Raw genomic sequence first — 461,373 nt, forward strand, 5'->3', positions numbered from 1 at the left:
ATCTCAAAATTTGCCCCCTGGCTGATCAAATTTATCTACCGGAAAAATCTCGGGACCATCAAAGAAGCTTCAAGTGGGACTCCCAGATATGTGGATAGTTAAGGGCGCAAATCCAGTTTCAAACTTTTAATTTCGAGGATTTTCAATAGCTAAGCTTCTGTTTGTCAAAGATTTTCAAAATCATTACTTTGGACGTTCTTCTTTTGTAAGACCTGTTCATGATACACAAACGCACATTTCTATTAAGCCTAATCCTTTTAATCAGCATTCCCCTTCTTTTCTCACAACAGTATGCAGTCAAACTGGATAGCATACTGACAGCAAGTGAAAAAGAAGCTGACGATACCCTCAAAGTATTAGCCATTCTTGAGTATCGGTATTCTTTGGCAAAAGGAGATTCTCTTCTTTCCAGTGCCTTGCTTTTCCATGCCCTGGAGATCAGCAGGAAAAATGGATCTCCTTATATTCAACAAAAGATCGATTATCATCAGGGAGAATTGTTTTATCAACATGGAGAACTTGATAAAGCATATCCATTTTACAAGCAAGTATTCAATTACTGGAAAAGCGAAAATGACACCATTGAGTTTGTAAATGCAAAACTAAACCTAATCAGCCTTGATTATGATATGCAAGACTTCCAATGGGCGGTCAAAAAAGCCGATTCCCTGGCTATTTTTTGTAAGCAGTATGGACTCGAACATCTCGAATTTAAAGCGAGAAGTCTGGCAGGGCTTTGTCACGATCATCTGGAGAACAATTTGCTGGCACTCGAAAACTACCAGCAGTGCGCCAACTATTTTGAACAGATTGCAGATACTGGCAGGTGGGCAGACAATCTCTCCTATATGGGAGCAATTACGGATAAATTGAAGCAATACGGCCGTACCAAGAAGCTGTACAAGAAATGCATTGAACTTTACAAGGCAAAAGAAGATTGGGAATTCCTTGCCCTGGTTCAACATAATCTCGGAACTACCTATTTGGCATCCCGTCAATTTGATTCCGCTGACATTTACATCAGCAAAAGCCTGCAGTTTCATGAAGCCAATCAGTTTCCATTGCGGATAGCAGAAAACCAGGCTCAGCTAGGCCTATTGGAAAAAAAGAAAGGGAATTATTCGAAAGCCCGGGAGTATATACAGAAGGCCATTACAGTTTTTAGAGAAGTTGATTACCACTATTGGGTTATTGATCTGGATATTGCAATTGGAGAAATGTTGATGGAAGGATTAGAAATTGAGGATGGATTCAGGAAAATCAAAAGCTCAGAGGCTCTGGCAGAAAAAGCTGCTGGCCCCAAACACCGCATGGGTGTTTACAAATCAGTTTCAACTGCATATGCCAGAAAGGGAATGGATAAACTTGCGCAGGAATATTTGCACAAGCACCTTAGCATAAAAGATAGTCTGTATGATTCGCAGGAAGCTCGAAAGTTGAATGAGCTGCAAATCATCTATGATACAGAGCGAAAGGAAAAGGAAATCCTGCTTCAAAAACAAGAAAATGAAAACCTGAGAAAAGCTGCAGAATTACACAAAATTCAAATAAGAAATCTCTGGATAGTATCAGCTCTCATTCTTGGAATCGGAATTTTAGCCCTAATCATTTACCGACAAAAGACCATCCGCGAACAACTTATTCAGAAAGCAGAGAAAAAGGAGTTGGAAAGAGAATTGGAATTTAAGCATCGGGAATTAACTACTCACACCTTGCATCTGGTTTCAAAAAACAAGTTGTTGACGGGATTGAAAGAATCCTTAGGGAATCTAAAAACAAAAGGAGAAGATACTCAAGCCATTTCTTCTTTGGTAGCATCTATAGATCATGATTTACGGACCGACAATGATTGGGAGAACTTTGAAAAATACTTTCGGGAAGTTTATACAGATTTTGATGAGAAGATAAAAAGAGCCTTTTCAGAATTGACGGGTAATGAAATTCGTTTGATCACCTTGATGAAAATGAACCTTTCATCCAAAGAAATAGCTGGAATATTAAATATAACTCCAGAGAGTGTTAACAAAGCAAGATATAGATTGAGGAAGAAGCTGAAACTGGACAAAGACCAAACTTTACAGCAATTTATTCTGGCCCTATAAAAAACGGTCGGGACCTTCGCCCCGACCGTCATACTACATCTAACCGCTAAAGGTCCAATGGACCCACAATCACATTTCTATCCATGTCGTAGTACACATATTTGTCTCCTTCCAGGTTGAAAATAGCGGCTACATTCCTATCAGAATTCAATACCAATCTCATACATGCTCCAACTGCACTAAAGGGAATTTCTAAAGCGGCTTCCCGGCTTTTTATTTGAAAGTCAGAGATAGGCCTTGGTGAACTAAAGGTTCCTGATTCGTAGAGGGTATATTCTGTCCCTTCCAAATTGAAGAGGCAAGCGATTTCCCGATTTCCGATAGATGCATCCAATCCAGCTCCAATTGCAGAAAATGGAGGCCCCCACTGAGAGAGAGGGAAAGGGCCTGTAAATGTACCATCAGGTTTCCAGCCAGTATAACGGGTTCCCAGTTTATCAAAAAAGATCATTTGATTCGTAGGGTTCCAGGCGCGCATATTTAATGCCGCACCTATACCATCATTTCTAAAAGGATTGGTATTATCCGGCCCCCATTGCCAAAGATCAAAAGGACCTACAACTCCCCCGCTTCTACTCACTCCTACATATTCATTAGAAATTTTGTCAATCAGATACATGGGATAGGTTAAAGTCCCTGGAGCGCCAGCTGAAGCCGCGGCTCCTACACTTTGACGTGCGTCGGTAAAAACAGGAATTCCCCCACTTACATTTTCACATTCTGTAACGGTATATTTCGTTGCCAAATTTGCTTTGACTACGATAGATGGATCTTCCAGACTTCTTACCACATAAGAAATAGGAGCTCCATTATTAATCGCTCCCCCCTCTTCAATAAAGGTCTTTACATCTTCCATACTTCCGACCAAAGCACCAGCCGCCAAATTTGCATCCCCTCCATAGGCATATCCGGAAATCCTAACATTGTCCAATTCATTTACTACACTCACATCTACCGATCCACTTCCACTAACAACCGCCCCATTGAAAGAACCCTCAACAGCCGCTTTTATGTCTGAGGAACTTTGGGTGGATTGAATGAGTAAATAGAAGATACGTCCGTAATTCACAGAAGAGATATAAGTCGCAGGATTATCCTCGCTTACATACTTCGCCAAATCATCGGGTGTCACACTGGGATCAAAAGCGTTTTCAATGTCCGGGATATCCAGAACGATGCTGTAAAGCGATTGGGTGACTTTTACAAAAATGCTATTGAAGTTGAAGGAACTGTTGTAGTCAAATGATCCTTTGACTTCTGTAGCCAAAGTCGAGAATTCTGCATTCATTTTTACCCCCACTTCTTGTAGAGAACGAACTTCTTCTCTTTCATAGGAGATATTAGCAGTCAGCGTTCCATTATTGTTGCCGATCAAATCATTGGTTGCCTGCGCAATCTTTGAGAAACTTACTTCCCCTACATTTTCCGTAACAATGGAAGAGCCATTGAGGGTATTTATGGTAATGGTTCCAGGTCCTCTTTTCAGAGGGATGATTCGAGGTGCTCCTTCGAAAACAGATTTTCCTTGCAAAAAATTTCCTGGGTAAATGATCTCTGCATTATTGGAAGCATAAAGAACAAAGTCTTCTGCATTTTGAGAAAGGTCCACCTCAAACTCACTACAGATCCAGATTTCATCTTCAAAAAATTCTTGTTCATCTACTGAATTTGTGGAATCAACATTCTCGAAGGTTGTTGGATTAACTATGGTCTGACCTAAATTTACTACTTGTTCAAAAGAGCTATTTTCAGGCATGGGTCCGGGGCCCTGGGTTCCCTCACAGGATAGTAGCACACTAGCAGAAGCCCATAAAATGAGTAGACTTTTCATAGTCAATAAGGCATGTTTCTTTTTCATTTCTCTTTTGTTATGTGATTGATTGAAATACCATCACAAATACCAGAAAACAGCCTTCAGGGGCTAAAAAAGCCGATGGACATCGAGTGGACAATGCTTTTTTAGCTTATGGACAAAGTATGGACAAGGGCCCGAAATCAAGGGTTTATATGCAAAAAAGCCAGACCCCTAATGGAATCTGGCTTTTTATATTTTGATGCTTTACAAACTTAGTTCGCTACAACTGTTTGCAACTTTTCATTTTTAGTTTCGGTACCGCGGTCAAAGAAATTTCTCATCCGGATTAGCCAAACTGCAAAAATCCCCAGCAGAAGGTAAGCTCCTATCATGCTAAACACAGCGAAGGGAGTACTCCACAAGAGAATCGGAATACAAATGGCCCATAGCGCCAAGCGGAAATAATCTGCCCAAAGCGCCCATTTCTTGCGCTCCAGAATCACCCCATGTGCAAAGACAGAATAGGTAACCAAGATAGTAAGTGCTATAATTTGTGGACTTGCAATCAGATCACCTACCGAGGGCAACTCAAAGGTCTTTTTGATGAGCAGGAGGCTAATAAACCCTATCATGGTCAGCAAAACAGAAAAGAAAATGTAAAGTTGCAGGCGAAAAGGGGTCTTTGCCACATACTTTCTTCTGTTCCCATTTTCATCCACGCTAAATTCTGCAGGAGTACTATCCGCTCCTTCCGGATTCCAGCTGGGTGGTTTGAGGAAAATCTTAATCTTATCCTGCCAGTGGGTAGCTTCTTTCGCCCTCCTAAAGAGATCAGCCCAATAGAAGAAATAAGCTCTATAAGGACTGCTACTTTCAAAACCGGTAGTGATCCCAAAATCTGGTTCTTCTTCTTCCTCTCTGAAGGTTCCGAGCATTTTGTCCCAGATGATAAATACGTGTCCGTAATTCATATCCAGGTATTTTTCATTTCTAGCATGGTGAACTCGGTGATGAGAAGGAGTAACCATAAATTTCTCCAGGATCCCCATTTTATTGACCAGACGGGTATGGGAAACAAATTGATACAAACCGATGAATACAATGACGGAGGTCGTCATTACCGGATCGAATCCCAGAATAGGCATCCAAATCCAGAAGAATGCTCTGTTGATTACCGCGAAGGCTGAAACCCGGAACACAGTTGTCATATTCAGTTCTTCACTCTGATGGTGAACGATATGCGCCGCCCACATGAAATTGATTTCATGGCTCAACCTGTGATGCCAATAAGCGAGAAAATCACCAATCAAGAGTCCTACAAACCAGGTCGCAGGATTATTGGGTACTTGCCAGGGAGCTACATTTTCAAATAGCCAGGCAAAGATGAAATACATCATGATCACCCAGAAAAAGTCGAATAGGCGCTCCAGCATGCCACAGCAAGCATTCACCAGGGTATCTTCTAAAGAGTATACCTGAACTCCCTTGCGGCGGGAAACATAATATTCGAGGGCAACCAGAATTAACAGAATAGGAACTATAAGTCCGGCGTATTGTAAACCACCCATATGATAATCGTTTTTTATGTTAGATGTATCTTCTGCGCAAAAGTACTATAATTTCATGTCTCCTTGACAAAATTTCTTGCGCCGAGGTAAAGATAAATGGTGTAAATCGACATTAAAACATGACTTATGTCATGGAAATTGAACCAGCGACTATAGCTGACCTCCATATTGTAAACATAAGCCGGTATGAGCGCCCAGAGCATTGCGATCAGGACCCACATACTTCCTTTATTTTTTGAGCTGAAGTAATTGTAAGCATGTAAAGGGAGCACCATTCCTACCAGACCTATTGAGGAATTGATCTTGACAGCAGAAAAAAGACGTGTAGAAGGATTGGCTATAACGAGAAAGAAAATGATCAGGTGCAGGATACTCCAAATGCGTAGCCATAAACTCGCTTTCTTTCCCAACTTATCTTCCATGAGGGTAATACTCGATTGTTCGAGCATACAAATTGCCATCGCGCCAAAAGACCAGCCGATTGTTTTCCAGTTAAAAGATAAATAGCCCTGCATAGCGTGCCCCGCTATCCCGGCAAATCCCATACTTATAACCATTAATATAAAATAGGCTCTCATTTGAGTCACGACAGGATTTCTGCTTTTCATAAATGAGAGGTGGATAAAAGCAAATAAGCTCACCACTCCAGTTAGCAGATCAGTTGCACTGGTTACCGGCTCCCGGATTTCCCAGCCCATCCATTCTATAGTCGGATTTAAGATTTCCATATCCTTAGCTAGACAATATTGACTTCAAAGCATCAATAAATGTTTCGATCTCTTCCTCAGTATTATAATAATGAACAGAGGCTCGGATCATATTTCCCAGTTTCCTTTCCGCCATATCCATCAAAGCTCCACCGGCATCTACAAAGGAAGTATTGATATTTTTTTCGTTGAGAAGAAGTTTAACTTCTCCTGCAGTCTTTGAAGACACTGTAAAGGTTACGATTGCGCAGGGTTCCCGTCCAAGGTCTCGGGTTTGTACGCCATCCAATTGATTGAGTTTTTTTCTCAAAAGTTCGGAAAGCTGTTTGGAGCGCGCCCAGATTTTATCGACGCCTATTTTCAAGGCATAATCAGCAGCAATGCCAAGTCCTATCTGGCCAGCAAAATGCTTTTCATAATTCTCAAAGCGAGTGGCACCTTGCCGAGGAGAATAACTTTCGATTTCATCCCATTCAAAAGAGAACAAATCAGGCAAAGGAGGATCCAGCTTATCCATGAAATCTTCTCTCACATAAAGAAACCCCGTTCCTCTGGGTCCTCGGAGAAATTTTCGTCCGGTGGCAGACAGCATGTCACAACCCAGGTCTGCTACGTCTACAGGAATTTGACCAATAGTCTGACAGGCATCCAGCAGATAAGGGATATTATGTGCATGAGCAATCCTTCCTACTTCGGCAGCCGGCTGGACTAAGCCCCCATTGGTGGGAATGTGAGAAATGGCAATAAGTTTAACAGAAGGACTTATCATTTTCTCAAGGGCCTCCACATCAATCTCTCCCCATTGATTATTCGGGATGATCTGTATTTCAATTCCCTGGTATTTCTTTTCCCTAAGAAAGCCCAGAAAATTACTGACATATTCCGTTTGGCTGGTCAATACCACATCTCCCTCTTGAAGATTCAGGCCGAGGAAAGCTTTGTACCAGGCAGTGGTAGCGCTTTCCAGCAGGGCAATTTCATCAGCTTTAGCGCCGATCAGTTCACCAAGCTTTTCTTTGCTAAATGCAAAGCCATCTGCGTATTTATCACAAGTCTCGTAGCCTCCGATGAGGTACTCACTTTTCAAATAAGCATCAACAGCATCAAATACAGGAGTGGGGAGGAGAGAAGACCCAGCATTATTGAAGTGGATCACATGTTGAGTACCGGGGGTTTCGGCTCGATACCTTTGAACTTCTTCAGGATTCATTGAGGTTTTTTCAGGCTACAAAATTAGCGCAGAAAGCCCACTAAATGAAATAATATTTTCGTAAAAACCGTAAAAAAGTGTCTGACGGAATATCGACGAAACAGAATTTATTACCACTTTCCCAAAATTTCCGAGGAAGATATTCCACGAAACAGCTAATTATTTTTCGTAAAAAATCAAAAAATCCGGTTTTTCGGACAATTTTTCTCATTTTCCAAAATATTTTCTGAGCTTTTTTTATTTCTAGCACGGTTTTGGCATAAGTCAGGATGGAAAGTTAAACTCTACCCCTGTTACTGCGTGAATAAAATTCTTTACCCTGTTACCTTGCTGATTATCGCTGGAACTTTGCTCTCTTTCCGAGCAGATGAGGATAAGGATACCTTTAAGAATTCCCTTACCAATACACTGACTCCCAAAGTACACCAGGGCCTTGACCTAAGCGAGGCCACCTTTACAGAGTTATTTGCCATACGATCAAATCAAAAAAATCTCAGCTTTGAGATTTATTCAAGCGAGGGCCAAATCATTCCCGGCAATATATACCGATACCATAAGGATGGGGAAATTACCTATGAGATCGGTCGGGGACTTAAAGAAGGCCTATATATAATTAAAATGAGCTCTAAAGAGACTGATCAATTCGTAAAATTGATAAGATTTGGGTATTAGGTAGCTATTTAGCATAAATCCTAAATTTTCGGGGAACGTTGGTTCCCCGTTTTTTTTTGTTCATACTTTGCTTCTCTTTTTATAGTTTGCTGATATGAAAAGCAGGATTTGCATATTCAGTATTTGTTTTTGTCTGTTTGCCTGTTCTCCTGGTAATTATTCCGAACGGGAGGTAGCCGAATGGGAGCCAGGTTTATACCTGGAAACTGGCGGTAAATATGAGTTAGAACGTTATTTCAAACTGTTAAAAGCAGATGAAATTTATGTTGGAACTGTGCTTGACCAGGATGATTATTCTGAATCTCTGGAACTCAAGATTCATGGAAGCCAATTACTGGATGAAAAGCTGGAGGAGAAAATTGGGGTAAATAAAGTATTTGAAAGGCTTGCCTACCTTCTCCTTTCAAGAATGGCCTATGCAAATTCGTTTGAATCTATAGCCGTAAGATACTATCAGGAAGAAGATGTTGAATTCGCTTCCAGGAGTTTTGCAAGCAGCGAATTGAATGTACCTAATTGGATGGATGGGGAAGATTTACTCGAAGAAACGGATTTCGAGTTCAATGAAGATGAATACTAAAGAAATGCTATTCCGGAAATAAAATCCTGAAGCAAGTCCCTTCTCCAGGTTTACTTTCAACATCTACCATTCCCCCCAATTGCTCGGAATGGGATTTGACCAGAAAGAGCCCCATTCCCGTTCCCTGGACTCCGTAATCATTGATCCGGGACTTTAGTTTGAAGAGCTTTTCCCCATCTTTACTCAGGTCTATTCCTACTCCATTATCTTTCACCCAAATCGAATAACCATTCGACTCCGATTTAGCTCCAATTTCAATTTGAGGGTCGCGATCCGGATGTCGGTATTTCAGGGCATTCTCCAAAAGGTTATGAAGAATACTAAATAAATAGCCCCGAACTCCTTTCACTTTTTTTATATCCACGAGGTTTATCCTTAAATCAGCATTGAGGTTTAGAATCTCATTACTCAATTCCTCACATACTCGATCTACCTCCTTTTTCAAATTAATTTCAGTTGCAGCCTCGTCAATTTTACCCTCAGTACTCAAAATTTCATTCAAGTCACGGATGATCTGATCCAGGTGTTTACTGACGCGACCTATGTGCTGAATGATTTCCTGATTTTCCTGGCTATTGGCATTCTGAAAATCAAATAGCTCAGATAGACCACTGATATTGGCTACAGGAGCCCTGAGGTTATGTGAAACTATATAGGTATACTGTTGTAATTGCTCATTTTGTCTTTGCAATTGCTCTAGCACAACTTTCATTTTCTGGCTGGACATCTCGAGTTCCCGGGTCCTTTCTCGAACTTTATCTTCCAGGCTACGATTGGATTTCTCCAGTTCTATCTGTGTATACTTTAAATCACTGATATCCTGGCAAAGTCCAAAATAACCGACAACCTCCCCTTCCGGAGAACGAATGGGATGTCCATTTCCAGAGAGATAGATCACTTGTCCATTTCGACGTATAGCTCTGTGCCGTACTGTATAGGAAGAGCCGGTCTGAACAGCATTCTCAAAGGTCGTATTGAAATTTGTGAGGTCTTCCGGATGGATGCGACTTAGGAAAACTTCATAAAGATTGGATGTGTCTTCCGGGATATCGTATATCTGATAGAGGGTCTCAGTCCAGCTAAGGTCATAGGTCTTCAAATCAAAGCGCCAGGTACCAATACGAGCCAGCTTCTGGGAGATTTCAAGAATAAGTTCTGCAAAATCGAGCTTATTCTCATTTAAGGTAATCTTTTGCTCCAGCCGTTTTTCGTGGCTGTTATCCCTAAATATCCCAATGAGGTATTCAAAATTTCCCGCCGCATCATAATTGATAAAATATTCCCCACTGATCCAGACGCCTGCGGGACCTAGTCGTTCAAAAAAATGCGTAAAACTAACTTCCCCATTCTTCTGACAGATATCCAGATAGTCTTTTGCTTCTGGAAAATCTTTCAACCAGTCTTTTAAGGAATAGTTCTTATTGATATGATCCATGCGAAGGTTCTCTCGCATGATTTTATTGAGAGAGGTACAGACCAGCTGATCAGATAAATCAAAAAGGGATAGGCCTTCCTCATCTTTGGTGAGGAAGGAGCCTACTTCTTCTGCAAGTTCAAATATTATGCAGCCTACATCAAGGCGATCGAAGAGCTCTTTAAGGATTCGAGGGTTGGTCGTCAGCCCTGAGATCATGGGTGCTGGTTTTAGATTGAATACCTATTTATAAATATACCTCCTTAAAGAAAGCTCTCCAAATCATTGCCTTTTATTTAGCTGGTAATGCTAACATGTTCTTTTACAAGTTGAAGGGCCTTTTCCAGATCGGCAATAAGGTCCTCAACATCTTCAATCCCTACCGACAAGCGAATAAGGGTATCAAAGAGCCCTGCTTTTTCACGCTCTTCTTTTGGAATAGAAGCATGCGTCATGCTTGCGGGATGACCAATCAGGGATTCAACCCCTCCTAGACTTTCTGCCAAAGCGAAGAGTTCAGTTCCGCTCAGGACCTTGAGGGCATCTTCCATCAAGTCTCCTTTGAGGGTAAAAGAAATCATGCCTCCGAAATCATTCATTTGCTCCTTGGCAATTTCATGATTGGGATGGCTTTCGAAACCGGGCCAATAAACCCTCTGCACTTTGGAATGAGCATTAAGAAATTCGGCTACTTTTCTTCCATTTTCAGCATGTCTTTGCATGCGAATATGCAGGGTTTTTATTCCTCTCAATACTAAAAAGCAATCATTAGGACCCGGGACGCCTCCACAGGAATTCTGAAGAAAGCGAAGGGCATCCTCCTGTTCAGCATTCTTAGTAATCACGCATCCCATAACTACATCCGAATGACCGTTGATATATTTGGTTATAGAATGAACCACCAAATCAGCACCTAACTTCATAGGATTTTGCAAATAAGGCGAAGCAAAAGTATTGTCTACAACCGTAGTGATACCGCGAGACTTAGCCAAATTGGTTACTGCCTTGATATCGATAATATTCAAAAGAGGATTGGTAGGGGTTTCTACCCAGATCATTTTGGTGTTATCATTGATCAGACTTGCTACATCCTCCAGGTTTTCCATAGCCGTGAAATGGAACTTGATTCCATACTTGGCAAAAACCTTGGTAAAAATTCTATAAGTTCCTCCATACAGATCATTACTGGCAATCACTTCATCACCTGGGTTCAAGAGCTTGATAACAGCATCTGTTGCTGCCATACCAGAAGCAAAACAAACCGCAGCATGTCCATACTCAATCTCCGCAAGTGCCTTTTCCAATGCAGTCCGGGTAGGATTCTGAGTACGAGCATACTCATAGCCTTTATGTTCACCGGGGGCAGATTGAACGTAAGTACTGGTTTGAAAAATAGGAGTCATGATCGCACCTGTAGTTGGATCGGGTTCTACTCCTGCATGGACACTTTTTGTTCCGAATTTCATATAATTTTTTTTCTTATTTTGAACCTTAACTTAATAATTGAAGTAAAATAAAGAAGAAAACTTCAAATCACCTTCCCTATGGCCAAATTAAACGCTTCGGAAAATAAAATTCTCGACGAAATTGCTAAGTGGAAAAGCCAAAGTCCGAGCTTTCTCAATCGGGCGACGGATTTCGTTAGCAAACCCTTTTCCTGGCTCACCTCCAAGTTAATTCCCGAAGATGTCAAGGGAAGCGTAAATGGAGTTACGGAAAAAATAGTAGAAAAGATCCAGGATGTTACACAGTGGTCCGTTAACTCTAATGATGTTTTAGAGTCGACCCGTGAATTTGAGATTCATTCAACCAGTATTGAAGGACTCAAAAAAGCATCGATTCATGACCTGGATCATGTTTCCGAAAAATTTATTGATTCTAATACCCGAATGGGTACGATAAGCGGTGTCGGTACCGGCATCGTAGGATGGCCCGGACTTATTGCGGACCTCCCTACCCTCTTTGTTCTTTCTATCAGGCAAATCTCTCAAGTTGCCCTTTGCTATGGATTTGATATTGCAGATCCTAATGCAAGTGCTGAGGATAAAGCCTATGAGATGGAATACATGATGCGTACGTTTAAAATAGCTACCTCCTCTGATTCCGTTCAGAAGCAGCGTGCTCTCGCAGAGCTGAAAGACTTTGAAGCTGGAAGACATTCTGATGTATACAGTGTAGTAGGAGGAGATTTTGCGACCAAGCATATCGGCAAAGGAGCGACAAATTTCATCTCACGAATGATTATCAAGGAAATTGTTGAAAGAACCATTACAAAAAAGGCTGTGGGGCTTGTACCCGGTTTAGGTGCCATTTTTGGAGGTGGCTTCAACTATGTTTACCTGAAAGATGTCGGGGAAACAGCCTTTATGCTGTATCGCGAGCGCTTTCTCCTCGATAAAAAAGGCAGGAAAAATACAATCAAGATCGATATTGAGTAAATCTACTCCTCAATACTTTCCAGTACTCCTTTTATAAAAGCTCCTAAATCCCAGGCAGCCCGATCCGCGGTTAGGCCCAGTCTGACAATGACCATATCTTTTGAAGGTATGATGACGACCTGTTGGCCTTCGAAACCACTGGCATAATAAATATCCTCTGGTAATTCGGGCCAATAGCGACTCATGGGCGTGCCTACTTTTTTGGTAGCTGCATTCCAGAATTGTGCTGAGTATAAACCGTGTTCAGAAGTAGGGGTACGTTTGCGGCTATAATCCACCCAGCCTTCCGGAAGGATTCTTTCGCCTGCCCAAACTCCATCATACAAATACAAAAGACCAAATCTCGCCCAATCGCGAGCGGTAGCATACATAAAAGACGAACCTACATAGGTCCCTCCTGCATCAGGCTCCATTTGAGCACTCCTCATGCCAATTTTGTTGAATAAGGCTTTGCGTGGGAAACGCAGGTATTCACTATGGGATTCAAAGCGATCCCGAATGATTTTAGAAATGATATTGGTTGTTCCACTGGAATAAGACCAATGGGTATCAGGCTTGTGGGCCAGTTTGGATTTGATTGCATAGTCTCCTGTGCTTTTTTCCATGAACAACATGCGGGTCGCATCTGCATCTCCAAAATAGACTTCTTCAAAATCCAAGCCGCTGCTCATTCGCATCAAATCGTCCAGACTAATTGCATTTCTTGGATCATTCGCTCTCTCCCATTCTGCTATAGGAGCTTTTTCAGAAACATCCAGTTCACCTCTTCCCACCAAAATTCCGGTCAGGGCATTGGTTACACTTTTGGTCATAGACCAACCGAGATGGGGCGTGCTTTTATCAAAGCCTTCAGCATATCTCTCCCCAATTATTTTATCTTGATATACAACCAGGGCGGCTCGGGTATTTTGGAGAAGTTCAGGATTTGATTCTGTAAATATTTTTTCAAAAGCGGCATTTAATTTCTCTTTATTTACAGAGCTGGGATATGCCAGGGTATCCATACTTCCAAACGGCCATTGCAGGCTATCAGGATTTTCCGATGGCAAGTCTACTGGCTCAAATCCAGCAACTTCCTCAGCCTGGCTCATTCCCTCTGGCAATAAAGAGCAACCCAGTCCCTCTCTGTAAACAGCTATGCGTTCTGTGCCGGCTGCAATAGCAATTGCTTTTTTTCCCTCTTTATCTATACTCACATCTATAAATGCATTGTAGGCAGCCAATTCTTCATCGATTACCGTCTGTAACTCTCGATGAGCCACAAAGACACAGGAACATGCTGCCTTAGCTGAATAACCTGACAATACGGAGATCGAAGATTTACCTATGGGATAAATGAAGAAGAGGAGGGCAATGAATCCTAGCATCAGCCCAATTCCTATATATTTTTTTGTTGACATAAAGTTTTTTTAAAGCAAAGTCCCCTAGCCTCTCAAATGATAGGCTTTCGGTTGAACAAAGGCACGAATTCCCTGATAGGAGAGCGTACTCCCAATTCCACTGTTTCCCCTTCCCGACCAGGGTAAATTGGCACTTACCCTGTCGCAGCAATTCCAATAAACCGAACCGGAACGCATGGCTTTCAAAACAGCTTCCGCACTTTCATAGTGATCAGAATAAACAGCAGCTGTCAATCCATAATCCGTATCCTTCATAAGGGCTATTGCTTCTGCATCCCCGGATACTTTCTGTACTCCAATCAAGGGACCAAAAGATTCTTCTGTCATAATACGCATGCTATGATCCACATCCACCATAATGGTTGGCAGGAAATAATAACCTTTGCCTTCCCATCTATCCTCTCCATATATAATTCTGGCTCCCTTGAGTAAAGCATGTCCTGCCTGATTTTGGAGGAAGTCAACCTGAGATTCCCTGGTAAGTGGCCCGATATAGGTATCCTTATCCATAGGATTGCCCACTTTCATATTTTTCACCTCTTCTACAAAAGCTTCTACAAAGTCATCATAATGAAGCTCATGCACATAAATTCTTTCTACTGCACAACAGGACTGCCCAGCATTGTAGAAAGCGCCCTCAGCAGCAGCGGCGGCTACCGCTTTAATGTCTGTATTGTCTGCGTTCACATACAAAGGATCTTTCCCTCCCAATTCCATCTGACAGGGGACCATCTTTTTGGCAACCTTTTCATATATATATTGACCCGTTTTATGAGAACCGGTAAAGAAGTATCCATCCAATGGCAGCGTCAATAAAGTCTCCCCTGTTTCTGCCCCTCCAGTTATCGTTTGAAAAACATGTTGCGGGATTCCCGCCTCATGCATTAGGGCTTCAATTTTCAAGCCGGTCAAAGCTGCATATTCAGAAGCTTTATATAAAACAGCATTGCCTGCTATCAGTGCTGGCACGAAAACATTTACCCCAACCAAATAAGGATAGTTCCAGGCAGAAATATTCCCGATAACTCCCAAGGGCTCATAGGAAATTTTCTCTGTCAGACCTTCTGATTTGTGGATACTTTCTTCGGCAAGCCAGCGCTCCGAATTATTCAGAAAATAGGCGATCCTTCCCCTTGCCCCATTTATCTCATTTATGGATTGCCAGAAAGGCTTTCCCACTTCATTGGTCAGGGTTTTAGCCAGATCTTCTTTGCTCTCTTCCAGCAATTGATCAAAATTGCGGATATGCTTGATTCGATCTTTTAAAGAGCGGTGGGCCCATAAAGATTGGGCTTCCACAGCAGAATGATAGGCATTATGAATAAGACGAGGACTATCTGCTTCAATTTCAGTAAGGATTTGTTCGGTCGCTGGATTGATTATTTTCATAGAAAGTCAGGGATAGATTAGTGTTCACCAATTTACACAAGCTGGGATTATTTCTAAATCAAATTGTAAGATATTTTCAGATCATCTTTGGAAAAAAAAATATTTTATTTTTACCTTTGTCCTTCCAAAAAATCCTAGATGAAGGGAGGTAAGGAATTATGATCATTATCAGAGTAAAAGAAGGAGAATCAGTTGATCGCGCCCTGCGCCGATATAAGAAAAAGTTCGAAAAGACAGGCATTCTGAAAGAAGTACGTAGTCGTATGTTCTATCGTAAGCCATCTGCCGACAAAAAGGAATCGATGAAAAAGGCTGTGAACCGTCAGCGTCATTACGCTAATGAAAACTACTAAGTCTTTTTCTTCCTATAGAAAAAACGCTCAGCTAAGTTTTAGCTGAGCGTTTTTTTATGTAATAAAAAGAGAAGCTCCTGTTACTATTCTCCTTTAAATTCTGTATATTATTTTTAGAAACGCTTCTTTGTGCATGCTAGATCAGATCTTTTATTCCTATCTAAAGGTTGAGAAACAATACTCAATTCATACGCTTGAGGCCTATCAAGGCGATCTGGCTACTCTCGAGGAATTTCTCAATCGTGAAGAAGAAATATCCTGTTTCGATGAGACCGAAGTTAAAACGGTACATCACCGCATGCTAAGAGCATGGATGGGCGAGTTATTTGAAAGTGGCCTGTCAGCCCGATCTGTTGCCAGAAAAATTTCCTCTGTTAAAACCTATTTCAACTTTCTCCAGAGAAATGAAAAGGTATCAAACAATCCAGCGGCCCGCATAAAAGTTCCCAAATTCGATAAAAAGTTGCCCGCTTTTCTCAAGGAAAGTGAGACAGAGAATCTTTTTGAACTCATCAAATTCGATGATGATTTCGAAGGTATCAGAGATAAATGTATGCTGGAACTTCTCTATGGTTGTGGCCTGAGAAGATCTGAGTTATTGGGACTAAAGCTGGCGGACCTGGATTTTTATAATATGCAGGTTTTGATTCGAGGTAAAGGCAATAAAGAACGAATTCTTCCTTTTGGGAAGCATGTAAAAGCTAGCCTGGAAGCATACATGCAGATGGCTGAAGACGAAGGTTTCCCTTTGGAGGATGTCTTTTTCAGAAAGAAAGATGGTGCTCCTATTTATTCAGGCCTGATCTACAGAAGGGTCAAAAAGTATCTGGGACAGGTTAGTTCCCTTGCCCAGAAAAGTCCACATGTGCTCAGGCATACATTTGCTACTCATTTGCTTGACAATGGGGCTGATCTAAACGCCATCAAGGAACTATTGGGTCATAGCAGTCTGGCATCCACGCAGGTCTATACCCACAATAGTATAAAGAAACTTCAACGTGTATATCAACAGGCTCATCCAAGAGCCTCTAACCATAAAGATGATAGCATATGAAAATCACCATTAATTCCGTACACTTCAGCGCAGCTGATCGTTTGAGAAATTACATTGAGAAAAGGATGAATAAACTCGACCGTTTCTTCGACCGGGTGGTAGATGCCCGGGTAAACCTCAAACTACAGCAAGAGGTGAAAGGAGCTAATAAATCTGTGGAAATTGCTCTTCATGTCCCTGGCAACACCTTAATCGCCCAAGTCCAAAGCAGCTCCTTTGAGCAAGCTACCAATCAAGCTATCGAAAAAATTAAAACTCAGCTGAAAAAGCACAAAGAGAAGTTGGAAGCCCGGTGAGCTTCCGCTTAAAAAGAATTAAGCCCTCCTATTCAGGAGGGCTTTTTTTATGGAAATGACTAAAGTCACTATTCTTTATGATCGCGGACATCTGCTTTCGGCCTATCCACCTTTACATTTGAGGTATAATCAATTAACACATTATCCTCATGATAGATACACTAAAAGCTCCCAGCACCCTTGTCCAGAAAAAAGAGAATAAAACTCTGTGGACCAAATACCTTGACTATTGCTTAGCTCAGGAGCCCAGAAGATTTATGTGGACAGCAGTAGCACTTATGTTGCCTTGTATTCTGATTCCCCTTTCTCTTTATAGCGCGGCAGGCTTTAGCTGGTTTCCTTACCTGGTAATTGGTTTTGGTTTACTTTTTTTCGCAAACCTGGTAAGTAATCTCGTAGAAATTGATACGCGTTTTACCATATCTCTTTTCTTCGGATCCAGCTTTATATTCCTGGCAACGCCCCTGATTTTACTTTTCCTCTAAGAAAAATAACGAAAATCGTGGTTGTTCTTGATGTTTTGAAGCGTATGGTAGATAAGCTTGATTACCGCTTCTACATCTGATTTATGTGCCATCTCAACCGTAGTATGCATATACCGAAGAGGCAATGAAATCAAGGCAGAAGGAACTCCCATATTAGAATATGCAAAGGCATCTGTATCGGTCCCTGTTGATCGTGAAGATGCCTCTCTTTGAAATTCAATTTTTTGTTCGCGTGCAGTATCCTGAATCAGGCGAAGCAGATTGTTATGCACTGCAGGCCCTACAGTCATGGCCGGCCCTTTGCCTGCTTTCACATCTCCCCTTGTGATCTTGTCAATCATAGGAGTAGAAGTATCATGGGTAACATCCGTAACAATGGCTACATCTGGCTGGATTCTTTCGGCTATCATTTGTGCCCCCCTCAAACCAATTTCTTCCTGAACTGCATTTACGATATAAAGCCCAAATGGAAGTTTCACTTTGTTTTCTTTTAAGAGGCGAGCGACCTCAGCAATCATAAACCCTCCCATACGATTGTCTAAAGCTCTTCCCATGAAGAAGTTCTTGTTGAGAACTTCAAATTCATCCTGATAGGTAATCACACAGCCGACATGAACTCCCAGGGCTTCAACTTCCTTTTTACTGGTACAGCCACAATCCAGGAAAATATTTTTGAGGGTAGGATTTTGCTCTTTATCTCCTCTACGGGTATGTATAGCAGGCCAACCAAATACGGCAGGTACAATTCCCTTTTCTGTATGAATGTTTACCCTTTTCGAAGGAGCAATTTGATGATCTGATCCTCCGTTTCGGATCACATAAATCATCCCGCTTTCAGAAATGTAGTTTACAAACCATGCGATCTCATCTGCATGTGCTTCAATAACAACTTTATATTTCGCTTTAGGGTTGACAACTCCATAAACGCTCCCATAGGCATCAACTTGATAGTCGTCGATATAAGGTTTTATGTAATCCAGCCATAGTTTTTGGCCGCTGGATTCAAAACCTGTGGGGGAAGCATTATTTATATAAGAAGTAAGGAATTTAAGCGAAGATTTTTTAATGATAGTTTTGCTTGCCATATCTGATTGATAATAAGGCACAAAGGTAGAAAATATTATGAATTCCTTTAATAGAATAAATTAATTGATTACAGTTTAAATAGGTATTTAATTTTTAGAGTGGGTAATTTGGGAATTGTATGGCAGCAGACATACCCAAATCACTATAAATAGGATTTTTGTCATATAAATTAAGAAAGATGGAAGTCAAGAAAAGTTTTAACGATTTAATCTCAAGCGAAGAACCTGTATTGGTAGACTTTTTTGCTACCTGGTGTGGCCCTTGTAAGGCAATGAATCCGGTTGTTAAGGAATTGGCGCAGGAAGTTTCCGGTAAGGCAAGAGTTATCAAAATAGATATCGACAAGAACCAGCAAGCAGCTATGCAATATGGGGTTCAAGCAGTACCTACCTTTATGATTTTCAAAAAAGGAGAAATTGTCTGGAGGCACACTGGGGGCACCTCATTGAGCAATTTAAAGCAGGCGGTAAGCCAATTCGCTTAGGCTAATAGACCTTCTCATTAGCTGAAGTCCAGACACCCCAGATTCGGTTATAGGCATGCAGTTTTTCTGTATCCTCCCCCTTGGGTGTCTGGATTTTATTTCCCTGATTGACCCATTCAAAAATTCCTCCATACAGATTGCGGACATTTAGATATCCGGCTTCTTTTAGTTGATGCCCAATCTTCTCACTCCTGTATCCTACCGAACAATACACAAGAATTTTTTTCTCCCTGGGAATATTCTCCAACTTTCCTATGTCAAATGCATCGTAGCCGATCCAGATAGCACCGGGTATATGACTTACTTCATATTCTTCTTTGCTTCTAGTATCATACACAAGCATACTATCCAGAGAGGTGTGAGCATCCGCTACACTTATCTCCTCTATTTCATGAGAAAGCAGCCCATCAAGTAAGAACTTGTAGAGGGGACTTTTTATGTTTGAATCTGAAGATATTTTCACTAATACGAGAAGAAAAATGGGAATAAATAATAAGAAAACGAACCGTAAGAACCTTCTATTCATTGTGTCGAAGATATTAGGCATTTAATCGAAATGCATACAATTATAAAGTAAATCTTAGTAAATAGCGCCTCAAATTAAACATAAGTTTTTGTTTAGGGTTTTGATCTCATCAACTCAATTAGAAAATGAAACAATCCTTATTTATAAGAAGAGCATTGGTATCAGGAGTAATCGCTGTTTTGATCCTCTTAGCTGGTAGCTCTTTGGGAGATTATTTTGGAAGCAGAAAATCCCCCGTACGGCAAATGTCGATCAAAGAAAGCCTTAAGTCTGTGAAAGTTAATCAAGTAGAATATAAAAGTCGAGAACTTTCGCTGAATGGATTAGGGAAAGTAGTCTCCGAAAATGCCATTGACCTTATTACAGAAATCCAGGGGGTCATCAAACCCGGTTCGGTTTATCTAAAAAGAGGCCAGCGTTTTTCCAGAGGACAGGTTTTGTTTAAAGTTGATGATACGGAAGCTCGACTCACTCTCTCCTCTCAAAAAAGTAATTTCCTGACTGCAATTGCAGGAATTCTTCCAGACCTGAAAGTAGATTATAATTCTGAGTTTGGAAAATGGCAATCCTATCTGGATAGTATAGATGTTGAAAAGGCCTTGCCGCCTTTACCTGAAATCAGCAATGCAAAAGAGAAGGTTTTTCTTTCCACCAAAAACATCCTCAATCAATATTACAGCATCAGGAGTGCAGAAGAAAGAATCTCGAAATATGTAATTCGGGCTCCTTTTAGCGGTTCTTATCAGGATGTGTTTCTGGAAGTAGGTTCTGTAGTAAATCCTGGAAATCGGGTCGCAAGAATAGCCAAAAGCAATCGTCTTGAGCTGGAAGTTCCTTTCAAAACTGAGGATATAGAATTCCTCAAATATGGGACTAAAGTTACGGTAAAAGCGGAAGATGAAGGCAGCAACTGGCAGGGAAGAATCAGTCGAATAGGCTCCTCATTAGACCCTACTACTCAATCTCTCAATGTTTATATCCAGTTCAATCCCGGTAGCACCAAAATTTACGAGGGTCAGTATTTACGGGTAGATGTCCCCATTACCCGAACAAAAGCAGTAATGGAAATCCCACGCAATGCTGTTTTAAATAGAAATGAGGTCTATGTGGTGGTAGACAGTGTATTGAAAGTAAAGCCTATTCAGGTTGAAAAAGTGAATAAAGAAACCCTATTCTTCTCCGGCCTGGATAAAGGTGCCTATGTAGTCGTTGAGCCTTTACTTAGTGCCAGTGAAGATATGCCCGTGAAAATGAATTTAATGAGCAATTAATACAGGACAGGAATTTTATGGAAAGATTAATTGCATACCTCACCAAGTACTCAATTTGGTCCAATGGGATCATCCTAATTGTACTCATGCTCGGAGGCTTTAGTATTTTCAATATTAAAAAAGCCTTCTTCCCAGAAGTAGACCCCAATACCATTTCTGTCACCGTTGTTTATCCGGGCGCGTCTCCGGAAGAAATGGAAGAAGGAGTAGTTATCAAGGTTGAAGAGGCCTTGAAAAGTATTCAGGGAATAGAAGAAATCAATAGTAAAGCTTCTGAAAATACGGCCAGTATCAGTGTTTCTGTGAAAAATGGCTATGAGTCAGAAATCGTTCTTACTGATGTAAAGAATGCAGTTGACCGGATCAACTCATTCCCCGAAAGCGCAGAACGACCTATCGTAATAAATGCGAAGCCCAGGGAAACGGCTATTTCACTCATCCTGGTAGGAGATCTGGATTTGATGAATCTGAAGAAGTATGCCGAAACCATGCGCTATGATCTATTGGCTTCCGGTATTATCTCAGAAGTAACTACCAGTGGTTATCCTACACGGGAAATCGCTATTGAAGTACCAGAAGAAACCCTGATTCGTTATGGCATGACCTTCGATCAGGTGGCAAATGCGGTTCGTTTAAATAACCGGGATATTTCTTCAGGATCTATTAAAACCGAAAATGAAGAAATCCTGATTCGATCCCGTGCAAAACAATACGATCCCAAAGGCCTGGGAGAAATCATTGTACGAACGAATACAGATGGGAGCATTCTCCGCCTGTCGGATATAGCCTCTATCAAGGCACAATTCTCAGAAGTTCCCAATAAGCGATATTTCAATGGGAAGCCCGCAGTTACGATCAACGTAATCAAGTTTCCCGAAGAAAATATCCTGACTATTACGGATTATGTTCGGGCCTATGCGGAAGAATTTAATGATGCCAACCAAAGTGTAGAAGCTGTTATTCTGGACAATCGCGCTGATTATCTCAATAAGCGTCTTGATATTCTGACCAATAATGGCTTGACAGGATTGATTCTTGTGCTGGTCTTCCTGGGTCTGTTCCTGAACCTTCGTTTATCCTTCTGGGTCGCCTTTGGTATTCCCTTCTCTTTTCTGGGAATGCTCTTTATCGCTGATTATGTGGGAGTAACCATCAATATCATGTCTCTTTTTGGGATGATTCTGGTGATTGGGATATTGGTGGATGATGGTATAGTGGTAGGCGAAAACATCTATGCACATTTTGAGAAAGGGAAATCTCCTTTCCGATCGGCAGTAGATGGGACCATGGAGGTAATGGGATCAGTATTTACCGGAGTAAGTACAACTATCCTTTCTTTTTCTCTCTTCTTTTTCTTTGAAGGGCGTTTTGGCGCAATTGTAAAAGAAATGGCGGTTGTGGTTATTCTCTGTCTGATTTTCTCCCTGATAGAATGTTACTTTGTCCTTCCTGCTCACCTGGCCCATTCAGGAGCCCTGGATAAGAAAGAACCCAGCCGTTTCAGAAAAGCCCTCGACAAAGGTTTTTCCTATTTGCGGGATAATTTATATGGAAAGGTATTGGCGAATATGATTCGTTACCGCTATCCGGTTCTGGCTGCAGCATTGGCCATGACTTTGATTGTTACCGGCCTTGTGCAGGGTAATTATATTAGCAGTACTTTCTTCCCTCCTATTTCTTTTTCAGATAATATGGATGCTGCGGTTGTATTAAAGCCCGGTACCCGAGAAAATATAACTGAAGGGATCCTAAAAAGGATTGAGCAATCTGCCTATGATGTTGAAGATGAATTACAGGCAGAAAGAGGGACTGAAAAAAGTTTCCTCCTTGCTACCCGGGTAGATGTAGGTACTTCCGGAAGTGCAAGATCAGGTATTAATTCTGGCAGTCATTTGGGTAATGTTCGTATTACCCTTGCTCCTCAGGAAGAAACGGGAGTAAGCAAGTCTAAATATGCCGCTTTGATGCGTCAGAAGCTTGGCCCTATGCCTGAGGTTGAGCAGCTCACAATCGGAGATAGAAGAGCCTTTGGAAAAGCGGTTTCTCTGAGTTTGAAAAGCAGGGATTCCAAAGAGTTGGAATTGGCCAAACTAGAAACCAAGTCCTACCTCAAGACGCTTGCAGACCTGAGAGATATTACAGATAATAATATACCGGGCAATAGAGAAATCAACCTTAAACTTAAACCACAGGCTTACTTATTGGGCCTTACCCATAATGATATCACCCGCCAGATTAGGCAAGGTTTCTTTGGAGAAGAGGCTCAGAGGTTGCAAATCGGGCAGGATGAGGTCCGGGTTTGGGTACGCTATCCTCGTTCTGGAAGAAGAAGTCTGGGAGATATGGATGCTATCAAAATCCGTACTGCTGCAGGTCAGGAATACCCGCTCACCGAACTGGTCGAATACGATACAAAAAGAGGGGTAATTGATATTGTCCATCTCAATGGAGCAAGAGAAGTTCGGGTAGAAGCAGATCTGGCTGATCAATCGACACCGGTTGCTCCCATCCTGACTGGCCTTCAGGAGGATTTCGTCCCAAAACTTAGAGAAAAATACAGTACGCTTCAGGTAAGTTTCGAAGGTCAGAGTCGCCGGGGAGCAGAATTTGGGGCATCTTTAGGTATAGTAGCTCCTTTCTTCCTTGTCGGAATGGTTTTGCTTATCGCTTTGGGAACCATGTCATTCTCCCAGTCTATCCTAATTATTTCTATGATTCCTCTTGGATTGATTGGAGCAGTAATCGGACACGGTCTGGAAGGCAAGCCGGTTTCTATTTTGAGTTCCTATGGCATGCTGGCCCTGGCTGGTGTAATTGTAAATGATGCCGTTGTATTCATCGACAAATTTAACCGCTTCCTGAGAGGAGGCCATAGCTTAGCGAGTGCTATCTTTTATGCTGGGAAATCCAGATTTAGACCAATTATACTTACCTCTCTTACGACAGTGGTAGGGCTTTTCCCTCTGATTCGAGACACCAGTCAAACCGCTCAGTTTTTGATCCCTATGGCCATATCTGTAGCCTATGGAGTAATGTTGGGAACGGCCTTTATCCTGACCATCTTCCCCTCCTTACTCGCGGTAGCAAATGATGTGCGGATCGTCTGGGGTTGGTTAAAAGAATTGCTTTGGCATGGAAGACAAAATATACCTCTCCGTGAACTGGTGGAACCAGCAATTAGAAGAGAGAAAAAACTGGAGAAGATCCTTTAATTAGCAAGAGAAATGATAGAAGTAATGAGTAGGAGAATCCTGATAGTAGCTATTTTTTGCCTTTCCTTTTGCGGAGCATTTGGGCAAAATTCCATTAGCCTGCAAGATGCGATCAATCTCACCCTGGAAAATAATTACGGGATCAGGATATCAGCATTGGATCAGGAAATAGCTCGAAATAATAATAATTGGGGAGCTGCCGGAAGATTACCCAGACTAGATCTAAACGTAAATGGTAGCCGGTTCCAATCGGGCAATCCCGGTTCTTTTGTTCCCCAAAGGACCAATCTGGGAGTAAGCCCTTCTTTGAACTGGACCTTATTTGATGGCTATAGAATTGAAGCCAATAAAGCCCGATTGGAGGAATTGGAAAAGCTGAGTTATGGAAACGCGGCTATTATCATTGAAAATAATTTACAAGCCGTAATTCTGGCCTATTATCAAGGCCTGCTGGCACAAGAGCAGTTGGAAGTTCTGCAGGAAGTATTGAAAAATTCGAGGGAAAGGTTAGAATACGAATCCTTTAAAACGGAAATCGGTACCTCCGGAAGCTTTGACCTCCTGCAATTCAAAAATGCACTCCTCACTGACTCGGCCAATGTACTGAGCCAGGAAGTGGTTTTGAAAAATAGTTTACGGAACCTGAAACTCATCATGGGAGTTGAGATGGAAACAGAAGTCATCCTCAGAGATCCTTTGCAGGAAAACTTCCCTCCTATCGATTGGGACCCTTTGCTGGAGAAAATGCTATCTGATAATAATAACCTCAGGAATCAATACATCAACAATAACATCCTGAGGGAAGATATCCGAATTGCAAGAGCCAATCGCTATCCCACCATTTCCATGAATGCCGGAACCACTTTTTCTACCGGACAATTACAACTGATCAATAGAGATCCCAATACTGCGGAAACCATGCCTTTCGTAACCAGAAATGTTACTGCTTTCGATTTTTCTGCTGGTATTACCATAGCTTTTAATCTCTACAATGGCGGCAATACCCGACGTCTGATTGAGAATGCCCGCATCAATGAAAGGATAGGAAAACTTCAGCAGGAGGACCTTGAACGCTCTCTGGAAAATGATCTTATCATTACGTTTGATCAGTATCAATCGAGGAGAGAACTGCTCTTGATCCAATTGGCTAGCGTGGAAAATAGCCGACAAAGCCTGGAAATGAGCAAAGATCGCTTCCAAAATGGATTGATCAACTCCCTCGACTACAGAAATATTCAACTGCAATACCTCAATGCTCAGTTCGCTAAGTTTCAGGCACTGAGGAACTTAAAAGAATCCGAAACAGAACTTCTTAGGCTAAGTGGAGCTTTACTGCGAGAGTAAAATAATTTATGCCAAAGGGATTTGGCATTTATCTTTCGGAAGATTACTTTTGCTCCACATTCCAACCCTGCCCGAGTGGTGGAATTGGTAGACACGTTGGACTTAAAATCCAATGGCTATTGCAGCCGTGCCGGTTCGAGTCCGGCCTCGGGTACGTAAGATGTAGAGCCGCCAGTAAAATCCCCGAGATTTGCTGGCGGTTTCTTTTTTACAAGAATTCTCCTGCCGCTCCCTATTTCTAAGCCATTAAAAAGTCGTGAATCCTTTCCATGAGTTTTGAAAGCTCATAAGCAAGTCGTGCTAGCCTAAAATTATAAGCTCTCCTGCAAATCTGTCCATTTCTGCAAAAGCCAGTCATACTTTCGGGTAATTAACTGATAACGAAACACATAGAAAACACTTTAACCTAAAACCAACTCATACATGAAAACTTTTACCTTCACACTCCTTTCCTTTTTCTTATTTAGCCTCCACCCACCCACTCTATATGCTCAATGTAGTATTGAGGTAGGTGCTGCCGGAAATACAGAGATTTGCGAGGGTGATTCCGTCCTCCTCGAAGCAACTAATGGCTTTCTCAGCTATGAATGGAATACAGAAGATACAAGCAGGCTGATATGGGCAAGTGATCCGGGATGGTATATTATTGAGGCAACAGACGATACTGGCTGTGTGGCTGTCGATAGTATTCAGATTATTGTAAATGAGCCTCCCATTCTGGAAATCGGTGCGGATCCAGCAGACAGAGAAATATGCATAGGAGATTCTATTTTACTGGAAGCGTCCAATGGATTTCTAAGCTATGCCTGGAATACCTCAGATACGGCTAGAGTTATTTACGTTTCGCCGGAAGAAACTGTAGAGATTGTCCTGGAAGCATTGGACGAAAATGCTTGTGAGGCAAGGGCAAGGATAGAGATTATTGTAGAAAATTGTAATGGAGCAGATGATTGCGAATTGGAAATCGAAACGGATGATGATGATCCCCTTATTTGTCAGGGAGATTCTCTGGTGCTTGAGCCTAATGCCGGTTTTAATAGCTATAGTTGGAATACGGGAGACAGTACGAGAATTATTTGGGCTTCTGACTCCGGCTTATATGTAGTAACTGCTATGGGAGATAGTGGTTGTGTTGCTATGGACAGCATATTTCTGGAAGTAGTTGAACCCATTGCCCTCACAATAAATAGTGATCCTGATCCGGCAGAAATTTGTGTAGGAGGAGAAATCACCCTGGAAATCCCCGATGGATTTGATGAGATATTCTGGAGTACAGAAGATGATGATGAAAGTATAAGTCTGACGCTGGAAGAAAGCCGGCTGATTGTGGTAGAAGCTATAGATGAAAATGGCTGTGATGCACGTGCTGAGATTGAAATAATGGTGGACACTTCCTGCACGGCTACTTCTATAGACAGGGACTTTCAAGAAAATCTCCCTTACATCATTGGGCCCAATCCAGTCAAAGATATTCTGGGCATCACTTATACAGGTATTACAGGAGTTCAAACAGAGTTCAGCTTATTGAACCTCAAAGGCCAGCTCGTCCAAAGCTGGGAGAAGCAAAGCCTTTATCCACAAACCCGCATACAATTAGACCTGCATAAACATAGTCCCTCTATTTATTTCCTTGAAATTAAAGAGGGCGATAAACTTGCCAGATTAAAACTTTTGATCCATTAACTCTCAATACTTATCGGATGTTGCCCATAGATCTTTGATCTATGGGCTTTTCATTTGATAAAAAATGATACGCGCTTATTCATTGAGACTTTTTAAAACTTAAAGTGCTTATATCTTGTTAGCTTAAAAATTGAATCAAACTTCCCTGCATGAAAACATCTACTTACCCTAATTTAATTCTCCTGAGTCTATTCCTTTTTATTTATTCAGGAACACAATCACAAGCTTACAAATTCTTTGAGTATCCGGAAGGTAAAAATGCCCGGGTATATGCATTGGACAATTTTGAAGAAGAAGAACCCTTTCTTTTGGCTTTTCAATTTGAATCCCATTTAGATTTTCTATTTCTGGATCAGGAAATGGATCTCAAGCGAAAAGTACAAAGCGAGGATTTGCCCTCCCGGTATTGGGGTCGGGAAATTCAGAGCATCATGAATAGCGAAAAGGAAGTTTTGGTCTTCCTTGATGCTGGCACGCGAAAGAACTCATATCGAAGCCTGCTGTATCGTTTCAACAAAGATACAGGTAGCTACAAAGATGAAGAAGTCCTTGATCTGCCGGAGGAAATCATTGCCATGCTCGAGAAAGAAAAAGTTAAACTCCTAAAGGTTTTTCAATATGGAGATCGTTTTTACAAGATTTGGGTAGATGTCAAGCGTTCTCAATTGCATATATTTTATTATGAATTGGGAGAAAACCGAATTGCCCAATTTGAAAGCCTGAATATTCCTCAGGCCGGTCTGGGTAAGCTTCTCGGAAAACGAAAAGTAATTCCTACTCCTGTTATAACTCATCCCGAAGATGCTTCCGTCATAAGCAATGCTAAACAGGAAAAGATCTATGCTTTTGGAGAAGAATTGTTATTAACGATTGAAAACTTCGAAACGGGCCATACGGAAATCATTGCCATTAATACAGAGAGCTGGGATTTGACTGTCGAATTTTATCCCATTGCCAATTATCAACCTGAGGATGAGGTAAAACAATTCAATTCTTATATCTATGGCGGTCATTTATTCCAGGTTTATGCTAATTCCGAGGGATTAACATTGACCAAAAGAAGCTTTGATAATGGAGAGTTGATCATAGAAAGGAGCTGGGATGATCGAAGTAGTTTTTACGAGGATTTTCAGTTTAGGCGAAAACGACAGTTTGTCTCGGGCAGAATGAACGAGAACGAAGATCCGAAGCTTTGGCGTCAATTCGAACGCTCCCTGGCCGTGGTTATTCAAGAGGAAGGAGATTATGAACGTCTGATCATCGGTTCTCATCGATACATGAAGCAGAAGGACAGAGATGTCGTAAACACCCTCGGAGCTATTGCTTCAGTAGCTGCTGAAACAGGTGCAGGGGTATGGATCGGTGGAAATGGAGCCGCCAATGTGTTTATAGATCCTTTTACTCCTATCAACATGGTAATCGATGCTGTTTACTATTTTAGCGAAGGACGGATTTTTCAGGGAGATACGTATTTCAATTCAGAAACTTTTGCTGTTGCACCCGAAGGTGTCGAGACGGGAAAATGGGACAGAATCCTAAAAAGAGTCAATGATGAGGAAATGGAAAACAATGTCCGGAGTATCAGTTTGTTTGAATTCAATCAGAAAGTCTACTATGGCTATTGGCGGAAGAAGAAGTATTATTTACTAGAAATGTGATTCGAAGAGTTAAACAGCCTGTTATTGCGAGCCGGAATCTCCGGCGAAGCAATCTCCTTGAATCTAATAATTATTTGTAGTTAAGGAGATTGCTTCACCCTCTGTAAAGCCTCGCAATAACTAAGGCTATATTTAGAAATGAATCTTTATAAAAAACAAAAGCGGGAAGCCTATCTACTGATAAGTTTCCCGCTTCACTATATCATCACCGTAGTGATCACATAGCGTCAAGCTACTGTTCGAGGCATCCGCTTGGCCGGAGCTTTACGGAATCATGTCTGACGGTCCCTTGTCCAAGGTGAATTCCGAAGAATTCGCGACTGCCCTACTTTCTGACCTTTCTGAGTATACCATCGATCTAATCATTTGTTTCGATTTCCTTTCCGAAGAAATTCTTTCGATTTGACCTGAATTCGAATCGCCAGTTTCCGGTTACCTTCCTGCATGCTTCCTGTTGCCATTCCACTTGCTTTCTGGTCTCTTTCCGCTTGCGCTTCTCATTCCAAACCCGTAAGCTTTGACCTATGTCCGATTTGCATGTCGAATTGCTTCTCCATACGCTTCAAGTTGTGATTGGATACGTATTGCTACGATTGTTCTATGAACGTCCTTCCACATACTCAGTTTGCCAAGCAAAAGCTATTTACAATCGATGGGTGATCCGAAGATCTCCTTCGTTTGAAACGGTCTAACTTAGTTGGCTTGCGCCGCCCTTGTTTTCCCAACTCCGTAGAGTTCGCCTTTGGCTTTTTTCTGGTTAGCTCCTAAGAGCTTTCCATCGAACTACTTTCAAAAAACTCGATCCCGAAAGATCTTTTCTCTTGAGAGTAAGGCTTTGAAAATCTGCCCTTTATCTCTCACTTGATGAATCTAATTTCCTCTTTTATTCCAATACATGCAAATTATTTTGCATGAACTTATAAACAAGTTTTTCACAAATTAACATTTTATCCACATGGCTTTTCCACATTGTGGATAAGCCTGAGTAAAATCCATGATTCCTGATTGTCAGGCACTTATTCGATTTTGGTAGATTGCCAATTGAGGAGCAGCCAACGCTTCTTTTTTTTCACATATACAGCCGTATAGCGCAAACGAATATCAAATGAACCGCCCTGGTACTTTCCCGCAACCTTTAATACTCCCCGACTCATGGCTGTTCTTTTTCGAAAAAGGATCTTTCTTCCTTCTTCTGCCTGCATGTTTTCATATCGGATTCTTCCGGAAGCTACATTCTGCAGGAAAGCTTGTTTATCCTCTACATAGGCATTTGAATGAATAAACATCACATCCGCGTCCAGAATTTTGGCAAGCAGCAAGGTATCTTGTTCCATTTGAGCGCGGAAACGACTATCCTCTAATTCAATCAGGTTTTGCCCGAATATTCCTCCACAAAAAAGGAGATATAAAAAGAGGGTAAAGCTATATCGTATCATACATCATTTTTTTATAGGATAAAGTGGGCTTAAGACCGAAGTCCTCGAACCTTTGTATGCAAATCCAAAAGCTATTGAAAATGGTCCCTTTAGCTCTTCGTCTATCTTAATTTTCACCTTTTTAACCAGACTTCTTTGGGCAGGAATTTTTTGAGGGAATAGCGCGAACTCCAAATTCCCATCGAAAAGGATTTCTTTTTCCCCAAAAATCATATAGCGGAACTCAAGAGGGAGCTCGCTTTTTCCGGGGATAATATCATGTTCATAAGGATTATAAAGCTTCAGCCGGATTTCTTTCTCTGACTGACTCTCCATATCTATTTCAGCATCCATAAGGCTAAGCTCCAGTTTTTGAGCGATTTGAAGGCTATCTACTTTCAGTGCATGAATCTTTTTCCCTCCAGCTAACTGTATTTCTTTACAATCCTCGCATTCTCCAACGAATAAGACCTCTTGATTATGTAGTTCTTTCTCATGCGTCCATAGATCATATTGATTTCTGCGATAGCTATGGTCTGTATAGGTAAAGGCAGGAATATTGAAATAGAAATGATATTTAGAAGAAGAGCGATAACTATTTTGAAAAAACAAAGGCACTCCCCCACTCTTTTCTTTTAAATCCACCATCCACGACAATTCCTGCATAGCGGGCCTGATTTTACTCAGGCCTGGAAGCATAGCAATCCGAAGTAGCAAACATAAGAATAGGCTTAGGCCTCCGCCTATATAAAGGAATTTTCGAAAGGTTTCATTTCGACTACTCAATTCATAGCCTAAAAAGATAAAAGGGATGCACAATACTACGGTCCATTGGGGTTCGGGATGTCCATTGAAACTATTGAGGAAGAAAAAGACGAATACTGCAGGTATGAGAAAAAAGAGGAATCGGTAAAAAGCTGTATTTCGTTTAAACTTTCTATAATAAATCAAGAGTAAGGGAAGGAGGAAAGGGCCAAAGGTATATACTTGCCCCAAAAAGAAATTGAGTTGATGGTCTATGCTATAGGCATCATTTCTTCCAGCCAGATGGTACTGAAAAGAGGGGAAGGTTTCAGCATATTGCCAGTAGAAATGCGGGAGAAAAAGTAAAATGCCGAAAATCGATGCGAGGTAAAAATTCTTTTGCCTCAAAAGCTGAAGATTTGCCAATACTGACATCCCAATTATCAGAATGCCATGGTACTTGCTGTATAAGAGTAAGGCCATACTCGCTCCCCAAAAGAGTGCATGGAGGATATTGGGTTTCTTCAGAAATCTCTGATAGGTCCAAAAGAATAGAACTGTAAAAAATAATAGCGGCACATCCGGCGTCATCACAAATCCATAGGCCTGAAACATAGGAAAAGCCAGTGCTAACAAAATGAAAGCAAGTAGATGCTTACTTTCTCTGGGACTTCCCAACATTCGCCAAATCATCCAAAGCGAAAACAGCTGTAATAAGGGTGCCCATAATCGTACCCCTATCGATCCTGGCAATAGACTACTCCCTGTCCGAATCAACAAAGCCACAAATGGCGGATGATCAAAATATCCCCAGGCCAAATCCCGGGAGTACATCCAATAATAGGCTTCATCCGGATCAAGTTCCGTAAAAATGCCTTGCAGTACATTTATCAGGAGAATCAGCCCAAAGGCTATCAGCAGTAAAATGGGAAACTTTTCTTTTCTCATTTGCTTCCAACAAGAGAATTTGCTGGCAATTTGAGAAAAGAAAAGTTTCAGAAAAAGTCTTAACGAAAGCTCTTTATCTCTTGAGCTCGAAAAATACTCCTACAGAATAAGAAGGTTGGGCCAAAACCAGCTCTCCTCTAAAGGCACTTGCGATGGTTGCTGAGATCCCTACATTGCCTTGCACTTTATAAGTAGCCTCTACAGAGTAACTGGTGTATTCTATATTATTGGCGAAAATCGAGGTACTATTGGCACCTACCGAAGAGTCCCCATTTCTGAAAGAAGAAATACCATACAGACGACCGATGAGCCAGAGTTTGCTATTAGCCAGTGAGATCCCTCCTTCTATTCCATAATGAAATTCATCCGAGAATCCATTGGAGCGATTGTTGAAACCGAGGTAGGCATTTCCATAAGCTTTCCCAAAGCTTTTGCCAGCATCCAGTTTTATCAATTGATTGAATTCGCCGTCTCCCGTTTGGAGGTTGTTCTGGCTTCCCCCTATCTGTATTCCCAAAGGAACTCCCAATAAGATTGTCGCTGCTACAGCTACTGGAGCTCCTCTTTTCGTCAGACCGATCTTTATGCCGACATCCGTATCTCCAAATGAATTGATGGCATCACCGGGAACCAGTACTTCTCCTGTCGTTCCTGAAACGAGATTATTATTAAATGCCCTGCTAAAGAAAGGCATATACAATACGCCTGTAATCCGATCTGTGAACCCATATTCACCATAAAAGCTGGTGTTGAAAATTCCGGTAGTAACATTGGGATCGATCAATCCCTGATCCGTATAGTGCTGGTCTGCTACGATCCACCACTGAGAAAGCTTGAAATATCCTTCTGCCTTCAATTGCGGCCATCCTCCACCTGCAAACATTTTTGGCAGGGAGAACAGAAACAAGCCCGTTATGAGTATTGCTGTTTTTTTCATTGTCTTCAGATTCTTAGTTATCAAAAGCACCGTCTCCCACTTTTACATTGAAAGGTTTACAGAAATACAAAACGTACTCATAGTCATTCAAGCCTACTTCATTCCCTAAATTATAGGAATGTTCTCCTTCAAAGATCGTTACTTCGCCTATTTCATAGGCTCCTGATGTGGTACTGGGGTTATTGGTAAGATAGACATACAAGCCTGGCAGATTTGAACTGGCCTTCCAATCATCACCAATCGCAAGGACCATATCCCCTTCCACCTCAGATAAGGAAAAACTCCCTTCCAGGGTATAAAAACTGGTGGTTTCTATGGTACCTGTTCTTTCGGTAACGGCAGCGGTAGTTTGTTCGCCTACCTGAATCAGCAATTCATCACTGATCATTTCTCCCTCCACTTCAACTTCGGCTTTCAGAAAAGCTTCTCCTGTCATCAGGCCTTTGGCAAGTCCATCCGAATTGACTTCAATAATGGTCGGGGCAGAAGATGTCCAATTGACATTCTGAATCGGTTCCTCTCTCCCGATATTATTGAGGTAGCTCAATTGAAATTGATAGGTACTATCAAAGGCAATGGTATCAATGGGATTGATGATCCGCAGCATAGGATCAACTTCATCATCAATGATATCATCTCCGATACAGGAAGTCAAGACAAGGGGAATCCACAATAAATGGATCAATAAGTCAGAAAGTCTAATTTTCTGATACATAGTTTTTTGGTTTGTTGGCAAAGAGCAAATAGCTATAAAGAAATTTGCGATGGCAAGTTCGTTTTCCTGATGACCGGATTCATCACAAAATGATAACATTTTATCATAGCTTCTGTTAGAATTGGAGAATTCGAAAAAAAAATGTGAATTTTTGTCACAGCCTCAAAGAAACTGTGTCTAAATTGTAAGCGGCTATCGGCTAGCTGACGCTTTGAAATCATGTCTCTGGCGAAATTGCCGTCTATTAGAAATAAAACACCATGCTGCTAAGCACTTCATTACAACAACAAATACAGGAAAGACTCAATAGAGTCCGAAATCATACAGAATATATCTGTGCTCCCCTTAAACCAGAGGATACGGTCGTTCAACCGATTGTTGATGTAAGTCCTCCTAAATGGCATCTGGGTCATACTACCTGGTTTTTTGAGGCCTTTGTCCTTGAACCTAATTTACCCGGATACCAGATTTTTCATCCCAAATATGCTTACCTCTTTAACAGTTATTATGAAGGGGCAGGAGAAAGGGTCGAAAGAGTTTATCGGGGAAACATGACTCGTCCCTCTTTAGGAGAAATTCTGGAATACAGAAAACATGTTACCCAACATCTCAATGATTATCTCAGTGGTCCTTATGCCAAAACAGAGGAAATATATAGGGTTATTGAGCTGGGTATGCAGCATGAGCAGCAACACCAGGAATTGCTGCTGTATGATATCAAATACATTTTAGGACACAATCCGCTATTTCCTGTTTATCGGGAGAAAATCCCTACAAATGGACAAGCAAATGATCCTATTGGGGAGGCCAGGTTTCTCAAAGTAGAAGCTGGAATCTATGAAGTGGGATATGAAGGACCGGGCTTCCATTTCGACAATGAAGAATGTGTCCATAAAGTTTATGTGGAAGATTTTGAGATCATGGACCGACTTATTACCCATGGAGAGTTTTTGGAATTTGTAGAAGCCGGGGGATATAAGGACTATCGCCATTGGTTGATGGAAGGATGGGCCTGGGTAAATGAACATAAAAAAGACATGCCTTTCTATTGGTTTAAAGTAGATGGTAAATGGAAGCATGTTACGCTACATGGCCTCCAGGATATTGATTGGGATTTACCCATGACACACATCAGCTATTATGAAGCCAATGCCTTTGCAAACTGGAAAGGCATGCGCCTGCCTACCGAATTCCAGTGGGAAATAGCCTGTAATACTTTTAGCCCGGAAATCCCGGAAGCGGCAAATTTCGTAGAATCAGAGCAGTATGGTCCGTCCAGAAGAAAAGCTGGAAATCATCAGTTCTATGGAGATGTATGGGAATGGACGCAAAGTGCGTATTTGCCTTATCCCAGATATAAAGCTCCAGAAGGAACCCTGGGAGAATACAATGGGAAGTTTATGGTAAATCAAATGGTCCTGAAAGGAGGATCTTGTGCCACTCCCAGAGACCATATCCGTTCGAGTTATCGCAACTTCTTCCATCCCCATTTGCAGTGGTTATTCAATGGGTTCAGATTGGTCAAATAAATTATCAAGAAGACAATAGTATATAAGGTATAAATGGCTATTTCATAAAAACAACAATAGCCGTATAAATCATTCCCAAACAATGTTTGTTTCGTTATGTTAAATGAGACCCTACTTCAGACACAGTTCGCTCAAGATGTAATTTCAGGTCTTTCAGCAAAACCTAAACATCTCTCTTCCAAATATTTTTATGATGCAGCCGGTAGCGAGATCTTCCGTCAGATCATGCGGATGGATGCTTATTATCTCACAGACTCAGAATTTGAGATTTTTGATCAGCAAAAAGAAGATTTGCTGCGCGCTTTTTTAGCGCCCGGAGGTCCTTTTTCTTTGGTTGAATTTGGAGCAGGAGATGGATTAAAAACACAAATCCTGCTGAAGCATTTTTTAGAAAGTGGAGTTGACTTCTCTTATTGGCCCATAGATATATCCGCAGACGCCTTAGGCAAACTTGAGGCAGAACTGGCAGCCAAATGGCCGGAACTCAATGTAGAGGGTTATCCCTATGAATATTTTGAAGCCATGCGGCGAATGAACCTCGATGAAGGCAATCGAAAAGTTGTATTCTTTCTCGGTTCAAATATTGGGAATTTCACCATTCCTCAGTCGATCAAATTTTTGGGTAAAATTGCTGCTGAACTCAATGAAGATGATCTGGTAATGATTGGTTTCGATCAGAAAAAAGATCCGGATGTCATTTTGAATGCCTACAATGATCCCGAAGGCATTACCCGGGAATTTAATCTCAATTTACTGAGAAGAATGAATCGGGAACTGGGAGCTGATTTCGATCTGAATAAATGGAAACACGCTCCCAATTATGATCCGCAAAGTGGAGAGACCAAAAGTTATCTTTTGAGTAAAGAAAATCAGACCGTACACTTCAGAGATCTGGGTAGAAGCTTTAGTTTCGGAGCCTGGGAACCTATTTGGCTGGAACTTTCTCAAAAATACGACCTGGACCTTATTCATCATTTGGCTGAGAAGTCCGGTTTTGAAGTCGTAGAGAACTTTTACGATAGCAAAGGGTACTATCTCAATTCTTTATGGAGATTGGCTTAAACGCAGTATTGTAGTACGTAGGTGTTGTAGTGTGTAAGTAAAACAAGCAGACTATAACACTAAAACACTCGCACACTTATCTTTCGTTTTCCCCAAAAAAGAAACCGCCCCTTTATTTCTAAAGGGAGCGGTCCAAACCCAAACAAACACCATGAAAAAACTTATTATGCTCTACAGGACTTTCGTCCTACGAGGGGTCTGCAAGCTTTAAGGTAAGTCGCTTATCGACTTGACTTTGTTCCTGAAATAGGTAACATTCTTGCTTTCCCTAAGATGAGGAAACTCTGCTAGTAAATCCTCCACCTCTGTCTCCGACAGCTTCTTACTAGCTCCCGTGTAATTATTCTTAATCGTCCACTTTCCCTCAAATTTTCTGATACAATACATGGTGTTGTTTTGTCTTTTTTCAGAATCACGAGTGTAACACACTCACGTTGTATATGATTACAAATAGTTTGCCGAAAAGAAGGAGGGATGCCATTAAATAACCGAACAGTCAATTCCACAGTATGAATGGTAAAATGCGATACCTGAATTCTCCAATTTCAAGTATAGACGGATTTTGATATTCATATATATTATAATCGATGGACGAAATTATTAAGAAAAGGGTATTTTTTGGCAGCCAACTTAGTTCTAAGCGTCCATTAAGTTCAACTTTGATTTACTTTCCATAAACTCAGGGATATTTGAAGGCATTTGTAAGAGAATGGGCTTTTTGGCCGGATCAAGCCATTTGATCAAATCCTGAATGTTTCCCTTGTCCATTGCGGTACATCCTGCCGTTCCCGAATCATTCTTTCTCCATACATGTAGGAAAATACAGGAACCCTTTCCTGCTTCTGCCTCTGGTGAATTATGCGCCACAAATACGCCCCATTCATAAAGATCATCCTTCCTCAGCATATGGTCAGTGCTATTCCAATCCGGGTTTTCCTCTCCCTCATCTATAATCTGGTTATAATAATTGCTATTCCCATCCTCTATACACATAGTGCTTGACACGACCTGTATATAAGGCATGTTTACCCAATTGGGCGCTTCGCTGTATCCAAAAGCCGAACCTAATTGAAATATACCTGCAGGAGATCGTTTATCTCCTTCCTTTTTTATAGGTCCCTCAGCATCGCTAAAGGTCTCATTTCCCTTTCCCCAGGCCATCCCTGATTTACCAACTACAATTGGCCAGGCTTTGCCGACTTCTTCCCAGCCTTCTCCCGACCATTCATAGCGACTCATCTGGCCCTCCACAGCATCCCAATGAGCTACGCTCACCACAACGAGCTGTTGAGATTCCGGTTTTTCCATTTGGCTCATTTGAGATTGAGCTTCGACTTCATTTGGGACCTCTTCTTTAGGTTTGGATTCTGAGCAAGCAAAAAACAAGGGAATGATTACCGAAAAATATAGGATGTGTTTTCGCATAGATTTATTTTTGCACATTATTAGAACACAAGAACTAATATACCAGTCTTATACCAGAGCTACCTATTGCTCTAACATTTAATCTAAGCTTGCAATGAAAAAAATACTCCTACCTCTCTTTATCCTGGCGACTTTGCTAGGTATTGGCTTCCTATTTATGGGAAACCTGGAAAGTGATGAAAATAGTGAAAGACCGGAATATGCACTCGCCATACATGGAGGCGCAGGTGCGATGAGTCGTGATCTTATGACCGACGAAATGGAAGTTCAATATCGGGCAGGGTTGGAAGCGGCTTTACAGAAAGGAGAAGAAATCCTCAAGAATGGAGGAACAGCTATGGATGCAGTAGAAGCCACTATTCACATCCTGGAAGACAATCCCCTCTTTAATGCAGGAAAAGGTGCAGTATTTACCCATGAAGAAACTGTTGAACTGGATGCTTCCTTTATGGATGGAAAAACTGGAAATGCAGGAGCAGTTGCAGGCATAAAAACTATTAAGCATCCTATTTCAGCAGCCAGAATGGTTATGGACAGTTCTGTACATGTAATGATGGCAGGAGAAGGAGCGGATAAATTTGCCAGTTCCTATGGTCTTGAGATGGTAGAGAATACGTATTTCCATACTGAAAGAAGGCTAAAGCAAGTACAGGAAAAGAAAGCGGGTGAAGAACCCAAGGTTTTGAAAAAGCATGGAACCGTAGGTTGCGTAGCTTTAGATAAAGAGGGTAATCTAGCTGCCGGGACCTCTACTGGAGGAATGACCAATAAAAGATACGGTCGAGTGGGAGACGCACCTATCATAGGAGCAGGGACTTATGCCAATAATGAAAGTTGTGCTGTCTCCTGTACAGGACATGGCGAATACTTTATTCGTAATGTTGTGGCCTATGATGTTTCGGCCCTTATGCAGTATGGAAATAAAAGCCTGCAAGAAGCCGGAGATCATATTATCCATGAAAAATTGGTGAAGCAAAATGCCTCAGGTGGCTTGATTTCTCTGGATAAAGATGGAAATATCCATATGCCCTTTAACTCTGCAGGTATGTTCAGAGGATTTATTAAATCAGATGGCAGCAGTGGTATAGCTATCTATGATGATGAATTTTAGCCCCCTAATTATATACCCTATAAGCCCTCAAAAAATTTAAAGAATGATACAAGAATTTAAGAAAGTAGCTGTCATAGGTGCCGGTACAATGGGAAATGGCATCGTTCACGTTTTTGCTCAACATGGATATGATGTTAATCTTATTGATATCAGTCAGTCTGCCATAGATAAAGGAATGGCTTCCATTGGAAAAAACATGGACCGCCAAATCAAAAAAGAGCTAATTACTGAAAGTGAGAAAGAGCAGGCTTTAGCCAGAATTAAGACCCATACCCAGCTCAAGGATGCTGTATTAGACAGGAATCTGGTGATAGAGGCTGCAACCGAAAACATGAATCTGAAGCTTTCCATATTTAAAGAGCTTGCGGAATCCAGCCCTGCGAATTGTATTCTTGCCAGTAATACCTCTTCTATTTCGATCACGAAAATTGCCGCAATCACCGGAAGAAGTGATAAAGTCATCGGCATGCACTTTATGAATCCAGTTCCGGTAATGAAGCTGGTGGAAGTTATTAATGGATATGATACTTCTGCAGAAGTAACAAAAGCTATATTGGAGCTTTCAGAGGATCTGGGGAAAGTCCCGGTTTCGGTCAATGACTATCCGGGATTTGTTGCAAATCGGATTTTGATGCCCATGATCAATGAGGCGGTCTATACGCTCTTTGAAGGAGTAGCTGGAGTAGAGGAAATTGATACAGTGATGAAATTGGGAATGGCACATCCTATGGGGCCCCTTCAATTGGCTGATTTCATTGGGCTTGATGTATGTCTGGCGATTCTGAAAGTATTGCAGGAAGGCTTTGGTAATCCAAAGTATGCCCCCTGCCCTCTTTTGGTAAATATGGTAACTGCAGGCCATCTGGGTAGAAAGTCAGGAAAAGGCTTTTACGACTACTCGGCCTAAGACAGATATAAAGAATTATTTTTTTTCCTCTCCATTCAGGATCTGATTCTGACGGGAGAGGTTTTTTATTTCAACTATTCGGACAGAATATTACACCGTTGGGGAAAATATTGATACAATTATTTGTACTATTTCCCCATTGCATATTACATTTGTATCATCAGTTCGGATGTAGACACTATAGCCTCTGCGCTTTCTCCCGAACTATACCCCCCCTATATAGCTTCGTTTTCTCGTATTGCCTACTCAATTTCTAACATCAGGTACTTACTATAAAACAAGCAAATGTTCAAAAAACTTACTCTTTCTACCACCCTCCTGGCTTCCATCCTTTCTTTCAATACTTCTTCTCTCTCTGCCCAGCTCCCCCTTTATGTTAATATGGGTAGCACCTCTACCTGCGGCAACTTCGACCGCGGAGTTGATCTCGTCGGTGATTATGCTCCCGGAGATCATGCCTTCGTTTCCGGTAACAACCTACAGGTCTATGCGCCAGCCTCTCACATGAATCAGCCTCGCCCCGATGCCTGTATGTATGGCTCTGAGCTCTTCGCTGAAGGAGATTCAGATTTGGCCTTGAACTATTGTTCCCTTACTCCCAATGAAGATATGCTCCTCACCCTTCACTTTGAGGAAATATATGCAGGTATACAAGCTGCTGGTGTTCGTCAGTTTGATATCGTCATCCAGGGTACTACCGTCCTCTCCAATTTTGACATCTGGGCCGAAGCCGATGCCCTCAATGGAGGAAATGGAGGAAACAACATCCCGGTAGACAAAACTTTCTCTGTTACAGCAGACGCTTCTGGATGTCTCGAAGTAGTACTCAAGGACATCGGCATGAACAACCCCAAAATCAACGGAATTTCTCTTGAAGCGGCTAGCGCTTTCCCGGTTGAATTTCTCTCCTTCAATGCAAAAACAAATGTACAGAATGGAGTAGACCTCTTTTGGGAAACTGCCTCCGAACTCAATAATGCAGGTTTCCAGGTACAGTACAGTACCGATGGAAACAACTATACAAATGCAGCTTTTGTAGAAGGAGTCGGCAACAGCCAGAACATCGAAAGCTATCAATTTTCTCTCCCGCAAATGGAAGCCGGAAGCTACATCTTCCGTCTCAAGCAGATCGACATCGACGGTGCTTTTGCCTACAGCCAAAGCGTAGAAGTTGCTGTCGAAGAGCCGGGATCTTTTACACTGGGTCAGGTGTATCCTAATCCCGCTACATCATATGCTTCTGTAGAACTAAAGATCAACCAGACTCAGAAGATCAGCGCGCAACTGCTTGATTTGCAGGGAAGAGTGATTGATACTCCTTTCGAAGGAACTATCAGAGAAAACACCCTGCTAAACATCGAACTCGATATCGAGAATCAGCCGGCTGGACTCTATCTCCTCAGAATCAAAGGAACAAAAGGATCAATCACCCAGAAGTTCTTTAAGAAATAGGGAATTATGGAAGCATCCTAGCTGTCGAAGACAGGAATAACTTCAGCGACAACGAAGGTACTTCCCCCGATGTAGATTAAGTCCTCTTTAGCCGCTGCCTTTCGTGCAGCGGCTAAGCCTTTTTCCACCGAGTCAAAGATACCGCCAAAGAGATCATGACCGGCTGCCTTACTGGCCAGAGCAGCAGCATCAAATCCTCGAGGCACATCTGGCCTCACCCAATAATAGCGGGCATCTTTTGGCAGAAGTTGAAGGATATCATCATGGTCTTTATCTGATACCATTCCCCAGACTACATGGAGTTCTTTATGATCCATGCTTTTTATCTGGTCTATGGCTTGTTTTACACCAGCTTCATTATGAGCCGTATCAGCAAAAGTTTTAGGTTCTTTCTCCAGCAATTCCATTCGACCTCTCAATCCTGAATTGGATTTCACCTTTTTCAAGCCTCTTTGGATAGCCTTGTCTGGGATTTCCCAACCGTCTTCTCTCAAAACTTCCACTGCCATAAGAACAGTTGCCAAGTTTTCCATTTGGTACTCCCCACTCAGATCTAACCAGTATTCCCGGCTTTCGTCCTCTTCCCGGTCATAGACCTCGATCAGTTGACGATTGGATTCCCATTTTTTTAGGCTGGAAGTAAACCTGTGCTGAGCACAAAATAAAGGAGCCTCCACGACACCAGCTTTCGCCAGAAATACAGGCATACTCTCTTCCTGGTCCGCTCCTACGACAACCGGCGTAAATTTTTTGATGATACCGGCTTTCTCTTCAGCAATTTGCGGAAGCGTATCTCCCAGTAGATTCTGATGATCCAGAGATATATTGGTGATAATGCTTATTTCCGGAGAAATGATATTGGTAGAATCCAATCGCCCTCCTAATCCGGTTTCAATAACCGCAATGTCAATATTTCTCCTTGCGAAGTAGTCAAAAGCCATTCCTACGGTAAGTTCGAAAAAGCTCGGGGAGATAGCTTCGATTTTATCCTGATGAAGGGCTACAAATTTCACCACTTCTTTCTCAGGAATTTCTTTCCCCTTTACCCGGATTCTCTCAGTAAAAGAAAGTAGATGAGGAGACGTATAAAGTCCTGTCAGCAAACCCGATTCAATCAGGATGCTATTTAACATGGAAGCTACAGAACCTTTTCCATTGGTTCCGGCAATATGAATGCTTTGAAATTGCCATTGAGGCAATCCGAGTTCCCAACACAGCTTCTGGATATTATCAAGGTCTTTCTTAAAAGCCTTGGCACCCTGCCGCTGATACATAGGTAGTAAAGAATAGAGGTAGTCAAGGGTCTCTGAGAAATGTGTTTGACTCATGAAGAATAGGTCTTTTCCAGCTGCAAATCAATGCACTCTGGTTAGTGAAACATAATCATAATTCCCATCCACATTACATCTTCCTAAAGGAAATATATAATATTCTGTAATCTATACGTTGAGGACTTGTAAGGTTTAAGAATGCTCAACAAATTGAACACAATTTTTTATTTTGACCGAATGATTCGCTTTTGGGTACTCTTTGGAGTAATATTTTTTTTCCATTTTCATGTACAGGCACAAATTGATCAGGCTCCAGCGAGTGGCGGAAGAGCTGTCGCTATGGGCAAAGCCTATACGGGTGTAGGTGGAGATTATTGGGCTCTTTTTCACAATCCTGCCGGAATAGCGGGCATGGATGGCGCTCAAGCCGGTGTATACCTCGAACAGAGATTTTTACTATCAGAACTCAACTTCGCTCAAGCAGGATTTGCAACTTCCTTTGCTGACAATCAGGCATTTGGATTTTCTCTAAGTAGTTTTGGTTTTGATGCCTACCAGGAAAATAGTGTAGGACTGGTATATGGAATAGAAGTTCTGAATCGAATTCGTGTAGGTGCAGGTATAAAATATGGCATACTCAACATCCAGGAACAGGGAAATGATGGGAGTTTGCTGGTGCAGGTAGGCATACAGACCCAGGTAAATTCCGAACTAAGTATCGGCTTTAGCGCATATAATGTAAATCGTGCGCAACTGGATGTGCAGGGCGTTCCAGAAATTATTCCCAGTATCCTCAGAGGAGGACTCGCCTATTCGGCCAGTGATCGTGTCTTACTGGTTTTTGACCTGGTAAAGGATGTGGATCATGCCCTTTCCTATAGAGGAGGCCTGGAATACGAAATCAATGAAGTATTGAAAGCTCGAGGAGGTGTTGGAACGGAACCCTTAAGTTTCAGCCTCGGATTGGGTATAGATTGGAAAGAGTTTCAGGCTGATTTTGCCTCCAGTTATACCGAAAGACTGGGTTATTCCCCACATTTGTCCATCTCTTATCGATTTGGGAAGTCAGCAAAATAGCTCTATGCAAAAGATTTACCGTTCTACTTGCTTTTTCCTTTTCCTTTGGTTTATAGGATATCCTGGTTCCCTATTCTCCCAAATCGATACTACACAAAAAAATACAGAGCTTGAAAATACCGAGTTTGAACAAGCCGTAGAAGATCTTTTTCAAAATATAGATAGTGAAGACCAGGTTGATTATTCTTACCTCAGCGATCAATTGGAGGCGTATTTACAAAAAGGCCTTAATCTAAATAATGCAAGCAGAGAAGAACTCCTAATCCTTCCGGGAATGGATGATATTCTGGTGAGCAGGCTTTTGGAACATATCAAGAAATACGGAAAACTAGCCAGTATATATGAATTGCAAACCATCGCAGGTTTCAGGCCTGAAATTATTCGTCAGATATTTCCTTATGTAAACGTACAGGAAGCAGGAGTAAAAAATACTGCTTCAACGCTTAAGCATCCAAAAGGTCCGACACTGGATGAGGTAGGCCGGAATTTAAAGTTTGAATTTATCCAGCGGATGGTGTGGATTCCTGAAGAACAAAGGGGATTTACCGATCCTGATACTACCTTTAGGGAGTTACGGGATGAAAATGGCAATCAAATAGGCACAGACACCAGTTTGAGCAGCCGATATGCAGGTTCTCCCTATCGAGTATATAGCCGCTTTCAGGCTCGTTACAATCCATATGTAAGTTTTGCTCTGGTGGGTGAAAAAGATGCTGGCGAGCAATTTGACTGGGATCCTGAAAATAAAAAATATGGGTATGATTTTCTTTCTGCTCATCTCGCTATCCAAAATTATGGAAGGCTAAAGAGCCTTGTCATTGGGGATTATACGCTGCAGTTTGGTCAGGGAATGATCCTCTCTCGAGGCTTGGGATTCGGAAAAGGTGCCCAGGTGATCAAAAGTGTAAAAATGCCGAATAAAGGTATCAGTCCTTATCGCTCCGTAAACGAAAATCAGTTTATGCGAGGGTTTGCATCCACCTATGCTATTAAGAATTTTTACCTGACCGCCTTTTACTCCCGCCAATTTATAGATGCCAATATTCAGGCAAGGGACACCTTGAATGATGAAGCCCTGCTAGCATCCTCACTGCAAACCAGTGGTTTTCATCGAACCTTGTCAGAAATAGCCAATCGAAAATCCATCCGCGAACAAATCATAGGTGGAAGAGCTGAATGGAGATGGAGGAATTTACGCTTAGGGGCGACTCATTATTTACAAAGATTTGGTAGTGAGATAATGCCTGCAGAAACTCCTTATAATAATTTTGCATTCAGAGGAAAAGCTAATGCTGTGAGTGGAGTTGATGTGGATTGGGTATATAAGAATTTCAATTTCTTTGGAGAGATTGGTCGCTCTTTATCTGGCGGTATGGGGTATGTCGGCGGCTTTATGTCTTCCCTTTCCAATAAGGTAGACTTCGCTTTACAGGCCCGAAAGTTTGATAAAGATTTTCACAGCAATAAAGCCTATGTATTTGCAGAACGGCCTACTGCAGCCCAAAATGAAGCAGGAGTATATATGGGCTTGCGGCTTTACCTCAATCGAAAGTGGAGCCTGAATACCTATTTCGATCAGTTTTATTTCCCAACTGCCAAATTCAGGGCCTACTACCCTTCCCGTGGATGGGAATATATGGCCCAACTCGAATACAAACCCAATCGGGAAACCCAGGTCTATGCCAGGTTTAGGACCGACAATCAGGAACAAAATGTAGATCGGAATGAGGCTATTTCTCAAGTCAATTATCTCGTCCCGTTTCAACGCAATCAATTTCGCCTGCACTTTCAAACCAAAATCAGCAGAGACATTTTATACAAAAGTCGTATAGAGTATTCACGCGTCCAGGAAAATGGAACCTATCGGGGTAAAGGAGTTCTGTTTTACCAGGATTTGAGTTGGAAGTTTGGCTTTAAATGGCGCCTGACCGGCAGATACGCAATCTTCGACATTCCCTTATCAGATGCCCGTATTTATGCCTATGAAAATGACGTTCTGGGCTTCTTTTCAATACCTGCATACAGAGGCACTGGTAGTCGTTACTACCTGATATTCAATGCAAAGCCGACGAGAAATCTGGAATTTTGGTTTAGATTGGCTCAGTCTCGGTTTAAAGATGTAAGAAGTATAGGATCAGGCCTCTCCTCTATTGAGGGAGACACACGGAGTGAAGTAAAAGTTCAGATGAGGATAAAGTTCTGATGGTTCAGGGCAAATAAATCGTCCCTGACAGATCCCCCATATAAACTGCCTTTCCATTGACGACCACGGTGCCAACATCATAGGCATGAGGAATACAAACCTGTCCCTCAGAATCGGTGAGTCCATAATCCCAGTGTCCGGGATTTTTAATAATTACCTGCAAATCAGATGCAGGGCTACCATCAGCGTAAAAAAATTGGAGGAATGCCATTGTGAAATAGTATTAGTTGGATAATGGTAATATTTACCCTTAGCGAATTGCCAACCATTCACTATTTCGATTTTGTAGAAGACAAATAAATATAAGAAAAATAATATAAGCTCCTCACTAAAAATGTAAGAAGTACTTAATTTAAAATTGCTGTCATCTGTCCCTGATATCCTTCATTGATCCCCTGCAAATAAGTTTCCCCTTCCAGGTTCTCAATACTGGTATCCGCCTTATTGTTGATCAGCGTCTTGATGATTTTGACCTGTCCATTGAAAGCAGCGAAATGAAGCGCTGTATTTCCATCTGAATTGATCGCATTTAATTCAGCTCCTTCATCTACAAAAAGCTGGACCATTTCACTATTTCCATACCAGGCTGCCAGGTGTAAAGGTTGTAGGTCTCTCTCCATTCTGGCGTGGATGTCAGCAAAATTGTCAATCAAAAGTTTAGCTGATTTATGGCTTCCAAATCTGGCAGCTCTATGCATGGGTGTATTCCCACGATTATTTCTGACCTCTACCTCCGCACCATGTTCGATGAGTACCCGAACCATTTCGTGATTGTCAAAGAGGACAGCCAAATGAATAGGGGCATCATAGATAAAGGTTCTTGAATTCACATTGGCACCTTGCTCAAGCAGAACCAGGGCAATTTCGATCAGGTTCAATTCAGCAGCAAAATGCAAAGGAGTATATCCCTTCTTATTTTTCAATTCGGTTTGCTCTCCTTCTCTCAAAATCAACCTTAATGCTTTGAGGTCATTGTTGATCACCGCAAGATGAACCGGATAGTTACCCTGTTCATTTTCCTGCAAGTACAATTGTGCTTTTTTGGCTCTCTTACTGTCTGGCTTATTGAGGTCAAGGCTAGCTCGATCTTTAGGACTAAGAGTAGAAGCAGGATTTTTCATAGGTCCCATGCCCGGAGCTCGCTTCTTATTCATATTCCTCCTGTTTTTAGGAACAAATTTCCCTTCAAGTCCGCTTTTGCGTGGGATAGGAGGAGCATCCATAGAAAGGAGACTGTTTCCCAAAGTGTGTCAAAGTTAGAAACTACTTAACTTGACATACAATGGCAAAAGAGAAATTTGATTACGAAAAATTTAAAGAGGAAGCCCGGGAGAAATTACAATCCGGAGGTAGCCTTCTAGGCAAAGAGGGAGCCTTGACTTCCTTACTGAAAGACTTTTTAGAAGAGAGTCTAGTGGGAGAGTTGGAAACTCATCTAGATGAAGGTCCTAAAGGCAATCGAAAAAATGGCCGGGGAAAAAAGCGAGTAAAGACTTCCTTAGGGGAAGTTGAAATCTCTCCGCCCAGAGATCGAGATGGGAGCTTCTCTCCCAAACTACTTCCCAAGCGCAAAAGAACCCTGGGAGAAGATATAGACCGTCAGATTCTGGCCCTTTATGCACGAGGTTCAAGCTATGGCAATATCCGTGATTATCTCGAAGAGATGTATGGCCTGGAAGTATCGACCGCAGCGATTAGCCGGATTACAGACAAAGTATTGCCGCTTTTGCAGGAATGGAAAGGTCGGGCTTTGGAAGCGGTTTATCCAATCGTTTGGATGGATGCGATCCATTACAAAGTGCGTGTTGAGGGGCGAGTGGTAACCAAGGCGGTATATTGTGTGCTGGGCTTGACTCAGGAGGGCTACAAAGAAGTTATGGGTCTTTATCTGGGAGAAGTAGGCGGAGAAAGCTCAAAATTCTGGCTCCAGGTGCTCACAGACCTACAAAACAGAGGCGTTGAGGACATCTTCATTGCTTGCATAGACAATCTCTCGGGCTTTACCCAGGCCATCGAAAGTATCTTCCCTAAGACCGAGGTTCAACTGTGTATCGTCCACCAGATCCGTAACTCGAAGAAGTACTTGGCCTGGAATGATACCCGAGCCTTTATCAAGGAGTTAAAAACGGTCTATCAGGCTTCCAATCTAGATCTGGCTGAGCGCAACCTCGATATGCTGGAAGCCAACTGGGGAAAGAAGTATCCAGCCATCATCGATTCCTGGCGAAGGAACTGGGAACATTTGAGCAAATATTTCCAGTATACCTATGAGATCCGTAGGATTATTTATACCACAAATATCGTCGAAGGATTTAATCGTCAGCTAAGGAAGGTTACCAAAACCAAAGGGGCCTTTACCTCTGATGAGGGCTTGATGAAATTACTCTACCTGGTACAAAATGATGTTACCAAAAAATGGACAAGGCCTGTCCACAACTGGAACCAGACCTTGTCTAAATTATCCATTATCTTTGGCGATAGGCTCAAACTTGACTTATGACCCTCACGCTCATTTTCCCCAGGAAAAGACCTGGTCTTTTTGAAGGCCTTTTCCCGGAAAAAATGTTTAGCCAATTAATCGATGACACACTTGGTGAAACACTACCATAGAAAGGGCCTTTACTTCTGAGGCCAGGGTACTTTTTTGAACAGGATCAATACTAGCAGCTTTCTCTTCTTCCTCCAATGTATTAGCATATAGCTCTTCATCCTTTTCCTCTAGTGTTTCCAATTCAGAAACAGGATCCAGGATATCTTCCTTCGTTTCAGTATTGCTTTCTGCCTGCTCTGCTGAAAGAGTTTCCTCGGTTTCGACAGTTGTCTCTTCCGCAGACAAGTCTTCCTGAGTATCAACAAGTTCAGCTACTGTCTCTTCTTCCTCATTTTCGATAAAAGATCCCTCTCCCTCTTTTATTTCTTCAATGATGGTACCGTCAAATAAACTTAGGTCTTCAGAAAGAAATTCTTTAGCCGGTTCAAGCTCTTCTGATTCATCAATTGAAGATCCAAGGACTGGAAACTCCTCTTCCGTTTTAACTTCTTCCTCTTCTTCAAGAGAAACATCAGCTAAGAGTTCTTCTAAATTCAAGTCATCCTCTGATTCATCTTCAATCAGTTCCTCTACAGGGCTTTCATCTTCTTCCGTTTTTTCTTCCGGCTTAGTTTCGGCTTCAATTTCATCGACTTGCGCTTCTTCAGATTCAAGCTCATCGATTAATGGACTCGAAGGAATCGGCTCTTCTTCCTTTTCTTCCGCCAATTCAACCTTCTCTACTTCAGCGATTGGAAGAATTTCTTCCTCGGCCTTCTCAACTATCTCAGGCTCTAATTTTTCTTCTCTCTCTGCAGTTTCTACTGTTTCTGTTTCTGCTCCTACTTCTTCTTCCGCAGCTTCTTCTAATACAACTACATCGGCTTCTTTTCCTAGCTCTTCTACCGCTTCTTCTACTGCTTCTACTTCTTCTTCCGCAGCTTCTTCTAATACAACTACATCGGCTTCTTTTCCTAGCTCTTCTACCGCTTCTTCTACTGCTTCTACTTCTTCTTCCGCAGCTTCTTCTAATACAACTACATCGGCTTCTTTTCCTAGCTCTTCTACCGCTTCTTCTACTGCTTCTACTTCTTCTTCCGCTGCTTCTTCTATTTCCGCAGCTTCTTCTATTTCTGTAGCTTCATCTTCCGATTTAATCAAATCACCTATCTGCTTTTCAGCTTCTGATTCAGAGACTAGATCTTTAGGGGTATCCACTGAATCCAGATCCGTACTAATAGGAGTAATATGATCCTCTTCAGGGCTGCTATCGAAATCCTCAATAGGCATACCTGAGACGAAGTCTATTTTCTGACCTTCTTTAGCTTCCTCTAGGGAAACTAAGTCAGCAATCAAGTCCTCTGAAGTCTCTTTTTCTTCTATTACTTCGGATTCAATTTCAGCTATCTCCTCTTCGGAAACTTCTTCTGTTTTACTGAAAATTTCCTCTTCTACTTTAACTTCTTCTTCTATATTTTCTAGCAGCTTTTCTTCCTCTGAATTTTCATCTTCCTCCCTTTCTTCTTCTGTCTTAGTCTCAGCTTCAATCACATCGACTTGCTCATCTGTAGACCCAGGTTCTTCGAGAAGAGGACTCGATAAAATCTTCTCTTCTTGCTTTACCTCCTTTTCTGCTAATTCAGCTTTTTCCAAATCATCGACAGGAAGAATTTCTTCCTCGGACTTTCCAACTTTCTCAGTTTTCAGTCCTTCTTCCGGAGTTTTTTCTTGGGTAGACTCAGATTCAAGCACGCTATCCAAATAAGCAATTGGAGCTATTTCTTCTTCTTTAGAAATAACTTCCATCTCTCCCGTCTCTTCCGTCTCTTCCGTCTCTTCCGTTTCACTTTTTACATGCTCGGGGATTTTTGTTTCTTCTTTGGCGCTAAGAATCTCCTCTTTTTCCTCTTCCTCTTCCTCTTCCTCTTCCTCTTCCTCTTTGCCAAACTCTTCATTCACAGAAAACAGCTGAGAAGCCGTGAAATCCTGTAATTTTGAAACCGTTTCATCCTCCGAGATCGGAGAATCAACAACCTCTTCCTTGCTAAGCTCTGATTCTGCTACTTCTTGATTGGGAATATCTGCAATAGCAGCAAGTTTTACTGGCTCAATTTCATTTGTAAAGGAAGGTGCCAGGAAAGCCTCTTGAGCTTCCTGTAAATATGGATGACTAATAAGGAACTCATGTAGGCGATACAACAAAGCTGCCAGTGCAGGATTATCGCATGCCAGAAAATCAGTGAGTCTGACTTGGTCCCATCTGAGACTTTCTTCATCCTGAGCCAATATGCTTTCAGGATTGGGAACCAAAAGGGTATTTCCCAGGTATTCTTTTTCCTGATTGAGCAAAGCTTCAGCCCGGTCCAATCCCAACACTCCGGAATCCCAACTAAAGTATGCACTGAAGCCAGAGATTTCTTTGCTGAGTGCCAACCAATCATCCAGATTGGAATTAACAGAACTCAAATCGGAACGAATAATGATTGAAGCTAAAATTGCTTCAGCAGGTAGCACCAGCAATTCCCCTTCTTTGTACAAGTGGAAGCTGTTCTTTTTATATAGTAAAATCTCCGAGAGAAAATTCTTTTCATCGGCACCCATAACGACACCCTGACCCAGGCCGAGATGTTCGGGGATAAAGTTTTGTAAAACTGCACGGAATGCAGTAGCAGAAAATGGAAAGGAACCAACCCGATAGGAGTTGGAGATAAGTTTTTTCAATCTGAGGTCCCTAACACAAATTTCATTAGCAAGAGAAACGAAATAATCTAATTTCATCAGGACGGTAGCTTAGCCAATGGCTTTTGGGTAATACATTCAACCTTTGCTCAATCAAAAATAGAAAAGCAAAAGAATCATACTAGTACTACCTGCAAGAATGGGGCCTATCTCATCCTATCCGGCAAAAATCAGATAATGAACCGTTTAGCAGAATTGTGATTAATTGAAATGTTTCGTCTTATGGATAATTATGCAGGTACCTGGGAAGATCCAAAAATCTCCTTTACGCCCTCTATAATCGCTTGTTTATTGATGGGTTTGGAGAAATAGGCATCGAAGCCTGCATCCAGGAATCTTTGCTTGTCACCGGGCATTGCGTAACTGGTAACAGCCATAATTTTGATGTGACTATTTTTAGGATCACTCTTGATCACTTTCATGATCCCTTCACCATCCAGGCTGTTGCTGCCCAAATTGATATCCATAAAAATCAGATCAAAGTCATTCTCTTCAACAGCCGCAAATGCTTGTTTGTCATTAACAACATGCTTGCAACTGCATAAACTCTGAATGGTTTTGGTAAGAACAAGTGCGTTGATTTTGTTGTCTTCGACTATGAGGACGTTAGCTTTATTCATGGATTTTTTGTCTAAGGAAATTTTTCTTTAGTGTTTATTTCCAATTTCCATTTTATTTCTGAATTCTACTAGCCGAAAATCCAGGTAATCTAACGGTAAATATACTTCCTTCTCCTTGTTGACTTTCCACGAAAATCTGACCTTTCAAAAGTTCGATGATTCGCTTTACCAAAGACAAACCCAGTCCAGCTCCTTCATAGTTTCTGTCCAGTCCTTCACTCTCTTGTTCGAACTTCATAAAGAGTTTTTTGCTTACAAAGTCTTCACTCATTCCGATACCCGTATCTTTGATCTTAATATCCCAAAAGGCCTTATTAGAACCTTCCTCAGCAAATGCTTCGATCCAGGTCTCAACTTCTCCATTTTCGGTAAACTTCACAGCATTTCCTATGATATGCTCCATGACTTTCTGTAAAAGAGACAGTTCGGATTCCACATAATAGATACGATCCATTTCCCTCACCTTGAGTTCAACGTTTTTCTCAACCGCCTGACTTTCAAATTCTTTGCAGGTAGATTCTAGCACTTGGTTTAAACAAACCTGGCTGGTGGGCATTTCTGCTTCATAGGTTTCCAGATTTGAAAGATCCAAAATTGATCCTATGGTACGAAGCAATCTCTGACCGGATTCCAGCAGTAGATCTGCATACATATTGAGTTCTTCTTCATTTTCACCGTATTCTGCAGAAATGATTTCAGCGAGGCCGATTACTCCATTTATAGGCGTTCGAATCTCGTGACTCATATTATTGAGGAAATGAGCTTTTGCAATCGTGGCTGATTCTGCTCTTTCTTTTTCGAATATTAGTTTTTGCTCAAATTCCTTACTCTCCGTGATATCTGTAATCCGCAGGAGAAGTTGCTGTTTTTCTCCATATTTAACGAAGGTATAAGCCATACTACCCCAAAAGATCCTATTGTCCCGGGTCACAAATTCACGCTCCCAACTCCATTTCTCATCATTGATCAGACGATAATTGATTTCTTCCAATCCTTGCGCATTATAGGGATTTTTCATTAAAGCTTGTATTTTCTCGCCTTCAAAACTCCCGGATCTATCCAGATCAAATAGCTCCAGTGAGCGAGCGTTGCTTTCAATGATTTTGTGATCATTGAGGTCTGCGATAAAAATGGCATCAAAGGAATTATTGAAAACAGCTTTCAATTCCTGCTGTGCAGCAAAAATAATTTCATCGACCTGTTTATCGGAAAGAGATTGGAAATAAAGTGCTATTGCAATACCTATTAGGATGGCAATTATAAAATTACCTAAATAGGTTGCGGTTCGCTCATCCATACTTGTAATGGGATCTCCAAAAATCCGATGATCATAGGCTTCCATCAAGCCAATAAAGGCAAATGTTACCATCACCAAAAAGATGATCTTTCCTTTTTCCTTTACATCGAACAGGGTAAAAATAAGTAGGACCAGCAGAAAAAATGCTAAATGGTCTCCGCTTTCGAAGCCCATATAAGAGCTTGTAAGAAATACAGAAATATTCCCTACAATTAGAAACCAAAATCTAGAAAAAATAAGATAACCTCTATGGTTCCAGAGCATAGTTAAGAGGAATGCTACTACAGTAGCCATCTGACTCCAGGCAGCAACTTCTATCCCCAAATCAAAATAATGGAAGACATGGGGAAGATTTAACAAACTTCCAATAAATGCTATTCTGTTTAACAATTTGGTTCTTTTTGCTTCACCAGATAGCAATCCTTCTCTAACGCCTACATTGGAAAGAGCATTCCAGATTTGCTTAATTATGTTCATCCATACTTTCTTGATCCATCAAGATAATTTCGTGAGTATCATTTAGAAAGAACGAAAACTGGATTTCCTAACAGATAGAAATTTAGGAGATGAAATGAATTATTAGAATTCAACTAAAAAAAGCCGAAGAAAAAATTTCTTCGGCAAAATAACGGGGAATAAACGGGAAATTATTTTTTAGCAGGCACCTTAAGTCTTTACTTTAAATGCTTCATAAACATCCTCCATAGATGAATTCTCTTCTTTCAAAACTTTGGGGAGTTCTTCGGCCACACATTGCAGAAGTGCATCTACATCTTTGTAGGTAATATGATTACTTATGGCAACTCTAACACCGGTATTCTTCTTAGGCACACTGGGGTAAACGGCCAGGTTGACAAAAAATCCATTTTGCTGAAGTCTGTCCACAATTTTATAGCCGACAGACTGTAGCCCTACATTGATAAAACATATAGGAGAAATCGATTCAGAGAATACGGGTACCTGCAGTTCTTCCGCCCGTAAATTGAAATAAGCTATTTTATTTCTGAGTCTTTGCTGGAGTTCTGGCAATCTTGATCCCATATGAAGTTTGAGACTAGCAATTATTGCCCCCAGATTTGCAGGTTGCAAGGGACCGGAAAAAATCATGGTTCCTCCACAGGTTTTAACCTTGCGACGACTTTCTTCATTTGGATAAACCAGTATACCTCCTGCAGCTCCAAAGCTTTTAGCCATCCCAGCTACCAGATATAATCTTTCATGATAGGGTAGCACACTATTGACGTAGCCACTCCCGTTTTCACCAAATGCACTAGATCCATGGGCATCATCGATATACAAATGAAATTGATCATACTTGTTCAATAAGACCGTAAGCCTATCCATAGGGGCAAAATCTCCATACATAGAATAGATACCATCTGCCAAATACCATATTCTTTTATGCGTGGCACTCAGTTTCTGGATTCTGCTTTCAAGCATATCCATATTATTGTGTCGTACAAGCTCAACTCTGATCCCACGGATTCTCAAAAGGTTTGCTGCCATTTGAACAGAAGCATGAACCTGATAATCGAGAATTACAGCATCTTCATCTTCTATCAGAACTGGAAGGTTGGATAAATGCCCATGAGTCACTGAGGCTGCCAGAATAACCGGCCGTTTATAAATGCTTTCTAATAATTTCTCCGCTTCTTCATATAATCCGATCGATACATATGCTCGAGAGGATGAATATTGGGTTCCGTATCTTAAAATTGCGTCTATTGCCCCTTGTTTTAAACTCTCTTCAATTTCTAATCCCAGGTAGCTACAGCTACCAAAGTTGATAAGGTCTTTTCCTTTTATGTTTATCGTTCTCCCGTTTAATGCATAATCTTCAGCTGTGAGGTGAATGAGACCTAATTCTGAAGCCCGGCTAACAGATTCATCTATAGCTTCTAAAGACTGGGCTGTTTTACTTTTGCTCATTGTTTGCTTAGGTTAAAGTGAATATGATATTTCGTTTATTCCTCATCCAAATCTATTCCTTTAGCTGCCAGTATTAAGTACCAAAATGAAGCATTTGTACTAGAAAAAATCGATAATAAAAGGCTCCTAGCACTCTAATTCGCCCATTTTAAAAAAACTTTGTACCAATTACGGAATTCAGAAATAATAGCTTTTCGCAGGTATTTAGTCTTCGATTTTATCCAAAAAGCTGCCTTTTCGACATTATTTTTTTCAAAACGAAATCCCTACTTTTAGCCCATGCGAAATTATTTACTGCTTTCTCTTTGCCTATTCCCCCTCCTTTTTCCTGGCCTTTCCCAAGCACAGACCTATTGCACCAAAGCCAATAAAGATTTGTGCGAATCTCAATTGAATAAGTTGAAGGCCGTGACAGCTGATCAGAACATTCAGGAAATCGCCATTCAGGTGGGGAAAAACTTTTTGGGTACTCCCTATGTAGGTGGGACTTTGGAAGTCGGAACTGAAGAACAATTGGTAATAGATTTACAGGGACTTGACTGCACAACTTTTATGGAAAATGTGGTGGTTTTTTCCCGCTTAGCGAAAAAAGGAAAGCTTGATTTTGAGGCTTTTCAGAAAGAATTGGAATTTTTGCGATACAGAGATGGACGTATGCAATCATACGCTTCTCGTCTACATTATTTCACAGAATGGATTTCCAATAATGAGGCTAAAGGAATTGTAAAAGACATTACTGCAGATATTGGAGGAGAACCTTACAATAAGCAGATCAATTTTATGTCTACCCACAGATCTGCCTATAAACAGTTAGCTTCTGATGAATACTTTGAAAACATTAAGGAAATAGAAGTACAACTCAATCAGAAAAAGAGATTCTACATTCCCAAAGCAAAATTGGCAAGTTTAGAGTCCGGGATTCAAAGTGGAGATTTGCTTACAATAACTACCACTATCAAGGGGCTGGATGTCTCACATGTCGGAATGGCTTATAAAAAGAATGGAAGAATCCATATGCTTCATGCCTCCACCCGTTCGAAAATGGTAGAGATTACTTCTGTACCTCTTGCAGATTACTTGCAAAGAAGTAAATCTCAATCAGGGATTATTGTTTGTCGATTGCAGGAGGCTGTCTAAACCAATTCTTCAAGCCCCAATTCGTCCCAAACCAGGGCACTGGCTCCCAGAATAGCAGCATCACTATCCGGGAGTCCGGAAGGAATGATATCTATTTTATTTTTATAAATCTTGAGTAGGTTTCTTTCCATATGCCTTTTGGTTGGCTCAAGAATCCAATCACCGGCCTTTGCTACTCCTCCGAATATAAAGATTGCTTTGGGGCTTAGAAATGCCACCATGTCTGCCAGGGATTCTCCTAATATTTTGCCTGTATATTCAAAAGCATGTTTCGCCACTTGATCTCCAGCCTCTGCCGCATCAAAGATATCTTTGGGAGTCAATTTCTCGGCAAGGATATGTCTTAGTTTGGTATCGTCCTGGGTAGCTGCCAGTTCCTCCTGAACCGTCAGCACCAAACCTCTGGCAGCAGCATAAGTTTCCACACAACCTCTTTTCCCACAGGTGCAAGCCCTTCCGCCTCGAACAGCAGTTACATGCCCAAACTCTCCTGCAAATCCATCATGTCCATAGATGAGTTTTCCATTGCTAACAAATCCACTTCCCACTCCGGTTCCCAGCGTAACTACTGCAAAATTATCCATGCCCTTCGCAGCTCCATAGACCCTCTCGCCAATGGCAGCAGCATTGGCATCATTGGTAATGAAAACATGGGTATTCAAACGTTCCTTAATCATTTCCACCAGGGGAATCACTCCTTTCCAGGGAAGATTCGGAGCATATTCTATAGTACCAGTGAAATAGTTCGCATTAGGAGCACCAATCCCAATCCCTTTTATATCAAGTTCCTCCCCTATGGATTTACTCAAATTCAGGATGGCATCAATCAAAGCATCTATATAATCCTCAATGTTTTTATGTGAAACTGTGGGATGAGAACTATCTGCCAGAAGCTTACCATTTCTATCGACAATACCATATTTGGTATTCGTTCCACCTATATCGATTCCTATTGCAACTTCTTTCATAAATTTTTGCGAATTTCCGTTCTGTTTTTTGCTGCGAGCCTTTCGTCAAAACAGGTCGACTTCACCTGTAGAACTCAAGTTTCGCGAGTTCAAATAAACAACAAAATTCCTTTATTTAGAATCTTTATTAAAACTATGACGAATCGAAGACACTTCCTGAAAATCGGTGGCCTAAGCAGCTTATTGGCAGCTATGGGCTTGACTTCCTGCGAAACTGAAAAAAGTCCAACAGCGAATAAGCCCAAAGTGCAAAACAAACCCATAGTAATTTCTACCTGGGAACATGGATTAGCCGCCAATGCCTCAGCCTGGCAAGTATTGGGTACAGGAGGTAATGCCCTCGATGCCGTTGAACAAGGAGTGAGGACCACAGAGTCTGATCCGAAGGTAAGTACTGTTGGAATAGGAGGTCGCCCGGATCGTACGGGAGTTGTAAGTCTGGATGCATGTATAATGAATGAGCATGGAGACTGTGGGTCTGTAGCTTTTCTTCAAAATATAGAAAACCCTATTTCGGTTGCGAGAAAGGTGATGGAAGAAACCCAGCATGTAATGCTAGTTGGTCAGGGTGCTCTGGATTTCGCTAAAAAGCAGGGATTTGAAGAAAAGAACCTATTGACAGAAGAAGCTGAAGCCGATTGGAGAAAATGGCTTGAATCCAATAAGCAGGATGTTCGGCCAGAAATAAATGTTGAGAATCACGATACTATAGGCATGGTTGCCCTGGATGAATCCGGCAATCTTTCGGGTGCTTGTACCACGAGTGGTGCAGCCTGGAAATTACATGGCAGAGTTGGAGATTCTCCTATTATAGGGGCTGGATTGTATGTCGACAATGAAATTGGTGCAGCTACAGCAACCGGATGGGGAGAAGCCGTGATCCGTGCAGTGGGATGTTTTTTAGTAGTAGAATTTATGCGTCAGGGACATTCACCAGAAGATGCCTGTCGATTGGCAGTAGAACGGGTGATTAGCAAAAATCCGGATTGGAAAGAAATACAGGTAGGCTTTCTTGCTCTTAACAAAGCGGGAGAACATGGATCTTATTGCATCCAGAAGGGTTTTGATTATGCAGTATATGATCAGGAGAATGAGAATGTAATGATACGCGCAAAAAGTAAAGTATAGGTTTTTTGCGCATTTGGTAAGAGTTCAACTTTCCCCTTCTTTTCTTACAAGTATTATTTAATTCACAATTGATCAAAGGGATATTGACCCATAACGAAACCCACTGACTGACAGACAAATATGCCGATTTTTTCATAAGCCAAAGAGTATATATTTCGCATTTAATCTGTTTACAAAAAAATAAAATTACGGAAATACGTCATTCCTAACATCGATTCTAGTATTTCGATTCTTCTTGCTTAATATTGTGGCAGGGGATAAATCACTAGACCCTGCCAGTAAGAAAAAACTTAATTACGCAGAAAAAATTCTGCACAAGGCGACTCACTCATTATGATCACAACCGAGAGAGAAACTTGCTCAAGGCTACTTTTGGTTCTCCTATCTCTAATTTGTGTTAGCTGTCTTCAAAGTCAGGGACAAAATGGAACTCAAACGATCGATTTCAGGGGGTATAATGCAAATCTCCTAAACAATGACGGGGATTTTGTCAGAACGACTTTTGAATTGCCCTCCTATCGGATGCAAGGTACTTCAGAGGGAGTTCGACTTACTTTTGATGTAGGCAATGATCCAGGCCCCTTTAATGTGACCTATCGTTCAGAACTAAGAGAACAAAATATCAACACTTATCCAGCCTCAGGAACTTCCACTGTATATCATGCACGATTTACCGTAGAAGACTTACCTGATTTATATGGGCCGGTTACCATCTTTCAACGCTTTAATCGCGACAATGATGGACCCGATATCGAGGTAGAGCTTACAGGAGCTAATCAGTTCAGCAATGCAGTTCCCAGTGACCTACAGGTAGTAGCATTCGGAAGAAGAAAGCGATTGGGAAAATTTCTCAAGCCAATCAATGATCTTAAAATCATCATTTACTCCGGAGGAAATACCGGCAAATATAAAGTGAGCTTGAATGGCGAAACCCTGGATGAAAGAGATGGCGTAAATACTCTGGGTTCTACGCAAGGTACCTGGTCTCAATTTGGACTATATCCTCATGGGCTTCATAATTCAGCAAATCGACAGGATCAAATCAACTCCGGCAATACCAAGGTGTCTTTTGTTTACCATGATTATACCAAGACCAGCTATAATTATGAGGTAAACCTGGCAGACTTCACTACAGAAGATCTCAATGATGGCAATCCCAATCCAGGACCGGGTCCGGGACCTGGACCATTGCCTGTGGATACCTGCTCCGGCAACCCTCCTCAAAACTGGCAATTTGGAGACATTGGAGGACCTGCTATTCAGGGAGAAGTTTGCGAAGAAAATTCGATCTGGGATATTCGAGCAGCAGGTTCAGACATTTGGAATACAAGAGATGAATTCTTCTACGTCTATAAAAGCCTGGATGGTGACATTGACATTGAAGCCCGAATTCTCAGTATAGGAGATTCTCATTTTTGGGCAAAAGGGGGAGTCATGATCAGGGAAGGTTTGGGAGGAGATGCCAGAAACGTTTTCATGGGCATTACCCAGCAAGGTCGCTATACTTTCCAAAGAAGAACCACAGTCTTGGACTCTACCCGAAGTACAAGAAGCGAAGAAGGCAGTGTCAGTTTATCGCATTATGTAAAGTTGGAAAAAAGAGGAAACAAATTCTATGGCTATCAATCCACAGACGCACAAAATTGGAATCTGGTTGATTCGATTGAAATCGCTATGCAAGGCCAATTATATGTCGGAGTCGCAGCCACAAGTCATGACGAAACTTCTCTCAATAGTACAACAATCAGCGAAGTAAAAACCAGCATTCCAGGAGGCGGAGGAACAGCCTGTAACATTCCTGCTGGATGGGAAGGACAAGATGTAGGTTCTGTTGCAATAGCAGGAGAGGCTTGTGCAAATGGAGACCAGCTGAGCATTTCAGCTTCAGGATCAGATATCTGGAGCAGTGAAGATCAATTTTACTATGTATATCAACCTATGCTAGGTGATTGGCAATTATCAGCTCGTATTCTAAGTATAGGGGAAAGTGATCCCTGGGCAAAAGCAGGCCTTATGATACGAGAAAGTCTTGATGCGAATGCCAAAAATGCGTTTATAGCAAGTACCGCAGGTCGTAGGTGGTCCTTTCAACATAGAGACAACACTGCTGATGAAACCATTGGTATCCTCAATGAATCTGCCGAATTTACTTTTCCTCATTGGATCAGACTGACCAGAAGAGATAAGGATTTTTATGGTTACTATTCTGTTGATGGAGTAAACTGGGAACTTGTTGGTACGGCCAATATTGATGTACCCGACCAGGTCTTATTGGGTATCGCTTCAACATCGCACAACAATAACGTATTGAATGAAGTCGTCTTTGATCAGGTAGAATTTACAACAGGAAGTGGGAATCCCGGTACTTTTCCCGTTGAGTTTACAGACTTTTATGGGATTCCGGATCCCGCAAATGCCAAAGTCGATTTGGTATGGAATGTAGGAATGGAACAAGGCAATGATTATTTCAGCGTGGAACGCTCCATAGATGGAGTGGCTTTCGAGAGCCTGGCACAACTTCCCTCCAGAGGAGATACCCGAAGACTGAGAGAATATAAATTTTCTGACCTACGTCCTAACTCTGATAAGAATTATTACAGAATTAGACAGACGGATATAGATGGCCAATTTTCCTACTCTGCGACCCTAGAAGTAGGTTTTACCTCTGATCTAAATAATTCTATTGCAGCTTATCCTGTTCCGGTTAAATCAGGTGAACAATTAATGGTGGATATAAACTGGTATTCTGCAAATAATAGCAAATTGGAGATCAGGGACATCTTAGGCAGAGTCCTCTATCAAAAGAATTTAGGGAAGGAAGAATTACAGCAAAGTATTTCCATAGACACCTCTTCTTTGCTGGAAGGAATGTACTATATTACCCTTAGTGATCCTGATGGATATGAGAAAAGCCTGGCACAAAAAATATATGTCAATAGATAAATAAGTTCCCAGTCCATAAAAGAAAGGCCATGTTATAAAACACATGGCCTTTCTTTTATTTATAATGAATAATAAGGGACTTTTAGGGGATATGATTAAGCAGATAATTTATAGGAATACCGAACTCCCTGATTATATCATATCGTGGAATAGTATTTGCTTCCTCATCCTTAGGAAAACTAAATATCAATCCCCGACGCTAATTCCAGCTTTAACCTGTGTTTCAATAGAAGACCACTACATTTATTAGCTCTCGGAGATGATTGTCAAGAAACAAAGGATCGTATTTACGTATCTGGTATTAGAGTTTCTGCTCTTAAACGTATGCGCATTAGTCAGTCTGTATATAGCCAGACCTGAATTTTTCACAGGTGCGGCTACAATTGCAGGCAATTCAGCTTACTTCTCATTGCTGATTATTTACAACATTAGTTGGGGCTTGACCATATTATATTATGGTCCTTCTGAACTATATGCCAGCAAAAACATCAAGGCAAGGTGTGTACAGCACATCATCAATTCTCTAACCTTTCTCGGAATTACTTCCGTTTTGGTAATACTCTCTGGTATAGGTGATATAAATAAGGTTCTGATCCTGGGGCCTATCGTGATGTTTTCCGTTTTGAACCTCTTTGTTTTCATGACACTCCATAAGGTCTTCAAAAGGAGACAAAAAAGGGATTCACCTTTTGGATCTCGCTTATTGGTACTTGGATATGGGGATAAAGGAAAGGAAGTCTTTGATTTTACGGAGAACAATAAGCATTTAGGGTATGGAGTCATAGGGTATCTGGATGACGAGCAGAGTTTTGCAAATGAGCATCAGGCCCATTACCTGGGAACCATACAAGATTTAGCCAATATACTTGACACAAAACCCATAGACGAAATAGTCATAACCCTTCCTGCCAAACGGGAAGATGAAATTAAGAAAGCCATAGAAGTTGCAGATTTCAGAGGTGTGAGAGTAAATGTGATTCCAGACATTCCCAGTTATGGAACAAAAGTAAAATCCTACACCTTTGATACCCTTCCGGTATATCAAATACGAAGAATACCCCTGGATAATTTCAACAATTTTTTTCTTAAGAAAGTCTTTGACATAGTTTTTTCATTTTGTGTCCTAGTATTCCTCTCTCCGATTTACCTGATTATAGGACTTCTGGTATTTTTGGAAACCGGTTGGCCTATTTTCTATACACCTTTAAGAAAAGGGGAAGCAGGAGGTAATTTCAAGTGTTATAAATTTCGAACCATGAAGGTGAATGATGATCCGAATAATGGAACTAAGTCCACCGTCAAGAACGACCCGAGAATTACAAAGATTGGAAAATACCTGAGGAAATACGATCTGGACGAACTACCCCAATTCCTGAATGTCCTTAAAGGCGACATGAGCGTAGTCGGCCCGAGGCCCCACCGCGTCAACTTACAGCATGATTTCAGGAAGATCGTAAACGATTATATGATCCGCCATTATGTAAAGCCCGGCATCACAGGTTGGGCCCAGGTAAATGGCTGGAGAGGCCCTACAGAGACCTCAGAGCAGAAAAAGGAGCGAGTTAGACATGACCTCTGGTATATCGAAAACTGGAGCTTCCTCATGGATATCAAGATTATTTTTCTGACGGTCTTCGGCAGAAAAACTCGAAAAAATGCATTCTAGCTAAATTTCCACTAGCGCGTAATATTTATTTTGATGTAGGAAGGAGTTTTAAAAAGCGTCTGAAAGTTTGATTTATTTCTAAATCTTCAAAATTATCAAAACCAATAATGAATGTATGCCCGCGGTTCACACATAATGCCTTACTATTCAGGAAGGATTACTTGTGAAAAATTTCAAATTGCGTTTCTTGGCACTTAAAATGCAGAGTTAATACACTGGGTTCGTTCTTTCCTTTTAAATTCTTTTAAAAATTTTAAGGCGATACATACGCTAAATGAGTCGTTCCAATGTTTTTGGCAAATATTGGATATACGCCTGATAACAGCTTAGACTCAAACAAATATGATAAATCTGATATTTACAAGGAAAAGCCTACTAGCTGGGGTTAAAGCAGAGTCGGCAGATTTACTTAGCTTCGAAGAGAATTCTCAAATAGAATTCGGCAACCGCAATATGCGCGAGGTGCTAGAAGATAGCATTCCCGAAATCATTGAGAAATATTCTGACTATGCCAGAAAGAATAAAATTGTTCTGAATGGCAGTATCCCCGCTACATTGGTATTCCCTGTAGAAACTACTGCAAGAGAAGTGCATGAGATCATGCATTTCGTTGGGAGCTATTCCGATGTTCATTTCAACATTGTACATATAGACGACCTTATCCAACCTTTCCTTCATGGGCAAAAGCTTTCATCACAAGACATGAAAGAACCCATGATCGTCCTGGAAGGATTGGACAATTATCTCAGTGTTGTTTACTACTTCAATACCAAGGAGGTAAAGCATCAAAGCTTCATCACATTTGAAGAAAAGCAGGCCGAAAATCACGGCCAACATGTCATAGACGCTCTGGTCAAAGAATTCGAAAAAATAGGATTTAGCCTGAGCGAAGACGACCAAAAAGAGTTGAGGTATCAACATACCCTTAACAACAGCACCTATTTTATTCAGAAATCAAATGGAGTAGCAACTTTGAGTGCATCTGTACGCAAAGAAGATCTTGTCCTGGACAAGTCAGCATCCATAGATAAATACACGCTGAGTCGGGTACTCAATAAGGAAAGATTGACCAAGCTGGGAATCAAAAAGGTGGTTCTCATCGGTAAGCATCTCCTGGATTATGGCTACCCTCAGTATTTAACAGAGGAGCTTGGGCTCGGTGAGATGATTTATATTCCAAATTCTGTTGAATCAGGCAAATCTTTCCTGACTATTCTAAATGGAATTGAAAACAGAACATCTTCCCCTTTTCAACCCGATTTAAAAGTTGCCGAGGTCTTAAAGCCCCAGGTACAGGAAAAAGAATTTCTTGATCTTAGTAAATTAGCTCCCCAGCTAAAAGAGGAAGAACTCAAGGAAAAATTTGATCTCATTTCCAGGGATAAAAAAGAGCCTAAGCAAGAGGAGAAAGCCTTGCTTATCCCTCAAGAGGAAAATCAAGCACAGGAAGAGGCAGCTATAGCAAAGGAAGAAGTAGCTACTGAAGAGCAATCAAGCAATATTGAAAGCGAGGCTAGGGAAGAACAGCCTGAAGCCAAAGAACTTCCGAAGGAAGCAAAACCGCAAGAAGGAAATCCCCCCGTGGCTCAGGAAAACAATGAGTCATTACATGTAGAAGAGCAGTCTTCAGAAGAAGGGCTAGCTGAGGAAGCAGAAGGGGGAGTAAGTGAACCAAGTATTGAGATCCTCAAGAAAAGTCTGGCAAGATTGGCTGATAAGCCCTTGAGAGATGGCAGGAAAGAAGTAGAGGTAGCCAGTCAACCCTTGGAAGAAGAAGAATTCGCTGAAGCTGAAGCTGAAGCTGAAGGAAAAGAAGAATCAAAAAAGGAAAGCAAAGAGGAAGCTCCTGAACAAACAGAAGAAGAAGAAGAAAGTCCTGTAGAAGCCAAAGCAGAAGTTGCCAGTCCAAAACCAATTGTTGCTGCTACAGAAACCCCTAAAGCTGCTGAAGAAGTAGCTGCTCCTATTGTTGCTGAAAGCAAAGCAGAAGTGAAAACGGAAAGCGAAGCTGAGGTAAAACCAATAGCAGAGCCACAGGTCGTAGCAGAAGTCAAAGGAGAAAAGGTACAAACGCTGGCAAAAAGTCCTCAGACAGGTATTGAAGAATGGAACAAGATTTCCGAAATGGAGGAAACCTTGAAGAGGCAGGAGGAAGAGGAGCGCAAGAAATTTGAGATGCTTAAAGAAAAACTGGCTTTGCAACGCAAGCAGAAAGCCAGTCAAAAGGCACCAGAAGAAGTTCCTAATGTCCCCAGAAAGAATGCTCGCTCCATCAATCTAAAGGAGGCATTTGAGTTTATCAAGAATTTCCCGGAAGAAGAATTTATCACACAACTGGTATTGGACAAAAATCTCAGAGCGAAAAAAGTTTTGCGCTTTGTGAGCAATGCAGATTTCGCCCAATCCTATATAGAATATAAGTTCCTGCGACTCTATGATAAAGAGTCTCGTTATTATCCAGGTATAAGTGGACTGTACGAAAGCGAAGAAGGTAAATTCTACATGAGAAATTACTACAAGGGATCTACCCTCGCAGAATACGCCAACAAGGCCGGCCTGGCAAAAAAACATAGCCTTAAAAAGTTGAGTAGCTCTGATCTGGAATTTGTCGTTAAAGTCATCAATGAAGTAAATGATTCTCCGGTTTCTCATGCCAATCTCCATGCGAATAATATCATTATTCAGGAAAAAGGCTTCTGGAGATTCAATACTGTCGAGCAAATTCGCTTGGTAGGATTTACTTCCGACGATTGCAGCCAGGAAGATATGCTTAACCGGGTTCATGAGATCTTTCATGCGCTCTTGGCTCCCGGTGTTTATTCTGAATTCCGTAACACGCTTAAATTGTAAAGTAAAGTGCAAATTAGTGAAAACAACGCTCCTCATGAGCTATATATCGAGCAGGTAAAACAGGAAGAAAAAAAGAAGAAGCGTAGATATCTGCTACTTTTGCTCTTATTATTACTGATAGGAGTTGCAGGGGGAGGAGGACTCTTCTCTCTACTGAGATCTCCTGAAGGTTTGGAATACAGAACCTTTAACAAGACTGATCTGGATGCAGAGAAGGTCAGAGCTCTGCTTGCGGAAAAAAATGTAAGCCTAAGAGTACTTGACTATGAAAGAGGGCGACTTGATACAATCAATACCCTGGAGGAGTACAAACAACTCTATGGGGATGGCTTTACAGGAGACCTTGTGGCTTCAGATAGCACGGGGGCTAATTTCGGGATTGAACCGGATGCCTATGCTAATCGAACAGAAGAATCCGATCCGAATGATATCTCCAATCAGAGAAATGATCTGGAGCAATATAGTGATGGAAACAGATCGTCAGGGGCAGATGGCTTTGAAGAAAGCACAGGTCCTCTCAAGCGTTACAAACTGGATATTATTGGTAAAAAGGTAGCAGGTGAAATTCTTTCCTTCATTATCACTGATTACAATCCTTCTATCAAATACAATCTTGACTTTGGTAATGGGATCGTACAGGATGCCAAAGAAATCACCCTCTATATGTATCCGGCCTCTGGACGATTTACCCTGAACCTGACCGCTACAGATGCACAGTTCAATAGAAGCATTACCAATGAGTATTTAGAAATCAAATCCCAAAACCCCTCCATCGCCAACAATCCTAATAACAGAGATGGAGATAACAATAGCTCTCGGGAACCGATTGCTTCAGATTGGGAAGAAGTTAGACCAGAAAATAAGACCAATCCAAATACGGGTACCGATTTCTCTAGCGAGGAAAAACCTGATGGATCAGATAGTGATCCCGCTTTGAACTCCAACAATGCCGGGACAGATAATACCAACAAAAGTACAGAGCTTGAACAACCTCGCTCCACTACCCCAACTGAGCAGCCTGATACCAAGACTCAGCCGGTCTTTGATGCTTCCAAGATCAAACAGCCGCTGACTACCGCTCAGAAAGCACCTTCTTTCCCAGGAGGAACTCAGTCGATGTATTCTTTTCTGAATAAGCACATCGCCTACCCTCAGCAAGCACGGGATTTTGAAGTAGAAGGCAAAGTGTATGTACAGTTTGAAGTTGATAGAAACGGAGGCATCAAGCACCCCAAAGTTGTAAGAGGCCTGGGATATGGATGTGATGAAGAAGCCCTTCGTATCGTAAAACTGATGCCAAAATGGGAACCTGCTGAGCACATGAATCAGGTAGTTCCTTATTTGTATACTCTGCCTGTAACTTTTAGGCTGGTAGATTAAAGAATAAATCTTTTCAAAAAATCCTATCTTGTGCGCCATTCGCATGAGATAGGATTTTTTCTTTTAGCTATATGAAAATAAGAATCGGAATCATCAACGTATCAGACCGGGCCAGCAAAGGCATCTACGAAGACATTCCCGGAAAAGCAGTGGTTTCTACCCTCAATGAATATCTGATATCAGAATGGGAAGCAGAATACCGTGTAATTCCTGATGAACAAGACCAAATTTCGGATGCACTCAGATTTATGGCAGATGAAGCGGGATGCTGCCTGGTAGTTACGACTGGAGGAACCGGACCGGCGAAAAGGGATGTAACTCCAGAGGCAACTAAAGCAGTTTGTGAAAAGATGATGCCGGGTTTCGGAGAATTGATGCGTCAGGAAAGTCTGAAATATGTTCCGACGGCTATTTTATCCAGACAAACTGCCGGAATCCGGGGAAATTGTTTGATTATAAACCTGCCTGGTAAACCCAAGGCCATTCGCGAATGCCTGGATGCTGTTTTCCCAGCCGTACCTTATTGTATTGATTTGATCGAAGGTCCTTTTCTGGAAGTCAATGAAGAAGTGATAAAAGCATTCAGACCCAAAAGCAAGTAAGCAGATAGTTTCCTAACTCAATTACAAACCCTCATTTCTATGAAACTGAGTTGATTCTCTATTTGATCATAGAATTTCTTATCATAGGCTTTTTGCAACCATTTACATGCATTTGTCGCTTTTCCAGTCTTCTCATAGTACAGAGCCTTATTGCGGTATACATAAGCATTATCAGCATCCAGTTCTTCTGACTTCAAGACATCTTTCATTCCATCCCGAAACTGGCCAAGGAGAATTTTTGAATAGCCACGATTGTTGTAAGAATAGGGAAAGTCGGGGTCAACTTCTATCGCTTTATCAAAAGCCTCTATCGCTTTTTCATGCTCATCATTTTCCTGGAAAACGAGTCCTTTATTATTGTGTGGGCCTGGCCACTCTGGTTCAAAGTCAATGGTCAGGTCTAAATAGTGAAGACCGGAATCTTCCAAACCCATTTCCAAAAAATTATCAGACATAATAAAAGCCACTCTCCCATTCTTGCCGTCTCTTTGAATGAGTTCTCTACCGATTTCATTAGACGCTTCATAATTCCCTTCTCTCCCAAGTCGCTTGAACTCTTCTAGTCGTGGATCTGGCTCGCTTTCCGAACAAGAAAAGAGCATGACCAACAGCCATAAGAAGAAGGTATTTCCTAAATGCCTTTTAAAAAGCCTCATAAATTTTCAATGTGAAAATATTCTAAATATGAATAATTGCTATGGTAAATGTTACTTATTAGAGATTTCTCCTTCTAAAGAATATAAAACTGATAATCCTATTGTCTAAACCATAAATTTTAAACACCATGGCAGTAATGAAAGTCGTTGAATTGATGGCCAATTCATCCACAAGCTGGGAAGATGCTACACAAAAAGCAATTAAAAAGGCATCAAAATCCATTAAAAACATTCGCTCCGCCTTTGTCCAAAGTCAAAGCGTTGTTGTTAAAGAAGACAAAGTCACAGAATTCCGTGTTAACCTGAAGGTTACCTTCGAAGTAAAATAACACAAAGAGCCCTGAGTGATCAGGGCTCTTTGTTTTTTCAGAAATCTATATATTTTATCAGTAATACTTTACAACTAATCGAACTTGATTTCCAGCAGGATTTCTCCATATTGATCTGAGAAAATAAACACCGGATCATTTTATGTTGAGGCCCAATTCTCTTTTCCTGCTCCTTATTCCCAGCCTGTTTTTCCTTTCCTTCCCACTTACCACCTTCGCCCAAAAAGATCATTTCAAAGCCTATTTAAAGGTAAGTGGGCAAGATAATCCAAGTAGACTTCAAGCCAATAAACTTATCCTCCAGCCAAATGGAAAGGATTTCTATGTCCTCTCTGAACTGAAAGCTGCTAGTCCGGATTATACCAATTATGCCCTTTTGATTTCAGTAGATGCTGAAGGAAATATACAGGAAAGTTCTACCTTAAGCAGCAATGTCCAGAATGCTGTAGACGGTGTAAGGGCTTCTTCCATTTGCTTTGATACAGATGGTCAGCTTTACATTGGAGGAGGCTATACAGGCTCCTGGAATCCTTTGGGGACAGGTGCAGAAAGAACTCTTTCTGCTTTAGATGCACAGGGAAATCTAAAATGGAGTCAAATGCAGTCAAGTTTTTACTTTGCTGACATTTTATATGATGCCGATATCGACCGGATCATTAGTCTCTCAGGTCCTTCCAATCTCGCCAATACGAATTACAACATACAGATCAATCAGTTTGCCAGAGATGGAAAATTAGGTCAGACTTTTTCTATTCTTAGTTCCAGTCAGGATTATGGCAAAGCCCTGATCAGTCTGGAAAGCAAAGACTATGGATTTGCGGGAACTTCCTATGATGCAGGGAAAGGTAGTGTACTCGTGGGAAAGATTGATCAAAGTCTGTCTCTGATCTGGGCGAGCAAATTTAGTCATCCAGATTTAGATATGGAGGTTCAGGATATGAGTCAACATCCAGGGGGAAGAATTGCCATTTCAGGGACAGCTAATGATATCAAAAGTGGAAGCCAGAAAGCTTTCTTATTAATCCTGGGTAATACCGGAGAGCTGGTAAGTTTTACGAGCTATCAAATTGGGACAGCTTGCCCAACAGAAGGAATGGGGATGGAAGCCTTTGAATACAATGGAAAAGATGGCTTTATTTTGAGCGGTTTTTACTACGAAAGCAATCCAAAGGAAAGAAGATCATTTGTTTTGAGGAGCAATCTGGAGGGAGAAATTGATTGGGTGAATACCTATAGTGAGTACAGACCAGAAGACAATAGCTGGGATGAAGTACTGAGAGATATTCAGCTTCTTCCTTCAGAAGGACAATTTGCTGCCATTGGTGAAGTAAACAGGTATAAAAATGGGATTGAGTTGGACAGGAAAGCTTTAGTTATGGTAAAGGGATCTTTAGAAGAAGGGAGCTTGAGCAGCGGAGAAGATTGTTATGAGGGTTTACAAGCAGCTAGTGAAAGCTATAGCCTGAATCAAGAATCTCTTACTTCTGCAAGCATTCTCCCTAATTCGGCCATCGGTTTCGCCTATCAACAGCCAACTATCTCGGTTGAAAATGGCTACTGTAGTTTCGGTTCTGTTCCAGAAAATGAAGATCCACAGGAAGATATTCGTAACAGATTCCCTGACAGAATTTCCCTGGACCAGGAAGCCTACCTTATTTTTAAAAATGGGCCACAAAGCATCAGTTTCCGATCCAAATATGGATTTATGCCGAAAGCAGGGAAATTGGAGGTCTTTGATATTACAGGAAGAAAGTTGGAAAGCCTGATTCTTTCCCCTAATGATCATAGCAAAGAAATAGTACTCCCACAGCTCAGCTATGGCATGTACTTCATTCTCTTAAAAGATGGAGAACATCTGATTGATACGCAGCGTTTCTTATTGGGCTTTTAAGCTAGACTTCCCAGCCACAAAGAGCTGCGATATATGCCTTGCTACCATCATTGGACCAGGCATCCAGCTGTGCGGGATCTTTTAACTGCTGTCCTCTCATACGGGAAACAGCCAGGTATCCGCAATTGACATCAGGAAGACCACTCATATCTCCCCAGAGTTTCTCGACCTGGGCTACTGGATAAATGTCTTCCTGTCCATGCCCCCAGCGCAACTTTACATTTTTTATGGTTACATAGGTGGGCATCCTACTGGCCATTTGCCGTACAGCCTCATCGATTCTTTCCGGCTTTGAATGAAGATCTTCTCGACTAAGTCCAAAGAGTTCCAGAAGCTGATCAACATCTATCCAGGTGGTAAGAGAGTTGTAATAACTCAATTTAAATTCATCTTCCTCCCGCGGTTGAGCCAATCCTTCAAGCAAACGTACCTGACCATTAACTCTGGCCAGGCCACCTCCCCTATCTTCAATTCTTCGAGGTACTACCTCAAAGCTGAGAACTTTCGATGAATGTATATGATATCCTAGAGCGGCTGGATCAATATCGGCTCCCAGAGTATCAATATTATGAAGCATGATAGTCTTAAGGCCTGGATGCTCCTTCAAAACCTTAGCCAGGGTTCCATTTCTCAGAAGGTTACTCACCTCATACCAATGCCCTAAAGGACTAAGTCTCTGAGAAGCTATATTATCTTCATAATCGGTTCCTTCTCCTTTAGATTTCGCCCATCCGATCAAGGCCTCTCTCACAGCATCCTGGACTTTTTGCTTGTTTTCATCCAGGGTTTCCTGGGCCATTTCTTCCCATAGAAACCTAAGGTCTCGTTCCATCGGAATGAACCTTTGTCCTATAGATCTACCGGGAGAAAGATATACTCCTCCCTCATATCCATAATTCCCTGCAGTATTGAGATTCTCCTGTATAGAGTTGTGAGTAAGATGACTCGTCGCAAATATATGAGGAATAGGCACCTCAAATGTTTCTGAGGTACGCTGGGTTTTCTTTAAATGAATTTCGATAAAGGATCTATGAATGCCTTCTATTTCTACAAAAGGACTCAGGGCTTTTATTACTCCGGCACCTTGTGTCCATCGACTTCCTACTCCTCCTGCCAGACTCAGTACCGCCAGCTCCCCATTTCGAATCGCTTCTTTACCTTTCTCCTGGTACGCCTCCAATTGCTTGAGTTCAACTACATCTTCAGACAGGACATCCTCAATCTGGCTTTCAGCTGACAATCGGTTTCTGGAAAGCCCAATTCGTCCTCTTTGGAGATCCTTCCGCAATTGTTCGTGTTGGATAAAGTCGAATCCATTTTCCTCTTTGATCTTGCGACTTAGCTTGTGTTGCTCCTTCAGATCAGAGGTTCCTGCCGGATCGCTGCTTCTAAACAATTTACCAACCATCGTCCTCAAGAGGTTATGGGCCGTATCCCCATTTCCCAATTGGGCGGTATATCTATCTATTTCTATTTTTCTATCGTTGGGAAGTTCACTTCCCTTTTCGGAAAGTTCGGCCAAATGCAATCGATAATAAGCATCGGGCATCAAGGCTTCATAATCTTCCATCAAACTAGCCTGAGTTCCCAGAGGATTTATGTTGAAGTCATAGACCACAGGCTCCATGGCAAAAGGAAGTGCAGCTGACAACTCTTGTTTACTTTCTTTCAGGATTTCCAGAACAGCTTCTTTCGCATTTCCATTATAGGCCGGATCGACAAACATACCCATACCTCCTCCAGACATTCCTCCCAGCATCAAAAAACCCCAGTATTGATCTCCAAACTTCTTCTTGGCCTTCTGTATGATCAATTCTGTAAAATGGGTTGAGGCCCAGGGAATAATAGTCTTGATTGGGTATTCCCAATTGTGATTGGTGTTTTGGGCAAGCTTTTGGATGTCGCCTTCTCTCAAAGCATGCTGAATATTGTTATAAATCTCATAAGCAGCCTGTCTTGCCTTCCATTCTTCGGAAGCGCGAAGCAGATACTTCTCTGTAACCATTTCCAGAATGGGGCCTACATTTTGAGCCATACCCCCATGCATCAATACCAGAGATTTACTCAGTCTTTCATTGATCTCTGCATGGAGATTTTCGCCTTGCAATACATTGTGGATAGGCAAGAGACATCCCCGACTGATTCCAAATTCGGGATCTCCTGATTTTGCAGCTGTGCCTTCAATTTTTTTGATTCCAGGCCAGACTCCTCCGGAATCCTGCCAACCTCCCCCGGAACCTCCTAACCATTCTCCTAATATAGCTCGTGATGCGACCAGTCTTCTTTCAGGCTCTGTCAATCCCCCTTCTAATGAAGCCGTCTGCCCGGTTGCACGCATAATGAGGGCAATCATAGAACCTAGCAGATTGGTCGAGACGGCAAAGCGGGAACCTTTAGGTATATCATTTACCTTCGTCAATAACTCAACTCCCATGCCTGGCCCAACAATACGCGCCAGTATCTCCTCCAGTTTCTGTCCGGTACCTTCAAAAGCGGGAGGCACCAGTCCACCGGCAATAATCCCGGCTTTCAGGAGGGAAAGATAGTCATTGCCAAAATTGAAGAGGTCGGCTAAATCAGAAATGTCTTTACTCGTATTCAGGTCCAGACTACTCAAGCGGATCACAGGTTCAGAAATAACCCTAAAATAGGTACTTATTGAAGGACGGATTTCTTTATCTCTCCCATAAACCCCTAAATCGACAGATACATTTATTACTCTGGCTCCTTCAGGATAATCCATACCCAAAAAGAAGATATCTGACCAACCGCTATGGCTAAGATCCATTCTGACAGAAGTCTGTTCTCTGAGAATGGGAAACAACTGACTATTTTCAGATTTATTAAGTAAAGCGGAATGAATATGTATGGGTAATTCTTCTACATGTCCGAGGCGAAACATCCATTGATTTCCTCTACTGGCGCGCACGCTTTTCCGAACCTGATCTGCTAGAATTTTAAAGCTCAGGTGATGGTAGGCATCTGCAAGCGCACTTGCCAGTACGGCATTCATTCCCACCTTTTCCACTTCTTTGTGAAAGGTATGTATCGCTTGTTCAAACTTTCTATCAAGAAGGTCTTCAAAACCATGATAAGGCAATTTCCCAGTGCCGGGTATATTATCGGATTCCTGCAGCACAAATCGGAAGGCAGAATGCAGGAACAAACTGGCTCTTACTCTTTCGTAAAGATTGTCTGTTTGCTTTCTGAATGCTTCTAATTCATCCAAATAGCTCATCAGGTCTTCTGTAGAAAGACCTTCGCACAGATCGAGGAAGGAACGATCCCTGATAGCCTGCTCCTGACTACTAATGGTTTCTATAAATGGATTCATTACTTTCTTTGATCTTCGGCCAGCAGATGTACAAGCTTATTTAGCATTTCGTTCTTCTCGATTCCAGCCAGTCCCAAAGCCAATTGTGCCTGAAACAGTCCATAGCCGGAGCTAAGGTCATAGCGCCTCCCCTTCATATCCAGTGCCAGATAACTACCCTGTTCGGCGAGTTTCTGTAAACTGGGGGTCAACATCAATTCATCTTGATCTGATTTCCTGGCCTCAAAGCTTTCTTGCAGGAGTTGAATAATTCCCCCATCCAGAACATGCATCCCAAAAATACAGAGGTAATAGCCCAACTTCAGACCGGGCATTTGCAAAAGCAGTTCTGCCTGGCTCAGAGAAGGTTTTTCTAATATGGTTTCAACCTGATATACGCCTTCTTTATGAGGTAAAAGCTTTCCGGAAAGGGTGCCATATTTCCCAATCAGGTATTCGGGAGTTTCATTGACAGCACTTACAGATCCTCCTTCTTGTTCTGCGACTGAAATCAATTGTTTCGAACAACCCATTTCATCCAAATCACTAACGTAAAGATGATCTCCCAACAGCAATAGAAAGCTATCGTTTTTCACATAATCCTTTGCACAGAGAACGGCATGCCCATATCCCAGGGTTTCTTCCTGAACCCTGAAATACATTCGATCCAGAAGATCCTTAATCTTCTTTACCTGGATTTCGGACCAATCCCGTTTATTCTCTTTAGAGGAAAGATTTTTTGCAAGAGAGCGAAAAGCTTCCAAATAGCGTGGTTCATCCCCGGGAGCACAAACGATACATACCTCTTCTACCCCACCAGAGAGTGCCTCTTCTGCTATTACCTGAATCACAGGTTTGGTTATTCCATCTCTATCAACAATGGGCAACATGGCTTTTTGAACCGTATCACTAACCGGATACAATCTACTGCCCCGAGCTGCTGCAGTAATAACAGCTTTTTTAATACTCATTTTTTCTTCTCCTATTCAATTTTCAGAGGGCCATTATAGTTTTTTTCGGTCGCTTGTGCAAACCATTCTAACCAGAGGGTCCTCCTCCCTTATTTTGAAAATTCCAATAATTAAGCCATTTTTCAAAGGATTACTAGTCCAAACAACATGCACAAAACTCTACTACTTACCCTTCTTTGCTCTTGTTCAAGTCTCTTTCTATTTTCTCAGGAAAAATTCAATACAGAATTTGCAAATGCTGATTCCTATATTGAATCCGGTTTTTTTGAGTTGGCAAGAAATCTTCTTCAAAATCTTCAGCCCAGAATCGAAACGGGTTCAGAGGATTACAGACTCTGTGTTGATAAAATTGCCCACACCTATAATCTCCAGTGGAAAGAAGCTTTAAACTCCCCTTCCTCTCAAAAAAGGATGACATTTCTAACTGGATTTCTCCAACATATTGAAAACGATGGGGCCTATTTATCGAAATCTCTGACTGTGGATCGAGCGCATTATATATATGAAGCTCTGATAGGAGAATATCTCAACAGAGGAGATCATGAATCTGCCATGAAATATAAAGGCAAATTGTATTATGCTTTTCAAAATGGATTACTCCCCAGCTCCATCAAGGAAGTCTTTAGCCTCGGCAAGTACTCCAATGGCAGTGTCAGTATTTGGGGTTATGAATGGTATGAAGGCTTTGCCTCTCCCAAAGATAATGGCAGCTTCAGTAAAATGGTCTTTTCTGTTTATCCGGCGAATTCTCCAGGAGAAGAAGAAAAAGAATTGATGCAATTTCATCTTAAACGCATCAATTGGATAGATCATAACCTGGGAGAATATGTTTTGGTAGAAAGGCCGGGCAGCTCTCAATCGGGGCGGGTAACAACCCTTTGGGATTTTAGTTTTGATCGTCCGATAGACTACCTCGAACTCCGTGAGATCATCCTGACGCTTGCCATGTCAGGTGATAGCCGCGGATAGCATAATCACTTGCAGTTATACGAAAATAAGAAAAGGGGACGGTTATTAACTGTCCCCTTTTTTATAGAAAAGGGCACCCCTACCAGGATGCCCTAAAACCGTTAACTAAATGAGAAGAAAATTACTTCTGAATGATCAGTTTTTCCTGCTTCACGTAGTCGCCATCTATTTTCATAAGCAATAGATAAGCACCAGATTGAATTTCACTGAGTTGGAGTCTTTCAGTATGATCTCCTTGTACACGGAGGCCCATATTTACTTTCTTCACAACTCTTCCCATCATATCCATTAGCTCAAAACTCAAATCACCTGAAAGAGGAAGATTAAAGGCTATATTCAAATCTTGCTTTGCAGGATTTGGATAGAGTTTGAATGCAGTGTTTGCAAATAGATCAGGATCTATCGAAACCGCATTTACATTCAAGATATTATCCATGTAATAGGTATCATCTGCACCTGCAGTGTTAAAATTCGGGAAGAGGACTACCTGATTGTAATTATGAGCGGCATCATAGGTTGGTGCTGTACTCATATCAAAACTCAAGGTCTCCCAGCTCATAGCTGCTGTAGTTGATACTTGGAGTTCAGAGAAAATAGAAGGATTACCATTTCCATCAGGTGGAGAGGTAGTATCTTCAAATTTAAGGAGAATAGGCGTACCCGCAGCAGGTGACCATACGTCTACAGAGAATACCGCACCAGGAGAAAGATCAATTACCTCATCAAGTGCAATAGAAACACCTGCCCAGGTTTGAGCACCTGCAGGTTTTGTGATACGAAGTACTTTAGCACTGGTATTACCGGTCATGTCAGGGTTATCCAAAACTTCGGTAGTAGCATCTCCGAAACCAGCTGGTGCATAACCCGCTGTAGCTGATTCAAAATCGATCGGAAGTTTTACAGGATCTGGATCAACAGTTTCTACTTGCTCAAAATCATCAAAGTAGTAGTCTTCGCCTCCTGTCTGACCTGCAGTACCGAAGTCTGGGAAAAGTACAACTCGGTTATAGTTATGCGCTGCATCATACGTTACTGCCGTCGAAATATCGAAGGTCAGGGTTTCCCAGGCACTGGCTCCTGTAGTATTCATGTCCAGTTCTGAAAAGATTGTAGCATCATTTACATCTTCTACTTTTAGGCGAATAGGCACACCCGCTCTAGGAGACCATACTTTAACAGAAAACATGGTTCCCATAGTCAAATCAAGAGGAGCTGCAATATCAATAGAAGCACCGCCCCAGGTTTGAGCAGTTTCTGGTTTGTTCAAATTCAAAACATTAGCACTTGCATTGCCATTCATATCAGGATTGGCAATCACCATGGCTGCTACTTCACCAAATCCAGCTGGATTGTAGTCAACTGTAGTATCTTCAAAAGTGATAGGTAGCGTAGGTAAGTTAACTGTATTTACCGCTTGCTCAATATCATCCATATAGAAGTTTTCACCTCCAGTTTGACCTGCTGTACCAAAATCCGGAAATAGAGCTATTCTACTGTACATATGTGCAGCACTGTAGGTAGGCGCTGCAGAAATATCAAAGCTCAAAGTTTCCCAGCTACTTGCTACGGTAGTATTAACATCTACCTCAGAAAAGAGAGTCGCATCATTTTTATCTTCTACTTTGAAACGAACAGGAACTCCGGCTCTTGGAGACCATACTTTTACCGTAAAGACTGTACCGACTGTCAAATCAATCGCAGAACCTAAATCAACAGAAGCCCCTCCCCATGTCTGAGCAGTCTCAAGTTTGTTAAGGTTAATTACTGAATCGCTCATATTTCCAGCACTCATGTCCGGATTGGCAATAACTGCAGCAACAACATCTCCGAAACCAGCGAGTGCGTAATCTACATTCGCTTCATCAAAGGTCATTGGAAGTGAGGCAGGCGTGGCCTGACCTGCGACTTGCTCAATGTCATCCATGTAAAAGTCTTCGCCCATCCCAGCTGTTCCAAAGTCAGGGAATAAAGCAATTCTACTATACATGTGTGCAGCATTGTAGGTAGCAGCTGAAGAAATGTCAAATGTCAAGGTTTCCCAGGCACTTGCAACCGTTGTGTTAGCATCGACTTCAGAAAAGATTGCAGCATCATTTACATCCTCTACTTTGAAACGAACAGGAATGCCTGCTCTTGGGGACCATACTTTTAGGGTAAAGGTCGTTCCGCCCGTGAGGTCGATAGCTGAAGCGAGGTCGATAGATGCTCCTGCCCATGTCTGAGAATTCATAGGCTTATTGAGTGTCAATACAGTATCGCTCATGTTTCCAGCACCCATGTCTGGATTAGCAATAACAGCTGCAACTACATCTCCAAAGCCTTGAGGATTGTAGTCAATTGCACCATCTTCAAAATCCACGGGGAGTGTGGGACTTGTCTGCGCCGATATCGTTCCGGCACCAAGACCCAGAAAAGTCAGGATCGAGATTAGTAGTATCCAATTTTTACTTAGGGTAGTAATACTCATATGTTATAGTTTAAATTGAGTGGGACATATCCATAATTTCTAGCGTACAAGATAGCTGAAGCAAGGCTGATCCCAGCTACTACATTACTACTCATATAGCGAAAAACGAATATATAGGCTAATAAGCCATGAGGAATTCGGTGAGGTTCTGGTTGGAATCCAGTTCAAACTTTTTGCGCAAGCGATATCTACTCGCTTCTATTCCTCTGACGGTAACATTGAGTAAGGAGGCCATTTCTTTGGTAGAAAGGTTCATGCGCATATACGCACATAGCTTTAGATCTTTGGGAGTGAGGTCGGGATAGGTAGTTTTAATCTCCTGGAAAAAGTCTTTGTTCACCTCATTAAAATGAAGGAGGAATTGTTCCCATCCTTTATCAAGGATACTATCCTGCTGCAACATTTGGATGAGTTTTTTGAGGTCTTTATTTATCGGGATATCCTTACTTTTCCTTCTGATATCCTGTAAGTCATTTTTGATCCGTTCCAGCAATTCATTCTTCTGCAATACATGCATGGTAGTACTCACCAACTCTCGTTTCTTAAACTCCAGTTCCTTCTGGATCTGTTCTTCTCTAAGCTTGCCAATGGTTTTCTTAGAGGCCTCAATTTCCTGCTCATGATCTTCCTGAAGACTTTGATATTTTTTGTTCTGTTGTCTGAGGTAGAAATAAATGGCAGCAAATAAAAGGAGTGCATATATCAAATAAGCAAGCCTTGAAGCATACCAGGGAGGATGGATTTTAAAGGAATAGCTTACTGCTTCACTTAGTTCTCCATTAGGCTTTCGAGCTTCTAATACAAAGGTGTAGGAGGAAGGAGGAAGATTTGTGTATTCCTTGGTGTTTTCCTGTTTCCACGGACTCCAATCCTGATCAAAACCTTCGAGCTTAAAACGGTATTCAACTTCCAGGGGAGATACATAGTCGGTGGAAGAAAAGGAAAATTTGAGGGCATTTTGATCAGAACTAAGCTCGATTTTGCCATCCGAATCTTCCTCAAAAGCTCCTATAGAAGCTCCACCATATAGAATTCTATCTTGTTCACCGGTAATTTTTACTTCCCGCACCAGAGCTGTAAAAAAAGGAGGAAAGCGTTGAGAATTTTTATAATCATACAAAATAAAACCTTCTTCCGAGGTGATAAATACATGTCGATCATTATGCCCATAGATCTGCTCAAACCCCTTATTCAGCAAGGGTTCTATTTGTGGGAATTCTTCTTTTATCACCTCCTTCTCAACTCCTCTATCTGTAATCTTCAGGACTCCAAAATCATTTTGACTGATATACCAGATATCTCCATTTGGAAGCATCCTCAGCCGGCGGATTTTAACAGAATCTCCAAAAATATTATTGAACCTTTCGAAGGGAATAAATCTTTCCTTTTGATAATCAAATAGGAAACTCCCTTTACTGCTACAAAAGACAATTTCGTCTCCAATCCGAAATAAATGATTATCGAGGTCGGAAGTCAAGCCATCCTTTTCTCCGTATTGATGAACACTTGAACTCTGCAAGGGCTCGCTAAGTTCTATTCTGAAAATACCGCGATAGGGATGTGCAATCCATACATTGCCTTTATTGTCTTGCTCTAGGAATCGGCTTGACTCTGAGAAATCTTCCAGATGGTAAAGGTATTCAAGCTCTTCCCCCTTATTCCTAAAAAACGCAACTCCCTGATAATTTCCCGCAACTGAGATATCCGGATATTTTTGCAAGGCTTCAAATTTCCAGTAACCTGTTCCTTCAAAAAAGCGATTTGCTCTCCCTGATGAAACCAAAGAGGCTCCCCGATTATCACTTAGCAATAGTTTATTGTCCAGCAAATCCAGTCCCCAGGTAAGTCCTTTGCTATTTTCAATCAGTTGAAAATTTGGGTTTAGGCCCGGTGGATAGTATTCTATCCAGGGTGCACGATATAAACCATTACTTGTTGCAAAAAAGATTTCATCATTCTTGATCTGAATATCATAAGCAGTTCCTCTCAAAGATTCATCTGGATATATCTTCCTGAAAGGAGAATTGACCTGGACCAAATTAATCCCATTGTCCAACCCAAGCCAAAGATTCATACTTTTATCGAGGTATATGCCCAAAATGCTATTTCGGAGCAATCCATCTTCCTGCTTTATCCACTGATAAATTTTCCCCTCCGCATCCAGCATAAGTAATCCTCCAAAAGCTGTACCTATAGCAAGATTTCCTTCTTTTAAGGCTTGAATAGAACTGATCTGAAGATCGGCCAGCAAGGCTTCGTTTTGTAATTTTTTCTTTTCCAACTTCCCCTCAAGAAGGCTGTATAAGCCTTCTTGATCAGTGGCTAATATTATTTCATCTCCAAGGGCACAAATACCTTTTATGAGAAAGGCTTCTGATTTAACAATTTGTCCCAGACTACGGCTTTCCTTCTGATCAATTTCCGAAATACTACCATCCTGAGCAGCCGCAATCACCTTTCCATTGGCAGAGCCTAAAAAAGTATAGGTTCGATCAGAGAAAACCTGGCTGGTTTCCGAATCCAGAAAAAAGATCTTATTGGAGGATCGAAAAAATACACCAGCATCTGTAGTTACGATCTCCCATACATCTTCAAAATCTGTATGGGATTCCGGAATCAATCTTTTTAAAGAATGATACCTCCACTGGCCAGAAGAATCCGGAGAGAAATAGCCTATCTCATTTTGTCCCCCTGCATAAATACGACCGCTCTCAGATATTGCCAGTGCCCTTAATACGCTTTTATTGGGTAAAGGAAAGAGTTCCCAGCTTCTTCCGTCATATACCAACAAGCCCTCAGAGTTAGCGAAGTAAACAAGGCCCTGCTGATCCTGAACGATACTCCAATTAGGAGCAGCAGCCTGATATTCATCTCTCTCAAAAGATTTGATAAAGGGAATCCCCAAATTATAATCCTGAGACAATCCGACTGAACAGAAAAAAACCAGTATCAATAAAGTAAAAAGCGGGAGATTCTTTCTCATAAGCCAATGAGTACACAATAAATACCCTAAAAACAAATAATGAGTAGTAAAATAGTAGAGAATTTATAAATAAAACAGCCTTGAGTAAGCTTTATGTTATAATTGAGAGGATGAAAGCTTGTATATTGTGTAATCAAATCATATATGAAAAAAATTATATAAGTAAACTTTCATTTATGTTCCGATACATTTCCTTACAGCTGGTTTTATACGCATTTATTCCCCTCTTACTACTCTTTGGAGCCTGCAATACTGCTGGGATATCAGTTGATCAGAACTCAAAAAAATTCCAAAAACTTATATGGTCAGATGAATTTGATTATGAAGGATTGCCTGATCCTACGAAATGGAGTTACGATCTAGGTGATGCCTGTGATTTGCCTGCAGGATGTGGATGGGGAAATAATGAGCTGCAATATTACACACAGGAAAGCTTGAAAAATGCCCGAGTTGAAAATGGTTTACTGACGATAGAGCTGCATAAAGAAAAGGTAGAAAACAGAAATTATAGTTCCGCAAGATTAGTTAGCAAAGGAAAGGGAGATTGGAAATACGGTAAAATTGAAGTTCGGGCAAAATTACCCCGAGGCAAAGGTAGTTGGGGAGCGATTTGGATGCTTTCTTCAGAAAATAAATACAAGGGTTGGCCTCACAGTGGAGAGATTGACATCATGGAAAATGTGGGATACGATCCGGATACGATTCATGCCTCCGCCCATACCCTCGCCTATCACCATAGCATTGGCACCCATAAATCCGGAAAAGTTTCCTTACCCGATGCGGGGGAAAAGTTTCATATCTATAGCCTCGAATGGGAAGAAGATGAATATCGAGTATATGCAGATGAAAAAATGATCTTCCGCTTTGAGAAGGAGGCGAATGATTTCAAAGTATGGCCATTTGACCAAAAGTTTCACCTAATCATGAATATAGCCTATGGGGGAAACTGGGGTGGAAAGATGGGACTAGATGACATGGCCTTACCTGCAAACATGCAAATTGACTACGTAAGAGTATACGCGCTTTAATTAAATACAAGCTATCAAACATGAGATTTTATTTAAGTATTATCCTGAGTCTGACGGTTCTGTTTTCTGCCTGTGAAGGGGAAACTCCAGAACAACCAGCTTTGCCCAAACTCTCAATCAGAAACGAGGCCGTTCAGGAAGGCAATTCAAATTCTATCCTGACAGTAACTGTTCAACTAAGTAGCCCTAGTGAACAAGAAGTAAGTATGAGCTATGAAACATTGGATGAAAGTGCTGCCGCAGGGGAGGACTTCGAGGCCGCTAGCGGAAATCTGGTAATTCCTGTAGGAGACACCGAAGCAGAAATAGAAATCAACATTATTGGGGATGAGTTTAGAGAAGAGAATGAAACCTTTTTGGTTAGGCTCTCAAACCCGGTGAATGCTGAATTTTCAAGAACCACGGGTACGATGACGCTGATGAATGATGATACCATGGTGGACGAATCTAATCTGAATATTCCATCTAGTGGTTATAGTACTCCAGACAACTACCAGGGGATGACACTGGTCTGGAGAGATGAATTTCAGGGAACAGACATCTCTGATGATTGGGTATTTGAAATAGGCGATGGTTGCGACAGAAACTTATGCGGCTGGGGAAATAATGAGCTTGAATATTATAGAGAGGACAATGCTTTCATTGCATCTGGAGAGTATCTCGCTATACAGGCCCGCAGAGAAAACTTTGAAGGCAGGAATTACACCTCAACCCGAATGATTACGCAGGGAAGGCAGAAATTCCAATTTGGCAGGATCGATATTCGCGCAGCTATGCCTTCGGGTCAAGGTATGTGGCCGGCCCTTTGGATGTTGGGATCAAATATTACATCTGTTGGTTGGCCTGCATGTGGGGAGATTGATATCATGGAACTGGTCGGACATGAACCCGATAAAGTACATGGAACCATTCACTGGGACAATGGCGGTAATTATGCAAGCTTTGGACAAGGCTTTGACAGTCCTACCTCTCTGGAAAATGAATGGAATGTATATTCAATTACCTGGGATGAGAATCAGATTCGCTGGCTTCTCAATGATGTCCAGTACAATGTTGCAGACATCACTCCTACCAATCTATCTGAGTTTAAAAACGAATTCTTTTTTATCCTCAACGTTGCAGTTGGTGGAAACTGGCCGGGACAACCCAATTCCAGCACGGTATTCCCACAGAGAATGTTAGTGGATTATATCCGGGTTTTCCAGGATAATTAAATCCATTTCACAGCGGCGGGTGTTAGTTCTTCCAAAGATCTGACACCCGCTAATTGCATATTCCTTTTGAGTTCGCTTTCCAGAATTTCCAGGACTCGACTTACGCCTTCCTCACCTGCTACGCTTAAGCCATAAATATACGGTCTTCCCAGGCATACAGCTTTCGCTCCTAAAGCCAGGGCCTTAAATATATCCGTTCCTCTTCTGATCCCTCCGTCCAACAGAATGGGAATTCTACCATTTACAATTTCAACTACCTCTTCCAATACTTCCATCGTCGACAAATTGCTTTCCAATTGTCTGCCCCCATGATTGGATACAATGATACCATCTACCCCATGCTCTATGGCAAGGCGAGCATCTTCCTTACACATAATCCCTTTCAGGAAGATTCTCATTTTCGTCCGAACTTTCAACCAGGGAATACTTCTCCAGGCCATTGCCGGATCAAGAAAAGAGACGCCTTCAGGCATTGTAGATAAATTTCCCATCCCCTGACTCCCTTTATCAATTGCTGTCTGTAGTTTTTGCCCATGATATTCGCGATTTCCCAATACAGGTACATCTATCGTTAGGACCAATGCCGTACAGCCTGCAGCTTCCGCCCGCTTGATCAATTTTTCCCGGAATTCCAGATCATCCGTAGGATACAATTGGAACCAGGGTTTTTGTTCTCCATCAAACACCTGCCCAATCTCCGTGATGCTGGATTTGCTCACCGTAGAAGCAATCATCAAATGACCGGATTTCTTCGCGGCTCTGGCTGTCGCCAATTCTGCCTCCGGATGGAATCGATCCTGCAATCCAACCGGGGCTAACATAATGGGAGTGCGATAGGCTTTTCCGAAGAACTTTACCGACATATCAATCTTACTCACATCCATCAATCTCCTCGGTTTGATCTGAAGTTGTTTGAATATATCCATGTTCCGCTGATAGGTCAGCCCATCATCCGCACCACTGTCCAGGTATTCAAAACTCTCCTTTCCCAATATCTTCTGAGCAGCCTTCTGGAATCCGTAAACATTCTTCAACAGATCAATATTCATATCCAATAATTTGATAGCCTCTTGTAGGTGTAAATAAAGGAAACTAATTTGGCAATAATGATGCCTGAGTTTGTAGCAAATAAAAGCACCTTAAGTGCAATATTCATTTTTTTCTTCCTGACTCCCTTACTTAGGGGGCAGGATACAGATCCCTGGGATATCCTGGCAGATACAGAATTCAATCAGGAATATTTTGAAGAGGAAGAGGCTTCTTTTCTGGCCCCGACCTTTGGACCTCTTCCCAAATCTTTTGAAGGGAAAAGCTTTGAAATCACAGGCTTTCTGATTCCCCTCGACCCTACAAACCGTGAGTACATCCTCTCTAAATATCCCTATGCCTCCTGCTTTTTTTGCGGAGGTGCAGGGCCTGAATCGGTATTGGAATTAAAATTTCCGGAAGGAGTTGAACCCAGAAACTACGAATTAGATGAATATATCAGCTTTCGAGGCACGCTGGTATTGAATGCTAGCGATATATTTCACATGAATTTTATCCTGGAGAATGCAGTTGAACTGGAATAAATTAGGATACAGTTTATCCAGCCCCCCCCCTTTCACCTCTTATGCTCGAACTGAGTCAAAAACCTGCACGTCTCAAAGGTTAAATGTAGCTGGATTGCAGCACTGAGAGATCATATTTTACTTAGTCCTCCAATATTTCGGTAGTCAATCCCAGCATTCAAGCTCTTAACTCAATGACTGGGTGCCATTTTTTGTCCACAAACCACTTCCAGCGCTTTCACCAATGCTTCATTCGCTTCCCGGGTACCAATAGTTATCCGCACACAGCCAGGCGCTCCAAAGGAAGCTACGGGCCTCACCATGATCCCCTCTTCCAGCATTTTTTCCTCAAACTCAAAGGCATCCATTTCAGGTTTGCTTAGAAAGAAGTTGGCCTGGCTTTTCCAGTACTTGATACCTATACGATCTAAATGAGGATAGAGAAAGGCTTTTTCTGCCTGAATCAGTTTTACGGTTTCCTCAATAAAGGCCTGATCCTCTAAAGCTGCTATTGCTGCCTCCAGACAGAGGGTATTTACCATAAAGGGTCGACGAACGGTCTGGACATATTGGGCCAGTTCAGGAGTAGTATAAGCATATCCCATACGCAGACCTGCTAAACCATAAGCTTTGGAGAAGCTATTTACTCCGATTACCTGTTTTCCTGCCTCCACATATGGAAGGGCAATGGTATAATCTTCTTTATCTGCAAATTGATAATAGACCTCATCGAATACCACGATTACATGATCTGGAACAGCATCGATCAATTCATCCAACTGATATTTGGGTACATAGGTACCAGTCGGATTATTGGGATTTGTGATAAAAACCAGTCGAGTCTTTTCATTGATTTCAGCCAAAATCCCTGCTACATCCAGCAAGAAATCATCTCCAACCAAAGGTACATCTATTACCTTTGCTCCCTCTTTTTCGGCAAACATTTTATAAGGAAGGAAACAGGGATTGGAAATAATTGCCTCCTGTCCCTCCTGTAAGAAGGCACGAGTGATCAATTCCAGGGTTTCTACTCCGCTATTAGCAGTAATAAACTGACCGGCTTTTAAACGAGATCCGTAGAAGTTCTCTAATGCCTCCTGATACCTGCCATCTGTTTGATCCGGATATTCATTTACACTTAAGAGGAAACGTTGGACGGCTGCTAAAGCTTTTGGAGAAGAACCCAAAAGATTCTCATTGGAGGAGAGTTTATATACTTTTTTCCCGGCAGCGGCATCGGCTTTTGACTTGCCTCCTTTGTAGGTTTTCTTTCCGTATAACCAGGGCTTAAAGGGCGAAATCTTATCTGACATAGGATTATTTCTTGGGATAAAGGTCCTGAAACAGACCCGTTTTGCAAGCTAGTGCTTGCAAATGAATTTCTCTGAATAAAATGAATGATTTTTCTTCCTGGCCTAGTAATCCAAAAGCTCTTTAATGGCTTTGGAAACTTTTTTGGCAGAAGGAAGCATGGTCTCTTCGAGTATGCTATTGAGCGGAATGGCCGGCATATTTTCAGCCCCCAGCGTTCTTACAGGAGCATCCAGTTCCTGAAAACACTCCTGCATGATGCGAGCAGATAAACTTTGGGCGAAGGTATTATTTACCGGTTCCTCTGTAAGCACCAGGCATTTATTATGCCTTCTGACGCTTTCAAATATAGCTTCTTCATCAAGTGGGAAAAGTGTTCTCAAATCCAGCACCTCAATCTGTCCGGGAAAATCCTTCGCGGCATTGATCGCCCAGTGAACGCCCATTCCATAGGTAATTACACAAAGGCTGTCTCCTTCATCTACCTTTTCTTCTTCTGCTTGCAAAAAGACATTGGCTTTCCCCAATGGCAGGACATAATCTTCAGCCGGTTCTACCGTTTTAGCAGCCAGTGTTCCCGGCACCTTTGACCAGTACAATCCTTTATGTTCCAATATTACAACCGGATTGGGATCCAAATGAGCTGCTTTCATCAAGCCTTTCAAATCCGCTCCTGTAGAAGGGTATACAATCTTGATTCCTCTGATATTGGTCAGTACAGATTCTACGCTGGAAGAATGATACGGCCCTCCACTTCCATAGGCGCCAATAGGCACTCGAAGAATCATATTTACCGGCCATTTTCCATTGGATAAATAGCAGGAACGACTCACTTCGGTGAAAAGCTGATTGAGTCCCGGCCAGATATAGTCAGCAAACTGAACTTCTACAATGGGCTTTAATCCAACGGCTGACATGCCTGCTGTCGAGCCGATAATAAATGCCTCCTGAATCGGGGTATTGAATACTCTATCTTTCCCAAATTTTTGGGCCAAAGTGGCAGCCTCTCTAAATACGCCTCCCAGTCTATGACCTACATCCTGTCCATATAGCAATACAGCTGGATCAACTTTCATCACTTCCTCTACTGCGTGAAGTGCAGCATCGACCATCACTGTCTTCTCTCCCCCCGCAGGATTCCGCACTCCTTTTTCCTCTGTTACAGGGCTTTCAGCAAAATCATGGGTGAAAAGGTCCTCGGGGCGAGGGTCCTCAGCTCTTAGCGCTCTTTGGTAATCAGAATCCACCCAGATTTCAGCTTCCTCTTCTAAGCTTCTGATTTCTTCTTCCCTGAATCCCATATCACGCATCTGGTGCTTTACGATAGGATAAGGATCTTTCATCCATGCTTCTTCCAGATCATCCCGATACCATTCCATGCGCACACCAGAAGTATGGTGATTCAGGAGAGGAACTCGTGCATGCAACAAGATGGGGCGTCTTTCGGTCCTGATCGTTTCGATGGCATCAAAGGCCGCACGATAACTGGCCAGAAAATTACTCCCGTCTATGCTTATTGCCTCCAGGCCTTTGAACCCTTCGGCATATTCAAACGCATTTTGGGAACGGGTCTCTTCTGCATTAGCAGAAATATCCCATTCGTTGTCCTGAATGAGAAAGAGAATGGGAAGCTGTTTTAAAGAAGCCATTTGAAAAGCTTCAGCTACCTCTCCCTCCGTTACGGAGGCATCACCGAGTGAGCATACAACTACTCCTTTTTCGGTATAAGAGAACAGCTCAGAAAATTTTTCTTTGTACTGAATGCCCATGGCCGCCCCTGTGGCTGGAATCGCCTGCATACCCGTTGCTGACGATTGATGTGGAATTTTCGGCTTCGAGGGATCATTTAGGCTAGGATGCGAGTAGTAGGTTCTCCCACCACTAAAGGGGTCGTCGCGTTTAGCCAGCAATTGGAGCATGAGATCATAGGGATCAAGTCCCAAACCAAGGATCATTGCGTCGTCTCGATAATAGGGATAGACGAAATCCTGTGGAAGTAATTGCATGCCTACTGCCAGCTGTATGGCTTCGTGGCCACGAGAAGTAGCGTGTACATACTTCGATACCTGCTTGAAATTCTCTTCAAATAAGTAGGACATTCTCCGAGCTGCAGCAAAGAGCTTAAAAGCTTCTGCAAATCTTTCTTTATCCAGTTTATAAGTATCGATCAGGTACGAAGAGGATGATATCATATATAAATTCTAAAGCTGCTATTCGATTATTAAAATTACAGCTAAAGAATAATTCTCTAAAGAATCGTAAATTTTTAAGAAAAATTACTCATTCATCGCAAAAATGTGAGATATTTATTCCACAAATAAGCAAATTCAAACAATAAAGAAGAATTTTATTCTATGGTAAAACTGGATGAAATAGACAGGAAGATCCTAAAAATACTGCAGGAAGATTGTCGGATAACTATCAAAGAGCTGTCAATTCGCTTTAGTCTTTCCTCTACTCCCATCTTCAATCGCATCAAAAGAATGGAGAAATCAGGGATCATAGATCGATATGTGGCGATCCTGAATCCAGACAAAGTAGGAAAGAAATTTAGTTCCTTTTGCCACGTTTCTCTCAAGGATCATTCTAAAAGTCTGGTTCAGAAATTTGTCGAAACCGTAAATGAATTAAATGAGGTAATGGAATGCCATTATGTAACGGGAAATGCAGACTTTATCCTAAAGGTAATTACCCATGATATTGAGTCTTACAACCAGTTTATCATTGATAAGCTCTTTCGAATCGAGAATATATCCAAGGTTGAATCTTTGATATCTATGGCGGTCAGCAAAAAGACCCATGTCATCGACTTGGATCAGGATTAAGTCTATTTTTGTTGTTCCTGCTTTTCTTTTACATTATTTTAGTGTTTCAAAATACTGTGCGTGCTTGGCACATTTTCTATGAAGCAAAAGTTAATTTACATCTTTCTCATTTTCAGTCTCTTGCCTGGAATTTTCTTAGGGCAGGATACCTTTAAGGTTGGGATTATCCAATATAAATCTCCCAAAGCTTTTTCGGAGACTTACCAACCGCTGATAAATTATCTGGGAAAAGAATTGAATAAGAAAATCATCCTGGACATCGTCCCGGAAGATGAATTGGCCTATAAACTTGCCAAGGGGCAATACGATATGGGCATATTTACGGTCTTCCCATACCTGAGAGCCAAGATTGATTTTGAAGAATTGGAGGTTTTTGCCTCTCATACCGTAAATGGAGAAGATTCCTATAGTGGTTGTATCATGATCCGTAAGGAAAGTGGGATCAATTCACTTCACCAACTGAAAAAGCGGAATTTCCTTTTTGTCAAACCGAGTTCGACCTCTGGCTACAAATATCCCAAAGGCATTTTCAAAGAACGTAACCTTGATATTGATGCAGGTTTCTTTGAATATGATTTTTCAGGGGGACATGACAGATCACTCAAAGCCCTTATGGATAAGGAAGTGGATGGAATAGCGGTAGATACCCGGGTATATAATAACCTTTCTGCACAAAACAAGGATGAATACCATATGCTGGAGTGCTATGAGATTCCATATCATGCCTATGTTTTAGCACCTGATGTCGATAGTAGCCTTAAAGCAGAACTCAAACTGATCATGTTTGATGCTCATAAAAACCCGAGCAATCGACCCCTATTCAACAATCCTTTAAAAATTGAGAAATGGCACGCTCAAACGGATGATGCCTACAATTCACTAAGAAGGTATTTGAGGATAGTACGGGAAAAGCCTTCCGTTCATGTAAGTTGGGAAATTCGAAACGCTGCCCAGAAGTTGTTGGATGAAAGAGGAGATCTGCTGGCTCTGCTACAGGAATCCTGCCTTAACAAACTAACTTCTACTCAGCGCTTTAAAGAGGTGAGTGATGAAGATTCTCAAATGGAAAATGCCAAAGAGGTAAAGATTAGTTTGGGGGTAATTGACAAACAGTTGCATTACAACTTTTACCTGGATGATGTACAAATAGGTGAAGGGAACCTCAATGAGCAACGACTGGTATCAGAATTGCCAACGCTGCTCACAAGAGATGTATTGAAAGCCTATATACTTGAAGGCCAGCTTCTATTCAATGGAGAAGCATGGTTCGTTACCTTTGGTTCAGATGATGGGGTTAAAGCAGCAGATTATACTTTCGAGATAGAAGGAGATTCAGGGATAAAGAGATTACTAAGTGAAACAGAAATATCTCGAATCACCAGCCTGAATACTTTTTTCAAAAAGGCGGACAGCAATTCTTTTAAAGAAGGTCAAAAAGTCCGTATTCTTTATAATGATGCAATGGTAGCAGAATTGGAAGGAGGAAATTCAGGCATAGGCGAAGGTTCTTTCTGGGATAATCTGGATAATCGCTGGGGAGTAATCGGTTTGTTGGTTGCCTTTATTAGTGTCGCTGTAGGTTCCTATTTTAGTACAGCAAGAAAAAGGCGGTTTCAATCTTATCAGAGACAAGCCAATGATCTCCTCCTCCATTTTTGGGTTGATAAAGCCAATGTAGATCCTAAACTCATTTCCCTCAAAGAAAAGATTCATGCTTCTCTCCAGAAGACACGCATCAATGAAAATCAGTTCTTGATTCTTAACAAACGAATCGACGATATAGAAAGAATTATCCATGAAGACTTTCCTCATCACAAAAAACTGAATAAAACAGTTAAAGATGAGTTAGACGAAATTTGCTCCAATGGAGTGATTACTGAAAAAGAATTCAGCAGGATTATGACCCTTACCCGCAAATTTGGGCGAGAATCGGCATCCTGAAACCCTTATTAACACCTTTTCATGAACAAATTTGCCTTCCTACTACTACTGGGATGCCTACTGTGGGTACCCAGCGACCTATTGGGTCAAAATGATTACTTCTTTCCAAAAATCAATTCCTTTGATGAAAAAGTGCCCAGTCCGGAAGATTTCCTGGGCTATGCCATTGGGGAACAACACACGCGACACGATCGACTGGTTTCCTATATGCAAGAACTCGCTCGTGTATCAGAGCGCGCTCAATACCTGCAATTGGGAATGACCTATGAGTATAGACCGTTATTGATGCTGATCATAAGTGATCCTGGCAACCTTGCCCGCCTGGAAGATATACAAAAGGATCAATTGAAGGCCGTGATTCCAAATAATGGATTTACCTATCCGACCTCCAACCCTATCCTTGTCAATCTAGGCTACAATGTCCATGGAAATGAACCTTCCAGTAGTGAAGCTGCCATGCTGACGGCTTATTATCTGGTTGCTGGTGAAGGAGCAGAAGCGGATAAATTCAGGAAAGAAGCAGTAGTTTTTATTGATCCGGTTATCAATCCGGATGGTAGAGACCGCCATAGCAATTGGGCAAATAGCTATAAAGGGATGCCACCTGTTTCAGATCCTGCAGATAGAGAACACAATGAAGCCTGGCCACGGGGCAGAACCAATCACTTTTGGTTTGACCTCAACAGGGACTGGATTCTTCTGGTGCATCCGGAGTCAAAATCCAAGCTAAAATGGTTTCACCAGTGGTATCCACATGTGGTTACCGACTTTCATGAAATGGGCACCAATAGCACCTATTTCTTTGAGCCTATGAAACCCATCGGTTCCAAAGACCCCATCATGCCGGAAGAAAACTATACTACTCTCAATGAATTGTTTGCCACCTATTTCAGCAAAGCCATGAATGAGATTGGTTCTCTTTACTTTTCTAAAGAGCGCTTTGATGGCACTTATCCGGGTTATGGTTCTTCTTATCCGGACCTTCAGGGAGGATTGGCTCTGCTTTTTGAACAAGCCAGTTCCAGAGGTCATCTTCAGGAAAGCAGTAACGGTCCGATCTCATTTGCCTTTACCATCAGAAATCATTTGGTCAATAGTTTGGCTACGGTTCGGGCAGCTGTCGAGAATAAAAGTCAACTATATGACTACCAAAAACGTTTTTTCAATTCTGCCATATCTCGTGCCAAGGCTGATCCTGTAAAAGCCTATGTGTTTGGAGATGCATATGATCAAAACAGAAATCGTGCTTTTCTTGATCTCTTGCTTAGACATAAGATTGAAGTTTTTGAAGTTGGTAATGATGTTAATCAGGGAGGAAAGAGCTTCAAAAAAGGAAGTGCATGGATGGTTCCTACTTCACAAGCGCAGTACAGGCTGGTCCAAACGATGTTTGAAACCTATGCTGAATATAGAGATAGTGTTTTCTACGATGCATCTGCCTGGTCTTTGGCCAATGCATACGGCCTGGCTTATGTGGGAGTAAAGGGCAATCTGGCGAAAGGAAATGCCGTGAGCATGGAAAATAATAAGATTGTAGTAGAAAGAATTGCTCGTTCAGAGTATATGTATTTGATGGATTGGTCCGACTATTATGCACCTGATGCCCTCAATTTTCTTCAGGGGAAAGGAATCAGAACCAAAGTTGCCTATAGAGGATTTACAGTTGAAGGAAATACCTGGCCAGCCGGGACTATTCAAATTCCCGTAGCCAATCAAAAACTTAGTGCAGATATGATTTATGGTCATATCATGGAAGCCAGCAGTCGCCATAATATATCTTTTACTCCGGTAAATACAGGATATGCCGAGGCTGGCGTAGATTTAGGGAGTCCCTGGTTTCAAAACCTGAAAGCGCCTAAAACGCTTATGTTGTTGGGAAATGGAATTTCCAGCTATGAAGCAGGAGAAGTATGGCACCTACTGGATACCCGTGTAGGTCTTCCTGTTACTAAGGTAGAGCAGGATCGTTTCTCCCGGATATCTTTAAATCGCTACAATACCATGATTCTGGTTTCCGGCAACTACAGCCTGGACAGCAATGCGATAGCTAAAATATCTCAATGGGTCGCTGCCGGAAACACCCTCATCACTACCCGTACGGCCAGTGATTGGGCGATCAAAAAGAAACTGGTCAAAGAGCAATTGGTAAAAGCCCCCAAAGACACCGCTAAAGTAGAACGAAAACCCTTCGCTCTTGCTCAGGAGATACGCGGAGCAGATCAGGTTGGGGGAACCATTTTTGAAGTTCAAATGGACCTCACCCATCCCCTGGCATTTGGCTACCATTCGGAAAAACTACCAGTCTATCGAAATAGCAAAGTCTTCCTGGCTCCCAGTAAGAGTCCTTACAGTACGGTTGCTCAGTACACAGCCGATCCACATATCGACGGCTATGTTTCTGATAAAAATCTCAAACTCATTGCTAATTCGGCAGCTGTTTTGGTGAGTTCTATTGGTAGAGGCAGGGTGATAATGTTCTCAGACAATCCCAATTTCCGGGGCACCTGGTATGGGACAAATAAGCTATTTTTGAATGCACTTTTTCTGGGAAATACCGTTTCTGTACCAAATTAGGCAGATTCCAACCCCTGAGATTTTGATGCGTCCTTATGAATACTTAATTTAAAATATATCCATCACGCTAAAATTCTAATTGCTATGGCTGAACATTTTGAAGACCCCTTTGACAAAAATGAAGGCGAACCCAAAGTAAGCTTTGATGCTAATGGGAATGCCCTTTCTAATGCAAGTCTCGGAAAAAGATTTGTCAACGTATTAGTTGACGGCTTTGCGATAGGAGCTATTGGAGCTCTGTTATCAATGAATACAGGCAGTTTCTTTTGGGGCAACCTGATATACTTTGCCTATTATATTTACCTGGAAAATAGCAAGGGGCAAACCCTTGGTAAAATGCTAACCAAAACCAAAGTTGTAAATGAGGATGGTAGTAAACCTGAGGTTTCTATGATCATCCTGAGAACCTTACTAAGGATCATTCCTTTCCTTTGGATTTCCTTCTTCATTACAGATGATAAGACGGGTTGGCATGACAGATGGACCAAAACTCGCGTAGTCGAGATTTAAGATATATGAAATCTATAAAAAGGGCAGGCCTACAAGGTCTGCCCTTTTGTTTTTGAAAATTCCCCTCAGCTTCTTATAATTGGGTAGATATTTACAACCAGAAAACTATCAAATCATGTCTAATTCAATTAATGACCCTTTCGAGAATTCTTCTTCAGAAGAGCACCTCCTAAACAGAGAAGATTTTGCTGCAGACCTAATGGTCCTGGATACTGCAAGCGGCGGGACTCGTTTTGCAAACTATTTGATCGATTCTTTGGGTATTTGGCTGTTTCAAACCTTCGGGCTGGGATACCTTGTAGAGAATTTTTTCCTTAACAATCTGATCACAGATTATGATTCATATGCCTATACTTCTGTGATATTGGGGATCTATTTTCTTTCCGCTTTTCTATACTATGCCATGTTTGAAATCATTTTCGAAAAAACACCTGGCAAATTTCTGACGAAAACCAAAGTCGTTAATCTGCAGGGAGGAAAAGCTGAAACCAAAGACATATTGCTAAGGTCCATTATTCGTTATGTCCCCTTTGAGGCATTTTCATTCCTCGGAGACAGCGCTATAGGATGGCACGATAGCTGGTCAAAAACACGCGTGGTTAGAGGCTAATCCTCTTTTCCATCTTCTTCCTCTTTGCCTAAATAAAATTCTACCAGTCCATCTGGGATATTGGTATGGATCAATTTGTTTTCATGCTCGGCATGTAAAACGAAAGATTCGGTCATGGGTATAAGGATTTCTTTTTCCTTATAGTCCATGATTAGGATGTCCTGTCCACTTGTCTCCATGATGTCTTTGACCGTACCCAGACGTCCCAATTTCTTATCCTCTACTTCGAAGCCAATTACCTGATAGTAGTAGAATTGTCCCTCTTCGAGCTTGGGAAGCTCTGCAATAGGAAAATAAATAGTTGAAGTTCTCAGGGCTTCTGCTTCATCGCGGTAGTTGATGCCTTCAAACTTCATGATTGCCTGCTGCCCTACCAGACCCATACGTTTGAGTTTGTATTTTTCGAGGGGCGCACCTTTTTTCCCCAAATAGAAGCTTTTCCGCTGAGCATATTCACTCATATCATGCACATCGAAATGAGCCTTCACCTCCCCTTTCAGACCGTGGGGTTTACCGATGTATCCTAATTCTACACAATCCTCTCTGAGCATATTTTCTATTTAGTAAAATTGCCATCTCCGGAATTCCGGAGATGGCAATATATGTTTGCGGAAATATTAATTATTCCTCGCTTTTTTCTTCTTCAGCTGGAGCCTCTTCTGCAGGAGCTTCTTCGGCTGCTGCCTCAGCTTCAGCGGCAGGAGCTTCTTCAGCAGCGGCTTCCGCTTCCGGAGCAGCTTCTTCAGCAGGAGTTTCCTCAGCAGCAGGAGCTTCTTCTACAGGAGCTTCTTCAGCTGCTGGAGCTTCTGCTACAGCTTCCTCAACAGGAGCAGCTTCTTCGGCAGCTGGTGCCTCAGCTACTGGCTCTGGCTTTGGTTCTTCTTTCTTTTTGACCGGCTTCGCTTCAGATTCCGGAACTGGCTCCAAAGGATTGCCGGAGATGTCTACAGAAATCACTTTCTTTTTCTTCTTGGCATCCTTTTCAGCACGCCACTTTCCGTAGATTTTTTCGATCTCTGCCTCAGACTTTCCTTGCTTGATCAGTGCATACTTTACAGTAACACCAGCATGGCGAAGGAGCGCACGAACGGTATTGGTAGGTTGAGCACCATTGGCGAGCCATTTAAGCGCAGCCTCATGATCAACGTATACCCTTGCAGGCTCAGTCAAAGAATTATAGAAACCGATTTTTTGGATGAAACGCCCATCTCTAGGGGCTCTGGAGTCGGCAGCAACAATCGCATAATGAGGTGCTTTGCTTCTACCTTGTACTTTTAGTCTTAATTTTACTGGCATATAACCACAAATCTGTTTAAAAAATTGAGTCGCAAAAGTACTCTTTTTTAATCAATAAGCAAAAAAAGGAGAAGAAATTTGTTTTAGCCCTTTAGGCCTTCAGTTACTTGAAATTCCGCAGCCCTTCGGGATGGATAAAGAGAAGCCAGGGTTGCAAGTATCAATACCGTAAAAAATACCAGGACAAAATCCCAGATATCCAGGGCAACCGGAAAAGCCTCGACCCTGAAAACTCCATTTAATTTGATCACTCCAAACTTGATCTGAATGATTCCGCAGATAAAGGCCAGGCTCACCCCCAGAAAACCTCCAATCGCTCCGACCAGCAAACCATCCGAAAGGAATATTCTTCGGATAAAGCCTTCGGTAGCTCCAAAAGATTTGAGAACGGCGATGTCCCGTTTCTTTTCTATAACGATCATAAAGAGTCCTCCCACGATATTGACTGCCGCTATTGCCAGCATCAGAACCAGGATCAAATAGGAGATATATTTTTCATTCTTCATCACCCGATACAAGGTTTTGTGTTGTTCGTACCAGGTCAGGATTTCATATTTACCTTCCACCTTATCGTCCCAGTCGCTTTTGAAGTCTTCCGCATCTTTGATATCGTTCAGACGGATTTCATAGGAAGAGAGTTCTTCTGATTTATCAAATAAACTCCGGGTAAAGTCCAAACTACTTACCAGGTACTTGGCATCATATTCATTCTGTACACTAAAGAAGCCAGCCGGATAGACCTGATCATTGACAATGCTTGCTTCCAATTGCGTGAGGGAAGCTGATTTAGGTATATAAAAGACATTTATAGGAGAAGTAAAGGCAAATTCATCCTCCAGGACCGCATTGAGCTCTGCAGCAATGCCTGAACCCAGAATAGCCCGATTGATCCCATTTCTGGCTGCAAAACTATATCCTCCATCATAGACAAAGGTATCCAGACGATTGACCTCTGTAAAATTGTCTTCTACGCCTTTTAGAATACCATAAGCGACATTATCCTCAAATTGAAGCCCTATCCTGCCTTCCAGGGTTTTTGTTATGGCTGCAACACGGGGATCATTGGCCAGCTCTTCATATAGTTCAAGAGAATCGGCCATATAACGTCCCTCAAAGGCAACGATCTTCACATCCGGATCAAAAGCGGAAAACAGATCTTCGATAAATTCCGTCAATCCATTGAAAACAGAAAGCACCAAAATGATGGCAGCCGTTCCGACTCCTATCCCTACAATTGACACCCAGGTAATGATATTAATCGAATTACTGGATTTCTTTGAAAAGAGATACCTGCGCGCTATGAAAAAAGGTACGTTCAATTATAGATCGGTTAAAATTTCATCAATCCGCTCAGCATACTGATTGGAATCATCTTCGTAAAAGCGAAGCTCGGGAATTTTTTTGACTTTATTTTTAATTCTGGCAGCCAAAGCCTTCCTCACCTCCCAATCATGTTCGGTTAGTGCCTCAATAACTTCCGGAAGTTTCGGATCAGGAAGGGCAGAGACATACACTTTTGCGATAGAAAGGTCACCCGTAACTTTTACGAGAGTCAGGGTAATAAAAGTTCCCGGCACGTATTTTAGGTCTCTCGAAAGGATTTCTGAGAGTTCGACCCTGATTAATTTGGCCAGTTTTTTTTGAACATTGGACTCCGACATATAGCTTTGTAAAGTTACTTTGACAGCAAAAGTACAAAATGCGGACATATTTACGAGTGATTGCGTACGGGAGGCCTTATTTTAGCTTTGGAGCTTTTGCCATAGTTTCTCTTTTTTTATATACCCTCTTTAGTACTGCCACCCTTCTTACTTCCATTCCCTTCCTGGAAATTCTCTTTGACAATAGTCAAAAAATTGCAGAGGCAAATCCCGCAGAACTCTCTATTGCAGATACAGATAGCATAAAAGATTATGCTTATTTCAAACTCGAACAAGCCAAGCAACACTATGGAACCTGGAACATGCTCATCTTTATTTGTGTGGGCCTCCTGATCATAAATTTGCTAAAAAACGCTTTCCGCTATCTCGCCTCCTGGAACATAGCTCCCCTCGAATTTGGCATACTGGAAAACATCCGAAATGACTTATTCGACCACCTCAATACCCTCAGTATGTCTTTTTACTCTAAAAAGAGGAAAGGGGATTTGATCAATACAACACTAGCAGATGTTCAGGTCATTCAGGAAGCGGTAATTAGCACTGTTCAGCAGGTCATTCAGCAGCCCTTTATGATCCTTGTAGTTTTGGCTACCCTTTTCGTTATTTCCTGGAAACTGACCCTATTCGTACTCATTATCCTGCCCATAACTGCTTATTTCATCAATATCATCACCAAGCAGCTCAAACGTAAGGCGCATAGAGGACAGGAAGTTTTAGGTGAATTGGTCTCTACTCTGGATGAATTTGTGGGTGGAATTCGCATTGTAAAAGCTTTTCAAGCTGAGGATTTTGAAAAAGAAAAATACCAGAGCAGGAACCGGGATTACTCCAAACTTCAGATTAGTATAAAAAGAAGAGTTGAAACAGCTTCTCCTACTACCGAGATTTTAAGTTTTGCTATAATAGCAGTTATCATCCTTTATGCGGGAAATCTGATTCTGGAAGGTACAGAAGGGAGTCCCAAAAGATCTGAATTCATTGGCTTTCTGGTTCTCTTCACTCAATTGCTCAATCCCATCAAAATATTCAGCAATTCTATCGCTAAAGTTCAGAAAGGAATTGCAGCCTTTGAACGGATCGAAAGTTTGCTGGCAGAAAAAGCGGAAATCATCGATGTCCCTACTGCCATTTCCGTAAATAAGTTCAAAGAAACCCTCGAATTTCAGGATGTCTATTTCAAATATGAGAAGGATGATGTGCTGAAAGGAATTAGCTTTAAACTGGAGAAAGGAAAAACCATTGCTTTAGTTGGTCCTTCTGGCGGAGGAAAGTCCACCATAGCTGATTTGATTCCAAGATTTTTTGATCCCTATCAAGGTAAGATATTGTTGGATGGAACAGATATTCGACAAATAAAGCTAAAGAGTCTCCGCTCGTTTATTGGAAATGTAACACAAGAGAGTATTCTCTTTCATGATAGCATAGCCAGTAATATCGCTTATGGCATAGCTGATGCCAGCAAAGAAGACATTATACAAGCGGCAAAAATTGCCAATGCCCATCGCTTTATCATTGACCTCCCCGAGCAATATGATACCATCATTGGTGAAAGGGGGACCCGCCTTTCCGGTGGTCAAAGACAAAGAATATCCATTGCAAGGGCTGTGTTGAGAAATCCGGAAATTCTCATTCTGGATGAGGCAACCTCAAATTTGGATACAGAATCCGAAAAACTGGTACAGGAAGCCCTTGAAAAACTCATGCAAGAACGTACAACTTTGGTGATCGCCCATCGATTATCCACCATCCTGAATGCAGACGAAATACTGAGCATTGAAGGAGGTCGTATCGTTGAAAGAGGTAAGCATCAGGAGCTTATCCAGAACTCCGGCATGTACAGGCGTTTGTACGATTTACAGTTTGGAGACTAGAATTTCTTCCTTTTTTAAATTTTTCTTACCGCTCACGCGCAAAATTCGTCGCTTCGAAACAATTGCATTGTCACTATATGTTGCTTTTCCGATTTTTAGGGAAAGTGGTATTAGGAAACCATCTATCAGACTAGCAGTACAAATCGCCCTGGCACTCTTAAAGACTTAAGAAATGCCAGGTTTATTTAATTAAGAGATGATGAAAAGCTTTACAGCACTCAAGTTCTTATTAGTTTTTGCTCTAAGCTTGAGCTCACAACTATTCGCAGCGAACGTTCAAAGTGTCAAGAGTGGCAGTTGGGATGACCCCAGCGTTTGGTCTACCGGAGCTGTACCAGCCCCTGGAGACAATGTGGTCATCAAAGTAGGCCACTTTGTGCAATCTACCCAGATCAATCCCAATATTGAGATCAATAACTTCACAATTGAAGCTACTGGAAGACTCCATTTAGGGAACAGAAATTTCAGGGTTAATGGACAAACCAATATTTCCGGTACGTTTAAAGATGTTGACACCAATGGAGCCAATGTTTTTCAGGGGAAAGTTACAATTGGAGCCGGAGGAATCTGGAATACCCTGGCAGTTGGAGGTAGTGCCCAAAGAATAGTTTTTGGGGGAGGAATCGATGTCAATGGAGATTCCATGTTGATCCAGGTGGCTTCTTTTGCAGGAAACAATCAACTTATTTCGGGAAGTACACAATTGTACATTACCAAGGAACTTTTTGTAAGTCCCGGATTAACTATCACCAATGAAAATACTGCCGGGATGTTTTTTGATGGAGGTCAAATAAGAAGTAGCGATGCTACCGCAACCTTTGTCAATAAAACCATCTTGAAGTATCATGATAGAAATGCGCCGATGACCCCGGGCTCTGTAGATTTCAGTACTCCCGGGAATACTGTCATTTATGGGAGAAGAGATCGCCAGTTCGTGCGACCAACTACCCATTTCAACATGGTTATTGACGACCATGATTTGGCAACTGATGAAAACAATAAAATTCTTCAGCCAGGAACAGCAACTATAGTATTAAATGAGCTTACCATTAATCCTTTTGCAGAATTAAGCACAGAGGATCAATTCCTGACTGTTCAGGGAAATACCATCATCAAAGGAGAAGTTTTCGACGGAAAAGCTGGAGGTTTGGTGACCTTTACCAATCTTCTTCTGGATGGAGGAAAAGTCCACGGACAACCCTGGGCCTTTGGGGATTTTGTAGTTACGGGAACGTTCACGATTCAGGGAGCAAATCCCATCATCGAAGACGGAAGTTGGGATGTTCAGGGCACCACAAATGTTATAGCGGGTTCTAATTTCAGAATTGAAGGAGGAGGCCCCGGACTTAAGCAATTCAGACAAGTAAACCTCGCTCCCGGTGCAAATTATATCGATGTAGCTACTAATGGCAACCTGATCTTTAAAGAGCAGTTGAATATTCAAAATGGTGCCTTCCTGATGAGACAAGACACCTATTTTGAAAATGGATTTGATCACACTGGCGATACCCTGGGAGTTGAAGCAAATATTTTCTTTACAGGAAATACACAAGAGGCTCGCTCATCTGCAGGATGGTTACTAAAAAAACCCATCAATATTGCATCAGGGGTAAGAGCTATCATCAATATTGAAGGTGGGCTTTATGTTCCCACAAACAACACTTATTTCCTTGGAGAGGATGCTACGGCAGTATTTGCGAATAAAGGACAGGTTATTTTTAATGAGAATATTCCAAAACTAAATGCCGTTACCACAGATTTTACGGAAGTAGGAAATGAGGTTGTCATGAATATGGTGCCCGCCAATTATGTAGAATTGCCTGGAGGAGACTTTTATCACCTCACAATCAATAACCAGCGGGTAGAAAACCAAACCATGTTCAGCTTCCTGCCTTTCCAAACCCTTCATACTCTGGGGGATTTTACCCTTGGTAGAAACATCTCTCTCAATCCAGTCCAATTTGATATGCAAGTTGATGGTTGGGGAAGAATCTACGGAGAAATCTTTGACAACAATGTAGATGGAATAGTTACTTTCGGAAACCTGGAAGTAGGTCGGGGGAAGATAGACGGAAACAATTGGAGAAAAGGAACCTTCGCAGTTGCAGGAGATTTTGTAGTAGAAGATACGGTTACAGTTGAAGAAGCAGATTTCTCTGTAGGAGGAATGACTACCATTAAGTCAAACGGTTTGTTGCTCCTTTCAACCAAAGAAGGAGATCGTTCTTTCGGAGGTTTGACAATTGAACCAGACGGAGAGCTCCTGGACAATACCCTGGGAGAGGACTTTGTATTCGATGGTCCGGTTGAACTAGCCGGAAAACTTAGTCTTGCAAATGGTATTTGCCTTTTCACACATCCCGTTATTATTACTGAAACAGGAACCCTGACTTTTGAACGGGAATGGGGTTCGTACAATTTCTCCAAAGGAATCATCAACAATGGAACCGTTGCCTTGGGTAATGGATATTTTGCAGTATCCGGGGAAGTTGGGGGTATGGCAGAAATTGCCCTGAATTCAGACATTTCCGTAGGTGCAGGAGATACCCTAACCAATACAAACTCTGCAGGATTTACTGTTGGCGGAATATTGAATGGAGAAGACGAAGGAAGTTACTTTATCAATAGAGGAATTTTCAATTATGCTCCACGTGCGCCAAATATCCCGATGGAAGTCGGTACATTTGACGCTTTCACCGACCCAGATAATTGGGTAAACTTTTCCGGAACTAATGGATGGCAGGAAGTAGAAACTGGAGATTATCGTAACATTGGATTCCTCAATGGGGGAAATAAAAAATTAGCCGGTGGAAACATCCAGATATATGGAGATATAAAGGTTGCAGAAACAACCGTAAGAAAAGCGCAAGATCCTTTTGCAGTCGGAGTAGTAAGAATTGTAGGTGAAGGTGATCAGCACATTTCCGGAGATGTGAGTGGATTGTTTGAAGAAGTTTTTGTCGAAAAACCTTCTGGCAAACTTATCCTGGACAATGACTTCGGCATTACCGGTACCCTTTTGATGAAAGGTGGGATCATGGAAGCCTATAATGGCGGCTTATTCATGGCCAACAACAGTTTTTTACAAGAGACAGAAGAATCTTATGTTCTGGGTCGGGTTGCTGCACTCAGGGATATTTGTGAAGGTTGTTCCAATGATTTCGGAGGATTAGGTCTGAAAATTCAGGCAGGATCCGGAGTAGCAATGGGCCCAACTCGTGTGATTCGTCATACGGGTGCCTCTTATGCCCCCGGTCAAGTCACACGTTATTATGAGGTTATTCCTACCAATAATGAAAATCTTAATGCTTCTATTGAATTCGGTTATCTCGAAAGAGAAATCAATGGAGCGATTGAAAAAGACCTCGATGTAGTTCTATCGACAGATGGGACCACTTTCGAAGTCCTGGGAGGAAAAAACCTGACCAAGAGCAATCTGGTTCAGAAAACCAAAATCGACCAATTAGGCATCATTTCTTTGGCCCCAAGTAGTATGGCCATCAATGCCTATCCTTCTCCATTTACAGATGGAAACCTGAACATCGATTATGTGATTGATGAGGATATGTTTGTTGACCTCAGAATCTTTGACAGAACAGGAAGAACTTTTGTAAAAAGAAGTGTTGAAAGTTTTGGAGGATTAAACACCTTCAAGCTCGAAGAAATGCAATTGCCTGCCGGCATCTACTTTGTGAGAATAGTCGCAGGAGATAAAATTGGATTCAAAACAGTCCTCAAGATCACTCCATAAGGCTAGTCATTATTAATATAATAAGTCCGCCAGGCAGATCTTCTGTCCTGGCGGCTTTTCCTTTAATATAAAAGCCGTAAATTTGCAGCCTCAAAATGGCATAAACAGAAAATGAACATTTCCACCAAGTATTCACCAGCAGAGATCGAAGATAAGTGGTATCAGGCCTGGTTGGACGCAAAATGCTTTGCTTCCAGTCCAGACGAGCGTGAGCCCTATACCATAGTTATACCTCCTCCCAACGTAACCGGGATATTGCATATGGGCCATATGCTAAACAATACCATACAGGATGTCCTGGTCAGAAGAAAAAGGATGGAAGGATACAATGCATGCTGGGTTCCGGGTACGGACCATGCATCTATCGCGACTGAGGCCAAAGTGGTAAAAATGCTGGCGGATCAGGGGATCAGCAAATTTGACATCGGCAGGAAGAAATACCTCGAGCATGCATTCGAATGGAAAGAAAAGTATGGGGGAATAATCCTGCAACAGTTGAAAAAACTGGGCGCCAGTTGTGATTGGGATCGCACCGCCTTTACCATGGATGAAGATTATTCAAAATCCGTGATTCAGGTATTTTGTGATCTTTATGAAAAAGGTCATGTATATCGCGGTATCCGTATGGTCAACTGGGATCCCTCTGCCAAAACAGCCGTTTCAGATGAAGAGGTAATCCACAAAGATACCCCCGGCAATCTCTACCATGTTCGCTATGCGATCAAAGATATGGAAGGGGAATTTGTAACCATTGCCACTACCCGACCCGAAACTATCCTGGGAGATACAGCCGTTGCGATCCATCCGGAAGATGAACGCTACACCCATCTGCATGGCAAGAAGGTTCTTGTGCCGCTGATCAATAGAGAAATTCCTATCATCGCAGATGATTATGTTGAACGTGAATTTGGAACCGGATGTCTGAAAGTTACTCCTGCACATGATCTCAATGACTATGAGATCGGAATCAGGCATAATTTACCGACCATTGATGTATTAAATGAAGATGGTACTATCAGTGAGGCGGGAGAAATGTTTATCGGAGAAGATCGCTTTGTCGTTCGTAAGAAAATCTCCAAAGCTCTGGAAGAAGCTGGGCATCTGGTAGAGAAAGAACCTTACAACCACTCTGTGGGATACTCAGAAAGAACAGATGCGGCTATTGAGCCCCGTTTGTCTATGCAGTGGTTCCTCAATATGCAAGAAGTCTCCAAACCGGCTCTAAAAGCGGTAATGGATGGCGAAATAGAACTGATTCCTGGCAAATTCATCAATACCTACAAATATTGGATGGAAAATGTACGGGATTGGTGTTTGTCCAGACAGCTTTGGTGGGGACATCAGATTCCGGCTTACTATATCAAGGGTACAAATGATCATGTAGTTGCTGCAACAGCATCAGAAGCCCTGGAAAAAGCAAAAGCAAAGACGGGAAATGCATCCCTGACAATGGATGAGCTGACTCAGGATGAAGATGTATTGGATACCTGGGCTTCGAGTTGGCTCTGGCCGATTTCAACTTTCCGTGGATTGACCGATCCCGGAAATGAAGATATCAAGTACTACTACCCTACCAATGATCTGGTTACGGCTCCGGAGATCCTTTTCTTTTGGGTTGCGAGAATGATCATTGCGGGTTATGAGTATATGGGCGAAAAGCCTTTCAAGAATGTTTATCTGCATGGAATTGTAAGAGATGACAAGCGGAGGAAAATGAGTAAATCCCTCGGTAACTCTCCCGACTCTTTGGAACTGATCGAGAAGTTTGGGGCAGATGGAGTTCGGGTAGGGATGCTATTGGCTTCTCCAGCGGGGAATGATCTTTTGTATAAAGATAGCCTGGTTGAACAAGGAAGAAACTTTGCTAACAAAATCTGGAATGCTTTCCGTCTGGTAAAAGGATGGGAAACTTCTGATGCACCTTCCTTGGACACAGATAAAATTGCCATTGAGTGGATGAAGGCCAAAATCAAAGATGCGGCTTTCGAAATCGAAGATCACTTCAGCAAATTTCGGATTTCAGATGCTTTGATGTCGGTATATAAATTGAAATGGGATGATTTCTGTTCCTGGTTCCTGGAAATGGTAAAACCTCCTTATGGAGAACCGATTTCTGCAGAAACTCTTGAATCCGTAATCGACCTATTTGAAGAAGCCCTTAAAATTCTTCATCCGTTCATGCCTTTTATAACCGAAGAACTTTGGCATGGATTAAGAGAAAGAGAAGCTGATGATTTCATCATGCTAAGTGATATGCCCAAAGGAAATGGAAATAAGCCTTCCATTCTTGAAGACATCGATCTCATCACAGAAGGTATCTCAGCCGTAAGAAATTTCCGTACTCAGAAAGGCCTTTCGCCCAAAGAAAGCATCGAACTCTATATAAAGAGCGATCAGAAAACTCTCTTTGAAACCTATCAGGGATTCCTGAGCAAATTCCTCAATACTTCCAAAATCGAGTTTGTGGATGAGCAGGTGGATGGAACAGGTAGCCTAAGAGTCAGAACTCATGAGTTTTTCATTCCTCTGGGAGAGGTAGATGTTGAAGCCGAAAAGGAAAAAATTCTCAAAGAGATTGAATACAACCAAGGCTTCCTGATCAAAATTCAAAAGAAACTGGCCAATGAACGCTTCGTTCAAAATGCACCTGAAAAAGTGGTAGAACTCGAACGGAAAAAGCAATCTGACACAGAAGCTAAACTGGCTCTACTGAAAGATAGTCTGGAACAGTTAGGCTAAAGATATTTAGATAATAAATCGTAGGGGCTGATATAAATCAGCCCCTATTTTTTTTACAAAATTCTTTGTCATCCTGAGCACCGTCGAAGGGACTAAATGAGGTACCAGAAATTATGAGTTAGTTCAAAATTGGCACAGCTTGGGGTAAGAAATGTAGGCCCCTCGACGGAGCTCGGGGTGACACAGCTTGTGTTGGGACTACAAATCATGTCAAGCTTAAGCCCCAAAAACAAAGGCCCCGGAAGAAGTTCTTCCGGGACATCAAGGTTTGTAAACAAAATTGAATATTACGAATCTTTTTAGCTCATGATTGTTAAACAGCAACTTTTGATTAAAGCATTTTATAAAACTTTTTGTTTAGCTGTTAATTCTCATAGGAAATAATAATTCCTACTTTAGAATATACCGAATTTTCACCTGTTTTTCAAATAGTCCCTCTACTCATCGCCCTGCCCGATTTACGAGATAAACACTACATAAAATCAGGCCCATTGCCAGAATTTGCCAGTAGGAAATCTGTTCACCATCCCAGGCTCCCCAACTAATTGCAACCAGGGGCATGAGATAGGTAGTTAGGGTTGCAAAGACTGAACCACTTATTTGTACGAGGTAGCTCAGAAGGATCAAAGCAATGGCATTTGCAAAGATTCCCAGGATCAACACAAAACCCATCGCACGCATGCCCCCTTCTACCTCAAAAGCCAGGGGAAAGAATTCTCCCGTCAGTAACAAAGTCCCCGAAAGAGGTAATATTAGCAGAAAGGCCACAGATGCGATCTGCAAGGCGCTAAGTCCACGCAGGTTGAATTGTAGCATATTGGCCGTAAAGCCATTGAGAACCGTTGCAAAGACCGAGACCAGGACAAAAAAATTAGCATAGCCAATCTCAGCATTTCCACTAACCCGCAACAAGAAAAGGGTCGCGGCCAGGCCTAGCAATAAACCCAGTGCTTGCATGCGATTTAGTTTCTGTTTATAGGCCAACAAACCCACGATCAGGGTCATGAGCGGCGTCAGGGTATTGATGATCCCATTGAGGGCACTGTCAATCTGGCTTTGAGCCACGGCATAAGAAAGGGTGGTGAAAATATTGGCAATGACAGAGAAAAGTATCAGATATTTCCATTTCTCACCCGGAATATTTTTTAGCTCCCGAAGGGCAAAAGGAAGAAGGGTAATAGCCGCGAAAGTCATCCGTCCCGAAACGACCTGCAAAGGTGTAAAAACGACCAGTGCTTTCTTTAGCATAATGAAGGAACTCCCCCAAACAAAAGTCAGGACAAGGATCAACACCCATGCTTGTATTTTGGGAGGAATATTTTCCAGGTATTCTTTCAGTGGCATGATTCGAGGCCAAAATTAGTAATTAAATCCAGACCTTTAGCCAGAGAAAAATTAATTTCTTGTAATATCTTTAAGAAAGTGGGTACTAAGTGAATAGAGAACAAATTAATTTAACTAGAACACATGAAAATCCTGGTCTTTAGCTTGAGCCTCATTTTTAGCCTGACATTTCTGCATCATCCTGTTTTCGCCCAAAGAATACCTGAAAGCATCAAGCAGAACATCCGAGCAAGAATTGACAATGGGGAAAATAAAAACATCATCATTGGCATTGTTGATGAGAAGGGAAAACAATACTATAGTTATGGCTATGTTTCTGATAAAGCCAAAGTAGCTCCCAAGAAATATACCCTCTATGAAATCGGCTCTGTCAGCAAAGTTTTTACCGGACTTGCACTGGCAATGGCGGCAACTGAAGAGCAAATCAACTTAGATGATCCTTTAGCTGATCATTTGCCGGAAGGGGTAAAACTCAAAGATTATGAGGGGCAAGCCGTTTTGATGAAACACCTTTCTAATCATTACTCTGGCCTTCCACGCCTGCCAGAAAACATGCCTTTTACAGATCCTCTGAATCCCTATGAAGATTATGACAAAGAACTCTTGTGGGAATTCCTGAATGGACATGCTTTGAGAAGGGCACCAGAGGCTAAATATGAATATTCAAATTTGGCAGTCGGACTATTGGGGACGATTCTGGCAGATAAAAAAGGAAAAAGCTATGATGAATTGATTTATGGGGAAATCTCCAGCAAACTGGATATGAAGGATACGAGGGTCAAGTTGAATGATGATCAGAAGCTTCGTCTATCTCCGGGCCATGATGGCAATAAACAAGTTAAGAACTGGGACCTCAACGCTTTGGAAGGAGCAGGCGCCATTCGTTCATCAGCCTCTGATATGCTCAATTTCCTCATGTACCAGATGGAAATGTATCCTTCTCCTTTAACTAGCGCTATGAGATTGAGCCAAAAAGGAACTGCAGCTCTGGATAATGGTACAGACTCAGTTGCCCTGGGTTGGCACATCAAACATGGGGAAGACTCAAAAATCATCTGGCACAACGGACAGACGGGAGGCTATCATTCCTTTCTGGGATTTGATAAAGCCAAGAAAAAGGGGGTAGTCGTTTTGAGCAATTCAACCATCAGCATAGATGACATCGGCTTGCATTTTCTGGATGCGAATAATCCCCTTAAGGAGATCAAAGAAATAGTTAAGCTGGGAGTAGAAACCCTGGATCAATATGTGGGCACGTACTCTTTAGCGCCCAATGTGAATGTATTTATCCGGAGAAATAATCTTCAATTGAGCGCACAGGTGACAGGCCAGGGAGAATTTGAGATTTATCCCGAATCTGAAAATAGATTTTTCCTCAGAGTTGTCGATGCAGCTGTCGAGTTCAATAAAGACGATGAAGGAAATATTGAAAGTTTTACTCTCTTTCAAAATGGTCTGGAACAAGTAGCCAAGAGAACTTCTGATGAGACTCCAAAAGTGGAGAAAAAAGAGCGAGTTGAGATCGAATTAAGTGAGTCGCAAATTGAGAAGTATGATGGAAGCTATATACTCGCACCTGGAGTTGAGTTCACCGTTACGCATAAAGGAAATCAGCTCTATGTAAAACTGACCGGCCAGGCTTCATTCCCCGTATATGCAGTATCAGAAAGCAGATTCTTTTACAAAATTGTAGATGCCGAATTAGAATTTGAAGTAAATGATAAGGGAGAAGCAAGGGCAGTAACCTTATTCCAAAACGGAGCAGAGCAGAAAGCAAAACGTAAAGAATGATGCTTCAACATTAAAAGGAGGAAATGTCGTTTTACGGACGGCTATCAAGCTTAAGGCTATATCTTACATAGTCGTCGATAAATAAGATTAAGTAGGCGATTAGGCTTGTGGCCTAGTGGGCGTGCAACTAATTTTGCACAAAATCTAATCGATGCTAAGAACGCTTGTCCCCCTTTTTATTTCCGCAATCCTAGTTTGTGGAACTAGCTTCGCCCAGTCAGGTTCGAACTATTCAGATCGTAGCATCAACATCAAAGAGGCCACAGAAACGATTCGTTTGGATGGTGTACTCGATGACAAAGCCTGGCAGGAAGCCGAAAGCAGTAATGGATTTTTCCAGCGCTTTCCAATGGATACTTCTTTAGCGGAGTCCCAGACGGAAGTAATGCTTTCCTACGACAAGAACTTCTTATACGTAGCAGCGATTTGCCACAGAAAGCCTGGTGAGTACGTAATTTCTTCATTACGCCGTGATTTTTCTACCAGAGGAGAAGATTATTTTGCTATTATTCTCGATCCTTTTCTAGACAAGACCAATGGCTTCGAGTTTGCAGTCAGTGCGTATGGTGTTCAAAGAGAATCTCTGATCACCAATGGAGGAAATGGAAGGAATGGAACGACTTCAAGCTGGGACAATAAATGGTTTGCCAAAACCAGTAGAGATGATAAAGGCTACTATGTAGAAATAGCTATTCCATTTAAAACCCTTAGATATAAAGAAGGGGGCACAGAATGGGGAATCAATTTCGCCCGCTCAGAATCACAAACCAATGAGCGAACCAATTGGACCCTTATTCCCCGAAACTTTCAATCCACTTCTTTGGGTTTTACAGGTGCTTTGAGATGGGATAAACCTTTGAGAAAACCGGGATTCAATATGGCAGTAATTCCATATATGACAGGAGGAATTACCAAAAATTATGAAGAAGGAACGGATCCAAATTCCGGAGGAGCTATTGGCGGAGATATAAAAATTGGGGTTGGACCAGCCCTCAACCTTGACCTGACCATCAATCCTGACTTTTCACAAGTAGAAGTTGATCGTCAGGTAACCAATCTGGATCGATTTGAGATTTCTTTCCCCGAAAGAAGACAGTTCTTTCTGGAAAACAATGACTTATTCTCCAGCTTTGGGACGCAATCTTTGAGGCCATTTTTTACCCGGAGGATCGGTATTGCCAAAGATATTGTTACCAATGAGACCGTAGAAAATCGAATCATTGCAGGTGCCCGATTGAGTGGGAAGTTGAATAAAGACTGGCGGGTTGGCTTGCTGAATATGCAGACAGAGTCTGATCCGGAAATTGGAGTGCCAGCCACAAACTATACCGTAGGAGTGGCTCAACGCCAGGTTTTCAGCAGATCCAATATATCCGGCATTGTGATCAATAAAGAATCCTTTGCTACTACTGCAGAGGAAGATACCCTGGCATTCCCTCGTAGTTTCAATCGGGTCGTTGGAATGGATTACAATCACGCTTCCCGGGATAATAAATGGCAGGGAAAAGTCTTTTACCATAAATCCATTGGGATGGAAAATCTCGATGATGAATACTCACATGGTACTAGTCTCCGATACAATAGTCCGATTTGGGAAGTGCAGTGGAATCATGAGGTGGTAGGGGAAAATTATGATGCAGAAGTAGGTTTCATCAGAAGAACCGGATATAGAAGAATCAGCCCTAGTCTGGAATATAAATATTATCCCAAACTCAAACTTTTCAATCGGGTTGGAGCAGAGGTTCAAACGGATTATCTATGGTCCAATGAATTGGGACTTACCGACAGAACCCTGAGTGCCGACATTATCCTAAGGTTTAATAGAGGAGATTATCTTCGCTTTGGCTATGAGAATGAATATGTAAAGTTGACAAGCAGTTTCGATCCTACCCGAACCGATGGATTAGAATTAGAAGCAGGAACAGAATATAATGCGCACAGGATGACAGCCCTGTTTTTCTCAGATAGTCGTAGAAAGTTTAATACCTTTTTCCGCGCTACGCATGGAGAATATTTCAATGGCAGAAGGTCCGGTATCTCTGGGGAATTGCGTTATCGCATGCAACCCAGAGCCGTTATTTCCTCCAGTTTCTCCTTAAATCGCGTCGAACTACCTGAGCCCTACAATAGTGCTACGCTTATTCTGGTGGGTCCCAAGATTGATCTCACCTTCACCGACAAAATCTTCTTCACTACCCTCATCCAATACAATAACCAGATAGACAATGTGAACATCAACGCCCGTTTCCAATGGCGTTATGCACCGGTCTCAGACCTTTTCATTGTCTATACCGACAATTATTATTCTTCAAATTTCCAGGTAAAAAATCGGGGAATTGTGTTGAAGTTGACGTATTGGTTAAACGTGTAGAGAAGTGTTCTGGTGTTCAGATGTTCTGGTGTTATTGCAAGTTTTTATATCCCAGGAGAACACCAGAATACCCGAGCACATTTATTTCAGCTTCCCTTCCAACTCTTCAAAAGCCTCTTTCTGCTCCTTTGTCAACTTCGTTGGGGTCTTCACCTGTACGGTAACATACAGATTGCCAAACTTGCTGGTGGTTCCATAATGAGGCATTCCGAGGCCAGATAGTTTGAGTTTCTCTCCACTTTGGGTTCCTGCTGGTATGGTGAAACTGACACTTCCCTTTAAAGTAGGGATTTTGATCTTTCTATTGAGAACGAGATCAAAAAGATCCACCTTGAGGTCTATGTATAGATCGTTTTCTCGGCGGCTGAATTTGCCATGGGGTTTGATTTTCACTTCTAAAATGAGATCGCCAGCAGGCCCTCCACTTCTTCCCGGTCCCCCCTGCCCTTTCAGCCGCAACTTCTGGCCATGCTTTACCCCTGCTTTGACATGTACTCGCAATTTCTTACCATCATACTTCAGAACATCTCTCATGCCTTTATAGGCCTCCTCAAGACTGATGGTCATATTAGCAACATGGTCCCGACCTTTACGTATGGTATTTCGGGCACCAAATATCTCTTCAAAAAATGAGGTAAATACCGAATTGATATCTCCTCCACCGGGAGCCTGCCTAAAACCTCCCATAGGTCCCCCCTGATATTGGCGGAAATTCTGCCCCAGCATATCGTACTTGCGCCGGTTGTCCGGATCAAGCAGTACTTCCTTGGCTTCACTGATCTCTTTAAACCGCTGTTCGGCAGAAGGATTGTTGGGATTGGCATCGGGATGATACTTTACCGCCAGCTTCTTATACTTCTTCCGGATCTCCTCTTCACTCGCAGTACGGCTTACTCCCAGAACTTTATAATAATCTTTATACTGCATCAATCAATAGTACACAATTCCCGTGCAAAAAGAAAAGTGTCAGATGCAGGAGGTCCCACATCTGACACAAGGTCATAAAATTTATGTCAAGCTGACAAATCAGCTTATTTCTTCAAAAGACGGGCTGACCATATCCCTTCTGCAGTTTCTACTCGTACGAAGTAGAATCCAGCAGGAAGTCTTGAGATATCCAACTGCTTATCGAAAGCTTTTTCTTCCAATTGCAGCATAGTTTGTCCTACCAAATTGATCACAGAGATCTTTTCCATTTGCAGGCTGGCATCCAGTCTGATTTGAGTTTGAGCAGGGTTAGGATACATCTTGATTGCATCAGCAGGAAGCAATTCAGGAATACCAACTGTGCTTTCTACCAGACGTACAGTAATGGTATCTATAGAAACAGTAGCATTGTTGTCAACAGAAGTGATAACAATTTCTACGAATTCTTCTCCTTCAGAATCTGTATCACCAATGATTTCCAATGGAAGAGCAACAGAATCATTTTCACAACCAGAAACAGTGAAAGTACTGTCAGTCCAGTTGAAGTCCGTTCCCGCGGTAGCTGTAGTACCAGCACCCAATGCAACAGAAATAGTAGTGGTATCAGGATTGTTGTTGGAAGTAACTACTACGATATCAGCAGTACTTGTAACGGTATCAGAAACCGTTTTTCTGTCAGTGTAGAATCCTACAACAGGATTACGTGCTACAAAATCAGACAGACGGCTTGGGAGGATCTGGTGTCCACCTAATGGAGGATCATCTCTGTCAAACTGAGTTCCCAGACCGGTTATGTTCCACCAGTTTCCAGAAGGAAGCGGGGTACCATTGATATCTGTATCTGAGTCAATTCTTACGATAAAGGTATCCACTCCGTTAGTGAAGTCTATGTTGACACTTCCACCTGCAGTGGTTGGCCAATCAGCAGTATCAATGATAGCTACACAACCTAAGGTAATGTATTCTGATTCAGTAGACTCATCAAGCATAGATACTTCTCGTGGAGTTTGCAATGCATTCCCTTGAGAAATAAGAATGATTTCTGAAACAAATATTTCTGCCAGACCGTTGAAGTTAGCTACCTCTCCCTGGGCAATGATTTCATCACCTTCCGTTACCTGGTAACCACTAGGGGCATCATTGAAGTTGAAGATATTGATACCACCTGTGCTGTCAATCAGGTAGAAAGAGTAACCGTTATTTCCGTCATAATCGATTCCGTGAACGATTCCTTGAACCTGAGCCACGACATCAACAGAGTCGGTAATACCATCACCGTCTGAATCCCCTGTAAGTACACCAATCGGATATTGTGGAAGATCATTGTCTTCTACAGTAATCGTTAATACACTATCAGCACCTAAAACAGCACCATTTGTTGGATTGCTAAGTTCCAGTACGATGGTTTCGTCTCCTTCAACATCATTATCATCAGTAAGTGCTATTGTCAAGGTATCAGTGGTATTCATTGCGTCCAGAGAAATGGTCGTATCAGCCCAGCTAAAGTCAGTACCACTGGTCGCTGTGGAAGTTCCCAAACTTACGGTAACCATAACTGTATCAGCATTAGCAGCTGAAAGTTCAACTACTACTTCTGCTGAACCGTCTCCTTCATTGACTATGATAGCAGTACTAGCGAAATCAACTTCTGGATTCATCGCTGGAGGTTCGCAGTTACTAGTATGCATACCTATATCAGCAGCATCATTGATAGGATATACGTCCCATTGGGTAGAACTTAAAGCCCAGTCGGTAGTTCCCCCATCGACACTGGCCTTACGTCTTAAGGTAAAGTTTGCTGTAGCACCGGTATCTACTGGCCAGGAACTGCCAGGATCTACACCAAGTATACCAAAGATATCAAGGGTATCACCCGTTGCTACATTCAGCAATACAAGCACATCATCCCCATTGAAAAAAGTAATAGAATGTGTAGTATCAGCGGCAGCTAAAACAGCGGCATCAGCAGAAGCGTTAGCAGCTACATAAACGTCATAGGGCGCGAGCATACCTGGAAGATCTAGCGTATCAGGGTCCGTAGTCCCACCATTGTTGAAGCGGTGAACCTGATAATCTGTCAGATCAATAGCAGTTGCTGTTGGATTGTAGATTTCGATCGCTTTGTTGTTACCGGAACCTTCTATGTACTCAGAAAGGAATAGATCTGAGCAAGGCACAGGTGCACAAACAGATGTATGCATCCCTAGATCAGCGTCATCATTGGTAGGGAATACATCCCACTGGCTTGAACTTAGTGCCCAGTCTGTGGTTCCATTTTGAACGCTCATCATACGCCTCAGGGTAGTGTTTGCAGTAGAACCCGTTCCTACTGGCCATGAACTTCCAGGATCGACCCCTAGTACACCAATTATATCCAGGGTATCACCCGTTGAAATATTAATCAAGACAAGTACATCGTCTCCATTGTAAAAGGTAATAGAATGGGTTGTATCAGCTGCAGCAAGAATAGTAGCATCTGCAGAAGAGTTGGCAGCTACATAAACGTCATAGGCAGCGAGCATACCTGGGAGGTCCAGCGTATCCGGGTCTGTAGTCCCACCATTGTTGAAGCGGTGAACCTGATAATCAGTCAGGTCAATCGCCATGGAACTCGAATTGTAAATTTCAATGGCTTTATTATTCCCCGAGCCTTCAATGTATTCGGAGAAGAAAAGATCTCCACATTGAGACCATACTGGTTGCATGAAAGAGAATGCAACCAGAAAAAATAGTAACGGTTTAATGTTCATATTGATTGTGGTTAAGGTTTTAGGTTTATGGTTTGGTTAGAGTATGTGTGAAGACTGCCAAAATAGTAATTAAATTCCGGTAGTTTCAAATTCTAAAATTAACATATAGTAAATTTTTCTCTCTCAGCATTTTAGTCAGGATAAATTAGTGAGCATTTTATACTTGTAGGCTCTACCTAAAAGTCTTAATTTCAGGCAAATTTGGTGTTGAATGAAAGCAGTGATTCCGGTAGCAGGTGTGGGAACCAAATTACGTCCCCATACACATACACAGCCCAAGCCTCTAATCCCTGTGGCGGGGAAACCTATCCTTGGCCATATCATTGATAATTTGATAGAGGCCGGGATCAAAAAGCAGGTCTTCATCATTGGATACCTTCGAGAGAAGATCCAGGAGTATGTGGAAACTGCCTATGAAGGAAAAATAGAAATGGAGTTTGTCGTGCAGGAGCCGCGCAAGGGGCTTGCCCATGCCTTATGGACCTGTAAAGATGTTCTCGCCAATACAGATGATATCCTCATCAATTTGGGAGATACCATCTTTGACAAAGACACCCCCAAAATCATGGATCAAGAGGGTTCTATCCTCGCCGTTCAACAAGTGGAAGATCCGCGTGAATTTGGCATTGCGATCCTGGGTGGAGATGGATTTGTAAAGAAACTTAGTGAAAAGCCAGATATCCCTACCAGCAATCTCGCCCTGGTTGGCATGTATAAAATCAGCCAGGTAAAACTTTTGCTGGAAGTCCTGGATGAGATGATGAAAGACGGGGTACAGGAAGATGAAGAATATGCCCTGACCGATGCCTTGATGGATATGGTGCAAAGGGGACATAAATTCAAAACACATACGGTTGAGAACTGGTTTGATTGCGGCCGTATGCAAACCTTGCTCCTGGCAAATAAAATTCTGCTGGAAAGATCAGGCTCTCATATGCCCGGCAAGTATCCGGACTGCGTGATCATACCTCCGGTATTTATTCCTGATTCCTGCGAAATCAGCCAATCGATCATAGGTCCTTATGTAGCTATAGCTGAGCATGCCCATATCGACAATTCCATCATTTCCAACTCCATACTCGGTGCCTATTCACGCCTCGATTCTATCATCCTTCGCAAATCCGTAATCGGTAATGACACCAGCCTTCGCCAAAAATCTCTCAGCATAAATATCGGCGATAATACAGAAATCGACTTCGAACAATAATGGCCTATATCTACCACCTTATTCCTGCAAAGGAATGGGAAAAAGCTCTCCAAAGGGACAGTTACAAAACAGAATCTCTCAAAACTGAGGGTTTTATTCATTTTTCCACCAAAAAACAGGTAATCGGCTCCGCGAGCAAGCATTACCCAAATGAGGATAGCCTGGTGTTATTAGCCGTCCACGAAAAGCGGGTAAAAAAGCACCTTAAATGGGAACCCTCACGCAATGAGGAATTATTCCCCCACCTCTATTCCAAAATCAATATGGAGTGGATCGACACGACCTTTCTACTCAGTAAGAATGGAGAGGGAGAATGGGAGTGGGAGTAGGAAGTGTTCTTGTGTTCTGGTGATCTGGTGATCTGGTGTTCTGCTTTGGCAGAATATGCAAGGAGAACACTTGAAAACGAAAGCAAATGAAAACATTATTTAACTGTTACACATATCATCACCTGACCGGCTTCAATGGCATTGGCAATTTGCTGACCGCCTTTGAGGACTTGTGCTATGGAGAAGTTCTCATCTTCTACTTTGATGATTTTGATCTCTCCGATTTGTTGTGTGCGCATAAGGGTGGTTCCATTGGAAAGGGTTTTGGGCATGCGAATGGAAACAGATAGTTTCTGATTTTTCTTAAAACCAGCCATAGCCCCTCCAGATACCAGCACCAGTTTAGCCTGGCTTCCTTTGTGCTCCGTGATTTCGACCAGTTCTGCTTCGAGCTTGAAGTGTTTCTGAATGAACTTTTTGGTCTTATTCCCCAGAATCTTCATGGCATTTTCCATGGCTTCTTCAGGAGTTTTCGCATTCCTTACAAAACTACCTACGCCTCCACCAGCTAGTACATCATTGCCTATTCGCATTTGTTTGGAAGCAATGATTTGTCCGGTTTTTGGTTCGGTGATTTTCAGGCTGACATTGATATAAGCTTCATAGGTAAAGCTTACTTCGCCCGTTTCCTCATTGGTTTTCGAATTCTCTTTTACCTCAACCCCCAAAATGCTGCCTTCCATGACATAGTCGGTAGTTGCCATACCTGCGCTAAAGCCAGGAGAATTCTCCCCTAATACTTCAACACGTTTGGACGCTATAGCTCCACTATAGGTATATTGACTTACTCTTTCGGCTACACCATCATCTACCATTCCCGCAACGGTAAAGGGAGTGATTTGCAGACTTTTCTTTTTGACTTGAGAGAATGTAGAGAAAGGAAAAATGAGAAGAAGAACGATTGAAGTGATAAGGTATCTCATGAAATTGGCTTTAGGATTATGCACTGATATACTGTGATTGTTTTCAATGCTTGGTATCCTAAGTCTTGCATTTCGTAACCTCTGAAATCAAGAAAGCAGGAAGAATCTTCCTGCTTTCTTTTTGTACCCGCGGATGGATTCGAACCATCGACCTTTGGTTCCGGAGACCAACGCTCTAATCCCCTGAGCTACGCGGGCGGGAGTGCAAAGCTAATACATTTTCTTTTCTACGAAAAGGGAATGAGGATTAAAAACGTGTTTGGTTGTTATTGTGTTCCTGTATTCTAGTGGATACTTCCAGAACACGAGAACACCAGAACACTCTTCCAGCTTTTCCTTATTTTTAAGGCTCCATTCGCATTTACGAAACATGACCAAATATTGTAGTCTTATCATTTTGTTCTTTGCTTTACTCTCTTGCGGCCCCAAAGAAGATGCTCTACGCATTGCCTGTGTAGGGGATAGTATCACTTTTGGGAGTGGAATTCGATTTAGGAGCTGGAGAAGCTATCCGGCACGCTTGCAAAAATTGATGGGAAGAGATTTTCGAATAGGAAATTTTGGAAAGAGTGGAGCGACTTTGCTGGAAAAAGGAGATTTGTCATATCGTGTACAGAAAGAATATGAAGAAGCCCTTAGCTTTACCCCAGATATTGTGATAATCAAACTGGGAACCAATGATAGCAAGGACTATAATTGGGAACATGGGAAAGAATTTTACCAGGACTATATGAGCCTGATTGCTGCTTTCCGAAATGAGTTGGACAATCCCCGGATCATCATCTGCAAACCTGTACCGGTTTTTCAAGAGAATTGGTCCATAAGCAATGAGGTAGTCAGGGATGAAATCATTCCGATGATAGATGAGGTTGCGAAGGATGCAAAAGTTGAATTGATCGATTTGTATCGACCATTTAGCCAGAAAGCAGAGCTATTTCCAGATGGAGTTCATCCCAATGCAGCAGGAGCTTCACGACTGGCAGAACATATAGGGAATTATTTGGAAAACAATCCCGAGCTTAAATAAGTAATAGCTTTTATAGATGTTAATCAAGCATATTAAATCATAATGAAGTATATCACGCCAACTATCGCAGGCCTTTTGATGGGTCTCATCCTTTTAAGCGCCTGTACACTTACGGGCAAAAATGGGAAGGATGCAATGGAAAAAGCTCCGGTAATGGAGCAAAAATTGAGTGCTGAAGAATTGGGAAAACTCAAGAAAGCCTATTTCGCGAGTGGATGTTTCTGGTGCGTTGAAGCCATATTTGAATCCGTCATCGGAGTGAAAGAAGTAGTTTCCGGTTATGCAGGGGGAGAAATTGATAATCCCAGCTACCGTCAGGTCGCATCTGGCCAAACCCGTCATGCAGAGGCTGTAGAAGTTTACTATGATCCGGAATTGGTAAGTTATGAAACCCTACTCCTGGTATTCTTTGATTCTCATGATCCGACTACCCTCAATCGTCAGGGCCCGGATAGAGGACCTCAATACCGTTCTGCCATCTACTATATAGGGGAAACAGAAAAAAATCTGGTTGAAGCCTATATTCAGAAGTTGAAAGATGAAAAGGCTTTTGATGGAGAAATAACTACCGAAGTCAGTCCTTTCACCAAATTCTGGAAAGCAGAAGAATATCATCAGGACTTCGAAAGAAAAAATCCTAACCAGCCTTATGTAAGAGCGGTATCTATTCCTCGCTTGAATAAATTTAAAGCCAAGCATCCGGAATTGCTTAAGAAAGAACACTAGAGAAGATATATATCATATAATGGTTGCGGCAGGTTCTGACCTTGTCGCAACTGTTTTTGTTTTATACCTTTGGTTATATGCGTTTTACGAAAACCACACAGGAAAAATTGCAGACCATTCTCAAGGCTCAGGGCTATCATGTCCGGTATGAGCGGGGGAATTTTAAAGGCGGATATTGTATTGTACATGAGCAAAAGACCATCGTCATCAATAAATTTCATCCCCTCGAAGGCAAGATCACAACTTTGTCAGAGATCATAAAAAGCCTAAAAATAGATGGGGAAGTTTTGACAGAAGATCAAAACAAAATGGTGGACCGGATCAAAGGCAGCGATTGATATGAAGTTTAGCTTTTTGGGAACCGGCACCTCTTCCGGTGTACCCATGATCGCATGTGATTGCTACGTTTGTACTTCCAAAGACCCCCGAGACAAACGTCTGAGAACAGCGGGTTTATTGGAAAAGGGAAATACCCGAGTTGTATTCGATACCGGTCCTGACTTTCGCCAACAAATCCTACGATCAGGTATCAAAGAACTACAGGCAGTAGTTTTTACCCATTCGCACAAAGATCATATCGCCGGAATGGATGATATTCGTGCTTTCAACTTCTTCATGAAGCAGGACATGAATATCTATGGAACCTCTATTACTCTGGATCGGGTAAAAATTGAATTCTCTTATATTTTTGAGGCAGCAGACTATCCCGGAGTTCCCCGAGTCCAGATTCATGAAATCGATGAAAATCCATTTAGGATAGGAGATATTGATCTGACTCCTATCCCCGTCTTGCACAAAGAAATGGAAGTCTATGGATTTCGTTCAGGAAACTTTGCCTATGTAACTGATGCGAATTACATCTCGCCAGAGTCAATGGAAAAGCTCCGAGGTCTGGATGTGTTGGTACTCAATGCCCTTCGCTGGCAAAAGCATTATTCCCATTTCACCCTGGATGAAGCAATAGAAATTATCGAAGAACTCAGGCCTCAAAAAGCCTATCTGACGCATATCAGTCATCAATTGGCTACCCATGAAAAACTACTAGAATATTTGCCTAAGGGAATTGAGCCAGCTTATGATGGTTTGGAGATTGAGGTGTTCTAGGGTTCTGGTGTTCATGTGTTAGGCAGGAAACAATCAACAATAACAGCAGAACACCTGCGCAGGTTTATCCCCTCTTATCCACAATCCTACTCAACTTCCCTCCCTGACTGCGGGGAATTTCTCCAAAATGGCAAATCTCCACACTCATACTGATGCCAATATTATCCTTGATCTTTTTACTAAGCTTGGCTGAGAGTTCAGTGCAGAGTTCGGTTGAGGAAAGATTTTGACCGAGAAGGTCATTGGAGACTCTTTCGTCTAGTTCGACTTTTAAGGCTACTTCATCCATGGTTTTTTCCCGACTCACGATGAGCTGATAGGAAGGTGCGAGATGAGGGAAAGCAGGGAGTAAGTCTTCGACCTGTGTATGAAAAAGATTTACGCCCCTAATTATAAGCATATCATCGCTACGCCCTTTGATGGGAGACATCTTTATATGGGTTCTTTTGGCATCTGAATCATAATAGATGCTGCAAATGTCATTGGTCCAATAGCGTAAAATGGGAAGTGCCTCTTTCGTAAGGGTCGTAAAAACCAGGACTCCTTCTTCTCCATAGGGCAAAGGTTCGCCCGTATCTTTGTCTACTATTTCCGGAAAAAAATGATCCTCCCAGATATAGCTGCCACTTCCTTTTTCTTCAAAATCTTCCTGAGATACTCCGGGTCCGATGATTTCACTTAATCCATAGATATTGGTTGCATTTACTTCCAGACTTGCTTCTACCTGTTGGCGAATAGCTTCCGTCCAGGGTTCGGCGCCCAGAATGGCATATTTAAGATTTAGGCTATCGAGAGATATGCCTCTTTTCTGTATTTCCTCTCCCAATGTTTGTGCATAAGAAGGCGTACAACAAATCACTTCTGGTTGAAAATCCTGCAGGATCATCAATTGGCGATCGGTCATACCTCCTGAAACCGGAATTACGGCCATGCCTAATTTAGTTGCGCCTCCATGCATTCCCAGACCTCCGGTAAAAAGTCCATACCCATAGGCATTATGAAGCTTCATTCCCTTCCTTGCACCCGCACACACCAGGGAACGGGCTACTACCTCATCAAATACCTCCAGATCATGACGATTGTAGCCAACTACAGTTGGTTTGCCTGTAGTCCCACTTGAGGCATGTATTCTCACTACTTCCTCCTTAGGAACCGCAAAAAGATCGAAGGGATAGTTATCTCTCAGGTCTGTCTTTTTGGTAAAGGGTAGCTTATGTAGATCCTCAACTCCTTTAATATCAGCGGGTTTTAAACCTCTTTCATCAAATACCTTTTTGTAAAAAGGCACATGTGTGTATTGCCTTAGCAGCATTTGTTGCAGGCGTTCGTTTTGAAGCTTGCGGAGCTTATCGAGGGGAAGAGTTTCTATTTCTTTGTTGTACATGGGAGGGGATTAATGTGCGCTTGTGTTCGGGTGAAAACAACTAAAACACGAGAATACCAGAACAACTGTCTTATTTCTTCTCAAATCTCGCCAGCGCCTCTTTGGTATAATCACTCAGCACCAGTCGCCCAGACATCTCAGCTCTTTTCTCCAGCAATTCATCCCAGTCTTCCGTTCCTGCCCAAATAACCTCTTTGAGCATGCGCTGTGCTTCTGGATTACTGCTCGCCAGATTATCTGCAAGCTCCAGGATAGCTTTGTCCAGTTCTTCCGGCCAATCAAAAACCTCTGTATACAGTCCTTTTTCTTTGGCCCATTGTGCGGATTGGAATTCGGTAGCATTGATGGTAAGCTGAGAGAAAGCAGAGCTTCCGATCTTCCTTTCGACTGCAGGTCCAACAACAAAAGGTCCTATGCCCACTGCCAATTCACTGAGCTTTATCCCTGCATATTTGCTGGCCAAACAGTAGTCTACTGCTGCTGCCAAGCCAACTCCCCCACCTACAGCTTTTCCCTGTACACGTCCAATGATGAACTTTGGGCATTTACGACAGGCATTGATGACATTGGCGAAACCCATGAAGAATTTCTTGCCCGTTTCGAAATCATTGATAGTGATGAGCTCATCGAAACTGGCACCTGCACAAAAAGTGCGATCTCCTCCACTTTTGAGGATGATGACTTTTATCAACTCATCCTGACCGGCTTTTGTAATGGCAGCAGCAAGCTGCGACAGGATATCTCCGGGGAGAGAGTTGTGGGCCGGATGGTAGAAGGTGATGACGGCGATGCCGGGTTTTATTAGTTCGGTACGAACGAAAGGGTCCATATATTCTTTTTTAAGGAAGTGTTTTAGTGTTGTAGTGTTATAGTTTCATTTTTCAATAGTTGTGCGGAGATACCTCAAGAAGCCTAGAGTTAAAGACAGGGTATTTGAAAGGTGCAACTTTATTTTATTCAAATTTTCCTTATCAGCATACTCAAGATCTTCCAATATATAAAGCATACTTTTTACTTCTAAGGCTGAACTTTGAGAATATTCAAGGAATCTAATGAATTCCTTATTACTATATCTTCCAAAACCCTCTGCAATATTGTTCATTACAGATAATGATGCCCTTTTCAATTGGCTTTTCGTATCAAAATCCCTCCGAAGTTTTCCTTGTTCACATATTATAAAAACTTCTGTAACCAGCTTTCGTGCTTCTTTCCAACAATCCAGTTCTTCAAATCTGTTAATTTTTGCCATATACAATTTTTATTCTATATGACACCAAAAGAAACAGCTATATATACAACTACAACACTAAAACACTACAACACATTCAAATCTTTATTTAATCACTTCGTGATAAGCCCAAATTGCTCAAAATGATGATGAAAATGTTTCCGATTATAATTCTCCCACATCTCTTCATCGAGCATGCCAAAAACCGGATTGAATAGGGTCGCTGCCGGATTTTCTTTGAAAAGCGCATCTGATTCATCCATGGATTTGCGGAGGGCTTCTTTGGCTTCTTCCAGACTTCCGTATTTCAAGTCTTCCAGTTCTCCCTTTTTCAAAAGGGGATGTTGAAATTCTTTTGGCATACCTTTAAAATTGAAAAGCATCTCCTGGGTTTTTTCCATGTACTTTTCGGGCGTGGTCTGGGGTACTTCTATTTTGCCTAAAGCAATGTCATAGAAGTATTCCAAATGCTCTACCATATGCTGAGGTGTCAGGATTCCCCAGGAAGGTTTGGTTGATTCTGTTAGGGCATTGAGACTGGCATCTACCTTCTCGCGGCTAAATTCGAAGAAAGGATTTTTCTTTTGAACCAGGGTCAGTATGGTTGCCATGGCGACCAATTCACCTTCCTGATCGAAGATCTCTTCATACCATTTTACCACACCAGAAGGATATTCTCTGCCACGACTGTCGCGTTCTACTTTTTCTTTGCAGGTCAAACGTACTTGCAAGGTATCATTATGGTAGATGGGGCGAATGAAACGACATTCGTCCAGACCATAGTTTGCACCAACAGGACCTTTACCCGGATGAACAAACAAGCCTGCAGCAGCAGCCAAAATGAAATAGCCATGTGCAGCTCTTTTCTCAAATATCGACCCTTTAAGGGAGGTAATATCTGTATGTGCGTAGAAATGATCCCAGGTCAGATTGGCGAAATTGATGATATCACTATCTGTAATGGTACGCTTATGCGTAGTTATGGACATACCTGGCTGTATATCTTCGAAGTGATATTTAAAGGGATGTTGTGGCGCCTCCACAACTTTAGATCCGGATTGATAAATACCCGTAATGGCAGTCAAAGTAGTGGGAGTTCCCTGTACAGCACATCTCTGTAAATAATGCTTGATCCCTCTCATGCCTCCCATTTCTTCTCCGCCACCTGCTCTACCGGGTCCACCATGAACCAAAGTAGGTAAAGGAGAGCCATGTCCGGTACTTTGTTTGGCATTTTCTCTATTGAGTACCAAAATTCGTCCGTGATGACTAGCTGCACCTACGACAAAATCCCGGGCTTCCTGATCATCGAATGTTGCTATTGAACAACAAAGGGAGCCTTTGCCCATTTGAGCCAGTTCAATAGCTTCCTCCATATTTTTATAAGGCATAAGGGTACTTACCGGACCAAATGCCTCAATTTCGTGTACGCCTACATTTTCGAAGGGGGATTTCTCCAGCATCAAGATTGGAGAAAGGAAGGCCCCTTTATTTGCATCGGCATCTATTAGCTGAACTTCATCTAAAGAACCATATACAATCTTAGCGGTCTGAGCAATTTCCCCTACCCTTTCTCTCACTTCTTCGACCTGGTCTTTACTCGCCAAAGCTCCCATTCTAACTCCCTCCGCTAGTGGATTTCCAATTCCTACTTTCGCCAAAGATTTTCCCAGGGCGATTTGTACATCTTCTATCAAATGTTCTGGAACAATTACACGGCGAATAGCTGTACACTTCTGCCCGCATTTTGATGTCATTTCCTTGCGTACCTCTTTGATAAAGAGATCAAATTCGGGCGTACCTGGAACAGCCTTTTCCCCTAATACAGAACAATTCAAACTATCTGCCTCCATATTGAAGGGTACAGCTTCTGAGATGATCCGAGAATGAGATTTCAAATGACGACCAGTATCTGCAGAACCCGTGAAAGTAACTACATCCTGAGATTCAACTGCATCTAAAATCGTCCTCGCAGATCCACAGATCAATTGCAAGGCTCCTTCAGGCAATATTCCGGAGGCAATGATTTCCTTTACCACAGCCTCTGTCAAAAAAGAGGTAGCCGTTGCCGGTTTCACTACTGCCGGAACTCCTGCCATCCAATTACATGCACACTTTTCCAACATGCCCCAAACCGGAAAATTATAGGCATTGATGTGAATCGCTACCCCTCTTTTTGGCACCATGATATGATGCCCCATGAAACTTCCTCCACGAGAAAGATCGATCGGATCACCATCCACATGAAAACTCTGATTGGGGAAATTCTTCCTTAAAGAAGCATTGGCAAAAAGATTACCAAATCCCCCCTCTATATCTACCCAGCTATCTGCACGAGTCGCTCCTGTCTTATAACTAATTTCGTAGAATTGCTCTTTTCTTTTGTTGAGGTACAGGGCAAGTCGCTTGAGCATATTGCCTCTTTCCTGAAAGGTCATTTTACGCAGCGGATTCCCTCCGACCTTTCGACCATAAGCTAAAACCTCAGCCAGATCAATTCCATCTGTAGTTGCGGTTGCAATAAGCTCTCCATTTACTGCATTGTACAAGGGTTTTCCTTCTCCCTTTCCATCCATCCAGCTTCCAAGTACGTAATTTCCGAGTTTGTACATATTTCAGCGTATTAGGGTGTTTGTGTGTTTGGATGCTAGGGTTCTAAATCATTTACTAATACCCTAACACCCTAAAACACTCATACATTTAATCTCCCAAAATCTCCCTACTACTCCGGTACACAGTCCCTCGGAAATAGTAGAGCACTTCTTTTGTATGTTTATTTAAGACCTTGACATCAAAGTCAGCGGTTTTGTGTGTTACATTGAGGGCTGTGGCCTCTGCGATCAGTTCGTCGCCTTCTTTGGCTGATTTAGCATAGTTCATGCTGCCCTGAATCGAAACTGCCAATCTCCCATAAGAATTGGAGGCGAAGGCAAAGGCGCTATCAGCAAAGGTGAAGGCTATGCCACCATGTAAAATTCCATGGCCATTGAGCATTTCCTGTCGAACCTTCATCCCGATTTGGCAATGTCCTTCTTCTATCAATATAGGTTTGATGCCCAGCCATTGACTGCAATAGTCTTTTTCCATCATTTTCTCATAGATGGCCTGGGCTTTGGATTGGGAATCAGGCATGGTAACTTTCTTCTGATGGGAAAAAGTTAGTATTCTCTCGGGCCATCTTCCTCAATAAGGGACTGCATCTGTATCGGTCTTCCCTGTATTCTTCATACAGTGCATCCAGTTTTTCGACACAAGCTTCTATGCCCAATTCATCGGCCCAGGCAAGGAGGCCTTTGGGATAATTGACCCCTTTGGTCATGGCCAGGTCGATATCTTCCTTGCTAGCAATATTGAGGTGCAAAGTATCTGCTGCTTCATTGATGAGCATAACCAGGACACGATCCAGAATCATCTTTCCCTGCACCTCATCTTTATTGGGTAAAGGATTTTCAGCACCTTCCCGATAGTCATAAAATCCTCTTCCCGTCTTTCTGCCTAAAAATCCAGCCTCTGCCAGACGCTTTTGACTAAAAGAAGGTTTGTAACGAGGATCAAAATAAAAGGCATGAAAAACGGTTTCTGTAACGATGTAATTAACATCATGGCCAATGAAATCCATAAGCTGAAAAGGTCCCATTCGGAATCCTCCCAGCTCTTTCATCGCCCAGTCTATATCCGCTATACCGGCTAGTCCTTCATCGTATATGCGTAAAGCTTCCCCATAAAAAGGTCGAGCCACTTTATTGACGATAAAGGCTGGGGTATCCTTGGCTAGTACCGTCAATTTCCCCCAGGATTCAATGACTTTTCTGGATTGCTCCAAAACCTCAGGACTTGTCTGGACAGCCGGAATAATTTCTACCAATTTCATGAGCGGAGCGGGATTGAAGAAATGGATACCAATGAAACGATCCGGTTTTCTCAGGGCTGCTGCAAGTGCCGCTATTGAAAGAGAAGAAGTATTACTCGCGATGATACATTCAGGGCTCAGAATTCCTTCCAGACCTGAAAGCACCTTATGTTTGATCCCTAAATCCTCTACGATAGCCTCGATCACCAGATCTGCTCCAGTCATAGGCTCGACTTCCTCTGTATAGGTAATCTGATTTCTGATTCGCAGGGATTCCTCCATACTAACTCTCCCCTTCTCCACCAGTCTCAACATGAGTTTCCGTAGTTTCTCATGACTGCTTTCCAGCATTTCACCACTTACATCATAGAGAACCACCTCCCAGCCGGCTGTAGCTGCGACCTGCGCGATTCCGCTCCCCATGGTTCCTGCTCCGATTATGCCTAGTTTCATATTAATAGTGTTCTGGTGTTCTGGTGTTCTGGTGTTAGGGTCCAACTTGAACACCAGAACACATGAGCACCTCATTTTCCTTTAAACTCCGCTTTCCTTTTTTCTACAAAGGCCTGAACGCCTTCATTATAATCATAGGTCTCGAAGGCTGCGAGTTGAGTAGCTGTCTCCAGACTGAGTTGAGATTCGAGATTATTTGTGAGGGATTGATTAAAAGCTTTTTTGGTTAAAGCGAGGCCCTTTGTGGCCATTTTGGCCATTCTATGGGCAAGACTTAATGACTCACTCATGAAATCTTCTGCAGGCAGGACTTTGTAGATCATCCCCATTTTTTCCGCTTCAGTTGCAGAAATTTTATCGCCTAGCATACTGATGGCCAAAGCTTTTTGAAATCCAATAAGCCGAGGAAGGAAAAAAGTTCCTCCACTATCCGGAATCAAGCCTATACCTGAAAATGCCTGAATGAAGCTGGCTTTTTCGCTGGCAAGCACAATATCACAGGCCAGAGCTATATTCGCTCCTGCTCCCGCTGCTACTCCATTTACGGCTGCAATCACGGGCTTTTCAAGTTCTCTTATTTTGAGGATTATAGGTTTGAAATGCTCATCAAGAATTACCCGAAATCCCGGACGGTTTTCTTCATCGGTAATTTCTTTTAAATCCTGACCGGCACAGAAGGCTCTTCCAGTACCTGTAATAAGAACAGCCCTTACATCTTCCCTGCTTGCGCAAGTATCCAGAGCTTCCTGAAAAGCCAGAGCCAGTTCGCGGGTGACACTATTGAAAGCATCAGGCCGATTCAAGCTAATTGTTCCTACTCCCTCATTGATCTCGAATAGTAGTACAGACATGTAGATATAGACTTTATTTTCTTTATAGACATTTAAAGTAGTCGAAAGGCTCCAGACAATCTTCACACTTAAAGAGTGCTTTACAGGCCGTAGAACCAAACTGACTTACCATTATTGTATTTTTTGAGCCGCAATGGGTGCAAGTCACCATCTTTTTCTCACCCATCAAGGCTTTCTTATCTGCCGAAGCATCCAATGGAGCGGCTATCCCATATTCTTCTAACTTTCTTCTCCCCTCTTCCGTAATCCAGTCAGTAGTCCAGGCGGGAGCTAAAACCAATTTTATCTTTGTTTCATAGCCCCTTTTTTTCAAAGCCCTCACAATATCATCCCCAATCACATCCATGGCCGGGCAGCCAGAATAGGTAGGAGTGATACTCACTTTCAATTGTTTTCCTTCTACCTCAATATCCCGTACAATCCCCATGTCCATGATGGACAAAACAGGAATTTCAGGATCGGATACCTCATAGAGATAGTCCAGAATCTCTTTATGTTGTTCGGCAATTACCATTTCATATCGGGATAGGTCCGCTGCATATATTGAAGGTCAGCCAGAATGTATCCTAATTCTTCTGTGTGAATGCCTTTTTTTCCACCTCCCTGATGCCAGGGAGTATCCGGAATCTCCAAAGTAGCTTCAGACATCACTTCTCTGATCGTTTGGATAAATGCTTCTTTTACCTGCTCAAGGTCCGCTCCAATCTTATTCTCCTTCATCTCTTTGTCTATCTCCGTCTCTTCGAATAACTCCCCAGAGAATCGATAGAGGTGATTAACAGCCTCCTGCATCCTGGCATGACTTTCCTCTGTACCATCTCCCAATCTTATTACCCACTGACTGGAAAAACGGAGATGATAGCTAACCTCTTTCAAAGATTTTGTTGCGATAGCAGCTATTTGAGGATCGAGACTTTGAGACAATTCTTCCAAAAAGGGTTTATGAAAGGCATCAAACAAAAATTGACGAACAATCACATAAGCAAAATCTTTATTTGGCTGCTCGACCAATAAGGTATTCCTGTATTGATTCGGGTAGCGAAGAAAAGCGATTTTATCTTCTGTAAGTTCTTCTCCTTTTAATTCTGCAGCATATTGGAAATAGCTTCTCACCTGTCCGAATAAATCCAAAGAAATATTGGTTAAGGCTATATCTGTTTCCAGGCTAGGACCATGTCCACAAAGCTCAGACAATCTATGCCCCAGGATCATGGAATTATCTCCTATCGAAAGTAAATATTGATACAGTTGATCCCGCATGGCTACATGTGTTTTAGTTCTTCTGGCAAATCATAAAAAGTCGGATGACGATAAACTTTGTCCTTGGCAGGTTCAAAGAGTTCGCCGCTGTTTTCCGGATTGGAAGCGGAAATGTGTTTGGATTCAACTACCCAAATACTTACTCCTTCACTTCTTCGAGTGTAAACGTCCCGCGCATTTTCCATCGCCATTTCAGCATCAGCAGCATGCAGGCTTCCTACATGGCGATGCTCCAAACCATTTTTGCTTCGAACAAACACTTCCCAAATGGGCCATTCTTTTTTATTCATGATTTAGCGGATTATGCGTTTTGGGTAGATTTCTTTTTATCGGCATGCGCAATGGCGGCCTCTCTCACCCAGGCTCCATTGTCCCAGGCTTCGTTACGGGCATTGAGTCTCTCGCGATTGCATGGGCCATTTCCTTTGACTACCTGCCAAAATTCATCCCAATCAATCTCTCCAAAGTCATATTGGCCCTTCTCTTCATTCCATTTCAAATCAGGATCCGGGATGGTCAAGCCTAAAATTTCAGCCTGAGGCACAGTAATATCTACAAACTGCTGCCTCAGCTCATCATTACTTTTGAGCTTAATCTTCCATTTCATGGATTGCTCGGTATGCGTAGAAACCGCATCCGGAGGCCCAAACATCATAAGGGATGGCCACCACCAACGATTTAAAGCATCCTGCGCCAATTGTTTTTGCACCTCAGTCCCTTCACAAAGAGTCAGCATGATTTCATATCCTTGCCTTTGGTGAAAAGATTCTTCTTTACAAATCCTCACCATAGCTCTTGCATAAGGACCATAAGAAGTTCGGGTAAGCATAACCTGATTGATGATTGCAGCTCCATCAACCAACCATCCGATGGCTCCCATATCTGCCCAACTCAAGGTCGGGTAATTGAAGATGCTGGAATACTTGGCTTTACCACTATGCAATTGCTCGAAAAGTTCGTCACGACTGATACCAAGCGTCTCAGCTGCACTGTACAAATACAAGCCATGTCCAGCTTCATCCTGCACCTTGGCCAGCAAGGCTACTTTTCTCCTCAAACTTGGCGCACGCGTGATCCAATTGCCTTCTGGCAACATCCCAACGATTTCAGAGTGAGCATGTTGAGAAATTTGTCGGATATGGGTCTTGCGGTATTTCTCGGGCATCCAATCTTTGGGCTCAATATTTTGGCCGGCATCGATTTTAGCTTGAAATGCTGCTTCTTGAGATTGCATAGTATTTATGGTAAAATGCAGACGATAACAATCGTCCGTTATGAATCAAAATCAACGATTACTTTATCTGATTTAGGTACAGACTGACAGGTCAGAATGTATCCGGCATCCAGTTCTTCTTTTTCCAGGGAATAATTCACTTCCATATCCACTTCTCCCTCAATCAGTTTTGCTTTACAGGTGCAACAAACTCCTCCTTTACAAGCGAACGGTAAATCAGCAGAGCGATCTAAAGCTGCATCCAGGATGAAGTCAGATCCCCGAGGGATTTTGAAAGTGAAACTTTTGCCTCCTTCTAATATTTGCACCTCAGACATAGCCGAATTAGCTGACTGGGATTTCCCGGGCTTCTTGCGATTAGCGGTAGACGTATTGAAGAGTTCAAAATGAATTTGTTTTGCCTCTACTTCTCTTTCCATTAAAAAATCTCTCAGGAGAAAGATCATTTCCTCCGGGCCACAAATGAAAAAATCATCTGTCCCTTTTATATCGAGCAGAGAATTAGCCAAAACTTCCAGTTTCTCCCTATCCAGTCTTCCATTAAAGAGGGGAATATTACGTTCTTCCTGGGTCAGAAAATGAAAGATTTCGAAACGTTGAAAAAATCTGTTTTTCAAGCCTTCAATTTCTTCTTTAAGGATAATAGAGGAAACGCTTTGATTGATATAGAATAATTTGAAACTGCTTTTAGGTTCCAGTTCCAAATGGGTTTTGATGATGGAAAGTATGGGAGTAATACCACTTCCTGCAGCAAAAGCAACATAGCTTTTTTCTTGAGAAGGATCGATTTCCGTATAAAATCTTCCATTGGGCAGCATTACCTCTACATGATCCCCGCACTTGAGTTCGCGATTGACAAAGGTCGAAAACTTACCATCCTCTACTCTTTTTACGGCTACCCTCCACTCCCCTTCCAAAGGACTGGAGCATAAAGAATAAGATCTCCTGACTTCCTCCCCTTCAATGTCGGTTTTCAAGGTAAGGTATTGTCCCTGTATAAATTTGAAGCTCTCTTTTAATTCTTCAGGAATATCAAATACCACCGAAACACAGTCCGGGGTTTCTTCTCTGATTTCTTTAACCGCTAAGCTATGAAAGTGACTCATATTGACACGCTAACTAACACTCGTTAGGCAAATATACGGATTTCCACCTGAAGGTTGCAATATTTCTTCAAAAAAATGGATCGATAAGGGGCCGAGACTTACCCGATCAGGATCTGTTGGCAAACATCAAATACTTCTTGGGGGTAACTCCAAATTTCTTTTTAAAGGCTGCGATAAAATGGCTGGAATTGCTAAAACCGACCTGATATCCAACTTCATTGACCCGAAGCTGTCCCAGATCCAGCATTTTCCGAGCCTGATTCATCCGATAATCAGTCAGATATTTGTGTACGGTATTTCCGTATATATTCTTAAATCCAACCTTAAGTTGATAGGTATTCAAGCCGATTTCCTTCGCCAGTTCTTCTAAGCCAGGAGGATTGGCCATACGTTCGATGATGATTTGCTTTGCCTGACGAATTCTTTTCACATTTACCTCATCCAACAAGAAAGGACATTTTTCCATGCCTTTATCTTCTTCCCGGCTAAAGTAGAGACTGAGTATCTCCAGGATTTTGGCCCGATAATAAAGCTTGAGAGTATTTGAATTAAAGTCGAGGTTAAAAAGCTGATCAATCACCATTGCCAAAGCGGGGTTCAGGGGTTGATCTGCATAAAATTTCCGATTGATCTGCTCATTATTGAGGAAATGGATTTCCTCTGATTCTGCCAGAAACCATTGATGCAATTTCTGAACAGACACAAATAAAGCCATCAATTTCGCCTGAGGTTCCAAAATGATTTCATGTGGCAAGGCTTTTTCCGGATTGTAAAAGAGAAAGCTCTGATTAGGATTGAGTTCCTTTACATAGTTTCCCCGATGAAAAGAGAATTTCACACCTCCACGTGTACTAAAATAAAATTGAATCAATCCTGGATCCAACTCTCCTTGAACCTGAAAGGTCTCTTTATCAGGATTATAGGTTTTTGCAAGGGAAAGATCCTGGTCCAGCATAACGATCTCAACTCGACTTTTTGCGGCATTTTGAGAAAGCACTGGAAGAAAAACGGGTTCAGGCATAGAACATTATTTATTAATAATACCAATTTAGGTCTTTTTTAGTTTCTTTTTAGGCAAAAAAAGGCAAAAGCTTTTTGGGGTATTTTTCTTTTGCCTGAATCCATTGGACATAATAAATATTTATTAAAAATTATCGGATAGATGCGTATCTTTAAGTTCTTAAGAGAAGACTGCATCATGCCTAGCAAAACAACGCTACTACTTTCTGTATCCTTATTTTTTCTTGTCCCTCTCTACGCCTATCCTCCTCTTCAGCTGGATAGCACACTTAGCTGTAATGGAAGTTTGGGAGATAATATATTTACCGATGGCGACTTTGGTTCGGGTGTTCCGAATCTGGTAACTGTAAATCCCCAGATTGCTCCCGGATATAACTATACCACAGCCGTTCCTCCTGGAGATGGCTTTTATACAATCACCAACAATACCGGTGCATGGCCCAATCTATATGGAACCTGGCTGGAGTTGAGAGATAATTCTTCTGATCCCAATGGTTACTTTATGGTAGTAAATGCCAGTTTTGAACCGGGACTCTTTTATGAACAGCAAGTAGATGGATTGTGTGGAAATACCCAATATGAATTCAGTGTTGATATTATCAATCTCATCAAGAGACCCGTTACCGGTCATATAGACCCCAATGTAGATCTGCTCTTGGATGATCAGGTAGTACTTTCAACCGGAAGTATTGGGCAAACGGAAAGATGGAATAATTACAGTGTGGTATTCTGCACAGGTCCTAATCAAACCAGCATGAAATTATCCATCCGGAACAATGCTCCGGGCGGGACAGGAAATGACCTGGCCCTGGATAATATTCTTTTTCGTCCTTGCGGACCGGATGCACTTGTAAGTCCGGCAGACACTTCCTATGTATGCGTAGATGATACCGATCAGTTTCTGTTAACTGCCAATATAAGTGATCCGGCATTTCAAGCAGTCAGATGGCAAAGAAGTACAGATGATGGAGCTAGTTGGCAAGACCTGCCCAATGGAGATCAACTGATCTTTCCTGTGACTAATTTTGCAAGTGGTACCTATCTCTATAGATATCTTTTAGCGACCGATAATGGGAATTTGGACAATGTTACCTGTCGGCTTATCTCTGCTGAAAAAACTTTGATAGTAGTACCCATTCTCTATAGTCAAACGGATACGATATGCGATGGCAATTCTTATTTCGTGGGAAATTCTGTTTATAAGCAGACCGGGATCTATGTAGATTCTCTTATCTCAAGCATCGGTTGCGACAGCATAGTGACTACTGATTTAAGCGTCTTGCCCAGATTACAGACAGAGCCGATTTATACAGTACAAAGTCCCAATTGCTTTGGAGGAAGTGATGGTTCCATCGTTATTACGGATGTACCGGATGGATATCCCCCATTCAGCTATATCCTGAATGGAGTGGATGTAAACAATACAGGAATATTCACAGACCTGACTGCAGATACCTATCAGGTGATTGTAACCGATAAATTTGATTGTGATTTCCCTGCAACGATTGTTGTTCCAGCGCAGGACCCTTTTATTGTCAGCGTTCCGGAAGATACCAGCCTTTCATTTGGGGAGACCCTTTTACTCAGCAGCTTTTCGTCTATAACTAATGTAAGTTATAGCTGGAGTCCTACAGAAGGATTGAGTTGTACAGACTGCCCAGATCCTATTGCCTCTCCTCCGTCAACTACCCAATACGTATTGCTAGTTGAGGATGATAAGGGCTGCACGGCAAGAGATAGTCTTACCATCGAAGTAACTAAAGCCAATTTTCTTGTCCATGCTCCTACAGCTTTTACGCCAAATGGAGATGGACAAAATGATATTTTTCATGTCGTCGCGAGAAGCCCTGCAGGAATTCGTCAGATCAGAAAATTTTCCGTTTTCAATCGTTGGGGAAAAATCATATATAGTGTCGATGGTCCTGCTGCAGGTCAAAATGTCGTTTCCTGGAATGGCACTACTCAGGGAAAGTTTGCCCCACAAGGTGTCTATGTCTTTGTAATCGAAATGGAACTTATTGACGATCGAATCCTTCAATACAGCGGTTCTATTTCCCTATTACGTTAGCAACCCATTCTCAAAAAATATTATGCCTGAAATCCACTACAGAACTTGTAACCTTTGTGAAGCCTTATGTGGCATTGAAGTCCATCATGAAGATGGGGTTGTGACTAAAATACGGGGAGATAAAGCGGATCCTTTTAGCAAAGGACATATATGTCCCAAAGCTGTCGCTTTAAAGGATGTCTACGAAGATCCCAATCGTTTAAAGAAGCCCGTTAAACGCACAGAAAATGGATGGGAAGAGATCAGTTGGGAAGAAGCCTATGAGATGATGGTAAGTGGGATAAAATCTGTACAGGCAAAATATGGTACAAATTCCGTAGGAGTGTATCAGGGAAATCCCAATGTCCACAATCTAGGTTCCAGCCTCTTTAGCCCTAATTTTGTCCGTTCTCTCAATACGCACAATCGCTTTTCTGCAACCTCGGTAGATCAGCTACCTCATCATATAGTTGCCCACTTCATGTTCGGGCATCCCCTGAGTATACCCATTCCGGATATTGATCGGACAGATTTTATGCTCATCATGGGAGGCAACCCGCTGGTATCCAATGGCAGCCTGATGACAGCTCCTGATTTTGCAGGTAGATTAAAAGCCTTACAAGCAAGGGGAGGCAAATTTATTGTGATCGATCCTCGTAGAACTGAAACTGCGGATAAAGCTGATGAACACATATTCGTAAAGCCAGGTTCGGATGCCTATCTATTGGCAGCCATGCTTCATACACTTTTCGAAGAGAAGTTAGTAGCCCCTGGAGCCCTGGCAGATCATTTGGAAGGCATGGAAGGACTAGCAGAATATTTTGCTCCCTTTAGTCCGGAAGAAATGGAAAGCTTATGTGGAGTTCCTGCATCAAAAATCCGAAGCTTGACCCATGAATTTGCTCAAGCGGACAAAGCCGTAATCTATGGCCGTTTAGGATTAAGTGTACAGGTATTCGGTGGGCTATGCAATTGGATGTTTACGCTCCTGAATCTGCTTACAGGGAACATTGATTCCGAAGGAGGAGCTATGTTTACGCAACCCGTTGTAGACCTCGTTCTTCAAAGGGGTAAAAAAGGGAAAGAAAGATTTGCAAGATGGAAGAGTCGTGTCCGAGGCCTTCCGGAGTTTGGTGGAGAATTGCCAGTTTCTGCTTTGAGTGAAGATATCCTCACTGCTGGTGAAGGCCAGATCAAAGCCATGATCACCATAGCCGGCAATCCGGTACTTTCAACCCCGGATGGCGGGAAACTGGATACTGCTTTCGAGCAATTAGAGTTTATGGCGGCTATTGATATTTACATCAATGAAACTACGCGTCATGCTCACCTCATCCTTCCTCCGACCACAGGTCTTGAAGTCGATCAATATGACATTGCCTTCCATGGTCTGGCTATCCGTAATACCAGTAAATTTTCAAAAGCGCTCTTCACCAAAAGGGAGGAACAGCGACATGATTATGAAATTTACCAGGAGCTCACGGATCGCATGAAAGAAAAGAAAAGTCCGCATTATACTTCCGAGCAAATGCTGGCCTTTGCCATCTCAGGCAGCACTTATGCAAAAGGAGGACTCAGTCTGGAAAAACTCAAAGAAGAAGTTCACGGAGTAGACCTGGGCCCCTTAAACCCCTGCCTTAAAGACCGTCTTTTAACAGATAGTGGAAAAATTGAATTGAGTCCGCAGCTTTTTCTTGATGACCTTAAGCGATTAAGATCGATGTATGAAAAAAGAAAAGAGGACGGAACTTCCTTTTCTTTGATCGGAAGAAGGCATCTGCGATCCAACAATAGTTGGATGCACAATTCTCAAAGATTGGTCAAAGGTCCAGTACGTTGTACAGCTTTGATTCATCCTGAAGATGCCCGCTCATTGAAGATTGAAGATAAAGAAGAGATCAGGATCAGCTCGCGGGTGGGAAGTGTTGATATTCCTGCAGAAATTTCCGATGAAATCATGCAAGGGGTTATCAGTATTCCTCATGGATGGGGACATGGCAGGAAAGGAATCAAAATGGATATCGCCAGTGCCCATGCGGGAGTGAGTATAAATGATCTTACCGATCCTCTATATATAGACGAACTCACCGGTAATGCTGCTTTAAATGGGGTGGCAGTTCGAGTGGAAAAGATTTAGGATCGCGCATAACACTACTTACTACATGAAACCTAGTTCTCAAACTATCGGCCTGATTCTGGGGCCTCTGGCATTTATCTTCACGCTTTTGAGCATTCATCCGGAAGGAATGAGCCCAGAAGCCAATGCAGTACTGGCGACTACCCTTTGGATGGCCATCTGGTGGATCACCGAAGCCGTGCCAATTGCTGTAACTGCTCTTTTGCCTATTATCCTCTTTCCACTTACAGGTGGAATGGATATCAAATCTACCACGGCATCCTTTGGACACCGCTATGTATTCTTATACATAGGAGGATTTATCCTTGCTGTGGCCATAGAAAAATGGAATTTACACAAACGAATAGCCCTCAGCATCATCAATATCATCGGGACAAATGTCATCATGATAATTCTGGGCTTTATGGTAGCTACAGCATTCCTTTCCATGTGGATTTCCAATACCGCAACTTCAGTGATGATGCTTCCTATTGGCATGGCCATTATTGCACAACTCAAAGACAATCCAGAGACCCAGGAAGATGAGAACGAAATCTTTGGAAAAGCCCTCATGTTGGGAATTGCTTATAGCGCCTCCATTGGTGGAGTTGCGACTCTGGTAGGAACTCCGCCCAATTTGGTCTTAGCTTCTGTAGTAGAAGAAATCTATGGTATAGAGATCAGTTTTGCCCAGTGGTTCAAATTTGGATTCCCGATTTCTATCCTTCTCTTGGGTGTATGCTGGTTCTATCTGACCCGTTTTGCTTTTAGCTTCAAACAAAAAGAGTTTCCTGGTGGCAAAAGTGAAATCCAACGTCAATTACGATCCTTGGGGAAATTGAGTTATGAGGAAAAATGGGTATTGGCTGTTTTCATTTTAACCGCCTTTTGCTGGATTTTCCGGGTTCCTATATTCAATGAAGGTCTGGGTATAAAAGCACTGGATGATACCATCATCGCAATGAGCAGTGCGGTCTTAATATTCTTGCTGCCCAGTTCAGATCGAGGACAAAAACTTATCCGTTGGGATGAAGCTGTAAAAATCCCATGGGGAATCATTCTGCTGTTTGGAGGCGGTCTGGCCTTGGCTGAAGGCTTTAAATCCAGCGGGCTTGCCGTTTGGATTGGAACCCAAATGAGTTTATTGGATGGATTGAGTATTGTCTTCCTTGTGTTGATTCTGGTTGCTGCCGTTAACTTCCTTACGGAGATCACTTCAAATCTCGCAACAACCTCCATGCTCTTACCCATACTGGCACCTATGGCCCTCAGCATAGATGTACATCCTTTCCTCTTGATGGTAGGAGCTACAGTTGCTGCTTCCTGTGCCTTTATGCTGCCCGTAGCCACCCCGCCCAATGCGGTTGTTTTTGGCTCTGGCTATTTACGCATACCCGATATGGTAAGAAGTGGGATTTGGATGAATATTATTTCCATTTTTATCATTACAGCCTTTGTCTATATAATTTTACCCATGCTCTGGGATTTTGACCCCAGTACTTTTCCAGAAGGATTAAAAAACGTACTTCCTTCCAATTGATACATAAGCCCTGAAATAGCCCATGCAGGAATATCCCTTGTATAAAAAGATCGGATTTATTACGGGTCCTATCTTATTTCTGATTATTCTGTTTTTCCCTTATGAGATTATCAATCCTACGGCTCAAAAAGTATTTGCTGTCGCAGCCTGGATGATTTGTTGGTGGCTGACAGAAGCTTTGTACATCGCCATTCCGGCCTTATTACCGCTCACCCTTTTTCCCCTGATAGGAATCATGGATATAAAAGCGGTAGCGGCTAATTATTCCAGTCCCATCGTTTACCTCTTTTTTGGAGGATTTGTGATTGCGCTCGCATTGGAAAAAGTACAGTTGCACAAAAGAATTGCCCTTTCGATCATAAAACTAACCGGTACTCATGCAAATGGAGTCATCCTGGGATTTATGTTGGCTACAGCTCTTATGAGTATGTGGATCAGTAATACAGCAAGTACTGTTGTTATGCTGCCGATTGCCCTCTCTGTAATCAAACTATTGATCGATGACAAGGATGGATTCACCAAAGAAGAACAATCCTTTGCTTTGGCCATTATGCTGGGCATTGCCTTTTCCGCCAATATAGGAGGTATGGCTACTCTCATTGGCACCCCTCCCAATTCGGTTATGGCTGGTTTCCTGGAAAATGAATATCAGATTACCATTAGTTTTGTCAATTGGATGATCATGGGTGTTCCACTTGCAGCCGTTTTATTAGGGGTAAACTATTTTGTCATCACCAAAATTTTCTATCCCAATAAGCTGGGAAATATGGCCGAATCTTCTGAAGTAATAGAGGAAGAATTGAAAAAACTGGGACCGATCCGAAAAGAGGAAAAACTGGTACTAGTTATTTTCTTCCTTACCGCTTTAGCCTGGATTATGCGTGCCAGTATCAATAGCTGGTTCCCGGAACTGAAGCTTACGGATACGAGCATCAGTATGGTAGCAGCCATGGCTATGTTAAGTGTACCAATTAGTTTTAGTAAAGGAGAGTTTGCATTGAAGTGGGAGGACACAAAAAATCTCCCCTGGGGGATATTGATCCTATTTGGAGGAGGATTGGCACTGGCCAATGGTCTTTCTCAAGCAGGAATTATAGATCTGATAGGTGCGACTATATCCCAACAGGAAGGACTAAGTGTATTTGCAGTAAGCACACTCCTCATTTTTGTCATGCTCTTTATGACGGAGCTGATGAGTAATGTCGCACTAGTGGCCATTTTCGCTCCGGTAGTTGCTGGTATTGCTATTGGGCTGGATGTATCTGTTGTTCACATGATCATTCCTATAGCCCTAGCCTCCAGCTGTGCTTTTATGCTTCCTATGTCAACCCCCCCAAACGCCATTGTTTTTGCCAGTGGCCATATCAAAGTATACCAGATGGCCCGAGTTGGAATTGTACTCAACATTATTTCTATTATTCTTCTTGCCATTCTCGCTCAGACCCTGATTCCTGTTTTATTCTAAAAAAAAAGAGCCACCTAAAAGGTGGCTCAATCAATTCATATTGTTTTTTCCTAAGCGTTCTCGACAATCCAGAGTACGAGGAATACGATACCAATCAACCAGGCTAGACCACTGAGTACCCAAAGGAATGGAAGGAACCATCCTAGAATACTTAATACAACAGCGCCCAATCCAAAGATGATTGCCAATTGAAGGTTACGGTCAAGATCAGAAAAGCCGTTCTTCTTGCGCTTTTTTTCCATTTTAACCATACGTTTTTCAACGCGTTTTTGGATAAAGTTGGCAATTTTCTCGGCACGCTTTTGCTTACGTAATTCCTTTTTAGTTTTAGTATGTGTTTTTACCGGCGCTGGAGCCTTGGGCATAGCACTTCCCGCCAAGCTAATCGCGGGAGCAAATAGCCCCATAAAACTAAAGACCAGAATTCCTAGAATAAAGTTTCTCATAGTAAGAAATGGTTGGTTATAAATGTGTTTGTAACAAGTGATTTGTAAAAGTAGGTATCCTTTAAGGGACAGCTTTTCTCTGTGAAAGTTGCCCCTTAAAGATTTGTTCTTAAACGTTGTCAATCAACCAGAGGACAAGGAAAACAGCAGCAGCCAGCCAGGCCAGTCCACTAAGGGTTGCAAATAATCCATAGCCGGTAATAGAACCAGAGACGAAGACTCTCCAAAGAATACCCAACACAATCGCAATCGCAGCAAATATAGCAGCCAATTGCAAATTTTTGTCCCAGTCTCCGAATGCTCCTTTTTTACGTTTTTTAGAAATTTTAGCAGCTTTCTTTTCCATTCTCTTCTTGACAAAATTGGCAACCTTTTCTGCCCGCTTCTGCTTACGAAGCTCTTTTTTTGTCATAGGTTTCGCTGCTTCTGTAGCAGGAGTTTTAGGCATAGCACTCCCAGCGTTTACAGGTATTGCAGCAATAGAAAACAAGAAAGCAAATAGCAATAGTTTTAGAGAGAAGTTTTTCATAGTCAAGAAGTGGTAATTAGGTGTATTAAAGAATCAAAAAAGTAAATAAAGAATTCAATCCCAAAGATTATTTATATTATTTGAGCAATGGAAGTTCCATAATTCAGCTGTTTGAAATGGGTATTCAATCAATTTTGGAAAGAATTTTAATTTTTTTTTCTAAGAGCTGTAACAAAGCATTTCCCCAATCGTCATCCTCTTGAAATGGCAATACAAGACTTTCCAAACTCTATTCTCAAAACTCAGAACAAGCTTTATCGCTTTGCCCTGAGGATCCTTGGCAGTGTCCAGGAAGCTGAGGATGTGGTTCAGGAGGTACTGATGAAAGTTTGGGAAAAGCGATTGGACCTCGGCACGATTCAGAACAAAGAAGCCTGGTGTATGCGGATGGTAAAAAACAAATCTCTGGATAAGCTAAAGGCTAAACCGAACCAACCGCATGAAGCAGTAGAAAGTCTGTACTACCTGGATAGCAATCAAAGCCCTGAAAGAGAAACCGAGACCCGCGACATGCTGGATCATGTAAGTCGGATCATCGAAAAACTTCCTGAAAAACAACGGATGTGCATCCAACTCAGAGAGATCGAGGGAAATAGCTATGAGGAAATCTCTGAAATACTGGAAATATCCATGAACCAGGTTAAGACTAATATCTTTCGAGCCCGTCAAAAAATAAGGACGGCCATGATAAAGCTCGAAGTAGAAGAACAAAAAAAAAGACCGATGAAGGAATCTTGTGAATAAACTTATGAAAGACCTTATCGAAAAATATTGGCAAGGAGAAAGCAGTCTGGAGGACGAGCGGAAATTGAGGGAATGGTTGAAGACGGCTCCCGACAGCCCAGAGAATCAACGACTCTCTCGATTGATGAACTGGTATGAAAAGGAAGCAGATATTCGCATACCTAAAGAAATTAAAGTAGCGGATAAGATTGCCACCAGAGGAAGACGCATCAATATCATGCGTTGGGCAGTAGGCATAGCCGCAGCGATTGCTCTCCTATTTGCAACCATCAGCCTGGCAATAAGATTGAATGAAGAGGACAATAGGAGAAGTATGGCATATGTTGATACCTATGAGACTCCCGAAGAAGCTTATGCAGCCACCCAGGAAGCTTTGCTTCTCATTTCAACCAAAATGAATTCCACCAAAAAGCATAAAAAGAAACTCAGGAAGATCCATATCCTATCCGATCTGGTTGAATCCTATACAAAAAAATAAAATGACTAAGCAATTCTATATATCTCTGGCCACACTACTTTGTGTATTTCTTTTGGCTGCAGCTCCTCAACAACTGCATGCACAAAATGATGCGATCGCCAAATACTTTAGTAAGTATATGGATCAGGAGGAATTTACCAGTATTTATATTTCTCCCCGTATGTTTAGACTGATGGGTGCCAATAAACAGCAGGATGCAAGTCCTGAGATGAAGGAAACCATCAGACAAATCAGCGGTCTACGAATTCTCAGTGCTGATTCTATAAATGGTAACCGCCTCTATGATGAGATTTTCAGCAAACTCAATCAGGAATCTTATGAAGAATTGATGTCAATTCGTGAACCTGATAGTGATGTCAAGTTTCTGGTAAAAATGGCTGGTGAAAATAAAGTCAGTGAATTGTTGATGCTGATTGGCGGAGATGACAGCTTTTTTATGATGAGCATTATAGGAGTGAACCTAGACCTCGATAGTGTAATCGATATTGCCGATGACATAGGTCCTTCAGATGAAGAAGAGGAAGACGACAACAATAATAATGAAGAAGAGGAATAGGCTCCTCTAGTTTCCGAAACACGTATTTATCTCCTAAATCCTGAGAACAATTTCTTAGGCTGGGAAAACTATATCCGAATCTATCTTTTAACCCACTAATAATTATTTATGAAAATTAAATTTTTCATCCTAAGTCTGATGGTTTTACCCATCTTCATGTCAGCTCAGTCAAGAAGTATCGAAAAGTTTTTTGAAGCGCACAAAGACAATGATGATTACACCCTTATTGAGATTAGCGGCAATCTCTTTAACATGACAAAAAATAAAGATAAAGCGAATAAGAAAATCCGGATTGATGGCTTTCAATTGCTCAGTGCACCCAAAGGCTCCAGCGGTATTTCTTTATCTGAAGTCAGAGGATTTGCCAATCAGATCAAGAACGAGAATTTTGAAGACCTGATTACCGTTCGTGACTCCGATACACGATTCAATTTCATGGTTCAGGAATCCAATGGAATCATAAGTGAACTGGTAATGATCGCTGATGAAGACGACAGCATCACGATCATGAGTCTGAGAGGAAAGATACCAACGGAAGAATTGGACAACTTATATGATGAAGTTGAAATAGACGGTCTGGAAAAACTGAAAAAAAATTAGATTAGACTGACCTGACGGATCCGGATGTTAGCAGACATCCGGGTCTTCTATTTTTCATTGCTTACTCTTTCGAGAGCTTCTTCTGCTAAATTTTCCCACTGCTCCAGAGAAACAAAGGGTAAAATGAACCAGTTTTTCATAGGGGGTTTATTCTTAAATGGGCTCAGGTACTCTGCTTCTTTTAATTCCTCGCGTTCAATATCGGTTTCTTTCCCAAGTTTGAATCCCATTTTCTCCTGGTGGAAAAAACAAAACACTTTCCCATTCACTTTCAAGGCCGGAGCTCTCATCATTTTTCCAGCTTCTACTTCTGGAAAGTTTTCCAGAAAGCGATTACAGATTTCTTCAAAAATCTTTTCCGGTTGTAGCATGACAAGATTTATTGTTCCAGGGGATTGTAAATAAAGGTCAGCATCAGCAGGTAAGCCAGTGCAAGCAATATGATGGCTACCTGTACGAAAATAGGATAATAATCTTTTACCTCCCGTAAAGGGATGGTGGGGATTTCGGAGGCTTCTAAACTGGATATTTTGCCCAAAGCAGAAGCCAATGCTGTTGAATTATTGACAAAGAAATATCGTCCCCCACTAATTCGACTAATCTCTCGCAAACTTTCTTCATCCAGTCCAACCTCTTTACTAGCTGTATTCCTCCCGCTTCCCCTGCGACCAATCCCAATCGTATAGGTTTTTATATCGAAACTAGCAGCCAGACGGGCAGCGGATATGGGATCTATTTCGCCCCGATTATTAGCCCCATCTGTGATCAAGAGCATCACCTTTGTTTCTGTATCATGGTCCCTCATCCGATTGATCCCCATGATCATCGCGGGTCCAATGGCAGTCCCATTTTTGGGCAGGAAATCAAATCCAACATCATCCAACATTCGGTTGAGGTAATTCAAATCCTGTGTCAGAGGCACATAATTAAGGGCAGTCGCAGCAAACAAGATCAAACCGATGCGATCATTGGGTCGATTGGCAGTGAAAGACTTAATCGTCTTTTTAGCTTCAGCCAATCTTGAAGGCCTGAAATCATCCTGCTCCATAGAACTACTTACATCCAGAAGGAGCATAATCTCCATCCCATTTGTTCGTTTTTCCATGATTTTATTGACCTCCTGAGGCCTGGCAATAGCCACGATGATAAGCGCCAGTGAACTAAGCTGTAACGCGCGGGGAAAATGTCTGAGAAAACTCAATTTAGGTCCGCTTTTATTGAGTTTACCGGGATCATAACTCAAACGAATCAAAAGCCTTTGCTTTCGATAAAAGCGGATATACCAGAACAAGTATATTGGGATCAATGCCAACAAAAGCAATGCCTCCGGATTTCTAAACGTCTCTATGCCAACAAGCTCCTTCATGTAATCCTAATACACTTTTATAAGAAATATTCTTGTGCGGATATCTTTTCGGCAAATTAATTTTAAGTCCTGCTCAAAACAAACGAATCAGTCAGCTTTTATTTCCGTTTAGGTAAAAAAGCCTCCCTTAGAGGCAACTTGTAACTCAAAGGAGAAAATTGACCTAAAGATTTGGGGGAAAGCTATATCTTTGTCGTTTAATATCTTTATGCATGAAGAAAAATATTCTTATCACAGGTGGAGCAGGCTTTATCGGATCTCATTTAGTCAGGCATTTTGTTGAAAAATATCCCGATTATATGGTCTATAATCTGGATAAGTTGACCTATGCGGGAAACTTGGGAAACCTGAGTGATCTCGAAGGGAAGAAAAACTATAGCTTCATTAAAGGAGATATTTGCGATGCGGATCAAATGGAACTTATTTTCAGTGAGAAAAAGATCAGCCATGTGATTCATCTCGCAGCGGAGAGCCATGTAGATCGCAGCATCCTCAATCCTCTCGAATTTGTAACGACCAATGTATTAGGAACTGTTAGCCTGCTCAATGTAGCCAAGTCAAATTGGGCAGCAAATATGGAAGAACATCTCTTCTACCATGTTTCTACCGATGAGGTCTATGGTTCTCTGGCAGATGGCGAATTTTTCACCGAGGAAACAGCTTATGATCCTCGCAGTCCATATTCCGCCTCCAAAGCGAGTTCCGATCATTTTGTGAGAGCATATGGCAATACCTATGGACTGCCTTTTGTTGTAAGTAATTGCTCCAATAATTACGGTCCTTTTCAATTTCCTGAGAAACTTCTTCCCCTTTTCATATCCAATATTCTTGAAGAAAAAGCCCTGCCGGTATACGGTAAAGGGGAGAATGTAAGGGATTGGTTATGGGTTGAAGATCATTGCTCAGCAATCGACCTGATTTTTCACAAAGGAAAAAATGGCAGCACCTATAATATTGGAGGAGAAAATGAATGGCAAAACATTGATCTCATCCACTTACTCTGCAAAATCATGGATAAAAAACTGGGCAGAGAAGGGGGAAGTTCTTCCTCTTTGATCACCTATGTTACAGACAGACCTGGCCATGATCATAGATATGCCATTGATCCTGGAAAATTGAGAAATGAATTGGGCTGGCGTCCATCGCTAACTTTCGAAGAAGGACTGGAGAAAACCATAGATTGGTACCTTGCCAATAAAGAATGGATCAGCAATGTTCGTTCTGGAGATTACCGCTCTTATTATGAAAAACAATACGGTAACAGGTTATTAGGTTAAAGGCTTGAAACGCAAAAACATCACACTCAGTCCACTGGGTGCAATCCTCTCACTAGCTTCAACATCTATTTATTATCCGGGTTCACAACAATTGACGCTCTGGGGCTACATCCTTCTTACCCTATTTGCCATTCTGCATATGGGGCTCCTTTATTTTGTAGCGAGTAAACTCTCTAAAACACAGATAGGTGAATTTGCACGAGGAAGCATGATTGGATTAAATACAGGTTGGAATGCACTTCTCCTTTTTTATTTTACGGGAAGTTTGGCCTTAAGTATCCTCATCGTTCTGATCCTTTTATCCTCCAGTCTCCTGAGGATATCCAGAAATCAACATTATCACAGGCTCATTTCCTGGCTCAATTGGATACTTCCTATGAGTATTTTAGTAAATATTCCCGGCATGTTGATCTTCCTGATCAATATTTTCTTCGCACCATTTGGCTATTTACATCCCCTACTCCATGGAATCAGACTTCGCTTCCACTGGGCCCCTCATTGTTCTTCTATAACGATCTATGGAGGCCTGATAAGGCCTATGAAGGGATTTGCTGGACTTAATATGGGCAATTTCATTTTCATTAATCCCGGCTGGCAGCATTTACTCAGACATGAGATGGGACATCTGCTTAGCCTGGCAGCTATGGGCTCCATTTTTCACTATATCGGAGGCATAGATGAAAATTACCTTCAGAAACATTATTGGAAGGCTTTGGCAGAGTACTTTGCAGAAAGCTATAACTCTTCAGAGGATTCAGTCCTGAGTATGTGGAGCTAAAGAGCGTTTGTCGATAATTTATGGAGGTTTGTCCATAGAGTCTCATTTAGGTGGTTGTCAATTCAGCCTATGTGAAAAAATTGTCCTAATTTATCCTTTTATCACAAACCTAAATTCGAAACTTCTATCTAAGATGAGACATCTACTATGCATGCTCCTGTGTCTGTCGATGCTTGGCCAAACAGAACTATGGGCTCAAAAGAAAAAGAAGGATAAAAATTCCGATAAAGAGAAAACGGAAAGCAAAGAAAAAAGCTTGATAAATTCCGGTACCCTAAGCGGATTTAAATTCCGCGCCATTGGGCCTGCACTTACTTCCGGAAGGATATCTGACTTTGCGGTAAATCCTCAAAAACCCTCAGAATATTATGTAGCGGTTGCTTCTGGAGGAGTTTGGAAAACCACAAACTCCGGAACTACCTACAAACCTATATTTGATAGCCAGAAATCCTATTCCATAGGAGTTGTTGAAATGGCTCCCACCAATCCCTATACCATTTGGGTAGGAACGGGTGAGAATAATGGCCAAAGATCTGTAGCCTATGGAGATGGAGTCTATAAATCTATGGATGGAGGGAAATCCTGGAAAAATATGGGCCTGAAAAATTCCGAGCATATCGGAATGATCCTTATTCATCCCAAAGATGAGAATACAGTTTTCGTAGCAGCCCAGGGACCTCTTTGGAGCTCTGGAGGGGATAGAGGCCTGTATAAAACTACGGATGGTGGAGAAAACTGGAAGAAAGTACTCGACATCAGCGAACATACGGGAGTCAATGAGGTATTTATCGACCCTCGTGATCCTAATATCATGTATGCCAATTCCTGGCAAAGAGCCAGAAAAGTCTGGACCTTTTTAGGAGGTGGACCAGAATCAGCAATCTATAAATCTACTGATGGCGGAGAGAGCTGGTTCAAGTCTCAGAAAGGTATCCCAGGTGGTGATATTGGAAGAATAGGCATGGCCGTTTCACCTGTGAATCCTGACATAATATATGCGATTTTGGAAGCAGAGAATGGAGGGGGATTTTATCGTTCGACCAATCGCGGCGCTTCCTGGCAGAAAATGAGCAGCCAAACTACCAGTGGCAACTACTACCAGGAAATTATTGCAGATCCTCATGATGTGGATCGAGTATATGTGATGAATACCTGGAATCTAGTAACTAATGATGGAGGAAAGACCTTCGTCGCTTTGGGGGAAGGTGATAAGCATGTGGACAATCATTGTCTCTGGATTGATCCCAAAGACCCTGAGCACTATTTGGCAGGTTGTGATGGCGGTATTTACGAAACCTGGGATGCTGCAAAAAGCTGGAGCTACAGATCTAATTTATCTGTAACTCAGTTTTACAAAGTTGCAACGGATAATGCAGAACCCTTTTATAATGTATACGGTGGTACACAGGATAACTTCAGCTTAGGAGGTCCTTCACAAACTACCAGTTCTTCGGGTATTGTAAACAGCGATTGGTTTGTTACCAATGGTGGAGACGGATTTGAGTCTCAGATCGATCCCGAGAATCCTAACATTGTTTATGCACAGGCTCAATATGGATGGTTGGTGAGATATGACAAGAAAAGTGGGGAAAGAATCAACATTCAACCTCAAGCTGGAAAAGGGGAAGCTGGACTTCGCTGGAACTGGGATGCTCCCTTGATGATCAGTCCTCACAAAGCTACCCGTCTATATTTCTCTGCGAATAAAGTCTTCAAAAGCGAAGACAGGGGAAATACCTGGGAAGCCATTAGTGGAGACCTTAGCAGACAGTTGGATAGAAACAAATTGCCTGTAATGGGCAAAGTATGGAGCATGGACGCTGTGGCAAAAAACCGCTCCACCTCTATCTATGGAAATATTGTTGCCTTTCATGAATCTTCCGTAAAAGAAGGTCTTTTATATGCTGGAACGGATGATGGACTGATTCATGTAAGCGAAAATGGCGGAGGCGAATGGAAGAAAATGGAATCCTTCCCGGGCATACCTGATATGACCTATGTGAATATGCTCCTCACTTCGCAACATGATGAAAGTACTGTCTATGCAGTATTTAACAATCACAAGCATGGAGATTTCAAGCCATACATCCTTAAAAGTACAGACAAGGGAACTAGCTGGACTTCTATAGCTTCCAATCTACCAGAAAGAGGATCGGTCTATTGTATAGCAGAAGATCATGTAAATAAGAATCTTCTTTTTGCAGGAACTGAGTTTGGAGTTTTCGTGAGTATTGATGGAGGGGGAAACTGGACCCAAATGAAATCTGGTTTACCCACAATTGCCATTAGAGACATGGAAATCCAAAAGAGAGAAAATGACCTCGTTCTGGCATCTTTCGGCAGAGGATTTTATGTACTGGATAATTATGCTCCATTAAGAGAAATCGGTAAAGAGCAGATGGACAAGGATGCACATATTTTTGCCATCAAAGATGCCTTGATCTTCCTCCAAAGCAGTCCTATCGGAGGCAGAGGGAAAAGCTCTCAGGGATCCGACTACTTTACAACTCCCAACCCAAGTGTTGGCGCGACTTTCACCTATTACCTCAAAGAAAGTCCCAAAACGATCAAGCAGAAAAGAAAAGCTGCTGAAAAGAAAGCAGTCAAAGATGGTGGAAATCCTGAATATCCAAGTTTTGATGAAATGAGAGCTGAGGACAATGAGGAAAAAGCATACCTGCTTTTTACGATCAAAGACTCAGATGGAAATATTGCCAACCGCATGAAAAGTTCTGCTTCCAAAGGCATCAAGCGAATGAACTGGAACTTCAGGTATCCTTCTCCACGTCCGATCTCAGTGAGAGGAGGGGGTGGTCGCAGATTTGGCGGCGGCGGAGGCCAGCTTGCTATGCCCGGAACCTATTCGGTTTCTATGGCAATGGTAAAAGATGCTGAAATGACCGAGTTAGCCGGACCTGTTGAATTCAAGGTAGTTCCTTTGAACAACTCAACGCTACCTCCTGCAGACAAAGCTGCTCTATTTGCTTTCCAGAAAAAGGTAAGTGAGTTAAGTAAGGCTGTCAGTGGTGCGGGCAATCTCTACAGAGAACTGGACAATAAATTGAAACATATCAAAGAAGCTATCCGACTTACTCCTAGCATTCCGTTTGAAAAGAATAAGGACGTAAAAATGCTGGAAGAAAAAATGCGGGGAATTAGCTTGAAAATGAATGGAGATCAAAGCCTTAGCCGCAGACAATTTGAAACAGCTCCTTCTATTTCAGGCAGAATCAACTCGGTGATGTTTGGCATGTTCAGCTCTACTTCAGCTCCTACCAAAACTATGGAGCAAGGATATGAAATTGCAGCTGAAGAATTTCAGCCGGTTTACGCCAGCTTGAAAGAAGTTGTAAAAGAAGTGAAAGAAATGGAAAAAATGCTGGAGAAGTATGGAGCTCCATATACTCCGGGAAGAATGCCTGTTTGGAACAAGGAATAATTTTCCAAAAGTATAAATACAGGGGGAGCCTTGAGCTTCCCCTTTTTTATTTTGACAAAGTAAGAAGTCCTTCAATATGATTTACATGAAGCAAAAGTTCATGAACATCATTGATCCTCAGGTCAGCTGGGCAGCCCAACATATGTGCAATTTGCGTTATAATGTCCGAGCTTTTTGTAGAAGTTTTTCTGAGCTCCCGAATGGAGAGCGCGCCTGCGGATTTTGAGAGTTTTTCACCATCCATTCCTCTGAGCAAAGGATGATGTAGGAAATTTGCATGTGAAAAGGAATCAAAACCCAATCGTTGGGCCAGAAAAAGTTGAGCAGCAGATGAGTCTTTAAGGTCTTCTCCCCTAACCAGGATATTCACCCCCATATCCCTATCATCAACCAAAGAAGCAATCTGATAAGCTGGAATTCCATCTTTCCTCAGGATCACAAAGTCCCGCATACTGGCATAAAGGTTCAGGCGTTGAGGTCCCTGCTTCAGGTCTTCCCACTCTACAAAACTGCCTTCCGGCACCTTTATCCTAATAGCGTACTTATCAAGCAAAGCAGGATCCAGATTAGACTCTCTGCAGGTCCCGGGATATTGCCCGTCTTCTGATTCTTTTAGAATTTGCTTGCGGGTACAGCTACAAATAAAATAATCTTCTTCCAGCTCTTTGATCACTTCGAGATAGCGATCTATGCGTAAACTCTGCGAATAGGTCTTTTGCAATTCGTCAGGACTTTGGGGCCCTTCATCATAGTCCAGGCCCAACCAATCAAGGGTCCTAAAAATATCTTCTACATATTCTGAGCGCATGCGGGGCGCATCCAAATCGTCTATACGTAAAATCAATGGAGCATTATGGCTTTTTGCCATTAGCCAGGTATAAACAAAATTGAGTGCATTCCCCAAATGGAGGAATCCACTGGGAGTTGGAGAAATCCTGGTCTTGAAATAAGGTTCTTCCAGATCCATAGTAAAGACGAGAATTAGTTAATTTTACAAAGATTTCCTTATTATTCCTAAAGCTTCAAGCGGCTTTTTTTGGTCGAGTGTAATTTTCTCGTAAGCAATTATTCCACTAAGACAAGCACCTGGAATGCCCTGCCCTGGGTAGGTACTGTCTCCACATATATACGCCCGTTTGTGATCCAGACGAGCATCCATCATTTGCCAGGGTTTGATGGACATATATTGGGGATAGCCTCCTACAAATCCCCAGGATCGTGCCGTCCATTTTTCCCAGGCACCCGCTGTAGAAGAATGGGAAAAAATAATTTCATCTGCATCTAAAAAACCCTGCTCACTCAAGGCTGCAATAATAGCAGCTTCAATTTCGCTTTTATCTTCGATCACGTGATTAGAAGGGTCCGGAATATGGGTTGAGATAGAAGCCACATATTCATTCATACCACACCTCAATTGATCATCCGGATGAGAAAGGCTGAGGAAAATGCTATCTGTATTGATTTGAGGTAAAGCTTCTTTCAAATGTATCTGGTAATGAATACAGTCGAATTTCTTTTTCCGGGGAAAAACAATTCCCATTGTAAAAGCACTGTTCAATTGATCTGATTTCATCAATTTTCCTTTATGCTTCTTTTCAAGCTCTGATCCACGAAATAGCTTGAGGGTATTGTTTAAAGGGATGGCTGAAATAAGGCTCTTCGCAGAAAATGATTCCTGCTTTCCTCTATAGACACTTTCAACTTCATAGAATCCGTTATGGTAAGTAAGTTTTTCTACCGGTTTTCTCAATTGAACTTCTCCTCCTCGCTCACGGATATAGTCAACCAGCAAATCAGCGACCTTTATCAAGCCCCCTTCTACATAATAGTTCTTATAATTGGTGTAGCAGAGTGCAGTCGCCCCAAATAAGACATTCACCTCCTTCAGATAATTTTGAGCCGTAATCAGGAGTTGTTCATTGACAAAATCGACAAATGGCTCATTGTCGAGCAAATCATACTTGCCCAAAAGTCCTTCCATGGATTGAAAAGCCAGGCGAGCAAAGCCCAATTGTTTGAATTCAAAATTTTTAGCTGCTGATAATAAATCGGAAAAAGAGCTGGGAGGAAAAGCCTTTTGTTTGAGCGATGTATCCCAGACAAACTGACTGACCTTGAAGCAATATTCCCAAAAGGCCCGTTGATTTTTCTTACCAAAAACCCTTTCTGCTTCTGTTATCCAATCTTCCAGATCATGGTATCGCGTGATTTCCGTACCATCTTTCAACAAAACTTTCATCGGAATCTCCAGCTCCCAGGCATCAAGTTCAATCCCTAATTCATCCAGCAAATGCCCCAAAGGCATGTTTTTTTCCAATCCGACTAAAGTTGTTGCCCCTGCCTCAAAAATGTAACCTTTTCGAGGATAAGAACTCATACAACCACCGGGCAACCAATTTTGCTCTAACACCGTAACAGGAAAGGCATCACGGCTAAGTAGGGATGCAACAGCAAGCCCTGCAATGCCACTGCCGATAATGATGTATGGAGATTTAGCTTGCATCAGAAAAAGAACAGGAAAATATGAGAATTGTTTAATGTGTAAACAAAAATCAAAATCCACAGGTTCTTTTTAAGATGTGACAAAAATTAATCTATATAGTCAAAAATAAGACAGCTAGAATTTTTATTTTTGTTGAATTTCGAAAAACAAAATCAAATAGAGATCAGTTCCCTTCATGAAAGTCGCCGTATATAGAAAGGCACATTTTAACGCAGCCCATCGTCTTCATAATCCTGACTGGTCTGATGAAATGAACCAAAGAGTATTTGGGAAATGTAATAATCCCAACTACCATGGGCATAATTATGATCTGGAAGTAAAGATTGTAGGAGAGGTTGACACAAGAACCGGCTACGTAATGGATATGAAGGAATTGAAAGATCTGATCAACGAACATATCCTGGAAAGATTTGACCACAAAAACCTCAACCTGGATACAGAAGAATTCAAATCACTGAATCCCACAGCTGAGAATATCGCAGTTGTAATCTGGAATATTCTAGATAAACAGCTGAGGGACGAATTACAATTAACAATTAGATTATATGAAACCGAACGAAACTTTGTGGAATACCCCGCCACGTAATGGGGTAAATGGCCATAATGGACGCAATGGACATAATGGTCAGAACCACTCAGGGAAACACGGTCTTCATGAGGAATTGGGAGATTTGCATGTCGCAACTTCGACTGACACGCCTTTGAAGCCTGATGCTTTCGAGATGGATGACGACAAGAAAATTGAGCTAATTGAGGCACACTTTTCAGAAATCATGGACATCCTGGGATTGGACCTGACCGATGACAGTCTAAGCGGTACTCCGAGGAGAGTTGCGAAAATGTATGTCAAAGAGATCTTCAGCGGACTTAATCCTGCGAACAAACCCGAAGCACGTATGTTTGAGAACAAATATCAGTACAATCAAATGCTGATAGAGAAGGATATCACCTTCTATTCAAACTGCGAGCATCATTTTGTACCTATTTATGGCAAAGCTCATGTCGCTTATATTTCAAATGGCATGGTTGTTGGTCTATCAAAACTGAACCGGATCGTGCAATATTTTGCTAAGCGACCCCAGGTTCAGGAAAGGATGACTATGCAAATAGTCAAAGAGTTGAAGGAGGCCCTGAATACAGAAGATGTGGCAGTAATCATAGACGCAAAACACATGTGTGTTTGCTCTAGAGGAGTCAAAGATGTGAACAGTAGTACGATCACTGCAGAATATTCAGGAAAATTTAAAAATTTTGAAACTAAAAAAGAGTTTCTATCGTTATTAGAATTGTAGTAGTAGTAGTTTTAATAGATCCTTATGCGCAGAACGCCCGTTCTGCGCATTTCTTTTTGCCCAAAATCTTGCATACTTTGCTCCAGTAGCCGTTTTTCTCTATACTAGAGTTCTATCTTTGAAGAAAGAAAATATATGCTGGGATACTTCCTTGGGCTTAGCACTATAGACATACAATACCTCGTAAATTCCTTCCCTCGGGAAAATATCAAGCAAAAATCCACAGATTTTTGCATAAATATTGGCGGACCTGCACTCAATGCAGCAGCGACTTTTGTTCGACTGGGGGGACAAGCAAAATTCTTCACGGTTGTAGGTTCAAATCCTTTGCGCCCTTTTATTCTGTCTGAAGCCGAAAAATTGGGAATCGAAATCATCGACCTTTCGCCTGATGAAAAAGAATTACCTATAATGGCCACGGTGATCAGCAATGCACAAAGTGGAGATCGGTCTATCCTCAGAAATACAGGAAGGCAGCCTAAACTGGACTTGGAAATACTAAGGACTGCACTTAGGGATACGCCCGATATTGCACTATTGGATGGATTTCATATGGATGGGGCAATCATATTAGCTGAATATGTAAAAGCTTTGGCTAAACCTATTGTTATGGATGGAGGAAGCTGGAAGCCGCGCAGTCCGGAATTGATTGCACATTCAGATATAGCCATTTGTTCCGCTGATTTCACAACAGCTGATATGCCCGTTTTTGAATACCTGAAAGCTCAAGGGGTTAACTACAGGGCAATAAGTCGAGGAGCCAAGCCTATTTTATTTGAAGAGGGAAGTCAGAAAGGTGAGATAGAAGTAACTCAGGTAAAAGCGATTGATAGCTTAGGAGCAGGAGATATCCTTCATGGAGCTTTTGCCTATTATTTTGCCAGGGGAGATAGTTTTCAGTTGGCATTAGAAAAAGCAGCTGGAGTTGCCAGCATGAGCACCAGTTGGTTTGGGACCAGATTTCCTAATCAATAAGTTCAGATTCATCCCATTGATTTTCCGTTCCCGGCACAGGATCATAGCCAGAACCTCCCCAGGGATGACAGGAGCTGATGCGTTTGATGGCTAAGGCGCCTCCCTTAAAAGGACCGTGCAACTGTATAGCTTCTTTCGCATAATGGCTACAAGTGGGAGTATATCTACAGCTAGGGGGAAATAAAGGAGAGATGACGTATTGATAAAATTTAATCAATAGTAAAAAGAATCCACCTATCAATGTTCGAAGCATACACAAAGATACGGATTCGGCTCCATTTGTTTCAGGATTTGTATCTTTATTGTCTTAATATCTCCTTATGATTCTTAATACTACGACTCGATTTCTCCTATTATCCTTTTTTTGTATTTCCCTTTCCCCTTTAACTTCTTATTCCCAGGAAATCAAAAATGTTCTCCTTGATAATACGGGTTTACTCTATCAACCTTGTGAACCCAGCATCGCCATCAATCCCAAAAATCCTGACAATATTGTAGGTGGTGCCATACTCAATAAGGTTTATTACACAATGGATGGAGGAAAGAATTGGGAAACCGGCAAATTGAGATCAAGCTATGGGGTTTTTGGAGACCCTTGTATCATTGCCGATAAGAAAGGCAATTTTTATTATTTCCACCTTTCAGATCCGGATCAAAAAGGTTGGTTTAGCGACAAACTACTTGACAGGATCGTAGGGCAAAGATCCAGAGATGGAGGAAAAAGCTGGGACAATGGATCTTTTATGGGCGAAAGACATCCCAAAGATCAGGACAAAGAATGGGCCATTGCCAATCCCAAAAACGGACATCTTTATGTAACATGGACCCAATTTGATGCTTATGATAGCAAAGATCCTCAGGACAAGAGTAATATCCTTTTTTCCTATTCCAAAAATAAAGGCAAGAGCTGGAGTGAGGCGGTCCGGATCAATCAAATTTCCGGGGATTGTATTGACGACGATGGGACAACCGAAGGAGCAGTGCCAGCGGTTGGGCCTAAAGGGGAAATTTATGTAGCCTGGTCCCTGAATGAAAAAATATATTTTGACAGAAGTCTTGATAAAGGCAGAACCTGGATGGAAGAAGACAAAGTGATAACAGAACAGCCTGGCGGTTGGACCATTGACATTCCCGGCTTAAATCGCTCCAATGGCATGCCTATTCTACTTTGTGATGTGAGTAAAACTGATACCCGAGGCAATCTCTATGTAAACTGGGCTGACCAAAGAAATGGAGAAGACGATACAGACATTTGGGTCAGTAAATCCACAGATGGCGGAGATAGCTGGTCCGCTCCTAAAAGAGTAAATGATGATGGAGCAGGCAAACAACAATTTCTCAGCTGGATGACTATTGACCAAACGACGGGTTATCTCTATACAGTATTTTATGACAGAAGGAATCATGCAGGTCTGGAAACGGACGTATATATCGCCTATTCTACTGATGGGGGCGAAAGTTTTACCAATGTGAAAATCAGCGAAAGTCCCTTCACACCCGGAAGAGCTCCCTTCTTCGGAGATTATAATAATATCTCCGCTCATGCCGGAAGAATTTGTCCGATATGGACCCGGGAAGAAAATGCAAAAACCAGCGTCTGGACAGCGGTTATTTCTGAAAGTGATCTGGGAATCAAATAAATGCTATCGCTTCAGGACCTTTTCAGACAGAAAGCGACCAGAAGAATCCTCAATTTTCAAAATATAAAGGCCACTTTCTAATTGGGACATTGGGAGTTCCAGCCTTTGAGTTTGGGAACTAATATCTCTTTGCCATACTTTTTGCCCCAGCATGTTCTGCAAGCTAAGGTTGAAGTCTTCTTGCTGAATTTGGGTATACAAAAAATCGATGGTCAGATTGTCAGCTACCGGATTGGGAGCCAGGTTCATTCTAAGTCCGGGTATGCGTAAATCTCTGTCTGTAGAAACGACAGTAGAAGCTACCAAATCGGCAATTACAGGTAGATGGTCGGACATGAGGATAAGGGCCGTACACACGCTGAAAGGCACCTCAGAATTCCCCTGACACTGTAGAGACTGATTATAAGGATTGGAATCATTGCCAAAAGCAGTATAGCTGGCGTTTTCCAATTGGAGGTCCGAATTTGCATTGACCAGTTCGGAACTAAACAGCATCATATCAAAGCGATCATCCATACCTCCTGCTGATCCACAATCCTGGCTGGTTGTACGGGTAGACTGTGTATAAAAGGCTGCTCCACCAGCGCCTCCCCAACCAACCGTCGAAATCACATCGACCAGACTTAGTGCGGCATTGCTATTGTTAGTCATGGTTTGGTAGGCCGTTTCACTCGGACGATAGATATTAAAATCTCCCATGACCACTACTCCATCGCCATTGGCATTTTGGTCAATCCAGTTCATCACCAGATTTGCTGCCACCGCTCTGCTATTCGCAGAACTGCTTTCATCAGTCGCTTTAAAGTGTCCTACTATACAATAGAAAAAGAGGGAATCATTTCCATTTATACCACTCCCCTTCACAAATAATCGATAGGCATTGATATCGCGCAGACTATAAGGAATGACCGATTCAGAGATCAACTCAAGCTTATCTTCATTGTAGAAAAGTTGATTGACAATACTTGAATTTGCCTGATTCGTAATACTAGCCCTTTTAATAGCGTTTGTATATCCAAAGGAACGGGAAACAATTCCGTTGCTGAAAATAGGATTTGGATTTATCTCATTAACCGTAAATACATCCGGTCGTGCTTCTTCCAGGATTGTTTCCAGCCAGGCATATTTGCTCAACACATCAACATTGCCACAGTTATTACCAAAATTGAGCAAATTATAATGCATCATTTTGATTCTCTGTTGAGCAGGAAGCGTGCTGGAAAGAAGGAGGAAGGACAAAAAAACCAGGAGTATGCGCATGTAAATTTTTGGTTAATGATCTTGAGAAGCCAAAAATACAAATCCTAAAAGTTTTGTATCTATGTAAGCGAAATATTTTACAGAATAATTCATCATGATGAAGCCAAAACTTCCTGAATCCACGATCTTTTCTTTCTTCCTCCTCTTATTCATTTCCTTTGGGAATATCAGCCTTCTGGATGCACAGCCAGAAAAGGATCCCAATAAATTTCCTGTAGGAATTGCCGAGGGGAGTTATGATCGGGTTTATCCTTTATCTGAAAATCTCTCACGTGTCAAAAAAGGAGTAAAATTTGGATTTGTAAATCAAGAGGGAACCCTGGTTATCAGTCTGATTTTTGATAAAGCGGCTGACTTTTCCATGGAAAGAGCCCGTGTTAGCCTCAATGAAAAAAGTGGCTTTATCGACAAAAGTGGCGAGGTAGTTATTCCGATGATGTACGACAGGTGCTGGAGTTTTACAGAAGGATTAGCAAAAGTTAAATTGAATGATAAGTATGGCTTCCTAAATCCTGAAGGCGAGCCGATAATTCCCATTGAGCACGATGAAGCTCAGCCCCCTTCCGAAAAAATGGTTCTGGTCAGGCTTGGGACGAAGTATGGATTCTATAGCAATGAGGGTCAATTGAGTATTCCCCTTAATTTTGATGAGGCCTATTCCTTCTTTGCAGGTAAAGCACGAGTCAGAATGGGAAATGACTGGTTTTATATCGACAAAGGAGGGAGATGTATAGAAGATTGCAAGAACTAAGCGTGATTTCCAACTCCCGGAATTCCTTGCTGTCCTTTCTTTGAAAGCCTGTCAATTACTCCCCTTATGGAAAGCAAAACTGAAAGCCTGAATATAAAATGCCCGAATTGTGGTTCTCCTCATGTTGCCTTTAGTGCGGAGCATCAGGCGCTTCATTGCGAATATTGTGAATTCAGCAAACATCTCCCGAAAGGGAATGATGAAATTGTCGAACGCCCCCTTTCAGCTTCCTATCATGCTGAGGATAGTCCTACCGGTCTTCATGTGAATGCCAAAGAAATTCACTGTGAAAACTGCGGATCGGACACCATGATTTCTCGTGAGCAGGTAAATCTTTCCTGCCCTTTTTGTGGTTCTAATCATGTCAATGAGCAGGCCATGAGCCAGAGGATCATAGAACCCTCAGGAGTTTTGCCTTTTAGCGTACCAGAGGATGAGGCCAAATCAAAATTTGAGAAATGGATAGGCTCAGGCTGGTTTAGTCCCTCCAATCTTTCCAAAAAAGCCCAAATCGATTCCATAAAAGGCGTCTACCTACCCTTTTGGACTTTCGATGCTTTCACAGAATCAAGTTGGAAAGCAGAAGCAGGCTATTATTACTTTGTCCAGAAAAAAGTAAGGGGGCCCAATGGTCAAATACAAACGAAGACAGTACGCAAAGTAAGATGGGAAGCTGCAAGCGGTTATTTTGATCACTTCTTTGACGACACCTTGATTTGTGCTTCTCATGGAGTGGGTCAAAAGTTGGTAGATCAAATACTTCCCTATCACTTAAGTCAGGTAGTAAACTTTGACAATCGATATCTCCTCGGCTGGGATACCGAATTGTACCAGAAAAATTTGCAGGAAGGCTATGAAGTGGCTGATCAGAAAATGGATAATTTCATCCGAAGCGCCTGTGCAAGTCAGATACCGGGAGATACCTATCGAGGCCTCAGGGTGCGCACGGAAAAACACCGCCATACCTTCAAACACCTTTTATTGCCTCTTTGGATTGCGGGATACACCTATAAAGGCAAGGTTTTTCAATTCATCGTAAATGGCCAAAGTGGAAAAATTTCTGGCAAAAAACCCGTGTCTTGGGTAAAAATCACACTTTTAGTGATCCTCATTGCAATAATTGTCGCTGTAATCGTTTATTTTTCAGGGGCACAGTTTTAACATGCGTATACCCAATTAGCATCTGTGTCTTGTAAAGGTTTCAAATTTGTAATAATTTGAAATGAGTCACCCTGAACAGAGCATATGTGGTTTACCAAGAAAAGTGAGGTTATTACTGCTGCAGATTTTAGTCTGAATGTAGGAAGAATGTTATTAGGTGCTTTCCCCATCATCCTCCTGGGGATACGTCTGGCCCATCCGAAGGAATTTGAATTAAACATCATCAATGACATAAGTGCCTACACCATCGGTATTTACTGTTGGGGGGTTTTGCTTTTATCCTTCTTGATCGATTGGGTGAGAGAGAATATTTATTCTATGGTGATCATGGCGATTGCCCTGATTGGCTTTGATTATCTCTACAATCTCTACCTGACTCAGTTCTCACTTTATGCCCGTACGGGCCTCATGTTGATGATTGCAGTGACTATGTGGTATTTCAATGACCGCATTCATGTGCTCATTTTCATGTTTGTATTTCTGCTCCTGATTGTTCTGACTGCCTTTCTGACTCCTCCACAGGGAGTAATCGATATAGAGATCATCAAATTCATCGCTCGCTACGTCCTGCTTTGTACGGTCATTTACTTGATTGTTGGATCTCATATTCATACCCTCAATCGTTTGGTGCATCAGAGCCAGGAAAACAGGCAAATGATGATTAATCTCAATGAAGGAGTCTGGCAAGTAGATAATAAAGGGACTATCAGATTTGTCAACAATATGATCTGCAAGATGCTCGGCTATAAAAATAGCGAGTTGGTAGATGTGATGAATGTCTTGGAAATGGTTGCCCAGGAGGATAAAGAACTCCTGGACGAAAAACTCCTTGAACGCAAGCAAGGTATCTCCGGCACATACGATATTCGTATGGTTCGCAAAGATGGATCTATCATCTGGATGCAAATCAGTGCTACCCCTATCTTTGATAAAAATGAATTTGTCGTAGGATCGACTTCTATCGCGATCGATATCACTGATAAAAAGGCTGGCGAACTGGAACTGGACAATTATTCCAATGCCTTAAAATACACCAATAAAGAATTGTCGATCAAAAATGCCGAGCTAGAGCAATTTGCCAGTATGGCTGCGACAGATCTTCGCTTTCCCCTCGAAAAAATAGAACAGGCATCCGTGATTCTTCGACATCTTCAGGATAAGCCAGATCCTTTGGCTGATGAATACATGGATGAGATCACAAACAGAAGTAAACAGATGCGTGATCTGATTGATGCACTCAATATCTATTCTTCCTCGGGCGCTGATAAAATGCAGGCCCAATCTGTAGACCTGAATGAAGTCATAAAAGAAGTGGAGAGTAATCTGGCTGATAATTTCGAGGCCTATAACGTTCAGTTGCATTATGATCAATTGCCTACCCTCAATGCGGACCGTATTCAAATGATCCGCCTCTTCAAAAATATCATCGACAATTCCGTAACATACAGAGGGGAAAAACCACCGGAAATAAACATTTCCCACACCCTTGATATAGAGAAGAAGCAACACATATTTGCCTTCGAAGACAATGGTGCGGGTATCAAACGTGAAGACTACGATAAAATCTTCATGATCTTCCAAAAAGACTCAGAAACAGACCAAAATATTGGAATGGGATTGGCCATTAGTAAAAAGATTGCCCTCAATCACAATGGCAGGCTCTGGTTTACCTCAAATGTAGGCAAGGGTACTACCTTTTATTTGAGTCTTCCCTGTACGTCTGAGGAAAGATGCCCTGAAACGGGAAAACTACTTAGTGAAGTAGAGAGAGAAAAGCAGCTTGCCTCCCAAAATGGCAATGGTGTAAAAAAAGAGACCAAAGCAAAATTGAGTGAGGAAGCCGTAGATTAAAGCTGTTCGCTCTCCTGCAATTTGTGGGTTTCAAATACAAAATCATACAATTCCTGCATCAGGATCATCACCTTTTTGATCCTTGACACATCCTGATAGATCATGTATAAATGTTTGGGAGTTTGTTTGATTTTTACCCGTGCCGTAAAGGTTTGTACATATTCCAGTACTCTACCAAATTCAGGACTTTGATAAAAGCTGGATTCCTGATTGTTGATAAAATACAAGCGCAAACTATTGGCTTTTAAGCCTACCCGTTCTATTCCCATCTGCTTGGCCAATTCTCGAATCCGGGTTGCATCAAAGAGTCCCATTACCTGAATGGGCATAGGACCAAATCGATCTATCAATTCAACTTGTATTCCTCGTAGCGTTTCTTCAGAGTCTGCCCCTGCAATCCGTCGGTAGAATTTCAAGCGTTCGGGTATGCTTGGTAAATAGGATTCTGGAATTCGAATATCCAGATCAAGGTCTATTTTACAATCCTCCACAAAGACTTTCTTCCGATGAGTCAATTCTTCCTCAAACATATCCGAGAAGTGCTCCTCTTTTAGTTCCCGCACAGCCTCATCCAGAATCTTGTGATACATATCATAGCCGATCTCTGCTACGAATCCGCTCTGTTCGGGCCCCAGGAGGTCTCCTGCACCCCGAATATCCAAATCCCTTAGCGCAATATGAAAACCACTTCCGAGCTCAGAGAACTCCTCCATGGCCCTCAGGCGCTTTCGTGCATCCTGGGTCAATGAGATCTCCGGAGGTGCCAGCAAATAGCAGAAGGCTTTTCTATTGGAACGACCTACCCTACCTCTCATTTGGTGAAGATCAGCGAGGCCGTATTTATTGGCTTCATTGATGATGATGGTATTGGCATTAGGTATATCAAGACCAGATTCGATAATGGTAGTTGCCACCAGTACATCAAATCCTCCTTCTATAAAACTGGCCATTCGGTTTTCCAGTTCCTGGCCCGTCATCTGACCATGCCCTACCTTCACCCGGGCATCTGGCACCAATTTCTTAAGGGAACCCGCTACCTCTTCTATATCTTTCACTCTAGGGTGGATGAAAAAGACCTGTCCTCCCCTTTTCAATTCATAACTGATCGCATCTCTCAAAATGGTTTGAGAAAAAGTAGTCAGAACCGTCTCTATAGGTTGTCGATTTGGTGGTGGAGTTCCTATAACTGAAAGATCCCGAATACCAGCAAGTGAAAACTGAAGGGTCCGTGGAATAGGTGTTGCGGTAAGGGTCAGGGTATCCACACCGGTTTTCAGCACCTTGAGCTTATCCTTTACATTTACCCCAAAACGCTGCTCCTCATCAATGATCAAAAGTCCCAGTTCTTTAAACTTTACATCTTTAGAGACCAAACGATGAGTTCCGATCAGCACATCTACCTTACCAGAAGCAACATTGGCCAGGGTCTCTTTGATTTGCTTTGTGCTTTTAAATCGATTGACATAGTCAACCGTAATCGGCATATCCTTGAGTCGATTAGAGAAGGTACGGAAATGTTGCAGGGCCAAAATAGTTGTTGGGACCAAGACGGCTATTTGCTTTCCATCTACCGCAGCTTTGCAGGCTGCACGTATTGCAATTTCTGTTTTCCCAAATCCTACATCCCCACATACCAGTCGGTCCATAGGGTGCGGTGCCTCCATATCAACTTTTACATCTTCTGTAGTTTTTACCTGATCCGGCGTATCCTCATACATAAATGAGGCCTCCAATTCCTGCTGGATATAGGTGTCTTTGCTATAGGCGAAACCCGGCATAGCCTTACGTTTCGCATACAGAGATACCAAATCAAAAGCCAGCTCTTTGATGCGTTTTTTGGTCTTGGCTTTTGTTTTGGCCCAGGCAGGAGAACCCAGCTTATTCAGTTTGGGTACAGCTCCTTCTTTCCCGGTATATTTACTGATTTTATGGAGGGCATTTACGTTGACGAAAATAGAATCGCCATTCTTGTACATCACTTTAGCAGCTTCCTGCGTATGTTGCCCCATCTGGATCGTATGCAAGCCCGCAAACTTCCCGATTCCATGATTTACATGAACCACATAATCTCCCGGCTTCAATGATTTGAGTGCTTTCAGGGTAAGTGCCTGAGAACGGACTTTGCTAGCCTGGCTTTTAAAACGGTGATAGCGGTCAAAAATCTGGTGATCGGTATAACAAGCAATTTCTAATTGTTCATCCTTGAATCCTTCATGGATATCTCCGATTACCCCATCAAATCGCACTTCCGGATCAACTTCTTCAAAAATTTCTTTGAGTCGCTGAATCTGTTTCTCGTTTTCTGACAGGACATAATTTCTGATATCAGATTGGGTATTTTCTTTAAAATGTTTGGCCAGCAATTCAAATTCTTTGTGAAAGGAAGGTTGGGCCTGTCCTTTCCATTCCAAACTGCTTTCTTGATCTGGAAAAAATGGATTGCCCCCCAATTCTAAAACGCTTCGACTTTTCAAGTCATTCAGAAAAGCTTCCGGTTTATAGTACACTTCATCCGGTTCAAGACTCAAGGCTGCACCTCCACTATTTTTCATGAGGGTTTCAAAATTATCCTCTGCTTTCTGATAGAGTCTTTCCAGATCTGCTTCAACAAAAGATATATTTTTTGTAATAATCAGGGTACTATCAGAAACATAATCCAGGAAGGAAACTTTCTCTTCTGTAAGCAGGCTACGTTGGATATTAGGGATAAGAGAAACTCGTTTTACCCTCTCTTCTGATATTTGGCTCACGGGATCGAAAGTCCGGATACTTTCGATTTCCTCTTCATCAAACTCCACTCTATATGGTTTTTCATGGGCAAAGGAGAAAATATCAATAATCCCACCTCTGACTGCATAATGTCCGGGTTCATAGACATATTCCTCTCTCTCAAATCCATAGGTATCCAGGGTTTCAATGATAAAGTCCATCCCGCAATCTTCACTCTCTTTGATCTCCAGGGTATTTCTTACCAGGGATCGTTTATTAACCACTTTTTCATTGAGGGCCTCTGCGAAAGTCACGATGACCTGCCTTCCGCTGCGGGTATGGTTTATCTCATTGAGAACCTCGGCTCGCTGCAGGACATTGGCATTATCTACTTCTTCTACCTGATAGGGTCGTTTATAGGAAGCAGGGAAATACAGGATTTCCTTTTTCGGCATGAGTGCCTTGAGGTCATTTTGAAAATAAAGGGCCTCTTCTTTGTCATTGAGAATGATCAGGAGGTTTCTTTGGACCAGACGATAAAGTCCCACCAACACAAAGGCTGCCTGGCTGCCCGCCATTCCTTTTATCTGAAATTTCCCCCCTTGATCTTCTTTAATTTTCTCAGCAAAGGATTTCAGCAATTCATTTTCCCTGTACGAAACCAGGATATCAGCTTTTTTCATAAAGGTATACAACAAGAATAGCCCAAAGCTTGTTCGAGAGCTTTCGGCTTGCGTTGAAATATGAGTCCCAGAAGCAAGCTCCCGGGAATGCTCGCAAGGTAGGAAAAGTGCGGAAACTTATGAAAATAGCTTATTATAAAATATCTTACTTATACTTGCGTAAGTGTTAGTAAGAACTGCATTCGTTTGTACAGAATGCATGCCCTACTTATCTTTCGCCAATACGCCCTAAGCTTTTTGTAGTAAAGATTACTTTCTGAATTATCAGAAGGTAACAGTGATATACCGCAGGCTAATTGCGAAATGGATAAAAAAGACAAATTACACGAACTGGTTCGGTCGATGAGTATGGCCGAAAAGCGGCGTTTTACCATAGATGCATCTCAACATACGACAGGAAAAGAGCGAAAATACATCTTGCTTTTTGATGTGATGGTTGAGATGAAAGTCTACAATGCAGAGGCTCTGGTTGAAGTACTCAAAAGTCATGGCTATGCAACTCAGCATCTGGCTTCTGATAAAAACTACCTCTACAACCTTATCATCAAGAGCTTAAGCTCTTTTTATTCGGGAAAAAATACCAGCCTTAATATCAAAGAAAAGTTACATCAGGTAGAAATTCTTTTTGAACGGGGCTTATATGAGCAATGCATTTCCATTCTGAAAAAAACAGAATCACAAGCGAGAAAATATGATCTCTACGCGCTTTTGATTGAAATTGCCAGCTGGAAAGGTCGGACGTATGAGCGTTTGGGGGAATACAGCAAAGCTGCTGGAGAACTTCAGCATACCCTTTCGCATATGGCCTGGATGGACAATCGCATGGCCTTTAAGAAACTCTTCTATCAGATGCAGGAGTTGGTTGAAAGGATTCCGAGTGTGAGGAATGAGCAGGAAATGAAAATCTATCAGGATTTTATTTCCCATCCTTTTCTGGAAAATGAAGAAATTCCGCTGTCTTTTCATGCAGGTCTGGATTTCTGGCGCATCCATCAACATTATCATCAGGCCGTCGGCAATGTAAAAGAAGAACTGCAAGCCAATCACAAGCTTTTGGGCCTGATGGAATCGCAGTCAGACTATATCGAGGAATTTCCTTATGATTATGCCACTATCCTGAGTCGCATTCTTAGATTGAGTTTACAGGCCTCTGAGGAAGAGTTTGAGCTTAACCTTGAGCGTCTTCAATCATTCCCCGCCAAAGCAAAGAAACTCAAACGCTCGGTAGAGGCCCGAGCAAAAATAGATACCAGTCTGATCCGACTTGAGAAACTAATAAAGGATCAGGAATATGCGGAAGCCATCAGTTTTCAGAAAGAGATGGAAAAAATCTGCCAGGTCCACAGAAAGCATATGAAAAAGGCCGATACCTTCAGGTGTCATTTCCTTTCAGCAGTCATTTTCGTCAAGGTAAATCGAATTAAAGATGCCCTGGATAAGGTCAATGAATTGCTCAATGAACATAGATCTGCTGCCAATCGAGAATTACAGATCAGTCTGGAAATCCTGAATATGGTTGTCCACTATCACCTCGGAAACTTCAGTTTGCTTAAGTATCGCGCAAAATCCCTCTCCGGTCAGCTAAGTCGTTCTCAAAGACTCTACAAACCAGAGGAAGAAATATTCCGTTTGTTCAGCAAACTATCCAATGACAAGATCAAGGACCCCAATTACCATAGCCAATTATTGATCGACGCACATGAGGTCCTATATGCATTGATGGAAGACCCTCTCCATCGGAAAGCCTTCCATCATTTTGATTTTCTTGTATGGTTAAACCGGCAAAAGAAAGAAATCAGTGGCCAGCTCCAGGAAATCTAGGCCTGAGCGACAATCTTTCTGATTTGCTCTATTCTATTAAGATCTTTTTCAGCGGCTTTTTCTGATTCCTTTTTTTTAGGAAGCAATCGTTTGGCATTTTTAACTGGCTCTATTTCCAGGGCATGCTCTATTACCTCTGACATCTTACTGACATAGATGAATTCAAGGTCCTTTACATAGGATTCCTTGATCTCACTTACATCTTTCTGGTTTTCCTGGCAAAGGACGATGGTTTTGATTCCAGCTCGTTTTGCGGCCAGCACTTTTTCCTTTATTCCCCCTACAGGCAATACTTTACCTCTTAAGGTAATCTCTCCCGTCATCGCCAAATTGGTCTTAATGAGGCGTTGAGAGAACTGAGATGCCAAAGAGCTCAGGATGGTTATACCTGCTGAGGGGCCATCTTTAGGAATTGCTCCCGCAGGAATGTGCAGGTGAATGTTCCAGTGCTTAAAGACATCGTAAGGGATGCCAAAGGAATCGCAATTAGCCCGAAGATAGGTATATGCCAGAGTGGCAGATTCTTTCATCACTTCTCCCAGTTTTCCCGTCATGCTCAGTCGGCCGTTTCCAGGGGTCAGGGTTGATTCTATATGTAAAATCTCACCTCCTACCCTCGTCCAGGCTAATCCAATAGCAACTCCGGGACTTTCAATCTGCTTATAGGCTTCTTTTTCAAATCTTTTTATGCCAAGGAAGTCTCTAAGGTTCTTCTCAGATACGTTGACTTTCTTTTTACCCTCCAGTACAATTTGCTTGGCTACTCCTCTGCAAATGCTCGCAAATTGCCTTCCCAGGACACGCACGCCAGATTCTCTGGTGTAATTTTCAATTACTGTGCGAATAGCTTTAGGACTCACCCCGATATGGCTGGTCTTCAAGCCATGATCCTTTCTGGCTTTGGGTAATAAGTGCTTACGCGCTATCTCGATCTTTTCTTCAAGCGAATATCCATTGATTTCGATGATCTCCATTCTATCTCTCAATGCAGGATGGATGGTCGAAAGGGTATTTGCTGTACAAATAAACATCACGCTGGAGAGATCATACTCTACTTCGAGGAAGTTATCACGGAAACTATTGTTTTGCTCCGGATCCAACACTTCCAATAAGGCAGAACTGGGATCTCCTCTGAAGTCATTCCCCACTTTATCAATTTCATCCAACATCAAAACGGGATTGCTGGTCGACGCCTTTTTCAATCCCTGAATGATACGACCGGGCATCGCCCCGATATAGGTTCTTCTATGCCCACGTATTTCGGCCTCATCTCTTGCACCTCCCAAAGAAATGCGGATGAATTCCTTATTCATCGCTCGGGCAATAGATTTACCCAAAGAGGTTTTCCCCACTCCGGGAGGGCCATAGAAACAAATGATTGGTGCCTTTTTATCTGCCTTCAGCTTCAATACTGCCAGATGCTCAAGGATACGCTCTTTTACCTTCTCAAGTCCATAATGATCCTCATCCAGTATTTTCTGTACCTCAGGAAACTCAAAACTGTCTTCTGCATAATGTTCCCAGGGAAGATCAAGGAGCCATTCGATATAGTTGATAACGATGGCATAATCCGGCATAGAAGGGGTCAGGCGTGATAGCCTCAGGATTTCTTTGTCGAAAGCCTTTTGAACTTCATCCGGCCATATTTTCACACTGCCACGATTTCGCAGTTCTTCTACTTCGGATTCAAAGTTAGCTTCGCCTAATTCATCCTGAATAGTTCGAATCTGCTGACGAAGGATATATTCTCTTTGTTGTTTATCGAGGTCCGTTTTGACTTTCGTCTGAATTTCTTCACTGAGTTCAAGGACTTTCAATTCATCTCCGAGAAACTGAAGAATAATTTCTCCTTTCTCCAGAAGATCATCCATTTCCAGAATTTCCTGTTTTTCAGAAATCGTCAGACTGAGGTTGGATGCGATGAAATGTGTGAGGAAGCTCAGGCTCTCAATATTGTCCAGCGCGATTCTTGCCTCACTGGGTATATTAGGAGAAAGATCAATGATGCGGCTGGCCTCTTCCTTGAGGCTATGCATGAGGGCTTTGACCTGATCAGATTCCGGATAGGTATCCAAAGCCCGTGTAATTTTCCCTTTGAAATAAGGATCTCTCTGGGTGAACTCCAGAACTTCTACTTTGGATCGTCCCTGGATCACAATCGTAACACTACCATCAGGCATCTTGATCATTTTGTGAATGTGGGCAAGGGTGCCCACCATATACAAATCATCAAAATCAGGATCTTCTACTTCTATATTCTTTTGGGTGATTACTCCAATTCTTCGGTCATTGCTTTTATAAGCTTCCTTGACCAGTCTGATGGATTTATCTCTGCCTACCGTAATTGGAATCACAATACCCGGAAAAAGAACTGTATTCTTAAGTGTAAGGATACCAATCTCATCGGGCAACTCTTCATTCATGATCTTCTGCTCATCAGAATCAGATACAATCTGAAAATCATCGTCAAAAAACCCTTCCTGATCAAATGGTGAAAATGTCATTTTGTCTGCTTATGCGTATTGAAATCTTGCCCTAGCCAGTATATTGGAGTAAAAATGGGGCAAAACGGCCGTCAATTGTATTTAACAAGGAGAGTGCCTGCTTTACAAAATTAACGTATTCTAGCACATTGTCAGTACTTTTTTGTCGGAATGTTCAATTTTGTCAGGTAAGTTTTGTTTTTTCGCGCTTAGGTTAATTAACAGTAACTCTTTTTTTTACGAAACATATGTCTATATCTTTTAATGATGTTGTCTCAGTAACGGGATTACCCGGTCTTTATCAGGTGATCAAGAATAATGACAATTCGATAGTGGTTGAGTCATTGGATGACAAGAAAAAACGACAACTAATTCGGGGAAATATGATGGTGTCCAAGCTCACCGATGTTAGTATTTATACCGAAGATGACAGTGAGCCACTATTGAGCGTGTTGCAGGAGATCCAGAAAAAGTTTGGGAAAGAGCTTCCTGTCAGCAAGAAAAGTAGCAAAGATGAACTCATGGGTTTTCTAACCGGGGTTTTACCTACTTTAGACTCTGAAAGGGTTTATCCTTCCAATGTGAAGAAGCTGATCGGATGGTATAAAATCCTCAGTTCATTTGACATTGAATTGAAAATCTCCAAAGAGGAAGAAGAAAAGAACAAAGAAGAAGCTAAGAAAGCAGCGATCAAAGAGAAGGAAGCCAAACAGAAAAAATAATTCCTTTTGCCTCTTACGCTACACCCCATAAGTGTCCATTTCCCCATCGCCTTTTTATTTCTGGCTGGTGGATTGTACATTTTTTATCTTTTCAAATCTGACTTTTTCTTCTATCGATCTGCAAAACTCGTCCACCTCTTAGGAGTGGTGGGATTGATTCTTGCCATGTTGACAGGCAGGAGTGCAGCTAGCGAGATAGAAGCGGACAGTCCCTTAACTGATATTGTCCGAAATCATGAAATCCTGGGATACGGTGCCATCTGGGCATTTAGCATGCTACTGGTATGGTCTTACTTGCGGGAGAAAAGTTTTAAACAAAAAGAGCTGATATTTTTCAGTACTCTTTATTTAGTTTTTCTGGGAGTAATGGTCTATAGTTCCTACCTGGGCGGAGAGATTGCTCATCCCTAAAAGAAAAAGCCCCGAAGAATTCTTCGGGGCTTTTTCTTATTTATGTTTATCAGATCATTCTTCTGCTTCTCCTCCGCCTTTTTCCTCATTTGAGGTTTCTGGCGTTTCTACATTCTTGGTCTCCTCCACATTTGTATTTGTGTTGTCAAATTCATTTTCGGAGCTACCAATGCGACGCCTTCTTCTTCTTTTTGAAGGATCCTTGTCTGCATCCCCCTGATCAGAATTATAATTGCGATCGCGATCTGAATAATTGTCTCTATTTCTATAGTCGCGGTTATATCCTCCTCCTTCTCTGCGGTCTCCATATCCACCGCCACCTCCGCGGTTGTAACCACCTTCACGGCGATCTCCATATCCACCACCGCCTCCGCGGTTGTAGCCTCCGCCACCACCGCCTCCACGGTTATAGCCTCCTCTACTGTCACGATTGTAGCCTCCGCCACCACCGCCACCGCGGTTGTAACCTCCTCTGCTATCGCGGTTGTAGCCGCCGCCACCGCCGCCACGGTTATAGCCGCCTCTGTTATCTCCTCCTCTATTATCTCCACCTCTGTTGTCTCTATTGTATCCGCCTCCACCTTCTCTGCGGTCTCCATATCCACCGCCTCCTCCACGGTTGTAGCCACCTTCACGGCGATCTCCATAACCACCACCGCCTCCGCGGTTGTAACCTCCTTCACGACGGTCGCCGTAGCCACCACCGCCTCCACGGTTATATCCTCCTTCACGACGGTCTCCATAACCACCGCCGCTTCCGCCGCCGCGATTGTAGCCGCCTCCGCCGCCACCTCCACGGTTGTAGCCTCCGCCACCTCCGCGATTGTAACCGCCTCCGCCGCCACGGTTGTAGCCGCCTCCGCCACCACCACGGTTGTAGCCTCCGCCACCCCCGCGATTGTAACCGCCTCCGCCGCGGTTGTAACCGCCGCCGCCACCACGATTGTAGCCTCCGCCTCGGTTGTAACCTCCACGGCCACCTCCTCGGTAGCCACCTCGGCCACCTTCTTCGGCTTCTCTTTCTTTTTTACGTTTTACTTTGAATGCCAGTCTGGCATTGATTTCCTGATCGATCTTCTCGATAAAGTTTTCGGGATAGGCGTTAACTTTAAAACTTTCCCCATCTTCCTGTTGCTCTATCTGCTCTGGATCTCCCCCGGTTTCTTCTCTGTACAAATCTGCTACTCTCCAGCCAATTACCTGGAGGTCTCTGCGTGTCATTCGTAAGTCTCGGGCCTGAATTTGTTGAAATACGGTGATAAGATTCATGAAAGGATGCTTAATGTCGGTTATGCACAATACGACGCTAATAACAAAACTTGGGTCTCAAATAATATTAATGATTACTACTCTAGTGCGTTTGTAGGTAATAGTTACGTGAATTTGCTGTGCTTGTATATATTAGTATTACGTATATCTTGAACAAAGTTCTCTATTAATCTCTAAATTCTCAAGTAAATATAGTGTCAAATCAAAAACTTTATGCCGAAATAATATTTAAACTCTATTAAAAACTCAATTTTTGCTACAAATGCAGTACCAAAAGCTCGGAAATTCCTCATTAAATGTAAGTATTATCTCTCTGGGATGTATGTCACTTGGCACAGATCAGACAAAAAATGAACGAATTATTCACGCTGCTATTGATCAGGGCATAAATTTCTTTGACACGGCAGACTTATATGATAAAGGATTAAATGAGGAAAATGTTGGAAAAGTTTTGAAGGAAAAACGACAAAATGTCTACCTCGCATCCAAAGTGGGTAATGAATGGAGAGCTGATGGGTCAGGCTGGGACTGGAATCCACATCCCGATTATATAAAAAAGAGTATTCATAAAAGCCTCCAGAGATTAGGCACCGATTATCTGGATCTTTATCAACTTCATGGAGGGACAATGGAAGACCCTATTGATGAAACCATAGGTGCATTTGAAGACCTAAAACAAGAAGGCTTGATAAGATATTATGGCATTTCCTCCATTCGCCCGAATGTCATTCGGGCCTGGACGGAAAAGTCCCATATGAGTTCTGTGATGATTCAATACAGCTTGCTGGACCGTAGGCCCGAGGAATTTAGCCTGGATCATCTCCATGCCCATGGAGTCTCAGTGCTTGTCAGAGGAGGGCTGGCAAAAGGTCTTCTGGTAGATAAAGAAGCAAGACCTTATTTGGGATATACTGCTGAAGAGGTTAAAGAGGCCCGGGAGGCGGTATATAATGTAAGTGGCCCTCTAAGGAGTCCGGCTCAGGTAGCCTTACAATATAGTCTGGGGCATGCAGCAGTATGTAGCATCGTATCAGGTGCCAGTAAGCTTGAGCAAATCCTGGAAAATACTGGGGCCGCGTCTTCTCCTGCTCTGAGTATGGACGAACGGATCAGTCTTCAAACGAGTATCCGGCCTATTCGATATGAAAAACACAGGTAGTTCGAACTATCATATGTTCTAATTAGGATCATTTGCCCTTCTTTTTAGAAATATGTGGCGAAAGCAAAAAATATTTACTTTTCTTCCTGTCTGCCGCCTTCCCCTAAATCAAGTCTAATGAAGCTGTAAAGTCCCTTCAAATCCCTCTTTTTGGCATTCCTACTTACATTTCTTACTTCCTTCATATTGCGTTAATATAAAGCCTCTTTTGGATTGGGATTCAAATATGAGGCCGGTATATATGTAGCTCAGAAAGGGAAAATCCTTTCAGTTTTACTTCTTTACTTTTCCTGAAACCTTTAAACAAACAGAAAGCCACCCGAGATATGCAGGCAAGCGCATTGGTATATTGTAAAAAATCCCCTAAAAGGGTTGTACTTGTTTCTGAGGATGAAAGCCTTGAAGAAGAAATTGAAGGCATTCTTTCCCAAATCAACCTTCCCAAAGTCATTAAGAGACACAAAAGTTTGGAGATAGATTCATCTATCCTAGAAGAGGAAAATCCTCACATGGTCATCATAGATTATGAGACTTGTTCCAATCCAGGCTTTATAAAGAAGGTAAAACAATTTGACCCGGAATTACCCCTTATCCTTATCCATGCATCAGAAAAAGCAGGTCACAAGCTGGCTGAGGAAGTCAATGGCCGTATAAAGTTTATGCCAAGGGATACCGTACGTTTTTCGGGCCAAATCCTATATAAACGAATTCATAGTTACGCGATCAAAAATTTTCAGGAACAAAGAGAGAATACGCGTAAAAAAATAGAGGAAAACATCCAGGGTTTAACTGAAATTCAGGATTTCTGGAATGCGGAGTCTCACCAAATCGATCCTTCCTACAAAAAGGTTTTGGCTGAATTAGCATCCACCCTCAATTATCTCCAGATGCTCAATCAGGAATTTGATACTTCCTGGGAATTTCAAGAAAATCCTAAAAAGACCAACTAAAGGCTTTTTTCATTTTTGCGCCTCCACAAGCAAATTTCTGACTAAAAATACTGCTGGATTCAACCCAATACCCTTTCTCATTCCTGACCAGTTTCATTCGAACTTTAACTCTTTGATCGTATAGAAGTTTAATTTTTACCTGTTCCGATCCCAGGCGTATTTTTTTGATCTCCAGCCAGTGTTGATCATTTTTATCAATAGATAAACGCATAGGCAGAATTTCTTTTTGGAAACTCAGGTCTTTATAAAGAGGAATTCGCGAGTTACTTACAATTCCTTTTAGCAGTACGTTCTTACTGCTATCTCTACAGAAGTACCCTTCCCATTGACTGGAATTCATTGCTGTCTCCAAAATTTCAGGTAGATCGCTTTGCGCATAAAGGGAAAAACAAGAGATGCATATCAGGCAGCAGATAAGGTTCTGCCGCAAAAAATGAGGCATAGGACTTAATTTCCCCTAAGAAGAGATTGTGGGTAAAAAGGTTGCAAAAGGAAGGCCTAATTATTCATTCTGCAGCCTTTGTTTATATCCTTCTAGCTCGGCCATAGTTTCTGCATCCAGTTTAGGATAAGCCATATCCAGTTTTTCCATATGCTGCAATATGATCTGAGATACAATCAGGCGCATATTCTTTTTATCATCTGCTGGAACCAGGTACCAGGGAGCAGTGGGTCGAGCCGTTTCATTGATGGCATCTTCATAGGCCTCCATATACTTATCCCAGTGTCCTCTTTCTTCGACATCTCCTCCCGAAAACTTCCAGTTCTTCGAAGGGGTATCAATCCGTGCCAGGAATCGGTTTTTCTGCTCCTCCTTAGAGACATTTAGAAAAAACTTGACTACCTGAATTCCATTTCGGAAAGCATAATCCTCCAGATTCCGAATATCCTGGTAGCGATCCTGCCAGACTTTATCCAAATCCTCAATTTGCTCTGGAGGAATTCTTTGGTATTTCTGCACAATCTTAGGATGTACCTTTACAACCAATACTTCTTCATAATAGGATCTATTAAAAATCCCTATTCTCCCACGAGGAGGAAATCTACGGGTCGTTCTCCACATAAAATCATGATCCAGTTCTTCTTTGCTTGGGGCTTTGAACGCAGATACCTCAACCCCATGCGCATTGATGCCAGACATTACGTGGCGGATGGTACTATCTTTTCCTGCTGCATCCATGGCCTGGAAGATCAATAACATCCCATATCGGTCATGGGCATACATCATGTTTTGCAACTCATCGATTTCCTCCCGATAATCTGACAATTGATCTTTATAGTCCTTCTTATCCTCATAACACTCCTGAACCTTGTTCGGGAATTTACTCAATTTGATCTTTTTTGAACCATCAGCCAGGTAGGGCTTTATATCTATAAATCTCATAGTTTTCGTTTAGCTGGAAATATAGATACTATTCGAAGAGTATTCAACCTCGAATAGGCAGTAATTGAGAATAGACAGGCTTGCCGAATAATAAAATGGATCGAAGTTCTTTTCTTTTGCTTTGAAAAAAGTTACTTTCGTTTGCCTAACAAACACCGGACATGCCCAAACAACTGTTCATTTTTTGTTTGTTCGTTTATTTATTACCTGTTAGCTCAGACGCACAAAACCTAAAGGCACAAATAAATAAGACTCATCTGGAAGCTTCGGAGATCCTGAAGCTTGACCTTACTATATTAAGTCGTAAAAAAATTGAGGAACCCCATTTTCCTGATATCACTGGATTCAGGAAAGGGAAATTGATTAGTCCCAAATTAAGCAGGGGAAGTAGAAGGGAAGCTACTTATTCTCAATTGTATTATCCACTTGCGCTGGGAGAATTCAAAATCCCCTCCTTTCCCGTTTATGTTGAAGATCGAAAAATATTTACCGATCCTCTATCCGGAAAGGTCATTGAAGATTCGGGAATATCTCCAGCTTTTCAAGAAGTAAAATTCCCCGTTGAACTGATTAGCCGTCTGGAACCCATAGATGTATATAAAGGTCAGGCAGTGAAACTGGACATTTGTCTCAAACTGGATGAGAAATACCTGAATAATTTTTCTTTCCCTGATTTAGAAAAAATAGAACAAGAAATCATTGCTCAACTCGATGATGGCGCTTTTGATTGGGAAGTGATTCCTAAGCGAATGATAAAGAACATTTCTGAGAAGTCGAGCCCCGAGGATCAGGACCTCTTGTCTCTCTGCAGTATTTACCTTATCCCCAAGAAGCAAGGGAATATTGATCTGCCGGCTTTTCAATTACAACTGAGAAAAAAATGGCTGCGTAAGAAAGGAAATAATCGCAAAGCGAGCGAAGACTACTCTATCCGATACTATCCTGCAGAATTTATCAGTAGAATTTCCCGACTTTCGGTTTCATCTCTTCCTCCTACTTCTTTGCCTTTATCAGCGACTGTAGGAGAATTTCAGATCAAGGATAGTCTGAATAAAAGCAATTATTTCTGTGGAGAGCCTATAAGACTATTCGTTGAAGTAAGTGGCATTGGAAATTTAAGAGCTGTTCCCAGATTAAGACTAAAGGGCCCTGAGAGTTTTTTGATATATGATCCCCTCTCACGTCCTGAACTCATCCCGGATCATGAAGCCCTTAAAGGGAAAAAGACCTTTATATATGAACTCGTCGCTTCTCAAGCTGGAGATTATCGCATACCTCCCCTGAGTTTGTACTATTTCAATCCCCGAAAAAACAGCTATGACTCTACTTACTCAGACTCAATTTATCTAAGTATACAAGGAGAGGCCATCCCTCAACTTCTTGAGATCAATACCCTCGATAATTTTTACCGAATTGCATTGAAGGATAGCAGCAATACTCCCCCTTACAGAATTGAGGGAATAAACAGCTGGATTCTTGGCGCATCCGGTGCGATTTTGATCCTGTTATTGTTGAGTTTTTTCCAACCCGCATACTGGTTTTTCGGCAAGAATAAGCAAAAAGCAGCCCTTTCTCCCGGTCTGAAAAAGTTACTACAAAACAAAAAGGCCTAAATATCACTTATTTTACATATAGGAAAAGAACTATTGCCCAATTTGCATAAGTTCTGAAACTTATAATGTTAATATGAAAATCATCAATCAAATTCTGAGTCTGGCCCTCTGCTTTGGCATGTTTAGCGCCTGTGCCCAGAATTCCACCACAAAGTCCTCACAAAAAAAATCAGCCGCTGTGACATCATCATCTATTGAAAAGGTCGTCAAGACAGAAGAAGAATGGAAAGAACTTTTGACTCCTGAGCAATTTAGAGTTGCCAGAGGTCATGGAACTGAAAGAGCTTTCACAGGTAAATATTGGGACAACAAAACTGAAGGCACCTACACATGTGTAGCTTGTGGACTTCCATTGTTCGCCTCTGACACCAAGTTTAAGTCAGGAACGGGCTGGCCCAGTTTTTATGAACCCATACAGGAAGAACATGTAGGAGAAGATCGCGACACTTCATATGGAATGGTCAGAACCGAAGTTCACTGTAATCGATGTGAATCTCACCTGGGACACATCTTTCCAGATGGGCCAAGACCTACCGGATTGCGCTATTGCATAAATTCGGCATCCCTCAACTTTGTTCCTCAATCTGAGACCGCAGAGAAGAGCGATAACAACTAAGCTTATCAGCTAAGCCTGAGTAACATTCGAAAGCAATATCAAAATATTTTCTGAGAGCATCAGATAGGTTTGTATGTATGCATTTTTTACCTATCTTTGCACACTCAAAATTTGAATAGCAATATGTACGCAATTGTAGATATCAAAGGACATCAGTTCAAAGTAGAGCAGGGCCAGAAGCTTTACGTAAATCGTATGGAGCAGGAGCCCGGTGAAAGTGTGGAGATTAAAGAAGTACTTCTTGTAGACAATGACGGAAAGGTAGCCGTAGGCAAACCTTTTGTTAAAGGTGCGAGTGTCTCCGTGAAAGTACTGGATCACCTAAAAGATGATAAAATCATCGTTTTTAAGAAAAAAAGACGCAAAGGTTACCGCGTAAAAAACGGACACCGTCAAGCGCTTTCTCAAATTGAAGTTGAAGCTATCAAAGGGTAATTCCTTTTTTAACACCTAATACCAAATACTCATGGCACATAAGAAAGGGGGAGGTAGCTCCCGAAACGGACGTGAATCAGAAAGTAAACGCCTTGGCGTAAAGATTTACGGTGGACAAAAAGTAATTCCTGGCAACATCATCGTTCGCCAAAGAGGAACAAAATTTAGAGCCGGAGAAGGAGTTGGAATGGGAAAAGACCATACCCTCTACTCTCTTTCTGAAGGAACGGTTAAATTCACTACACGTACCTACAACCAGAAAACTCGTAAGGTTGTAAGTGTAGAAGAAGCCGCAGAATAAAGAAAAAATAATAGGCTCTATTTTCAGGAGCCTATTATTTGGACTCCATTCATAACGGTGTTAGATATTATTTCATGTCAAAAACAACCTTGAGACAAGCTTCTTTCTTTTGATCAAAAATCTCATATGCATGGACTGAATTTTCCAGGGCCAATCTATGAGAAACGATCTCTCCTATGGGATACTTCCCACTTGCGATCAAATGGATCATTTTGTCCATATATGCTCTCGCAGGCGCCCTTCCTATCCGATACGTTATATTTTTATCATAAGCCTCTACCGGTGAGAAATCGATATGATTACTGGTATGGACACCTACTGTCGAAATAGTAGCTCCTGGGCGCGCTATATCAAAGGCCAGACGACCAGCAGAAGAAGCCCCTACTGCTTCCATTATCGAACTGGCTCCCCTACCCTCACTATGCTCCTTTACTTGCTCAATCGCGTCTTCTTCCTTAAAATTTACAGCGATTGCGCCAAACTTCTCTGCGATGGCTAGTCTTTCGGGAACAGCATCTATCGCTATTACTTTCTTCGCTCCCAGTTCGCGGGCAGATAGTATACTCATCAAGCCCACTGGCCCACACCCAATTACTACCGCTAACTCATCTAATTGTAAATCTGCTCTACTGGCACAATAATATCCTGTGGAAAGGATATCACCCGAAAACAACACTTGCTCTGCGGGCAAATCCTTAGAAAAACTTAACAGACTGGAGTCTGCAAGAGGAACCCTTACATATTCGGCTTGTGCCCCCTGAAGACCTTTGCCTCCTGATACCCATCCAAACAATTGTCCTTCTTCGCAGCGACAACTCAAACCGATCCGGCAGTAGTAGCATCTGCCACAGTTGGTAGTAAATGGAGAAACTACCCAATCCCCTTTTTGAATATTTTTCACCTCTTTCCCCAGCTCCACAACTTCTCCCACAAATTCATGTCCCATTACCGTCCCGGGATCCTGTCCCTTCTCATGCCCTCGATACACATGTAGATCTGATCCACATAGTGCTGCAAATTTAACTTTTACGATAGCATCTCTTTGATCCAAAATAACAGGGTCCGAAACTTTTTCAGTGCCTATTTTATATTGCTTATGGAAAGTTATGGCATTCATCTTATAGTATGATTATCAATAATGCCTCAAAATAGTAAAGAGGGTCAATAAAATTCATTTTTAATTTTCGGAAAATGCCAAGTTGGAGGGATTATTGCTTTATAGATATTTCCGAATAGGTACTAATGCAGACAATTGGTGCATCATTGTACGCGATTAAGATTCTGCAACTAGGATAATGTAAGTTTATTCGGAAAATTGTCGGTCTATTAGGTACAGGGAAATAGGATTTATAATGATCAGTTTAATATTCACACGTAAAAAGCTACTAGTTGGTGTATCTGGAAGAGTTACCGAATTTCTTGAAGTAGACGGCAACCCTTTCATTGAATTCGGATATCGCACTCCGGCTGAGGCACTCCGGGAAAATCTGGACGAAATCCTCAATGAATACAGATACTTTGTCAAAAGAAATGGGGAAGCCATGCCCCAGGAGATTAGCTTGTCTATTCTCTATCCCAATGACCGACCAGCAGCGGAACTGGCTCAAATTCAAGAAGTAATAAGCAGGGATGGCGTAAGCCTCTCTATCGTCCATATTGATAGCCTGGTGCTACCATATCTATATGGAATCGCATTATGATGAAATAATTTCGGAGCCTTGTATTGTTTTAGAAGCTCTGGACAATTATATCAGCTTATTATACTTCCACAATCCACGTAAAGTAAATGGAAGTTTCCTCCCAATCGAGGAAAACAATCTTCCTACTGAATACCTCAAAGAAAAACTTTCTCCCCAAAGACTGGAATCAATGGGGATAAAGCAGGTTTTCCTTTTGGGTAAGTACTTATATAATGACTTCGTTCTGGATTTTCTGGAAAATGATCTTTCTCTGGGTAATTTTATTGTGAGAAGAAATACCAGTCACCTGACAGATTATAAATTTATGATCAAGGGTAGCCAAAGGAGAATGAAGGACTTTAGCATCAATCCTTCTGAGCGCCTGGCTGACTGGAACAAAACCCTCGCAAGAATACAAATTCCGGTAAGTAAAAGAGATTATGACAGTGATCTTCGCTACAACAAACTGGAAGATGATAAAGACAATCTCTCAGGTCCCTCAGATTCTACCCTCAAACTCACAGGTAAGGTAGATGACAGAAGTCTGGAAATAAATCAGGAAATAAATTCCTTTTCCAATCATAGTTCGGATAACAGAGAACTTGATGAGCTTAAATCAAGGCTCAGAAAACAAAATGAGCTATATGAAAAAATGGCTCATTCTTTTGACGAAAGCAATCGCAGAGCGCAAGAATCTAATCTCAGGGTAAGAGAAACTGAAGGAGAGATCAAGCGCCTCAAAAAAATTCTGGAGTCAAAAGAACTGGAAATAGAAAACCTCAAAACTGAAATCAAAGATTCTGAGGAAGTCCAGCTCAATCTTGAGAACACAACTGAGGAATTGGAAAAGCTTCAGGAGCAATCCAAGATAACTTCAGATCTTAAGATTATACTTGCTGCCAAAGAAAAAGAATTGATTGAACTTCGGTCTGAAATCAAAAAGATCGGTGATCTGGAAAAAACACTTTCCAGCAAAGAGCAGGAAATCAGCGAATTAAAGATCAGGTTGATTAAAACCAATCAATACGAAAATGATCTGGAGACCAAGAATGCTGAAATTCTGGGTTTGCATGAGCAAATCAATAAAGTCTCGATGTTGGAAACAGAGTTGAGTGACAGGAACCAGGAGTTGATTGAACTCAGGTCTAAATTGGCCAATGCACTCGAGTTTGAAAAGCAGCTAAAGCTGAAGCAAGAGGAAGTTGAACAAGCCAGTAATCAGCAACAAAACCTGAAGGAAGGAGCCTACCTTCTGAAGAAACAAATCGAATTGCTTCAAAATAAATTGAAGGAAAAAGATGCATTTCTTCTGGAAAAGGATGAGGAGCTTAGCAAACAAGCAGAAGATGTAACTAGTCTGGAAGAGATTGAAAGAGAGAAAAACAGCTTGAAGCAGGAAATGGAGCTACTCCATACCCGCTATAAAATTCAGCAGGATCTCCTCATCAATAAAGACCAGGAATTTGCGGAATATAAAGATGAGCGTGTCCAGTCTGATGTTAAACTTGGGAAGGATATAGAGGAAAGGGATGAAAAGATTGAAGAGCTAAAAGATGAAATCAAACAGCGTCAATTTAAGCACAATGATGAGTTGAAAGTTCATTTGGCTGAATTGGACAACCTTAATAGCAAGGTAGACGCCAGAGAGCACAAGATTTCAAAGCTGGAAAAGGACAAAGAGAAACTAAACCAACAGGCCTCTGAATCTGAAGCAAATCTCAATGATCGCATCCTCGAACTGAAGGCTATTAACGTTCGCCTGAAAGTAAAAGAACTGGAGGTACAGGAGTTGGAGCAAAATCTTAAATCCCGTGAAGGCGAAATTGCGGAGTTGGGAGACAAGATGGTTGAGAAAAATGACCGGATCTCGGAAAGAGAGACGGAAAACATGAAACTCAAAGGGGATTTGAATTCCCTTAAAGATAAAGTGTTGAGTCTTGAGCTCGCTTTGAAGAAAAGTGAAGGAACGATTAAAGTTAAAGAAGATGAAATCCTTCTCTTAAAAAAGGAGATTAATCAACAAAAACTGGATGCAGCAAACATCTATCGTTCACATGAAAAACAGATTTTAAATCTGGAAGAAAAGATCAAAGGTCTCAATGATGATATCAATACAGGCAATGAAAAGATCGGGCAACTAGAAACCCAGTTGCGCCTGAAAGACAAAGAGATTCAAGAGAATATCGAGAAATTTCAGATCGAAAAGCAGGCAAAGCAAAATCTTTCGGACAAATTGCTGGAAAACAATAAGTACAAAGAAGAGTTAAGGCAAAAGCTGAAAGATAAAACTCACGAATTGGATCGGGCCCTTCCAGAGCTTGAAAAAAGCAAGATCCGATTACTCGATCTTAGTGGAGTTATTGAAAAGCAAAGAACCGCTGAACACGAACACAAAAATCAAATCGTAGATCAGCAAAAGAAAATTGGTATCCAGGAGAGGGATCTTGAAGAAAAGGCCAAAGAATTGGCTCGTTTGAAGGATATTTATGTCAAAACAGACTCTGACCTAAAGGATTCCAAGAAGAAGATAGAGGATAATCTGAATGCGATCTTCAACCTCAATAAAAAAGTAGAGGAAAAAGAAGGCATGATCAGCAGTTTGAATGAATCTATTAAAGGTTCCGAAAATGAGATTGTTGAACTGAAAGCCAAATTGGACCTAAGCACTTCACGTTGGGCTGATATAGGCTTGGCGCTGAAAGGAAGAGATGAGCACATCATCCAATTGGAAGACGAACTCACCTCTTTGCGAGAAGTTAAAAAAGTTCTGAGTCAGGACTATGATCAGGTCAATTTCGAATTGAATGATGCCAAGGCAAAACTGGAAGTATATGTTGCAGAAAGGAATGTAGCCGAAGCACGCGCCAATGAGTTAGGGCTTCAGGTAAAAAGATTGGAAGTTCTTTCCACAGAAAAAGAATCAGAGGACGAAACCTTATCCGATCTGCATACCACCATTCGCAACCTCAATAGGGAAATCACCAATCGAGAAGATAAAATCCAAAAATACAGAACTGAATTAGGCTCAAAAGAAAAAGAGATTGATCAGTTGAATAAACGTTTGGATTCACAAAGAGAGAAGTTGCACGCTGCCAATCAGGCAAATGAGAACCAGGAGCCTGATGAAAGACAAGCCAATATTGCAGCTCTCCAAACACGCCTCAATATTATGAAAACGGAATTGCAGGCGAAGGAGAGAGAAATGAAGGAGATGATCCATTCAAAATCCGAGCTAAATAAGAAGGTTCAGGTACTGGAGGAAAATCAACCCAGTGTTGGAGATGATGATAAGTTTCAGAAAATGATCGCAGGCAAGAATGAGGTGATTCGTGCGCTAAAGATCAAATTGGGGGAAAAGGACCGAGCATTGAAAGAGTTCAAACATTCTGGAGTTGCTAGTGGAAATGGCAAAGAGCAATTGGTCGCTTCTAAAGAGGCTAGAAAATTTGTTGAGAAGCTAAAATCTGTTGAGCAGGAGAAAGCAAGTCTGGCAGAACAATTGGAGTCTGCACAGGCGCAATTAGAAGACCAGGAGGCCTTGAGAAAGAAATTAGCTGAGATGGAAAGGGAAATGGTCGTACAAAGAGGCAGAACCAAATCCAGACTTGAAGCCCTTGAGGCAGAACTTCAAAAAGCTTTTGAAGGCCAGGATTCTCAAAATCCTGATATGAATTCATTTAACAAATTTCAGCGGACCGTCTAAATAAGGAAAATATCCATTTAATTATGCAAATATTACCGCTCAGGCATATGTTTGTTCTGAACCCCTAATAGGATAGTAATCCGTTTCTAATTCTTTTTAATTTACAGGGGATTATCAATTCGTTCTTAAGACAAGATTAGGAAAATATTCAGGGCACTTCCTGAAGCTGTATGTAACATGCATGAGTGAAACTGATTTTCTCATGCACGCAGAACGTAAATCTGCATGTTTGATCAAAAACGCAAGGAGTAGTGCCCTCAGCTATTGTATTCATGAAATTCGTATTTAGATTCGTACTATCACTTTGCGTTCTATACGGTGCACAAGGGTGTGTAAGCCATAATCAACTGCTAATGATGCAGCAAAAGGCAAACTTGGAAACCAGCCCCCCACCTACACCACCTGTTTATAAAATAAAGCCCCTGGACAATCTTATGATTAAGATTAATGCCTTTGATGGCTCTACCCAGGAATTTCTCAATCGTGAGTTTGGTGTCTCAGAACAAGCCAATGGACAGCTAAACTTTAATCCAGAATCCGTATATTATGTAAGTTATATTGTAGATTCAGAAGGATACCTTGATCTGCCCATTATAGGAAAGGTAAAAGCCAATGGTCTCAGCACCTGGGAACTCAGAGATACCCTCAATCTGGCCTTGAAGCCCCATATGGAATTAGCTTCAACCCAGGTAAAATTGGCCAACTTAAGAGTAACGGTCCTTGGAGAAGTTAAAAATCCGGGACTACAGTATATGTACAATGATAAAAATAGCCTACTGGAAATGATTGGTCAGGCTGGAGATATGACAAACTTTGCTGATCGGACCAGAATCCAGATCATCAGGCAAAGTGAAACGGGAACTATCAGTGCTTATATTGACTTAAGTAGTCCTGTGGCATTGCATTCGCCCTATTATTATCTCATGCCGGGAGATGTTGTTTATGTTGAACCCATCAAACCAAAAGCCTTTGAAGTCAGTTCAACTTCTCTAGGTGTATTCTTCTCGGCTGTTACTGCAGCAACCCTAATTATAAATCTGGTACTAGAGTTGCGGAGTAATCCTTAAAATACTTGCTATCAGGATTTCAGTATTACAAAAAAATGGATCAAAATAATATTGTACTTGGAAGTGAATCTTCAGAAATCAATATCAAAGGCTTTCTGAGGAGGATTTGGGAAAACAAATTGTATTTCGCAATCTGTATCCCGGCTTGTATGGCTTTGGCTTACCTGTACGCAAAATATGCTCCTCCGACATATGAAGTGGCAACCAGTTTGCTGATGGACGTAAGTGCAAGCTCACGTACAATAGGTACTGACCCAAGTAGTGCTGAAGCAATTGGTACCATAGATGCAGAAAAGAACCTGGTCAATGAAATCGGCGTAATTAAATCTTTCAATTTGATTCTCAAAACCGTCGATGAACTTGGTTTTAATGTGAGCTACCATACGGAAGATGGCATGAAAAGCAGGGAAGAATATGGATACTTCCCTTTTGAAGTGATTCAAAACGAAACCAGTTCTCAAGCCATAGACATTATGTATAATGTTGAAATTCTCTCTGAGAGTGAATACAGACTGAATGTCAATTCCAATGAATTTTATGTGTACAATCCTGTTAGCAAAAGCTCCAGAGAAGTAAAACAGGAATTGGACTTTAGCGGGACCTATCAATTTGGCCAGGAAGTACTTCATGACTTTTTCCGCTTCACCATAAATAAGCCTTCTTACCGGGTCAGCATGGCTGAGTTTAAAGGCATAGATCTCTTTTTCTCTCTTCATAGTGTAGAAGATCTGGCACAGGGATATATAGACAAATTGGATGTCGCCCAAAGTGATCTACAGGGTAGTATTATTCAAATGATCATAAGAGGGGAAGTGGTTCAAAAAGAAATTGATTTTCTAAATGCCCTGACAAAAAATTACATTCAGTCCCAGTTGAATAGACGAAAAAGTGTCGGTTCCGGACAGATAGATTATATAAGAGAAAGTTTGGCTCAGGTTGGTGAAAATCTTAATACCGCTGAGCGTCAATTGGAAAACTACAGAAGGGACAAAGGAGCCATTGATATTTCTCGAACAGCCACTTTATCCCTTGACAGGATCAATGTCTTAGAAGGGGAAAGAGGTAAACTGGAATTAAATAATCTCTATTATAGATCTGTCCTGGAGGAATTAAAAGATACCTCTGGGATCAATAGTGTAGTCATGCCCTCTACACAGGGCATCAATGATCCTGTTTTAAATGACGCTCTCGTTGATTTGAGAAAAAAGTATGCGGAAAGAAATAGAAGTGCTCAATTCAAAGGGGAAAAGAGTATGGACATCATTTCTTTGGACAAAGAAATAGCTCAGGCCAGACAGACAATAGCAGATAATATCAATAGCCTGGTTAGACAATCCGAGTTAACCCTGGATGAGAAATCAAAACAGATAGGCCTGGAAAGCTCTAAACTGAGCCGACTTCCTTCTAATGAGAGAAATCTGGTGAAACTTGAAAGAGATAGAGACTCTTACTCCAACACCTATAATTATCTCAAACAACAATTGACCAAAATTGAGATTGCCCAGGTAAACGAAATGCCCGACACCCAGGTCATTGATACCCCGCGTATGCAGGGCGATGGTCCGGTTGCCCCGCAGAAAATGTTGATTTACCTATTAGGTCTTTTGGTAGGAATCTTCATACCGCTTGGCTTTATCGTAGTATCCAGTTCAGTAAGTGAACATATCCTGACTATAGATCAGATCGAAAGATATGCGGGCATCCCGGTTGCTTCCAGCATTGGACATTTTGGGATGGATAAATATGGAAAGATTATAGATGAGCATAAATGGAAACTGGTAGAATCCTTTCGCGACCTGAGTGCCAGCCTCCAATTCCTTCTTCCCAATAGTCAAAACAATATCATCGGGGTTACTTCAACTATCCCAGGTGAAGGAAAAACCTTTTGCGCTACAAATCTCGGGATGATTTTTGCCGAAGGAGGAAAGAAAATTCTCCTGGTAGATACAGACTTGAGGAATCCGAGTTTGGTAGAAGACATTGAGCGGGTGAAAGGGAAAGGTCTGGTAAATTACCTCAGAGGTGAGATTGAATTTATCAATGAGATCATCTATGAGCATGAAGAAATTGAAAACTTACATTATATCCCAACTTATCCAATAGATGGGAACCCACATAAACTCCTTACAAGCCCAAAACTAAAAACGATCCTGAATGATCTGAGAGATGAGTATGATTATATCATATTCGATTCTCCACCGATCGGCCTGGTTTCAGATTACTTATTGATATCCAAATACTTTGATATTCATCTCTTTGTAGTGAGAAGAAAGTATTCCAAACTGCAGTATCTACACGACATCGACAAGATCCGCCAGAGAGGAAATCTTCAGAACATGTACATCATTTTCAATGATGTTAAAGATGAAGCATTCAAGTACGGATATAACAATTATGAGTATCGCGATTCCAGAAAGATCAAAGACATAAAGAAGAAGATTCGAAAATAGAAATCGTGTTTATTTACGTTAATGGGAAATAAAAAAGGACATGCACTTGTCACTGGCGGTGCAGGCTTCATAGGTAGTCATCTTTGCTCAAGGATGCTTCAAGAGGGATGGGAGATCACAGTTATAGATAATCTGGATCCATACTATGATCAAACCCTCAAAATGGCAAATGTTAGGATCAATCAGGCTTTTGAAGATTTTCATTTCATTGAAGGGGATATCAGAGATGAAAGTTTATTGGCAGGATTAGATGAAAGTATAGATCTCATTGTACATCTGGCAGCAAAAGCAGGCGTACGCCCCTCAATCGCAAATCCACTTGAATACCAACTGGTCAATGTCAATGGCAGCCAGAATTTGCTGGAATTCGCCCGACAAAGAAATATCAAACAGTTCGTGTTCAGTTCTTCCAGCAGCGTATATGGAATCAATCCCAATGTACCCTGGAGTGAGAATGATCGGGTATTACAGCCCATCAGTCCCTATGCCAGCACCAAAGTCAGTGGAGAGTTGCTGGGACATGTCTACAGTCATCTGTATGACATCAGGTTCATAGCGCTACGCTTCTTTACCGTTTATGGCCCAAGACAACGACCGGACTTAGCTATCCATAAATTTGTGCACAAGATTCTCAATAATGAGGAGATCCCTGTATTTGGAGACGGAAGTACACGAAGAGATTATACCTATGTCATGGACATAGTCGATGGCATATTGAGAGCCGTGGAATACGATAAAAGCATGTACGAAGTAATCAATCTGGCTTCCGCCAGAACCATCAGCCTGGCCGATATGATTGCTGGTATAGAAAAAGTATTTGGGAAAGAAGCGATTATCAATCGCTTGCCAGAACAAGCGGGTGATGTACCTCAAACATATGCAGATATTGAGAAAGCAAAGACCCTTTTGGGATATGAACCCAAAACCAGTTTTGAAGAAGGTTTGACCAAATTCAAAGCCTGGATAGAGCAAAGCTCAATTTTAGCCTGACAGTTGCTAAAAAACTAAGAGAGACCTCAGATGGACGAACAAGTTGAGAAGGTCCCCCAGGGGCCTATAGTAGATGTAGAGTCAGCTATTCGCGATGCGATTGCTGCAGGGGCGAGTGATCTTCCATCTCCGGAGGAATTGGAATTCTCAACTGCTACTATGCTTGCCCTGGTAGCGATGTCTCTGCTCACTATTTATTTTGTATGGAAAAGCAAAGGCACACTTTTACAAAAGTTAATTGCTTTCCTCACTTGTCATTTCCTATTGACCGGTGAGTATGATTATGCCTATACCATACCGGCTCCGGGTTTTGAGTTCCAGCCCTCAAGGCTCCTGTTTTTTGCTTTCTCGGCCATACTTTTTGTCGATCATTTTTTCAAGCGAAAATTAAATAGTGAGAAAAATGATGGTCCAAAATCTTATGCCTGGTTTGAAATATGGCTCTTTTGCCTGGTGGTCTATAACATCATTTCCCAATTCTTTCACCTGGATGAATTGGAATTGAAAGAAGTGATTGTAACCAGTATGTATCAGTTATACATTCTGATCATCTACGTGACCATAAAAAAATATGCAAGCAAGGAATTGATGCGACTAATTGGAATCAGCATGATTTCAGGAGCAGTGATTGCCTCCTTTATAGCTATGTATCAATTTGTCATCGATCCACTCGCGATGCGGATCGGAGACTATAGAATTGCATTTGGCCCCCTTTTGAGAGCCAATGGTACCTTTACCAATGAATATTTCTATGCCTACTTTGTAATCATCGCCCTTTGCTGGACCATGATTTATGTCAAACGAATGATGCTTCGCAACATCCTGATGGCCATTTTTATTGTGGGAGTGTTCATTTCTTTTCAGAGAATGAGCTGGCTGATTTTGAGCCTGATCATGGCCCTCTATATTTTCAAAATCGCAAAAATTCGATATGATGTCCTCGCCTTCCTAAGCATTGGCGGCATGATTGTGCTCATAGCCATCAGCTTGATATTTTCCAGGCAAATCATGAACTCTACCCTGGTAAAACAACGGCTTTCTGAAAAGCCAGATGGCCGCCTGGGTTATTGGGGCATGGTGATGAATAATATAGGCAAGAGCCCTTTTGTAGGCTATGGAAGTACACAAACCAAGACCTATTTCAATGAAATGCTAAAGGTCACCCAAAGTAGGGAACGGGCCAGTGCAGCAGAAGGAGATTTGCATAGCGGATACCTATCAACGATGTTTTACTTTGGGATTCCAGCCTTCGTCTTTTTCGTTCTGTTCAACTTTAGTAGCATCATTTATTTCGGCAAATTATTGCCCAGGCATCAATTCTTTGCCATTCCTTTCCTAATCGCACTTCTCTACACAGTCGCAAACGGAACCAACACCCTTTTATTCGATAAATATATTTCACTTCCCCTTGCCATACATTTCGGACTGGCTATGGGAATTAGAAGACGGCCGGAAATCCTTCAGGAAATCGAGGGAAGCATTACTGTTAAACCTAAAAAAGTAGTACCAACAAAAGAGAGAGTTATTGAGAGGGTATGAATATTTTCCTGAAAATCAAAAAGCTGATCGGTGATGGACATGAGCGGACCGTTCGAGCAAAAAAAAACATACTCCTTGCAGTTTTATATAGAGGCATAGGCATTGCCGTTGGATTCGCGGTCTCTCCTTTATCCTTAAAATACCTCGACCAGACCCACTTTGGAATCTTTATTCTGATATCCGGACTCATGGACTGGACGGCTGATTTTGATATGGGGATAGGCAATGGGATGAAGAATAAATTTGGGTCGGCCGTTGCACGGGATGATGATGAAGAAGCAAAAGCCTATGTGAGTACAGCTTATGGGGCGCTTTCCGCAATTTTTGGCTCCCTGGCAATCATTTTTGTCTTTGCCAGTTTCTATATTCCCTGGTCCACGATCGCCAATACAGATCCGGGCATGGAAAGCGAAATACGCATGCTGGCAATCCTGGTTTTTGCAGCTTTCGCCCTCCGTTTTGTAACCGCCCTGATCTACGAAATATTCAATGCCCTCCAACAAACCGCAAAAGTTGACCTCTATAATACCGTCACAAAAGTCGCTTTTCTTCTGGTTTTACTGGGCTTAATCTATTTTACAGAATCCTCCCTCGTCCTTTTTGGAGCAGCCAAAAGCTTTACATTTGGCATAATCCCCATGCTTGTAGGCGTTTATTTTTTCCGGGGAGAACTCCGAAAATATGCACCTTCCCTCAGGTATTTAAAGAAAGACTACTTAAAAGCTTTACTCAGCCTGGGAGGTATGTTTCTGGTGATCAGGATTGCCATGATCATTATCTATGAAACCAACAATATCCTGATTACCCAATTGATCGGGGTGGACTCTGTGATCATTTATTCTGAGCCCTATCGCTATTTCAGTATTCTCCTCATGTTTTTTGTGATTGTCACCAATCAACTCTGGTCCGCATATATAGAAGCTTATGAAAAAGGGGACAGAGAATGGATGGATAGTATCATCAAAAATCTTGTTAAAATATGGTTGGGCACAGTCGCACTTGGGGGTGTCATGGTCTTATTATCCGACTTTGTTTACTACTACTGGATCAACAAATGGCTGGAACCAGACAAGGTGATAGACTTTCCTTTTATGGTCTCGGTTTTTATATGGATTTCTGTTTGTATGACCAATTGGGTAAACGTCTTTAACCTGGTACTCAATGGGACCAGTAAGATCAAATTACAAATGATCGCGATGATCTCGGCAGCCATTTTGAATCTGCCTCTCTCCTATTTCTTTACAAAAACGCTGGAGATGGGAATGCTTGGCATCATATTAGGAACAATTGTAAGTCTTATCCCTAATGCTATCATAGCTCCGATACAGGTGCGAAAGATTCTCAATGGAAAAGACAAGGGGATTTGGTCTAAATAAATAATATTCATTAGCCATAATCGCATTCATTTTAGCGCATAGTAAAGAGAATGAAATCAAAGAAGTTACATGTTGTCCAGGTAGGAGAAACGCATGGGTTTCCGGTAGGGATGGCGGCGATCGAAAAAATTCGCCTGATTGGGATAGCCCTGCTCTCTGCGAATGTGGACGTTACTGTGATTTCCAAAAAAGGATGCTTCTATCCGGATGAAGGCCAAGATTTCCCCCCTAGTGGCAATCACCAGGGAATTGAATATGTGTATACAGTTGGGTCTATTCATCGGCCAGAAGGATTCCTGAAAAGAAACCTGAAAAAGATTGATGGCTGGCTAAAGGAAATCGCCCTGCTGTGGAAGTACAAAAGAGCAGGAAGACTGGATGCTGCTATCGTTCATAGCATGGAGTTTAGTGATATTTTCATATATCGTATCCTGTCTATCGTTTTGGGATTCAAATTTCTCTATCCCTATGTAGAATTGAATTCCTCACTACCTCAAAGAAATAACTTCCTGGAGAGGACCCAGGATTATTTGCTGGAGAATATAGGGCTCAGAATGCCGGATGCTCTCTTACCCATCAGCAATCATCTCATTGATTTCTTAAACATAAAAGGGGTAAAGAAGCCTATACTGAAGGTTCCAATCATTGCCGAATTCTCTCGTTTTGAAATCCCCAAAGAAAGAAATGAAGATAAGTACTTTCTCTATTGTGGAGCAGCTGAATATTCAGCAGTTATCCACTTTATTCTGGAGGTTTTCGAGCAATTAGATAATAAAGATCACTATCTCTATCTGGTTGTAGGCGGACAGGATGAAAGCAAGGAGTTGATCAAAGCTCGGATTGCCGAAAGTCCTGTGAGCGAAAGGATAAAATTCTTTACGAAATTACCCTATGACAATTTGGTACAAAAGTACCTCAATGCTAAAGCATTGCTCATACCCTTACGCTTCAATATTCAGGATACCGCTCGTTTTCCTCATAAAATAGGAGAATACCTGGCCTCCGGAAATCCTATGATCAGTACAAATGTTGGAGAAGTGAAACACTACTTTACCGATGGAGAAAACGCACTGATTTCAGACTCCTATGATCCGGAAGCCTATAAAGAAAAGATGCAGTTTGTCATAGATGAACCCGAAAAAGCCAGGGAAATTGGAGCAAATGGGAAAGCTTTCGGCAAAGCGTCTTTCGACTTTCCGGTATTCGGCAAGGAGATAAAATCCCTGATCTTATCTATTTAAGCCTAACAGACAGAAAAATAAATTCGAATGCCCGGAAGCTTCGGATTCTTCGATAATATCGAAATGCAAGTAATTCCAGGCTAAATCTTAAACAAAAGTGCTGATGAGTGCCGAAAATTACCAGTTGAAACATGCTGAAAGTGAAATATGATTTTTCGGGTTTACCTTATGAGCAAGGATTAGGCAAATTCAGTTCTTTAGGTATTAGGATAGGAGGGAAAATGCTGCGGCTTATAGAATTATTATCAACATCTTATTGAGGATGAATTATGATTCATATCGAAGCGCATTCAACATATTCCTCCTAATGGATTCAGTCAAGCTGAACGCTCAGGACAATGTATGCTTTGTCCCGGGATTTTTTCATTTGAACTGTCCGGATTTTGAAAGCCTATTGAAAATTTGATTAAAAAAATAAAAAAAAAGCATAGAGAAATATATGTGTGGGATTTGTGGAACATTGCACTTCGACCCTGCCTATCAAGTCCAAGAATCTGAAGTTAGACGGATGGCTCATCCAATCATCCATCGTGGACCAGACGATGAAGGATTTTACCTCAACAATAATATTGGACTTGGATTTCGCAGGTTAAGTATCATCGACCTTCATAGTGGTCACCAACCTCTCACCAATGAAGATGGGACCATCTGGATCATCTTTAATGGAGAGATATACAATTTCAAAGAGCTCCGCAAAGATCTTGAGGCAAAAGGCCATAGATTTAAAACCCATACAGATACGGAAACCATCGTTCATCTCTACGAAGAGTACGGGACCGATTGTGTAAAGAAGTTGAGAGGAATGTTTGGCTTTGCCATTTGGGATGACCGGCATAAGAAACTTTTCTGTGCAAGAGATAGATTTGGGATCAAGCCTTTCTTCTACTACCTGGATGGAAGCAGATTTCTCTTCGGCTCTGAGATTAAAAACATCCTTCAGGCAGATGATGTTTCTCGCGAAATAGACATCCATGTTATGGACTATTATCTCACCTATGGATATACCCCCATTGATGAGACCATCTATAAAAAGATCAAAAAACTGGAACCGGCACATACCCTCGAAATAAAAGCAGGAGGAGAACCGGTGATCAAACGATACTGGGACATCAATTTCGAGCCCGATGATAGCATCTCAGAAGATGAGTGGTGTGAGTTGATTGAAAACAAACTGAAAGAATCCATCGAAATGCGCATGGTCAGCGATGTGCCTTTAGGGGCATTTCTGAGTGGGGGAATAGATTCCAGTTCCGTTGTGGCCCTTATGTCTCAATTTTCTGAGCAGCCGATCAAAACTTTCTCGATCGGATTCAAAGAAGCGGCATTCAACGAACTTCCTTATGCCCGTGATGTAGCCGCCATGTATAAAACGGACCATCACGAGAAAATCGTAGAGCCGGAGTCTATAGAACTCTTGCCCAAACTGGTAAGCGCCTATGATGAACCTTTTGCTGATTCATCGGCTATCCCGACTTATTATGTCTCCAAGTTCGCCAGAGAATACGTGACTGTGGTTCTTTCAGGGGATGGAGGAGATGAATTATTTGCGGGCTATGACCACTACCCTATGGCTCACAAAATCCAGAAGTACAATATGCTCCCGGATGCCATCAGTAAAAATGTATTCGGTGCCCTTCATAGAGCCATTCCAGCCAAGGTAAAAGGAAAAGGAATCACTTATTACCTTTCCCGACCCAAGGATAGCGTGAGTGCTTATATCTCAAAATTTCACCAGACAGAACGGGAGAAACTATATAAACCCAATTTCTGGAATGCAATCAAAAACAATCCTTCTGAATCCTATAAGGAAGAAATCCTGCGCGCAGGAAGTTCAAAGGACCTCATTTTCCAGATGCAGGAGCTGGATATGCGCACCTGGCTGGTAGATGATATCCTGACGAAAGTAGATAGAGTAAGTATGCAAAACTCCCTGGAAGCCCGGGTTCCAATTCTGGACCATGAGTTTGCAGAACTGAGTTTTAAAATACCCACTAAATATAAACTGAAAGGAAAATCCACGAAATACATTCTCAAAAAAGCCATGAGAAAGTATTTACCCGATTCTATCCTTTTCCATAAGAAGCAGGGCTTTGGAGTTCCCTTGAAGTTGTGGTTCAAAAGCGATCTGAATGATTATATGAATGATCGCCTTATGTCTAAAAATAGCCCACTATACGAATTCCTGGAACCTACTTATGTGAAAAAGATCATTCATGATCATCAAACGGGAATGAGAGATTTCAATTTCAAAATCTGGACCCTCTTATTTCTTGATGAATGGTTGAATCAACAGCCAAAGTCTTAAGGAAACAAGGTCTAGATGAGGGAATATAAATTCCTCAGGAGACCCACAGGAAACTGAAAATCCTTTCTCCGGAATAATGGAGATAGTATAAATGAGATAAAGCTGCGGGGCAACTCGCAGGAGTTCTTTCTAAATATGAGCCAATTCGCCTATCGACAAGCTTTTGCTTTCGAAAGAGAGCAGATTTCTTGTAGAGGCGAATTTGCGCTCATACGGTTGTAGCAAAACCTGCAATCCTCAAAAATTGGCGGATATATCCGCAGACATATAGATACTTGAGAATTTTCCAATGAAGCTTTTATTGGCTATAGACAATTTGAATCGTGGCGGAAGGGAACGTAGAATGCTGGAATTAATCAAAGGCTTGCTTCGTACGGGTTCTTATCAAATTACGCTAGTCGTTTTTTCGGATAGGCTCCACTACAAGCAGGTCCACGAATTGGATATAGACTTGCAGGTATTGGTACGGAAGCCTAAAAAGGATCCTAGAGTATTCAGGAAATTCTACAAAATCTGTCGAGAATTTAAACCCGACCTCATACATACCTGGGGCGATATGTCGACCATTTATGCCATACCAGCCGCCTTCTTTCAGGGAATAAAGTTGGTAAACGGAAGTGTGGTTGATGCCCCCAAAGATGCAGGCTGGAAACGGGAAGAATATTCCAGAAAAAGAATTGCGCTTCCATTTTGTGAGAAGGTTGTCGGAAATAGCCAGGCGGGTCTGGATGCTTATGAGATACCTGAGGAAAAAGCTGTTTGTATTTACAATGGATTTGACTTTAGTCGATTGAATAAGCTTAAAGACCGGGAAGAAATTCGTACAGATTTTGCAGTAGAGGCTAATAAGGTTGTAGGCATGGTAGGTGCTTTTTTCGATAGGAAAGACTACAAAACCTATGTAGCAGCTGCCAAAATAATACTCGATGCGGGCCATGATGTAGCCTTCCTTTGTGTAGGAGGGGGAAAGAATAAACAAGCTGTATTTGATTCCATTGAAGAAAAATACCGTAAAAACATAATATTTACCGGTTCGCAGGAAGACGTAGAATCCCTCATCCACATTTTCGATATTGGTGTATTATCTACCAATTCCGATGTACATGGAGAAGGGATTTCAAATGCGATTTTGGAATATATGGCGCAGGGGAAACCGGTAGTAGCAACCCTGGGAGGAGGCACCCCTGAGATAGTCCTGGATGGCAAAACGGGTTTTACTGTTAAGCCGAAATCTCCTCAGGAAATGGCAGATCGCATTATGCATCTCCTCAACAATCCCGAACTGGCACATGACATGGGAGAAAAATCCCGTGAAAGAATTAAAAATCATTTTAACCTGGCCCATATGACAGAAGTCTATATGGACCTATACAATAGTGTACTAAATCGCGTAAATGATTTCAATACTCATCAACTCGCTGACTGAGGGCGGTGCTGAAAAAGTTGCGTTAACCTTGCTGGAATCCTACCTGAAATCCGGAATGGAGGTGGAATTATTGTGTTTGGAGAAAAAAGACTTTTATCAAGTCCCGAAGGACGTAAAAGTAACCTACCTCAGTGAGGAAGATGAACCTTCTTCTCCTCTCTTAAAACTCATTTCCATTTTCGTTGCAGCCAGGAAGTTGAGAAAGCATGTCAAGAAAAATGGCGTAAAACTCGTGCAGAGCCATTTGATTCGGGCCTGCTATGTGAATGCCCTTTCGCAGGTGCTTGGGTCCCGACATAAAAGTCAGGGAGTCAATCACATGATCATAGGTACAAATGCAAAAGGAAAGATCAATCACTTACTGATCAAATACCTTTTTGCCCGTCTGGATGAAATCATTTCTATTTCTGAAATGATGAGAAGACATTGGAACAATCGTTTTGGATTTAAAAACGAGCACAATGTCATTCCCAATCCTCACAACCTTGATGAAATCAGAAAAAAATCAAAACCGGAATCGGAGGTATTTAACTTCGATCCTGAGAAAAAATATCTACTCTTCGCGGGGCGTCTTATTCCCCTGAAAAGAGTGGGAGAAATCATAGAAGTTTTTGCCAAGGTAAGAGAACTGGTGCCCAATGTAGAATTTATTGTATTGGGAGATGGGACAGAAAGGGCAAATCTGGAGCAGAAAGCGGCAAAGCTGAATGTCTTACCCTATATACATTTTATGGGTCGGGTTCAAAATCCCTATCAATACATGGGTCGTTCGGATATTTTTGTCCTGAATAGCGAGACAGAAGGACTTCCCAATGTCCTGATTGAAGCCATGGCCTGTGGAACGCCTATCGTATCGGCGGATTGTAATTCAGGCCCGAGGGAAATTCTCCAACCTTCTTCTGATCCAGGCAAATTTCTCAAGGATAGTGTAGAAGAAGCGGAGTATGGCCTATTGGTTCCTGTCGCTAATCCAGAGTCCCTGAGAAAAGCGATCCTGCAATTACTATTCGACGATGAAGTAAGGGCGCATTATCAAAAACAATCGCTTAAAAGAGCCGAGGATTATGAAGTAGATAAGATTACCAAAGAATATGTAGAATCCTTTGAAGAATTAATGATCGCCAGATAAGACAATGCAAAAGAAACACATAGCCATTTTTGGGGTAAAGTATTTCCCTTCCCGGGGAGGTACCAGCCGCGTGGTTGAAAACTTGCTGGAACATCTGACAGAACATTTTGAGTTCACGATTTACTGCTATAAACATCCCGATGCAGCTTCTCATATGGAAGGGGTAAATGTGGTAGAGTTTCCGGAAATCAAGATCAAAGGAATCGGTGTATTTCTCTATTATTTCAGATGTTGTATGCATCTTTTGTTTAAAGGGAAATTCGATCTGGTTCATATCCATAAAACAGACGCAGCCTTTTTCATTCCTTTTATTTCGAAGAAAGCTCCCTGTATAACAACTTCTCATGCCCTACCCTATATGAACGATAAATGGTCCAGATTGGGGAAGACTTATTTTCATATGGTAGAAAGGATTTACATGAAATCTAATACCATCCAAACTTCTATCGCCAAGCCTCAGGCAGACTATTATGAGGAAAAATATGCGAAACCAGTAATCTACATTCCCAATGGAGTAGAGCCTGGGCCTTCATTCGACCCGGCTGAAGCTGATGAATTGCTAGCTCAACATCAGGTAGAAGGTGAATACTTATTATTTGCAGCAAGGCGAATCATTCCCCTAAAAGGCCTCCACCACCTCATAAAAGCTCTGAATCAGATGAAATTTACGGGTACACTGGTAGTAGCTGGAGAAGATGATCAATTGCCGGAATACACAAAACAACTGAAAGAATCCGCAAAGGATTTAAAGATAAAATTTGTGGGGTATGTGGGCTCCAGAACATTGCTGAGTGCCCTGGTAAGCAAAGCCAAACTCTTCATTTTTCCTTCTGAAATTGAAGGAATGTCCATGATGTTATTGGAAGTGGGAAGTTTGGGTACCCCCATGATCTGTAGTGATATTCCGCAAAATCAGGCTGTCCTGAGCGGAGAAGAAGTCCTGTACTTTGCAAGCCAAAATGCAGAGGACTTAAAAAAGAAGTTGGATTTTGCCTTTGAGAATCCAACTGCAATGGCTGATATGGCTGATAGAACCATGGAAAAAGTGGCTAGTGAATATGCCGTTTCCAAAGTAGTACAACAATACGTAGACCTTTAATAAGCAAAACCTCTATCCCTCGCGAACATACGCGAAGGCCTGATTCATGAACTCTCATCTCCAGAAAAAGATTATCTCCTATGCAGCCCCGATTATGTCGGGACTAGGCATTCACAAATTATTTTCCCCCATCTATTCTGGTATAGGGAGTATCCTTATGTTTCATCGAATCGTGGAGCCAGGAAATCAGGCTCGTATTCATAATCACGAAAGCCTTGAGATCAGTCCTGAACATTTGCGTTCAACGGTGGCATTCTTCAGAAAAAGAGGATATAAATTCTATTCTTTGGATGAATTCCATAGCCGGATGCTTTCCGGACAGCTAAAAGAGAAATTCGTTCTACTGACCTTTGATGATGGTTATCTCGACAATTATGAATTGGCTTATCCTATTCTCAAAGAATTGGAAATTCCCTTTTGTATTTACATAACCACCAATTTCCCGGATCGAAAAGCCATCCTTTGGTGGTATTTACTGGAGGATATGTTGAGAGAAAATAAGCAGATTCAATTCAGCTTTGAAGGGAAAAACTATGATCTCCCTACGAGCAATCAACTGGAGAAAGAAGAAGCTTTTAGCCTTATCCGCAAATTGATCACTCAGCGTTTTGAGGCAGAAACTTATGAGCAGCAATTGAAGGAGGTTTTTCAGAACTATCAAAGCGATCTCTTTGCCTATGCAGAAAGCATGGCGATGAGTTGGGATCAGATCAAAGAGCTCGCGAGCGACGAATTGGTAACGATCGGGGCACATACCGTCAATCACTTTCCTTTACGGCAATTGAAAGAGGAAGAACTGGGACCTGAGATTATGGATTCCAAACGGATTATAGAAGGGCATCTGGGAAGTTCGGTCGATCATTTTGCCTATCCTTTTGGAAAAGCTCCGGAAGCCGATCAAAGGGAATTTGATTTTATCAAAGATGCCGGTTTTAAAACAGCCGTAACAACACGCATGAGTAATATTTTAGCGGGACATGCCTCTCATATGGAGGCCTTGCCCCGAATCAATATAAATCGGGTAAGCACCGATTCCGTTCTTAAATTACAGACAGGAGGCATGTTGCCCTTTGTCGTTCACAAAGGAAAGAAATTAGTTACCACCTAATCATGGATGATCCTATCCGCTTAGGGCTTCTCCTCGATTCATGGACCATCGAGACCTGGAAGTTCCGTCTGGTACAAAAACTCCTTTGCCTGGATTTCCTTAACCTGGTATCTGTTGAAGTAAGAGGGAAAAGAAAGAAAAATAATTCTATCCTTTCCCTGCATCGAAAAATAGATAAAAAAATATTCAAGCCGTCTGTAGATCCTATGGAGATGCAGGACGCAGGATCCTTATTGAAAGACCTATCTCAATCCAAAGAAGATGAGCTAGAGGTATTGATATATTTGGGAGATGATGAGTTAGACGAAAGTTACCTTGATAAGGCGACATTTGGACTCTGGTCGATGATCCACTTCAATAAAGACTCAGGTCCCATACCCATGCCGGGCTACCGGGAAATCCTGAGGAAGGACCCTCATGCGGTGTCAGCCATTCTCGTTAGAGACAAAGGCAATCCCAAAGGGCGGATTATCCAAAAGTCCTGGTCGCGTATAGATGCAAAATCTATCACCCGAACCCAGGAAATGATTTATGCCAAATCCATTTCTCTTATCCCTCGAAGTCTGGAAGCGCTCCATGAGCAAAAAGCCCTTCCGATAGAGATTGATAATAGTGATATCCCAAATGGCAAGATCAAAACTCATCCCTTTTTACTTGGAATAAACGGTTTCAAACATGGAGGCAGAATAGCGAAAGAACTGTTTCAAAAAGCTACAGGCAGAGGTCAGTGGTTTCTCATGTATAGCTTTGAAAATAGTCTTTGGAACAATGGACAGGAGTTTCTGCCCATTTTTCCTCCCAAGGAAGCTTTTTGGGCCGATCCTTTTGTAGTTGAACGGAATGATCAATACTATATCTTCTTCGAAGAACTCCCTTATGAAAGCAATAAGGGACATATTTCCTGTATGCGGCTCAATATAGAAAGTGGAGAACCTGAAGAGTCCTTTGTAGTACTCGAAAAAGAGTATCACCTCTCCTACCCTTTTATATTTGAGTATGAAAGGGATCTATACATGATCCCCGAGTCATGCGAGAACCGGAGCATAGAACTCTATCGATGCAAGGACTTTCCAGGAGAATGGGAGTACCTGGGAAATCTGATGGAAGGGGTAAATGCCGTAGATACAACCCTCTTTTTTTACCAGGGATACTGGTGGATGTTTTCTTCTATTGCCGAGCATGAAGGTGCCTTGCATGATGATGAGCTTTCCCTTTTCTATGCGGACACTCCTTTAAGCAGAAACTGGACACCACATCCGGCCAATCCCATCGTATCAGATGTTCGTAAAGCTCGCATGGCTGGTAAAGTCTTTCGCCATGAAGGAAAGATTTACCGACCTGCTCAAGATTGCAGCGGACGCTATGGTCGAGCCTTTTCTTTCTATGAGATAGAAGAATTGAACCCAGAGACCTATCGAGAAAGACTGGTAAGAAATATCCAGGCTGATTGGAACCCGAAGTTTACGCGCACGCATACCTTCAATCGCGAGGGAGGCTTGAAAGTCATAGATTCTTATCGCCGGATTTCAAAATGATCAGTTATCACTGATTTTTTCCAGATTTACCCTCACATTCTTGTGATAGGGGGTTTTGGCAATAGGATCACAATGATGTGCAGAAGTTAGTTCATTGGTTCTGGCGCCAATCTTTCTATAGTCATCCTCCTCTCCTTCATAGACCAGGCCATACCCATTCGGCATGGATAATACCCCCGGTTTGGCTTCCTTCACCAGACGAGCCAGGATCTTTACAGAACCTACTCCATTGAATAAACGAACGGTATCTCCGTTTTCAATGCCATACTTCTCTGCATCGACAGGGTTTATTTTCAAGTATCCTTCCTGGTCGTTTTTCCTCCACTCCGGATCCCGAATTACCGTATTGGCATTATATGTTCTCCTCTCCCCAGCAATCAAATTGAAGGGATAAGCTGCTTCTTCGGCCTCGATCTTTTTTAAGGTTTCCGGTAGATCGTCCAACCATTCTAATAATATCGGAATGTGAAGATGAACCTTCTTGTCTTTATGCGCGATCAATTGCCAATGCTCATGTTCATATTTATGATTGCTGAGAACTACGCCAGAGGGACTATTGATTATTTTCTGAAAGATCTTTTCCCCCAAAGCATCTCCTTTTCCCTCTATCCCGGCATTGTGAATGGCTTCTGGATACTTTTGGGCATACATATGGGAAGAAAACCACATAAATGCGGCATCTCCTGTTTCATGAGGCATATGTTTTCCCAAAGTTTCGCGCATAATAATGATACCATAATGTTTCCACTTGGGATTCTCATAAAAGGCCTTCATCAATGCCATTTGGAAAATTCCTTTAGAAGGATCTTTGCGATCTGCAGCAGCGGCGGCTTCCAGTTCCGGAAAGGATTCTGGAATTTCCCCCATTGCCTTCATAAGTCTAGTATGAATTTCGGCTTCGGCTAAGGTCCCTTCCAGGGGTTCAAATATCGGCCTTCTGATCTGAGCAAAATCACTCTTAAAGAAGGTAGCTTCAATTTTTTCAAATTGACTGCTGGCAGGTAGCACATAATCCGCTACCCGAGCTGTTTCTGTCATGGCAATATCGATCACAACCATCAAGTCCAGCTTTTTATAAGCCTCTCTTTGACGAGGAGCATCTGCATAGGAGGAAACAGGATTTGCACTTTCTACAATCAGCGCTCTATGTCTTTGGGGATGATCATTATCAATTTCCAGGGGCAATACATTGGGAGGAAATAGACCTGCGATCTGGCGGGTCTTGGTTACATGGGTAGTTAAACCGCCTTCTTCAGGATCTTTAGAATTCCCGATCAAGGGGAAAATCCAGGTAGTGAGGCTGTTGGTGCCATGCTTGCCAAAGTTCCCGGTAATGAGAAATAGTAAGCGTTTAAGGTATGCATTGAGCGTACTATTGTAACTCATTTCTATCCCCAAATCTGAGCGTATGGCTACTGTTTTCGCTTTGGCCATATCTCTGGCAACCTGTCTAAGCATTTCTACAGGCACCTCAGAGATCTCAGCATAGGCTTCAACATCTATTTCCATGAAATGCTGACGCGTATCTTCAAATCCTACCGTATGCTTATCCAAAAAAGCTTTGTCCTCCAGCCCTTCCTGTAAAATGACTGCCAGCATAGCCGACATCAAAAATGCATCCCGTCCCGGCTTAACCTGCATGTGAATATCTGCCTTCCTGGCCGTATCTGATACACGGGGATCAATGACTACCAGACTTCTCTCTTTATCCCGATAGATTTTATTTATCACATTTCTAGCCTGCTCTACCCCATGTGCCTGCATGGGATTTGCCCCTATAATCAACACATATTCAGCTTCGTGGATGGGCTCTTCATACATCGCATTTTGCTTACCAAAGAGTTTTCCGTGTACCCAGAAATTTCCTGTTTTTTCCTGAGCTATAGCCGAATAGAAATAGGGAGTTCCTAAAGCTTTTCGTAGAGCTGATGCATACATCCCGGGAAAGTGATTTCCCTGTCCGCCACCACCTGCATAGGCGATGGTGTCTCCCCCATGCTTTTCTTTGATTTCAAGCAATTTTGCAGCGATCTCTGAGATTGCTGTATCCCAGCTAATCTCTGCATAGCTTCCATCTTCCTGCCTTTTCAAAGGGCTTTGAATACGCTTACCATTCTGATAATAATTCAAACGAGTAGCTTTATTACAGATATATCCCTGAGAAACCGGATGATCTTTATCCCCTAGTATTTTGGTGAATTGCCTTTCTTCATTTACATGGATTTCAAGACCACAGTTGACACTACAAAGGATGCAAGCGGTTTTATGGGTGGTAGTAGGCATAAAGATTAGTTTGAGAGTACAGTAAACACGATAGCTGAGTTCTAATTTAAAACCTTGTATCCATATATTCAATTTGTACCCTCAATTTTTCCCTTAAACTGGTTTAAGTAATATTGATTCTCTTCCTTTCACTGATACAAAAAAAGTACACAGGCCTGTTCAATATCCCGATTTGCTATATTCATCAGCCTGAACATATTGCTAAATCAAGCCGTTACAATAGCTTACAAATATCAATTTCTCCCATTAATATAGAAATCATTGCTTTCTTAGTATCTTGCCTGAAATTGCTCCTATGGAACTTGTGGAGTTGACTGCATTGGCGCTTGCCCCGGTTGTATTTCTTTTCACTTATGTTTACCTGAGTGATAAGTATGAGCGTGAACCCCTAATTTACCTGGTCATCACTTTTTTCCTGGGAGTTGCCACAGCCCTCCCGGTAGTTTATATCGGAGGCTATCTGCAGCAAATTACCGGTCTCTCTCCAAGTCATGACTCCAATTTCGAACTTTTCCTCTATACCTTCTTCATTGTAGCGATGACAGAAGAAGGGATGAAGTTTCTTGTTTTGAGGTTTTATAACTATCCCCATGAGGAATTTGACGAACCTTATGATGGCATCATGTATGGAGTAGCTGTCTCTCTGGGTTTTGCTGCCATTGAGAATCTGCTTTATGTATTTGAAGCAGAAGGAGATGGATTTGAAATAGGCATACTTCGAATGTTTACGGCTGTCCCGGCACATGCCATGTTTGGGGTATTGATGGGATTCTTTGTGGGCAAAGCAAAGTTTCTCAAAGACGGCAAAGGAGCGCTGGGAACTACCATGTTGGGCTTGTTCAGTGCCATGTTTTTTCATGGAGTTTATGATTTCCTTTTGTATCAGGAATCCGAATACCTGACCTTGTTTGCCTTCATCGCATTGGCAGTAGGAATAATTCTGGCGAAAATTGCGATGCATACCCATGCAGAAGATTCGCCCCACAAATTTAAAGGTCCCTGGAATCCCTAATCGCCTTTTCCTATTATGTCCCTGATTGCTCCTGAAGATCTCAAGTCTTTCCTAGATCAACAACATGACAGATATAATACGCCTGACTTCATATTAGAAGATCCGGTGTCTATTCCGCATGAGTTCAGCAAGAAGGAAGATATAGAAATCTCGGGCTTTTTTTCCGCCCTGATTGCCTGGGGCAGAAGAGATATCATCATTCGCAATGCTCGTAAACTTATGGAGCGCATGGAATGGGCGCCTTTTGATTTCGTTTTGAATGCAGAAGAGGAAGAACTGGATGCTTTATCTGATTATGTTCACCGTACTTTCAATGGCGAAGATTTGAAAGCCTTGATTTTGGGATTAAGAAGGGTTTATCAGGAAGAAGAAGGTTTGGAAGGTATCTTTAGCAAGGGCATTAAGGCCGAGGATAGCGATATCGGCCATGCCATCATTCATGCCAGAACAGTTCTCAGTTCAAGTGAATCTTTCCCCAAAAGAAGCCACAAACATCTGGCGAATCCAGCAAAAGGTTCTTCGGCCAAACGGATCAGTATGTATTTACGCTGGATGGTCCGCAAAGACGATAGAGGAGTTGATTTTGGCATCTGGGAAGGTATTCGCATGGATCAACTGATTTGCCCTCTGGATGTACATACGGGAACCATTGCCCGTAAACTGGGGATTCTGCAGCGAAAACAAAATGACTGGAAGGCAGCATGTGAATTGACCAATGCACTTAAAGAATTTGACCCACAGGATCCGGTCAAGTATGATTATGCTCTATTTGGATTGGGCGCTTATAATGAGCTTTGATTTCCAATTACCCTCTAAATAAAAAAGGTCATCTCGAAGTTTGATTGAGCGTGGAAGGTAGCGCTGAGAGATCGTGTATTCTTTTTTCCCAAATACAAGCTTTCTCCGCACTCGGTCCATCGCACATCCGAGCCTCGAAATGACCGATTGATTTATTCTTTTATTACCTAAGGCCTGCGCAACTTAAAAATCAAAGTCGCATTCAAACCTGGATGGTCTATCTGACGGATCAATAAAGGATCAGTTGCTGTTGCTCCGGTATTGATAGATTCACTAAATGGGGTGAAGTCCGTGGTACTGAAATAGACCTGAAAATAAGGTTCCAATGAAACCAAAATTTGCTCAGTAATTTCAAAGCGGAACGGAGCAATGATCATAAATCCAGCACTCCAATCATTGGTTCTTTGAACCAAATCTCCATCCTCGACAAAGTTTGCTGCATCAAAGAGTTCTGCTTTTGATTCCAAATGAGTTGCATTCAAGCCCGCTCCGATCATAAAATCTCCTCTTCTTCCCAGGGGAATCAATTTACTTATCAATTGAATACCGAAAATCTGTCCGCTCAATTTAGTATCTGCCACCTGCGCTCCATTGGTAGCATCGGTGAATCTTGCATCCCCTCTGTTCTGGAAGGTCATGAATTGTAAACGGATGTCACTTCTTCTCCTATGAATCGCGAATCCTCCGGTATAGCCACCCGTATATTTTACTTCATCGAAAGCCTGACTTACATCAGCCCTATTGGTGTTGAAAATATCCAAAGCCAGGTTATATGGCCTCGGGTTGAGGATATTGTACTGATACCCTAACTGGATGGAAAAATTGGTTCTATTGATCTGGCCATAGGTATTTGTAGCGGCGAAGATCATCAGAATTAATAAACAATAACGAAAGTAGTATTTCATATGTTAGTTTTATTTGCTGCAAAATAGAGAAATATTCAGGAAGGGAAGGTATTGAGGCTGACAATTTATCTTCCTACTAAATGCCTGTGATTTCTGCAGACTTTACAAAGCCTACCACATCTATACCGACTCCCAGAATTCTGACTTTTGTCCAGTTCCCGGAAGCTTCCAGAATTTCCACTTTGGCTCCTTCATGTAGCACCAAAAGGTCTTGATCTCCAGAGGGTGCATTTTTTATGTAAGCAGTGCTTTCTGAGATGATTCCAAACTGTGTATTGAGTTCCGATTTTTGTCGGGCGAAACTCAGGCTTGTACTGATCAATCCTAAAAGAAGAAGTATTAAGCCCCCGAAAAAGCCTATCCTTTTGGCTGCCGAAACATTTACAAAAAGAAAAACAGCTCCTGATATCAAGGCAAGCCAGAATAAAGCTATGGAAACATAGGCCCATTGACGTGAAGAAAGTCCCTGGTAAAAGTTTTTGGTCCAGGAAACCAACATCAGTTCAGGTAGCGGATCAATGTTATCAATTACCCTCAGATTGGCCATACGCAAATTGTGCTTGGCGTCCTCGAAGGTAGGATTGATCCGTAAAGCCCGTTCGAAATTCAAAATAGACTCTGCTACATTTCCAAACTTATAATGAGCATTGCCCAAATTATAAAAGAGGAAAGCAGATTCTTTTCCTTCCTTGACGATGCCCTCATATAATTCTATGGCTTGATCATAAGCTTTATTTGCATAGGCTTCATTAGCCAATTCAAATTGACTATCAGGATCAACTGCCCACAAAATAGCGGGCATCAGCATCAGGAGGAAAAGATAGATATGTTTGTTTATGCCTTTCAAAGTCTTTGTATAAGGTTTGCCTTATGCCTGTAATTCCTTTTCCAATTTAACGATCAATTCCAGGGCTCTGTCATAGGTTGCCTGCATCCCCACCTCTGCGGAAGAGGGAGCGAATATCGCAAACTCGCAATGATCCATAATGGCTTTCAATTCTTCCACAGAGCTGCCACTGGCTCCTTTCTCCTGCAACATACTGGAAACCTGCTCACGAGAAAGATCTGACTGGCCAAGTGCCAGTTTATCACCCGCATATCCCCAAAGAACCCTGCTAACTTCATCAAAAAAGGAACGTTCATTGGAATCTTTGATATACTGCTGGGCAGTTGAGAGTCTTTTCTTTGCCTGTTTACTGGCCTTTTTGCTACGGGTTCCTACCACATCTGCTTTTTGGTCCTTACGGCGTTTATCCCAAACAAGGAGAATGAGAAAACCTAAAAAGGGCGCAAGCAATAATGCCCAGAATCCACCCGAGCCCAAAAAGAAGGAATCTGTATCAACGAAACCGGCTTGACTCGTACGTATATGTCTAATGTCCTGCCCCAGCAATTCCACATCTTCTTTATTCAGATTTCTTCCCTGAGAGCTGATTTCAGCAGGAGCATCTCCGGTTACAGTTAAGGGAAAGCGTTCTTTGCTTAGGGTCTTGTATTTTCTGCTTTTAGGGTCGAAAAAGGCAACCTCAACTTTGGGGATCTCATAATCTCCCGGTATCCTGGGAATGATGAGGTAGTCGAAAGTTCTTGATCCTGTTAATTTACCTCCCAAGCGAGAAACTCTTTCTTTGGTTTTGGGATCATAAACCTCAAAATCAGCCGGAAAGGTCAATTTGGGTGGCTGTATTTTTGGCAGATTACCTTCGCCACTGTACTTAATGCTTAAGGTAACGGCTTCACCCGCATCCACAGTATCATGATTCAGGCTTACATCCATGCTCAGTTTTCCTACCAATCCACTAAAGCTTGCAGGTTTACCGGCAGGTAATGCATCTACATCTATACTGATGGGCGTATTTTTTGCCAGAAATTTATAGTTCTCATGTCTCCCAAATGGAGATTGAAACAGATCATCCAAATCTGCAAATGGATCCAGGGGATCTCTTTTTCTTCTCGTCCTTTGCTTTGGAATAGGAACGATCATAGAGACTGTGAGGGGATCAATTTTCAGCTTGCCTGACTTTTGAGGAATAAGAATATCCTGTTTCAAAACACTGACATAGAAACGTCGGTTCTTTACCACTTCCAATGCAGGCTGAGAATTCTTCAGATCTACCTTTTCTGCCCAAAAGCCTTCATAGCCCGGAGCTTCTTCCAATTCGAGGCTATTGAGTCTACCCGCTATTTCCGGAGCGTGATAGAGCTTATAGGTTACAACAAACTGATCTCCCTGGTAGAGTTTCTTTTTGCTGACAAATGCCCGCAGGAAGATCAATTGTTTCAGTTCTGCTTCTATTGCCTGTTGACGATTTGCTGCGCCTGCTGCATTTGTATTATTGGAAGCTTGCGGAGCATCTGTAACCGTAATCGTAATGGGATTTGTTTTGTATGTTTTGCCCTGTCTGTCAGTTAAAGTAGCTGCAGCAATTTTGTAAGTTCCCTTTTTACGGGGAGATAATACAAAATTGTACATGACCGTTACAGATTGAGAGATTTTGCCTCCCACATTTTGATAACTCTGTTGAGTTGAAGTTGAGGGGCCCATGACGATCTGAAAACCATCGAATTTGGGATAGCTGATCGACTGAGCTTCAATATTTTCAGCTTGAAAACTCAATTGGAATCGCTCGTTAACCGCCATTTTGTTCTTTCTAATGGCAGCACGAAAATTTTGGGCAGTTACCTCCACAGATGAAAGTAACAGGAGGGAACTTATGAGGAAGAATACGTAATGGATCCTTTTCATGTCTTATTTATTCTTTAGGATCTGGGCGAAAACTCCGGCCAAATCCTGAGCGGCTTTCATGAGTTGTTTTCTTCTATGTTCCAACTCAGCTGCTCCCTGTGTATCTATCAAGCCCAACCAATAATTGGTAGTAAGGGCTTCCTGGCCGCATTCCTTAATGTTCAATAGGTAAGTCGCTTTATTGGGGGCGGTGGTTGCAGCAATATAACTTGCACCCACTTTGCCAGAGGCTCTTACCAATTGTTTCAGGTCTTCGACATTAGAGACAGTCATTGGTATTATTTTACCAAATTCTCTAATAGCTTGAGCAAATTGGAATGTGTGGTTTTCTAAAGTTTTTGTGTCGGCGGCCATAGTTTTTCTTAATGCCTTTCAAATGTTAAAGCTTCCCTTCTGGTAAAATCTTTACCTCTTAACGAAAAAAGGTCGCCTATCTTTTTATCAAATAACAATCATTTTTCCCTTTTTAATTTCTTTTGACCAAAGACTACTACCAGTCTTTTTCAGAAGGAACTTTCTTTTTCGGAGCTTTTTTCTTCTGAATTTTCTCCTGCAACTTTTCTTCCTGATTTTTAAGCATTTCCAATAACTGCTCGGCCTCTTCCCGTGTCATTTCATTGGCAGCCTTTCCCTGATCCTTTTTCATCTCCTGGGGTTTACCATCCTCATTTTTATCCTGCTGTTGTTCTTTCTGCTGCTGATCCTTCTGCTGCTGGTCCTGCTTCTGTTGATCTTCATTTTCTTGTTGCTGATCCTGGTTCTGGTCCTGATTCTGATCCTGATTTTGCTGCTGCTGCTGCTGTTGTTGCTGCTGAAGCTTATTCAGGGCATACATCAGGTTGTATTTGGTATCATTGTCCTGAGGATTGTTGCGCAAGGCATTCTTATAGGCCTCTACACTTTCCTTGTACTTTTCCTGAGCCATATAGGCATTGCCCAGATTGTGATACGCTTCTGATCGCAGCGCTTTATCATTGGCCAATTGAGCAGCCATATCAAAATAGCGGGCAGATTCTTCGAAATTTTTCTGTTCGTATAAAGCATCGCCCAGATTAAACAAGCCTTTCTGGCTAGCAGCATTCTCTCCGATTGCTGCCTGGTATTTTTCTGCTGCCGAAGCATAGTCTTCCGACTCATAAGCCCGGTTTCCCTGTCTTAGATTCGATTTTTCTCTATCGATCAATTGAGCGAAACTTGTATGGGCAAAAAGGGCCAGGATAAGTATGCTAAATATATACTTCATCATTTATGTCTTAAATATGGTCCAATCCGTAAAACGGACATTCCTTCTTTCCGAGATAAAATATTCGAGGGTCAATAAGAGGATGGCAAAGCCAAGAAACCACTGAAACTGATCTTCATAATCCGCAAACACCCTTTCTTCAAACTCTTGTTTTTCCATGGTATCAAATTCTGCAACCAACTCATCTACTTCTCTTAATCCTTGCTGTAAATGAAAGTATTCTCCTTTGCCTTTCACAGCCACCTCTTTCAACATCCCCTCATTGAGTTTGGTAAATACAACTGATCCCTGACGATCCCGCTTAAAATCTTTATCGCCATTTCTGTTATAAACCGGAATGGGGCCTCCACGGCTGGTCCCGACTCCCATGGTATGGATGACGATTCCTTTTTCGCTTACCTCTTCGGCAGCCAGAAGCGCATCACCTTCATGATTCTCTCCATCTGAGATGATCAAAATTGCTTTGAATTTATTGTCTCCCGTTCCCAGTCCTTTATCTGCTATCCGGATAGCCTCACCAATGGCAGTTCCCTGGCGGGGAATCAAACGAGGACTCACTGTTTTCAACAAGGTCTGGGCAGCAGCATAATCAGAAGTAATCGGCACTTGTAAAACGGCATTACCTGCGAAGGAAACTATGCCAATTCTATCACCGGGCAATTCATCAATCAGGCGCTTCACAAATAATTTGGCTCTTTCCAGGCGATTGGGCTTCTCATCGTCTGACAACATGCTATTGGAAACATCTACAGCAACCATCAGATCGATTCCGCTCCTTTTTACTTTCTCATAACTTTTCCCCAATTGAGGATTAGCCAGAGCAATCACAAGAGAAGTATAAGCCAGAGCAATGAGCGCAAATTTCCACTGATGCTTAAATTCAGGTTTCCCTGGCATCAGTCGGCTTACCAGGCTCGACTCACCCATATTGGTAATAGCCTTTTTCCTTCCCCACATAAATAGGAGAAAGAATCCCAACAAAGGGATTAATCCTATCAGGAGGTATAAGGCTTCTATATGTTGAAATCTTAACATATCAGGGTATACTTCTTACTATAGCATATCTAAGGATCATCTCGAAGAGGAGTATTATCCCTCCAATGATCAGGAACCAATGAAATTCTTCTGTGTGTCTGGTTGTGCGGGTAACCTGCATACGGGTTTTCTCCAGTCTATCAATTTCTGCATAAACATCGCCCAATGCGCGATTATTTCTGGCTTGAAAGTATTTGCCTCCGGTTTTTTCTGCTATACTTCTCAAGAGGGTCTCATCCAGTTCCACCTCCACTTGTCGGGTTACCGTTTGTCCGAAGGGAGTTTTCATAGCAAAAGGAGCGGTTCCATTACTACCTACTCCAATTGTATATACCCTGACGCCGTATTGTAAAGCCGTTTCTACAGCAGTATTGGGATCAATCTGTCCACTATTATTTACTCCATCAGTAAGGAGGATCACTACACGGCTTTTGGCATCACTTTCTTTCAATCGTAATACCGCATTCGCCAACCCCATACCAATTGCTGTTCCATCCTCTATAATTCCCTGTTGCACCTCAACCAATAACTTCTTTACCATAGCCGTATCCGTGGTTAGCGGACATTGCGTATAGCTTTCTCCTGCAAAAACAACCAGACCAATTCTATCATTGGGTCTTTGGGTGATAAACTCAAGGGCTTTGGCTTTTGCAGCTTCCAGTCTATCCGGGCGAAAGTCAAGTGCATTCATACTTCCGGATATATCCAGAGAAAGAATTATATCTATGCCTTCGGTTTCTATATTTTCTTCATTCAGACTGGTGCGTGGTCTTGCCAGGGCTACTACCATAAATACCACTGCCAGGGCCCGAAATATAAAGAGGTACTTTTTCAAGAATCCTCTAAAGGGTTTTCGATGCGCTTCCAGACCGGCCAAAATGGGAAGACTCAAGGTCGGATAGAGTTTTTTATAGCGGAATATCTGCCATAGAATATATAGCAGCGGCAGTGCCAACAGCAAAAGCATCTCAGGATGCTCAAATTCGATTCTTTGCAAAAAATTCATCATGCTTCCACCTCTACTTCTTGCTTACTTTCTTCTGCTTCTTCTAAAACTTCTTCCACAGGAGTTTCAGACTTAGGAGCATAGAATTGTTTGGTTTCTTTTATAAACTCTCTGGCAACATCCATATTTCCCATATTCTCCATATCTGTCGGCTTAAACCTGGCAAATTTTGCGAGGTCGGCCATTTGGAGGAAAGGTGCCAGTTTATCCAATTGTTTTTGCGGCGTTGGGGTCTGTTTTAAATCCCGAATGATCTCATCTGTAATTGACTCCAATGCAGGAACTCTGTATAGACCTTCAATATATTCACGGATGATTCCCGTCAGCTGCACATAGTATTCTTTCAATTCTCCTTTCTGCCACAATTTTTCTCCTTCCAACTTTGCCAATTTTCTCATGGCGATTTCATTAGGAGGAACAGGCGGAGGTGCAATTCGAATCGTGGGTAATTCTTTTTTGCGGGTGAATCTAAATACGAGATATCCTATGATAGCCGATGCAGTAAGGACAATAAGCAGCCAGGGCCAAATTTCGTCCCAGCTATAACTTACATTGGCAATCCCTTTGATAGGCCGATAAGTCTGGGTTGTATCCACTTCTATCCCAATCACATCAATAATCAGAGGATTACTGTTGAGCCGAACAGGTTCAGCTGTTCCACTCGATTGATACATCAGTTTTTGCGAAGGGATTTTGAAAGAACCCGTATCAAAACGGATAACCGTTATTCGCTGCGACCTCACCCAATCAGTTGTGGACTGATCCAGATTTATGGGAGTTACATCCAGGACTTCAAATCCACCCAAGGTGTCAAGAAAGGGAGGAAAAGTAACTTCTGCTCCTTCCGGGTGCTTGACAGATAAAGTGAGGGTAAGTGGGTCTCCGAGTCCAATGTATGTACTGTCAGCCATGAGGCGTACAGCTGGTTCTTGCGCATACCCGTTTAAGGTAAACAGCAGCATGAAAAGCAAGAACACAGATGGGATAGAAATATGCTTGTGTAAAGTTCTATTCATGAGACCTGCAAATATATCGTTTTTTAGTCTCAGGGAGTTGTTAAAGTTTTGTTAAAGTTGGGGAAAGGAACGTTAAATAAAGGCAAATAGAGCCCATTTGGGCTGTTTTGATTATCTGCGCTTTTCTCTTTTGCTGAAAAGAGTCATGAGGGCCTGAATATAGGACTCCCGCGTATTGATGCTGGAGAAATCTGCTCCTGAACGGAGGAAAATATTTTTTGTTCGCTCCAGGTTATTGCGGTACCAGTCTGAATAGCTTTTTCGCGTAGATTCCTGGGCCGTATCTATCCATGCATGTTTGCCGGATTCGGCATCCTGAACCCTGACTAAACCCATATTGGGAAGCTCTACCTCATGGTCATCATAAATATGCAAGCCGACCACATCATGTCGCCTTCTGGCGATACTCAGAGCATCTGTATAATCCGGACCCTGATTCATATAATCGGACAAGACAAATACGATACTACGCTTCTTGAGCATATTGGTGAGGTAGCGAAGCACTTCGGCCAAATCGGTCCCCTGCCCTTCTGGCCGGGTATCAATCATCTCACGTATTATCCTGAGAATGTGGTTTTTACCTTTTTTAGGAGGTACAAATTTCTCAACGCGATCTGTAAATAGAATCGCCCCCACTTTATCATTATTGTTAATGGCTGAGAAGGCCAGTACAGCCCCAATTTCGGCCATCAGTTCCTCCTTCATTTTGGGTTCCCCGTCCCTGTTTACCTGGGTTCCAAAAAAAGTAGATGGACTGATATCGATGAGCAGCATAACCGTGATTTCCCTTTCTTCCTCAAAAACCTTCACATGAGGTTGCTTCATTCGTGCCGTCACATTCCAATCAATGTTCCGCACATCATCCCCATACTCATAGGCCCGAACTTCACTAAAGGACATTCCCCTACCCTTGAAGGCAGAATGATAGCCTCCCGAAAAGATTTGATTGGATAAATCTCGGGTCTTTAGTTCTATCTTTCGGACCTTTTTTAAAAGCTCGGTGGTACGATCAGTCGTATTTTTTGACATAATGCTCCGCAATTCAGTTTGGCAAATATAATATTATTACTTTTGTAAAGTAAAAGGGGAATCACATTGCAATTGGGGGCAATATTGCATAAATGTTACAATTAATACGACTTCGATCACTTGTTCGTTTAAACATCCTGTTTTTTCTGAGTTTTTCTTTGCTGCAGAAAAGCTACGGACAATTGCCTGCCCTCCCAGCACCTGCGGGTATTGCAGACAGCCTTCAAGCCATTTGGCAGGATGAAGTCAATAATTTTAATTCAGAAGGAGGCATAATTGCCATTTATCTACCCGGAAAATGGTACTGGGCCGGTGCTTCTGGCAATGCCCTGGTCAATCCCCCTACTCCTGCCGACACAAGTATGTCTTTTCGGGTGGGAAGTTTATCCAAATCTCTGCTGGCTGTCAGTCTCCTAAAGTTACAGGAACAAGGGAGCCTTGATTTAGATGATATTATTGACCAATGGTTGAGTCCGGCTGATGCAGCCCTGATTCCCAATAGCGATCAAATCAGTGTACGGCAATTACTCAATCATAAAAGTGGTATAGGCAATTACACCTCTAGCAATGGATTTGTAAGCACACTAGCGATACAAGGTCTTGGCCATGTATTTAGCCCACAAGATCTCATTAGTTTTGGAACGGCACAGGGACCCAGTTTTCCTCCCGCTACGTCCTGGGAATATTCAAATACAAATTATGTGGTTGCTGCCCTGCTCATTGAAGCTGTCAGTGGAATTCCTTATGAAAATTATATACAAAACAACATCCTCAATCCATTGGGATTGAGTGATAGCTATTTTCCGACCACCGACACCTTGCCCGGGAATTTCATGGGATCCTTTTTCGATATCAATCAAAGTCCCCCAAAAGAAGATTTCTCCTACCTGGATCCCAGTGGAACTTTTGGAGCAGGTCCTCTGGCCTCCAAATTAACAGATATGATCAATTGGTTGGAAGCTCTGATGGAAGGGAACGTTCTGAGTCCTGCTTCTCAAACAGAACTTTTGACTTTTGTGAATGCGACTTGGCCCAACATTGATTACGGCCTTGGAATTGGAGAGTATAATAATGGAACTTATTCTGCGGTAGGGCATACTGGAGCTGTTTTTAATAGCTCCAACATGCAATATGTCAATGGTGCCAATTACTATGTAGTTTACAATCTGACAGATCAGGAATTTCCGCATTTCCCCTTTATGGACAGAATATACGATCTCTTAAATCCCTATTTACAAAGCTGCGCGGGATTTCAAATCGGGAATATATTGGGGCCAGCTGAAAGAGGCTTAAATGTAGGAGGAAGTATTCCCTTGCAAGCTCCTGTTCAGGCGGGACTCAGCTATGAATGGCTCAAAGATGGAAATCCAATTCCCGGAGCGAATTCGAATAGCTATGTGGCCAACCAAGCAGGAAATTATCAGGTGAGAATGATCAATGCGCAGGCTTGTGTGCAGCTAAGTAATGAGGTAAAAGTCACGGATTGCAGTCCTTATCAGGTGCAAATAAATGCTGTTGGGAATACAGCTTCTTATTGCGCAGGAACAAATGTTCAATTGAGTGCAGGAGGAAGTGCCGATAGTATCAATTGGCTCAATAGTACTGGCATCCTTTTGGCAAATTCAAATACGTATTCATTTACTGCCAGTCAGAGTGGCCCTCTTTACCTTAACTCGACCGACAATATTGGATGCCGCGCTTTTGATACCCTGAATATCCAGATTCAGGCTCAAGCAGTCTCTAATTTAGGGCAGGATCAAAGGGCTTGTCAGGGCGAAAATTTTGTCCTCACAAATGGAACAAATACAGATACCGTCAATTGGTTTGATATTTCGGCCAATTTACTGCTAGCCAACAGTCCTGATTATTCCTTTAGCCTGCAAAACGATTTCAGTTTGATTTCAGAAGTCAGAAACAGCTGTGGCAGTGATAGAGATACAATCAATTTCAGTTTACTTCTTCCTCCCAGCACGGAATTAGGCGCTGACATTTCAGCCTGTGCCGGTACTGCCATAAGCCTCAATACAGGTCTAGCGGGTGATTCGGTGAATTGGTTTAATCAAAATGGAGGTTTGCTGCTGGCAAATAATCAATCCTATTCCTTTAACCTGCAAAATACGGGAGCGATCATTTCTGAGGTGATCAATGATTGTGGGATAGCAAGAGACACCTTAAGCCTAGAACTCGTCCAAAGTCCTCAAATAGATTTGGGAATTGATATAAGTGTATGCGAAAACAGCCCCTTGAATTTTCAGACAGGCAGTGCGGCAGATTCTGTTAATTGGTACAATATGAGCGGACAGTTATTACAGGAAAATAGTAATAGCTATAGCCTTATACTGACAACTAGTGGGAATTTGATAGCCGAAGCGATAAATGAATGTGGTGTAAAAAGGGATACGATATTTCTGACCGCTATACCGCTTCCTACTGTCAATCTAGGGCCAGACTTTAGTGCTTGTGTAGGGACCAATCTCAATTTCTCTGCGGGTAGCCCTGGAGATTTGGTGAACTGGTTTGATATAAATGGCAGCCTGTTACAAGCAAATAGCCTCAATTATGCGTTTTCAGTTTCAAATGATCTAAGCCTGGTTGCTGAAAGGATAAGTAGTTGTGGTATCGCTCGGGACACTGTACAGATCACAGCCAATACCATAGCGAATGTAAATATTGGAGCTGATCGAAGGATCTGCCAAGGAGAAGAGGTCTTGATTAGTGCCGGGAATACTTCAGAAGCTATAGATTGGAAGGATTTCAATGGCAATATTTTGGCAAGAGACACTTCTCAAATCCGTTTACTGATAAATTCAGATGTGGGGATTATTGCTGAGTTAAGTTCTACTTGTGGGACTGCTACTGATACCCTTGAGATCACAGCTGTAGCACTTCCACTAGTAGATTTAGGTCCTGACACTGCTATCGTAGCTGGAGAAAGAATCAGTTTTAGTGCTGGACAAAGTGGAGATATTGTAAACTGGTATGATGGAAATGGAAGTTTACTATTGGGGAATAATACCAACTTTTTTATCAATCCTCTCGACCCTATCAGCATCATAGCAGAAGTAATCAATCCAGATAATTGTATAGGCCGAGATACGATCTTTATCGATATGACTACGGGCATAGAAAGGATCCAGGACATCGGACTGAAACTTTCTCCTAATCCTGCTGATGATCGACTAAAGCTAAGTTGGGAATCGCTTCCAGTAGGTATTTGGCAATGGGAAATACGCTCCTTGAATGGACAATTGTTGTTGAAAGGAAGCAGTCAGGGAATTAATACTGTGATTGATGTTTCCGGCCTGTCGGAGGCGACCTATCTGCTTAGAATAATGCACTCCCGGACACAAGCCTATCAAATGATTCAGGTCCTCCATTAATGTTCCCGATTTTATCCATAATGTGTACCTTTGAGCTGCATTTGGATAATCAATTGGCATGAGAAAACTGAAACTGGAAGAACTGGGAAGGCTAAGTACTGAGGCATTCAAAGAGATCGAGAAACATCCGATACACGTATTGCTGGACAATATCAGGAGCATGCATAATGTCGGCTCGGTTCTACGGTCCTCAGATGCTTTTAAAGTTGAAAAAGTCTATCTGTGTGGAATTACTCCCAGGCCTCCACACAGAGAAATAAGGAAGACGGCGATAGGCGCAGAAGAAAGTGTCAATTGGGAGTTTCATTCGGATGCGCTTAGTCTGGCAAAAAGTCTAAAAACGGAGGGTTATATATTACTTTCCCTCGAACAAACAGATGAAAGTTTGGATATCTCCACTTTTCAGACGGACCTGAAAGAAGGAAAATATGTCCTCATCATGGGACATGAAGTTGAAGGGGTAAATCAGGATTTGATTGATCTTTGTGATTATGCCCTGGAAATCCCACAATTTGGTACAAAACATAGCCTGAATGTATCAGTAGCAGCCGGGATAGCTCTCCATCAATTGGTATGCGGAGGAAAGTAATCAGCTATCTATGGGGATTCTTATTCTAAATTCACTCCCCTTTCCCATTTCGCTAGAAACAGTGATGCTTCCTTTATGTTGTTCGATGATCCCATGGACAATGTACATTCCCAGTCCTGTTCCTTCTCCCACATCTTTCGTAGTATAAAAGGGCTCAAATATGCGTTTTTGCACTTCCTCTGACATACCTTTCCCATTATCAGAGATTTTCACTATGACATCCTCTCCTTCCTGGTAAGTTTGGATATGTATTTTTCCTTCCCCCCCTAAAGCCTGAATCCCATTGCTGAGAATATTCATAAATACCTGGTTCAATTTACCTGGCAGGCAGCATACAAGGGGGATTTCCCCATATTCTTTTACAAGCTCTATCTTTCTGCCTATTTGTACCTTGAGGATCCGCAGGGTGGACTCTATTCCTTCCTGTAAATTAGCTCGCTTAAACACATCTTCATCAAGGCGAGAAAAATTTCGCAAACCTTTCACTATTTCCTGGGTTCGCTCAGCTCCGTACTGAATTCCTTCTACCAAACCGATCATCTCTTTGAAAAGAAAAGAGGCATCGGATTCCTTGATGAGTTTTTTGATTTTTTCAGCCAATTCCTCATCATCATGTTCTATCGCCAGCTTCTCAATTTTCTCTAACATGATTTTGATATCTTTGAGGTCCAGCCAGAGAGAATCAATATTGGAGGAAACGAAATTGATGGGATTGTTGATTTCATGAGCAATACCAGCTGTCAATTGACCTATGGATGCCATTTTCTCCTGCTCCACCAATTTAGACTGCGTGATTTTTTGTTTAATTAAGGCCTCTTCCAGGGCATTGGTTTTTTCCAGTAATTCTGCGGTTCGACTCTCAACAGCTTCTTCCAGCATTTTGTTTTGTTCTTCCAGGAGGCGCTTTTGGTCTTCCTTTCGCCTGTAAAGCTGTTTCTCTATCCTTTTTTGTCGAAAGCTTATTGCAGCAGTAAAAATGATTTTTTCAACGAAAAGGCCTATGATCAAATAAGAATCTGCATAACCCGAAGGCGAATCGCTGATTATAATATTTATAAGGGTGGGACTACTGGAAAGAATGATGGCAGTAAAACCAGCGATCACAAATATGGCTCTCTTATCTCCCGTCTTTTTCAGGTAAAAAAGAAATACAATCACTGAAAGAAAAAACAGGCCTACGTAGGCTGCCAGAAAGTCATCATGAACCAAAATATCCAGATTGCTGCTATGCAACACATACAAACCCAAAAACGTAGCTCCCAGACCTAAATAAATCAGGCCTTTCATGATTTTGTCCCATTTTGGCAATAGTTTATCCAACTCCAGATAAGAGCGAATAAAGAGGAAATAAACCACAATCAGGATATACCAACGAACTTCAAAATAGAACCTATATTCCGGATGATCAGGAAAGAACCAGGGTTCCATCCATTCCCAAAGCACACCTACATAATTGGGAATGTAAAGGGTATCTGCACCCGCGGTCAGCCCTTCCACAAAAAGCAGGGTAAGCAGGTATAACAAATAATAGAAATGAGAAGTATGTCCCAGGTAAATATTCAGGATGATTACCATGATAATCATCAGAATTACTCCTCCGATTATAAAGGTTGAAAACATCCGAACGATGGTGACATTGCTTTCAAATACCTCTGGCTTACTCAATTCAAGTTCCAGAAAAGGGAAGTGGCTATCATGGATATCATAGATCTTAGCCAGAATTTTCATACTCCCTCTCTCTGGCAAGCTGATCTTTTGAACTGCCGGAGACATATTTGAAGGTGAAATATAGGAACGATCTCTATAGGGAACATGGGCTCCCTGGAGATAGCTTTCCCAGCTTCCCTCTTTCTCCACATGGATCTCAATCTTGGTATTGTAAGGATGAAAAATCAGAAACCAGTCTTTAGCCTCTTTTCTCAATTCTGAAACCTCCAACTCCAAAGCTACCCAGACAGCTTGAGTCGTTTTTTCCTTTTTAAGCTGGTCAAGTGGAAGAAAATCTGAGCTTTGTACTGCCTCCTGAAAACTAATCATGCCTGCGGGATCGGGCAATACGGAGAGGAACTTTTCCAGGGGATATTTATCTTTTCCAGCTTCTAGAGCATGAAGCGGAAAAATTTCCTGTGCGAAACTTCTTCCCAGAGAAGCAAGGAAGATCAGGAATAAAAAATAGGCATACCTGCTTTGTGGGCGCATGAATTTTTTATGGCTCAAACAAAATAAAAAATTTATCCCAATACCCAGGAAGAAAAGATTTGCCCAGGCAGCAATGCTAAGGTTTTTTTATTGTTGGGAGAGCATACAGGAAGGCTTTAGATAAACGTGCAGAATTAGAAATCGTTTCACGGAAATCCTACAAATTAAGGTCGTAGTTGAGCACCTCTTCGATAAACTCTCGGATGCATCCTTTTCCTCCGCTTTTCTGCAGGACTACATCCGCAGCTTGCTTCACTTCTGAAACGGCATTGGCGGGGCAGGCAGAAACTCCGGATTTTTTGATCATTTCCAGATCATTGAGGTCATCGCCAATATAAGCCAAGTGCTTATAAGCCAGGCGTAATTCATCCAGCCACTCATCTACCACTTCTCTTTTCGGGCGGGTTCCACAATAAACATGAGAAATGCCCAGTTTCTCGGCCCGATTGTAAACGATATTTTCAGTACTGCCAGAACTAATCAAACCAAAGCGCATACTATGCCTTGTGATCATCCGGTGAATGGCCATGCCGTCCTGGCTATTAAATTGTTTGAATTGATCTCCATTTTCGCTGTAGAACATGCCACCATCCGTCATTGTACCATCTACATCCAGCAAGATGAGTTTGATATGTTTGGCCTGAATTTTTGCATGTTGCAATTCCAGATTCCTGATAAGCAGGTGGTCTACAGGTAGTCCAAGTGTTTCTGCTATACGAATCAGGCTATCGTAGTCCGCTTCCTCCTTCCCTTTTTCGAATTTGGTCAGGGTATCTTCCCAGATATCCAGCAACTCGGCAAAGGCATGAAGATTCATTCCTCTTTGATCACGTAAAAAGCGTAGATTCTTCCCGAAATACGACACAGCTACATTTGTATTAGACTCCTTCTGCGAAAATTGAGTCGCCAATTTACATTATTTATTCGGGGAAGCTCAAAAGATTAAGCAGCAAAAATTTCACAAAATTAAAAATCCCCCGCACCTGTTGGATGTGGGGGATTGGGTGTAGTGATGCAATATGCAATTCAGCCTGATTATTCAAATAACATGCCATAAGCTTGTCAATCCTGCTGATTTTCATGCGAATTCCTAACAAGGTTGTATCTTCGTTCGAAAATCAGCAAATCATATATGAAAAGATACTTTTCCTTCTTAAGCATTCTCTCACTTAGCTTTTTTTACCTACCTGCACAGATCAATACACAGGATGATAAAATCAGCCTTGAGGAGATTTGGCTAAGCCCTGTTTACTTCCCTCAATTCGCTCCAGAATTCCGTTGGATGAATGATGATTCCTATTACAGTGTATTGGAAAATCAGAAGGTTATGAAATACTCGATAGGTGATGAAGGAAGAGTAGGAACGATCCTGGATTTAAATACTGTTCTTTCAACAGCAGCTACTTCTGTCGAATCTTATGACTTCAGTCCGGATGAAAAACATATGCTTTTATATTCTTCATCTGAACAAATTTATCGTAGGTCCAGTCGGGAAGTGGTTCATGTTGCCAATCTTGATCCTGCCGAATTGAGGCTAATTCATGAAGGGGAAAAAGTAAGTAATGCTGAATTCTCTCCGGATGGATCCAAAGTAGCATATGTGTTTAAAAACAACCTTTACTACTATGATTGGGCCTCAGACAAAACGGTTCAGATTACAGATGATGGAGAAATCAATGCGATTATAAATGGAGCTACAGATTGGGTGTATGAGGAGGAATTTGCCTATACACGCGCTTTTAGCTGGTCTCCGGACAATCAACATCTGGCATTTATTCGTTTCGATGAACGAGAAGTTCCTCAATGGACCATGACCATGTATGCTGATCTTTATCCAGAGCTTTACCAGTTTAAATATCCCAAAGCCGGTGAAAAGAATTCGAGTTTGAGTGTTCATATTTATGAATTGCAATCTGGAGAAACCCAGATGGCAGATTTGGGGAAAGACAAGGATATCTATATAGCACGTATGCGCTGGGCCAATGATCACAGGCTGGCCATGATGCATCTCAACCGTTTGCAAAATCAATTGAGCCTTCTCCAATACGATACAAAAGATAAAAAGACCCATAAAGTCCTGACAGAAGTCAGCGACACCTATGTGCGTGAAGCGACTGATGACAAGTGGTATTTTCTTTCCGATGATAAAGGCTTCCTTTGGCTAAGTGAAATTGATGGTTTCCAGCACATTTATCACAAAGCCTCAGATGGATCGGCCATAGCCCAATTGACCAAAGGCGAATTTGAAGTAGAGGAAATTTTAGGGGTAGACGAAGAAAAGGAACTCATATATTTCCTTTCCACAGAAGTCAGTCCTTTTGAAAGACATCTCTATAGCATCAACTTTAAGGGAAAAAAGAAGAAAAAGCTTACAGATACTCCTGGAAAACATAGCATTACAGTAAGCAGTACCCTCAACTATTTTGTGGATTCTTATAGTACCCAGAGCAAACCTGGCGTCACTCGTTTAGTCAATAATAAAGGAGAAAGCCTGAAAACCCTGGTTGATAATGCTGTCCTTGAGCAAAAATTGAGCAGGCTGGATATGAAGGCTCCAGAATTCTTTTCCTTTACAACTACTGAAGATATTGAGTTGAATGGCTGGATGATCAAGCCCACATCTTTTGATCCTGCGAAAAAGTATCCCCTTCTTATGTTTGTCTATGGGGGACCTCGATCACAGGAAGTTTTGAATGAATGGGGCAGCTTTAACTATCTCTGGTACCAAATGCTTGCTCAGCAAGGCTATATTGTGGCTTGTGTGGATGGCAGAGGAACCGGAGCAAGAGGAAGAGATTTTGCAACGGTTACCTATGGGGAACTAGGAAAATATGAAACCATCGATCAAATTGAGGCAGCCAAATATTTAGGAGAGCAAGCCTATATAGATAAAGACAGGATAGGAATCTGGGGTTGGAGTTATGGTGGATATATGACCGCTCTTTGTATGACGAAAGGGAAGGGTATATTCAAAGCAGGCATCTCCGTGGCACCAGTTACAAACTGGAGATTTTATGATACCATTTATACCGAGAGATACCTTAAAACTCCTCAACTGAATCCCTCTGGTTATGACCAGAATTCTCCCATAAATTTTGCCAATCAACTACAAGGCAAACTCCTGCTTGTACACGGTACAGGAGACGATAATGTGCATGTTCAAAACTCTATGGAAATGATCAATGCACTGGTAGCCTCCAATAAACAATTCGATCTATTCTTTTATCCCAACCGAAATCACGGAATTTATGGAGGGTACACGCGTTATCACTTGTATAAAAAGATGACGGACTTTGTATTAGAGAATCTTTAGGGCCTTCTTTTACAAAGCCAGGAAAGAAATAAGCGCACAATCAGGAATTCTGGGGTATTCCTAAAAGCTTTGTACGTTTATTTCTTTTTCTTTTTCACCCAAAAGACTTTCTTTGACGAAAGATAATTTGGGGTGAAGGGGATCGTTATACACACATTAGGTATAGGCCCCCTAATTTATTGAACAGAACCACTACAAAGCTCAAATATGAATGCTTTTCTCGCTGCTTGTTCTCGTCCTTCACGTCTAATCCTGCTTCTAATCTTCGCATTGTGGAGCGGTATGCAAGAGAGCAAGGCTTCCCATCTAATGGGGGCAGACCTTACCTATACCTGTTTAGGAGGTAATCAATACGAAATTAACCTTACGATTTACCGGGATTGCAAAGGCATAGCCCAGGCTTTGCCCAGCTATCCGATAGATATCAGTTCGGCCAGTTGTGGAGTAAATACCAGTATCATTGTTACACAGGTATCACAAACCGATATTTCGCCTCTATGTCCCTTACTTTCAGCGAGTGGCCCCTGTGCTTCTGCCAATCCCGCGGGTTCTCCTTTTGTAGGAGTTGAACAATATAATTATACAGCCACCTTTGTCTTTCCACAGAACTGTAGTGATTGGGTCTTGAGTTGGGATGAATGCTGTAGAAATGGAGCCATTACCAATTCGCCCATTATACCGACAGCAGGAGGCACAGAGACCTACATCGAGTCAACCATGGATAACCTTACTGTGAGTTGTAATAGTTCTCCGACTTTCACCAATGCACCTGTTCCTTTCATTTGTGTAGGGGAAAATTTCCTGTACAACAATGGTGCGCTGGATCCGAATGGAGATTCTCTGGTATATGAATTGATCGATCCCCTGGAAATTGATTTAGGAACAGGAAATCCGGTACCCGTTCCTTATAATGCACCTTTCAGTGCAACTTATCCCTTGACTACAGCTCCTGCCAATCAATTTGGCTTCGATCCGCTGACCGGTCAGATGGACTTTACTCCAAATGCTGCAGAACAATCCATTGTAGCTATCCGGGTAAATCAATATCGAAATGGAAGGCTGATAGGCTCTGTGATGCGGGATCTTCAAATAGTAGTGCTCAATGCCTGTGCGAACAATACCCCTGATATAGCTCCTCCCATAAATATTAGCGGAGGTACCTTAACGGGTAATACCTTTACGGTATGTGCGGGCAATACCCTTTCTTTTGACATAGTATCTTCTGATGCGGATGTTGGGAACAATCTCATCTTATCGAATAATTTACTCTTTTCTATTCCAGCAGCTAGCATCACCAATGCCGGTAATAATCCGACTACTTCGACCTTTAACTGGAATACCACGGTAGCAGATGTAGGCATACATTCCTTTACAATATCTGTAGCTGATGATGCCTGTCCATATAATGGACGGCAGACCGTTGGATTTGAAATATTTGTTCAGGATCAGGTCTCTATCGTTGCCAGCCAGACAGCCATTTGTCCCGGGCCAGCTACTGCAGTCCAGTTGAATGCCGTTGTTCCCGGTTCTCCCGGAAATGGAACCTATACCTGGACCCCGGCAGCAAATCTGTCTGATCCTACGATAGCAGCTCCTGTTGCGAATCTGAATACCGGAGCGACTTATACGGTAAATTATGCGGAAGGTGTTTGCGCTTCTTCTGCAAGTGTTACGATCGAAAACTATGGAGATCTCGTCGCTACTCCCAGCGATCCGGTTCTTTGTAATGGTGGAAACGTACAAATAAATACGACTTTCAATTTTAATATACCTCCTCCTCCCGGAGCATGTGGACCTGCGACTAATACTTGTGCAGGAGCATCTGCCACGGTTCAGGTAGGTAATGGAACCTCAGCCACAGGAACCACTGCCAATGGAGGGGGAGCGGGTAGTCCCTTCCAGGGCAACTATCAGGATGGGCGGACCCAGGTTCTCTATCCGGCAGCAGAATTGTTGGCTGCTGGCGTGAGCCCCGGTATCATTACAGAGATTTCCCTTGATGTTAGCAGTAAATTTAGTACTCAGCCTTACAATGCCTTCAATATCAGTATGGGTTGTACAGGAAATGATGAACTCAGTACATTTATCGGAGGATTGACCCAGGTATTTACAGGAAATGTAACTACTGTTGCAGGAGCCAATGTATTTACTCTGACTACTCCCTATGAATGGGATGGGGTTTCAAATCTGGTATTTGAATTTTGTTTCGATAATGCTACTGCTTCTGGATTTGATCATGTCAACTATACAAATACGGCTTATAATTCCGTGATTTTTGGGTTTGACAATGGAGGAACAGCGGGCTGTAATATCGCAACAGGCTTTATCTCTACTCAGCGCCCAAATATTAGCATCGCAAGCTGTGAAATATTTGTTCCCATCAATTATGTTTGGACACCTGGTCTGGGATTGAACGATGCCAGCATCCCTAATCCGATTGCAAGTCCAACTACCAGTACACAGTACATCGTGAGCGTAAATACGCCTGCATGTAATTTCATGGACACCGTCAATGTTACCATCGACAATGCTCCAACGATCAATCCATTTGTAAACCTCACTGTTTGTGCAGAAGATTCCGTTCAGATTACAACAAGTGGAACCAATCTGGCAAATGCAACTTTCACCTGGACTCCAGCAGCAGGTCTTAGTGATCCTACTGCCCAGAATCCTGTAGCCTCTCCCGCTGGCCCCACGCTTTATACCTTAACAGCTGTAAATGGATGTGGATCAGCTAGCGAGACCATAAATATAACTGTCAATCCCAAGCCGGCCCTGACTCTGGCCCCTACAAATTTGCTTTGTAATGGAGATAATAGTGGAAGCATTGCGGCTAACGTAACAGGAGGGACGCCAACCTATACCTATACCTGGAATCCGGCTGTAGGAGTAGGTGCTACTGTAAGTAATTTGGCAGCGGGACCTTATACCCTGATCGTAAGTGATGGCAATCTTTGTGCAGATACAGCAACAACTACCTTAACAGAACCTGCTGCAGTTACACTCAGTCTGGTAGGTACGACAGATCCTACCTGTAGTGGAGATTCGGACGGTACGGTTGATGTTCTGGCTGGCGGAGGAACGCCTGGATATACTTATACATTAAGTGGAACCTCTACTGCAGGAAATCCCATTGCTATTACACAGGCAAGCCCAAATTTCACAGGAGTTCCTGCTGGGACCTATGTAGCAAGTGTAGAAGATATAAATGGATGTATATTCAATATTGGTGTTGGATTAAATGATCCCCTTCCAGTAAGTGCCCAGATTCTTAGTCAAACAGATTCTGACTGTCTGACAAATACGGGTGCCTTCGCCGTTTCCGGTGAAGGAGGAACTTCTCCCTATGAATTCTCAATTGATGGCACCAATTTCAATTTGACAGGCTCATTCACCAATCTGGGTCCTGGCTTATATACACTGACAATCCGGGATGTAAATGGATGTATCGGAACCCTTGACGTACCTATCGGTGCAATTGGAGCTCCAACGGGAACACTCGCAACTCAAGTAGATGTAAGTTGCCCTGGGGGAAATGATGGTTCCTTCCTCGTAACGGGAGCGGGGGGTACTCCTCCTCTGCAGTTTTCCATTGATGGTACCAATTTCTTCCCAAGTGGAAGTTTTAATAACCTGACAGCCGGAACCTATAATGTAGAAGTTCGGGATGCAAATGGATGTCCTTCCTTTGTGAATGTAGATCTATTGGAACCCGATCCTCTTCAATTGATACCTGTTCAGGTATTGGATGCTTCTTGTCCGGGATTGAATGATGCTTCTTTTATCGTAACAGGATTGGGAGGAACCCAGCCGTATGAATACTCCCTTAATGGACAGGCATTCTCAACCAATGGCAGCTTCAATAACCTGGCAGCTGGCACCTACACCGTATTGATTAGAGATATCAACCTTTGTGTTACTACTGATTCCGTAACCGTAGGAGAACCCCCTGCAATCGTTGGAACAGTAACCTCTTTGACCGATGTAGATTGTAATGGAACCAATACCGGTTCATTCAGCATAGTAGGTTCAGGTGGGGTAACGCCTTATGAATACTCTCTGGATGGATTAAACTTCCAGAATACCGGAGACTTTCTCACCCTTTTTGCAGCGACCTATAATGTCTTTATAAGAGATGCAAATGGCTGTGTAAGCCAAACTCCGGTTACCATAAATGAACCTCCGGCACTGACTGGAAATATTGTAAATCAGGTTGATGTAGATTGTGCGGGTAACACCAATGGTTCCATAAATATACAGGGACAGGGGGGCACGCCGGGTTATACCTATTCTATTGATGGAGTAAACTTTGGCACCAATGGCATATTCTCCAATCTCGCAGCGGGCCCCTATACAGTGACCGTAAGAGATATTATCGGATGTACCGTTGATGTTCAATTCGGCATAGCCGAACCAGCACCTCTGGTACTCAGCAGCTCTTCTCAAACTGACCTGGCTTGTAATGGAGATAATAGCGGAGCTGTTGATTTGCAGCCAAATGGAGGAACCGCTCCTTATCAATATGCCCTAAATGCAGGCCCTTTGGGCAATAGTCCAAACTTTACAGGATTGGCTGCAGGTAATTATGTAGCAACTGTTCAGGATGCGAATAACTGTACCGCCACTTTCAATTTCACCTTGACAGAGCCGGCACCTTTAGCCATCTCTATCAATACCGTTACAGATGTACAATGTGCGGGTGGAGCCGATGGAAGTCTGGATATCAGTGCATCTGCCGGAACAGCTCCCTATGAGTATTCGATAGACGGCCTGAATTTCTTCAATTCAGGATCCTTTACAAATCTGGCAGCAAATACTTATACCATTACCGTTAGAGATGCTAATGGTTGTTCAAATACTGCTTCTGCTACCATCAATGAACCTACAGCTATCACAATTACTGCCAGTGTAACTGCAGATGTGAGTTGTAATGGCGGAAATGATGGTGCGTTAAACGCATTAGCAATTGGAGGAACAGGTGCATTGACGTATACCTGGAATCCAGGTGCTTCTGTAGGCGCAGCCTATACCAATCTAACCGCTGGACCTTATACGGTATCTGTTAGTGATATTAATGGATGTACAGAGACAGCTACAGTAAACGTACAGGAACCTGCTCCCATTCAAAATACCATCACCATTACCCAGGGCATATCCTGCTTTGGACAGGCGGATGCAGCAGCAGATATTACTTCTACTGGCGGAAATGGAGGATTTACCTATACCTGGCAATCCGGAACGCAAGTCGGTTCTGCAGTTAGTGCTCTGCCTGCAGGGACTCATTTTGTAACAATCACAGATGCTTTAGGCTGTACCAGCCTGGATAGCGTTGAGATCATTCCTCCTTCTGAAATTGTAACCACAGTAGTTGGAACCGACATCAGTTGTTTCGGTTTGACAGATGGAGATGTTACAGCCTTCCCGGCAGGAGGTACAGGAACTTACACCTATGTTTGGAACAATACAGCTGCCTTAAATACGGCTATGCTAACCGGCCTTACAGCTGGTTTTTATGAAGTCATCGTTACAGATGGCAACAACTGTATGGATACGGCCAGCATCACGTTAATTGAACCTGCTCAGATTGTCCTGACGGGTACAGGTCAGAATGAAACCTGTAGTGATGCCAATGGAGAGGTTTCAGTAACTGCAACAGGAGGAGCCGGAGGATATACGTATTTGTGGAATTCTACACCTCCACAAGCTTCAGCCACGGCCACAAATCTGCCGGCAGGAACCTATCGGGTTATAGTAAGCGATCAGAATGCATGTCAGGATTCGACTGATGTAAGTATCATAGATGAAGCAGCCCCTACGATCAATATCCTTCAAAGTCAGGACATTTCCTGTAATGGCTTGACAGATGGTTCTATAGAAATCGAAGCGGTAGGCGGAACAGGCACTTATACCTATTCCTGGGCGCCGGGAGGACAAACTACTCCTCTGATCACTGGACTTTCAGCTGGAACCTATACTGTAACTGTAGACGATGGTCAATGTACTACCACTGAGACCATCAGTTTGATAGAACCTGGCCCTATAAATGCCCAGATCAATAATGTTGTAAATCCTGCCTGTTTCGGACAAGCGAATGGGACCGCAAATGTGGTCGTAAATGGAGGAACAGCACCTTATAGCTATCAATGGAATACAACGCCCATTCAGAATAGCCCCATCGCTACTGGTCTGGCAGACGGAACGTATATCGTAACCGTAACAGATAACCGTGGTTGTACTGCCACAGATAATGTTAGCCTGGTAGAACCTGCTTTATTGGAGGTTGTGGTTACAGGGACCAATGTTCTTTGCTTTGGGGAAAATACAGGAGAGGCATTGGCAAGTGTTACGGGTGGTAATGTTCCTTATACTTATACCTGGTCCAATGGAGTATCGGATTCTATAGCCTCTAATCTGCTAGCCGGGAACTATAATGTGAACATAGTGGATAGCAAAGGATGTACTACGGCTGGCGATATTGTAATTGCTGAACCTGCAGAATTTGTCTCGACAGTGGTTAGTACCGATGTTACCTGTTTCGGAGGCTCGGATGGAACGGCCGAAGTTCAGGCAACAGGCGGTACATTCCCCTATAGCTATCATTGGTCTACGGGAGATACAACTGCCCAAATCACCAACCTGGTCTCTGAGCGCTATACCGTTATTGTTACAGATGGAAATGGATGTAGTGATAGCCACGAAGTATTTATCTTTCAGGGAGATCAGATTTCGATTGATAAAGTAAATGAGGTAGCTGCATTCTGTAATCTGGACAATGGTCAGGCTACCGTAGCAGCAACAGGAGGTGTGGGAGGATTTACCTATGTATGGAATACGAGTCCTGCACAAACGGGAGCTACAGTAACGGGAATTTTCGGAGCGGGATTAGGAGGTCCTTATCAGGTGATCGCGATAGACGCAAACGGTTGTCAGGATTCGCTGGAAGTGAGTATTGATAATATTCCTCCTCCAACCGCAGCTTTCAATATTGGCAGAGATCCTGCTGATCCTATTTTACTCAGTCAGGCCAATCTCCAATTTATCAATGAGTCTCAGGGAGCGGTTTCCTATCAATGGGATTTCGGTGTCCTGGGCGCCCTTTCCAATGAAGAAAACCCCCGCTATGAATATAATGAGGCAGGTATTTTCACCGTCATTCTCACTGCTTTTGACCAAAACTTCAGCTGTCCGGATACTGCAAGTCTAACTTTCGAAATTGTGCCCGATGGAAAAGTCTGGACCCCTTCAGCTTTCTCTCCGAATAATGATGGGAAAAATGACATTTTTTATGTCGTTGGAGAAGGAATCGTGAATATCGAGGTGCTGATCTTTGACCGCTGGGGCCGATTGATCACCACCCTTAATAGCCTTGCCGATGGCTGGAATGGTTTTGATAATCAAGGAAATCGTGTGCAGGAAGGCGTTTATGTGTATGCCATTAAAGCCGAACTAAATACGGGCAAAAGATTTGAAAAAGGAGGAACGATCACGCTGGTTCGATGATGGTTCTGAGATAATTTAAAGCTATAGCTCTCTTTGAGAGTGATAAAGTTTAAAGTGCAAATCAATATTGAGCTTGAATTTGATATTTGCACTTGAATTTTTTGCTAAAACTTAAAAAGGGAAGTCTGATTGCTCAGGCTTCCCTTTCACTTACACACACATGAACATCATTATTCTTCCTTCACGATCAGTTTGTACTGAGGAGTAGGGTTTAGAGGACAAAAATATACGTAGGTCCCGGGCGTAAGGGTAACGAGATTTGAAGTCGCAGAAGCACCTTTCTTCACGGTTTCCTTCAAATAGGCTTCTTTGATGTGGCCGGATTGATCGGTTTTGCCTTCAGGCGCAACAACCAAACCTACTTCATGATCGACTCCATTGTTTGATACTTCAAACACATACTGTCCAGGGCTAACGGTCAATTCTTTTACCGTAAACTCTCCTTTGGTTTGCTCCAGGCTAATTACTTTAGAATCCTGTGCAAGACTCAAGCTGAAGGAGAATGCGACGACTATTAAGCTAACTACTAACTTTTTCATAATACTCTTTTTTGTTTTGTTGTTTTTAAGGGATTAAAGTTCTTCTGCAAGTGGGAAATCAATTTCGAAACCTGCCAAATTGTGGATGTAATTGCTGATGATTTTATCGCCTACCAATACCACTACGTCTATGAGAGACTCTTCTGTGTAACCAGCTGCGAAGAAAGCATTTTTGTCAGCTTCTGAAGCTTTCCCTCTGTTTGTTACTACAGTAGCAGTAAATTTCACCAGGGCATCAAATTTTGCGTTGAAAGAAGCTGAACCTCCACGCAGTTCCAGAATCTGCTCATCTGTAAAGCCATTCATTTTACCGATAGCTGTATGTGCAGACTGGCAATAACGACATCCATTGATTTGGCTAGTAACCAGGTTTACAATTTCTTTTTCCTTATTGGAGAGAGAAGTCTTACGATTTTGAAGAGCCAGATAATCTCCGAGAGCACTAGGGCTTTTTGCATAGTATGCATAAAGATTGGGTACGAAACCGATGCCCTTATTGAGCTGGTCGAAGATTGCCTGATTTGCTTCTGAAACTTCCTCTCTCGAAGGAATACCGAAAATTGTTTTTGTTCCTAAATCTGCCATTGTCTTGTTGTTGTTAAGTGATTAATTAAACGAACAATACAAAGATGGCAGATGAAAGAGGCCTTGCGTTAGGCGATCCTTCCCAAAGAGTTATCAATTTTTCCCGAAAGCTGAAATTCCCGGTATTTTTTAGGAGAAGATTTGGTGCGGGCTTTGAAAAAACGGCTAAATGACTGCAAATCATCATAGCCCAGATCATAAGCAATTTCTTTTACCGGAGTATCCGTATAGCTCAGCATCCGTTTGGCTTCAAGCAAAATACGTTCATGGATAATCTGTAAAGGCGTTTTCTTATTATACTGGGCAAAAAGATTGGAAAGGGTTTTGGGAGATTTAAAAAGGAGATCTGCATAATCCGCTACCGTATGGTATTCGCGGAAATGACTTTCAACTAAATAATTGAATTCTCTTACGATATCTACTTTAGTGGTCTCCATCGTATCCACATCTTGTTGCTCTTTAAATAAACGGGTACAAAGGATAATCAATCTTTTGAGCAACATCTGGAGCATTTCATATTGAAGATGATCAACTGATTTCATTTCCATTTCGAATACTTCCCATAACAACTCAAATTGTTTCTTTCGCTCTCCATTCAATTTTACACGCGGTACCTGGGAGGCGCCAAAGAAAAGAATCCCTTTACAGCTTACTTCTGAGTCATGGTCCTTGATGCAATAGAAAGGCCGATTGAAGCGGACGAGTTTGGCTTTCCCGATCTGGTCAACCTTTACATGATGAAATTCTGTTAAGAAAATCATTTCGCCTGCCTCCATCGAGAATTCCTGCCCATCTATATTTAAGATAGATTTCCCTTCCAGGTTCCAAACGATGCTCAAGCCATTTTCGATTCGTTCTTTCAGGATATAGCAATTCTCGGAGCTGATCTCCTCAATGATAAGATATTCCTGATTTCTACCCTTAAATTCCATGTATGATAATCTAGCTGCAATATCACTGCATTTAGTTTTGCTATTTGTCTGGTAAGATGCAAAAAGCTAAGTATGCTTTATTTCCAATTCCATTGATTTATACAAAAAAATATCTCAATAAAGGGATTCTAGTATCTTTCTTCTTTTTCTTTTTCTTTTTCCTTAGATGAACTGAGTCTCTTCTTCTTTTCCTTAGATGAAAAGAAGCAAAAATCAAGCAGCTGCAAATCCAACGCGCTGTCCGACCCCCGCACCCGATGCAGCAGCAGGGCCCCGGCGCGCCTGGATGGTGGGCTGGGACAGGGGTAGGATGGATTCCTAAAATAACTACCGCTAACACCCTAACACTTAAATACCCAAACACCTTTTCCCCAGTGCGGCTGGCTTTGGGCTCTGCGATTTTTGCCCCACTTTTTTCTTCTTCTTCTTTTCCTTAGATGAAAAAGAAACAAAAAATCAAGCTGCTGCAAACCAGCCGCACTGTCCGGCCCCCGCACCCGATGCAGCAGCCTGGCCCTGGCGCGCCTGGATGGTGGGCTGGGACAGGGGTAGGATGGATTCCTAAAATAACTACCGCTAACACCCTAACACTTAAATACCCAAACACCTTTTCCCCAGTACAGCTGGCTTTGGGCTCTGCGATTTTTGCCCCACTTTTTTCTTCTTTTTCTTTTTCCTTAGATGAAAAAGAAACAAAAAATCAAGCTGCTGCAAACCAGCCGCACAGTCCGGCCCCCGCACCCGATGCAGCAGCCTGGCCCCGGCGCATAAGGACGTGTTGGTGTATTTACGTCTTGGGATGTTGGTGTTGGCCTTGGTTCCTGACTTGAATTAATCCCCCTCATCCCTCCTACCCCAAGCGCGCTGGCCCTGCAGAGCCCATCGGGAGCCGGGGCGGCTAGTGCGGTTGGTTCTGGGCTCTGCGATTTTTGCCCCACTTTTTCTAAAAAAGTGGGAAAGAAACCCTATTACTTTCTCTACCAATACGATAAACAAAAGCCGTATCGAACCTACACTATTTGACATAGAATGATAAACTTGTGTTAGTAAAAAATAGCTCCTCCTGCTAATTTATTCTTGATTTTCCCATTCTAAAACGGGCTTTCAGCCTCTGGTGCATTAATATTTAAAGCTATGCGTTCAATATTCCTTAGCGGGATAGTGATGCTTATGGGTATGTTCCAACCTATCCAGGCACAGTTCCCCGAAGCTATACAGGTAGATGGCTGGATCATGCTTAAAGAAGGTGATTCGGAGAAAGGCCTGGCCGGAGTTGAGTTGTGGGTGCGCCATGAGAATGGAGCCCCAAGCAAAAAAGTTACAGATGCCAAAGGCTTCTTTAGCTTTAAAACCCCAAAGAATCAAAACAGCATTCGCATTGACATCCCCCCGGACGAATTTGCCTTTCTCGATCCCCGAGACGGCCATGTCATTCTCAATCCCAATATTTCATTGGAAGTCAAGATTACCGTAGTCAGCAAGGAAAAGGACGAAAAGCTGTATCAGGAGATCAAAAGTCTCACTCAACAGATCAATGGCCTGCAAATGGATAAAAAGCGCTTAAATGCCATGTATGCGGCTTTGAGGGATTCCCTGATGGACATGAGGCAGGCCCGAACACAACTTCTTTCTCAGCTAGTAATGCTTGAGGAAAGCCTGGAGAGATCCAGAGAAAGAAATGAAAGCCAACAAAGAGATCTAGCTGCCTTGAAAAAGCAATTGGCAGAAAGGGAAAGAGAAAACAAAAGCCTCCAACAGGCACTTTTTGTAGCCCTGGAAGAAAAATACCTTCGCCAGCAAAACATCTACAATCAAATCAGTAAAGACCTGCAGGAATACCTGATTCGCATCAAGGACATGCGAGATCAAAACAGATACCTGCAGGACTATTATAAATCCAACAATTTCAATCCTTACAAACGAGCTTCAAGTGCTTATAATAACAGTTTCGAACGCATTAAAAAGAATCACAAAAGTCTGTTGGAAGGAGTAAGCAGATATTGGGAAAATGCTGCTCTGCAGCAAAGAATAGCCCAGCTATACAACTTCCTGCTTATTGGCCTCCACGAAGAAAAAGTTGTGCCTTCTTTCAATGAACTAAACCGAGAAATAAGTCAGCGAAGGATAAAGAAAATCAAACAAATGGGACAAAGCATAGAAGCCAGCTTGAGTCCCGATATCGATGACCTTGAAAAAATGATTGCTCACATCCTGAATGCCTTATAGCATTTGGGTTTATTCTATACCATTAAACACCTATCCTATGTTAAGAAACTTACTGCTTTATATAAGCCTGTTTAGCATTTTGCTACTAAGCTCCTGCAATCCGAAATGTGATACCTCACTGGGAGTTGCGGCTCAATTATCTATCACTGAAGCTGTAGCGGGAATGGAAATTATGATACGGACCCAACCGGCAGATTTGTTAAGAAATGAAATCATTTATGCCCTCGAACCCAATACCGGAGCTGAAGTACGCGTACAGAAGCGATTTGTCAGAGATCAGGGCGTTATTGTCAAGATGCCCGATAATATGACGGGTGATGTGGAATTATTGGTCGAAGATCCGGATTGCGGAGGACTTATTCCTATAGCAAATCTGGGTTCAAGAAGCGCAGATTATTTTGTGGATAATCCCAACTTTGTAACTCCCATTTTGCCAGAGATCGTTGTGCCTTCTCTCCCAAACATTGATCCTATCGACATTACCAATGCATGGATTTCTCCACAGGATCGATCTTATTGCCTTTGGTTCGGGGATTTTCAAAAACACTTTTTATCCCATCCGGATGGAAGCCCCATAGACGAAAATCCTGATACGCCGGAAATAGATACAACCTTCTTTGACTCCAAGTTTTTGGATGAAAAGAGTTTTGAATTTGCCATAGGCGCCTGCACAGAAAATCAGGATAACAGTTTATTCCATAATAATCCCGTTTCCGGAGTAGTCGATTTTGAGAATAATTATATTCAGATTTTTATAGATCGAACTGGTAATCCAAGGGTGGGTGCTGTTGAAGAATATATAGGTTCCTTCGTCGATCCAACGGAAGTCCTTAATCCCGCTTTTATGGTGGGAGGTGCCTGTTTGGAAAATCAAAGCATGAATCAAAGACAAAATCTTATGGTACTAAACTCACAGTTGACCGGACATCAATTGATGTTATTTAAAGCGGTTCAGGAAGGAGACTAAAGAATTAGAGAATCCCAAGGTTTTAACAATTGTAGCCCTCAGTTTTCTGAGGGCTTTTTTGATTAAGCTAAAACAGAAAGATCAAATCAGGCTAAGAAGGTCGAACTCAACTATAGATATTCATTCACTCTATACATGTTCCTGAAATTTCATTTCCTGCTGAAATTCATTTCAGGAAAACAAAAAACCGGAGCCATCGGCCCCGGCACTTTGATTATCATCAGACAATTTATATGAGAATTCTTAGCCCCAGACTTATAGAACTCGTACTCCTCGGCACAATTCCCAGCCAGGGAGAGCTAAACCTACTACTTATGGGGAAACTGGCCGTTGTATTCAGGAGGAAACGGCTGTTAAACTGCAATTGAATTCCTAAAAAGGCGGCAAATTGTTGGCTGGTCCATGCCAGTCCTGACTTTCCGCTCAACTCATTGACGGGCTCTGCGTTTATGCTATAGTTGAGTCCGGGATAGACGGTAAATCGTCGGTTGATGCTGGTATGGATAAGGGCAAAATTTGCTCCTGCCTGGTAGTTCGCCAGGCTATCTTCGCGGTTTTCGAGATCCGTAAATCCATTCACACTGAAGAAATAGTAAACCCGATTATTGAGGGGCGTAAAATAGGCTAAATTCAAGTCTAGGCGATCGGCAGTAACAGCCAGGCCATCCTGAAATTCTTCCGACTTCAGTACCGCTGCGGAATATCCTCCAAAGACCGTGAATTTTTGATTTTTTGCCAGGGGTTTAAGGCGAAATCGCAAGCCGGCTCGGGAAATGCCTCCAAAAGAATTGTCCCAAAGGCCTTGCTGTGGATTGTATTCATTAAATACTTCACCCACCGAAGATCGGGCAGCATTGTCTAGCCTTCTTCTTCTGTATTCCAGTCGGAAGCCCAAATCAAAACGTCCATTTCGAGACATGCCCAAATAGGCGTCCATTCGGCTACTGAAATCCGTCAAGCGACTCAGGTCAGCATAAGGAGAAGTTTCACGGGCTTCTCTCACTCCCAACTGAAAAGAACTCAGAGAGGTCAGAACATTTAGCTCAATGGCATTTTTTCTAAGTAAAGTCAAGGAGGAGCCTGCAATGAATAAACTCGTATCAGAAAGCAGGCTAATTCCTCCTTCTGTTTCTTCGGTTTGTGCTACTAAAGGCTCCATATGCATGTTGAATAAAAGGCATAGGAATCCCAGTACTAAAATCTGTTTAGCATACATAGGTTCTTGCTTGTATTTATGGTCTTATTTTCTCTTTCCTTTCCAGCTATTCTGTTGGGCCCTTCCATCGCTATTGCGGAAGTAACCTTCAAAAGCCGTCCCCTCCCCTTTCAATCCCAGCCTAAATGTTCCATTCATAGCTGGAATAAAATTCTGTTCTGTTTGCCAACTTCCTGTGAGCAAATGATAGCCTTCTTCCACTTTGATATTTTCCAAGAGCAAGTCATAGCTTGCATCAGCTCCTTCTGCCAGAATGTTTACCCTCCCTCTCCAATTGCTGCTTTCTCTTTCCAATAACAAATGGGCTTTACGATCTTTCCCTCCACTGACAAAATCTACTTCCCATGCTCCCTCCCAATCTTCTGCAACATATGTCAAGGCTTCAACTTCATTTCCCTCTTTATTTCCTAATAGATTCCAAATCAGCAATCCGGAAGCAGAGAGCAAGCTAATTCCCAAAAGCAGCATGCCTACAGAAGCTAATCGAGGAGATTTCCCAGGCTGTCTGGCAGTCACATTGGCTCTTTCTGGAGAGTCAATCTTATCCTTTTTTTCTCTCTCAAAATCATAACTATCGAGAATCTCCAGCAGGATACCCGAAATCTGAGAGCTTTCTACATTCGCGCTATTTCGATCAATGCTACCTTCCAGCCGCTTCCGTTTCAATTTCTGAAATCGATTAGACTGAATCGTGATTTGTCGCCTGACATCTTTGGGCTGTCCATCCAAATGAGCAAGTAACCAAGTGAGGGCCTGGGACTCTTTACCCATGGCAATCATCCTCCGTAAATCTTCTTTGGATCTTTTATTACTCATTTTATGCATAAGATATCCGAGCCCAGATTAGAAAATCTGATCGGGATATAATAGCATAGGAAAATCGCCTGTCTACAATAACTTAGCAGCGAAATCATTTCATTCCGGGAAAAGCAAAGCTATCTCAGGCTTTCGTCGCTACTATTCCTTAGGCTTATTTCTCAATATGGAAATATAGACACCCAATCTCCAACACATTTGTTGCAAATCAGGGGGCTTGTTGAAGAAAGGCCAGCAGATCGGCTAAATCCTCAGGAGAAAGTCCTTCTTCCAGGCCTTCCGGCATGAGAGAAATCCCCAAAGAGCTTAGTTTTTCTATGTTTTTCTTGGCAATCAATTCTTCTTTGCCACCTGTCATCCTTAGCCTCAATTCTTCATCATTTTCAGAATAAATAATCCCTGTATAGATATTCCCGTCTTTGGTCCGAATACTATGGTTGAGGTATTTGGTATCTACCGCTGCATTGGGGTCCAGAATATCGTGTAATAGAGACTCTTTACTCTTGCGATTTATTTCCGTCAGTACCGGACCGACTTCCTTACCCATTTCGCCATATTGATGACAAGTAGAGCAAAGCAATTCAAATTGCTCTTCTCCTTTGTGAATATCTCCGGCTATTCCCAGTGCAGGTCTCATCTTTTCCATAGCTTCTTTTCTTTGCAATACACCAGCATCTGTAAACAAAGCTTCTGCTCTTGCTTTTACCTTATCATCCTCTGACCAAAGCAATACCCTCCGTCTTTCCAGATCAAGATTCAGTTCTCCCGGATTTACTTTCTTCTCTTCTAAAGCTGTAAGTAGCAGATCATGATTGTAGGATTTGTACAACATGATGCTTCCGGCCATCTTTCGAGCTTCCGGTCCTAAATCTGGCCAAAGTTTTAACAATTCAGCGCCAACTTCGCGATTATCTGAATTCCAGAGTTGTTGTAGGGCTTCTTCTTGTAGGGCGAATGGCTGGAGATTATCCAGCATGGCATATAGACTTGTTTTTCTTTCCTCGAAATCACTCAGGCCCATCAACTTTAGTAGTTCCAGTCTTTCTTCTACAGACTTATTCTCATCCAAAATCTCCCCTTTCGCATTCGCCATCAACTGACGAATCTGCGGAGAAGTATTTAACTCAAAAGCCTTACGGACTTTACCACTAGCCTTTAAAATGCTGATATTCCCTCCCTTTTCCATAGCCGTCAGATTGGTCTCCAGAGCTGTTGGGTTAAAGGCCGGGCCAGCCTCCCAGTTATCAGCGATATTTTCGAGCAATTTGGCTTGCTGTTTCGGATCAAAGTTGGGCTTGGTAGCAATGCTTGTAAGAAGTACCTCTATTGCCATTTTATCTGAACTTCTAGCCAGCATTCGGCAAAGGGAAAGCAAAGCCTCCAGATTATTTTCGGATAAAGATTTTGGATGATGTTCCAGCAATCGCCGCGCAAAAGTCAGCGGTTGTTTTTTCATAGTAGTCGCCGCTGCAATGGCTGTCCATTTATCGGCCTCTTTCTGCTCAAGCATATGTTGAAGGCCGTAAAATATTTCTCGGGCAAAAGAAGCAAAATACTCATCGGGAATTTGTCCTAATGCAAGGGCTGCACGCATCCTTACCCGAGGGTGCTCATCTTTGCATAGTTCTATGATACTTTTTGCGAGTTCGGGATGGTAGGCCAAATGTTCTTCACTGGCTCGGAGGGCATTTTCCCGAACCCCTGCAACTTTATCTGTAAACAAGCCCTCCAGATCATCGACCTCCAGGGCTTTCAGACCTTCAAGCGTCCACATTGCATGCATACGTCCAAAAGGAGAAGAAGCATGTTTCAGGGCTTCCTTTAATGCCGGAACCAGGTCTTTCATTTGCTTTTCCACAATTAGTCTCTGGGCAGTCAAACGAGTCCATTGGTTTTCATGTGAAAGCCCATCCAGGAGGGAATTTGGGTCTGCTGACTCAAAGCTAACAGCCTGAGGAAGCTCTTTAGCTCGGGGACGAATCCGATATATCCTGCCATCTTTTTTCCCCGCAGCCAAATCCATCTTCTCCTCTAATTCATCCGGTATCCATTCCGGATGCTCTATCACTTCCCTATGCATATCCAGTACATATAAAGAACCATCGGGTCCCGTACTTAAATTCACAGGACGGAAAGCCCGATCTGTAGAAGCCAGAAATTCTACTTTATCCCGATTTCTGGAAGCTGTAGAAATCGCGCCCTCATCGGAGAGCACATCCATATGGATGAGATTGAGAACAACATCCGCTACAAATAGATTATTATTAAATCCTTTGGGAAAGGCATTTCCTCCATAAAAACTAATCCCACATGAACCCGAAAAATAGCCAGACTGTTCGGGATGATTGACACGAGTGTCCTGCTCTCCAATCGGATAAATCCTAGACAAACCATTTTCCTCATGATCCGAAATGATATTCAGGCTATGCGAAGTCGATACCGGTAGACCCTCCAGATATTTCCCTTGAAAAACCAATTGAGAAACATGCTCGAGATTATGGGTTTCGTACATCCGCCCCCAATTGTCAAAAGCCAATTCAAAGCCTCCTGAGGACTCTCCTACCCTTTCCATGATCTTTTTGTCCAGGTCAAATCGAAAATCCTCTCCTCTCATCTCCAGGGATTTATCTGCTTGCCCCACAAAATAAGGTTTACCTGAATTTCCTCCATTTGCTGCGTATATCCAGTTATCCAGGCCATAGGTCAAGCCATTGTAATTATGCTGCAGATTGCCCACTCGAAATCCTTCCATCAGAATTTCCCTTTTTTCTGCACTACCATCTCCATCTTCATCCTTAAGAAATAACAAATGCGGAGGAGAAGCCACCAGCATACCTCCTTTATATGGCATAAAGGATGAGGCCAGAAAAAGGCTATCGGCAAAGAGTTCTCTTTTATCAAAGACACCATCTCCATTCTCATCGATCAAATGAACCAGGCGACTTTCTTCATCTCTCAAGGGATATCCCGGCATTTCCAGGACATATGCTTCTCCTCTTTCATCAAACTCCATATCGACCGGATCAAATACCAGGGGCTCCGTGGCTACAGCTTCTAATTGAAATTGAGGATGCAAACTAAAGCCATCAGGTGCATTGGGAGTAGTGGGTGTTGCTTCCTGGCAGGCAGAAAAATTCAGGAGAAAAAACAAAGAGGCAATAATGCCAGGGAGAAACTTTGGGCGGTAGTAGTTCATATATAAAAATCCTTATATCCTTAGAAACAAATCTAAAAAATAGCCTTATGCAGAACAAGTACGACTGGGTATATCTAGTTTTCAGATACAGATTTTTGTTTTGCGTATTCTGAGGGATTGATACCAAACTGCTTTTTAAAACATTTGCGGAAATACTGGACGTCCATGAATCCCACTTTATATACCACCTCGGTAATTGTAAACGCCCTTTGTTCGATGATTGCTGCAGCTCTTTTGAGGCGAAGGGATCGGATAAATTCATTAGCTGACTGTCCCAAGAGAGCTTTCATTTTCCTATACAACTGAGATTTACTGTAACCTAGCTCCCTACAGAGTTGCTCTACCCCAAAATTGGAGTCAGAAAGGTTTTGCTCAATGATATTTACCACATTTGACAAGAAGTCCTCATCCTTTGAGCGGGAATCAAGACTGGTCTCATCCCGCGACATAATCTGTTTATTCAGCAATTTGGATTTAAACTCATTTCTTTTGTCGATCGCATTTCGGATCATGAGCTTCAATTGTTTGGGATTAAAGGGTTTGGACAAATATTGATCTGCCCCATAACTCAGGCCTTCTTCCAAATGCCGCTCATTGGATTTTACAGAAAGGATGAAAAAGATAATATGGCAGGTTTTCTCATTCTCCCTAATCTTTTTACATAGTTCATAACCTGACAATTTAGGCATAATGACATCCGAAAGGATAAGGTCAGGAATGGACAATTGGGTTTGCTCATAGGCCTCTGCTCCATTGGAACAGGGAATGATACGGTATTCATCCTTGAGAATATTGCAAAGAAAGTCTCGAATCTCCTCATTGTCTTCTGCAATCAGAATGATCGGCTTTTGCAGGGGATCGGGCCTTTTGCTTAGCCGGTGTTCTTTTAGGTCTTTTAAGGGAATGACCGCTTCTTCTTTTGCAAACATCAGCTCCCCCGTGGATGTCAGGATTTCCGTCTGATCTTCATCTACAGTGAGAGGTAAATGGATACTAAAGACTGTACCTTTATTTTCTACACTACTAACAGTGATTTCCCCCTTATGCAGTTCAACATATTGCTTGGCAAGGTGTAATCCAATACCCGTACCACTGGTATCTCCAGGAGCATTTTGGGAATTATACAGATCAAACACATAAGGCAAATTTTCAGCTTTTATGCCTTTACCCGTATCGGATACGATTATTTTTATTTCATTTTCCCCCTTTTCCAGCTCTACGTTGATTTTCCCTGATGGAGGAGTAAATTTGATGGCATTGGAAAGGATATTAAACAAAACCTTTTCCATCTTATCCGGATCAAACTTCATTCGGATCGTCTCTTTGGGAAAATCTGCGATCAATTCGAGTTTTTGCTTCTTGGCATACTGAGCGAAATAATCCAGAACGGAACGCAGGAAGAAACTCATATCTCTGTACTCCTCCTGCAGTTCAATATTGCCAGATTCCAGTTTAGAAATATCCAGGATTTCATCGATCAATTTCTGCAGCCTTTCTGAATTTTTCTTCATCAAATCCAAATGACCTTTGAAGGGTTGCAACAGTTTCATTTGCATCAACTCAATCAGGGGACTTTGAATCAGGGTAAGCGGAGTTTTAAATTCATGGGAAATATTGGCAAAAAATCGAGACTTCATTTGACTCAACTCTTTTACTTTATTTCTCTGAATCTGCTCCAGGTATAATTCATTTTTCAATTTCTCCCGATTGATCAGGATTTGATACATAAAAATGAGGAGTCCAGCCAACAGGAGGAGGTAGGTAAATCGAGCAAAATAGGTCCAGTACCAGGGATGATGAATCTGAATATTCAGGCTAACAATTTCCTCATTCCAGATTCCATCATTATTTGCTGCCCGTAAGTAAAAGACATAATTTCCAGGAGGAACATTGAGATAATTCCTGAAATTCATTTCATTCGGGCTGCTCCACTCTTCTTCCAGAGGTTCCAGCTTGTAGGCATAGAGATTTTTATTGGCCTGGGAAAAATTGAGTTTGGCAAATGAAAAGTGCAAATCATTCTGTGAATGTTCCAATTCGATCTCTCCCTGAGGAAAAACGATCCTTTCCACTTCCTGGCTTTCTTTTTCTGTATCGAAGGATTCTATTTCTAATGAGGTAATATAAAATGGCGCTTCATGTCCATTTTCCAGGATTTCTTCATGCTTGAAATAATTGAATCCATTTATTCCCCCAAAGACCAATGTGCCATCTTTCCTCCTGAGACAGGCACCCATGGTAAATTCTTTATCCTGCAAGCCATCATATACATCAAAGGATTTGATTTGATAAGGCTTTTCAGCATTCAGGCAGGCAAGCCCATTATTGGTACTCACCCAAATTTTCCCTGACTCATCTTCAAGTCCTGCATAAATTACATTTCCAGGAAGAGAATCTGAGGTGTTTATCCTTTCTGCTACTTCAGTTTCTGGATTAAATTTATACAGGCCGGCCCCATTTGAAGCTATCCACAAATGATTTTTAGTGTCTGAAAAAAGATAATTAATATTGTCATGGATGTCAGCTGGTGCATGAGGACCGGCATAATTGGTGAGATTTATTATGTTTTTGTCCTCATCTAGTTCGATTTTATCCAGGCCTTTATTTCTGTGTCCTATCCATAATGTCCCTTGCTGATCCTCTAATATGCTGATCACATTATTGGTACTGATTTTATTTTCAGAGGCACCTGCTACATAGCTATACAATTCTCCGGTTTTTGGAATAAAAAGACTTAAACCGGAACGGTAACTGGCAAACCAGATATTTCCCTCTTTATTTTGATGGAGCGTACGAATATATTTTCCGGGTTTAGGTCCATGATAGACCTTGACAAAGCTTTCCAGGCTTTTAAAAGTGCGGCTATTTTTCTGTTTGATAAACACACCTTCTCCCCAGGTAGCTGCATATACCTGATCCTGTGGATCTGCGATCAATCCTACAATTACTTTGTTTTTCAATCCAGGCAATTCACTCTCTGAAACATTTCTGATTTTATGGTCTTGATCCATCAGATCAATCCCTCCTCCTTCTGTACCAATCCATAAATTCCCTTTGCTATCTTCTGCAAAAGCACTTACAAGGCCTCTGCTTATGGACTTATCTGTTCCACTGGCTTCTGAGACCAGCCCAAAACGATGTTCGATGGGATCAACTTTACACAATCCACTTTTATAACTTCCCACCCAAATGGTTCCTGCCTGATCCTCGTATAAGGACCAGATAGAATTGCTATTGATCCCAAAATTATTTCTAACGTCTGTCTGGAACTGGAAAAGTTTGCCGGTAGAGTTTTGGCACTTGATCAATCCGGCATTTTCGGTACCTACCCAGATATTGGATTTAGAGTCTTCCAATATTGAAAGAACTACCACCCCTTCGAGCAAGTTTTTTAATTCGGCAAACTTCCCTCCTAATTCTACAATTTGGGAGTTGCCATTTTCATCCTTCTGCAATCGCCTTAATCCATCATTGGTTCCCACCCAAATCTTGCCAGTAGGACCTTTATGGATACGCCGAATAATATCGTCCTCCGGCAAATCGTATCCTCCGCTATGTTTAAAAAAGGAAATGAAGTCTTTGCGATTATTGTATTGACATAAGCCTCCATTAAATGTTCCAAACCAGAGATTGCCATCTTCATCTTCTACAATATCCTCTACATGATTGGCACTGATACTTTGCCCTTCACGTCCATTGGCAATAAGTTGACCGATTTCCCCTGTTTTGCGATCCCAGAATTTCAATCCGCTGCTTTCGGTTCCTACCCATACGACGGAATCTTTACTTTCATAAATGCATTGGACAAAAGAAGATTCAAGGGACTTCCTAAAAACCGGATCAATCTCCTCATTGGAAAATTTCTGCCGGGCAGGATCATATAAGCTAATTCCCCCACCGTAGGTACCGATCCAGAGTTTGCCCAACATATCGGTAAATAATGCCGAAATAATACTTTCTTCTAGTAGTCCCTGCTCATCCTGAAAAAAGACCTCAAAATGTTCTCCATCATACCTATTGAGACCATTATCCGTCCCCACCCATAAAAAGCCCAATTGATCCTGAGAAATTACTTGGATTGTATTTTGTGAAAGGCGTTGAGAGGGCTGAGAAAAATAGGTAGTCTGTCCCAATGTGTAGAGGGAGCTTGCTAAGAATATGGATAGTAGTAGATAAAATTTCATTTTCGATCCCAAACCTTAAGAAGCATATCTGGTCCAATCAATTTGAAATGAGGCTAACTAATATTCAAGTTGACTACAAGGCCAAATCTTTCTTTTATAATTTAAAAGCAGGTCAATAAAGCTATAAAAATAATACTTTTCTGAAATATGAATGATTTACCTTCCTCTTTTGAACCATTTGTCATGCATGGCATTTCTGCTCATTATTTAACTTAGCTGTCCGATTCAGGTCTTGCAAACGATTTCGGAATGCTAGAAAGTTTCATTCTGAATCCATGTAAGAATTCATATATAAAAAAAACTATAAGAAGAGGATACTCAGGAAGGAGATTAAAAAAAAATCCCTAATTTTGATGACTACTAATTACGCTGCATTAAATTATTAAGGATACATTTTAAATACTGCGAACCCTCCTAAAACATTAATTTGGATAATCTACACTAATCATATAAAACTAATTACTACACTTATGAGAAAAGGACTCACAACTTTTTTGATTAAGTTCTGTGCATTAGTGGTGATTACTTGTTTAACGAGTAATTTATCTTTTGCTCAGAGTTTGATTTCAGGTACGGTTACCGATCAATCATCAGGTGATCCCCTCGTGGGAGCTTCTGTGGTTGTGAAGGGAACCACGAATGGTACTCTTACCAGTGACAACGGTTCTTTCCGAATCAGTGCTAGTCAAGGAGACGTACTCACAATTTCTTATGTAGGCTATGTATCGCAAGAAGTAACTGTTACTTCTGCTACTACCTATAATGTAGGAATGAGGTTGGGTAGCCTTGATGAAGTAGTGATCACGGGATATACCGCTCAAAGTAAGGCCAATGTATCCGGCTCCGTTGCCTCCGTAGAAGTAGAAGAACTCAAAACTTTACCAGTAGGTAATGTTGAGGCTGCTCTTCAAGGACGCGTTGCTGGTGTTACGGTCTCTACCTCTGGTGTACCAGGATCTGCCAGTTTGGTACGTATCCGTGGTTTCGGTACCGTAAACAGTAACCAACCGCTCTACATTATTGACGGTCTCCCGGTGCAGGGAGGAATCATTGAATTAAACCCCAATGATATCAAAGAAATGACCGTATTGAAGGATGCATCTGCAGCTTCTATTTACGGATCACGCGCATCTAATGGTGTAATCATCATTACGACCAAAAATGGATCTGTTGGAGGAAAATCTACCGTTACCTTCGACGCTTCTCTCGGTTCACAGTATTTCAACAATTTCCCAGACTTTGTTTCAGTTGAACAACTGGCAAATCTGGAAAACTGGGAAAAACCAACCAATCTCGGACAGCCTACGGGTAGCCCGATTTATGGAACGGGTACTTCTGCAGTCATCCCTAACTACCTGTGGCCCATCGGTGCCAATTCAGCAAATGAGGATGAGTATTTCTATTCTACGGATCTTGCTCTGTGGAATGGTATAACCAGAACGAATCCCGCTGGAACTGATTGGTTTGATGAAATTTTCAATCCAGGTCTTATTCAGAATTACAACGTTTCTGCTACAGGTGGAAACCAGGGAGCGCAGTATGCGATCTCTATTGGACACCTTAATCAGGAAGGTCATAGAATCTATTCTGGTTTTGAACGTACCAACGTACGTGCGAACGGAATATTCAGAATCAATGAAAACCTGAGAATCGGACAGAATGTTGCTGTATCTTATTCAGAAGAATCAGGTAACAGACAAATTGCTGGTGCTCAGTCAATCATTGATATGGCTTCTCGTCAGCCAGGTATCATACCTGTTTATGATATCTCTGGAGTGAATTTCTCTTCAAACAAAGGATTAGGATCGGCGTCAAACAATCCGGTTCAACAAGCTTTCAATTCAAGAGATGATATCAATACAAAAATCAGAGCGCTTGCTTCTGCATATTTGGAGTGGGACATCATTGATGGATTGACTGCAAAAACTTCTTTTGCTACTGACTTTGCTAACAGTGATTGGAGAAGCATTGGACGTGCAGTACCCAACGATAGTGAGCCAAGATTAGGTAACTCTCTTAATAGAGGTACAAATCAAGTACTCAACTGGACTTGGTACAACACCCTGACCTATTCAAAAACTTTTGCAGACGTTCATGATGTAAATGTTTTAGTAGGTACAGAGGCAATCCAAAACAACTTCAAGCAATTCGGAGCTACAAGAATTCAGTTCCTATTGGAAGATGTTGACTTCATGGTACTGAATGCAGGTCCTCCAGACGGTCAGAACACTAACGGTTTCCGTTCAGAGTCTACCCTCTTTTCTCAATTTGGTAAAATTGACTATGCTTATGCTGGTAAATACCTTTTGAGTGCGACACTACGTCGTGATGGATCTTCTGTATTCGGTCCTAACAATCGTTACGCGATCTTCCCTGCATTCTCTGCAGGATGGAGAATTTCTGATGAGGATTTCTTCAACTCCAGTTTCATCAACGAATTGAAAATTAGAGGTGGTTGGGGTAGAACTGGTAACCAGAACATTAACTCTCTGGCTCAGTTCACCCTTTATACTACGGCTGACATCGTTACTGCTACTTATGCAATTAATGGTGGAAACAACTCTATCACCAGTGGTATCCAGGCTTCAAGTGTTGGTAACCCTGACTTGAAATGGGAGGAAACTACTGATATCAACATTGGTTTGGATGCAGCTTTGTTGAATAATAGCTTGACAATTGCATTTGACTTGTACCAGAGAAATACTCAGGACCTTCTGTTAGGAGTACCTCCTTCTACCCTTCTGGGTCAGGTAGGTAGCCAGTTCAGAAACGTTGGTGAAGTAGAAAACAAAGGATTTGACCTTGCCTTGGGATACAACAACTTCTCAAGTGGAAGCGACTTTACTTATGATTTCAACATTTCTCTATCTAGATATGTGAACGAAGTTGTTGCTCTTGATGAGTCTATTGACTTTATCAGTGGCGGTGGTTTCCGTTCTAACAACTACACCAGAACATTGGAAGGATTCCCGATTTCTTCTTTCTACGGATTGCAGATCGAAGGATTGTTCCAAACTCAGGCAGAAGTTGATGCTCACCCAACTAACGGTGGTAACCGTGTAGGTGGTTTCAAATTCTCTGACATCAATGGTGATGGAGTAATTAATGCTGATGACAGAACTTTCCTAGGAAGTCCTCATCCGGATTTCACCTTAGGTTTCAATACCACTTTGAACTGGAATGGATTTGACTTCAATATGTTCTGGACAGGTACTTTCGGAAACGAAATCGCCCTCCTTACAAGATTGTTTACTGATCTTCAGCAATTCCAGGGTAACAGAAGCGTAAATGTACTTCAGTCATTTGGACGTGAAGGCGTAAATAATGCTGATGCAATCCTGCCTCCTTATGGAACCATTACTGCTGAGGAAAACGGACCTAACTCATATTACATTGAGGATGGTACATATTTCCGTCTGAAAAATCTTGCTTTAGGATACACACTTGGTAATGATATAGTAGGTGGTTTGGGTATGGAATCTGTTAGATTCTATGTTCAAGGAAACAATCTCGTAACATTTACCAACTATCAAGGGTTAGATCCTGAGATTAACTTCGTTGGAGGAAATGACTTGAGTCTTGGACTTGACGGAGGATTCTATCCTATTGCGAGGTCATTACAAGGTGGAGTAAGGGTAACTTTCTAAACAATTAAAAACTACTCGAATTTAATTATGAAAAACATTATCAAATACATAGCAATTGCTACGATTTCAATTTCTATGTTCGTGGTAGCGTGCTCTGAGGAGTTCCTGGAAGTTACTCCTTTCGGAACCCTGAATGAGAGCGTACTAGATAACGTAGACGGTCTTGATGGGCTCTTGATTGCAGCCTATGCAGAACTGGATGGATGGGCAGGATGGTCTGCCGGTGCAGTCTGGGATGCCACAGCAACCAACTGGGTTATGGCTGATGTAACATCAGATGATGCTTACAAAGGAACGGATGCGGGTGACCAGCCTCCGATGAACCCTGTAGAAAGGAATGAACACGATCCTGCAAACCGTGTTATCAACACGAACTGGAATGCTTTCTATGACGGTATTGCACGTTCAAATGATGTGATCAAAATCGCCAATGAATCAGCAGGCGTAGAAGCCGGAAGAATCGCTCAGTATATCGCTGAAGCTCGCTTCCTGCGTGGACACTACCACTTCCAATTGGTGAGAATTTTTGGACCAAATGTTCCTTATGTAGACGAAACAGTTCCTTCTGATGGTCTGGTAGCTAATGATCGCGAGATCTGGTCGGACATTGAAGCTGATTTCGAAGCTGCTATGGGTACACTTCCTGCTTCACAAGGTCAAATTGGTAGAGCTACCAGCTGGGCTGCTAAAGCTTATTTGGGTAGAGTATTTTTGTATCAAGCAAAATATACTCAGGCGCTCGCCATGTTCAATGATGTAATCAACAATGGTGGATTCAGCATGATCAACAACTTTGGTGATGTTCATGGAACTGCTGGAAACAATGGTCCTCATTCTATCTTCCAGGTTCAAATGTCTGTAAATGACGGTGTACCTGACGGACAGAATGGTAACTATGGAGAAGTTTTGAATAATCCTCATAATGGATCTGCCGGTGGTGGATGCTGTGGATTCTTCCAACCTACCCATAACCTGGTGAATGCTTTCAAAACTATGAATGGACTTCCTATGGCCAACTTCAATGATGTTGACCTGGGTAATGATCAGGGATGTTTCTCTTCTGATCCTGGTTGCTGCCAGGCTGATGCGGATGGAAACTGTCTTGAAACTTATACAGTAGATACGCAGCCTGTTGATCCTCGTCTTGACCACACGGTTGGACGTAAGGGTATTCCTTACCTCGATTGGGGACTTCATAGTGGTATCGGCTATATCAGGGACCAAACCTATGGTGGACCATTCAGTCCTAAAAAGCGTGTATTCAAAGTAGCAGAGCAAAATACCAACTCTATCAGTGGACACTCTTGGGGTGCCAATGGTGCTACAGCTATCAACTACAACATCATCCGTTATGCTGATGTTCTTCTGATGGCTGCTGAGTGTGAAATCGAAGGTGGTAATTCTACCAGAGGTATGGAGCTTATCAACGAAGTTAGAAGCCGTGTTAAGGATAATCCTGACACTTGGGTGAAAAACGGAGGTAATGATGCAGCTACCTATGAAATCGAACTTTATGATACTGGACTTTCTCAGGCTGACGCAAGAGCAGCTTTGAGATTCGAAAGAAGACTTGAGTTCGCTATGGAAGGTCATCGTATGTTTGACCTCAACCGTTGGGGAACTTCTGTAGAAGTAATGAATGCATACTATTCGAAAGAAAGTGAAGCGGGTAAGCGTGCTTACCTAATTGGAGCTTCTTTCGGTGCAAACAGAGTTCTCAATCCTATCCCGCAGCAAGCGATCGATAGAAGTGTTGGAACACTGACACAAAATCCTGGATACTAGATGATTAGTTTCCTTATATAAAAAACTCAGGCTTTTCATTAAGCCTGAGTTTTTTTAATCTCCTTTTGAGAATATAAGAATCGATTGCATTTTTTGCTCTTTATTCAAGCAATACACCAATTTGAAGTATACCTATATTCTTTTTATTCTTTTTCTGGGACTGAATTCCTGTTCAGGTCCTGAATCTGAACCCCTTTTCCGCCTGGTTCCGATTGAAAAGTCCAATGTTGACTTCATCAATCAAATCCAGGAAACAGAGGAGTTCAATATCCTCACAGACGAATTCATGTACAATGGGGGTGGAATTGGCGTTGGAGATTTTAACCTTGACGGCCTCTATGACCTTTATTTTACCGGCAATCAGGTACCCAATCGTCTGTACCTGAATGAAGGATATATGAAATTCAGAGATATAACTGAGGAAGCAGGCGTTGGCGCTGCAGACATCTGGTCCTCCGGAGTCTCTATAGTCGATATCAACAATGACAGACTTCCGGATATCTATGTATCTGCGACCTTCAAGGACGATAAAGAAGAGCGTGTCAACAAACTCTACATCAACGAAGGCAGAAATGCCAATGGCGTACCAACTTTTTCTGACAAAGCCATCGAATTTGGCTTGGCAGATACCTCCTACAATACACATTCCTATTTCTTTGACTATGATATGGATGGGGACCTGGACGTCTTCCTCCTGAATGACAAACTCTTTAGCCCAAGAAGCACAACCGATCTAAACCTCCTCATGGAAGGAGGCGAAGCAACCATAGACAAACTCTACAGAAATAATGGAGATAATACCTTTACGGACATCTCTACAGAAGCGGGAATCACAGAAGCCGGTTTTGGACTCGGAGCAGCAATATTCGATGCAAATGGAGATGGCTTCTTCGATATTTATGTCTCCAATGACTTTATTTCCAATGACCTTCTCTACATAAACCAAAGAGATGGCAGCTTTAAAAATCAAATAGAAGATTACTTCAAGCATCATAGCTTTTCTTCCATGGGCATAGATGCCACGGACCTCAATGGAGATGGAAAAAGTGATCTCATGACCCTGGATATGCTCCCGGAAAATCGAGAACGGGTAAAAAGAACCTATGCCTTTCAGAAATTCCAGTTCTACGATCTGATGGAGCAAACAGGCTATCTCATGCAATACAATCGCAATAGCTTCCAGATGAGCAATTCAGAGGGAAGGTATAGTGAAGTTTCAGAGATGCTGGGCGTGGATGCCAGCGAATGGAGTTGGAGTGTCCTTTTTGCTGACCTGGACAATGATGGACATAAAGATCTGGCGATCAGCAATGGCTACCCCCGTGACATCACGGATATGGATTTCACAGATTACAATTCCAGCGTCAATAGCATGATGACAAAAAAGGAAGATTTGCTAAATCAAATCCCCATCGTCAAAGTGCCCAACTACTTCTTTAAAAATGATGGAGAAAATTCATTTATAGATAAAAGCGAAGCCTGGGGAATATCAACTCCCAGTTTTTCTAATGGCTCTGTTGTTGCTGATTTGGATAATGATGGTGACCTGGATTATGTGGTAAATAATATCAATGATCCGGCACAGATTTACGAAAATCGATCCAATACGAAAAAGCTAGGGCATTCACTCCGTCTATATTTTTCCGGAGAAGAAGGAAACCGGGATGCTATAGGAACACAAGTAAAAGTGTATTACGATGGGAAAATGGTTTCAGGAAACTTACTTCCTCAAAGGGGATATTTATCCTCTATCGAACCTAGTTTGCATTTCGGATTGGGAGAGGTAAAAACCATAGATAGTATTTTCATTCGTTGGCCGGAAGGAGAACTTTCTTTAGTCAAAGAAGTGGATGTTTCGGATAATAAAGAATTGAGGCTGGACAAGATGCGAATGAATCGTTTTCTCCGAAACTGGCCAAGCAAAGAAAAATCATGGTTTACCTCCAAAAAACTCAGAGGCCTGAATTTTGATCATCAGGAAGTCAATTTCTATGACTACAATTTTCAGGGGCTTCTACAGCGCCTGCATAGCCGGGAAGGGCCCTCTATGGCTGTTGGAGATATTGATGGAAATGGATGGGAAGATCTCATTATTGGAAATGGGAGCCGGGCATCGACAAAAATATTCAAAGCACAAGCCAATGGGAGTTTCCGGGAGGATTCTCTTACAGATGTACGTACTTCAGAAGACCAGGGCCTACTCCTCTTTGATGCTGATGGAGATGGGGACCTCGATCTTTATGTGGGAACGGGCAGTACTGAGTTTCGAAAAGGTAGCAAGTTTTTCCATGACAAATTTTACCTCAATGACGGGAAAGGCAATTTCAGCCTGAGTCAGGAAAGTATCCCACAGATTCCTATTTCAACCGCTTCGGTAACTGCTGCAGATTACGATAATGATGGAGACCTCGATATATTCCTTGCCGGTAGAATTGATCCACAAAACTATCCACATGCAACCAATAGTTACCTCCTCGAAAATGAAGGGGGACAGTTTAGACAGGTAAATGAGGGCAAGGCACCCATTCTTAACGATCTGGGTATGGTTTCTCAGGGACTTTGGACAGATGTAAATCAGGATGGTTGGATAGATTTGATTTTGGTGGGCGAATGGATGCCTTTGAGCATACTGATCAACCAGAAAGGAAGCTTTAATGATAAAACCGAGATCCCTCAGTCCAGTGGATGGTGGAACAGCATCAGCGGGGCAGACCTGGACAATGATGGCGATATTGATTATATCCTGGGCAACCAGGGCCTCAACAATAAAGTTCAGACAAGTCTTGAACATCCTCTTCTGATTTATGCAGAAGACTTTGATGAAAATGGAAGTGTCGATCCTATAATCGCTGAGTATCAGGAAGGAGATTATTATCCCGTTCACCTGAAAATGGACCTCACAAGACAATTGGTGGAACTCCGAAAGCGATATTCCAAATACCAGGATTTTGCTTCCGCTCGGATGGAAGACATCTTCCCTCCGGAAAAACTCAAGGAATCTAAAACTTATAAAGCTGAAACTTTTGAATCGGCAATTCTCTGGAACCATGAAGGAGACTTCCACTTACAAAGTTTACCCAAAGAAGCCCAGGTCTCCCCTATCTACAATTCCTTCAGTTGGGATATCGATCAGGATGGAGATTTAGACATCATGCTTCAGGGTAATCGCTATGGTACGGAGGTTTTTCAGGGCAGGCAGGACGCTTCCAATGGACTGGTCCTTTTCAATGAAGGAAATAAGGAATTTGTTTATAAAGGGAATAAAGGCTTTGTGGTGGACGCAGATGCACGTTCTATGGTGAGCATGCATACAAAATCAGGCCTCTACCTGCTCTCTGGAGTAAATGATCAAAAGCCCCTTATCTATGCGTTACCTAATCAGGAATCCCTAAAAGAAATCATTCCTGAAGCGGGAGATATTGCCCTCCTTATTCATTATAAAGATGGAAGGAAACAAAGGCAGGAGATTTATCATGGCTCAGGCTTCCTTTCTCAATCCAGTACAAAATTTCTCCTGAATCCTGAATGGGTAAAAGAAGTGGAAATTATCGGCAAGAAAGGATCAACAAGAAAAGTGAGTTTATCAGAAAACTGATACGAAATCAATGGTGAACATGAATCGCGGGATACATATACTGGCAATTATATTGCTTCTGGGGCTACTGGGAGCATGTGATCAGAGCAATAGCCTCTTCAAGGAGGTAAATGGCAAAAAGCTGGGGGTAAGATTTGTCAATTCTGTAGGACAAAATGATGTATACAACATCCTGACCTCCGAACACTTGTATAATGGAGGGGGAGTCGCTATTGAAGACTTCAACAATGATGGCTTAGCCGATATTTTCTTCACAGGAAACCTGGTTGAAAACAAATTATACCTCAATTTAGGGGATTTAGACTTTGTTGATGTGAGTGAAAGCGCAGGCATTGCTGCCCCCAACAACTGGTGCTCAGGCGTAAGTGTGGTTGATATCAACAATGATGGGTGGAAAGACATTTATGTGAGTTCTACCATGTCAGGCAATCCTGATTCACGCACCAATCTCTTTTTCATAAACAAAGGTCTGGATAAAAATGGCAATCCCATTTTCGAAGATCAGGCAAAGGCCCTTGGTCTCGCAGATGTAGGCTATTCGACCCAGGCTGTATTCTTTGATTACGATAGAGATGATGACCTGGATGTTTACCTGCTAACCAATCAGCTCGAAGTCAGAGCGCCTAATAAATTTTTCTTTAAGCGGAAAGATGGTTCTGCCCCCAATACAGATCGCTTATACAGAAATAATGGAGACGGAAGCTTTAGCAATGTATCGCGCGAAGCAGGAATCCTGATTGAAGGATATGGCTTGGGAATCAATGTATTTGATATCAATCAAGACGGCTGGCTGGACGTATATGTTTCTAATGATTATCTCAGCAATGACCTCCTGTACATCAATAATCAGGACGGAACTTTTAGCAATAAAATATCAGAATACTTCAAGCATCAGGCGCACTCTTCTATGGGCTGTGATGTAGCAGATATAAACAATGATGGCTTACCAGATATAGTGAGCCTGGAAATGCTTCCCAATGAGATGACAAGAAGGAAGCAAATGTGGGGAGCTCCCAGCTTATCAAAAGACCAAAACAGTGATAAACTGGGTTATGAATACCAGTACATGCGAAATACCCTGCAGATAAATCAAGGCCTGGGAGAAAATGGAGAAGTAAAGTTCGGAGATGTTTCTCTACATGCAGGTCTTTACGCTACGGAATGGAGTTGGGCAGCCTTGTTCAATGACTATGACGCAGATGGGAAAAAAGATTTATTCATCAGCAATGGTTTCCCAAAAGACATCACCGATATGGACTTCATGGCCTTCAAGTCCAGCACCAATCTTGCTACGAATCGCCAGGCTTTACTGGATGCCTTGCCAGAGGCCAAGATGCGCAATTTCTTTTACAGAAATACAGGTAATCTTAAGTTTGAGGATGTATCAGCTAAATGGGGTATAGAAGAAAAAAGTTTTTCCAATGGTGCCGCTTATGGTGATTTGGATAATGATGGCGACCTGGATATTGTCATCAACAATATCAATGATAACGCTTCTTTTCTCATCAACCAGTCAGAAAATATCAATTACCTTCAGATTGCTTTGAAAGATGAGCATGGAGGAGCAAAAGCCCTGGGAGCAAATGTCGATATATTTATCAAAGGAGAAATCCAAAGTCAGCATTTCATGCCCGTGAGAGGCTATATTTCTTCTGTACAATCCATCCTGTTTTATGGATTAGGAGATCAAACAGAAGTCGATTCAATCAGAATCCGTTGGGCAGATGGCAGTTATCAAGTTGAAGGCAAGCAAGCTGGCAATCAGAAAATTGAGATCAATTATAAAGGAGAAGAAAGGAAGGCGAAAGAAGCTAGAAATCTTCCCTTTGTAGAAATACAGGAAAATCTCAGATACAGACAGCAGGAAGCCCCCTTCATTGACTTCACGGTTCAGATGCTCTTGCCAAAGCAATACAGTCGGCAGGGCCCTTCTGTTTCCATTGGGGATGTAGACAACAATGGTGAAGAAGACATTATTGTCGGAGGTTCCAGTATAGATGTGAGCAGACTTTTCCTTTCTAAAAAAGGAAACTTTGAGCAAAAAAATGTTGAGACCTATGACCTCATCCTGCGACAGGAAGATGTGGGCACTTTACTCTTTGATGCCGATAATGACAATGACCTGGACCTATACCTCGTAGGAGGAGGATCTGAAAGCGAGGCGGATGATCCCAATTATGAAGATCGTCTGATGATAAATGATGGGAAAGGAAATTTCTCCCGTGCTTTTAGGCGAATTCCACTAATAAAAACCAGTGGATCTGTTGTGAAAGGAGCTGATTATGATAAAGATGGAGACATAGATTTGTTTGTTGGAGGACGATTTCTTCCAAAAGCCTACCCCTCCCCTGTCAACAGCTTTCTATTGAGAAATGATTTCGAAGGGAAAGACAAACCTCGATTTACAGACGTTGGTGCAGAAAGCTTTCCAGATCTGGATAAACTCGGAATGGTAACAGATGCCAGCTGGTCTGATTTTGATGGAGATGGTTGGATCGATTTGCTTGTGATTGGAGAATGGATGGGTCCTCGTTTTTTCAAAAACAATCAGGGGAAATTTGTGGATGTTACAGAAGCCAGTGGACTAGGATCGCTGGTGGGATGGTGGACCTCTCTCACATCCGGAGATTTTGATAATGATGGAGATATAGACTATATGGCTGGAAATCTGGGTACAAACTCATTTTACCAGGCATCTGATTCTATGCCTCTCTATATCTATGGGAAAGACTTTGACGGCAATGGAGGCTTTGACGCCTTCATGGCTAGTTCCATGGGATATGAGGACGGTAGAATATATCCCCTGCATTCCTGGGATGAAATGCAGAAACAAATGAATTTCCTGCGAAAGAAATTCATAAAATATGAAGACTATGCACGAAGCAGCATCACGGATCTATTTGATCCTGAACAATTGGATGCTGCCCTTGTCTATAAAGCCACTCACCTTAGATCAAGCTATTTTGAAAATCAGGGCAATGGGAAATTTGTAGCCAAAGTACTTCCTCTTGAAGCACAACTGGCTCCTATTCAATCTATGCTCAGCCTTGATCTGAATGATGATTCCTATCTGGATGTAATTCTGGTAGGCAATGATTATACGGGCGAATTCTTTTCCGGCCGCTATGATGCATTCAATGGTTTGGTACTTTATGGAAATGGCAAGGGATCTTTCCGACCTGCTAATTACACAGAGACAGGTTTTTTGGTGGATGGAGATGCGAGGGCGCTCGCCACATATCCTGACCCTTCAGGAAATATGCGCCTGCTTTCCTCCCAAAATCGAGCTCCTCTCAGTTTCTTTAAGGCAAGTGCTGAGCAAGAGTTCGTCAAGCTAAAAGCCTTGGACACCTGGGCCGAATTCACCTTTGAAGACGGCAGCAAAAGAAGAGTAGAGTTGACTTACGGAAGTTCCGGGCTCTCCCAGTCTTCTCGTCATCTTTTTCTCCCGAAAAACTTTAGCAGCCTGAAAATCTATAATTCCAAAGGCGAACTGAGCTATGATTCAGCCCCCTAGTTCAGGCATACAGAATCGATTGAATCAACAGTATTTCCTGCTGATACTTTTTTTGCTATGTCTCTCTTGTGAACAAAGAGAACAAAGTGAAAGAAAGTCTGTAGTCCATCCAGAGGGACTTGAATTGGCACGTAATCATTGCCAGTCTTGTCATATGCTTCCTCAACCCGGAGAGCTGGATAAAAGCACCTGGAGAAATGAGGTCCTCCCAAAAATGGGATTACGCCTGGGAATCAAAACCAGCAATACCAATTATCAGAAAGAGCTCGAAGCTCTTCAGCTATTTCCTGAAAGCCCTGCCCTCGAAAGAGAGGAATGGTTATCTGTCATGGATTATTTCATCGACAATGCTCCCCTCTTTAGTAATTCCTCTGCTTCAAATCAGGAATTAGCCCTCAACATGGCTAACTTCAGGGCCTCCGATGCAGGAATCAAGCTGACTCCTCTGACTACATTGATCCACTTCGATGAAGAAAGTCAACAATTATTTATAGGAAACGCAACCGAAGGAAGCTTACACCTCTTCGATACAAAGCTGGAGGCTAAAAAGGTCTACCAGCTCGATGGAGCCCCTTCCGATATCATCATAAAAGAAGAAGGGTATTATGTGCTCAGCATGGGCCAGGTAATGCCCCACGAAAAAGAAATCGGAAAATTGAGTTTTATCCCAAAAGCTGCAGATCGTACTGAGCAAATAAAGCACTTGATCACCGGACTTAAAAGACCCGTTTCAGCTTCCATGGCAGACTTGGATAGAGATGGAAATGAAGATATGGTCATTTCTTCTTTTGGAAATCTGGATGGGCGACTCCTCCTTTATCTGAATGTAAGGGGAAATAAAAGTTCACAAAAGGTCCTGAAAGTAAGTGCTGGAGCCAGTAAAAACATACTCCGGGATTGGGACAAAGATGGGGACCTAGATATTGTCGTTCTGATAGCCCAGGGCGATGAAGGAATATACCTGTTTAGAAATGATGGCCAGGCAAATTTTACAGAGGAAAAAATCCTCAGATTTCCTGCGAGCTATGGATCTACCCATTTTGAAATCCTCGATCTGAATGAAGATGGAAAAGAAGACATCCTGTATACCAGTGGAGATAATGGGGACTATTTTCCCGTGATGAAGGATTTTCATGGCATACGGATTTTTCTTCAGAAGGAAAATGGAGTGTTTAAAGAGGAAGTTTTTCTCCCTCAAAATGGGGTTTTCAAAGCCCTCGTACAGGATTTTGACCAGGATGGAGATATGGACATTGCTAGTATATCTTATTTCCCTGATTATAAAAAGCGGCCCCATGAAAGTTTTGTTTACTATGAAAATCAGGGAAATTTTGAGTTTAAAGCCACTTCTTTTCCAGAAAGTACGTCAGGTAAGTGGCTGACCATGGCTCAGGCCGATTGGGATGGAGATGGAGACCAGGACCTCTTTTTGGGTTCAGCTTTGTTCATGCGAACAGGAGTTTCCGCAGAAATAAAAACTGCCTGGCGAAAACATGCGCCTCCTTTATTTGTTTTGGAGAATATGACTAATGACGAGCAGGAATAAATGGGAAGAAAAATGAGTCTAATGCCTGAGAATTATGGAGGGATATTCAAACCCTCAAGAATAAGTAAAATTGCCTTAAAGAAGGATCAATTCATGCGAATTACAACAGTCTTATTGGGATGTTTTTTATGCTGCTTATCTAGCATGTACGCCCAGTCCAATGGAGAAAGAATCAGTTTGACAGAGGGGCTTAAAAAACTGGAGAAGCAGTTTGGAGTCAGCTTGTATTATGATGCAGAATTTCTCCCCAAAAGGGAGGTCAATATGCCAGATGCTGCTGAAACTATTGAATCCTCTTTGGATGCAGTGTTGAAGAATACCGGGCTCTCATTCATAAATTATCGAGATTATGCATTTATCATCGCTCCCGTAGATCAGATAGATCGCAAGTATAACCGCCAATACTTTGCGGAAAGAGATAGTATAAAAGAAAGCATTGCCCGATTTAAAGAAGAAGTGGAAGCTTTTAGTGTAGGAACAGCCGGAGCTACAGAAACGGGCGGCAGCTATACCATAGAAGGATTTATTACAGACGATGCCAGCGATGAATTTCTGGTAGGTGCGAGTATATCTGTTGAAGGAACAGGTAAAGGAGCCATCAGTAACGAAATTGGGAAATTTAAGCTCAGCCTGACAAGTGGAGATTATGTACTCCTGATGAAATCCATGGGCTATGTCGACAGTCGAATTAAACTGACTGTTTTAGGAAGCGGAAACCTGGATTTGAACCTCAGCAAAGAAGCCATTCAATTGGATGAGATCGTTATCAGTTCTGAGGCCCAAAACTCAAATGTCAGCAGTACAGATGTCGGCAGAGAGGTTTTGTCTGTGAAAGAGATGAAACGACTTCCAGCATTTATGGGAGAAGCAGATGTGATAAAAACGCTGCTTTTGCTACCTGGAGTGAGTTCTGTGGGAGAAGGAGCAGGAGGATTAAATGTGAGGGGAGGAAATGTTGATCAGAATCTGGTGATGCAAGATGGTATGTATCTTTTCAATACTTCTCATGTATTAGGTTTGTTCTCTTTATTCAATCCCGATGTAGTGAACAAGGTTGATTTATATAAAGGAAGCATGCCTGCTCGATATGGAGGTAGATTATCCTCTATCCTGGATGTAGAACTCAAAGAAGGAAATTATCAGAAATTTACGGGAAAAGGAGGTCTCGGTCTGGTCTCCAGTCGTCTTACCCTGGAAACTCCTATCCAAAAAGGGAAAAGCTCCATCATTGTCGGTTCCCGTTTTTCTATTTCAGATTACCTTTTTGATGTGATTGAAATTGCCGAAATCCAGGAAAGCTCGGCCTTCTTTTATGATACCAATGCAAAATTTACCCAAAGATTTGGGGATAAGGGCAAACTGAGCCTGAGTGGATACTATAGCCAGGATAGATTCAAGTTTGACCAGGAATTTGATTTCAGGTGGAAAACCAGAGGCGTGAATGCCAATTTCAATTACCTTTTCTCCAATACCTTTTCTTTCAATCTTGAGGCAGTCTATAGTTTATATGAAAGTAGCTGGACAGAGGAAAATTCCAATCGGGCCTTTTTATTGGAAAATGGCATCAACTACCTGAAAGTAAGGCCAGAGATAAATCTGAGCATTGGAGATTTGCATAATCTAAATGCCGGGATAGAATTCAATAATTATGAAGTTGATCCGGGAGCAATAAGTCCCCTCAATGCTTCTTCCACGACCATTGCCAAAGATGTTCCGGATGAGCAGGGAAGAGACATTGCTCTATACCTCAATGATGAATTTGCCCTTACGGATCAACTTTCCTTAAACCTGGGTCTGAGGTATGTATACTATCAAAGTCTGGGGCCGGGAGAGGTTTCTCTTTATGCTGAAGGAGTAGCTCGTTTGCCTGAAGCTGAAATTGGAACAGTCAATTATGGGGATGGTGAATTGATTACCAGCTATTCAGGCCTGGAACCAAGGGCTTCCCTTAGATTTAGTTTTGATGAAACTGCTTCTATCAAAATGAGCTATAATCGCACCCAGCAATTTATCAATCAGCTTTCAAATACAACAGCCGTATCTCCCGTGGATATTTGGCAATTGAGCAATACTTATATTGAACCTCTTCGAGCCAATAACTATTCCTTTGGTTTCTTTAAAAACTTTATCAGCAATACCTGGGAGAGTTCGCTGGAGGTCTTTTTCCGGGATATCGATAACCTGATTGAATATAGGGACCTGGCCAATCTTCTCGTAAACGATCAGTTGGAAACGGAGATCCTTTCCGGGATAGGGAGAAGCTATGGAGCCGAATTTTCTCTGAGGAAAAATAAAGGCCGCCTGACAGGTTGGCTGGGCTATACCTACTCACGAACAGAAAGAAAAACCGAGGGAGAATTCATCGAAGAATCGATCAATAATAATGAGTGGTTTTTATCAAACTACGACAGGCCTCATGATATCAGTTTTGTCCTGACTTTCCAGGCCAATAAGAAGAATCATTTCGGACTAAATTTTGTCTATAGTTCCGGTCGCCCCATTACGGCTCCGGCAGCTAGTTTTAGTGTAGGGAATGCATTGAATGTCCCTATTTATTCTGAAAGAAATAGCATCAGGATTCCCGCCTATCACCGCCTGGATTTCTCTTATACCGTTGGACAAAGTCATAAGAAAGAACAATTGTGGCGAAGTAGCTGGACCTTTGGCGTGTTCAATGTTTATGGTCGTAGAAATCCTTTTACTGTCTTTTTCACCCAGGATGCAGCCGCTCCCCCTCAGGCAAACAGACTTTCTGTATTGGGGAGCATCATTCCTTCTATCACCTATAATTTTAGTTTCTAATGCAGTCAATATATATGAGAATATTAGCAATAATTTCAGGCATAGGCTTACTCATTATGGGAGCCTGTATTGATATTATTGAATTGGAAACGGAGAACAAAGCGGACGGTATCATCATTGTTGATGCAAATCTGGAATTGAGTTCCCGTTCCGCAACTGTGCAAATCAGACAAGCCGCAGCTTTCTCTGCCGGTCCGGATGGGGTGGAACTTCCCGTAGGAGGAGCAAGGGTTCGATTAGAGGAAATAGGAGGTACAGAATTGACTCTGATTGAAACAGAAACCGGAATATATAAAACAGATGATGCGATTGGAGAAGCAGGTAAATCCTACCAATTATTTATAGAAGTCAATGGAGAAAGCTATGAATCTAAAATTGAAGTAATGCCTGAAAGGGTCCCCTTTGATTTTATAGATCATGTACAACGCCTTGAAAGTTTCAACAATTCACAGGGCAATATTGAAACGCAGGAGGTAGTTGCAATTCGATCTACCACTGACTTACCCAATAATGGAGAAGGAATCTTTTTGCGTTACCGGGCCTCAGGAGTTTACCAGTTCAATGAACGGGTAAGTATCAACGATAAGATTTGCTATGTTCCAGAAAGAATTGATAACAATCAGCTCACCATTATTAATGGTTCCAGTCTGAATAATGGCGCACTCAATCAACAGGAATTTCTACTCAAAAGAGTAGATAGCAGGCTGGCAAAACGTTACTGCTTTACCCTTGTTCAAATATCTATTACCGAAAATGAATACAATTTCTGGACAGCTATAGAAGATGAATTTGACCGTACGGGAGATATCTTCGAGACTCCTCCCGCCAAAATCAATGGAAATATCCTCAATACAGTTAATACCAAAAACGATATCATTGGCCTTTTCTCAGTTACGGTCGCAGATTCCGCCAAATATGTGATTACAGGATCAGATGTAGGTTTTAGTAGAGGCCCCTGTGAAGGATTCCCGCCACCTGCTCAAGGTTCTCCTTGCTACAATTGTCTACTTATTCAAAATTCTTCCTATCAGGAACCTGATTGTTTCTAAAAAATTATGCGAATTACACTGATCATTTTATTCAGCTTTCTCTTAAGCAATCTTAGTGCGCAGCAACGCTTGACGGTTCTTACTGACAAGGGTTTTTACAGCAGTGGAGAAAAGATGGGGGTAACCATCCAGAATAATTCCGGAGGAGAAAATGAGATTGTTTATCTCGAACTCCTGGATAAAAATTCTACCGTAATCCAACGAATAACAACGCGTTCAGATGGGAGATTGGCTTCCGCAATTATAGATATACCCCTCGAATGGAAAAGCGATTGGTACCTCTTGCGAGCCTTCAATCTGTGGGTCCCAAATATGGAAATCAAAGATATGGGAATCCATGTAGTACCGATTTACAGTGAATTTGACGAAAGCTCTTCGAATATGGAAGCCTTAAGTCCCGACCTCACAAAACTGGGCTACGATTTCCAAATAAGAGATGCAGAAGAAATATACAGCCAGGGAGATGAAGTTAACATACGGGCAGAAAACACTGATAATGAGCCAGGTACGAGATGGGAAGTATTGGTAGTAGATCAGCAGAGTTTCGATATCATGGGAGGGCTTTCAGTGCTCCGGCCCCATGTAAATCCAAAACTTTCACAAAAAAAGACCGAAGGAGGAGAAGCTCAAAACTCCCTTTTATATGTAGGTTTTGTCGGTAAAGCAGGGGACTTCAATCCCAATGGATTAGCAGCTATTTATATTGCGGAAAAACTGGACTTTACCTGGTTATCTATGGGTGAAGGGCAGGTTTTTGGTCTCTCAATGGAGGATTTCAAGGGGAATATGAATGCCCAAATCTTATCTATTGAGGCTTTTGGTGGAGTCGATTATCCTGGAGTAGAAATGATTTCCCCTTCAGCTTCTTTTGAAAAGATCGCTTATAATTTTCCTGCATTGCCCTACCCTCCTCAAATTGTCAACTACCTGGAGAACGCCAGGAAAAGAAGAATTATCTCCGATATTTTTAATCAAACACAAGCTCAGGAAGTAGAAAAAGATTTGCGGCCAGAAGATTTGGCTTTTACCAAAGCCGATAAAAGTTACGCACCCGAAGATTACATCCGCTTTAATGATACCCGTGATTTCATCAATGAAGTGGCGACTTTCATGAGAGTCGAAAAAGATGATAAAGGGGAAAGTTTTCGGGTTATGATGGAAAGAAATACTCTGGCCGAATTTCCGCCAGCCATGTTCATAAATGGGTATATGTTCACCGATCCCCAAGAGTTGTTTGAATTGAATTTGGATGATATTGAGCGGATTGATATCTACCGGAAAGAAAGAACCATTCTCAAACAATTCAGGACTTTGGGGAGAAATGGAGTAATCGCTATTTATACCAAAAATCCTAAAACAAAACCCACTTCAGGTACACAAAGCCTACTACAGGGTTTCCAGGAAAATGATAGCAAGATTGAGTCTCACAGGTATTCTTCCGGCCCCAACTTGGCTTCTCGTCTATTATGGGATGTGCGTCCGGAACAAAATGAAAATGGAGATTTGGTCTGCAATTTCAAATTGGGAGACGACCAGGGAGACTATGTCATACTCGTAAATAAATATACAGCCAAAGAAGGATTTCAATCCAGCCGAGTGCTCAAGGTCAAAGCTAAAAAGCCTTAAGGGACAGATAGTCCCTTGTTGACATTTCCCTTGTTAGCAGCTATCTTCATTAGCAAATCACACAAATGCTATGAAATTAAGACTGCTACGCTCAGCCTCTCTTTTGGGAGTATGCTTCCTGTTTATTTCCAGTTTTCTCTATGCGCAGGTAAAACCCGCTCCTGATCGCACAGAAGGAGAAGGTCCTTTTGAGAAACTTATCATCCGTGGTGCCACCCTCATAGATGGAACTGGTTCTCCCCCTATAGGCCCTGTTGACATCGTGGTCGAAAATAATATGATTACTGATGTTCGGGTGGTTGGAGCCCCTTTCCTCGAAATAAATGAAAACCGCAGACCTAAAGGCGCAACCAAGGAGATAGATGCCAGAGGAAAATATGTTATGCCTGGTATTATTGACCTCCATATCCATACAGGCGGAGTTCCTAAAGCACCTGAGGCAGAATACGTTTATAAACTTTGGCTTGCTCATGGGATAACTACAGTTAGAGGAGTTCCAGCCGGAAATATGGAATGGTCCCTCAAGGAAAAGGAAAGAAGCGCAAAAAATGAAATTACAGCTCCCAGAATGGTCTCCTTCCATCGTATGGGAACAGGAAAAGGCTGGGGAGGCAAAAAAATCCTCACTCCAGAAGATGCCCGTGAATGGGTTCGTTATGCCCATAAAATGGGAGCAGATGGTCTGAAATTAGGAGCTCATCGCCCCCCCATAATGGAAGCCCTCATAGATGAAGCCAATAAACTGGGCATGGGATCTACCGCTCACTTGGGACAAATGGGGGTTGCGCAAATGAATGCTATTGACGCAGCTCGTCTGGGTATGACCGGCATGACGCATTATTATGGTCTCTTTGAATCTCTATACAAGGACCATGATGTACAACCCTGGCCGGTAGATATGAATTATATGGATGAGCAAGATCGCTTTGGGCAGGTTGCCAGACAATGGAAACTCATTCATGAAAGAGGAAGTGAAGAGTGGAATGCCTTGCTTGAAGAATTTCTTGAGCTCAAATTTTTCCTCAATCCAACCATGACCATTTACTCAGCAGGCAGAGATGTCATGCGAGCCAGAAATGCGGATTGGCATCAAACATACACCTTGCCCAGTTTGCAGGATTTTTATGACCCAAGCAGAAAAAGTCATGGTGCTTATTGGTTTTACTGGACTACTGCAGATGAGGTAGCCTGGAAGAAATTTTACCAAATCTGGATGAGTTTTCTCAATGATTATAAAAATAAAGGAGGGAAAGTTACCGTAGGTTCAGATTCCGGATTCATCTATCAACTTTATGGTTTTGGTACAATCCTCGAATTAGAACTGCTGCAGGAGGCTGGTTTTCATCCCCTGGAGGTAATCAGGTCTGCCACCATGCATGGAGCAGAAGAAATCTTTTTTCCCCTTCAAAAGGAAATTGAATACGGAGTTGTACGCCCGGGTTTGAAAGCAGATATGCTGATCGTAGGAGAAAATCCCCTGGAAAATCTGAAAGTACTATATGGAACCGGAGCGGTAAAGCTCAATGATGAAACTCAAAAAGTAGAACGTGTAGGAGGCGTAGAATATACCATCAAAGACGGGATCATATTTAACGCTAAAGAGCTACTGGAAGATGTAGCTGAAATGGTTGAAAAACAGAAAAACGAAAGAGCTAAAAAATAAGTTTAGCACCAAAGAAAAGCTTATGAACCCCTTACTTAGAAACATACTGGCAGTAATAGCCGGTCTTATCATCGGAGGCCTGGTAAACATGGGCCTCATTAGCCTGGGTCCCTCCATCATTCCTCCTCCTGAAGGAATGGATCCCAGTGATATGGAAAGCCTCAAGGAATTCATGCCTCAAATGGAATTCCGGCATTTTATTTTCCCCTTTTTAGCACATGCATTAGGTACACTTGTTGGTGCCTTTACAGCTGCTAAACTTGCGATTAGCAAGCACATGAGTCTGGGACTCATTGTTGGTGCTTTTTTCCTCATTGGCGGTATTATGATGGTCGTTCAGCTTCCATCGCCTATGTGGTTTAATATCGTAGATTTGGTAGGAGCGTATTTTCCGATGGGATACCTGGGAGCTAAATTGGCAATGGGAGCTGTGAAGACCTAAGTTGGATATGCTAAACGCAATCTGACATCCCGTACAGCTGTCATTGCGAGGGTAGCGAGGCAATCTCCTTCATGCAAAATAGTATTGCGGATGTAATGAGATTGCTTCGCCTGACATTCAGACTTGCAATAACAGGAGTATTAAAGTTTTGTATCTTCCTTTATCCTTCAACCTTATATCTCGCTAAAAAACAAACACATTGGAATCAAGATTATCCATCATAACCCTGGGAGTATCTGACCTCAACAAATCTGAAGACTTCTACCTGAATATATTCGGCTGGGAGAAAAGTCAGCAAAGCAATGAGGATATCCTTTTTATGCACCTGAATGGCATCTATCTCGCCTGCTATAAGCGAGACAAACTTGCTGAGGATGCAGAAATGTCCCCAGAGGGAAATGGTTTCAAAGCCTTTACGCTTGCATTTAACACCCGCAGTGAAGAAGAAGTAAATGAGCTTTTTGGCTACTTTGAAGAAAAGGGGGTTAGCATCATTAAAAAACCCGAAAAGGTCTTTTGGGGAGGCTACAGTGGATACATTGCTGATCCGGACGATAATCTTTGGGAGATTGCCTACAATCCATTTGTAGAAATTGATGCTGAAGGGAATATAAAATAGCAGGCCAATGACCTTCATCCAACAAGAGTTAAAACTTCGTATGTAATTTTTTCCATTTGGTCGATTGAATAGAGGAATCTTAGCCATTCCTCCGGGAATTCTTTACCTTTCTTAAAAGGAAACACCAGCAAATACGACAACATGATGGATCTAAAACTACTGCTGAGAATGGGTATAATATTCCTTCTCTTGAGCATTTTAAATGTAGAAATTAGCCGTGGACAGGCAGATTCAAGCAAAAACGATAATAAAAAAGGCTTGCCACTCGAAGCAGCCAGAAGCATTCCCTTTAGGAGTACAGAAGCCACCTGGCTTTCGCTTGATGTCAGCCCAGATGGTTCACAAATTGTTTTCGACTTCCTGGGTGATTTATACCGTATGTCTATTTCAGGAGGTAAAGCAGAAGCCCTGACCTCTGATCTGGCATTTGAGGGTCAAGCCAGATTTAGCCCCGATGGTAAATTTATAGTCTATACCTCTGATAGAAGTGGCGGGGAAAATATCTGGACCATGGATTTGGGTAGTAAAGAGGAAACGCAATTGACCAAAGGAAATGCCAATCGATATCAATCTCCGGAATGGACGCCGGATGGAGAATATATTATTGCTTCAAAAGCAGGTATGCGCAGCGGTTCGCTTACCCTGTGGATGTATCACAAAGATGGCGGAGGAGGAACCAAACTGATAGAAAAACCGGATGATCTCAAGACCACAGGTGCTGCTTTCAATCAGGAAGAAAGGTACATCTGGTTTGCAGAAAGAAGAAGAGATTGGCAGTACAATGCAATTTTTCCCCAATACCAAATCGCACAATATGATCGGGAAACGGGAGAAAAAAACACCCTTACCACCCGATATGGATCGGCCTTTCGCCCTACCCTATCTCCCGATGGAAAATGGCTGGTGTACGGAACACGCCATGATGAACATACAGGCCTAATGCTGCAAAACCTGGAAACCGGAGAAGAGAAATGGTTGGCCTATCCCGTCCAACATGATGATCAGGAATCGAGAGGCACAAGAGATGCTTTACCTGGCATGTCTTTTAGCCCTGACAGCAAGAACCTCCTGGCATCCTATGGAGGAAAAATTTGGAAAATCCCCATAACGGGAGGAGCTGCCAGCGAAATTCCTTTTGAAGTGGAAACAGAATTAGCTGTTGGTCCAAGACTGGATTTTGATTATCCGATAGAAGACTCCGAAGAATTTACGGTAAAGCAAATCAGAGATGTCGTCGTTTCGCCAAATGGAAAACGCCTGGCATTTACTGCTCTCAACAAACTATATGTCATGGACCTGCCTGCTGGCAGTCCACAAAGTTTAACCTCTGATGCACATGTAGAATCCATGCCTGCCTGGTCAGCGGATGGAAATTGGATAGCCTATGTCAGTTGGGAAGGCGAAGCTGGCAATATCTATAAGGTCCGCAGCAATGGAAATGGACAGCCTCAAAAGATCAGCAATGAAGCAGCCTATTATCAGACTCCAGTATGGTCTCCCAAAGAAGATCGAATTGTGGCCATCAAAGCTCCTGCGAGTGCTTTCCGGAATTCTCCTCGTCAACGGGCCTTCTCGAGAAAAAATGAGATCGTCTGGTTTCCGGCCAATGGAGGAGCAGCCCAACTTATTGCTCCAGCCAAGGGAAGAAATTTCCCTCATTTTGATTCAAGTGGAGATCGCATTTATCTTTCCTCTTCTTCAGAGGGCCTTATCTCTATTCGTTGGGATGGATCAGACGAAAAAAACCATATAAAAATTACGGGCGAGAAGGCTCCAGGTGCCAATTCTCCGGTTTCTGCTAAAAAGATTTTGATCTCTCCTGACGGCAAAAGTGCGATAGCGGAGGTGTACTGGGATATTTATTGGGTTAAGGTTCCCTATGTTGGAGGAAAAGTCAGGAGTATCTCTGTGTCCAATCCAGACAATAGCAGTTTTCCCAGCAAAAAGCTCTCTGATATCGGCGGGCAATTTCTTTCCTGGGGTGCTGGAGGGAAGCAGGTACATTGGGCTATAGGCAATGCGTTTGCGACTTATGATCTGGATGCAGCAGCCCAAGCAGATAGTGCCTATGAGGCCACAGAAAACATCATCGAAGTAAGCGCAAAAAGAGACATCCCTCAGGGAAGTGTTTTGTTGAGAAATGCCCGACTTATCACCATGAAAGGAAATGAGATCATCTCCAGTGGCGACATTTATATCCAAAACAATCGAATCAAAGGCATAGGGAGAAGTGGATCAATAAAGGTTCCTTCGGGCACACGCAGATGGGACATGAAAGGGAAAACCATAGTTCCCGGTTTTGTGGATACACATGCACACTTACGTCCTGCCTGGGGAGTTCACAAGGATAAAGTCTGGCAATACCTGACCAATCTGGCCTATGGAGTAACTACAACACGTGATCCTCAAACTTCATCTACGGATGTTTTGACTTATGAGGATATGGTTAGGAGTGGAGATTTGACAGGTCCAAGAATTTACTCAACAGGCCCCGGAGTTTTTTGGAACGAACAGATCAAAAGCCTGGATCATGCCCGCAAAATCCTCAGCCGCTATAGCAAGCATTACGATACGAAAACCATCAAGATGTATGTCGCAGGAAACCGACAGCAAAGGCAATGGATCATTATGGCGGCTAAAGAGCAGCAACTTATGCCTACTACAGAAGGTTCTCTCAATTTCAAACAAAATCTGACGCAAGTCATAGATGGCTATCCCGGACATGAACATTCCTTTCCCGTATTTCCGATTTATTCAGACGTAATCAAGCTCGTAACCGACATGCAAACCTGCTATACACCTACCCTTCTGGTAGCTTATGGCGGCCCCTGGGCGGAAAACTATTTTTATACCCGCGAAAACCCGCATAATGATGAGAAGCTGGCCCATTTTACGCCCCATGATGTATTGGATGCGAAAACGCGTAGACGGGGACAAGGAAGTGGTCCTGGACCCGGAGGATGGTTTATGGACGAAGAGCATGTATTTGTAGAGTTGGCAGAGTTTGTCAAAGACCTGGTCGAAGCAGGCGGAAAGGCGGGTGTCGGAAGCCATGGACAATTGCAGGGACTCGGCTTTCATTGGGAATTGTGGGCTATGCAATCGGGGGGAGCAAGTCCCCATGATGCGCTGAAGATGGCAACGATTTTTGGGGCAGAAGGCATTGGACTGGAAAAGGAATTGGGAAGCCTGGAAGTTGGGAAACTCGCTGATTTGCTCATTCTTTCAAAGAATCCCCTCAGCGACATACGGAATACCCGATCAATCGAAATGGTCATGAAAAATGGCCGCCTATATGAAGCTGATAGTATGAACGAAATTTTCCCCAATCAAAAAGAGGCAGGAAGCTTCTACTGGAAAAGGGAGGAGCCTGTGAACCTTCCTGGTGTAAACAATTAAGATTACAAAATGAAAAAAACACGCATATTCCCAGCAATTCTCTTTGTCCTAATTCTCTCTGGCTGGCAGTTTGGACCTCTTCAGACCCAGGAAAGCTACTGGCCCATTTCTACTCCTGAGAAGGAAGGAGTTGATCAGGCAGTCCTGGACGAAATTCATGCGGATATACAGGCAGGAGAATATGGATTGATAGATCACTTTCTTCTCATTCGAAATGGAAAAATCATCGCTGACCATTCATACGAACAAGATTACAAAAGCATAGCTGCCCAATATGATACTACCAATCATATGTACAATTATGATCATCCCGATTGGCATCCCTTCTACAAAGGGAGTGAGCTTCATAGCCTTCAATCCGTAACCAAGAGCATTACTTCAGCTGCCCTGGGAATTGCCATAGATGAAGGACATCTCGCGGGAGTGGATGTAAAAATTGCAGAGCTCTTCAAAGACTATAGATTTGATAAGAATGATCCCCGCATGATGGAAATGACATTGGAAGATTTATTGACCATGCGGGCTGGCATTAAATGGGATGAGGCCTCCTATGATGAAGCAGACAATAGTTGTATTCTCATGGAAGGCAGTGAGGATTGGATTCAGTTTGTCTTTGATCAGGGAATGGATATGGAAGCAGGTAAGGAATTTGAATACAATAGCGGAGCCAGTGTTCTGATCGGTAAGGTGATTCATTTGATGACTGGGAAGTATGCGGATGAATGGGCAGAAGAAAAACTGTTCAAGCCACTGGGAATCGAAAACTATTACTGGAAGAAAACACCTCTGGGAGAGATTGATACCGAGGGAGGTCTTTATCTAAGCAGCCATGACCTGGCTAAAATCGGTTATCTCTTTTTACACAAAGGAAAATGGGAAGGGAAACAGATCATTTCGGAAAGCTGGGTTGAGAAATCTGTTTCTCCGATAATTCCAGATCTAAGCCCTCCCGGAGATGGCAGGGAACCGGGCTATGGATATCAATGGTGGGTTCCAGAACACGAAGCAGGAGAGACAAAAATCTTTGCAGGAAATGGCTATGGAGGGCAATTTATACTTGTCGCTCCAGAATATGATATGCTTGCAGTTTTTAATGGATGGCAAATCCACGGCAATCCTAAAAAATTCACTTGGAATGTTTTGATGAGAAAAATTCTACCCGCTAGTAAACCTTAATCTTTTTCCTATCTTCACCAGCCTAAAACACTAAGCTATGCGCAAAACCAAAGCATCAACCCTCTTTGGGTTCTTCTTTAGTATTCTACTGATCACTTCAAGTCAATTAGTTGTAGCCCAAACCGAAGGAAAAATTCCTGGTCCCGAGGATTATGATAAATGGGAAAGACTGGGAAGATATGCCTTATCCGACAATGGAAAGTATCTAGCTTATCAGGTAAATAAAAATAATAAGGAATATGAGCTGATATTAGTAAATCTTGAACTAAATGAGCCAGATAGCCTGGGATATGGCTCAAATCCTTATTTCACGGAAGACGGAAAGTATTTTTTCTACTACATAAATCCAGATGCCGAGTCCACCAAACAAATGAGAAATAATGGCGAGATCCCCGGCAAGGATTTAGCTATTCATAATCTTGAATCTGATGAGTTACAGATCATAGAGAATGTCAGTTCCTATGAAATTTCGTCCAGTTCTCAGTACCTGGCCATATCCTTTCCCAATTCCAATGGAAGTGATGCATTAGGAACGGATATCGCCATCATGAATCTGGAAAGCTGGGAGGAAACTAATTTGGGAAATGTAGCTGAATATGCCTGGTCAGAACAGGGCAACCTTTTGGCTCTTATTCTCGAGACTGAAGCCAGAAGAGGAAATGCAGTTCAGTTATTTGATGCAGAAGAAAGCAGGTTAAAAACCCTGGATAAAGCTAATAGCAGTTATTTAGGATTGACCTGGAGAGAAGACTCCCGAGATTTAGCTGTTTTTCGATCTAGTGTAGATAGTATTTATGAAGATTCCACTCATCATATATTGGTTTGGAAGGATCTGGCTGGGCTAGCAAAGCAAGCCCAGGAGTTTTCTCAGGAAAATTTCAAAAATTTCCCCAAAGATATGCGTCTGCTCAGCCAAACATTGGGATGGTCAAAAGGAGGAGAATCTCTTTTCTTTGACCTAAAATCCTGGGAGCAAAAGCAAGACAAAGATAGCCTTGAAAGTATGGGATCCGCAGCTCCAGGCATTCAAATCTGGCATAGTAAAGATGTGGATATTATCCCCGCACAGGAACTCGCTCGACGTCCCATGCATACCTATCTCTCCGTTTGGCATATAGATACGGATAAATTTGTCCAGTTGGAAAATGAGTTAATCGATGACATTTCTTATCAGGAAGATGTCCAGACCTTAATTGGAGCTGATAGCGACCCCTATAATTTAGAGGCTATGTTTGGCAGGCCCAATAAAGATTATTACACGGTCGATATTCGTAGTGGTAAAGCCCATAAATTTCTGGAAAAATGCAATCATGTTTATGGTGTCAGCCCGGATGGCAATCAGGTTGTGTATTTGAAGAACGACAATTTTCATGTGTATAATTTCAAAGCCGGGACACACACCAATGTAAGCAAAGGGCTCGAAGCCTCATTTGTGAACCAGGATGATGATCACCCTGTAGCTCAGAAACCTATTTACCGATATTGGATCATAGGTTGGGCAGAAAACAGTCAATCTTTTTTCGTCCACTCCAAATACGATATCTGGCAAATTCAAGCTGATGGTTCAGGAGGAAAGGCCCTCACAAATGGGAAAGACAAAAAGATCATTTATCGACATATCAATACAGACTTTGAAGCTGAATACATTGATCCAACGCAAAGAATGTATGCCAGTAAAAGCGGGGAATGGAGCAAGGAATCCGGCTACGTCAGCTTAATGCCTGGAAAAAAAGAACAGGAGATTAGTTGGGGTACCTTTCAGCACTATCGATTACGCAAAGCCAAGAAAAGTGAGGCCCTTGTTTTTAGTAAAGAAACCTTTAGCCAAAGTCCTAATTTCTACTATAGTGAAAAGGGAGATAAAAAACAGAAGAAGGTCAGTGATATCAATGCCTTTCAAAAAGATTTTGCCTGGGGAAAATCAGAATTGATCGAGTATAAAAATGCAGATGGGAAACGACTTCAGGGAGTACTTTTTTATCCAGCCAACTATGAAGCAGGGAAAAAATACCCGATGATTACCTATATCTATGAACGGCTTTCTCAGCGCCTCAATCAATATATGCCACCTTCCAATACCAATTATTATAACCATACGGTCTTTACCCATCATGGATACTTTGTCCTGATGCCTGACATTATCTTTACTGAAGGCGAGCCGGGTATTTCCTCTGCTAAAACCATAGAAATAGCTGTAAAAAAAGCCCTGGAAAGCGGTATGATCGATGCGGAAAAAGTAGGCCTTGTCGGACACTCATGGGGAGGCTATCAGGCAGGATTCGTACCTACACAAACTGATATATTTGCTGCTGCAGTTTCCGGTGCGGGCTTGATGAACCTAATCAGTATGTATGGAACCGTTACCCGTGCTTTCGGAGGAAACCTGGAAAGCGACCATTTTGAAACTTCCCAGGAACGCATGGGCGTAAATCCCTGGCAGGATCCTGACAGGTATTTGAGAAATTCACCCATCATGCAAATAGAAAACCTAAATACCCCCATGTTGGTTGAAGTGGGAGACAATGATCAGAATGTCAGCTGGACTCAGGGAATAGAATTCTATAATGCTGCCCGAAGACATGGGAAGCAGTGTGTCATGATCTCATATGCCAATGAAGGACATGGGCTCAGACAAGAGAAGAATCAAAGAGATTATCAACGGAGGATACTTGCCTGGTTTGGACACTATTTAAAAGGAGAAGAAGCTGAAGACTGGATACTTAGCGGTATTCCATTGGAAGAACAGAATCGAAGACTTAAAAACTGGAAAGAATAAGGATAAATTGAGCTTTCTATGAAAAAATATGCGCTGTCGGGAATTTTGATAATTTCCCTACAAATCGGTTTTGCACAGGAGATCAAGTCAGATGTGCTCTTAAATGCGGTCAGGGTATTAGCTGCTGACTCATTAGAAGGAAGAGGTTTTGGTTCAGAGGGTAATGTAAAGGCCCGCAAATTTATGGCCGCTCAATTCAAAGCTCTGGGGATTGCTCCAGCATTCTCTGAGGGATATTTCCAGGAATTTGAACATAAGGTCCCAAAAGGCCCTTTACATGGCTCACATGCCAAAGGAGAAAAGCCCAAAGGTAGTCGTATGGTAGTTGGTGCCAATGTAGTCGCCAAAATCAAGGGTCAGTCTGAGAAGACCATCGTAATTACTGGTCATATCGACCATCTGGGAATCATAAAAGGGAAAATTTATAATGGAGCAGATGATGATGCTTCAGGTACTGCTGCTCTGCTGGCTATCGCAGATTACTTTCAAAGAAATCCTCCTACACACACCTTGATCTTCGCAGCAGTGGATGGGGAAGAAATTGGTTCGCCCGGAGCGAAATATCTCCTGAAGAATTTCCCGAATGGAAAAGAAAATATTGTCCTGAATGTGAATATGGATATGATCGCTCACAATGACAAGGAATTGTATGCCTGTGGGATGTTTCACTACCCCCAACTTAAGCCATTCATTTCTTCCATAGAAAGCCCCATTCAAATTTCATTTGGACACGATAACCCAAATGACAAAAAGAAGGATGACTGGACAAACTCCTCTGACCACAGGATTTTTCACCTGGCAGGAATACCCTTCATGTATTTTGGGGTTGAGGATCATGAGGATTACCACAGGCCTTCAGATATTTATGAAAATATCAATCCGGACTTTTACATTGAAGCTGTAAAAGTGATCATCAAAGCTATTGAGAATTTCGATAAGAGTTAAGCCAGAACTACTTCTGGTTCAACAGCAAATTGTCTCAGGATGCTTTTGGAAAAATCTCCGATTCTTTCGGACTCTTCTTCATTTATACCAAATGGATGCATCTCAAATCCCGGGAATTCAGGACCTGCTTCCACATGAAGGATCGAATTTAACCAACTTCCTATCGCATAAAAGGGAGATTTACCTATGGGAAATAAGGCCAAGTTCACAATTCTCGCTCCCAGTTTATCGGCTCTTTTCCTAAGATAAAAGAGGGATCTGCGGCTTGTTGCGAATAAAGCCACACGTTCATGTGCAAAAATTTCCGTTTCGTTACGAAAGTTTGAATCAGCATTTTCTGTTCCCAGACAGACCAGATCAAATTCTGCCAACTCCTCTCGGCTAAATTCGTCAGGACTAGAACTGAGCACAACTTTTAATCCGCGGGAGCTCAAGATTTGAGCCATTTCATTGGCAATTGCCTCGACTTGATTTGTTACAGAGCTATGGAGTACAAGAATACTTCCAGTATGATTCATTGGGGGTAGATTTCTGATTATACAAGTAGTCAAAAAACAGGCCAATTTCTATGGCGATACAGCTGCTTTTCTTACCACTTGTCAGAAATCCCGAAATCCCGTATGATTTGGCAATTTTCCCTATTGAAATACGCGCAAATAATCTACTTCCATTGTTTGTGGAAATACGGTTGTACTATCTGGAGAGCCCGGCCATTGTCCTCCCACAGCAACATTCATGATAAAGAACATCTCCTGATTGAAGGGGTAAGGTTTGCCCCTCATATCGTTGGTAGTAATACTATGAAAGCGGGTTTCGTCTACATACCAGACAATTTCTCCTGATTCCCATACAATGCTGAAAACATGGAAATTATCAGCGAAGTCTTCGGCGATGGTATATACTGAGGTAGAATAGGTACTATTCCTATCGCCCTGGGCTCCCCAATGAGCGGTTCCATGAGAAGCTTTCGCTTGATGACCTACCAACTCCATAATGTCAATCTCTCCGCAAGCGGGCCAACCCACTTCATCTATATTGGATCCCAGCATCCAAATGGCAGGCCATATTCCCTGCCCTTTGGGAAGTTTGGCTCTTACATCTATACGTCCAAATTTGAATTCTTTCTTGCCTTTGGTTTGTATCCGTGCAGAATTATAGCTCGCTGCACCTGTTTTGGTAGCTGTAATGATCAATTTCCCATTCTCCAGCTTAATATTCCTGGATAAATCTGTGTACCACTGCAACTCCATGTTTCCCCATCCACAAAGGTTGGGACAACCATCTTCCAATTCGTAATTATAGTGATCCGGATTGAGTTCTGCAGCATCAAACTCCTCATTCCATACCAGTTGATATCCAAAATGTGTATTTGAGGTTTCATAGCCTCCATCTGCGGCTGTAAATTCTGAGCGGTCATTATCTTCAATCAGACCTACTCCTGTCATTCTACTGATTTCTGCCTGCTCAGGAGAGCTAAGATTTACCAGAATCTTTTCGTTCACTTCTTTATCAGTATCATCCAGGATCTCAACGGAAAAATCAGCACTCAAAGAACCGGCTGGAATAGTAAGAGTCCCTGAGGTAGGCGTAAAATCCTTTCCCGGCTCAGCTGTTTTCCCTTCTACTGAATAACTGACTTTTATATCCTGTTCCCATGTTTTAGAAGTCCGAACTTCAAAGGTCATATTCGAATTTCCAGCTTTCTCAAAGCTCCTACTATCCTGAATACTCAATTTTGGCAAATCAGCCTGAGGACCGGGTTCTGGTTCCCCTTCACACCCAAAAATAAAGAGAATACTCAGGGCCAAAAGGAGGTAGGTTTTGATGAAGTTCATAGGAAGAAATTTTAAGCAAAATACGAATATATATAGAAAAATATATGTCTTCTATTTATTATTTCCCGAAATTATAGAATCGATTTCTCTAATACCAAAAGAAAGCCAACCTTTTTCATTGACATTTTGGCTGCCTTGCAGGAGCAGACTTAGCACTTCTTTTTTCAGCAATAGGGTTTTCCTATGGACAGGATCATATGTCAGACCTATATCAGCCAAGTGCAAAGCCTTCTCATATTTTTTCTCTCCGATATAGTACTCAATTTTTTCATTCAACTTATTAAGCCCTCCCATCATTTCAACTAAATCAGGGTAAACGCTTTCTGGCCCTGAGCTATACATACTGGAAGGATTCGCGTCAAACCAGCCTGAATAGCCCTCATAAATTCCCCTTATACTCCAGGCAATTTTTCCATAAGTTCCCCCAAAACTCAGAGAAGGAGGAAGTTTAATTTCTCGCATTAATTGTTCTACTGCTTTCCCTTCATTCATTCCTCTTACCGTCTCATCATGAACATAGAGGATAACATCTCTATATTTTTTTACAAGCTTTTCAATTTTCTCTTTTCCTTTCAAGGCAGGACCATGACTGGGAATCAATACATCAGGCTCCCAGCCTAATACCCTATCCAAAGACTGGACATAGTCAAGGGCCCAGCGGGGCTTGGTTCCTCTCAGTGTATATATATTGGGAAAAGAGCGATAGAAATTGTCTCCAACAAAAGCAGCTTTCAATTCCGGAATCCAAACATTCAGGTGGTCATAGGTTTCCCCGGGAGCATGATAAATCTTGATGGTCAATTCTTCCCATTTCAGGATCAGGCTATCCTCCACAAAAAGATCTGCCTCTATTTCAGCAGCATAGTTACCCTGAGCTTCTCTGTCAGGATTGCGTGTATTGAATTGTGCATTTCCTCTTCTGTTGAAAAAAGGAGCCAAACGCTCCTGGTAATGCCTAAACTCTTCAAAATTTTCATGGGCAATGACTTCCGTTTCTTCTTCCTTCCAGACACTGACTCCTCCTCTATGATCTTTATGCCCATGGGTCAGGATGATGTATCGGGTCGGTTTGTCGTTTATTTTTCTCAATAATTCCTTATGTCTTTCAGCATTGAAAGGCATAGAGGTATCAATGATCAAATTAGCCTCCTTCCCTCTGATCATAAAGGTATTTCCAAATCCTTCTGCCCAGTATATGGGGCCTATAATCTGTTCTGCAGCTTCTTTATCCTGGCCCTGGCGAAACATTTGAAGCGGATCAGTAGGTGCACCCTTTTCAAAATCTTCCTGGGCAATAGTTTGAAATGGGATAAAGCAGCAACATAAAATAAAGAGTAAGCTCAGCTTTTTCATGTAAAAAAAATTATAGGCAAGAAGTAAAAAAAACTCCTTGCCTAATGGTTAATTTTTATAGGTTGATCTTATTTCCAGATCACCTTATCTGTTACGATGCCTTCATCAAACTGTATCCGTAGTCCATAAACTCCCGGAGGATAGTTTTCTCTTCGGATCTCGACATCCATCATTCTCAGGTTGGAGATTCTTTGAATAACTCTTCCCTGCATATCGATCAAGTCCACTCCACGGATGATTTTTTCCGCTTCCAGACGAATCGTTTCCGTGGCCGGATTTGGATAAACTTTGAGGTTAACCTCTGATCGTATATCCCGCACACTCGATATAGTCGTATTGGGGATATTCATGGCCAAAACCATATGGTAAGCCAGGTAAGTAGCAACTGTATCTACATAGAGTTTGGACAAATCCGGATCATTGGGATTGCCAAGATTCTGACGGCAAATTTCAACAGCTGCAGGAGTTATCTGGAACATGGACCATGCGGCTGCATACCATTGTTCGTTGTACCAGGCCCAGGGATCATTATTGTTTCCATAAGAATCTGGAGCTACCCCCGCAGTAGAATCACAAATTACCTGACCGGTATCACGAGCAGGAGTTTGGAGAACCAACATTCCAGGTACTCCCCCACTTCTTTGCAATGCCAGATCAACAATAGGATTGTTCATGGGTTGGTCAAATACATCATTATTGCCTACCTCAGCTGATCTAAAGGCAATAGTATCAGCCCAGGCACCATCGGCAAAGAGGATATCTCCGGATGCTCCAGGAGTTACGTCTCTAATACCGTTGCTGTTGTAGTCGGCTATATTTTGTACTCCCACATAAGGAGCTTCCATCGAGTCGATCCAGCTAAAGTCCCCCAATCCTCCTTGTAGAGAGAATCCCATGCTCACACTTGAAGAGTAGCCTACATGGTTTGCATTACACAAAGGTCTGGCTACATTTGCCTTAATATTACCCCAAAGTGTGGTATCAATAATGAGTTTAGGAGGACTAACAGAGAAGTCCAAAAACTTAGGGAGAGCAGCTTCTGACAGATCCCCAAGGAAAATCAGGTTTGTCGAAGCAAAGCCAGCAGCATCTTCTCCACCAGCAGCAATACGGGCAGAATCAATTCGCCAGGGGTTGCCATCTTCTGAATAAGTTTTGCGCAACCAGCGGACTGCCGTATGCATATCCTGGGTAGCTCTTACGCTGGCTTCCAGGATTCCCTGGGTTCTTTCAAGTGCGACAGGGCTAGTAGGGTTCCAGCCTTGACGATGGTTCATTGCGATAGCAACGAAACCTCTTTTGGCGAATTCTGTACAAAATGCTACCAAAGAGCTATCCTGCTTATCTCCAAAAGGAATAGTATTCAGGACAGGAGGGAGAAAGTCCCCTGCATGGGTAAGAATTACCACAGGTCTTTCTGATACAGTGTCTCCCACAGGTTCATAAATATCCAGCACAAGCGGAACATTCACAGGAACAGAATCCATACCCAAAATGATGGGAAGTATGCTAAAGTTAGAGCCATACTGTTCATTGGAGGTAACCATTACATCCGAAAATATTTCGTCCAGGTATCTTTCCTGAGCAGAAAGCGGAAGTAGTAACCCAAACAGCAAAGTGCTTAAAAGGAGTAGTTTTAATTTCATGAAAATAGGTTTTGGTTATTGATTTATAGCTAGGTCATTTTAACTGAAATCCCCAGGAAGCATAGACAAATCTTCCGATTACTGGGGCTCCATATAATCCATTTTGTCTTCTATTCAGAAGATTTGAACCCGCAATTTTAAAGGAGCTACGAATTTTGGGGATGTCTTTACCGATCTGTCCACTCAGGAAATACTGGGCAGGTATCCTTCCGGAGAATTGAGGAGAACTTTCAAAAGTATATCCTTCTATCCATCTGAAAGTAAGGCCCCAATTCCAGTTTTTAATCCCTCCAATTTTCATATTTCTTCCACTCAAACCGATATTAAATTTATTTTCAGGGGTATTATATGCGGGAATCAAGGGATCATCTTTATCGACCAGGATTCGGTTCCAGGAATAGTTTCCTTTTATCCCCAGCCAATTATTTATCTGGTGATTTATATTGACCGATAAGCCAGTCGTTAAGGTGATTTCTTTGGCATTGGCGGAAAATCTGAATATGCGAGGCAGAAGTACGATGGGTTGATTAGGAACCTGAAGGCCTATTTTAAATCCGATAAAGTCCCGGTATCTACTAATATAATAAGTCGCGTTTACAGCTGTCCTTCCTCCGAAGAATATTCCGGAGTAGGCAATTTCTGAGGAGATGTTTTTCTCTGGCACAATGGGATCTTCATCAAATCGTTCCCAGAGGGTCGTATCCAGAGTTTGACTTCTTCTGTAATCGTCAAAGGATTCCAGGGTTACCAGATTATCATATCCATTTAAATTACCCAGGAGGAATACATCCCCCACCCGGAAATAGTAGAACTGTTCAATCAGGGTTGGATTTCTCAAGGCATAGGAAAGAGACATCCGAATAGAATGATTTTCGGAGAATTGATAACTCGCGGATACAGCTGGACTAAATAAGAATCCATAATTCACATTTTTATCCAGACGGGCGGCAAAATTCAATTTCACCAAATCACTCAAAATGGATTTTTCTGCTCCTGCATAGATCCCATATTCTGAATTTCGAATAATAGTCCCCGAAGTATCACTGAATATGGTACCCTCAGAATAGGGTCGATATGCCCGAAAATTTCCCCCAATGACTACTTCATCCAGGAAACCAGGTTTGAATCGGTATTCTCCATGCACATGGAATAATTTTGACCTGTCTACGAGTCGGGTTCCTCCTTCTGAAACCGGCGTACCCGTAATGTCATCAAAAACTTCCTGGTATTCAGGCGTCCCAGGCATGAGCATAGCTCCGTCTTGACTAGCACGAGCCATTCCATGCCATTTAGAGAGAGAATCCTGATTCGCAGCTAAAACAGCATTAGCCTGATCAAAATCAAACTCAAACAATGGGGGTTCAAGGGTCGGGAATCCTTCCAGAGCTTTCACCTTGGGAACAATATTTCTAAACCAGTAATTTCGATACCCATCTACCCAGGCACTATTTCCTCTCCATCTGCTTTGTAGAATTTGGGCAGTACCAATGATGTCATAAGTTCTACCCGCCGATTCTTCAGAATGGTAGGCCCTTAAAAAGAATCGATCTTTATAGGTTACTTCAATTTTATTCTGGATTAACCATACATCGTTCAATTTAAGGCGGTTATCCAGTTGCATAACCGTAGAGCCCATCCCAAAATTACTGGCGAGAGCAATTTCCCAATTGGGTTTAGGCTTAAAATGAAGAGCAGCACTGGTCTTCAGGTTATAACTTCCGTAGTCTACGATATCTTCTTCTCTATAGCCAGTCCGATAAAAAACGCCCAAACCGGGATGTCGGGTAGGAATTTGTTCGAAGAGGGAGCTAAAATCTCCTTTGGTTTCGTCTCCGTAAATATTCACGGCATCTATGCCCCCAGGATTATCGAGCCCAACACTGTCTTCTTCTGCACCCCTGGAAGGAGAATAATCTACGGCATTCCAGTCTTCAATGAGGGAATAGGCTCCATTGATTTTGAAGGCCCATTTCTTTCGCTTGCCTTTCTTACCGAGGGTCGTTGCGTAGCGAAATAATACTTCCCGATAATTTCTTTCCCCGCCCTTTATCATCAATTCAAGGCCCTGGTATTTAAAAGGGTTTTTGGATCGCATATTGATTACCCCATTGAAGGCACCCGGTCCAAAATAGGCACTACTGGCCCCAATAACCAGATCTACACCTTCTACATCCAAATCTCCAATTCCTACAAAGTTTCCTACGGGATAGTTAAGTCCGGGAGAAGCATTGTCGAAGCCATCTATAAGTTGAAGAGAACGTATGGGAGCACTGCTATTAAAACCCCGGGTATTGACCACTTTAAAGCCAAAACTCACTGTCAACAAATCTACTTCCCGTAAGTTGGCCAGTTCATCATAGAAAGAAGCCTCACTTGAATTTTTCATGGTTTCTATGCCAATGCTTTCCACCGTAAGAGCCAGGTCTTCCTGTAGCTTGGAACGCCTTTCAGCAAAAATATCTACAGAAGCCATTTGGACTTCATCTTGTTCCAAAACTAATTCTAAAGGCTTACTCAAAGACTTTACCGTATACACCAGGGTATCATAACCGATATATGCCAGTTGAATATCGAAAGGAGGGTTTTGTTTTACCTCCAGTCTAAAGCTTCCATCAGCATTGGTATAAGCCCCAAGATTGGTACCTATTACCCGTACTAATGCACCTGCAAGTGGATCACCAGAATCACTATCCGAAATAGTTCCTCGGAGGCTTTGTGAAAAGGTAATGGATGGAATGAAGATGAGCAGACACAAGCCGAAAATCAGCTGTTTGGGTAATAGTAGAAATCTAGTCATTGAGTGAGACTATTAGGCTAGTAGTAGAATAGATGAAAACAATATAGGAAAAAAGGTCGTGAAAAAAACTCAAACTTTGTTTGACAAGTAAATCTTTGCGTCTTAGTAAAACCAATAAATGGGACGAATTTTCTCTATTTGGGATGAAAGATCAGATTCGCCCAAACAGAATGATAAAATTGTTGAGCCTTAGTCTATGTATAAATTCAATTCCTTTTGAGCTTCTTCTGCCAATATGATCATTTCCCAATAGGGCGGCAGGTAGTTTTTTTCTGTGCGAAATGCTTCCGCTTTCTGGAGAGTAAGTTCGCGGATTGCCTGATATTTCTCAACGAATGAATTGTTTTTCAAGGCCTGTGTAGCACTCATCCCCTCAGGGATAAGCCCTTCTGTGCCAAATAGGTTCAACATCATACAATAGCCTTTTAAGCCTCTTGCTACTGGCAGCATAAAAGGATTGTGGTCTATCTGTTTTCCTTGATCTGCACTTAGCCACATGGCATCCATGACTGCATTATCGATATGGTCTTTATACAAGGTTTCCGGATCTCTCCATTCTGCTACGACCGTCAATTGTGGGTCATATTCAAGGTCCGAAGGCATCTGAGTTACAAAATTTTCAACTCCAAAAGTATTGAGCCATTCGACTACTCCCGGAGATGAAATGGTTGACTCTGCCTGCCACAATTGCAAACCTTTCTTCTTATAAGCATAGGAGCCTACCTCTGAACAGAACATAGCGGTAGAGTCATGAAAATTCATTTTGAAGTCATAGGGTATATGCCGAGCCTTGCTTGCATCAAAGGCAGCCCGTGCAGCTTTCTGAGGAAGCATAGGATCCTCGATCAATTGATTGAGGTCGCTACGAGGGCGAAGGACCATAAATCTAAGTTTGGTATCCTTGAGATATTCTGAAACCGTGGCTATATCTACTCCTCTTTCAATATGAGCTTCTACCAAATAGGGTCGATGCTCTTCTTCATCAATATAGATCATAGCTACATGGGAAAAATTGCCGGGATAGTCATTCCCCCTTGAAATAAAAGCTGAAGCCTCTGCTCCTCCACGGGACACCAGAAGGTCCCCGCTATGTACTTCTATCCCAAAGATATTGGTGGAAGGAGTAGCTGATTTTTCTTCTTCCACAAACATGGCAGCTTCAAATTCCAATCCCTCCGATTGTAGCAAAACTTCTTCTACAGCTGCTCTCATCCCATAAAAAAGTCGGTAGAGGGTGTTCCTGCTGCTTCGATTTTCCATGTCCCAGCTATGGGATTGTTTTTTGAGCCACATACGGGCAAAACGATAATAATTGAGTAACCAGGGTCTATGTTTTTGACGGGCTGCAATCAGCGGTGCGAGTGAAAAGAATTTCACTTCCAATTCCACAAAAGTCGAATCTTCTGGTCCCAGGTTGGCATCGGCTAGGGGAAACAAGAATGCTTCTGCTTCTTTCTCCAATCCCAAAATCATGGAATCCAACAGATTTCCATCCAAACTTCTGGCCAGCACAAAACTTTCTTCCAGATACTCCCAGGTTTCATCCTGATCCCATTCGAAAGCTACTTCATCACTGATACTCATTTTCTTTTCTTCTGCATCCGGGATCATCAGGATCACAAATAGCAAAAGAAGTACTGCAGGAATCAGAAAACGTTTTCTTTTATAGAAGGGCATGAGGCAGGTTTATGTGGAATAGGAGCTATATCTACCAAAATATAATTCTCTGAGCAGAAATGAAATCTGCCAGAGAAATTCTCCTCCTATAGGACAAAGAATTTATTCCTTATCCCTTATTTCTTTAGACAAAAAATCAGCTTTTCAGCAGCTGCTAAAAGAAATAATCATCCGACTGACTGCCCTTTTTCCTCGAATTTTTATTGAAATACCAGGCAGCATAGATGAAAGCCATTCCTATTACAGCGATACCTGCCATAGGGGCAAATATGGTTTTACTGGCAATAAGGCTCATACCTAGTAGTAGTAAACTGAGGCAGAAAAGTTGGTTGGCGTATTTAATTAATTTCTTCATGATCAAAAGCTATCGAGTTAAATAAATACAGCATAGCTTGGTATATAGCTTTGACGATAAAGTAGAACGGAAATCTTCTACTTTGGTTGTGCATCCCAGTAAAGACAAGGGAAATTGGGAAAGGTTGGAAAGGGAGGAAATGTTTTCTTGTGTTCTTGTGTTCTTGTGTTCTTGTGTTCTGGTGTTCTGGTGTTCTGGTGTTCTGGTTTTATTTGAGCTTGATAAGCAACTCTCGAGAACACTGGAACACCTGAATACGAGAAAACATCTCTATTCTACCAACATCGCCGCTCCGAAAACACCTGCACTATCGCCTAATTTGGGTTTCAGGATAGGTGTACGCAGTATGGGATTGAAGACATGCTTTTCAATTTCTTTTACTCCCTGATCGTAAAGTTCCGGGATGTTTCCCAGGCCGCCACCTATGACGATGGCGTCCGGATCGAGGATATTGACAACAACTGCCAGGGCTTTACCGAAAAAGTGTAAAAGCCGATCTATGGTTTGTATGGCGAAAAGGTCTTCTCCTCCCTCCGCCTTTTCATAGATTTCTTTGAAGCTTAAATTTATTCCTGAGATGCTTTTGTAAAAGTTTTCGAGAGCCGGACCAGAAAGAAGCGTTTCCACGCAGCCCACTTTTCCACAATAGCAGGGCCCACCGGAAATATCGAGCACGTTATGGCCCCATTCGCCGCCTATACCATGTCTCCCGTTGAGTACCTTCCCCTCTATGACTACTCCTCCCCCAACCCCTGTTCCCATAATGATCCCAAAAACAACTTTTGCCTGGGGTAATTGTTCTGCTACAATTCCCAGTTTTGTCTCGGCTATGGCAAAGCAATTGGCGTCATTTGCCAATTTCATTGGAACTTTCAACAGCTTTTCGAGGTCTTTTTGTAAAGGCTGATTGAGCAATTGTTGGGAATTGCTGTTTTTGAGTTTTTCGGTATCTGGATCCATCGCACCCGGAGTTCCCATGCCAATAGCAGCAGGCTGTAGGGAAGTTTCTTCTTCCAGGAGATTCACCAGATGGGCTATACGACCCAGGGTATGTTGATAACCTTTGGCTCGCTCCGTCGGAATCCTCTTGCGCGCCAGCGTACGATAATTGTCTGCTGCATCGATAACGATGCCCTCGATCTTGGTTCCTCCCAGATCAATGCCCCACAGTGGCTTCATTGTGTGTGTATTAGAGGGTACTATTTTACTCTTTTCGCATGGATTTCGTCGAAAAAGATATCATCATTAGGCACATCGAATTCGATGCCCGTAATATCGCGATTATTGTTCTGGACAAACTTTATCGTACCAAATCCAAACCAGGCATGTACTTCTCTCCATTTGATTTCAAAGGTATCATCATGCCAATGCTCCAGTCGGGCATTGAGGGCAGGAGCATGGGGAAATTCCAATAAGAGCCTATCTTCCTCTACTCTGAGAATTACATCTCCATACATTGGATCATTATAAGTTCCGGCATAGGCTTCCAGATCAAATCCAGGACTAGTTCCGGTTTTTCTTTTGTCCAAACGCTCTTGCCGACGCTTATTCCAATTGGCGATGGCATTTTTTTCATAGGCTAGGTTAGTGTTACTCCAGTCCTTTTCCTCCTGATTCATAAAACGGTCCAGGATATAGTAAACCACCGGAGATGCTATTCCCCGCATGGTATTGGTTAGGACAACGATGCCCAGATTCTCTTCAGGGATAACAGCAACCTGGGAGTACATTCCATCATAACCTCCTCCATGACGGTAAACCATACGACCGGCATAATCAAAGTATCCCCAACCTAAAGCATAACCAGATACATTTCTATTCCTAAAATTGTCATTGGCAAATTTGCTCACAAAGTAATTGTTGTGGGGTTTCCAGAATTGTCCCTGGGCCTCTTCGCTAAAGATTTGTTTGTTTTCATGTGTACCATGATCCAATTGGAGCTGAATCCATTTGAGCATATCATCTGTGGATGACAATATTCCTCCTGCTGCGCCCATATTGTCCCATTTCGCATAAGGAATGGGCTGGCTGATCCAACCATTGGGTTTATGCGGTTGAGCGACATTGGCCATGAGTTCCAAATCTGTGACGGTCGTACGGGTTCTATCCATACCCAGAGGCTGAAAAATTCTTTCCTTGATAAATTCATCCCAGGATTTGCCACTGGCAGCCTTTATCACCTCTCCCGCTGTTATAAACATGAGGTTTGTATATCCATAACCGGCGCGATATTCATAGGCCTGTGGGACATATTTGATTCTCTTGATTACCTCTTCTGCCGAATAATTGCTTTTGTACCAAATGGCATCTCCACTGAAGGTTCCCAATCCCACTCTATGGCAAAGCAAGTCTCGTACAGTTGTATGTTCGCTTGCATAGGAATCATAGAGGGCGAAATAAGGCAAATGCTTTCTCACCGGATCATCCCAGTTTAGTTTTCCTTCATCCACCAATATCCCAATAGCTGTAGAAATGAATGCTTTTGTATTGGAGGCAATGGCATAAATGCTTCCTCCATTTGCAGGATCTGTCTTTCCTGCTTCCAGCATGCCGTATCCTTTAGACAAGACCACTTCACCATCTTTGATAATACCGATAGACATACCCGGTATTTTCCAGTCTTTCTGGGCTTTACTCAAATAGGCATCCAGTTTATCTACATCGACCTGAGCTTCTAATGAAGTATGAGGAATAAAGGCCAGGAAGCAAATGAGGAAGAAACGAGAAATCAACTGCATATTGGGTTTATGTTTTTGAGAAATGTAGTATTTCATGAGGAGCAATTTTGAGGTAATCTTCTACATGCATGATCACAGAATCTGTCAGTGAACCCGCATTGAAGGCTATACGCTCATTTTCAACAATAGATGTATCAAGATATAGATCAAAGTCCAAGAGTGGTCGACCGAAGGGAGGAACCGAACCGGGAACTAATCCGGTCATTTCCATCAATTCTTCCCGACTGGCAAAGCGAAGTTTTTTTGCTCCAAAGTGCTTTTTGATTGCATTTGAGTCCAGTTTTTTAGCTGCACTCAATACAAAAAGCGCAAACTCCTTATCGTATTTCAGCAAAAGCGCCTTTCCCCCGATAGATATATCTTCTCCTCTTACCCGGGCTGAATCTTCAGAAGTTAACGTAACTTCATGATGAAGACTTTTATAAGTCAATCCATGTTCATCCAGGTAAGCCAATATCCGTTCGTGCATGCTAGAAATTTGCGGGAATTTAGTAAAGATCAGGGAATTGCTCCCGTACATTTTGTCAAAAAAATAAGCTCCGTCCAAGCAAGTGCCTGACGGAGCTTATATTTATTTGCTAAGAGAAAACCCTATTTGTCTTCCTCTTTTGACATTTCTACAAATTTGGTCGCAGTGATCTTTCCTGCCTTTGATCCTACTTTTTCCTCCAATACATCATACAGCTTTTCATCACGAATCCGGCGGTAATGCTGCTCGAGCATTTCCTGATTCTGCATGATGTAGTTGATGTACTCCTCTTCTCTGGATTCTCCATCATCTCCCATAGCAGGAAGATTTTTACGAACAAAATCACGAATAGAATCCTTGAGGTCTTCCTCTTCTACTTTGATGTCTTCGTCCTTGGAGATATTCTCAACGATCATAGACCAGGTAACCGACTTGCTGAAATCTTCATATTCAGTTTCAACACGCTCTTCGGTATAATCTTTTTGAGTTTTCAGCATCCATCTTTTGAGGAATTCATCCGGGAGGTCAACTTTGTTTCCCTCCATCAATCCCTTCTGCACTTCATTCCTATAAAACCATTTGCTGTTTTCTTCAAACTCTTTCTCTAGTTGCTTAACCATGCGCTCTTTGAAAGCCTCCTCTGTTTCAATCTTCAATTCCGTCTCTCCTTCTTCGGGTGTCCACTGAAGACTTGCAGCTACTTTACCAAAGAATTCTTCATTCATCTCAGCGGTCTCAACGCGGTTGATCTTTTTCAACTCCATTTTCATTGCTTTTCCCTTCAACTCCTTCAGCTCATCTTCCTGCATGAAAAGGACCTCAGCTACGTCTGCATGTTTTTTGGCAATCTTGAAAACATCAAGGTCAAATACCTCATCTACTTTTTTGCCAATATAAGGCTTGAAGAATGACTTGGACTCAACCCTATCAGGATTAAGGGCAATCATTTTATCAAATCCGCCTTCAACTGCATTTCCGTCTCCATCTACTTCATGGATTCTTCCATACATGATATCGCCTTTGGCTACTTCTTCTGGATTGCTAACCTCACCAAAACGATCTTTGAAATTTTCGATTTGCTCACTTAGAAAAGCATCATCGATGGAAATGTTGTATTTGGTAGGCTTCTTTTTGAGTTTGTAATCCACTTCAATTTGTGGAGCCAATCCTACTTCAAAGACAAAATCGAGTTCCTTTTCACAGTTTACATCGAAATCATCTTCTGTTTTTTGGGTATTGGGCATAGGATCTCCCAATAGGTTGATCTCTTCATCTCTCAGATAATCACTCAGCGCTTTGCTGACAATTTTATTCACCTCTTCGATCAAAACCGGCATGCCCACCATTTTCCTTACCAGGCCAAATGGAACTTTACCAGGACGGAAGCCTGGCATAGAAGCTTTTTTAGCTTGTTTTTTCAGCTCTTCTGTTACCTGGGGTTTGTAATCTTCCGGGCTAAGAAGAACGGTAATGTTTGCTGTTAAATTCCCGGTACTTTCCTGGGTAATATTCATCTTACTCTCCTGCTTTTGGATAAAGAAAAATTCCAAACCTCATGCTTCGCGGAACTTATCTGCATGAAGGGACAAGAAACCTGCTCTGAGATTTGGAATTGATATGTGTGCGGATGGAGGGACTCGAACCCCCACGCCGGTTAAAGCACTAGATCCTAAATCTAGCGTGTCTACCAATTTCACCACATCCGCAAATGAACGATTGCTATTTTCAGGCCGACAAATGTATGTTTTTTTTCACTAAGAGAAAAATAATTGCGAATTTTATTGAGAAAATAATTCTCAAAGAGTTTCAGCCTTAATTTTCCGGTCCAGCACATGCCCACGACAAAGAATGCAGAAGTAGAAGTCGACTATGAAAAGCTCATCTTGAGAGCTTATCGACATATCATTCGCCCGATGCGAAATACATCTCGTAGTGAGAAGGCCATTATCCGTAAGGCTTTCGAAATGGCACGAGATGCACATGAGGGAGTAAAACGTAAATCTGGAGAACCTTATATTCTCCATCCCCTTGCTGTTGCCAAAATTGTGGTGGTGGAAATGGGACTGGAAGATACTACTTCGGTAGTATGCGCTTTGCTTCATGATACGGTAGAAGATACCAATATGGAGTTGGCGGATATCAAGCGAGAGTTTGGAAATAAAGCCATGGCCATCATTGATGGCCTTACCAAAATTTCTGGTACTGCTCTGGATCAAATAGAAATCAGTTCCAAACAGGCTGAAAATTTCCGTAAGATTCTTTTAACCATTTCGGATGATGTTCGTGTGGTTATGATAAAACTTGCGGACCGCCTCCACAATATGCGGACACTGGGTTCTATGCGGCAGGAGAAAATGCTCAAAATTGCCTCTGAAACCCTGTATATATATGCGCCTCTGGCTCACAGATTAGGGCTCTATGAGATCAAGACTGAGTTGGAAGATCTCTGCTTCAAATTTATGGAGCCGGCCAAATATGACAGGATCAAGCGCAAACTGGAGGCGATTCGTACCGAGGATCAAAACTATATTGATCGCTTCATGAAAGGGATTAAAAAAGCCCTTATTCCCCTGGATATAGACTTTATGGTGAAAAGCAGATTTAAATCTATTTATTCTGTTTATTCTAAAATGATCCGTAAGGAATTACCCTTTGAAGAGATTTATGACAAATACGCGATTCGGATCATACTGGAAACCCGGGAAGGACATGAGCGGGAAGATTGTTGGTTCGTTTATTCCCTGATCTCTGGTATATTTCAACCCAATCCCAAAAGGCTTAGAGATTGGATTACGGTACCCAAAGACAATGGCTATGAATCCCTGCATACCACCCTTATGGGACCTGAAGGGAAATGGGTAGAAGTACAGATTCGTACAGAGCGCATGGACGATATCGCAGAGAAAGGGATCGCTGCTCATTGGAAATACAAGGACGATGGAGAGCAACAGGAAGAATTCATTACAGAATGGATTGGACAAATCAGAAATATCCTCCAGAATCCCAGCTTAAATGCTCTAGAGGCTGTTCGGGAATTTAAAGATAATCTACAGCCGAATGACGTATATGTATTTACCCCTAAGGGAGAACTCATACGTCTTCCCATTCACTCGACGGTTTTAGATTTTGCCTACAAAATCCATAGTAAAATCGGTCATGAAGCAATAGGGGCCAAGATCAATAACAAAGTAGTCAGCCTGGACTCCGAAGTTCGCCCTGGAGATCAGGTAGAGATCATTACTTCCAAAAAGCAGAAACCCAAAAAGGATTGGCTACGCTACGTACGGACAGCCAAAGCCCGTGACCAAATCAGGCTGGCCTTGCGTAAAGAGCGGCAGGAATTTGTCGATCAGGGTCGTCAATTATTTCTCTGGAAATCCCGTCAATATGGAGTAGATGAAAAGCATCCTATGATCAAGGAGCTGCTTTCCTATTTCAAATATCCCAATATAGAAGAGCTTTTTTATGCGATAGGAACCCATAAAATCGATACGAAACGCATACCGGAATTTATCGAATTGAAAAAAGCCGGGAAGGAGTTGGATACTTCTGAATGGGAGCGCCTGCAGAAGGATCATGATGATAAATGGCAAGCCATTGGGGTTGATACCGATACCCTGCTACTGGGTAAAGAACAAAGCATAGATAACTACGGACTGGGGACCTGTTGTGGTCCCTTGCCCGGCGATGATATCATAGGCCTAGAAGAGAATAATCGAATTGTTATTCATAGAACCAGTTGTGAAGAAGCGGTCTCCTTTATGTCCAATTATGGATCGAAGATCGTCAAAGCAAAATGGGCCTCTAAATCTGATGTGAGTTTCCTTGCAGCGATAAAAGTGGTAGGGCTGGATAAGCAAGGGATGCTCAATGACATTATCCGTATCATTTCGCTTCGGATGAAACTGAATATTCGAAAAGTTACCATAGATGCAGAAGACGGCATGTTTGAAGGGGTATTCCATATCTATGTTCGAAATATTGACGAACTCACACAGGTAATGCAGAAAATAGAGAATTTGAAAAATGTATATACAGCCAGTAGATATGAAGAGGATCAAAAAGAATAAAGGATCTTCTCTTTAAATGGTCAGAAGTATTTTTCAGCGGGAATAAATCAAGACTTTCTCAAGTCTTACACCCTCTTTTTTGATAAATCATGGACTTCCTTTCCTGAGGCAGTTTTGGATAGCTTTTAGGTGTATTTTAAGTCAGACTTAAGATGCCGAAAAACCATGATTAAGAATCTCATTTCCTTTCCGGTTTTCTCCTTGCTAATTCTCATGCTTTCCTGTACCACTTCTCAGGAAACTCATCAAACAGCCGCAGCTGAAGCCACCTCCGAGGAAACTCAAGCGGTTCCCATTGTAGATACAGAATCCCCAGACGATCGAATAAGTCAGGAAGTTCAAGAGCAACATATTCAGTATATCGAAGCATGGGAGAAAACTTTCAAGGAAAGAGAGAAAACAGGACAGATTGCCAGTTTTCCCCTTAACCTAAAGGGACTTATAAATGCTGAAGCTTTCTTTTTCGAAGGGAAAATTCAAATGGTAAGCTGGAACGATCCTGCTGCAGGTATAAATGCCTTGAGGAGTTGGATATTTGAAGGAGAAAGGGCCAAATTCAGTAAAATTTTTGATCATGGGAATAATTGGTACAGGTACAACTACTCTTTTATAGATATCGACTTAGGCTGTATTCCTTATATCAATATGGGAGAATTACCCAAAAGTAGGGCGGGTTTAATTTCTTTAGATCAAAAAGTAGTAGAATTTTCCTGCGACAATATTTCTCAGTATACAGCACATAAACTCTATCATACTGCAGTACTTCAGCATGGAATGAAGGAGATATTTTACGAAGGCAAGATTGCGGAAAAAACTGGCTTACATCTGAGATGGGAGAAAATAGGAGAAAAGATTAGGGGTTCTTACTATAATTCAGATGAAATCGATGAGGTTGATCTAGCTGGATATCAGCTAAAAGACAGTATTCACTTGTATGAATTTCAAGGAGAGGACACCACCGGGAAATGGGAAGGAATTCTTGCAGAAGATAAATCTATAAGCGGAAGCTGGACAAATTTTAAAGACGGCAAAAAATCTCCTTTCAGCTTACAAAGAAGTCGAGTCTATACGGCAGCAAATGGAGAAAAAACTTACCAAGAGATATACACGCCTCCTGACTTTGAATCTTCCTATCTGTTATTTGATGATACAGAAATTCCCTTTGAAGAAGTTGAATATCTCAAGGAATATTATGGCTTTACATCGACTTCCGTAGTACTGCGGGGAGACAATGATTATCGAGCGATCTATGATTACTTTGAATATGCGATGACCAATACCCTTGTACCAGAATCTATCACCCGCGATGAAGGATTCCCGGATCCAGAATTCAACTATTTCTATTTCATAAATCTCCACCAACCTGACTTTGTCAGTGAAAAAGAACGAAATGATGGATACTATAGTGATTTAACAGATGGTTTTCAGAAAAAAAATCGGATGATGGCTTATCTCATTAAGCATATCGACCGAAGTCCGCGTAGCCTGGAAAAGCTTTTTTCCTGGTATGAAAGTAGCATCTATGAAGCCCTTCCTGACCATCTTTATGAAAAAATGCGGTTAGGGGTTTACTTTGATGAATTGCTCTCCAGTTATGATAGCATCCAGACGTATACGAACTATGAAATAAAACTTGAGGAGGTTTATCATAAATTAGACTCACTCGATCAAGCCCGCTTGAATAAAGTTGCTGGTGCATACGGGCGAATCGAATGGGAAGATAGAAAGGAATGTTTCAGGGCATTTTTCGATGAGAAAGGCTTTGTAGATCATATACCTAAGCTGGATTTCTGGGCCAGGAGGCAGCATGAAGGAAATGCTCGAACTGTAGCAAGTATCCTTCGCAGACTCAAAAAAGGCTACGAAGAGGGAAAAGGTGTTGATGAAGGGCATTAGGAGAAGTTCAGAATCTCGGGTTTAAGCTTTCTGCTTTTTCAGCCTAGTTTAGGATCCTTCATTAATAATTCAGGGATGATCTTTCCTTCTCCATCAGGGGTTGTATAAAAGGGACGTTTTTCAATGGTGTAATGGGTTTCCGGAGAAATTCCCAGACAGTGATATATGCTTTGGTGAATTTGATCAATATAGACGGGTTCAGTGATCGCTTTGAAAGGACGTTCATCAGCGGTTTCTCCATGTACGTATCCTTTCCGACTACCTCCACCAAAGAGCAGCATAGAGCATCCATCTGTAAAGTGTCTATGCATGCCATAATGTTTGAGTGCTTCGACCCGATCCGGAACGGGGACCTGATCCAGGACTTTCTTCCCGGGCCTTCCTTCCATCAGCATATCCCGACTAAATTCACTGGCTAGTACCACTAAGGTCCTGTCAAGCAGACCTCTTTCCTCCAAATCACGAATTAATTGAGCTATCGGTCGATCGATTTGCTCTTTCATATTTTTCAAACGGCTATGGCCATTTTCATGCGTATCCCATCCCAGAAAGGGAACATATTCTGTTGTCACACTGATAAAGCGCGCCCCTTTTTCCGCCAATCTTCTGGCCAATAGACATCCCAGACCAAATCTTCCGGTATTGTAGCGATCATAGGTCTCTTTAGGTTCTTGTGAAAGGTCAAATGCCTTCGCATCCGGAGATTTCAATAAGCGATAAGCTTGCTCCATAGAACGCATGAGAGACTCCTCTTGATACGTGCTGGCATTCCCTTCAAATGGACTTTGCTGGATCAATTCTTTATAGAGCTTATTACGACTTTCAAAACGCTTGAGGTCCATTCCTTTGGGCGGAGCTACACTGCTCAGACCTTTTTCCGGTTCTGGAATGAAAAAGGGACCATATTCGGTTCCCAAAAAACCAGAAGAATGAAAAGCTTTTAACTCCTCCCCTTCTCCCACTGTAAATCTTTGTCCAATATCTATGAATGCAGGAATGACGGGATTTAAAGGTCCTAATTCTCGAGAGATCCATGCACCCATATGAGGCACCTGTACAGACTGGGGAGGCTCATAACAGGTATGCCAGTGATATTGATGGCGGGTATGGAGAATGTGCCCCAAATCTGCTGCCCGATAAGACCTCAGCAAAGTCCCTCTATCCAGTACTTTTCCAATTTCCTCTAATCCTTCAGAAAAAAATATACCATCCAGAGCCGTTGGAGAAGAAGGGAAGGTACTGATCACAGATTTGCTCTCCATGCCTTTTTCAAAAGGGGTATAGCTTTTCGGGTCGAAGGTCTCTGTATGACACATGCCTCCAGCCATCCATAAAAGAATCACGGTATCGGCTGTACTCTCCCGAATTTCTTTACAACTACTCATGAAACTCAGGCTCGGCACAGTCGCTGCCATAGCCGCTAGACTCGCCTGATTCATTTTCCGGATGAAACTTCTCCGATCCATCTGATTTGACTCCTTCATAATTAGAGGTATTGAAATTCGGGTAAAAGAATAACTGACCAGATCAGGTCCTCGATTTCTGAAGATTCAGGATTCGCACTGATGATCTTGTGAATACTTTCCAGTTCACCTTCAGCCGGCCTCCTTCCTAAAGCTGCATAAAATATATAATCTATGATTTCGTCTCTTTGCTTCAGTTTTCTGTGTAAGTTCTCCGCTGCCTCTTGAATCCCCTGATGAAGGAAATTATCGTTGCTGAGCATCAGGGCCTGCAACATGGTCGTTTCTTCCTCTCTATCTGTAGCTACATTTTCTCTACTGGGTCTTCCAAGTGTCTTGAGAAAAGGGTCTTGCTGGACTAAAGAGGCTCGCAGAAATTTCCCCTCCAGTAATCTTTCTTCAAAACTAAAATCCAGCAATTTCCCCCAATAATGGCTGGACGGACGAGCGACTACTTTTTCCCATTCCTCATCAGAGAATGCATATGATTTCCAATTTTTCTCAGGCAAGCTATCCCGGCTCTTCCAATCTCTATCTGAATAGAGAAATTCTTCTGCACCATTTTCATAGCTAAACTTAATTGCTAATAATACGCCGGCCGGATTGGGGAGACTTCCTTCATTTTTCGCTTCTACGGCAAGGATATTAGTCGGCTTCAGATCATTGCTTTGTAAGGGAATGCGATTGACTTTTCGCCAATCATTCCCCTTCCCTATTTGCTTTTCATTGAGGTACAATTCAAAGGAATGATCGGCCGTAATCAAAAGTTCCGCATCCTGGATTGCCGAGGGATTTTTCAGGCTAAATCTCTTTCGAAAATAACGGACTCCCGGCTTGGGCAAGGTACTGCGATCGACTTCTTTATCTCTAAACCAAATCCATCTGGCAGGAAACTCAGGATTACCAGGTATAAAGGCTGCCCCATAATATAAAGCTTGAAATTGCTGACTAATTGCATCTGCAAATTGTTCTGCAGAGAGTCGTCGTGGCAGGGGTCCCTGAAAAACAAACTGTTCGGATTTCACATAATTGGGTGAAGCATAGGCAACTCCTTTCAGTTGATAGGTCCTGGATTTCATGATTCTGGCCAACAGCTTTTTAAAACTATATCCCTGCTCAATAAAGTCCGAAGCCAGCCAATCCAATAATTCCTGATTCCAGGCCTGATTATCCATTTCATCTACCGGACTAATGATTCCTCTTCCAAAAAGCTTGTCCCAATAGCGATTGACAAGGGTTCTGTATAATCTACCATTTTGGGGCTGGACGACTACATTGGCCAATTGTTCCAAACGATCTTTAAGCAATTCAGCATCTACCTCACCTAATTCCGGATAGATAAAAGCCGGCTGGGAAAAGCGACCTGTGGGCTTATCACAGCGGTGGATTTCTAAAACTGTATCCGCAAAGATATTGGCGAAAGCATAGGCCTGATCTAGGCTTACATTATTCACAAAACTATCATGACAGGAGGCACATTTTAGATTAAGTCCCAAAAAGGTTTGAGAGACATTTTGGGCAGCTTGCATTTCTACACTTTGGCTGGAATTGACAACCCCTCTCCATTTAATTCCTCTCAGGAATCCCTGAGAATTTTCATTAGGATTGAGAACTTCTGCTACCATTTGATCATAGGGCATTTCCTCCAGAAGGGCCTGATACAACCAATCTGTAATCCTTGTCCTTCCTCCTGTAATAAATCCGGTACCCGAATAATCATTCCTCAACAGGTCGTTCCAAAAACTCAACCAGTGCAGCGCATAGGCCTGATCTTCTCCTAATAATTTATCTATCAGTCGAGATCTTTTGTCTGGAGTTTTATCATTGACAAAGGCTTCGACAGTAGTTTTTTCAGGTAACAAACCCAAAATATCCAGGTAGACCCTACGCACAAATCTCCGGTCATTGATCAATTCCGGCCACTCGAGATTATTCGTCTGAAAGTATTGTTCCAGGAATTTATCAATCGGCTGCTCAACATGATCAGCGCGGGGCAATTCAGGTCTGCTTAACGCCATTTTCGCTTCCGGGAAAATCTTCAGGCTTTCGTTTGCCCAATGAGCGCCCTGATCAATCCAAAGTTTTAGCAGGCCGATTTCTGCAGTTGAAAGTCTTTTGCCTTTAGGAGGCATAGCTTCTTTATCCTGTTTACTGAGATTTATTCTTCGATACAATTCGCTGGCTTCGGCATTTCCCGCTACAATTACTTTTCCACTTTCTCCTCCAAGAAAAATCCCATCTCGATCATCCAGTGCCAATTCTCCTTTTTTCTTGGCTGTACTGTGACATTGATAACAGCGGTGTGCAAAAATGGCCCGTACTTCCAGGTTCAGTTTGTCCAGCTGTTTCTCACTTAGCGTATCTGTATCCGTATAATTTGCAAACTGCGCCCAACTGGCCTTTGTGGTCTCTTCTCCAGTATCTTCCCTAGCTAGACTAAGATAATCCTCTCCATGCGTAATACTGGCTCCCAGATGTCCGGAAATCCCGATAAACAAACAACTGATTCCCAATGCACTGATGGGGAGCCAGCCGGGCAATTTTTTCCTCCGTGAATAGATAAGAGCAGTCAGTATAGCAAACCCACTAGCGATAAGGGCTTTTTCTTGATGGTTTTCCAGGAGTTCTCCCGCATATTCTCCTCCCCAATACAACAATTGACCAAAAGCAGCTGCAAACAAACAAGAGATCGCACCCAAATAGATCAGTTTGCTATAATCCTGATTTTCTTTCTTGCCTAATTTCCACAACTCAAGCACAAAAGCCGTTATCAGGATTCCCACAGGAAAATGAACCAACATAGGATGTAATCTCCCTAAAAAACTGAGGAACCAGGAATCGGCAACAACTTCCATATCGGGAAAAAATTAAAAGCTCAATATGGGATATGAGCCCTAAGTAGTAGTATGAATTTTCAGTTGATTTAGAAATATCAGCTGAGCAATACTTTAATATAGCAAGCCCTGAGAATAATGTAAAATTTGATGTAAAACGAAATTGTCGGCTCGTTATACAAACAACATACACAGTTACATGCAAAGGATCTACCCGATTTAAGAATTATAGTATCCTAAGAAGCATGATAGAGATTATCCCCGCAAACAAGAAACATATTGCTTCTATTGAAGCATTAGCGAAAAGAAGGCCTAAGAAAAATATTTGTAAGGAGTCCCCTATACTTTATTATCTAGCCTGTACCGTTTTGAAAAACTACTCTTTTGTAGCTATAGAAGCCGGCGAATTGATCGGTTATATTCTATCCTTTCAGGCCACAGCCCAAAACTATGTATGGCTACAAGAGGTTTTTGTCCATCCGGAAAAGCACGGAAGGAAACTCAGTAGCCAACTGCTGCTGGCACTTGAATCACACCTCAAAGGCATTTGGACAACCCCTGTTAAAAGCATAAAAGTCGCCCTCCAAACAGATGACTATGTGGAGAAAGACTTTTATGAGAGTCACCGCTTTAAATTTACGAGAAGCGATGAGGCTCTGGGGAAAGAGATTTATCAGAAAAGGGTGATCGCCTAAGGGCGATTTTTCCCCATGAATACACTCACCTTGGGATTCATGGGATTCCCGGTAATTCTCCTAAAAGAAACTAACTGACCTGTATGATAGATGGCATCTGCAATTGGTCCATTGATCATATTCCAGTAGGGAAATTCAGAAGTATTATCTCCGTTTTGGAAGATGACATTCAATTCTGAAAGATCTTTCTCAGGATTGTTTTTCAGAATTTCGCTGGCCTCTGCAAGATTCTTTAAGGTAGCTGCACGCAATGCTTCATAGGTCTCCGGAACGTTCTTCGCAGGTCTGATATTTGGCGCATTCTTGCTGGCATTAATGATAGTGCCTGAGAGCCCGTATAGATGAAGCAAAGTCTCCATGGTAGTTCTGGCATCCTCGCTGGGTTTATAAGCCAAATCCTCTTCTCTAAGGCCTTCTGTCGCCCAATAGTAGCGATAGCCCAAACCATCAATCATCCGTGCAGCAACTGTGCCGGCTGTATAGCTTTCAGGGGAAAGTCCGATTTCTTCATAGGGTAATTTTTCTTCCATAGCAGTAGGAGAGCTGTTTTGACCTGAAACTGCACTAAGCAGAAAAAGGAAGATAGTGGTAAAGGCAAGATTACTTTTCATCGAAAACATGTAATTTAAGTCAGGATTCTATGGTAAACGCAAAACTAAGAAACCCTGACTTATAAATCTCTTTTTCATGAAAAAGCTTTCCCCGGCAACTACTTCCCTTCATGCTGATCGACAGCTGGAGCAAAACAAAATGGTGGCTCCTCCCCTCTTTCAGTCTGTAACCCAAACCGCTGATTCGGCAGAGGACTTTGCCCGTATGGCGTCTCAGCCACTGGATGATGATTTTTATACCCGCTATGGAAATCCAACCAGTAGCCGAATTGCAAAAGTAATTGCTGAGCTTGAAGGAGCTGAAGCAGGCATGATGCTGGCATCTGGTATGGGAGCCATTTCCACTGCGATTCTGAGTTTTTTGGAAAAGGGAGATCATGTAATCGCTCAGAAAAGCCATTATATCGGCACGACGAAACTCATGCAAGAATTTCTGCCTCGATTTGGAGTGGAAGTGAGTATGGTAAAGCAATCGGAAACCGCTGCTTTCGAAGCAGCCATTCGTCCAAACACAAAACTCATCATGCTGGAAAGCCCGGTAAATCCCACCATGGAATTGACGGATCTGGAAGCTATTGCTGAGTTGGCGAAAAAAAAGGAAATCTTAACGCTCTGCGACAATACCTTTGCCAGCCCAATTATTCAAAGGCCAATAGAATGGGGCATTGATCTGGTCTTGCATAGCGCGACTAAATACCTGGGAGGTCATCATGATCTGTTGGCGGGATGTGTGGTAGGGAGGAAAGATCTTTTGGAAAAAGTATGGAGTCAAAGCATCGTTTTAGGAGCCAGTGCAGCCCCTATGAATAGTTGGTTGGCCCTTAGAGGAATTCGCACCTTGGATCTTCGGGTAAAAAAACAAAGCGAAAATGCCTTGAGAATTGCTAAATTTCTTGAAGAACAAGCAGAAATTTCCAAAGTTTATTATCCGGCACTGGACTCACATCCCCAAAAGGCATTGGTCGGGAAACAAATGCAAGGCATGGGAGGAGGAGTGATGAGTTTTGTACTGAAAAAAGGCTATGATGCAGGGGTAAAATTTCTGGATAATTTGCAGATCATTTTACATGCAGCCAGTCTGGGAGGGATAGATAGTCTGGCTATATTGCCGGCGGTAATGTGGGGAGGAAGATTGCCGGAGGAGGTCATCAAGGAACAAGGACTTGAGCCGGGCATGATTCGCATGGCTATTGGAATTGAAGATGCTGATGACCTTATTGCTGACCTTTCACAAAGCTTACACCAACTGTAAATAAACCTACACATGAAACGCTACTTCGTCCTCGCCTTATTTTTATCTTTTCTATGTACGCTAAGTGCTCAACTTGATCCTGAAAAAGAACAAGCCATAGATGAACTATTCTCTAGCTGGGATGCAGGTAATCATCCGGGTGGAGCTGTCGGGATTATGAAAGAGGGAGAAATCATTTATTCTAAAGGTTTTGGACTTGCCAGCCTCGAATATAAGGTTCCCAATTCCTATGGGACTATTTTCAATATAGCCTCTGTATCCAAACAGTTTACCTCTATGGGGATTGTTCGCTTAGAGGAAATGGGCAAATTATCGGTAGATGACGATATCCGTAAATACCTGCCAGAATTGCCAGACTTTGGCCATACAATTACGCTCAGACATTGCATGTACCACACCAGCGGTATGAGAAGCCTCCACGCCATGTTGGGCATGGCAGGTTGGAGAGGAGATGATAGCCGAACAGATGAGGATCTTTTTCGCTTTATGAAACGTCAAAAAGAGCTCAATTTTGCTCCGGGTGAAGACAATCTATATTGCAATACCGGCTATATGTTGCTGGCAGTAATCATCGAAAGACTTACCGAAGAACCTTTCTCTGAATGGATGAAAAAGAATGTATTCTTAGCCCTGGGTATGAACCATACTTATGTAGAAGATGATTACAGCCGGGTAGTTCCCAATAATGCTACTTCCTATTATCGGGGAGGTGAAGAATTTAGTCGTGCAGTCGAATACTGGGGCTATGTGGGTTCAGGGAATATGCATTCTACAGTAGAAGACTTGTTGTACTGGATGGACAATTTTCGCAATCCCAAAAGAGGCTGGGAAAAAGCTTTCAGGCGGATGCAGGAAGTTGGTAAACTCAACAATGGAACCAGCATCAATTATGCATTTGGGATAAATATAAATGAAGTATTTGGAAAGAAATTTATCGGTCATGGAGGAGCAATTGGGGGATTTCGATCCAATGTCATCTGCTTTCCCCAGGAAAAACTCAATATCGTCGTGCTCGGAAATTTCAGTTCTTCCGGACCTCAGGGAAAGGTATTCCAAATAGCCGAAATCCTCATGGACGTAGAAGAAGCTGAATCAGAGTCCTCCGAAGTAGCCATAGATGCTATCCAGCTTTCCTCCAAAAAACTCAAACAATTCGAAGGAGATTACTGGAACCTCAAGGAGAACTACACTCGGAAAATTTATGAAAAAGATGACACCCTTAGGTATTTCAGATCAGAAGGAAATGAGACCATTCTTATCCCCATCTCCGAAAACAGCTTCCAAATGATGGGCCTTCCTTTTGTAGCCACGGTAAGCTTCAAACCTGGCAGCAAGAAAAGCATGATCATGAGATTTAGCCAGGCAAATGAAGGAGTGGAAGAAGATTTTGAGCGATATACAAAACCAGAAGTGAATGAAGAATTCCTTCAGAAATTGAGCGGGGTCTATTACAGCCCGGAACTGGATACCCATTATACCATTAGCACAAATGGAAAAACACTCACTGGCTACCACAATCGGCACGGAGAATTTACCTTGAGTGTAAAAAGAGAAAATTATCTTTCCGCCGACCACGGAGCTTTTGGGTCTATCAAAGTTAAACGAGATAAGAAGGGAGAAGTAGCAGGTTTTTATGTGAGCAATGGACGTGTGAGGAATATGTGGTTTGTAAAAAGATAAATCGGAATTTGAATGCTAGCCGAATCTTAGTCAAGCAACTATCGAAGAACCTCCTGCGTCTTTCAAAGAAATTTCGACAACATAAAAGCAAACGCATGCGAACTATTTACCTGGGTCTTCTGACCTTATTATTTCTCATTAGTCAACATCTATCTGCTCAAAACTATCGAGACTCCCTTCGAATTGCCTTAGAGGAGATTGCTGCTCGTGAAATAGTTCCGGGATTTGGGGTTTCTATTGTAAATAAGGAAGGCATCTTATATGAGGAAGGCTTTGGCTATGCCAAAGTAGAAAACATGGAAGCCTATACTCCACAAACCATTCATAATATCGGTTCTGTTTCAAAAACCTTTATCGGTATATCCATTATGAAAGCTGTGGAAATGGGGTTATTAAAGCTGGAAACGCCCATCAATGATCTTTTGCCTTTCAAAATCATTCATCCCCGACATCCTGATAAAGCGATTACTCTTTTACATCTGGCCTCACATACTTCCGGAATCAGAGACGGACTGGTCTATGAAAAAGCCTATGTACTTAAGGAGAAATTGGACATTCCCCTATCCGAACTCAAAGGAAGAACTCGCAAGGAATTCAAGGCTTACCTCACACATCAAGACATGAGTATGCCTCAGTATTTTCAGAAGGTTTTGGTCGAAGGAGGAGAATGGTATAAGAAAAAGAATTTCTATAAACATGCTCCGGGCGAAACCTACAAATATTCTAATATCGGAGCGGCACTAGCGGCACACATCCTTGAAATCGCGAGCGGAGAAAGTTTCGAAGCCTTTACTCAAAAGCATATTCTCGATCCTCTCAATATGGAAGCATCGGGATGGAGATTTTCCCAGATCAATATGGACAATCATGCCCATATCTATCTTCCAGATGGATTGAAAGTTCCTAAATATAGTCTGATCACCTTCCCAGACGGTGGATTCTTAAGCAGCATTCATGACTTATCTCTTTATCTACAGGAAGCCATACGAGGTTACAAAGGAGAAGGCAAACTAATGAATCAGGAAGCTTATGTGGAAATGATGAAAGGACATGCTCCGGGAGAAGATGACTATAGCATTTTTTGGGAGTACAGCAATCAAGGCCTGATTGGACATAATGGATCTGATCCCGGCATCTTTACCAATCTAAAATTTGATCCTGCCCTCGACCAGGGATGGCTCATTTTTACCAATACCAATCTGGACCCAAAGAATGGCAGTCTGGATCAAATCAGAGATGCATGGCGAGTTCTTAAAAAATATGGCCCCTTACTAGAAAAGCAAAACTAAGATGAAACACATTCTACTATTTATCCTCCTTCCCTGCTTATGTATACTGGGACAGGCCCAGGATGCCACTTTCAGTCCGACACAACTCAAAGAAGACCTGAGCATCCTCAAAAGAAACCTGGAAACGGTACATCCTGCTTTATATGCCTACCATCCAAAAAAGCGATTGGATAGTGCTTTTACGGCCATTGAAGCAAATCTGAATAGCCCACTTACAGAGGTTCAGTTTTTCAGAAGAATAAGTCCGCTTTTGAAACTGATTGCAAATGGACATACCCATTTCTTTTCTTCGGATGCTTATCTTGAAAGAAGAAGAACTTCAGATTTGATTTTCCCACTGGCTGTCTATTGGGAAAAAGAGCAATTGTATCTCCTGAGAAATGCTTCCCTGAATTCGGATCTGGAAGTTGGCTCTATCATCCAAAAGATCAATGGAAAACCAACAAAAGAAATCTTTGATCATCTGGTATCTCAGGAAACTCGTGATGGGTATAATAAAAGCCTGCCCATCCATTCTGTTCAAAGAGCCTTCGGTTCTAAATATGCCCTTCATTATGGCAATCCCGATAGCTATGAACTGGATATGCTTCTCCCCAATGGAGAAGAAAAAGTCTTCAAGATTGAAGCCCTTCCTTTAGACAGCATTCAGAAAAAGAGAAAGGAACGCTACGGAGCTCCTGCCAAGCCCTGGTACCAAAAGGGTGTAGATGCGTATACCCTCGAAATAGAGGGCAATACTGCCATCATGACCTTACGGACTTTTAGCAAGGGCTGGATAAAGAAGAATGGGCCTTCATACAAGCAATTTTTCAATGAAGCATTTAAACAGATAGATGATGCCAATATTGAACACCTGATCATTGACCTCAGAGACAATGGAGGCGGGGATCCCAAACCTACCATCAAACTCATTGCTCATCTATATGATAAGCCTTTCACTTTTTATAAGCGACTAAGCATGGTCAGCAGAGGCCTTCCTGACAAGCAGTATTACAAAGAAAAATTGGGATTACTTAAAGTGGCGCTTCCTTTTATCACAAAAAAGGAAGGAGATTTATACGTACTCAAAGGAGTAGCCGGCCTCAAAGGCTCCAAGCCAGCTGAGCCCTATTATAGTGGTAAAACCTACTTTCTTACCAATCCTAATTCTTTTTCAGCTACAGGAGAGGTGTCTGCCATTTTGAAAAATTACGACAGAGGTTTGTTTATAGGAGAAGAAGCCGGAGGAAATCCCAATCAGAATACCAGTGGAATCATGTTACCGCTCGAATTCCCTAATTCAAAAATTTCTGTCCTGATGCCTATGATTTTGTTTGAAATGAATGTGGATTTCAAAAATACAGGCAGAGGAATAATCCCGGACCATATCATCAGGCCCAGTTTTGAAGATGTGATAGAGGAAAATGATCCGGTTATGGATTTTACCAAAGAGCTGATCAAAAAAGGAAAATAAGTTTACCGACACGGGTATTTTCTTAATTTAGCGCTGCAATAGCTAATTGGGAATATGCCGTTCGTACTGATCATAATGGGAGTAAGTGGTACAGGAAAAAGTACCATTGGAAAAGCTCTTTCTAAAAAACTATCGCTGCCTTATTTCGAGGGAGACGAATTTCATCCTGCCACCAATGTGGAAAAAATGCGTCAGGGGATTCCGCTCAATGATGATGATCGGGTTCCCTGGCTGTTGGCATTACGGGAGCAGATTGAGCTTCAGCTGGAGAAAGGAAAATCAGCTATACTTGCTTCCTCTGCTTTAAAAGCCTCCTATCGGGAAATTTTACAGAGAGATGACAAACGGGTAAAGTTTGTCTTTCTTCATGGCTCCTATGAACTTATTCTGGCTCGTATGCAAGAGCGAGATCATGAATACATGCCTCCAAGTCTTCTTAAGAGTCAATTTGACACCCTGGAAGAGCCAGAATCAGCCATCAAAGTATCCATTGATCAGGAAGTTTCAGCCATCGTAGAGGAAGTAATTTCGAAAATATAGGGAGGCCTAAAATGAGAGTTGGTCCTCTCCGAAGAAAGGACCACCCTTAGAAACACACACAAAACTATTAATCTTTATGTTATTGGCTGTGTTTTTTAACTAACGCTTTTTTGATTGTAAAGGATGTCTGACGAAAGTTTATCCTCTAGCTTACCTTCTAAACGATAAGTTCCAGACTTGGTTCTCAGGAACTCAAATTTTAACAATTCATTAACTTTTGATTTCCAAGAGAAGCAAAATCCCTAAAAAAATTCTTTTCTTTTTATGAAAATAAAAAAGCTATTCGCTGATATGCTTTTGGCTTCTCATCATACAGAAGACGCCTAAAAGTACAAAAGGGATGCTTAGCCATTGACCCAGGGTAAGAATATCCAGGAAATTAGCCTGAAAATCAGCCTGTTCCACTTTGACATATTCTATAACAAATCTGGCTCCAAAGATGAGGACCATAAATAGTCCAAAAAGAAATCCCTCTTTTTTCTTTGCATCCGTTTTCCAGTATAAGTACCAACAAACAAAGAAAGTTCCCAGATAAGCCAAAGCTTCATACAATTGGGCAGGGTGTCGGGGTACATTGTCTCGCAGGGTAAAAATAAATGCCCAGGGCACATCGGTTTCATTTCCGATGATTTCATGATTCATGAGGTTTCCCAAACGGATAAAGCAGGAAACCAGGGCTACCGGTACAGTCAGACGATCCGCAATCCAGAGAAAGGGTTTTTTACTGACTTTCCTGGACCAGATTATAAGGGCAATAAATACCCCCAATGTTCCTCCATGACTGGCAAGGCCTCCTTTCCAGGTCATAAAGATTTCGAGGGGATTTTCGAGATAATAGCCGGGATTGTAAAAAATCACATGCCCCAATCTCGCACCTACTACGGTACCTATGATGAGGTGAATCAACAAAGAGTCCAACCAGGCTTCAGGTTTTTTCTCTGAAAGGAATTGTTTCCTAACGATCATATAACCGAGGAAAAAACCACCGGCGAAGAATAAGCCATAATACCTCGGAGAAAAACTTCCGATGGTAAAGATTTCTGGGTCAACAGACCAGGTGATGGCTAGTAGTGATTGGAGCATTTTGTAGTTTATTAGGATTAGCAAATAGCCAACATTTTGTACAAAGAACAAATTTGTTGGTAAATTTGATTTTGCTGTTAGTCTCAACAAAATGAGCATTATTACAGTATAGCTTAGGAAAAGAATCTAATTCAATGAAAATATTCAAGCTTTACCTTCCTTTACTATTGACAATTGCTATATGCAGTATTTCTCAATGGCTCTTGGGTCAGGAAAGTATCACCTGGAAAACCCTGGAAAATGTTAGCTATGAAATGAGCTATGATTCCACAGCCGACTATGTGATGATGACGCCGGTTTATGGGGAAAGCCTGAATAAACTACAGGGCCAGGAAGTAGAAATCAAAGGGTATATCCTACCTATGGATACAGAAGGTACAGCCTTTGTCCTCTCAGCTTTTCCTTTTAGCTCCTGCTTCTTTTGCGGAGGTGGGGGAAAGGAAACGGTCGTAGAACTAATGCTGGATGGAGAAAAAAGTTATACGGTGGATCAGGTCAAGACTTTCAGGGGAAAGCTCAAATTGAACGATGATCCCTTTGGCTTAAACTATATATTGGAAGAGGCCAAAGAGGTGGATGAGAGTTGACTTACTCTCATCCGTTAATCTATAATAATCGAAGCCATCTATACTTAGGCTTATTACCTATTTCATATGTCTATAGCCCCTGAGAGATAAGATTTAAGTTCTAACATAGAACCTTTCCGCAATTCCAACTCATCAATCTTCATATTCTCGGAAATTCTGAAATCCTTGGTAGCAAAGACCAGCTCTTTTTCTTTCTCTCCTTTCCCTATGGCTACCAATGTCACCTTTTCTCCTACCGGCAAACTGCTAAATCCCAAATATGACCCAGTGAGATAGGAGGCGCTCATGATTCCGTTTTGCCTTTTGAATACAAGCTTGAGAAGCATGGGCGTTTCATAATCGCTTTTCACAAAAAGTTCAGTTTTAGGTCGGCGATCAGAAATGAATCTATCGCAGTTTATCCAACCGAGACGACTCAGGTTTAAGCCATAAAAATAGGGTTTATTCCTCGAGCGCAGATACTCCAGAGAAGGTCTGGGTTTTCGATATATATAGGTATTTTCAATGATCACCGGGACATCATTTTGCCAGGATGTATCGATAAGGGTTTCAACAAATTCGCCTACCGGTTTTCTGAAATTCATCTTCTCTGATTCTTTCATGTTTAGCCATACCGTCTGCTTAACACTATTGTATCGAGAACTATCAGGTAGTTTCCAATTACTGTCTTGCTCCCAATCTCCAAAAAGATTCGGATCAGCGGGAGGAGATACACTTGTAGTATAAAGTCCCATTCCTTCTTTTACCTCTGCAGTCGGAATATATAGCTCCACTTTACGACCTTCTTTAAGCTTCAACTTTTTATTTCCACTATAGGCCAGAATCTGGAACATACCTCCACTTTCCAACATGCCTTCAGGAGAATGAGAGTCCAGGCCTGTAAAAACCATATCAGAGCGATCGATACATTCCCTGATCTTTAGCTTTACAGGTGCTTCAATTTCACTTCCATCTTCGGTTTCCAAGACATCATAGGGGACAAAGAGAACCGCCCCCCCTTTTGTTACGATCCGGGTTTCAATTCCTTTTTTCAGGCCGAAAATTTGTTGTTTGGGGGCCAGTAATTCTACTAATTCTCTCATCGCAATCTCCCTTTCATTGTATTCATAAGGAGCAATCTCTCCCAAAAACTCCATTCCAAGGAGTTCTTCCTGCTGAATTTCTGTTCCTTCATTTAACCAGGCAAAACTCCCATCTCCCCAGACAAAACTCACCCGTCTGTTTTGCTTACGACCCGACTCTTCTCGATTGGACATTAATGGTTGAGTTTCTCCAAAGGTTTTCATCAATATCCTTTCAGCATCAATCCCTTTTCGAAGCAAATAATCTTTCACAGATCTAGCCCGGCGAAGCGCTAATTCTTCATTGTAGCTCTGGGTACCGACGGCATCTGTATGACCTACAAGCTCCACTAAAGCTGTAGATTCGGGATCGTACGTATCAATAAATTTGTTGAGCGTCTTTTTCGCTTCTGTAGAAAGCGTTGAACTGGCAGTTTTAAAGTAAATGTGATTGAGATTGTTTTGAGCAGAAACGAATAAACTGGTCAAAAGGAGGAATCCGACCATACATAAGATCTTTCTCATGGTGTTTGTGTTTTGGATGGAATAAAAAAGGGGCTTAGCCTTAAGATAATGAATTTCTCAACTATCTGTAAAGCCCCGAACCTACATTATCCCATTTTGAAACAGATGTGCTACCAGAAAATCCGTTGACTCATCATATAAAGTGCCAGCAATCCAGCGATGATCGACAAACTAAATTTCCAATACTTGAAGGGCAGTTTTAGTTTTTCAACCAAAAATCCTCCGAACAGCATAATCCCAATGACAAAGAGAATCTGCCCCAGTTCAATTCCGAGATTGAAGGGAAACAAAATGGGAACTATGCTTTCTTCCTGTCCTAGCAAAGCCTTGAACTGATTGGAAAAACCCATGCCATGGATAAATCCAAAAATCAGGGCCATTGCATAATTGATTTGTACCTGTCCCCTACTCAATTCTTCATTTCGGGCCAGTGTAAGGTTGTAAACGGCAGTGAGAAATATGGTGAAAGCAATGAGGAATTCGATGAGTTCACTGGAAATCTGAATGATATCCAATGCTGCCGCTGCCAGGGTAACCGAATGGCCGATGGTAAATGCTGTGACCAGGATCAATACACGTTTCCAGTCTTTCAGTCTGTATAAAGCACACAACGCCAACAGAAACAACATATGATCATAGCCGGCAATGTCGAGGATGTGCGTAAAACCAAATTCGAGGTAAAAGAGAAATTGATCCATGAGAGCTTAGCAGTTTTATGATCCGGTTTTGATCAGCAATATGAAAAAAATCTCAGAAAATAACTGCAAGGATCTGCCAAGTCAGAACTTTCCTCAAGTCTATTCACTTTTTTCCTCTATAACCTCTCCGAATAAAATGGCACTTTTACGGCTAATGATCATGATCCAACGCTTTGTACCTCTTTCACCAGATCGGAAATACAGATCATCTTCCAGCAATTTGGCTTGATATTTTTCTGGGATCAATTTGAATTTATCCTCATGAATACTGCCCTGCAAAGGACTAAACTTAAAATGGTCCATATAGCCTTGCAAGCTTCCATAACTCGAATTCTCTTCAAGGTGTAAGGTATCCAATTCCCATACCGAGAGCTTAAATCCCAATTCTTCATGGGGGATACAAGCACCTCCTTTTGTTTTTGGCACATCGATTCCTGTCAGGATCTCGTGTTTATCTATATTGAATTGACAGGGATCAGAATCACAGGCAAACATAGCTAAAGCCAGGATAAGCAAGAGGTGTGTTTGAATTAGATTTTTCATAGATGCGGGTATTTCTTTGAGCAGTCTTAGGTAGATAAAGTTTTTAATAGGTTAAGTCAAAAATGAAATAGAGGTCAAACATGTAAAATCCTTCCTACTTCTCCATTTTTATTCATTGTCATTCGTTCTCTTCTTTTAATCCAAAATATGATCAAGCCGGTTGAAAACAAGTTCTTTCTGATCATAAACCTCATATTCAACTCCCACAAGTTCGGCTCCTCTATAACTTACCCCCTGGGCAGCAAGCAGTCCTTCTATTCCTTCCCCTTCTCCTACCCTCATTTTTGCCAGGGCACAGATATCTTCATTTTGTACATAAAGCCATAAATATTCGGTATTTGCCTCTTTTTCATAGGCTTTCAACCAATAACGTAATTCCTGACCTTGCATTATATCAATCAATTCTTCCTGATAGGCGACATCCCCTGGTTCATATTGATTGAATACAGGATTGGTATTCTCGCATGTAGGGCGATCACAAGAAGTCAGGCAATAAGTTAAACATGCAGCAAGGAGGAAGTTGAAAATATGTTTGGTCATGATTGTAAATTATACGCTTAGTTTTTCTTTCCTTTTTTAAGTTTCTCTTCCCAGTCATTCATCAACTGGTCAAATTTTTCATCGATGTGCTGATTGAACCACATATCGATAAGCGAGCGGCGGAATCTCCATTCCTTTCCCAGTTTGGCGGCAGGGATTTTTCCCTGTTGCGCCCAACTGTAAATGGTTTGTGGTTTTAGTTTGAGGTATTTGGCCACCTCCTCTATGTTCATGATCTCATCCATATATCAGGAATCATTCGAATTTAGGCTATCATCTTGTGCTGTAGGAACTTCTTCAGGTTTCATTTCCAGGGCAGGCTTGGGGTGTTCTTCGGCTTTGGCTTCTCCATTTTCATCTCCTTCATTGTTTTCTCCTGAAATTCCCATCAAATGTCCTATAGAAGAAAACACCGTGGTATAAAAGTTCCCCTGGGTGTTGGCGCGGAACAACTCAAATGGCATGTCCTTGCTTCCCACAAAAGGTCGTAGGTTCCAGGAAAGCTGCATTCCTACAAAGGCAAAAATAACGATCCAATACCGGAAAATTACCACGCCGATTTTTGGATAAACCTCCGTTTTCTCAAAGGCATATGTCAGTCCATCCAGGACAAATTTCATCCCAAAAGAACCGGAGAAGATAAATATCCCCACATGCAAGAGCTGGATAAAATTGTAATTCTCAGCTCCCATTTGAAAAAAGACTACGATCGGAGCAAAGGCTAGCATGATGGTGGTCATTACCACAAAACCGCTCAATAAAATGATCAACAGAGGCTTGAGCTTAATCTTAGAGCCCAGAATCATTTGAACGATATAAAAAGAAGGAAAACAGATTGCAACAGTAAGTAAAATGAGCAGGAAGAGCTTAACACCCGTTACCAAAGACTGCATCCAGCTATTATAACTCCCCATAATAAGGCCATAAAAAAAAGTAAAAAGGCCCATGAGAGTCAGCTGACTACCAATAAGTTTGGTAGGGACCGTATCATCCAGAATTTTCTGAAAGAAACTTTCCCGGTCTTTAAGCACTTCGAAAGCTTGTGTGATAAGGGGAAATTGCATGGTTTATTATGATGTATTGTGTTACTTACACTCAAATATCTGGTTTTATCTGGTATTTACAAACTTTTGTTACTGTTTTTTATTGTTTGATACTGTTTTATACGATTATGTTTCCAAAATTCTCTTTCGAAGTATGTATAGATTCGGTTGAATCTGCCCTGGCTGCAGAGTCAGGAGGAGCTCATAGGGTTGAGTTATGTGATAACCTGGTTGAGGGAGGCACTACCCCCAGCTATGGTATGATCAAACAGACAAAAAAACATTGCTCATTGCCAGTCATGGTGATGATTCGCCCGAGAGGGGGAGACTTTTTCTATAATGAATATGAAGTGGAAGTCATGAAAGAAGATATCCTCATGGCTAAAGAAGCTGGTGCAGATGGGCTGGTGATGGGTTTGTTGAATGTAGAAGGAGGCATTCAAAAAGATCAATCTGCCGCATTGCGGGAATTGGCCGGAGATCTCCCCTGTACTTTTCATAGAGCCTTTGACATGAGCAAAGACTCTGCTGCCGCCCTTGAGGACATTATCGAATGTGGATTTAATATGATTCTCACTTCAGGTCAGGAGGAAAGTGTGGTAATTGGCAGGGAGAACATTGAGCATCTGCATGATCTCGCAAAAGGGAGAATCCATTTAATGGCAGGAGCAGGAATCAGAGCAGAGAATGTCGGAGAACTTATTTTGCATACAGGCGTACATCATATTCATGCGAGTGCAAGCCACTCCATCTCCTCTCCAATGAAATACCGAAATCCCAACCTAAGCATGGGAGTCCAGGTTTACGATGAGTATAAAAGAACCGTCGTAAGCCGTGAAATGGTATCCCATATTTTGCAAGCAGCAAATAAGGCCTGGAAGTCGGGAAATTTCTAACATTATATTGTAAATTGCGCCCCAAAATCGAATATTCGGCGCGAATTAATTATTTGATCAAATGAGTACAACTGAGGCGAGTTCTCTCAATTTTATCGAGAGCATCATTGAAGAAGAACTAAAGAGTGGGAAAAACACAGAAGTCTATACCCGCTTTCCTCCCGAGCCCAATGGTTATCTGCACATCGGGCACGCAAAGTCAATCTGTCTGAATTTTGGCCTTGCACAAAAATATGGAGGAAAGACCAATCTGAGATTTGATGATACAAATCCGGTGGCAGAGGATGTAGAATATGTAGAATCTATCATGGAAGATGTAAAATGGCTGGGCTTCGACTGGGAAGAACTGCGTTATGCTTCCGACTATTTTGATCAACTCTATGATTTCGCTGTTCAACTCATCAAGGAAGGCAAAGCCTATGTGGATGATTCCAGTGTTGAGGATATGAGGCGCATGAGAGGCGTGCCGACCAAAGCTGGAGAAGAAAGTCCCTTTAGAAATAGAAGTGTTAAAGAAAATCTTGACCTCTTCGAAGGAATGAAGGCAGGAGAATATGAAGAAGGAAGTCGTGTGCTAAGGGCCAAAATTGATATGGCTTCTCCCAATATGCACATGCGCGATCCCATCTTGTATCGCATCCTGCATAAAGAACATCACCGAACCGGAAATACATGGAAAATCTATCCTATGTACGACTGGGCACATGGACAAAGTGATGCCATTGAAGGAATCACCTATTCTGTTTGTACCCTCGAATTTGAAGTACACAGACCTTTGTATAATTGGTTTCTGGACAATCTGCCATCTTTCGATCCCAGACCAAGACAAATCGAATTTGCGCGGCTGAACCTGAGCTATACGGTCATGAGTAAAAGAAAGCTCAAGGAATTGGTGGAAACGGGCCTTGTAAATGGCTGGGATGATCCCCGCATGCCTACGATCTCAGGATTCAGAAGAAGAGGATATACACCTGCCAGTATCCGCAAGTTCGCAGAGCGCGTAGGGATAGCACGTAGGGAAAATGTAATTGACCTGGCTCTATTGGAATTTTCCATTCGTGAGGACTTGAATAAAACAGCTCCTCGTGTAATGGGAGTTTTAAACCCTCTCAAAGTGGTCATTACCAATTATCCCGAAGGACAAGTAGAAGATTTGGAGGTAGAAAATAATCCCGAAGATCCAGAAGGAGGTAGCCGAAAAGTTCCCTTTTCCAGAGAGATTTATATCGAAAGGGATGATTTTCTCGAAAATCCCCCTTCGCCTAAAAAATGGTACCGCTTAGGACCTGAGAGAATGGTACGACTGAAAGGAGCATATGTGATTCGCTGTGATGATTTTGTCAAAGATGAAGCCTCCGGTGAAATCACTGAGTTGCATTGTACCTATTTCCCGGAGTCGAAAAGTGGTTCAGACACTAGTGGATTGAAAGTTAAAGGAACCATCCACTTCGTTTCTGCTGAGCACGCCAAAGAGGTCGAAGTGAGGCTCTACGACAGATTATTTAATGATCCTGATCCTGCCGGCCACAAAGACAAAGATTTCAAAGAATTCATCAATCCGGATTCCCTGAAAATTACAAAAGCTTTGGTCGAACCGAGTTTGGCTTCTGCCAAGCCCATGGATCGCGTACAATTTATGCGGAAAGGCTATTTCTGTGTGGATCCGGACTCAACTGAGGATCATTTGATCTTCAATCAAACCGTAACCCTCAGAGATAACTGGAAGAAAAAGCAAAACAAATAGAGTTTGAAGCTCTATTTCATCAGTGGACTAGGTGCTGACCATCGGGTATTTGCACGGATGGAATTTGAAGGCTATGAGTGCATTCATTTAGATTGGATCGAGCCAAAGAAACAGGAATCTCTTCCGTCCTATGCCCTCAGGCTTAGTCAACATATAGATACAAAAGATCATGCCCTCATTGGAGTTTCCTTTGGGGGCATGTTGGTATCTGAGATTCATCGGCAAAAAGGGAGCAAAGCTTCTTTTCTTATTTCCAGCACTCCTCGATCGGCCATCCTGCCTCCAATCCCTTCTACTCTCTCGCGTATTTTTCTGCGGAAAGTATTTCTTCAAATAGGAAATCCCTTTTTCAAACTTATGTCTCCCTTCCTATTTGGAGTAAAAATAAAAGAAGATAAAAAGCTCTTACGAAAGATTATCTCGGAAACGGATCTGGACTTTCTTCGCTGGGCATTAAGGGCCATCTTGGGATGGAAGACTGATGAACCCGCTCAGGTTTTCATCCAAATTCATGGAGATTCAGACAAATTGGTGCCTCCAAAAAAGCAGCAAATAGAGCATCTCCTCGAAGGAGGCCACTTCATCGTCTGGGAAAAAGCACAGGAGATCGAAGAAATTATAAAAAGTCATCTCCAAGAGATATCTTGATTCTATCCAATGCGAACAAAATAGGAGGTGTTGAAGATGAAGGCTGAAAAGCTCAAGAATACTTTAAAAAAATTAAACATTGGTAAAGGAGAATTGGGGGAAAGGAATTGAGGAATAGCGGGCTTTTCTCCTTTCGATTTTTTGCCATTTTTCTAGGATTGACAGAAGAAAACATCATACGATTAATAAAACCTATGGCTACTACAAAAAACTCAAACCGCAGGAAATTTCTCCAAAACAGCATAAAAGTCGGAGCAAGTCTCTCCTTACTTTCCTCTACCCACCTCCTCACAGCTCAAAGCCCTTTTCATAAAGTAGAAAAGAAAGCGCCTAAGTCTCTAAAAATCCTATTATTGGGAGGGACTTCATTTTTGGGCCCACATCAAATCGCCTATGCCCTCGAAAGGGGACATGAAATCAGTACTTTCACCCGAGGCAAAACCAAGCCTAAAATCTACGCAGAACTTTTCGACAAAGTTGAATCTTTGGTGGGAGATAGAGAAAATAATCTCGAAGCCCTCAAAGGCAGAAAATGGGATGTGGTGATAGATAATTCCGGGCGAAGGGTGAAGTGGACGGAAGATACAGCTGAGTTGTTAAAGGACAATGCTGATCTCTATATGTACACCTCTTCTTTAAGTGTCTTCTATCCATTTACAGGTACAGATTTCAGTGAAAATAGGAAAGTATTGCTGGAAGTTCCGGAAGATATACTGACAGATGAAAACCGTCGAACCTATGAATACGGTTTGATGAAAGCCAATTCGGAAGAAGCTGCCAAAAGGATTTTTGGTAAGGATAGAGCTTGTGTCATTCGACCGACCTTTATCGTTGGTTCGGGTGATCCTACGGATAGATTCAACCATTGGGCAGCTCGTCTTCCTTTAGGTGGAGAAGTCCTGATTCCCGGTAAACTGCAAGATAAAGTCCAATATATAGATGTTCGCGATTTAGCAGCATGGATGATCAGATTGGCCGAGGATAAAACTGCAGGTACCTTCAATGCTTCAGGTCCGGGTTTTGCTCAAACGATGCCTGCTTTTGTTTATGGAGCTCATGCAAGCTTTAACATACCCGCCACATTTACACAAGTAGATGATTATGACTTCTTACAAGAACAGGGCGTTTACGCCATCACCCCCTGGATCATTCCGGTAGGAGATTTTGAAGGAATGGGCGTTTGTGAGAATAAAAAAGCCATCGAACATGGACTTACTTTTCGCTCACTTTCCGATACCATGCAGATGACCATTGAGTGGTGGAATTCTGATGCCGTTTCAGAAGAAAGAAGGCAAAGAGTTGTATCGGGAGCGAATTCTATGATCGCACGAGAGGCAAGCATTCTTAAGGCCTGGAAAGAACGCTCCTGACAAGCAAAAAAATCAGCAGAAAGGATTAGCTAAAATCGCAAGCCTTTTCGGAGAAAGCATTACCTTTGTTTCGATAAGGGCAATTGCTTTGTTCCCCTGTCACTTGAATAATTCTTTTATCAAAACATACATGATCGTTTACTCAGTTACCATTACACTCGCCCAGAAAGACGGCCATGATTGGGAAAGGTATATGATGGACAAACATATGGATGATGTAGTCAATACCGGATGTTTTGCCTTTGCCAACCTGCGTAAAGTTCTGAATGAAGGAGAAGAAGAGGTCAGTTATGTCGGAGAATATTTCGCTCCGAATCAGGCTTCTCTGGATATTTATTATCGGGATTATGCTGATGAAATGAGGAAGGACGCCAATTCCCGTTTTGCAGGTAAAATCAAAGCCAGCAGAAAGGTTTATGAGTTAATTGAGAAATAGTAAGATCATGAAACATTTTATAAGCATACTCATTATTGGGTCTCTATTCGCATGTACCGATAAGGTGGCTGAAATAGAAAATGAGAAAATTGCCGAAGCTCTTAAAGAGGAAATTTTACAGCTTGAATCAGAATTACTCAAGCGGGATCTTGAGAAAGACGTTTTTCCTGCCAGTGAACTTGTTCATATCGTTTATTTCAAAATGAAAGAAGGACTATCTGAAGAGCAGACAAAGGAAGCTATTTCTACCCTCGAATCACTCAGAAAAATTAAAGAGGTAAAAAGTCTTGAAGTAGGAGATTTGGGAAATACAGGAGACGCCAGAGCCGGAAGCATAGAGGGTTTGGTGTTACAAATGTCTTTTAAGTCGCTTGATGATCTGGAAGCTTATCAGAAAAATGAATTCCACCTCGAACAAAGAGCCAAACTCAAGGATTTTTTTGGGGGACCTCCGGTGGTTTACGATTACTTTATTAAATAGGGTCCTTGCTTTTCTTTTTCCTTAGATGAGATCCTTCATTGATAATTCAGGATGTTGGTGTTTTTGGGTGTTAGGGTGTTAGCGTTAGTAGAAACCTTAAATTATTACAACACACTCCTCAGGCGCGATGGCCCTGCAGAGCCCATCGGGAGCCGGGGCGGCGAGTGTGGCTGGCTTTGGGCTCTGCGATTTTTGACTCCATCTTATAAAACGTGTTGGTGTTTTTGTGTGTTAGGGTGTTAACGTTAGTAGGAACCTTAAATCCATACCCCCCAGAGCGATGGCCCTGCAGAGCCCATCGGGAGCCGGGGCGGCGAGTGTGGCTGGCTTTGGGCTCTGCGATTTTTGACTCCATCTTTTTCTAAAAAAGATGGAAACCAACCCATAAAAAAAGAATCCAATTATATATCACTCAAAAAAAGAAAAACAGAAATACTCAGTTAGTTAGGACTAAAAATTGCACTTGCAACTAAGTTCAACATTGATGAGCTTGCATTTCAATTTATAAACAAAACCTATCTCAAATTTCTATATGAAGAAGGCACATCTGGTAAGCGGGGGATGCGGATTTGTGGGGAGAAATATGGTGAAAAGGCTCTATAATACTACTCAGGATATCATTGTATTTGTTGACGACCTCTCTGTCGGAACAGCTCCAGAAAGCTGGCAAGATTTGCCGGTGAGCAAACAGATAAAAAATGCTCAGGTTTTGGGCGATGAGGGCCGCCTGGTTTTCATCCAGTCAGACATCAGAGATGTAATCAGAAATATCTACGAAGATCACACATATTTTCAGGAAAATTATGGATTAGACATCCCCAAATTTCAGGATGTCTTTCACTTTGCCGCAATTGTAGGAGGCAGAGCAAAGATCGATGGAGATCCCATGATGGTCGCCCTCGATCTGTCTATAGATGCAGAGTTTTTCCATTGGGCTTGTAAATACAAACCCGAGCGGGTGATGTATCCAAGCAGTAGCGCAGCATATCCCATCAGTTTACAAACGGATACAGCAGCCATAGCCCTTTCAGAATCAGATATCGATTTCAATAATATGGGCCAGCCGGATATGACTTACGGTTGGAGCAAATTGACCGGGGAATATTTGGCGAAACTGGCTGCCAGCCATTATGGTATTTCAGTTACCTGTATCAGGCCATTCTCCGGATATGGAGAAGATCAGGATCTCTCCTACCCTATACCGGCTATCGCCGCACGTGCTGCCGCTAAGGAAGATCCTTTTGAAGTATGGGGAACCGGACATCAGGGCCGGGATTTTGTTCACATTGATGACGTACTGGACTGTATCCTCCTGGCCATGGATCATATTCAGGACGGAACTGCCATCAACATCGGTATGGGAAGATTAACCTCTTTCCGCGAAATCATCGGACTCTTTACAAAATTTGCCGGCTACGATCCCCCCATCAAGCAGTTGCTGGATAAGCCTGTAGGCGTACACTCCCGCTACTGCAATATGGATTTTGTCAAAGAGAAATTGGGATGGGAAGCCAAAATCACCCTGGAAGAAGGTATGCGTCGAGTCTATGATGCAGCTGTGAAGCGATTGGAAAAAGCATGAGTTCGGAGAAAAAGCGTATCGTCTGTTTTGGTCCGGGTCCCAAATTCAAAGGAGGGATCGCAAACTACAATACCTCATTGGCCATAGCACTTGATAAAGAGCCCAATACAGAGGTGCATATCGTTTCCTGGACCCAACAATATCCAGCCATCATTCCCCGAGAATTTGTAGATAAATCCAGCAAAACTGATTTACTCGAGGGAACAGATGTACAGGTCAAGTACATCACCAATTACAATAATCCCTTTAGCTGGGGTGCTACAGTCAGGTATATCAAAAGCCTAAAACCGGAAATTGTCGTATTCCAGTGGGCAATTGCTATTCAGGGGCTCCCTTTAGGCCGAATCATTTCCCGTTTGAGTAAAATCAAGGATATAGAAGTGATCGTAGACCTTCATTTTGTCATTCAAAAAGAGAACAGCAATATCGATCGCATCTTTACAAAGATGGGAATCGGGAATGCCAATGGATATATCGTCCATGCCCTGAAAACCTATAGAGAACTTCAAACGCTTTTTCCAAAGAAGAACTTCTACCTCAGTGAAGAGGGAACACGGACGGAAACATCGGGTGAAAGAACAGTCATAAAACTTTATCATCCCATTTATGATATGTTTAAACCTGATCCAGGCTTTGATGTAGCAGCATTTAAGCAGGAACATGGATTGGCAAAGCATGTTTTCCTCTTCTTTGGTTTCATCCGAAAATACAAAGGCCTCCACAATGCCATACAAGCATTTAAAAAAGTGGCTGATCAAAGAGAGGATGTTTCCTTGCTAATCTGTGGGGAATCTTTTTGGAATACCCTGGATAAATCCAAACTTTCCACCCGCATCAAAAGTGCACTCTTTGGCTTGGCGAAAGGTTTATTCCTCAAAAAGGCAGATGATGAAGGAGAATACCGCCCCCTGGAGCTACTCAAGGAGCTGAAGCTGGAAGATCGCACGGCTGTCTTCAATGAATTTATCGCCAATGAAGAAGTCCATAAATACTTTCAGTCCAGTGATTGTGTAGTGCTGTATTACCTGACAGCTACTCCCTCGGGCATCGAATCCTTGAGTTACAATTTCAGCCTGCCCATACTTGCAACCAAGGTTGGCCACTTCCCCGAAACCATACAAGACGGATTCAATGGCTACCTGGCAGAAGATCAGGACATCGATTCTATGGCCGAGCAAATGCTACGATTTATTGAGCATCCACTAGCCGGCGAAAATGTAAAAACCGCTACCGAAAAATTGAGCTGGGCCAATTATGCAAAAGCCATTCTCAATACTTAAGGCAATCTCTATTCATTAAAATGATTCGATCCTCTTTCCAACACTCAAAGTCAGGGGATTGGATTTGTTCAACCAAAATCCAAAATCACTTTCGCTAAACTCACTCCCCGGACTTGAAGCCGGAGAAGTTGTAGTTCTCACAAAACTTGCGACATCCGTCTGCAATTGTATATTCCAATTGGGAAGTTCAAGGGATAAACCCGTTGTCAGAGAAACGCCAAAGGAATTTATATTATCCTTGATATCCTGCCCACTAAAACTTGAGACCTGATTTCCAAAACTAATCGGGAAACTCAATCCACTGATCAGCCTCAGATTTGGGATAATCGGAGAAAGAAGCAAGGCTTGTGGAACAATTTGAAGCTGGGATTGGCTAAAAGAAGATCCATCTGCTGAATTTCCCTGGTAGCCATACTTCACTTGCATGCCTAGGGCTGGCTGAGCTCCACAAGGCCCCAAAGGGGTATTAGGATAATATTGTGCACTAGCTCCCACACAAAAAAGGTTGTCTCCTTCACTTCTACCTAGCCCAATAATACCGGCAGGTAAAAAGGCATAATCTCCTCCCGGGACATAATTGATGGGTTCAGAATAATCAGATCCATAACTGATGTCCTCATCCTCCTCTTCTTCGCAGCAATTAAGGATGATATCATATTCTACATAGTCCGATACGAATTTCCCATTTTCCACATGTCCATAATTCTTAATCACAATCTCATAATCCAGAATTTGTCCCTGGCATCTTTGGCTTTTGGGATAAGGTTTATCAGCTACCCCTTTCACTACCAATCTTTGCTGAATACTCCCCTCTCCTTTTCCTGTGTCCTCTACCGGATTTTCATCTTCAGGAGTTGTGCCAAATCTTACCATAGCCTGAGAAAGCAAGGTATGCTCAACATCTTTAACCATAGATAATAAATCATCGAGGCTTGACATACCCGGATCAAAACTCCATCCATGCCACTTGGCATCATCCGGCAATTGTGCATTTTCTTTGCTGAGGGCGTACATATCCATCAATTGCTTCAGCTTGGTTTTTACTTTATCCCCTTCAGCACTATCTTCCATATCTATATTATTCTTCTCTCCAAGCTTATCAATTGCATCATTCAGGCTTGCTTCCGGATCATCGCTTTTCAATGCTTCCAGAATCAATTCTTCCACCACTTCCGATGTCAGAAAGCGCTTAAATGTTGTGAAGGGAAGTAAAAACGGATCGATCAAATCCAACATCATATCTAATGAAGTCAGGGCAGCATCATTCATCATTTTGCGATTGATTCCCTGGTTTTGGATCAATGTCAATAGATTGACCAGGCACACCTGGTTCCAATTCCCTTCAATATTGATTCGGTCATGATTTTCGATGGCTTCTCTTGAACTGGTTTGTAAGCGAGCATGCAGATCAGCTATGTCTTGTGCAATTGCAGATAGACCTTCTTTGTGTTGAGCATCCAGTTCCAGGCTCTGTTGAGAAATGACCCATTGAAATTCATAGGAGGAAAGCAGTTCTGAGATTTGGGGGCAGTTGTTATTTGCAGATAAAGCAAGAGAAGAGGCAAGGAGAAGCAGTGTGTGTATAAATTTCACGTTCTTGGGGCTAATACATAAATAACTTAATTGTCCCTCTGAGAGGGGAATACATGGCTATTTACAATTTACAATTTTCAATTGTAAGCCCCAAGCACTGAAAATAGCGAAATGGTCATACAGATTTTGCGCTTATTTCGTAACTTAGGGCAAGAATTACGAGAGATGGAAGCTGTTGCCAAGACATATTACGACTCTCCCATCGGAACAGTAGAAATTTCTGCTTCCGATGCTGGTATAACCGGGCTTTGCTTTACCGATTACCCTACCTATGAAATCAATCCTACGCATCCCATACTTTTGGAGTGTATCGAACAACTGGATGAGTATTTTGAAGGAAAAAGGACGCATTTCACTGTCTTTCTCGATATTGAGGGCACAGAATTTCAACGTAAAGTCTGGCGAGAATTGATGGAGATTCCAATTGGACAGACTCGTTCCTACCTGACAGTCGCCAAACGCATCAATTCTCCGGATGCCGTACGGGCAGTCGGAAGTGCCTGTGGAAAGAATAGCCATTGGTTACTGGTACCATGTCATCGAGTAATCGGAAGCAACGGAAAACTCACAGGATATGCCGGTGGATTGAAAAGAAAACGCTGGCTCTTACAGCATGAGTGGGCCGTTTTACATGGAAAACAGACGGAGCTTTTTTAGGAGTGTTTTAGTTTCTTTGTGTTATATAGGAATGATTAACAGTTGCAGGATAATACTAAAACACTTTCCCACATTCCTTTTTAAGCTTCCCAAATCTCAGTAAATTTAAGGCCTGCAAGCCTCATTCGACTCAAAACCAATTTCAAAATCGTCTAAATGCTCGTCAACGGAAACGCACAGCGCACGATCTGGCTCAAAAAAAACGACCCCCTTACCATTCAAATCATTGATCAACGACAACTTCCTCACCAGTTTGAGATAGTGGATCTTAAAACGGTGGATGAGGTAGCTCATGCCATCAAAGATATGTGGATCAGAGGTGCTCCCTTGATAGGAGGGACTGCCGCTTTAGGTATGTATCTCGCTTGTGTGGAAATGCAGGACAAAGAAGATCCGGAGAGTTATTATAAACTTTGTTTGGACAAACTTTGGAACACTCGCCCCACAGCTGTAAACCTCCACTGGGCAATCGAGCGTTTGGATAGAGTAATACAAACTTCTGCTAATCCTGAATCAAAAATTGAAGCTGCCAGAAATGAGGCTTTAATGATTCTGGAAGAGGATGTGGAAATATGCAGACAAATAGGAGAAAATGGCTTAGGGCTGATTGAAGAAATTGCTGCACAAAAACCCGGGGAGACGATCAATATTCTGACCCATTGCAATGCGGGTTGGATGGCAACCATAGACTGGGGTACTGCAACAGCACCTATATATATGGCTCATGATAAGGGCATTCCAGTTCATGTATGGGTAGACGAAACCAGACCTCGAAATCAAGGAGCCAGAATTACAGCCTGGGAACTGAAACAGCATGGAGTTCCTCATACCGTCATTGTTGATAATGCAGGAGGCCACCTCATGCAGCATGGACAAGTTGACCTCTGTATTGTCGGCACAGATCGAACCACCTATACCGGAGATGTAGCCAATAAAATCGGCACCTATCTCAAAGCCCTTGCTGCCTGGGACAATGCTATTCCTTTCTATGTAGCCTTGCCTTCTACTACTATTGACTGGACAATGAGAGATGGAATCAAAGAGATCCCAATAGAAACACGTAATGGCAAAGAAGTAAGCCATATCAGAGGCTGGAATAAAGAAAGTGAAGTCATAGAAGAAGTTCGGCTTACGCCAGATGGAAGTCCAGCAATCAATTATGGCTTTGATGTTACTCCGGCAAAATACGTCACTGCCTTGATCACAGAAAGAGGGGTTTGTAAAGCTAATGAAGAAGGTATTTCCAGTCTTTTTCCAGAAAAAGTTCAGCAAACGACTTAAGAAAATATAACATATATATATGCGGGGGCAGATCTTAATCTGCCCCTTATTTATGGATACAATCCTGCATCACGCTTATTCATTTTCACTAGCTTAAAAATGTAAAAATCCGTATATTCTAGTATGAAGCAATTGAGTACGGATTGGTTCATGGAAGGAACCCTCGATTTTGAGTATAAGAAATACGTTCTTTTGGCATATCTCCAGCAAGTCAGCAGAGAGTTTGCCGAATATCGCTTATACCCCTCATTTGGAGAACTCATTTTTCACAGACGAAATCTTGCCTCTTTTCAGGAAGAGAAAAGAAAACTATCTGAAAAATTTCCCGGAAAGATCAGTGAAGATGAGTTGAAAAAACTAAAACTTCAGATTGAGCCCTCAATTAGGGAGCATCCCAATATGCAGGAGATCGAACATATCGTCTCCTATTCCATTCCTGAAATAGAAGGTAAACTCCGACAGGGAAAAGAAATCTATGAACTCATAGACGAGGAATTGAAAATCGAGCCCATCGGAATTATCCCCCTTTACAAAAAGGAAGGCTATATTTTTCTGCAGATTCAGCCAGAGAAGTTTGTGCAGGCTTTCGAGTATCAAATTGTTTTCTTCGAAAACATAGAAGCCAATTATCATGGAATTTCCATGAATCCTCTGACGACTTTTGAGCTCAGTATTGTCAATACCTATGAGCATATGAAACGGGAATTGATCAAGGTCCATCAGAAGTTTCCCAATCCAGCTACCTATTTATTGTACACAGAAAAAGCCTTTCCTGAAAAAGAAGCATTATTGCCAGTTGCGAAACGGAAAATGTTGGCCTACTTGAAGTAAGGAGAGAGTTTTCTCAATATTTCCTGTAGCCATCTTCCTCCTTTTTAAATACCTGGAATCCATTTTCCTGGAGGAATTTTATTTGATCTGCCTTCAATTCGTACTCATAGGCATATACCTCATAATAGTACATCGCTTCCAGGTGATGCGGTTCCGAAGAGAGTATAATTTTCTCTTCCGGAATTTCAAGAGAGTTCACAAAATCTGCCATTTCCTTTTGCCATTGGGGTCTTTCCCAACGATGCTTGAACGGCTTAAGCCTTTCAAGAGAATAGCGTATTGGCAAAACCAATAAGAGAATCGCCAGTAATTGAAGTAGCCATTTTTTTCTTTGAAATCGATGGGCGTAGAGGGAAAAGAAACGAAAGAAAAATGCAAGTAAGATGAAAAAGGCTGGAGCAGAAACCAGGATATAGGTATGCCGTTTCATATCAGCTATACTAAGCAGAATGAGGGGAATCCATATCCAAAGTAGAATTATCTGTTGAGAACTTCTTTTCTTCCAGCGGAGATTTCGGATAGATAAGTAGATCAGGGGCAGGTAAATCAATTCACCAAAAATGATCCTGATTTCGTCCAGGTAGTAAAATATAGATCCTTGATGACCTCCTTCTGCTTCATAAATCGGGAACAAGACATTAGACAGCATCCAGCTCGTTTCTTCCGGAAAGTTTAGGAGTAAATAAGACATCCAGGGCCCTATTAGAAGCAAGAAGATCCCTGTAATTTTAAAGAGACTCTTCACAAGCATCTTGAAATCTCTTTTTTGAGCCAACAATAGACCGGAAAATACAAAGAGGATCATCAATGCACTGATCCATTTGGAAAGAAAGGCAGCGGCCATACAAAAAGCCAGAAGGTATAAGTATTTCTCTCGTGTATATTTCAGGTAAAATACTGCTGCAATTATCCCTCCCTGTAAAGAGAGTTGGTGGAAAAGTTCTACATGATCCGAAGATATTATCCCAGCGCTAAGTTCCAGGAATAGTCCATGAATCGCGTGCAAATAAGCGGCTATCAGGCCAACTTTTATCCCAAATAATTCTTTCCCGACTATAAAACTGAGGTATACGCTCAAAAGAGCGAGGAGAATCGAAGGTATTCGCAAGGCAAATTCGCCATCTCCAAAAATGGCAATGCTTCCCGCCATTAACCATAAGGGTAAGGTTTGCTTGCTAATCCAGAGCTCTGTTCTTCCCCAATCTTTGAAATCTGCTTCCAGGGGAGGATCATCATATAGACTAGGGATCAAAGGATGCTGAACCAGATGCTTTGCGACCAATGCATGGTACCTTTCATCCCATTTGTGGATAAGTGGCTCTAAAGAGAGAAATACCCGCAGTGACAAAGCCAATCCCAGGATAAGCCAGAGAGCTTTTCGATAATCCTCCTGTTTGTAGCAATATAAAATGCCTACTGATGCCAGTAGAAAGAGGGAAAGGATTAGTATTCCGGGAAGGTATTCCATAAAAAATGGGGCAAGGAAATCCCTGCCCCAATATATCATGATATCTTGAAATCGCTAGACGTCGATATTGGCGTATTTAGCATTTCTTTCGATAAACTCTCTTCTTGGAGGTACTTCATCGCCCATCAGGGTTGAGAAGAGGCGATCCGCTTCTACAGCACTTTCGATACTAACTCTCTGTAGTGTCCTTCTTGCAGGATCCATAGTAGTATCCCAAAGCTGATCAGGGTTCATCTCCCCCAGTCCTTTGTATCTCTGTATATTCACTTTACTGTCATCTCCTGATGCCCGCTCCTGTATGATCTGCTTACGATCTTCTTCAGACCAGGCATACCAACCTTTTTTACCCATTTTCACCTGATATAAAGGAGGCTGAGCAATATAGACATGCCCCGCTTCGATAAGAGGTCTGAGGTTACGGAAAAATAGAGTAAGGATCAGTGTACGAATATGGCTACCATCAATATCTGCATCCGTCATGATGATGACTTTGTGGTAACGAAGCTTTTCTATATTCAATTCTTCATCCTGTCCCAGGCCGGTAACCCCTAAAGCCATCACAATGTTTTTGATCTCTTCATTCTCGTAGATACGAGAAGGACGAGCTTTTTCTACATTGAGAATCTTTCCCCTCAAAGGCAGGATAGCCTGAAACTTACGATCGCGAGCCTGTTTAGCACTCCCGCCCGCAGAATCACCCTCCACCAGATATACTTCGCATTCCTCAGGCTTGCGGCTGGAGCAGTTCGCCAATTTACCCGGTAGACCTCCACCGATAGTCATGGACTTCTTCTGAACCGCCTCACGGGCTTTTTTAGCCGCATTCCGGGCTTCTGCTGCCATGATCACCTTGTCGATGATCATCTTTGCTGTCTTGGGATTTTCTTCCAGATAATCATTGAGGCTGCGCCCTACAATGGACTCCACAATACCAGATACTTCTGAGTTACCCAATTTGGTTTTGGTCTGCCCCTCAAATTGAGGCTCCTGAACCTTTACAGAGATTACACAAGTGAGACCTTCACGAAAGTCATCCCCTGTGATATTGAACTTGATTTTCTTGAGAAAATCCATGCGTTCAGCATAGTTTTTCAACGTTCTGGTCAGGGCTTTTTTGAATCCGGAAACATGTGTCCCCCCTTCATGTGTGTTGATATTGTTCACATAGGAGTGAATGTTTTCCTTGAAGGAGCGATTGTATTGAATAGCAATCTCCACTGGAGTTGTTTGCTCTTTGTCGATACCCTGAATGTACACAGGATCCTGGTGCATAGGTTCACGAGAAGAATCGAGAAACTTAACAAACTCCTTTAAACCACCTTCAGAATAATATGTCTCAGCCAGGTGGGTTTTGCCTTCATTCTCTTCCTTTCTTTTATCTATTTCAGAAAGAGGCTCACGCAAATCCGTAAGGGTGATCCTTACTCCACGGTTTAGATACGCCAACTCTCTCAAGCGAGATGCCAGGGTATCAAACTTATATTCCTTTACAGTAAAAATACTATCGTCTGGCCAGAAGCGTGTCTCCGTACCTCTTTTGTCTGTATCTCCAATTTGCTCAACGGGTCCCAAAGCTTTTCCACAGGCATATTCCTGATGGTACTTCTTGCCATCCCGAAAAACAAAAACCACACATTTGGTTGAAAGGGCATTTACACAAGATACCCCTACCCCATGCAATCCACCGGAAACTTTGTAGTTGTCCTTGTTAAATTTACCTCCAGCTCCCAATCGCGTCATCACCAACTCCAATGCAGATAATTTCTCTTTTTCATGTATCCCCACAGGAATTCCACGACCATCATCTGTAACCTCAATTGAATTGTCTTCATGGATGATTACATCGATGTGCGAAGCATGCCCTGCCATGGCCTCATCAATGGAATTATCCACCACCTCATACACCAAATGATGGAGTCCTCTTTCCCCAACATCACCAATATACATGGCAGGCCTTTTCCTTACGTGCTCTATCCCCTCAAGGACCTGAATATTACTTGCGGAATAATCCTGGGACTGATTCTCTATATCACTCATTTTCAATAATTTATACGAGATTCGTTTTTTCCTTTTTCTTCCTTGCAAGATAAGCAAAAAAGGGCAAAGATCATATTAATCCAGCCAGTTTCGAAGACTTATTTTTGGATAAAAAAACGATTGATTTTCAAGCAGATACCTCCATTTTTTACCACCTTTAAAATGGCCTGTTTCCAGCCTCCCTCAGGGCTCGATTTTGGAAGATTTTAGGAAGCTGAAAATTAATTGTTTTAATTTAACTGCTATCACAGAGGATCCATACTAGTCATAAAAATATGACTATTACTGATTATCAATACTTTATATATATTTTCTAAAAAATGGCCCTTCCTACTTCAATAGCAGAACAAGATTGCCCGGTTACTTACTGCATGAGCAAAATCGGTGGCAAGTGGAAACCTATTATTCTTTTCCTCATTTCTAAAGGGGCCAATAGGTTTGGAATTCTGCACCGAGGGATAGCAGGTATCAGCAAACAGATGCTTACCCAACAACTCAGGCAACTGGAAAAAGACGGGATTTTGGATCGGGAAATTTTTGCAGAAATCCCTCCCAGGGTGGAATACAGTTTGACAGAATACGGCAATTCTATTCTTCCAGTTATAGCTGCGATGAGGCTCTGGGGAGAAGAACATATGCCAGAAAAAAGCTAAACAAGTTTTTGCCAGAGGTAGAGTTTGACTACACTTCCAAAAAGACTTAATTCATAGGTCTCTATTTCCTGGAATGTTTCTTCACTGCTCAACAAGCTCCTCATGCTCTCTTCCTGATCTGTTAGAATGACAAGAATCCCCTTTGCAGTAAGCAATCTTTTCCACTCCTGGTACATTTCCCGGTAGAAGCTTCCCAACTCAATATGAGAGGCTACTTGGCGGCCCCAGGGAGGATTACTGACGATTCGATCGACACTCCCATCTCCATATGGCAAGTTCCGTAAATCCCCTTGCTGAAATTTACTCTTACTCTCTGCTACTTCGGAATTCGCTTTCGCATATACTACCGCCTCTTCCTGAATATCGACTCCCTCATACCTAGCTTCAGGAAATGCCTTTGAAGCTTCTATCAAAATTGTGCCTACCCCGCAGCAGGGATCCAGAACCAGATTGTCCGGCTTGATCCTTGCCAGGTAAGCCATTATATAAGCCAGAGGTGCTTTGGTAGAACCCGGTCTGCTATGAAGCTTATATTCTCTTCTATGCAAAGGCTTTTCCCCTAAACGTATGCCCAGTTCCAATTGATTTCCTTCCAAAGAAATGCGAAAATCCAGTTCTCCTCCTTCACTCCCTTTTTCATTAGGGAAATACACGCCTTTCAATTTGCTCTGAAAAAGAGGCAAAAGTTTGTCTTGTAACTCGAAGCGGGAAAAATTCTTTTTCCCCTGCAATCCAATGGTCAGACTATAGCTGGGAGCAGGAGAAAGTAGCCTGCAGGTCCGGACTATTTCTATCTGCTCCGGAAGATTTTCCAGGAGGAGTTGAAGTCGATCAGGAATTTCTGCAAGCATGGCCCGCGTATGATTCATTCCAGAGAGGCTTCCTAAATGAATAAAAACATCGTCCAGACTTCGGAGGCTAATAAGTTTTGCTGCAGGACCCTTATACTCAAAAAACAAGGTACGAATGCCTTTGCCCTTTACCTCCAATCCCTCAATAGCTGCAAGTTCAGCTTCACAAATATCTTCCAGTCCACGTAAACAGCGGGCAAAATAGGCAGGCATAAAAAAGCTTATTTACATTCAGGAGCGATGCCTTCAACATAGCGCTCGATTACTTTCAATTCTTCTGCTACTTCTGCCCCCTTAAATCCCTGAATATCGGTCGGAACTATTTGGGCGCTATAGGCTTTGAGTAGCTTTCTGGCGAGGGGCAGATAGGACCAATGCCATTTTTCTTCTTCATAGCCAAAGGGGCGCTTGCCTTCTCCTTTTTCCGTATAGGGCTGCCCAAATCCATATTCAGCAGCATGCGCCTTTAACCATTCATATTCTTTCAATCCTTTTCCAGAAGCGAAATAGCTATTCTCAAATGCATTGAGGTCCATATCTGTTCCCCAATGATGCCGAGAAGTGCCGGGCATAGAACTGAAGAGTAAAATTTCAGTCGCTCTATCAGTAGGATCAGGTTTTGATTTTGAGAGGTCCTTACCTCCTACTTTACGAGCACCTGTCCATTTTGCCTCCCAGATTTGCTTCTGACGAAAGAAATTACGGGTTGCAGATCTGATTGTAAGCTTTACGCCCTCTTCTTTTGCTGCTGCATGCATTTCCTTAAAAGCCGCCAGGGTTTCTTTGTGTAGATAAGCTCCCAAACCTGAACCAGCACCATGGGTAGCAGTGATCTTTTCAAAGTCTTCATGTTTTGCGGGATCAAAGCGGCCCAATAAATACGTATTGGCAATGGTATCTTTCGCCATAATGACTTCTGCTATCGTGTCTATTTCAGTTCCTGATTCCAGGGACTTTGCTTCATCCATAGCCTGAGATTTACTCATAGAGGAATTGCAGGCTTGTAGAAGAAGGCCAGCTGTAAGGAGGAGAAATATACTTCTGAAAATGATCATGCGACAAATTAAGGAATTATAGAAGGCTCCTACAAACCACGCAGTTTAACCCTTGCTCATTTCCCAGGCTATGATAGAAGCTGCTATGCTGGCATTCAGAGATTCGCCTCCTCCATATCTGGGAATGGAAACCTTATGGGAAACAGCTTTTCGAAGCTCCTCTCCTATTCCATTAGCTTCATTTCCAATCAAAATAAGGCTATCATCTTTGAAATTGGCTTTACCCAATTCTGGTCCCTCCATATCCGCCAGCCACAACCTTGCCTTCATCTCATCCGGCATATCTTCCAGTTTTCCGACTGGCAGGATATTCATCCTGAACACTGCTCCCATACTGCTTCTAAGGCTTTTTAGGTTCAAAGGATCTACACAACCCGGTCCCAGAAGGATGTTCCGAATATTCAGCCAGTCGAGGCTTCGCATAATGGTTCCCAAATTTCCAGGATCCTGAATAGCATCCAAAACAAAGCCTCTTTCCTGAGGAATTTCTGTCCACTCTTTTTGCTTACAAAAGTCCGGAGAAGGAAAATGAACAATCCCTATGATTCCTTCAGATTGCTGATGCCCACTCAACTGATTGAAGGCATCGCGATCGGCCCAGGACAGCACATCTCCTTCATAATTTTCCTCTCCCCAATCCGTTATATCTTCTCTTAATACGAGGCTTTCCAATTTCCAGCCGCTGGCAATTGCCTCCTGAACCAACTTTTTTCCCTCAATCAGGAACATTTGATGACGATACCTGTACTTTTTAGTATGTAGGGAAGTAAAAAGTTTTATTTTCGCTTTGGAAATGACTTGCATAAGGACAAAAGTAAGAAAATCCCTTGCTCTCATGACACTTTTGTGTCTGTCCTTTGCATTTATTGCCTGTAATCCAACCAAGCATCTTGCACCCGGCCAGCTTTTGATACAAAATACCCCCAAAGTAAAAAGTGAAAAAAAGCTTCCGGAATCTGTACTCAATGAGGCAGTAAAAACAGAAGCAAATCGCAGGATGCTTTACCCCAGAACTTATCTCCATCTATACAATCTGGGTCTGAGTTTACACAAAGACTCCTCCTGGTTGAAAAGAGGCATGTTAAAATCTTCTCGCATCACCAAGTCATATAATAATACGGTCAATTGGTTGGTAAAAGAAATTGGGGAGCCTCCAGCTCTCTTGGATCAAGCCCATATAGATGCTGACATTGTTTCTCTCCGGGAATTATGCTTTGCGAATGGATACTTCTATCCCTCTGTTTATGCAGAATTAGATACTCTGAAGGGAATTTTTGATAGAGGACAAGTAGCGATCAAATATCAGGTGAAAGAGGGTACAGCCTATAAGATTCGAAAGCTAAATTATATTTTACCTCCAAGCGCCGATTCCAGCATTTTTAAATACATAGATGCCGAAAATTCTTTACTGAAGCCTGAGGAAAATTATCGTCAAATATCTTTTGCAGGGGAAATGGCGCGATTGACGAATAATCTGAGAGACAATGGGTATTTCAGTTTCAGCCAAAACCTCATCAGCTTTGAAGTTGACAGCTTGAATATTCGCGAAAATGAGCTTGATAGTGTCGGTCAGGTTCTTGAAAATAAATACCTCGATATCTCCGTCATTTTTGAACGGATTCCTTCCCGATACCAAATCAGAGAGATCAACCTCAATATCAAATCTCTTAACAATGGGGTCAGTGTAAATGCAGAAGATTTTGTGGATATGCGAGGCGAATTCCTGACGGAAGCTTTTAGAGAAAAGTGGAAAATTGACCAGGATATCCTCCATGATACCATTCCTCTGAATTTCAATATTGACAAAGAACACATTCATGTTATCAATTATAATTTTCTGGCCCGAAGGATACATTTAAAAGAAGAAGCTCCCTTTAGTCAAACAGAAGCCAGAAAAACCCAAAAGCGCCTGGGTGAATTGGGGATGTTTCAATATGCCATTATCAATTATGAATTGATTGATTCCATACAAGCACTGGATGTCAATATAGATCTACAGCTTGCTACACGCTACCAAATGAAATTTGGGGTGGAATCTTTTTCTCAAAATATATTCACTTCCAATATCCCTGGCATTGGTGGGAATTTCACCATTCGAAACCGAAACACCTTTCATAAATCTGAATTTCTGGATTGGTCTGTACAGGCACGTATTGGCTGGTACGCTTCTGAAGAAGGGGCCTCTCAGTTCCAGCGGGTTTTCTATGAAGTTGGTACAGAGTTGAATCTCAATTTCCCTCGTTTCCTTTTACCTTTCGGCAATAAGAAAAGAGACCTGAGTTTACTGAGTCCCATAAGTACCATGTCATCCAGTTTGAAACGGGTAGACAGACGCGAATTCGCCCGTACACAAGCGGGTTTCCAATTGACCTACCGTTGGAACCACAAACCTTTTCAGGACAGAGCTGTAAGCAGGTTGCGTCCCATTGTTCTGGAAGTTATAGATATAGATACACAGGACGAATTCCAAAAGTTGGTGGTAGATGAATTGGCACCTGCGATTCGTAGAGACTTTGAAAATCGAATCAGTTCAAGACTAGAATACAGTTTTACCTATCAGAATTATCAATCGACCAGGCTTTTTCCAACTTTTTGGACGCAGTTCAATGTGCAATGGGGAGGAAATTTGCCCTTCTTTCTTGATGGACTGACTTCTTTGGCTATTTCAGATACCAGCACAAGGGACAATTTACTTTTTGGAAAATTATTTTATGGACAATTTGGAAAAGCATCGATAGAAACCAAATTCACTATACCAGTTACCCGACAATCAGATCTTGTCCTTAGGGGATTTATCGGAGGAGCATTACCCTACAATGAAACTTCAACTGTGCCCAGAGAATCAAGGTTTTTTAGCGGAGGCACCAATTCTATGCGTGGTTGGCGCTCAAATACACTTGGTCCGGGAACTACTTCTTTAAAAGAAATTCTGGATCTGGACTCAGAAGACCAACTTCAGGGAATAAGTCTGATTGCTCCGGGGGGAGAATGGATATTCGAATTGAATGCGGAGTATCGATTCAAGGCGGGTGGAATATTGGAACTGGCACTCTTCACTGATGCCGGTAATGTCTGGTTTCACCGTCCTAAAAATGGCGAACCTCCTCTGGGTGAAAAGTCTCTACTGACCAAAGAAAACCTAAAATTAGGTTGGGATGCTGGAATTGGTTTTCGCTTTGATTTCTCTTTCCTCATCCTCCGTATGGATATCGCTCAACAATTGTATGCTCCGGATCTGGACAATGGCTGGATCCTCGGCAACTCAAATTCCCGAGATCGGAGACCTCAATTGAATTTGGGGATAAATTATCCTTTTTAAGGTGTTGAAGTTTGGAAGTGGTATAGGGCGCTAGTTTGAAATAAACTATAAGACCCAAGCACTATAACTCTTCCCCTTTTTACTTCCTAAGGCCAATCTCCCTAAGTCTCTCTTCCAGATATTCTCCTGCAGTCATGTCCGTATACGCTTTGGGATGAGCATCGTCTATACAGTTTTCCAGACAAGTAAGATCCATATCAGAGCGGGGATGCAGGAAGAATGGAACAGAATAACGAGGCAAATGCAGCCTTTCTCGAGGGGGATTCACCACTCTATGGGTAGTTGAAGCCAGTTTATTGTTGGTGAGTCGCTGAAGCATATCGCCGACATTGATCACAATCTCATTGGGTTTGGGGCTGGCAGCGATCCACTCACCCTCTGCATTTTTCACCTGCAAGCCTTCAGCACTGGCACCAATCAAAAGGGTAATGAGATTTATATCTTCATGCTCGGCAGCTCTTACCGCGCCATCCGGGACTTCGTCAGGATTGGGAATCCCATAATAATGGATAGGACGCAGGATGCTATTTCCATTATGAATTTTGCTGTCGAAATAATCCACGGGCAGGTCGAGGTATTCTGCAATGGCTCTGAGCAGGCTCCTTCCGGAGCTTTCAAGGCTTTGATAAAGCTTAACTCCATATTCTCCAAAATCAGGCACCTCATCCGGGAATACATTATCGGGATAACTCTCCTGTATCGGATCATTATCCTCCACGATCTGACCAATATGGTAGAACTCCTTTAAGTCTCCCACATTACGTCCTTTGGCATGCTCTTTTCCTTTAGAGGTATAGCCTCTTTGGCCGGCAATGCCTTCAATTTCGTATTTAAATTTGGTATCCGAATCGAGTGAGAAAAAATCAATGAAGCTGTTATAGGACTTTTCTATTACTTCATCAGCAACCCCATGATTGGCAACGATGGCGAAACCGATTCCGGAAAATGAGTCTCCTAAGGCTTTTACAAAAGCTGATTTTTGTTCAGCTGTACCCTTGACATAATGATTTAGATCAACGGTAGGTATATGGTTCATGCTCATAGCGATATTTTCTTTCTGTTATAAGAACGGAAAGTTAGGAAAAATCGCACAAATTTGAGTTGAAATTTATAAGCTTATTCTCTGGTAAGCAGCTTTATAGCCACCTCATCACCCATTCCCTGGCTAAAGGCCATCCGCATCATGAGTACGGCCAGAGGTTCTAACAGACGGGCACTGTGTAGAGGACCACAATCTCTGGGTTCAAATCCTGTGGCTGCAATGATTTTGTGGAGAGAGGCTTTTGCCTTTTCATCATCCCCACAATAGAACATTGTTCCATCATTTGCTCCAAAATAAGGTCCATTTTCGATCTGCTTGGCCATAGCCGTATTATAAGCCTTGATTACCCTGGCTTCTGGCAACATCTTTGCGATTTGCTCAGCAGCAGAAGTTGTATGACCGATGGCCAGTTCTGGATATTCACCAAAGATGACGGGATTAGTACAGTCAACTACAATCTTTCCTCTAAAAGAATCTGTATTCCTAAGTACTTCTTCAATAGCTTTGTATGGAACTGCCAGAAAAACGATTTCTCCATAATGAACAGCATTGGCAATGCTGCCTCCGGTAGCAAAATGATCCATCTCACCAGCAATAGCTCTTGCTGAATCCAAATTACGACCGCCCACCATAACATTATACCCTTTATGAGTGAGCGCTGTACATAAGGCTTTGCTTATGTTTCCAGTTCCAATGATACCTAGTTTCATGTCAAAAATGGAGATTTAGTAGTTTCGTTTTCAATCGATCTGCCGCAAGATAAGGAAATTATACTGTAATTATGAAATACACAAAAACAGGAAATTAAGCCGGATGAGCGATGCCTACTCTTCTTGCACAAAACTTGTTTTCAGACATTTCCAGCGTAATAAAATCAGCCACATTCTGGATAGAAATCTGGTTCTGAGATTTTTTAGGATAATAGTCTGCCTGGGTCAGATATTCACCTGTTCTTTCTCCATTATTCATAAAAGAAGGAGAAACAATGGTCCAGTCCAGATCTGAATCCTTAAGAATATCATATACCCTTTTATGATCAAGCGAAATATTCTGAAGATTCGGCGGGAAGCTCAGGCTTTCCATGATGAGGTATTGCTCATCTTCCTGTAAGATGCCTGCACCAGTAATAGTGAGCAATCGATTTACTCCTTTGCTTTTCATCGCCTGGACAATATTATCCATACCTTTTGAAAGTAAGGTAATGGGACCGGAAAACTGGCGAATTCCAATTACAGATAGTACCGCATCATGTCCGTCCACAGCTGATTCAACCAGGGAAGGATATAATACATCTCCATGTACTTTCTTTAAAGAAGGATGGTCGATTTTGAGGGCTTGTATATTGCGGGCAAATGCCGTTACCTCATGCCCTAGATCCAAAGAATATTCGACCAACAATTTACCTACTCGGCCTGTAGATCCTATAACAAGGACTTTCATATGAGGATGTTTATGTAGCTTTTCTTGTCAAGCTATTTTTAACTAATCCCGCAAAAATAAATAAAAAAGTCTAATTACAAATCAAATTTCGATTCGCTTAAGGATTGGATCGATATTTATATGTTCTTCAAAAAGTTGAACAGCCTTTTTTACCTTCCAGGGAGTACGTGTATTGATCTTAACTTCGATGCGGCTAATCTTGATTACGACTTCATAGGTGTCGATTTTTACCCGTATCACCGGAATCTTGTGTTTCTCAAAATATTCGATTTGTTCAGAGCTGTAATCCCCTTCACCTGTGATAATTATTCCTGAGAGAGGAGAATCGTCTGTTTCCATCAAACGTGTGGCTTTAGAAAGGCGTTTAAGGGCCTCATCAAGTCGGTGAATGCTAGCCACCAGCAATTGATTGTTGAAGCTTCTCAATTGGGTAAGATCAATCAGGGAGCCTGCAATGATATCTTTAACCCGATTATCCAGTTGATCATCATTGTACTCAACTTTTCCATTTACTGCTTTGCAAATGGTGCCCATGAGGGGCAAGCCTAATTCTTCCTCATAAGGCATAATGCCAAGCAGAGGAATATTTCTTTGGTCCAAAACCTTTCCAACATAATGTCTGACCTTTTCCGTTTTTTCGGGCAAGGCCTTATTTATGATCACGCCAAAAATGGGAATTTCTTTTTGAACAAATACAGAAAGATTGAGATCGAGCAGATCTATGGTGTTTCCGATTCCGGCTTCTACGACCATGATCACGCCTGCTTCCAGCATTTTAGCTGCTTTGGCATTTGACATTCCCACGACACTGCCTACTCCCGGATGACCAGTTCCTTCATACACTACTACATCGTGATTCGAACACAAAATTTTAGAGGCTTTTAGCAGGCGAGTTTCAAAATTGAATTGGCTAGGATCATCTATATATGCGGTAGTCGCACCTTTACCCAAAATAACCGGACTATGGATCTCAGGCACCAGATCAAAATTCATAGTGTCTGCAAAAAGGAAGGCATCTTTATCTGCGCGACTGGGACCGACATCTATAAATTTCTGTCCAACAGGTTTGCAATACCCAACATTTAAGCCTCTGCTTTTTAAGGCAGATACCAAACCGAGGGTGGAAGTAGTCTTTCCGACATGCTGGCTGGTAGCGGCTACGTAAATGGGTAGAGTGGGCATAATCTAAGGTTTGAAGTTTTAGACTCTAAGCTACTAATTATTTTCAAATGCCCGGAGCCAGATTCGGAAAGGATTGCAGGAAGTTTGCAGCTGTTTATAAGAGTTTTTTGTATAGACTGATAACTTTCTCAGCGATCTTTTCCCAACTCAACTCAGCTATAGCTGTTTGATTGGCATCCAATACTGATTGGTGGTATTCAGGATTATCTAGCAGTTCCAGGACCTGTTCGGCCATTAGGCCTGAGTCACCTGCCTGAAACTTGGGGGTTTCCAGGAAAATTTCAGAAATCCCGGATTGAAAAGGCACAATACAGGGAACTCCCATTTGAGTTGCTTCCAAAGCTACCAGGCCAAAGGGCTCAGAATCAGAAGGCATAACAAAAACATCTGTCATAGCCATTAGATCCAGGACCTGTGGTCGATCCATGAAGCCAGTAAAATGAAACTTGTCGCCGATGAGTGCTGAGGAGACCTGGTCCATAACTTTCGCCATCAGACTTCCTTTTCCGGCCATCACGAATCTCACGCTATCTTTTCTGGCCAGAATTTCCATAGCCATTTGAAAGAAATACTCAGGGCCTTTTTGACTTTCCAGCCTCCCAACAAAACTTACGAGTTTATCCTTGAAAGGCTTCTCTCTCCGGTAAGCTTTTATTTTTTCGATCGCATTGTGTACGACCCGAATCTTCCGTTTTTTAATGCCATATTCCTGACGTGCAATTTCTGCTGTATAATGACTTACTGTGAAAACCATATCAGCATCCTGCATGGCTTTTTGCTCCAGTTGAAAGACCCAGTTTTTACTCTCTGGTCCTCCTCTATCATATTCCAGAGAATGGATATGCAATACCAGGGGTTTGCCTGTTTGTTTATGAATTTCCAGGGCCGCTGGAAAAGTCATCCAGTCATGTGCATGGATTATATCAAATTCCAGGTCTTCCGCCAATCGAATACAAATCTCGCTATAGTCGATGATTTTACGAGGAAGATTTCTCCCATAAAGTTCGCGAAGTTCGAAGAAGCGGGCCGGCATTTTTTCCTCCTCTTCCAATACCATCACTTCCTGCTCAAAAGACTGATACCCAGATAAAGGAATATTTACATAGGAAAGCCGCAGATCCTGTAATTTTTCAACATATCGGCTATCCTCCGGATCCCAGAGTTCTTCCAGATCGATCTGATCCAATCCAATGATTTTGATTTTCTGTTCATCGGAATCAGCCTGGGAATTTGGGAGAATGAGTTGAACACTTGTCAACTCACTAAGTGCTTCAGCCAGCCCCATAGACGCGAGTCCCAGACCTCCATTTATCAATGGAGGATATTCCCAGCCGAGCATGAGTACAGATGGATTCATGAAGTTGCTTGCAGTGCCTGATCGTAGGCTTCTTCGTAGTAGGCTGTTAGATTTTTCCAATCAAACATTTCGGAGGCTTGCTCCAGTTTATATCTCTGCGAAATCCGATCTGTCCTTTGCATTTGTACAAAAGAAAAGAGCTGATCTGCTAATTGATTGGCAGCTTCGTCAAAACTTTTCCCTCTTCTATTGACCACATACATCCCTTCTCCTTCCGGATTTTTTACCTTATTCATCAGGTAGTCTCCAAAGCCTGCCAAATCACTGGTTACTGCCGGAACTCCCGCAGCCATACATTCTAAAGGTGTATATCCCCAGGGTTCATAATAACTCGGGAATATTCCCAAATGACATCCCTTTACAAAATCATCATAATCAATGCCCAGAGTAGGACTTAAAGAGGAAATGAAATCTGGATGATAGACCACCTTTACCTTATCATCCTTGTGATTGAGAAGATTGGAGGTGCGGAGGAAATTCAGGATATCATCTTTAGCATCATCATGAAGATTATGCGTAACAATCTTGGGTAAAGCATCCGTTTTCCAGCTCTGCAAATTACGACGCAGTTTTAATTTCAACTGGTCATCTATGAAAGCATTTACATCCGGGAAACGTTGATCTTCGGAAGAATATGCCTGAGCAAACAATCGTTCGCCAATCTGCTTCTGGATCAATTCGGTGGTATGCCGAATTTTCTCCATCGTGGCTTTGGATTGCAGGATTTCAGGATTGATGCTGCTGAAGGGACGTTTGGTAATGAAAAACATAACCACAGTGCGGTCGATATTGGCTGTTTTCATTCGCCAATTCAAACGCGCCAGGGCTTCCAGCGTCAGGTCATACCCTTTATTTTTGTATTCATACCTACCAGAGGTAAAGAAGTAGATGGTTTTATTCAGGTCAAAATAGTAGCTCTGAAAGAAATGGCCCATCACAAATTGATGGATTTCATCTTTATACTTCTGGTGGATATTTTGAAGTTCATGTTTGATAGCCCGTTTTCGAATGTTCAATCCATTCGGCAAGAGCACTTCTGGTTTTCTTCCAATCAAGGACTCACATTCCCGGGCGGTTACATCACTTACAGTAGAGAAAATATGAGCACCATGCGCTGCGGCTCTTTCAATCTTTACCCTCGTTTCTATATTGAAGTGTTTGCCTTCATCCTGCCAATTGTAAAATGGGAGGTTATCATAAAAATTCCCATCATTCATCGCCAGATATCGACCCAACATAGTAGCATGCGTCGTAAAAATGGTCGTAACGGGCAAATTATCTCTTCTGATCTCTGGAATAGCTGTGGCAGCCATCCACTCATGTATATGAGCCAGTATGCGGTGATCTCCGCTTACATCTTCCTGTACCAACTTGCTAAAAAACACCTTGACCATCCAACCAAAGGTCACGATTTGATTTACAAGATCATCATCCCCTGGCAAGCTGATATCATGATGCTCCCACAGGAGGTATTTGATCTCTGCCAGGCGATCATAAACAGAATATGGATTAAACAGAACCACATTGGGACGGCCATCTATCAGCCATTGTCCATAATGAACTTCCAGACCATCTTCCCGCATTTTAGCTACCGCACGTCCAAAGGGATCATCCGGAAGCTCCATGGCTTCGAAAATGGCGGATACATTTGGATGAACATAGGGTCCTAACAACAAATATCTGTCGCCCCAATTGTTGAGCATCGAGGGCGCTTTTGAACGAATAACCGTGTAAATACCACCTACCTGATTAGCAACTTCCCAGGCTGCCTCAACAAGTAATGCATTGGATTTAGGTTGGTAAACCTTTGGCGTATTCTTAGGATCCAGAAAATCCGGTTGGGGATTGTTGGTAGTCATAGCTAATATGGGAGTTTAAGCTGCAAGCGTATTGTTAGATGCAAAGTAAGAAAAATCACTTGGATAAAGGGAATTTTTCCAATCTATGTTAGATTAATTTATAAGTTCTGATTTTTTGTCAACCTCCCAAATCAGAACAGGCCCCTTTAATCCATTTACCTTAAGAGAAGAATCATATTGAAGGAAACGTTCATACCGATCATCTCCTTCCAGCGCTCTGCCTACCAAACGGTTTTTCAAACTGGAAATCAACCAGATTTCTATGGTATTGAATCCCGGACTGATTTGCTCACTAATATCCAGGCGAAAAGGAGGGATGATACAATCCCCGACCCATTCGGTATTTACTTTGACCTCCACCGCTCCATGAAGTTCTCCCAAATCCAGGATATACTGTTTATTGGCGAGGGTATCTCCTAATTGGAAAGAGGTTCGATAAAGTGCTTCTTCCGAGCAATATCTCAATCGCTCATTGCCCGCCCAATCAAAAAGAGTGGTATCGGAAAATTCCATTTGGGTTTTATTCCGGTTCTCATCTGCCAGCATAAAATCCCAGCGCTCAATATTTCGAGTACTAAGCGAGAGTTCTCCCAAAAGCGGGGCATCCAGTCTATTGAAACCAACTAATAAGGAGTCCTCTACTATTTCTTCTTTAGAAGAAAGGACAAAGGCGGTGCTTTGTGCATTCAGGAAAATGCGATGAATTCCCTGATTTCCAGCTTCCATTTTATGAATGCTCCCTCGCCAGGGATTGAAAATGTAGTTATGCTCATTTTCCAACTCAATCCTGAGTTCATAAAACCTATCTTTTGTAGCTTTATTTTTCAGAAAGATCATTTCGAAATTGCGGCTCTTTCTTTGAGTAGCTCGCAGGTTTTCGTAGGGTCGGGCGAAAGCAATCTTCTGATCAACAGGAAATCCAGAAAAATAATTTTGTATATCCTCTTTGCTATCCAGGCGAATGGCCTTAGGTAGCTGAATGAGGAGTCGATCCAATTCAGCTATGTGCTGATCATAATTCATATATCCCTTGATATCCTGAGGAGGATTATCCAGGAGGAGAATTCGAGCTCCGGAAGCGGAAAGTTTCTGGACATTGCGCAAACTCTCTATTTCAATCTCGGGCACATCAATCAGAATCAGCCTTTCATAATCATTCGTTCCAATCCGAATTTTTTTCCGATTGATTCTCGCCTTTTGCAAGGATTCATCATTTACCCATACCCAGTCCAATCCCAATTCATCCAGGGCTGTGATCAATCCTTTAACGTTTTCCAGCCATTTTGCTTCCTCATTATCTCCTTTAGCTAATCCGGGAGCTTGTAAATTGGGATATTCACTGCCTTCTTCAGCAGGAAATCCCAGGAAGGGATAATAAATCAATATGGGAGCATTGGTTTTGCCCTGTCTCAATAAATATTGACAACGTCTGACATAATCATTGAGCTGTTTTTGAAATTTCCAGAAGCTATTATCAGCACCCAGATGCTCTGAATTATGTTCTAAGGGATAATAGGTAGAAGAATAAGGCATCCAGGCCTCTTTTCCATATTTTGCATCGATCCGCTCATAGGGTGCTCCCTGAAAAACCAGGTGGTTGACCCCATTCAAAAAGAGATCATCAGCTGTATTTTTTATAGAGGAAGGACTAGTCGAGAAAGTTGCTCCCTGTGCATCCAGACAAAGAGAACTCACCCAGGGTCGCTCATATAATTCTGCTCCACTACTCACCATTTTGGTATAAAGAAGCCCATGGCCACTGTATCTCTGCCCTGCTTCTGGTAAACTGCTGTGTCCGGCAGCCTTTAGAATATCCAGGTCAAAACCATGAGGGACCATACGTGAAATCAATCCTCTTTCCTCCGCCCAGACCCTGCTGGAATCCAGATAATTTTGAATAAAGAAATCGGAAAGGCTCTTGTCATAGTCTTTGCGAATTCGTTCATCTGCATTACCCAAAATAAATTCAGGCCCTCGTTTAGCAGCCTGAAGATCCATCAGGTGATTGTCCTTCCCAGGATAAAAAAGGATGGGGAGATTTGGGGCTAATTCATATCCATTTTTTTCCTTAAAATAATCCTGAATCTCATCAGTGTACAGCCTTTCCGCTAAATACTCAAAAGGTGCCTGAGAGAATCCCCGCATCCCATTTGCATAAAAAGCAGGCAAGCCAGTTCTTTGGCCCAGGAGGAAATTATAGTTAGCCAGGACTTTGGAAGATTTGAAAGGATTCAGGACATAGCCTTTCTGATCCATGGCCAATTCCCAGGGGCTTTGTGCCACAGGCATTTTATATACTGCAATGATTTTCCAATAGCCTCCAGGAGCTTCCCAAATAATTTCATCTCCCTGTACAAAGTCACTAATATTCAGGATAGAATCAGGATCCAGGGCCACAAAGTCATCAAGATAGACTGCATATTCACTTCTTTCTTCCTGGATGGTTTTGGAAGCAAATACCTCTAGCAGCTCCAGATTGTTTTCTCTAAAAGTAGCCCACTGATCATTTTCTTCCTCAAAAAACAACTCTTCCCAGGCCATCCATTGATAAAAATAGGGCAATTCAGGCCTGGGCAGTTTAAGAGAGATTACCTTATTTCCCAATACGGTTGCCTCTCCAAAAATCAGGCTTTCCAGGCCTTCTTCCAGTCCTACATGCGGCCCTCCTACTGGAGAGATAGCTGAAATACTCAGGTCTACACTCATCCCCAATTGTTTGGCTTTTTCCAAACTGACTCCCAGGAGATCGAAATAGGCCTCTGAATTGAATTTATAAACCTGGGCCCAATGTTCCATATCCGGATCAAGGCCAACGGCCAGCGGTTGTATATCAACTCCCCCAAATCCTTTTTCATGGAAGCTTTCCAATTCCTGCACCAATTGTATAGAATCTACCCATGCACCCGGCCACCACCAGCGAAGAATAGGCCCGTTTTCCTGGGGAGGGTCGAAAAAAAGCTCCGCGTCAAAATTATTTCGAAATTTCAGGGGATTATTATTTACCCAGCTACTATCCGGACTAAAAGTTTCAGCATCGAACATGGAAAGCGGTAGCCGCTCCTGATAGGCTTTTCCTCGTAATTCGGTCCCTGTGGCGTGAGTCTTCCAGCGTGAGATACCTGTAAAAAGCAGGATCAAAGCTATTGCAAGAAGCATGTAGGGCAGTAGAAATAGATACTTTCTTATGTTCCTCTGCATACGCAAGGTTTGGCACAAATTACAAAAAGCCGAAAGATAATCCAGTCAGAAAAGAATTAATTCCCATAACATTAAACTTCCCTCTTTTTTTCAGCAAATTCATGAGTGGAAAAATAGAATTCTTTCTAATTTGCAAATTGATTCTAGACTATGAGTGCATTAAAAATAAATTCCTCAGTTACAGAGCGTTTCCTCCGTTACGTTCAGATTGACACCCAATCAGATCCACATTCAAAAACCGTTCCCTCTACAGCCAAACAAAAAGATCTTGCCCGGCTTTTGGTAGAAGAATTGAAAAGTATGGGGATAGCGGATGCGGAATTGGACCCAAATGGATATGTATATGCGACCATACCTGCCAATGGTAAAGCTGACACTCCTGTAATTTGTTATTGCTCTCATATGGATACTTCTCCAGATTGTAGTGGCAAAGATGTCAAGCCAATTATTCACAAGAATTACAATGGGCAGGATTTGGTCTTGCCGGATGATCATAGCATCATAATCAAAAAAGAAGACCATCCGGATTTGGCCAAACAGATTGGGAATGACATTATCACAGCCAGTGGTACGACATTGCTGGGAGCCGATAATAAATCAGGGGTTGCAGCCATCATGGATATGGCTCAGTACTTTATGGATTCGCCTGAGCATAAGCATGGAAAAATCCGCATTTTGTTTACGCCTGATGAAGAAATTGGGAGAGGCACTAATGAAGTTGATTTAGAGAGACTGGGAGCCGATTTTGGGTATACGGTAGATGGTGAAAGTTTGGGTTCTATGGAAGATGAAACCTTTTCAGCAGATGGGGTTGTCATTGAAATAGAAGGAGTAAGTGCCCATACGGGGTATGCAAAAGGGAAAATGGTAAATGCCCTCAAGGTGGCTGCAGACTTTTTAGCAGCTTTACCCAAAGATCACCTTTCGCCTGAAACTACAGAAGGCAGGGCTGGTTTTTTTCACCCATTACATATAGAAGGAATAGCCGAAAAAGTAAAAATAGAATTCCTGATACGGGACTTTAGGACGGAGGCTTTGATAGAGAAAGAAAACTACCTGAAAAAAATCCTCGACAAGACCCTGGAAATGTATCCCAACTCAAAAGCGAGCTTTCAGGTTCATGAGCAATACCGAAATATGAAAGAAGTCCTGGACCAACACCCCCAGGTAGTAGCTTTTGCAGAAGAGGCCATAAAACGTGCAGGCCTCAAGCTAAAGAAAGGAAGCATCCGCGGAGGAACCGATGGATCTCGTCTTTCATTTATGGGCCTCCCCTGCCCCAATATTTTTGCAGGAGAACATGCCTTTCATTCTAAAGAAGAATGGGTTTCTGTACAGGATATGCAAAAATCTGTAGAAACCTTGATCCATTTGGCCAGCATCTGGGAAGAGAAAGCCTAAACATTTTTTAAATAGAGATTGTTTTTTACTGTATCTTTTTGCTTTTTTATTTCGTTTAATAAAGCACACGGAACTATTTTCCTTGGCAAATATTTTGAAAACACAAATTTAGTTTCATTTCCTCCCGTTTATCATTCGTTCTTTCCTTAAAACTTAGAAACACAATTTTACCCCTACTGTTAAACTAGATCTTGCTCATTATGAATGCACAACTAGGGACTTATGCCCTGGACTCTATGTCGAGTCCTGAACAGGAAATGGTACGCCTCAAGAAACAAGCAGAGTTGCTCCCGAAAATTGAATTAAGGGCTTTGGTAGAGCATGGCTTGAAGAAAAATATGCAGGTATTAGACGCTGCATGCGGACCAGGTCTGACCGCTTGTATGATAGATGATTATCTGCATACAGGCTCTGTTACAGGAATCGATCTCAACCCAACCTTATTAAAAGAAGCCGAAAAACTCGCCTGGAAAAAGAGGAAACGGATCCGATTTGAATCGGCCAATGTTTACTTTTTACCTTACGAGAATCAATTTGATTACATCTATTGCAGGTTTCTTTTTCAACACCTGGAGTCGCCTGAAAAGGCGCTACAATCTCTTTGGAAAGCCCTCAAGCCCGGTGGTATCCTTCACATTCTTGATGTCAATGATGATTGGCTCTTCCTTGAGCCTGAAGTTCCTGCCTTTACTCAATTGAGTAGTCTGGCAGCTCAGCATCAGTCAAGAAAAGGAGGAAACCGATATATCGGAAAGGAATTGAGGAATATCATGGTCAAAGAGGGATTTGGGGACTTATTCACCAGTGTCATATCCGTTAGTTCTGATATGGTAGGAATGGAAACCTTCCTCAATATTACGACCAGTTTTAAAGCAGAAATTATTGATCCCGAAGCTGACCAGCCACATCCTCAGCAACTACTGAAGGAAATAAAAGAGGAGGTCGCCAAACGCGACACCTATGGCATGGTAGGTGTGTTCAATGTTTCAGCCAGAAAATCCTTGACCAGGAAATAGTAGAAAAAGGTAGCAGAAGACGCTCAAACGTATTTTCCCAATAAAGATCTATCACTTCAAGGAAATGAGTGTTGGAAAAGGACTGTATTGAATGAAGTCGAAGATCATAACTCGTTCAAAGATGTCGTCTATAATTTCAGTTCGACTTGCGAAAACACAATCGGAAATGGAGGTCGTGTACCAATTGACTCACGACACATTCGTAGAAAAAAGGCTTTGTGACGAACAGGAAGACCAAAGTCTGAAAAATAATCAGGAGCTCGACCAACATCCGGGTACCCAGGTATTTATTGCCCTGATCGACGGAGAGATTCGAGGAACCATTTCTTTAAGCCTCCACGATAAAATGGAAGAGGTTTATAATTATTCCTTTGTCTCTCAATTACTGGCCAGGAGTTATGACTCGGGTAGGCCCGCCTATTCAGGTTGGAGATTGGCTACAAAGGGGAGCCGGATTGAAAGGTATCTGCTGGCGGTCCGTTTGATCATGCATGGATATAAGGCCATTATTTCCGGAGGAAGTCATCAAGCCTATTTCAGTTTTCTCCCTTCTCAATTGAAGGTGTACAAAAAATTCTTTCCCGAAGGTCAAATCCTGGGACAGATTCGAAAACAAACACGCTTCATTGATGGCCAATTGGTATTGATGAAACACAGGGTTTCACAGTCGGGCTACAAACATTTAGAAAGTCTTTATTCCTCTTTAGCAAAAAAATACCGCTTTAAAGCCCGCTAGGCTGAGGCTAAAGATGATCCTCCTGTCCCCTTTTTCCGGGGAGCCACCTCTCCTAATGATTGCTTGGGGGAACAGGCTATTGATACCCATTGCAAAAAGAGAAACTAATGTTGCAGGAAGGCTTAGAGGAAAAGCAGACCCAACTCATAAGAAAAAAGGCAGGAGGTTTGTTCCGGGCTGAAAACAATTGCATATACCAGAGGTTTCACTAATGAAATCTTTATGCTATGTCTAATAATTCCCTTAAAGCATTTCTAGCTATCTGTGGCTTTATGCTCCTCTTTAGTTTAGGGCAAGCTCAAAACCCTGAACTCAGTGAGTTTAACCAAAAGAGATTAACGACAAGTAACCGGGCCATGTATGTGCTGGGCGGATGGGCTGTTGGGAATATCGCACTAGGAGGTATACAAAGGTCTCGGCTAAGTGGTGAGCAGAAGTATTTCCATGAAATGAATCTCTTTTGGAACCTGGTCAACCTGGGAATCGCAGGAGCTGCCCTTTATGGAAATGCTCAACTGGATCCTTCCTCATTAAGTCTATTTGAAAGCTTGCATGAGCAAGATAAATTAGAAAAAATTCTCTGGTTCAATGTCGCCTTGAATGGGAGTTATATCCTGGGAGGTGCATGGTTAAAAGAGCGATCCAAAAGCGCCACAAATAGACCTGAACGCCTCAAAGGATATGGAAATTCTCTTATGCTGCAAGGAGGCTTTTTGCTTGTGTATGATCTGGTTCATGTCCTTATCCAACAGTCCCAAAGCTCGGATAAAATTGAAGCTTTCCTCAGCCAGGTTCAGTTTAGCGGCACGGGAATATCTTTAAGATTTATTTTTTAGTTTTAGCCTGCAAGCTAACGCTTTAAATATGAAATACTATCTACACTTTTTCCTATTTCTTTTCCTCCTTTCCCATCTAAACTTTTCATATGCGCAGTCTGGGGTATGGGAAGAAGAAATTGCCCTTAGCGGTTCTCCGAATCCCCGGCATGAAGCGGGATTTGTTGAAGTAAATGCCAAGTTTTATCTCCTAGGCGGCAGAGGAATAAAAGCTGTCAACATCTACGATCCCGTCACAAAAAGCTGGACGAATGGACAAGCACCTCCCATAGAATTGCACCATTTTCAACCGATTGCCTATCAGGGAAAAATTTATGGCATCGGAGCTATGACCGGAGGCTATCCTACAGAAACGGCTATCCCCAATATTATCATATATGATCCTGTAGCAGATCAGTGGTCAACAGGGCCAAAGATTCCTGCAGCTCGAAGAAGAGGTGGCGCAGGTCTGGTCTTGCATAATGACAAGTTTTATCTGGTCTGCGGCATCATCAATGGGCACACAGACGGACATGTAAACTGGATGGATGTTTATGATCCTGCCACCGATAGCTGGCAAGTACTCTCAGATGCTCCACGCGCCAGAGATCATTTTCAGGCGTCGGTGATTGATGGGAAAATTTATGCGCTGGGGGGAAGACGCTCCACCGCCAGCGGAAATGTTTTTGCAAATACCATCGCTGAAGTAGATGTCTATGATATTGCCAGCAATTCCTGGACTACCCTCAACCAATCTTTGCCTACACTACGCGCAGGTTCGTACAATGCTGTTTTAGATAAAGAAATCCTCATACTTGGTGGGGAATCGCCTGATCAAAATCCGGCCCATTCAGAAGTTCAGGCACTCGATACTCGTACGGGCAATTGGCGGTCGATTGCAAACATGCTACAAGGGCGACACGGAACAGGTGCAGTTTGGTTTCAGGATACCCTTTTTACTGCTTCGGGCAGTGGAAATAGAGGGGGCGGGCCTGAATTAGCCACACAGGAAAAATTATACTTTGAACAGCATTCAACTTCTCTTTTTCCTCCAACCATCGTAAATCCATTTAAGGTTAAACCCAATCCAAGCCGGGATAAAGGTATTTATATAGTATATGACGGCCCTTTAAGGAATCTGGATGTGAGTCTTTATAGCTTATCGGGGAAACTGATTGTACAAAAAACAGGCGTGAATGATTTTCCCCTGGAATGGGATATCAGCGATTCATCTCTTCCTCCGGGATTATTTGTATTAAAAATTGGCAAAGGACCCAGAAGTTTTTCGCAGAAAATATTTCTAGAGAAATAAACTAGAAGCTGATACTTACAGCTCCATTGCTTCCGATAATACCCGGATCATAAATCTTGAAGCCGTATTTATCTCCGCGTGTATTGCCGGCTAATCGTACATTAAAATCAAGCCTTAGAGGTATAACTTTCAGGATTCTCTTTTCGATTCCCGCATTGAGTTCCAGATAGGCTTCTCTTCCTTCCTGTGCAAGGAGGTGTAATCCTACATATTCACTCAATTTCCATTTTCTTATGCCGGGAATTTTGTTGAAAATAAATCCTCCAAATGCATGCTCAAGGTGGGCTTCCAGGTAAGGGCGGCTTGATGAAAATTCATAGTAGGGCATTAGAAAAAACTCATCAAAACTTCCTTTCTGGACATATATTTCATTTCCCTGGTAGTGAAATAGATCAGGTAAAAAAACTCGATCATCTCTGAGGTATTTTCCGACACTCGCTCGTAAGGAAGTATTGCCAAATATTCCCAGATTTAGCTGCTGGGAAAGGGATAATTGAATTCTTTCAAAATCGGTATAGAAATCTTCTCTTGCCCAGGAGCGTGTATAAACAAATTCCACTAAAGGCCAGCCGGAACCCATATTTACTTTATCGTCCGGAAGACTCATATACTTATTGAAGGGCTTGAAACTCAGCTTAGCCTCTGTAATCAAAGCTTGATGAGAAGGAATCTGCAAATTGGGATCATATTCTCTATCCTTGAAGAATATAGAATAGTTGCTACTGTTTTGCAGGCTGCTTCTGTTTTCGTAGCGCCCATTTAAAGAGATAGTAAATCCATTGAACAATTCTCGATCGTAATAAGCTTCCAGAAATTCCTTTCTATATAACCTTACATAACTTCTTTTGAAGAAGGTAGCAAAGATGCTCCCCAAATTCATATTGATCTGATCCGGTCTACTAAATTGCTGGACAAAATTTCCTCCCATGATCCCAAAGCGCTCTGATCGTTTTTTGTTTCCTTCTACATCCAATGCAAGTCTAAATCCCAAGACCTTATTTCCAAAGCCATAGCGAAGCCGATATCCTAATATGGTTTTTTGATTATTTTCTCGTTCCCAAATTCTGTCTATCCCCTGCCCTATATAAGCACCTTCAATAGCATTGAAACCGGAGGTATTGCCAAGTCCACTAAATCTCCAGGCAGTCTTTTTCCGAAAATTCCTGATCGTCCCTCCAGATATCAAGGTCAGCATATTGAATTTTTGGGCGCGAGAAAGAGAGTCCAGGTATTCGGGTGAAGTTCTAACTTGCTCAACACTATCCTTAAATTGATAGTCCAGGCTTTCCATTTCGGACAGAGGCATAGGCCGAATACTGTCCCACCAGATTTTGTCTTTATATAAGGCCGTATCGGCAAAACTGATTTTTTCCAGATTAAACTTTTTCTTTTCTCCACTTTCCCCTACCCTATACTCACTCAATAAAGAAGTAAAGGTGCCGACTATCGGGAATTTGAGTATTTGAAAATTAAAACTGAAGGCCATATGCGTGCGTGTACTCAGAGGAAGCCATGCATTTTCTATTCTTCGATATTCCTGTCTGATTCGAAGGGTATCAACCACCTGTATAGCTTGTTCTTTGGAAACAAACATATCCAGTTTCTGGACCGCATAGGAACTGTCCGCGATATAGATCAATCCCTGAAAAACAGGATCATGCATACGCTTCGGAATGATGAGAATTTTGTATGCAATTTGTCCCTCAGCCTTGATCTGTCCCAGCAATTTGAATTTATAGTAAAAAAAAGCATTATCTGAAATGGGGGAAATAATCCCTCTTTCGGCTATCCCTCCTTTAAATGCACGGTTTTCATAGACATCGAATCGATTAAAGGTATTTCCCAGCGGACTGAATTGCTCTGAGGCGCCACTTATTCGGGTACTTTCAATTTCCTCCCTTACCTTGTTCGGGGCCTTTATATACATGTGGGAAATATTCTCTGAGAGGAATAGAATATTGGAGGGCAATTCATCCTGCAAACTAAAAGAGTCCACCTCTGCGTTTCCTTTGCTCTGATTCTCAATAAAGCTCTTCATCATACTATCCAGATCAAAACCTTCCGGAAATCCAATTTGAGCTTTGGTATAAGCTTCATAATCATAGGTAGGAAATGGAACCGCATTCTGCTTTTTATTATCAATGGCCTGCTGGATAATTGCATAGGCAGGATCTCTCCCATCAGAACTGATAATTACCTGATCCAATACAACCACTTCTTCTTTCATCTGAAAATTTCTCTCAGTGTTTGAAGTAAGCATGATTTCTTCCTCTATACTCTCATAACCCAAATGTGATATTTTGATCTTATGATTTCCAGCAGGAAGGATTAGACTAAATCGACCTTTTTGACTGAGGGTCCCATAGCGTGTTTCATCTACAGAAATACTGGCATAATCAAGTTTTTTACCTGTTATTTTATCTGAAATGATTCCTGAAAAACGGTAGGTATTTTGCGCCTGAGAAGGGAGGTAGATTGATAGAATAAGGATCAGGCAGAAAAAATGATGAAAGAATTTACCAGATTTTGTAGCTACAGTCATGAATGCTTGAGTGTGTAGATTTCCAAAACTTCCTTTTTTCGCCCTCAATACCAATAATTTAGGAGTAGTGTTTAAAATGTGCGTACGCAAGTTAAATATTTTGTAGTAAGACGAATAGATAAATTGAAATGGTTGCATTTCCCCTCCTTCGTAATTTTGAAAACATGAAATAAAGCTTCCAGAAAGCAATCTGACAACTGACACCTTTATTTTGCAGATTCGATCAAAGAGGAAGAAATAGATTAACTACTCATTTTATTTTTGTGCTGAATCTATCTAAGCCTAGCAAGAATTATCATGAATGAACTTTTTTCACGATTTAGGGAAAAGTGTAATAAGGACCTTCTGATCCTGGCTATACTGAGCGGGACTTTTGCGCTACTTATTTTTTGTATGGATCCTGGCTCAGTTAAAAAGTTAGCGCTAAGCTTTCCCTGGATCATCAATTTGATTCTGAGTATATCCCACTATTATCGACCAATTCCTGATAAGCATATACGCTCAATTAACGTATATACCTGGATTTGCTTTGTCATTTCCATCAGTTTTTACCCGGAGCCATATTTATCAATCATCTGGTCTATTTTTGTCAGCCTCTCTCTCTTTCTGATAGATTCAAAGAAACTAAGGAAAATAACTGCTATTCTCTTTCTTCCTTTAGCTCTCTACAATTTATTGTATTTCGTTTTTTATGATCCAAGTCAACATATTATTGGTAAAGGCCCTCGTGAGATAATTACCTTATTATATGGCATAGCTCTCCTCTCCTATTTTTCCTGGAAGTTTTTCAAAGAGGTTTTTCACATCCTTCAGGAAAGAGAGGCGCAATTCAAATTATTCAGAAGCATCCTTGACAATATCCCCGCCGATATTGTAGCTATGAATAAAGACAAGCAACATTTATTTGTAAACAAAACTGCAGTAAAAAGTCCGGAAGTTCGGGAATTCATGCTGGGAAAAACGGTATTTGAATATTGTGAAGAACGGAATAAGCCTATTGAATTAGCAATTGAACGAGACGCATCTTTGAATCATGTGCTGGAGAGTGGAGAAGATATTGAATGGGAAGAAGATTTTAATACCCCTCGCGGAGAGATCTCTTATATAAGGAGGATTAGTCCGGTAAAAGATGAAAAAGAGGATATTGAGTTATTGATCGCTTATGGTTTCGAAATTACAGAGCGGAAGAAAGCGGAAGCCAGGCTTAAAAAAAGTGAAGAGGTTCAATCAGCTATCAATTACTTTGCGAAATCTCTCTTTGGACAAAATACAGAGGAAGACATAGTTTGGGATATAGCTGAAAACTGTATCCATTATCTGGGTTTTGAAGATTGCGTCATTTACCTCCTGGATGAAAAGAAAGAATTCCTCTTACAAAAAGCGGCTTATGGGGCTAAAGGAAAAGCTGGTAGACAAATTCTCAATGAAATGAAAATCCCTTTGGGAAAGGGAATTGTTGGCTCTGTAGCTCAAAAGGGGAAAGCCGAAATCGTTGTTGATACTTCTGAAGATAAAAGATATATCCTGGATGATGAATTAAGGTTGTCTGAAATAGCTGTTCCCATTATTGGACCAGAGGGAGTCTTGGGAGTTATCGATTCAGAACATTCTTCCCGGGGATTTTATAGCCAGGGGCATTTGGAAATTCTGGAAGTGATCGCTTCCCTTTGTGCAAATAAACTCATAAAAGCTCGAGCAGACAGATTATTGCTGGAATCTAAGGAGAAAGCAGTAGAAGCCACCCGTGCAAAGTCTACCTTCCTCTCTACGATGAGTCATGAGATTAGAACCCCTATGAATGCAGTAATAGGGATTTCTCATTTGCTCCTGGAAGATCAACCCAAAGCGAGTCAAATTCCAAGCCTTAAGGCCCTGGAGTTTTCCTCCCGCCACCTACTTTCCCTTATCAATGATATTCTCGATTACTCTAAAATCGAGGCAGGAAAGCTCAGTTTTGAAAAGGAGTCATTTGATCTCAATGATTTGATGAGCAATGTTCACAAAACTTTTTCATTTAAAGCAAAAGATAAAGGAATAGAGTTAAGCAATAGTACTCCCTTAGTAGCAAATTATAAAATCAAGGGAGATTGGGTGCGTTTGAATCAGATTCTTTCCAATCTGGTAGGCAATGCATTAAAGTTTACGGACCAGGGTAAAGTTGATTTCGGCTTTGAAATAGAAAAAGCGACTGGAAATCAAACAGCATTAATCTTTTATGTTGCCGATACGGGTATTGGAATTCCTGCAGATAAGCTTGAAAACATCTTTGAACAATTTACCCAGGCATCCAGCCAAACTACCCGAGAATACGGAGGTACAGGTTTAGGTCTTGCTATTTGTAAAAAGCTAGTTGAATTACAAGGGGGAGAAATTGGGGTAGAAAGCGAGTCGGGAAAAGGAACCCGTTTTTGGTTTCGTTTATCATTTGAACAGGGAGGAAAACTGGATCAGCTAAAAAGAGGTCCTGGTGTTTTCAGTTGGAGTAAAGGTTCTCTCAAAGGTATGAAAGTACTACTGGTTGAAGACAATCGAGTGAATGTGATGGTTGGGAAAAAATATCTAAAGAAATGGGACATTGAAGCTGATGTTGCTGAAAATGGACAAATTGCCCTGGAAATGGTTTCAACAAACAGTTATGATTTAATCCTGATGGATCTCAATATGCCAGTCATGGATGGATTAACAGCAACTGAATATATTCGCAAAAAGGAAGGTAATTATTTTAATCAACTGCCAATCATCGCGCTTACAGCGGATGTTTCAGAGAATGTAAAAGAGAAAATCCTACAATCTGGTATGAATGATTACCTTACCAAACCCTTTGATCCAGAAGATTTATTTAAATCTCTTAGCGCCTATTACCCAGGAATTATAGACAATAGAATCTCGATATAATAAAAACCCACTTCAGCTCTGTACCGAAGTGGGTTTTTATCTTTATCAGATACGGTCCAACTAAGGGGTATCTGTATCTTTCTTTCTTTTCCTTCTGGGAGGTCTTTCTCCATCTTTTCTTCCATCCCTTCTTTTTTCTCGCATCTCCTTTCTATAAGCTTCGTATTTGTCCCACTGTTCAAGGGTCAGAATTCCTTTAATTTGCTCATCAGCACTTGCCTGAAGCTTCATCATTTCTTCACGCATGGCTTCTCTATCTCCATCTGCCGATTCAAATACTTCCCTTCTTTTGCTACGCATGTCTTCCTGAATTGCTTTCATTTCTTCTATCTGATCCTCACTTAAGCTAAGCTTTACTTTGAGGGAGTCTATGTTTTGCTCCATTCCCCTACGCCCACGTCCGCCCGGACCTTGAGCCCACATATCTGTTCCCAGAGAAATCAATACGCCTAATAGCAGGTATTTTAAAAGTTTCATAATAATTAATTAAATGCTGTGGATGTTGTCTTTTCTTACAGAATGCCAAAGGTCTTACATCTGCCTTTGAACTTAATTTTCAATTCTTAGACAAATAAAGTATTGCTAATATTCCCTTCTGGCACAATTTCTGCAAAATGAACAAACGAAGAGATTACACTCCTACAAATCTCCTGGAAGGATCGGTCATTACCCCTGACCACTTTAGTAGAAAAATCCTCCAATATATTACACATTACATAGCTAAGCCGACTGAAACAATCCCGAGGAATGAAGAATTTTTTCTTACCCTTTTAAAATTGTTTTTTTATTAATTTTTATAAAAAATAGAATAAATGTTTCATTTTTAAGCAAAATCTTACTTTTAACTTGAAGCATTAAATAATATTATTACATTTGTAACGTAGTTAAAAATGAAAGAAATCAAATCGCACAAACGAAATAACCGTTCTTTCAAGAAAAACTACAGTTGATCCAAAGAGTAAGCGAGACAGTCCAAAAACTCCCTATACTTGTAACATCAACAGCAAGATATTTGACATTCTGATTTACTCTCCCGGCTAAGTCTGACTCACTCAATGAGTATGGGCTGCTTAGTTTTTAGAGCAAGGGCTGAGGTTGATTCATGCAAAGCATTCGAGTCCCTCGGTTTTTAGAGCAAGGGCTGAGGTTGATTCATGCAAAGCATTCGAGTCCCTCGGTTTTTAGAGCAAGGGCTGAGGTTGATTCACACAAAGTGTTCGAGTCCCTCGGTTTTTAGAGCAAGGGCTGAGGTTGATTCATGCAAAGCATTTGAGTCCCTCGGTTTTTAGAGCAAGGGCTGAGGTTGATTCATGCAAAGCATTTGAGTCCCTCGGTTTTTAGAGCAAGGGCTGAGGTTGATTCATGCAAAGCATTTGAGTCCCTCGGTTTTTAGAGCAAGGGCTGAGGTTGATTCATGCAAAGCATTCGAGTCCCTCGGTTTTTAGAGCAAGGGCTGAGGTCGATTCATGCAAAGCATTTGAGTCCCTCGGTTTTTAGAGCAAGGGCTGAGGTTGATTCATGCAAAGCATTCGAGTCCCTCGGTTTTTAGAGCAAGGGCTGAGGTTGATTCATGCAAAGCATTTGAGTCCCTCGGTTTTTAGAGCAAGGGCTGAGGTTGATTCATGCAAAGCATTTGAGTCCCTCGGTTTTTAGAGCAAGGGCTGAGGTCGATTCATGCAAAGCATTTGAGTCCCTCGGTTTTTAGAGCAAGGGCTGAGGTTGATTCATGCAAAGCATTCGAGTCCCTCGGTTTTTAGAGCAAGGGCTGAGGTTGATTCATGCAAAGCATTCGAGTCCCTCGGTTTTTAGAGCAAGGGCTGAGGTTGATTCACACAAAGTGTTCGAGTCCCTCGGTTTTTAGAGCAAGGGCTGAGGTCGATTCATGCAAAGCATTCGAGTCCCTCGGTTTTTAGAGCAAGGGCTGAGGTTGATTCATGCAAAGCATTTGAGTCCCTCGGTTTTTAGAGCAAGGGCTGAGGTTGATTCATGCAAAGCATTTGAGTCCCTCGGTTTTTTAAAGCCATCTGTGAAAGCAGGTGGCTTTTTTTATTTCTGCTCGTGACCAAATTCCTCCCTAGCCATCATTAGAATACTATCTTTCAGACTTTTGCAGTAGATTGCAATACACATGCATAACAATATTTTTGATACGGACCTCCAACCTTTTAAGCTAAAATTGGGGGAAATCGTGAAAAATCTTCACGATATGGCGAGTGAAACTCGTAATGAGGGTCTTAGCCAAACTCTCAGTGAACTCCGGACAAGTATTGGAGAACCTTTTTTGTTTGTAATTGTGGGTGAGGTAAAAGCGGGCAAAAGCAGCTTTATAAATGCTTTGTTAAATGTGGGTAAAGAGGTAGTAAAAGTTGCTCCGGATCCCTGCACAGATACGATACAACAATTGATCTATGGAGATCAAGCAACTGAGCTGGAAATAAACCCCTATTTAAAAAAGATCATACAGCCCGTGGATATCCTTCGCAAGATATCCATAGTCGATACACCAGGTACAAATACCATTTCTGAACATCATCAGGAAATAACCGAAAGATTTGTTCCTCGCAGCGATCTAATAGTTTTTGTTTTCGAAGCTAAAAACCCCTATCGCCAATCTGCCTGGGATTTTTTTGATTTCATTCATAAAGACTGGCAAAAGAAAATCATCTTTGTTCTACAGCAGGCAGATCTCATGAACGAGGCTGATCTTACCATCAATATCGAAGGAGTCCGAAAGCACGCAATAAAAAAAGGCATAAGTGATCCGAAAGTCTTTGCCCTTTCCGCAAAGCAGGAATTAGAGGGAGATCATGCTTCCAGTGGTTTTGACAAACTCAATGATTATATACGGGATAATATCACCAATCTCAATGCATATAAACTGAAATTACAAAGTACCGTTTCCACCTCTCGTAACCTCCACGCTAAACTGGAGCTAACTTTGAGAGCCATGGAAGGCCAGTTAAAGGCCGATCGTGATTTCAGGGCTGACATTCATCATACCCTTCAGGATCAAGAGGAAAGATCTCAAAGACAGGTTGATGCCTTGATTAGAAATATGCTGGAGGATTATGACCGTATAACTCTTGAAAGTCAAAAGGAACTTAGCGACGGCATGGGTGTTCTGGCCCTAACCCGAAAGAGTTTTATGTCCGTCTTCAATAAATCTGATTCCCCTCAGCTTTGGCTGAAAAGCCTTACAAAAAATCTGGAACAAGACCTTAGCAAAAGCTTTAATGAAAGGCTAAATGAAGGCGTAGAAGAAATTGCAGACAGTATCCGCCAAATGGCCAAGATCATCGATCTGAAAATCCAAAATTCTCAAACAGTCCTCAGACCCAAACAAGACATATTTGGGGATATTTCTGAAAGACGGAGACTGGTATTGCGGGAATTACGGGAAGGTTTTTCTGATTTTATCAATCAAACAGAAAGCTTTGTGGGTAAAGAGGTTTTTCCGGAAGCGTCTAATTTATCTCCCAATATAGCTGCAGGAAGCGGCATGGCCGTAATTGGTGCTGTTTTGGCAACCGTTACATCAGGCGTAGCTTTCGATATTACCGGTGGGATTATCACTGCAGCAGGATTGATGTTTGCAGGAGGAACCATCTTATTGAAAAGAGGAAAAATAATTGGGGGCTTTAAAAAAGAGATTGACAAAGGGAGAAAACAACTTTCCACCAACCTTGACCATAAATTAAAGGCTTACATTTCTCATATTCGCAAAAAGATAGACAGCAATTTCTCAGAGTTTGATAAATTGTTGGATGAAGAAGGCAGGCATGTCGAAAAATTAGCTGTACAACATACCTTCACGCGCCAAAGTCTGGACAAACTTGAAGAGGAACTAAAACAATAGGATCTCCCTTTACGTTCAACCATAGCCTCAGTACTTAATCCCTAAAACATTTCCTCCTGCATGGAACTGGCCGAACTCAGGAAGCTCGTAAGACAAGGAGAAGGCTTTCAACTGGAATTTAAACGCAAAGCCAAATACCCGGAAAAAATCGCCCGGGAATTTGTCGCATTTGCAAATTCTGAAGGAGGTATTCTATTGTTAGGGGTAGATGATGATGGCAGTATATATGGGAGCAAAAGCCCCGGAGAGGACCAGTTTATCCTTGAAGATTTCCTCCAAAAATACCTTGTCCCAAAAATTGATTACAAAATCCGTAGAATTCCCATTACTGCCCAAAGAGAAGTAATTCTATTTCAGGTAAAATCAAGTTATAGAAAACCTCATTTTATTCGCTACCCAGACAGGCAAAGTGAAAAACAGGCCTATGTACGGGTAAAAGATATGAGTGTAAAGGCGAGTAAAGAAATGGTGAAAGTGCTAAGGCATAATAAAGACAAGCAAGGAGTATCTCTCCGAATTGGAGAAGCAGAAAAGCGAATCCTGGCTTATCTGGAGGAACATGCAGGCATAAATCTCCAAACTACTTCTGAATTATTAAAAAGTAATCTCCAGCAAGCTTCAAGCAAACTCGTGATCCTTACACGGGCAGGAATCCTCTCTATTAAAGCCAGTGAAAAAGGCGATGTGTTTTCCTTAAACAAAAAAGCCTTCGAATAACCGTACATTCCAATAATAAAAATACCAAACTCACTGGTATTTATACAATTCAATTCCAATCTTACCGTTATGATGTAAGGTTAGGGTATTTCTATTAATAATTTTAATTAGATTTGCTCTCTACTGATTGAATAAGTCAAGGTCATTTTTTAAGAAGAAACACTAACAGGGACCAATAACAGCCATTTTACTCGTTCCGGACTAGGAAAGATTTGTAATATAATGCTTTCCTCAAGGCTATATTTATTTGTAAGATATGACAAGAAATTTACGACTCATTCTAATCTTTAGCTTCAACTTTTTCATGCTTGGGCAACTCTATGCCCAGCAACCTGAACAAGATTGTATCAATGCTATCCCCGTTTGTCAGAATGTATACGTCCAAACCAACTCCTATGTAGGAGAAGGCTTAGATCCTAATGAAATCGACGCCAATATCTCTTGTCTTGGTAGTGGGGAAGAAAATGACGTCTGGTACATATTTACCGTACAGACAGCAGGGATGGTGAGTTTTACAGTAAATCCCATCAACTTTTTTGATGATTATGATTGGGCAGTTTATGACCTTACCAATAATAGCTGTGCAGATATAGCCACAAATGCAGGCCTTGAGATCAGCTGTAATTATTCTGCCACCTCAGGTCCTACCGGACCAAATCTTCCCGGAGGAGCTCCCAGTAATGGCGCGGGAGGCCCCAATAGAAATGGACTTATTCCGGTGGTTGCTGGTCAAACCCTCGTAGTCAACGTAAGTAATTTTTCCAATACCAGTTCAGGCTATACCCTGGATTTTTCGGCTTCTACAGCCTCTATTTTTGATAATATTCCTCCAACTATGGATAGCATTTCTGCCGATTGTGGGGGGGGAGTTGAAGTTTCTTTCTCAGAAAATATAGTTTGTTCTACGGTTCAACCTACAGACTTTACTGTAACCGGTCCTGGTGGGCCTTTTACAGTAACAGCAGTAGGAGGAAACAATTGTGTTGCTGGCGGAACGTTCGATACGGATTTTGTATTGACAGTTAGTCCTTTGATGGTCCAAAGCGGAACCTATTATATCTCTTTAGCTGGAGACGTAGAAGATAACTGTGGAAATATCGGTATTTACGAAACAGATAGCATAGCGATCGTAATTCCCAATATCGCAGCAAGTGCTACTCAGGATACTATTTGCCAGGGGCAAAGTACTACCCTTTCTACTCCTTCTCAGCCAGGTTTCACCTATGTATGGTCAGGCGGGAATACAGGAGCTACCGTTACCATTACTCCCCCTCTTACTGCAGTATATAATGTATTCGCAACAGATCCATTTGGATGTACATCCACAGGCTCTGTTCCCATTACAGTTTTAGATACTGCTTTGGCGACTTTTAGCCTTTCCTCCAATTCCATCTGTCCGGATGAAGTTATAGATGTAACCTTCACTGGTTCCAACGATCCCAGTGCAAGTTTCATTTGGGATTTTGGAGGGGCAAATGTACTCTCAGGTACAGGTGCTGGCCCCTATCAACTATCCTGGACTACAGCTGGTATAAAATCAGTTAGTTTGAATATTAGCCAACAGGGTTGTGCAAGTGCCAGTAGCAGCAATACCGTTACAGTAAATCCAGGTCCGGAATCAGATTTTACGGTTCCAACTAATCCTGTTTGCCTGGGTACAACAGCTACCATCACTTACAACGGAACTCCAAGTGCAACAGCCAATTATTTCTGGGATTTCGATGGGGGGATTGTCCTAAGTGGTGCTGGTGCAGGCCCATATCAGGTGAGTTGGGCGATTCCTGGACCCAAAAACATAAGCCTGAACGTAACAGATAATAATTGTGTTTCCCCAACTACAACTAAAAGCCTCACTGTGGCAGCAAATCCCGTAGCAAACATAAGTCCACTCATGGATCAATGTCTAAAAGGGAATGCTTTCAATTTCAGTTATAATGGAGGGGCAAGTATAGGCAGTTATAGTTGGGACTTTGGCGATGGAAGTCCAGCAAGCAGTTTGGCTTCTCCCATACATACCTATACAAATTCCGGAAATTATACCGCAACCCTCAACATCACAGATGGAAATGGTTGTAGCAATTCTACTACCCTGGATGTGGAAGTTTATCCGGCTGTACAGGCAGACTTTAATTTCAGTCCCGTCTGTTTCGGACAAAACACCAGCTTTACAGACCTCAGTAATACCAATGGAATTGCCATCCAATCCTGGGATTGGGACTTTGGAAATGGAAATGCTTCCAATCTTCAAAACCCCGACGAAACCTTCTCAAATTTTGGGTTCTTCAATACAAGACTTATCGTAACAACTGCACAGGGATGTGCAGATACCCTCATACAACAAACAGAAGTATTTGAGCAACCGCAGGCGAACTTCAGTTTTACAAATGCTTGTGAAAATCTTCCAGTTAGCTTTACGGAGACTTCTGTAGTAAGTAGCTCTTCTCTCCTATACAATTGGGATTTTGGAGATGGGCAATCAGCGGTAGTTGCAAATCCAGATCATCAATATACCGGCTTTGGCAGCTTCCCTGTGAATCTGATTGTAACCACTCAAAATGGATGTACGGACCAATTCCAGGACAATATCCAGGTTTATCCTAAACCTATTGCCAATGTTCAAATTGATGCGGTATGTCATGAGAATTCTACTGTATTCCAGGATTTATCAAGTGTAGCAGCTGGCAGTAGTATAAGTAGCTACAATTGGGACTTTGGAAATGGCCAAAGTTCTTCCGACGCAAATCCGCAGTTTGCCTATGACCTGGCCGGAATATATGATGTGAGCCTGATTGTAGGAAGTGGAGAGGGTTGTCTGGATACGACCAGTCTTTCAGCCACTGTCTATCCGAATCCCAAAGCTGATTTCAGCATGGAGTCAGTCTGTGAAAACGATGAGGCCAGCTTCATGAATCTCAGTACCATAGATGGCAGTATAACGGCTGATGTTATTGATCAATTCGCCTGGAACTTTGGAGATAATAGTTCAGGATCCACCCTGGAAAATCCTACACACACTTATCAGACAGATGATACTTATCAGGTTACCCTCACGGTAACTTCTAATAAAGGATGCGATGCAAACACGACCCTTCCTCTCCTGATCTATCCCGGACCTGATGCGCCACAAGCAGTTGAAGACACTTCTTGTTTTGGCTATCCGGCATTTTTGATCGCCCAACCTCAGCCCGGCCAGGATGTGGACCACGTAGACTGGTACACAGAGGCAACAGGCGGCAGTCCATTCGAAACTAGCTTCACCTTTGTCACACCACCCTTGACAAGCACACAGACTTATTATATCGAAGCGGTTTCTGGATTTGGTTGCAGGAGTTCTCGTGTAGAAATCAATGCCTATACGCATGATGAGAGTTTAGGCCGTTTGGTGGTCAATGATTCTGTCCTTGAAATCCCACAAGCTATTGCTGAGTTTGCTGTCATCGGTGGCAGTCCTATTGCTACCTATGATTGGGACTTTGGAGATGGAAATACCTCTACGGACTCGGAACCAGTGCATGAATACAAAAATGCAGGCAAGTTTCTGGTTAGCTTGAACTACCTCACAGAAAATGGATGTGAAGGGCAATTCTCTCGCTTGATCGAAGTAAAAGAGTTGGTTGTCGTAAGCATCCCCTCTGCTTTCTCTCCCAATGGAGATGGAGTCAATGATTTCTTCTACATCGGCAGCAATCTGATTACTGATGTAGATTTCAAAGTTTATAACCGTTGGGGAGAACTTGTTTTCCAAAGTCAGAATCCTGATTTCCAATGGAATGGATTCAGTTCAGAAGGAAAAAGATTAGCTGAAGGTGTGTATGTGTACTTGTTTGATGGAATTGATATACAAGGACGCCCTATAGAGCGCTCCGGTACCATCAGTTTATTCAAGTAACAAATTAGCCATTTCTTGCCCAAGGGCACTTCCAATGGCTACTCCCATACCTCCCAGTCTCAAAGCTGCAAAGAGTCGATCATCCACTTGCTGGCAGATCGGCTCTTTACTTTCCCCAAAAGCCATAATTCCTGCCCAGCTATCCGCTATTTCATAAGGATGATCAGGGATGATGATATCCTCCATCAAAGCTCTGAGTTTATCCATTATCAGATCGGTGGTTTTCATCTCCAGACTTTGCTCTCCAGCAAAATCCAGATTCCGCCCTCCTCCCAACATCAATCGATCTTCATAATTCCTAAAATAATAGTAGCCTTCCTCCATATGAAATACTCCCTTTATCTTCAGTCCCTCAATGGGTTCTGTAATCAATACCTGTCCCCTACCTGGCTTTAGTTCCAGTTGAGGAAAGAATTTCTGACTAAAGGCATTGGTACAAAAGGCCACTTTCTTACAGGAGAAAAGCAATTCCTCTCCTCCCATGGGATTTTTCACCGAAATCTCCATCCTGTCCGATTTTACGTTCCAGCTATTCACCTCAGCTCCACTCAATATTCTGACACCCAGAGCAGCAACATGATTGCTTAGATTCCTCATCATTTCGCCTGTATCAATTTGAGCCTCAAAGGGATTCTCGATGATTCCTTTGACGGCATCACTTGAAAAAGCAAACTGGCTTATTCTCTCTGCTGCATTTTTATAAACCTTTGTGCCAAAAACCGGGCTCAATAATTTATTGATTTTGGCCAGTTGATCGAGGTAGTGAAGTTCTTCTCCCCTCAACAATTCATAGCCCCCATAATTGAGGTATCCCAGCTTTTTTTCTCCCAATCTCTTTTTTAGTAATCCGAGTCCCTTCCATCTTTTTTCTACCAGACCCAGCATCCCCTCCTCTCCAATGAGATTCAAGTCCTGCCATAACTCTGATACCGATCCGAAACAGGCAAAACCTGCATTTTTCGTACTGGCTCCACTCGGAAATAAGCCCCTTTCCAAAACAAGAACCTTTGCATCAGAATCCTTTTCCAATAGTTCAGCAGCGGTGGATAAGCCTACAATTCCTCCCCCCACAATTATGTAGTCATACTTCATCAAAGAATTCGATTCCCAAAAGCTGATAGATGGATATTGAGTAGGCTGCATAATATCTGAATATGAATTTCGCAGAAAAGGATACGATCCGTTAATCATTCTGCAATAAAATTATTTTGTTTTATGATTTTATTATCCCTAATATTGTGTCGGAATGAAATTAAGCCAAACATACAAGTCTTTTTATTATTACTTCTTTTATTTTTTTAAAAGCAGTCCAGGGACTTGTTAAGTATAAACAATATATTTTTTTAGCCGTCCCTGAATGATATTCAGGGATTTTTTTTTAGTCAAAAATTATGCATCAAGTGCTTCAGGCAACAAAACCCATAGCGATCCAGGGAGTCCAGGGCTCCTTCCATGAGATAGCTGCGAAGAAATACTTCGGAAATGAAATCGAACTGGAAATGTGTGATTCTTTTCCGGGCCTCTTTCAGGCAATGGAAAGTGGTCGTTCTTCTTTTGGGGTTGTTGCGATAGAAAATACCGTAGCAGGTACTATCCTTCCTAATTATGCCTTATTGCGTAATTCCAATTACAAAGTGATCGGTGAAGTTTATCTCCGCATTGAGCATCAATTGCTGGGGCTGAAAGGAAGTACGATTGAAACATTAGAAGAGGTTTATTCCCATCCAATGGCAATCAATCAGTGCAGACACTTTTTTCGCTCCTACCCTCAAATCAAATTGATTTCTGCAGATGATACGGCTGCAAGTGCAGCCAGACTCGCCCAATCACAGACCAAAGGCCAGGCAGCTATAGCGAGTCGCCTTGCAGCCGAGACCTACGAACTTGAAATTCTCGCAGAAAGTATAGAAGATAATAAGAGGAACTTTACCCGCTTCCTGATCATTACTGATGATATGGACTTCCTGGCGAAGCAAGAGGAGATTAACAAAGCGAGTATCAGTTTTATTGTAGCACATAAAGTCGGACATCTCTCTCAGATATTACAGGTTTTGAGTGCCTATGATATGAGTTTGAGTAAAATCCAGTCCTCTCCGATTGTAGGACAGGAATGGCAATATTTCTTCCATGTGGATTTGGAATTTGACGACTACGAACGATTCAGACAGTCTTTAAATGCCATCAATCCCCTTTTATCAGAGTTAAAGGTATTGGGAGAATATCCAAAAGGCGACAAAAACGTTAGTTAGAAAAAGCGCTATTGCAAAGCAAATGATTATACCTGAAGCAAATAGATTAGGCAGCGTGAAAGAATACTATTTCTCAAGAAAATTGAGAGAAATAAGAGCTCGCGTTGCAGCTGGAGAACACATCCTCAATCTCGGGATTGGCAATCCGGATATGTCTCCTTCTGATTCGACCCTTAAAACCCTGGTTAAAGAAGCCATTGAGCCGGGCAAGCATGGCTATCAACCTTATAAAGGAACTGCCCAGCTTAGATATGCTTTTGCCAAATGGTATGAGAATACCTATCGTGTACAATTACATGCAGATTCCGAAATCCTCCCGCTTATGGGATCCAAGGAAGGCATCATGCATGTCTCTATGGCTTTTCTCAATGAAGGAGATCAGGCGCTGGTACCAAATCCGGGATACCCGGCTTATTCAAGTGCAGCCCGCATTGCAGGAGCGGAAATTGTGTCTTACAAACTTTCGCCCGAAAATGACTGGTACCCAAATCTGGAAGAATTAGCCAAACAAGATCTCAGCCGTGTAAAAATCATGTGGATCAATTATCCGCATATGCCTACAGGAACACGCCCTACAGATGAGCTTTTTGAGCAGTTGGTGGCTTTCGCCCAAGAACATAAAATCCTCCTCTGTCATGACAATCCTTATAGCCTGGTATTGAATCCGGATCCTAAAAGTATTCTTTCTATCCCTGGAGCCAAAGAAGTAGCGATTGAACTCAATTCTTTGAGTAAATCTCATAATATGGCTGGATGGAGAATCGGTTTATTTGCGGGAGCAGAGGCTTACCTTCAGGCTGTGCTAAAGGTAAAAAGCAATATGGATTCAGGAATGTTCCTTCCTTTACAGGAAGCCGCAGTTAGTGCACTTGCCAATTCATTTGCCTGGCATGGAGAAAGAAATGCAGAGTACCAGAAAAGAAGGAATATTGCCTTTGAGATGCTGGATGAATTGGGATGTAGCTACAAAAAAGATCAGGCGGGTATGTTTGTCTGGGCTCGGATTCCAGATAATGAAGCAAGCGGAGAGGAATTTTCAGAACGAATTCTAAATAGCATACACGTTTTCCTGACGCCCGGATTTATTTTCGGAGATCAGGGAGAAAAATATATACGTATTTCCCTATGCACACCAATGGATGGTCTGCAACTGGCCCTGGAAAGAATTAAAGCATTTACAAAAGCAACAGTATGATTGTTTCGATCATTGGATTAGGATTGATTGGTGGTTCCCTTGCTTTGGATTTGAGAAGTAATGGCTTTGCGAGTCGTTTGATTGGTGTGGACCTGAAAAGGGAACACCAGGAGCAAGCGATGGAATTAGGCCTGGTAGATGAAATCATGGAATGGGAAGAAGCCTGCAAAGTAGCGGATATTCTTATCCTAACAGTACCTGTAAGTGCGATTCTCAAGCAGCTTCCCAAAGCCCTGGACCTTGTACGCGAGGATGCTTTGGTCATGGATATGGGCTCAACCAAATCCGAAATAAAGCAAAGCATATCTGGACATCCGAAAAGAAAACGTGCTGTGCTCGCCCACCCTATGGCGGGCACAGAGTATTCTGGGCCCAAAGCTGCTATCCATAACCTTTTTCATAGAAAGGTAGCGATCATTTGTGATCCAACAGAAAGTGATAAGGATGCCCTCGAATTGGCAGAAAGATTATTAAAAAGCCTCTTCATGCGCATCATTTATATGGATGCCCGGGAACATGATGTACATGCTGCATATGTTTCCCATGTCTCCCATATTAGTTCTTTTGTTCTGGCTCTCACGGTCCTTGAGAAAGAAAAAAGTGAAGCCAATATCTTCAATATGGCTTCCGGAGGTTTTGCCTCTACAGTTCGATTGGCGAAAAGTTCTCCCAAAATGTGGAGAGATGTCTACGAACAAAATGCGGACAACCTCATTGATGTACTCGAAATTTATATTAAAAAAATGCAGGCATTCAAAGGCCTGATTGAATCCGGAGAATTTGACAAGACAGCTGAACTCATGCAAGAAGCCAATGAGATCGGCAGGATTTTGAAAGAGACTCCTCACTTAATGAAATACAGCTAATCTAGAAATTATGGAAAAAATGGATCTGATTCCCATGAAAGAATGGGGACTGGGACTTGGAGACACCATGAATATATCCGGTCCCTGTAGCGCAGAAACCCCCGAACAAGTCATGGAGACTGCTCAGGGAGTTACTCAACATGAAGTTGATGTTCTTCGTGCAGGTATCTGGAAACCCAGAACTCGCCCTAATTCTTTTGAAGGAGTGGGAAGTGTAGGCTTGAAATGGTTGAAAGATGCCGGAGAAGCTACCGGTAAACCGGTTTGTACAGAAGTAGCCAACGTAAAGCATGTGTATGAAGCGCTACGAACCGGTATAGATATTCTTTGGGTAGGTGCTCGTACCACAACCAATCCATTTGCCGTTCAGGAGATCGCAGATGCACTCGAAGGAGTAAACATCCCGGTCATGGTAAAAAACCCGGTAAACCCGGATTTGGAACTATGGATAGGTGCTATGGAAAGGCTTTATAAATCGGGCATTAATAAAATTGCGGCTATTCACAGAGGATTTTCTACCTACGGACCTTCAAAATATCGAAATGAGCCCCAGTGGGAAATTCCGATCGAGCTTAGAAGGCGTATGCCTGATCTTCCGATCATCTGTGATCCCAGTCATATTTCAGGAAAAAGAGAATTGCTACAGCCTGTCTCTCAAAAAGCCCTGGACTTGAATTTCGATGGACTCATGATTGAATCCCATCCTAATCCTGACAAAGCTTTGAGTGATGCAAAACAACAGGTAACTCCTGTAAGATTGGGAGAGATTCTGGAAAGCCTTGTTCACAGAAATGCCAATTCAGCTGATCCACAACTCTCAAATAAACTTGAAATGTTTAGAGAAAGGATAGATGAGATTGACGAACAACTCATCCGTATGTTGGCTGATAGAATGGATGTGGTTAAAAAGATTGGACAGTTTAAGAAGGATAATAGTATCACCATTCTTCAGACTTCTCGTTGGAATGAAATCATTCAGGAGAGATTGGCACTCTCTTCCCCTCTGGGAATTAGTAATGATATAATGGTTGAAATCTTGCAGATGATTCATAAAGAATCTATCCGCCAGCAAACCGCAGTGATGAATGCAGTAGAATCCAAATAAGTTAGAATAGGATAAATGGAAAAAGCGCGAATCGGTTGACTCGCGCTTTTTTCTTATAATTTACAATTGCATCAAAACGTGTTACTACACAATATTACTACTATTAAGTCTTCTTATGCCCTACCCCGCTGATTCAAAGTTCTGCCATATAGGCCGTTGGGTAAAGTCTTTTCATACGCCTGTCTATATCACTAATGGTTACTCTTCCGTCTTTATTTTCATCTAAGCCTCTATTCTGAGTATAAGCTCTGGTAGGCTTTGCATAGAGGGTGTAGCAGTACTCCTGCTTCCGGGCTCTTGGATAAAGGATTGCCAGATAAAGGTCCGTCAAGCTATCATAATTGCCATAGCGTTGTCTGGCCGTTTCGAGATACATATATACATACTCCAACTGCTGCAAGTGGGTCATTCGTCCCAACCTCTGTAGAGAAACATTCATTTCGCTGGCAGTAGCTGGCATAAATTGTATCAAACCCGTCGCTCCACTCCCTCTATGATTGAGGACCTGTGCGTCAAACTTAGACTCCGAATACATCACTGCCATCAACCATTCTGCGCGTACTCCCAGCATATCAGAAATCTCTTTTACCTTTCTTTCAAAAGAAGCTTCATCTGAGACATAGAGACTGGCCTTATCCATAAGGTAGAGGCGAGAATCATCCAGAGGTAAGCCTTCCACCTCTGCTGTGGGATTCTTGATTCCCAGGGATTCTACCTTGGGGTTATATAGCACATGACTAAGCAAGTTGGATGCGAAAACAAGGATCAGCCCTAAGCTGATATTTTTGAAATTACCACTCAAATTGGAGGGCATGGGCCTGGCTACCTGCGTCTCAACCCGCGCCGCTGCCTGATAAGCCCCTCGTTGTTTGGGAATTCTCGGTTTGTAAAAATTCATGTCTTTCCGATAAAGTGTTCAAATTTGCCATCTTTAATAGCATGTGATGCGTTTATTTTTAGTAAATTTAGAGAAAACTTTTATTATCGCAAACTTTTTTAGCAAAAAGATATCATTTTTAGCAAAAATTTTTAGCAAAAGCTAACATAGCCCCCAAAAGCAGTAAGGAAAACATTTAGAACGAGAATGGGTTCAAAGAGGGATGCCTATCCAGAGAAGTAAGCGGAGCCTGAATAATTATGCACTTTCAGACAATTTTTCTTCCTCTTGCTAGGTCTTATTTGTATTTTTGTAGCTAAAGCTCTGCTACTACGCTAACAAATAATAAGGTTACATGAACGATGCCGAGATTAAACTAGCCTTAAAGAACTGGAGGTCTTTATTGCGCTCGTACCAAATGCCAAATCACAAGAAAGCCTTTATCCAAATCGCTAATTCCATCCTCCCATCTATCGGAATTACGGCCTTGATGATCTATTCGGTTCATCTGGAGATGTATTGGCTGCTGGCTCTACTGGCTATATTGAATGGTCTGTTTTTGAGCCGTGTTTTCATCATTCAACATGATTGTGGACATCAATCTTTTTTTAAAGAGAAGAAACTAAATAAGACTGTAGGACTCATATGCAGTGTTTTTACTTCCATTCCGTATTCCTATTGGGCAAAAGCACATGATTTTCATCATGCCCATAACGGCCAAATGGAATTTAGAGGAATAGGTGATATTCCTACCATGACGGTAGAGGAGTTCAAAAACTCATCCTGGTTCAAAAGACTGGCTTACCGAGTCCTGAGGAGCGATGTGGGCATTTTATTTATTGCTCCGGTTGCTTATATGCTTTTCTCAAACCGTTTTCCTCTGTATAATATTAACAATGGCTGGAAAAAAGTGAGAAGATCCCAGGTATATAATAACCTGATTTTGCTATCCATTTACGTTGGATTTGCTTTTATCATTGGGGTTAAAGCTTTTATTCTGGTTCAATTTCTGAACATTGTCGCCTTTGGCATCATTGCCTTCTGGTTCTTCTATGTTCAACATCAGCATGAAGAGACTTACCGAGAGTGGAAGCACAATTGGGACCATCTCCTTGCTTCAATCAGAGGGAGCACCTATTATGATCTTCCAAAAGTACTGAACTGGTTTACAGGAAATATCGGTTTTCACCATATTCATCACCTGAATTCCCGCATCCCCAATTATAATCTGATTGAGTGTGCAAAGAAAAATCCTGTTCTTCAGAAATACGTGACCAAAGTAAAATTTATCGAAAGCTTTAAGTGCTTGAGGAATAAACTTTGGGATGAGGAGAAAAAGAAAATGGTTGGCTGGCGAGAAGCCAATCTGAATCTAATATAAAATAACCCCCGCAATTTTGTGGGGGTTTTCTTTTGCCCCTAATGAAGGGAAATCATCTTTGATTTAGATGCATATAAGTTCAAATTCAAGCATCAAGCGCAAATTCAAATGAGCCTGACACTTGAACTTGAGCCTTGCACTTGAACTTAATCTGCTGAAAAAGCTAAAAGCGGCTATTTAATTAGAATAAGGCAAGCCATTCAAACATCAGTGTACATAGCTACCCGCATTGATGTCAATGCTACATCCTGTTGCATGATCCATCATTCCACTCGCCAGGAATAATACGCTAGGAGCCACATCTTTAGGTTCTGTCAGTTGATTAAGGGCTAAATCATTGAGAACGATCTCTTCTCCATAAGTATCAATAAATTCCTGTGCCATATCTGTACGGGTAAAGCCGGGAGCTACGATAAAGGATTTGATCCCTTCTTTGCCAAAAGCTCGGGCAATAGATCGACTCAGGGCCACCATGCCCCCTTTTGAAGCAGCGTAGGCCATATATTCAGGGGTATCTCCTCTAAAAGCTGCGCGAGAGGATATATGGATAAAGCGTCCTCCTCCTTGCTTACTGAAATGAGGAATCAATTCATGACATAGCAAAGCTGTAGCCACAAGGTTTACTTGCAGGGTTTTATTCCAGCCTGATTGGAAGCTATCCGTATCGGCATCCCGTTCAATGGGTACCACTATACCTGCATTATTGACCAGCACATCGATTTGTCCAAAACTCTCTAAAACCTCTGATACTAATCTGACACAATCTTCAGCCGATTCTAAATTGGCCTGAAAGCTTTGTGCACCCCCTCCAATTTCCCTTGCCAAAGCCTCTGCATCGGCCTTATTGCGATTGTAATGAACCGCTACCTGAGCACCAGATCCGGCCAAAAGCTGAGCGATACTTTTTCCGATTCCTCTGCTGGCTCCGGTAACCAGAATCTTCTGATTGGATAAGTCTATTTTCATGTTTCTTCTTTCGCTTATATATTTGCGCTTCAAATTACTCACACAGATAAACTTATGAAAGCTCTCGTTTTCCCCGGTCAGGGTGCACAATTTGTAGGAATGGGTCAGAAATTATATGACGCTTCCGATCTGGCAAAGAATATGTTTGCCAAAGCCAATGAGATTCTGGGGTTTGATATACAGGGAATTATGTTTGGAGGAACTGATGAAGACCTCAAAAGAACTTCCGTAACCCAACCTTCCATTTATATTCATTCTGTTGTTGCTGCTATGGTCAATGATCTGGCCAAAGATGCTGCAATGACTGCTGGACATTCATTAGGAGAATTCTCTGCCCTCACAGTGGCAGGTGCTCTTTCTTTTGAAGATGGCTTGAAGCTGGTTTCTATCAGAGCCAATGCCATGCAGAAAGCCTGTGACATCCAGGAAAGTACCATGGCAGCCATTCTTGGAATGGAAGATGCAGAGGTTGAAGCCGTATGTGCTGCTATTGACGGAGAGGTAGTAGTTCCAGCCAACTATAATACCATTGGACAATTGGTAATCTCAGGAAGCAAAGCCGGGATCGCCAAAGCCATAGAAATGGCCCAGGAAAAAGGAGCCAGGAGAGCGATTGAGCTACCCGTAAATGGTGCCTTTCACTCCCCACTTATGGAACCTGCAAGAGTCGAGCTGGCAGAAGGGATTGAACAAACCCAATTTTCTGATACCCGCATTCCCGTTTACCAAAATGTAGATGCGAAAGCACACAGTTCTGCTGCAGAAATTAAAGCCAATTTATTGCAACAATTGACCTCTTCGGTTAGATGGACACAGACTATGCAAAACATGATTGCAGCAGGTGCCAGCGAATTTATTGAAGTAGGTCCTGGAAAAGCTCTTTCCGGTATGGCTAAAAAAATCGATCGCAAATTCCCGGTTAGCCAGGTAAGCTAAACTCAAAAGAAACCGCATACATCAAAAAGGGAAAGAATCCTTAAAGAGGGATTCTTTCCCCAATTTCTACTGGCAAATCAGGTAGAGAATTGATAAATTGTTATAGTAAAAACACAATGAATATGACCCTGGAAGAAAAATTTGAATCAGCGAAGGAGCGAATCCTGACCTTAAAAGAAAAGCCTTCAAACGACACCATGCTAAAAGTTTACAGTTTGTATAAGCAAGGGAGCCTGGGGGATATTGATATGGAAGCTCCTGGAGTGTTTGATTTTGTTGCAAAAGCCAAATACAATGCCTGGGAACAGCTAAAAGGGCTTAGCCAGGATGACGCAAAGATGCAGTATATAGACTTGGTCGATGAATTGTTGTCAGCTGCTAAAAAAAATCCTGAATAGATTCCCTTTACTTTTGAAGAAAGAGATACGTCCCTTTTTTATTGCTGACTAAAAGATCAGTCCGCCTGTCTTTATTCATATCTGCCAGTTCGATCTGGGTTCCTACCCCCACTCCCCGATCAATTTCCTCCACCCGCCAGGATAGTTCTCCCCCTTCCTGCTTTTCAGCCTCCATAAAGACGAGTACCAATGGATCATCCCAACCAGGATCATTGCCATTGTGGGCAAGATATCTTTTACCTGTTATGATATCAGGCTTGCCATTTTGATTGAGATCCCCCATCGCAACAGCATGCGCCTGTGATAATTTATATGGGATTTCATGCTTCTGAAAGATTCTTTCCCCTGCTTCCATTTTTTGCTCAAACCACCACAATCCATACCGATGAGCAGAGGAAGCAAAAAAATCAGCATCTCCATCCTCATCTATATCCCAAATCGGCATTTGGGCAAAAACATATTGAGGATATTCGGGAGATGCGATGCTATCAAAAGGAATTCGAAAGAAATCCCAGGAATTCTGAGTCTCATCTTGAGGGGCTTTATACCAACCTTGTCTTGTCAATACATCCTTTTTACCATCACCATCTATGTCTCCAACTCCCAATCCATGGCCCACAGCTCCTGGAGCAAAACTTTCGCCTTTACCCTCTCCAATCCTCAATTCTTTCCAAAATTCACCCATTCTTTGGGGACTCATCCAACTCATCTGGTAATTCCCTTCCTCCCATTTCACACCTGTCACAAAGCCCAATTCTCCTTTCCCCTCCAGATCCGTCAGGATAGGACTTTCACCATGATAGTCCTCTACCGCTCTAAATTCCTCCCAATGTCCTGCTTTTCCCTGAGGGTTTTTATACCAGTAAACGGGCCTTCCCATCACCGGATAAACCAGGACATCCTGCCAGCCATCTCCATTTACATCCATGACATGGCAGGCAAAAGAGTTGCTGTAATAAGCATAATCAGAAGCAGGTTTATCCTCCCGATATACGCTGCTTAAAAAGTCTCCAGGAGGTCTGATTTCATGCATCTTCCAGCCAGGAGCCTCATACCAGACATCTCCAATGACAATGTCTTTTTCGCCATCATTATTGAGATCAGCAGTCGTTATACTTTCTGATCGGAAAACAGAATCAATGAGGATTTTTTCAAAGGCAGGAATCCCAGAGTCAGCAATTTCCTTTTTTTTCTCTGAGCAGGAAGCTCCTATCAGTCCTGAGATCATCAAGACTATGGGCAGTATAAGCAGCTTTAACTTCATGTTTTCTTCTTTCCTGAATTTAGCTAAAGCCTAGCGATCTTCAAGGCTCTCAAAGCTGAGCACCTCTGTATCATTTACCTTAACTACTCTTCCGTCCTTATATGCGCCTATGTTTAAATAGGAATTGCTTTGACCAGAACGAAAATCATAACTGATATGCAAGCCTCTATAGGGAGGATGATTTCTCAAATAGCTTTCCAGGCTCATTGCCGGAGGATAATAGTTATCCAGCACATGAACCAGATACTTCCCCAGATCAAATCCCTGCACGCTGTATTCGCCCGGAGGAAGAAAGTATTTTTGTAGATATGCCTGGTAGAAATTGCGATACTTGACATCTTCATTTTGTGTATAAAAAGAGGAGGTAAAGGTCAATTCCAATGCCTGTTTCAAGCTTTCATCTATGGTACTATAGCGCTTCCACATATGCGGTCCTCCCATGACTTTGATCGGCAGTTCCAGGGCCCTCAATTTGCTCATGATTAAGCCACAGGACTCTTCTGCACCTAAAATAGGGATGTATACCCCATCCGGTTCCTGAAATTTCAGGGCTCGAACCAAATCGGGAATCTCATCTTTGGCTATTTCATAATCAGGATCTATAGGTATAGAAATTACAATTCCCCCCAATTGCTGGAAAGTCTCCGTAAATGCCTGGGCCATAAGGTCCGTACTTTTGGTCTGATTGGTCCAGACCACCACTTTTTCCAACTCCAGAGAATCCCTCGCATATTGAGCCATCACCCGCCCATGTACCTGAACTTCAGGAGTGGCAAGGAAGGTAAACTGCTTATCATCAATCAGATTGGATGAGGGGCTCAGGGGAACGATTTGAGGAGTCCCCGTTCGTTCTGCCCAACGTGAAATAACTTCTGACTGGGTATTAAAAATACTCCCCAGCACCAAATCCGGATAAAAATTATTGAGTTCGTAAAGCAGATCTTCGACCTTTTGAGAATCTTTAGCAGAATCAAAAATTCTAAATACAAAATCCTTGGATCTGTTTTCTGCTTCATCCAAAGCCATCTGCAGGCCTTCATAAAACTCCAAAGCCAATTTACTTTTTGCAGGTATTTCAATCAGGCTATCCCTATACATTCCATCTTCCAAATGCAAGGGAAGGAAAACAGCTACTTTAAATTCATTGCGATCTCTGCGCCTTTTCTGCCTCCGCCTGTCAAACTGCCGGATGAGGTAATCTGATTTCTCACCTCCATTTCTCAGCCATTTCCGATAAATATCTTTAGCTGTATCCCGATCGCCCCGGTTTAGGTATTGAAAACAGAGAGCTTCGAGAAATAAAAGCTTGTTGACCGAATCATAAGATTCAAGATAGCGTTCGAGGAAATAGTCATCAGCTGAAAAAGCGAATTCTCTCATTTTGAATTTGGCATCATCTCGTAAGGTTTTATCTCTGGCACTATCAGCTACCCATTGAAAGAGTTTCATAGCCTGAACCTTCATATAATCATCTTCTCGCTCCATAAACAGGAGCGCCTTATGGTATTTGGAATCGCCTACATAGCGAGAACCGGGAAAATTGTGAATCAGGCTGTCGAACTGCATATGGGCTTCAAAAGGCTCACCTTTGAAGTAATGGCTAAGGCCCAATAAGTAAATTGCAGCAGAAGTCGCCTGATGTTCGGGTCTGAGAAGTGCCCGCTTAAATTTGACCATGGCCCAATCATAGTCCCCTTCTTGCAAAGCAGACTTGCCTTGAAAAATAAGTTCAGCAGCTTCCAGGTCCTCTTTGGGACCTTTATTCTTATTATTATTTTTCTGTGCTAACAGGCCAAGAGGAAAGATCAGAATGATAGCAAGGATCCAAAAACGCATAAAGGAGTGAATGTTTTTTCTAAAAACGGAGATATTAAGCTTTCGTTATAAATTCGCCCAATAAAAATACCCATATTTGGGTTCGGATTGATTTAGGAGCTGTTTTATATATGTATAATATCTGGAACAAAGAAATAACCTACCTAAAAAAAGTAGGCCCCAAGCGGGCGGAGCTCCTCGCATCCGAAAGCAATATCCGGGTTTATTCCGACCTTTTAAACTATTTCCCAAGAAAATATCTGGACAGATCGCGAGTAAGTAAAATAGGCTCCCTGACAGGAGATGAGGGCTTTACTACTTTATTAGGAAGGATTACTGATACAGATTTGGTAAAAGGACAAAGAGGAAAGAGTCGCCTGGTTGCAACTTTTAAGGATGATAGTGGCACTGCAGAACTCGTATGGTTTCAGGGGGTAAAATGGATGCAAAAAAATTTGGTGATTGGGGAAGAAGTAGCTCTTTTTGGTCGTCCGAGTCGATATGGAAAGAAAATTAGCTTCACCCATCCGGAAATCGATCACCTAAAAGACAAAGAAGAAGATCAGCAATCTTTTCTTCCGATAATACCCGCCTATCCGTCTAATGAAAAACTTGGGAGAGTAGGACTGGATTCCAGAGGATTCAGAACTATCGTGCAAAAACTGTTGGAGGAAACGGAAAATATGATTCCGGAGACCCTTTCACAGCCACTGATGGATACCTACAAGCTCATTAGCAGAAGGGAAGCCATCAAGCATATACATTTCCCTCCCAGTTTTGTTGCCCTCAAAAGTGCCCAATACCGCCTCAAGTTTGAGGAGTTTTTCTACTTCCAATTGATGCTGGCCCGGAGAAGGAAACACGCAAAGGTCCAGAATCAGAGCAGTCCTTTTCGCAAGATCGGCCAATATTTCAATGGCTTTTTTGAGAAGCATATGCCTTTCGAATTAACGGATGCCCAGAAAAGAGTCCTCAGGGAAATCCGGAAAGATTTAGGGCAGCCTATCCAGATGAATCGACTCGTGCAGGGAGATGTTGGGAGTGGAAAGACCATGGTCGCCTTTATGAGTATGCTGATGGCCAAGGATAATGGCTTTCAGGCCGCTATTATGGCTCCGACAGCTATCCTGGCAGAGCAGCACTATAAGAAAATCACTCAGATGGCTGAAAAGGTGGGCATGACGAGCTGCCTATTGGTCGGTGGGCAAAAGAAGAAAGAAAGAACCGCAATTTTGGAGAGCATAGCTGATGGAAGTGTCGATATCGCTATTGGGACCCATGCGCTTATCGAGGATACCGTTGTTTTCAAAAAACTGGGACTTGTGGTGGTAGATGAGCAGCATAAATTTGGGGTAAAGCAAAGAGCCAGACTTTGGCAAAAAGCCGAACCTTTCCCCCACAACCTCATCATGACCGCTACGCCTATCCCTCGTACTCTCGCTATGAGTTTGTATGGGGATGTAGATGTTTCCATTATAGACGAACTTCCTCCGGGAAGAAAGCCCGTTAAAACTGTAGTCAGAGGAGAATCCAAAAGACTGGAAGTGCTGGGCTTTATTCGGGACCAATTGGAGAAGGGCATGCAAGCCTATGTAGTTTATCCCCTGGTAGAAGAATCCGAAAAACTGGACTACCTCGCAGCTGTAAAAGGTTTTGAACTTCTGGAGCGATATTATAAAAATTTCCGGGTGGGAATTGTTCATGGGCGCCAACATGCCGACGACAAGGAAATGGAGATGCAGCGATTTGTAGAAAACAAGACCCAAATCCTGGTTTCCACAACCGTAATAGAAGTAGGAGTAGATGTACCCAATGCTTCCGTAATGGTAATCGAGAATGCTGAGAAGTTCGGCCTTTCCCAACTACACCAATTAAGGGGTCGGGTAGGCAGAGGCAGTGATCAGGCATATTGTATCCTGATGGCAGGAAAAAAGGTTTCTAAAGAAGGTAGGAAACGGCTGGGAGCCATGCGAGATACCAATGATGGCTTCAAGATTTCAGAAGTAGACCTCGAACTCAGAGGGCCAGGAGACTTCCTCGGAGTTCGCCAGAGTGGTTTGCCAGAATTTCAGCTGGCAAATATTGTAGAAGATCGGGATTTGCTTGAAAATGCTCGCAAAGCAGCTTTTGATCTGGTCGAAAGGGATCCAGCCCTCCAATTGGAAGAAAACAAGCTTGTTGCTTATTATTTCAAGCAATACATGAAGATTTACGGGCACATCGGTACCCTCGCCTGATTATTCCTTCAGGAACTTCTCCAGATAGGTCTTTCCACTTTCATCCCTCAGCTGCAACACATACAGCCCAGGACTCAATCCTTCGCTTGCGATCTCAAGAAGATTCTGACCCAAAATATTTCGTCCTTTTTCCTCCAGGACCAATTTCCCCTGAAGATCAATAATGTTAATGTCAATGGTTCGACTTTCGATCGAAGCCACATTGATAAATAATCGGGACTGAACCGGATTGGGTCTTAGCTCAAGTTTATTGTATGCAATATTGGGATCTACAGAAACGGTATTTCCAATAGGCTGGAAACGAGAAATCGTATCATTCGTAACATCATCATCTGTTCCGAAGCCACTGATCCATACTTTGAGTGGCACACTGGCTTCCGTAGAAGGCTTCCAGGCTGAATCGGCTACCCAATTGATGGTATCGTTTGGCATGAGTTCAAAACTATCTGCTACTCCGAAGCTGAATATTTCATCCCCACTTATCGTACAGGTTATTCTCAGCTGAGAAGAATCAAAAACAACCGGACTAAGGCCTCTATTAATAATTGACCCCGTGATAAATACAGAATCACCCGGATTTACATCCAATTCATCTACCTGAAACATAGCCATGTCAAAATTCTCAACTTCGGCCAGGCGCACATCATCAATTGCCAGAATAAATTTATCTGTTGAAGTATGACGAAAAGCAATGTAAACCGTTTGTCCTCCATAGTCCGCAAGACTAGCTGTTTCAAAAGTAAAATCACTTCCCTGATCTGCTACTGTATATACAGCAGGATTGGCCAGAAATCCGGCTTCGTCAGGCGTTGTGGTTGAAACCCGAATCTCATAGCTTTCTCCAAACTCTACATCCTGTGAGTAAGCATACCAACTCAGACAGGTATTATTGGGAAGCGTTAGCTGAGGAAGGATGAGGTAATCATTGCTGGTACCAACGGTATCCTCATAATAGGAAGGGGAAGCAAAAATCTTATTAACGCGAAGATTATCTTTAAAATCTGCTACGCCTTGCCAGCCGGGATTTGGAGTAAGAAAAGTTATTTCGCCATTTGGCTCTAACATATCCACATCCAGCACCTGCCATCCTGCAGGGAGACCATTGGTAAAGTCTTCTTCCAGAATCACGTTTCCGCCACAGGGAAACCTTCTAAAGCGATTTAAATCTTCTTCTGGTGCAGGAAAACCGGAACGACTGGTTTTCTGTGCAAAAAGGGGAAGATTGATCAGGATAAGTAATAAGGTGGATATAAGGATACGCATATACAAGCTAGTCTTTAGATAGATTGTCGTTCAATTTTAGGAAAACGTTGCCTACTAAAAACGAAAAAACTCAAATTACATGGGTAATTTGAGCTCTTCCGATCTCTACACGAGAGAATTATACTTTTTGACCACGGGCTCTCATTTCTTTGACAACCGCAGTGATTCCTTTCTTATTGATATCTCTAATGCCTTTAGCAGAAACTTTCAGGCTGATCCAACGATCTTCTTCAGGAAGGTAAAACTTTTTCTTGAAGAGGTTAGGGTAAAACTTACGCTTTACTTTATTGTTTGATTTGGAAACATGGTTTCCAGAGATAGTTTTCTTTCCGGTAACTTGACAAACTCTAGCCATTTTCTTCGCTTAAATGATTTAATTCTATAGGATATACCTATTAATTCTTTCGGAGCGCAAATATCAGAAATATTCCTAAAAGTTCAAACAATAGAGCCTGAAAATAAATACCGATGCATAGATTTATCATCCATGCATCGGATTTCTATCTTTTCAAGGACTCTTATTTATAACTTTTGGCCAATTGAAGGGCTTCAGGCGCCCATTCTGCCAGATTATTCGCTCGGGTTTGAGGAGAAGGGTGGGTACTCATAAATTCAGGAGGCGTTTCTCCCCCTTTTTGTTGCATACGCTGCCAGAAAGGTGCAGCCTGGTACACATCATAACCGGCAATTGCCATGAGATACAAACCGATTTGATCCGCTTCAGATTCATGTTTCCGGCTAAACGGAAGCAATACGCCTACTTGAGCACCAAGTCCCATAGCCGCCATAAATACCGACTGGGTTCTTTCGGCCTTTTGTTTTTCTTCTGCCGTTTGTGATTGCCCATTGCGAGATTGCATATATACACCGATCCCTGCGAGGGCTCCCTGCAATCCCAGGGTTTGGGTCATTCGCTCGTTTCCGTGATGCGCTAGTGCATGTGCCAATTCATGCCCCATAACAACAGCTAAGCCATTATCATCTTTAGCGACAGGCAAAATTCCGGAATAAACTACAATCTTACCTCCCGGCATGGCCCAGGCATTGACTGCTTTATCATCCACCAGGTTAAATTCCCAATCAAACTCCTTCAATTCATCTGCCAGTCCATTTGCCCGATAATATTTTTCAACGGCCTGCTGGATTCGCTTCCCTACCCTACGAACCCTTTCCGCATCAGTCCCGCTTCTGACCACCTTATTATTTTTCAGGAAATCATTGTATTGGGACAAACTCATTTCATTTAAAGTAGAACCGGGAATCAGCTTTACCTGTTTCCGATCCGTAAAAACTACTTTCGAACAAGAAACCAGGATCAAACTGGCGATAAGTAAAAGGGGAAGGATGGGGGTTTTGCTAATTATTGTCTTGACTTGCATGTAAGCATTTAATTTGGTGGAATATTTCGAGTCTTCAGTAGACTTGAGAATACATAGTGATACTATATTAGTAAGACGAAAGTTACAAAGGCTTGTCACCTGTGTTGATGCTTTATACAAGCGTGTAGAAACAAATACTTTTGGCAATCGTAAGATTTTTTATTAGTTTTGATTACTATCGAGACACAAATTTGGGTTGGCTGTTCTAGCTAGCCCTATTATTTTTTTGTTTTTAATTGAATGAATAAGTCCTCTAAAAGAGGCATTAGGACCAAAACAAAGGGTCCTGGACAATGTTTTATCTTAAATTTTACAGCTATGAGTGATGTGACGTATTTGACTCGGGAAGGCTATGAAAAGCTAAAAGCTGAATTAGATGACCTCAAAGGAAGAGGTCGGAGTGAAATTGCAAAAGCAATCCAAAAAGCACGCGAAATGGGTGACTTGAGTGAAAATGCAGAATATGATGCTGCCAAGGATGCTCAGGGACTACTCGAAATGAAAATTGCCAAATTGGAAGGCACCATTGCTGGTGCCAGAATTCTGGATGGGTCGGACTTGAATACCGACAAAGCCTATATTTTATGTAAGGTAAAGGTCAAGAATCTGAAAATGAAGAAGACCTTTACGTATACCCTGGTTGCTGAGGAAGAAGCAGACCTCAAAGCTGGAAAGATTTCGATTAAATCACCCGTTGGAAAAGGGATTCTGGGTAAAGAGGTAGGAGATTTGATTGAAATTGATGTTCCTGCCGGAAAACTACAATTCGAACTTCTGGAAATCAGCAGATAGATGGCCTCAATATTCACACGGATCGTAAAAGGAGAAATACCCTGTCATAAAGTTGCGGAAACAGAAGATTATCTGGCCTTTCTGGACATCTCTCCAGTTGCCAGAGGCCATGTACTCGCGATTCCCAAACAGGAAGTTGATTACCTCTTCGATCTGGGTGATGATGCTTATGTAGGGCTACAGCTATTCGCCAAAGAAGTAGCTATTGCCCTCAAAGCTGCGATTCCCTGTGAAAGAATAGGTACAGCCGTTATTGGGCTGGAAGTACCTCACACCCATATCCATTTGATTCCTATCAATAGTATCGACGATCTCAATTTTAGCAAACCCAAGCTCAAATTGAGCCAGGAAGAATTGGCCGAGATCGCAGAGCAGATACGAACGAAACTATAAGAAAAAACCAATACAACTCTTTCTCCCCTTCAGCTTCTGAAGGGGATTTTTTTTGACCTTCCATGCCATTTATCTTTTCTGACTGTCTATTTGACGGAAGAATTTGGGGACTGCTGTAAAATTATCAACTCGGTCGTTTGGGTATTGTGTGAAAGCATAATGCTCCCTACTCAAATTGCTTCCCATTTACATAGTTTAAATAGGATAAAAATGGAAACGAAAAACGCACAATTACTATTTAGCAATTCGTGGGAGGACCCTCAGCTACTCCTCGAAGCATTGGGAAAAGGAAGAGGAAAACGCATACTTTCAATAGCTGCAGCAGGAGATAGCAGCCTGTCTTTGCTTTCAGGCTCTCCTGAAGAAATACTGGCTATAGATACCAATCCCTTTCAGCTCTACCTGGTAGAATTGAAGAAGATGGCCATTAAGCACCTGGATAGATGGGAAGTCCTGGCCTTTTTAGGATTTGCTCCTTGCGAAAATCGTCTCAGCTTCTACCAGGAACTCAAAGGCTGGTTGAGCTATGATGCACAGGTATTTTGGGATGCTCATAAAGATCTGTTGGCAAACGGGATCATTTTTCAGGGGAAATTTGAAAAATATTTCAGTTTCTTCGCCAAAAGAATTCTCCCCCTGATCCATTCTAAAAACAAGGTAGCAGCCATGTTTCAAAATAGAAATGCAGACCAACAATTGCATTTTTATATGGAACACTGGAATACCCTGAGGTGGAGAATTATGTTCAAATTGTTTTTCAACTCTAAAGTCCTCAAGAGATTTAAGTGGAACCTGAATCATTTACCTCAACTTGAACTCCCGGTAGAAGACTATCTTTTTCAGCAAGCAGAAAGTCAACTCAGTGCAGCCTTTGCAGCGAAAAACCCTTTACTCCGTTTTGCCCTCAAAGGTAGTTTTGACAATGAATTGCCTCATTACCTGAAAGAAGAACACTTCCCACTTATAAAGCAGAATATAGATCGGTTGAAATTGCAGGAAGGAGATATATTGTCTGTGCTGAAAGGAGAGTCATCTTTCGAACAGTTCAATCTCGGACTGGTTCCCGAACAAATTCCCCACAAAAAACTCGTCCATCTGGCAGCAGGCCTCGCTTACTATTCGAGCAAAGAAGCCAATATTGCCTATTGGAATTTGAGTCAACCCCAGCGTCTTTCTCAGATCGCACCTGGCTATTTTCAATTCAGGAAATCCCTTTCCGAGTTACTTAGCCAGAAAGATCAGGGATTCTTTTGTCAATACTTCACCTCAGAAGTACGTATCTAATAGGTCAAAAAGAACTTTTTCATACGAAAAAATGATTCTGATAGAAAAAATTTGACCGATTACGAACTTTTTTTTTAACCGAAGCGTATTTATACTGAACTCCTCCCCAATTTTAAGCTAAATGATATTCTCGTCCTGTTGAAAATCGATTTAGTCTAGCGATAACAGGGTTTCAGTAAAATTTCAACCCTAACATATTAAGCTATACCACATTCCGGAAATGAATACGAAACCGGGTCAAGAGAAGTATGCCTGTACCTGAGGTAAACCATATGGCTTACCTTCAACAGGAGTATTTATGCAAACAACACAGAATATAATTGGGCTTTTTCTCGATTGCGCAGAAAAAAACCCCGAGCAGATTGCCCTTATTGATAAGAATGGAAGGGCGTATAGTTACCAGGAACTTCGCACACAGGTGGAAAGTCGTGCAGCTTATTTGTATAAGCATGGCTTACGATCTGGAGATGAAGTTCTCATATGCTGCGGCCAGGACATAGACCTGATCCGCAATGTATTAGCATTATTTTACCTGGGGGCTATAGCCGTCTATCCAGGAGATTGGACCCAGCGGACGTATTTGGAGAAATGCTGCCAAGCTCAGGCTTGTAAAGCTATGATAGCTGCTCCCAAAGCCCGACTGATGGCTTATTTCTCAAAGCCTTTACGGAAAATTCCGTTAAAAATGGAAGCCCATTCTCCTAATTACCATTCCATATTTCCTTTAGCCAAAGTACAGGAAGAACAAAATGCTTTAATCAGCTTTGTTCAGAAAGAGGATCAGATACTTGCTTTGAAAAGAAGCCACAAGGATTTACATACGCTCTTTCAAAGTCTCCTGGAAATTCAGGATCCACAGGCCTGGGAAATCGCCGCCCACAACAGTCTGGAATCTTTGCTTAGTTATCTAAGTATGGGAGCCACTTCTGTTATGCTCGATTTCAAGCGAAAAGTTTTGCAAAAACAGGAAGTAGAAAAGCTTTTTCAAGTTTTGAGCCTGTACAAAATCAATCGCCTGAATTGTGATCCTGCTATGCTTCGTGCTCTTTCCGATTATTTGATTGTAGAGGTAGAAGATCTGGCAGATCTGCAAAAGGTATATATTCAGGGTCCAGCTTTTCCGATTCAGGATGCTCATTTATTTACAGAGGCTTTACCCCGAACAGAAATCACCTATGCCTATACAGCAGCTCAAATGCCTCCTCTTACAACTGCAGGGATCAGAGATATCCTGCATTTCAGCAAAAGGGATCAGGGCTGTTATTTGGGTCAGAAATTGGGGGGAGTAAATATAAAGCTACTAGATATCGTGGATAAAGAGGTTCGTAAACTCAACTACCAGGAGTTTAGTCGACTATTGGTACCTAGTGGAGAAATTGGAGAAGTTTTGCTAAAAATTGATCCTATCGTCCAGGAAAAGAATCCGGAACTGTATACAAAAGAAGAGGTCTTGCAGGTAGAAGGTGATCTTTGGTACAAAAGTGGAGATACAGCCCGTTTCAAATCCGGGCGCTTGTACTATACCGGAAAAAAAGAATCTCTTATGGAGTACAAATTAAAGGTTTTGTCTCCCTTTATGTATGAACACTATTTACAGGAAATAAACAGCATTGCTCAGGCGACTTTATTGGAGCTGGATGGAAAGCTCAGCATCATTATTGAAGCTCGAAAAGAGAATTTACAGGAAAAGATCGGCGAAGAACTAAAGCATATCAGTCTTCACTTTGACCAGGTCATATTTGTCCGCAAAATTCCTATGCTTAAAGAAGGAAGCTCCGGCATTGATTATACTGCACTGAAAAATATGCTAAAGGAAGGTTCAATCAATGCTGCTTTTAAGCTGGATTAGCATAAGCCCGAGCAAGGCAGGAAAGATGAGGTTGAATACATAAAGTACAAAGGTACTGCCAACAGCCGTTACCGCAGATACTTGCCAAATTCCCATTACAAAAAGGGCAACAGATTCCCGAAGCCCTAATTCTGTAAAGGAAAAGTAGGGCAAAAGAGATTTAATCAGAAAGACCAGACCGATAAGTAGGAAAGCGAGAAATGGATTTCCACTGAATCCAAAAGCCAGAAGTAAAAGAGCATATTGAAGGCTATAGACCAAAAATCGCAAGCCCCCTATCAAACTCATGAAAAGGATATTCTGAGGGCTTAAGCTCCCCAGGCCATTCATCAGCACCTCCTTTCCTTTCTTCCATTTATTTGGTAGCCATCTATGGAGGTTCAATTTGGCGGAAAATATCAGCAAAACGGAAAACACAAGCGATATCCCTATAAGTATTAATACCAGCCACTCATTTTCAAGACCAATAGCAGGGATAAGTTCCTGAAGTACTTCCGCTTCACCTAGGAGCAAATAAGCAAAACAGTAACAACCCACCCAAAGCGTTATCAACATTTGAGTCAGTCTATTAAGAAGTAGCACTACCCCAGCCTCCCAGCGTTTTCCTCGCTTCAGGTACATGAGTCTTCCAGCGTAATCTCCTATTCGATTGGGCGTAAAAATTCCGGTGGCAACTCCTGCAATGACTCCTTTCCAGGCTGATCGAAATGAATATTCCGGATATAAACCTCCAAGGGCATATTTCCACTTCCAGGCTTCCAATCCCCAGTTTACAGGAATAAGTAGGAAAGCCAGCAGCGCGAATCCTATATGAGAAGTTCCCATGTTCGAAAACCATGCATTCCAGGAAACCTCCTCTTGTTTCAGTTTGTAGTAAATGAAAACAAGGGCACAAATCGTGATGAGGATTTTAAGAAAAAGCGCAAGGTATTTTTTCCCGGAGGAAAAAGAAAGGCGAATGCTTTGGGTTTGCCTCATAGTAGCAAATAATATGCATCTGATCTTAAATCCAAGTCTTTGCCCTAAGTGGCATTACATTTATGAGGAGAATAGACGTCTATCCCCTTCTTTTTTGTATGTTTGGGAATGGCTGAAGCTGCAGAAAGAATCATCCTGGGCATTGATCCGGGCACCCAAATCACCGGCTATGGGATTATTCGCTGTAAGGGCAAAAAGATGGAAATGATGGTGTGCGGAGTGATTCGCCTAGATAGAGGTCCCAAATCCCATGCAGAGAAGTTATCTCAAATTTATCATCGGGTCGGAGGGATCATACGCGAGTTTTCTCCCACAGAGATGGCATTGGAAGCCCCTTTCTTTGGAAAAAATGTACAATCCATGCTCAAACTCGGGAGAGCCCAGGGCGTAGCTATGGCTGCCGGTTTGTCGCAAGGACTGGAAATCTTTGAATATGCTCCCAAAAAAATTAAAGTTGCCGTGACCGGTCGGGGCACTGCCAGCAAAGAACAAGTACACGGCATGCTCCAGAAACTCCTCAAAACAAAAATAGAACCCCTTAAGCTGGATGCCACAGATGGATTGGCTGTAGCTGTCTGTCACTTTTTCCAGGGGAATAGCGTCTCAAAAGGGAAGTCCTATAAAAACTGGGGCTCTTTTCTTAAAGAAAACCCGGATAGACTCAAATAAAACCATCCTCCCAAAGATTTCATGCAATCCAGCAAGCGTTTTCAGGTCTATAAATAAGGACCCATTCATAATTCTGGATGCATTATTAAACCTGGATAAAAATATTCATGGGCATAGCATCGTTAGGATTGCGTATATACCCAAGAAACAAACACCCTGGCTAATATGAAATTTACCTTCTCTGGCGTAGTTCTCATCATTTTCCTCCTGTTAAACCAAAGCCTGCAAGCAAATGATTGTAGCAGTGCCGCAAATCTTACCCTAAATAATCCTACGAGTATTGTTCTGGATGCCTGTAATAATACCGACCTGGCTGGCGGGGTTTATCCCTGTGCAAATTGTGATCAGGACGCATGGTTCACGATAGACCTTGCAGGAACCAATCTCATCCAGCAGCATGTCCGTTTTAATATTGAGGCAAATGGATCTGCGGAACTCAATGCAGTGCTGATGTATTCAGATTCATGGGAAGAAAGTGGAGACATATGTACCTGGAGCAATGCTACTGCAGCTTTAGGACTACAAAGAAACATCAACATCTGTAACATAAATATTACAGGAATCGGCGATATATATGAGTTAGACTCATATGGACTTGATGGTTCCGGGAAATACGTTTTGCTTATTGAAAAAACGACTACTCCGGGTACCGCAACCACCATTACCATTACTCCAGAAATTTTAGGAACCTGCAATGCCCCAGCGAATGACCGTTGTTCTTCTCCCCTCGCTTTGGGATCAGGAAACGGGATCGATCCTATGGCACCCAGCCCTAATGTACCGGCCTGGTCTGATGCGATGAAGGCAAGTACAGCCTGTGCGACTAAACAAAGAATCAGTCGGGCAACTGTAGGTAATCCAGGAACGGCCCTGGTTGTTACTGAAGATCATTATGATTATAAACCTTTCGGCCAACCGAGAAGATATACAGGAAATATTGGAGATGGAGCTAAATTTCTGGGTTCTCCCGTTAGCCAGGCAGATACCTATTTGGAAAATACCCTCTACTATAGTTTTACAGTTCCGGGTACAGGTACCAATTCTGACTGGAATCTCGCCATAGGTAATTCGGGCGGGTGTAGCCAGGAACCCAATGATATGGTAGTCATGATTTTGAATAATCTGGATTGTTCGGATGCAGACAATTCAGGATTACGGGCTAGTCAAAAGATCAGTATGGACAATGGATTGGCTGCTGGCCTTCCTTCCTACACCTTTAGTAGTCTTACCTTAACCGGTGGAAACACATACTATGTAGTTGTTGACGGAACCCGAGCTTCTCAATGCGATTTTTGCATGCTCCTCTATAACGGAGGTGTGGTAAATCCCATCCTTCCTGCTGAACTCAGCAATTTCAATGGATACAATCAAGGAATAGAAAATATCTTGTTATGGGAAACCTCTCTTGAAGAGAATCATGATTATTTTTCTGTAGAGAGAAGTCTTGATGGAGAGAATTTCGAAGAAATTGGCAGAGTACAGGGCATAGGAAATGCTGAAGCCGGAAATTCATATTCATTTATCGATCCTTCGGCCAAAGTCGGACTGAATTATTATCGACTGAATATGATTGATATCGATGGCAGCAGTTATTACTCCAGAAGTATTCAAATATTAAGGGAAGCTCCTTCTACTGCTTTAATTTCCCTTTATCCCAATCCTGCAAGAAGTGAAGTGGAGTTATATTTTAGCTCAGAGGAAAGTGGGACAGCTTATGCAGAGATCATTGATATCAAAGGAAGAAAGGTATTGAGTAAACGGATCAAAACTGCTCCCGGCGAACAAAAAGAAAAGATCAAGCTTGATGAATTGGCCAGTGGAATTTATGCCATCAAATTTCAAATGGGCGCTTATGTGAAGGTGCAAAAACTCATCAAACAGTAAAGAAATTTACCACAATATTAAACCTCCTGCTTTCTTTGAAAGCAGGAGGTTTCTTTTTCCTCTTTCGTCAACTATTCCCTCCTTTTTATCCTAATAAAATCCAAAACTAGGCACAGAGGCCCACAACTTATTGATAATGAATATATTGTAGCTTTTTTTGCGAAAATTCTCTATATTCTTTAGACACTAATCAATTTACAATGACTTACTTCAAAAACATTTTATTTGCCGCCTGCCTAGTAGGCCTTATGATGCTTTTTGGAGGATTTGGATCATTGATCACTTCCTCCGAAATGGAGCCTGATCGTTTTCAGAATGAAACCGAGCTAATTGAAGGAGCATGGGAATTAACTCAAATTAGGGGTGAAAGTGCAAAAGACCTCAACATTCGAATGGTGAAAATCATTTCAGGAGGCCATTTTTCGTTTGCTTTTTTCAATGATGAAACACAGCAGTTTTTCAGCGCGGGAGGAGGCACTTATTCCTACTCCAATGGCCGCTATTCAGAGCACATTGAATTTCATACGATTAATCCGGAATTGACCGGAACATCTGTACACTTTGATGCTGAATTTCGGGACAAAATGTGGTACCATACCGGATCCATAAATGGAGAGCCCTTGGAAGAAGTCTACGAAAGAGTAGATGAAGGAAAAGGGCTAGATCACATCGGATCCTGGGAAATTTTTCGCTTATCCAATGAAGGGGGAAAAATGGTCCCTCAGCAAAAAGGCATGCGGACCATCAAACTCTTGTCAGGTTCCCGTTTCCAATGGGCGACCTGGGATGAACGAAAAGGAGAATTTATTGGTACGGGTGGAGGCACCTATGACACCAAGGATGGCTACTATACGGAGAACATTGAATTTTTCTCCAGGGACTCAATCCGGGTGGGCAAGAGTATCACCTTTGGTTGTGACATCAAAGGAAATACCTGGCATCATGAGGAATACGCAGGTTCGCGTGGCCTTCAGATCAATGAAATATGGATACGTATGCAGTAATTTTTCTCTATCACAAACAAACCTTTAGCCTTTGGAAATACATCTACGCAAAACCTAAAAACAAATTAGCCCTCACTAAGCGTGGGGGCTTTTATCTATAAAAAAGGGGAGAACAAATGTTCTCCCCTTATATATGTTGATTCAACTTATCAGTGCATAAAACTGAAGCCGAAGAATTTCTCTAAGAGGTTTGAGATAAAGATAAAGCCCAAAATGATAGGACATACATAGCTAATCGCAATATTGATAAACTTCTCCAGACCGGATCCTTTATAGCTTGGATTACCTTTGGAGATTTCGTCGGAGAGATTAGCCGTCTTCCACCTAAAGGCGACAAATAAACTCATCAGCAATCCCCCAAGGGGCAAACTTACTTCAGAGAATGCATCAGCAACCAGGGTGAGGAAATCCTGCGTCTTTCCTCCATAATTGATTATCCCCTCTTCTCCGCCACTCAAAGCCGGAGAAAATCCCTGAGACATCATACTTGGGATTCCAATCAGGAAAATAACTGCAGCAACAACTGAAACAGATTTTCCTCTGGACCACTTTCTTTCATCTACAAAATAGGAAACCGGTACCTCAAGCAGAGAGATAGTGGAAGTAAGAGCAGCTACACAAACCAATAGGAAGAAACTACCTCCAACGACCTTACCCACAATCGGCCCCATTTCAGCAAATGCTTTTGGTAATACCACAAAGATCAAACTTGGGCCCTGAGCGGCCTCCAAATCCATGGCAAACATCAAGGGAAGCAATAGCATACCGGCAAGGAAAGCTACTCCTGTATCCGCAACTGTTACGATAGCTGCAGAAGAAGTAATATTATCCTGCTTACCTATATAAGAACCATAAGTGATCAAGGCTCCCATTCCCAGTGATAGAGAAAAGAAGGCATGTCCCATGGCTGAATTTATCACATCCAGATTAAGCTTGGAGAAATCGGGTTTGAGGTAATACTCAACTCCTTCCCAGGATCCCGGAAGGGTCAGGGCATAAATGATCAATCCTAACAAGATTACCAGGAGTACAGGCATCAGAATTTTGGCTGCAGACTCGATCCCTTTTTGCACCCCTCTCATTACAACGAAAGCTGTAATTGCCATAAAGGCCAATGAAAAGAAGAAAAGCTCACCGATCTGTCCGACATAGGAACCAAAGAAAGCACCGAAATCTGCCTCATTTAACAGGTCTCCAAAGCTTATTTTCAGGAAGTAGCCAAAGGCCCATCCTGCAATTACATTATAAAAAGAGAGAATCATGAAACCACAAGCAACCCCTAAAATCCCTACCAGGGCCCAGTTTTTATTTCCTGTTTTGAGATAGGCTCCATAAGGATTGGAGCGGGTATGACGCCCAAGGCTGATTTCCCCGACCATAACGGGAAATCCTATCAAAAAAATACAGAGTAAATAAATCAGGAAAAATGCGCCCCCACCATTGTCGGCGGTTTCATATGGGAATTTCCAGATGTTACCCAGACCAACTGCCGATCCCGCTGCTGCTGCAACAAATCCCAGGCGACTGGAAAATCCTGTTCTCGTAGTAGACATAGTTTCTTTCTTCTAAGGGTTTTAGGTTATTTAAGGTTGAAATATAGGAATTTTTACGGGATAGCTTTTTTCTTCTTTAAAAATTTTAGCCCTTCCTTTTTATCTTTTTCCCCAACTTCTTCCATCCCAACACTGGACTTGACCCCGCTCAGGACTGCCTGAACCCAGTGATTGACAAAGCCCTTTTCCGGATTCACCTCATATCTAATCTTTCCATAGCGCAAAAACCTCCGGTTGGGGTTGTCTTGTTTCACCACCAGGGTATTGGCGATGGCTGAGAGTATGGGTTTGCGTTTTACGGCATCCTGTTCACCTCCCTTACCATCCAGCACACTTACTTTCAGATCATTGTAGCGCATGACCATATTTCCACGACTCTCATATTTGTCCGCAAAGACTTCAAATTTTGTGGATTTAATCTTTCCCTGCTTGATCCGAATACGACCGGCAGGAATCATGATAGAGTTTAACTCCTGCATGTCCCAGGGGCCAACATTCCCGGTAAAACTATAACTGTTGAGGGTATCCTGGAGGGGAAATAGAAATTTGGCTTCTAATTGTCCGTTTTGCATAAGGGTAGCCCGAGCCGTAAGGGTGCTAGTAAGCAAAGGATTTACTTCCAGGTATTCGGGATCATTGCTGATGTACTGTATGCTGGCATCTATATCTGTGAGAAAGACAAAACCTGCCTGCCTTCTAAAACCAGTTTTAAGCTGGAAATTGACGGCTCCTCCCATGATGTCTACCCGATCCAACTTTATTGCAAGCGGCAATTGGCGGATCATTTCCTGAGGGAATGGCGGCCTCCTACCGGGTTGCATTCTGAAACGCTGATCTTTATTCACCCGAAAATCAAGCCCCTGGACTTCCATTCGTTTTCCCCAGAATCTTCCTTCTTCAAAAAGCTTATACGCATCTATCCCTTCCAGACGAATTTTATGAGTTTGCATAAAAAGCTTATTCTCCGCATAGCCCTTTCGCATCACAAAATCTATGATCTCAAAATTTGGCAGAATCAGGGCCGAATCAATTTCTGCATATCCATTTTTCGTGGAAAGCCTTAATTCATTAAAGGTAAAAGTGTACATGCTGTCCTGAAACGGAAAGCTGTGACTCGCAACTTTTATATCCACATCATCTGAGTAGAAAAGACGATCTTTCCTCAAAAGACCCAGTGAATCCAATTTAAAATTCCGGGCTTTTACTCCCAAACCTTTATACGAATGCTGAAAGCTGCTATCTTCTTCTAAACGATCCTGAAAGAAGCTGGCAGCTTCCACATGAAGCTCTCCTATGTTGAGGATCTCAAAACTGGGATGCAGGATATCATACAAATCCTGATCTGTTCCGCTGGAGTCTTTGCGTAGGATTACCTGCCGGATAATTGGCTTGTTTATAAAAAGACGACCGAAATCCAGCTTTTTCTCAAAATACCATTCATCTGGATCTATTCCAGCCATGTTTACACGAGGGATGCTTAATTCCCATGCTTGATTAGCATTTTTGAGCTTATCTGAATTCCACTGAGGAAGCAGTCGGATGTTTTCTGCATAAATACTGGAATCAGCTGTTGAGATACCAACATTACCTATGCGCATAGCATAGCTGCTATCCGGCAACATGATATAATAGTCCTCGACCCGAGCGCCCAATTCTATATGCTGAGCATAGAAAAGATCATCTGTCCGAAAGGCTGAACTGGAATCCAGTCGAAAATCTGAAACATAAAGATTTAGATTTTCTGCTTTAAACTCATTGGTTCCTCCCTGATAATCATTTACCTGCAATTTGCCCTGATTCACTTTCAGCTGGCGAACACGGAGGGAATTAAGCTGTGCGGATATAAAATCATAGAGATTTGCTTTTGCCAGTGAGTCAATCTCCTCTTTCTCTATATCGGGATAACGTTCAAGCTCCACTGTAGGCGTATCGATGCTGATCATTTGCATATCAGCATTTCGATTGGAAAGGAGGTCATAGAGGTTTACTCCCTTTAGTTGCAGATCGGGTAGCTTGATCCGATACTTTTGCCCGATAGATTCTGTCCCTTGATTTCTTGGTCGAATATCTACTGCGCAAAGACGTATGTCTCCCCTTTGAGTGGATATATCCAGATTTCCCACAGAGACCTGATGAAGACTATCCGGAAGGTTTTGAAAGAAATTTGCAGCCTGAAGCTTTATATCCTTTGCATAGAAAAGGTCCTTTTGATGGGAGGCCAGAGAATCCAGTTTGAAATTTCGAATATCAAGCGCCAGTTGAGGCAGGACATAGCTTTCCTGAGACTTAACTTCTTCCAGTTCCAAACGAGCATTTTGAAGGATCAGTCGATCCATTTGCAAGCTTTTGAAAGCTGAGGATATAGCAGGGTAAAGGTCGATATCCTCAAGGAATGACTCTTTCTGACGTGAATTGGGTTTCCGTCCCAGGTCTTTCAACCTGATTTCTGCTCCTGAGAGAAATACACTATCTACAAACAATTCTTCCTCGAAATAGGACTTATAAACATCTAAACCATGGAAATAGCTTCTGGGAACTACAATATTGGCAATTACTCCATGCTGTTTTTGAGCAGCCTTTAAGGGAGTAAAAACCAACGAATCCGCATAGAAGGAAGAATCCGCAGTTGCAATCCCCAAATGTCTTGCCTGAATGCTATAAGAAGAATCCGGCAAGGTCAGGGAATAATGATCCACTTGCATATTGACACGGATGTCATCTGCATAAAAGGGTCGATCCGCTTTTTTGCTCGCGGAGGGATTTAGCTGAAAGTTGCGAATATTTACTTCCAATTCACGGGCTTTAAATCCATCTCCCAGAACATCTTCCCCCGCCATAAAATTAAAAGTTCCTCCACGAATATCGAGAGATTTCACCTCCAACTTCTTCAGATAACCCCCGATCAATAAATTGAGGTTCTGTTCACTAATCTCATCTATCTTTTCCTTCTTTATTTCAGGATAATTGGTTAGGCCGACGATGGGTTGATTGATTCTTACCTTATCAACCTCCAGAATTTGATCATGCCATAACTCCGCCAGATCTACTCCTTCAATCTGCAATTCCGGTACTTCTAAATCCAGGATGTCCTGGTTTAATCTGTTCAACCTACTCCGCGTCCCCGCTAAAGGAAAAATGCTCATCGCTTCTCCTTTTATCTGTTTATCGAAACTGGAAATTCGAGCAGCCTTTCCGGAAAGTTGGTAGGAATCTTCCTTTAGCAAAAATTGGTAGGTATCAATTTTCAGATCCAGTTCCTCTGCCAGCATCAAGCTTGCTTCTTTTTCCATCATCGTGGAATCGAGGGCCAGGTTCTGCATATAAAGGCCGACACCTTCCAGGGAAATTTGCTTATTGGTATCTCCCAGAGTTGCAATCTTAGAGAAAGAGCCTTTCTCAATCGATAAGCCTTCGATATTGATATTGTTGAAATAGGGTTGAATGCCCTGATAGAGATCAGAAAGTTCCGGCAATTTCTGTCTAAGGGAGTCGCTTTTAAATTTACCCAACTGGATCAATTGGGGCTTTACCAATCTAACCGCCCCTAAATTCACATTTCTATTGATCGCTATTTCCCGGGGTTTGATATCCTGAATGACGATGCGGGGCACCTTGAGTTCGAAGAGATTCTTTGTAGGTCCGCTACCGACAGTATAGCTGCGCAGATTGGGTTCGACATGAAGGTTATCAACAAAAAATTCGCTTTTCCGACTGGATAGCCCAATTTTACCGGCCTTAAGCACATAAGAAGAATCTGCCGTAATATGGACGTATTTGTCCACATCGATCTCCAGATCAGCTTCCTTTACCTTAAACCAGCTCAAAACTTCCGATCCAGAGCTAGAATCCATGAGAACTTCCTCAGCTATAAAATTGAGATTTTCTGCTACAAAAGAATTTCTCTTGAAATTTTTCTGGTCATTGTAAGAGAGTTTCCCTCCTTTGATCTCAAATTCATCAATCTCAATCCCTTTGATTTGCGGGGAAACTATTTCATAGAGGCTTTTTTGAACAGGAAGGCTATCAGAGATACTTCTTTCCTCACGTAAACAATTTACCTGAGGATTTTCTATATAAAGTCTTTCGGTATGGACTTTTCTTGTGGAAAGGAATTCTCTGAAGAAAAAGTGCTGTAATTCTATATGGGGGAAAGTAAAATCAAAAATGTTTTGAGGGGCATTGGGTCCTCTTTCCCCATTATAAACGATAGATACATCATTCAAGGCAATCGTACGTGCCGAAAGGTTCCAATCAACTTCCAGGCTTTTGACCTTGTAGCGATCATTACTCCTAAGCTCTACCAGCTCTCTTACAAAAGCCTCAATAGAAGGCTCAACAAGAAGATGTACCAGGCTCTGCGCTGTGATTAGCAGAAACAGGAATATTCCCAGGAATATCAAAAACCATTTTTTGCCTTTGCCAGAAAGCATAAATAATCAGGCTATCCCACAAAAGTAGTGAATAATAGCCGTTTCATAAATGAGCTTTATGTTTTACTCATTTATCATTCTCCTCTTCTCCATCTCCTCCACCAAATACCATATTGGTACTGGTATATGTTGACCCATAATTATATGCCAGCGTCACAACTTGTTTCATGGCATCGATGAACTGCTCTTCTGTCAATTCTTTGAGAGGATGTGTAAAGACTGTCATCACATATTCTTCAAAAATACAGTACTTCGCATCAAGGGCTCTATCGAAATTTGCTTCCAACAAAGTCTCGAATTCCTTTTTCTTGACATCCTTCAGTTCAACAACCGGGGTCATTATCCTCATACGATTTGCATTCTGATCGGTTATGATATAAATGACTCTATTGCCATAAACCGCCTGCCAATTGCCCAATTGGCCCTCAACGGCATCAACTTCTTTACTGAGAATACGGCTCATTTTTCGATTGTCCATATCCTGAGAAAAGGCCGTGAAAGAAAAAAATAGGCTGAATATTGTGAGCAGGAAGGAAAGTTGTGCTGTCTTTTTCATGTGCTATAGATTTACATTTCCTAAAACAGAAAAATTGTCAATTCTTCGCTAGAGGAATGTCTGCTATCCTACAAAGGATCTATTCTGCAAATTCATAACTGTGTTCGACTTGCTCTTTCTTGCTTACGCTGTAAATCGAAATACGGTTTTCTTTCCCTTTGAGGGCTACATTACCGACATATTCGGTGAGGAGGTCTTTTTCGTTTTCCAATCGCTCTTTAAGGCTTTCGGTAATCAGGATCTGCTTTTTAAACTCATTACATCTTCCCTGTATGCGAGCAGCAGTATTTAAGACATCACTATGGTAGGCGATTTCCTTTTTCACTACGCCAACCTCAGCCACCATCACGAGCCCCAGATTCACGCCGGCTTTAAATGCGGGAACGAGATCATATTTGTTGAAATAATAGTTGGCTCTTTTCTGGATGGTTTCGTCGAAAGTAAAGAAGGTCTTTATACAATTGGCGTTCCTAAGACCATCTACCATACGCCAGGTCAGTACTGCTTCGTCTCCCACATACTGATAGACCTCTACATCATGTACTTCAATAGCATGTGTCAGATCCTGGAAGCAATCCTGAATCAGTTCACTATACAAAACATGTCCGAGGCGCTCTGCATAAGTCGTGGAGGATTTCAGATCCAGGAACATAAATATTCGTTCCTCTTCTTGTGGCTGGTGATACTTCCCTATAAGAAGCTTATACAGAATCCCAGGGCCATACATCCGATTCATCTGGCGTATGAGGTTGAATATAATGCTGACGAAACCGGTATAAATGATGAGTACAAAAGAGATTTTCTGAAAGGGAGTATCTTTTAGCATGCCGACAATATTACCAGCAAGTTTATCGTCCATGATCCAGTGAAAAAGAAGAAGATAACCCAGGATAATAAGGAGGGTAAGGACTATATGGACTGCGCTTCTTACAACTATGGTCATCCAATAGGGCTGATTTCTCAAAAGCCCTTTCACCGTATCCAAAGCACCAAAGATAATCCCAAAAGTAGCTCCCAGTCCAAATCCTAAACTTAGAATTTGAACCCAGATACCTGATTCTTCGGGAATCAATAAGTATAGACCATCCCCACTAGCGCCATACAATCTGACCATGGCAAAGAGAGTAATTGCTGCAATCCAGGCCAAAGTAGTTGACACTACGTTCCTAACATGTTTGCTAAATGGTTTCGCCATAAGCGACCTTATTCTAAAAGCAATTCAAGTTAGGAAAAATGTCATAGGGCACAAACAATCCAGTGATTCTCCCTTTCTTATTTCCCTGCTTTAATTTGCATAAATGAAAAATGCCCTCTCCCAGGAGAAGGCATTTTTCTATCTTTTTATCAAGGATTGTTTATTTAACAGATTGCTCATGCAAGCTTTTCAACCAATTTACCAACTCAGTAGCATTTCCTGAATTAAGGAATTTGGCCGTTTGTCCTTCTGACTTTAGCATAAACTGAGAGAAATACTCAGAGGAACTAGGCGCACCCTGGCAGTTTCCTCCTCCATTATATCCGGGAACTCCCAGCGTAAAGCCATAGAACTCTACATTTTGAGAGGCAGAGGGATTTGAAGTTCCATCAAGCGTCCTTGCTCTTGAAGCCAGCCTGATCTTTTTGAACTGCTCAACTAAGATATCCAAATCAACTTCAGCTACCTGCTTGCCATGATTGATCATATTCTGAAGCGCAGCTGGATGGATCGTTCCATTATCAGCGCTTACAGAATAACTAATTGATTCAAGGGTTTTCAGATTTCCAGCATTATCAACGATAAATCCCGTCTTCTTTTCAGTAGCAACATCGAAATAGGAAACCAGGAACATCGCATCAGGTGTGCGGTAGTTGGCGAGGTATTCTGCTCCTGTATATTCAACTGCTTCATAAACGCGAGGTTCTTCAGCAACCTGACAGGCAGAGAATAAGAAGGCCAGACCAAGGATAATCAGGGTAGAGAGTTTAGTCTTCATGTTAAAGTCGTTAGATGTGTTAGAGTTTAGCTGGCTTATCAGATGCCTGAGAGGAGACATTCCTATCTAAGCTATCCTAACAAGTTAAAGAATAGAAATTAGGCTTTCAAGTCCTTCCGGACCTAAAAGCCTACTTTTTACATATTTTTCAGGGTTTTTTTGCCTATTTCACGGCTTTGACCGTGTACCCTTGTTCTTTCAGGAGGTTGATAACTCCCTTGGGTCCCCAGAGATGAGCCGCTCCAACAGCAAAAAAACTTACTTTTTCACTCATCATATTTTCCATCTTGGGAATCCAGTTTTCATTACGATTGTCGAGCATGACATCCTGATATCCTTCCATTTCAGAAGACTGCGTACTGAACTCATACAGGCCTTTGAGGTCCTGATCAACATACAGCTGAACCATTTCCTCTATTTTCCCTTTCTCAGTACCATAGGATTTTATGAATTCCACCAACATCTCGGCTTGATCTTCATAAGGGATTTTATCAAAAATGCTCATTTGATCCTCCACACTCTCCAATCCCAAAATCTCTAAAGAAGATTTCTTGGCAATTTTCATAAACTCCATCTCATAGGAAGCTGTTTTTTCTCCTAACATTTTAGGATACATGACACTCAGGGCCATAAAAGGTTTCATCTTTTCGAATAGCATCAGATTCATGCCCAGGGTATCATTGAAGAAATTGGAGACTAAGCCATAATCCTCTTCTGAAAGTAAATCCTTAAGGGATTGCCCATCTTTCATGGTAATTTTTGTCATCATCCCCATCATGGTCTTCGGGTCGTCCATATCCAGTTCCATGACGACTTGCTCTGCAGCAACCACTTTTTCCTTAGTCGTTTCAGTCATCATAAAGTCTTCTTCTGAAATGATGTGAATCGTTCCAAAAAGAAAAGAAGAAGTTTCCAATCCATTCCCGCTGATTTCCCATAACAGGCCTTGCCCTTCTTTTTCAGCTACTGCTACATCCGTTTGTCCAAAGAGAGATTGATTGAAAAGGCCCAAAAAGCCTAGAAAGATAAATTTTATAATTGTTAAGAGGTTCTTCATTTGATCTTATATAATAATTTGCCTGAGTGATATTTAGCTTAAAGTTCTTTTAATTCTGTCAGGCATTGTTTCAATTCCTGATAATGTCTTCCATAAAGTCTGCGGTAATACCAATTGGTTCCAAATATGGCAACGATTGCATAGAGCAGCATAGCGCCTCCAAACAGGAACCAGGCTTCTCCACTCAGAATAGGTTCTTCACTTCCAGTAGATAAACGTCTAACATATAAACCATAGTATCCCCCTGTAAATGCCAGGGTTGGCACCAGAAAAATAACGGCATACAGGTAGACTCGCATATAGGCTCCCATATTGCGGGTAATATTTTCCAGGGATTCCAGCAGATTGTCGGAGTGGAGGGCATTACGATTGAGGGCTTTGTATTTGTAATAGTAAAACAGCCCTGTACCCATAAACATGATACTAAAAAGAATAATCTCCCAGCTCGAAACTTCTTCTTTACGTGTCCACAACCAATATACCAGGCCCAGACCCAGCATAGCTGATGCAAGGACTTCTATAAATATATTTCGGTTAATACGGGACAAAGCCCCCTGCGAGCGTTTCTCAAGCAATACCTGTATCTGACTATGATTCAGGTACTGATCTTTAGAAAGATCGCTGGAATGAGATGACCATATTTCTTTTAGTTCCTCTAAATTCATACAAGCAAATCAGGTAAAATGAGGTAACAATATCTTTTTCAGTTTGCCTTTGATACGATTGATCTTCACGCCCACATGATTACTGGTAATCCCAATGATGGAGGCAATCTCATCATAGCTATGCTCCTCGAGATGAAGCATAATGATGGCTTTTTCCACATCGGATAGCAGTTTGATCGCTTCGTACAAAAACTTCTTTTTTTCTTCCTGTTCCCGATCGGGACCAGAAGCCGCCAGTTCGAATTCTCTTTCGGTTAGTCCCTGTTCGACTTCTCTTCTTTTTCTTTTACGCAGGCCCGATATAGCCGTATTTAAGGCTACACGATACATCCAGGTACTAATGCGGGAATCTCCTCTAAAATGAGCATACGAACGCCAGAGTTGCAGGAGAATCTCCTGAAACAAATCATTTCTATCCTGGGAACTATCGCAGTACATATTGCATACTTTATGGATAATTCCCTGGTTTTTCTCAACCAATTCTACAAATGCCTCTTTCTGCATTTCTTCCGTCATAGATCGGGGATCTTTCAAGGAAAGACTCACCCTATGTAACGTAAGTCGAAATTGTCAGGAAAAAATTACAAAAACCTAACAAAATTGTTTCAACAAGGTTTTATTCAGTACCTTTGTTCCACACGATTAAATTACATAAAAACATGGCATCTGTCACACTCAAAGGCGCACCATTTCCAATCAAGGATGATATTCCTGTGGCTGGCGTACCTGCACCTGATTTTACATTTGTGAGGTCTGATCTTAGCGAAGCGAGTCTCCTCGATGATTACAATGGTAAGATTAAAGTATTGATTGCTGTACCTAGTCTTGATACCGGGATTTGCCAAATGGAAACCCGCAAATTCAATGAAGAACTCAGTAAAAGAGAAGGGGTTCAGGGAATCGTTATTTCCAAAGACCTTCCCTTTGCGATGAATAGATTTTGTGAGACTGAGGGAATCAAGAATGTAATCATTGGTTCTGACTATAGATACAGTGATTTTATCAATGAGTACAATACCGAGATTTTGAAAGGCCCATTGAAAGGTTTGTCTGCTCGTGCAGTATTTGTTGTTGATTCAGCTGATAACATCGTTTATTCAGAGCTGGTTCCAGAGATCGCACAAGAGCCAGAATACAGCAAAGCATTAGAAGCTGTAGATGAGCTTATCTAAAAAATATCAATCAATTGAAAAAGCCAGGGCCTCAGGTTCTGGCTTTTTTTGTTTATAAAAAGTCAGTGGTAATGGCAATCAGGATAAAAGGAATGATAAAGAATACACTTATCACATAAGCGATTCCATAAAATCTGCTTTTGCGAGCATATTTCCCCAGGCCTTTAGCCAAATTTACCGGAAGTGTCCTTAATTTTTCGAAAGGAAATAAAAGAAATACACCAAATAGATTGAAGAGTAAATGGACAAAGGCACAGGCCAAAGCTGAAGCTCCCCCTTCCATTCCCAAAAATAAGGCAGCAATGATAACGGTAGAGGTTGTACCGATATTGGCTCCCATCAGGAAGTTGAAGGCTCTTTCCAGGCTTACCTTTCTGGTCGCAACCAAAGGAACCATCAGAGAGGAAGTAACTGAACTGGATTGAATCGCGGCTGTCGTCAGGAAACCCATCAATAAAGACCGAAAAGGACGTCCGAACACATATTTATTCATATTCTGCTCCCTTACGCCTACGAGCAGGTTCTTCAAAATATAAGTGAGGAGTCGAAGGGAAATGAAGAGTAAGAGCACCCCTCCAAATAATCCCATATAAGGATTGTTATTGAATAATGCGAGTATCCATTCACTGCTTTTGGTAAGTAGAGAGAGGGAGTCTGTAAATACAATCCCATTTTTTATTTCAAACCAGGAAGCGAAAAGCAAGGATGATTTTTCCAAAAATCCTGTAAAAAGCTCCAAGGGTAGTAGAATCACTACGATGAGGATATTGAAGAAATCGTGAACAGAGGCGCCGGAAACTGCTCCTTCAAATTCATCTCGATTGCCAATATGTCCCAGAGAAACTATGGTACTGGTTACAGCGGTTCCAATATTTGCACCCATGATCATGGGGATCGCATTGGCCAATGAAATTTCCCCACTTGCAACCAAAGCCACAATGATCGTGGTAATGGTAGAAGAACTCTGAATTATGGCAGTGGCAAGAATTCCAATAAATAGGGCAATGAAGGGGAAGGTGGTAATGCTTAGCAGGTTTTCGGCAATCTTTCCCCCCAAAAGGCCTAATCCGGCACTCATCAACTTGAGGGAAACCAGAAATATATAGATAGCCCCCAGCAATTTCAAGATGGTGAAGGCAATCTGACTTTTTCCTCCAGAAGCTGTTTCCAATACATGGGCATCAAGTCCAGAGTCTTCTGTATTACCTGTTGTATATGAGGATATTTCTTCGTTCTTATTCAAATTCAAATCGGCCTTAGAACATAAATTTGTCGTAGTGCCCTTTACCCTAAACATCAGATATAAGCGAAAAAAGAGGTACTCATATCCATCAGATCTATCTCTCGACAAAAGTAAGAGATATAATATTACCGTATCATTAAATTATCAGAGGGGCGTATTATAAGCCTAGCCACTCAAAGAAATCAGCTGCCGTTCGGGGCCTGAGTAATACGGTGAGAACCAAGCCCGCCAAACCTCCCCAGAGGTGTGCATCATGTCCGATTTTATCATGGGGTTTGTAAATGGCCGCATAGAAACTATAGCCCATATACCCCAATCCCAGTAACCAGCCCGGCATATCTATCAGAAAATATAAACTCAGGGTGATATCCGGTTGAATCAGAATTATACTCATGACAACGGCACTCACCCCGCCCGAAGCTCCCAGAGCACTATACATTTCATTGTCTTTCTCTGAAATCAAACGAGGAATATGACTCAGGACAACAGAACCCCAGTAAAGCACAAAAAATTGCCAGCTACCAAGAATAGACTCCAGACTGAATGCAAAGAAATAAAAGACCAGCATATTCAGGATCAAATGCATATTGCTGCCATGAATAAGGGCCGAGCTAAACAACATTTGATATTCCTTTTGGTGGACAAGTCGGTAGGGATTAAAGATAAATTTATACATCAGAACCCCATCCCGAAATGCCAGGATGCTGGTTAAAATGGTAATGATGAAAATTCCTGTCGCAACCGGAGTCTGCAAGTAGTATTGAAAAATATCCATTGGGTCTTCTCTTTCAATTCAAATGTAAGGATAAATCTGGCTTTATAGAGGATTCAATTACCTTTCAGCATGCTTTTATTCCCACTCCGCATCAGCTTCTGGCTCCTGATTCAAATCCTCTTTTATCGCATAGCTCTGAGGGGTAATTTCAAGTTCAGATTTATGCTTATAAAGGGAAGTCTTCCTCCTGCTTTGCTCGACGGTCCTTTTTAGTAAAAGGAATAATGTCCCCAGGATGACCAAAGAACAAAGTAGGCTAAGAATCGTTTTCATAACAGTAGGATATTACGTATTTTAATAGTCTGAATTATAAGAAACGACAATCTGATTCCTCTTTTCAAGAGGTTTTGGGTTCCTCTGATGAAGCTGAACGTTAATAATTAATTTAATCATGCTTTTGTCCTTATCTATCGCATTCTTTGTATTTGCTGCTCTGGTGGGAGTTCTGTATCTGATCAGAACCTACAGTCGTCCCACTGTACAGGCACAAATTTCCAGGGATGACACCAACAATGATAGTAGCCAGGATGGCGGAGGTGGCGATGGAGGGATCGACTATGATCCGGACGCTCCCCTGGATCTTCCTCCCGGGGTATACGTGCTTCCTAAGGAACCTGTTGGCATATCCGAGTGATATCCTCCCCATTTTCTTATGAATAAAAGCTCTGGACTTCTTTTTTCCTTAATCATATTCGCGAGCTGTTTCTTCAAACAGCTGGAGGCACAATCTCTATTAAATCTTCGCGGAAATCCTTTTTATATAAACGGAATCAATATCCCCTGGAACAATTTCGGCTGGGATATAGGGCTGCATCCGAGCAAAGGAGTGGGCTATGATCCCTTTTTCTTCGAAGAAGTATTTAGCAATCTTGAAGCAAAAGGAGTAAATACAGCTCGTTTCTGGCTTCACTGTGATGCAAGAGCTACTCCTGAGATCGATCAGAACTTTTTCGTCACAGGATTGGATGCTCCTTTCTTTGATCATCTGGATGACATGATCGAACGGGCCGCGAATCATAAGGTGAAATTGATCATCTGTTTGTGGAGTTTTGAATTGGCAGAAGAATTTCCGGATTTGATCCGGGATGAAGCAAGAACACAGTCCTATATTGACCAGGTGCTCATTCCCATGGTCCAGCGCTATGCAGATCGATGCAATATCCTCGCCTGGGAGATCATGAATGAACCTGAATGGACCGTCAAGAACCTAAAAAGAGGACATGAAGGCCAGGTAGAGTTAGCAGAGATTCAACGCTTTGTAGCTATGCAAACAGCAGCCATTCATGAGCATTGTGATCATTTGGTCACCCTTGGTTCTGCCAGTTTAATGTGGAATGCAAATCTCAAGGAAAATCCGAATAAAGATTTTCTGTGGTCAGACCAGGCTTTACAAAATGCCTACGACGATCCCCTCGCCTACCTGGATTTTTACCAGATCCACTTTTTCGATTGGATGAAAGAATGGGGAAAGAATTATGATCCCTTCCTCAAAGGAGCCAGTTGGTATCATTCGGATAAGCCTGTATTGATTGGAGAAACCCCTGTGGTTTCGGAGCATTATAAACCGGAGGAGATGCTAGAACGTGCCTGGCAAAATGGCTATATGGGTACTATGCTATGGTCCTATGCGGCACGAGACGGTTTGGGTTCCTGGTTTGGGACAGATGATGCATTGGGAGATTTTGCACAGAATTTCCCCTATCCGCAATTTTTGGCTGATCCCTGCACCTATTACGAACCGGATACCGAAAGTCTGGTGATGAAGGGAAATCTTCTTCAATCCGGTGAAGCCCTCTCCATTGAAGCCAATCTTATGGAGGAAGGCCCTATCCGCATATTGATCAGAGATGTTCAAGGTAGAGTAGTTTTAGATCGAAAAAGTTTCCTGCATCCGGGAAAAAATGTATTTCAATTAGGTACTCGGGTTAAGGGATCAGGATTGTATTTTCTGCAGATCAATGATGGTCCGATTAGAAAGCTGCTTTTTTATTAAGTTCGCTTCATGCAAATCGAAATCCCCACTCCTTCTATATTCAATTTCAATCACATCCTTAAACATCTGGATCGTAGTCCACAAGAGCTTTTGCACTATGTGGAGGAAGATCGGGTTTGGAAATGGGTGAAATGGAAAGGAGAAAGTGGTTTGATCTCATTTATCCACGATGGAGATCACTTTCAGCTCAATCTACACGAATATTCTTCAGGCCTGGCTGACTTGCTCCCTGAATATCTTTCCACTTGGTTTGACCTTGATCAGGACCTGGACAAGTTTTATCAATTGGTAAAAGAAGATGGGCTCCTGGCTCCTCTTAGCTCCTCTTTGTATGGCTTGCGAGTAGTTGGGGTTCACGGGCTCTTCGAAGCTCTTTCCTGGGCCATTATAGGACAACAGGTCAACCTGAGTTTCGCCTACAGCATGAAAAAGAGATTGATAGAGAATTATGGAAGCTCTTTGCTTTATAGAGATAAAAATTATTGGAGCTTTCCAGAGCCTAAAGCCATCATGCAGGCAAAAATTGAGGATTTGATGGGACTTTCCATTTCTCGTCGAAAGGCAGAGTACCTAATTGAGGTAGCCAATCAGATGGAAAAGGGAGATTTAAGCATAGAAAATCTCCAGAAATTGGGTAAAGCGGAAGAGATCGAAAAAAAATTATGTAAGATCAGAGGCATAGGTCCCTGGACAGCAAATTATGTAATGTTGAGATGCCTGAGAATCCCCTCTGCTTATCCCGTAGGAGATGCTGGATTGCAAAATGCGGTAAAGCAAAGATTGAAAATGGTTAGAAAACCCAGCTCTGAGGAATTATATTCTTTAGCAGAAAATTGGAAAGGTTGGGAAGCTTACGCAACCTTTTACCTTTGGAACGGTTTAAACAAAGAATAAGGTTTTTACCGAGCAGCACTTCCACGATCCTAATTAATCAAAACGAGCCTTCCAGCTACCTATGTCAAGAATTATATTTTTCGCCATACTGATCGGATTTTTCCTTCTGCTTGACCTCATTTCCTATTCCGGACTAAAAAGTATCATCAAGGATATCAAAAAAGCCCATTTAAGAAAAGGATTGCGGATTCTGGCCCTGGTTGCCAGCATCACCAAAATCCTGGCTGTATTTATTCTGGTGATTGTCTACGGATTCAATTATCGGGAATTTCAGGGAATAGCAGCCGTTAGCAATGCGCTTTTATTCCTTATTATGATCCCTCAACTTATTTTTGTGCTGGTCATGCTGGCAGAGGATGTTTTTCGTTTTGGGGAATGGATACTTAAGAAATTGAATTTCCTGGATAAAAAACCTGCTGCGGAAACTGAGGCAAAAGGCAATGGTATGGAAAGCAGACGTAAATTTGTAACGCAATTAGGTTTAGGTATAGCCGCTGTTCCTTTTTTAGGAGTAATGCATGGTGTAACCCGTGGCAAATATGCGTTTACTGTACGAAACGTTACCTTAAAAATACCAGAGTTGCCACAAGCTTTCCATGGATTTAAGCTGGCTCAGATATCGGATATCCATTCCGGGAGTTTTGATGATCCGGAGAAAGTCTTTAAGGGAATAGAGCTAGTAAATGAGCAAAAAGCTGACCTCATCGCCTTTACAGGAGATCTGGTAAACAATCGGGCAAGCGAAATTGAGCCCTGGATAGATGCCTTCAATGTACTCAATGCTCCCTTTGGCAAATACTCTATTTTGGGCAATCACGATTATGGTCATTATGTAGACTGGCCCTCCAAACAAGATGAAGTTGATAACCTCAATCGCTTGAAAGAAAACCATGCGAAGATGGGCTTTCAACTCTTGCAAAACGAAAACCGCATTCTTGAAAAGGACGGAGACAAAATCGCCTTGCTGGGGGTAGAGAATTGGGGAAAAGGTGGATTTCCTAAATATGGTGATTTGGATCAAGCCCTGACAGGTGTAGAAGAACTACCTGTGAAAGTGCTTCTTTCCCATGATCCCTCTCACTGGGACCAAAAGGTACTGGACCACAAGCAAAAAATCCATTTGACTCTATCGGGTCATACCCATGGCATGCAATTCGGTATTGAAATTCCCGGGATCAAATGGAGCCCGGTTAAATACCGCTACCCCAGATGGGCAGGTCTTTATCAGGAAGCCGAACAATACTTATATGTCAACAGAGGATTTGGATTCCTTGCCTTTCCTGGACGAGTGGGAATATGGCCCGAAGTAACCGTAATAGAATTGCAACAGGCCTAAAAACTATTTAATCAGGACCAATTCCAGCCTACGATTGATCGGATCATTCTCCTTTTTGAGGGGATTGTTATTGGCAAATCCATCAAAGCTAAGACGCTCTTCTGGCACTCCTCTTTCGATCAATTTTCGATAGATACAGCGCGCCCTTATATCTGAAAGGGTGAGAAAATCTTCCGCAAAAGGTCCGGAATAATAATCGTTCTCATTCAAATCGATATGTCCATATATTTCCAGTTTCGCCCCTGGATACGCTCCCAGCAATTTGGTTAAATCATCCAGTTCTGCTTCTGCCTCTTTATTGAGTTTGGGTGAATTGTAGGGAAAACGGGCATGATCCATAATGTAAACGGGAGATTTTCCACTAGCTCCTCCTGCTAAGAATGCTTCCATTTTCGCCAGGATAGAATTAGTAGGGAAGCCAAATTTTCCCAGGCCTGTAGCAGCACCGGCATCCGAACTTGCCCTTAAATCTTCGGTTTCTTCTTTTCCTTCTGATTCAGAACTTTCATCTGAAGTTTCTCCAACCCCCTCTTTTCGCAGAATTTCGTCTCCCTCTGACTTATTAGCGATGGATTCCTCTTTTTCCTCTTCCCCTTCTATCATTCCGTCCTCGCTAGATGATGCAGAAGAAGTACTACTCTCCGCTCCCTCCGTAGAAGAAATGACAGGTCTATTATTCGGATCTTCCTTAACGGGACTTACAGCAGCCTCTTCACCACAAGATCTAGCCAACCAAATCAGCAGCATGATCAAGGCCGCAACCAATAGCCAGGGCAAAATCTTTGACCAGGAAAATCCTGAATCACTCTTATCCGCTTTTTCTTCCTCCTCTGCTTCCGGCTCTGGCTCGTCTTTGAGGTCGATATGGTCAGGAACATGTGTATGCACATCTGATTTGTCCGCACTCCCATCCAGGATTCCTATTCCATCACCACCCGGAGGGATAATTACAGGAGGTAATTCATTTTCTTCAGATTCTCTACCTACTTCAATTTTGAAGCTTTCGTCCAGATTATCCGTATTCAGGCTTACGCCATATTCGGCTGCATATCGGGGAATTTGAATCCTAAGCCAGGCGATGATTGCATCGATATCCAGAGCCGAATCAAAGAATTTACTCCTGCCGATTTCTTGTCGGTTACCTGCACGAATAATGAAGTAAGGCTTGCCATCCGCTTCTCTTTTTTCAAAGCGATTTGCAAGTCCCGCATTTCTGATCAATGACTTGATCCCATTATCTCGAGAACGAGTACTCGAATAGCCTTCACTGAATAGTAAAGCTTCTCCTTCTTCATTGTTGAAATGGAAATAATGTAAACCTTCCGCGCCTTTGAAGGCATCGAAACCTACTTTTGTACTTCCCCCTTTTTGATCCAAAATGTACTGATTTACAGCTTTTTTAGGAGCCTTGGGAGGTTCTGGATACTTTTTTTCGAAAGAAGGAGCTTTTTCCTGTATAAAGGAAACGGCTGTTTGGGCACTTGCTTCATCCGGAAAGGTCCCACTTCTGGCAATTTCTTTTCCATTACTGCCTTTCAGAATAAAATAGCTTCCTCCGGCATCTGCGATGATTTCGTATTTCCGTGGATTCCTGGATTGCTTGATGATCGCCCGAATCCGTTTGTCTCGCTGAGTCTCGGTATTAAAGGAACGACTATACAAAATAGGAGTCCCTTGCTCATTGTTGAACAGGAAATAGTGTTTATTATTTTTCTTACTCTTGAGCGTATGAAATCCTAATTTTTTGGAGCGGGCCAGTAAGCTAAAGTCATAAAGTTCGGCGAAGTTTATCTCCTTGGGCAGGCTTGGCATCCGTCGGTTTGTCCGCTGTCTCCGCATATTAACCTCAAAGGAGGTATTGTCATTTGCTTGTGTGCGGAGTCTTTGAATTTTCTCACTCAAGTCATTTTCTGAATCGAATTCCAGACTTTTCATCCATAATTCACCCGCTTCATCCTTGAGTTCGAAATAAAACCTGCCATTCTCCTCCTGAAGATTGATGGCATCAGGGTCGCGAATTTGATCTACAAATCCCCGTATACTGGCGACACAATTTTCTCGATTTTGAAAAACAGGACTATCCAGAATAGCTTCACCTGCTTCATTCTGTACCTGAAATAAAAACTTTCCTTCTGCTTGAGGAATTAGGCTGAATTGCATAGTGTGTAATAGTTTCTAATAGAAGTGCAGGTTATGACATCTAAAAACAAAAAATTGTCTTATTTACAAAATTCAAGGGCAGTTTTTCTCAAAATTTCAGTACAATCTACAACTGATTGAAAATCTACATATTCAACTGCGCCATGTAATCCCTTTCCGCTTGGCCCAAAAATAACAGAAGGAATGCCTGCCTGAGAAAGTAGAGCAGCATCTGTCCAAAAGCCTATACCGCCGTGTTGAGCTGCTTTTCCAAGACTTTGCTCGAAACATTGATCTAGTAGTTTGACAATTTCGGCCTCTTTGGAAACCTCCAAGGGATGCCGTTCAACATCCATTTCATAGTCAACTTTCAAGTCCGGATATGCGACTATCGCACGGGCAATGACTTCTTTCAACTGTTCCTCAACAAAAGCTCTATCTTCTCCCGGCAAGGTTCTCCATTCTACACTTAGTTCACAAAGATGTGGATATACGCTGATCTCTGTTCCTCCTTTGATAATGGAAGCATGTAAAGAAGGTCTCCCCAGTAAAGGATGACTCCTTTTAGGCAATTCTTCATTTTCCCATTTGAGCAATTCCTGTAAAAGGTAAGAAGCCTCTAAAATTGCATCTTTCCCAACTTCAGGACGACTTCCGTGAGCCGCTTTTCCATGAACCTTCAAATTTGTCCAGACAAAGCCTTTATGAGCAAGCATCACCTGCATATCTGTAGGTTCGGTAACGATGGCAGCATCTGCTCGAAAATCCTCCAAAAGCTTTTCGGTCCCTTTACTCAAAAACTCCTCATCCCCTACACAAGCTACAATCAAATCTCCTTTCAACTGCTCACCAGATTCCGCAATTATTTTCGTTGCCTGGATCATGGCTGCCACTCCACTTTTCATGTCCATGCTGCCTCTTCCGTAGACCTTACCATCTTTGAATTCTCCGCCGAAAGGATCGATGTCCATGTCTGTAATTCCAACCGTATCAATATGTCCATTGAACAGTAAGCTCTTAGCTCCTCCACTCCCTCTCAAGATGCCTATGGCATTTTTTCGCCCATCTGCAAAGGTCTGATATTGTACCTCCAAGCCAAAGGATGCCATATATGCCCCCAAATAAGTGGCCAGTTGACTTTCGCCACTGCCTTCTTGAGAAAGACTAGGATTTACGGATTCAATACGAATCATCTCCTGCAGGAGATGGAGGAGTTCATTGGAATATGAGCTGGTCATCTATTTCAAATATTTTTCAAAAGTTAAAAAAATACCTGAAGCAGAGGTGAAGTATTTATGAAATGATTGCAGGGAAAGGGGAAAATGAAATTATCCTCTCAGCTTATCCAGGAGTTCGTTGAGTCGATCAGCTTCATCCTGACTTAGGTTGCTCAGGATTCCGTCCAATTTGCCCTGAACTCCATCTATTTGTGTAAGAAGATCGAGGCCTGCATTACTGATGACCACATCTACCAGTCGTTTGTCTGCCTTACAAATTTTCCTTTCCACCAAATCTTTCTTCAACAATCGATCGATAATGCGAGAGACGTCAGACATCCTGTCCAACATACGACTTCGGATATCGGAAGTAGAAACAGGTTTGGGATGTTGTCCCCGTAAAATCCGTAAGACATTATATTGTTGCAGGGTTACTCCAAAGGGTTTAAGTGACTCCTTCTGAATTTGATTCATCCAGTTGTGAGTAAAAAAGAGATTTACTGCTACTTTTTGGTAGACACTTTTAAAAGGAGTCTTCTGTTTAATAGCCTCTTCTAGTTTCATTGAATGTCCTTCCTGTTTATTTTTCTTCACAAATATATTGTAAAATCTTAATACATGTTTAACCATCAAAAGACTAACTTTGTTGGTGAAATAATTTTGATGGCAAGCCTATTGCTATATAGCTGCTGAAGATGGAAGGACAGATGTCGGAGAATGGACATCATATTCCTGAATTTATGGGGATATTGCTTTAATTTGCAGCAGTTTAGAAATTCACAGAACATAACAATCAACCCACATATGAAATTTTTTATTGATACCGCTAACCTTGATGACATCCGGGAAGCCAATCAAATGGGCGTATTAGATGGCGTTACGACCAATCCTTCTCTTATGGCTAAAGAGGGAATCACTGATGTAATGGGACATTATAAGCGAATTTGTGAAGAAGTAGATGGCGATGTAAGTGCGGAAGTAATCTCCACAGATTATGAAGGGATTGTAAGGGAAGGAAGAGAATTGGTGAAAATCCACCCCAATATCACAGTTAAAATTCCTATGATCAAGGAAGGCGTAAAAGCGATACGTACCCTTTCCTCAGAAGGCATCAAGATCAATACTACTTTAATCTTTAATCCTATCCAGGCCCTGGTAGCAGCTAAGGCGGGTTCAAAATACGTGAGTCCTTTTATTGGAAGGTTGGATGATATCGGTCAGGAAGGAATGGACTTGATTCGTGAAATTCGTGAAATCTTTGATAATTACGGAACTGAAACTATGATTTTGGCTGCAAGTATCCGTCATAATCAACACCTGCGCGCCTGTGCACTTGCCGGAGCTGATGTAGCGACTATGCCTTTGAAAGTAATAGATGGTATGATCAAGCATCCACTTACGGATAAAGGCCTTGCAAAATTTCTTGCAGATCATGCAAAAATGAAAGAAGCGGTACAATAGGTATTCCTATAAAATAAAGAAGCTCCACCTTGGTGGGGCTTTTTTTTTGTCTGTGGGGCAGAATTTGGAATAGAAGTAGAAGTAGAAGTACAAATTCAAGTTTCAAGTTCAAATTCAGCTGGGTGAAAGGAAGGAAATTCACCACCCTTTGTCATTGCGAGTCCTTATGAAGGGCGAAGCAATCTCCTTGACTTCGAAAGCATTATTTGAATTAAGGGGATTGCTTCGCTCAGGATTAGAGCTCGCAATGACAGCTTTGCTGGTTGAGTTTTCGCAATGACAGCTTTGCTGGTTGAGTTTTCGAAATGACAGCTTTGCTGATTGGGTTTTCGCAATGACAGCTTTGCTGGTTGAGTTTTCGCAATGACAGCTTTGCTGATTGGGTTATCACAATGAAAGCTTCGCTGTTTCAATTACTCTGGCCCAAAAAGAATGAAAGAGAAACACTTACGTATCTCTCTCTCATTAGGCGGCTAAATTAAGGATAGCTCAAGAAATCTGATGGCTCAGTCCTGAGCTATTTGTTGGAAAAAATCTTATTAAGATGTAGATAAATTATTTATTTGAATATTTCGTAATTTACCAATGCAAAAATAAACAAGTATTTGATATTTGCCAATCTTATTTATCAACATTTAAATACTAAACGTTTCTTTAGCTCCTTTATTTCATCCCACTAAAATCTTTTCCTCCCCTCTCCTATTCATACGCAAAAAATAAACCAGAAAGAAAAACAGTCTGAAATGCAACCTTTTACAAAACTTTCAGTATAAATTGAAAGTACTGAACGCTTAATCTCAATATCATGACTCTCACCCTCGGCACCTACCTCATCTATATCCTACTCAGCTTGTTACTGACTCTTTTTGTAGGAAACATACTTGGCAAAACAGGCAAAGTTTTTTTCCAAGACTACTTCAGAGAGAATGAAAATCTTGCAGAAAATATCAATCGTCTAGCCCTGCTCGGCTTCTATTTGCTCAATATTGGATACATAAGCCTTACCGCCCATAGTGGAATTGCTATTCGTGACTATGAGCACATGTTTGAAGTACTCAGTTATAAGATCGGGATAAACCTGCTGGTACTGGCTGGATTCTACTTATTTGATCTCTGGATGATGCTTCGGATGCGCAATAGAAAAAAGCGGATAGAGGATTATATCCACCTGGCAAAATAAGGGATTGGGATTTTTCACAAATCCTATTTGTTATCTCTCTGATGTATAGTATTTTTGCGGCCAGATAACAAATACAATATATATGAAACTTCACGAGTACCAGGCCAAAGAATTGATCAAATCCTATGGTGTACCCATCCAGGAAGGGGTAGTTGCCACCACTGTTGATGAAGCGGTAGCTGCCGCGGAGAACCTTTACGATAGTCCAGACGGACAATTTTTCGTAGTAAAAGCCCAGATTCATGCGGGTGGACGCGGAAAAGGAGTCGTGAAAGAAACAGGTGCAAATGGGGTTGTTGTAGCGAAAGGAGTTGAGGGAGTAAAAGAAATCGCAGGTAAAATCCTCGGAGGAACCCTGGTTACCAAACAAAATAAAGCTACGGGCGGAAGTGTAGTAAACAAAATCCTTATTGCTCAGGATATGTACTACCCCGGCGAAAGCGAAAGAGAAGAATTTTATTTTAGCATCACCCTGGATAGAAATACCAGCAAAGATGTGATTATTGCTTCTAGTGAAGGAGGAGTAAATATTGAAGAAGTTGCTGAGGAAAATCCTGACGCAATTGTCAAAGAATGGATTGACCCTGCAGTAGGTCTTCAGGCATTTCAGGCAAGAAAGCTTGCTTATGCTTTAGGACTTTCTGGAGTAGCCTTCAAAAATGGGGTGAAGTTCATCATGAAGCTATACAATGCCTATAAAGGTACGGATGCTGACATGTTGGAGATCAACCCCATGTTCAAAACTGCCGACGACAAAGTAGTAGCAGTTGATTGTAAATTGAGTATTGATGGTAATGCATTGTACCGCCACAAGGATTTCGCAGAATTAAGAGATACTGCTGAAGAAGATCCTTTGGAAGTAGAAGCTTCAAAATACCACCTCAACTATATCAAACTGGATGGAAATGTAGGATGTATGGTGAATGGAGCTGGATTGGCCATGGCTACTATGGACATGATCAAATTGAGTGGAGGTGATCCTGCCAACTTCCTGGACGTAGGGGGTGGAGCAAGTGCTGAAACCGTAGAGCAAGGTTTCCGCATCATCCTCAAAGATCCCAATGTAAAAGCTATCCTCGTAAATATCTTTGGTGGAATCGTTCGCTGTGATCGTGTTGCCAATGGAGTTGTGGAAGCATACAAGAACATCGGTGAGATTCCTGTTCCGATCATCGTAAGACTTCAAGGCACCAATGCAGAATTGGGTGCTAAAATCATCGATGAGTCTGGACTTAAAGTTGCCTCTGCCATCACTTTAGCAGAAGCTGCAGATAGAGTAAAAGAAGCTTTGGCCTAAGCGTAGCTTTTAAAATATAAAAAAGCCTTCACCACTGGTGGAGGCTTTTTTTATTACACAATATCTGTCATCTCAACTTACAAATCCCTTGTCATACCGACCTTACGGAGGGACCTACATACGATTCCATATAATTTAGTTGCTACTACTTCGCTCAGCCTGACAAGGAGGTCCGGCCTACTAGCAGATGATAGCAATCGTCTGATTCAATCTGCTCCAAAACATCCCTAGGCGAAACTGCTATCCTCGCCCTTCGATCAAATCACAGACCTAACCTTATGCCTTGGGAAACTGTGCGAATAAAATCCTGCCGGTCAGCAGTCTCATATTATTATGGATATTCAAATCCATTTTTCGACGCTTATTGAAAAGCCAGATAAAGGGATATAGCCAAAGCAGCCAACGAGAAGTATTTTGTCTTTTATCCACTTCTATTCTCCCCAATTTCAATCCATTTCTGATGGCCAAATAGTGATACTGATCCAGGGTGAGAGAAGCAACATGCTGCAACCCATCATTATTGCGCAATTGCAAGGGTTTGAAGCTATAGAAGAAGCCGGAAAAGAGAAAGCGCCAGCGAGATTTCAGTGAAAGGATATTGGGTGTAGATATAACCAGACTACCTCCCGGCTTAAGTATTCTGCTACATTCAGAGAAAAAGACCTCATGGTCGAGAATATGCTCCATCACCTCTATGGCAATGATGATATCGAAGGTTTCCGCTTCATAGGGTAAAGGTTCTGTCAAATCAGCCTTTTTACATTCTACCTGATCATAGTAGAAAATCTCAGGAAAAAGATCACAAGCCGAAACCTGATAGCCTTCTTCATGCAGCTTTTTGGTAAAGGCTCCATGTCCTGCACCCACATCCAGGACATGGATGTCCGTTTTGTTTTGGGTCAGGTCTTTAAAAAATGGATAGAATCGATCATGTACCTGTGGGATGGCAATAGGTTTGATCTCTTTTGTTACCCCGCTTGATTGGCTCATTTTTCTTTTAATTTGGCTAAGGCCTGCAAATATATGCAGCATTTAAGAACTCAGACCCATAATCTGAGAAAAAGTATGACAATTATTCCTGTGATTGCCAGCAGAAAGAAACCAAAACCCGCCATAAACTCAAGCTTAACCTGCTTGCTCCAAAGAGCAGCTATCAAAATCAAGCCGAGATACAGGAGAAAACCTGGTCCACCAAAGAGGCTTTGATTGGGATCAATCCAACTTTCACCCTGACGGCAGGCCTTGTTTAATTCAACGGCAGTAAGAATCCCAAAGAAATTTCCTCTTCGAATATTTAGTACTTTATCTGGATCTATACATTCCTCAAAAGCCGCATTTACTCTAAAACTCTCCTCCCCCATCTGGTAATGTGAATAGAACTTGCCACTTTCCTCCAACTTCATTCCCAAATAAACCACGGATTGATCTCTGATCTCATTTGCAAACCAACCTTCCGCGAGGATCAGGATAAAAAAGACTGCCAGGGGAATGGAAATGATCCGTAGTCCTAGCCTGACTTTATCAAAAAAAGATGCTTCCCGTTCCATCTCTCTTTTTTTCCGTTGGCCTGCAGGACTCGCCCAATACCTCCGCCTCATTTCTTCATGATCCACATTTTCTGCACGCATATCTGGCCCGGGACGTCTGGGGCCACTCGGAGCACCTGAAATAATATCCCCGGCACTTCTCCTCAAATCATACATCTTCCGCTTGAGAGGATCACTCAAGGTTTCATGGGCAGCATTGATTGCGACAAACTGTTTGTGAGCATCCGGATCAGGATTGGTGTCCGGATGGTATTTCATAGCCAGTTCTCGGTAGGCAGCTTTTATCTCAGCAGAAGTGGCCGTTTCGCTGAGTCCAAGGAGGTCATATAGCGTAAAGTTATCTGGCAATGTCGGTTTAAGGCTAAATCGTTTTTTAAAAGGTAATCGAAAGGAAAGCGATAAATAGAATGATCAGAAAAAATCCCATAGCCCCAGTCGCTTCTTTCTTAGATTTTGAAATCCAAAGGATGCTGACCAGGCCCAATACCATATAGGATAAGGGTTTGGCTCTATCTGGATCATTGTCGAATTGGCGGAAAGGGAAAAACAAATCATATATAACTAATAATGCAATCGGGATAGAAAGAAACAAAAGAATTTTGGAAAGTAGCTTGACCCACTTATTTGCATCTTCATATTCTTTCCGTTTGCGCTGACCTGCAGGACTGTTCCAATAGGCTCTTCTAATTTCTTCTTGTGTCATCTGGTCTGCCGAAGCTGGACCTGAAGCTGGTCTTGTCTTTTGGACGTTGAGAATAGCCCCACCCTTTCGACTTAAATCATAGACTTTTCGCTTAAAAGGATCCTTTAATGTCCTGTAAGCGGTATTTATCACCTGAAATTGTTGCTTGGCATCCGGATCGGGATTGGTATCCGGATGGTATTTCTTGGCAAGCTTACGGTAGGAGAGCTTGATTTCTTCCTGGCTAGCCTTTTCACTGACTCCAAGAAGCTCGTATAAATTGAAATTTGCAGGCAATTCACTAAGAATTTAGTGTTCACCTGCAAATTACATATTTTCAAAGGAGATTATTCTTCTAATTCTCCATCCTTAAACTTTCCAATTTTTTTACTCCCATCACTGGCGATGATAGTTCCTTCTCCGTTTTGGAGATCCATATGCCAGTATCCTTCGTAACGGCTACCATCTGTATAGCTTAATACGCCATACCCTTGTCTTTTACCTCTGATCCAGGCACCTTCATAAACTTCTCCACTTCCGTAGGTAAATTTTCCTTCTCCCTGGAAAAAGCCTCGATAAAACTCGCCCTCGTAGATTCCTTCTCCTCCTACCCCTACACCTGTTCCCGTGGCTTCATTCCTTTTCCAGTTTCCTTCAAGGGTTCGACCATTGATGATGTATTGCCCCTCTCCGATTCTATCTCCATTTACCCAATTGCCGATATATTCTGTAATAATATCGCCTCGGGTGTACTTCCAGGTTCCATGTCCATTATACCGATTAGCAGTAAAACCACCGACATATTCCTCTTTGCTTCCTCCGGCATCAATAATGAGATTGCCTTTGCCTTCTCTGGCTCCTTTTACCCAATCGCCATCATATACCTGGGTTTTTTGGCTCATTTTACCCTTACCCTCTCGAATTCCATTGACAAAATCGCCTACATAGATATCTCCATTTTTATAGGTAAAGCTTCCAAAACCGTGTTTTCGGTCTTCTTTCCACTCTCCCTCATAGGTATCTCCATTGGCATAATGCATTTTGCCGACCCCATGCATAGCTCCTTTTTCCCAATCACCTTCATATACATTCTTATTCTTAAAGAAATATTTTCCGGTACCATCTCTTTGGTTCAATTGGTAGTTCCCCACATATAAAGTATCTCCAAATGGAGAAACCAGGGAACCAAAGCCATGTCGAGCCTTGTTATGTAAATTACCTACATATACGACACCATTGCTATATTCAACGGTATCAATATCTATGGCGGTTTGTCCTACTGGCATGGAGCGAGTAAGAGAATCCTGACTAAAAATTAGGCACGAATACAGAAAATAGGGGATGAAAATGGTTAAATGCTTAATTTTCATAAGGAAGAATTTTAAGCTAAAAAATTTATCGCGCTTATAAATAATTCTCTTTATACTTTAATCTATCTAAAATCTTCAATAGATTAAGGAACTTATGTTTGAATGGGGAAAATAGCCTGATTTTTAGTTTATAGGCTTGCTTATTAGGCAATTAGCACCTATATTTGAAGTGTTACCTTCAATAAAGGTATCTAGTAGATTGAAAATCAACGAGATAACACAGCAAAACCAGTAGAAATGGACAAATTTCGAAAACTCGTAGGGAAATACAGTCTAAAGCTCATACAGACCAAATACACCAAATACTACATGGTTTTGGTATTTGCTATGGTATGGATGCTGTTTCTGGACAGATTTAAGCTGACTTCAAGGTATAAAGTGCAGCAGGAGATTGAACAGCTGAGGGCAGAAAGGAATTACTACGAGCAATCACTCAAAGAGCTTGAGAAACGGTCATATCAAATGACCCAAAGTGAAGAAATAGAACGTCTGGCACGTGAAAAATATTATATGAAGAAAAGCGATGAGGATGTTTTTCTCATTGTAGAGGAATGATTTCAACAAATCGCTTGATTCTGAGAAATACAGGTCGCAATTTTGCGACCTGTATTTTTTTATATAATTGATTCATCATGAAACGAACAGAAATCAAAGACTTGCTAAGTCAAGAAGCACAAGAACAGAGTGTGCTGGTCAAAGGTTGGGTAAGAACCTTCCGCGCCAATCGTTTTATCGCCCTTAATGATGGATCAACTATAAATAATCTTCAGGTCGTAGTAGATTTTGAGCAATATTCGGAAGATTTGCTAAAAAAAATCAATACAGGTGCTTGTGTTGCAGTTACAGGTAAACTGATCGAATCTCAGGGTTCAGGCCAGGCCGTAGAAGTATTGGCTGAAAGCCTGGAAGTATTGGGAGAAGCTGATCCTGCGGTTTATCCTATCCAACCTAAAAAGCATAGTTTGGAATTTCTTAGGGAAAAGGCGCATCTCCGCATGCGTACCAATACCTTCGCAGCTGTATTCCGCATTCGCCACAACCTGGCCTATGCAATTCATAAATACTATCATGATCGGGGCTTCTATTATATGCATACGCCCATCATTACCGGGAGTGATGCAGAAGGAGCAGGAGAAATGTTCAGGGTAAGTACATTGCCACTACAAAATCCTCCTTTGACAGAAGAGGGAGGAATTAACTGGAAAGAAGACTTCTTTGGAAAGGAAACCAACCTTACCGTATCCGGACAATTGGAAGCTGAGGTAGGTGCATTAGCCCTCGGCAAGGTTTATACTTTTGGTCCTACTTTCCGTGCTGAAAATTCAAACACAACCCGACATCTCGCTGAGTTTTGGATGATAGAGCCAGAGATGGCTTTCTATGATATCCATGACAATATTGCGCTTGCAGAGGACTTTCTGCAGTATATAATTCGCTTTGCTTTAGAAAACTGCAAAGACGACCTCCAATTCCTGCACGACAAGATAGAGAAAGAGGAAAGAAATCTTCCTGCCGATAAACGCAGGATCATGAGCCTGATGGATACCCTCGATTTTGTCGTTAACAACGAATTTGAGAAAATCACCTATACAGATGCCATCAATATTCTCCGCAATTCCAAACCTTATAAAAAAGGCAAGTTTGAATATCCGGTTGAATGGGGCATCGATCTTCAATCTGAGCACGAACGCTACCTTGTAGAGAAGAAATTCAAAAAGCCAGTAGTTGTGATCGATTATCCCAAAGAAATCAAAGCCTTCTATATGCGGGCTAATGAGGATGGGAAAACCGTAGGTGCTATGGATATTCTTTTTCCTGGTATTGGAGAAGTAGTTGGTGGATCTCAGCGTGAAGAAAGATTGGATGTATTACTGGCAAAAATGGAGCAGATGAATATCCCAGAAGAAGAACTCTGGTGGTACCTCGACTTGAGAAGGTTTGGAAGTGCCCCCCATTCAGGCTTTGGATTGGGATTTGAAAGAATCATCCAGTTTGTAACCGGTATGAGCAATATCAGGGACGTCATCATGTTCCCTCGTGCTCCGAAATCAGCCGCTTTTTAGGCAAAAAAGCAGGAAAGGTTTTCGTTAAAATCAGATTTTAATTACGCAATTTCAGTATTTACTTTAAATCGTAATTTATTGAAATACGTAATTATATGTCTTGCTCTTACCGATTACCGCATTTCCCCATGCTGGTCTCGATCAGCCTTCTGGCATACCTGATCTTTTCCTGTACCGAATCTGATCCTGCCAGAAGTCTCAATGGTACCTGGCAATACGCTTTTCATGAAAATGTAGAAAATGGCGAGATCGCCTCAGAACCTGATTACATCGCTCGACCGGTCGTGATCACCTTTGATGACAATGGCAAAAAAGGTGATTTCTTCGGCCAGACAGTAACCAATGCTATTCAGGGAAAATACAGGATTGAAAGTGATGGAAGTATCTCATTTACAGAGATAACCGGAGGCCAAAGAGGTGAGCCTGATTGGGCCGCAGGATTTTGGGAAGCCCTTAATTCGGCAAGAAACTACACTATGGAGAATGAGCGTTTGGAAATCCTTTATGATGAAGGAAACAAGAAACTCATTTTTGTACCTGAAGAATAATATGCGCAAATGCTTCCTCAGGAAGGAAGCTTGAAATACAGGTATGTTTTGATCAATTGAGCTGCGACAGACGAGGGTCTGTCGCAGCCTTTTTTGGGAATCCTCCCCAATTCTTTTACATTTGCAGCGATCAGCCTTGTAACCTTTTACTACAAGAATCGATATAAGAAGTGAAAATCTTCTATGCCGAAGGAGTTGATGAGGATATTGAATGTGGAGTCGGCCCTACCCGCCTTTATTGTTCCCACCTTGAATTACGCCCGTGGGCGATTATTAACAGTACAACACAACCATTTACTATTTAACAGAAACAAAAAACATGTCACGAAAATCTAAATCTTCCTCAAGAGGAGGAAAGAAAAAAAGAAACAAACACACTACGAAAAAAGGAAAAAACAGAGGAAGCAAAACAGCACGAAACAAGCTCATGGAAAAAAGAATTTTGAGCTTCCTCAAAGAAAATAAATCACAAGCTTTTTCGAGTAAACAAATTGCCTCTCTGACTGGAATCTGGTCAGATTTGACCAATAATCAGATTCGATCATACCTGGATGCATTAGCGGATGATGGTCGAGTTCAATATCTGGATAAAGGAAAATATCAATACCTCTTTAAATCTACACTTATTAGTGGAAAAATAGAGGTAACAAGAAGTGGAGCTGGTTATCTTCTCATGGAGGATGGACCGGATATCTACATTCACCCCAAAAATATAGACAAGGCCTTACATGGCGATTTTGTCAAAGTAAAACGCATCAGCAAACGTAGCAAAGACAAAAAGCCTGAAGGAAAAGTAGTGGAGATTCTCCAGCGAGTTCGAACCGAATTTGTCGGGGTAGTTGAAGAAGGTTTTGGCGGTTCTTACTTTCTGCTTGCGGACGATCCAAGAATCAAACAGGACTTTTACATTGCTCCGAAAAACCTGAACGGTGCCAAAGATGGAGAGAAAGTACATGCCCGATTTTTGAATTGGGAGAATCGATCTCCTGAGGTAGAGGTCATAAAGGTATTAGGGGAAGCCGGAGAGCATAATACAGAGATGCATGCCATCCTTTTCCAATACGGATTTGATCCTAGTTTTCCTCCTCAAGTAGAAGCTGAAGCCGAGGCAATCAAAGAAGAAATACCTGCGAAAGAATACAAGCAAAGGAGGGACATGCGTAAGGTAACGACCTTTACCATAGATCCGCATGATGCCAAAGACTTTGACGATGCTCTTTCTTTTCAGGTCCTGGAAAATGGGAATTATGAAGTTGGGGTTCACATCGCAGATGTATCCTATTACGTCAAACCTGATAGCCCTATAGATAGGGAGGCTTTTAAAAGAGCCACCTCAGTATATCTGGTAGATCGTACGGTTCCCATGTTACCAGAAAAGCTTTCTAATAAAGTATGTTCTCTTCGCCCACATGAAGAAAAACTGACCTATTCGGCGGTTTTTGAAATGGATAAAAGTGCCAAAGTGGTCAATTATTGGGTGGGCAGAACCGTAACCTATTCAGATCATCGCTTCAATTATGATCAAGCTCAAGATGTCATAGAAGGAAAATCAGAAGGTCCTTTTAAAGAGGAGATGGGAATCTTGCACGATCTGGCACAAAAACTACGATCGAAGCGGATGAAAACTGGAAGTATTGAATTTGAAAGTAATGAAGTAAAATTCGAGCTGGATGAAAATGATCGTCCCATCCGCGTGATCAAGAAGGAGATGAAAGATTCTAATCATTTGATTGAGGACTTTATGCTGCTGGCAAACAGAACGGTTGCCCGTCATATTTTCCAACTTCAAAAGAATCCTCCCCTACCCTCGGTTTACCGAATCCATGACCATCCCAATCCAGACAAACTTGCAAGCTTGCAGGAATTTGTGAAAGCCTTTGGGCATCAGGTGGATTTCCAGGGAAGTGAGAACACCTCTGACAAATTGAATTCCTTGCTGTCCAAAGTGAAGGGTTCACCCGAACAAAACGTCATAGAAACCATCGCTGTGAGATCTATGGCCAAGGCAATTTATTCAATCAATAATGTGGGGCATTTTGGACTCGGTTTTGAGTTTTATTCTCATTTTACCAGTCCGATCCGTCGCTATCCTGATTTGATGTTGCATCGCCTTATCACCAACTATCACAATAAGGTATATCGGGAAAATCCCAATGTGATGGAAGAAGCGTGTAAGCATTGTTCGGATCGTGAAAGAACTGCAGCCGAAGCTGAGAGAGCATCCATAAAATACAAGCAGGTAGAGTTCCTGGAGGATAAAGTGGGTGCTGAGTTTAATGGAATTATCTCAGGGGTAATTGAGTCTGGAATCTTTGTTCAACTGGAGGAAAATCTTTGTGAAGGTTTCGTTCCAGCCCATAGCATGGATGATGATTATTATGCCTTCGATGAAGCGACCTATTCTATGGTCGGCAGGGATACGGATACTCGCTTAAGATTGGGAGATCCCGTGCGGGTTGAAATCACCGGAACGGATATGAAAAGGCGTACCATCGATATGGCTTTGGTAGAGCAACTCTAGCTTTCTCCTACCTATAATCCAAAAAGAAAAGCCATCTCGCTACAGATGGCTTTTGTTACACCGCTAAATATAGCCTTAGAAAACTGCGGTTCCATTAATATCTCCGGATTTTATCAGGAAGCGATTCGGCGCAGCATCCTGGCATGCAGCTGTTCTGCCAAGCTCTCTCAAGCTGGCATCATCAAAGTTTCCGGCATCTACCAGGGCTTGCGCGCTGCTTAGCTGGTCTTCACTCAGAAATATAACATTGTCTGTCTCAGGCAATTCTGATTCCCGTTCCAGTAGGAGGCTTTCGATATGAAAGACATCTACATCATTTATCAGTCCATCCCGATTTACATCTGCAGCCAGGTATTCTCTGACTTTGGTGAAGAGATTACTTCCTGACATATGTTTTTTAATCAGGACCAGATCAAGCAAACTGAGGCCATTGCCTTGTTCTGTGAGGTAACTCATACAGATAGGGGCCGGATCAGATACACCAAAAAGGTAGTTATAACTGCGATTTCCCTGATTCTGAAAGCTCATAGAGACATTTCCATCAGATTCGATCTGCACATTCGCAATATCTCTCCAGTTTCCATCATAAGCCTTCACCGAACCTTTGATCAGGTACACTCGATCTGTTTTACCCAGAAATACTCCTTCCTTATCACCTACTTCCGGATGAAGAATTCGGGAATTCTCAGCCATCTCTTTTGCTCTCAATTCTTCGATAAGTTCAAGGGGGGCATTGATAAAGACTTCCCAGTTTTCAGGAGTAATTTCATCAGGGAAAGAGCTTATGGGGGAATCTTGGGAAAGTGGCACAATTTCTTCAATAGCTTGATCTGCACATGCACTAAGACTAAAAATGAAACCGAGTGCTAAGAGGACCTTGACTAGTTGGGGGTATTGATTGTGGATTGACATGGTTTTCAAAATAATTAGGGTTGTTTTAAGACATTCTTCTCCCGTACTGCATAGCATTCACAGCATGCAGCCCACATCGGAATCGAAATGGATGAATGGAAAAAACCTTCGAACTTATAGGACGCAGGTCATTTTTTTATCTAAACAGATCGTAGAAAAATTTTCTGATAGGCAGGCATTGTGTTTATTGGTTATCTACTATTGTTAGACGGGAAGAGCTAAATTTTCGTTGCAGGATACCCGATTTTTACCCTAAACCAAAAAGCGTGCAATCTCTAAAGAGAAAGCACGCCAGACTCAGTGATTCAATCTGAGTTTCAAGATAAAAAGTCAATCATCCCTCTATTTCTTCCAACCATATCTCAGGAAGAAAGGGGTTACTATCGAGTGCTTTTTTGAGTAGTTGCTTTGCTGCTTTTTCTTCTCCAATTTCCCTTAGAATCAATCCTTTCAAACAAAGGAACTCGGGATCATTGCTTTGGGTAATTCCGGCTTTTTGGATATGGTTTTGTGCCAACTCCCATTGCCCTTTTTTAAAGTAAATTCCGGCAAGGAGTTTATTTATATCAATGTTTTCAGGTCTGCTTCGTGCTTCTTCCAGCCCGTAAGAAAGGGCTTTGTCATAGTCTTTAATTTCTTCCAGATACAGGCGGGCAAATTCCATCCCCATATTGTGCCCTTTCTCCGTATCATCCTCCAACATTATCAGAACTTCTTCCAAAGTTGAAGTTGCTTTTTCTTCCATTCCCAGTTCTGTATAGACTCCGATCAGGGATTCATAAAAGGAGAATTCTGGAATAAAGCTGCTGGCCTTTTCCAATAATTCTTTTGCCTCTTCATATTTACCTTCTTTGGCCGCTAAATCTCCTAAAGCTGCAATGGCAAAAGGATAATCTGTTCTTTCCTTCAGGATTTGCTCGTATTGCATTCTTGCTTCTTCAATTCTCCCATAGTTTTCATACAGATTCCCCAGGGTCAACCTACACCAGGCGCTTTCTTCATAACCGGGATAAGCTGCCTGGATGGCTCTATGCATGGCTTCTATGGATCCTTCCACATCACCGTGAATCTCCCTCAGATAGGAAACACGTGCATAAGACCTCAAATCAGGCCTTAGTGAAACCATTTTATCCGAAGTCTCTACCGCCGATTTGTAATCCCCCAATTCTACATAAGCATCTACCAAAGCCCCATGAATTTGTGCATTGTAGGGATTGAGTTCTCTCGCCTGGGTAGCAACGGCCAGGGCCTGAGGGAATTTATGGAGAGATAAAAGGATAGCTGATTTTAAAGAAAGGGCGTAAAAACGATCTTCTTTTGGGGGGCTAAAGGAAAGGATGATTTCAATTTGCTCCAGGGCCTTGGGATAGTAATATCCATGTTCTCCTCCCACCCGGGCTTCCAACATAAACAGCTGGATGAGTTTCAGGCGAGCATCAATATTCATGTGATCTTTTGCCAATTCATTTTTCAGCCCGGCATAAATATTCAGGCTATTCTGCCGCTCTTCAGCAGAACCCAAACCCGCATTCCTTTCCAATAATTCAGGAATATTGTGGGCATCATAGGCCGAAAAGAATTGTGTATGCGCTTTCGAATCCATGCAGGAATACAAGAGGGCCAGGGATAGGCTTATTGTCAGTATATAGATGAGGATTTGTTTGAATCGTTTCATGATATGGTTTTTAAGAAGGATGAAGGGAATGCCGGTACGAGACCGACATTCCATGAAATAATGCTTATTGCTTGACTATTTGTTCGACTTTGGACCAGTTTCCGCTTTGGGTTTTTATCAGATAAATACCTGCAGGGAACTCGGATACATTGATATTCAGAGAAGTCTGCTTGGCTGGATCATAGGTTCGAGACAGCAGAACTTTGCCTGTGAGATCGATAAGCTGCACACTTCCGGGCAATTCAACGTTTTCAAATGAAAGTTGAAGTTCATTCACAACCGGATTAGGATACAGGCTCAAAGTTGGACCTTCGAGATTCGTATCGTTCTGATAAGAAGAGTTTCGAGAATCCACAATATGAATGGTGATTTCCAAAGACATCCCTCTATCTCCTCTGGCACTCGAACGACTATAAGGAGTCGCCTTGATTCTATGCGTTCCCACTCTCAATCGGGCATCGAAATAGTTCCCGTTTCTGTCTCCGCCAAGGGCATAAGGAAAAACATTTTCCGTCCGATTCCCTCTGGAGCTCTCAAACTTTACACTTCCTACTCTTTGCGGATTGGTATTCGCCCTTACATTGAGCCTTCTGCTGGGTAGGCTGGCCAAATCAATGGTCATTCCATCCGTCAGTGGACCGATGTCCTGGTTATTTCTTGCATTGACCAGGGTAAAGCTATTCACCGCCTGCTGATTGGCAGATTGAAGAATAGTCAGGCTAATACTCAAGGGTACTCCTGCTGTGCCTCTTGCACTCCTTCTGGAAAATGGAGTTGCAGTAATTTGTATGCTGCCGGGTGTTAGGGGAATGCCGGTATAATTACCGTTTCTGTCACCAAACAAAGAGTATGGAAAAACATTCTCTACTCGACTCTGCCCCAATGCCTGAAATTTTACACTTCCTACGACCTGAGGATTGGCATTGGCTCTTACACTAAAGGTCGATCTTGGCAGTTGGTCTATGTAGAGGGTATCACCATCTTCCAGCATCTGTACATCCTGGTTATTTCCTGCATTCACCAGGGTAAAACTGGAGATAGCTTGGGTAGGATCAAGTACATCGGGCTGGGTATAATTCACAGCTTCTCCGCTACATTTGCCGGTTCCAGACCAGGGCAATTGTACATAGGGAAAATGCCTGCGAAAATCCGCATCATTGGCTTCGATTCCGGTTGTATAAGTCAAAACATTCAACAAATCCTGAGTTACAGGTGAAGCATTGGGGTCGTTGGGATCGAAATCATCGTACCAAAGACCTATTGCAGCCAATACGATTCCACTTACTGCCTGCAGTTCAATGCGGGTAACGTCATCTTCTAATCTCCGACCATTCGGGAAGCCATCCATATTAGGAATAAATTCCAGGGCAGGAGATGAAGCGAAATTTGGGTCAACCAAACCCGAAGCAGCCGCAGCTACCAATCCTAAGGAGCTAAAGCCCGGATCATGGCGATCTGTAATAGGCGTCGCCATGTTTAAGCGAAGCATATCTCCCCCATTAGGCAGGAAGTTATTGATGAAAGGTTTTCCATTGGCTAATGGATTTCCATTTTTTCCGGTAGCCAGCTGATAAGGAGCCAGATTAGGTACACCGGTATGGAAGGTAGGCCAAAGGTCCACCGAACGAGGCTTGCCCGCATCCGGAAGCAAGAGGGTTCCGAAAATGGCATCATCCAGGGCAGTTCCAGCTACAGCAGCTGAACCCTTTAATCCAAACAATCCATCATTTCCATTGCCAAAATCAAAAGCTCCTAAAGAGTTTCTTTGGATACGTAGGGGAGAAAAGGCAGGAACAGCTCCTCCAAAGAGGGCATCATCCATGTACAGGCCTAATTCAGGATTGAAAAAATACTCAAAGTGAGCAGGGTTTTCATTGTAGGGCGTACGAGCATTCCACTCATCTTTATCGCCGATTGGAATTACTGCTTCATTGGTTAAAGGCATTCCTAATCGAGAAACCTGCACCCAATTTCCGCTATAACTGCTGCTTCCATCTGTATTAAGGGTTCTGATTTGCTGGCGGCTGGCACTTGCCCATACACCGATCACAAAGTCACCGTCCAGGATATTTTGTGCTTGAGACACATCCTTTCCATCCTTTTGCAAAAGAGAAATAGGAACCTGAATAGCAATGGTGCTTACATTCAAACAAGCAACTCCATCCTTAGGCCTTCCGTTTTGGCGAGGGGTATCTCCCAAATCGAAAACTCCTCCTAAATCCACGAAAAAAGGATCATCCGAAGGACCTGCAAAGATTTTCTCTCCGTCAGAAGTGGTATGAATAGCTTGCTGAACCAGGGAAGCATAATCATGAGCACCCAAACCTACGGGAGACTCGATAGAACGAGGTCCAATGTTATAAGGCGGAACAACTCCATTGGAAAGAATGCTATGGAAACTAGCTCCCCCATCTGTACTTCTTTCTACCGTATAGGTTGTCATGAGATTTTCAGCTCCCAAACGGATATTGAAAAAAGTAGTGGGGTCCTGATTGGCCTTGGTAAAGGTAAAACGATAGATAATATCATCCCCTTGAGTCGACACATCATTGTCAACATGAATTTCATAGCGGATATTTTCACCAAACTGATAATAATTGGGACCGCCATGAGGCAGTTGGAAAGGAACGTAGTTCGCAATCAGGGTAACCGTATTAGGGTCGTCTGGGCTACGGAATGCATACACATCCGTGTTATCGGCCAATGGATCATTGGCGATCAGAGGGGCTTCTCTATGGCTGGAAGCGAAGAGCGAGGACCAGCCGAGTAGGCACAGTAAGATGCCAGCCCCTATAAATTTATAGGGATTCATATTTTTCATCATGTGATTTTAATGTGCTAAGTGAGTCGGCTATCTGGAGACTTCGGTTCCTCTCCAGGGTTCAGCCAGATATGGGAATACTGATTTAAAAGGTGCATCATTGCTTTCAACTCCGGTAGAATATTGAAGCACATTGAGCAATTGGTTTGTTACAGGGGATGCATTAGGATTGCCGGCAGAAAAATCATCATACCAAAGGCCGATGGCTGCAAGTACTACTCCCGAAACAGCTTGTAATTCGATACGAGTCACATCATCTTCCAATCTTCGACCATTGGGAAAACCATCCATATTTGGAATGAATTGCAAATTGGTATTTCCGGCAAAAGCAGGATCAGTCAATCCCAAAACGGCAGCAGTAATCAATCCATTCGAGCTAAACGCAGGATCATTTCTGTCTGTAATTGGAACCGCCATATTGAGTCGCAGCATATCACCACCATTGGGTAGGAAATTGTTGACGAAAGGTTTGCCTGCAGCCAGAGGATTTCCATTTTTTCCAGTGGCCAATTGATAGGGAATCACATTAGGTACACCTGTATGGAAAGCAGGCCAGATATCCACTGAACGAGGTTTGCCAGGTCCGGGAAGTAGCAGGCTACCGAAAATCGCATCATCCAATGCCGTACCAGCTACTGCAGAGCTTCCTTTTAATCCGAACAATCCATCCTCTCCATTTCCAAAATCAAAGGCTCCCAAGGAATTTCTCTGAATCCTCAAGGCTGAAAATGCAGGAACGGCACCTCCAAACTGGTCATCATCCATATAAAGAGCCAATTCAGGATTGTAGAAATACTCAAAATGAGCAGGATTTTCATTATAAGGAGTACGTGAGTTCCAATCGTCTTTTTCACCAATCGGAATAACCGCTTCATTGGTCAAAGGCATCCCCAGACGAGAAACCTGAATCCAGGGGCCAGAATTGCTTAGCGTACCATTTGTATTGAGGGTTTGGATTTGCTGACGGGAAGCCGAAGCCCATACGCCAATTACAAAATCACCATCCAGAATATCTGTGGCCTGAGAAACATCTTTGCCATCTTTCTGCAAAGTAGAAATAGGTACTTGAATCACAATACTATGCGTATTGAGTTTCGCCAAGCCATCTCTTACCTGTCCTCCATTCTGCCGAGGAGAATCCCCCAGATCAAAAATTCCTCCGAGATCAACGTAGAAGGGATCATCAGCCGGACCACAGTACACTTTTTCTCCTGTTGTGGCAGTTGCAATGCTTGCCTGAATCAAGGCTTCGTAGTTAGCCGCACCTAAACCCACTACTCCATTTTCGATAGAGCGCGGCCCAATATTAGGTGGAGGCACAATGCCATTGCTTACGATCACCTGAAAAGTATTTCCTCCGTCTATGCTTCTTTCAAGGACATAGCTGGTTTTCAGGTTTTCTTGTCCCAAACGAATGTTGAAGAAGGTTGTCGGATCTTCATTCACCTGGGTAAAAGTTGCACGATAAATAATGTCATCGCCAGGCGTACTTACATCATTGTCAACATGGATTTCATAACGGATACCTTCACCAAAAGAATTATAGTTGGGGCCTCCGAAAGGAAGTTCACCTGGTACATAATTGGCGATGAGGGTTACCGTATTGGGATCATCAGGGCTTCGAAAGGCATAGACATCGGTATTGTCCGCAAGGGGATCATTGGCGATCAGCGGAGCTTCTCGATGGCTGGATGCCTGAAGCAGGAAAGGCAGGCTGCCCAAAACAGCTAAGCTTATCCCTCGTTTGAAGGTTCTTAGCATTCGGGCAAGGGTCATTTTTGCTCTCATAAATTAGCTTCGATTAAGTGTTGTAAAATAGAATTCGAGCTACTTACGAGAGCTTGTGGTGAAGTGGATTTAAAATGGGTGAAAAAAATTTAACTCTTCCGCTGCACCTCCCCGTTTCTCTCCAAAGAGAAACAACCCGCTAGCCCGACCTTTGGTCATCTCGAAGTTTGAATGTGAGAAGGATTGTGGGCTGAGAGATCATGTTTTATTTGATCTCATATAAATGCAAGGTCTCTCGGCGCTCATAAGCCCTTTCTTTAGCCAGCCTCGAGATGACACGGATTGTTTAAGGATTTGCGCGCACTCCATGACACCAAAGGTTAAGGGAGTGAAGGCTTGAGGCAGTGGGTCAGGAAAGTCCTCCTGAGACATACATCATATCCAGACTTGGAGTAGTACTGCCTCCACGTTTTTCGAGGGTTACAGCAAAGGCTGCTATTTCACCTTCCATGGGATTCAACTCGATCAAGCCTTCTGCGGGATCAAAAACTCCTGCATCGACTGGCTTACCATCAATTATGGCCCAAAGCTGAAACTGCTTGTTCTGATCTGTATTACTAAGATTACCGGTATTGAGGAATACCTTTTTGTCTGATTTGCTATAATAAACAGTAGCCAAAGAGCCAGGCGAGGCAACAGTCCCAGTCATCAGCACTTCCTTATAATGTGGACTTGTCAGAATCTTTATTTGGGTACTACTTCTTTGAATTTGGCTGGCAAAGACATCATTCTCTATAGCCATTTCCTCGATCCTTTGATCAAGACTGGCTATTTGATTATTCGCATCCTGAATCTGTCGAAACTGAAACAAATTCATCGCAAGGCTTATCAACAAGGCAATGGCAGCAGCTATGGCCATCCATCGGAATTTAAAGCCGGAAGAGGAATTTTCATCTCCTAATTTAATGACAGGGGTTTCCTCTTCGATCTGATCCATAATTCCTGCCAGCAAATCTCTTTGAGGTTTTCTACTGAAAACAGGAGCGAGTGCTGCTAAACTTTCTTCAATCGCCTGAATTTCTGCCTGCACCTCTGGGTGTTTATCAGCCATACGACGCACCTCATCCGCTTCGCTTTCGCTTAGCTTCCCACTCACATAGAGTTCCAGTATACCGGACGATATGTATTCCTTCGGATCCGTCATCTTATTCTTTCATAATTTTTCTCAACTCATTCAGTCCCTGTCGCACCCTCGTTTTCAGAGTTCCTAAGGGTATTTCCAGTTTCTGAGCAGCTTCCGCATGAGAATAACCTTCAAAATATACGACCTGAATTACTGCTAAAAATTTCGGATCCAGCTTGGCTACCTTTTCTCGGATGCCAATTTGGTCCGGATTAAATCCTTCTTCTCCTATCCTCTCCGCTATATCTACGAGCTTTTCTTTGCTCTGGATTTTATTTTGATTTTTAAATCCCTTCGACCTCATTTTATCAATGGCAGTGTTTCGGCAGATGTTTACCATCCAGGTAAATAGACGCCCTTTGCTCGAATCATAAGATTTAGCAAATCGCCAAATCTTTAAGACAGATTCCTGAAAGACATCCTCCGATTCAGGATCGTTTTTAATCATTTGAAAGATCACTCCATACAGAACCTCTGAATAGTTCTCATAGATCATACGGATCGCGGACTTGTCTCCCTGACGGAGTAGTTCGACGATCTGTTTTTCAATATGTGTGAGTGCCTTCAATCCTATTATTCTACCTGGGTGTATTTAGCTTGCAATATAGAGAGTATATGAATCAAACAAGAAAAAATCCCGCAGATAAGACATATACGGGATTTTTTCTCAATCGGATTTATTTTTCACTTAAACGACCATATCCCATCCATCCTCATAGTCCCTGCTCCACATACGAGCCGCTTCAGCATCTCCATGGATACTTCCATCTTTAGGATCGGTTTTCAAACTTCTTCCTACTCTCTGAGAGATATTCCCCAGGTGGCACATGAGTACACTCTTGTGTCCTTCGACGATATTGGAAGCCTGGGTGGCTCCATCTCTGATTGCAGCGGCAAAGTTTCTCATATGGAAGGTATCCAGAGCACCAGCACCAACCGTATTGGTGGTAGCGCTTTTTTGCTCTTCTTTTTCTTCTTCTACTACTTTGCCTTTTTTATCATAAAGAATATATCCGTTTCTATCGAGGAGTATAGAACCCTCTGTCCCCTGGATGATAGCTCCCCGCCCTCTTCCTCTAGTATTGAGTCCGTTACAACTCAAGCCTTCCCACACAATGTTTTTTCCTCCTTCAAATTCGAAACTGGCATATTGAGTATCATAAAATTGCCAGTCATCTTCAAAGTGGTAGCGTCCACCTGAAGAGCTCACTTTGGTTGGATAATCAACGCCAAGGGCCCAGCGACAAATGTCAATTTCATGGGTTCCATTGTTGCAGATTTCTCCGGTGCCCCAATGCCAGAACCAATGCCAATTGTAGTGAATCAGGTTGTCCTGATAGGGCATGCGAGGAACAGGGCCTTGCCATAATTCATAATCCAACCAGTCAGGTACAGGAGCCTTCACGCCTTTTCCGATACTTCCCCTGGTGTTATGGTACCAGGCCTTTCCATTATAAGGCTTGCCAATTTTTCCCTCGCGGATCATTTGAACCCCTTTGATCGACTTGGGCCCAGATCTTTGCTGATTGCCCATCTGAATGGTGCGCCCATATTTTTTCTGAGCCTCTATGAGCATCTCTCCTTCATATGGATTATGCCCACAAGGTTTTTCAACATAGACATCCTTGCCTGCTTTCATGGCCCAAAGGCTCATCGGTGCATGCAAATGATCAGGGGTAGCAATGATGATGGCATCCAGATTCTTGTCATCCAAAAGTCTTCGAAAATCTTTTTCTGGCTTGATTTTTCCTTTAGAAACTTTTCCGGCATTTTTCATCCCTTTTTCCAGGGCGCGTGTATCAACATCACAGATATATGAGATACGAACATTATCCGTAGCAGCTGCGGAGCGAATCAAGGCATTACCTCTTCCATTTGTGCCGACTACAGCTACATTAAGGCGACTATTAGCGCCTATAATATTTGCATAAGATTGGGAAGTCATAGCTAATGGAAGCCCGACTCCTGCGACAGCAGAATGTTTCAGGAATTTTCTTCTGGATTGTTTTTTTGTAGTCATAGCATGAGCAGTAATAGATGAAATAACAATTATGAGTTCACTCAAAATTTACTAAATAATCTGTAACTTTTTTGAAATGCTCGCTTATGAGAGAAAGATTTTAAAAGAAATTTGCACACATGAGAATTCCATCCCTGTTCTTTGCCCTCGTCCTGCTTATTTGCACACAAACTTTCGCCCAGGAAAGACTTGATCTGAATGAAGCTCTAGCGAAAAAACTAATTGAAATCACTCCTCGAGGATTGGGGGGATATCAAGGAAAATGCCTGGAGATAATTATTAAAAACACCAGTTCGCAGATCGTATCTCTGGAAATACCTGCAGGGCAAATATTTGCCAGTGAGGATTCAAATATCCAGGATTTGGTCATTACTCAGAGACAGACACTCGCTCTCGGTCCAAATACCCAGAAGAAGAAGCAATTTTACACCATGTGTACCCAGGCCAAAAATGCATCTCCCTCAAAAGGAGAAAAATATAGTCTGGGGAAAATGGCCGAGCCTTCCTTATTCAAATTAGTGGGTCGCATTGATCAGGGAAATTATCAAAATAGCAGTGCACAATCAGCTGTTTGGGCCATCAGTGATCGAGAAGATATCAGAAATGTTTATGGAGAGGATACGAGCATGGTCAGAAACCTGGCAGAAGTAATCAGCGAAGAGAGGAATATAGATATTGAATCTTTTGACCTAAGCCCCAGAAGACATCATATTACTTCCATCAAAAGCAGTATGGAAGTATTGTTGAAAGAAAATATTGAGCAAGCCAAACTGATCCTTGTGGATCAGGAAGGAAACATAATCCGGAGGTATTTTGAAGACCGATTTTACGAAAGAGGCTTCCATCAGTGGAAAGTTGGAGCAAGTCATACGTTGGGAGATAGTGCAGAATTGTACTTACGCTTATTTGAGGGAGAGAGACTTGTTTCAGAAAAGAAAGTATTAGTATCAGATAGTATCACAAGCATGAGGGAGTTTCATAGCGAAGCAATCCTGAGCTATGAAGCCTCCCTTGATCTCCGGGCTGACATTGGGGTATTTGATCAGGCAAACAATCTCTACTTTCTAATTAAAGCAGATCATCTCATCAAAAAAGGATTTCACAGGGGACGATATATAGCCAAATGCCTCTTGCCACCCAATGAAGATTTTTTCATCAAAGTAATCAGCAATGGAGAAGTTTTAGCCGAGAAAAAGGCAGATGCGAATCAAACGGCCCCAAAGATTTATCCTAAAAAGAATGTCATGGGCGTGTACCGCATGAATCCAAAGGAGGCAATGGATAATGTAAGCATAGGGGTATATGACTCAGAAGGTAGATTAAAAAAAGTCTTGTATAAGATCAAGCATCTGAATGCAGGACAAAGGCATCTGAAATACAACTTCAGCCATCGGGAGGGGCCGGGTGCACTTTTTTATATTCGTACAGTATCAGATACAGGGGAAGTACTGCAGGAAGAAGAGATTAGCAGCAAATAGATTATAGTTTGAACTTTGCTCGTAATACTCTTCCCTTACCGCCTTCGACGAAGCGATTCTTGTGCATGACTAATTCTCCATTTACCCAAATGGCATTTATCCCACTAGCCAGTTCATGCGGAGATTCGTAGGTCGCATTTGCCCGAAGTTCATTGGGATCAAAAACCAGGAGATCTGCTTTATTCCCAACCTTGACAAATCCTCGATCCTCCAGGCCAAGGGTGAGAGCAGTTAAACCGCTCATTTTATAGATCGCTTCTTCCAGGCTAAAGAGGTATTTCTCCAGGACATGGGTCTGGATAATTTTCACAAAACTCCCATATCCCCTCGGATGGCGCATAGTTGGGCTTCCGTCTGAGGAAACCATGGAAAAGGGATCTTGCAAGAGCCTTTCCTGCAAATTTTCGTTCATCACAAAATAAGCAGCTGAAGCCCCCGAAGGCCCGATATCATCAATCAGTACCTTCTCAAAAGACTTTCCTTTTTCCTTGGCAACTTCTTCCAGGGTCTTTCCGGCATAGGGAGCCGTACCAAAAAGGGTAGCTTTCGGGCCATTCCTTTTGATGACCTTTTTGACTAAAAAGCCTTCCAATTGATACCGCCGATCTCGTTTTACCTCCTCAAAATTATTGGGGGGTAAAGCCCAGTCAGGAAATACTATTCCAATTCCGGTATAACTGGCATTATAGGGATAAACATCCGCCGTAATCCTGATATTCTTCAAACGTGCGCTATCCAGAAGATTCAATAATCTCTCCGCTCTCCTTCTTCCCCTCCCATATACGGATTTCATGTGAGAGACATGAACTTTACAATATTGCCCCTGGCGAATCAACTCTCTCAAAGAAGATTCGATCTGATCATCATCTTCATTTCGGATATGGCTCATGATAATACGGCCGTAATCTCCTGTTACTTTAGCCAATTCCAATAGTTCAGGATCTTTAGCATAGAATCCCGGTCGGTATTCCAGACCTGTACTCATACCCCAGGCTCCTTTCACATACGCATCATTGAGCATGGAAATCATTTTGTCCATTTGCTCCTCGCTGGGGTCCGGAGAATAATTTATTCCACTCATTTTCCTCAGGGTCCCGTGTCCCACAAAAGGTAGGATATTTACGCCCGGTTTTTTCTCCTGCACCTCCTTCATCCAGGTATTAAGGTTCTCAACCGCAGGATGAGAACCATCTTGTCCCAGACAAATGCTGGTAACTCCCATTGCCAGGAAATTGCGAAACTCGCCATCTTTCAGAGGATTTCCATGCGCATGTGGATCTATAAAGCCCGGACTCAGAATTTTCCCTTCAGCATTGAAATAGCTTTTTACGGTAATCATACTCGAATCAACCTTGCCTATATAAGCAATGCTATCTCCTCGAATCAGAAGGTCAGCCATATAGGCCGATCCCCCGGTACCGTCCATGATACGGGCATTGTGGATGTGATAGTCAAAACGGGAATTTCCACTGACAAACTGCTCAAAATCCGATAGACCACTCCTACAGGAAAGACATAGGAGGAGGATTAGAAAAATTATATTTCTTTGAGCATTCATAGTGTGAATATACAACAGACGTTCAAATCTTCCCTTTAGTTTCGAAGGAAATTCTTAATTTGATCATAATGACTTAACCTCTTCCCACTATGCACGCAAAAAACTACTCATTCTACTACCTGATTTTCATTTTTATCGGATTTATCTCCTGTCAGACTTCCTCGCCGCAAAAATCCGCGCCAGTATTCGAAGTTTCTTTTTCTCCTTCTCTTAGCGACACCGCATTTGATGGACGATTATTATTGATGCTGAGTACCAATGAGGAAGCAGAGCCCCGCTTTCAAATTACAGACAGGGCTAGCAGTCAGCAGGTATTTGGGATTGATGTAGAAGGGATGAAGCCAGGGGAAAAAATCTCTATAGACGGATCGGCATTTGGCTATCCCCTCCCCTCTCTGGCAGATTTACCGGCTGGCAGTTATCAGGTTCAGGCATTGCTTCATAAATATGAAACCTTTGCCCTTAAAACCGGACATACGGTAAAACTTCCTAATGATCGAGGTGAAGGCCAACAGTGGAATCGAGCACCGGGAAACCTGCTGAATAAGCCTATGACTATGACAATCAGTTCATCAGGAACTTATGAGGTAGAGATGAGCGAAGAAATTCCTCCTATAGAAGAAGCTAAGGATACCAAATATATAAAACACATAAAGATTCAGAGTAAGATGTTGAGCGAGTTCTGGGGTCGTCCTATGTATTTGGGAGCACATGTACTACTACCAGAAGGTTTTGATGAACACCCCGAAGCCCGCTATCCCCTGGCAATCATGCATGGGCATTTCCCCTCTGATTTTGGAGGCTTCAGTACAAGCCCTCCCGACCCAAATTTGGAACCAAGTTATAGCAGCCGCTTTGGAATAGAAGGATATAATATCATCCAACAGCAATCTGCCTATGACTTTTATAAGGAATGGTCCGGGCCAAACTTCCCTAGAGTCCTGGCCATAGAGATTCAACACGCCAATCCTTACTATGATGATTCTTATGCGGTAAACTCAGAGAACCTCGGGCCTTATGGAGATGCAATTACCTATGAGTTGATTCCCTATATCGAGGAGAAATTCAGAGGTATAGGAGAAGGCTGGGCAAGATTTGTTTATGGAGGGTCTACCGGAGGCTGGGAAGCCCTTGCTGTTCAGGTAAAGTATCCCGATGAGTATAATACTTGCTATGCAGCCTGTCCGGATCCGATTGATTTCAGAGCATATTGTCTGGTAAATCTTTATGAGGATGAAAATGCCTACTATGAAGAAGGACATTTCAATCGGGTAGAAAGGCCGGGAATTAGAGATTCTTTGGGTAAGGTAAACGCCACTTTAAGAAATATGAATCTAAGGGAATTGGCTCTGGGAACGAAAGGTAGATCTGGTCAACAGTGGGATATTTGGGAAGCTGTTTATTCTCCTATGGGAACTGATGGCTATCCTCAACGTATTTGGGATAAGGAGACTGGGAAAATCAATAAGGAGGTGGCCAACTACTGGAAGGAAAACCATGACCTGGCCTATATTATGAAAAGAGATTGGAAGACTTTAGGTCCAAAACTCAAAGGTAAAATAAATATCTATTGTGGAGATATGGACAATTACTACCTTAATAATGCGGTATATCTCGCCGAAGAGTTTCTGGAAAATACAAGTGAGCCTTATTATGACGGCGAAGTTGACTACGGAGACAGGGCTGAACACTGCTGGAACGGAGACCATACTCGTGGAAATGGATTGTCCAGACTGAGGTATCATCAAATGTTCATACCCAAGTGGACCAAGTGGGTTCAATCCAATGCTCCAAAGGGAGCAGACCTGAGCAGCTGGAGGTACTAAAGGCTCCCGAAGGTTAAGAAATCATATCTTCTTCATTGCCTTTTAGTTAAGGCATGTATTTTGTTTAGATTTTAGCATAATTTTCACCAAAAATCAGGAAAAAATATTGCACCTTTGCATGGTATTCAACACCTGGTTTTAACACAAATAATTACCTATCCAATGATCGTAATTGATCCTGCTATTCAAGAAAAGGCAACGCTCTGGCTCAACAGCAATATTGATGAAGATTCCAAAGCCGATATCCGGCGTATGATGGAAAGTGAGAATCCCGATGAACTGACGGATGCTTTTTATAAAAACCTCGAATTTGGTACCGGAGGATTGAGAGGTATCATGGGGGTAGGATCCAATCGGGTAAACAAATACACCATCGGTATGGCGACCCAGGGATTTGCCAATTACCTCAACCAGAGTTTTCCCGATGAAGAAATCAAAGTTGCCATCGCCTATGACAGTCGCAATAACAGTCAGTACTTTGGAGAGATCACTGCAGCAGTTTTCTCTGCTAATGGTATAAAGGTATACCTCTTTGAAGAACTTCGTCCTACTCCAGAGTTGTCTTACAGCATCCGTAAATTGGGCTGTAAAGGTGGAGTGGTTCTTACCGCTTCCCACAACCCCAAAGAATATAATGGCTACAAAGCTTATTGGGATGATGGTGGACAGGTTACCTCACCGCATGACAAAAATATCGTAGCTGAAGTTGCGAAAATCAGTGGGGTTGAGGCTGTAAAATTTGATGCAGACGAAAGTAAGATCGAAAGGATCACAACCTTGATTGATGAGCCCTATCTAGAAGCCATTACTACCAATGTAGTAAGCCCGGAAGCCATCAAAAATCAACACGACCTCAAAATCGTGTTTTCCCCTATACACGGAACCGGTATAACCATGGTTCCTCCTATACTTGAAAAAATAGGATTCAGCAATGTACATGTAGTAGAGGCACAAGCTACTCCGGATGGAAACTTCCCTACCGTTGTATATCCCAATCCAGAAGAATCTGAAGCCATGAGCATGGCTCTTCAATTGGCCAAAGATCTGGATGCAGATTTAGTTATGGGTACAGATCCAGATGCAGACCGTGTTGGGATCGGAGTAAAAAATCATAAAGGAGAATGGCAGTTGATGAATGGAAACCAGGCAGCATCCTGTATGATCTACTATCTCTTGAAGGCCTGGAAAGAGAAAGGCAAACTCAATGGTAAGCAGTACATTGCCAAGACCATAGTTACGACTGATCTTTTGACAGAAATGGCTACGGCTTTTGAAGTAGAAACCTTCCACACCCTGACCGGATTTAAATACATCGCTCAGGTTCTTAAGGAGCAGGAAGGAAAAATGGAGTTTATTGGTGGAGGAGAAGAAAGCTATGGATACCTCGTCAATGACTTTGTTAGAGATAAAGATGCCATTATTTCCTGCGCTGTTTTAGCGGAGGTAGTAGCCTATGCAAAAGACCAGGGCTTGAGCCTCTTTGATATGTTGATGGAAATTTACCAGCAATTCGGTATGTACAGAGAGCACCTGATTTCAATCAAACGCACAGGTAAGAAAGGAGCAGAGGAAATCCAGCAGATGATGGCTGATATGCGTGCCAATCCTCCCAAAGAAATTCAGGGATCGCCAGTGGTTACGGCTTTGGATTATCAGAGCCTCACTTCTACCAATCTTACGAATGGTGAAACATCTAGTCTTGATTTTCCCCAGTCCAACGTGCTACAATTCATCACTGCTGATGGGACAAAAGTTTCTGCCAGACCTTCTGGTACCGAGCCAAAAATCAAATTTTACTTTAGTGTAAAGGCTCCTATGGCTGAAAAATCTGATTTCGATGCAGTTTATGAAGCACTTGGAAAGAAGATCGATGGTATCGTTGATGACCTGAATTTGAACTAATTCAAGTTTTTAGCATTTACGAAAATCGGAATAAAATTATATATTCAAAGGCCCGTTTTCGAACGGGTCTTTTTTTATCCTGACTCTAAGAACATGTGGAGAACTGTACTGCTACTCATCACCGGACTTATTATCGTCCCGCTTTTAGCCTTTAATTTTGATACTCCTATGAGCAACCTCCAGGCAGGGACGCTCGGGAAACTGCTAAACATTTACCTCATTGCTGCAGCTCTTTGCTTTATCATAAGCAGCCTGACGAAAAACTACAGCCAGGTAGATAAACTCTGGAGTACGATCCCTATTCTCTATGTTTGGGTAGCTGCGGCAGAAGGAGGGTTTGAACCAAGATTGCTTCTTATGGCAGTACTTGTAAGCATTTGGGGAATTCGCCTGACCCTCAACTTTGCAAGAAGAGGAGGCTATTCCTGGAAATTCTGGGAAGGAGAAGAGGATTATCGCTGGGCCATTCTTAGAGCAAAACCGGAATTTCAACCGGAATGGAAATGGGTTTTATTCAATCTCTTTTTTATCTCTCTCTATCAAATGGGTCTGGTATTGCTCATGACTTTGCCCATCGTCAAAAGTATGGAAGGAGGAGCTCTGGGATGGATGGATTATATTCTGGGGGCGCTTATTCTGGGCATGATTATCTACGAGACTATCGCTGATCAACAACAATGGAAATACCAGGAAGAAAAGCATAGGAGAATTCGTGAAGGAGAAGATTTAGGGGAATATTATGGTAAAGGATTTACCCATACTGGACTTTGGGGCATTAGCAGACATCCTAATTATTTTGCAGAACAGGGCGTCTGGGTTATATTTTATTTTTTCAGTGTGATTGCCAGCGGGAATTGGATCAACTGGACAGCCACAGGATTTTTTCTCCTCCTGGTTTTGTTTAAAAGCAGTTCTGATTTTAGCGAAGAAATATCCGCAGAAAAATATCCGGCATACAGGGAATATCAAAGTAGGACTCCCCGTTTTGTGCCTTTCACCAAATTCGGATCAAAACCAGAGAAGCAAAGGGAGAAAGTTGCCAGTTGATCATTTCATTTGGGCTCGCAACTCATTGATCCTTTCTTTATATCCATGAGTGGAAAGAGTCTCTATCTGGCCTGCCAATTGCTGAAAGTCTTCCTCTTGACCATTGCCCAAATAAGCAAGGAGCAAATACCAATCCCCAGCTTCAGCATAGCGGATATCTTTGCTAGTACTTACGATTTCCAATGGGGCGATAGCCGAAGAATAATCTTTTATCGCCAATAAGGCATTCCCCAGATATAATTGTGATTCTATATAATTGGGGGCATCAGCATTGAGTTGACTAAAGAAAAGGATGGCATTATTATAGTCTTTTCGCTCATAGGCAAGTACGGCCTGATTGAAGAGATTTTCCATTTTTGCATTTCCCCTAAGAGAAGTAGCAGCATAAGGCTCAAAATTCTCACTTACCGCTTCGGGCCCTGAAAGAGGGCCCTTAAACCAAAAAAAGCTGGCAATCAACAGTAAAATTACAGCTGCGACTGAAAGGATTCGCCAGGAAAACAAAGGCTTTATCTTTTCTTTTTTCTCTAAGTCGAAGGATTGCATCTTTTCCTTTAGAAAGAGCCCTGCCCCTTCTTCCAGAAAGTCTTTTGCATGTTTCATTTCATCCAGTCCTTTCTGAAGTCCTTCTTCCGTCAAAAGCCTGCTTTCAAAATCAGCCTTTTCTACCTTCGTCATCTCACCATCCAGATATGACTCGATGAGATCATATTGTGAATCAAAGTCCATAATCTTCTTTTTTACTTGCTCGCTTAAGCATTACCGGAAATCTTAATTCTTAGCTATCCAGCTTTTCCAAACCGGTGCTTTTTCCAGGATTTCCAGCAATTTCTTCATACAAAGTCTTTTCTTTTTTCTGGCTACCGCATCATTCTTATATCCCAGTTCAGCTGCAATCTCTTTCATAGAGTAGCTCAACTGCCACATTTGCAATACCTTCTGGCAAGCAGCACCCAGCCCTGACATCAGTTCTTGTATTTTTTCCTGTCGATCTTTCGCTACTAAATCCAATTCAGGGTCTCCTTCCTCTTGTTTTTCCTCATAAGCCCTTGCATCCAGAGCTTCTTCTCTGCTGATTTTCTTGAAGCGCTTAAACCAAAGATTTTTACAAATCCCATATAGATAGGCTCCCAGGTCTCCATGAGCATGGTATTTTTCAGCTCTCACTTGTAAAATGAGAAAACGAATACCATCCTGAAAAATATCTTCAGCATCTTCTCGACTTCCGTTCCTCTTTTGAATAAAACGAAATACCATCTCCCGGCAAGAATGCCTGAGATATAGAAATTTCATCCCTTCTTCCAACTCCCTTCCTCCACTTTTAATAGAACTGATGATCCTTTCATCAGAATAATCCGACATGCTTTCAACTTATAGTTACCTCACTGAGCAGAAAAGTTACCGCTTCATGAGAAAAGATAAAAATTCCTGTCGCTAAGTGTTGATTGAGAAAGAACTTAAACGACTAAAAGAGAAAAGGAAAATCAAAATTAGGCGAAGAGAAAGGTGATATGAGATCTCTGTAAGCATTTTAAAAAAAATGTCCCATTGATGGTAACATAATTTAAGTCAGGAGGCACTGTCAGGTAAAGGACAACATTAGCGTCATGAAAAGAAACCTGGCTTTACTTTATCTCATTATCATTTGCTCATTCCAAACTTTACATGCTCAGGTACCACAAGGAATACAATTCCAGACAGTGGCCCGGCAAGGAAGTGGAGTAGCTATGTCAAACACCAATCTCACCGTCTATTTTCGAATACAAGATGGTGGAGGGACAACTGTGTACGAAGAGTCACATGCGGTTACTACCGATATTTACGGACTCTTCGATGTAGTCATCGGACAGGGAACAGTACTATCTGGTAGTTTCCCGGCTATTGGCTGGGGGACCAGCAATCATCAGATCCAAATAGACCTGGATCCTGGTACAGGGATCGTCAATATTGGGACCTGTGATTTTCAATCAGTTCCCTATGCCCTTTATGCTGACAAGGCAAATATGGGCATGATCGATCTGACCGATGTGGATTTGACAGGATTGGCTCCCGGGGAAGTTTTGGTATGGGATGGGACAAACTGGGTACCGGGATCACCCGGGACTTCGATCTGGTCTCAAAATCTCAGCGCAGCCCATTATCCTTCGGGTCGGGTCGGAATCGGGATCGATACCCCTGTTACCACCTTACAAGTTAGGGATACTGCTAATGTCCTTTTTGGCACCAATCTGACCGGTTCCGGATTTAAAATGATCTGGTACGGTCAGAAAGGAGCCTTTCGTGCTGGCTATCTCAACAATCCTTTTGGCGGCTATAATTATGATAAATTCTGGGATTACGATAGCGTAGGCTATTACTCATTTGCAGCAGGGCGAAATTCCAGAGCAAAAGGATTTGGGGCATTCGCTTTTGGTTCCTTCGGATGGGCAGATGGAAGTGGCAGTGTAGCTTTTTTTGGAAGTGCCCAGGGCAACAACAGTTTTACCTTCGGAGGATCTTCTAAAGGGCGAGGGAGTATTACATTTGAAGGAGTAGCAGATGAAGAGGGGGGAATCGCAATGTATGGCTATACAGGAGGACGATATGGAGTATCCATCGGAGGAGGAACTACCGGATTAGGAGCGTCCAGTTCTCGAGAAGATTATGCCATAGCCATTGGATGGAATTCGGATGCCCGAGGGCAAGCCTCTATCGCTTTGGGGCCCAGCGATGCCTATGGTTACAATTCCTTTTCAACCGGATGGGTTACAGAAGCCAGAGGAAATTATTCCTCTACTTTCGGCTACCAAACCAACTCATACCCCTATGCATCCATGGCCCTGGGGAGATTCAACGTCATAACAGGAGACAGTGCAAGCTGGCAAGCCAATGATCCTATATTTATGATCGGAGATGGGAGTTCAAATGCTGCCCGTTCTAACAGCTTTACCATTCTAAAGAACGGTCGAACCGCTGTAGGCTATAATAATCCCGTAGGATTTCTCAATGTATCCACAGCGCTTGGTTCACTCAGCAATGCGGGAAATTTGGACCTGACCCGCGCTTCTATTCTCATTGGGACGACCACCACAGGAATGGGATTTGATGCAAATCAAATTGAGACCCAGGGAAGCAGTTTGTATTTGAATTTCAATTCCGCAGCTGAAGTTAGGATAGCTGAAGGTGGAGGAAATGTAGGAATAGGATTAAATCCAAATGCTCGATTCGAAATAGAGCAAAGCTCTAATACTGTTGGGGGCGGACTGAGGTTGAATGCAAATGGCGGTACGGCTTACTGGGACATATTCTATGATGCAGCTTTAGATCTTCAATTTGCACGGAGCGGAGTAGCCAAAGCTTCTATTGATCGAGTAAATGGTGCTTACAATCAATTGTCTGACATTCGGGTCAAACGAGATATAGAAGAACTAGGCTCGGTCTTAGATAATGTCCTCAAGCTCAAACCCTCTACGTATTTCTACAAAGATAATCAGGCATCTGATGAACGATCCATTGGGTTTATTGCCCAGGAGGTTGAGGAAATATTCCCTCAATTGGTAAAACAAGGAGAGGTTTATAAACAACTTTCCTATGATGACTTTGCCATACTAGCCATTAAATCTATTCAGGAACAGCAGGAGATTATTGACCAGCAATCTCAAAAGCTCGAACAACAGCAAACACAGATTGATGAATTAAGCAAACTCCTACAGCACTTACAATCAGAAGTTAACGCATTGCAAGGCAAAAACTAATCAGACACAAAATAATGAAGAAATTCAGTATACTTTTTCTCCTAATAGGGGCAATCAGCCTAAACGCTCAACACAGATTTGATGGCATCCAGATCAATGCAAACATCCCGGAGGGCTGGAGAACTGTTTCAGAAGACTACGGCTTGATTATTCTGGGACACAACAGCATTGCCGGTGCCATCATTATAGCCGAACACGGCTATAGCAATGAAGCCGAAGTAAGACAAAACCTGGCAGAAGGCCTGCAGGAAGAAGGGGTCATGCTTGCCCCTGAGCTTCAAACAAAAAAGCTCAGTAATGGAACCTATTCAACAACTTATGCCGGATATGCAGATGGACAAATGGTAAAAGCTCCGCTTCGTCTTGGATTAAGTAAGAAATGGCAAACAGGAGGTATCATGGTTTTGGCGCTTGTCAGAAAGGACCTGTATAATGAAAGCTATGATCGCATTCTGGAACAGATCATGAGTTCACTGAGTTACCGTTCCTTTGCAAGCACAGCTAAATCAGCCGAATGGAAGGAGTACCTCAATGGTAGTAAACTGCAAAGCAGGTCTAGTTATGATACGAATACAAGTAGCTTCGACTCATATGCAGGCGCGGGTTCAAGCAGCAGTACCAGTATTCACTTTTGCAGCAACGGCCAATTTCTGGCTCAATTCTATTCATCCAGTTATTTTGGAGGGACAGGCGTATCAGGAGATGTCTCTGAAAGTGAGTCTGAAAGCAAAGGCCTTTGGTCCGTTTTTACTGTTAAAGAGCAAGTCGTAATTCGCCTGCTCTACGAAAATGGAGAAATAGAATACTATCCCGTTGTTTATGACAATGGTTATATCATTAGCAAGGATTCCAAATTCACAAAAGATGTCAGCAATGTATGTAGATAAGAAAATTTGGAGCAAATGCAGCTTAGCCTTTCTCCTCATATTCCTTCAGCTATCCAGTTCAGATGCCCAAAGTCTGGACAGAAAGGTGTTTTCAAGCGTAGGAGGAAAAACAACCAGTGCACCCTATTATTTTTCCTTTACTATAGGAGAACCGATAATCGGAACAGATTTGAATAACCTGCCTATACTTACCAAAGGATTTGAGCAACCCATAGATCCTACTATACTCGAAGCCATTCGCAGAGGGCAGGTAGGAGTAGGAAAAGAATCCCTTTCCAGGGTTTATCCCATTCCTGCCAAAAATGAACTAACCCTGGAATATCATTCTGAAAATGATACTGACAAACAGGTGTATATCATCAATGCAGCCGGACAGATATTCTTTAAAAAGAAATTCCAGCAAGTCGAGTTATTTACAGGAGCGAAACTGGAACTATCGGGAATTCCATCTGGGTCCTATTGGATCGTTTGTTCAGATCTTGGAAAAAAAACGATATTTCCGATTAGTAAAGAATAGTGCTTTACTAAATTCTTAATTATCTTAAAAGCAGCACGAAAGGCTGCTTTTTTATTGATTAAGGTGATTGTCTTAACATTTGAATGGTCCGTACTGAAATACATATTCTTTCACTGCTCCTAATTTGTAGCATCTTACTACTTTCTCCTTCTCAAATTTTTGCACAGGAGGAAGGGGCAAAGGAACACGAATCCTATATTTTCCAAGCAGAAAAACTCATTAAAGAAGAAAATTATAAACTTTCTCAAAGCTATCTGCTCAAGGCACATATGGCCTTGCAAAAAACTCATGATCCGAAAGCTTATCTGAAAGTATTGAATTTGCTGGCCAAAAATAGTGGAACGCTAAGTGAATTCAAGCAACAAGAAATTTACCTGGATTCTGCCTTTACCTATGCTGAAAAGCATCAATTAACAGAAACAAAGCTATTTATTGAGTCTAACAGTCTCAAAGGTCTATACTATGAGAATATAGGCCTGTATGTCAAAGCAAAAGAGGCATATACTCAGGCAAGGATGCTCAACAGAAAGATGAGTGAACCCGATCCTCTCCAAATCAGTCAGCAACTAACCTCTTTGGGGAGAATCAACCGTTTGATGGGAAACCTGCGGCAAGCACAAAGCTATCATGAGGAAGCTCTCGCTTTGGATCAGAAAGCTTTTGGAGAAATGAGTGAAAGAGTAGCAGTAGATTATAATGAACTGGGAGTCCATTATGAAAAAAGCGGGGATTTTGGAAAGTCAAAAGAGTTACAGGAAGCATCTATTCGGGTTTATTCGAAATTAGGGATGGAGAATACCGTCGCTATAGCAGGTGCATACAATAATTTGGGCAATGCCTTATTCTACCTGGGGGATTTCCAGAATGCTTTGAACAACTATAATAGATCCCTCCAAATCTACCAGAAGAAGTTGGGAGAACGTTCCTTAAAAGCAGCCTACCTCACCATGAATGTAGGGATTATTTATGCGGTACAGGGAGATTTTCAAACAGCCCTGGGGTATTTTGATAAAGAGAGAGAAATCAAGCAGGAAATATATGGAGGTGCCCACCCGGATTTGATTTTCAGTTACAATAATCTGGCAGCTGCTTATCAACGGATGGGGAAACCTGAAAAATCCCTGGAAATGTATCAGGAGTGTTTGAAAATCGCAAAGGAAGTCCATGAAAAGCGAAATCCGATGCTATCTCAGACCTATGAAAATATCTCCTATGCCTATCAACTGAAGGGAGAATATGACCAAAGTCTTGAATACATGCAGAAGGGACTTATTGCTGGAAGCAAGAAATTTGATTCCATGGACCTGAACGAGAATCCTGAAGTTGATGATTTCCTCAGTCCTGCTAACCGCATGCGAGCTCTGAGAGAGAAAGCCAATATCTTTGAGAGGAAGGCAAGAGCTAATGACAATGAAACTATATATTTGCAACAAGCTCTCAATCAGAATTTCAAAGCCATTGAACTCCTTGATTACCTGAGAAGTAGTTATAAAGCAGAAAATTCTAAACTCTATTGGCAGGAAGGCTCGAGTGATTACTTCGAAAGGAGTATGAATCTGGCGTATGAACTTTATAAAACAAAAAAAGATCCCAGCTATATAGAGCGTGCATTTGAATTGATGGGCAAAAATAAATCTTTGCTATTGCTAGCCAATGTACTTCAACATAAAGGGCAACAATATGCAGGAATCTCAGAAGACCTCCTGGATCTTGAAGATAGCTTGAGTCGTGAAATGAATTTTTATGAAAACCTCATAGCTAATAGTTCTGATAGTTTGATCAGCGAAGATTTTGAAGGCATTTTCTTTAGGCGAAAACAATCCTATGATTCTTTGATGGCTGTTTTTGAGGAAAAGTATCCCCTCTACCACAATATGAAATACAATACAGAAGTGAGTAGTATTGCCAACCTTCAAAACAGTCTGCTTGCAGAGAATAGTAGCTGGTGTGAGTATTTTGTAGGAGACAGTTCTATGTTTGTGGTTTATGTAAGTCCGGAGGAAAGAAGTTTTCATAAGCTATCAACTCCTATGGGCTTAGATAGCGTGATTGCCGATTTCCGCTCGAACCTTTATACCTACTTCATAAGCAAAGAGCAAGATGAAGAAAGCTTCCGGACAAGCAGCCTGACTTACCAAAAGCAGGCCTATGAGCTTTATCAAAAGTTATTGGCTCCGGTTTTAGGCGATAATTTTCCGGAGAGATTGGTTATCATCCCTCATAAGTCAATTGGATATCTTCCCTTTGATGTTTTATTGACCGAGGAAGTGGATAGCGAGGCTTCTTTTAAAAAACTCCCTTATTTAATCCGGAAAAGCAGCATCTCCTATTCTTACTCAGCCACCTTGCTCAAAGAGATGAAGGATCTAAAAAAACAGCGCCTGGCAAATCGTGAAGTCCTGGTTATTGCCCCAGAGTTCGAGGATAAACAGCTGGCTTTTGCAGATGTCGAGACCGCCAGAAGAGAAGGTTTGGGGCCGCTTGTTTATAATAAAAAAGAAGCGGATCAAATCAGGGAGATTATGGGTGGTCGCTCGCTTTTGGGAAAAGAAGCCACGACTGAAAACTTCCGGTCTTTTGCGGGTCAATACAATATCATTCATTTCGCCACGCATGGAAAACTAAATACAGCTAATTCAGACTTTTCCTATTTGGCCATGGCACCCGGATCAGAACAACAGGAAGAGTTTCTCTTTGTCAATGATCTTTACAATATGAATATCCCTGCAGAGATGGTGGTCTTGAGTGCCTGTGAAACGGGCCTGGGAGAATTGAAAGCGGGTGAAGGAATCGCCAGTTTATCCAGAGCCTTTTCCTATGCAGGAGCCCAAAGTATCATTACAACCCTTTGGAGTGTCAATGACCAGAAGACCGCAGAGTTGATGCAAAAGTTTTATCAGAACATAGCTGCAGGCGAGCCGAAAGACCTCGCCCTTCAAAAAGCCAAATTGAGTTTTCTCGAATCTCAAGATAATTACCATGCGCATCCCTTTTTCTGGGCCGCCCCAATCCCCGTAGGCAGCATGGAAGCTATTGAAACATCTTTTCCATTATACTTCTATGGCATAGCTCTGCTGCTGGTCTTGCTTTTGCTTTTTATAATTTACCGCAGCAAATTTCAAGACAACTCCTGATAAGGTACCTATGGCTTCTATTTTTGGACATGCCCTTGCTGCTGCCAGCATGGGCTCTCTAAATCCCCCAAAAGAGCAAAGACTTAAATTCTATCTATTAGGGATGTTTTGTGCCATCTTTCCGGATGCCGATGTCATAGCATTCAGTTTTGGAATTCCCTATGAAAGTCTTTGGGGCCATAGAGGGATTAGTCATTCCATTTTTTTCTCGATGATATTCGGTGTGCTAATCAGCTGGATTTTTTATCCTAAAGAAGCCATCCTAAGCAAGAAAGGGCTTTTATTGAGTCTCTATTTCGCCTTATGTAGCCTTTCTCATGCAGTACTTGATGCAATGACGACGGGAGGGCTGGGGGTTGCTTTTTTCGCTCCATTCGAAAATAGTCGCTACTTTCTTCCCTGGCGAGAAATCCAGGTTTCCCCTATAGGTGCCTCCAGGTTTTTCAGTGAGTGGGGATTGCGAGTAATCAAAAGTGAATTACTATGGATCGGTATCCCCAGTCTAAGTATTATTCTGCTGGGAGTTATCCGGCGGAAAGTGCAGGGAAAGCCTGCCTCAATAGAATGATAAATGCATCCTTATTTAAAAATCCATTTTCTCGCCCTTTGAGTTGAAATTCTGGGGAAAGAATAACCGTAGTTGGATAGCTAAGCCTACCATCTACTTTCCCCAAGAATTCAGCCAATTGATGTTGACCCGTTCCTGCTCCATTGGATTTATAGCGATACTCTCTACCCAGAAAACGGATAGCTTCCTGGCTTTCTCCATTCAGTTTGAGGACATAATAATTCTCATTCAGGTATTGAGCGATTTCCTTATCTGTAAAGGTATTGTTCTCCTGCATCAAACAGAACTTACACCAATCTGCATGAATGAAAATCATAAGCGGCCGAACTTCTTTCCTTTGCAATTCGACCAATTCCTCAAAATTTGTCCAATTCAACTCCTGGGAAAGAAGTGAGTGGGGAACTGAAAATAAGAGAGGCAGAAAGATCATGAGGTTTCTCATTTTCATGTTTAGTTTATGGTATAACGGACACCCAGGAATGCCCGAATTCCTTGATTGGGAGCAAAAACATAGGTCGGATCAAAGCTCAAAGCATGGGGATTATTGGGAGTTGAAATTACTTGTCCCAGCTCGTCAAAACTTACTCCCTGATCAAAGGGATCAAAGGCTCGGGCAATGCTATTGGCAGGTGGTGTATAATTTAAGAGGTTTTTGATCCCTCCATAGATTTCCCAGTTCCCCTGAGTCTTCTTCGTAATTTGAATATTCTGAAGACTCCACCAGGGCGACTCTGCTTGTCGAGGGTCTTTATCCCCCAGCAAAGGAAGTTCCATCGGCCCATAAAGATTACCGGTATAATCGAGGCTAAGACCCAATTCAGAAAAGCTATAGGAAATGCTCCAAACCCCGGCCACTCTCTCTGTTAGCAATTGGCGATCTCTTTCCCCATTTTCTTCCGAATAAACATCCATCAGCGTTATACCTGCCAAGAGATTTAATCCCGAATTGAAGGCCATATCCAGATTTAGAGAGAAGCCTTTTGAAACTGCAAAACCATCCAGATTATCGTAAATGATTTTGTTGGGATCGCTTTCATAATCCGCAATGATACGATTGCCAAAATGGGTATAAAAGGCCGTTGCATCCAGGCCGATATAGGTATTGTTTTTGGTAAAAATCTTCTTGACGAAATTCAGGTTTGCATTCCAGGAAGTTTCAGGCTTGAGCTCGCTTTCAAGTACCACCTGACGAGCCCCGGTAAGGGCTGCATGATCCTCGGTGAAAATATTTGCCACCCGATATCCATTTCCGGCACTCAGCCTAAGGATATTTCTTTTATTCGCCGAGTTCCACTTATAATTGATACGAGGGGAAAAGATATTCCCGTGCGAACTATTGTAGTCATACCTGACTCCTAGCAAAAGCTTGTTTTGAGAATTTAATGCAATCTCGTCTTGCAAAAACACGCCCGGCAAATGAGTTACAGAAGCCAGATTTGAGGGATTTGCAGTTGTATCAAAGCTGGCCGTTGCAGGAGTATTGTCATCATAATAGGTATAGCGATAAGCAGCACCCGCCAATATATCATGTCTTTCTCCCAAAGGCTTATTCCAGATCAGCTGAGTAAATCCTATGTTCTGCTTCGCCAGATAGGGCATATTCCCATAGACCGAATTTTGGTCATGACCATTGGCACTGAGCTGCAAACGAATATTTTCTGCTACAGGAAGCTGGTAATTGGCAATGAATTCCCAGCGATTGGTATAAATACTTTCTCCATAAACCTCTTCCCCCCCACGAAATTTACTCTCCCAATTCATCTGTCCTCCCCAACGGTCTTCATACACATACCTCCCTGCTACAGAAAACTCTTTTCCATCTTTTCTTTGAAAATTAATCTTATTAAAGAAACTGATTCGATTTTGCAGGGTGACATCTGTAAAACCATCTCCATTATTATCGATGGGATTTTGGTAGTTGAAATAATTGAGGCCAAATAAGGCTTCAGCCCTTTTTCCGACATTATATTTCAAACCCAAATCAGTATTGATCTCCCCCCAACTACTTCCCATTACATCCGCAGAAAAAAGAGGGGCATTGCCCGGTTTTTTGGTAATAATATTGATCAAACCTCCGACAGCTTCTGATCCATATAAAGTGGAAGCAGGTCCTTTTACAATCTCTACCCTTTCTATCAATGCCTGAGGAATGCCAGTTAAACCATAGACCGTAGAAAGCCCACTCACTATGGGCATTCCATCCAACATCACCATCGTATAGGGACCTTCCAATCCATTGATATGGATATCTCCGGTATTGCAGACATTACAGTTTAATTGTGGCCTTACGCCATTTACATTCTGAAGCGATTCAAAAACCGAAGGAGCCGGATTCGCCTTAAAGAAAGAAGCACTATAAACCTCTACCGGGACCGGACTATCCAATTTATTGACCTCCTTCATTGTACCGGAAATCACTACTTCATCCAATGCAAGCATTGATTCTTCCAGAGCAATGCTTAACTCCAGAAGCTCATTGGCTTTGCCCAAAACGAGTTTCTGCTTATACGGAACGAAGCCCAGCATCTTCACCTCTATTTCATAGCTTCCCAAAGGAAGATTTTCAATCAAAAACTCCCCGTTTTGATTCGTTGTAGATCCAAAGGGAGTCTTTTTCAGGACCACATGGGCAAACTCTATCGGGATGTCTCCATTCAGGATCTTTCCCTGAATTTGAGCAGTTTGGGCAGAAACCACTGAAAATGAGACTACTAGTAGAATAAAGTAAAGGATAGAATGCTTCATATCATATATTTACGTAAGCAAAAATAAAAGTTTAGGCTCACCTAAAAAATATTTTTTGCAATTATTTTCAATAAATCTGGATAAAACGAAAATAATCTTGACGAATAGCCTAAAATCATGTTCATATTTAAGCATGCCGCATGCCGCTTTATTCATAGGGAAATCTTGCTTTCCCTTTGCTTCGATATTGTGTAAATTCAGAGAAAAACTACTCGATATGCGATATGAAGTTGCCGTTATAGGGGCTGGATTTGGAGGATTGGGAATGGGAATCAGATTGAAGAAAGCCGGCTACAATTCTTTTATCATTTTTGAAAAAGCTTCGGAGGTAGGAGGAACCTGGAGAGAGAATCGCTATCCAGGTTGTGCGTGTGACGTTCCAGCCAATCTATATTCTTTTTCTTTTGCCCAAAATCCTGAATGGAGCCGAAAATATGCGCGACAAGGAGAAATTCTGGAATATTTAAAAAAGACCAGTCAGGATTTTAAAATGGAAGAATTCCTTCGCTACAATAGCGAAGTTAGCGAATTGAGTTTTGATGAAAAAGAAGGAATCTGGCATATCAAAACCCTGGATGGTTTTAGCTGTGAAGCAAGGCTAGTCGTGTCTGCAACAGGTCCTTTAAGTCGCCCCAACTTTCTCCATCTTCCCGGAGAAGAAAGCTATCAGGGAGAACTTTTTCACACCGCTCAATGGGATGAAGATTTTGATCCGAAAGGAAAGCGTATAGCTGTGGTGGGTACTGGTGCCAGCGCCATACAGGCCATCCCTGAACTTGCAGAAGACGCCTCCCAATTATACATTTTTCAAAGGAGCGCACCATGGTTACTACCCAGACCAGATCGGAAATTCTTCGGCTTTGAAAAGTGGATGAATAAATACATCCCGGGCTTCCTGAATTTGAAACGTACGCTCCTTTATTGGAGGCTGGAATCAAGTGTAAGCGGTTTTCTAAAAACCTCTTTCATGAATACCCTTGCAACTTTTGGAGCCAATACATTCCGTAAAAAGAGCATCAAAGACCTCGAACTTCGAGCGAAAGCTACTCCTAAATACAGATTGGGCTGCAAGAGAGTCCTGGTTTCCTCTGACTATTATCCTGCCCTTCAGCTGGAGCATGTCGACCTTATAGAAGCTACTGCCAAAGAAATGAAAGCCAATAGCATCATAGATGATCAGGGTCGTGAATATGAAGTAGATGCTATCGTGATGGCAACCGGCTTTATTGCTTCTGAGATCATGCTGGATATGAAGATTTATGGCAAAGGCAAGAAAGACTTGATCAAATCCTGGGAGAAAGAAGGGCCAGAAGCTTATTACGGTCTCTCTGTAAGCGGTTTCCCCAATCTATTCTTCCTCCTGGGTCCTAATACAGGCCTGGGACATAATTCTGTGGTTCATATGATTGAATCGCAAGTAAATTATGTAATGAACTACCTTCAGGTATTGAAAGAAAACAATCTCCCCTTTCTCGATATTAAAGCGGATATCCAGAAATCACATAATAAAGAGATTCAGGAGAAACTGGAAGAAACCGTTTGGCAAAGTGGAGGATGCGTAAGTTGGTACCAGACCTCCACAGGAAAGAATACCACCCTCTGGCCGGGTTCAACTATCAAGTATAGAAAACTTACGAAGAAAGTACATGAGGAAGCCTATGAATGGGAAAATCAGGAAGTATCCGAAGAAAAAACTCCGGTTTCATAAGCTAATTCCTTAGCTCATTCGTTTCTTAGAAAAACACCTATGCGAAATATTCTTGTTTCTTGTATTTGCCTGTTTTTCTTTCTCATTCTGGAAGAGACCCATGCACAAACCCTTGTCTATAAGGGCTATAAAGGGGATGATTACATCGGAGACATGATCGTGAAGCGAGAAGTTAAAGGTGATCAGGTATTCTTCCATTCTGAAGCCATCCTCAATGTTCGTTTTCTCCTGAATTGGGAACTTCGCTTTTATTATGAGGCAGATTTCAAAGGCGGGGACCTCAAACGCTCACTCGTGCAATTGACCCGAGACGGAAAACTACGCACAGAAGTAAAAGGCCAAAGAGAAGGAAGTTATTACAATTCTGATGTTGATGGAGACAAGGAAAGCCTGCAAATCCCCAATATTGATTACTGCGTTTTAAACACCTACTTCGAAGCCCCCAAAGGTCGAAAGAAGATATTCTCAGAACGCTGGGGCAGCTGGCTAACTGTAGAGGATCAGGGAAACGGCCGATATATTCTCCAGCCCCCCAACGGCAGCCACAATACCCTCATTTATAAAAACGGCATTTGTCAGGAAATGCAATTCAACCATACGATTGCAAAAGTGAGGTTTGTATTGAAAGAATGAAGATGTGTTCTGGTGGTACAGCACAATTATAAGCACTTGAATACGAGAACACTTGAACACAAGCACACTTCTCCCCCCTACCCGCTTGCTAAGGTATCCATCACGCTTATTAAGCAATTTATCAATTGCTGCAACTATGATACGGAAATGCTTGTATTTCATGCATAAGCCTTTGTAAAAAACCCGTATTATGAGAGCATTTATACTTAGAAACACAGCTGTCTCGCTCCTACTATTACTTTCGTTGGCCTTTTTACAGGCCCAGGGAGTTAGAATGATCCAAAATGAACATCATGGAGACAGCAGCTATTATGACATCTCCGAGATTGCTCCAGGAAGATTCTGGATGGCTGGAGAGAATGGACTGCTAAATGAAATCGATGATGAAGGAAATCTGACCCGCATAGCATTCCCTGAGCCCGATCTGGATATTTTGAGAATTGTATCCAATGATGAAAAAGTATTCGTGGGTACCAATCATGGGGGACTTTTCAGTTATGACCTTCGCACTGAAAAATGGCTAAAAGCAGTAGTCCCTGATAATTTTGAAAAGCGTTGCTTTTACGACCTTCTTTTATTACCAAATCAAAACCGCTTGATGGTTTCTGGAGGGCATCAAAAAATTGCCAAGGGCATCAAGACGGTACCTTTAGGTTTTATCGCCAGTATAGACCTCGAGTTTTTCGAAGAATTAAATATTCACCATAAAAATTCTTTGAGTTTTGTCTGGTCTCTGGAGCATGCAGAAGGCAAGATTTATGCTGCCAGTTTTGGAGGACGGAACACTAAAATCATGCAGGCGTCAGAACTGGATTTGGAGTTTAGCAAACAAAGTGTTGTGCCAGGGCTCATACACCATTTAGAAGAAGCTGGTGGAAGCATCTTTTACAGTGGAACTGCTTCTTCCAAATATTCGCAGCATGGCATTATCGGCATGCTTGGGGGTCCCCATGAAAAACTGGATGGATACGGATGTATCTGGAGCATTAAAAGATTAGGGGGTGGTTGGCTAGGACTCAACTATTATGGCGATGTCCTATTCCTGAGTGAATCTCTGGAAGTAGATAGCAAACTCTCTGTTACCAAAAATTCCATTTACGAATTCCAGCCCATCAATGAGCATCAGGCTCTAATGGTCGGACACGGACAAAAATCCATGATGCTGGATTTGCATATGGACAAGAATAGATTGAGCGTAAAAAACTAGATTATTTATATTCTTTGGGAGGATCTTTTTCTGGAAGGGGAATAGATCCGGGGATTCCCAGCAATGGGAATTCTTTCCTCAAAGGATGCCACTCATAATCTTCCGGCATGAACATACGACGCAAATCCGGATGATTATTAAATTTGATACCCATCATATCCCATACTTCCCTTTCGTACCAATCTGCAGATTCCCATAGACTGGTAACTGAATCCAGGCTGGGATCATCTTCTTCTATTCGACAGGAAACACGCATACGGCGGCGACCTTCGATATTCACAAGATTATAAGAAACTTCAAAGCGCTTCTCATCTGTGTAGTAATCACTACCTGTGATATCTGAAAGGAAATTAAATCCGAACTGATCTCTTAGCACCTTTAGGACTTCTAAGATTTTCTTGGCATCCACTTCTACAGTGATCTCATTGGCGTATCCGCGTACTTCAATGATGTAGTCCTGGAAGCTACTGGATTTGATGGTGTCTAGGAAATTGTTTTCCGCCATTGCTCAGGGTCTTTTTGCCACTCAAGGATCGTGGCTTGTTCTTCGGCCTTAAGATAGTCAAAGTCCTCGGCTTTTTGCAACAATTGGGACATATTTGTCAGGGAATAGTACGGGCTTCCGGTACTTTTAAATAGTTCAGTAGCCTGAGGAAATCCATAACTAAATATGGCAATTGTACCCAAGACCTCAGCTCCACTCTCTTTGAGCGCATTGACAGCTTTCACACTACTACCTCCTGTCGAAATCAAATCTTCAATCACCACATATTTCCCTCCTTCTTTTATCTGTCCCTCTACAAGATTTTGCATCCCATGTCCTTTGGCTTTTGATCGAATATAGACCATAGGCAAGTCCATTTCATCTGCCACCAAAGCCCCCAATGCAATCGCTCCAGTTGCTACTCCAGCTATAGCTTCTGCTTCCGGAAATTTCTCGCGGATCATTTTTACAAAAGAGATCTTAATAAAATTTCGCACCTCAGGGAAGGAAAGACTCAATCGGTTGTCACAATAAATCGGAGATTTCCATCCGGAACTCCAGGTGAAAGGCTCGTTTACACTAAGCCTTACAGCTTTGATTTTAAGTAAATACTCTGCTATTTTGCTACTTTCCACGACTAAATATTGATGATTAGCGAGCAAAACTATGAAAATATTTGCATTAAATCTCTCTATTGAATTTCTCAACCAGGAGAGTCAGCGCAATTATAATTTCGAATTGATTAGTTTGGAAGATCTGATGGGAATTCTGTTTAAAGGGACGGAATTTGCCAATCAAAAACTCTACGTAAGAGGAGAGAATTCCCCTGACTTTGTTCAGCACGTATTTGAGATCCAAAAAAATAACGTTTGGAGAGACATGGAGCTAAGCATTGCCTTTGTCTTTCGAAGCAAAGAACAAGAGGAAAGGTTCTGGGAAGAATTCAGGGACCTGTTTAAATCCGTAGATGCAGCAGGGGGCTTGGTGCAGAATGAGCGGCAGGAGTATTTGATGATCTACAATCGAAAGAGATGGACCCTTCCCAAAGGGCATGTTGAATGGCAGGAACCAATTGAAGAAGCAGCCCTTAGAGAGGTTTTGGAAGAGACGGGCTTGAAAGAGGTCGAATTGCGAGAACAAATGCCTGAAACTTTCCATACCTTCAAGAAGAAAAAGAAGTGGATCATGAAAACCACTTTTTGGTATAAAATGTATGCCTCCTCTGAGCAGGAACTTATCCCTGAAACTGCAGAGGACATTGAAGACGTAAAATGGATGAGTAAAGAGGAGTGGATGAATGTAGCTGAAGACAGCTATCCTTTAACCCGAGACCTCTTTGTAAATGAATTTACAAAAAGCCTGATCTGAGTATGCGGATTATCTTAATCTTTCTTACGACTACTTTACTATTTCCCTCTTTCCTTAGTGGCCAGATTGCTTTTTGGCAAAAGTATATTGGCGGCACGCATTATGACGCGGGCCAGAGAATTATTTGCCGGCCCGATGGATCATTGATTGTTGCAGGCAAAGTCCTTTCTCAGGACGGCCATGTAGATGCAAATCATAGCGAAAATGCAGATGTGTTTATTGCTCGATTTGCTACCCAGGGAAATTTTTTCTGGAAAAGTATCATTGGAGGTTCAGGAGAAGAAAGTCTGGAAGAATTTATCGAAACCCGGGATGGAGGATACCTTCTCGTTGGTTCTTCAAATTCATCAGATGGAGATATTAGCCAAAATAAAGGAGGAAATGATGTGTGGATTGCCAAATTGGATATTCGGGGGAATATTGAATGGAGCAAGACTTTTGGAGGTTCAGGAGATGATCGGGGAACCGCTGTTATTCAATTGCCCGATGGAGGCTACCTCCTGGGAGGGGAATCCAGTTCCACCAATGGAGATATGCAATCTCAGCACCATGGAGGGCTAGATAGCTGGATCGCTAAACTGACCAGTAAGGGCCGCATCCTTTGGGAGAAACATTACGGAGGCAGCGGAAATGAAAAAGTCAGTAGAATCCATCAATTGGGCGAAGAAGAATTTCTAATCCTGAATTCCTCTGATTCCAGAGATTTTCAGGTAGCGGGAAACCTGGGTAAAAAAGATGCCTGGCTTTTTAAAATAGATTATCAGGGGGAATTGACCTGGCAAATGAATATAGGAGGTGAGGACAATGATGACCTCCACGGAAGCATGGTTGACTCTGATGGAAATATCGTCATTTCTGGGACCAGCTTTTCGAAAACCGGTATCATGCTGAGTCAGGCAGGTAAAGGAGATTGTTGGCTCTTTAAACTCAATCCCGCTGGAGCAATTCTTTGGAGTCGCACCTATGGAGGCCCAAAATCTGATGGTGCCAATACCATTCGAGAAGGCCTGGATGGCAACTACCTGCTTTGTGGAATCACCCGTTCTCATATGGGGGATATCCCTCGAAATTCCGGCTACTATGACGGTTGGTTTGCCAAACTCGATAGAAATGGCGAACCTCTTTGGTCACGAACGATTGGCTATGGAGGGAAAGATGCCCTGGTAGATATCATGGAATTGAGTGTAGGAGGATACCTGGGAGTGGGATTTTCTCAATTCTCTCCGGCAGACAATCTACAGGCGGGTCACAAAGGCTTATATGATATGTGGGTCGTAAATTTTGGTGATCCACAGAAAGGCATGAATGTTCGGCCATACAAAACACCTCCAGTCCTAACGGGGACCGTTACAGATGTCCACAATGGACAGGGACTGGAATCAGAGATCATCCTCAGCAATACAAGAACCCTAGATTCTCTCAATTCGACTTTTTCTGATCTTGATAGTGGAAAATTTTATACCCTCCTCCCCTCTTATGGTTTGGTCAGTATCAATGTGCAAAGTAAAGGTTACCTTTTTTATGGACAGGATGTCAGCATGGATACCATTATTGATAAAACCATGATTAGTCGGGAAATAAAACTGGAACCTATCCAGATCGGAAGTTCTCTTATTCTGAAAAACATCAATTTC

At 42.1% G+C, this 461,373-nt stretch carries 349 protein-coding genes, 3 tRNA genes and 1 pseudogene (2 of these 353 only partly in view); 189 read left to right on the forward strand and 164 right to left on the reverse strand.

All coding sequences use genetic code 11. The annotated features are described in order from the left end of the window. Window positions 1-102: the end of an SDR family oxidoreductase gene (locus R8P61_12575; GenBank protein MDW3647895.1), read on the forward strand. 732 nt of this gene lie to the left of the window's left edge; only the last 102 of its 834 coding nucleotides appear in the window; its start codon lies off the left edge, out of view; it ends in the stop codon at window positions 100-102. A 116-nt stretch (window positions 103-218) separates the two neighbouring features. Beyond that, entirely contained in the window at window positions 219-2,102 is a 1,884-nt protein-coding gene (locus R8P61_12580) for a hypothetical protein (protein MDW3647896.1), read from the forward strand. Between the two features lie 46 nt (window positions 2,103-2,148). Here R8P61_12580 and R8P61_12585 read toward each other — a convergent pair whose 3' ends face one another. The 4 genes from R8P61_12585 to R8P61_12600 all read right to left on the reverse strand — a co-directional run bounded on the left by R8P61_12585 (window position 2,149) and on the right by R8P61_12600 (window position 7,382). Beyond that, window positions 2,149-3,960 carry a thiol-activated cytolysin family protein gene (locus tag R8P61_12585; protein MDW3647897.1) on the reverse strand — a complete coding sequence of 604 codons (1,812 nt, stop codon included), beginning with the start codon at window positions 3,958-3,960 and terminating at the stop codon, window positions 2,149-2,151. Between the two features lie 209 nt (window positions 3,961-4,169). Then, on the reverse strand, window positions 4,170-5,465 hold the full coding sequence (locus R8P61_12590) for a sterol desaturase family protein (protein MDW3647898.1): 1,296 nt from the start codon (window positions 5,463-5,465) through the stop codon (window positions 4,170-4,172). Between the two features lie 53 nt (window positions 5,466-5,518). After that, window positions 5,519-6,193 (reverse strand): hypothetical protein, encoded by a 675-nt coding sequence (locus tag R8P61_12595; GenBank protein ID MDW3647899.1) that lies wholly within the window; start codon window positions 6,191-6,193, stop codon window positions 5,519-5,521. 4 nt (window positions 6,194-6,197) lie between these two features. After that, complete coding sequence (locus tag R8P61_12600; GenBank protein MDW3647900.1) at window positions 6,198-7,382, reverse strand: aminotransferase class V-fold PLP-dependent enzyme; 1,185 nt, start codon at window positions 7,380-7,382, stop codon at window positions 6,198-6,200. Window positions 7,383-7,682: 300 nt separating this feature from the next. Here R8P61_12600 and R8P61_12605 point away from each other — a divergent pair, with 300 nt between their 5' ends. Continuing rightward, on the forward strand, window positions 7,683-8,054 hold the full coding sequence (locus R8P61_12605; GenBank protein ID MDW3647901.1) for a hypothetical protein: 372 nt from the start codon (window positions 7,683-7,685) through the stop codon (window positions 8,052-8,054). A gap of 94 nt (window positions 8,055-8,148) precedes the next feature. Continuing rightward, window positions 8,149-8,634: a hypothetical protein gene (locus R8P61_12610; GenBank protein ID MDW3647902.1), complete on the forward strand. Its 486-nt coding sequence runs from the start codon at window positions 8,149-8,151 to the stop codon at window positions 8,632-8,634. A gap of 7 nt (window positions 8,635-8,641) precedes the next feature. On the opposite strand, the gene R8P61_12615 is transcribed toward R8P61_12610, so the two are convergent. Further along, window positions 8,642-10,267 (reverse strand): ATP-binding protein, encoded by a 1,626-nt coding sequence (locus R8P61_12615; GenBank protein ID MDW3647903.1) that lies wholly within the window; start codon window positions 10,265-10,267, stop codon window positions 8,642-8,644. Window positions 10,268-10,344: 77 nt separating this feature from the next. Further along, window positions 10,345-11,523: pseudogene (locus R8P61_12620) on the reverse strand (cystathionine gamma-synthase). Window positions 11,524-11,592: 69 nt separating this feature from the next. On the opposite strand from R8P61_12620, the gene R8P61_12625 reads away from it, so the two are divergent. After that, a complete protein-coding gene (locus tag R8P61_12625) occupies window positions 11,593-12,486 on the forward strand; it encodes an EcsC family protein (GenBank protein MDW3647904.1) in 894 nt (297 codons plus the stop codon). Between the two features lie 2 nt (window positions 12,487-12,488). Here R8P61_12625 and R8P61_12630 read toward each other — a convergent pair whose 3' ends face one another. Both R8P61_12630 and R8P61_12635 read right to left on the reverse strand, forming a co-directional pair. After that, the gene (locus tag R8P61_12630; protein MDW3647905.1) at window positions 12,489-13,886 is read right to left on the reverse strand and encodes a serine hydrolase; all 1,398 of its coding nucleotides are present in this window, start codon (window positions 13,884-13,886) and stop codon (window positions 12,489-12,491) included. Between the two features lie 24 nt (window positions 13,887-13,910). After that, window positions 13,911-15,275 (reverse strand): aldehyde dehydrogenase family protein, encoded by a 1,365-nt coding sequence (locus tag R8P61_12635; GenBank protein MDW3647906.1) that lies wholly within the window; start codon window positions 15,273-15,275, stop codon window positions 13,911-13,913. Window positions 15,276-15,433: 158 nt separating this feature from the next. Between R8P61_12635 and rpsU the strand changes: the two genes are divergently transcribed. The 4 genes from rpsU (at window position 15,434) to R8P61_12655 (ending at window position 17,463) form a co-directional block, all read left to right on the forward strand. Continuing rightward, a complete protein-coding gene (gene rpsU, locus R8P61_12640) occupies window positions 15,434-15,628 on the forward strand; it encodes a 30S ribosomal protein S21 (protein ID MDW3647907.1) in 195 nt (64 codons plus the stop codon). A gap of 133 nt (window positions 15,629-15,761) precedes the next feature. Beyond that, a complete protein-coding gene (locus R8P61_12645; GenBank protein ID MDW3647908.1) occupies window positions 15,762-16,682 on the forward strand; it encodes a tyrosine recombinase XerC in 921 nt (306 codons plus the stop codon). Beyond that, window positions 16,679-16,978, forward strand: a complete 300-nt coding sequence (raiA, locus tag R8P61_12650; protein MDW3647909.1) for a ribosome-associated translation inhibitor RaiA — start codon at window positions 16,679-16,681, stop codon at window positions 16,976-16,978. The genes R8P61_12645 and raiA overlap by 4 nt, the downstream gene beginning before the upstream one ends. 149 nt (window positions 16,979-17,127) lie before the next feature. Then, window positions 17,128-17,463, forward strand: a complete 336-nt coding sequence (locus R8P61_12655; GenBank protein ID MDW3647910.1) for a hypothetical protein — start codon at window positions 17,128-17,130, stop codon at window positions 17,461-17,463. Here R8P61_12655 and R8P61_12660 read toward each other — a convergent pair. Continuing rightward, window positions 17,460-18,548 carry a M42 family metallopeptidase gene (locus R8P61_12660; protein MDW3647911.1) on the reverse strand — a complete coding sequence of 363 codons (1,089 nt, stop codon included), beginning with the start codon at window positions 18,546-18,548 and terminating at the stop codon, window positions 17,460-17,462. The two genes, R8P61_12655 and R8P61_12660, sit on opposite strands and share 4 nt — an antisense overlap. Before the next feature lie 179 nt (window positions 18,549-18,727). On the opposite strand from R8P61_12660, the gene trxA reads away from it, so the two are divergent. After that, window positions 18,728-19,033, forward strand: a complete 306-nt coding sequence (gene trxA, locus R8P61_12665; GenBank protein MDW3647912.1) for a thioredoxin — start codon at window positions 18,728-18,730, stop codon at window positions 19,031-19,033. 1 nt (window position 19,034) lies between these two features. On the opposite strand, the gene R8P61_12670 is transcribed toward trxA, so the two are convergent. Further along, on the reverse strand, window positions 19,035-19,496 hold the full coding sequence (locus R8P61_12670) for a rhodanese-like domain-containing protein (protein ID MDW3647913.1): 462 nt from the start codon (window positions 19,494-19,496) through the stop codon (window positions 19,035-19,037). 188 nt (window positions 19,497-19,684) lie between these two features. On the opposite strand from R8P61_12670, the gene R8P61_12675 reads away from it, so the two are divergent. The 6 genes from R8P61_12675 to R8P61_12700 all read left to right on the forward strand — a co-directional run bounded on the left by R8P61_12675 (window position 19,685) and on the right by R8P61_12700 (window position 28,727). Then, window positions 19,685-20,830, forward strand: a complete 1,146-nt coding sequence (locus tag R8P61_12675; GenBank protein MDW3647914.1) for an efflux RND transporter periplasmic adaptor subunit — start codon at window positions 19,685-19,687, stop codon at window positions 20,828-20,830. Window positions 20,831-20,847: 17 nt separating this feature from the next. Next, entirely contained in the window at window positions 20,848-24,042 is a 3,195-nt protein-coding gene (locus tag R8P61_12680; protein MDW3647915.1) for an efflux RND transporter permease subunit, read from the forward strand. 24 nt (window positions 24,043-24,066) lie between these two features. Next, complete coding sequence (locus R8P61_12685; GenBank protein ID MDW3647916.1) at window positions 24,067-25,386, forward strand: TolC family protein; 1,320 nt, start codon at window positions 24,067-24,069, stop codon at window positions 25,384-25,386. A gap of 69 nt (window positions 25,387-25,455) precedes the next feature. After that, a tRNA-Leu gene (locus R8P61_12690) sits at window positions 25,456-25,540 on the forward strand. A 269-nt stretch (window positions 25,541-25,809) separates the two neighbouring features. Beyond that, window positions 25,810-27,069, forward strand: coding sequence for a T9SS type A sorting domain-containing protein (locus R8P61_12695; protein ID MDW3647917.1), 1,260 nt, complete (start codon window positions 25,810-25,812; stop codon window positions 27,067-27,069). A gap of 149 nt (window positions 27,070-27,218) precedes the next feature. After that, window positions 27,219-28,727, forward strand: a complete 1,509-nt coding sequence (locus tag R8P61_12700) for a hypothetical protein (GenBank protein MDW3647918.1) — start codon at window positions 27,219-27,221, stop codon at window positions 28,725-28,727. 1,016 nt (window positions 28,728-29,743) lie between these two features. Here R8P61_12700 and R8P61_12705 read toward each other — a convergent pair. The 4 genes from R8P61_12705 to R8P61_12720 form a co-directional block, all read right to left on the reverse strand. Continuing rightward, entirely contained in the window at window positions 29,744-30,163 is a 420-nt protein-coding gene (locus R8P61_12705) for a nuclear transport factor 2 family protein (protein MDW3647919.1), read from the reverse strand. A 3-nt stretch (window positions 30,164-30,166) separates the two neighbouring features. After that, the gene (locus R8P61_12710; GenBank protein MDW3647920.1) at window positions 30,167-31,834 is read right to left on the reverse strand and encodes a glycosyltransferase family 39 protein; all 1,668 of its coding nucleotides are present in this window, start codon (window positions 31,832-31,834) and stop codon (window positions 30,167-30,169) included. Between the two features lie 73 nt (window positions 31,835-31,907). Further along, window positions 31,908-32,771 carry a hypothetical protein gene (locus R8P61_12715; protein ID MDW3647921.1) on the reverse strand — a complete coding sequence of 288 codons (864 nt, stop codon included), beginning with the start codon at window positions 32,769-32,771 and terminating at the stop codon, window positions 31,908-31,910. A gap of 13 nt (window positions 32,772-32,784) precedes the next feature. Continuing rightward, a complete protein-coding gene (locus tag R8P61_12720) occupies window positions 32,785-33,486 on the reverse strand; it encodes a hypothetical protein (protein ID MDW3647922.1) in 702 nt (233 codons plus the stop codon). 260 nt (window positions 33,487-33,746) lie between these two features. Between R8P61_12720 and egtB the strand changes: the two genes are divergently transcribed. Together egtB and R8P61_12730 are read left to right on the forward strand one after the other, a co-directional pair. Next, a complete protein-coding gene (egtB, locus tag R8P61_12725; protein ID MDW3647923.1) occupies window positions 33,747-35,015 on the forward strand; it encodes an ergothioneine biosynthesis protein EgtB in 1,269 nt (422 codons plus the stop codon). 96 nt (window positions 35,016-35,111) lie between these two features. Continuing rightward, on the forward strand, window positions 35,112-36,077 hold the full coding sequence (locus R8P61_12730) for an L-histidine N(alpha)-methyltransferase (GenBank protein ID MDW3647924.1): 966 nt from the start codon (window positions 35,112-35,114) through the stop codon (window positions 36,075-36,077). Between the two features lie 636 nt (window positions 36,078-36,713). Here R8P61_12730 and R8P61_12735 read toward each other — a convergent pair. Continuing rightward, a complete protein-coding gene (locus tag R8P61_12735; GenBank protein ID MDW3647925.1) occupies window positions 36,714-37,502 on the reverse strand; it encodes a L,D-transpeptidase family protein in 789 nt (262 codons plus the stop codon). Window positions 37,503-37,596: 94 nt separating this feature from the next. Here R8P61_12735 and R8P61_12740 point away from each other — a divergent pair, with 94 nt between their 5' ends. The 3 genes from R8P61_12740 to R8P61_12750 all read left to right on the forward strand — a co-directional run bounded on the left by R8P61_12740 (window position 37,597) and on the right by R8P61_12750 (window position 40,972). Further along, window positions 37,597-38,613, forward strand: coding sequence for an isoaspartyl peptidase/L-asparaginase (locus R8P61_12740; GenBank protein ID MDW3647926.1), 1,017 nt, complete (start codon window positions 37,597-37,599; stop codon window positions 38,611-38,613). Between the two features lie 43 nt (window positions 38,614-38,656). After that, entirely contained in the window at window positions 38,657-39,520 is an 864-nt protein-coding gene (locus tag R8P61_12745; protein ID MDW3647927.1) for a 3-hydroxybutyryl-CoA dehydrogenase, read from the forward strand. A 285-nt stretch (window positions 39,521-39,805) separates the two neighbouring features. After that, entirely contained in the window at window positions 39,806-40,972 is a 1,167-nt protein-coding gene (locus tag R8P61_12750) for a malectin domain-containing carbohydrate-binding protein (GenBank protein ID MDW3647928.1), read from the forward strand. 17 nt (window positions 40,973-40,989) lie between these two features. Here the strand turns inward: R8P61_12750 and R8P61_12755 are convergent, their stop codons facing one another. After that, window positions 40,990-42,300, reverse strand: coding sequence for a folylpolyglutamate synthase/dihydrofolate synthase family protein (locus tag R8P61_12755; protein ID MDW3647929.1), 1,311 nt, complete (start codon window positions 42,298-42,300; stop codon window positions 40,990-40,992). A gap of 153 nt (window positions 42,301-42,453) precedes the next feature. On the opposite strand from R8P61_12755, the gene R8P61_12760 reads away from it, so the two are divergent. Next, on the forward strand, window positions 42,454-43,320 hold the full coding sequence (locus R8P61_12760; GenBank protein MDW3647930.1) for a hypothetical protein: 867 nt from the start codon (window positions 42,454-42,456) through the stop codon (window positions 43,318-43,320). A gap of 4 nt (window positions 43,321-43,324) precedes the next feature. Continuing rightward, window positions 43,325-45,523, forward strand: coding sequence for a helix-hairpin-helix domain-containing protein (locus R8P61_12765; GenBank protein ID MDW3647931.1), 2,199 nt, complete (start codon window positions 43,325-43,327; stop codon window positions 45,521-45,523). Window positions 45,524-45,527: 4 nt separating this feature from the next. Here R8P61_12765 and R8P61_12770 read toward each other — a convergent pair whose 3' ends face one another. Both R8P61_12770 and R8P61_12775 read right to left on the reverse strand, forming a co-directional pair. Beyond that, window positions 45,528-45,734 carry a hypothetical protein gene (locus R8P61_12770; GenBank protein ID MDW3647932.1) on the reverse strand — a complete coding sequence of 69 codons (207 nt, stop codon included), beginning with the start codon at window positions 45,732-45,734 and terminating at the stop codon, window positions 45,528-45,530. Between the two features lie 136 nt (window positions 45,735-45,870). Continuing rightward, window positions 45,871-46,677: an ankyrin repeat domain-containing protein gene (locus tag R8P61_12775; GenBank protein ID MDW3647933.1), complete on the reverse strand. Its 807-nt coding sequence runs from the start codon at window positions 46,675-46,677 to the stop codon at window positions 45,871-45,873. 128 nt (window positions 46,678-46,805) lie between these two features. Between R8P61_12775 and R8P61_12780 the strand changes: the two genes are divergently transcribed. Next, window positions 46,806-48,023, forward strand: coding sequence for an IS256 family transposase (locus R8P61_12780; GenBank protein MDW3647934.1), 1,218 nt, complete (start codon window positions 46,806-46,808; stop codon window positions 48,021-48,023). Window positions 48,024-48,089: 66 nt separating this feature from the next. On the opposite strand, the gene R8P61_12785 is transcribed toward R8P61_12780, so the two are convergent. The 4 genes from R8P61_12785 to R8P61_12800 form a co-directional block, all read right to left on the reverse strand. After that, the gene (locus tag R8P61_12785) at window positions 48,090-50,831 is read right to left on the reverse strand and encodes a hypothetical protein (protein MDW3647935.1); all 2,742 of its coding nucleotides are present in this window, start codon (window positions 50,829-50,831) and stop codon (window positions 48,090-48,092) included. A gap of 191 nt (window positions 50,832-51,022) precedes the next feature. Continuing rightward, entirely contained in the window at window positions 51,023-51,412 is a 390-nt protein-coding gene (locus R8P61_12790; GenBank protein MDW3647936.1) for a response regulator, read from the reverse strand. A 52-nt stretch (window positions 51,413-51,464) separates the two neighbouring features. Further along, the gene (locus R8P61_12795; GenBank protein ID MDW3647937.1) at window positions 51,465-53,186 is read right to left on the reverse strand and encodes a PAS domain-containing sensor histidine kinase; all 1,722 of its coding nucleotides are present in this window, start codon (window positions 53,184-53,186) and stop codon (window positions 51,465-51,467) included. A gap of 189 nt (window positions 53,187-53,375) precedes the next feature. Further along, entirely contained in the window at window positions 53,376-54,638 is a 1,263-nt protein-coding gene (locus R8P61_12800; protein ID MDW3647938.1) for an aminotransferase class I/II-fold pyridoxal phosphate-dependent enzyme, read from the reverse strand. A gap of 279 nt (window positions 54,639-54,917) precedes the next feature. Here R8P61_12800 and R8P61_12805 point away from each other — a divergent pair, with 279 nt between their 5' ends. Beyond that, window positions 54,918-55,775 carry a DUF1460 domain-containing protein gene (locus tag R8P61_12805; protein MDW3647939.1) on the forward strand — a complete coding sequence of 286 codons (858 nt, stop codon included), beginning with the start codon at window positions 54,918-54,920 and terminating at the stop codon, window positions 55,773-55,775. Here the strand turns inward: R8P61_12805 and R8P61_12810 are convergent. Further along, a complete protein-coding gene (locus tag R8P61_12810) occupies window positions 55,772-56,743 on the reverse strand; it encodes an ROK family protein (protein ID MDW3647940.1) in 972 nt (323 codons plus the stop codon). The two genes, R8P61_12805 and R8P61_12810, sit on opposite strands and share 4 nt — an antisense overlap. A 135-nt stretch (window positions 56,744-56,878) precedes the next feature. Here R8P61_12810 and R8P61_12815 point away from each other — a divergent pair, with 135 nt between their 5' ends. The 6 genes from R8P61_12815 to mog all read left to right on the forward strand — a co-directional run bounded on the left by R8P61_12815 (window position 56,879) and on the right by mog (window position 67,312). Continuing rightward, the gene (locus R8P61_12815) at window positions 56,879-57,871 is read left to right on the forward strand and encodes a N(4)-(beta-N-acetylglucosaminyl)-L-asparaginase (protein MDW3647941.1); all 993 of its coding nucleotides are present in this window, start codon (window positions 56,879-56,881) and stop codon (window positions 57,869-57,871) included. A 333-nt stretch (window positions 57,872-58,204) separates the two neighbouring features. Next, entirely contained in the window at window positions 58,205-60,814 is a 2,610-nt protein-coding gene (locus R8P61_12820) for a T9SS type A sorting domain-containing protein (protein ID MDW3647942.1), read from the forward strand. 259 nt (window positions 60,815-61,073) lie between these two features. Then, window positions 61,074-62,480: an exopolysaccharide biosynthesis polyprenyl glycosylphosphotransferase gene (locus R8P61_12825; GenBank protein ID MDW3647943.1), complete on the forward strand. Its 1,407-nt coding sequence runs from the start codon at window positions 61,074-61,076 to the stop codon at window positions 62,478-62,480. A gap of 342 nt (window positions 62,481-62,822) precedes the next feature. After that, window positions 62,823-65,330 carry a hypothetical protein gene (locus tag R8P61_12830; protein MDW3647944.1) on the forward strand — a complete coding sequence of 836 codons (2,508 nt, stop codon included), beginning with the start codon at window positions 62,823-62,825 and terminating at the stop codon, window positions 65,328-65,330. A 6-nt stretch (window positions 65,331-65,336) separates the two neighbouring features. After that, entirely contained in the window at window positions 65,337-66,710 is a 1,374-nt protein-coding gene (locus tag R8P61_12835) for a TonB family protein (GenBank protein MDW3647945.1), read from the forward strand. Window positions 66,711-66,781: 71 nt separating this feature from the next. Continuing rightward, window positions 66,782-67,312: a molybdopterin adenylyltransferase gene (gene mog, locus R8P61_12840; protein ID MDW3647946.1), complete on the forward strand. Its 531-nt coding sequence runs from the start codon at window positions 66,782-66,784 to the stop codon at window positions 67,310-67,312. 17 nt (window positions 67,313-67,329) lie between these two features. On the opposite strand, the gene R8P61_12845 is transcribed toward mog, so the two are convergent. Beyond that, the gene (locus R8P61_12845; protein MDW3647947.1) at window positions 67,330-67,968 is read right to left on the reverse strand and encodes a tetratricopeptide repeat protein; all 639 of its coding nucleotides are present in this window, start codon (window positions 67,966-67,968) and stop codon (window positions 67,330-67,332) included. Between the two features lie 128 nt (window positions 67,969-68,096). Between R8P61_12845 and R8P61_12850 the strand changes: the two genes are divergently transcribed. After that, the gene (locus R8P61_12850; GenBank protein MDW3647948.1) at window positions 68,097-68,297 is read left to right on the forward strand and encodes a dodecin family protein; all 201 of its coding nucleotides are present in this window, start codon (window positions 68,097-68,099) and stop codon (window positions 68,295-68,297) included. A 142-nt stretch (window positions 68,298-68,439) separates the two neighbouring features. Then, the gene (locus R8P61_12855; GenBank protein MDW3647949.1) at window positions 68,440-70,188 is read left to right on the forward strand and encodes a T9SS type A sorting domain-containing protein; all 1,749 of its coding nucleotides are present in this window, start codon (window positions 68,440-68,442) and stop codon (window positions 70,186-70,188) included. A 1-nt stretch (window position 70,189) separates the two neighbouring features. Here the strand turns inward: R8P61_12855 and R8P61_12860 are convergent, their stop codons facing one another. After that, window positions 70,190-73,522 (reverse strand): UTP--glucose-1-phosphate uridylyltransferase, encoded by a 3,333-nt coding sequence (locus R8P61_12860; protein ID MDW3647950.1) that lies wholly within the window; start codon window positions 73,520-73,522, stop codon window positions 70,190-70,192. Further along, window positions 73,522-74,472 (reverse strand): sugar phosphate nucleotidyltransferase, encoded by a 951-nt coding sequence (locus R8P61_12865; protein ID MDW3647951.1) that lies wholly within the window; start codon window positions 74,470-74,472, stop codon window positions 73,522-73,524. Before R8P61_12865 ends, R8P61_12860 begins: the two co-directional genes overlap by 1 nt. 147 nt (window positions 74,473-74,619) lie before the next feature. On the opposite strand from R8P61_12865, the gene R8P61_12870 reads away from it, so the two are divergent. Beyond that, on the forward strand, window positions 74,620-75,441 hold the full coding sequence (locus R8P61_12870; protein ID MDW3647952.1) for a hypothetical protein: 822 nt from the start codon (window positions 74,620-74,622) through the stop codon (window positions 75,439-75,441). Window positions 75,442-75,562: 121 nt separating this feature from the next. Here the strand turns inward: R8P61_12870 and R8P61_12875 are convergent, their stop codons facing one another. Further along, window positions 75,563-77,908, reverse strand: a complete 2,346-nt coding sequence (locus tag R8P61_12875) for a T9SS type A sorting domain-containing protein (GenBank protein ID MDW3647953.1) — start codon at window positions 77,906-77,908, stop codon at window positions 75,563-75,565. A gap of 118 nt (window positions 77,909-78,026) precedes the next feature. Continuing rightward, window positions 78,027-80,891, reverse strand: coding sequence for a triple tyrosine motif-containing protein (locus R8P61_12880; protein MDW3647954.1), 2,865 nt, complete (start codon window positions 80,889-80,891; stop codon window positions 78,027-78,029). Between the two features lie 176 nt (window positions 80,892-81,067). Between R8P61_12880 and R8P61_12885 the strand changes: the two genes are divergently transcribed. Continuing rightward, the gene (locus R8P61_12885; protein MDW3647955.1) at window positions 81,068-81,919 is read left to right on the forward strand and encodes a glycoside hydrolase family 16 protein; all 852 of its coding nucleotides are present in this window, start codon (window positions 81,068-81,070) and stop codon (window positions 81,917-81,919) included. A 20-nt stretch (window positions 81,920-81,939) separates the two neighbouring features. Continuing rightward, window positions 81,940-83,133 (forward strand): family 16 glycosylhydrolase, encoded by a 1,194-nt coding sequence (locus tag R8P61_12890; GenBank protein MDW3647956.1) that lies wholly within the window; start codon window positions 81,940-81,942, stop codon window positions 83,131-83,133. On the opposite strand, the gene R8P61_12895 is transcribed toward R8P61_12890, so the two are convergent. Beyond that, window positions 83,130-84,182 (reverse strand): alpha-hydroxy acid oxidase, encoded by a 1,053-nt coding sequence (locus R8P61_12895; protein MDW3647957.1) that lies wholly within the window; start codon window positions 84,180-84,182, stop codon window positions 83,130-83,132. The genes R8P61_12890 and R8P61_12895 overlap by 4 nt on opposite strands. A gap of 57 nt (window positions 84,183-84,239) precedes the next feature. Here R8P61_12895 and R8P61_12900 point away from each other — a divergent pair, with 57 nt between their 5' ends. Next, a complete protein-coding gene (locus R8P61_12900; GenBank protein ID MDW3647958.1) occupies window positions 84,240-84,704 on the forward strand; it encodes a DUF3299 domain-containing protein in 465 nt (154 codons plus the stop codon). 170 nt (window positions 84,705-84,874) lie between these two features. Here R8P61_12900 and hisC read toward each other — a convergent pair whose 3' ends face one another. Both hisC and R8P61_12910 read right to left on the reverse strand, forming a co-directional pair. Next, a complete protein-coding gene (gene hisC / locus R8P61_12905) occupies window positions 84,875-85,996 on the reverse strand; it encodes a histidinol-phosphate transaminase (protein MDW3647959.1) in 1,122 nt (373 codons plus the stop codon). Window positions 85,997-86,098: 102 nt separating this feature from the next. Continuing rightward, window positions 86,099-88,093: a thiamine pyrophosphate-dependent enzyme gene (locus tag R8P61_12910; protein ID MDW3647960.1), complete on the reverse strand. Its 1,995-nt coding sequence runs from the start codon at window positions 88,091-88,093 to the stop codon at window positions 86,099-86,101. A 255-nt stretch (window positions 88,094-88,348) separates the two neighbouring features. On the opposite strand from R8P61_12910, the gene R8P61_12915 reads away from it, so the two are divergent. From R8P61_12915 to R8P61_12935, 5 genes are all read left to right on the forward strand, one after another. After that, window positions 88,349-88,819, forward strand: coding sequence for an Lrp/AsnC family transcriptional regulator (locus R8P61_12915; protein ID MDW3647961.1), 471 nt, complete (start codon window positions 88,349-88,351; stop codon window positions 88,817-88,819). A gap of 78 nt (window positions 88,820-88,897) precedes the next feature. Continuing rightward, window positions 88,898-90,760, forward strand: a complete 1,863-nt coding sequence (locus tag R8P61_12920) for a PhnD/SsuA/transferrin family substrate-binding protein (GenBank protein MDW3647962.1) — start codon at window positions 88,898-88,900, stop codon at window positions 90,758-90,760. A 21-nt stretch (window positions 90,761-90,781) separates the two neighbouring features. Beyond that, entirely contained in the window at window positions 90,782-93,334 is a 2,553-nt protein-coding gene (locus R8P61_12925) for a M14 family metallopeptidase (protein ID MDW3647963.1), read from the forward strand. An 84-nt stretch (window positions 93,335-93,418) separates the two neighbouring features. Beyond that, window positions 93,419-93,844 carry an RDD family protein gene (locus tag R8P61_12930; protein MDW3647964.1) on the forward strand — a complete coding sequence of 142 codons (426 nt, stop codon included), beginning with the start codon at window positions 93,419-93,421 and terminating at the stop codon, window positions 93,842-93,844. A gap of 115 nt (window positions 93,845-93,959) precedes the next feature. Then, on the forward strand, window positions 93,960-94,454 hold the full coding sequence (locus R8P61_12935) for an RDD family protein (protein MDW3647965.1): 495 nt from the start codon (window positions 93,960-93,962) through the stop codon (window positions 94,452-94,454). Here R8P61_12935 and rimM read toward each other — a convergent pair. The 4 genes from rimM to rbfA form a co-directional block, all read right to left on the reverse strand. Beyond that, entirely contained in the window at window positions 94,451-95,005 is a 555-nt protein-coding gene (rimM, locus tag R8P61_12940; protein MDW3647966.1) for a ribosome maturation factor RimM, read from the reverse strand. The genes R8P61_12935 and rimM overlap by 4 nt on opposite strands. Window positions 95,006-95,075: 70 nt before the next feature. Continuing rightward, a complete protein-coding gene (gene rpsP, locus R8P61_12945) occupies window positions 95,076-95,750 on the reverse strand; it encodes a 30S ribosomal protein S16 (protein MDW3647967.1) in 675 nt (224 codons plus the stop codon). A gap of 83 nt (window positions 95,751-95,833) precedes the next feature. Further along, window positions 95,834-97,069, reverse strand: coding sequence for an ABC transporter permease (locus R8P61_12950; GenBank protein ID MDW3647968.1), 1,236 nt, complete (start codon window positions 97,067-97,069; stop codon window positions 95,834-95,836). Further along, window positions 97,070-97,411 (reverse strand): 30S ribosome-binding factor RbfA, encoded by a 342-nt coding sequence (rbfA, locus tag R8P61_12955; protein ID MDW3647969.1) that lies wholly within the window; start codon window positions 97,409-97,411, stop codon window positions 97,070-97,072. It abuts the gene before it with no gap. A gap of 38 nt (window positions 97,412-97,449) precedes the next feature. Between rbfA and R8P61_12960 the strand changes: the two genes are divergently transcribed. The 3 genes from R8P61_12960 (at window position 97,450) to R8P61_12970 (ending at window position 105,772) form a co-directional block, all read left to right on the forward strand. Beyond that, entirely contained in the window at window positions 97,450-99,282 is a 1,833-nt protein-coding gene (locus R8P61_12960; GenBank protein MDW3647970.1) for an ABC transporter ATP-binding protein, read from the forward strand. 247 nt (window positions 99,283-99,529) lie between these two features. Then, window positions 99,530-103,033: a T9SS type A sorting domain-containing protein gene (locus R8P61_12965; protein MDW3647971.1), complete on the forward strand. Its 3,504-nt coding sequence runs from the start codon at window positions 99,530-99,532 to the stop codon at window positions 103,031-103,033. 111 nt (window positions 103,034-103,144) lie between these two features. After that, the gene (locus R8P61_12970; protein ID MDW3647972.1) at window positions 103,145-105,772 is read left to right on the forward strand and encodes a valine--tRNA ligase; all 2,628 of its coding nucleotides are present in this window, start codon (window positions 103,145-103,147) and stop codon (window positions 105,770-105,772) included. A gap of 441 nt (window positions 105,773-106,213) precedes the next feature. Here the strand turns inward: R8P61_12970 and R8P61_12975 are convergent, their stop codons facing one another. Continuing rightward, a complete protein-coding gene (locus tag R8P61_12975; GenBank protein MDW3647973.1) occupies window positions 106,214-107,116 on the reverse strand; it encodes a DMT family transporter in 903 nt (300 codons plus the stop codon). 123 nt (window positions 107,117-107,239) lie between these two features. On the opposite strand from R8P61_12975, the gene R8P61_12980 reads away from it, so the two are divergent. Both R8P61_12980 and R8P61_12985 read left to right on the forward strand, forming a co-directional pair. Further along, entirely contained in the window at window positions 107,240-108,907 is a 1,668-nt protein-coding gene (locus tag R8P61_12980; GenBank protein ID MDW3647974.1) for a serine hydrolase, read from the forward strand. 151 nt (window positions 108,908-109,058) lie between these two features. Beyond that, window positions 109,059-111,278, forward strand: coding sequence for a DUF5916 domain-containing protein (locus R8P61_12985; protein MDW3647975.1), 2,220 nt, complete (start codon window positions 109,059-109,061; stop codon window positions 111,276-111,278). Between the two features lie 81 nt (window positions 111,279-111,359). On the opposite strand, the gene R8P61_12990 is transcribed toward R8P61_12985, so the two are convergent. Continuing rightward, window positions 111,360-112,205 (reverse strand): J domain-containing protein, encoded by an 846-nt coding sequence (locus R8P61_12990; GenBank protein MDW3647976.1) that lies wholly within the window; start codon window positions 112,203-112,205, stop codon window positions 111,360-111,362. A gap of 104 nt (window positions 112,206-112,309) precedes the next feature. Further along, the gene (locus tag R8P61_12995; protein ID MDW3647977.1) at window positions 112,310-114,955 is read right to left on the reverse strand and encodes a lamin tail domain-containing protein; all 2,646 of its coding nucleotides are present in this window, start codon (window positions 114,953-114,955) and stop codon (window positions 112,310-112,312) included. A 211-nt stretch (window positions 114,956-115,166) separates the two neighbouring features. On the opposite strand from R8P61_12995, the gene R8P61_13000 reads away from it, so the two are divergent. Both R8P61_13000 and R8P61_13005 read left to right on the forward strand, forming a co-directional pair. Continuing rightward, entirely contained in the window at window positions 115,167-116,162 is a 996-nt protein-coding gene (locus R8P61_13000) for a sugar phosphate nucleotidyltransferase (GenBank protein ID MDW3647978.1), read from the forward strand. Continuing rightward, window positions 116,162-116,491 (forward strand): DUF952 domain-containing protein, encoded by a 330-nt coding sequence (locus R8P61_13005; GenBank protein MDW3647979.1) that lies wholly within the window; start codon window positions 116,162-116,164, stop codon window positions 116,489-116,491. The genes R8P61_13000 and R8P61_13005 overlap by 1 nt, the downstream gene beginning before the upstream one ends. A gap of 95 nt (window positions 116,492-116,586) precedes the next feature. Here R8P61_13005 and R8P61_13010 read toward each other — a convergent pair whose 3' ends face one another. Both R8P61_13010 and R8P61_13015 read right to left on the reverse strand, forming a co-directional pair. Then, window positions 116,587-117,414, reverse strand: coding sequence for a hypothetical protein (locus tag R8P61_13010; GenBank protein ID MDW3647980.1), 828 nt, complete (start codon window positions 117,412-117,414; stop codon window positions 116,587-116,589). 124 nt (window positions 117,415-117,538) lie between these two features. Continuing rightward, window positions 117,539-117,612 (reverse strand) — tRNA-Arg (locus tag R8P61_13015). A 172-nt stretch (window positions 117,613-117,784) separates the two neighbouring features. On the opposite strand from R8P61_13015, the gene R8P61_13020 reads away from it, so the two are divergent. From R8P61_13020 to R8P61_13035, 4 genes are all read left to right on the forward strand, one after another. After that, window positions 117,785-118,441 carry a GDSL-type esterase/lipase family protein gene (locus tag R8P61_13020; GenBank protein ID MDW3647981.1) on the forward strand — a complete coding sequence of 219 codons (657 nt, stop codon included), beginning with the start codon at window positions 117,785-117,787 and terminating at the stop codon, window positions 118,439-118,441. 42 nt (window positions 118,442-118,483) lie between these two features. Then, entirely contained in the window at window positions 118,484-119,167 is a 684-nt protein-coding gene (msrA, locus tag R8P61_13025; GenBank protein ID MDW3647982.1) for a peptide-methionine (S)-S-oxide reductase MsrA, read from the forward strand. Window positions 119,168-119,244: 77 nt separating this feature from the next. After that, window positions 119,245-119,505 (forward strand): hypothetical protein, encoded by a 261-nt coding sequence (locus R8P61_13030; protein ID MDW3647983.1) that lies wholly within the window; start codon window positions 119,245-119,247, stop codon window positions 119,503-119,505. A 1-nt stretch (window position 119,506) separates the two neighbouring features. After that, window positions 119,507-120,271 carry an MBL fold metallo-hydrolase gene (locus R8P61_13035; protein MDW3647984.1) on the forward strand — a complete coding sequence of 255 codons (765 nt, stop codon included), beginning with the start codon at window positions 119,507-119,509 and terminating at the stop codon, window positions 120,269-120,271. 64 nt (window positions 120,272-120,335) lie between these two features. On the opposite strand, the gene R8P61_13040 is transcribed toward R8P61_13035, so the two are convergent. From R8P61_13040 to R8P61_13100, 13 genes are all read right to left on the reverse strand, one after another. Further along, a complete protein-coding gene (locus R8P61_13040; protein ID MDW3647985.1) occupies window positions 120,336-121,655 on the reverse strand; it encodes an AMP-binding protein in 1,320 nt (439 codons plus the stop codon). 70 nt (window positions 121,656-121,725) lie between these two features. Continuing rightward, entirely contained in the window at window positions 121,726-122,484 is a 759-nt protein-coding gene (locus tag R8P61_13045) for an enoyl-CoA hydratase/isomerase family protein (protein ID MDW3647986.1), read from the reverse strand. Between the two features lie 45 nt (window positions 122,485-122,529). Beyond that, window positions 122,530-122,904: a four helix bundle protein gene (locus tag R8P61_13050; GenBank protein ID MDW3647987.1), complete on the reverse strand. Its 375-nt coding sequence runs from the start codon at window positions 122,902-122,904 to the stop codon at window positions 122,530-122,532. 92 nt (window positions 122,905-122,996) lie between these two features. Next, window positions 122,997-125,495 carry a phenylacetic acid degradation bifunctional protein PaaZ gene (gene paaZ, locus R8P61_13055; GenBank protein ID MDW3647988.1) on the reverse strand — a complete coding sequence of 833 codons (2,499 nt, stop codon included), beginning with the start codon at window positions 125,493-125,495 and terminating at the stop codon, window positions 122,997-122,999. An 88-nt stretch (window positions 125,496-125,583) separates the two neighbouring features. Next, window positions 125,584-126,015: a hotdog fold thioesterase gene (locus R8P61_13060; GenBank protein MDW3647989.1), complete on the reverse strand. Its 432-nt coding sequence runs from the start codon at window positions 126,013-126,015 to the stop codon at window positions 125,584-125,586. Beyond that, a complete protein-coding gene (locus R8P61_13065) occupies window positions 126,008-127,186 on the reverse strand; it encodes a 3-hydroxyacyl-CoA dehydrogenase NAD-binding domain-containing protein (protein MDW3647990.1) in 1,179 nt (392 codons plus the stop codon). The genes R8P61_13060 and R8P61_13065 overlap by 8 nt, the downstream gene beginning before the upstream one ends. Window positions 127,187-127,257: 71 nt before the next feature. Further along, the gene (locus tag R8P61_13070) at window positions 127,258-128,037 is read right to left on the reverse strand and encodes an enoyl-CoA hydratase-related protein (protein MDW3647991.1); all 780 of its coding nucleotides are present in this window, start codon (window positions 128,035-128,037) and stop codon (window positions 127,258-127,260) included. A 22-nt stretch (window positions 128,038-128,059) separates the two neighbouring features. Further along, window positions 128,060-128,551, reverse strand: coding sequence for a 1,2-phenylacetyl-CoA epoxidase subunit PaaD (gene paaD / locus R8P61_13075; protein ID MDW3647992.1), 492 nt, complete (start codon window positions 128,549-128,551; stop codon window positions 128,060-128,062). Further along, a complete protein-coding gene (gene paaC, locus R8P61_13080; GenBank protein ID MDW3647993.1) occupies window positions 128,545-129,297 on the reverse strand; it encodes a 1,2-phenylacetyl-CoA epoxidase subunit PaaC in 753 nt (250 codons plus the stop codon). Before paaC ends, paaD begins: the two co-directional genes overlap by 7 nt. A 2-nt stretch (window positions 129,298-129,299) precedes the next feature. Next, window positions 129,300-129,587, reverse strand: a complete 288-nt coding sequence (gene paaB, locus R8P61_13085; protein ID MDW3647994.1) for a 1,2-phenylacetyl-CoA epoxidase subunit PaaB — start codon at window positions 129,585-129,587, stop codon at window positions 129,300-129,302. Window positions 129,588-129,598: 11 nt separating this feature from the next. Next, on the reverse strand, window positions 129,599-130,531 hold the full coding sequence (gene paaA, locus R8P61_13090) for a 1,2-phenylacetyl-CoA epoxidase subunit PaaA (GenBank protein ID MDW3647995.1): 933 nt from the start codon (window positions 130,529-130,531) through the stop codon (window positions 129,599-129,601). Between the two features lie 38 nt (window positions 130,532-130,569). Next, the gene (gene paaE / locus R8P61_13095) at window positions 130,570-131,637 is read right to left on the reverse strand and encodes a 1,2-phenylacetyl-CoA epoxidase subunit PaaE (protein ID MDW3647996.1); all 1,068 of its coding nucleotides are present in this window, start codon (window positions 131,635-131,637) and stop codon (window positions 130,570-130,572) included. A 106-nt stretch (window positions 131,638-131,743) separates the two neighbouring features. After that, on the reverse strand, window positions 131,744-132,658 hold the full coding sequence (locus tag R8P61_13100) for an AraC family transcriptional regulator (GenBank protein MDW3647997.1): 915 nt from the start codon (window positions 132,656-132,658) through the stop codon (window positions 131,744-131,746). A 177-nt stretch (window positions 132,659-132,835) separates the two neighbouring features. Between R8P61_13100 and R8P61_13105 the strand changes: the two genes are divergently transcribed. The 4 genes from R8P61_13105 to R8P61_13120 are packed head-to-tail and all read left to right on the forward strand — an operon-like array spanning window position 132,836 to window position 139,825. Further along, a complete protein-coding gene (locus R8P61_13105; GenBank protein ID MDW3647998.1) occupies window positions 132,836-134,725 on the forward strand; it encodes a gliding motility-associated C-terminal domain-containing protein in 1,890 nt (629 codons plus the stop codon). 22 nt (window positions 134,726-134,747) lie between these two features. Continuing rightward, window positions 134,748-136,841, forward strand: coding sequence for a molybdopterin oxidoreductase family protein (locus tag R8P61_13110; GenBank protein ID MDW3647999.1), 2,094 nt, complete (start codon window positions 134,748-134,750; stop codon window positions 136,839-136,841). Between the two features lie 25 nt (window positions 136,842-136,866). After that, window positions 136,867-138,360, forward strand: coding sequence for a DASS family sodium-coupled anion symporter (locus tag R8P61_13115; GenBank protein MDW3648000.1), 1,494 nt, complete (start codon window positions 136,867-136,869; stop codon window positions 138,358-138,360). Window positions 138,361-138,382: 22 nt separating this feature from the next. Next, on the forward strand, window positions 138,383-139,825 hold the full coding sequence (locus tag R8P61_13120; GenBank protein ID MDW3648001.1) for a DASS family sodium-coupled anion symporter: 1,443 nt from the start codon (window positions 138,383-138,385) through the stop codon (window positions 139,823-139,825). Window positions 139,826-139,875: 50 nt separating this feature from the next. Here R8P61_13120 and R8P61_13125 read toward each other — a convergent pair whose 3' ends face one another. Together R8P61_13125 and R8P61_13130 are read right to left on the reverse strand one after the other, a co-directional pair. Then, window positions 139,876-140,271, reverse strand: coding sequence for a hypothetical protein (locus tag R8P61_13125; protein ID MDW3648002.1), 396 nt, complete (start codon window positions 140,269-140,271; stop codon window positions 139,876-139,878). 109 nt (window positions 140,272-140,380) lie between these two features. Next, on the reverse strand, window positions 140,381-140,800 hold the full coding sequence (locus R8P61_13130) for a hypothetical protein (protein MDW3648003.1): 420 nt from the start codon (window positions 140,798-140,800) through the stop codon (window positions 140,381-140,383). 204 nt (window positions 140,801-141,004) lie between these two features. Between R8P61_13130 and R8P61_13135 the strand changes: the two genes are divergently transcribed. The 4 genes from R8P61_13135 to R8P61_13150 all read left to right on the forward strand — a co-directional run bounded on the left by R8P61_13135 (window position 141,005) and on the right by R8P61_13150 (window position 143,178). Continuing rightward, window positions 141,005-141,544 (forward strand): RNA polymerase sigma factor, encoded by a 540-nt coding sequence (locus R8P61_13135; protein ID MDW3648004.1) that lies wholly within the window; start codon window positions 141,005-141,007, stop codon window positions 141,542-141,544. A 4-nt stretch (window positions 141,545-141,548) separates the two neighbouring features. Further along, on the forward strand, window positions 141,549-142,022 hold the full coding sequence (locus R8P61_13140; GenBank protein MDW3648005.1) for a hypothetical protein: 474 nt from the start codon (window positions 141,549-141,551) through the stop codon (window positions 142,020-142,022). A 1-nt stretch (window position 142,023) separates the two neighbouring features. After that, window positions 142,024-142,578: a DUF4252 domain-containing protein gene (locus R8P61_13145; GenBank protein ID MDW3648006.1), complete on the forward strand. Its 555-nt coding sequence runs from the start codon at window positions 142,024-142,026 to the stop codon at window positions 142,576-142,578. 108 nt (window positions 142,579-142,686) lie between these two features. Then, window positions 142,687-143,178 (forward strand): DUF4252 domain-containing protein, encoded by a 492-nt coding sequence (locus R8P61_13150; protein MDW3648007.1) that lies wholly within the window; start codon window positions 142,687-142,689, stop codon window positions 143,176-143,178. A 47-nt stretch (window positions 143,179-143,225) separates the two neighbouring features. Here R8P61_13150 and R8P61_13155 read toward each other — a convergent pair whose 3' ends face one another. Next, window positions 143,226-143,549: a hypothetical protein gene (locus R8P61_13155; protein MDW3648008.1), complete on the reverse strand. Its 324-nt coding sequence runs from the start codon at window positions 143,547-143,549 to the stop codon at window positions 143,226-143,228. An 8-nt stretch (window positions 143,550-143,557) separates the two neighbouring features. Next, window positions 143,558-144,544 carry a VWA domain-containing protein gene (locus R8P61_13160; GenBank protein ID MDW3648009.1) on the reverse strand — a complete coding sequence of 329 codons (987 nt, stop codon included), beginning with the start codon at window positions 144,542-144,544 and terminating at the stop codon, window positions 143,558-143,560. A 212-nt stretch (window positions 144,545-144,756) separates the two neighbouring features. Here R8P61_13160 and rfbB point away from each other — a divergent pair, with 212 nt between their 5' ends. From rfbB to R8P61_13175, 3 genes are all read left to right on the forward strand, one after another. Further along, window positions 144,757-145,821 (forward strand): dTDP-glucose 4,6-dehydratase, encoded by a 1,065-nt coding sequence (gene rfbB, locus R8P61_13165; GenBank protein ID MDW3648010.1) that lies wholly within the window; start codon window positions 144,757-144,759, stop codon window positions 145,819-145,821. Window positions 145,822-145,825: 4 nt separating this feature from the next. Then, window positions 145,826-146,599, forward strand: coding sequence for a hypothetical protein (locus R8P61_13170; protein MDW3648011.1), 774 nt, complete (start codon window positions 145,826-145,828; stop codon window positions 146,597-146,599). Window positions 146,600-146,732: 133 nt separating this feature from the next. Beyond that, complete coding sequence (locus R8P61_13175; GenBank protein MDW3648012.1) at window positions 146,733-150,038, forward strand: glycosyl hydrolase; 3,306 nt, start codon at window positions 146,733-146,735, stop codon at window positions 150,036-150,038. Window positions 150,039-150,084: 46 nt separating this feature from the next. Here the strand turns inward: R8P61_13175 and R8P61_13180 are convergent, their stop codons facing one another. Both R8P61_13180 and R8P61_13185 read right to left on the reverse strand, forming a co-directional pair. Beyond that, window positions 150,085-151,005: a glutamate--tRNA ligase family protein gene (locus R8P61_13180; GenBank protein MDW3648013.1), complete on the reverse strand. Its 921-nt coding sequence runs from the start codon at window positions 151,003-151,005 to the stop codon at window positions 150,085-150,087. 24 nt (window positions 151,006-151,029) lie between these two features. Beyond that, the gene (locus R8P61_13185) at window positions 151,030-152,541 is read right to left on the reverse strand and encodes an NAD(P)/FAD-dependent oxidoreductase (protein MDW3648014.1); all 1,512 of its coding nucleotides are present in this window, start codon (window positions 152,539-152,541) and stop codon (window positions 151,030-151,032) included. Between the two features lie 175 nt (window positions 152,542-152,716). Between R8P61_13185 and R8P61_13190 the strand changes: the two genes are divergently transcribed. From R8P61_13190 to R8P61_13200, 3 genes are all read left to right on the forward strand, one after another. Then, window positions 152,717-153,127 (forward strand): 6-carboxytetrahydropterin synthase, encoded by a 411-nt coding sequence (locus tag R8P61_13190; GenBank protein MDW3648015.1) that lies wholly within the window; start codon window positions 152,717-152,719, stop codon window positions 153,125-153,127. Beyond that, complete coding sequence (gene folE, locus R8P61_13195; protein ID MDW3648016.1) at window positions 153,087-153,833, forward strand: GTP cyclohydrolase I FolE; 747 nt, start codon at window positions 153,087-153,089, stop codon at window positions 153,831-153,833. Before R8P61_13190 ends, folE begins: the two co-directional genes overlap by 41 nt. 135 nt (window positions 153,834-153,968) lie before the next feature. After that, window positions 153,969-154,808 (forward strand): PfkB family carbohydrate kinase, encoded by an 840-nt coding sequence (locus R8P61_13200; protein ID MDW3648017.1) that lies wholly within the window; start codon window positions 153,969-153,971, stop codon window positions 154,806-154,808. Here the strand turns inward: R8P61_13200 and yidD are convergent. Continuing rightward, window positions 154,798-155,061, reverse strand: coding sequence for a membrane protein insertion efficiency factor YidD (gene yidD, locus R8P61_13205; protein ID MDW3648018.1), 264 nt, complete (start codon window positions 155,059-155,061; stop codon window positions 154,798-154,800). The genes R8P61_13200 and yidD overlap by 11 nt on opposite strands. A 67-nt stretch (window positions 155,062-155,128) precedes the next feature. On the opposite strand from yidD, the gene R8P61_13210 reads away from it, so the two are divergent. Continuing rightward, window positions 155,129-156,448, forward strand: a complete 1,320-nt coding sequence (locus R8P61_13210) for a sialidase family protein (protein MDW3648019.1) — start codon at window positions 155,129-155,131, stop codon at window positions 156,446-156,448. Window positions 156,449-156,451: 3 nt separating this feature from the next. Here R8P61_13210 and R8P61_13215 read toward each other — a convergent pair whose 3' ends face one another. Continuing rightward, window positions 156,452-157,708, reverse strand: coding sequence for a T9SS type A sorting domain-containing protein (locus R8P61_13215; GenBank protein ID MDW3648020.1), 1,257 nt, complete (start codon window positions 157,706-157,708; stop codon window positions 156,452-156,454). 94 nt (window positions 157,709-157,802) lie between these two features. On the opposite strand from R8P61_13215, the gene R8P61_13220 reads away from it, so the two are divergent. The 3 genes from R8P61_13220 (at window position 157,803) to R8P61_13230 (ending at window position 161,471) form a co-directional block, all read left to right on the forward strand. Beyond that, complete coding sequence (locus R8P61_13220) at window positions 157,803-158,459, forward strand: WG repeat-containing protein (protein MDW3648021.1); 657 nt, start codon at window positions 157,803-157,805, stop codon at window positions 158,457-158,459. Between the two features lie 66 nt (window positions 158,460-158,525). Next, window positions 158,526-159,620, forward strand: coding sequence for a hypothetical protein (locus tag R8P61_13225; protein ID MDW3648022.1), 1,095 nt, complete (start codon window positions 158,526-158,528; stop codon window positions 159,618-159,620). An 84-nt stretch (window positions 159,621-159,704) separates the two neighbouring features. Continuing rightward, on the forward strand, window positions 159,705-161,471 hold the full coding sequence (locus R8P61_13230; GenBank protein MDW3648023.1) for a PAS domain S-box protein: 1,767 nt from the start codon (window positions 159,705-159,707) through the stop codon (window positions 161,469-161,471). Here R8P61_13230 and mfd read toward each other — a convergent pair. Further along, window positions 161,468-164,863: a transcription-repair coupling factor gene (mfd, locus tag R8P61_13235; GenBank protein MDW3648024.1), complete on the reverse strand. Its 3,396-nt coding sequence runs from the start codon at window positions 164,861-164,863 to the stop codon at window positions 161,468-161,470. The genes R8P61_13230 and mfd overlap by 4 nt on opposite strands. 303 nt (window positions 164,864-165,166) lie before the next feature. Here mfd and R8P61_13240 point away from each other — a divergent pair, with 303 nt between their 5' ends. Next, window positions 165,167-166,684, forward strand: coding sequence for a hypothetical protein (locus tag R8P61_13240; GenBank protein MDW3648025.1), 1,518 nt, complete (start codon window positions 165,167-165,169; stop codon window positions 166,682-166,684). Here R8P61_13240 and lon read toward each other — a convergent pair. Further along, a complete protein-coding gene (gene lon / locus R8P61_13245) occupies window positions 166,681-169,188 on the reverse strand; it encodes an endopeptidase La (protein ID MDW3648026.1) in 2,508 nt (835 codons plus the stop codon). The two genes, R8P61_13240 and lon, sit on opposite strands and share 4 nt — an antisense overlap. A 227-nt stretch (window positions 169,189-169,415) precedes the next feature. Here lon and R8P61_13250 point away from each other — a divergent pair, with 227 nt between their 5' ends. Further along, complete coding sequence (locus R8P61_13250; GenBank protein ID MDW3648027.1) at window positions 169,416-169,889, forward strand: DUF5606 domain-containing protein; 474 nt, start codon at window positions 169,416-169,418, stop codon at window positions 169,887-169,889. A 6-nt stretch (window positions 169,890-169,895) separates the two neighbouring features. Next, window positions 169,896-170,300 carry a DUF2231 domain-containing protein gene (locus R8P61_13255; GenBank protein MDW3648028.1) on the forward strand — a complete coding sequence of 135 codons (405 nt, stop codon included), beginning with the start codon at window positions 169,896-169,898 and terminating at the stop codon, window positions 170,298-170,300. Window positions 170,301-170,354: 54 nt separating this feature from the next. Here the strand turns inward: R8P61_13255 and R8P61_13260 are convergent, their stop codons facing one another. Beyond that, complete coding sequence (locus R8P61_13260; GenBank protein ID MDW3648029.1) at window positions 170,355-171,569, reverse strand: hypothetical protein; 1,215 nt, start codon at window positions 171,567-171,569, stop codon at window positions 170,355-170,357. Window positions 171,570-171,831: 262 nt separating this feature from the next. On the opposite strand from R8P61_13260, the gene R8P61_13265 reads away from it, so the two are divergent. After that, on the forward strand, window positions 171,832-172,728 hold the full coding sequence (locus R8P61_13265; GenBank protein ID MDW3648030.1) for an aldo/keto reductase: 897 nt from the start codon (window positions 171,832-171,834) through the stop codon (window positions 172,726-172,728). A 326-nt stretch (window positions 172,729-173,054) separates the two neighbouring features. After that, window positions 173,055-173,678: a hypothetical protein gene (locus R8P61_13270; GenBank protein ID MDW3648031.1), complete on the forward strand. Its 624-nt coding sequence runs from the start codon at window positions 173,055-173,057 to the stop codon at window positions 173,676-173,678. On the opposite strand, the gene R8P61_13275 is transcribed toward R8P61_13270, so the two are convergent. Beyond that, on the reverse strand, window positions 173,662-174,018 hold the full coding sequence (locus tag R8P61_13275; protein ID MDW3648032.1) for a hypothetical protein: 357 nt from the start codon (window positions 174,016-174,018) through the stop codon (window positions 173,662-173,664). The genes R8P61_13270 and R8P61_13275 overlap by 17 nt on opposite strands. A 162-nt stretch (window positions 174,019-174,180) precedes the next feature. Then, a complete protein-coding gene (locus tag R8P61_13280; GenBank protein MDW3648033.1) occupies window positions 174,181-175,062 on the reverse strand; it encodes a polyphosphate kinase 2 family protein in 882 nt (293 codons plus the stop codon). Between the two features lie 161 nt (window positions 175,063-175,223). On the opposite strand from R8P61_13280, the gene R8P61_13285 reads away from it, so the two are divergent. The 4 genes from R8P61_13285 (at window position 175,224) to rpmA (ending at window position 178,027) form a co-directional block, all read left to right on the forward strand. Further along, window positions 175,224-176,675 carry a BatD family protein gene (locus tag R8P61_13285; protein ID MDW3648034.1) on the forward strand — a complete coding sequence of 484 codons (1,452 nt, stop codon included), beginning with the start codon at window positions 175,224-175,226 and terminating at the stop codon, window positions 176,673-176,675. Between the two features lie 193 nt (window positions 176,676-176,868). After that, complete coding sequence (gene msrB / locus R8P61_13290) at window positions 176,869-177,291, forward strand: peptide-methionine (R)-S-oxide reductase MsrB (GenBank protein ID MDW3648035.1); 423 nt, start codon at window positions 176,869-176,871, stop codon at window positions 177,289-177,291. A gap of 123 nt (window positions 177,292-177,414) precedes the next feature. Next, window positions 177,415-177,726 (forward strand): 50S ribosomal protein L21, encoded by a 312-nt coding sequence (gene rplU / locus R8P61_13295; protein MDW3648036.1) that lies wholly within the window; start codon window positions 177,415-177,417, stop codon window positions 177,724-177,726. A gap of 31 nt (window positions 177,727-177,757) precedes the next feature. Continuing rightward, window positions 177,758-178,027 carry a 50S ribosomal protein L27 gene (gene rpmA / locus R8P61_13300; GenBank protein ID MDW3648037.1) on the forward strand — a complete coding sequence of 90 codons (270 nt, stop codon included), beginning with the start codon at window positions 177,758-177,760 and terminating at the stop codon, window positions 178,025-178,027. 67 nt (window positions 178,028-178,094) lie between these two features. On the opposite strand, the gene R8P61_13305 is transcribed toward rpmA, so the two are convergent. Continuing rightward, entirely contained in the window at window positions 178,095-179,144 is a 1,050-nt protein-coding gene (locus R8P61_13305; protein MDW3648038.1) for an alcohol dehydrogenase family protein, read from the reverse strand. Window positions 179,145-179,379: 235 nt separating this feature from the next. Here R8P61_13305 and R8P61_13310 point away from each other — a divergent pair, with 235 nt between their 5' ends. The 14 genes from R8P61_13310 to R8P61_13375 all read left to right on the forward strand — a co-directional run bounded on the left by R8P61_13310 (window position 179,380) and on the right by R8P61_13375 (window position 200,674). Beyond that, entirely contained in the window at window positions 179,380-179,727 is a 348-nt protein-coding gene (locus R8P61_13310) for a hypothetical protein (GenBank protein ID MDW3648039.1), read from the forward strand. Beyond that, on the forward strand, window positions 179,711-183,409 hold the full coding sequence (locus R8P61_13315) for a hypothetical protein (GenBank protein MDW3648040.1): 3,699 nt from the start codon (window positions 179,711-179,713) through the stop codon (window positions 183,407-183,409). Before R8P61_13310 ends, R8P61_13315 begins: the two co-directional genes overlap by 17 nt. 356 nt (window positions 183,410-183,765) lie before the next feature. Then, window positions 183,766-184,476 (forward strand): polysaccharide biosynthesis/export family protein, encoded by a 711-nt coding sequence (locus tag R8P61_13320; GenBank protein MDW3648041.1) that lies wholly within the window; start codon window positions 183,766-183,768, stop codon window positions 184,474-184,476. 35 nt (window positions 184,477-184,511) lie between these two features. Beyond that, on the forward strand, window positions 184,512-186,926 hold the full coding sequence (locus R8P61_13325; GenBank protein MDW3648042.1) for a polysaccharide biosynthesis tyrosine autokinase: 2,415 nt from the start codon (window positions 184,512-184,514) through the stop codon (window positions 186,924-186,926). 21 nt (window positions 186,927-186,947) lie between these two features. Next, window positions 186,948-187,916, forward strand: a complete 969-nt coding sequence (locus R8P61_13330; protein MDW3648043.1) for a GDP-mannose 4,6-dehydratase — start codon at window positions 186,948-186,950, stop codon at window positions 187,914-187,916. 30 nt (window positions 187,917-187,946) lie between these two features. Then, the gene (locus tag R8P61_13335) at window positions 187,947-189,455 is read left to right on the forward strand and encodes an O-antigen ligase family protein (protein MDW3648044.1); all 1,509 of its coding nucleotides are present in this window, start codon (window positions 187,947-187,949) and stop codon (window positions 189,453-189,455) included. Continuing rightward, the gene (locus tag R8P61_13340) at window positions 189,452-190,831 is read left to right on the forward strand and encodes an MATE family efflux transporter (protein ID MDW3648045.1); all 1,380 of its coding nucleotides are present in this window, start codon (window positions 189,452-189,454) and stop codon (window positions 190,829-190,831) included. Before R8P61_13335 ends, R8P61_13340 begins: the two co-directional genes overlap by 4 nt. A 50-nt stretch (window positions 190,832-190,881) precedes the next feature. Beyond that, window positions 190,882-192,072: a glycosyltransferase gene (locus tag R8P61_13345; GenBank protein MDW3648046.1), complete on the forward strand. Its 1,191-nt coding sequence runs from the start codon at window positions 190,882-190,884 to the stop codon at window positions 192,070-192,072. A gap of 439 nt (window positions 192,073-192,511) precedes the next feature. Then, a complete protein-coding gene (gene asnB, locus R8P61_13350; protein ID MDW3648047.1) occupies window positions 192,512-194,377 on the forward strand; it encodes an asparagine synthase (glutamine-hydrolyzing) in 1,866 nt (621 codons plus the stop codon). 289 nt (window positions 194,378-194,666) lie between these two features. Continuing rightward, on the forward strand, window positions 194,667-195,803 hold the full coding sequence (locus R8P61_13355) for a glycosyltransferase (protein MDW3648048.1): 1,137 nt from the start codon (window positions 194,667-194,669) through the stop codon (window positions 195,801-195,803). Next, window positions 195,772-196,932 (forward strand): glycosyltransferase, encoded by a 1,161-nt coding sequence (locus R8P61_13360; protein ID MDW3648049.1) that lies wholly within the window; start codon window positions 195,772-195,774, stop codon window positions 196,930-196,932. Before R8P61_13355 ends, R8P61_13360 begins: the two co-directional genes overlap by 32 nt. A gap of 4 nt (window positions 196,933-196,936) precedes the next feature. After that, on the forward strand, window positions 196,937-198,031 hold the full coding sequence (locus R8P61_13365; GenBank protein MDW3648050.1) for a glycosyltransferase family 4 protein: 1,095 nt from the start codon (window positions 196,937-196,939) through the stop codon (window positions 198,029-198,031). 46 nt (window positions 198,032-198,077) lie between these two features. Then, entirely contained in the window at window positions 198,078-199,139 is a 1,062-nt protein-coding gene (locus R8P61_13370) for a polysaccharide deacetylase family protein (protein MDW3648051.1), read from the forward strand. Window positions 199,140-199,141: 2 nt separating this feature from the next. Then, the gene (locus tag R8P61_13375) at window positions 199,142-200,674 is read left to right on the forward strand and encodes a hypothetical protein (protein ID MDW3648052.1); all 1,533 of its coding nucleotides are present in this window, start codon (window positions 199,142-199,144) and stop codon (window positions 200,672-200,674) included. Here R8P61_13375 and R8P61_13380 read toward each other — a convergent pair whose 3' ends face one another. After that, the gene (locus tag R8P61_13380; GenBank protein ID MDW3648053.1) at window positions 200,675-202,957 is read right to left on the reverse strand and encodes a molybdopterin-dependent oxidoreductase; all 2,283 of its coding nucleotides are present in this window, start codon (window positions 202,955-202,957) and stop codon (window positions 200,675-200,677) included. A gap of 295 nt (window positions 202,958-203,252) precedes the next feature. Between R8P61_13380 and R8P61_13385 the strand changes: the two genes are divergently transcribed. Then, window positions 203,253-203,969, forward strand: coding sequence for a PrsW family glutamic-type intramembrane protease (locus R8P61_13385; GenBank protein MDW3648054.1), 717 nt, complete (start codon window positions 203,253-203,255; stop codon window positions 203,967-203,969). Between the two features lie 15 nt (window positions 203,970-203,984). Next, a complete protein-coding gene (locus R8P61_13390; GenBank protein MDW3648055.1) occupies window positions 203,985-204,767 on the forward strand; it encodes a TIGR02757 family protein in 783 nt (260 codons plus the stop codon). Between the two features lie 167 nt (window positions 204,768-204,934). Here R8P61_13390 and R8P61_13395 read toward each other — a convergent pair whose 3' ends face one another. The 9 genes from R8P61_13395 to R8P61_13435 all read right to left on the reverse strand — a co-directional run bounded on the left by R8P61_13395 (window position 204,935) and on the right by R8P61_13435 (window position 213,747). Then, window positions 204,935-205,672 (reverse strand): hypothetical protein, encoded by a 738-nt coding sequence (locus R8P61_13395; protein MDW3648056.1) that lies wholly within the window; start codon window positions 205,670-205,672, stop codon window positions 204,935-204,937. A 76-nt stretch (window positions 205,673-205,748) separates the two neighbouring features. After that, window positions 205,749-206,519, reverse strand: coding sequence for a tetratricopeptide repeat protein (locus tag R8P61_13400; protein MDW3648057.1), 771 nt, complete (start codon window positions 206,517-206,519; stop codon window positions 205,749-205,751). A gap of 21 nt (window positions 206,520-206,540) precedes the next feature. Further along, window positions 206,541-208,418, reverse strand: a complete 1,878-nt coding sequence (locus tag R8P61_13405) for a BatD family protein (GenBank protein MDW3648058.1) — start codon at window positions 208,416-208,418, stop codon at window positions 206,541-206,543. 3 nt (window positions 208,419-208,421) lie between these two features. After that, entirely contained in the window at window positions 208,422-208,691 is a 270-nt protein-coding gene (locus R8P61_13410) for a hypothetical protein (protein ID MDW3648059.1), read from the reverse strand. Window positions 208,692-208,908: 217 nt separating this feature from the next. Next, window positions 208,909-209,664, reverse strand: a complete 756-nt coding sequence (locus R8P61_13415) for a tetratricopeptide repeat protein (protein ID MDW3648060.1) — start codon at window positions 209,662-209,664, stop codon at window positions 208,909-208,911. After that, window positions 209,665-210,696 carry a VWA domain-containing protein gene (locus tag R8P61_13420; protein MDW3648061.1) on the reverse strand — a complete coding sequence of 344 codons (1,032 nt, stop codon included), beginning with the start codon at window positions 210,694-210,696 and terminating at the stop codon, window positions 209,665-209,667. Window position 210,697: 1 nt separating this feature from the next. Continuing rightward, window positions 210,698-211,705: a VWA domain-containing protein gene (locus R8P61_13425; protein MDW3648062.1), complete on the reverse strand. Its 1,008-nt coding sequence runs from the start codon at window positions 211,703-211,705 to the stop codon at window positions 210,698-210,700. Further along, on the reverse strand, window positions 211,702-212,613 hold the full coding sequence (locus tag R8P61_13430; GenBank protein ID MDW3648063.1) for a hypothetical protein: 912 nt from the start codon (window positions 212,611-212,613) through the stop codon (window positions 211,702-211,704). Before R8P61_13430 ends, R8P61_13425 begins: the two co-directional genes overlap by 4 nt. Window positions 212,614-212,829: 216 nt before the next feature. Continuing rightward, window positions 212,830-213,747 (reverse strand): DUF58 domain-containing protein, encoded by a 918-nt coding sequence (locus tag R8P61_13435; GenBank protein MDW3648064.1) that lies wholly within the window; start codon window positions 213,745-213,747, stop codon window positions 212,830-212,832. Window positions 213,748-213,839: 92 nt separating this feature from the next. Here R8P61_13435 and R8P61_13440 point away from each other — a divergent pair, with 92 nt between their 5' ends. Both R8P61_13440 and R8P61_13445 read left to right on the forward strand, forming a co-directional pair. Further along, window positions 213,840-217,127, forward strand: coding sequence for a serine hydrolase (locus R8P61_13440; GenBank protein ID MDW3648065.1), 3,288 nt, complete (start codon window positions 213,840-213,842; stop codon window positions 217,125-217,127). 58 nt (window positions 217,128-217,185) lie between these two features. Next, complete coding sequence (locus R8P61_13445) at window positions 217,186-217,716, forward strand: RNA methyltransferase (GenBank protein MDW3648066.1); 531 nt, start codon at window positions 217,186-217,188, stop codon at window positions 217,714-217,716. Here R8P61_13445 and R8P61_13450 read toward each other — a convergent pair whose 3' ends face one another. Beyond that, a complete protein-coding gene (locus R8P61_13450; protein MDW3648067.1) occupies window positions 217,717-219,915 on the reverse strand; it encodes an ATP-binding protein in 2,199 nt (732 codons plus the stop codon). A 157-nt stretch (window positions 219,916-220,072) separates the two neighbouring features. After that, window positions 220,073-220,780, reverse strand: coding sequence for an HAD hydrolase family protein (locus R8P61_13455; GenBank protein MDW3648068.1), 708 nt, complete (start codon window positions 220,778-220,780; stop codon window positions 220,073-220,075). A gap of 267 nt (window positions 220,781-221,047) precedes the next feature. On the opposite strand from R8P61_13455, the gene R8P61_13460 reads away from it, so the two are divergent. Beyond that, a complete protein-coding gene (locus R8P61_13460) occupies window positions 221,048-223,228 on the forward strand; it encodes a S9 family peptidase (GenBank protein ID MDW3648069.1) in 2,181 nt (726 codons plus the stop codon). A 207-nt stretch (window positions 223,229-223,435) separates the two neighbouring features. Then, window positions 223,436-230,728, forward strand: a complete 7,293-nt coding sequence (locus tag R8P61_13465) for a gliding motility-associated C-terminal domain-containing protein (protein MDW3648070.1) — start codon at window positions 223,436-223,438, stop codon at window positions 230,726-230,728. Between the two features lie 170 nt (window positions 230,729-230,898). Here R8P61_13465 and R8P61_13470 read toward each other — a convergent pair whose 3' ends face one another. The 3 genes from R8P61_13470 to R8P61_13480 form a co-directional block, all read right to left on the reverse strand. Next, window positions 230,899-231,267 carry a cupredoxin domain-containing protein gene (locus R8P61_13470; protein MDW3648071.1) on the reverse strand — a complete coding sequence of 123 codons (369 nt, stop codon included), beginning with the start codon at window positions 231,265-231,267 and terminating at the stop codon, window positions 230,899-230,901. A 33-nt stretch (window positions 231,268-231,300) separates the two neighbouring features. Beyond that, the gene (locus R8P61_13475; GenBank protein ID MDW3648072.1) at window positions 231,301-231,852 is read right to left on the reverse strand and encodes a carboxymuconolactone decarboxylase family protein; all 552 of its coding nucleotides are present in this window, start codon (window positions 231,850-231,852) and stop codon (window positions 231,301-231,303) included. Window positions 231,853-231,920: 68 nt separating this feature from the next. Further along, window positions 231,921-232,784 carry a helix-turn-helix domain-containing protein gene (locus R8P61_13480; GenBank protein MDW3648073.1) on the reverse strand — a complete coding sequence of 288 codons (864 nt, stop codon included), beginning with the start codon at window positions 232,782-232,784 and terminating at the stop codon, window positions 231,921-231,923. 1,134 nt (window positions 232,785-233,918) lie between these two features. Here R8P61_13480 and R8P61_13485 point away from each other — a divergent pair. Together R8P61_13485 and R8P61_13490 are read left to right on the forward strand one after the other, a co-directional pair. Beyond that, window positions 233,919-235,010: a hypothetical protein gene (locus R8P61_13485; protein MDW3648074.1), complete on the forward strand. Its 1,092-nt coding sequence runs from the start codon at window positions 233,919-233,921 to the stop codon at window positions 235,008-235,010. Between the two features lie 37 nt (window positions 235,011-235,047). After that, a complete protein-coding gene (locus tag R8P61_13490; GenBank protein MDW3648075.1) occupies window positions 235,048-235,977 on the forward strand; it encodes a hypothetical protein in 930 nt (309 codons plus the stop codon). 229 nt (window positions 235,978-236,206) lie between these two features. Here the strand turns inward: R8P61_13490 and R8P61_13495 are convergent, their stop codons facing one another. The 4 genes from R8P61_13495 to R8P61_13510 form a co-directional block, all read right to left on the reverse strand. Next, window positions 236,207-237,193 (reverse strand): hypothetical protein, encoded by a 987-nt coding sequence (locus R8P61_13495; protein MDW3648076.1) that lies wholly within the window; start codon window positions 237,191-237,193, stop codon window positions 236,207-236,209. A gap of 24 nt (window positions 237,194-237,217) precedes the next feature. Further along, complete coding sequence (locus tag R8P61_13500; protein ID MDW3648077.1) at window positions 237,218-238,009, reverse strand: hypothetical protein; 792 nt, start codon at window positions 238,007-238,009, stop codon at window positions 237,218-237,220. A 208-nt stretch (window positions 238,010-238,217) separates the two neighbouring features. Further along, a complete protein-coding gene (locus tag R8P61_13505) occupies window positions 238,218-241,205 on the reverse strand; it encodes a c-type cytochrome (protein ID MDW3648078.1) in 2,988 nt (995 codons plus the stop codon). A gap of 74 nt (window positions 241,206-241,279) precedes the next feature. Further along, a complete protein-coding gene (locus R8P61_13510) occupies window positions 241,280-245,389 on the reverse strand; it encodes a two-component regulator propeller domain-containing protein (GenBank protein ID MDW3648079.1) in 4,110 nt (1,369 codons plus the stop codon). 470 nt (window positions 245,390-245,859) lie between these two features. Here R8P61_13510 and R8P61_13515 point away from each other — a divergent pair, with 470 nt between their 5' ends. The 15 genes from R8P61_13515 (at window position 245,860) to R8P61_13585 (ending at window position 275,976) form a co-directional block, all read left to right on the forward strand. Next, window positions 245,860-249,036, forward strand: a complete 3,177-nt coding sequence (locus R8P61_13515; GenBank protein MDW3648080.1) for a TonB-dependent receptor — start codon at window positions 245,860-245,862, stop codon at window positions 249,034-249,036. 27 nt (window positions 249,037-249,063) lie between these two features. Next, window positions 249,064-250,821 carry a RagB/SusD family nutrient uptake outer membrane protein gene (locus R8P61_13520; protein MDW3648081.1) on the forward strand — a complete coding sequence of 586 codons (1,758 nt, stop codon included), beginning with the start codon at window positions 249,064-249,066 and terminating at the stop codon, window positions 250,819-250,821. Window positions 250,822-250,942: 121 nt separating this feature from the next. After that, window positions 250,943-254,416: a VCBS repeat-containing protein gene (locus R8P61_13525; protein MDW3648082.1), complete on the forward strand. Its 3,474-nt coding sequence runs from the start codon at window positions 250,943-250,945 to the stop codon at window positions 254,414-254,416. A gap of 19 nt (window positions 254,417-254,435) precedes the next feature. Then, on the forward strand, window positions 254,436-257,933 hold the full coding sequence (locus R8P61_13530; protein ID MDW3648083.1) for a VCBS repeat-containing protein: 3,498 nt from the start codon (window positions 254,436-254,438) through the stop codon (window positions 257,931-257,933). After that, window positions 257,917-259,479, forward strand: coding sequence for a VCBS repeat-containing protein (locus tag R8P61_13535; protein MDW3648084.1), 1,563 nt, complete (start codon window positions 257,917-257,919; stop codon window positions 259,477-259,479). Before R8P61_13530 ends, R8P61_13535 begins: the two co-directional genes overlap by 17 nt. 21 nt (window positions 259,480-259,500) lie before the next feature. Continuing rightward, window positions 259,501-262,281: a TonB-dependent receptor gene (locus tag R8P61_13540; protein MDW3648085.1), complete on the forward strand. Its 2,781-nt coding sequence runs from the start codon at window positions 259,501-259,503 to the stop codon at window positions 262,279-262,281. A 14-nt stretch (window positions 262,282-262,295) separates the two neighbouring features. Beyond that, a complete protein-coding gene (locus R8P61_13545; GenBank protein MDW3648086.1) occupies window positions 262,296-263,330 on the forward strand; it encodes a DUF4249 family protein in 1,035 nt (344 codons plus the stop codon). 6 nt (window positions 263,331-263,336) lie between these two features. Then, window positions 263,337-264,956, forward strand: coding sequence for a hypothetical protein (locus tag R8P61_13550; GenBank protein ID MDW3648087.1), 1,620 nt, complete (start codon window positions 263,337-263,339; stop codon window positions 264,954-264,956). 70 nt (window positions 264,957-265,026) lie between these two features. Continuing rightward, complete coding sequence (locus R8P61_13555; GenBank protein MDW3648088.1) at window positions 265,027-266,619, forward strand: amidohydrolase; 1,593 nt, start codon at window positions 265,027-265,029, stop codon at window positions 266,617-266,619. 22 nt (window positions 266,620-266,641) lie between these two features. After that, window positions 266,642-267,061 carry a hypothetical protein gene (locus tag R8P61_13560; protein ID MDW3648089.1) on the forward strand — a complete coding sequence of 140 codons (420 nt, stop codon included), beginning with the start codon at window positions 266,642-266,644 and terminating at the stop codon, window positions 267,059-267,061. A gap of 199 nt (window positions 267,062-267,260) precedes the next feature. After that, entirely contained in the window at window positions 267,261-267,680 is a 420-nt protein-coding gene (locus tag R8P61_13565) for a VOC family protein (protein MDW3648090.1), read from the forward strand. Between the two features lie 141 nt (window positions 267,681-267,821). Next, entirely contained in the window at window positions 267,822-271,079 is a 3,258-nt protein-coding gene (locus tag R8P61_13570; protein MDW3648091.1) for an amidohydrolase family protein, read from the forward strand. Window positions 271,080-271,088: 9 nt separating this feature from the next. Next, window positions 271,089-272,255 (forward strand): serine hydrolase, encoded by a 1,167-nt coding sequence (locus R8P61_13575; GenBank protein ID MDW3648092.1) that lies wholly within the window; start codon window positions 271,089-271,091, stop codon window positions 272,253-272,255. 37 nt (window positions 272,256-272,292) lie between these two features. Next, window positions 272,293-275,031, forward strand: coding sequence for a prolyl oligopeptidase family serine peptidase (locus tag R8P61_13580; GenBank protein ID MDW3648093.1), 2,739 nt, complete (start codon window positions 272,293-272,295; stop codon window positions 275,029-275,031). 18 nt (window positions 275,032-275,049) lie between these two features. After that, window positions 275,050-275,976: a M20/M25/M40 family metallo-hydrolase gene (locus R8P61_13585; protein ID MDW3648094.1), complete on the forward strand. Its 927-nt coding sequence runs from the start codon at window positions 275,050-275,052 to the stop codon at window positions 275,974-275,976. Here the strand turns inward: R8P61_13585 and R8P61_13590 are convergent. The 12 genes from R8P61_13590 to R8P61_13645 form a co-directional block, all read right to left on the reverse strand. Further along, complete coding sequence (locus R8P61_13590; protein ID MDW3648095.1) at window positions 275,973-276,494, reverse strand: hypothetical protein; 522 nt, start codon at window positions 276,492-276,494, stop codon at window positions 275,973-275,975. The two genes, R8P61_13585 and R8P61_13590, sit on opposite strands and share 4 nt — an antisense overlap. A 120-nt stretch (window positions 276,495-276,614) precedes the next feature. After that, window positions 276,615-277,811: a family 16 glycosylhydrolase gene (locus tag R8P61_13595; protein MDW3648096.1), complete on the reverse strand. Its 1,197-nt coding sequence runs from the start codon at window positions 277,809-277,811 to the stop codon at window positions 276,615-276,617. A 51-nt stretch (window positions 277,812-277,862) separates the two neighbouring features. Next, a complete protein-coding gene (locus R8P61_13600) occupies window positions 277,863-279,164 on the reverse strand; it encodes an MBL fold metallo-hydrolase (GenBank protein ID MDW3648097.1) in 1,302 nt (433 codons plus the stop codon). 68 nt (window positions 279,165-279,232) lie between these two features. After that, the gene (locus tag R8P61_13605) at window positions 279,233-280,810 is read right to left on the reverse strand and encodes a T9SS type A sorting domain-containing protein (protein MDW3648098.1); all 1,578 of its coding nucleotides are present in this window, start codon (window positions 280,808-280,810) and stop codon (window positions 279,233-279,235) included. A 34-nt stretch (window positions 280,811-280,844) separates the two neighbouring features. After that, window positions 280,845-283,607, reverse strand: a complete 2,763-nt coding sequence (locus tag R8P61_13610; GenBank protein ID MDW3648099.1) for a TonB-dependent receptor — start codon at window positions 283,605-283,607, stop codon at window positions 280,845-280,847. 189 nt (window positions 283,608-283,796) lie between these two features. Further along, entirely contained in the window at window positions 283,797-285,284 is a 1,488-nt protein-coding gene (locus R8P61_13615) for a YiiX/YebB-like N1pC/P60 family cysteine hydrolase (GenBank protein ID MDW3648100.1), read from the reverse strand. A 154-nt stretch (window positions 285,285-285,438) separates the two neighbouring features. Then, window positions 285,439-285,639, reverse strand: a complete 201-nt coding sequence (locus R8P61_13620; GenBank protein MDW3648101.1) for a hypothetical protein — start codon at window positions 285,637-285,639, stop codon at window positions 285,439-285,441. Window positions 285,640-285,909: 270 nt separating this feature from the next. Further along, window positions 285,910-286,818, reverse strand: a complete 909-nt coding sequence (locus tag R8P61_13625) for an ROK family protein (GenBank protein MDW3648102.1) — start codon at window positions 286,816-286,818, stop codon at window positions 285,910-285,912. 20 nt (window positions 286,819-286,838) lie between these two features. After that, window positions 286,839-288,413, reverse strand: coding sequence for a serine hydrolase (locus tag R8P61_13630; GenBank protein MDW3648103.1), 1,575 nt, complete (start codon window positions 288,411-288,413; stop codon window positions 286,839-286,841). Beyond that, entirely contained in the window at window positions 288,385-288,846 is a 462-nt protein-coding gene (locus R8P61_13635) for a YbaK/EbsC family protein (protein ID MDW3648104.1), read from the reverse strand. Before R8P61_13635 ends, R8P61_13630 begins: the two co-directional genes overlap by 29 nt. A gap of 122 nt (window positions 288,847-288,968) precedes the next feature. Then, window positions 288,969-290,360, reverse strand: a complete 1,392-nt coding sequence (locus R8P61_13640; GenBank protein MDW3648105.1) for a trigger factor — start codon at window positions 290,358-290,360, stop codon at window positions 288,969-288,971. 108 nt (window positions 290,361-290,468) lie between these two features. After that, window positions 290,469-290,552, reverse strand: a tRNA-Leu gene (locus tag R8P61_13645). A 126-nt stretch (window positions 290,553-290,678) separates the two neighbouring features. On the opposite strand from R8P61_13645, the gene R8P61_13650 reads away from it, so the two are divergent. Both R8P61_13650 and R8P61_13655 read left to right on the forward strand, forming a co-directional pair. Beyond that, complete coding sequence (locus R8P61_13650) at window positions 290,679-292,916, forward strand: RelA/SpoT family protein (protein ID MDW3648106.1); 2,238 nt, start codon at window positions 290,679-290,681, stop codon at window positions 292,914-292,916. 165 nt (window positions 292,917-293,081) lie between these two features. Continuing rightward, on the forward strand, window positions 293,082-294,812 hold the full coding sequence (locus R8P61_13655) for a hypothetical protein (GenBank protein ID MDW3648107.1): 1,731 nt from the start codon (window positions 293,082-293,084) through the stop codon (window positions 294,810-294,812). Window positions 294,813-294,850: 38 nt separating this feature from the next. Here the strand turns inward: R8P61_13655 and R8P61_13660 are convergent, their stop codons facing one another. Both R8P61_13660 and R8P61_13665 read right to left on the reverse strand, forming a co-directional pair. Then, complete coding sequence (locus R8P61_13660) at window positions 294,851-296,296, reverse strand: DUF1501 domain-containing protein (protein ID MDW3648108.1); 1,446 nt, start codon at window positions 296,294-296,296, stop codon at window positions 294,851-294,853. Between the two features lie 2 nt (window positions 296,297-296,298). Further along, window positions 296,299-299,130, reverse strand: a complete 2,832-nt coding sequence (locus tag R8P61_13665; protein ID MDW3648109.1) for a DUF1553 domain-containing protein — start codon at window positions 299,128-299,130, stop codon at window positions 296,299-296,301. A 224-nt stretch (window positions 299,131-299,354) separates the two neighbouring features. Between R8P61_13665 and R8P61_13670 the strand changes: the two genes are divergently transcribed. Beyond that, complete coding sequence (locus tag R8P61_13670) at window positions 299,355-299,804, forward strand: GNAT family N-acetyltransferase (GenBank protein MDW3648110.1); 450 nt, start codon at window positions 299,355-299,357, stop codon at window positions 299,802-299,804. Here the strand turns inward: R8P61_13670 and R8P61_13675 are convergent. After that, the gene (locus R8P61_13675; protein MDW3648111.1) at window positions 299,801-300,415 is read right to left on the reverse strand and encodes a hypothetical protein; all 615 of its coding nucleotides are present in this window, start codon (window positions 300,413-300,415) and stop codon (window positions 299,801-299,803) included. The genes R8P61_13670 and R8P61_13675 overlap by 4 nt on opposite strands. Window positions 300,416-300,491: 76 nt before the next feature. Here R8P61_13675 and R8P61_13680 point away from each other — a divergent pair, with 76 nt between their 5' ends. The 5 genes from R8P61_13680 to R8P61_13700 all read left to right on the forward strand — a co-directional run bounded on the left by R8P61_13680 (window position 300,492) and on the right by R8P61_13700 (window position 306,629). After that, on the forward strand, window positions 300,492-301,667 hold the full coding sequence (locus R8P61_13680) for an aminotransferase class I/II-fold pyridoxal phosphate-dependent enzyme (protein ID MDW3648112.1): 1,176 nt from the start codon (window positions 300,492-300,494) through the stop codon (window positions 301,665-301,667). 12 nt (window positions 301,668-301,679) lie between these two features. Continuing rightward, the gene (locus R8P61_13685; GenBank protein ID MDW3648113.1) at window positions 301,680-303,347 is read left to right on the forward strand and encodes a serine hydrolase domain-containing protein; all 1,668 of its coding nucleotides are present in this window, start codon (window positions 301,680-301,682) and stop codon (window positions 303,345-303,347) included. A gap of 95 nt (window positions 303,348-303,442) precedes the next feature. Next, entirely contained in the window at window positions 303,443-304,636 is a 1,194-nt protein-coding gene (locus tag R8P61_13690) for a serine hydrolase (GenBank protein MDW3648114.1), read from the forward strand. Window position 304,637: 1 nt separating this feature from the next. Further along, window positions 304,638-306,089: a S41 family peptidase gene (locus R8P61_13695; GenBank protein ID MDW3648115.1), complete on the forward strand. Its 1,452-nt coding sequence runs from the start codon at window positions 304,638-304,640 to the stop codon at window positions 306,087-306,089. A gap of 54 nt (window positions 306,090-306,143) precedes the next feature. Then, the gene (locus tag R8P61_13700) at window positions 306,144-306,629 is read left to right on the forward strand and encodes a gluconokinase (GenBank protein MDW3648116.1); all 486 of its coding nucleotides are present in this window, start codon (window positions 306,144-306,146) and stop codon (window positions 306,627-306,629) included. Window positions 306,630-306,908: 279 nt separating this feature from the next. Here the strand turns inward: R8P61_13700 and lgt are convergent, their stop codons facing one another. Further along, window positions 306,909-307,712, reverse strand: a complete 804-nt coding sequence (gene lgt / locus R8P61_13705; GenBank protein ID MDW3648117.1) for a prolipoprotein diacylglyceryl transferase — start codon at window positions 307,710-307,712, stop codon at window positions 306,909-306,911. 134 nt (window positions 307,713-307,846) lie between these two features. On the opposite strand from lgt, the gene R8P61_13710 reads away from it, so the two are divergent. After that, window positions 307,847-308,299, forward strand: a complete 453-nt coding sequence (locus R8P61_13710) for a DUF3299 domain-containing protein (protein MDW3648118.1) — start codon at window positions 307,847-307,849, stop codon at window positions 308,297-308,299. 62 nt (window positions 308,300-308,361) lie between these two features. On the opposite strand, the gene R8P61_13715 is transcribed toward R8P61_13710, so the two are convergent. The 6 genes from R8P61_13715 to R8P61_13740 form a co-directional block, all read right to left on the reverse strand. Continuing rightward, on the reverse strand, window positions 308,362-309,885 hold the full coding sequence (locus tag R8P61_13715) for an OmpA family protein (protein ID MDW3648119.1): 1,524 nt from the start codon (window positions 309,883-309,885) through the stop codon (window positions 308,362-308,364). A 110-nt stretch (window positions 309,886-309,995) separates the two neighbouring features. After that, window positions 309,996-310,583 (reverse strand): HupE/UreJ family protein, encoded by a 588-nt coding sequence (locus R8P61_13720; protein MDW3648120.1) that lies wholly within the window; start codon window positions 310,581-310,583, stop codon window positions 309,996-309,998. Between the two features lie 99 nt (window positions 310,584-310,682). Continuing rightward, window positions 310,683-311,126: a hypothetical protein gene (locus R8P61_13725; protein MDW3648121.1), complete on the reverse strand. Its 444-nt coding sequence runs from the start codon at window positions 311,124-311,126 to the stop codon at window positions 310,683-310,685. A gap of 135 nt (window positions 311,127-311,261) precedes the next feature. Further along, window positions 311,262-311,666, reverse strand: coding sequence for a hypothetical protein (locus tag R8P61_13730; protein ID MDW3648122.1), 405 nt, complete (start codon window positions 311,664-311,666; stop codon window positions 311,262-311,264). Window positions 311,667-311,683: 17 nt separating this feature from the next. Further along, window positions 311,684-311,911, reverse strand: coding sequence for a helix-turn-helix domain-containing protein (locus R8P61_13735; GenBank protein ID MDW3648123.1), 228 nt, complete (start codon window positions 311,909-311,911; stop codon window positions 311,684-311,686). A 3-nt stretch (window positions 311,912-311,914) separates the two neighbouring features. Then, complete coding sequence (locus tag R8P61_13740; protein ID MDW3648124.1) at window positions 311,915-312,730, reverse strand: hypothetical protein; 816 nt, start codon at window positions 312,728-312,730, stop codon at window positions 311,915-311,917. Window positions 312,731-312,837: 107 nt separating this feature from the next. Here R8P61_13740 and R8P61_13745 point away from each other — a divergent pair, with 107 nt between their 5' ends. From R8P61_13745 to R8P61_13780, 8 genes are all read left to right on the forward strand, one after another. Beyond that, entirely contained in the window at window positions 312,838-313,605 is a 768-nt protein-coding gene (locus R8P61_13745) for a copper homeostasis protein CutC (GenBank protein ID MDW3648125.1), read from the forward strand. 61 nt (window positions 313,606-313,666) lie between these two features. Then, window positions 313,667-315,349 (forward strand): glutamine--tRNA ligase/YqeY domain fusion protein, encoded by a 1,683-nt coding sequence (locus R8P61_13750; GenBank protein MDW3648126.1) that lies wholly within the window; start codon window positions 313,667-313,669, stop codon window positions 315,347-315,349. A 3-nt stretch (window positions 315,350-315,352) separates the two neighbouring features. Next, window positions 315,353-315,997, forward strand: coding sequence for an alpha/beta hydrolase (locus R8P61_13755; protein MDW3648127.1), 645 nt, complete (start codon window positions 315,353-315,355; stop codon window positions 315,995-315,997). A 194-nt stretch (window positions 315,998-316,191) separates the two neighbouring features. Then, window positions 316,192-317,367, forward strand: coding sequence for an NAD-dependent epimerase/dehydratase family protein (locus R8P61_13760; protein ID MDW3648128.1), 1,176 nt, complete (start codon window positions 316,192-316,194; stop codon window positions 317,365-317,367). Window positions 317,368-317,497: 130 nt separating this feature from the next. Then, entirely contained in the window at window positions 317,498-317,803 is a 306-nt protein-coding gene (locus R8P61_13765) for a DUF4286 family protein (GenBank protein ID MDW3648129.1), read from the forward strand. A 7-nt stretch (window positions 317,804-317,810) separates the two neighbouring features. Further along, window positions 317,811-318,284 (forward strand): Dabb family protein, encoded by a 474-nt coding sequence (locus tag R8P61_13770; GenBank protein ID MDW3648130.1) that lies wholly within the window; start codon window positions 317,811-317,813, stop codon window positions 318,282-318,284. 532 nt (window positions 318,285-318,816) lie between these two features. Next, window positions 318,817-319,866, forward strand: coding sequence for an NAD-dependent epimerase/dehydratase family protein (locus R8P61_13775; GenBank protein ID MDW3648131.1), 1,050 nt, complete (start codon window positions 318,817-318,819; stop codon window positions 319,864-319,866). Then, window positions 319,863-321,146: a glycosyltransferase gene (locus tag R8P61_13780; protein MDW3648132.1), complete on the forward strand. Its 1,284-nt coding sequence runs from the start codon at window positions 319,863-319,865 to the stop codon at window positions 321,144-321,146. The genes R8P61_13775 and R8P61_13780 overlap by 4 nt, the downstream gene beginning before the upstream one ends. A gap of 15 nt (window positions 321,147-321,161) precedes the next feature. Here the strand turns inward: R8P61_13780 and R8P61_13785 are convergent, their stop codons facing one another. Then, complete coding sequence (locus tag R8P61_13785; GenBank protein MDW3648133.1) at window positions 321,162-322,739, reverse strand: hypothetical protein; 1,578 nt, start codon at window positions 322,737-322,739, stop codon at window positions 321,162-321,164. 111 nt (window positions 322,740-322,850) lie between these two features. Between R8P61_13785 and R8P61_13790 the strand changes: the two genes are divergently transcribed. From R8P61_13790 to R8P61_13800, 3 genes are all read left to right on the forward strand, one after another. After that, window positions 322,851-323,396 carry a methylated-DNA--[protein]-cysteine S-methyltransferase gene (locus R8P61_13790; protein MDW3648134.1) on the forward strand — a complete coding sequence of 182 codons (546 nt, stop codon included), beginning with the start codon at window positions 322,851-322,853 and terminating at the stop codon, window positions 323,394-323,396. 156 nt (window positions 323,397-323,552) lie between these two features. Further along, on the forward strand, window positions 323,553-324,677 hold the full coding sequence (gene mtnA / locus R8P61_13795; protein MDW3648135.1) for an S-methyl-5-thioribose-1-phosphate isomerase: 1,125 nt from the start codon (window positions 323,553-323,555) through the stop codon (window positions 324,675-324,677). A gap of 123 nt (window positions 324,678-324,800) precedes the next feature. Further along, a complete protein-coding gene (locus R8P61_13800; GenBank protein MDW3648136.1) occupies window positions 324,801-325,508 on the forward strand; it encodes a hypothetical protein in 708 nt (235 codons plus the stop codon). 13 nt (window positions 325,509-325,521) lie between these two features. On the opposite strand, the gene R8P61_13805 is transcribed toward R8P61_13800, so the two are convergent. Both R8P61_13805 and gyrB read right to left on the reverse strand, forming a co-directional pair. Beyond that, complete coding sequence (locus R8P61_13805) at window positions 325,522-326,976, reverse strand: glycosyltransferase family 39 protein (protein ID MDW3648137.1); 1,455 nt, start codon at window positions 326,974-326,976, stop codon at window positions 325,522-325,524. 54 nt (window positions 326,977-327,030) lie between these two features. Beyond that, window positions 327,031-329,013, reverse strand: coding sequence for a DNA topoisomerase (ATP-hydrolyzing) subunit B (gene gyrB / locus R8P61_13810; protein MDW3648138.1), 1,983 nt, complete (start codon window positions 329,011-329,013; stop codon window positions 327,031-327,033). A 320-nt stretch (window positions 329,014-329,333) separates the two neighbouring features. Between gyrB and R8P61_13815 the strand changes: the two genes are divergently transcribed. Next, window positions 329,334-329,666 carry a helix-turn-helix domain-containing protein gene (locus tag R8P61_13815; protein ID MDW3648139.1) on the forward strand — a complete coding sequence of 111 codons (333 nt, stop codon included), beginning with the start codon at window positions 329,334-329,336 and terminating at the stop codon, window positions 329,664-329,666. Here R8P61_13815 and R8P61_13820 read toward each other — a convergent pair. The 3 genes from R8P61_13820 to R8P61_13830 form a co-directional block, all read right to left on the reverse strand. Beyond that, the gene (locus R8P61_13820; GenBank protein MDW3648140.1) at window positions 329,663-330,730 is read right to left on the reverse strand and encodes a methyltransferase domain-containing protein; all 1,068 of its coding nucleotides are present in this window, start codon (window positions 330,728-330,730) and stop codon (window positions 329,663-329,665) included. The genes R8P61_13815 and R8P61_13820 overlap by 4 nt on opposite strands. Before the next feature lie 8 nt (window positions 330,731-330,738). Continuing rightward, window positions 330,739-331,503: a M15 family metallopeptidase gene (locus tag R8P61_13825; GenBank protein ID MDW3648141.1), complete on the reverse strand. Its 765-nt coding sequence runs from the start codon at window positions 331,501-331,503 to the stop codon at window positions 330,739-330,741. 114 nt (window positions 331,504-331,617) lie between these two features. Further along, window positions 331,618-332,409, reverse strand: coding sequence for an RNA methyltransferase (locus R8P61_13830; protein ID MDW3648142.1), 792 nt, complete (start codon window positions 332,407-332,409; stop codon window positions 331,618-331,620). On the opposite strand from R8P61_13830, the gene R8P61_13835 reads away from it, so the two are divergent. Beyond that, window positions 332,408-334,891, forward strand: a complete 2,484-nt coding sequence (locus R8P61_13835) for a BamA/TamA family outer membrane protein (protein MDW3648143.1) — start codon at window positions 332,408-332,410, stop codon at window positions 334,889-334,891. The two genes, R8P61_13830 and R8P61_13835, sit on opposite strands and share 2 nt — an antisense overlap. Before the next feature lie 79 nt (window positions 334,892-334,970). Here R8P61_13835 and R8P61_13840 read toward each other — a convergent pair whose 3' ends face one another. The 7 genes from R8P61_13840 to R8P61_13870 all read right to left on the reverse strand — a co-directional run bounded on the left by R8P61_13840 (window position 334,971) and on the right by R8P61_13870 (window position 344,969). Further along, entirely contained in the window at window positions 334,971-335,933 is a 963-nt protein-coding gene (locus tag R8P61_13840; GenBank protein ID MDW3648144.1) for a 2-oxoglutarate and iron-dependent oxygenase domain-containing protein, read from the reverse strand. 74 nt (window positions 335,934-336,007) lie between these two features. Beyond that, on the reverse strand, window positions 336,008-336,643 hold the full coding sequence (locus R8P61_13845) for an NADPH-dependent F420 reductase (protein MDW3648145.1): 636 nt from the start codon (window positions 336,641-336,643) through the stop codon (window positions 336,008-336,010). 94 nt (window positions 336,644-336,737) lie between these two features. After that, on the reverse strand, window positions 336,738-337,373 hold the full coding sequence (locus tag R8P61_13850) for an SDR family oxidoreductase (GenBank protein MDW3648146.1): 636 nt from the start codon (window positions 337,371-337,373) through the stop codon (window positions 336,738-336,740). Between the two features lie 81 nt (window positions 337,374-337,454). After that, window positions 337,455-338,555, reverse strand: coding sequence for an AAA family ATPase (locus R8P61_13855; GenBank protein MDW3648147.1), 1,101 nt, complete (start codon window positions 338,553-338,555; stop codon window positions 337,455-337,457). Between the two features lie 94 nt (window positions 338,556-338,649). Further along, entirely contained in the window at window positions 338,650-339,912 is a 1,263-nt protein-coding gene (locus R8P61_13860; protein MDW3648148.1) for a glycosyltransferase family 4 protein, read from the reverse strand. Beyond that, window positions 339,909-341,771 carry a glycosyltransferase gene (locus tag R8P61_13865; protein MDW3648149.1) on the reverse strand — a complete coding sequence of 621 codons (1,863 nt, stop codon included), beginning with the start codon at window positions 341,769-341,771 and terminating at the stop codon, window positions 339,909-339,911. The genes R8P61_13860 and R8P61_13865 overlap by 4 nt, the downstream gene beginning before the upstream one ends. Before the next feature lie 93 nt (window positions 341,772-341,864). After that, the gene (locus R8P61_13870) at window positions 341,865-344,969 is read right to left on the reverse strand and encodes a glycosyl hydrolase (GenBank protein MDW3648150.1); all 3,105 of its coding nucleotides are present in this window, start codon (window positions 344,967-344,969) and stop codon (window positions 341,865-341,867) included. Between the two features lie 150 nt (window positions 344,970-345,119). On the opposite strand from R8P61_13870, the gene pepT reads away from it, so the two are divergent. The 5 genes from pepT to R8P61_13895 all read left to right on the forward strand — a co-directional run bounded on the left by pepT (window position 345,120) and on the right by R8P61_13895 (window position 350,249). After that, the gene (gene pepT / locus R8P61_13875; GenBank protein MDW3648151.1) at window positions 345,120-346,370 is read left to right on the forward strand and encodes a peptidase T; all 1,251 of its coding nucleotides are present in this window, start codon (window positions 345,120-345,122) and stop codon (window positions 346,368-346,370) included. A 200-nt stretch (window positions 346,371-346,570) separates the two neighbouring features. Further along, on the forward strand, window positions 346,571-347,386 hold the full coding sequence (locus R8P61_13880) for a class I SAM-dependent methyltransferase (GenBank protein MDW3648152.1): 816 nt from the start codon (window positions 346,571-346,573) through the stop codon (window positions 347,384-347,386). A gap of 121 nt (window positions 347,387-347,507) precedes the next feature. Continuing rightward, entirely contained in the window at window positions 347,508-348,122 is a 615-nt protein-coding gene (locus R8P61_13885; GenBank protein MDW3648153.1) for a hypothetical protein, read from the forward strand. A 227-nt stretch (window positions 348,123-348,349) separates the two neighbouring features. Beyond that, window positions 348,350-348,958 (forward strand): hypothetical protein, encoded by a 609-nt coding sequence (locus tag R8P61_13890; GenBank protein ID MDW3648154.1) that lies wholly within the window; start codon window positions 348,350-348,352, stop codon window positions 348,956-348,958. Between the two features lie 28 nt (window positions 348,959-348,986). Beyond that, window positions 348,987-350,249 (forward strand): kelch repeat-containing protein, encoded by a 1,263-nt coding sequence (locus R8P61_13895; protein ID MDW3648155.1) that lies wholly within the window; start codon window positions 348,987-348,989, stop codon window positions 350,247-350,249. A gap of 1 nt (window position 350,250) precedes the next feature. Here R8P61_13895 and R8P61_13900 read toward each other — a convergent pair whose 3' ends face one another. Next, complete coding sequence (locus tag R8P61_13900; protein MDW3648156.1) at window positions 350,251-352,881, reverse strand: DUF5686 and carboxypeptidase regulatory-like domain-containing protein; 2,631 nt, start codon at window positions 352,879-352,881, stop codon at window positions 350,251-350,253. Between the two features lie 207 nt (window positions 352,882-353,088). Here R8P61_13900 and R8P61_13905 point away from each other — a divergent pair, with 207 nt between their 5' ends. Beyond that, window positions 353,089-355,686 carry an ATP-binding protein gene (locus R8P61_13905; protein ID MDW3648157.1) on the forward strand — a complete coding sequence of 866 codons (2,598 nt, stop codon included), beginning with the start codon at window positions 353,089-353,091 and terminating at the stop codon, window positions 355,684-355,686. A gap of 60 nt (window positions 355,687-355,746) precedes the next feature. On the opposite strand, the gene R8P61_13910 is transcribed toward R8P61_13905, so the two are convergent. Continuing rightward, window positions 355,747-356,163, reverse strand: a complete 417-nt coding sequence (locus R8P61_13910) for a hypothetical protein (GenBank protein MDW3648158.1) — start codon at window positions 356,161-356,163, stop codon at window positions 355,747-355,749. 1,651 nt (window positions 356,164-357,814) lie between these two features. On the opposite strand from R8P61_13910, the gene R8P61_13915 reads away from it, so the two are divergent. From R8P61_13915 to R8P61_13925, 3 genes are all read left to right on the forward strand, one after another. Beyond that, window positions 357,815-359,542: a dynamin family protein gene (locus tag R8P61_13915; GenBank protein MDW3648159.1), complete on the forward strand. Its 1,728-nt coding sequence runs from the start codon at window positions 357,815-357,817 to the stop codon at window positions 359,540-359,542. Window positions 359,543-359,602: 60 nt separating this feature from the next. Beyond that, the gene (locus R8P61_13920) at window positions 359,603-360,259 is read left to right on the forward strand and encodes an ATP-binding protein (protein MDW3648160.1); all 657 of its coding nucleotides are present in this window, start codon (window positions 359,603-359,605) and stop codon (window positions 360,257-360,259) included. Window positions 360,260-360,515: 256 nt separating this feature from the next. Beyond that, entirely contained in the window at window positions 360,516-364,148 is a 3,633-nt protein-coding gene (locus tag R8P61_13925; GenBank protein ID MDW3648161.1) for a PKD domain-containing protein, read from the forward strand. Here R8P61_13925 and R8P61_13930 read toward each other — a convergent pair. Then, entirely contained in the window at window positions 364,137-365,291 is a 1,155-nt protein-coding gene (locus R8P61_13930; protein ID MDW3648162.1) for an FAD-dependent oxidoreductase, read from the reverse strand. The two genes, R8P61_13925 and R8P61_13930, sit on opposite strands and share 12 nt — an antisense overlap. 248 nt (window positions 365,292-365,539) lie before the next feature. Between R8P61_13930 and R8P61_13935 the strand changes: the two genes are divergently transcribed. Genes R8P61_13935 through R8P61_13950 form a run of 4 tightly spaced genes read left to right on the forward strand, consistent with a single transcriptional unit; the run spans window position 365,540 to window position 369,563 of the window. Then, the gene (locus tag R8P61_13935) at window positions 365,540-366,397 is read left to right on the forward strand and encodes a prephenate dehydratase (protein ID MDW3648163.1); all 858 of its coding nucleotides are present in this window, start codon (window positions 365,540-365,542) and stop codon (window positions 366,395-366,397) included. A gap of 22 nt (window positions 366,398-366,419) precedes the next feature. After that, window positions 366,420-367,592 (forward strand): aminotransferase class I/II-fold pyridoxal phosphate-dependent enzyme, encoded by a 1,173-nt coding sequence (locus R8P61_13940; protein MDW3648164.1) that lies wholly within the window; start codon window positions 366,420-366,422, stop codon window positions 367,590-367,592. Then, entirely contained in the window at window positions 367,589-368,458 is an 870-nt protein-coding gene (locus R8P61_13945) for a prephenate dehydrogenase (GenBank protein MDW3648165.1), read from the forward strand. The genes R8P61_13940 and R8P61_13945 overlap by 4 nt, the downstream gene beginning before the upstream one ends. A gap of 10 nt (window positions 368,459-368,468) precedes the next feature. After that, window positions 368,469-369,563: a bifunctional 3-deoxy-7-phosphoheptulonate synthase/chorismate mutase type II gene (locus R8P61_13950; GenBank protein ID MDW3648166.1), complete on the forward strand. Its 1,095-nt coding sequence runs from the start codon at window positions 368,469-368,471 to the stop codon at window positions 369,561-369,563. Window positions 369,564-369,696: 133 nt separating this feature from the next. Here the strand turns inward: R8P61_13950 and R8P61_13955 are convergent, their stop codons facing one another. Beyond that, window positions 369,697-370,461, reverse strand: coding sequence for a transglycosylase SLT domain-containing protein (locus tag R8P61_13955; protein MDW3648167.1), 765 nt, complete (start codon window positions 370,459-370,461; stop codon window positions 369,697-369,699). Window positions 370,462-370,795: 334 nt separating this feature from the next. On the opposite strand from R8P61_13955, the gene R8P61_13960 reads away from it, so the two are divergent. Beyond that, a complete protein-coding gene (locus R8P61_13960; protein MDW3648168.1) occupies window positions 370,796-371,821 on the forward strand; it encodes a fatty acid desaturase in 1,026 nt (341 codons plus the stop codon). 207 nt (window positions 371,822-372,028) lie between these two features. On the opposite strand, the gene R8P61_13965 is transcribed toward R8P61_13960, so the two are convergent. Then, window positions 372,029-372,787, reverse strand: coding sequence for an SDR family oxidoreductase (locus tag R8P61_13965; GenBank protein MDW3648169.1), 759 nt, complete (start codon window positions 372,785-372,787; stop codon window positions 372,029-372,031). 54 nt (window positions 372,788-372,841) lie between these two features. Between R8P61_13965 and fabD the strand changes: the two genes are divergently transcribed. Both fabD and R8P61_13975 read left to right on the forward strand, forming a co-directional pair. Continuing rightward, on the forward strand, window positions 372,842-373,723 hold the full coding sequence (fabD, locus tag R8P61_13970; GenBank protein ID MDW3648170.1) for an ACP S-malonyltransferase: 882 nt from the start codon (window positions 372,842-372,844) through the stop codon (window positions 373,721-373,723). 122 nt (window positions 373,724-373,845) lie between these two features. Then, the gene (locus tag R8P61_13975) at window positions 373,846-374,121 is read left to right on the forward strand and encodes an acyl-CoA-binding protein (protein ID MDW3648171.1); all 276 of its coding nucleotides are present in this window, start codon (window positions 373,846-373,848) and stop codon (window positions 374,119-374,121) included. 7 nt (window positions 374,122-374,128) lie between these two features. Here R8P61_13975 and R8P61_13980 read toward each other — a convergent pair whose 3' ends face one another. Then, window positions 374,129-375,385, reverse strand: a complete 1,257-nt coding sequence (locus tag R8P61_13980; GenBank protein MDW3648172.1) for a VCBS repeat-containing protein — start codon at window positions 375,383-375,385, stop codon at window positions 374,129-374,131. A gap of 30 nt (window positions 375,386-375,415) precedes the next feature. Beyond that, the gene (locus tag R8P61_13985; GenBank protein ID MDW3648173.1) at window positions 375,416-377,221 is read right to left on the reverse strand and encodes an ABC transporter substrate-binding protein; all 1,806 of its coding nucleotides are present in this window, start codon (window positions 377,219-377,221) and stop codon (window positions 375,416-375,418) included. A 110-nt stretch (window positions 377,222-377,331) separates the two neighbouring features. Between R8P61_13985 and recG the strand changes: the two genes are divergently transcribed. Further along, on the forward strand, window positions 377,332-379,437 hold the full coding sequence (gene recG, locus R8P61_13990; GenBank protein MDW3648174.1) for an ATP-dependent DNA helicase RecG: 2,106 nt from the start codon (window positions 377,332-377,334) through the stop codon (window positions 379,435-379,437). Here recG and R8P61_13995 read toward each other — a convergent pair whose 3' ends face one another. The 3 genes from R8P61_13995 to R8P61_14005 all read right to left on the reverse strand — a co-directional run bounded on the left by R8P61_13995 (window position 379,438) and on the right by R8P61_14005 (window position 382,079). Then, on the reverse strand, window positions 379,438-380,700 hold the full coding sequence (locus tag R8P61_13995; protein MDW3648175.1) for a choice-of-anchor J domain-containing protein: 1,263 nt from the start codon (window positions 380,698-380,700) through the stop codon (window positions 379,438-379,440). Between the two features lie 118 nt (window positions 380,701-380,818). Beyond that, window positions 380,819-381,055, reverse strand: a complete 237-nt coding sequence (gene rpmB / locus R8P61_14000) for a 50S ribosomal protein L28 (protein MDW3648176.1) — start codon at window positions 381,053-381,055, stop codon at window positions 380,819-380,821. A gap of 163 nt (window positions 381,056-381,218) precedes the next feature. Continuing rightward, window positions 381,219-382,079 (reverse strand): M48 family metallopeptidase, encoded by an 861-nt coding sequence (locus R8P61_14005; GenBank protein ID MDW3648177.1) that lies wholly within the window; start codon window positions 382,077-382,079, stop codon window positions 381,219-381,221. Between the two features lie 318 nt (window positions 382,080-382,397). Here R8P61_14005 and greA point away from each other — a divergent pair, with 318 nt between their 5' ends. The 4 genes from greA to R8P61_14025 all read left to right on the forward strand — a co-directional run bounded on the left by greA (window position 382,398) and on the right by R8P61_14025 (window position 386,397). Continuing rightward, window positions 382,398-382,871, forward strand: a complete 474-nt coding sequence (greA, locus tag R8P61_14010; GenBank protein ID MDW3648178.1) for a transcription elongation factor GreA — start codon at window positions 382,398-382,400, stop codon at window positions 382,869-382,871. Continuing rightward, window positions 382,872-383,264 carry an HIT family protein gene (locus tag R8P61_14015; protein ID MDW3648179.1) on the forward strand — a complete coding sequence of 131 codons (393 nt, stop codon included), beginning with the start codon at window positions 382,872-382,874 and terminating at the stop codon, window positions 383,262-383,264. 210 nt (window positions 383,265-383,474) lie between these two features. Further along, window positions 383,475-384,548: a DUF3419 family protein gene (locus R8P61_14020; protein ID MDW3648180.1), complete on the forward strand. Its 1,074-nt coding sequence runs from the start codon at window positions 383,475-383,477 to the stop codon at window positions 384,546-384,548. Window positions 384,549-384,846: 298 nt separating this feature from the next. After that, on the forward strand, window positions 384,847-386,397 hold the full coding sequence (locus R8P61_14025; protein MDW3648181.1) for an AMP-binding protein: 1,551 nt from the start codon (window positions 384,847-384,849) through the stop codon (window positions 386,395-386,397). Here the strand turns inward: R8P61_14025 and R8P61_14030 are convergent. Then, window positions 386,368-387,375 carry a lysylphosphatidylglycerol synthase transmembrane domain-containing protein gene (locus tag R8P61_14030; protein ID MDW3648182.1) on the reverse strand — a complete coding sequence of 336 codons (1,008 nt, stop codon included), beginning with the start codon at window positions 387,373-387,375 and terminating at the stop codon, window positions 386,368-386,370. The two genes, R8P61_14025 and R8P61_14030, sit on opposite strands and share 30 nt — an antisense overlap. Window positions 387,376-387,483: 108 nt before the next feature. Here R8P61_14030 and ruvC point away from each other — a divergent pair, with 108 nt between their 5' ends. The 3 genes from ruvC (at window position 387,484) to R8P61_14045 (ending at window position 390,932) form a co-directional block, all read left to right on the forward strand. Continuing rightward, window positions 387,484-388,044, forward strand: coding sequence for a crossover junction endodeoxyribonuclease RuvC (gene ruvC / locus R8P61_14035; protein ID MDW3648183.1), 561 nt, complete (start codon window positions 387,484-387,486; stop codon window positions 388,042-388,044). A 165-nt stretch (window positions 388,045-388,209) separates the two neighbouring features. Then, entirely contained in the window at window positions 388,210-389,928 is a 1,719-nt protein-coding gene (locus R8P61_14040) for a T9SS type A sorting domain-containing protein (protein ID MDW3648184.1), read from the forward strand. 200 nt (window positions 389,929-390,128) lie between these two features. Then, entirely contained in the window at window positions 390,129-390,932 is an 804-nt protein-coding gene (locus R8P61_14045; protein MDW3648185.1) for a hypothetical protein, read from the forward strand. Window positions 390,933-391,081: 149 nt separating this feature from the next. On the opposite strand, the gene R8P61_14050 is transcribed toward R8P61_14045, so the two are convergent. The 8 genes from R8P61_14050 to R8P61_14085 form a co-directional block, all read right to left on the reverse strand. Continuing rightward, window positions 391,082-392,485 carry a sodium-dependent transporter gene (locus R8P61_14050; GenBank protein ID MDW3648186.1) on the reverse strand — a complete coding sequence of 468 codons (1,404 nt, stop codon included), beginning with the start codon at window positions 392,483-392,485 and terminating at the stop codon, window positions 391,082-391,084. Window positions 392,486-392,538: 53 nt separating this feature from the next. Continuing rightward, window positions 392,539-396,915 (reverse strand): hypothetical protein, encoded by a 4,377-nt coding sequence (locus R8P61_14055; GenBank protein ID MDW3648187.1) that lies wholly within the window; start codon window positions 396,913-396,915, stop codon window positions 392,539-392,541. A 67-nt stretch (window positions 396,916-396,982) separates the two neighbouring features. Further along, window positions 396,983-397,471, reverse strand: a complete 489-nt coding sequence (locus R8P61_14060) for a hypothetical protein (protein MDW3648188.1) — start codon at window positions 397,469-397,471, stop codon at window positions 396,983-396,985. Window positions 397,472-397,550: 79 nt separating this feature from the next. After that, window positions 397,551-398,666, reverse strand: a complete 1,116-nt coding sequence (locus R8P61_14065) for an adenylate/guanylate cyclase domain-containing protein (GenBank protein MDW3648189.1) — start codon at window positions 398,664-398,666, stop codon at window positions 397,551-397,553. Between the two features lie 160 nt (window positions 398,667-398,826). After that, on the reverse strand, window positions 398,827-399,444 hold the full coding sequence (locus R8P61_14070; GenBank protein MDW3648190.1) for a hypothetical protein: 618 nt from the start codon (window positions 399,442-399,444) through the stop codon (window positions 398,827-398,829). 163 nt (window positions 399,445-399,607) lie between these two features. Further along, on the reverse strand, window positions 399,608-400,501 hold the full coding sequence (locus R8P61_14075; GenBank protein MDW3648191.1) for a TraB/GumN family protein: 894 nt from the start codon (window positions 400,499-400,501) through the stop codon (window positions 399,608-399,610). 38 nt (window positions 400,502-400,539) lie between these two features. Then, the gene (locus R8P61_14080) at window positions 400,540-401,166 is read right to left on the reverse strand and encodes a hypothetical protein (protein MDW3648192.1); all 627 of its coding nucleotides are present in this window, start codon (window positions 401,164-401,166) and stop codon (window positions 400,540-400,542) included. A gap of 9 nt (window positions 401,167-401,175) precedes the next feature. Continuing rightward, entirely contained in the window at window positions 401,176-401,682 is a 507-nt protein-coding gene (locus R8P61_14085) for a sigma-70 family RNA polymerase sigma factor (GenBank protein ID MDW3648193.1), read from the reverse strand. Window positions 401,683-401,825: 143 nt separating this feature from the next. On the opposite strand from R8P61_14085, the gene tpx reads away from it, so the two are divergent. After that, window positions 401,826-402,338 carry a thiol peroxidase gene (gene tpx, locus R8P61_14090; GenBank protein ID MDW3648194.1) on the forward strand — a complete coding sequence of 171 codons (513 nt, stop codon included), beginning with the start codon at window positions 401,826-401,828 and terminating at the stop codon, window positions 402,336-402,338. A gap of 52 nt (window positions 402,339-402,390) precedes the next feature. Here the strand turns inward: tpx and R8P61_14095 are convergent, their stop codons facing one another. The 3 genes from R8P61_14095 to R8P61_14105 form a co-directional block, all read right to left on the reverse strand. Continuing rightward, window positions 402,391-403,581: a Na/Pi symporter gene (locus tag R8P61_14095; protein ID MDW3648195.1), complete on the reverse strand. Its 1,191-nt coding sequence runs from the start codon at window positions 403,579-403,581 to the stop codon at window positions 402,391-402,393. A gap of 157 nt (window positions 403,582-403,738) precedes the next feature. Further along, on the reverse strand, window positions 403,739-404,356 hold the full coding sequence (locus R8P61_14100; GenBank protein ID MDW3648196.1) for a rhomboid family intramembrane serine protease: 618 nt from the start codon (window positions 404,354-404,356) through the stop codon (window positions 403,739-403,741). A gap of 75 nt (window positions 404,357-404,431) precedes the next feature. After that, a complete protein-coding gene (locus R8P61_14105; GenBank protein ID MDW3648197.1) occupies window positions 404,432-404,629 on the reverse strand; it encodes a hypothetical protein in 198 nt (65 codons plus the stop codon). A gap of 118 nt (window positions 404,630-404,747) precedes the next feature. Between R8P61_14105 and R8P61_14110 the strand changes: the two genes are divergently transcribed. From R8P61_14110 to R8P61_14125, 4 genes are all read left to right on the forward strand, one after another. After that, the gene (locus R8P61_14110; GenBank protein ID MDW3648198.1) at window positions 404,748-404,990 is read left to right on the forward strand and encodes a hypothetical protein; all 243 of its coding nucleotides are present in this window, start codon (window positions 404,748-404,750) and stop codon (window positions 404,988-404,990) included. A gap of 18 nt (window positions 404,991-405,008) precedes the next feature. Then, the gene (locus tag R8P61_14115; protein ID MDW3648199.1) at window positions 405,009-406,349 is read left to right on the forward strand and encodes a cellulase family glycosylhydrolase; all 1,341 of its coding nucleotides are present in this window, start codon (window positions 405,009-405,011) and stop codon (window positions 406,347-406,349) included. Between the two features lie 9 nt (window positions 406,350-406,358). Continuing rightward, window positions 406,359-407,243 carry a DNA-3-methyladenine glycosylase gene (locus R8P61_14120; protein MDW3648200.1) on the forward strand — a complete coding sequence of 295 codons (885 nt, stop codon included), beginning with the start codon at window positions 406,359-406,361 and terminating at the stop codon, window positions 407,241-407,243. Between the two features lie 61 nt (window positions 407,244-407,304). Beyond that, window positions 407,305-408,579 (forward strand): metallophosphoesterase, encoded by a 1,275-nt coding sequence (locus R8P61_14125; protein ID MDW3648201.1) that lies wholly within the window; start codon window positions 407,305-407,307, stop codon window positions 408,577-408,579. Between the two features lie 3 nt (window positions 408,580-408,582). Here R8P61_14125 and R8P61_14130 read toward each other — a convergent pair whose 3' ends face one another. From R8P61_14130 to R8P61_14140, 3 genes are all read right to left on the reverse strand, one after another. Further along, entirely contained in the window at window positions 408,583-410,739 is a 2,157-nt protein-coding gene (locus R8P61_14130) for a DUF1508 domain-containing protein (protein ID MDW3648202.1), read from the reverse strand. 59 nt (window positions 410,740-410,798) lie between these two features. After that, window positions 410,799-411,956, reverse strand: a complete 1,158-nt coding sequence (locus R8P61_14135; protein ID MDW3648203.1) for an ArgE/DapE family deacylase — start codon at window positions 411,954-411,956, stop codon at window positions 410,799-410,801. A 90-nt stretch (window positions 411,957-412,046) separates the two neighbouring features. Further along, window positions 412,047-412,499 carry a MarR family transcriptional regulator gene (locus R8P61_14140; protein MDW3648204.1) on the reverse strand — a complete coding sequence of 151 codons (453 nt, stop codon included), beginning with the start codon at window positions 412,497-412,499 and terminating at the stop codon, window positions 412,047-412,049. A gap of 240 nt (window positions 412,500-412,739) precedes the next feature. Here R8P61_14140 and fsa point away from each other — a divergent pair, with 240 nt between their 5' ends. The 3 genes from fsa (at window position 412,740) to sucC (ending at window position 415,873) form a co-directional block, all read left to right on the forward strand. Then, a complete protein-coding gene (fsa, locus tag R8P61_14145) occupies window positions 412,740-413,396 on the forward strand; it encodes a fructose-6-phosphate aldolase (protein ID MDW3648205.1) in 657 nt (218 codons plus the stop codon). An 805-nt stretch (window positions 413,397-414,201) separates the two neighbouring features. Further along, window positions 414,202-414,576 (forward strand): hypothetical protein, encoded by a 375-nt coding sequence (locus tag R8P61_14150; protein MDW3648206.1) that lies wholly within the window; start codon window positions 414,202-414,204, stop codon window positions 414,574-414,576. A gap of 82 nt (window positions 414,577-414,658) precedes the next feature. Continuing rightward, window positions 414,659-415,873, forward strand: a complete 1,215-nt coding sequence (sucC, locus tag R8P61_14155; protein ID MDW3648207.1) for an ADP-forming succinate--CoA ligase subunit beta — start codon at window positions 414,659-414,661, stop codon at window positions 415,871-415,873. 276 nt (window positions 415,874-416,149) lie between these two features. Here sucC and R8P61_14160 read toward each other — a convergent pair whose 3' ends face one another. From R8P61_14160 to R8P61_14175, 4 genes are read right to left on the reverse strand one after another with little or no spacing between them, the layout of a single operon-like run. Then, window positions 416,150-416,863, reverse strand: a complete 714-nt coding sequence (locus R8P61_14160) for a class I SAM-dependent methyltransferase (protein MDW3648208.1) — start codon at window positions 416,861-416,863, stop codon at window positions 416,150-416,152. A 50-nt stretch (window positions 416,864-416,913) separates the two neighbouring features. After that, a complete protein-coding gene (locus R8P61_14165; protein ID MDW3648209.1) occupies window positions 416,914-417,768 on the reverse strand; it encodes a DnaJ domain-containing protein in 855 nt (284 codons plus the stop codon). Between the two features lie 25 nt (window positions 417,769-417,793). Then, window positions 417,794-418,399, reverse strand: coding sequence for a DnaJ domain-containing protein (locus R8P61_14170; GenBank protein MDW3648210.1), 606 nt, complete (start codon window positions 418,397-418,399; stop codon window positions 417,794-417,796). Between the two features lie 50 nt (window positions 418,400-418,449). Further along, a complete protein-coding gene (locus tag R8P61_14175; GenBank protein ID MDW3648211.1) occupies window positions 418,450-419,472 on the reverse strand; it encodes a hypothetical protein in 1,023 nt (340 codons plus the stop codon). 237 nt (window positions 419,473-419,709) lie between these two features. Between R8P61_14175 and R8P61_14180 the strand changes: the two genes are divergently transcribed. The 4 genes from R8P61_14180 to rnr all read left to right on the forward strand — a co-directional run bounded on the left by R8P61_14180 (window position 419,710) and on the right by rnr (window position 424,604). Further along, window positions 419,710-420,027 (forward strand): septum formation initiator family protein, encoded by a 318-nt coding sequence (locus tag R8P61_14180; protein ID MDW3648212.1) that lies wholly within the window; start codon window positions 419,710-419,712, stop codon window positions 420,025-420,027. 77 nt (window positions 420,028-420,104) lie between these two features. After that, window positions 420,105-421,535: an asparagine--tRNA ligase gene (gene asnS, locus R8P61_14185; GenBank protein MDW3648213.1), complete on the forward strand. Its 1,431-nt coding sequence runs from the start codon at window positions 420,105-420,107 to the stop codon at window positions 421,533-421,535. 95 nt (window positions 421,536-421,630) lie between these two features. Next, the gene (locus R8P61_14190; protein MDW3648214.1) at window positions 421,631-422,083 is read left to right on the forward strand and encodes an META domain-containing protein; all 453 of its coding nucleotides are present in this window, start codon (window positions 421,631-421,633) and stop codon (window positions 422,081-422,083) included. Window positions 422,084-422,510: 427 nt separating this feature from the next. After that, entirely contained in the window at window positions 422,511-424,604 is a 2,094-nt protein-coding gene (gene rnr / locus R8P61_14195) for a ribonuclease R (protein MDW3648215.1), read from the forward strand. Window positions 424,605-424,679: 75 nt separating this feature from the next. On the opposite strand, the gene R8P61_14200 is transcribed toward rnr, so the two are convergent. The 7 genes from R8P61_14200 to R8P61_14230 form a co-directional block, all read right to left on the reverse strand. Further along, window positions 424,680-425,516 (reverse strand): hypothetical protein, encoded by an 837-nt coding sequence (locus R8P61_14200; GenBank protein MDW3648216.1) that lies wholly within the window; start codon window positions 425,514-425,516, stop codon window positions 424,680-424,682. Window positions 425,517-425,850: 334 nt separating this feature from the next. Next, window positions 425,851-427,191, reverse strand: coding sequence for a tetratricopeptide repeat protein (locus R8P61_14205; protein MDW3648217.1), 1,341 nt, complete (start codon window positions 427,189-427,191; stop codon window positions 425,851-425,853). Window positions 427,192-427,255: 64 nt separating this feature from the next. Further along, window positions 427,256-430,003: a DUF4331 family protein gene (locus tag R8P61_14210; protein ID MDW3648218.1), complete on the reverse strand. Its 2,748-nt coding sequence runs from the start codon at window positions 430,001-430,003 to the stop codon at window positions 427,256-427,258. A gap of 39 nt (window positions 430,004-430,042) precedes the next feature. Then, window positions 430,043-431,800: a DUF4331 domain-containing protein gene (locus R8P61_14215; protein ID MDW3648219.1), complete on the reverse strand. Its 1,758-nt coding sequence runs from the start codon at window positions 431,798-431,800 to the stop codon at window positions 430,043-430,045. 349 nt (window positions 431,801-432,149) lie between these two features. Then, complete coding sequence (locus R8P61_14220; protein ID MDW3648220.1) at window positions 432,150-432,944, reverse strand: anti-sigma factor; 795 nt, start codon at window positions 432,942-432,944, stop codon at window positions 432,150-432,152. Between the two features lies 1 nt (window position 432,945). Continuing rightward, window positions 432,946-433,491: a sigma-70 family RNA polymerase sigma factor gene (locus R8P61_14225; protein MDW3648221.1), complete on the reverse strand. Its 546-nt coding sequence runs from the start codon at window positions 433,489-433,491 to the stop codon at window positions 432,946-432,948. Between the two features lie 120 nt (window positions 433,492-433,611). Then, entirely contained in the window at window positions 433,612-434,943 is a 1,332-nt protein-coding gene (locus R8P61_14230; protein MDW3648222.1) for a Gfo/Idh/MocA family oxidoreductase, read from the reverse strand. Between the two features lie 119 nt (window positions 434,944-435,062). Here R8P61_14230 and R8P61_14235 point away from each other — a divergent pair, with 119 nt between their 5' ends. Beyond that, window positions 435,063-436,421, forward strand: a complete 1,359-nt coding sequence (locus R8P61_14235; protein ID MDW3648223.1) for a hypothetical protein — start codon at window positions 435,063-435,065, stop codon at window positions 436,419-436,421. A 1-nt stretch (window position 436,422) separates the two neighbouring features. Here the strand turns inward: R8P61_14235 and R8P61_14240 are convergent, their stop codons facing one another. After that, window positions 436,423-437,979 (reverse strand): amidohydrolase family protein, encoded by a 1,557-nt coding sequence (locus R8P61_14240; GenBank protein MDW3648224.1) that lies wholly within the window; start codon window positions 437,977-437,979, stop codon window positions 436,423-436,425. Window positions 437,980-438,068: 89 nt separating this feature from the next. On the opposite strand from R8P61_14240, the gene R8P61_14245 reads away from it, so the two are divergent. The 3 genes from R8P61_14245 to R8P61_14255 all read left to right on the forward strand — a co-directional run bounded on the left by R8P61_14245 (window position 438,069) and on the right by R8P61_14255 (window position 442,754). Beyond that, a complete protein-coding gene (locus tag R8P61_14245; GenBank protein ID MDW3648225.1) occupies window positions 438,069-439,805 on the forward strand; it encodes an alpha/beta hydrolase-fold protein in 1,737 nt (578 codons plus the stop codon). 162 nt (window positions 439,806-439,967) lie between these two features. Continuing rightward, entirely contained in the window at window positions 439,968-441,707 is a 1,740-nt protein-coding gene (locus tag R8P61_14250) for a phospho-sugar mutase (protein ID MDW3648226.1), read from the forward strand. A gap of 93 nt (window positions 441,708-441,800) precedes the next feature. After that, the gene (locus R8P61_14255; protein MDW3648227.1) at window positions 441,801-442,754 is read left to right on the forward strand and encodes a DUF1295 domain-containing protein; all 954 of its coding nucleotides are present in this window, start codon (window positions 441,801-441,803) and stop codon (window positions 442,752-442,754) included. On the opposite strand, the gene R8P61_14260 is transcribed toward R8P61_14255, so the two are convergent. Both R8P61_14260 and R8P61_14265 read right to left on the reverse strand, forming a co-directional pair. Continuing rightward, entirely contained in the window at window positions 442,755-443,483 is a 729-nt protein-coding gene (locus R8P61_14260; protein MDW3648228.1) for a hypothetical protein, read from the reverse strand. It abuts the gene before it with no gap. Between the two features lie 42 nt (window positions 443,484-443,525). After that, on the reverse strand, window positions 443,526-444,116 hold the full coding sequence (locus R8P61_14265) for a sigma-70 family RNA polymerase sigma factor (protein MDW3648229.1): 591 nt from the start codon (window positions 444,114-444,116) through the stop codon (window positions 443,526-443,528). 245 nt (window positions 444,117-444,361) lie between these two features. Between R8P61_14265 and R8P61_14270 the strand changes: the two genes are divergently transcribed. From R8P61_14270 to R8P61_14290, 5 genes are all read left to right on the forward strand, one after another. Further along, window positions 444,362-446,488, forward strand: a complete 2,127-nt coding sequence (locus tag R8P61_14270) for a tail fiber domain-containing protein (protein ID MDW3648230.1) — start codon at window positions 444,362-444,364, stop codon at window positions 446,486-446,488. A gap of 14 nt (window positions 446,489-446,502) precedes the next feature. Beyond that, window positions 446,503-447,375, forward strand: coding sequence for a hypothetical protein (locus R8P61_14275; protein ID MDW3648231.1), 873 nt, complete (start codon window positions 446,503-446,505; stop codon window positions 447,373-447,375). After that, a complete protein-coding gene (locus R8P61_14280) occupies window positions 447,353-447,892 on the forward strand; it encodes a T9SS type A sorting domain-containing protein (protein MDW3648232.1) in 540 nt (179 codons plus the stop codon). The genes R8P61_14275 and R8P61_14280 overlap by 23 nt, the downstream gene beginning before the upstream one ends. Before the next feature lie 83 nt (window positions 447,893-447,975). Further along, entirely contained in the window at window positions 447,976-451,026 is a 3,051-nt protein-coding gene (locus R8P61_14285) for a CHAT domain-containing tetratricopeptide repeat protein (GenBank protein MDW3648233.1), read from the forward strand. 10 nt (window positions 451,027-451,036) lie between these two features. Further along, a complete protein-coding gene (locus tag R8P61_14290; protein MDW3648234.1) occupies window positions 451,037-451,594 on the forward strand; it encodes a metal-dependent hydrolase in 558 nt (185 codons plus the stop codon). Here the strand turns inward: R8P61_14290 and R8P61_14295 are convergent. After that, window positions 451,551-452,042, reverse strand: coding sequence for a thioredoxin family protein (locus R8P61_14295; protein MDW3648235.1), 492 nt, complete (start codon window positions 452,040-452,042; stop codon window positions 451,551-451,553). The two genes, R8P61_14290 and R8P61_14295, sit on opposite strands and share 44 nt — an antisense overlap. Window positions 452,043-452,044: 2 nt before the next feature. Next, window positions 452,045-454,339, reverse strand: coding sequence for a TonB-dependent receptor (locus R8P61_14300; protein ID MDW3648236.1), 2,295 nt, complete (start codon window positions 454,337-454,339; stop codon window positions 452,045-452,047). 217 nt (window positions 454,340-454,556) lie between these two features. Between R8P61_14300 and R8P61_14305 the strand changes: the two genes are divergently transcribed. The 3 genes from R8P61_14305 (at window position 454,557) to R8P61_14315 (ending at window position 457,887) form a co-directional block, all read left to right on the forward strand. Next, on the forward strand, window positions 454,557-456,047 hold the full coding sequence (locus tag R8P61_14305) for an NAD(P)/FAD-dependent oxidoreductase (protein ID MDW3648237.1): 1,491 nt from the start codon (window positions 454,557-454,559) through the stop codon (window positions 456,045-456,047). Window positions 456,048-456,086: 39 nt separating this feature from the next. Further along, window positions 456,087-456,680 (forward strand): DUF6134 family protein, encoded by a 594-nt coding sequence (locus R8P61_14310; GenBank protein ID MDW3648238.1) that lies wholly within the window; start codon window positions 456,087-456,089, stop codon window positions 456,678-456,680. A gap of 190 nt (window positions 456,681-456,870) precedes the next feature. Continuing rightward, the gene (locus R8P61_14315) at window positions 456,871-457,887 is read left to right on the forward strand and encodes a hypothetical protein (protein MDW3648239.1); all 1,017 of its coding nucleotides are present in this window, start codon (window positions 456,871-456,873) and stop codon (window positions 457,885-457,887) included. Window position 457,888: 1 nt separating this feature from the next. On the opposite strand, the gene R8P61_14320 is transcribed toward R8P61_14315, so the two are convergent. Then, the gene (locus tag R8P61_14320) at window positions 457,889-458,392 is read right to left on the reverse strand and encodes an NADH-quinone oxidoreductase subunit C (GenBank protein MDW3648240.1); all 504 of its coding nucleotides are present in this window, start codon (window positions 458,390-458,392) and stop codon (window positions 457,889-457,891) included. Next, the gene (pyrE, locus tag R8P61_14325) at window positions 458,371-459,006 is read right to left on the reverse strand and encodes an orotate phosphoribosyltransferase (protein MDW3648241.1); all 636 of its coding nucleotides are present in this window, start codon (window positions 459,004-459,006) and stop codon (window positions 458,371-458,373) included. Before pyrE ends, R8P61_14320 begins: the two co-directional genes overlap by 22 nt. 31 nt (window positions 459,007-459,037) lie before the next feature. Here pyrE and R8P61_14330 point away from each other — a divergent pair, with 31 nt between their 5' ends. After that, the gene (locus R8P61_14330) at window positions 459,038-459,739 is read left to right on the forward strand and encodes an NUDIX domain-containing protein (protein ID MDW3648242.1); all 702 of its coding nucleotides are present in this window, start codon (window positions 459,038-459,040) and stop codon (window positions 459,737-459,739) included. A 2-nt stretch (window positions 459,740-459,741) separates the two neighbouring features. Further along, window positions 459,742-461,373, forward strand: partial view of an OmpA family protein gene (locus R8P61_14335; GenBank protein ID MDW3648243.1) — the 5' portion only. 312 nt of this gene lie beyond the right edge of the window; the window shows 1,632 of its 1,944 coding nt (coding positions 1-1,632); its start codon is at window positions 459,742-459,744; the stop codon falls past the right edge of the window.

It is taken from the genome of Bacteroidia bacterium, from assembly GCA_033391075.1.
In the GTDB taxonomy this organism is placed as follows: Bacteria; Bacteroidota; Bacteroidia; order J057; family J057; genus JAWPMV01.

What these genes read in the sequence shown, in the direction of transcription:
- R8P61_12580 (MDW3647896.1), top strand. Translation starts at nt 219, where the DNA reads ATGATACACAAACGCACATTTCTATTAAGCCTAATCCTTTTAATCAGC.
- R8P61_12585 (MDW3647897.1), bottom strand. Translation starts at nt 3,960, where the DNA reads ATGAAAAAGAAACATGCCTTATTGACTATGAAAAGTCTACTCATTTTA.
- R8P61_12590 (MDW3647898.1), bottom strand. Translation starts at nt 5,465, where the DNA reads ATGGGTGGTTTACAATACGCCGGACTTATAGTTCCTATTCTGTTAATT.
- R8P61_12595 (MDW3647899.1), bottom strand. Translation starts at nt 6,193, where the DNA reads ATGGAAATCTTAAATCCGACTATAGAATGGATGGGCTGGGAAATCCGG.
- R8P61_12600 (MDW3647900.1), bottom strand. Translation starts at nt 7,382, where the DNA reads ATGAATCCTGAAGAAGTTCAAAGGTATCGAGCCGAAACCCCCGGTACT.
- R8P61_12610 (MDW3647902.1), top strand. Translation starts at nt 8,149, where the DNA reads ATGAAAAGCAGGATTTGCATATTCAGTATTTGTTTTTGTCTGTTTGCC.
- R8P61_12615 (MDW3647903.1), bottom strand. Translation starts at nt 10,267, where the DNA reads ATGATCTCAGGGCTGACGACCAACCCTCGAATCCTTAAAGAGCTCTTC.
- R8P61_12625 (MDW3647904.1), top strand. Translation starts at nt 11,593, where the DNA reads ATGGCCAAATTAAACGCTTCGGAAAATAAAATTCTCGACGAAATTGCT.
- R8P61_12630 (MDW3647905.1), bottom strand. Translation starts at nt 13,886, where the DNA reads ATGTCAACAAAAAAATATATAGGAATTGGGCTGATGCTAGGATTCATT.
- R8P61_12635 (MDW3647906.1), bottom strand. Translation starts at nt 15,275, where the DNA reads ATGAAAATAATCAATCCAGCGACCGAACAAATCCTTACTGAAATTGAA.
- rpsU (MDW3647907.1), top strand. Translation starts at nt 15,434, where the DNA reads ATGATCATTATCAGAGTAAAAGAAGGAGAATCAGTTGATCGCGCCCTG.
- R8P61_12645 (MDW3647908.1), top strand. Translation starts at nt 15,762, where the DNA reads ATGCTAGATCAGATCTTTTATTCCTATCTAAAGGTTGAGAAACAATAC.
- raiA (MDW3647909.1), top strand. Translation starts at nt 16,679, where the DNA reads ATGAAAATCACCATTAATTCCGTACACTTCAGCGCAGCTGATCGTTTG.
- R8P61_12655 (MDW3647910.1), top strand. Translation starts at nt 17,128, where the DNA reads ATGATAGATACACTAAAAGCTCCCAGCACCCTTGTCCAGAAAAAAGAG.
- R8P61_12660 (MDW3647911.1), bottom strand. Translation starts at nt 18,548, where the DNA reads ATGGCAAGCAAAACTATCATTAAAAAATCTTCGCTTAAATTCCTTACT.
- trxA (MDW3647912.1), top strand. Translation starts at nt 18,728, where the DNA reads ATGGAAGTCAAGAAAAGTTTTAACGATTTAATCTCAAGCGAAGAACCT.
- R8P61_12675 (MDW3647914.1), top strand. Translation starts at nt 19,685, where the DNA reads ATGAAACAATCCTTATTTATAAGAAGAGCATTGGTATCAGGAGTAATC.
- R8P61_12680 (MDW3647915.1), top strand. Translation starts at nt 20,848, where the DNA reads ATGGAAAGATTAATTGCATACCTCACCAAGTACTCAATTTGGTCCAAT.
- R8P61_12685 (MDW3647916.1), top strand. Translation starts at nt 24,067, where the DNA reads ATGAGTAGGAGAATCCTGATAGTAGCTATTTTTTGCCTTTCCTTTTGC.
- R8P61_12695 (MDW3647917.1), top strand. Translation starts at nt 25,810, where the DNA reads ATGAAAACTTTTACCTTCACACTCCTTTCCTTTTTCTTATTTAGCCTC.
- R8P61_12700 (MDW3647918.1), top strand. Translation starts at nt 27,219, where the DNA reads ATGAAAACATCTACTTACCCTAATTTAATTCTCCTGAGTCTATTCCTT.
- R8P61_12705 (MDW3647919.1), bottom strand. Translation starts at nt 30,163, where the DNA reads ATGATACGATATAGCTTTACCCTCTTTTTATATCTCCTTTTTTGTGGA.
- R8P61_12710 (MDW3647920.1), bottom strand. Translation starts at nt 31,834, where the DNA reads ATGAGAAAAGAAAAGTTTCCCATTTTACTGCTGATAGCCTTTGGGCTG.
- R8P61_12715 (MDW3647921.1), bottom strand. Translation starts at nt 32,771, where the DNA reads ATGAAAAAAACAGCAATACTCATAACGGGCTTGTTTCTGTTCTCCCTG.
- R8P61_12720 (MDW3647922.1), bottom strand. Translation starts at nt 33,486, where the DNA reads ATGTATCAGAAAATTAGACTTTCTGACTTATTGATCCATTTATTGTGG.
- egtB (MDW3647923.1), top strand. Translation starts at nt 33,747, where the DNA reads ATGCTGCTAAGCACTTCATTACAACAACAAATACAGGAAAGACTCAAT.
- R8P61_12730 (MDW3647924.1), top strand. Translation starts at nt 35,112, where the DNA reads ATGTTAAATGAGACCCTACTTCAGACACAGTTCGCTCAAGATGTAATT.
- R8P61_12735 (MDW3647925.1), bottom strand. Translation starts at nt 37,502, where the DNA reads ATGCGAAAACACATCCTATATTTTTCGGTAATCATTCCCTTGTTTTTT.
- R8P61_12740 (MDW3647926.1), top strand. Translation starts at nt 37,597, where the DNA reads ATGAAAAAAATACTCCTACCTCTCTTTATCCTGGCGACTTTGCTAGGT.
- R8P61_12745 (MDW3647927.1), top strand. Translation starts at nt 38,657, where the DNA reads ATGATACAAGAATTTAAGAAAGTAGCTGTCATAGGTGCCGGTACAATG.
- R8P61_12750 (MDW3647928.1), top strand. Translation starts at nt 39,806, where the DNA reads ATGTTCAAAAAACTTACTCTTTCTACCACCCTCCTGGCTTCCATCCTT.
- R8P61_12755 (MDW3647929.1), bottom strand. Translation starts at nt 42,300, where the DNA reads ATGAGTCAAACACATTTCTCAGAGACCCTTGACTACCTCTATTCTTTA.
- R8P61_12765 (MDW3647931.1), top strand. Translation starts at nt 43,325, where the DNA reads ATGCAAAAGATTTACCGTTCTACTTGCTTTTTCCTTTTCCTTTGGTTT.
- R8P61_12770 (MDW3647932.1), bottom strand. Translation starts at nt 45,734, where the DNA reads ATGGCATTCCTCCAATTTTTTTACGCTGATGGTAGCCCTGCATCTGAT.
- R8P61_12775 (MDW3647933.1), bottom strand. Translation starts at nt 46,677, where the DNA reads ATGAATAAGAAGCGAGCTCCGGGCATGGGACCTATGAAAAATCCTGCT.
- R8P61_12780 (MDW3647934.1), top strand. Translation starts at nt 46,806, where the DNA reads ATGGCAAAAGAGAAATTTGATTACGAAAAATTTAAAGAGGAAGCCCGG.
- R8P61_12785 (MDW3647935.1), bottom strand. Translation starts at nt 50,831, where the DNA reads ATGAAATTAGATTATTTCGTTTCTCTTGCTAATGAAATTTGTGTTAGG.
- R8P61_12790 (MDW3647936.1), bottom strand. Translation starts at nt 51,412, where the DNA reads ATGAATAAAGCTAACGTCCTCATAGTCGAAGACAACAAAATCAACGCA.
- R8P61_12795 (MDW3647937.1), bottom strand. Translation starts at nt 53,186, where the DNA reads ATGAACATAATTAAGCAAATCTGGAATGCTCTTTCCAATGTAGGCGTT.
- R8P61_12800 (MDW3647938.1), bottom strand. Translation starts at nt 54,638, where the DNA reads ATGAGCAAAAGTAAAACAGCCCAGTCTTTAGAAGCTATAGATGAATCT.
- R8P61_12805 (MDW3647939.1), top strand. Translation starts at nt 54,918, where the DNA reads ATGCGAAATTATTTACTGCTTTCTCTTTGCCTATTCCCCCTCCTTTTT.
- R8P61_12810 (MDW3647940.1), bottom strand. Translation starts at nt 56,743, where the DNA reads ATGAAAGAAGTTGCAATAGGAATCGATATAGGTGGAACGAATACCAAA.
- R8P61_12815 (MDW3647941.1), top strand. Translation starts at nt 56,879, where the DNA reads ATGACGAATCGAAGACACTTCCTGAAAATCGGTGGCCTAAGCAGCTTA.
- R8P61_12820 (MDW3647942.1), top strand. Translation starts at nt 58,205, where the DNA reads ATGATCACAACCGAGAGAGAAACTTGCTCAAGGCTACTTTTGGTTCTC.
- R8P61_12825 (MDW3647943.1), top strand. Translation starts at nt 61,074, where the DNA reads ATGATTGTCAAGAAACAAAGGATCGTATTTACGTATCTGGTATTAGAG.
- R8P61_12830 (MDW3647944.1), top strand. Translation starts at nt 62,823, where the DNA reads ATGATAAATCTGATATTTACAAGGAAAAGCCTACTAGCTGGGGTTAAA.
- mog (MDW3647946.1), top strand. Translation starts at nt 66,782, where the DNA reads ATGAAAATAAGAATCGGAATCATCAACGTATCAGACCGGGCCAGCAAA.
- R8P61_12845 (MDW3647947.1), bottom strand. Translation starts at nt 67,968, where the DNA reads ATGAGGCTTTTTAAAAGGCATTTAGGAAATACCTTCTTCTTATGGCTG.
- R8P61_12850 (MDW3647948.1), top strand. Translation starts at nt 68,097, where the DNA reads ATGGCAGTAATGAAAGTCGTTGAATTGATGGCCAATTCATCCACAAGC.
- R8P61_12855 (MDW3647949.1), top strand. Translation starts at nt 68,440, where the DNA reads ATGTTGAGGCCCAATTCTCTTTTCCTGCTCCTTATTCCCAGCCTGTTT.
- R8P61_12860 (MDW3647950.1), bottom strand. Translation starts at nt 73,522, where the DNA reads ATGAATCCATTTATAGAAACCATTAGTAGTCAGGAGCAGGCTATCAGG.
- R8P61_12865 (MDW3647951.1), bottom strand. Translation starts at nt 74,472, where the DNA reads ATGAGTATTAAAAAAGCTGTTATTACTGCAGCAGCTCGGGGCAGTAGA.
- R8P61_12870 (MDW3647952.1), top strand. Translation starts at nt 74,620, where the DNA reads ATGCACAAAACTCTACTACTTACCCTTCTTTGCTCTTGTTCAAGTCTC.
- R8P61_12875 (MDW3647953.1), bottom strand. Translation starts at nt 77,908, where the DNA reads ATGAGTATTACTACCCTAAGTAAAAATTGGATACTACTAATCTCGATC.
- R8P61_12880 (MDW3647954.1), bottom strand. Translation starts at nt 80,891, where the DNA reads ATGAGAAAGAATCTCCCGCTTTTTACTTTATTGATACTGGTTTTTTTC.
- R8P61_12885 (MDW3647955.1), top strand. Translation starts at nt 81,068, where the DNA reads ATGTTCCGATACATTTCCTTACAGCTGGTTTTATACGCATTTATTCCC.
- R8P61_12890 (MDW3647956.1), top strand. Translation starts at nt 81,940, where the DNA reads ATGAGATTTTATTTAAGTATTATCCTGAGTCTGACGGTTCTGTTTTCT.
- R8P61_12895 (MDW3647957.1), bottom strand. Translation starts at nt 84,182, where the DNA reads ATGAATATTGATCTGTTGAAGAATGTTTACGGATTCCAGAAGGCTGCT.
- R8P61_12900 (MDW3647958.1), top strand. Translation starts at nt 84,240, where the DNA reads ATGATGCCTGAGTTTGTAGCAAATAAAAGCACCTTAAGTGCAATATTC.
- hisC (MDW3647959.1), bottom strand. Translation starts at nt 85,996, where the DNA reads ATGTCAGATAAGATTTCGCCCTTTAAGCCCTGGTTATACGGAAAGAAA.
- R8P61_12910 (MDW3647960.1), bottom strand. Translation starts at nt 88,093, where the DNA reads ATGTCCTACTTATTTGAAGAGAATTTCAAGCAGGTATCGAAGTATGTA.
- R8P61_12915 (MDW3647961.1), top strand. Translation starts at nt 88,349, where the DNA reads ATGGTAAAACTGGATGAAATAGACAGGAAGATCCTAAAAATACTGCAG.
- R8P61_12920 (MDW3647962.1), top strand. Translation starts at nt 88,898, where the DNA reads ATGAAGCAAAAGTTAATTTACATCTTTCTCATTTTCAGTCTCTTGCCT.
- R8P61_12925 (MDW3647963.1), top strand. Translation starts at nt 90,782, where the DNA reads ATGAACAAATTTGCCTTCCTACTACTACTGGGATGCCTACTGTGGGTA.
- R8P61_12930 (MDW3647964.1), top strand. Translation starts at nt 93,419, where the DNA reads ATGGCTGAACATTTTGAAGACCCCTTTGACAAAAATGAAGGCGAACCC.
- R8P61_12935 (MDW3647965.1), top strand. Translation starts at nt 93,960, where the DNA reads ATGTCTAATTCAATTAATGACCCTTTCGAGAATTCTTCTTCAGAAGAG.
- rimM (MDW3647966.1), bottom strand. Translation starts at nt 95,005, where the DNA reads ATGCTCAGAGAGGATTGTGTAGAATTAGGATACATCGGTAAACCCCAC.
- rpsP (MDW3647967.1), bottom strand. Translation starts at nt 95,750, where the DNA reads ATGCCAGTAAAATTAAGACTAAAAGTACAAGGTAGAAGCAAAGCACCT.
- rbfA (MDW3647969.1), bottom strand. Translation starts at nt 97,411, where the DNA reads ATGTCGGAGTCCAATGTTCAAAAAAAACTGGCCAAATTAATCAGGGTC.
- R8P61_12960 (MDW3647970.1), top strand. Translation starts at nt 97,450, where the DNA reads ATGCGGACATATTTACGAGTGATTGCGTACGGGAGGCCTTATTTTAGC.
- R8P61_12970 (MDW3647972.1), top strand. Translation starts at nt 103,145, where the DNA reads ATGAACATTTCCACCAAGTATTCACCAGCAGAGATCGAAGATAAGTGG.
- R8P61_12975 (MDW3647973.1), bottom strand. Translation starts at nt 107,116, where the DNA reads ATGCCACTGAAAGAATACCTGGAAAATATTCCTCCCAAAATACAAGCA.
- R8P61_12980 (MDW3647974.1), top strand. Translation starts at nt 107,240, where the DNA reads ATGAAAATCCTGGTCTTTAGCTTGAGCCTCATTTTTAGCCTGACATTT.
- R8P61_12985 (MDW3647975.1), top strand. Translation starts at nt 109,059, where the DNA reads ATGCTAAGAACGCTTGTCCCCCTTTTTATTTCCGCAATCCTAGTTTGT.
- R8P61_12990 (MDW3647976.1), bottom strand. Translation starts at nt 112,205, where the DNA reads ATGCAGTATAAAGATTATTATAAAGTTCTGGGAGTAAGCCGTACTGCG.
- R8P61_12995 (MDW3647977.1), bottom strand. Translation starts at nt 114,955, where the DNA reads ATGAACATTAAACCGTTACTATTTTTTCTGGTTGCATTCTCTTTCATG.
- R8P61_13000 (MDW3647978.1), top strand. Translation starts at nt 115,167, where the DNA reads ATGAAAGCAGTGATTCCGGTAGCAGGTGTGGGAACCAAATTACGTCCC.
- R8P61_13005 (MDW3647979.1), top strand. Translation starts at nt 116,162, where the DNA reads ATGGCCTATATCTACCACCTTATTCCTGCAAAGGAATGGGAAAAAGCT.
- R8P61_13010 (MDW3647980.1), bottom strand. Translation starts at nt 117,414, where the DNA reads ATGAGATACCTTATCACTTCAATCGTTCTTCTTCTCATTTTTCCTTTC.
- R8P61_13020 (MDW3647981.1), top strand. Translation starts at nt 117,785, where the DNA reads ATGACCAAATATTGTAGTCTTATCATTTTGTTCTTTGCTTTACTCTCT.
- msrA (MDW3647982.1), top strand. Translation starts at nt 118,484, where the DNA reads ATGAAGTATATCACGCCAACTATCGCAGGCCTTTTGATGGGTCTCATC.
- R8P61_13030 (MDW3647983.1), top strand. Translation starts at nt 119,245, where the DNA reads ATGCGTTTTACGAAAACCACACAGGAAAAATTGCAGACCATTCTCAAG.
- R8P61_13035 (MDW3647984.1), top strand. Translation starts at nt 119,507, where the DNA reads ATGAAGTTTAGCTTTTTGGGAACCGGCACCTCTTCCGGTGTACCCATG.
- R8P61_13040 (MDW3647985.1), bottom strand. Translation starts at nt 121,655, where the DNA reads ATGTACAACAAAGAAATAGAAACTCTTCCCCTCGATAAGCTCCGCAAG.
- R8P61_13045 (MDW3647986.1), bottom strand. Translation starts at nt 122,484, where the DNA reads ATGGACCCTTTCGTTCGTACCGAACTAATAAAACCCGGCATCGCCGTC.
- R8P61_13050 (MDW3647987.1), bottom strand. Translation starts at nt 122,904, where the DNA reads ATGGCAAAAATTAACAGATTTGAAGAACTGGATTGTTGGAAAGAAGCA.
- paaZ (MDW3647988.1), bottom strand. Translation starts at nt 125,495, where the DNA reads ATGTACAAACTCGGAAATTACGTACTTGGAAGCTGGATGGATGGAAAG.
- R8P61_13060 (MDW3647989.1), bottom strand. Translation starts at nt 126,015, where the DNA reads ATGCCTGATTCCCAATCCAAAGCCCAGGCCATCTATGAGAAAATGATG.
- R8P61_13065 (MDW3647990.1), bottom strand. Translation starts at nt 127,186, where the DNA reads ATGAAACTAGGCATAATCGGAGCAGGAACCATGGGGAGCGGAATCGCG.
- R8P61_13070 (MDW3647991.1), bottom strand. Translation starts at nt 128,037, where the DNA reads ATGTCTGTACTACTATTCGAGATCAATGAGGGAGTAGGAACAATTAGC.
- paaD (MDW3647992.1), bottom strand. Translation starts at nt 128,551, where the DNA reads ATGGTAATTGCCGAACAACATAAAGAGATTCTGGACTATCTCTATGAG.
- paaC (MDW3647993.1), bottom strand. Translation starts at nt 129,297, where the DNA reads ATGCGGGATCAACTGTATCAATATTTACTTTCGATAGGAGATAATTCC.
- paaB (MDW3647994.1), bottom strand. Translation starts at nt 129,587, where the DNA reads ATGAATAAAAAAGAATGGCCCATTTGGGAAGTGTTTGTTCGAAGCAAA.
- paaA (MDW3647995.1), bottom strand. Translation starts at nt 130,531, where the DNA reads ATGCAATCTCAAGAAGCAGCATTTCAAGCTAAAATCGATGCCGGCCAA.
- paaE (MDW3647996.1), bottom strand. Translation starts at nt 131,637, where the DNA reads ATGAGTCACTTTCATAGCTTAGCGGTTAAAGAAATCAGAGAAGAAACC.
- R8P61_13100 (MDW3647997.1), bottom strand. Translation starts at nt 132,658, where the DNA reads ATGCCTGAACCCGTTTTTCTTCCAGTGCTTTCTCAAAATGCCGCAAAA.
- R8P61_13105 (MDW3647998.1), top strand. Translation starts at nt 132,836, where the DNA reads ATGCCTAGCAAAACAACGCTACTACTTTCTGTATCCTTATTTTTTCTT.
- R8P61_13110 (MDW3647999.1), top strand. Translation starts at nt 134,748, where the DNA reads ATGCCTGAAATCCACTACAGAACTTGTAACCTTTGTGAAGCCTTATGT.
- R8P61_13115 (MDW3648000.1), top strand. Translation starts at nt 136,867, where the DNA reads ATGAAACCTAGTTCTCAAACTATCGGCCTGATTCTGGGGCCTCTGGCA.
- R8P61_13120 (MDW3648001.1), top strand. Translation starts at nt 138,383, where the DNA reads ATGCAGGAATATCCCTTGTATAAAAAGATCGGATTTATTACGGGTCCT.
- R8P61_13125 (MDW3648002.1), bottom strand. Translation starts at nt 140,271, where the DNA reads ATGAGAAACTTTATTCTAGGAATTCTGGTCTTTAGTTTTATGGGGCTA.
- R8P61_13130 (MDW3648003.1), bottom strand. Translation starts at nt 140,800, where the DNA reads ATGAAAAACTTCTCTCTAAAACTATTGCTATTTGCTTTCTTGTTTTCT.
- R8P61_13135 (MDW3648004.1), top strand. Translation starts at nt 141,005, where the DNA reads ATGGCAATACAAGACTTTCCAAACTCTATTCTCAAAACTCAGAACAAG.
- R8P61_13140 (MDW3648005.1), top strand. Translation starts at nt 141,549, where the DNA reads ATGAAAGACCTTATCGAAAAATATTGGCAAGGAGAAAGCAGTCTGGAG.
- R8P61_13145 (MDW3648006.1), top strand. Translation starts at nt 142,024, where the DNA reads ATGACTAAGCAATTCTATATATCTCTGGCCACACTACTTTGTGTATTT.
- R8P61_13150 (MDW3648007.1), top strand. Translation starts at nt 142,687, where the DNA reads ATGAAAATTAAATTTTTCATCCTAAGTCTGATGGTTTTACCCATCTTC.
- R8P61_13155 (MDW3648008.1), bottom strand. Translation starts at nt 143,549, where the DNA reads ATGCTACAACCGGAAAAGATTTTTGAAGAAATCTGTAATCGCTTTCTG.
- R8P61_13160 (MDW3648009.1), bottom strand. Translation starts at nt 144,544, where the DNA reads ATGAAGGAGCTTGTTGGCATAGAGACGTTTAGAAATCCGGAGGCATTG.
- rfbB (MDW3648010.1), top strand. Translation starts at nt 144,757, where the DNA reads ATGAAGAAAAATATTCTTATCACAGGTGGAGCAGGCTTTATCGGATCT.
- R8P61_13175 (MDW3648012.1), top strand. Translation starts at nt 146,733, where the DNA reads ATGAGACATCTACTATGCATGCTCCTGTGTCTGTCGATGCTTGGCCAA.
- R8P61_13180 (MDW3648013.1), bottom strand. Translation starts at nt 151,005, where the DNA reads ATGGATCTGGAAGAACCTTATTTCAAGACCAGGATTTCTCCAACTCCC.
- R8P61_13185 (MDW3648014.1), bottom strand. Translation starts at nt 152,541, where the DNA reads ATGCAAGCTAAATCTCCATACATCATTATCGGCAGTGGCATTGCAGGG.
- R8P61_13190 (MDW3648015.1), top strand. Translation starts at nt 152,717, where the DNA reads ATGAAAGTCGCCGTATATAGAAAGGCACATTTTAACGCAGCCCATCGT.
- folE (MDW3648016.1), top strand. Translation starts at nt 153,087, where the DNA reads ATGAAACCGAACGAAACTTTGTGGAATACCCCGCCACGTAATGGGGTA.
- R8P61_13200 (MDW3648017.1), top strand. Translation starts at nt 153,969, where the DNA reads ATGCTGGGATACTTCCTTGGGCTTAGCACTATAGACATACAATACCTC.
- yidD (MDW3648018.1), bottom strand. Translation starts at nt 155,061, where the DNA reads ATGCTTCGAACATTGATAGGTGGATTCTTTTTACTATTGATTAAATTT.
- R8P61_13210 (MDW3648019.1), top strand. Translation starts at nt 155,129, where the DNA reads ATGATTCTTAATACTACGACTCGATTTCTCCTATTATCCTTTTTTTGT.
- R8P61_13215 (MDW3648020.1), bottom strand. Translation starts at nt 157,708, where the DNA reads ATGCGCATACTCCTGGTTTTTTTGTCCTTCCTCCTTCTTTCCAGCACG.
- R8P61_13220 (MDW3648021.1), top strand. Translation starts at nt 157,803, where the DNA reads ATGATGAAGCCAAAACTTCCTGAATCCACGATCTTTTCTTTCTTCCTC.
- R8P61_13225 (MDW3648022.1), top strand. Translation starts at nt 158,526, where the DNA reads ATGGAAAGCAAAACTGAAAGCCTGAATATAAAATGCCCGAATTGTGGT.
- R8P61_13230 (MDW3648023.1), top strand. Translation starts at nt 159,705, where the DNA reads ATGTGGTTTACCAAGAAAAGTGAGGTTATTACTGCTGCAGATTTTAGT.
- mfd (MDW3648024.1), bottom strand. Translation starts at nt 164,863, where the DNA reads ATGAAAAAAGCTGATATCCTGGTTTCGTACAGGGAAAATGAATTGCTG.
- R8P61_13240 (MDW3648025.1), top strand. Translation starts at nt 165,167, where the DNA reads ATGGATAAAAAAGACAAATTACACGAACTGGTTCGGTCGATGAGTATG.
- lon (MDW3648026.1), bottom strand. Translation starts at nt 169,188, where the DNA reads ATGACATTTTCACCATTTGATCAGGAAGGGTTTTTTGACGATGATTTT.
- R8P61_13250 (MDW3648027.1), top strand. Translation starts at nt 169,416, where the DNA reads ATGTCTATATCTTTTAATGATGTTGTCTCAGTAACGGGATTACCCGGT.
- R8P61_13260 (MDW3648029.1), bottom strand. Translation starts at nt 171,569, where the DNA reads ATGAATCTTATCACCGTATTTCAACAAATTCAGGCCCGAGACTTACGA.
- R8P61_13265 (MDW3648030.1), top strand. Translation starts at nt 171,832, where the DNA reads ATGCAGTACCAAAAGCTCGGAAATTCCTCATTAAATGTAAGTATTATC.
- R8P61_13270 (MDW3648031.1), top strand. Translation starts at nt 173,055, where the DNA reads ATGCAGGCAAGCGCATTGGTATATTGTAAAAAATCCCCTAAAAGGGTT.
- R8P61_13275 (MDW3648032.1), bottom strand. Translation starts at nt 174,018, where the DNA reads ATGAATTCCAGTCAATGGGAAGGGTACTTCTGTAGAGATAGCAGTAAG.
- R8P61_13280 (MDW3648033.1), bottom strand. Translation starts at nt 175,062, where the DNA reads ATGAGATTTATAGATATAAAGCCCTACCTGGCTGATGGTTCAAAAAAG.
- R8P61_13285 (MDW3648034.1), top strand. Translation starts at nt 175,224, where the DNA reads ATGCCCAAACAACTGTTCATTTTTTGTTTGTTCGTTTATTTATTACCT.
- rplU (MDW3648036.1), top strand. Translation starts at nt 177,415, where the DNA reads ATGTACGCAATTGTAGATATCAAAGGACATCAGTTCAAAGTAGAGCAG.
- rpmA (MDW3648037.1), top strand. Translation starts at nt 177,758, where the DNA reads ATGGCACATAAGAAAGGGGGAGGTAGCTCCCGAAACGGACGTGAATCA.
- R8P61_13305 (MDW3648038.1), bottom strand. Translation starts at nt 179,144, where the DNA reads ATGAATGCCATAACTTTCCATAAGCAATATAAAATAGGCACTGAAAAA.
- R8P61_13310 (MDW3648039.1), top strand. Translation starts at nt 179,380, where the DNA reads ATGATCAGTTTAATATTCACACGTAAAAAGCTACTAGTTGGTGTATCT.
- R8P61_13315 (MDW3648040.1), top strand. Translation starts at nt 179,711, where the DNA reads ATGGAATCGCATTATGATGAAATAATTTCGGAGCCTTGTATTGTTTTA.
- R8P61_13320 (MDW3648041.1), top strand. Translation starts at nt 183,766, where the DNA reads ATGCAGCAAAAGGCAAACTTGGAAACCAGCCCCCCACCTACACCACCT.
- R8P61_13325 (MDW3648042.1), top strand. Translation starts at nt 184,512, where the DNA reads ATGGATCAAAATAATATTGTACTTGGAAGTGAATCTTCAGAAATCAAT.
- R8P61_13330 (MDW3648043.1), top strand. Translation starts at nt 186,948, where the DNA reads ATGGGAAATAAAAAAGGACATGCACTTGTCACTGGCGGTGCAGGCTTC.
- R8P61_13335 (MDW3648044.1), top strand. Translation starts at nt 187,947, where the DNA reads ATGGACGAACAAGTTGAGAAGGTCCCCCAGGGGCCTATAGTAGATGTA.
- R8P61_13340 (MDW3648045.1), top strand. Translation starts at nt 189,452, where the DNA reads ATGAATATTTTCCTGAAAATCAAAAAGCTGATCGGTGATGGACATGAG.
- R8P61_13345 (MDW3648046.1), top strand. Translation starts at nt 190,882, where the DNA reads ATGAAATCAAAGAAGTTACATGTTGTCCAGGTAGGAGAAACGCATGGG.
- asnB (MDW3648047.1), top strand. Translation starts at nt 192,512, where the DNA reads ATGTGTGGGATTTGTGGAACATTGCACTTCGACCCTGCCTATCAAGTC.
- R8P61_13355 (MDW3648048.1), top strand. Translation starts at nt 194,667, where the DNA reads ATGAAGCTTTTATTGGCTATAGACAATTTGAATCGTGGCGGAAGGGAA.
- R8P61_13360 (MDW3648049.1), top strand. Translation starts at nt 195,772, where the DNA reads ATGATTTCAATACTCATCAACTCGCTGACTGAGGGCGGTGCTGAAAAA.
- R8P61_13365 (MDW3648050.1), top strand. Translation starts at nt 196,937, where the DNA reads ATGCAAAAGAAACACATAGCCATTTTTGGGGTAAAGTATTTCCCTTCC.
- R8P61_13370 (MDW3648051.1), top strand. Translation starts at nt 198,078, where the DNA reads ATGAACTCTCATCTCCAGAAAAAGATTATCTCCTATGCAGCCCCGATT.
- R8P61_13375 (MDW3648052.1), top strand. Translation starts at nt 199,142, where the DNA reads ATGGATGATCCTATCCGCTTAGGGCTTCTCCTCGATTCATGGACCATC.
- R8P61_13380 (MDW3648053.1), bottom strand. Translation starts at nt 202,957, where the DNA reads ATGCCTACTACCACCCATAAAACCGCTTGCATCCTTTGTAGTGTCAAC.
- R8P61_13385 (MDW3648054.1), top strand. Translation starts at nt 203,253, where the DNA reads ATGGAACTTGTGGAGTTGACTGCATTGGCGCTTGCCCCGGTTGTATTT.
- R8P61_13390 (MDW3648055.1), top strand. Translation starts at nt 203,985, where the DNA reads ATGTCCCTGATTGCTCCTGAAGATCTCAAGTCTTTCCTAGATCAACAA.
- R8P61_13395 (MDW3648056.1), bottom strand. Translation starts at nt 205,672, where the DNA reads ATGAAATACTACTTTCGTTATTGTTTATTAATTCTGATGATCTTCGCC.
- R8P61_13405 (MDW3648058.1), bottom strand. Translation starts at nt 208,418, where the DNA reads ATGAAAAGGATCCATTACGTATTCTTCCTCATAAGTTCCCTCCTGTTA.
- R8P61_13410 (MDW3648059.1), bottom strand. Translation starts at nt 208,691, where the DNA reads ATGACTGTCTCTAATGTCGAAGACCTGAAACAATTGGTAAGAGCCTCT.
- R8P61_13415 (MDW3648060.1), bottom strand. Translation starts at nt 209,664, where the DNA reads ATGATGAAGTATATATTTAGCATACTTATCCTGGCCCTTTTTGCCCAT.
- R8P61_13420 (MDW3648061.1), bottom strand. Translation starts at nt 210,696, where the DNA reads ATGTTAAGATTTCAACATATAGAAGCCTTATACCTCCTGATAGGATTA.
- R8P61_13425 (MDW3648062.1), bottom strand. Translation starts at nt 211,705, where the DNA reads ATGATGAATTTTTTGCAAAGAATCGAATTTGAGCATCCTGAGATGCTT.
- R8P61_13430 (MDW3648063.1), bottom strand. Translation starts at nt 212,613, where the DNA reads ATGGCTGACAGTACATACATTGGACTCGGAGACCCACTTACCCTCACT.
- R8P61_13435 (MDW3648064.1), bottom strand. Translation starts at nt 213,747, where the DNA reads ATGTCAAAAAATACGACTGATCGTACCACCGAGCTTTTAAAAAAGGTC.
- R8P61_13440 (MDW3648065.1), top strand. Translation starts at nt 213,840, where the DNA reads ATGTTACAATTAATACGACTTCGATCACTTGTTCGTTTAAACATCCTG.
- R8P61_13445 (MDW3648066.1), top strand. Translation starts at nt 217,186, where the DNA reads ATGAGAAAACTGAAACTGGAAGAACTGGGAAGGCTAAGTACTGAGGCA.
- R8P61_13450 (MDW3648067.1), bottom strand. Translation starts at nt 219,915, where the DNA reads ATGCGCCCACAAAGCAGGTATGCCTATTTTTTATTCCTGATCTTCCTT.
- R8P61_13460 (MDW3648069.1), top strand. Translation starts at nt 221,048, where the DNA reads ATGAAAAGATACTTTTCCTTCTTAAGCATTCTCTCACTTAGCTTTTTT.
- R8P61_13465 (MDW3648070.1), top strand. Translation starts at nt 223,436, where the DNA reads ATGAATGCTTTTCTCGCTGCTTGTTCTCGTCCTTCACGTCTAATCCTG.
- R8P61_13470 (MDW3648071.1), bottom strand. Translation starts at nt 231,267, where the DNA reads ATGAAAAAGTTAGTAGTTAGCTTAATAGTCGTCGCATTCTCCTTCAGC.
- R8P61_13475 (MDW3648072.1), bottom strand. Translation starts at nt 231,852, where the DNA reads ATGGCAGATTTAGGAACAAAAACAATTTTCGGTATTCCTTCGAGAGAG.
- R8P61_13480 (MDW3648073.1), bottom strand. Translation starts at nt 232,784, where the DNA reads ATGGAATTTAAGGGTAGAAATCAGGAATATCTTATCATTGAGGAGATC.
- R8P61_13485 (MDW3648074.1), top strand. Translation starts at nt 233,919, where the DNA reads ATGCGTTCAATATTCCTTAGCGGGATAGTGATGCTTATGGGTATGTTC.
- R8P61_13490 (MDW3648075.1), top strand. Translation starts at nt 235,048, where the DNA reads ATGTTAAGAAACTTACTGCTTTATATAAGCCTGTTTAGCATTTTGCTA.
- R8P61_13495 (MDW3648076.1), bottom strand. Translation starts at nt 237,193, where the DNA reads ATGTATGCTAAACAGATTTTAGTACTGGGATTCCTATGCCTTTTATTC.
- R8P61_13500 (MDW3648077.1), bottom strand. Translation starts at nt 238,009, where the DNA reads ATGAGTAATAAAAGATCCAAAGAAGATTTACGGAGGATGATTGCCATG.
- R8P61_13505 (MDW3648078.1), bottom strand. Translation starts at nt 241,205, where the DNA reads ATGAACTACTACCGCCCAAAGTTTCTCCCTGGCATTATTGCCTCTTTG.
- R8P61_13510 (MDW3648079.1), bottom strand. Translation starts at nt 245,389, where the DNA reads ATGAAATTTTATCTACTACTATCCATATTCTTAGCAAGCTCCCTCTAC.
- R8P61_13515 (MDW3648080.1), top strand. Translation starts at nt 245,860, where the DNA reads ATGAGAAAAGGACTCACAACTTTTTTGATTAAGTTCTGTGCATTAGTG.
- R8P61_13520 (MDW3648081.1), top strand. Translation starts at nt 249,064, where the DNA reads ATGAAAAACATTATCAAATACATAGCAATTGCTACGATTTCAATTTCT.
- R8P61_13530 (MDW3648083.1), top strand. Translation starts at nt 254,436, where the DNA reads ATGAATCGCGGGATACATATACTGGCAATTATATTGCTTCTGGGGCTA.
- R8P61_13535 (MDW3648084.1), top strand. Translation starts at nt 257,917, where the DNA reads ATGATTCAGCCCCCTAGTTCAGGCATACAGAATCGATTGAATCAACAG.
- R8P61_13540 (MDW3648085.1), top strand. Translation starts at nt 259,501, where the DNA reads ATGCCTGAGAATTATGGAGGGATATTCAAACCCTCAAGAATAAGTAAA.
- R8P61_13545 (MDW3648086.1), top strand. Translation starts at nt 262,296, where the DNA reads ATGAGAATATTAGCAATAATTTCAGGCATAGGCTTACTCATTATGGGA.
- R8P61_13550 (MDW3648087.1), top strand. Translation starts at nt 263,337, where the DNA reads ATGCGAATTACACTGATCATTTTATTCAGCTTTCTCTTAAGCAATCTT.
- R8P61_13555 (MDW3648088.1), top strand. Translation starts at nt 265,027, where the DNA reads ATGAAATTAAGACTGCTACGCTCAGCCTCTCTTTTGGGAGTATGCTTC.
- R8P61_13560 (MDW3648089.1), top strand. Translation starts at nt 266,642, where the DNA reads ATGAACCCCTTACTTAGAAACATACTGGCAGTAATAGCCGGTCTTATC.
- R8P61_13570 (MDW3648091.1), top strand. Translation starts at nt 267,822, where the DNA reads ATGATGGATCTAAAACTACTGCTGAGAATGGGTATAATATTCCTTCTC.
- R8P61_13575 (MDW3648092.1), top strand. Translation starts at nt 271,089, where the DNA reads ATGAAAAAAACACGCATATTCCCAGCAATTCTCTTTGTCCTAATTCTC.
- R8P61_13580 (MDW3648093.1), top strand. Translation starts at nt 272,293, where the DNA reads ATGCGCAAAACCAAAGCATCAACCCTCTTTGGGTTCTTCTTTAGTATT.
- R8P61_13585 (MDW3648094.1), top strand. Translation starts at nt 275,050, where the DNA reads ATGAAAAAATATGCGCTGTCGGGAATTTTGATAATTTCCCTACAAATC.
- R8P61_13590 (MDW3648095.1), bottom strand. Translation starts at nt 276,494, where the DNA reads ATGAATCATACTGGAAGTATTCTTGTACTCCATAGCTCTGTAACAAAT.
- R8P61_13595 (MDW3648096.1), bottom strand. Translation starts at nt 277,811, where the DNA reads ATGAACTTCATCAAAACCTACCTCCTTTTGGCCCTGAGTATTCTCTTT.
- R8P61_13600 (MDW3648097.1), bottom strand. Translation starts at nt 279,164, where the DNA reads ATGAAAAAGCTGAGCTTACTCTTTATTTTATGTTGCTGCTTTATCCCA.
- R8P61_13605 (MDW3648098.1), bottom strand. Translation starts at nt 280,810, where the DNA reads ATGAAATTAAAACTACTCCTTTTAAGCACTTTGCTGTTTGGGTTACTA.
- R8P61_13610 (MDW3648099.1), bottom strand. Translation starts at nt 283,607, where the DNA reads ATGACTAGATTTCTACTATTACCCAAACAGCTGATTTTCGGCTTGTGT.
- R8P61_13615 (MDW3648100.1), bottom strand. Translation starts at nt 285,284, where the DNA reads ATGCCCTTCTATAAAAGAAAACGTTTTCTGATTCCTGCAGTACTTCTT.
- R8P61_13620 (MDW3648101.1), bottom strand. Translation starts at nt 285,639, where the DNA reads ATGAAGAAATTAATTAAATACGCCAACCAACTTTTCTGCCTCAGTTTA.
- R8P61_13625 (MDW3648102.1), bottom strand. Translation starts at nt 286,818, where the DNA reads ATGAAGCCACTGTGGGGCATTGATCTGGGAGGAACCAAGATCGAGGGC.
- R8P61_13630 (MDW3648103.1), bottom strand. Translation starts at nt 288,413, where the DNA reads ATGAAATACTACATTTCTCAAAAACATAAACCCAATATGCAGTTGATT.
- R8P61_13635 (MDW3648104.1), bottom strand. Translation starts at nt 288,846, where the DNA reads ATGCACGAACGGATATTGGCTTACCTGGATGAACATGGATTGACTTAT.
- R8P61_13640 (MDW3648105.1), bottom strand. Translation starts at nt 290,360, where the DNA reads ATGAATATTACCCAGGAAAGTACCGGGAATTTAACAGCAAACATTACC.
- R8P61_13650 (MDW3648106.1), top strand. Translation starts at nt 290,679, where the DNA reads ATGCCCACGACAAAGAATGCAGAAGTAGAAGTCGACTATGAAAAGCTC.
- R8P61_13655 (MDW3648107.1), top strand. Translation starts at nt 293,082, where the DNA reads ATGATTAAGAATCTCATTTCCTTTCCGGTTTTCTCCTTGCTAATTCTC.
- R8P61_13660 (MDW3648108.1), bottom strand. Translation starts at nt 296,296, where the DNA reads ATGAAGGAGTCAAATCAGATGGATCGGAGAAGTTTCATCCGGAAAATG.
- R8P61_13665 (MDW3648109.1), bottom strand. Translation starts at nt 299,130, where the DNA reads ATGGAAGTTGTTGCCGATTCCTGGTTCCTCAGTTTTTTAGGGAGATTA.
- R8P61_13670 (MDW3648110.1), top strand. Translation starts at nt 299,355, where the DNA reads ATGATAGAGATTATCCCCGCAAACAAGAAACATATTGCTTCTATTGAA.
- R8P61_13675 (MDW3648111.1), bottom strand. Translation starts at nt 300,415, where the DNA reads ATGAAAAGTAATCTTGCCTTTACCACTATCTTCCTTTTTCTGCTTAGT.
- R8P61_13680 (MDW3648112.1), top strand. Translation starts at nt 300,492, where the DNA reads ATGAAAAAGCTTTCCCCGGCAACTACTTCCCTTCATGCTGATCGACAG.
- R8P61_13685 (MDW3648113.1), top strand. Translation starts at nt 301,680, where the DNA reads ATGAAACGCTACTTCGTCCTCGCCTTATTTTTATCTTTTCTATGTACG.
- R8P61_13690 (MDW3648114.1), top strand. Translation starts at nt 303,443, where the DNA reads ATGCGAACTATTTACCTGGGTCTTCTGACCTTATTATTTCTCATTAGT.
- R8P61_13695 (MDW3648115.1), top strand. Translation starts at nt 304,638, where the DNA reads ATGAAACACATTCTACTATTTATCCTCCTTCCCTGCTTATGTATACTG.
- R8P61_13700 (MDW3648116.1), top strand. Translation starts at nt 306,144, where the DNA reads ATGCCGTTCGTACTGATCATAATGGGAGTAAGTGGTACAGGAAAAAGT.
- lgt (MDW3648117.1), bottom strand. Translation starts at nt 307,712, where the DNA reads ATGCTCCAATCACTACTAGCCATCACCTGGTCTGTTGACCCAGAAATC.
- R8P61_13710 (MDW3648118.1), top strand. Translation starts at nt 307,847, where the DNA reads ATGAAAATATTCAAGCTTTACCTTCCTTTACTATTGACAATTGCTATA.
- R8P61_13715 (MDW3648119.1), bottom strand. Translation starts at nt 309,885, where the DNA reads ATGAGAAAGATCTTATGTATGGTCGGATTCCTCCTTTTGACCAGTTTA.
- R8P61_13720 (MDW3648120.1), bottom strand. Translation starts at nt 310,583, where the DNA reads ATGGATCAATTTCTCTTTTACCTCGAATTTGGTTTTACGCACATCCTC.
- R8P61_13725 (MDW3648121.1), bottom strand. Translation starts at nt 311,126, where the DNA reads ATGAAAAATCTAATTCAAACACACCTCTTGCTTATCCTGGCTTTAGCT.
- R8P61_13730 (MDW3648122.1), bottom strand. Translation starts at nt 311,666, where the DNA reads ATGACCAAACATATTTTCAACTTCCTCCTTGCTGCATGTTTAACTTAT.
- R8P61_13735 (MDW3648123.1), bottom strand. Translation starts at nt 311,911, where the DNA reads ATGGATGAGATCATGAACATAGAGGAGGTGGCCAAATACCTCAAACTA.
- R8P61_13740 (MDW3648124.1), bottom strand. Translation starts at nt 312,730, where the DNA reads ATGCAATTTCCCCTTATCACACAAGCTTTCGAAGTGCTTAAAGACCGG.
- R8P61_13745 (MDW3648125.1), top strand. Translation starts at nt 312,838, where the DNA reads ATGTTTCCAAAATTCTCTTTCGAAGTATGTATAGATTCGGTTGAATCT.
- R8P61_13750 (MDW3648126.1), top strand. Translation starts at nt 313,667, where the DNA reads ATGAGTACAACTGAGGCGAGTTCTCTCAATTTTATCGAGAGCATCATT.
- R8P61_13760 (MDW3648128.1), top strand. Translation starts at nt 316,192, where the DNA reads ATGGCTACTACAAAAAACTCAAACCGCAGGAAATTTCTCCAAAACAGC.
- R8P61_13765 (MDW3648129.1), top strand. Translation starts at nt 317,498, where the DNA reads ATGATCGTTTACTCAGTTACCATTACACTCGCCCAGAAAGACGGCCAT.
- R8P61_13770 (MDW3648130.1), top strand. Translation starts at nt 317,811, where the DNA reads ATGAAACATTTTATAAGCATACTCATTATTGGGTCTCTATTCGCATGT.
- R8P61_13775 (MDW3648131.1), top strand. Translation starts at nt 318,817, where the DNA reads ATGAAGAAGGCACATCTGGTAAGCGGGGGATGCGGATTTGTGGGGAGA.
- R8P61_13780 (MDW3648132.1), top strand. Translation starts at nt 319,863, where the DNA reads ATGAGTTCGGAGAAAAAGCGTATCGTCTGTTTTGGTCCGGGTCCCAAA.
- R8P61_13790 (MDW3648134.1), top strand. Translation starts at nt 322,851, where the DNA reads ATGGTCATACAGATTTTGCGCTTATTTCGTAACTTAGGGCAAGAATTA.
- mtnA (MDW3648135.1), top strand. Translation starts at nt 323,553, where the DNA reads ATGCTCGTCAACGGAAACGCACAGCGCACGATCTGGCTCAAAAAAAAC.
- R8P61_13800 (MDW3648136.1), top strand. Translation starts at nt 324,801, where the DNA reads ATGAAGCAATTGAGTACGGATTGGTTCATGGAAGGAACCCTCGATTTT.
- R8P61_13805 (MDW3648137.1), bottom strand. Translation starts at nt 326,976, where the DNA reads ATGGAATACCTTCCCGGAATACTAATCCTTTCCCTCTTTCTACTGGCA.
- gyrB (MDW3648138.1), bottom strand. Translation starts at nt 329,013, where the DNA reads ATGAGTGATATAGAGAATCAGTCCCAGGATTATTCCGCAAGTAATATT.
- R8P61_13815 (MDW3648139.1), top strand. Translation starts at nt 329,334, where the DNA reads ATGGCCCTTCCTACTTCAATAGCAGAACAAGATTGCCCGGTTACTTAC.
- R8P61_13820 (MDW3648140.1), bottom strand. Translation starts at nt 330,730, where the DNA reads ATGCCTGCCTATTTTGCCCGCTGTTTACGTGGACTGGAAGATATTTGT.
- R8P61_13825 (MDW3648141.1), bottom strand. Translation starts at nt 331,503, where the DNA reads ATGAGTAAATCTCAGGCTATGGATGAAGCAAAGTCCCTGGAATCAGGA.
- R8P61_13835 (MDW3648143.1), top strand. Translation starts at nt 332,408, where the DNA reads ATGACACTTTTGTGTCTGTCCTTTGCATTTATTGCCTGTAATCCAACC.
- R8P61_13830 (MDW3648142.1), bottom strand. Translation starts at nt 332,409, where the DNA reads ATGAGAGCAAGGGATTTTCTTACTTTTGTCCTTATGCAAGTCATTTCC.
- R8P61_13840 (MDW3648144.1), bottom strand. Translation starts at nt 335,933, where the DNA reads ATGAGCATGAACCATATACCTACCGTTGATCTAAATCATTATGTCAAG.
- R8P61_13845 (MDW3648145.1), bottom strand. Translation starts at nt 336,643, where the DNA reads ATGAAACTAGGTATCATTGGAACTGGAAACATAAGCAAAGCCTTATGT.
- R8P61_13850 (MDW3648146.1), bottom strand. Translation starts at nt 337,373, where the DNA reads ATGAAAGTCCTTGTTATAGGATCTACAGGCCGAGTAGGTAAATTGTTG.
- R8P61_13855 (MDW3648147.1), bottom strand. Translation starts at nt 338,555, where the DNA reads ATGCCCACTCTACCCATTTACGTAGCCGCTACCAGCCAGCATGTCGGA.
- R8P61_13860 (MDW3648148.1), bottom strand. Translation starts at nt 339,912, where the DNA reads ATGAATCCATCTGTACTCATGCTCGGCTGGGAATATCCTCCATTGATA.
- R8P61_13865 (MDW3648149.1), bottom strand. Translation starts at nt 341,771, where the DNA reads ATGACTACCAACAATCCCCAACCGGATTTTCTGGATCCTAAGAATACG.
- R8P61_13870 (MDW3648150.1), bottom strand. Translation starts at nt 344,969, where the DNA reads ATGCAGAGGAACATAAGAAAGTATCTATTTCTACTGCCCTACATGCTT.
- pepT (MDW3648151.1), top strand. Translation starts at nt 345,120, where the DNA reads ATGAGTGCATTAAAAATAAATTCCTCAGTTACAGAGCGTTTCCTCCGT.
- R8P61_13880 (MDW3648152.1), top strand. Translation starts at nt 346,571, where the DNA reads ATGAATGCACAACTAGGGACTTATGCCCTGGACTCTATGTCGAGTCCT.
- R8P61_13885 (MDW3648153.1), top strand. Translation starts at nt 347,508, where the DNA reads ATGTCGTCTATAATTTCAGTTCGACTTGCGAAAACACAATCGGAAATG.
- R8P61_13890 (MDW3648154.1), top strand. Translation starts at nt 348,350, where the DNA reads ATGTCTAATAATTCCCTTAAAGCATTTCTAGCTATCTGTGGCTTTATG.
- R8P61_13895 (MDW3648155.1), top strand. Translation starts at nt 348,987, where the DNA reads ATGAAATACTATCTACACTTTTTCCTATTTCTTTTCCTCCTTTCCCAT.
- R8P61_13905 (MDW3648157.1), top strand. Translation starts at nt 353,089, where the DNA reads ATGAATGAACTTTTTTCACGATTTAGGGAAAAGTGTAATAAGGACCTT.
- R8P61_13910 (MDW3648158.1), bottom strand. Translation starts at nt 356,163, where the DNA reads ATGAAACTTTTAAAATACCTGCTATTAGGCGTATTGATTTCTCTGGGA.
- R8P61_13915 (MDW3648159.1), top strand. Translation starts at nt 357,815, where the DNA reads ATGCATAACAATATTTTTGATACGGACCTCCAACCTTTTAAGCTAAAA.
- R8P61_13920 (MDW3648160.1), top strand. Translation starts at nt 359,603, where the DNA reads ATGGAACTGGCCGAACTCAGGAAGCTCGTAAGACAAGGAGAAGGCTTT.
- R8P61_13925 (MDW3648161.1), top strand. Translation starts at nt 360,516, where the DNA reads ATGACAAGAAATTTACGACTCATTCTAATCTTTAGCTTCAACTTTTTC.
- R8P61_13930 (MDW3648162.1), bottom strand. Translation starts at nt 365,291, where the DNA reads ATGCAGCCTACTCAATATCCATCTATCAGCTTTTGGGAATCGAATTCT.
- R8P61_13935 (MDW3648163.1), top strand. Translation starts at nt 365,540, where the DNA reads ATGCATCAAGTGCTTCAGGCAACAAAACCCATAGCGATCCAGGGAGTC.
- R8P61_13940 (MDW3648164.1), top strand. Translation starts at nt 366,420, where the DNA reads ATGATTATACCTGAAGCAAATAGATTAGGCAGCGTGAAAGAATACTAT.
- R8P61_13945 (MDW3648165.1), top strand. Translation starts at nt 367,589, where the DNA reads ATGATTGTTTCGATCATTGGATTAGGATTGATTGGTGGTTCCCTTGCT.
- R8P61_13950 (MDW3648166.1), top strand. Translation starts at nt 368,469, where the DNA reads ATGGAAAAAATGGATCTGATTCCCATGAAAGAATGGGGACTGGGACTT.
- R8P61_13955 (MDW3648167.1), bottom strand. Translation starts at nt 370,461, where the DNA reads ATGAATTTTTACAAACCGAGAATTCCCAAACAACGAGGGGCTTATCAG.
- R8P61_13960 (MDW3648168.1), top strand. Translation starts at nt 370,796, where the DNA reads ATGAACGATGCCGAGATTAAACTAGCCTTAAAGAACTGGAGGTCTTTA.
- R8P61_13965 (MDW3648169.1), bottom strand. Translation starts at nt 372,787, where the DNA reads ATGAAAATAGACTTATCCAATCAGAAGATTCTGGTTACCGGAGCCAGC.
- fabD (MDW3648170.1), top strand. Translation starts at nt 372,842, where the DNA reads ATGAAAGCTCTCGTTTTCCCCGGTCAGGGTGCACAATTTGTAGGAATG.
- R8P61_13975 (MDW3648171.1), top strand. Translation starts at nt 373,846, where the DNA reads ATGACCCTGGAAGAAAAATTTGAATCAGCGAAGGAGCGAATCCTGACC.
- R8P61_13980 (MDW3648172.1), bottom strand. Translation starts at nt 375,385, where the DNA reads ATGAAGTTAAAGCTGCTTATACTGCCCATAGTCTTGATGATCTCAGGA.
- R8P61_13985 (MDW3648173.1), bottom strand. Translation starts at nt 377,221, where the DNA reads ATGCGTTTTTGGATCCTTGCTATCATTCTGATCTTTCCTCTTGGCCTG.
- recG (MDW3648174.1), top strand. Translation starts at nt 377,332, where the DNA reads ATGTATAATATCTGGAACAAAGAAATAACCTACCTAAAAAAAGTAGGC.
- R8P61_13995 (MDW3648175.1), bottom strand. Translation starts at nt 380,700, where the DNA reads ATGCGTATCCTTATATCCACCTTATTACTTATCCTGATCAATCTTCCC.
- rpmB (MDW3648176.1), bottom strand. Translation starts at nt 381,055, where the DNA reads ATGGCTAGAGTTTGTCAAGTTACCGGAAAGAAAACTATCTCTGGAAAC.
- R8P61_14005 (MDW3648177.1), bottom strand. Translation starts at nt 382,079, where the DNA reads ATGCAAGTCAAGACAATAATTAGCAAAACCCCCATCCTTCCCCTTTTA.
- greA (MDW3648178.1), top strand. Translation starts at nt 382,398, where the DNA reads ATGAGTGATGTGACGTATTTGACTCGGGAAGGCTATGAAAAGCTAAAA.
- R8P61_14015 (MDW3648179.1), top strand. Translation starts at nt 382,872, where the DNA reads ATGGCCTCAATATTCACACGGATCGTAAAAGGAGAAATACCCTGTCAT.
- R8P61_14020 (MDW3648180.1), top strand. Translation starts at nt 383,475, where the DNA reads ATGGAAACGAAAAACGCACAATTACTATTTAGCAATTCGTGGGAGGAC.
- R8P61_14025 (MDW3648181.1), top strand. Translation starts at nt 384,847, where the DNA reads ATGCAAACAACACAGAATATAATTGGGCTTTTTCTCGATTGCGCAGAA.
- R8P61_14030 (MDW3648182.1), bottom strand. Translation starts at nt 387,375, where the DNA reads ATGAGGCAAACCCAAAGCATTCGCCTTTCTTTTTCCTCCGGGAAAAAA.
- ruvC (MDW3648183.1), top strand. Translation starts at nt 387,484, where the DNA reads ATGGCTGAAGCTGCAGAAAGAATCATCCTGGGCATTGATCCGGGCACC.
- R8P61_14040 (MDW3648184.1), top strand. Translation starts at nt 388,210, where the DNA reads ATGAAATTTACCTTCTCTGGCGTAGTTCTCATCATTTTCCTCCTGTTA.
- R8P61_14045 (MDW3648185.1), top strand. Translation starts at nt 390,129, where the DNA reads ATGACTTACTTCAAAAACATTTTATTTGCCGCCTGCCTAGTAGGCCTT.
- R8P61_14050 (MDW3648186.1), bottom strand. Translation starts at nt 392,485, where the DNA reads ATGTCTACTACGAGAACAGGATTTTCCAGTCGCCTGGGATTTGTTGCA.
- R8P61_14055 (MDW3648187.1), bottom strand. Translation starts at nt 396,915, where the DNA reads ATGCTTTCTGGCAAAGGCAAAAAATGGTTTTTGATATTCCTGGGAATA.
- R8P61_14060 (MDW3648188.1), bottom strand. Translation starts at nt 397,471, where the DNA reads ATGAAAAAGACAGCACAACTTTCCTTCCTGCTCACAATATTCAGCCTA.
- R8P61_14065 (MDW3648189.1), bottom strand. Translation starts at nt 398,666, where the DNA reads ATGGCGAAACCATTTAGCAAACATGTTAGGAACGTAGTGTCAACTACT.
- R8P61_14070 (MDW3648190.1), bottom strand. Translation starts at nt 399,444, where the DNA reads ATGAAGACTAAACTCTCTACCCTGATTATCCTTGGTCTGGCCTTCTTA.
- R8P61_14075 (MDW3648191.1), bottom strand. Translation starts at nt 400,501, where the DNA reads ATGAAGAACCTCTTAACAATTATAAAATTTATCTTTCTAGGCTTTTTG.
- R8P61_14080 (MDW3648192.1), bottom strand. Translation starts at nt 401,166, where the DNA reads ATGAATTTAGAGGAACTAAAAGAAATATGGTCATCTCATTCCAGCGAT.
- R8P61_14085 (MDW3648193.1), bottom strand. Translation starts at nt 401,682, where the DNA reads ATGACGGAAGAAATGCAGAAAGAGGCATTTGTAGAATTGGTTGAGAAA.
- tpx (MDW3648194.1), top strand. Translation starts at nt 401,826, where the DNA reads ATGGCATCTGTCACACTCAAAGGCGCACCATTTCCAATCAAGGATGAT.
- R8P61_14100 (MDW3648196.1), bottom strand. Translation starts at nt 404,356, where the DNA reads ATGGATATTTTTCAATACTACTTGCAGACTCCGGTTGCGACAGGAATT.
- R8P61_14105 (MDW3648197.1), bottom strand. Translation starts at nt 404,629, where the DNA reads ATGAAAACGATTCTTAGCCTACTTTGTTCTTTGGTCATCCTGGGGACA.
- R8P61_14110 (MDW3648198.1), top strand. Translation starts at nt 404,748, where the DNA reads ATGCTTTTGTCCTTATCTATCGCATTCTTTGTATTTGCTGCTCTGGTG.
- R8P61_14115 (MDW3648199.1), top strand. Translation starts at nt 405,009, where the DNA reads ATGAATAAAAGCTCTGGACTTCTTTTTTCCTTAATCATATTCGCGAGC.
- R8P61_14120 (MDW3648200.1), top strand. Translation starts at nt 406,359, where the DNA reads ATGCAAATCGAAATCCCCACTCCTTCTATATTCAATTTCAATCACATC.
- R8P61_14125 (MDW3648201.1), top strand. Translation starts at nt 407,305, where the DNA reads ATGTCAAGAATTATATTTTTCGCCATACTGATCGGATTTTTCCTTCTG.
- R8P61_14130 (MDW3648202.1), bottom strand. Translation starts at nt 410,739, where the DNA reads ATGCAATTCAGCCTAATTCCTCAAGCAGAAGGAAAGTTTTTATTTCAG.
- R8P61_14135 (MDW3648203.1), bottom strand. Translation starts at nt 411,956, where the DNA reads ATGACCAGCTCATATTCCAATGAACTCCTCCATCTCCTGCAGGAGATG.
- R8P61_14140 (MDW3648204.1), bottom strand. Translation starts at nt 412,499, where the DNA reads ATGAAACTAGAAGAGGCTATTAAACAGAAGACTCCTTTTAAAAGTGTC.
- fsa (MDW3648205.1), top strand. Translation starts at nt 412,740, where the DNA reads ATGAAATTTTTTATTGATACCGCTAACCTTGATGACATCCGGGAAGCC.
- R8P61_14150 (MDW3648206.1), top strand. Translation starts at nt 414,202, where the DNA reads ATGACTCTCACCCTCGGCACCTACCTCATCTATATCCTACTCAGCTTG.
- sucC (MDW3648207.1), top strand. Translation starts at nt 414,659, where the DNA reads ATGAAACTTCACGAGTACCAGGCCAAAGAATTGATCAAATCCTATGGT.
- R8P61_14160 (MDW3648208.1), bottom strand. Translation starts at nt 416,863, where the DNA reads ATGAGCCAATCAAGCGGGGTAACAAAAGAGATCAAACCTATTGCCATC.
- R8P61_14175 (MDW3648211.1), bottom strand. Translation starts at nt 419,472, where the DNA reads ATGAAAATTAAGCATTTAACCATTTTCATCCCCTATTTTCTGTATTCG.
- R8P61_14180 (MDW3648212.1), top strand. Translation starts at nt 419,710, where the DNA reads ATGGACAAATTTCGAAAACTCGTAGGGAAATACAGTCTAAAGCTCATA.
- asnS (MDW3648213.1), top strand. Translation starts at nt 420,105, where the DNA reads ATGAAACGAACAGAAATCAAAGACTTGCTAAGTCAAGAAGCACAAGAA.
- R8P61_14190 (MDW3648214.1), top strand. Translation starts at nt 421,631, where the DNA reads ATGTCTTGCTCTTACCGATTACCGCATTTCCCCATGCTGGTCTCGATC.
- rnr (MDW3648215.1), top strand. Translation starts at nt 422,511, where the DNA reads ATGGAAAAAAGAATTTTGAGCTTCCTCAAAGAAAATAAATCACAAGCT.
- R8P61_14200 (MDW3648216.1), bottom strand. Translation starts at nt 425,516, where the DNA reads ATGTCAATCCACAATCAATACCCCCAACTAGTCAAGGTCCTCTTAGCA.
- R8P61_14205 (MDW3648217.1), bottom strand. Translation starts at nt 427,191, where the DNA reads ATGAAACGATTCAAACAAATCCTCATCTATATACTGACAATAAGCCTA.
- R8P61_14210 (MDW3648218.1), bottom strand. Translation starts at nt 430,003, where the DNA reads ATGAATCCCTATAAATTTATAGGGGCTGGCATCTTACTGTGCCTACTC.
- R8P61_14215 (MDW3648219.1), bottom strand. Translation starts at nt 431,800, where the DNA reads ATGAGAGCAAAAATGACCCTTGCCCGAATGCTAAGAACCTTCAAACGA.
- R8P61_14220 (MDW3648220.1), bottom strand. Translation starts at nt 432,944, where the DNA reads ATGACGGATCCGAAGGAATACATATCGTCCGGTATACTGGAACTCTAT.
- R8P61_14230 (MDW3648222.1), bottom strand. Translation starts at nt 434,943, where the DNA reads ATGACTACAAAAAAACAATCCAGAAGAAAATTCCTGAAACATTCTGCT.
- R8P61_14235 (MDW3648223.1), top strand. Translation starts at nt 435,063, where the DNA reads ATGAGAATTCCATCCCTGTTCTTTGCCCTCGTCCTGCTTATTTGCACA.
- R8P61_14240 (MDW3648224.1), bottom strand. Translation starts at nt 437,979, where the DNA reads ATGAATGCTCAAAGAAATATAATTTTTCTAATCCTCCTCCTATGTCTT.
- R8P61_14245 (MDW3648225.1), top strand. Translation starts at nt 438,069, where the DNA reads ATGCACGCAAAAAACTACTCATTCTACTACCTGATTTTCATTTTTATC.
- R8P61_14250 (MDW3648226.1), top strand. Translation starts at nt 439,968, where the DNA reads ATGATCGTAATTGATCCTGCTATTCAAGAAAAGGCAACGCTCTGGCTC.
- R8P61_14255 (MDW3648227.1), top strand. Translation starts at nt 441,801, where the DNA reads ATGTGGAGAACTGTACTGCTACTCATCACCGGACTTATTATCGTCCCG.
- R8P61_14260 (MDW3648228.1), bottom strand. Translation starts at nt 443,483, where the DNA reads ATGGACTTTGATTCACAATATGATCTCATCGAGTCATATCTGGATGGT.
- R8P61_14265 (MDW3648229.1), bottom strand. Translation starts at nt 444,116, where the DNA reads ATGTCGGATTATTCTGATGAAAGGATCATCAGTTCTATTAAAAGTGGA.
- R8P61_14270 (MDW3648230.1), top strand. Translation starts at nt 444,362, where the DNA reads ATGAAAAGAAACCTGGCTTTACTTTATCTCATTATCATTTGCTCATTC.
- R8P61_14275 (MDW3648231.1), top strand. Translation starts at nt 446,503, where the DNA reads ATGAAGAAATTCAGTATACTTTTTCTCCTAATAGGGGCAATCAGCCTA.
- R8P61_14280 (MDW3648232.1), top strand. Translation starts at nt 447,353, where the DNA reads ATGTCAGCAATGTATGTAGATAAGAAAATTTGGAGCAAATGCAGCTTA.
- R8P61_14285 (MDW3648233.1), top strand. Translation starts at nt 447,976, where the DNA reads ATGGTCCGTACTGAAATACATATTCTTTCACTGCTCCTAATTTGTAGC.
- R8P61_14290 (MDW3648234.1), top strand. Translation starts at nt 451,037, where the DNA reads ATGGCTTCTATTTTTGGACATGCCCTTGCTGCTGCCAGCATGGGCTCT.
- R8P61_14295 (MDW3648235.1), bottom strand. Translation starts at nt 452,042, where the DNA reads ATGAAAATGAGAAACCTCATGATCTTTCTGCCTCTCTTATTTTCAGTT.
- R8P61_14300 (MDW3648236.1), bottom strand. Translation starts at nt 454,339, where the DNA reads ATGAAGCATTCTATCCTTTACTTTATTCTACTAGTAGTCTCATTTTCA.
- R8P61_14305 (MDW3648237.1), top strand. Translation starts at nt 454,557, where the DNA reads ATGCGATATGAAGTTGCCGTTATAGGGGCTGGATTTGGAGGATTGGGA.
- R8P61_14310 (MDW3648238.1), top strand. Translation starts at nt 456,087, where the DNA reads ATGCGAAATATTCTTGTTTCTTGTATTTGCCTGTTTTTCTTTCTCATT.
- R8P61_14315 (MDW3648239.1), top strand. Translation starts at nt 456,871, where the DNA reads ATGAGAGCATTTATACTTAGAAACACAGCTGTCTCGCTCCTACTATTA.
- R8P61_14320 (MDW3648240.1), bottom strand. Translation starts at nt 458,392, where the DNA reads ATGGCGGAAAACAATTTCCTAGACACCATCAAATCCAGTAGCTTCCAG.
- R8P61_14330 (MDW3648242.1), top strand. Translation starts at nt 459,038, where the DNA reads ATGAAAATATTTGCATTAAATCTCTCTATTGAATTTCTCAACCAGGAG.